Raw genomic sequence first — 454643 nt, forward strand, 5'->3', positions numbered from 1 at the left:
ATCGCCCCCGGTCAGGTCGTACTTGTGCTGAATACGGGCGTTGAGGCTTACCATGTTGGCCTCCGCTGCTGAGTGTGCAGGCGGCGCTGCAGTGTTCTAATGTTCTGGCGGACGACGTAAACCGGCGCGCAGGTGTCGGAGCAGACGAGGATCCTCACGGCCTTATATCTGCCGTCTTCGTAGCGCTGAATGCTCACTGCTTTTTTCTCTACGTCGCGCGTCTGGCCGCAGTGCTCACAGCGTTGGGTAGTGGTTTGCATAACATGTCCTCTCAATGAAATTCACATGGGCAAAGGCGCTGCCTGAGTTGATGCACGCGCTCGGTTTCCCTACGGTTCCAGCACACTGGAGCAGGGCAGCGCCTTTGGTGATGTGAAAAAAAGAGCCCCGGCGAGCGGGGCAAAGGATGTGACAAGGGAAGTGGTACTGAGCAGGCTTGTGATTTCTCACGCACCTGGTGGCGCATCGAACCGGGGCTTTATACTGTGTAGGTTAAAAGGTGAACCGAAACGATACGCCACCAGATAAGTGAGACGCCGGCGTTAACCGGCGAAATAAAAACCGACACCAGCCCAGCAGGCAGCGCATAAGACAAACACGCCAAGCCAGACGATTTGATTGAATGTCATGATTGCCTCAGTGCGCCCCGTAGGACGCGGTGCGATTATTCGGCCTGGGCTTCCAGAATCTCAACCTTGCCGTAGTGCGCCCACTTGGCGGCCAGCTTCTTAGCCAAGTCCAGACGGCCACACCAACCGAAGTCGCGCCACTGGTCAGCATACTCACCTTCGCCGGATTTGTTGATTCGCTCTATTTCTGCAAGAACGCAGATTTCGATGTAGTGATCGCGCCCCATATCAGCGATTCTGCGGTGTTCTTCCAGCTGGCTCGGCGTGTTGCTGAATTGAGGGTTTGGGCCAGCCTCTCGCGCGTGGTAATCATAGTTGCGCCCGTGACTTGCCTTGGCTTCTTTTGAGGCCGCGTTCTTTCTGTTTTTCTCAAGGTTGTGTAGCACTACAACCATATGGCTATAGGTGCGCGCGGTCGTGCGCTCGTGGCGCTGGCCGGTTGCGTCGATTGCGAAGTATTTGGTTTTAGCTGCCATCATGAAACCCTCTGCTGTTAGTCGGCCATCTGACGAGCAAACCAGCGTTGCGCGCCTGCTGTAGTTTTAAAATCTCGGCTCTTGGTGAACGTCATCGCGGTAAAAGTGCCGCCGCCGTTCGGGAAAACGCCGGTCTTTACTGTTTCGTTGTTGCTCATATCGTGAGTAGTGTTCATCGCTAATCCTCAGTGGTTTTATGCCTGCCGCCCCACACTGGCAGCGGCAGGGTAAATCCACTCTTTCCCTAAAGAACGTCTCCGGTCGATCCCTCTCGGGGCCGGGGAGTGATTGCATCGCTCACCCCTGGGCGTCTTACTTGTGTGGCTTCCTGCCGGTGACGTTGTTGCTGTCGATGGAGTTGATAATAGCCATTGGTATTTTTAATAGCAATTAGTATTAGAATTAACTCAATAGCAATTGATATAATCATCTGTTTTGAAAGTAAATTTAGTTGGTAAAAATTTGCGCTATGGGGTTTGGATAAGGTCTGTTGTGTGATTTCTGGCAGGGATTAACGCTTTGCAAATTCTTGAGAAAGGATTAAAGTTTGAAAATAACTGTATATATAAACAGTATTTTTGAGTGTTTTTTTACACCCGGGGTTTCATATGATTGAGATGTTAGTGCGGCGTGCGGCGGGAGTGTACGAAAAAGAAACCCTGCCAGGGCAGGGTTTGGGCGGTTACATTCTGAAGTCGCGTAGCAGTAAAACTACAACACCGATCAATGAATCCGGCGCTAGTTCAATCAATGGAACCCTGGCATCGTCAACGGATAAGTATCCATGTGACCCACCATCAACAAAGCGATAAGCAGAAACTGAGTTATTCACTTTTGCTACTACTAAATCCCCGGATCCTGGCGTAGAGGCCGAGTCAGCAATAACAATGGAACCGGCTGGCGCCTCAGCGCATCCGCTATTTCTTTTAAGAATGAAGGCTTTCCATGATGGTTCAGCTTTTCCTTTCGGCGAAATCACAAAGTCATCAGTAGCCCCGCTTTCATCCCATACAGGGATCTGGCTGTATTTTTCAATGCGAGTTGTCATAGGAGGTGATTCACCCTCCATTTCACCAACGCCATTAGCCAGCCAGTCAACATTCACACCAAGGGCATTAGCAATATCGACGAGCCGTCCCGAAGTTTTTGCTTTTCCTTTAGTTAATCGCCAGATGGTCGGCTGAGCAACGCCTGATGCCTCAGCAAGAGCTGCTTGAGTCATGTTGTTGCGTTTGGCCATCGCCATGTTAAGACGTTCTGCAAGTGTTGTTTTCATGCCAGCAAATTTATAGCCACGCGTATTAAGCGTCAAATTCGAATTGCTATTGAAATTGGTAATACGCATTGCTATTATCATCCTTGAATAATACGTTTAAGGATTAAGAGATGAACAAAGCTATTCAAAAAGCTGTAAGCATCGTCGGTAGCCAGCAGAAGCTCGCCTCATTGTGTGGTGTCGCCCAACCGACAGTTTGGCGCTGGCTGCATGGTGGCGGCATTGACGCCCTTTACGTTAAGCGCATCGAAAACGCTACTGGCGGAAAGGTTAAGGCCGTAGAGATTCGTCCAGACCTGTCGGATCTGATTACAACAAACTGATTTTTAACAAGGAAGATTATTACAGATGCAAACCGCAACAACACGCAACGAAGCTCAGGCGATTCAGAGCGACATCATGAGCCGCATTGCAGCAATCGGAGTGACAAGCCTGGCCGGGGCGATCGGCGTTGATAAATCGCAGGTGAGTCGCTGGCAGAGCAAAGGTGGGTTGGTGGAGAAAGCGAGCCTGCTGCTGGCCGCTACGGGCTTTAAGCGTTCGGAAACCATGCTGACGTTCAGGGGCGAGGAAACCGCAGAGCTGGCGCGCGGGTTAATGGCGATGCTGGAGCACATCCGGGAACCAAAGACGGAATAGGGGGCTTTATGGCCTGGGGCAAGAAGAAAGCCGAGCAGTTGCAGCTGGTCGGCAATCACTTTTCTAACTGGAAGTTCTGCAATGAACAGCCTGATTGTTATCGATATGTCGGCATCTCGTCAAGGGTTGAAAAATGTCCGGCTCGCAAAGCACTGAGCTCGATCGGTATTACACGGACTGGCGGGGCGTGCAGGTTCACGTCATCCGCTGGGATCGCGTTGAGCGCCAGGTCATTTTCACGCGAGAGGGTTATCCGCATGAGTGCATGCAACCCCTTGAAAGGTTCAAAGAGAAATTTAAGCGGGTGGATGTATGAGCATGATCCTGATGGCGCAGGCTATGAGCATCAAAGTGGGCAACCCACTGCGCAAGTTGGTGCTGATCAAGATAGCTGATAACGCGAACGACAAGGGCGAATGCTGGCCGTCATATCAGCATGTCGCTGACCACTGTGAGTGCAGTAAGAGCGCTGTGCGGGCGCACATTGAGGCATTGATTAAGATGGGTTTACTCACCAAAGAGAACCGCCTGGGCGTGAATAATGGCAAGGGTAATACCTCGAATCTCTACTATCTGACACTGGATAACCCTGTGCCGTCAGAAAGCATAGCCCCCTGTGCCGTCAAAAAGCATAGCCCTATGCCGTCAAAAAGCACAGGGGTGTGCCAGCAGGTGACACAGGGTGTGCCGTCAGAAAGCACACCCCCTATGCCAGCAGATGGCACCAGAACCAGTCACTCTTTTGAACCAGTCATTGAACCAAAAGAAAATCCCCCCAAAGCCCCCCAAGGTGATGCGGTAGCAGATTACCCATCGGCTGAGGCTGGGGAAGTTCTCGATTTTCTGAATGAAAAAATCAATGGCAGGACGCCAAAGCGTGCCGACACGTTGCGTGAGATTACCGAGCGCCTGGCGGACGGTAACAGCGCCGCCGAACTGAAGCTGGTGGCTGAACACCGCGCAAGTCTGCTGCTGGGCGATCCGAAGATGGGCCACATGCTCAGCGCCAAGATGATTTTTGATGCCGTCCGGTTCGGTGGGTATCTTGCAGCCGCCAAAGCCTGGGATCGTCAGCGTAGCCACAAAGCCGCTATGGCCGAAGCAGTCGAACAGCAGCGCCAAGAGCTGGTGGCCGGTGACGCGCCGGAGATTGATTTCGATGAGGCTTTCGATCGCCTGATCCGTGATGCTGCGATGCCAGAAAATGACGCTGAGAGACGCGCGCAGCAGCAGGTACGCAAGAACGGATTTGGAAACGTTGACGAAAGCAAAGCGCGCCAGCAGTGGCGCCCAATTTTAACCAGAGCTTACGCTATGTCAGGAGTTCAGGCATGAGAGCGATAGTCAAAGCAGCTGTACAGCGTGATCTGGGTATTGCCCTGATCCCGGTTGACGAAAAGCTGGCGTTTCACATGACGGGCCGCGTGATGGTTTCCACGCTGCCGAAAGAATTCAAAGACGCGCCAGAAGGTATCCTGCCGGCCGTTGAGCATGAGATCGCCAACGACCCACGGCTACAGGTTTTTTTCACAGATGAGCGCGTCATCAACGCTTGCGGCGGCGTTAATGCGATTGAAGCCTGGGCGACTCAATTCACGAAATGTCAGTACAGCAAGCACGAACTGCCTGAGACAATTCTGGACACAGAGCGTGTTGGTAATTCGGCCGTTCGCATCTGTCCAGGCTGTTACAAAAAAAGCCTGGGTGTATCGCCGAAGCTGGAAAAAATCGCAGCCCGCAACACTGTGCGCTGGGTGGTGGCAACAGCAAAACACCGCCTGAAGTCAGAAGGACAGCTGACAATCCCTGAGCTGATGCTGTGGGCCATGCTGTCCGGTGTATTCGACCTGATCCCCGATGACGTTGCGCGCACCGTCACCGACTTACCTGAGCCAAAGGTGATCACCGGCACCCGCAAGGAGTCCGAAATGGACTGCACGCCGGCGGCCACTGCGATTATTTCCAAGCAGGCCCAGAAGTGTTTCAAGGTTGATCCTGAAGTCCCTGGCGCCTTTGTGCTGCGTCCGAAGAAAACCCGTGCCGAAGACAGCAAATATACCCGCTGGGTTAAGACTCGCCCCTGCTGCGGTTGCGGTGCTCGCTCAGACGACCCTCACCACATCATCGGCCACGGGCAGGGCGGCATGGGAACAAAGGCGCACGACTTCTTCACTATCCCGCTGTGCCGTAAATGCCACGACGCATTGCACGAGGATGTAGCGGCGTGGGAAGCGGAACATGGTAGCCAGGTTGAGCTGCTGTTTGAGTTCCTGGACTTCTCCTTCGGCATCGGGGCGATCGCATGAAAGAGGTGACCATAACACGCCAGCAATACCGGAACGTCTGCGATGCGCTGCTGAACACTGCCAATCTGAACGAGCAGCTTTCGCTGCTCTCAACCGCTGACAAGCATTCGGAAAAAATTCACCGCCAAGCCAGCAAGCTATTACAAAAAATTCGCCAGCAACTTCAGGAAGCCGTGGAGGGTTAGTATATGAGAGACATCCAGCTAGTTTTAGAGCGATGGGGCGGTTGGGCTTCGGGTGATAGCAGTGGTGTTGACTACTCGCCTATAGCTGCTGGCTTCAAGGGGCTGCTTCCCCAAACCGGACAATCGCGGCTTTCCTGCTGTGATGATGATGGATTAATTATTGACGGCTGCATGGCAAGACTGAAAGCTAGGAAGCCAGATGAGTATGCGTTGATTATCATGCATTACGTATTCAATATGCCAAAACGGTCCATAGCTAGGGTACACAAGAAGGATGAAAAGTTGATTCGGATAGCGATACAAATGGGGGAAAACTTTGTAGAAGGTTGCTTGGCAGCCCTTGATATTACTCTTGAAATGGATCCTGAGGTCTCATAAAGAATCAGCCCTCTAAAAAGAGGGCCTTTTCTATAAATGAGGGAAAATGTTCCGCAATGTATACCAGCATCTTCCAAAGGTGCATAGCGAAATCAAAAGGGATGATAGCCCAAGCAAAATGAACAAGTAATCAATAGGTTGATTAAAAATCATTGTATCTTCAGGTAAGAACATAGCTATTAAGGGAAACATGCAAGCAACTATAAGCGTGAACCCTGTCGATAGCAGCCTTTTGATAATTGCAGGTAGAATCCGATTCCTTTTAAGGGCATTGATCGCTCCTTCTTTGTCACTGTCGGCGCTGCTAAAAATCGAAATGGCAGCAAGCACAAACCCGAATAGGATGCCTGAAATTGTGGATAAAACCCCTGCAATTGTAAGCACATCTGGGTGCTTCATTGGTTTAAAGAGCTTAGTAGCTGTGTAAGTAACAAGCAAAAGGAGAAAAACCTTCCAAAGAAGAGCAAAGATGTCTCTCATAGCGGCCTCCTTCTACGTTGATTAAGGTTTAGTGGCTAGCTCATACTGAGCCAGGTAGGTTGAATTCTCGATTTTAGCAGAAATCATCGCTGTTCTGATATCAGAATCAGATGGGTAACCACTGTTCACGATTATGTTTTTTGTACCAACCAGCACTTGGTCCAACAAGCTTTTTGGGTCGGTGTTCGACGGTTCCGTAACGTCAATTTTTTTTATTTGTAAACCATTTGAGCCTTTGGGAAACTTCTCTATGAGTTCTTTAAGTGCATCTGTTACGGAGGATTTCAAATAGTTGAAACCAGCTTTTTTAGGTCTAATACGGCCACGCATCGTCAACCTTAAATGTGAGCCCCCAAGGCCAACAACCATGTCAACAATGTCTTTTGTAAGATCATGTTCAAAGTTGTAATTGGCTTTATTGAAGTTCCGCGGCGCTGCCACTGTCAAATCGAAACTTCTAAGCACATTTCCATCTTCCAAAAGCTTTTTCATGCTTTCCTGCTTCCAGATCGCCTCGAATGAAATATTCTTCATTCCGGTCTTGTTGTAGAGCAGAAAAGCCAAGTCACCGACCTTGGGCCCAAGATGGTTTAGCGTCATTACCAAGAGATCCGTCTCGTAGTAGTAGATAAAATACGTTCTCTCAACTACTGAGTCTTTCTCATTTAGCGGGATAGTTCTCTCACTACCGGTTTCGCCATCTTCAATGAATGGTAAAAGGCAGTCCCTTCTCCACGAGATATAACCAAAATAGCTTTTCTGGAGCGTGTCTTTTGCGCTTATAACGAGCTTTAATCCGCGGTTTTGGGTCTCCGCAGTATGAGCAACAGGGTATAATAATGTGTCAGGCGTTGTTATTTGTTGAAACGCCAGCCTGGCGATAGATGTGCCGTCTTTTTTGCTACCGTTGCCGGTAAAAAAACCAACCCGGATACGCCTAGTCTTCTTGCTTGTATCAACACTCATCTTCTATCCATTGAAAGATTCGAAATATTTGTTCAAAAATACTATGAAAAGCAGAAAAAATCATTAACGCGGTCCGCAAAATGTGTTGTAGCGTGATAAGAGTGGTTACGCAGTGACGTAGCTTATCAACTTTCAAAACCTCGCAGCTGCGGGGTTTTTGCTATTCAGCAGTGGACAAGGAATCGGCAATGTTGTCCTAAGACTGACACAACCCCAATGATTACCCAGAGTTTTAGTCTCAATGTAAAGTCTAGATATCGCCAAATTGATGGCGATTTCAATTACTTTTCAAGGAGATATGCTCATGCAAGCTGCTGAAATTCACTATCTGGACAACGGTTACACTTTCAACATTCCACCTGCGCCATATCGTCGTCGTATTGCTGTCCCATTGCTTCTGGCTGTGGCTAAAGGCGGTAAGTCGCGCGCAAGCCATAAAGTTTTGTTTAATGGCGTTAATGTGGCTGAAGCTGGAGCAGCAGGCTTTATTTTCCCAGGCGGCCCATCAGTAGGTGATTCTGGTACTACTAGTTGGAATGGGTACATTCAGCCGAATGAGGCTGCATCCATCCAAGCTATTGCTACTACAAATGATGGTGGCCAGACTCCAAAATGCATCACTGTTATGATCGGTGCGGAGTAAGAACCACAAAATTTCAAAGGCTACCTTAGGGTGGCCTTTTTTACATTTCAGCCCCAGCCAACGGACGACACACACGGCACCCCTCATACCGGCAGCGTTTACGGCTGGTGGCTGAACCCTACCCATAACCCGAAACCGGGAAAGAGCCCCGGAAGGGGGAGGTTATGAAAATGCCCTGGAAGAATGAGCCCAACATCCTATCAATGCTGATTGCATTCGGCATGACCCTGCTGGGAGCCATTGCCAGTTACTCGTTCAAGGTGCTGAACGGCGAGGCCTTCAGTTGGCGCACGCTGTTTCTGCAGCTCTTCGTTTCTATCTTCGCCGGGTTAACCATGGTGATGATCGCCCTGCATTACGACTGGCCTTCAGAAGTGATGGGTGGCGTGTGTGGCATGGCTGGCTGGTCTGGGGCGTCACTGATTAAGGCGCTGGAACGTCGATTCCTGAATAAAGCGAGCGATAGCAATGAATATCAGTAAAAGCGGCATTGAGCTGATCAAGCGCTTCGAAGGCCTGCGATTGAAAGCCTATCAGGATTCAGTTGGCGTCTGGACGATTGGTTACGGATGGACGGAGCCGGTTGACGGTAAGAAGATCGGCCCAGGCATGCGGATTGATCAGGCGACTGCCGATCGACTGCTGAAATGCGGCGTTGTGCAGTATGAGCAGGGCGTTAATCAGCTAGTGAAGGTGAAAATCACCCAGGGGCAATTCGACGCGCTGGTGAGCTTTGCATATAACCTCGGTCTGCGGTCGCTGAGCACATCCACGCTTCTGCAAAAACTGAACGCTGGAGACACTCAAGGCGCTGCCGACCAGTTCGGGCGCTGGGTAAATGCTGGCGGTAAACGTCTGGATGGTCTGGTTGCACGCCGTGCAGCAGAACGCGAGATGTTTTTGTCATGAACACCTCATTCAGCTTCCGAACGATGGCGATCGGCCTGTTGCTGGTGGCGCTGATTGTTGCCGGCAGGCTGGCGTTTTACTTCCACAGCAACGCAGTAAAGGCCGGCGAGCAGGTTAAGCAGCAGGAAAAGACGCTGGCGCAGCAGTCAGGACTGATCTCAACCCTGCAAGCACAAGACCGGAAGAACAGAGCCTTGGCAGCAGAGCAACAACAAAGAGAGCAGCTACTACGCCAGCGCGAGGAAACCTACCAGAGGAAATTGCGTGATGCACTTAAAGGCAGTAAATGTGGGAATAGTCCTATGCCTGCAGCTGTTATTGACCTCCTGCAGCAAAACGCTACCACCGGCACTACAACAGGTCGTGCTGTTACCCCCTGAATCTGTATTCACTCCATGCATGCAACCAGCATTGCAGGGTGATACTTGGGGCGACGCGCTCAGCTACACGTTAGCGCTGCAAACGGCGCTTCACATTTGCGCTGGACAAGTGGTCACGCTGAATCAATGGCGTTTATCGTTGGTTGGAAAACGGAAATGAAAAGGCGGCGACCGCCGCCTATATTACTAACCCCTGGCTTCTCTACCTTCTTCGTCCTCAAGGACTCGATAGCGCCAGTATCTATCCGGCTTAACCCAAACAACATTTTCACCGCTATCCACTCGGAAATTGTTTAACAATTTAGTGGATAAGACCTGATTGCCGTCGGCATTCTCTTTAAGGTGAATTTCATTGTCCATTTTAATTAAATGGTCAACTACGTCTTGTTGGTATAAACATCCATCTTGTTGGAGCCTATTCATCATCCAAGAAGTAATGTCATTAAGAGAAAGTTTTGGCGCGTTTGGGTTTACGGCTTTGGGTTGGTTGAAGTTAATGTCTCTTCCTCAAATCTTCCATTTTCAAGTTTTTTACCAGCGAACCACTGGCATTTATAAGCCCCCACAAACTTATCGGAGATATTGAAAATAGCCTCTGAAATAGTCATGCTCGGCCCACCTGTTAATAGGTAAACGATATCACCTTTCTTATAAATAGGTTTTGTAGGTTGATTGTTTTTGGTTGTCATAATTAGTCTCCTTATGATTATAAATATTATACTTCATAGGTAAATGCATGCTTCTGGTATTAAGCTGCGGTGGATTTTCAATGGTAGATGTAAATAAAAAAATATCCAGACTTATTAAATGGGGAAAGCATACCAACCAGAATACCCCGCGCAGGTTTGGTGGCGTATAATCCTCCCCAATAGGAGGATCTCATGTCATACAATCTCGGCAATCTGCCAAAAGAAGAAATGGACAAGGTGAACGTAGACTTTGCGGCATCTGGCGTGGCGTACAAAGAGCGCATGAACATGCCGATCGTACCGGCTCAGGTGGAGGCGGAGCAGCCTGAACACCTACGCGAGCTTTTCCACGAGCGCCTGCAGCATTACCGCAGCCAGAGCCACAAATTCCCAGGGCCAAACGACCCGCGATACCAGCAGATGGCTGAGGCCAACGGCAAGAAATGACTGAACCCGCTCCGGCGGGTTTTTTTATTGGGAGAAAATCATGGCTAAAACGGCACAGGATGAGAGCCATGAGAGGCGCCCATACCCACCGCTAAGGTTTATCGAAGACTATCAGCTAACGCCATACATCGGCCTGGTTCCTGCGAACGAGGTGCAGGAGTGGATACAGCGTCAAATCATCGACGATGCCGGCAGCCTGTTTAACCCAGACCACGGACACCTTGCAGACGCTGATCTGCGTTTCATGTGGGCATCGTCCGCGTTTGAGAAGAAAGGGCGCCATGTGCTCGGCCAAGCTGAAGAGGTAGCGATGCGTGCTGGAGGCTGGCAGAAAGCCAGGATGGAACAGCAGATGCATGAGTGGTTCGGCGATGTGCCGAAATTCATCATCACGCTCGCTGCCGACTACTGCTCACAGTGTTCTGATGCGGAGTTCTGCGCCCTGGTTGAGCATGAGCTTTACCACATCGCACAGGCGACAGACGATTTCGGCGCACCAAAATTCAACAAGGAAGGCCAGCCGGTGCTGAAGCTGCGCGGCCACGACGTTGAAGAGTTTGTTGGCGTGGTTCGCCGGTATGGCGCCAGCGTGGAAGTTCAGGAACTGGTTGATGCGGCCAACAGGCCTGCGGAGGTGGCACAACTAAACATTGCCAGGGCGTGCGGTAACTGCATGTTGAGGCTGGCGTAAATATTGGACTGTATTGGACGGATGGTGATTTATGGCTGCATTAAAACCAGATGTAAAAGCCTTCATCATTCAGTCGCTTGCGTGCTTTGACACCCCTACGTTGGTGGTAGAGTCCGTCCAAAAAGAGTTTGGGCTAAAAATCACGCGTCAGCAGGTTGAATCTCACGACCCGACAAAGGTTAGCGGCAAGTCGCTGGCTAAGAAGTGGGTAGACCTGTTCCATACGACGCGGGAGCGATTCAAGACGGAAATTTCAGATATTCCGATCGCCAACAAGGCCTACCGGCTGCGCGTGCTTGACCGTATGGCGACGCGCACTGAAACCATGAAGAACTACGCATTGGCCGCTCAGATCGTCGAGCAGGCCGCGAAAGAGTGCGGTGATGCGTATACCAACAAGCAAAAGATTGAAACCCAGCACACCATCGCTGATGAGATGGCTGAGCTACTGAAGGAGATATCTTCTGAGGCGTGATTTATGGCTGATCTCAACAAGCAATTCAGCGAGCTGAAGAAGAACCTTAAAAATCGATTCTGGCGCCTGAACAACCTTTACTTCATTACCGACAAATCGGGGAAGAAGGTTAAGTTCAGGATGACCCCTGAGCAGCTCGAATACTTCGAAGGCGTACACACCAGGAACATAATCTTAAAGGCCAGACAGCTCGGCTTTACGACGTTGGTTTGTATTGTCCAGCTCGATGCCGCGTTGTTCGAATCAGCCAAATGCGCGCTGATTGCCCACACCTTAAACGATGCAAAGCGCCTGTTTAGGGAAAAGGTCAAGTATGCCTACGACAACCTGCCGGCGCTGATCAGAAAGGCAAACCCGGCAAAGAACGACGCCGTTGGTGAGTTGGTTTTCAATAATGGCGGCTCACTCTATGTCAGCACGTCATTTCGTGGCGGTACGTTGCGTTACCTGCACGTTTCTGAGTTCGGCAAGATCTGCGCCAAGTACCCGGATAAGGCCCGTGAAATCGTCACTGGTGCCTTTGAGGCAGTATCGACAGATTGCTTCACAACTATCGAGAGCACGGCCGAGGGACGCGCTGGGTATTTCTTCGACTATTGTCAGACGGCCGAGAAAGCGCAGCTACAGGGCAAAACGTTATCAAACCTCGACTGGAAGTTTTTCTTCTTCACGTGGTGGAAGAATCCTCAGTACGCAATCGACCCGGTAGAATGTCTCCCTGAGCGCCTGGTTGGCTACTTCAACGAACTGGAAGCCAAGCATGGCGTCACGTTAAATGAGCGCCAGAAGGCCTGGTATCTCGCTAAAGAGAAGACTCTTGGCGACGACATGAAGCGTGAGTATCCGAGCATACCCGCTGAAGCCTTCCAACAGTCGGTAGAGGGAGCGTATTACGCCAAGCAGTTCCGCTGGCTGTATACCAACAAGCGGATCGGTTCACTTCCCGACAATTCTCATCTCCCGGTTCACACGTTCTGGGATATCGGCGTGGGTGACTCAACAGCTATCTGGTTTGTTCGTGAGGTTGGTGAAGAGTTTCATGTCATCGACTACTACGAGAACTCTGGCGAGGGTTTGAGGCACTACATGAAGGTGCTGAAAGACCGTGGCTATGAGTACGGCGAGCACTGGGGGCCGCACGACATTGAAAACCGTGAGTTTGGCTCTGATGCTAAATCACGGAAGGAACTGGCGCGTGAGGGTTACGAAATCGACGGCCAGGTGTATTCGATGACATTCAAGGTTGTGCCGAAAGTCGGCGTTGATACCGGGATCGAGTCTGTCCGTGAAATCCTCCCCAAATGCGTCTTTGACGATGAGAAGTGTGCTGAGGGGATATCTCACCTTGAGGGATACCGAAAAGAGTGGGATGACAAGCGCGGGTGCTGGAAAGACAAACCTCTTCACGATCACACGTCGCATGGTTCAGATGGTTTCCGCTACTTTGCCGTAGCGAAGAACAACCACAAACAAGTTGGCGCCGTATTCTTCTAAGGAGCTCTCAGTGAGTGAACAAAATAGCGAGGTTGAATTTCTCGTCAATGCCCTCGCTGACGCAGTGGCGATAGGGCGCCAGCGTTCCTTATACGCGGGACAGATGAATGGCAACACGAAGAGAACAAAACTGTGGGACGAGTTCGGCTACCCAGACACCATAAGCTTCGATCTGCTTTATCGCGCCTATCGCCGAAACTCAGCAGCTTATTCTGGCGTGCATAAAACGTTGGATAATTGCTGGAGTGACTTTCCGACGGTTATTGATGGCCCACTGGCTGATAAGTCTACCGCCTCTACAGAATGGGAGAAAACGGTAACCAGGCTGCTGAAAAAACATTGGTCAAAAATCAAGGATGCCGATCGGCGCAACCTGGTGGGCCGCTACTCTGCAATCATTCTGCAACTCAAAGACAGCAGGCCATGGTCAGAGCCTGTAGATACAGCGCTGGTGGAAAGACTTGGCGAAGATGCGCTGGTGAAGATGATCCCCGTTTGGGAATCGCAGATTAAGCCTGGCAACTATGACATTGACACACTGTCCCCAACTTATGGGCAGCCGGTGAACTACATCTTCAACGAGCAGCCTGTGGGGGATGACGGCACTTACGGCAATGTGAGAAGCGTTACGGTTCACCCCAGCAGGGTGATCATCCTCGCCGAAGGTTCAGAAGATGACAACATGTTGTCTGGCATCCCTCTTAACGAGGCTGGTTATAACGATTTGCTGGACATCGAAAAGACCAAGGGAGGAAGCGCCGAAGGATTCCTTAAGAACGCGAGCCGCCAGCTTGGCATTCATTTCGACGATAAAACCGACATGAAAACCATCGCGCAGCAGGCGAAGGATGCCGGCTATAAAGACCTTGGCGAGGCAATGAATGAAAAGATCAGGAAACTCAACCAGGGTACGGATTCTGCGCTGGTAACTCAGTCTGGGACATCATCCGTCCTTTCAGTTGCCGCCGCTGACCCTACACCGTCATGGACAGTCTCGGCCAATAGCTATGCCTCAACTATCGGCTGCCCGTTCAATATCCTATTTGGCAAGCAAACCGGGAATCTTGCTTCTACCGAAGACAGGAAGGAATGGGCTAAAAAAGGGAATGGGCGCCGTGGCGGTTGGTTGTCATGGCTGCTAACTGAAGTCATTCAAAGATGGTGTGACGTCGGCGTAGTATCGCAACCAAAGAAAGGCGAGATCACCGTCGATTGGTCTGATTTGCTGGCGCCAGGTGATAGCGAGAAGCTCGAGAACATGAGCATGATGGCAGACGTTGCCTACAAAACTCAGCAAGCGTTCGGTACGTCTGCTGTCGACCCTAACGAGGTACGCGCCGCCGGCGAACTGGAGCCCATCAAGGAACCTGGCCAGCCAGACCCGACAAAGAAACCTGTCGGTAAGGATCCGCTAAATGATGACAACGCCGAGGCCTAAAGTCGGGACACCGATAATACCGCGCAATAAAGCAGACCCCACCCAATCCTATCGGCAAGTAAACAAAATGTTCCGTGATATTGAGAACCGATATCTGAGCATCAAAACAACGCTTCGGCAACTGTTCGACCAGCGATTAACTGGCCGGGCGTTGGTGGGTAACTCTCAGCGATCGCATGTTCTTTCAGGTGACACCCTATATCAGGTTAACGCCGGTACGTTTGTCTACGACATGAACGCTCAGCAGTTGGCAGCGCTTCTTGAGGTAATACAAACGATCCTTGATGACTACCTGTTAGAGGGTAACGGTCAGGATATTTGGGCGTTGCAGTACATCTCAGATGAGTATCGGCGCGGCACGCTCAATGCCTATACGAATCTGTCTGCTCAGTCTGAGGTATACGCTTCACAGACCACGCTAAGTGCGCTTCTGTCCACGCTTGCTTATCAAAACCAAGTGGCCGCTGCATTCGTGTCGACGTACAGCGATTGGAAGGGGATCAGCGATGCAGCGCGCGTTGACCTTGCCAATATCATCGCCGATGCGGTTGGCCGAGGTGTAAACCCGCGTGAAACCATGAGGGTGATAAGTAAGCGCCTTGATGTCTCAATGTCCAAGGCAAAGACGATTGCTCAGAGCGAGCAGGTTGGCGCGCTGAGAGAGGCTCAGTGGAACGAAACCACATGGGTGCAGGATAGGTTGGGTCTGCGTACCAAGTTGCTGCATTTATCCGCCCTGAAGCCGACTACGCGCGCCTGGCACGCATCGCGCCACGGAAAGCTTTACACGGTCGAAGAAGTGCGTGAGTGGTACTCGAAAGACGGCAACAGGTATAACTGCTACTGCAGCCAGATCCCAGCCATCGTTGACGAGAAAGACAATGTAGTAAACATCGGGTTGGCGAAGCGTCTAGCTGAAGAAAGGGAAGCATGGGTAGAGGGTTTAAAGGCTGCATAATGGGTGCATAAACCGCACCCGAGCATTTATTTATCTTCTGTGACCATAATTATACGTACAGACATTGTCACGGTTCCCTTACCACCCGCATAAGTCCGTGCTGAGTCACGAATAGCAGCAGATATGACATCGGGATCATCCTTGCTCAGAGGCGTAGAACTGGTCATGGTGAAATCCCAATACCTGCCATTGCTTTCATACTGAACTTTATAAACAGCCATATTAACTCCTTTTATTAATCACTATTCAGTGAATTAGCGACGTTACTTCCCACTAATTAGTTAGTCAAGAAACCATAACGAGGACACAGCATGAAGCGCAATCGCGTTAACGTGCTGACCGTCGTCAACTCCGCTTCAAATATCACTACCGAAACCATCGACGGGAAACCACATATCGTGGTTCGCGGCATTACGCCCGTTGTTGACGATATCGTGATGAACCGGAAGTTGTACCCGGCAGCAGAAATTGCCAAGGCCTATAACACCCTTGAGCGGAAACCGATGCCGCTGGGGCATCCAAAAATAGACGGAAAGCATGTATCGGCGGGTGATGTCCGCGCGGTTAACAACTATCACGTTGGCGCCTGGCTCCAAGATGTCCAGCACGTCGACGGAAAGGTCAATGGTGATATGTATGTCGACCGCCGTTATGCCGAAGGCAGCGAAAAGGGTAAGCGGCTGGTAAATCGACTGGATGAAATGATCGCTGGGACAAACGTAGAGCCCATTCACATCTCCACCGGACTTCTTTACTCAGGCATTGCGGCCAACGGCGAATCAAAGGGCAAGAAGTACAACGAAATCGCCACCAACATGGTGTTTGACCATGTTGCCGTTTTACTGGATGAACCTGGTGCAGGAACGCCAAGCGAAGGTGTGGGCATCTTCGTTAACGCCGACGGCGACGATCAAGAGGTCGAAATCGCAAACCTGTCAGAGGGTATCGATTGCACTCGCGAGGGACTGCTGAACAAGACCAAGTTTTTCTTCACCAACGCCTCCAACTTCTCGTTTGACGATATCCGCGAAGCGATCAGCAACAAGCTCCGTGAAGGTCGCTCAGATGATTACTGGCCGTGGCCCGAATCTATCTGGCCCGACACCTTCATCTACCGCGATAAGACCAAATTTTTCCGACAGAAATACCTCATCGATGAGGACGGTAAGGCCGTGTTCGTCGGCGAACCTGTAGAAGTCGTGCGCAAACCCACTGAGTACGAGATTAAAACCAACGGAGAGAAAGATCCGATGAAAGAACTGATTATCAATGCGCTGCAAGCCGCTGGTAAGCCGACTGAAGGCAAGTCCGATGCCGAACTGATGGACGCTTACAACCAATTGGCCGCAGAGAAGGCGACAGCCAAAAAAGAAGGCGGGGAAGAAATCGACCCTGCAACCGGCAAGCCTAAGAAGAAAGAGCAGGCAAGCAACAGCGACGAGGCGCCGGCATGGTTTAAACCATTCGCCGACGATCTCGCAGCTGTTAAGTCTGGCCTTATTGCCAACTCAGACAAAGAGAAAGGCGAGATGCGCGCAGCAGTTAAAGCCAAATTCGGCATGAGCGACGTTGCCGTAAACGCGCTGGATGGTGATCCGTTGAAGGAACTGTTTGCCCAGTGCTCAACCTCTATCGGCCTGAACGGCATGCTGCGTCAGGTTAACTCATCTCAAACTTTCAGCGAAATGCCGGAGTAAAAAATGGCTAAAGACGGGAAACATGTAATTCACGCAGGCGGTATCTTCGCCAATCCACAACTGCATCGTGAAGGTGCCGCGGCCGCCGACACACCCCCTGGCACGATCGGCTTCTTCGATAACACCACGAAGAAATTTACTGCATCGGTAGACGGCAATGAAGCCGCGATCCTTTACGTAGCCAACTATGACTACCTGCGCTGCAAAACCGTAGATGATGTCATTAAGGCTGATGATTGGGTTGTTGCATTCCATCCAACCCCTGGCGTTTTCTTCAACGTTCCAGCTGCTGCTGGCACCTACACCAAAGGCCAGCCTCTTTCTATCGTCAATGGTCGAGTTAAGGCCGCAGCAGAAGGCGAGTCAGTTCGCGCATACGTAGAAGAAGATCGCGCATACACCACGGTTGCAGGCGAACTCCTGCGCGTTGTCATCAAGTAAGGAGCACCGCATGTTTTATTTCTCTACCAAAAAGGCTACTGAAACTCGCAACCTTGAGGCAAATATGTCTCAGTTTAACGAGTTGATGCTTGCCCGTAACTCCAGCGCTCAGGCCGTGGCTGATTTCATTGCGCGTACTCGCGTGCGTGGTGATGCTGCAAATGCTCCAGCGTTGGATGCGGTTAACGCCGTCGATGACATTAAGCGCCTCTATCGCGCATACGATCAGACGGTGCTGGCAGAGTTTGAGCCGAATACTGAATTTACTCTGCTGAACGATCTGATGCCGCTTTCTCGCTCTGTTCGTCTGGAAGAATCAGTTTACGAATATGCCCGCAAGGGTGGCCGTGGCTGGGCGCACACTTCCATGTCTGGGCAGATCGGTGCGGCGCTGGATGCGAAGTCTTACACCTTTGATGGCACCATGGTGCCTATCCACGACAGCGGCTTTAAATTCAACTGGCGTGACCCGGTCTTCAACAAAGGCTCTGCACTTTCCTCCCTGGCTGATGCTCAGGCTGGCTCTGTCGATGACGTTCGCCGGCAGTATGTGGACTACATCTGGGAAGGTTTCCGCGACGCGGCCGGCAACTTCATCAAGTTCGACGACAAGACCTGGAAGGGGTTGCGTCATGATGAGCGTGTGGCGCAGGTTACGCTGACAGTTAACTTCGCGACCAGCACCGACCCTAAAGCGATGCGCGCTGCTGCTATCGCTCTGCGTGACGTGCTGAAGTTGCAAAACTATCAATACGGCCAACAGACCTGGTACGTATCCAGCGAAATCATGTCGAACTGGGAGCAATATTTTGACGTTAACACGCTGCGCACCGTTCTGGAAGAGCTGAAGAAGTTGGCCGGCATCTCCGACATCAAAGAAGACGCTGAGCTTACCGGTAACGAAATCGTGATTATCCCTCTCGCCGCTGGCGTCATTGCCCCGATCGTAGGTCAGGCGTTCGGCACCGTTGCCGATCCTCGTCAGTTCTACAACAGCGATTACGTATGGCGTACTTGGGGCGCCGCCGGCTTGATGGTCAAGCAAGACATCAACGGCCACTTCTCTGTCATTCACGCATCCAGCTAAGGAAAAATCATGGCACTCGTAAAAGTTTTGGTAGCAAACCTCTTTGCCGGTGCCAACTTCCAAAAACTGGAAGTTGGTAAAGTCTACGAAGTAGAAGACTCGGTTGCAGGGAAGTGGATTGCCGATGGTAAGGCGGAGCAATCAGCAGAAAAGAAAGGCGAGAAGCTGGCATTAGAAGTGGCCACGTCGACCGCTCCAGCCAGTGCCGGCGCGTCAGAGCTTCAGACAAAGTTGGACGAGGCACTGGAGCAACTGAAGCAGTCCCAGGCAGCTGCAGCGGCGAAGGATAAGGAAAATGCTGACTCACTGGAGCAACTGAAGCAGTCCCAAGCTGCAGAACTGGCAGCAGAGAAGCAGCGCGCTGATACAGCAGAAGCTGCTCTGGCAGCAGCGACCAAGAAGGACAAGTAATCATGGCAGCGCAGATAACAGCGGCGCAGGTTAAACAGCAGTTGTCTGCGCTGGGTTACTCCATTCCTGACTTCATGATCGATGCCTACCTGTGCAAGCTGGACGGCATCCGTCAGTGCCTGGAGGCGTCTGGCTACGACGATTGCGATCTGATGCTGATACAGGTCTACGCCGTCACCCTTATGGCGATAACGGCCTTCAGCCAGCGTATCAAGTCACAGTCAGCGCCTTCAGGGGCGTCGCGGTCGTTTGATTACAGCGGCGACATCAAAACCATGAGGAACACGCTGGCAGCTTTGGATACAGCCGGTTGTACATCCAGCCTGCCGATCGACGTCGGCACTAGCGTGGGTTTCTTCGACGTTGTGGGAGGTTGCTGATGCAGGAAGAGAGAAAAAGCGATGAGGATAAACCTGATTGCGAAAAATGCCCCAACTGCCCCGGCTGTCCTGACCAATATGAGGATTATCTCTCATGAGCGCTGCGGCTAACTGGAGCTATACAGCGGTCGCTACTGTCTGGAAAAAGCTGGGCATGGACGATTACGGTAAATCTTCCTTCGCTGAGCCTATCCAGATCATGTGCGATTACGGTGGTGATGCGACTGCACGGCTTGGCGATATCGGGCTTGAATTTGTCGTAAAAAACACGCACTGGACTGAGTATGCGGATGCACGCCAGGGGGACTATATCCTGATCGGTGCTTCATATGAACCAGACCCGAAAAAGGTTGATGGTGCTGATGAGGTTCGCCATATCATCCGGTACGCCGATACATTCGACCGCATCGCCGATGACTACGCGATTATCACGGGGGGTTGATATGGGCGTGAAGGTTAAAGGTGTCCGGGAGGCGCAGGCCAATCTTGATAGGTTAATCGGGGATATCAAGGGAAGGAGGGTTGTCAGGGCTATGCAGTCGGCGCTGCTTATAGGTGGTTCCCAGGCTGCTTTATACACCCCTATCGACACATCGACGCTGCTCAATAGCCAGTACCGCGATATTTCGGTGAATGGCTCCCGGATCACGGGACGCGTTGGCTACTCGGCAAATTACGCTGTCTACGTTCACGATCCGAATATCCCCCAGAAATTCCGGCGCGCCACTGCTCAAAAAGAGTTCCTTACCAAAGGGTTTGAGGATACCAAGGCGCAGATTGACAGGGCGATCAAGAAGGTGATGCAGCTATGACGCCAGCCATGCATCGCCGCGTTCGCGATTACTTTGTTGATGCCGGGCTGACCTCCGGCTTCACTACGCAGATGTTGCGCTGGAGGGACACCGGAAAGGGCGAAGATAAATTCATTGTCTTTCGTCCAAACGGTGGTAGCCCAGTTCGCAACGATCTAGCCAGCGAATATCTGGTGCTGGTCGACGTCATCGGCGCTGAAGGAGAGGATGAAGAGGTGGACAACGCTGTCCAAGCCATCATCAGCCACATCCAGAACAACCCCATGCCAAATGACTGCATCGGCCATATTGAGAACGTCGGCGGTATCCCATCCCCAGTTTCCACAACTGAAGGGCGATTAGTCTATCGCCTGCAATTCGCTTGCCTGTACGGCGAGTAATCAATAATCAAAGAGGTAAGCAATATGCAAGGTTGCTCAACTGACAACAGCAAGTTGTTCGGTCGTGGCATTGTGCTTGAGGTGGCTTTAGGCTGCCCTGATACAGTGCCTGCAGAAAGCGAATGGCAGTCGCTGATCGCCGGTACTTCCAAAGGCTTCGACTTTAGCCCGAATACCGTAACTTCGGATGCGGATGACACCAAGGGTTATGTTGAAAACCTGGTCACTAACTCAGACTTTACCCTGAGCTTTGAAGGCGAAGTGCGTAAGCGCGATAAGCTGGATCAGTTCGGCGTGGCGAAGTTCGTTAAGTATTACAACGACGAAATTCAGGCTGGTCGCCAGCCCACTTTGTGGGTGCGTGAAGAGTATGGCCCGATCACCTTCATCGGGTACATGGTTATCACCGCGCTGAGTTCTGACGGCGGCACTAACGACATCGTTACGCTGTCGACCGAGTTCAAGGTGGCTGACTCCGATACCATCCAGGTTATCGACACTCCGGTTGATGTTGCTGTGACAGGCGTAACCATTTCCCCAACCAGTGGCACGGTCGCCGCCGGCGCGACAACCACTTTTAACGTGACCATTGCGCCTGCTAACGCGACAGATAAGACATTCACTCTGGTTTCGTCTGTACCGGCGCGGGCAACTGCAACGGCTAACGGTTTGGTTGTCACCGTATCAGCACCTTCTGGTGCCACAGCAGGCACAGCAAACATCACTGTAAAAACCAACGATGGCTCATTTACTGCCGTATTCGCGACCACCGTCACCGCGTAACTATCACAAAGGGCGTTTACGCGCCCTTGATGATAATTATTCGAGGCAACCATGACTCCATTAACTGAAATTGGCGAGATGCTCATATCAGACGCCAGCCGCGACTACTTCTTCAGGCCATCATTCGGAAACATGTCGCGTATAGGCTCTCCAGCGGAGATTGTAGAGCGCTTTGCTGAACTCCATACCAGTGAGGCGCCAAGATTGCTTTCTGCTGCTGTGGCAGCGTATGGCGAGATTCCAGGGTGGTTGCTTGCCTATATCAACTCACCATCGTTTAGCAGCTCTGCTATCTTTGCCGGCATGATCGTAATGCAGGCCTGCTGTGATGACGATATCAGCACGCTGGTGGGTGAGCTACGGCCAAGTAAACGAGGGCGAAGGGCGTTCGTGTTCCGTCGTGGCAGTTTGCCGGCGAGCGACATTATCATCCTCGGACAGTCGCTGATCACTCACGGCATCATCGGAAAAGCCAAGGTTCGCCGTCTCCAGCGGCATGAGACAAACAGTTTTGTCAGTGAGTTCAGCGGATTCGAGTACATCAGTGCTGCCCGTAACCATTTCAGCATGCCGCGCGCCGAGGCCGAGCAACTGACCATGACGGAATTTCAGCTACTGATTAACGCTAAATACCCAGATCAGAAAGGGTTCACCGCTGAAGAGTACGATGTTGTCGCGGATGAGTACATGAAGAAGAAGGCACGACGCCTGGCTAAGGCCGTGTAGAAGCGCTGGCAGGCGATGATTGAGAAGAAAAGATAGTCCTTTGCTTCTGGTGATCAAAAGATCAGTAACATAGCCGAATGGCTACATGGTAAATTTACAATAAAGTGATAAAGAGTAACTACCATGAACAATGAAGCTGACCACCATAGGCAAAATCGGCTTTTACTTGAGAGTAGACTTGAAAAAGTTAGCCCAAAACATCTTTCTGAGTTTCTTTACAAGCGTGGCGTGCCTGTTTTTCAGTGTCTTCTTTGTGGTAGCGAAGACATAGGAATTCCAGAAGTTGGACTTACAACTGTCGGGCCTGATGGGGGTGAGTCCATAACATACGTTAGCTATGTTAAGCTTGATGCTCCTGGTCCACCGTTTTCGATAATGGACTATCAGTATCGTGTGATTTGCAGAAACTGCGGCTTTACACACCATATAGCTGTATGGCCAGTTTTAAAATGGGTTGAAGAGGGATGTGGGAATGGCCAATGATGCGAAGGATTACGGAGTAACATCGTTGGCTGATTATCCTAAATATACCTGGCATGGAGGTGGTGGTGATGGAGGTGATGGTATGATAGAAGCCAGAGTTGCCAAGCTTGAGGCTGACGTTGAGCATATCAAATCGGACGTGTCCGAACTCAAGCTGACCATGCTGAAGGTGGAAGGGACAGTGGGATCCATTGATAAAAGTCTTGCCGTTTTGGTTGAGAAGTTCTCAGGGCTCAAGGAGTCGGTTGATAAAAACCGTCTTCCGATTTGATGGATAAGAAGATTTCAGATGCAAAACTATCCATTCTTCTGGGGGTTCCGGCCATTATTGCCATTGGCACGGCAGCATATAAGGTTGCTGCACACTATTTATTCGCTAGCTAACAAAATATATGTGTGATTACTAACCCACCCAAGAGGTGGGTTTTTAATTTAAATGGCTCAATTAAACTTAAAACTTAATAGTTAGGTGTTTACCACCAATTCGAGCTAGATCTTGGTAGATTGATGGGTGCCCCCCTTTGACTGTCAGATGGCCATTTGCAGCAACTACCTGACGAAGTAGGTCAACAAGAATTGAAGGATGAATAGAATGCTCAGAAAGGTCGATGTGGATTCCGGTTTTTGCGATACCGGTCAATAATGAAGGATGCACTATGATCTCCTTTTTATGTGGCTTCATTAATAAACATCTGGTAAGAGGGATACATGGTACTTCATAAAGCCACAATTTCAATGTGATTTTAGTATACATGACACATTAAAGATGCACTTCCCACGAAAAGCCCGCCGCATTAGGACTTTTGCTTTATGCAGCTGCTATAGTGCTCAATCATCCTTAACAATGGTGATTGCTATGAAATGGATATCTGTGAAAGATTCCCTCCCTGAATCAACCCTCCAGTTTTACAAGGTGATCGTTGCGACCAAGGAGGGGGTTGGTTTCGCCGCCTATGACCGCATGAGCGGATTTGGTAATGTGACCTTAAACGGCAATGTGCAACACTCTTACTTAGAGGTGACGCACTGGATGCCTCTACCTGATGCTCCTACTGAGTAAATATAAGCCCGCTTAGCCGCGGGTTTTTGCTTTCTAGGGCTTACTTTACCTCACAAGTGAGATTCGTTATCATTTGCATGGTTGATTGTTACTATAAGGATGTAGAGATGCGTAAGTTACTGCTGGTTGCCCTGGGTGTGGTAGCTCTATCAGGATGCGCAGGCCAGAACGATGATTATCAATTGAATAGCAAACAATCGTCTACTCAGAAAGACAGCAAAGAGTGGAAAGAGTTTGTCGCTCCTCTGTCTACCAAAACTCAATCGCCACAAGACAGACTGATGAAGCGTGCCGAGAGAAACTACTGACTGATAAAAGCCCACCTGAGTGGGCTTTTTGCTTCCTGCTCCCTCGTTTTCGTTGCCACCGCCGACGCCTCTGCTACCATGTAACGACTTGTTACTTGTCTATGGGAAAAGGACTAAATGAAGAAGATTGCAGTTGTTGGGGCCATACTGGCGTCACTTGCTATGTCTGGTTGTTCATCACAGCAACCGCCTAGCCAGGCTCAAATATCCTCTGCTAGTTACGGTGAACTTCCGAAAGATTATCAAGAGAAAATTAAAAATCATTTTAACTCCACATTAAAAGATCCCTATTCGGCTCAATATAAGTTCATGCCAACCTTCAAGGGGTACTCTCAGGATGGCCAATGGTCACCATCTGGTGGGAAGGTAACTTTTGGGTGGGTATCACCCGTTCTGGTTAATGCCAAGAATAGCTATGGTGGCTATACCGGAGATCAGAAGTATGTGTTTATCTTCTCTGGTGGCGAGATGTATGACGTTACGGCCATGAGCCAATTTGGTATGGTTCATCCAGTCAAGTAAAGTAATAATTTAACGATAAAACCCCGCTCTGGCGGGGTTTTTTTATGCCCGGAGAATGGTTATGGCGAGCGAAGAACAAGTTGGCAATATCGTTTATGAAGTAGAAATGAATGTTGCCAATCTGCTCGAGGCGCAACGCAAAGTTAACGAACGGCTGGACACAATGGATGAGCGTTTTAAACGTTCAGCAAAATCATCCGACACGCTATCTACCTCCGTAACACGCCTGGCTGGTGCTGTTTCGGCGGCAATCTCAGTGCAACAAGTTGCTAAGTATGCTGACGCTTGGACGACAGTAAACAACAAGCTCGCAAACTCGGTTAAGGCAAATGAAGACCTTGCGACAGTCACGCAACGAGTTTTTTCCATTGCTCAAGATACGAGGGCGGCTCTTGATGCCACAGCGTCTTTGTATCAGCGTCTTGAAAGGGCAACACGAAGCTATGGAACTAGTGTTGATGATGTTGCGAGATTAACAACGATCATTAACCAAGGTTTTGTCGTTTCAGGTGCTACAGCTCAGGAAGCAAGTAACGCTGTTATTCAGCTGTCTCAGGGCTTAGCTTCTGGCGCGCTTCGTGGTGAGGAGTTCAATTCTGTAACTGAACAAGGTGGTCGGCTGGCTACGGCGCTGGCTGATTCCTTGGGGGTTAATATCGGCCAGCTTAGAGCAATGGCTGCTGAAGGCAAGCTGACAACGGATGTAGTTGTTAAGGGCCTTCTCTCTCAAGGAGATGCGATAGGGAAAGAGTTTGCGAATACTACGACTACTATTGGACAGGCGCTTGAGATTGCCAATAACAATATAATTCAATTCATTGGCAGTTCAACGACAGTTAAGTCTACTGTTTCACTATTTAACAGCTCAATTATTACGCTAAGCGAAAATCTTGATGTCGTTGCGAAAGTAATCGGTTCAGTGGCCGCTATCGTCGGCACTCGTTACGCAGCAGCTCTTACACTCGCTGTAGCAGGACAGGTTAAGCTTGCCGCAACTGCTTTTGCTGCCTCAACATCTCTATCTGCTTTTGGTGCTGCTGCTGCTCTGGCTAGAGGGGCGCTTGCGTTAATCGGCGGCCCCGCAGGGGCTGCTGTGCTCGCTGCTTCTGCAATCTTTTATTTTTACCAACGAGCAAAAGAAGCGCGGCAGGCGGCCATTGAGTTAGCCGACGGCGTGAATGCTCTGTTAGGTAAGATGAAGGACATGTCTGCCACCGAGATCGCAGCCAGTATCGCAAAACTACGTGGTGCGATACCTGAATTAACTGGTGCAGTCAAAGATGCAAGCGACGAGTATGATAAAGCGTCGAAGCGCGTTGCAAACCTTCAGCGAGAAGTTGATAACTGGGGAACTGGCACTACACGTGGGCGCCAGGCTGCCGAGGCATTAACCGGAGCTATTGATAACCAAAACATAGCTTTTGCAGAGCTTGACAGAGCCCAAAGAAATCTCAGCCAAACACAAAGTGCTGTAGGAATTGCTTCTGCGCAGTTGAATGGCACTTTTGAGCAAGGGATTGGATTGCTTTCCAAACATGGCGAGCAAGCTGGGTTTGCTGCCGGAATGATGAATCAACTCGGTAAGCAATTGAATTTTGCAGCCGGTGCTCAGGAAAAATTCAATGCATCTAACCTGAAAATAACCAGACCCAAGAACGTCCAAGACTACCTTGACGGCCTTCAAGATCAGGTTGAACTTCAGGCGGAATTAAACGATAAGAAGCGAGCTCAGCTTAAAGCGGAGCAACAAATAAGACGGCTGGGAGGAACAGAGGCTGATGTTGTTTTGGCAAGAGAGCGCGCTGCTGCTGAATATGACTCTCTTCAGGCGCAGCAGGAGCAAAAGAAGGCAACCAAGGAAGGGATAGCGGAGAGCAAGAAGTCAGCCAATCAGGCGGAAAGCGCTGCACAGAAAGTCGCCAACCTCAAACAGCAGTCTAAGCTGGCTGCAGGTTCTACTCAAGAGCTAACCCGTGAGCAAGCCATACTGCAGGCGCAACTTTCTCTTGGTAAAGGAGCGACGAAAGAACAGATTAAGCTTGCGGGGCAATATCGAGCTGAAATCTGGGATACTGCAGCGGCACTTAAAGCTCAGAACGCTGTTCCAGAACTGAAGGAAAACGCAAACTACGCCTCTCAGAAGGCTCAACTGCAAATGTTGAAAGAGGCGAAGGATGCTCAGGGTAACCTACTTATCAGTCAAAAGCAGTTCAGCCAACTTTCCGAGCAGCTTGAACGTGAACACCAGGTAAACCTTGCCAGAATCCGAGCGGAACAGGCTACGTCCAATCCGATAGCTGATGCGCGCGGACAGGTTGACCCTATTCAGCAGTTGGCTAATGAGAACAGTCAGAAACTGGCTTTGATGAAAGAATATCAGGCTCAGGAGCTGGCGATTATCAAACAATCTTATGATGCCAATAAGATCACTTACGAGCAGTTCATTGCTGCAAAACGCGCCACGGATGATCAGTACCTGGCTTTACGTACTGCCCAGGAGAAACAATACCAGGAGCAGCAAACGGCGGCGCAATGGCAGCTGTTGAGCCAGCAAAGCCTTGGTTACAACATGCTGACGAGCGCTATCGATGCCTTCTCGGGCAATGCCTCAAACGCTATTACAGGGCTGCTTACCGGCACCATGTCGGCACAAGAGGCGATGCGGTCGCTTGGCAACACCATCCTGAATAGTGTGATAAACAGCATCGTTCAGGTGGGCATGGAGGCATTGAAAAATTACATCCTCGGCCAGACGCTTGGCGCCGCATCCGTGGCGTCATCTGTGGGTATGGCTGCAACAACGGCTTCTGCCTGGGCGCCGGCGGCCGCAATGGCATCACTGGCAACTCTTGGCGCTAACGCGGCTCCAGCGGCTGCAGGGATAACCTCAACCGTTGGATTGGCTGGTGGGCTGGCTTTGGCTGGAGCGCGTTATAACGGCGGCCCTGTGAGCGCTGGCGCGATGTACCAGGTAGGTGAGCGAGGCAAGCCAGAGATTTACCAGGCGAGCACTGGTAAGCAGTACATGATCCCCGGTGACAACGGCAGGGTGATTAGCAACAAGCATATGACCGGCGGCGGAAGTGCGGCGCCAACTATCATTATCGAAAACTACTCATCCGGCGCTGGTGTAATGGATACCCAGGCCAGCAAAGGTGCTGATGGTAGCGATGTGGTGCGCATTGTGCTGGCTGATCTACAGCAGGGAGGGCAAATCAGCCAGGGTATATCCCAGTATCACCAGGCGCCTCGCCGAGCGACGGAGTGATTAGCAAGCTATGAGACAGTTTCTTTATTGGCTGATAATATAATCTCTCCCTACATCTATGAAAGGTTTTTTAAATGGCAAATTCAGAAAACACCCCTATTCCTCAAGAGGTAATAGCTTCAAAATATAAAGACTCCTATATTGATGATTATGCCTCGTGGGCAAATAGAGGAATCAATATGGGATTAACAATCTCTGTTAGTGGTATCGTTTATACAGGGGTTTTGATAGGTGTTAACGAGTGGTGCGACAAAATGATATCTCAAATAGAAGCATCAAATAACACTGATGAAGCAAAGGAGGCTATCACGTCATACTATACTCAGATGAAAGAGAGTTTCTACTCTGATATTGATGAGGTGAACTCAAATATTAACTTTGTTCACATGAAGAATGTTAGGATCGTAACAGGTGACTCTATAAGTAAAGTGTCTTCTATTTGGCGATTTAAAATCGATGAGATTGATGGCTTTAGTGTTGGAGTATGGCAAGAAAGCTAAGTTAATTTTATTAAGAAACCCGCTTCGGCGGGTTTTTTTATGCCTGGAGAGACTATGGCAATACCTTATCCCGAATGGCTATCACTTCCTCAGAAGGCCAACAAGAGCCGCACGATTGATGCCGGATTTCGCACCGATCAGCCGGCAGTGGGCGCGCCTATCTTCCAGCGCCTGACAGATGACCTCAAAACCACCTGGTCGCTGGCGTGGATTTTCACGCTGCAAGAGGATCGGGCATTCGAGCAGTGGTATCGCAGTCCTCGTTACCTGGATAACGGCAATCAGTGGTTCACGATGCTTTGCAATCTGGGTGGCTCTGGCCTGCAACTGCAGGAACTACATTTTGTGGCGCCGCCGGTGCAAACGAGCATCAACGGCAACACGACGACGTGGACGGCGAGCGTAATCACCCGGAAGGTCTACAACCCGGATGACGAGTTCTCAGACGTCATTGTTGAGCTGCCGCCCTATCAGTGGGGGATCATTGATGAAGTGGTTAACCGCGACATGCCGGAGTATTGAATGCCTACATTACGAGAATTTCAGTCACAGCGGCCCAACCGGATCATCTATGACACGATGACGTTTAGTCATCCGGCGTTTGGCGCTATTCGGCTGGTGGCTAACCAAATATACCCAAAGACATTCGCCGGCCAGGTGTTTTCACCGTGTCGAATGGAGGTCGCAGAGAGTCAGCAGAGCAGCACGCCGGTGATCAACTCAACGGTGAAATTCGGGCGCCTGGCACAGGACTTCAAGCAGCAGCTGAAGCTGTGGCGAGCTCACTCACGCATCACGCCGATCTCTGCCACGTATCAGCGTTTCGATTCGGCGGACATGAACACGCCGCTGAAGTCCTGGACGCTATTTGTGAAAGACGCCTCTCTCGATGAGGCTGACGTAACGTGCTCGCTCACGCTGCAAAACCCGCTCAACAACAACATCGGTTTTCTCTACAACACCTCGGAATTCCCAGGACTCGCCAATGCATAAACCTGACTTCATTCACGCCATGGAGGGTAAGCCATGGCGCGATCGGGCGTGCTCGTTCGACGCGGCTGATTGCTGGGGGCTGGTGGTGCTGTATTACCGGCATGTGCTTGGCATAGAGATACACCAAACGCCGGACTACGAAGCCGGCAGCGACTTCCTGACGTGTTTTTCCGGTGATGTTGTGTTCTGGCATCAGGCCGAGAAAGCGGCCGACGGTAGCATTTTTATCGCCTATTACGGCGGTCAGCCAGCTCACGTCGGTTTGGTCATTGATGGACAAGCATTCCATAGCCGTGGCGAAGCGGGGCATGTGCGCTTTGACAAGCTACGCACGCTGGAGCGAGTTTTCACCAAATTGGAGTTTTACGACTATGCCGTTGATCGAAGTTCAGCGCGTGCCGGGGTTGCCCAAAGAACGTCATAACCTTCCCGCCGGCAGCATGTTCTATCCCTGGCTAAAATCGGCCAACCTTCACTGCGATGTTGAAATTCTGTGTAACGGCGTAAAGCTACAGCCCGATGATGAGCTGAATTTCCCGCTCAACGATGGCGACGTGATCAGCGTGTTCGACCAACCGAAAAGCGGCACCATCGGTAAAGTTCTAAGTCCGATTTTTGCCCCGATAAAGTTCGTTCAAAAAATCCTGACGTCATTGCTCGGCCAGCCAAGCGCGGGCGTGGCGACAAGCAGCAACGCAAAGACATCCCCGAACAACAGCCTGAAGGGGCAAACCAACATTGCGCGAAACGGCGAGGCAAAGCCTGACAACTACGGCCAGGTGCGCGCGTACCCTGACCTGATTCAGGAGTCGCTGTTCGAGTACGACAACAACATCAAGAAAGTCACAGAGTGGATGAACTTCGGGCTGGGCCGGTATGACGTCACGTCAGTAAGGTACTCAGAATCGAACCTCGGCGCGCTGGCTGGCGCCTCATACCGCATCTACCAGCCAGGTGAGAACATCCCGCTGATCAACGAGGGGTTCGCTTTTGACGACATAGACGGCCAGGAGTTGCCGGGGCCGAACGAGAGCGGAGACTTCCCAGCAGAAACGGCGACGACAACTACCGATATGGTGTCTGGGGAGTTCATCGCTGGACAGGCAAAGGTGAAAATCAAGCAGAACAGCGATTTCGATTACTTCTATGACCTGTCTAAGCCTCATTCCGTGTCTTTCGTGGTCAATGTCACCTACAACACGGTGTCGGGGCCGGTAACGCGTGATATCACGGTATTTGCCGATCTCTTCAGTGCTACGACAACTGACGATGGTGCCCCAGTGAATCCGCAGTATTTCTACGAGTTCACTTTTGTGAATCTGAGCGGCAACGACATCAGCCAGATCCCCGACGATGCGGTAATCAACACGTCGATATTCACGCTTAACGACAATGAACCGTTGGTAATTGGCCCGTCATTCTCTCCGGTTGATGGGACTCAGCTTTGGGTTCATCTTCAGGCGCAATTGGGACATGGGGATTACGCCAGAACCAGCGTCACATTCTGGAAGGTTGATGATGATAACAACCAGATCCCCGGCACGCTGGAAAGCTACAACATCGGCCTTAACAACGATGACGAGAACGCGGATACAAAATATGACACGTTCAAGTTTATCCCTGTGTCAGGCAATGGCCGCTATGCGGTAACGTTCATCCGCACCAACAACAGTAATGATCACTCGATCCTGAAGGTAGAGGCCGTTCACATCGTCAGGACGCGCACTAATGTTGTTTACCCGAATGACACGCTCGTAACCGTCACTGTTACAGCTACAGAGCGAGCAACCAGTGCGAGAGAGCGAAAATATAACGCGCTAATAACCCGCCACGTCATCAGCTACAACTTGGCTACACAGACAGTAGATTACACAGAAAGGCCGTCACGCTCGTTTGCAGACGCGGTATTGCACACCTGGCTAAAGATGGGCGGTCAGCCAGAGTCGAGCATCGACATCTATGAACTCTACTCTATCGCGGCATCGCTATCAGATCAGCGCCTGGGCTATTTCGATTACACCTTCGATGATGAGGATATCTCTCTGGGCTCTCGCATTCAGACGATCTGTGATGCGGCGACGGTAACAGCATTTTGGGATGGCGGGGTGCTGTCTTTCACGCGCGATGAGCGTAAGCCAAACGCAACGACGGTATTCAACCGCGCCAACATGAAAGCGGAGGATTACAGCCTTTCCTACGACATGACTCTCCCCGGCGGTTTTGATGGGGTAGAGGTCAAGTATCGAAACCCGGTCACGAATAAACAGGCATTCATCCGCTACCGGATCGTCGGCAACTCGATTGAAGAGGGCGAACCGGTAAAGGCGAAGAAGTTTGACATGCTGTTTATTCGCAATTCTTTCCAGGCACGGGATCGAGCGTTGAAAGAAGTTCGCCGGCTGCTGTATTCACGCCAAACGATGACTATCCGCGCGCTGGCCGATGGTGAATGGGTGAACGTCGGGCAGATGGTACAGGTTGCTGATATCTACGACGCGAACCAACAGGATGGCTATATTGTTGCGCGTAACGGCAACAACTTCGATACCAGCGAACGGATCGAGTGGTCTGGGGATATGTTTGTGGTCGTTACTGATGCAATCGGTGCGCCTACAGCGCGCGTCCAGGCATTTCCTCGCACAGATACCATATTTGGCTTCGCTGCAGCAGTACCAGCAATAACCCTCAACCTCTATGACGGCTACAACACACAGTCGCCGTCTCGTTACGTCATTGCCACACAGATGGAGATGGACGCAACGAAGTGGACGATTACTGAAAAGAAACCGAATGGCGACGGGACTACCTCGTTAACCATGTCTGAATACAACGATGAAATGTATAATTACGAGGTTACAGCGTAAATGACCACACCAACCAGCAAGCCCATTCCAAGTAACGATGTAATTGATTTAAAGTTTAACGCGGAAAAAATAGACGAGGTGGTTAATTCCAATGCTGAAAATTACTTTGATCGGTTTGGGGTGGAAAGATACACCTTAGAAGGCATCAGGAAAAATCTTTCTCCATTAGGTAAAACATACACTCAAGAGCAGGCAGTCGCTGCTATTGCATCTGGAGAAATACCGGATGGCGCGTTCTTCTTTATCTGGTCTGATGATGAGGGCGCTGTAGCTGAAAAATATCAAAACGTTGGCGGTGTAATTACACCAACGGGTGTGAAAATATCAAGTGAGAAATTCGTGCAAATGGTTTACCAACAGGCGTTGGCAAACCTGGCCGATATTTCGCAACTTAAAAACATCACATCGATGCTTAAAAACTACACGTCTACAGGGTGGCAATTTTCTTTGGAGTCGAAAAACGGCCCATCTGAAACGCTGCTTGGTGTAGACGATAATGGTGAATTGTGGCTCGCCGGTCTTGTTCGCGGGATACAGGAATATGTTGAACAGTTGATCCCGACATCATTAGCGAACAGATATAAAGGGCTTCAATGGGCGCTGGTGGATAAATCAGGAAAGCTCGGGCTTATCACCATTGACGATGATGGCGCTATGAACATTGTCGGGATGGACGATGCACTTCAGGATCGTGTTTCTTCCCTTTGTTCATCAACATTTTCCCGTCGCATTGTGGGATTTCAATATGTGGTTTTAGCAGATGATTTAAAGTCGGCACTGCTCGCTATTGATGATGATGGCGGTTTCTATATTCCAGGTATTGAAGGCCCGCTTCAGGATAATTTGGGTGAGTCCCTTGCAACGATAAAAACCGAGAACGGCGTGCCGGCGGCGGCATGGCGAGGAAATGTTGTGTGGTCAGAGAGGCCAGTGCTCACCGCTCAAAAACTGACATCTACCGGATTTATTTTCAGTTATGTGCCTGGTGGCGAAGCAACAGCCGGCAATGGGGTTAAGTACGAACCATCCATTCGAGAAATGCCGATCGATGCGAACGAGGTGCATGGCGGTGGTTCGGGTGGCCAATCACTGAACACGCCGAAGGATGGTGCTGGCATTAATATTGTCAATCGCGATCCTGCGTTTCGTGGTCGAGTACTCGTCGGCGCAAATGGAAGGCCGGAAGGCGGCGGTATGGATCCTGTAAGCGAGTCAGACCTGTCTACGCTTAACGATGCGCAGTATCCGGCTGCAGGATGGCGCCAGGGTAATGTGTTGCCGATGTATTATGCGATTCTCCATCAAAATCCTGGCAATCAGGTCTTTATTCATGCCCCATTTGCGGCAGGCGGCCGCTCTTTTGCTGAGATAAGCAAAGGGACCATCCCTTATCAAAACTCGCTGGAATTCGTGCAGCTTGGGAAAAATGCATCCGATGGAGTAGGGAAACGCTACACGTTCAAATTCATGACGTTTGAGCATGGAGAAACGGATAACGACAACGGCAGCTCGCAGAATCCTGGTGATTATCTCGCGAAAATGACGCCTTATTTCTCGGGCATGCAAGTTGACTTCAAAGCGATTACCGGCCAGACCGAGAATTTCGCAGAGGTAGTTGGGCAGGTCGGCAGTCGCATCAATACAAAAAATCAGCAGGTAGACGATCAAGGCAACCCAATCGGCGAGCCTGTGATTGTACAGCGGTACTCTGTCACCGCCACCGACCAGTTAACTTATGTGCGTCAGAACGCGGCAAAGGCCATCATGTACGGCCCCAAATACCCGCTTAACTGGCTCTATAACGATGCAACGCTGAGCCATCTGAATGCCGCCGGTAAAGTGCTGCAAGGCGAATATGCCGCACAGGCTATCTACTGGCATCTGTATGACCCAGTGAAAAAAGGAACCTGGACGGGGCTCAAAGCTCGCTCATTATCAGTGAATGGTAGCACTATCGACATCGTGTTCGATGTCCCATACCCGCCGCTGGTAATTGATACAACAACAATTGCTGATTGCCCTGGGCAAGGCTTCTCGTTGCAAGATGCCTCTGCTGAGGTTCAGTCGGTAGTAGTTATCGCACCAAACACTATCCGGCTTAATCTCAATCAGTCTCCAGCAGTTACAGATCACCTATTGATTGGATTCACCAACACTGTTCCAGCAACCCAAGACTTTATCTATCCACTGGTTTGCCTGCGTGATAGCTCAACTCAAACATCACGCTGGCTCACTAAGAATAACCAACCCTTTCCGCTATATAACTGGGCATGCCTCGATCGCCTACCACTGAATGGAGCATTTTAAATGACAGCAGCTATCAATACTGGCAAAGCCTATGCGGGTTTTCGTGCCGCTCTCGACTTGTCGGCATCAATCCTTGACCCACAGGCGCTCTTTAATGCCTACAAAGCGCGGGTAGTGGCAGACGGAGGCACTATCCCGGACGAGTCTGGTTGCTTGGCGCGGTTTTCATTTTTACTGAACAATGGAATGTATGACCGAGCGACGGTATGTGCTGCGCCGGCATTCGGACTAAAGGCGGATGGTTCAGGAAACGTCCAGACCATTTACAACCTGCTTGGTGTTGACGGTGATTTGATTGCAGGTTCCCAGGGCACTCCACCGTTGCCGATGACGTATGATGCTACCGCGCGCGCGGTTATCATTCAAATTACATCCGGCGGTGGCTGGTTCTTAAAGAGTCGCGCAAACCAGGTTATTCAAAAGGGGGGCGCGTACCTTATCGCTGGCCGCATGAGCGATCTGTACCGTGCGGACAATAACGGTATTCAGCTTGGGTACAATATCAATAACCTGCCGCTGGCATATCTGCGGACAATGATCACTAACAATAACGCCATAACCGAATCGTGGCGATATGGTACGCGTGACAGTGCCTGGCCAGCCGGCACTGGCGGAGCGGTAGGTGCTGCAACATCAATCTATGCTGACTATGTGCCATCAGCAGGACTTTTCAAAGTCGCGTCTGGTGTCATTGAAGGCTATGAGAAAGGAAAGCTGTCGGTAACTTCCTCTGTGGCAGCTACCGGTAAGCTTGCAGATCTGAGCAGTTTCACTGCCCCATTATTGGTTGGTGGGACGCAGGGAGCGGGCAGTGTAGGCGCATGCTATGGCGCTTTCAAAGATGTGATATTACTGCACACTGCCGATGAGTCTGATGCGGTATTGGCTTCTCGTCTCGGGATGTGATGCGCTGCCGGGAGGGAACCCGGCTATTCATAGAAACTATCTTTCTTTACCGATCAATATCCTACCTATCTAACAAAAATCCGAACTTTCCCCCGTCAAAATCTTGCGCATATACTGTATAAAAACACAGTAACAAGGCAACATTATGACTTTCTTTTATCCAACACCAAACCCAACCAAGCTCAAAATCCCGCTGTTCGCCGACAAGGTGCCAGCGGGGTTTCCCAGCCCCGCAGCAGATTACGTCAGCTCGCGCATCGATCTGAACGAGTACTGTATCAGCCATCCCAATGCGACTTATTTTCTCTATGCGACAGGTGATTCCATGCTTGAGGCCGGCATCACTGAGGGCTCTATGCTTGTGGTTGATCGTAGCATCAGCCCCGCTCATGGCGATATTGTTATTGCCAGCATAGCCGGCGAGTTCACCGTGAAGCGCCTCTGTTTGCATCCTCGCGCGCAATTGGAACCCATGAACCCGAAGTATGAGCCGATCCTGCTTCATGATGGCGGCGACGATCTGGAGGTGATGGGCGTTGTTGTGTCTTCGATAACGAGGCTCAAGTGATGTACGCGCTTGCTGATGTGAACAGCTTATACGCGAGCTGTGAAACGTTATGGCGTCCAGACCTGCGAGGTCGTCCTGTCGTAGTTCTGTCGAATAACGACGGCTGCGTTGTAGCCAGGAGCAAGGAAGCGAAGGCGTTAGGGCTAAAGATGGGAGAACCCTATTTCAAAATTAAGCGGGAATTTGAGCGAGCAGGGGGCATCGCGTTCAGCAGCAACTATGAGTTATACGCAGACATGTCTCAGCGTGTGATGGCTGTTTTAGAAGAGATGGCACCTCGCGTGGAAGTGTATTCAATTGACGAAAGTTTCCTTGATCTGACAGGCGTTCGTAACTGCATTGATCTGGATACTTTCGGTCGTCAGGTGAGGGCCAAGGTACTGCGCAACACAGGGCTAACTGTGGGTGTTGGCATTGCCCAAACCAAGACGTTAGCCAAGCTGGCAAACTTCGCGGCGAAGAAGTGGGACAAGACCGGTGGAGTAGTGGATCTATCCAATGAAGGGCGCCAGCGCAAATTGATGGGCCTCGTGCCTGTCGATGAGGTCTGGGGTATCGGACGCCGGATATCGAAAAAGCTCAACATGATGGGGATTGAAACGGCATTACAACTGGCCGATGCAAGCACTACGATGATCCGTAAGCATTTCAGCGTTGTGATAGAGCGAACCGTCCGCGAGCTACGTGGTCAGCCTTGTCTCGAGCTGGAGGAGTTTGCGCCGACAAAACAACAGATCATCTGCAGCCGTAGCTTCGGAGATCGGATAACCGAGTATGACCAGATGCATCAGGCTATTTGCATGTACGCGACGCGTGCAGCGGAGAAGCTGAGGGAGGAGCATCAGTGTTGTCGGCATGTCAGCGCGTGGCTCAAAACCAGCCCATTTGCCATCAATGAGGAATACTACGGCAATACCGCAAGCATAAAACTGAGCGTACCCACACAGGATACTCGCGATATTATCGCCGCAGCTATGCGTTGCCTTGATGCGATTTGGCAACCCGGTCATCGGTATCAAAAAGGCGGGGTGATGCTGCAGGATTTTTACAGTCAGGGCGTGGCTCAGATGGGGTTGTTCGATGAGTACAAACCACGGCATAACAGCGAACAACTGATGGGGGTGCTTGATCGGATCAATAACTCGGGGAGGGCAAAACTGTGGTTCGCAGGACAAGGGGCGCATCAGGTGTGGTCAATGAAGCGTGAGCTACTGTCGCCGGCATACACGACGCGGCTGAGTGATCTGCCGCGCGCTCGGGTTTATTAAACTAGATGATTGCCGATAGAAGTATAAGGAAATTGAAATGTTAATCCCTAACTATATCTTTTTTTTTCAAATTCACTCCAGCGTGTGGATAAACTTGACCAGTTTATATCTTGAATAAACGCAGTAATGACTTTCCCATGCAACGGAGTTATATCTGAGTCCATCTTAAGCAAACGGTCTATAAAAAATATTTTCTTAGTGGTAGGTTCAATTGCACAATCCCCCCTATCAAACATCTGATGTATATCTGCCCGGAGGAGTAATCCGTTAGAAACAGAATAATCTACCTGATCTGTATGCGGGATGATATGTGCGGCTTGAAGTCTGGAGGGAATAGAACACTCCGTTACAACACATTTCTTATAACAATTTATACTGACATTATTAGCGAAATCCCCCTGTCCCCATCTAACTTCAACCTGCGAAAATTTACGTTGATTCTCATCAGGGATGCTTTGTGATGGAGGAAGGGGCTCGTCCTTATAGATAGAGTGCAGGAATGATAAGATAAGCAACTCGCTTTGATTTTCTATGCCTTCATTAATACAATTATTTATGTTGTTTCTAATCCAATCAGACCACTCTTGCCTTAAGTGATAAGGGATTAATTCTTTAACTAACTCTGCCCAATCTTCGTTGTCTGCATTGATATCTTTCTTTAGCTTGTTTCTCATTTCAATCAGCTTTTTAGATGGTTTCTCATATTTCATTTTTGACCTTCTATGTTGCGTTTTTAAAAATATAAAATTTTAAAGTGACAGTTACACACTTTTAATAACAGGTTGAAAAGGGGGAGGTCAGAATCGCCAACTCCCACTTATAGTAGTTTGGCTGAGTAACTTTATTTTACTCGGTAAGCATGCTCGAGTACTAATTTTGCTAAATGAGTTTGTTGATTGGATAAGTCAATTTTATAAGTGAGGCAGAGCATAGCTAACACTTTAGCAAATTTAACTCTAACTACTTGTAGTGCTTTGTAGAAAAATACTACATTTCCTGAGTTTTGATGCTTGTATAATGACATTAAACTCTCGCTCAGAGTATGGACTAAATTTAGGATTAAATGCTGAGTCTGTTTCGATTTTATCTTTAACCTTAGCTCCTCTGTATTATGCTTGATCTCCTCTAGACTTTTTATTACTGCTTGAGAAACTTCTAAATCAAATGGCGCAACTAAAACATTTTTAGCCTCAAGATAAGTGAAATAATTTTTCAGCGATTTCTTATCCGGGTCTGATATAAATGGAATTAAATCTTTAGCTGAAATCCCTGAGATGGAAGCAACAACTCCTACACCACTAATTATATCTAGAAACATCATCATTCCTCTTTGCAATGTATTAGTCTAATTATATTCTAAAATTTCCAGTTAGAAATTCTATTGTGGTTAGATAACACGAACAATACTACGATTATTCGACAATGGCCACATAATAGGATGTTTTATTATCCAATTTAATAATCCCAGTGTGAAACTGTACCATTTTCATCCATTGCCGCCTATTGCCTGCAGATGCAGCCTGTAAATTTAGGTTTGGTGTTGTGCAATAGCAGTGTCATGTCTGAACTAATACATTTGATCAGATTGACGTTATCATTGCGGGCGTTGTTGGCATCCTTCCTGTCAGGATGCTAAGCGGAATTATCCGTAGGTGTGTCTATATCAATCGCTCACTCCTCTGCGACCCCAGGGGGGGCTGGACACGGCCATTATTCGATAATAGTTTAAACATTTTGCTGGTGGCTGATGTTTCAACGCAAGCATTGATAACCGGCTGACGCTACATTTCACGCCACCAATCAGGGCCATACCCCCAGTCAACAGGATCAAGGTGTAGCTTGTCGTCACGCTGATTCAATATCAGTACGCGAGTGCCTGGCGCCACGTTGTAACGTGCAATCGGCACGTTATCCAATGCGCCGGCAAATTCTAGATCGGATGCCAGAACATCTAGATAATCTGCACGAGTTTGAATTTGGTCAAAACGGCCACACATACTGATATCCCTTTAGAGGAGGATAGTGGAAGTATAGACGAGGGGAGGGTTTGTAAATCCTCTTGTAGATGATGGCCTTTCTCTAGTGATAGACTACTCATCCCGTTATGGCGTAACAACATAGTACATTTCAAATTGTGTACATATGAGTGTACATATCTGGCAGGGTAAAGCTGGATAGCGTCGATAACATCATGTAGTTAAACAATATTGTATTTCTTCATGTGATCTGTCGTGTGGGTCACCACTGTAGATAAGGAATTATTAATGCCTGTTATTACCCTTCCTGACGGTAGTCAGCGTCATTTCGATCACCCCGTTTCCCCGATGGATGTCGCGCGCGATATCGGCCCTGGCCTGGCGAAAGCCTGTATCGCCGGCCGCGTCAACGGCGAGCTGGTCGACGCCGGCGATCTGATCGAATCGGATGCGCAGCTGGCCATCATCACCATCAAAGATGAGGACGGCCTGGAAATCATGCGCCACTCCTGTGCTCACCTGCTGGGTCATGCGATCAAGCAGCTGTGGCCGGATACCAAAATGGCGATCGGTCCGGTGATCGACAACGGTTTTTATTATGACGTGGATATCGACCGCACCCTGACGCAGGAAGACCTGGATCTGCTGGAAAAGCGGATGCACGAGTTGGCCGATAAGGATTACGACGTCATCAAGAAGAAGGTCAGCTGGCAAGAAGCCCGCGACACCTTCGCTGAGCGCGGCGAAATCTACAAAGTGGCGATCCTGGATGAGAACATCAGCCATGACGATCGTCCTGGCCTGTACCACCACGAAGAATACGTCGACATGTGCCGCGGCCCGCACGTGCCGAACATGCGTTTCTGCCACCATTTCAAGCTGCAGAAAACCTCCGGCGCTTACTGGCGCGGCGACAGCAAAAACAAAATGCTGCAGCGTATCTACGGTACCGCCTGGGCAGACAAGAAGCAGTTGAACGCCTACCTGCAACGCCTGGAAGAAGCGGCCAAGCGCGATCACCGCAAGATCGGCAAACAGCTCGACCTGTATCATATGCAGGAAGAAGCGCCGGGCATGGTGTTCTGGCACAACGACGGTTGGACCATCTTCCGCGAGCTGGAAGCCTTCGTGCGTATGAAGCTCAAAGAGTACCAGTACCAGGAAGTGAAAGGTCCGTTCATGATGGACCGCGTGCTGTGGGAAAAAACCGGCCACTGGGAAAACTACAAAGACGCCATGTTCACCACCGCGTCGGAAAACCGCGAATACTGCATCAAGCCGATGAACTGCCCGGGCCACGTGCAGATCTTCAACCAGGGCCTGAAGTCGTACCGCGATTTGCCGCTGCGCATGGGCGAGTTCGGCAGCTGCCACCGCAATGAGCCATCGGGTTCCCTGCACGGCCTGATGCGCGTGCGCGGCTTCACGCAGGATGACGCCCACATCTTCTGTACGGAAGAGCAGGTGCGCGCTGAAGTGAACGAATGCATCCGCATGGTGTATGACGTGTACGGCACTTTCGGCTTCGACAAGATCGCCGTCAAGCTGTCCACTCGCCCGGAAAAACGCATCGGCACCGACGACATGTGGACCCGTGCGGAAGAAGACCTGGCCGCCGCGCTGACCGAGAACGGCATTCCGTTTGAATATCAGCCGGGTGAGGGCGCCTTCTACGGACCGAAAATTGAATTTACCCTGCATGATTGTTTGGATCGCGCATGGCAATGTGGTACCGTGCAGCTCGATTTCTTCTTGCCGGGCCGTTTGGGCGCTTCGTATGTTGGCGAAAACAACGATCGCGTCGTGCCGGTAATGATTCACCGCGCCATTTTGGGCTCCATGGAACGTTTCATCGGTATCCTGACCGAAGAATACGCCGGGTTCTACCCGACCTGGATCGCTCCGGTGCAGGTGGTGGTGATGAATATCACCGACAGCCAGTCTGATTACGTCCAGCAATTGACCAAAAAACTGCAGGATGCAGGCATTCGCGTGAAAGCGGACTTGAGAAATGAGAAGATTGGCTTTAAAATTCGCGAACATACTTTACGTCGAGTCCCTTACATGTTGGTGTGCGGCGACAAAGAGGTCGAAGCAGGCAAAGTTGCCGTTCGTACCCGCCGTGGCAAAGACCTGGGAAGCCTGGACGTAAACGAAGTCGTAGACAAGCTGCTGAAAGAGATTCGCAGCCGTAGTCTTCATCAACTGGAGGAATAAAGTATTAAAGGCGGAAAACGAGTTCAACCGGCGCGTCCTAATCGCATTAACAGAGAAATTCGCGCGCAAGAAGTTCGCCTAACCGGCGTCGATGGCGAGCAGATTGGTATTGTCAGTCTGAATGAAGCTCTTGAAAAAGCTGAGGAAGCGGGCGTTGATTTAGTAGAAATCAGCCCAAATGCCGAACCGCCAGTTTGCCGAATCATGGATTACGGCAAATTCCTCTACGAGAAGAGCAAGTCGACGAAAGAACAGAAGAAGAAGCAAAAAGTTATCCAGGTCAAGGAAATCAAATTCCGTCCTGGCACCGATGATGGCGACTATCAGGTCAAACTACGCAACCTGATTCGCTTTCTGGAAGATGGCGATAAAGCCAAAATCACCCTGCGTTTCCGCGGGCGTGAGATGGCGCACCAGCAGATCGGTATGGAAGTGCTTAACCGCGTCCGTAAAGACCTGTGTGAAGATATGGATCTGGCAGTGGTCGAATCCTTCCCTACGAAGATCGAAGGCCGCCAGATGATTATGGTGCTCGCTCCTAAGAAGAAACAGTAAGGCTTACAAGTAATGGAACCCGCGCGGCGCTTGCGCTGTGTGGGTTTTATTCGCCCAACTGATTCGTTGTTTAACAATGCGAAGTGGATTTAATTAAAATGCCAAAGATTAAAACTGTACGTGGTGCAGCCAAGCGCTTCAAAAAAACCGGCAGCGGTGGTTTTAAGCGTAAACATGCCAACCTGCGTCATATTCTGACCAAAAAAGCAACCAAGCGTAAACGTCACCTGCGTCCGAAAGGCATGGTGTCTAAAAACGATCTGGTCCTGGTTACCGCGTGCCTGCCGTACGCATAAGCCATTTTTTTTGAATTTAGAATAAGACTTTAGGAGAGAGCATATGGCTCGCGTAAAACGTGGTGTAATTGCACGCGCACGTCACAAGAAAATTATGAAGCAGGCGAAAGGCTACTACGGTGCCCGTTCGCGCGTATATCGTGTTGCCTTCCAGGCAGTAATCAAAGCAGGCCAGTATGCTTACCGTGACCGTCGTCAACGTAAGCGTCAGTTCCGTCAGCTGTGGATTGCACGTATCAACGCAGCTGCTCGTCAGAACGGTCTGTCTTACAGCAAGTTCATCAACGGCTTGAAAAAAGCGTCGATCGAAATTGACCGTAAGATCCTGGCTGACATCGCAGTCTTCGACAAAGTGGCCTTCGGCGCACTGGTTGAGAAAGCGAAAGCAGCTCTGGCGTAAGTCAGTAGAAGAGGGAGCTTGCTCCCTCTTTTAATCTTTGTTTTCAGCGACAAATATTGACTTTCATTGTCCGCAGCTATATCACTGGTGGGCAATCATCGACAAGGTACCGCAATCATGCACGCAGCTATTTTTCGTTTCTTTTTTTACTTTAGCGCCTGATTTCAGGAGGCTTTGCGCGTAAGAAAAGAAACGAAAAGTAGCGCCTAAGCCTCCCTCGTGGAGGCTTTTTTGTTTTTGGCCATCGTCCCGTCTTGCAACGCGTTGCGGTGAGTATGGCTGGCGTTCAGCTCAGGTGAGCCGCCCGGCCGGCAACGCATTGAAAAGTCTTTGAAGATTGCTCAAAGGCGTGTTCGAATATAGATAACAATTACTTAGGGCCATCCCGGCCAGAGGAAGAGGAAAGCAATGCCACATCTCGCAGAGCTGGTTGCCAATGCCAAGGCAGCCGTAGAAGATGCCCAGGATGTTGCCGCGTTAGATTTGGTGCGCGTCGAATATTTTGGCAAGAAAGGTCATTTCACCTTGCAGATGCAGTCTCTGCGCGACGTCCCGGCGGAAGATCGTCCGGCGGCCGGCGCGGTGATCAACCAGGCCAAGCAAGAGGTGCAAGACGCCCTGAACGCGCGTAAGAACGCGCTGGAAAGCGCTGCGCTGAACGCGCGCCTGGCGGCTGAAACCATCGACGTCTCCCTGCCGGGCCGTCGCATGGAAAACGGCGGTCTGCATCCGGTGACCCGCACCATCGACCGTATCGAAACCTTCTTCGGCGAGCTGGGCTTCTCCGTTGCCACCGGCCCGGAGATTGAAGACGATTACCACAACTTCGACGCGCTGAACATTCCAGGGCATCACCCGGCGCGCGCCGACCACGATACTTTCTGGTTCGACGCCACGCGCCTGCTGCGCACCCAGACTTCCGGCGTGCAGATCCGCACCATGAAGAACCAGCAGCCGCCGATCCGCATCATTGCGCCGGGCCGCGTTTATCGTAACGACTACGATCAGACGCACACCCCGATGTTCCATCAGATGGAAGGGCTGATCGTCGATAAAGACATCAGTTTCACCAATCTGAAGGGCACGCTGCACGATTTCCTGAACAACTTCTTTGAAGAAGACCTGCAGGTTCGTTTCCGTCCGTCCTACTTCCCATTCACCGAGCCGTCCGCTGAAGTGGACGTGATGGGCAAGAACGGCAAATGGCTGGAAGTGCTGGGCTGCGGTATGGTGCATCCGAACGTGCTGCGCAACGTGGGCATCGATCCGGAAGTTTACTCCGGCTTCGCCTTCGGTATGGGCATGGAGCGCCTGACGATGCTGCGTTACGGCGTCACCGACCTGCGCGCATTCTTCGAAAACGATCTGCGTTTCCTCAAACAGTTTAAGTAAGGCGGGAATATCACATGAAATTCAGTGAACTCTGGTTGCGCGAGTGGGTAAACCCGGCCATCAGCAGCGAAGCATTATCCGATCAAATCACCATGGCCGGCCTGGAAGTGGACGGCGTGGATCCGGTTGCCGGCGCGTTTAACGGCGTCGTCGTGGGCGAAGTGGTCGAGTGCGGTCAACATCCGAACGCCGACAAACTGCGCGTCACCAAGGTTAACGTAGGCGGCGAACGCCTGCTCGACATCGTCTGCGGCGCGCCAAACTGCCGTACCGGCCTGAAAGTGGCGGTCGCCACCGTGGGCGCGGTGCTGCCGGGCGACTTCAAAATCAAGGCCGCCAAGCTGCGCGGCGAACCTTCGGAAGGTATGCTGTGCTCGTTCTCCGAGCTGGGCATTTCCGACGATCATGACGGCATCATCGAGCTGCCGCTGGATGCGCCGATCGGCACCGACATCCGTGACTACCTGAAACTGAACGACAACACCATCGAGATCAGCGTCACGCCGAACCGCGCCGACTGCCTGGGCATCATCGGCGTCGCGCGCGACGTGGGCGTACTGAACCAGGTTGCGCTGACCGAGCCGGACATGAGCCCGGTGGCCGCCTCCATCGACGCCACGCTGCCGATCCGCGTTGACGCGCCGCAGGCGTGCCCACGCTATCTGGGGCGCGTGGTGAAAGGTATCGATGTCAAGGCGCCAAGCCCGCTGTGGATGCGTGAAAAACTGCGTCGTTGCGGCATCCGTTCTATCGATGCCGTGGTAGACGTCACCAACTATGTGCTGCTGGAGCTTGGCCAGCCGATGCACGCTTTCGATCTGGGCCGCATCGACGGCGGCATCGTGGTGCGCATGGCGGAAGAAGGGGAAACCCTGACGCTACTGGACGGCAACGAAGCCAAACTGAGCGCCGACACCTTAGTGATCGCCGATCATCAAAAAGCGTTGGCGATGGGCGGCATCTTCGGCGGCGAGCATTCCGGCGTCAACGGGGAAACTCAGGACGTGCTGCTGGAGTGCGCCTTCTTCAGCCCGCTGTCGATCACCGGCCGCGCACGCCGTCACGGCCTGCACACCGATGCGTCTCACCGCTATGAACGCGGCGTCGATCCGGCGCTGCAGTACAAAGCGATGGAGCGCGCCACGCGCCTGCTGCTCGACATCTGCGGCGGCCAGGCCGGCCCGGTTATCGACGTAACCCACGAAAACGAACTGCCGAAGTGCGCCACCATCACGCTGCGCCGCGAGAAGCTGGATCGTCTGATCGGCCACGTGGTGCCGAGCGAGCAGGTCAGCGACATTCTGCGCCGCCTGGGCTGCCAGGTGACCGAGCAGGGCGACAGCTGGCAAGCGGTCGCGCCGAGCTGGCGTTTCGATATGGAAATCGAAGAGGATCTGGTGGAAGAAGTGGCGCGCGTTTACGGCTACGACAACATCCCGGATGTGCCGGTGCGCGCCGATCTGGTGATGACCCAGCATCGCGAAGCCGATCTGACGCTCAAGCGCGTGAAGACCATGCTGGTCGATCACGGCTACCAGGAAGCGATCACCTACAGCTTCGTCGATCCGAAAGTGCAGGCGCTGCTGCACCCGAATGAAGAAGCGCTGATCCTGCCGAGCCCGATTTCGGTCGAAATGTCGGCGATGCGCCTGTCGCTGTGGACCGGTTTGCTGTCCGCGGTGGTGTATAACCAGAACCGTCAGCAGACGCGTCTGCGCCTGTTCGAAAGCGGCCTGCGCTTTGTGCCTGATAGTGCGGCAGATCTGGGTATTCGTCAGGACGTCATGCTGGCAGGCGTGATCGCCGGCCATACGCACGATGAGCATTGGGATCTGGCGCGCAAGCCCGTCGACTTCTATGATTTAAAAGGGGATCTGGAGTCTGTCCTCGAACTGACCGGTAAATTATCCGAAATTCAGTTCCGGGCGGAAGCCAATCCGGCCCTGCATCCAGGGCAGAGTGCGGCGATTTATTTGCACGGCGAACGCGTAGGTTTCATCGGTGTGATTCACCCGGAACTTGAACGTAAACTGGATCTTAACGGCCGCACCGTGGTGTTTGAACTGGAGTGGAACAAGCTTGCGAGCCGCGCCGTGCCTCAGGCGCGGGAGATTTCGCGCTTCCCGGCAAACCGCCGTGATATCGCCGTTGTGGTGGCTGAAAACGTCCCCGCAGAAGATATTTTGGCCGAGTGTAAGAAAGTTGGCGCAAATCAGGTAGTTGGCGTAAACTTGTTTGACGTGTACCGTGGCAAGGGCGTGGCAGAAGGTGACAAGAGCCTGGCTATCAGTCTGGTATTGCAGGATACCGCTCGTACACTGGAAGAAGAGGAGATAGCCGCTACCGTTGCAAAATGCGTAGAGGCTCTAAAACAGCGATTCCAAGCATCCTTGAGGGATTGAACCTATGGCGCTTACTAAAGCTGAAATGTCAGAACACCTGTTTGAGAAGCTTGGGCTTAGCAAACGGGACGCCAAAGACCTGGTGGAACTGTTCTTTGAAGAGGTCCGTCGGGCCCTTGAGAATGGCGAACAGGTAAAACTGTCGGGTTTTGGCAACTTTGATCTGCGTGACAAGAACCAACGTCCGGGGCGTAACCCGAAGACCGGCGAAGACATTCCGATTACGGCGCGCCGCGTGGTGACCTTCCGTCCGGGGCAGAAGCTGAAAAGCCGGGTAGAAAACGCCAGCCCGAAAGGGTGAGTGACGTGTGATATCAAAAAAGGCCGCTTGCGCGGCCTTTTTCTTTTTTGGGATAAAATTCAGTTTATTCCTAATGGGCAATGTAAGAATTAAAATCCTGCGTTCAAACGCTACGGCGAAAGTTTATTTAAGCTCGATTTCGGAATATTCTTAACTCTTATTTGGTGAGAGGCATTGTTTTCGCTTCAATAACGGCCGTGATAATGGCCAGGGCCATCGCCACGGTGGCCGCCGCCCCAGTGCGGGCCCCAGCAGCAGGCGCTGAGGCTTGCTGTCAGGGCCACAACGGCCAGCAGGCTGCCTATACGTTTAATCATCTTATTATCCTCCGATGGAAATTCGCTTAATTATAATTGCCGCGCCGCTTGAGAGCCGTCAGTTATTCGTTAAGCCTTGTCAGCGATTATGATAATTAAAGGCGAGGGCAAACAGTGTAGGGATTGTGTAAGGCCGTCGAAAACAATCTGAAAATAGGCATCGGTGAGATAGTGGTTAAATAAACGCGCTGATATAACCACTGCAGCAAGAAAAATAGAGTGAGAAGGCAAAATGAAAAAGATCCTGTTGCTGGTGTGTTTCCCGCTGTTGCTGCCGCTGGCGGCGCAGGCCGATGTCTCTGTCGATATCAATGTGCCGGGCGTTTCTCTGCATCTTGGGGATCAGGACCGTCGCGGCTACTACTGGGATGGTTACGACTGGCGTCCACCGCAGTGGTGGCATGCGCATCAGGGCCGCGGTCTGGGTGAGCGCAATGCGCGCGGCATGTACTGGGACGGCGGCCGCTGGCAGCCATCGCCGCCGCGTGGCTATGATCACCGTGAGCCGGCACGCAGCGGCAATCCGTTCCGCGGCGATCGCGATAATCGCGACCACGAGCGCAATCATGACGATCGCGGTGCTTCCGACCGCCGCGATGACGGCCGCGGCCAGCCTTATCCACCGGGCAACGCCGGCCCGCATCGTTAACCCTGAGTTTATCGGCGGCTGGTTTTGCCATCATCGTTGCGATGACGGGCAAGGCCAGCCGCTGCTTTCCTGCGCCATCATCCACGCAAGGCTTCCCCTTGCGGCGTTAACCCCCTAATATTCGACTCAAACGTCAATTATCCGGCCACGACAGCGGCCGGCAGGGAACCGCCGCGCCATGCCAACCAGTCGTACCTTCACCTTATTGTTGCAACATCAACGCTACCGCGATAAACGCCAGATCGGTCTGTTGGCGCTGGGCGTGGCGGTGGCGTTGCTGTTCAGCCTTTGCGCCGGCGACCAATGGATATGGCCGTCAGAGTGGTTCAGCGATCGGGCGCAACTGTTCGTCTGGCAACTGCGTTTGCCGCGCGCGCTGGCGGTGATGCTGGTCGGTGCCGCCCTGGCGGTGGCGGGCGCGGTAATGCAGGCGCTGTTTGAAAACCCGCTGGCGGAGCCTGGTCTGCTGGGCGTCGCTAACGGCGCCGGCGTAGCGCTGGTGCTGACGGTGTTGTTGGGGCAGGGGTTGTTGCCGGTGGCGCTGATGAGCGCCGCCGCGATAGCCGGTGCGCTGGCGATGACCTTCCTGTTGCTGGGCTTCGCTCGCCGCCGACGTCTGACCAATGCGCGGCTGTTGCTGGTCGGCGTAGCGCTGGGCATCGTGTGCAGCGCGCTGATGACCTGGGCGGTCTATTTCAGCACCAGCCTCGATCTGCGGCAGCTGATGTACTGGATGATGGGCGGTTTCGGCGGGGTCGACTGGCGCCAAAAGTGGCTGGTGCTGGCGCTGCTGCCGGTGCTGCTGTGGTTGTGTGGCCAGGGCAAAGCGCTCAACCTGATGGCGCTGGGCGAGGTACAGGCGCGGCAACTAGGGCTGTCGCTGCATCTGTGGCGTAACCTGCTGGTGCTGGCGATCGGCTGGCTGGTCGGCGTCAGCGTGGCGCTCGCCGGGGTGATTGGCTTCGTTGGGCTGGTGATCCCGCATATCTTGCGGCTTATCGGCCTGACCGACCAACGCTATCTGTTGCCGGCCTGCGCGCTGGCCGGGGCCGGGGTGTTGCTGGTGGCCGATGTGGTTGCCCGCATTGCGCTGCTGGCGGCCGAGCTGCCGATCGGCGTGGTGACCGCCACGCTGGGGGCGCCGCTATTTATCTGGTTACTGACCCGGGCAAAAGGCGTAAGGTAGTTCTCTTCATTCACCTGCCATTAAAAAACCAAAGGATGACAACCGATGAGCAAGCCAATCGACAACCTGCCGTTACAAACCATTGAAAATCAGCCGACCACGCTGGGCGCCTACCGGGGTAAGGTGTTGCTGGTGGTCAACGTGGCCTCGGAGTGCGGCCTGACCAAACAGTACGAAGGGCTGGAAGCGCTGTACGAAGCCTATCGCGATCAAGGGCTGGAAGTCCTCGGGTTCCCGTCCAATGAATTCCTGGGCCAGGAGCCGGGCAGCAACGAAGAGATCCTGGCGTTTTGCCGTGGCACCTTCGGCGTGCAATTCCCGATGTTCGCCAAGATTGAGGTGAACGGCGAACGCCGTCATCCGCTGTACCAGGCGCTGATTGCCGCACAGCCGGAGGCTGTCGCACCGCAGGGCAGCGAGTTTCTGGCGCGGATGACCAGCAAAGGGCGTGCGCCGAAGCACCCCGGCGATATTCTGTGGAACTTCGAGAAATTCCTGATCGCGCGCGACGGCACGGTGATCCAGCGCTTCTCGCCTGACACTACGCCGGAAGATCCGGCGCTGGTGGCGGCGGTGAAACAAGCGCTGGCAGGATAAGACAGATGCTGCAACTCGTTGAGGTTGGGGTGGCGGGGCGCCTGGCGCCTTTTTCGGCACAGATTGACGGCGGGTTGCAGGTTCACCTGATCGGCCCCAATGGCGCAGGGAAGAGCACCCTGTTGGCGCGGGTGGCGGGCATGCTGCCGGGGCTGGGCGAAGTCTGCCTGGACGGACGCGCGTTGGCCGATTATCCGGGGCACGCGCTGGCATGCCGGCGCGGCTATCTCAGCCAGCAACAGCCGCCGGTGTCGCTGATGCCGGTGTTTCAGTATTTGGCGTTGCACCGGCCTGCCGGCGCGGCGCAAACCGAGGTGGAGCACGCCATTCTCTATCTATGCCAGCGGTTGAAGCTGGTGGATAAGCTGTCACGCACGTTGACGCAGCTTTCCGGTGGCGAATGGCAGCGGGTGCGGCTGGCGGCGGTGTTGCTGCAGGTGTGGCCCAGCGTCAATCCGCACAGCCGATTGTTGTTGCTGGATGAACCGACCAATAGCCTGGATGTGGCGCAAAAGGTCGCGCTGGATCGCCTGCTGCGCGAATTCTGTCAAAGTGGGCGCAGCGCGCTGGTGTGCGCGCACGATCTGAATCATACCCTGCAGCAGGCCGATCGGGTTTGGTTGCTGCACGCTGGGCAGCTGGTCGCGCAGGGCATCACCCGTGAGGTGATGGCGCCCGACCTGTTGTCGCAGATCTATGAAGTGGATTTTCACCTGCAATGGGTGGGGAACCAGCGTTGGATCATGACGCGCACGGCTTAATTCGTCCCGGCAGCATAAATGTAAACGAAAACTAAACGTAGTGAATATAAATAGCCGGGTAATCATCGGCTATTATTGTTCCACCGCTCATTTTATCGTGGGTTTTATTGAAAAGCGTCAATGACGTGCTAGGCTTGATTCGGCAAAAATAAAATAAGTAAATAATTATTAATATATATAGTAAATTGATTTTCATAGTAAATTTAAATTAATGATGACGGCACCTATCCATCAGTTCTCCCACTGATGACACGTCTCGTCTTAAGGTTTAGTTAAGCTTGCGGCCTTACATTGTCAGTTAATCCACGGAAACGATTCTTCTCTGGCGTTTAATATTCGTTAAACGAAAGGGATTTACAGTGTCATCAAAGCAGCTCGATACGTTTGGGGTTAACTATGGATCAATTTTTGCCTTTCTCTCGTCCGGCCATCGGCGATGAAGAAATCGCCGCGGTAGAGAAAGTGTTGCGTTCCGGTTGGATCACCACCGGGCCGAAAAACCAGCAACTGGAAAGCGACTTCTGCTCCACTTTCGGCTGTAAGCACGCCATCGCCGTCAGTTCCGCCACGGCGGGTATGCACATCACGCTGATGGCGCTGGGTATCGGCCCCGGCGACGAAGTCATCACCCCTTCGCAAACCTGGGTCTCCACCCTCAACATGATCGAGCTGCTGGGCGCCACGCCGGTGATGATCGACGTTGACCGTGATACGTTGATGGTCAGCGCCGCCGATGTCGAGGCTGCCATCACCCCGAACACCAAAGCGATTGTTCCGGTGCATTACGCCGGTGCTCCCCTGCAAATGGATGCGCTGCGCGCCGTAGCCGCACGCCATCGCTTGCCGCTGATCGAAGACGCCGCCCACGCGGTCGGCACGCGCTACAACGGCGAATGGGTCGGCGCACGCGGCACGGCGATTTTCTCTTTCCACGCGATTAAAAACGTGACCTGCGCCGAAGGCGGCCTGATCGCCACCGACGACGATGCGCTGGCGGATCGCCTGCGTTGCCTGAAGTTCCACGGTCTGGCCGTCGATGCCTTCGATCGCCAGCAGCTTGGCCGCAAACCGCAGGCCGAAGTGGTGGAGCCGGGTTACAAATACAACCTGTCCGACATTCATGCGGCGATCGCCGTGGTGCAACTATCGCGCTTTGCTGAGCTGAACGCGCGCCGTAAGGCGCTGGCACAGCGCTACCTGAGCGCGCTGGAAGGCTCGCCGTTCCAACCGTTGGGCGTGCCGGATTATCCGCATGATCACGCCTGGCACCTGTTTATGGTCCGCGTCGATCCCGCGCGTTGCGGCATCGATCGCGACCAGCTGATGGAGCGCCTGAAAGAGGTTGGCGTCGGCACCGGGCTGCATTTCCGCGCCGCGCATACTCAGAAATTCTACCGTGAGCGTTATCCGCAGCTTTCTTTGCCGAATACCGAATGGAACTCGGCGCGGCTGTGCACCTTACCGCTATTCCCTGATATGACCGACGCCGACGTGGATCGCGTGGTCAATGCCTTGTCTTCTGTTGTGGAGTCTTTACGTGCCTCGCGTTGAACCGATTAAAAAAGTCTCGGTAGTCATCCCGGTATACAACGAGCAGGAAAGCCTGCCGGCGTTGCTGGAGCGGACTACTGCCGCCTGTAAGCAGTTATCTCAACCTTATGAAATCATCCTCGTCGACGATGGCAGCAGCGACAACTCCGCTGACATGCTGACTGCGGCGGCGGAAAAGCCGGATAGCCACGTGATCGCCGTCTTGCTGAACCGCAACTATGGCCAGCACTCGGCCATTATGGCCGGTTTCAATCAGGTGACCGGCGATCTGGTGATTACGCTGGACGCCGATCTGCAGAACCCGCCGGAGGAGATCCCACGGCTGGTCAGCGTGGCGGAAGAGGGCTATGACGTGGTGGGCACCGTGCGCGCCAACCGTCAGGACTCTTGGTTCCGCAAAAGCGCCTCGCGCGTGATCAACATGATGATTCAACGCGCCACCGGCAAGTCGATGGGGGACTACGGCTGCATGCTGCGCGCCTACCGTCGTCATATCGTTGAGGCGATGCTGCACTGCCATGAGCGCAGCACCTTTATCCCGATCCTGGCGAATACCTTCGCCCGCCGCACGACCGAGATCGACGTGCGTCACGCCGAACGCGAGTTTGGTGACTCCAAGTACAGCCTGATGAAGCTGATCAACCTGATGTATGACTTGATCACCTGCCTGACCACCACGCCGCTGCGTTTGCTCAGCGTGGTCGGCAGCATCGTGGCGCTGTCCGGGTTTGTGCTGGCGCTGGTGCTGATAGCGCTGCGTCTGCTGCTCGGCCCTGAATGGGCCGCCGGCGGCGTGTTCACCCTTTTCGCCGTCCTGTTCACCTTTATCGGCGCCCAGTTTGTCGGCATGGGGCTACTGGGTGAATACATCGGCCGCATCTATACCGACGTGCGCGCGCGTCCTCGCTATTTTGTTCAGAAAGTGGTCGGTGCACAGCAGGACCACAATACTCAGGAAGAAGAATGATGAAAGCTATTGTATTTGCTTACCATGATATTGGCTGCGCCGGTCTGAAAGCGCTGACTGAGGCGGGTTATGACGTGCAGGCCGTGTTCACGCACACCGACGACCCTGGCGAGAACAACTTCTTCTCCTCCGTGGCCCGTTTGGGCGCCGAATTGGATCTGCCGGTCTATGCGCCAGAGGACGTAAACCACCCGCTGTGGGTTGACCGCATTCGCGCACTGCAGCCGGACGTGATCTTCTCGTTCTATTACCGCCACATGCTGAGCGACGAGATCCTGTCGCTGGCACCGCAGGGCGGTTTCAATCTGCACGGTTCGCTGCTGCCGCGTTACCGTGGCCGTGCGCCGGTGAACTGGGCGCTGGTGAACGGCGAAACCGAAACCGGCGCCACGCTGCACAAGATGGTGAAACGCCCCGACGCCGGCGACATCGTCGGGCAGCAAAAAGTGGCCATCGCCGACAGCGATACCGCGCTGACGCTGCACAAAAAAGTGCTGGAAGCCGCGCAGATCGTGTTGAAAGAGCAACTGCCGAAGCTGAAGAACGGCACCGCCACCTTCACCAAGCAGGATGAGTCCCAGGCCAGCTACTTCGGCCGCCGCAGCGCGGCGGACGGCGAGATCCTGTGGCACAAATCCGCCAAAGAGATCAACAACCTGGTGCGCGCCGTCACCGAGCCGTACCCGGGGGCGTTCAGCTACCTCGGCCAGCGCCAGCTGATCGTCTGGCGCTCTCGCGTGCTGGATACCCAACACGATAAGCAGCCGGGCACCGTGCTGAGCACCTCGCCGCTGGTCATCGCCTGTGGCGAAGGCGCGCTGGAGATCGTCGCCGGTCAAAACGACAGCGGTCTGTACGTGCAGGGCAGCCGCCTGGCGCAGGAAATGGGCATCGTCACCGACGTGCGTCTGGCCGCCAAGCCGAACGCCGCGATGAAACGCCGCACCCGCGTACTGATCCTCGGGGTCAACGGCTTCATCGGCAACCACCTGACCGAGCGCCTGCTGCGCGACGATCGCTACGACATCTACGGTCTGGATATCGGCTCTGACGCCATCAGCCGCTTCCTCGACAACCCGCGCTTCCACTTCGTGGAAGGCGACATCAGCATCCACTCCGAGTGGATCGAGTATCACATCAAGAAATGCGACGTGGTGCTGCCGCTGGTGGCGATCGCGACGCCGATCGAATACACCCGTAACCCGCTGCGCGTGTTCGAGCTGGACTTCGAAGAGAACCTGAAGATCGTTCGCGACTGCGTGAAATACAACAAGCGCATCATCTTCCCGTCCACCTCTGAAGTGTACGGCATGTGCGACGACAAAGAGTTCGACGAAGACCATTCGCGCCTGATCGTCGGGCCAATCAACAAACAGCGCTGGATCTACTCGGTCTCCAAACAGCTGCTGGATCGGGTGATCTGGGCTTACGGCGCCAAAGAAGGCCTGAAGTTCACGCTGTTCCGTCCGTTCAACTGGATGGGGCCGCGCCTGGATAACCTGGACGCGGCGCGCATCGGTTCTTCCCGCGCCATCACCCAGCTGATCCTCAACCTGGTGGAAGGTTCGCCGATCAAACTGATGGACGGCGGCGCGCAGAAACGTTGCTTCACCGACATCAACGACGGCATCGAAGCGCTGTTCCGCATTATCGAGAACCGCGACGGCCTGTGCGACGGCCAGATCGTCAACATCGGCAACCCGACCAACGAAGCGAGCATCCGCGAACTGGCGGAAATGCTGCTGGAAAGCTTCAACAACCATCCGCTGCGCGACCGCTTCCCGCCGTTTGCCGGCTTCAAGGACGTGGAGAGCAGCAGCTACTACGGTAAAGGGTATCAGGACGTCGAGCACCGCACGCCGAGCATCAAAAATGCTCACCGCCTGCTGGGCTGGCAGCCGACCATCGAGATGAAGCAAACCATCGCCGATACGCTGGACTACTTCCTGCGCACTACCGTTCAGGAAGGGAACGGTGCATGAAGAAAGTCGGTCTGCGGGTTGATGTAGATACCTTCAGCGGCACCCGTGAAGGGGTGCCGCAGTTGCTGGATCTGTTCGAAAAGTACGACATTCAGGCCAGCTTCTTCTTCAGCGTGGGACCGGACAACATGGGGCGCCATCTTTGGCGCCTTTTGCGTCCGAAATTTTTGTGGAAAATGCTGCGTTCGAACGCCGCCTCGCTGTACGGTCTGGACATTCTGCTGGCCGGCACCGCCTGGCCGGGGCGCAACATTTCACGCGCGCTGGGGCCGCTGATGAAGCGCACCGCCGAAGCCGGCCATGAGGTCGGGCTGCACGCCTGGGATCACCAGGGGTGGCAGGCCAGGGTCGGCAAGTGGAGCGAGGCGCAGCTGACCGAACAGGTACAGCTGGGCGTCGACGCCCTGAGCGCCAGCACCGGCCAGCCGGTGAAATGCTCCGCCGTGGCGGGCTGGCGCGCCGATACGCGCGTGCTGGAGGTCAAACAACGCTTCGGCTTCCATTACAACAGCGATTGCCGCGGCACCCATCCGTTCCGTCCGGTGCTGAGCGACGGACGCCACGGTACGGTGCAGATCCCGGTGACGCTGCCGACCTTCGATGAAGTGATTGGCAGCGAAGTCAGCATGGCCGACTTCAACGACTATATTCTGCGCGCCATCGAGAACGATCGCGGCGTGCCGGTGTACACCATTCACACCGAAGTGGAAGGCATGTCGCAGGCGGCGATGTTCGAACAGTTATTGCAACGCGCACAGCGGCAGGGCATCGAATTCTGTCCGCTGAGCGCGCTGTTACCGCAAGATTTGGCGTCACTGCCGTTGGGCCGCATCAAGCGCGCTCCTTTCCCCGGCCGCGAAGGTTGGCTGGGCTGTCAAACCGATGTGAAGGACGTTACATGAAGGCGCTAAAAGGATCCTGGGCCATTGTGCTGGCCGTTTTTTTTGCTCTGGTTTACCTGATCCCGCTTAACGGCCGCCTGCTGTGGCAGCCGGATGAGACGCGTTATGCCGAGATCAGCCGTGAAATGCTGCAGCGCGGCGATTGGGTCGTGCCGCACCTGCTGGGGCTGCGCTATTTCGAAAAGCCGGTGGCGGGTTACTGGTTCAATAACATCAGCCAGTGGCTGTTTGGCGAAAACAACTTTGCGGTGCGTTTCGGCTCGGTGTTCAGCACCGGCATGACCGCGCTGCTGGTGTTCGCGCTGGCGATGCTGATGTGGCGCAATGCGCGCCGCGCCAGCCTGGCGGCGCTGATGTTCCTGTCGATGGTACTGGTGTTCAGCATCGGCACCTACAGCGTGCTGGATCCGATGATCTCGCTGTGGCTGGCGGCGGCGATGGTCAGTTATTACCTGACGCTGAAAGCCACCTCGGTCAAAGGCAAGCTGGGCGCTTACGCGTTGCTGGGCCTGGCCTGCGGCATGGGCTTTATGACCAAGGGCTTCCTGGCGCTGGCGGTGCCGGTGATCGCGGTGATCCCGATAGTCATTCAGCAACGCCGCATCAAGGATCTGCTGTGCTATGGCCCGGTGGCGATCGTGACCGCTACGCTGCTCAGCCTGCCGTGGGCGCTGGCGATCGCGCAACGCGAACCCGATTTCTGGAATTACTTCTTCTGGGTCGAGCATATTCAGCGTTTCGCCGAAGATAACGCCCAGCACAAGGCGCCGTTCTGGTATTACCTGCCGGTCCTGCTGGCGGCGGTGCTGCCGTGGCTGGCGCTGCTGCCTGGTGCGCTGCTCAAGGGTTGGCGCGAGCGCGTACAGCGTCCGGAGCTGTTCTTCCTGCTGAGCTGGGCGCTGATGCCGCTGATCTTCTTCAGCATCGCCAAAGGCAAGCTGCCGACCTACATTCTGCCGTGCATGGCCCCGCTGGCGCTGCTGATGACCGCCTATGCGGAAGACTACGCCGCCACGCTGCGCGCCAGGCTGTTCAAGGCCAACGCCTGGCTGAACGGCCTGTTCGGCCTGATCGGCATCGTGGCGCTGGTGGTGTTGAGCTCCGGTCTGCTGCCGAAGGCACATCTGTTTACTCCGCAGGAGTGGCCGAAACTGGTGCTCGGCCTGATCGCCTTCGGCGGCTGGCTGCTGTTCGCGCTGGTTTCCGTACGCGACAACGGCCGCCAATGGCGTTGGGCGGCGGCTTGCCCGGTGCTGCTGTGCCTGGTGATCGGTTACGCCATCCCGCAACAGGTGACCGATTCCAAACTGCCGCAAAACTTTGCCCGCGCCACGATGGCCGAACTGAGCGACAGCCGCTATGTGTTGAGCGACAGCGTCGGGCTGGCGGCCGGCCTGGCCTGGGAGCTGAAGCGCAGCGACGTGCTGATGTACAGCCAGAAAGGCGAGGTGGCCTATGGTCTGGAGTACCCGGACGCCAAGGGGCACCTGATCAGCGATGCCGACTTCCCGCAGTGGCTGGCGCAGGCGCGCAAGCAGGGGAACGTGTCGCTGGTGCTGCAGCTGTCCCGTGGCGAAGCGCTGCCGCAGGAACTGCCCGCCGCAGACAAGGTGGATCGCATGAACCGCCTGGTGCTGATGTGGTATAAACAGCAACCATGATGGGTTTTCTGTTGGTGATTGTGGTCAGCCTGCTCACCTGTGGTGGGCAGCTGTGCCAGAAACAGGCGGCGCACTGTTGGGAACGGGCGGACGAGGCGCGGCTGAAGCTGACGCTGCGCTGGTTGGCGCTGGCGGTGCTGCTGCTGGGGCTGGGCATGGCGGTGTGGCTCAATGTGCTGCAACGCCTGCCGCTCAGCCTGGCTTACCCGATGCTCAGCCTGAACTTCGTGATGGTGACGCTGGCGGCGCGCTGGCTGTTTCATGAGCCGACGACCGCCCGCCACTGGTGCGGCGTAGCGTCGATTATGTTGGGGATCCTGCTGATGAGCGTGCATTCATGAGGGGCTATGCCTGGGGCGCCGCCAGCGTGTTGCTGGTGACGTTGGCGCAGTTGCTGATGAAGTGGGGCATGGTGCAAATCCCGCTGATGTCGTTCGCCGACGTCTCGCTGGCGCTGATCGGCGGCTACTGGCTGCCGCTGTTGGCGGTGGGCGGCGGCATCTGCGGTTATGCGCTGTCGATGCTGTGTTGGTTCTTTGCGCTGCGCCACCTGCCGTTAAACCGTGCTTATCCTCTGTTGAGCGTCAGTTATGCGCTGGTCTATCTGGCGGCGGTGATCCTGCCGTGGTTCAACGAGTCCGCTACGCTGCTGAAAACGCTGGGCACGCTGTTTATTCTGTTCGGCGTCTGGCTGATTAACAGCAAGTCCGAGACTAAATCGCCGGAATAGGGCCAAAACCGGCGATCCTGTCATTATCTCCCTTATGGCGCTTGCCTTTTTCCCCGTGCGGGAGATAAATTAACGCCAAATAGCGCTCTCCTTACGTGGTGCCGGCTTTGCCTCGCAGGCGGTGTGGTGGTGTACCGGATGGCATAATGCGGCAACGTGTTCAATGAAGGGATATTATGCGGATGCGTGTGTGGTTTTTATTAGCCAGTTTGATCCTCGCCGGGTGCAGCAGCCATGCGCCGCCGCCCAGCGGCCGCCTGGCGGACTCTATCGTGGTGGTGGCCCAGCTCAATGAGCAGCTGCGCCAGTGGTACGGCACGCCATACCGTTACGGCGGCCTGGATCGGGGCGGGGTAGATTGTTCCGGCTTTGTTTACCGCACGTTCCGCGATCGTTTTGACATGCAACTGCCGCGTTCGACCGAAGAACAGACCTCGCTGGGCACCAAGGTCTCACGCGATGAGCTGATGCCGGGCGATCTGGTGTTTTTCAAAACCGGCGGCGGTGAGAACGGCCTGCACGTCGGCATTTACGATACCAACGACCAATTTATCCATGCGTCGACCAGCCGCGGGGTGATCCGCTCCTCGCTCGATAACGTCTACTGGAAGCGGGTGTACTGGCAGGCGCGACGCATTTAGCCTTAACCCATTGATTTGGTGTATCATGGCGGCATCTCATGTTTTGGACGGTGCCTGCCATGAACAGCCTGCGTTTACTGATCTCCGACTCCTACGATCCCTGGTTCAACCTGGCGGTGGAAGAGTGCATCTTCCGCGAAATGACCACGCAAAAAATTCTCTTCCTGTGGCGCAATGCCGAAACGGTGGTGATTGGCCAGTCGCAGAACCCCTGGAAAGAGTGCAACACCCGGCGCATGGAGCAGGACGGCATTCGGCTGGCGCGGCGCAGCAGCGGCGGCGGGGCGGTATTTCACGACCTGGGCAACACCTGTTTCACCTTTATGGCCGGCAAGCCGGGCTACGACAAGAGCGTCTCGACCGACATCATTTTGCAAGCGCTGCGGCAGCTGGGCGTCGCGGCCGGCGCGTCGGGGCGCAACGATCTGGTGATGGAAACCGCCGACGGGCCGCGTAAAATATCCGGCTCGGCCTATCGAGAAACCCAGGATCGCGGTTTCCACCACGGCACGCTGCTGCTGAACGCCGACCTGGAACGGCTGGCGAACTACCTCAATCCGGATCCCAAAAAGCTGCAGGCCAAGGGCATCACCTCGGTGCGTTCACGCGTCGCCAATCTGGCGGAGTTTTTGCCGGGCATCAGCCATGAGCAGGTATGCGACGCCATCGTGCAGGCTTTCTTCGCCCACTATGGCGAAACGGCCGAGCCGGAGATCATTTCGCCGGACGTGTTCCCCGATCTGCCCGATTTTGCCGCGCAGTTCGCCAAACAAAGCAGCTGGGAATGGAATTTCGGCAAGGCGCCGGCGTTCAGCCACTTGCTTAACGAGCGCTTTGTCTGGGGCGGCGTAGACCTGTTCTTCGATGTGGAGAAGGGGGCTATCGTTCGCGCGCAGGCGTTCACCGACAGCCTTAATCCCGCCCCGCTGCAGCGGCTGGCGGATATGCTGGTGGGCTGCCCGTATCGAAGCGAGCCCGTTGCCGCCTGCTGTGATCGACTGATGGCGGACTATCCTCAGCAGGCGGCCGAATTAGCCGAACTGCGGCAATGGCTGAGTGAAACGATCCGTTAGCGGAGGCCAGGTGATGAAGGGATGAGCGTGCTCATCCCTTTTTTTATCGCTGAAATCGACGTTTTGCACAGCGGTAGCGCAGATTTTCTGAAAATCAAGGTGGGCATTTTTTTGCGTTTTCAATGCCGAGAATAACGGGCGGAATTGATGCGTTATTAAATTTAATCAGTCATCGTTAACGGCAGGAAAAATCGGCGTTAAGGCGGGAAGATTATTTTACTTTATTTAAGATTTTTCTTAAATAAAACAAAGGAGATAAGTCAAATTTGGCCGTCAATCCATTCTACTTAAGCCAAATACCTTTTCACATAACGCGTTTGGCGGGCGCCATGGCATAAGTTCGGCTGCTTTTCTTTGCGCCTTTCACGATTGTCGTATAGCTTTAATCTATCAATTAAATGATATTTCATGGGTATTTACATTGATATTTCCGATTAATCCCAGAGGGATTGATCGATAAAATATATTGATATACGATGATACGCTAGCCATTCATCCTGTGGCATTAAAATGAACATCCAACTCGAAGCTGACTTTATTAGTAGCTATGTTTTTCAACCTGTTTACTCAATGGAGGGCGGGCTGTTGGCGGTGGAAATGTTGAGCCGATTCAACAGTCTCGACGGTGATTTAGCCATGCCGGCCGAAATTGGGATTAATTTATTGGCGCCTGAACAAAGGATTGAGTTATTTAATGAGCAACTGAAACTTGCGGAGCAACATGCGGCTTGGTTTACCGGTAACAACGTGCAGTTGACCATCAATATCGAAGAAACCATCGTTGAGCTTATTCTTTCCGATTCGGCGTTGTGCCAACGGATCGGGCAATATCCTTTTATTGCATTTGAAGTGAGTGAGAGTTTTCCGAATCTTTCGGCCGGGAAGAACAACCCGAGCGTGCGGCGATTAAGCGAAATGTTTACGCTGTGGCTCGATGATTTCGGTTCCGGTAAAGCCACGCTGACCGCGTTGTACGATGGTTTGTTTGACTACGTAAAGATAGACAAGCGTTTTTACTGGCAGCTGTTTACCCATCAGGGATATGACGTGGTCATCGACTCGTTGTTAAAGAATATCAATCTGTTATGTAAAGGCGTGATCGTCGGAGGAATAGAGAAAAAAGAGTATTTTAATAAACTCAGGTACGCCGGTGTTTTAGGTCTGCAAGGTTTTTTATGGCCCAGCGTTGGTGTGGATAATCTGCAAGCTTTGCTGGCGACGCCCAGCGAGTTCAATAATTAAGAAGTGATATAAAAAATTACACACAATGAGGTAAATCATGCGCGGAGTGAGGTTACCGTGATTCCGCTACCGTTATTGATCCTCGTTGTTGGGCTGATAACACCGTTTATCAGCCGGCATTAAACCCGCGCTTCCTCAGCCAGGCGGAACGCCAAACTCCCCGCATCCGTCCTGACGACAGGCGGATGCGTTCTCCCTGCATTCCTTCGGTGTTAATCCGCTCGTTCAGGCTCTACACTACGCTGAAACGGAGGGCCTATGCCGCAGTTCGATAACGCTTACTACCAACAGTTACCCGGCTTCTACACCGCTCTGAACCCGACGCCGCTCAAGGATGCGCGCCTGCTGTACCACAGCGAGCCGCTGGCGCGCGAGCTGGGGCTGGATGAAAGCTGGTTTACTCAGGATAAAACCCCGATTTGGGCGGGAGAAACGCTGCTGCCGGGCATGCAGCCGCTGGCGCAGGTGTACAGTGGCCACCAGTTCGGCGTGTGGGCCGGGCAGTTGGGCGATGGCCGCGGCATTTTGCTTGGCGAACAGGTTCTGGCGGACGGCAGCCACCGCGACTGGCACCTGAAGGGCGCCGGGCTTACGCCGTATTCGCGCATGGGGGACGGCCGCGCGGTGCTGCGTTCGGTTATCCGCGAGTTTCTGGCCTCTGAGGCGCTGCACCATTTGGGGATCCCCACCACCCGAGCGTTGACCATCGTCACCAGCAGGCAGCCGGTGTTCCGCGAGCAGCCGGAACGCGGTGCCATGCTGATGCGGGTGGCGGAAAGCCACGTGCGCTTCGGCCACTTCGAACACTTTTACTACCGTAAACAGCCGGAGCAGGTACGGCAGCTGGCGGATTTCGTCATTGCCCGTCACTGGCCGCAGCTGCAGGATCAGGCCGAGCGCTACCTGTTGTGGTTTACCGACGTGGTCGAACGGACGGCGCGCCTGATCGCCCATTGGCAAACCGTCGGTTTCGCGCACGGCGTGATGAACACCGACAACATGTCGATTCTCGGTATCACCATCGATTACGGCCCTTACGGCTTCCTTGACGACTACCAGCCCGGCTATATCTGCAACCATTCCGATCACCAGGGGCGTTACGCCTTCGACAATCAGCCGGCGGTGGCGTTGTGGAACCTGCATCGTCTGGCGCAGACCCTATCGGGGCTGATGTCCACCGAACAGCTGCAGCAGGCGCTGGCGGCGTATGAGCCGGCGCTGATGCGCGCCTACGGCGAACAGATGCGCGCCAAACTCGGCTTCTTCACGCCGACGGCGCAGGACAACGACGTGCTCACCGGTCTGCTGGGACTGATGGCGCAGGAAGGGCGGGACTATACCCGCACGTTCCGCCTGTTGAGCGAGACCGAACAGCAGCAGGCGCAGTCGCCGCTGCGCGACGAGTTTATCGATCGCGCGGCGTTCGACGCCTGGTATCAGCAGTATCGACAGCGTTTGCAACAGGAGCAGGTGAGCGATGCGGAGCGGCAACGGGCGATGAAGGCGGTGAATCCGCGGCTGATCCTGCGCAACTACCTGGCGCAGCAGGCGATTGAGGACGCGGAGAACGACGACGTGGGCCGTTTGCAGCGATTGCATCAGGCCCTGCTGCGGCCGTTCGACGATGTGCCGGAGTATGACGATCTCGCCGCGCTGCCGCCGGACTGGGGCAAGCACCTGGAGATTTCCTGCTCCAGCTGAGATGAAGAAAGGGCGCTTGATAGCGCCCTTAAATTTTTTATTGGCGCAGGTAGACCTGCGGCAGCGACACTTCGGGATGATGCACCACGCCGAGATCGGCCTGATACCAGCGGGTGAGGATCTCCGTTTGCAACACTTCCTGCGGCGTGCCGCTCGCCACCAACCGCCCCTGATGCAACAGCAGGATCCGATCGGCGTACAGCGCGGCCAGATTGAGATCGTGCAGCACGCAGCAGACGCCCAGCGGCTGTTGGCGCGTCAGCGAGCGCAGCAGGCGCAGAGTGTGCTGCTGGTGATACAGATCCAGTGCCGAGGTCGGTTCGTCGAGGAACAGCCAGGCGGGGGACGGCTGTGGTTGCCACAGCTGCGCCAACACCCGCGCCAGCTGCACCCGCTGTTGTTCGCCGCCGGACAGCTGGCGGTAGTCGCGCTGCGCCAGCGCCAGGCAGTCGGTTTGCGCCATCACCTGTTGGATCGCCTGATGCTCGTCGCGTTTGCCGTGCGGCGAACGCCCCATGCTGACCACTTCTTCCACGCTGAACGGAAACGCCAAATCGCTGTACTGGCGCATCACGGCCCGGACTTTGGCCAACTGTTGCGGCGCCCAGTGTTCCAGTGGGCGGTCAAGCAGCCGACATTCGCCGCAGTCCGGCGTCAAATAGCCGGTCAGCAAGCGCAGCAGCGTCGATTTGCCGGCGCCGTTAGGGCCGATAATCGCCACCATTTCACCGCCGGCAAGGCTGAGCGAAACGTCGTTGATCAACCGGCGCGTACCGAGGCTGTAACGCAGCTCCCGGGCTGTCAGGCAGGCGGCGTTATCCACCGGCTCGCTCCCGCTGGCGCATCACCAGCCACAAGAAATAGGGACCGCCAATCAGGCTGGTCATCAGCCCCACCGGCATTTCGGCCGGCGCCACCAGCGTGCGCGCCAGCGTATCGCTGACCAGCAGCAGGCAGGCGCCGCCCAGCGCGGAGCAGGGCAGCAGCCAGCGGTGATCGCCGCCGAGGCGCATGCGCACCAGATGCGGCACCACCAGGCCGATGAAGCCGATCACACCGCTCATCGCTACCGCCGCGCCGATCAGCAAGGCGCTCAACAACAGCAGCTGCAGCTTGGCGCGCTGGACGTTCACCCCGAGGTAGTGGGCCTCTTCGTCCCCCAACTGCAACAGGTTCAGTCGGCGCGCCTGCAGCAGCGTCAGCAGCGCCGCAGGCAGGATCAGGGAGGCGGAAACCGCCAGGGTCGGCCACTGCGACTGGCTGAGGCTGCCCATCATCCACAGCGAGAACTGGCGCAGCTGTTGATCGCTGCTGACGTAAGAGAGCACGCCGATGGCCGCCATGCACAGGGCGTTGATGGCGATGCCCGCCAGCAGCAGCCGCGACAGATTGCCGTGCCCGCTGCGGCTGATGCCGTAGATCAATAATGACACCAGCAGGCTGCCGAGGAACGCCGCCAGCATATGACCGTACAGCGCGATCGTCACCGGCAACGCCAGCGGCATCACGATGAACAGCGCGACAAACAGCGCGCCGCCGCTGCTGATGCCCAGCAGGCTCGGATCCGCCAGCGGGTTGCGGAACAGCCCTTGCATCACGGCGCCGGACACCGCCAGCGCGCAGCCGATCACCACCGCCAGCAGCACGCGCGGCAGGCGAATGTTCAACCAGATGTGCCAGGCTGCGTCGCTGAAGGGTTCGCGCCATAGGGTGCGAAACGACAGCGTCAGCGCGCCCAGGTTGGCGGCGACCAGCGCCAGCAGCGTCAGCAGCACCAGCAGACCGATGATGGCCAGCTGAGGCGAGGTGCGACAGCGCATTACTTTTGCTCCGCCGCGTGGCGCAGCTTGGCCAGCGCCGCCGGCGTTTCCAGACCGAAGCCCAGCAGCGCCATGTCATCGACGATCAGCACGCGGCGCTGCTTGCCTGCCGGCGTCAACGCCAGGCCCGGCAGCGTCCACAGCTGCTGTTCGCCGCCGAGGGTGCGCACGCCGTCGGTAGTGACCAGCAACAGATCCGGCGCGCTGGCGATGACGCCTTCCTGCGACAGCGGCCGGTAGCGGTCAAAGCCCTGCATGGCGTTTTTCAGCCCGGCGGCGGCGATCACCGCGTCGGCAGCGGTGTGTTGCCCGGCGGCCATCGGCGTAATGCCGCCGTGGCTCATTACGAACAGCACCTTGACCGGCAGCGAGGAGGTATCCACCGCCGCCAGCTGTTGTTGATAGCGCTCGCTCAGCTGTTTGCCTTGCTCAACGCGTTGCAGCGCGGCGGCGATCGCGGCGATTTTTTGCGGCACCGCCTGCAGGGTGGTGTCACCCGGCACGCTGACCACTTTGACGCCGCTGTCCGCCAGCTGTTTGAGCACCAGCGCCGGCTGTGCCAGCTCGGTCGTCAGCACCAGCGTCGGCTTCAGCGCCAAAATGCCTTCGGCGTTCAGCTGGCGCATGTAGCCGACGTCCGGCAGCTTTTTCACCGCTTCCGGATGCAGACTGGTGCTGTCGCGGGCGACCACCTCGTCGCCGGCGCCGAGCGCGAAGGCGATTTCCGTCACGTCGCCGCCGATCGAGACGATGCGCTGCGCCGCCGAGGCGGTGAGCGGCAGCGCCAGCGACATCATCAACGCCAGGCGGCGGATCAAGGAAGATTTCATGCGGCGATGTCCTTGGCGGCGAGCGCGGCAACCTGCTCGCGCCACTGGGTTTGTTCCGGCTGGCCTTCGGTGCGCTGGCCATACAGCTGCGCGATCTGTGTGCCGTCGGCGGCGAACAGCTCCAGGCTGGTGACGATACCGTCCTTGGTCGGTTTGCGGGTGATCCAGCTTTCGGCGATGGCGTCTTCAATCAGGTGCAGCGTGAAGCGGCGGTTGAACACGTTGATCCAGCCTTCCTGCGGCATCAAACGTTCGATCTGGCCGGTGAAGATCTGCACGCAGCCGCGGTTGCCGACGAAGATCATGATCTCGTTTTGCTGCTGCTGCGCCGCTTCGAGCAGCTGCGACAGCGCGCTGTTGTCCACCTGGTAGGCCAGATCGTCGCCGACGGCGCGGAAGGCCTGTTGGCGCGTCAGCTTGTTGCGGCTCAGCAGCTGGAAGAACTGGTGAACGTCGGTCATCGCGCGCCACTCACCGTCGATTTTGGCATGATCCTGCGTCGTTTCATCGGTGGTTGCCGCCTCGGCGGGCTGCAGCGCCAGCGCCGGGTTTTCTTCGCTCAGGTGGCGCTCCACCAGCGCCATCCAGGCCGGCAGATCGGTTTCCTCGGTGGTGTAGACCTTGTGCAGCGCATCGCCCTGTTGGTCGAAGAACTGAATGCTGTGGCGCACGCCGCGCTTGTTGGTTTCGCTCATGGCGAAGATGCTGGTCCAGTGGTTGAGGAACAGGCGCAGATCCAGCTCGCGTGGGTTGAGGATCAGCCCGGCGTGGCCGTTGAGGTGCTGGTTGCGGTAGCGGCCCATCTGCTCATGCACCGCATAGCTGTTGCGGGTGATGGACTTGGTGACACCGACCTGCTCAAGCTCGGTCAGCAGGGTGCGCGCGTCGGCCTGCAGGCGGCGGGTGTCGTGGCCGACGCGGGCGTGCGTCAGCTCCGCTTCGCTGACGCCGAGGATCGCCGCCAGATCGCGGGCGTATTTACCGGGGTGATCGATTTTAGCCTGTTGGTAGCGTTCGTATAGGGTGTTGCTCATGCGGGATTCTCCTGCGCTGTAATGCGAACGGCGGACAACCGGGTTGTCCGCCAGATAGTCAAATGATTACCACTGGTAGCTGACCAGCAGTTTGGCGTTGCGGCCATCCTGCGGGACGCCCTGCGGCGAGTAATATTCCTTGTCGAAGGCGTTGCCCAGCACCACGGTGGTGGTCATGCCCTGCAGCCGATCGCGGCCCTTGTAGCTCAGATAGAAGTCGTTGACGCCATAGCCGCCTTGTTCCGAGTAGGTGGCGGGCACTCGCTTGGCGCGTTCGGCGAAGGTGGCGACCCAGCCGGCGGACAGACCGGTTTCGCCCAGCGGCACGTCCAGCGAGCTGGTAACGGTATCCGGGCTGATGTCGGCCAGCCAATCGCCGCTTTTCGCGTTCAGCTCGCCATTGCGAGACTTGTCCTTGCCGCGTGTACGGTTGTAAGCCAGATCCCAGTTAAACCACTTGGTCTGATAGTTCAGCGAGGTGTCCCAACCCCAAATTTTGGCGCGAGAGATATTCGCTGAGGCGGTCTGCGTGCGAGTGACATACATGAAGATGTAGTCTTTGGCATCGGTATCGAAGTAACTGGCCTTGAATTGCAGGCTGTCATCCGCCAACAGCAGATCGTCGAAGCGCAGCCCGAAACCGGCTTCGGTGGTGCTGGTGGTTTCCGGCCGCAGATTAGGATTGGGTACCCAATAGTTGCCGGGGAAGTGGCGCGAATCGTTGTACATCTCGCCCATGGTCGGGGCACGGAAGGCCTGGGAATAGGAACCGAACAGCATCAGCCAGTCGGTCGGCGAGTAGCTCAGGGCTCCGCGGGACGACCATTTGTCGGCCTTGACGTCTTCGTGGCCCTGGCTGCTGCCTTTGTAATCGTCGTAGCGCGTGCCTGCCAGCACGGTGACCGGAATGTCGCGCAGCGTAATTTCATCCTGTAGCCAGCCGGAGGCGAAGTTTATCTTGGCCTGCGGGAAGCTGGTGGTGGCGCCGCCCGGCTGCTGTTTCTGTTCATAGACCTCGGAGCCGTAGGTCAGCAGGTGTGACGCAAAGCTGTCGGCGAACAGGCGCGTGCGGTTTTCCAGCTTGCCGCCGTTGGTGGTCTGCTTGCGGAATTCGTCGGTCGCGCCGGCGTTGTGTGCATTGATTTTGACTTCCGAGGTGTACAGCTTTGCGGTGGCGTCCAGCCAATCCTGGCCGACCGGCTTAAGTTTATAGCTCAATGCCGCATCGCGCTGGATGGTCGAGCGGTTGGTCATCGGGTTGCCGCTCGAGCTGCCCGGCGTCTGCGGATTTTTCGGCTCTTGAGCGCTGTTGTTGTAGTAGCGCAGATCGCCGCTCAGCGACTGATTGTCGTCGATCTTCCAGGTGCCTTTGGCCAACACGTTGCTGATGGTTTCGTCGTTAGGCGCATCGAAGCCGTTGCCCTGGCGCAGATCGCCGACGTCGCGGGTGCCAAACGACAGCAAACCGTCGAGGTTATCGGTCTTACCGTAGGCGCTGGCGCCCATGCCCAGGCTGTGATCGCCGGTGCTGGCGGTGCCGTAGACGCGGAACCCGGTATCCTGGCCCGGCAGCAGCAGATCGGCGGCATCAACGGTCTCGTAGGCGATAACGCCGCCCAGTGCGCCGCTGCCGTACAGCAACGCAGAGGGGCCGCGCACAATTTCAATGCGCTTGACCAGCGCCGGATCGAGGAAGGTGCCGCCGATGTGGCCGGTATCGGTCCCCTGGCGGATGCCGTCGACCAGCGTCAGCACGCCGTTTTTTCCGTAGCCGCGCATCGTCACGTCCTGGCCGTTGCTGCGCCCGGTGCCGTTGACGGTGATGCCCGGTACGCGGCGCAGCATATCGGCGGCCGAAGTGGCGGTCTGGCTTTCCGGCGAGTTGCCTTCGATGACCGTGACCATCATCGGCGCTTCAAAGCTGCTGCGCTGGTTGCCGGTGGCGACCACGGTCATGGTCTCGTCGGCGGCTTTGGCTTTTTTGGCCGGCGCCGCGTTGGAAGAGGATGTTGTGCTGGTGTTTTGTGCCAAGGCCACCGTAGGCAGAGCGCAGGCAATCGCCAGACTCAAAGCGGAAAAACGCAGCCGGGTGGAAAATGTCAGAGGCATGGTGCAACTCTCCGTATGTAATAAAACATATCAATAGATTTGCTGGCTGCCTGGATCAAAAGATCGGGGTGGCTGGCGTTTGAGGGTTCTGTGGTTATTTGGTCAGGATCAATTTCCCGGCTTTGGTCTGCCGCAGCTGATAGCGCTGGCCCTGATGGGTAATGAACGCGATGCCGTCGGCGCCGAGCAGCTGTGCGCTGTCGTAGCTGGGCGGCGCGTTTGCGCTGTGCTCGGTCGGGGCCGCGGCGGCGGGGGTAGGCGTGTTGGCAGTATCCATTATCATTGTGCTTATAAAACAGATCATTAAATGGTAATTAATATCAAACTGAGAATCATTATCATGTGAAGGAAAGGTTACATCAAGGAAAATTTTCTTACCGATGGAACCTTTTTGTCGAATGGACATCCGGCGGCGGGCCAAGCGTACCCGGCCCGTAAAAAAGGGGCGTTATTTCAGCAGGGTTTCGATGCGGTCAAACAGGCGTTCGGGCTTGGTGATCGGCGCAAAGCGCGTGACGCGCTGGCCGTCGGCGGTGAGCAGGAACTTGGTGAAATTCCATTTGATGCGGCGGCTGCCCAGAATGCCGGGCGCCAGGCGTTTCAACTCATTGAACAGCGGGTGCGCGCCGGGGCCGTTAACGTCTATCTTGCTGAACAGCGGGAAACTGACGCCGTAGTTGAGGCTGCAAAAGTTGGCGATCTCCAGCGGGCTGCCCGGCTCCTGAGAACCAAACTGGTTGCAGGGGAAGCCGAGCACCACCAGGCCGCGTTCGCGATAGTATTGCCACAAATTTTCCAGCCCGCGGTATTGCGGGGTGAAGCCGCACTTGCTGGCGGTGTTGACCACCAGATAAGCGCGCGCCGGGTAATCGCCCAGCGTTTTTTGCTCGCCCTGCAGCGTGACGCAGGGGATGGATAACAGAGAGTGAATCATGCCGTGGCTCCAGGTGCGTTTCGGCGGGTGCTAAAGCGTTGCAATCAGTATAGATGAGCGGGACAGAAGGGATAAAGCCGGGGCGAGGCCCCGGCCTGCGTTGCGTCAGAAACGGCTATCGACCGCATCCGCCAGCATCGCCAGCAACTGTTCGCTGTCGGACCAGCTCAGGCAAGGATCGGTGATCGACTGGCCATAGGTCAGCGGCTGGCCGGCGACGATCTTCTGCGTGCCTTCCACCAGGAAGCTTTCCGCCATCACGCCGGTGATGGCGGCGGAGCCGGCGCGGATCTGTTGGCAGACGTTGTCGGCCACTTCCAGCTGGCGGCGGTGCATTTTCTGGCAGTTGCCGTGGCTGAAGTCGATCACCAGGTGTTCCGGCAGATCGAACTCGCGCAGGCTGTCGCAGGCGGCGGCGATGTCGCTGGCGTGATAGTTCGGCGTTTTGCCGCCGCGCATGATGATGTGGCCGTACGGGTTGCCGCTGGTCTGGTAGATGGTCATTTGGCCATGTTTGTCCGGCGACAGGAACATGTGCCCGGCGCGCGCCGCGCGAATGGCGTCGATGGCGATGCGGGTGTTGCCGTCGGTGCCGTTTTTGAAGCCGACCGGGCAGGAGAGCGCCGAGGCCATTTCACGGTGGATCTGGCTTTCGGTGGTGCGCGCGCCGATGGCGCCCCAACTGATCAGATCGGCGATGTATTGGCCGACCACCATGTCCAGGAATTCGGTGGCGGTCGGCAGGCCGAGCTGGTTCACTTCCAGCAGCAGGCGGCGCGCCATTTCGATGCCGCGGTTGACCTGGAAGGTGCCGTCCAGCGCCGGATCGGATATCAGGCCTTTCCAGCCGACGACGGTGCGCGGTTTTTCGAAATAGGTGCGCATCACGATCTCCAGGCGATCTTGGTAGCGTTCGCGCAGGGCGTTCAACCGGCCGGCGTAATCGACGGCGGCGTCGAGATCGTGGATGGAGCAGGGGCCGATCACCACTAGCAGGCGGCGGTCTTCACCGGTGAGGATTTTTTCAATGCGTTTTCGTGACGCGGTCACGTTGTCGGCGACGGCCGCCGAGATCGGCAGCTTGTCCGCCAACGCTTGCGGCGTGACGAGGCTGTCGATGCGCGCGGTCCGCAGTTCATCTGTTTTGTGCATGTTGTTCCCTGGAAACTGTTCTTCTCTGCGGCAGGAGTGCCGGGAAGTGATGGCGATCACAATAACGCAAAAAGCGCTGAATTCAACCGTAGAGATTGTGTTCTGTTGATCAAAGCCGCGAAAAAAAGCACAAAAAAATCAGCGGCTGCTGAAATAAACGGCAGGTGGCGGGGCGCGGCGGCCCCGCGAGGAAAAGGTCAGAACATGCGGCGGCTCATGCCGAGGATGTCGAGGATTTTGGTGGAGATCTCTTCGACCGAATAGTTGGTGGTATTGAGGTAGCGGATCTGATTTTTGCGGAACAGCGCCTCGACTTCGGCGATCTCCATACGGCACTGGCGCAATGAAGCGTAACGGCTGTTTTCACGCCGTTCCTCGCGGATCGCCGCCAGGCGTTCCGGATCGATGGTCAGGCCGAATAATTTATGCTGAAACGGTTTCAGCGAGGCCGGCAGGTGCAAATTGTCCATATCGTCGGCGATAAACGGGTAGTTGGCGGCGCGGATGCCGAACTGCATCGCCAGATAAAGGCTGGTGGGGGTTTTGCCGCAGCGCGACACGCCGAGCAGGATCACCTGCGCCTGATCGAGGTTGCGCAGCGAAATGCCGTCGTCGTGCGCCAGCGTATAGTCGATGGCGGCAATGCGCGCGTCGTACTTGCCGAGGTTGCTGGCGGTCAGACCGTGGGTGCGGTTCGGCACCGGCGTCGGCTCCACTTCCAGCTCGCCCTGCAGCGGGCCGACCAGCGCCTGCACGATATCCTGGCAGAAGCCCTGGCTCTGCACGATCACATCGCGCACTTCCGGCGAGATGATGGAGTAAAACACCAGCGGCCGCACGCCGGTTTCATTATAGATATCATCGATTTGTTGGCGAACTGCGCGAGCGCGCGCCTCGGTTTCGACAAACGGCAGGGTATAGGTGGTCGCCGTGACCGGGAACTGCGACAGCACCGCGTGTCCCAGCACTTCGGCGGTGATCGCCGTACCATCCGAAATATAAAAAACGCTTCTTTCCACCCGAGGCTCCTTACCTGAAAACGGTGTTACTGCTGTCATCACTGTCAATATCATGAGCCGCAGACGATCCGCCGGTAAAGGGGCGAGGGGAAAAATTGTGACGGCGGGGCGGTAAAGCGCCTTGCGGCGGCGCGTGAAGAAAAGCGCGTTTTGCCGGCGGTAAAAATCGCGGCGCGGCGACGCTTTTCGATCCGAAACGTAAATTTGCCGCTATTTTCACCAAAAACGGTAACGTTTGCGTGGTCATTAAAACAGAAGTTTAAAAAGAGCGTAATTTGTTGAGAACTAAGCTTTTCGTGCGATTGGGAACGGTTCCCAGGCAAATCAGCCGGTTAGGACATTCTCTTAAAAACCACTTTCTTCAGTGGGTTGATCGATTCACCTTTCCATTTTCCCCGGATCAGTGTGCTAGTCTGATTCGGCTCCGTGTTAGCGGCGCCGTAAAGCAAGCGAATTAAATCCGTCTTTACCCTACTGATAGCAATAAGGATTGTCTCGATGTCCAACAATGGCCCAGACTTGCGTAATGTGCTTTGGTACAACCAGCTTGGCATGCACGACGTTGACCGTGTCGGCGGCAAAAACGCCTCCCTCGGTGAAATGATCACCAATCTTTCCGATTTGGGCGTGGCCGTGCCGAACGGTTTTGCCACCACCGCACAGGCGTTTAACGATTTCCTCGAACAAAGCGGTGTTAACCAGCGCATCTATCAGCTACTGGATCAGACCGACGTTGACGACGTTGCACAACTGGCCAAGGCCGGCGCCCAGATCCGCCAATGGGTGATCGACACGCCGTTCCACGCCGAGTTCGAACGCGAAATTCATCAGGCTTACCAACAGCTCGCCGACGGCGAACCGGAAGCTTCCTTCGCGGTGCGCTCCTCCGCCACGGCGGAAGACATGCCGGACGCGTCCTTCGCCGGCCAGCAGGAAACCTTCCTCAACGTGCAGGGCATCGACGCCGTAATGGTGGCGATCAAGCACGTGTTCGCGTCGCTGTTCAACGACCGTGCCATCTCTTATCGCGTGCATCAGGGCTATGACCACCGCGGCGTGGCGCTGTCGGCGGGCGTACAGCGCATGGTGCGCTCGGATTTGGCCTCTTCGGGTGTGATGTTCACCATCGATACCGAGTCCGGCTTTGATCAGGTGGTGTTTATCACCTCCGCCTTCGGCCTGGGTGAAATGGTGGTGCAGGGCGCAGTGAACCCGGATGAGTTCTATGTGCACAAACCGACGCTGCAAAACGGCAAGCCGGCGATCGTGCGCCGCAACCTGGGTTCGAAAAAGATCCGCATGGTGTACGCGCCGTCGCAGGATCACGGCAAGCAGGTGCGCATCGAAGACGTGCCGGAAGCGCAGCGCAGCCGTTTCTCGCTGACGGATGACGAAGTGCAGGCGCTGGCGCAGCAGGCGATCCTGATCGAAAAACATTACGGCCGCCCGATGGATATCGAGTGGGCGAAAGACGGCCATACCGGCAAGCTGCTGATCGTGCAGGCGCGCCCGGAAACCGTGCGCTCCAACGAACAGACCATGGAGCGCTACCAGCTGAACGGCTCCAGCCCGGTGCTGGTGGAAGGCCGCGCCATCGGCCACCGCATCGGCGCCGGTCCGGTGAAAGTGATCCACGACATCAGCGAAATGGATCGCATCCAGCCAGGCGACGTGCTGGTCACCGACATGACCGACCCGGACTGGGAACCGATCATGAAGAAGGCCGCCGCGATCGTCACCAACCGCGGCGGGCGTACCTGTCACGCGGCGATCATCGCCCGTGAGCTGGGGATCCCGGCGGTGGTGGGCTGCGGCCACGCCACCGACGTGCTGAAAGACGGCCAGAAAGTCACCGTCTCCTGCGCGGAAGGCGACACCGGCTTCGTTTACAGCGATATGCTGGACTTCAGCGTGCAGAGCTCCGAAGTGACCGAGCTGCCGGATCTGCCGCTGAAGATCATGATGAACGTCGGCAACCCGGATCGCGCCTTCGACTTTGCGCGTTTGCCGAACGAAGGCGTGGGCCTGGCGCGGCTGGAATTTATCATCAACCGCATGATCGGCGTGCACCCGCGTGCGCTGCTGGAGTTCGATCAGCAGACGCCGGCGCTGCAAAACGAGATTCGCGCGCTGATGCAGGGTTACGATCATCCGGTCGAGTTCTACGTCGGCCGCCTGACCGAGGGCATCGCGACGCTGGGCGCCGCCTTCTGGCCGAAGCGCGTGATCGTACGCCTGTCCGACTTCAAATCCAACGAGTACGCCAACCTGGTGGGTGGCGACAAGTATGAACCGCACGAAGAGAACCCGATGCTGGGCTTCCGCGGCGCCGGCCGCTACGTGGCCGACAGCTTCCGCGATTGCTTCGCGCTGGAGTGCGAGGCGGTGAAACGCGTGCGTAACGAAATGGGGCTGACCAACGTCGAAATCATGGTGCCGTTTGTGCGCACCGTGGCGCAGGCGGAAGCGGTGGTGGCCGAGCTGGCGCGTCAGGGGCTGAAACGCGGCGAAAACGGGCTGAAAGTGATCATGATGTGCGAGATCCCGTCCAATGCGCTGTTGGCGGATCAGTTCCTCGAACACTTCGACGGCTTCTCCATCGGCTCCAACGACATGACCCAGTTGGCGCTGGGGCTGGATCGCGACTCCGGCGTGGTGTCGGAGCTGTTCGACGAACGCAACGACGCGGTGAAAGCGCTGCTGTCGATGGCGATTCAGGCGGCCAAGCGCCACGGTAAATACGTCGGCATCTGCGGCCAGGGCCCGTCCGACCACGAAGACTTCGCCGAGTGGCTGATGGAGCAGGGCATCGACAGCCTGTCGCTTAATCCGGACACCGTGGTGCAGACCTGGATCAATTTGTCGAAAAAGAAATAATGTCTCGGCCTCGCTGAGGCATTAACGCTGGGCCGCAGTTAACGCTGCGGCCTTTTTATTTCTGAATGTAAATAACGGCGCGTAAAATAATCAATTCGACGAAAAAAGAATAAAAAAAAGCCCACCGTAGGAGATGGGCAAAGACTACACACAGCAATTCACATGTATGGCATTACATTGTTCAGAAAGGTTGCTTTAAAATCAGTGATTTGAAGCAATAGATGGCCATAATACTAGATTTTTGAACGCGACTAGTCATTAAGAATCATCCTAATCGATAGCGGCATCACATTTTATTTGCGGGAGTTATCTCTTTTTGCCGTTTGCAACAAACAGGGATTTACATTGCACCTTTCATTCGCGGTGCCGTAATCAATATATGGCGGCATTATATTGGGCGGAGATATTACTCGAATGGGGTAGGAATAACGGCAGGAGTGAAAAGTTCCGCCCGACGATGCGGGCGGAAAGGGGGAATTAGCGTTTTTCCAAATCTTCGATGACTTGCTCCGGCGCGGTGGTCGGCTCCGGCGCTTCATCCATCCAGGCGGTCAGCAGGCGATAAGATACCGCCAACACCACCGGGCCGATGAACAGGCCAATCATGCCGAAGGCCAGCAAGCCGCCGATAACGCCGGACAGGATCAGCAGCAGCGGCAGATCGGCGCCCATGCGGATCAGCACCGGGCGCAGCACGTTATCCAGCGTAGCCACCACGCAGCTCCAGACCAGCAGCACGGTGCCCCAGGTGGTATCGCCGTGCCAGTACAGCCAGATGATGGCCGGCACCAGCACCAGCAGCGGCCCCAATTGCGCCACGCAGCAGATGAAGATCAGCATCGTCAGCAGAGTGGCGGCCGGAATGCCGCTCACCGCCAGACCGATGCCGCCCAGCACCGACTGCACCAGCGCCGTCACCACCACACCCAGCGCGACGGCGCGGATCGCCTGGCCGCCCAGCAGCACCGCCGCATCGCCGCGCGCAGAGCCGAGGCGCACCGCAAAGTGGCGGATACCCAGCGCCACCTGCTCGCCGCGCGCATACAACAGGGCGCTGAACAGCAGCATCAGCGCGCAGTGCAGCAGCAGACGGCCGATATGCGCGGCCTGCGCCACGAACCAGGTGGCGGTTTGGCCGAAGTACGGCTGCACCTTCGCCAGCAGCGCGGCGCCGCCGGCGTTAACCAGCGTATGGTAGCTGGTATAGAGCCTGTCGCCGATCATCGGCACGGACTGCAGCCAGGCGAGATCGGGAATATGCAGTTTGCCCGGCGAGCTGGCCCAGGCGATCAGCGGCGCACTGTTATCCACCACGCTGCTGATCAGCAGAGAGATAGGCAAAATGAACAGCAGGATCAGCAGCAGGGTCATCACCAGCACCGCCAGCGAGCGGCGGCCCCACAGCAGCTTTTGCAGTTTGAGCAGCAGCGGCCAGGTGGCGATCACCACCATTCCCGCCCAGGCGAAGCCGAGAATGAACGGTTGGATCACCCAAAAACAGGCGACGATCATGATGGCGATAAACAGCACGCCGAAAATAATTCGCGGTAAGTCGTAACGCGATTGCGGGAGTGGCATCAGTGGCTTCTCATCCTGGTCAATTAAATCCCTGGCACCGGCGAATCGGGTGCCTGTCGGTCGGTTTATTACCGCCGGGCGGCCGCCTGTGGCGGCGTTCGCAGGGCGGTAATAATGTGAATGCCTTCACTAAACGAGTATGTTAGTTTTTAGTGTCACTAAAAAATAGGGTGGGTCTGAATTAAAGGCCCGATTCAGCGTACATCAGCGCATAAAAAATAGACGGACAGGGTCAAAAAAGCGAATGATCCCACAGATTTCTCAGGCACCCGGCCTCGTTCAACGGGTGCTCGACTTTTTGGAAGCACTGAAGCAAAACGGATTCAACGGCGATACCGCCACCAGCTATGCCGACCGGCTGACGATGGCCACCGACAACAGCATCTATCAGCTGTTGCCCGATGCGGTGGTGTTCCCCCGTTCCACCGCCGACGTGGCGCTGATCGCCCGCTTGGCTGGGGAAGAGCGATTCAATGCGCTGACCTTCAGCCCGCGCGGCGGCGGCACCGGCACCAACGGCCAGTCGCTCAATACCGGCATCGTGGTCGATATGTCGCGCCATATGAACCGCATTCTGGAGATCAACGTCGAACAAGGCTGGGTAAAAGTCGAAGCCGGGGTGATCAAGGATCAGCTGAATCAATATCTGCGGCCGTTCGGCTACTTCTTCTCACCGGAACTGTCCACCAGCAACCGCGCCACCCTGGGCGGCATGATCAATACCGACGCCTCCGGCCAGGGTTCGCTGGTGTACGGCAAAACCTCCGATCACGTGTTGGGCCTGCGGGCGGTACTGCTGGGCGGCGAGATGATCGATACCCGCGCCATGCCGACGGCGCTGGCGGAAACGATTGCTCTGGACGAGACCGCCGAAGGGCGTATCTACCGCACGGTGCTGAACCGCTGCCGCGAGCAGCGCGCGCTTATCCTGGAGAAATTCCCCAAGCTCAACCGCTTCCTCACCGGTTACGATCTGCGCCACGTGCTGAGCGACGATCTGCAAACCTTCGATCTGACGCGCATCCTGACCGGCGCCGAAGGCACGCTGGCGTTTATCACCGAGGCGCGGCTGGACATCACGCCGCTGCCGAAAGTGCGCCGTTTGGTTAACGTAAAATACGACTCCTTCGACTCGGCGCTGCGCAATGCGCCCTTTATGGTCGAAGCCAAGGCGCTGTCGGTGGAAACCATCGATTCCAAGGTGCTGAACCTGGCGCGTGAAGACATCGTTTGGCACTCGGTGAACGAACTGATCGCCGACGTGCCGGATAAAGAGATGCTCGGGCTGAACATCGTCGAGTTCGCTGGTGACGATCGGGCGCTGATCGACGGCCAGATGGAAACCCTGTGTCAACGGCTGGACGAATTGATCGCGCAGCGGCAGGGCGGCGTGATCGGTTACCAGATCTGTGGCGATCTGTCGGGCATCGAGCGCATTTACAACATGCGCAAGAAGGCGGTCGGGCTGCTGGGCAACGCCAAAGGGCGCGCCAAGCCGATTCCATTCGCCGAGGACACCTGCGTGCCGCCGCAACACCTGGCGGACTACATTGTCGAATTTCGCCAACTGCTCGACGACCACAACCTGAGCTATGGCATGTTCGGCCATGTCGACGCTGGGGTGCTGCACGTGCGCCCGGCGCTTGATATGTGCGACCCGCAGCAGGAAGTGCTGATGAAGCAGATCTCCGATCGGGTGGTGGCGCTGACCGCCAAATACGGCGGCCTGCTGTGGGGTGAGCACGGCAAGGGTTTCCGCGCGGAATACAGCCCTGAATTCTTTGGGGAAACGCTGTATGAGGAGCTGCGCCGCATTAAAGCGGCGTTCGATCCGGATAACCGTCTGAACCCGGGCAAGATCTGTGCGCCGCTGGCGGTGGATGCGCCAATGATGCAGGTGGACGCGGTCAAACGCGGCACCTTCGATCGCCAGATCCCGGTCGAGGTGCGCACCTCGTTCCGCGGCGCGCTGGAGTGTAACGGCAACGGCCTGTGCTTCAACTTCGACGTGCGCAGCCCGATGTGCCCGTCGATGAAGATCAGCGGCAACCGCATTCATTCACCGAAAGGGCGAGCGACGCTGGTGCGCGAGTGGCTGCGCCTGTTGGCCGAGCAGGGCGTCGATCCGTTGGCGCTGGAGAAACAACTGCCGCAGCAGCGAGTCAGCCTGCGCGGTTTGATCGAAAAGACCCGCAACAGCTGGCACGCCGGCAAGGGCGAGTACGACTTTTCGCACGAAGTGAAAGAGGCGATGTCCGGTTGCCTAGCCTGCAAGGCCTGTTCCACCCAGTGCCCAATCAAGATTGACGTGCCGGGATTCCGCTCGCGCTTCCTACAGCTCTACCACACCCGCTATCTGCGCCCGGTAAGCGACTACATGGTCGCCGGCGTAGAGAGCTATACCCCATTGATGGCCCGCGCGCCGAAGGTGTTCAACTTCTTCTTCCGCCAGCCGTGGCTGCGGGAGATGAGCCGCAACGCCATCGGCATGGTCGATCTGCCGCTGCTGTCCAGCCCGACGCTGCGTCAGCAGCTGTCCGGCCACCGCGCGACCACGCTGACGCTGGAGCAGCTGGAAGGGCTGAGCGCCGAGCAGCGCGCAGATCACGTGCTGATCGTCCAGGATCCGTTCACCAGCTATTACGACGCCAAAGTGGTGGCGGACTTTGTCCGGCTGGTGGAGAAGCTCGGCTATAAACCGGTGCTGCTGCCGTTCTCGCCGAACGGCAAGGCGCAGCATGTGAAGGGTTTCCTGACGCGGTTCGCCCGCACCGCGCGCAAAACCGCCGATTTCCTCAACCGTGTGGCGCAGCTCGGCATGCCGCTGGTGGGTGTCGATCCGGCGCTGGTGCTGTGCTACCGCGACGAATACCGCGAGATCCTCGGCGCCGAGCGCGGCGATTTCCAGGTGCAGCTGGTGCACGAATGGCTGCAGCAGCGGATCGCGGATCGCGCCGAACAGCCGGCGACCGGCGAACCCTGGTATCTGTTCGGCCACTGTACCGAAACCACCGCGCTGCCGGCCAGTGGCCAACAGTGGGCGGCGATCTTCGCGCGCTTCGGCGCCAAACTGGAGAACGTCAGCGTCGGCTGCTGCGGCATGGCGGGCACTTACGGCCATGAAGCCAAGAACCTGCAAAACTCGCTCGGCATTTATGAGCTATCATGGCACCCGACACTGCAGCGTTTGCCGCGGCAGCGCTGCCTGGCGACCGGCTATTCCTGCCGCAGCCAGGTGAAACGCATCGAGGGCAATGGCGTGCGCCACCCCTTACAGGCACTTCTGGAGATGATTGAGTGAAATTGTGGAAACGTGAAACATCGCTGGAGCAGCTGAACCGCGCCGGCGACGGCTGCATGGTCAGCCATGTGGGCATCGAGTTTACCCAGCTGGGCGAGGATTTCCTCGAGGCCACCATGCCGGTCGATGGCCGCACCCGGCAGCCGTTCGGGCTGTTGCACGGCGGGGCGTCGGTGGTGCTGGCGGAATCGATGGGATCGATGGCCGGTTACCTGTGCAGCGAGGGCGAGCAGAAAGTGGTGGGGCTGGAGATCAACGCCAACCACCTGCGCGCGGTGTTCGATGGCCAGGTGCGCGGGGTGTGCCGCGCCCTGCACGTTGGCCGCCGTCATCAGGTGTGGCAAATCGAGATCTTCGACGCGCGCGATCGGCTGTGCTGCACCTCGCGTCTGACCACGGCGGTCATCGACTGATTCCCGCCGGTTTCCGCAGGCGAGCGGCCTGCGGAGCCTTGCGCCTTACAGCTGAAACGGCACGCGTTTGACGAAGTCCTTCTGAAACGCGTTTGCCTTCTCCCAGGTGCCTTCCATTGCATATTTTTGGCAGATCAGCGTCAGCGTGTGGCGAGCGAAGTGGTAGCTTTGCACCCGAAAAAGCTGGCAGCGCTGTGGGTTGTTGATCTCGACGATCAGCCGGTTGTGCAGCTTGCTGAGCGCATGCAGGTAGCTGTCGTCGTCGCCGTTCTCCAGACACAGATTGGCCATGGTGAGGCTGACGCTGTTATACCGCTTCAGGTGGTCGATATTGCATTCCGGGCGCCGCAGCGCCGCTTCGGCCATGTAAAAATCCACCGTGGCGTCGCGCACGCTGAATTTGTAGTCATCAATCTTGCCCAGCAACCATGCGTTGATCGAAAGAGTCATTGGCTTCGCGCTCAAATTACAATTGAATGATAATCATTATCATATAAACTGCCGCGTTGCCGATCAATCCCCGGCGCGGCGTTTTTTCATCGCGCGGGGGTGTAAAAGGCCGTCGACGACCCAATTTAATCCTGAGCGACTAAACTTTAACCTGAGGGCGCGCGCTTGCGCCGCGCCACGAAATGCCGATAAACGCACATTTACGACAGACAGAATGCAGAAATAGGTATTTTCTATGAATGTTTAGATCGGCAACGCCCCGCGGCGCTGTAACGCTGACGGGCCACCGGGGAGTGCGGTACGGTGATGCAGGATAGAGAACAAATTCATAGGGATAGCATGCACGCCTTGCCGCCAGACGCCGCAAGCCGCCACGGGTGTCCCGTTGGCTTGCCGCGCGCCGCAGCGAAAAACCGCGCTCGCGGCGGATACCCCCGCAAAACAAACGGTTGAAGTGATAATCGTTATCACTAACATATAAGCAACCCAGATTGGCTGTGGCCAAACACGAGTGTGAGGTAGACCCTATGCAAACGGAAAATGTCGGCACTTTTTCTCTGGATGAAAATGTCTGGCAAGGCATTTCGCTCAGCGACAGCGCCGTACGACAAATAACCAAACTGATGCAGCAGGATCCGCAGGTGAAAGGGCTGCAGCTAGGGGTGAAACAATCCGGCTGCGCCGGCTTTGCCTATGTGCTGGATCTGACCCGCGAACCCGCCGATGACGATCTGCTGTTTGAGCGCGACGGCGCCAAACTCTATGTGCCGCTGAAGGCCATGCCGTTCATCGATGGCACCACGGTAGATTACGTCCGCGAAGGGCTGAATCAGATATTCAAATTTAACAACCCTAAAGCTCAGCATGCCTGCGGGTGCGGCGAGAGCTTTGGCGTTTGAGCGATGCAATCAACATGACACGAAGCAATGTAGAAATGCCTAATGAAGTGCAGGCTTGGGTCAGCGAAGGTCGCTACAAAGAAGGTTTCTTCACCCAGCTGGCAACCGATGAGTTGGCCAAAGGCATCAACGAAGAGGTGGTGCGCGCCATCTCGGCCAAGCGTAACGAACCCGAGTGGATGCTGGAATTCCGCCTCGAGGCCTACCGCGCCTGGCTGCAGATGGAAGAGCCGCACTGGTTGAAGGCCAATTACGATCGCCTGAACTACCAGGACTACAGTTACTATTCGGCGCCGTCCTGCGGCAGCTGCGACGACGCCTGCGGTTCGCAACCCGGCGCCGAGCAGCAACCGGGCGCGGCGACGGAAAAAGATTACCTGACCAGTGAAGTGGAGCTGGCGTTCAACCAGCTCGGCGTGCCGGTGCGCGAGGGCAGCGAGGTGGCGGTGGACGCCATCTTCGACTCGGTCTCTGTCGCTACCACTTACCGTGAAAAACTGGCGGAGAGCGGGGTGATTTTCTGCTCGTTCGGCGAAGCGATCCAGGAATACCCGGATCTGGTGCGTCAGTACCTGGGCCGCGTGGTGCCGTCCAACGATAACTTCTTCGCCGCGCTGAACGCCGCGGTGGCTTCCGACGGCACCTTCGTTTATGTGCCGAAGGGCGTACGCTGCCCGATGGAACTGTCGACCTACTTCCGCATCAACGCCGCCAAAACCGGCCAGTTCGAGCGCACCATCCTGATCGCCGACGAAGGCAGCTACGTCAGCTATATCGAGGGCTGTTCCGCCCCGGTGCGCGACAGCTATCAGCTGCACGCGGCGGTGGTGGAAGTGATCCTGCATAAAGACGCCGAAGTGAAATACTCGACGGTGCAGAACTGGTTCTCCGGCGGCGAGAGCAAGGGCGGCATCCTCAACTTCGTCACCAAGCGCGCGCTGTGCGAAGGCGCCGGCTCGAAAATGTCCTGGACCCAGTCGGAAACCGGCTCGGCCATCACCTGGAAATACCCGAGCGTGATCCTGCAGGGCGACAATTCGATCGGCGAATTCTTCTCGGTGGCGCTGACCAGCGGCCATCAACAGGCCGATACCGGCACCAAGATGATCCACATCGGCAAAAACACCAAGTCGACCATCATCGCCAAAGGCATCTCCGCCGGCCACAGCGAGAACACCTATCGCGGCCTGGTGAAAATCCTGCCGGGGGCGGAAAACGCCCGTAACTTTACCCAGTGCGACTCGATGCTGATCGGGCCGGACAGCGGTGCCCACACGTTCCCTTACGTTGAAGCGCGCAACAACAGCGCTCAGCTGGAGCACGAAGCCACCACCTCGAAGATCGGCGACGACCAGCTGTTCTACTGCCTGCAGCGCGGCATCAGCGAGGATGACGCCATTTCGATGATCGTCAACGGTTTCTGCAAGGACGTTTTCTCCGAGCTGCCGCTGGAGTTCGCCGTCGAGGCGCAGAAACTTCTGGCCATCAGCCTGGAACACAGCGTGGGTTAATCGCCGCATTTTTAGCGCCGCCGGCGCTATCTGAGGACACAGCATGTTAAGCATCAAGAATTTGAAAGTCAGCGTGGAAGGCAACGAGATCCTCAAGGGATTGGATCTGGAGATCAAACCGGGCGAAGTGCACGCCATCATGGGGCCGAACGGCTCGGGCAAGAGCACGCTGTCCGCCACGCTGGCCGGGCGTGAAGAGTACGAAGTGACCGAAGGGGAAGTCACTTTCAAAGGCAAGGATCTGCTGGAGATGGATCCGGAAGATCGCGCCGGCGAAGGCGTGTTCCTGGCCTTCCAGTACCCGGTGGAGATCCCCGGTGTCAGCAACCACTTCTTCCTGCAGACGTCGGTCAACGCGGTGCGCAAATACCGCGAGCAGGAGCCGCTGGATCGCTTTGACTTCGCCGATTTCATCGAAGAGAAAATCGCGCTGCTGGATATGCCGGCCGATCTGCTGACCCGTTCGGTCAACGTCGGCTTCTCCGGCGGCGAGAAAAAGCGCAACGACATTCTGCAGATGGCGGCGCTGGAGCCGGATCTGTGCATTCTCGATGAAACCGACTCGGGCCTGGACATCGACGCGCTGAAGATCGTCGCCAACGGCGTCAACTCGCTGCGGGACGGCAAGCGCGCGTTTATCATCGTCACCCACTATCAGCGCATTCTGGACTACATCCAGCCGGATTACGTACACGTGCTGTCCCAGGGGCGCATCGTCAAATCCGGCGATTTCTCGCTGGTGAAACAGTTGGAGGAGCAGGGCTATGGCTGGCTTACCGACCAACAGTAATTCAAACGCGCTGCAGCAGCTGTATCGCCTGTTCGAAGGTCGCGGCGGCGAGCGTTCGCCGCATGCGCTGGCGCACTGGCAGCAGGCGCTGCGCCTCGGCTGGCCAACGCGCAAGCATGAAAACTGGAAATACACGCCGCTGGAGAGCCTGCTGGAGCAGCAGTTCCTCGAACCGCAGCCCGCACCGGTGAGCGCTGATCAGCTTGAGGCGCTGACGCTTGGCATCGATGCCTGTCGGCTGGTGTTTATCGACGGCCGCTACAGCGCCGCGCTGAGCGATGGCGATTTGGGCGAATACCAGTTCGAATTGACCGCCTACGGCACGCCGCAGGCGCTGCCGGAGCCGATCCAGCCGGAAATTTTCCTGCACCTGACTGAAAGCCTGGCGCAGGAAACCAGCCTGATTCGCTTGCCGGCCGGCAAGGCCCCGGCCCGCCCGCTGTACCTGCTGCACATCAGCAGCGGACGCGGCGCCACCGGGGAAGTGAACACCGTGCATCATCGTCACCATCTGGAGATCGGGCGCGGGGCCGAGGCGGAAGTGATTGAACACTACGTCAGCCTGGGCGAGGCCGCGCACTTCACCGGCGCGCGCCTGACCGCCAACGTGGCGGACAACGCCGGGCTGTTGCACTGCAAGCTGGCGTTTGAGAGCCAGCCGAGCTACCACTTTGCCCACAACGATCTGGTTATCGGCCGCGACGCGCGGGTGAAAAGCGACAGTTTCCTGCTGGGCGCCGGTCTGACGCGCCACAACACCAGCGCGCAGCTGAACGGCGAAGGCGCAAATCTGGTGATCAACAGCCTGGTGCTGCCGGTAGGCAAAGAGATCTGCGATACCCGCACCTATCTGGAGCACAACAAGGGCTATTGCGAAAGCCGCCAGCTGCATAAAACCGTGGTCAGCGATCGCGGCAAGGCGGTGTTCAACGGCATGATCAAAGTGGCCAAGCACGCGATTAAAACCGACGGCCAGATGACTAACCATAACCTGCTGTTGGGCAAGGTGGCGGAGGTGGATACCAAGCCGCAGCTTGAGATCTACGCCGACGACGTCAAATGCAGCCACGGCGCCACCGTGGGGCGCATCGATGAAGAGCAGCTGTTCTATCTGCAGTCGCGCGGCATCGACAAACACGCGGCGCAGCAGATGATCATTTTCGCCTTCGCCGCCGAGCTCACCGAAGGCATCGCCAATGACACCATCCGGGAACGGGTGCTGGCGCGTATCGCCCAGCGCCTGCCGGGGGAGGCTGAATGAGTTATCCGATTGAACGCGTGCGCGGCGATTTCCCGCTGCTGGCGCGTGAGGTGAATGGCCAACCGCTGGCCTATCTCGACAGCGCCGCCAGCGCGCAGAAACCGCAGGCGGTGATCGACCGCGAGCTGGAGTTCTACCGCCACGGTTATGCGGCGGTGCATCGCGGCATTCACACCCTGAGCGCCGAGGCGACCCAGCAGATGGAAGCGGTGCGGGAACAGGCGGCGCGCTTTATCAACGCCGCCTCGGCGGAAGAGATGGTGTTCGTCAAGGGCACCACCGAAGGCATCAATTTGGTGGCCAACAGCTTTGGCCGCCACCTGCTGCAGCCGGGCGATGCGATTCTCATCACCGAGATGGAGCACCACGCCAATATCGTGCCGTGGCAGATGCTGGCGCAGGAGCGCGGGCTGCAGCTGCGGGTGTGGCCGCTGCAGCCGGACGGTACGCTGGATCTGGCTTTGCTGCCGGAGCTGGTCGACTCGTCCTGCAAACTGCTGGCGCTGACCGAGGTCTCCAACGTGCTGGGCACCGTCAACCCGGTACGCGACATCATCGCCCGCGCCAGAGCCCTGGCGCCGGAGCTGACGGTGCTGGTGGACGGCGCGCAGGCGGTAATGCACCAGCGCGTCGATGTGCAGGCGCTGGACTGCGATTTTTACGTATTTTCCGGCCATAAGCTGTACGGCCCTTCCGGCATCGGCATGCTGTACGGCCGCCAGGCGTTGTTGCAGCAGATGCCGCCGTGGGAAGGGGGCGGCTCGATGATCCGCCAGGTCAGCCTGACGGCGGGCACCACCTTCGCCGATCCGCCGTGGCGCTTCGAGGCCGGTTCGCCGAACACCGCCGGCATCATGGGGCTGGGGGCGGCGTTCGATTACGTCGAAGCCCTGGGCCTGAATGCGATCCACGATTATGAACAGTCGCTGATGCACTACGCGCTGGAGGCGCTCAGGCAGGTGCCGACGCTGAAAGTTTATGGTCCGGCCCATCGCGCCGGGGTGATCGCCTTCAACCTGGGGGAGCACCATGCCTATGATGTCGGCAGCTTCCTCGACCAGTACGGCATCGCCATTCGCACCGGCCATCACTGCGCAATGCCGCTGATGGCGTTTTATCAGGTGCCGAGCATGTGCCGCGCTTCGCTGGCGTTATATAATACCCGCGAAGAGGTGGACCGGCTGGTGGCCGGGCTGCAACGCATTCATCAGCTATTAGGCTAGGCCGGGGCGCGTCCCCGGCGGTACAAAAGGATCCCCATGGCGAATTTGCCGGACAAAGATAAATTGGTGCGTAATTTCTCCCGCTGTTTGAACTGGGAGGAGAAATACCTGTACGTGATTGAACTCGGCGCCAAATTGCCGCCGCTGGACGAGGCCGAGCGGCAGGCCGGCAACCTGATCTCCGGCTGTCAGAGCCAGGTATGGATCGTGATGCGCCGTGATGAGCAGGGGCAGGTCGAGTTTCACGGCGACAGCGACGCGGCGATCGTCAAAGGGCTGCTGGCGGTGGTGTTTATTCTTTATCGTCAATTGACGCCACAGCAGATCGTCGATCTCGATGTGCGGCCGTTTTTCGGCGAGCTGGCGCTCAGCCAACATCTGACGCCTTCGCGTTCACAGGGGTTGGAAGCGATGATCCGCGCCATTCGCAGCAAAGCGGCGCAGCTGGCCTGACCCATAACGCCCGCATCCTCAAGGCTCATTGATACCTTCGCTTTGTCAATGAGTCTTTACAATCCGCAGTTTTCCTCCCGGCAATGCTCCCAATTCAGTGATATTTCAGCAGCTTACCTATTGACGTTTCGTTGACAATCAGCGGCGGCGATTACGTTATAACGTGTTGATTTTTAGAGGACTTATTGCCTTTGATACCAGCGTTGCTAGTATTAATCAGGTATTGTCTGATTTACCCACCGCCAGGCGCTCGTTAGCCTTGGGGGCGAACCGTCATAAAAAATATAGGGATGATAATGAAACGTGCGTTGAGTTTAATGGGCATGGTCTTCGCCACCGTATTGGCCGGCACTCAGGCCGCCAGTGCGACCGAGTACCCGCTGCCGCCGCCGGACAGCCGTCTGATCGGTGAAAACACCACTTATACCGTGCCAAACGACGGCCGTCCGCTGGAGGCGATCGCCGCCGACTACAAGATCGGCCTGCTGGGTATGCTGGAAGCCAACCCCGGCACTGACCCGTTCCTGCCCAAGCCGGGTTCGGTGCTGACCATTCCGACCCAAATGCTGCTGCCTGACACCAAGCGTGAAGGGATCATCGTCAACCTGGCCGAGCTGCGTCTTTACTACTACCCGAAAGGCGAGAACAAAGTGATCGTCTATCCGATCGGTATCGGCCAGACTGGGATGCACACGCCGCTGGAGGTGACCTCCGTCAGCCAGAAGATCCCTAACCCGACCTGGACGCCAACCGCCAATATCCGTAAACGCTATCAGTCCCAGGGCGTGACGCTGCCAGCGGTAGTGCCGGCCGGCCCTGAGAACCCGATGGGGTTGTTCGCCCTGCGTCTGGCGATGGGGCGCGGTGAATACCTGATCCACGGCACCAACGCCAACTTCGGTATCGGCATGCGCGTCAGCTCCGGCTGCATTCGTCTGCGTCCGACGGATATCGAAGCGCTGTTCAATCAGGTGCCGCGCGGTACGCGGGTGCAGGTGATCAACGATCCGGTGAAGATTTCGGTTGAGCCGGACGGCAAACGCTATGTGGAAGTGCATCAGCCGCTGTCGCGGGTAGAAAGCGACGATCCGCAGACCATGCCGATTGCGTTGTCTAAAGCGGAGAAAGCCTTCGCTGCGGATGCTCAGACCGATCGCGCCGTGTTCGATAGCGCGGTTGTACGCCGTTCTGGCATGCCGGTGCTGGTCAACGTAGGGGAGAGCCCGTCGGCGGTGAGTTTGACGCCTGCAGCGACGCCTGAGGCGAATAAGAGCCCATTCAAGGCAGCGCCAATCAGTTCCGTGAACTAAGTTTGCAGGATTGTGTGGTCGAAGAGGGGTTCAGCGTGCTGAGCCTCTTTTTTTGCCTGCGGTGCAGGAAAAACCAGTCCAAGGGACAGGCAAAAAAAAACGGCGCACAATGTGCGCCGTTTTCAATAACCAAAGCTATCTTACTTTTTGTAAGCGTGAGCTTGGTTGTCCAGACGCTGGTTAGCGCGTGCTGCGTCGTCTTTAGCAGCTTGAACGTCAGAACGCATTGCGTTCACGTCGTTGCTCAGCTGATCAACTTTAGCGTTCAGAGTCTGAACGTCAGAAGACAGTTGATCGATTTTAGCGTTGCTAGAGCAGCCAGCCAGCAGAGTGGAACCCAGGATTACCGCGCCCAGTACCAGTTTAGTACGATTCATTATAACACCCTCTAGATTGAGTTAATCTCCATGTAGCGTTACAAGTATTACACAAACTTTTTTCGAAAGAGAATAATTTTTTAGTGTTGAGGTGCTTTATTTTGATCGTTCGCTCAAACTTGCATCTGGTTTTACAAATTAGTTAAAAAAACGAGGGAAAACAGCCGGCTTCCATGGGACTACTCCGATTCTTTATTAGCTAAATAATGAGCGGATCGCGGTTGCGTTTTGAGAAAAATAGTTTACTGCCGATAAAAAAAACGCCGCAAAGCGGCGTTTTGATCAAGGCAATTATGTCACGTTTTATATTACAGCACGTGTACCGAGGCAGTGTTGGTGGTGCCGCTCGGCACCAGCGCGCCGGAAACCATCACCACGACGTCGCCTTTCTGTGCCAGGCCGCTGGCCAGGGCGGCTTCTTTACCGATGCGGTAGAAGTCGTCGGTAGAGGCGATTTCCTTGACCATCTGCGGGATGACGCCCTTGCTCAGCACCAGCTGGTGCGCGGTGGTTTCATTGGTGGTCAGCGCCAGGATCACCGCGTTCGGGAAGTATTTACGCACGGATTTCGCCGACTTGCCGCCGCTGGTGGCGACCACGATCAGCGGCGCGTCCAGTTTCTCGGCGGTTTCAACCGCACCGCGGCACACCGCTTCGGTGATGCGCAGCTTGCGGCGATCGTTCAGGGCGTCGATGCGGCTTGGCATCACGCGATCGGTACGCTCGCAGATGGTCGCCATGATGTTGACCGCTTCCAGCGGGTATTTGCCCTTGGCGCTCTCGCCGGACAGCATGACGGCATCGGTGCCGTCCAGGATGGCGTTGGCAACGTCGCCGGCTTCCGCGCGGGTAGGGCGCGGGTTCTTGATCATGGAATCGAGCATCTGGGTGGCGGTGATCACCACTTTACGCGCGCGGTTGCATTTCTCGATCATCATCTTCTGGGCGAAGATCACTTCTTCGACCGGGATCTCCACGCCCAAGTCGCCACGGGCAACCATGATGCCGTCGGACGCTTCGAGGATCTCGTCGAAGTTGTTCAGGCCTTCCTGGTTTTCGATCTTGGAGATGATCTGGATTTGCTCGCCGCCGTGGGCTTTCAGGTGTTCGCGGATCTCCAGCACGTCTGAGCGTTTACGGATGAAGGACGCCGCCACGAAGTCGACGCCTTGCTCGCAGCCGAAGATCAGGTCGCGTTTGTCTTTTTCGGCCAGCGCAGGCAGCTGGATGGATACGCCCGGCAGGTTGACGCCCTTGTTCTCGCCCAGGTCGCCGTTGTTCAGCACTTTACAAACGACTTCGTTCTCGGTCACGTTGGTGACTTCCATGCCGATCAGGCCGTCGTCAACCAGCACGGTATTGCCGATCTTCAGGTCGGCGGCGAAGCCGGCGTAGGTGACCGCCACGCGTTCGCTGTTGCCGATCACGCTCTGGTCGGTGGTGAAAGTGAAGGTTTGGCCGGCGACCAGCGAGGCGTCTTTGCCGCCTTCCAGTTTCATGGTGCGAATTTCCGGGCCTTTGGTATCCAGCAGGATGCCGGCGTTGATGCCGGTTTTCGCCATCACGGCGCGCATGTTCTTGATGCGGTTGCCGTGCTCTTCATAGTCGCCGTGAGAGAAGTTGAGACGCATCACGTTCATGCCCGCATTGAGCAGGTTGGTCAGCATTTCTTCCGATTCGGTTTTTGGACCGATGGTACAAACAATTTTGGTCTTTTTCATGGCGGAGTTTTCTACAAGTTGTGATGGATAAAAAAACGAATTTGACCGGCGCGGTTTACGCCGGTAGGGAATTTGGGCCGTGCCTGGTGGTGAAAAACATAGTTAAGGATAGGTGACGACAGTTGAAGTGGGGCGGAAAAATTCAGCCCGCGCGGGGGCGCGGGGATGCTGCGCAACGGGGTAAGATCACATCGTGTTGTTATTGCGTTTTCGCAGATCAAGGGCTGAAACCATTCAACTGATAGACGTTGCGCATTATAAAGGCTAAGCGGCGGGAAACAAAATAAAAAACCGCGGCGGTGCGGCGGATATAGCAAAACGGGGCCAAATGTGGCGCAAATGCAACGCGTTGTGGGCCGCTTGTTGCGCAAATAACCTTTCTGTAAATATGGCTTACCGCGGTAGGGGGATTTCCAGCAGCACGCCGGCGCTCAGGCAGAAGCAGCCGCTGGCGACGTTGGCCGGCAATATCAGGCTCTCGCCGGCCCGCACCGCTCGCGTATCGCCGCCGAGAGTGAACTCGAATTCACCGGATATCACTCGGGTTTGTAGCGCGTGCGGGGGCTTTTGCAACTGGCCGAAGGCGCCGGCCTCGAAACGCACTTCCGCCGCCGGCGAACCGTCGCTCATCACGCCTTCACGGCGGGCAAGGCCATTGTCGAGCGGCAAAAAGGCGGTTTTGGCGGTAAAAATGGTCATGCGGCGTTCCTGATGACGGTAGCACGGCGCGATCGACATAACGAGCAGGCGGTCGGGCAGAGACGAAATAACGGGAAGTATAACGCGACAGGGGGAGGTGAATCAGCAATATGGTGCGTCCGAGTGGACTCGAACCACCGACCCCCACCATGTCAAGGTGGTGCTCTAACCAACTGAGCTACGGACGCACTGCGCTGCTTCTGAAATTTGGTGCGTCCGAGTGGACTCGAACCACCGACCCCCACCATGTCAAGGTGGTGCTCTAACCAACTGAGCTACGGACGCACTGTACTGCTTCAGGAATTTGGTGCGTCCGAGTGGACTCGAACCACCGACCCCCACCATGTCAAGGTGGTGCTCTAACCAACTGAGCTACGGACGCATCTTTTCCTGTCTGTCATGGCTGACAGCGGGGACGAATATTAACGAGCTACCCGCGTGCTGGCAAGGGGAAAAGCGCAATTTTATTTGGTATTTCACGCGATTGCTGAGGTTGTGCGCAGTCCGGCGTTTTTTTCCGCAAACCGCAGCCCGGCCGGGGATGAAACCGGCCGGGAGCGGATTCAGCGCGTGGATCGCTGCAGGATGACGGTGGTCGGCTGTTTCTGCAGCCAGCGCATGCGCAGCGCCATCATGATAGCGGCGAAGGTCAGGCCGATGATAAAGCCGATCCAGAAACCGCTCGGCCCCATCGCCGGCACCACCGCGTCGGTTAACGCCAGCAGATAGCCGCTCGGCAGGCCCAACACCCAATAAGCAATGAAGGTGATGAAGAAGATCGCGCGGGTATCTTTATAACCACGCAGCACGCCGCTGCCGATCACCTGGACAGAATCCGAGATCTGGTACAGCGCCGCCAGCAGCATCAGCTGCGAGGCCATCGCCACCACCGCCGGGCTGTCGTTGTACAGTAGGGCGATCGGTTCGCGGAAGGCGGCGGTAAACAGCGCGGTGCAGACGGCCATGGTGATGCCGACGCCGATGGCGGAGTAGGCGGCGACGCGCGCGCCTTCGACCGAGCCTTCCCCCAGACGATAACCGACGCGGATGGTGGCGCCGACGCCCAGCGACAGCGGCAGTACGAACATCAGCGCGCTGAAGTTAAGCGCGATCTGGTGGCCGGCGACCGCGACGATCCCCAGTGGCGACACCAGCAGCGCCACCACGGCGAACAGCGTGACTTCGAAGAACAGCGCCAGCGCCACCGGCATGCCGATGCCGATCAGGCGTTTCAGCGCCGCCCAGTCCGGGCCGCCGAGATCGCCGGTTTGGCGTTTGATGTCGCGCTGCGACGGCGCGCGCTTCACGTAGCCGCGCATCATCAGGAACATGATCCAGTAGACGCTGCCGGTGGCGACGCCGCAGCCGACGCCGCCCAGCTCCGGCATGCCGAATTTGCCGTAGATGAAGATGTAGTTGATCGGGATATTCACTAGCAGGCCGAGGAAGCCGATCACCATGCCGGGCTTGGTTTTGGACAGCCCCTCGCACTGGTTGCGCATCACCTGGAAGAACAGGTAACCCGGCGCCCCCCACATGATGGCGTGCAGATAACCGACGGCTTTATCCGCCAGTTGCGGATCGATGTTGTGCATCATGTCGATGACGAACTTGCAGTTATACAGCACGACGATCAGCAGCACGGACACGCCGGAAGCCAGCCAAAAACCCTGGCGCACCTGGTGAGCGATGCGATCGCGACGCCCGGCGCCGTTGAGCTGGGCGATAACCGGGGTCAGCGCCAGCAGCAGGCCGTGGCCGAACAGGATGGCCGGCAGCCAGATTGAAGTGCCGACCGCAACCGCCGCCATGTCGGTGGCGCTGTAAGCGCCGGCCATGATGGTATCCACCACGCCCATGGCGGTTTGCGATATTTGCGCGATGATGACCGGGATAGCGAGAGCCAATAAACTACGCGCTTCAATTAAGTACTTCTGCACGCATACACCTTTTCTATTTATATATGTGGGAGGGAGGGCTGCCGCGAGAGGACAACAATTAAAATAGCGGAATTTTGTCAAAAAGATTGTACCTGCTCGGCGTCGTTAAGCAAACGCCGCAGATAAATAGTTATTAAATGCGCAGCCATTCGTTTTTTGCCGTCGCGGATTTGGTTTTCAGCGCCAACTGGGGCAAACTGCCGATAGCGTTTTAACCTATTTAGTAAAAGAGGCACATATGTTCACCGGTATCGTACAAGGCACCGCGCCGCTGGTCGCCATTGATGAGAAACCCAATTTCCGCACCCACGTGATCGAAATGCCTGCCGAGCTGCTGCCGGGGCTGGAGCTGGGCGCGTCGGTGGCCCATAACGGCTGCTGCCTGACCGTCACCGCGGTGGAAGGCAACCGCGTCAGCTTCGATTTGATTAAAGAAACGCTGCGCCTGACCAACCTCGGCGATCTGGCGCTGGGCGACATCGTCAATATCGAGCGCGCGGCGAAGTTCAATGACGAAATTGGCGGCCATTTGATGTCCGGCCATATTATCTGCACGGCGGAAGTGGCCAAGATTTATACCTCGGAAAATAACCGGCAGGTATGGCTGCGCATGCCGAATGCCGAATTGATGAAATATGTGCTGCACAAAGGCTTCATCGGCATCGACGGCATTAGCCTGACCATCGGCGAAGTGGTGAATAACCGTTTCTGCGTGCACCTGATCCCGGAAACGCTGGATCGCACCACGCTGGGTAAGAAACGCCTGGGTGACAAGGTGAACATCGAGATCGATCCGCAAACGCAGGCGGTGGTGGACACCGTCGAGCGCGTGCTGGCCAATCGGGAAGCGGCGCTGACGGCGGCGATGGCGCCGGCGCACAAAGACTGACAGCGATTCGGGCGTTGCCGCCGGAATCGAATCATAAGCAGAGAGGAGAAACGCGTGAAGTTTTATGGGAAAACGTTGTTGTTAACCGCGTTGCTGGCGCTGAGCGCCTGCAGCAGTTCGCCTGAGCAGGGCGCGGGCGCGCAAATGGCCGATGCGGATGATACCTGCGGCGCTTCGCAGTATCAAAACTTCGTCGGCAAACCGATGACCTCGCTGGAAGGCGTGCGGATTGACGCCAAGGTGCGCGCCATTCCGTACAACTCTGCCGTCACCATGGATTTCAACCTGCGCCGCCTGAACTTCCTTGGCGACAGCGACGATAAAATCATCCGCGTCTACTGCGGCTAAGCCGTACGCGTCGAACGAGCAAAAAAAGGCCCCGGCGATATTGCTGCCGGGGCCTTTTTTGTCGGGCAAACGCTTAGCGGGCGACGCGGATGCCGCCTTCAACGCCTTTGGGGCTGAACACCACCTGCCACAGCTGCAGATCGCGCGCCCGGAACGCGCCGGCGCAGGCGTTCAGGTAATAGCTGAACATCCGCTCGAAGCGTTCGGAATAGCGCGGTGCAAGCTGCGGCCACGCCTGTTTGAAGCGCTCGAACCAGGCCATCAGCGTGCGATCGTAGTCGGCGCCGATGTTGTGCCAGTCTTCCATCACGAAATGGCCCTCGCTGGCTTCGGCGATATGGCTCACTGAAGGCAGGCAGCCGTTCGGGAAAATGTACTTGTTGATCCACGGATCGACGTTCATGTCGGTTTTGTTGGAGCCGATGGTGTGCAGCAGGAAGAGACCGTGCGGCGCCAGATTGCGTTCTACCACATTGAAATAGGTGCGGTAGTTTTTCGGCCCGACGTGCTCGAACATGCCGACGGACACGATGCGATCGAACTGCTGATGCAGATCGCGGTAATCCTGCAGCAGGATCTGCACATCCAGCCCGGCGCAGCGCGCCTGAGCCAGCTTCTGCTGTTCTGCGGAGATGGTCACGCCGACCACCGATACGCCGTAATTTTTTGCCGCATAGGCGGAGAGGCCGCCCCAGCCGCAGCCGATGTCCAGCAAGCGCATGCCCGGTTGCAGCTGCAGTTTCTCGCAGATCATCCGCAGCTTGGCTTCCTGTGCCTCCTCCAGCGTGGTGGCGTCTTTCCAGTAGCCGCAGGAATATTGCATGTAAGGATCGAGCATCAGGGTAAACAGATCGTTGCCGAGATCGTAATGTTCTTTGCCGACGATCCAGGCGCGCTTTTTCGATTGCAGATTGGTCAGGCGCGCGGCGGCGATACGCAGGGTATCTTTCAGGTGGTGGGGGAGTTTCTTCTCCAGCCCGGCGCTGACCACGCGCTGGAAGAACATATCCAGCCGCTCGCATTCCCACCAGCCGTCCATATAGCTTTCGCCCAGGCCCAGCGAACCTTGCTGCAAGACGCGTTTAAAGAAATCGGGGTTTTTAACCTGAATATCGAAGGGGCGCGAACCGTTGATTTCAATGCCGGCCAGGCCGAGCATTTCGTGCGCGATACGGTACCACTGATTGTCCTGGATGCTCAGATCTTCTATACACGATGAACTCATAGCTTCTCCATCACCTTCTTCTGACTGATGACCCGTTAGGAAACAGCTTAGACAATTTCTGCGGGTGCATACGTTTACCGGCGGAAAATAGGCCCGCGGCGTCTGATATCCGACTATGAACAGAGGAAATTTAAAGAAGCGACCCGGCGCGAACGGCGCGGGATAAACGCATCCTTAAAAAAAGAGTGTGACGCAAAGCGCGTACACAAGCGCTAATTGAGATATAGAGATTATAAGGTGTTACTTTACAAGGTTGTTTTTGAGTATAGGCGTGCCGAGGCGTTGACTCAACTGTAAATCGCACTCGGCACGCATATTCTTTAAGTGATTATTAAACTTGGCAATTATGACGCTGAGTTAGCATGTTCCCGCTGCGGCTTTTGCTGCGCATCGGCCGCTTTTCCCCGCTGCAGGAAATACCCCAGCGCGGCCAGGATTACCGTAGACACCATCACCGTCACCGTCGCCAACAGCGGCTGGGCAATAAACGCCGACACCAGCATGCTCGCCACAAAGCACAGCCCCAGCTGCAGCGTATTTTGCAGCGCGGCGGCCTTGCCGCTGCTTTCCGGGAACGGCATCAGCGCATTCGCCACCATGATCGGGTAGCCGGCGCCGTTGACCAGCGCCATCACGCAGAATGGGATCAGCAGCGTGGTGAGCGTCGGATCGGTCAGGGTGGCCACCAGATACAGCGCCACCATGCTGACACCATAAGCTACCAGCAGCCACGGCAGCAGGGTTTTGCCATTGATGCGCTTGAGCGCGGCGCGGCAGCCGTAGCCACCCAGCAGGAAGGCCAGCGTTTGCGGCACGTAGCTCAGGCCGATATCGCTCGGGCTGTAGCCCATGTCACCGAGGATGAACGGCGAGCCGGTCAGCCAGGCGAAGAAGCCGGCCGAGCAGGCGGCGTACATGGCGACGTTGCCGCTGAACACCGGGGATCTCAACAGTTGCCAGAAGCTGACGCCGTTTTTTGGCGCATCGGCGCTGGGCTGCGTTTTGGCGCGCTCTTTGAGCAGCAGCGTCGGCAGCAGCAGCAGCGCGGTGATGGCCAACAGCGCGGCGAAGATCGCGCGCCAGCTGGCGTGGTTCAGCAACCAGGCGCCGAGCAGCGGCGCCAGCGCCGGCGACAGCGCTACCAGCGGCATAATGGTGGCGAACACGCGGTTGGCCTGGCCTTCGCGGTAACGGTCAACCACCAGCGCTTGCCAGATGGCGGCGGCGGCGCAGACGCCGACGGCCTGAATAAAGCGCAGGATCCAGAGCTGCACGGCGTTTTCCACCCACAGCATGCCCAGGCAGCCGAGGGCGAACAGCGTCAGCCCGATCAATAATACCGGTTTGCGGCCCAGACGGTCGGAGAGCGGCCCCCACAGCAGCTGCGCGAAGGCGAAGCCGGCCAGGAAGATGCTTAGGCTGGCGCTCACCGCGCCGGCGGAAATTTGCAGTTCCTCCCGCATGGCGCCGAAGGCGGGCAGGTACATATCGGTCGCCAGATAACCCAGCATGCTCAGGCCGGCGAGGTAGAACATAAAGCCAAAGGAATTTCGCATGGTATTTCTCGTTAATATTTTAATGTCGCAGGTTTTTAGCGCCGGCCAGTGTATCCGGCTGGATCTCTGCTTGTGAAACGGTAATATTTGCAAAGTGCTGTTAAAAAAATTGAAGGCAAGGCGATGTGGTCTGAATATTCTCTTGAAGTGGTCGATGCGGTGGCGCGCACCGGCAGTTTCAGCGCAGCGGCGCAGGAGCTGCACCGGGTGCCGTCGGCGGTCAGCTATACCGTACGGCAGCTGGAGCAATGGCTGGCGGTGCCGCTGTTTGAGCGGCGTCATCGCGATGTGGAGTTGACGCCCGCCGGCGCGCTGTTTATCAAAGATGCGCGAGTTGTTATCAAAAAAATGCTCGACACCCGCCGCCACTGTCAGCAGGTGGCCAACGGGTGGCGCGGCCAGCTGAATATTGCGGTCGACATCATCGTCAAACCGCAGCGCAGCCGCCAGCTGGTGCTGGATTTCTACCGTCATTTCCCCGACGTCGAATTGATGCTGCAACCCGAGGTGTTCAACGGCGTGTGGGATGCCTTGGTGGACGGCAGGGCGGACATGGCGATCGGCGCCACGCGCGCGGTGCCGGTCGGCGGCGGCTTCGCCTTCCGCGACATGGGTTATATGAACTGGCTGTGTGTGGCCAGCCCGCAACATCCTCTCGCGCAGTTGACGGGGCCGCTGAATGACGATCAGCTGCGGCCGTACCCTTCGCTTTGCCTGGAGGACACCTCGCGCAATCTGCCCAAGCGCGTCACCTGGACGCTGGATAACCAGCGGCGGCTGGTGGTGCCGGATTGGACTTCGGCGCTCGACTGTTTGTGCGCCGGGCTGTGCGTCGGCATGATGCCGGCGCATCGGGCGCTGCCGCGGGTGCAGCGCGGTGAGCTGACGGCGTTGCAGCTGCAGCAGCCGTTTCCCGCCAGCCCTTGCTGCCTGACCTGGCAGCAGGATAAACCGTCACCGGCGATGAGCTGGCTGCTGGCGTATCTGGGCGATGGGGAGACGCTGAATCAGGAGTGGCTGAGCGAGGTGGAACCGGAAGCCGCGCAGGCTTCCGGCGCGGGGGATTAGCGGCGGTAGTCGATGAATGGGCCGTCGGCGACCGAGCGGCGTTCGATCAACTTCGGATGCACTTCGATCACCTGCGACTCTTCGCGTTTGCTGATAATGCGATCCAGCAGCATGGTGAAGGCCATTTCGCCCAGACGCTCTTTCGGCTGGTGAATGGTGGTCAGCGCCGGGGTGAAGTAGCGGGCGTTGCGCACGTTGTCGTAGCCGATCACGGAAATATCCTGCGGCACCCGCAGCCCCAGCTCGTCGGCCGCGCAGATGGCGCCCATCGCCATGATGTCGCCGCCGCAGAATACCGCGGTCGGCCGCTGTTTTTGCGACAGGATTTGGTGCATCGCCTTGTAGCCGGACTCCGGCTCGAAGTCACCCTGGACGATCCACTCTTCGCGAATGTCGATATGCGCTTCCTGCAGCGCCTTCATAAAGCCCTGGTGACGGCCGCCGCCGGTGTTGCGCGACAGCTGGCCCGGAATGGCGCCGATATCGCGGTGGCCGCGCTCGATCAGGTAACGGCCGGCCAGATAGCCGCCTTCGAACGCGTTATCGATGATGGTGTCGGTGAAGTCGCCGCGCGCGGCGCCCCAGTCCATTACCACCATCGGGATGTTGCGGTAATCTTCCAGCATGCCCAGCAGCTGATCCGGGTACTCGGAGCACATGACCAGCAGGCCGTCGACGCGCTTTTGCGCCAGCATCGCCAGGTAGGCGCGCTGCTTGTCCAGATTATTGTGCGAGTTGCACAGGATCAGGGTGTAGCCTTTGCTGTAGCAGCTGTTTTCCACCGCTTCGATCACTTCGGCAAAGTAGGGTGCTTCGCTCGAGGTGGCCAGCAGGCCGATCGACTTGGTGTGATTGACTTTCAGGCTGCGCGCCACGGCGCTCGGCGAGTAGTGCAGCTCTTTGATGGCGGCCCACACGGCCGCTTTGGTCTCTTCGGCGACGAAACGAGTCTTATTGATGACGTGCGAAACGGTGGTGGTGGAAACGCCCGCGCGTTTGGCCACATCTTTAATCGTTGCCATGTAAGGAATGACTCCTGAACTCACATGTTTACAGCATGTAAGTGTGATGTTAATCGTTTGCCTACGTAGATCCTTCTCCAGAGAAGCGAAAACTGAGTTTTTAGTGTGTTGAAGTCTTCAGCGCTTAATCAGGAGGGGCATGGATGCCGGTACGCAGTTGTGAACTGCGAATTTTGTCGCATATTGAACAAAAGTGGAAGAGGTAATCGATATTATAAACCGGGAAATGATAACAAGATTTTATCGGCGAACTGTGGGAAAATGATTTGACGTACTAATTGTACGCCTTTTATCCTTAGGAAAGCCCATTTTAAAGGAGTTGTCATGGATACCGAATTGAAGATGTCGCTGTTCACTACCGTCTGCGCCTTGGCGGTCATTATCGCTTTCAGCTTCGTTGCCGCGTTGAACTGATTTACCCCCGGTTATAAAAAAGGCGCAGCCTGGCTGCGCCCCATCACCTCAGAACCTGCGCTTACGCCAGGTTTTCCGCTGCGAAGGTCCAGTTGACCAACGCCCAGAAGTTTTCCAGGTATTTTGGACGCGCATTGCGGTAATCGATGTAATACGCGTGTTCCCACACGTCAACGGTCAGCAGCGGTTTGTCTTCACCGGTCAGCGGGGTGGCCGCGTTGGAGGTGTTGACGATCGCCAGCGCGCCGTCCGGTTTTTTCACCAGCCAGGTCCAACCGGCGCCGAAGTTTTTCACTGCGGCATCGGTAAACTGCTCTTTGAACGCAGCGAAAGAGCCGAAGGATTTGACGATCGCCGCCGCCAGTTCGCCCTGTGGTTCACCGCCGCCCTGTGGCGACAGGCAGTGCCAGTAGAAGGTGTGGTTCCACACCTGCGCGGCGTTGTTGAAGACGCCGCCGTTTGAGGTCTTGATGATCTCTTCGAGCGATTTGCCCTCGAACTCGCTGCCTTTCACCAGGTTGTTCAGGTTAACCACGTAGGTGTTGTGGTGTTTGCCGTAGTGGTATTCCAAGGTCTCGGCGGAGATGTGCGGCTCGAGCGCGTTTTTCTCATACGGTAATGCAGGTAATTCAAACGACATTGCTTCCTCCTTTACAGCGCCACTCTTTTTCCGCCGGAGCGGGAGCCGAATGGGCCGTTTTTTATTGTGGTCTTTCAATCTTAACAATTTTCATCATAAAAAACAGGAAGAAAAGCGAGAAATGCGTGTGAGGGGTGATAGCTTGAGCAGGCGGTTGCGACCGGGGCCGCAACCGCGCAGAGCAGGGAATTAACGAATGGTTTTCGGCGTTACTACGCGGCGCGCGCCGATGTAGTGGTTTTGCCAATAGTCGTTGTCGAGCTGGCTGATGCGGATCTCTTCGCCGGTGCGCGGCGACTGGATGAATTTGCCGTTGCCGAGATAAACGCCGACATGATCCGCCACGCCGCGGTTGTTGATGCGGAAGAACACCAGATCGCCGCTTTCCAGTTCGCTTTTCTTGATCGGCGCCGCGTCGCGCAGGTGGTACATCTCGTTGGCGGTGCGCGGCATCTTGATTTTTACCACGTCTTTATAGGCGTAATAGATAAGGCCGCTGCAGTCGAAACCGGTGCGCGGCGAGCTGCCGCCCCAGCGGTAAGGTTTGCCCATCTGGCCCATCAGCTTGGCCATCGCGGTCTGCTTGGCGTGCTGGTAGCGTTTTTTGTGCGCCGGGCTGAGTTTCAACGGTTTTTCATCACGCGCCAGCTTGGCGGTGGCCATACCGGCTTCGCGGTGGCGGCCGTAGCCTTTTTTGTAGCCCTTTTTCGGCGGGGTGACTTTAATCTTGGCGGTTTTCTGCGCTTTGGCCTTGGGTTTGGCGCTGGCGATCTTTTTCGCGCTTTTCTCGCTTTTCGCCTTGGCGGTCTTGGTTTTTTTCGCGGGGGCCGTCACTTTGGCTTTTTTAGCGGTTTTGTCCGCTTTCTTTTTTCTGCGGTCATCGGGCCGCGCTTCATTAGCATGGCTTTTACGCTGCTCGGCGGCAACACGCGCCTGTGGCGCAGCGTGCGCCAAATTGAAGAAGAGCTGCGTAAACAGCAGCGCAAAGAGCGTAAGAATTAAACGCATGTCGACGTCACCAACCTTGGCCCCGAAACGGATATCGAAAGAGTTACAGTATTCCCGAATTTCGCCATATAAAACAGCGAAGAACTCATAAATAATAATCCATATTGTGAGAAAACGTTAATGACATTTTTTTTGGTTCAAAATCAGCCCGTTGGTGTATGAAAAAGCGCCGTCGGGGGGCTATGGATATAATTAATCCGCGCCGTCAGCGCCGCGCAATATATTAGTGAAATGGTCGGATTAAAAATGTTATTCTCAACGTATGTTTTGACCGGAATGACGTGGCCGGTGAAACGCGATCGGCGGCGGGCGAATATCCTTGCAAAAGATGGCGTTTTCTTGCGACTGTTCCAGCCGCTACAATAGCCCGCGTGATGCATGTTGTAGCCATGAAATGTGGCTTGAGGAAGCAATAAATGACGACGACACTTGAAAAAATTCAGCACCAGATCGCTGAAAACCCGATTCTGCTGTACATGAAAGGTTCGCCAAAGCTGCCGAGCTGCGGCTTCTCCGCACAGGCTGTGCAAGCGCTGTCCGCCTGCGGCGAGCGTTTCGCTTACGTGGACATTCTGCAGAACCCGGACATCCGCGCCGAGCTGCCAAAATACGCCAACTGGCCGACGTTCCCGCAGCTGTGGGTAGACGGTGAGCTGGTCGGCGGTTGCGATATCATTATCGAAATGTATCAGCGCGGCGAACTGCAGCAGCTGATCAAAGAAACGGCAGAAAAGTATAAAGCGCAGGAAGACCAGCAGTCTTAATCGACGGGCTTGCGGTTATCGCGTAACGGGCGGCGCCAGTGCAAACTGGGCCGCCTTTTTCGTTGGGCTTATTCGGCGAGATCGCCGGCGGGCAGCGGCCAACCGCCGAGACGTTTCCAGCGGTTAACCAGCTCGCAAAACAGCAGGGCGGTTTGCTCGGTGTCGTACAGCGCAGAGTGCGCCTGGCTGCTGTCGAACGGCATTCCGGCCGCGATACAGGCCTTCGCCAACACCGTTTGGCCCAGCACTAGGCCGCTCAGCGCGGCGGTGTCGAAGGTAGCGAACGGATGGAACGGGTTGCGCTTCAGGCCGGCGCGTTCGGCCGCGGCCATCAGGAAGCTGTGATCGAAGTTGGCGTTGTGCGCCACGATAATGGCCCGGTTGCAACCGCGATCCTTGAGCCCTTTGCGCACCGCTTTGAAAATGGCGTGCAGCGCGTCATATTCGCTGACCGCGCCGCGCAGCGGGTTGTGCGGATCGATGCCGTTAAACGCCAGCGCTTCCGGCTGCAGGTTGGCGCCCTCGAAAGGCTCCACGTGGAAGTGCAGGGTCTCGTCCCGCTGCAGCCAGCCATCTTCATCCATTTTCAGCGTGACGGCGGCGATCTCCAGCAACGCATCGGTATTGGCGTTAAAGCCGGCGGTTTCAACATCTATTACTACGGGATAAAACCCACGAAAACGACCACTCAGGGCGTTAAGATCACTTTTTTCGGCCATCAGTTTCTTATCTTCATCGAATGCAGCGCGCATTATGGCAAATTTTGCGCCCGGTTGCAGGCGCTATCGCGCGGAGAATCAGCAGGGCGCAGCGCGCCCTGAAGGGGAGGCTTAGTGGCCGAGGCCCTGACCGGCGTGTTTGTTTTCGATCAGCTCGATTTTGTAGCCGTCCGGATCCTCGACGAAGGCGATGACCGTGGTGCCGCCTTTCACCGGGCCGGCTTCGCGGGTGACCTTGCCGCCTGCGCGGCGGATGCTGTCGCAGGTGGCGGCAACGTTGTCCACGCCCAGCGCCAGGTGGCCGAAGGCGGTGCCCATGTCGTAGCTGTCGGTGCCCCAGTTATAGGTCAGTTCGATAACTGCGCCTTCGCTCTCTTCCGTATAGCCGACGAAAGCCAGGGAGTACTTGTACTCGGGGTTTTCGCTGGTGCGCAGCAGGCGCATGCCTAATACCTTGGTGTAGAAGTCGATGGCGCGTTGCAGATCACCGACGCGGATCATGGTATGGAGTAAGCGCATAATTCCTCTGAATTGGCTGTGCCGTGGCAGACGGCGGGTGGATTGAAGCACAAGCGAGTATAGCCTTGTCCCGCAAGGGAATTCAACGTGACGAGTGAGTGACGATGTCACGTATTAGTTTTCCGTCAACGGTGTCTAAATATTGATCGAGCGTACCGATCGATACAGAGTAATTGATCTGCACAATCAATTATCTATTCCAGCGGCAATCGTGTAAAAATTGAACAGCAATAGAGAACAACACCAGGGAACACCGGCCCGCCTCGTGCGGGCCTTTTTGCGCGCGGCGCACAAAAAAACGGCCATGCGATTGCGTGGCCGTTGGGGTCAGGAAGGGTTACTTCGCCAGAAACGGATAGTCGGTATAGCCTTCGGCGCCGCCGCCGTAGAAGGTTTCCGGCTTAGGTTCGTTCAGCGGAGCGTGCTGACGGAAACGCTCTACCAGATCCGGGTTGGCGATGTAGCTGCGGCCGAAGGCCACCGCGTCGATGAAGCCTTTTTCGATCAACGCTTCGGCTTTCTCGGCGGTGTAGGCGCCGGCGCCGACGATCACCCCGTTAAAGTGGGCGCGCACCGAGTCGCGGAAGGCGTCGGAATACGGTTTGCCGCCGGCCCAGTCCGGTTCGGAGATGTGCAGGTAAGCGATGTTGCGCTTATTCAGCTCTTCCACCAGATACAGCGCCGCTTCTTCCTGATCTTCACCGTTGTCCAGCCCGTTGAACGGCCCCAGCGGCGAGATGCGGATGCCGATGTGTTCGGAACCCCATTCGGCGATGGTGGCGTCGACCACTTCCAGCGTCAGGCGAGTGCGATTCTCGATGCTGCCGCCGTATTGATCGGTACGTTGGTTGGAGGCCGGTGACATGAATTGATGCAGCAAATAGCCGTGCGCAGCATGCAGTTCGATGAAGTCAAAGCCGGCTTCCCGCGCGTTGGCGGTCGCCTGGCGGAAATCGTTGACGATGCCCGGGATCTCGCTGGTTTCGAGCGCACGCGGCGTGGAGGTCGGCACGCGCACCCAGGCGCCGGTTTCATCACGCACGGTGGTGCGGGTTTCGGCGTTGATTGCCGAAGGGGCGACCGGTGCTTGCCCGCCCGGCTGCAGGCTGGCGTGGGAGATGCGGCCTACGTGCCACAGCTGCACGGCAATATGGCCGTTGTTGTCATGCACTGCCTGCGTGATGTTTTTCCATGCGGCGATCTGCTCCGGCGTATGCAACCCCGGCGCGCCGGCGTAGCCTTTCGCCTGGAAGGAAACCTGGGTCGCTTCGGTCACGATCAGGCCGGCGCTGGCACGCTGTGCATAATATTCCGCCATCAGCGGCGTAGGAATGTCGCCCGGCTCGATGCTGCGCAAACGCGTCAGCGGAGCCATAAACACGCGGTTGGGCAGGGTGATGGCGCCAACCTTCAGCGGAGAGAGCAATTTTTCAGTCTTCATAGTGCATCCTGTATTTAATAGACCGGTCGTCTAGTGGTGGGCGATAAAAAACCACGAACTGCATTTTCAATAAAAAGAAATTGTTACCGTTACGCTTGCGGCGGGCGCAGCAGCAACTCGATGCTTTCCAGCGCGCTGGTTAACGGCGCCAGCGAGTGGCGGATCTTGGCGCGCAGCGAGGCACCGAGCCACAGTGAATACAGCGTTTCTGCGGTCGCCGCGGGGCTCATGGCCACCGACAGCGAGCCCTCGGCGATACCGCGCTCGATGGCCTCCTGCAGGTGGCCGATCACGCGAGCGGTGCCCGTTTCCAGCGCATGACGCATCGGTTCCGACAGATCGCTCACCTCGGCGGAAAGCTTCACCGCCAGGCAGGCGTTGTGGCATTCGCTGCGGCAGTGGTAGCTGATGGCCTGAGCGTAATAGCCGAGCAGCTGGTGGCGGGCATCGCCGCGCCTGTCAGCAAACAGCGCCTGCATTTGTGCGTCATAATGGGCGAAATAGCGTTGCAGCATCGCTTCGCCGAAGGCTTCCTTCGAGCGAAAATAGTGGTAGAACGAGCCTTTCGGCACGCCCGCGGTGGCCAGCAGTTCACTCAGCCCCATGCCGGTAAAGCCCAGGCGCAGGCTGAGGGTTTCGCCGGTGGCGAGCAGATGTTCACGTGTGTCCACGTTGCAATGCGTTGATTTGGTCATCATGGTGCCGAGCATAATAGACCGATTGGTCTAGGTCAATGGGAATAAAAAAACCGGCGCACAAAACGCCGGTTGTCTACAAACTATTGTGCCCCAGCGGCACGCGGAAGTTAAGCCTTTACGCCGCGTTGCGGCAAGGCTGCAGGATATCCAGCCGGGATTGATATTCGCGGGTCTGTACGTTCAGCATGCCCAACAGGGTGTGGAACAGGTTGTCCTGCGACACGTCGTCTTTTTCCGCCAGCGTGTTCAGGCACTGGCGATCGATGCCGAAATTGCGCTGATAGTCGGCCGACATCCACATCAGGAAAGGCACGTGCGTCTGCTGGCTCGGCGCGAAGACATAGGGCGTGCCGTGCAGATACATGCCGTTTTCCCCCAGCGATTCGCCGTGATCGGACAAATAGACCAGCGCGGTATTGAACCGCCCGTCATACTGCCGCAGCAGCTTGATGGTGGCATCAAGCATCGCGTCGGTATACAGGATGGAGTTGTCATAGGTGTTCACCAGCTGTTCATGGCTGCAATCCTGGATCTGATTGCTGTTGCAGGTCGGCGAAAATGTCTGGAATTCTGGCGTGCTGCGGCGGTAGTAAGCCGGGCCGTGGCTGCCCATCTGGTGCAGCACGATCACGCCGTCGTCTTTCAGGCCATTGATATAGTCGTTCAGCTTGTACAGCAGCGCGTTGTCCATGCAAACCTCGCCGTCGCAGTCCTGCGGCAGTTTCAGCTTGGTCATGTCGATGTGCGGCACCCGGTCGCAGGCGCCTTTGCAGCCGCCGTCGTTATCGCGCCACAGCACGCTGACGCCGGCATGCGCCAGCACGTCGAGCATCCCCTCCTGGTGCGCCGCCTGAGTCGCGTCGTACTCCTTGCGCGGCATGTTGGAGAACATGCAGGGCACGGAGATCGCCGTTTCGGTGCCGCAGGAACTGGCGTTCTTGAAGTAGACCACGTTGTCCTGCTTCAGGCGCGGGTTGGTTTCGCGTTGATAGCCGCCGAGAGAGAAGTTTTCGGCGCGGGCAGTTTCGCCCACCACCAGGATCACCAGCGTTTTCTTGGCCTGCCCGGCGATCAGCGGCCCTTTGCGCGCGTCCTCGCCGATCTTGACCAGCGGCAGATTGCGGGTGAAGTAACGCTGTTCGGTAAACTTGATGGTGCCGGCGACGAAGTTGGAAGGGGTCAACATCTTCACCACGCTTTTATTGTTGCGGATCAGCGAAGCATAGTCTTTGTAGAACAGCGCGGCGACGATCAGGATCACCGCCAGCGACAGCATGACGTTGGCGGCGCGCAGTCCAACCATGTACCACCAGGGGCGAGTCTGGCGAATCTGGGTGAAGCAGACCGCTACCGCCGGCAGAATGCCGAGCAGCGCCAGCCACAATCCCATGCGCGGCGTCAGCAGCGCCGTCGCCTCCTGAGGGTTGGTTTCGAAGGCGTTTTGCATCATGTTGCCGTCGATCACCACACCATAGCTGAACATGAAATAGTTGGCTGCGGCGCTGCCGAGCAAGAAAAAGATGATCAGCGGCTTGCGCAGGTACGGCACGGTCAACACGCTGAAGATGATATTCAGCGCACAGAAGATCACCACCGGCATGCTGGCAGCGAAAATCACGCTGTGGACGCTATCGAAGGTGATATACGACCAGGCGCGGTGCAGGAATAACGCGTTTTGAAACAGAGTGAAGAACAGGGCGGTGGCGAGGGTAAAACCGAGGCTGTTGCACCGTAAGCGTTGACGTAACCACATTGCCGAATCGGGATCCTGAAAGTAGATAATGCTTTGAAATCTACCGGATGAAACTTAAGGAAACCTTAGAAACTCAGAATATTGGCGGCGGAGCCTGCGCGGAAAACGCCAGGCCGGGCGGCCTGGCGGTGGGGCGGTTTAGTAGGCGGCGGTGAATTGCGCGCGAATAAACTGAGGCTTTTCAATTTCATCAACGATAGCGACCGCCAGGTCTTCTACCGAAATGCTGGCCGGCGCTTCGCCGTTCATCAGCAGTTGCGTGGTGCCGAGGCGGAACTGGCCGGTACGTTTGCCCGGCTCCAGCAGGGCGGCCGGCGAGAGATAGGTCCAGTCGAGCGCCGATTCATTGCGCAGTTTGTTGCGCAGATCGCGCACCGCCTGCGCGCCGGGGCGGATATTTTCCGGGAACTGCGGCGTATCCACCAGTTCAACGCCGGGCGCCACTTCCAGGCTGCCGGCGCCGCCGACCACCAGCAGGCGCTTGACGCCGGCCTGTTCGACCGCGGTGAGGATCTGTTGGGTACCTCGGGTGGTTTTCTCATACAGGTTGTCTTCGCCCCAGCCGGGGTTGTAGGCGCTGATCGCCGCATCCTGACCGCGCAATTGCCCCGCCAGCCAGGCGGTATCGGCAACGTCGCCCAGCGCGACGGTCAGGTTGGCGTGCTCCGGCAACTCTTTTTTCTGGCGGGCGATTGCCGTCACCTGAATACCGCGAGCCAGCGCTTCATCCACCACGCGGCGGCCAACAAAACCGGTTGCTCCAATAATGGCTACTTTCATCTGCATGCTCCTTCGGGGATAGGTTCAGTATCGTGACGCAGGCCGATGTGCCTGCTGCGTGGTGTTTACTCTAGTCCTTAACAATAGCCGTGATTAGTGCCATATTCATGCTTTCTTGATTAAGTAAAACTTCATAATCGTGGATAAACTCAATCGAATGGCGGTATTCGCCACCGTGGTGGCGGAGGGATCGCTGGCCGGCGCGGCGCGGCGGCTGGGCATGACGCCGTCGGCGGTCAGCCAGCACATGCGCTCGCTGGAGAAGGCGCTTGGGGTGCCGTTGCTGCATCGCTCCACCCGCCGTCTGGCGCTGACCGAGGCCGGGGCGGCGTTTTACCCCGGCTGCGAGGCGATGCTGCAACAGGCGCAGCAGGCGGAGCAGCGGCTGGCGGAATTGCGGGATACGCTGGTGGGCGAGCTGCGCATCGCCACCCCGGTCGGCATCGGCGGCCGATCGCTTGCGGAGGCGCTGGCGCCGCTGTTGCAGGCGCACCCCAAGCTGACGCTGCGGGTGCTGGCGGACGATCGCATCGTCGATATGATAGAGCAGCGGGTCGACATCGCGCTGCGGGCCAACCGTCAACTGGCGGACGCCAATATGATCGCGCATCCGCTGACGGCGTGGCCGATGGTGCTGTGCGCCGCGCCGCGTTATCTCAGCCAGCATGGGGTGCCGGAAAAGCCGCAGGATTTGGTGCAGCACCGCTGGATCTCCAGCGGCTACAGCGGGGCCCATCTGGACTTGCTGCACCAGTCCGGCCAGCAGGTTAAGCTGCGGCTGGCGGAAGGGCAGATCGTCAGCGAGAGCATGAACGTGATGCGCGCCTTTACCCGCGCCGGGCTGGGCATTTCCGTTCAGCCGCTGTATGAAATTGGCGACGAGCTTCAGCGCGGCGAGCTGTTGCTGCTGTTGCCTGAGTGGCGGCCGGCGCCGCTGCGGCTGCATGCGCTGACGCTCGAGCGCAACGTGCCGGAGAAAAGCCGCCAGGCGCTGCGCTATTTGCGCGACTATTTTCGCCGCAATGGCGAAAAGGGACTTGCCAGCGGCGGCGATGGCGTCTTCAATTAGCAAGAGAACGCAGGAGGAGCCCCGTGGCGCAGCAGCTTGAGTTTTTCGACATTCCCAGCCCGTGTCGCGGCATTTGCCAGGCCGACGATCGCGGATTCTGCCGTGGCTGCCTGCGCAGCCGCGAGGAGCGTTTTGGCTGGATGAACATGAGCGACGCGCAAAAGCGCGAGGTGCTGCGCCTGTGCCGTCAACGCTTCCTGCGCCTGCAGCGCGCCAATAAAGCGCCCGACGAGCCGCTGCCGGAGCAGCCGTCGCTGTTTTAACCTTTCCTGATCTGCCGCACGTTCGTGTGGCTTACCGCTTCCCTGTGCCTCACCGGCTTGTGTATGCTGACTGACAACTAATGTCATGAGGTTTTCGCAATGGTAGAACGTATTCGTCTCGCGCCGCAGGGGCCTGAATTTTCCCGCATGATTTGCGGTTACTGGCGGTTGATGGAGTGGGGCATGTCGCCGCAGCAGCTGCTGACGTTCATCGAACAGCATGTCGAACTGGGCGTCACCACCGCCGATCACGCCGATATCTATGGCGGCTATGCCTGCGAACAGGCGTTCGGCGACGCGCTGCGCCTGAAGCCGGCGCTGCGCCAGTCGCTGGAGCTGGTGAGCAAATGCGGCATCGCCACCACCGCCAAGCCCGGCAACCCGATCGGCCACTACATCACCGACCGCGACCATATCGTACAGAGCGCGGAACAGTCGCTGCGCCATCTGCATACCGACTACCTCGATCTGCTGCTGATCCACCGGCCGGATCCGTTGATGGACGCCGACGACGTGGCCGAAGCCTTTGTTGCGCTGCACAAAAGCGGCAAGGTGCGCCATTTCGGCGTCTCCAACTTTACGCCCGCGCAGTTCCAGCTGCTGCAGTCGCGCCTGCCGTTCTCGCTGGCGACCAATCAGGTGGAGATCTCGCCGATTCACCAACCGGCTATTCTCGACGGCACGCTCGACCAGTGCCAGCAACTGCGCATCAAGCCGATGGCCTGGTCCTGCCTGGGCGGCGGGCGCCTGTTCAACGACGCCGAGTTCCAGCCGCTGCGCGACGAGCTGCAGCGGGTGGCGCAAGAAATCGGCGCCGAGACCATCGAGCAGGTGGTGTACGCCTGGGTGATGCGCCTGCCGTCGTCGCCGCTGCCGATTATCGGTTCCGGCAAGATTGAGCGGGTGCGTTCGGCGCTGAAGGCGCAGAAACTGGTGCTGAACCGCCAGCAGTGGTTCCGCATTCGCAAGGCGGCGCTGGGGTATGACGTGCCTTAAGGCGGAGTAAAAAAGAGCAAAGCCGGGCGGCGAAAGCACCCGGCTTTTTTACGTCGATCTTTAGGCCAACACCACCTGATCGGTGTTGAAGTGATCGAGCGAGACGCCGATCAGCGTGACCTGGCTGTGGCCGAAGGCCAGCACCAGATCGTCGTTTTGCTGCGTGGCGTAGTCGCGGATATTCCCGCTGGCGCCTTCGGTGCCGACAAACACCAGCTTATCGGTGGCGTTGAAGCCATACAGCTGATCGCGGCCAAAGTCACCGCTGAACAGGAAGGTATTGCCGCTGCCGACGCCCTTCAGGATGTCATCGCCGCTGCCGCCGACGAAGGTCAGGTTGCCGCCGGCATGGCCGTTAAGGGTGTCGTTGCCGGCGTTGCCGAACAGCCAGGCGTCGTGGCTGCGAGCCTGCAGGACGTCATCGCCGTCGCCGCCGGCGGTGGCGGCGGCATAGGCTTTGAGGCCAGAGTCCGATTTCAATCCGGCGGCGGTCACCTGATGGTCCACCTGTTTGTTGAAGATAAGCCACGAGGTTTCTTTGCTGCGCAGGGTGCTGATGTCGTCCGCCAGCGTAATGCCGCCTTTGGCGTCGCGCAGGTAAAGCGTGTTGCCGTCGTAGGCGACCTCGGTGTTTTTCAACGCCTGTTGGGTATCGAAGATATTGTGGCCTTTGCCGCCGGCGATCAGGTTATAGCCGCCTGCATCGCGGAAGATATCGTCGCCGTCGCGCCCCTCGAGATAGTCGTTGCCTTTGCCGCCCTTGATCAGATCATTGCCGTCGCTGCCGATGATAAACGTCGGCCCGCTGTGCGTTTCCGCGTTGCGGTTCAGGTCTTCCACCCAGGTATTGCCGCGCGTCACGTTCGACAGGTTGGAGACGATGATGGTCGAGTCTTTGTCGGTCAGCGAATAAAACTCGGAGTTCAGCACCCGCATCAGGCCGTCCTGATAGAAGAACGGCAGGTGCGACAGCCAGGTCGGAATGTTGAGAATGGAAAACGGCAGCAGGTTCCAGGCGTCCGACGCGTAGTGGTCGTTGAAGTTGACGATATTGTTGGTGGCGGAGGCATGGGGCGCATCGTGTACGCCTAACGACGCCCCGGTCAGCGTGGTGCCGTCGAGCGCGCGGAACACCGGATCGTTCTCGTAGCCGATGTTGATCACCTTGCCGCCGGCTTCGTACTGGGTCGGCGAGGCGAAGGCGACATAGTTGGACTGCGCGTAGAAGCCGCCCCAGTTGGCGTCGCTCTGCGCCGCCATGCTGTTGACCGCCAGCCCGCCGAGGCTGTGGCCGCTGACCACCACGTCTTCTCCGCTCAGCCCGTGCGCCTGCGCGAACTTCGCCACGTCGCCCAGCAGCTGGCCGAAGGCCTTCAGCGTGTAGCCGTCGGCGTAGCCTTTCGGCCCGAAGCCGGCCAGCAGATCGTTAATCACATCGCCGATGGTATCGCCGATCAACGACTCGCGCGGGCCGCTGGTGCCGCGAAATGAGATGCCAATGGCGGTGAGATTGCCTTCGCTGTCATATTTGCCCAGCACCTCGGCCTGAGCGGTGGTGTAACCGGCGGTCTCGCCGTAGTAGGTGCCGCGCGCATCGGTTTTGCCGGCGTAACCCAGCTGCGCGGCGCTGATCACCGACCAGCCGGCGTTATTCACCGCCTGCTGCGCGGCCTGTTCGGAATCGGGATTCCAGGGAATGCCGGGCAGGCCGCCCTGCGATTGGGTGCTGCCGATGAGCGCAGTGACCAGCGTCAGCGGCAGACCCAGCCCGAAACCGGTCTGGTGATAGCCTTCATCGAAGCCGTTATCGATATTGTGGTAAGCGTAGGTAGAGATGGCCAAGGCGTCGGAAAATAGCGCTTTCGACGCCTTTTCGTCCAGATCCTTATAGCTAAAGATGCCCATATCAGTTCCTTATGAAGTATGCCGCGGGCCTGTAAGTGAACTCACACGCGTCGGCGGTGGAAACAGGGAAACAACGTTAGCCGAACGACAGCTGGTCAGAGGACCAACATCGGTAGAATTATTATTAGTGTTAAATATTAGGCCCGCGAATCAAATTAGCGAGATTGTGCGTTGGTTAACAGTGCCGGCGCAGGCTCTCCTATACTGATAGCTCGATATAGTCATTAAGGAGACTGATTGATGAAACGTTATTGGTATGCAGCGCTCGGCCTGATGGCGTGTGGTGCGGCTCAGGCGGCGACAACCGACGTCGAGATGCACCTGGTGACCGGGCAGGGGATCGGTCAGGACATCGGCAAGGTGGCCATCAGCGAAACGCCGTATGGCCTGCTGTTCACGCCGAGCCTGAAAGCATTGCCGGCCGGGGTACACGGCTTCCACGTGCATGAGAAAGGCAGCTGCGAGCCGGGCATGAAGGACGGCAAAGCGGTGGCGGCGCTGGCGGCCGGCGGACATTTCGACCCGCAAAAGACCGGAAAACACCTCGGGCCGTATGCCGACGGGCACCTGGGTGACCTTCCGGCCATCTATGTGACCGCCGACGGCATGGCGAACTATCCGGTGTTGGCGCCGCGGCTGAAAAAAATCAGCGACATTGAGGGTAAAGCGCTGATGGTGCACGCCGGCGGCGACAACCATTCGGATCATCCACAACCGCTCGGCGGCGGCGGAGAACGCTTCGCCTGCGGTGTGATCAAGTGATTATCCGCCGCTAACGGCCGGTACGGCGGCGGGCTGGCCCATCGCCTGTTGCAACTGCTGCAGCGAGCAGTAGAGCCGCCAGATCAGGCCGGCCAGATCGCGCGCCGCCTGTTCCGGGTGGTGCGCCAGCGCGTTGCTCATGCGCAGCAACTCCTGCAGCGTGGCGTCCAGCGAACTGTGCTGCACGCCTTTCTCCGTCATGATGCCGCGCAGGCAGTGGATACAGACGTTGCGCACCGCCGAGAGCGGATCGGAACGGGTTTGCCAGTCGCGCAGTTGCCAGACGATGTGGCTGCAATTGAGCAGCACCACGCCCCAGCGCAGCAGCCAGGTGCGAGCGTCCTGATCCTGACTTTGATTGAGCTGGCTGATGCGATGGTAGATCAGCGATTCGAACTGGCTTTCGCTCTGCTGCGGCCGTTTGCTCAACTGATCGATAAAGTCGCGCCGCAGCGCGCGGATAATTCGGCGGCTTTTGCGTTTGTCCGAGCTGGGGCGCAGGATCTGAAACGCCAGCCCGGCCAGCAGCACGCCGACGATTTTAGCGATGTTGTCATTGATAAAGGACTGGTAGTCATAGCTCGGCGGATTGCTGACGGTCAGGAACGAGCCCATAAAGACGATCAGCTGCCCCCAGAGCGCGGCATAAGGTGGATTCTGCAGCTTGAGCATCTGCATGGTCACCAGGATCGGGAACAGGAAGGCGCAGAACACCCAGAAGTCGTCAATCTGGATCATCAAACCGAATTTCACCACGAAGCAGGCGACCGAGAGCAGCAGCACCGCCTTGAGCAAGGTGCTGACGCTGTTGATCGGCGAAGGCGTGGAAGAGTAGAGCACGCAGCTGATGGCGGTGAGCGTCAGCGCCGCGCTGCCGGCGTCCCACTGCGTGTTGATCCAGTAGGCGCAGCCGATCACGATGCACAAAAAGGTGCGCAGGCCGTTGTAGGCGGCTTCGTAGCTGTCGGTATGGCGCGCCAGCGAAGTGACGCGCGGCGGTTGGAGATCGCTGACCGCCGTGGCGCTTTCCAACCGCCGCAGCCAGCGGTTGCAGCGCAGGTAAAGCCAACAGAAATCGCGCAGCCGCAGCCAGAAGGCGCGATGGCGGTAGTCCGTAGCCTCTTGCGGGGCGATCTGCTGAAGCAGGCGCGCCAAACGGTATTTGTCGGTGGCGGGATCGCGCAACTCGTCCAGCAGTTGTGTCAGCACCGGCATCAGATTGGCGGGGCGATCCGGCCAGTTCAGCAGCATGCGGCGCAGGCTGGAGATAACGCTGGTCATGCGCAGCTGTTGGTGCAGCAGATAGTTGAGCAGGTTATTTTGCCGCCGCAGCCGGTAGTGGCTCCAGAATGCCTGAATGCGCAGCAGGTTCATGGTCAGGATCTGGCCGATGACCCCTTCGTGCGAGGTGCGCATCTGCGCGGTGATCTCCGGCTGCCACAGCATGGCGGCATGCTCCAGCAGGCGCAGCTGCATGCGCCGCAGCGAGGTCAGCAGGGCTTCGCCGTCCGAGGTGCTGGGCAGGATCATCATCATCAACCCGCCGCACAGAATGCCGGTGATCACTTCGCAAACCCGCGCCTGCGCGATATCGAAGATCTGCTGGGTATCGGTGACGTTGACCGTGCCGAAGGCGATGATGGCGGCGGTATAGCCCGCCAGCGCGAAGGCATAAGAGACGTTGTTTTGGTAATGGTTGGAGACGTAGGTGCACAGCCCGATCCAGGCGGCGATGAACAGCGTAAACAGCCAGGGATCGTTCAGGCAGTGGCCGGCGATCGCCACCGACGCGGCGGCGCCCACCAGGCTGCCGAAGATGCGGCCGATGCTTTTGCTGATCACGCCGCCGATGGTGGGGAAGCTCACCACCGCGGCGGAGGTAAGCGCCCAATAGGGTTCGTCGAGTTCGAGCACGAAGGCTACCCATAGCGCCAGACACATCGCGAGCGAGTTGCGCAGCGCATAGCGCCATTGGCCGCCGGTCGCCTTACCCCAGGGGGTGCGGTTCCACTCCAAAAAAGGCAGGTTCACACTTTAGTTCCGCTGATGAATCGAAATGGTGCAGGTGGTGCCGGCGACCAGCGTCAAATCGGCGGGCACGTTGAGCAATTTTATCCGTACCGGCACGCGCTGGGCCAAACGCACCCAAGGAACATTAGGCTTAACGTCCATTAATAGATCGTTGCTGCTGTCAACGCTCTGATCGTAAATGGCGCGGCCGATGCTCTCTACTTCCCCCTGTAGCGGCGTGTTGCCGTTATATAAAACGATGTCCGCTTTATTGCCTTCTTTTATATGCTTCAGCTTGGTTTCTTCGAAATAACCGAGCACATAAAACGAATGCACATCCACCAACGCCACCAGCGGCGTACCGGCGTTGGCGTAGTTCCCGACCCTCGCCTGCAGGTTGGTGATATAACCGTCGGTTGGCGCGTAAATTTTGGTTTTGCTCAAATTCCATTTGGCCTGTTCCAGATTGGCCAGGGCGGCTTTATAGGCGGCCTTCATTGCCTGCGCGGCTAAATTTGACTCGTCCAAATCTTCAGCGGAAATAACGTTACGCGCTAAACCGCGGCGGCGGGCAGCCTCGTGGTCCGCTTTGGCCAGATCGGATTGCGCTTTTGCCACCGCGGCCTCGGCATTGTCCAGCGCAATCTGGTAGGGCACCGGGTCGAGGGTAAAAATCAGACTTCCCGCAGGTACGAACTGATTGTCATTCGCGCTTATTTTCTCTAATCTTCCAGAGACTTCAGGGGTGATATTGACGAGTTCGGCGCGCACTTTTCCATCACGGGTCCATGGGGATTGCATATAATAATTCCAGAGCCACCAACCGGCGCAGACGGCAATGGCGCAGACGATCACCGTAGAGAAGTATTTTAATGTTTTATGCTGCATGGGTTACCAACTCGCTAAAATCCATAAGGAACCGCTGACGGTCAGAACGAAAATGGACAGGTCCATCAACATGGGATGCCAGATTTCACCGGAATACATCCAGTCTCTCAGCAGCTGATGAATCAGCAGCCATAAGAGCAGTCCTAGTAAAAAAGCTTTAAATATAGGTGGAAAATAAAGCGATGCTCCCAGGACCAAATCGGGCAAGGGAGATAAGGTGTGTAACCATGATGTATTCACATTAACAATCCCTAAGGGTGAATATGTTGAATATTTGCATAACGATTAAACAATAGCGGCTAAAAATAGTGGCTATTTCCACAATATACATTATATACATTTGTGTTTTTAATGTGAGTTACCCAAAATAGTCTAAGCTCTGGGAGGTAATGTTAGCATGCTAATTATAAGGAGGGGGAAGTGGAGTCAACATTAGGTTCAGATTTAGCACGATTAGTTCGTGTGTGGCGCGCGCTCATCGATCATCGGCTCAAGCCGTTGGAGCTGACCCAAACGCATTGGGTCACGTTGCACAATATCAATCGCTTGCCGCCGGAGCAGTCGCAAATCCAGCTGGCCAAGGCGATCGGTATCGAGCAACCGTCACTGGTCCGTACGCTGGACCAACTGGAAGAGAAAGGGCTGATCACGCGTCACACCTGTGCCAACGATCGCCGCGCGAAGCGCATCAAGCTGACCGAAGCGGCCGATCCGATCATCAGGGAAGTGGACAGTGTGATCACGTCTACGCGCAGTGAGATTTTAAGCGGCATTACCGCCGACGAAGTGCATCTGTTGGTAGGGCTGATTGGCAAGTTAGAACAAAATATCACCGAACTGCAGAACAAATAATAATATTCTTATTTTCTACGATTACAGTTTCACAGCATCAGAAATAAAACCGGAGGCGATTGCCTCCGGTTTGCCGCTTGTCGCCGACTGACTTACAGCGGAGAGACGGTGATGGTGTCGCCCATGCGCGCCATGCGCACGCGCTGGCCAGGGCTGAACTTGGTGTCGCCCGCTTTCTGCACCACCACGATGTTCTCTTTCTGATCGGTTTTGATCTCCAGCTCGTAGCCGGAGGTACGGCCGGCCACTTCACCGATGCTGTTGCCCGCCGCGCCGCCGGCGATAGCGCCCGCCGCGGTAGCCAGCGTACGACCGGTGCCGCCGCCAACGGTGTTGCCCAACAGCCCGCCAATCACCGCGCCGCCGATCATCCCCATGGCGTTGGAGCCTTCGCCGCCCTGAATTTTAACCGGACGCACGGAAACCAGCGTCCCGTAGGTGACGGTCTGCACCTGCTTGGCCTGCGAGGACGAGTAGACATCACCGGACATGGATTCATTGGCACAGCCGGCCAGCGTAACGGCGGCGACGGCAACGACGAGAAGACGCTTGATCATACAAAACTCCTGATGGTAGTAGTCCATAACCTGGCAATGCTCTCCAGGCAAGATTCAGTGAAAACGATAGACAAAGTATGGCTGAAAGTTGACACACCGCCATGCTTCATCGCTGCATGCAGCTTAACTTTTCTCTGTTCAACCAATAATAAACCGCGGTTTACCTTTATGACAGCCTTGGCGACATTCCGTCGCCTGTTATGGCACGGTTTAACACATAACCCGTGCCACAGCGGCGTCGGGGGGCACCTGGCTCACGAACCGTAAAAAAAGCATCATAATTCATGGCGTTAATCCGGCAATTCTGGTTTATTTGTCAGGATGAATTTTGCTTACCGCGCGGGTTAGAGGATGTTGCTATGAAGTCAGGCCGCTATATAGGCGTCATGTCCGGCACCAGTCTGGACGGAATCGATGTGGTATTGGCCGCGATCGACGATCGCATGGTGGCGCAGCAGGCCAGCTATAGCCATCCGATGCCGATGGCGTTGAAAAAAGAGATCCTGGGCATGTGCCAGGGGCAGCAAACCACGTTGGCCGCCGTCGGCCGGCTGGACGCGCAACTGGGCACGTTGTTCGGCGAGGCGGTGCTCGGCCTGCTGAAGCAAACCGGCATCGGCGCGGAGCAGATCACCGCCATCGGGTGCCACGGCCAGACGGTGTGGCACGAACCGGAGGGTGACGCGCGTTTCTCGATGCAGCTCGGTGATAACAACCGCATCGCCGCGCTGACCGATATCACCACCGTCGGCGATTTCCGCCGGCGCGACATGGCCTACGGCGGGCAGGGCGCGCCGCTGGTGCCGGCGTTTCATCAGGCGCTGCTGGGGCATCCCGTCGAGCGGCGCATGGTGCTGAACGTCGGCGGCATCGCCAACCTTTCTCTGCTGTTGCCCGGTACGCCGGTGCGCGGTTTCGATACCGGGCCGGGCAACATGCTGATGGACGCCTGGGTATGGCGCCACCGCGCGCAGCCTTACGATCAGGACGGCGGCTGGGCGATGCAGGGGCGAGTCTGCTTGCCGCTGTTGCAGCAGATGCTGGCGGATCCGTACTTCGCGCTGCCGGCGCCGAAAAGCACCGGCCGCGAGTATTTCAATATCGCCTGGCTGGAGCGGCAGCTGGCCGGATTGCCGGCGATTGCGCCGGTCGACGTGCAGGCCACGCTCACGGAGCTGACCGCGGTCAGCATCAGCGAGCAGGTATTGCTGGCCGGCGGGTGCGAGCGCCTGTTGGTCTGCGGCGGCGGGGCGCGCAACACGCTGCTGATGGCGCGCCTGTCGGCGCTGCTGCCGGGCACGGAGGTCGGGCTGACCGACGATTTTGGCGTCAGCGGCGACGACATGGAGGCGCTGGCCTTTGCCTGGCTGGCCTTCCGCACGCTGTCCGGCCAGGCCGGCAATCTGCCTTCGGTGACCGGCGCCAGCCGTGAAACGCTGTTGGGTGGGATTTATCCGGTTTTGCCATTGGGGGCCCGTTAGCTCTGTTAGGATAGCCTGTGAAGGATTTTTCTAAGGAGCAACAGCATGAAAAAAGTCATTTTCGTCGCCGGCGCGCTGGCGCTGTCCGGCTGCAGCTACATCCTGCCGCAAAGCAGCCAGACGATGCACTACCAGTGCGGCACCACGCCGCTGACGGTGGCGCTTGACGGCAAGGCGAGCGAAGTCAGCCTGCTGATGGACGGCGAACAGCTGCATCTCAAGCAGGTGCTGGCGCTGACCGGCGCCAAATACAGCGACGGCAAATACACTTTTTGGTCGAAAGACCGTAACGCCTATCTTGAGCGCAACGGCAAGGTAGTCATGAGCGACTGCGTGTTGACGGAGTGAAGGTCGACGGCGGCGTCGGAGCGATTGAGTTCCTGACGCCGCAGGCGCAGAATGTAACGACGGATTTTTTCAGTTGGTCGATAACCCAGATGATTGAAAAGAGTGAGTTTGATGTTGCGGACCTGCGCCGTGAATACACCCGAGGCGGCCTGCGCCGCAACGATCTGACCGCCAACCCGCTCGAACTGTTCGAGCGTTGGTTGAAACAGGCCTGCGACGCGCGCCTGGCCGATCCCACCGCCATGTGCGTCGCGACCGTCGACGAACACGGCCAGCCTTATCAACGCATCGTGCTGCTGAAGCATTTCGATGAGCAGGGGCTGGTGTTCTACACCAACCTCGGCAGCCGCAAGGCGCAGCAGCTGGCGCACAACCCGCATATCAGCCTGCTGTTCCCCTGGCACATGCTCGATCGCCAGGTGATTTTCCTCGGCCAGGCGGAGCGCCTGTCGACCCTCGAAGTGCTGAAGTATTTCAACAGCCGGCCGAAAGACAGCCAGATCGGCGCCTGGGTGTCGCAGCAGTCGTCGCGCATTTCCGCGCGCGGCGTGCTGGAAAGCAAATTCCTTGAGCTGAAGCAGAAGTTCCAGCAGGGCGAGGTGCCGTTGCCGAGTTTCTGGGGCGGATTCCGCGTGAAATTTGACTCCGTCGAGTTTTGGCAGGGCGGCGCCCATCGCCTGCATGACCGTTTCCTGTATCAGCGGGATGGGAATGACTGGAAAATTGACCGACTGGCACCCTGAAGACGGAAAATCCCCTCTAAGCGCTGGTGCTGACGCCGCCGGCGCTTTATTCTATGCGCTACCCTGAATTTTTATTTCGCCACTGGGCGAAAGGCCGTGTACCGGCAAAGGTGCATTCGTTTATACATGGAGTCATTGATGGCAAGCAGCAACTTGATTAAACAACTGCAAGAGCGGGGCCTCGTTGCCCAGGTTACGGATGAGGAAGCGTTAGCGGAGCGACTGGCGCAAGGGCCAATTGCACTGTATTGCGGTTTCGATCCGACCGCTGACAGCTTGCATTTGGGCCATCTGGTTCCTCTGTTGTGCCTGAAGCGCTTCCAGCTGGCCGGCCACAAGCCGGTAGCACTGGTGGGCGGCGCCACTGGCCTCATCGGCGATCCGAGCTTCAAAGCGGCGGAGCGCAAGCTGAACACCACCGATACGGTGAACGAGTGGGTCGAGAAGATCCGCAAGCAGGTTTCCCCGTTCCTCGATTTCGACTGCGGCAGCAACAGCGCTATCGCGGCCAACAACTATGACTGGTTCGGCGGCATGAACGTGCTGACCTTCCTGCGTGACATCGGCAAGCACTTCTCCGTCAACCAGATGATCAACAAGGAAGCGGTCAAGCAGCGCCTGAATCGCGACGACTCCGGCATCTCCTTCACCGAGTTCTCTTATAACCTGCTCCAGGGCTACGATTTCTCCGAGCTGTATAACCGCCACCAGGTGGAGCTGCAGATCGGCGGTTCCGATCAGTGGGGCAACATCACCTCAGGCATCGACCTGACGCGTCGTCAGCACCAGAAGCAGGTGTTCGGCCTGACCGTGCCGTTGATCACCAAAGCAGACGGCACCAAGTTCGGTAAAACCGAAGGCGGCGCGGTCTGGCTGGCGCCGGAAAAAACCAGCCCGTACAAGTTCTACCAGTTCTGGATCAACACCGCCGACGCCGACGTTTACCGTTTCCTGAAGTTCTTCACCTTCATGAGCCTGGAAGACATCAACGCGCTGGAGGAAGAAGACAAGAACAGCGGCAAGGCGCCGCGCGCCCAGTACGTGCTGGCGGAAGAAGTGACCGGCATGGTGCACGGTGCGGAAGGCCTGGCGGCCGCCAAGCGCATCACTCAGAGCCTGTTCTCCGGCGCGCTGCACGACATGACCGAAGCGGACTTCGCCCAGCTGGCGCAGGACGGCATGCCGACCATTAAACTGGAGCGCGACGCCGATCTGCAGCAGGCGCTGGTGAATGCCGAACTGGTGCCGTCACGCGGCCAGGCGCGCACCATGATCGGCTCCAACGCGGTGACCATCAATGGCGAGAAACAATCGGATGCCGAATACCGCTTCAGCGATGCGGATCGTCTGTTCGGCCGCTACACGCTGCTGCGCCGCGGCAAGAAACACTACTGCCTGGTGGATTGGCAGTAAGCGTCAGTCAGCCTATATGACGTGAAAAGCCCGGGGAGATCCCCGGGCTTTTTTTATCACATGGCGCGGATGAAGATTAGGCAAACGCCTCCGGCAGCGAGTTTTCGGCCGCAACACCGTTCACGGTAATGGCTGGCGAGTGGTAGTGCAGAGAGACGGCAGCCAGATAGGGATCCTGATTGCCGATCGAGAACACCACATCATCGGCGTCAAACGTTTGGTTATGATTGTTATCCACGATGACATAGAGCGATTTGTCCAACTTTAGCAATCCGACTTCCGCCAGGTTGTTGGCGCTGGCGCCGTTGGTCATCTTCGCCAGAACCTGCGAGAACAGCGCTTGGGCATTGTCCGTCGCATTCAGGCCACTGAACGCATTTTGTAACTCAGCTTGGGTAGTGGCGCTGCCGTACAAGGTTGCGGTCTTGTCTCCTGTCTTGGAGAAAACCCATGGGTTATCGGTTTCTCCCACGGAGATGACGCTGTTGGCATAGCCGGTATTAAGCGTGACCATATTGTCTATTTTGCTATCGGTAAAATGTAACGCACCGGCACTATCCAGCGTCGTGTTGCCCTTAACGTCGGCTTTATAGACGGTCAATCCGGTGCGGTCGACCGTTAGCTGGTCGCCGGCAAGTTCGGCAATGACATGGGCGAAATCGTCTTTATTGGCCAGCGTGTTTAGCGTGTTGTAGAAAGCGCCGCCGCCGGTGCCGCCTTTTTCTGCGACGAGGTACAGCTTCATGTCGGAGTAATAACGGCGTTCATCGGTAAATTCGCTGCCGATGATGGTCTTCAGGTTATCGCTAAAATCTGCGGCGACGGTCAGATTAAGCACCAGCGGTTTATCGCCTGTGTACATATAGCCGCTCAGCATCAACGTGCTAATCGAGTTGTCCCCGCCGCTCAGGGTCAACGTGCGATTTTGCACAATGTCGAGATTGCTGCCCATACGGATTTCGAGCGTTTCTTTATGGTTCGATGTAAAGCTGAAAGTACCCATATTGAGGTTGGTTACCGTATGGCTAGCCGCATCGGTAAAGAACAATTTAAAGCTGTCGTCGCTTTGCGCCGTATCGCTGATATGGATACGGCTTTTCGCGGTCAAGTCGCCGCCGAGGGTAAATTGCCCGCTGCTGACGTTGAGCAGCGTTAAATCTCCGGAGTAGGCCGTAATTACCCCCCCAGCCGATCCCGTAGCGTTTTGCGAAGCATTGGGCTGCGCCATTTCGCCTTGTTTTAGCGAGTTGATGTTGCCGTAAATCGGATGGGAGACGGTCGCTTCTTGCGTGAACAACCCAAAGTCAAAGACCTTGTTGCCTTCGGTGGCGACCCGCTGCCCGTTAAGATAAATCTCTCCGGTACCGCGATAATGGGTCAAATCTACATAGTTGAAGTACAGGAACTGATTAACGTTATTTGTGATTTCAGCATCATAGCCACCGCCGGCGCTGGCCGTCAGGTGGACGACCTTGGTGAAAAAATTGGCTGAGACACTGTAGTAAGATGTCTCGGGATCGCTATTAAGCGCCGTCGCTTTGAAATCACTGCTGACCCTATTGCCGCTGTCGGCGGTGGCATTGCCTTGCCAGACAAGCTGATGTTTCCCGGCGGCCAGATTGATTTGCGTGGCCGCCGTCGTCATATCGAGCCGGTCGGCGACGACGGTGCTGTTCTTAACGTTGGTAAAGTTAATCCCTTCGGGGGCGTTCAGCAGATTGCCCTCGCTAAGAATGAGAGTGATATTCAGGTTTCTCAGCGACTGTAGCATTGCGTCATTGGTGGCAAAATCGCCCTGCAGCGTGACTTTTTGCAACGATTTGGCAAAGCTGAGATCGACCGCGGAGCCGACCTCCGCGTTAAGAGTGATCTCGCGCAGTTGGCTGATTTCCGCATGACTTAACGTATGTTGCTTACCGGTATTCAGGCTGCCGTTGAGGGCGCCGTCGGCATTCGACATCGTGACGTTGCCACGGATCTGATACCCCAGCTCGCTGCCAATTTTGTATTCGAGATTGACGAGTTGCTCGTGACTGGGGCTGACTCCGCCCTCCAGCGGCGCTTCCCCGTTGCGGAACGCATGCAAAATATTCAGCGTCGCCTGCAGCGGATTATTGCCGGCTTTGAGCAAAATTGCCTGTTTTTGCAGTTCGCTCAGCGCCGGACCGTAATACAGTTCGTGATAAACCCTGGCGAAGTCTGCGGCATCTTTGAAGGGGGAGGATTTAGCCAGAATGGTCAGCAGATCAAGCTCGGAATTTCCCGCGGCGAGGAATTTGCTGTAACTGTCCAACCCGGTTGATTCCAGCGTGGCCTTTTTCCCGAGTTGCAGAAAGAGCAGCGCTACGCTTTCCTGATAGTGGGTCGCAGCCATCTCACCCGCAGCGTAGACATGGGTAGCATTAAGAAAAGCCTGTTTGGCTGCGCCATGGGCAGTGTCGTTACGAATATCGGCGATCAGACGCATGATGACGTCGCCGCGCGTTTCGGTATGATTATTCAACCCGGTGACGTAATTGGCGAGCTCGCTTGCGCCTGCATCAACGCCGAACGTATTTTTATAGACGGTTTTGACGAAGTCTTCATTACTTAACGTGGTCAACGCGCTGCGCGTATCGACGAAACGGCCGGCGATATAGCTGGCTTCGGCTTTTCCCGTCGCCAGAACCTGGCTCCAGTAATTGACGCCTTCCGCCACCGCAAGGCTGCCTACGATGTAAAACAGAGCTTGAATATCGGCTGCCGCTTCGGCGTTGGCGGGATAGGGGGACAAAGCGGGGTGTAAGGTTGTATCAATAATATCAAACAGATGCTGTTGCTGTGCGACCGGTGCCGCAGCGTCGCCCATATAGCTTTTCACGCCGGCGATGAGATCCTTGGTAATCAGCCCCAGCGTTTTTCCTGCATTGGCTTGCGCGACCAGCGTGGCCAGCACTGCGGGCGCTGGATCCGCGCCTGTCGTATTTTTATAGATGTATTGAATTTTTTGCGATGTTGTCAGGCCATCGTAGCGATGATGTCCATCCTGAGACTGGATGAATTTTTCTGCCAGTTGATCTCTGCTGTACTGCCCCGATTCCAGCTGGCGGGCAAAGAAGTTCAAGGCGGCGCTATCGGCTTTTTTACCGAGCGTGGCGTAAAAAAGGATGGCCACATCCTGTTGTGACGACAATAAACTCATGTTAACCCCTGTGTTGACATAGAAATAAGCATCAACAAGTACAGTTCAAAACCGGGTTATTGCAATGCGGCGAAATATGAGGAAATTCTGTTTCTGCCGAAAATGCGGTTGTCCTCTGTGTAAAAGCACTGCGGCGAAAGGCTCGATACTGGGGCAACCCTATAGTGGCAGTCCACTATCGTAAATATCTTGGCGTGGATCGGGTTTTTCTCTCTGTCGAAGCCATGGCTGCAGGCTCGCGGCTTTTTTTGGATCGGACTTTTCGCTACAATATGCCGCCGTCGAAAGCATAAAAATCCCTCTCATTTCTTGTTTTTAACAGCGCCGGCATGACGTTTTAGCGTCGTGTACCCATTATCATTTCGCCGCGGGCTGATGCACACGGCATGGCGAGGTCAGTTGTTCCGATGAAAAACATTCTTTCTATCCAGTCGCACGTGGTGTTTGGTCACGCCGGCAACAGTGCGGCTGAATTCCCGATGCGCCGCATGGGCGTCAATGTCTGGCCGCTGAACACGGTGCAGTTCTCCAACCATACGCAATACGGCCAGTGGACCGGCTGCGTCATGCCTGCCAGCCACCTGACCGAGATCGCGCAGGGTATTGCCAATATCGAGCAGCTGCAACGCTGTGATGCGGTGCTGAGCGGTTATATCGGTTCGCCGGAGCAGGGCGACCATATTCTGGAGATCGTGCGTCAGGTTAAGCAGGCGAACCCGAACGCCTGGTATTTCTGCGATCCGGTGATGGGGCATCCTGAAAAGGGCTGCATCGTGGCGCCGGGCGTGGCCGAGTTTCACTGCCGCCAGGCGCTGCCGTGCAGCGACATGATGGCGCCGAACCTGCTGGAGTTGGAGATGCTGAGCCAGATGGCCGTCGCCAACGTGGCCGATGCGGTGCAGGCCGCCCGCGTGCTGATCGCCAAGGGGCCGCGGCTGGTGCTGGTCAAGCACCTGGCCCGCGCCGGCTATCACGCCGACTGCTTCGAAATGCTGCTGGTGACGGCGGACGAGGCCTGGCACATCAGCCGGCCGCTGGTGGACTTCGGCGCGCGTCAACCGGTTGGCGTCGGTGATTTGACCAGCGGTCTGCTGCTGGTGGATCTGCTGAAGGGCGAGGCGCTGGACAAAGCGCTGGAGCACGTGACCGCCGCCGTGTATGAGGTGATGCTGACCACGCAGGAGATGGGCGAATACGAACTGCAGGTGGTGGCGGCGCAGGATCGGATCGTGCAGCCGCTCAGCGAATTCAAAGCGGTAAAGCTGTAAGTGCATCGAGCCCCGGCGACAGCCGCCGGGGCTGAAACTTTACTTCAATCCTTCGGCGTTCAGCGCCGCATCTACCGCTGGGCGCGCCGCAACGCGATCGAACCAGGCCGCCAGATGGGCGTGCTTGCGCACGTCGAACTGCAGGGCGAACGCCCAACGCAACACGGTGAACAGGTAGGCGTCGGCTACGCTGAAACGGCTTCCCAACAGGAAGTGCTGCTTCGCCAGCACCGAATCCAGATAGCTGAACTGCTGCTCCAGCTTGGCGCGCGCGATGGTTTGGTATTCCTCGGGCGTTTTCGGGTTGAACAGCGGGCTGAACCCTTTGTGCAGTTCGGTGGCGATGTAGTTCAGCCATTCGATCGCGTGGTAGCGCGACAGGGTGCCCGCCGCCGGGATCAGGTTGCGATCGGGCACGCGGTCCGCCAGGTATTGCACGATCGCCACGCCTTCGGTCAGCAGGCTGCCGTCATCCAGCAGCAGCGCCGGTACCTGTCCCTTGGGGGTGATGGCGAGGTAATCGGCGCCGCTCTCGGTCTTCTTCTGCGCCAGATCGACCTTCTCCGCCGTAAAATCCAGCCCTGCCTCACGCAGCACGATATGCGGGGACAGCGAACAGGCGCCGGCTTTATAGAACAGTTTCATCGGAAGCTCCTTGTTGATGACGAATGACGGGCATGCTTAACCTCTCATCGTAGTCCCATAGCGCCAAAATTACAGCGGCTTAGCTAACAAATTTAACCGATGATCGCCTCGGCGGGCTGCAGCTGCGCCAGCGTTGCGGCGATCTGCTGTTGCAACGCCTGCGGCGCTACCTGCATCGGCGAGCGCAGCTCGTTGGCGATCAGCCCCTGCTGAGCCAGCACCGTCTTGACCGGCGCCGGATTCGGGAAGCTGAACATCTGGTGGATCATCGGCAGCAGCTCATAGAAGTTGCTGCGCGCCGCGGCCAAATCGCCGGCGGCGACCTGCTGTACCAGCTGCACGAAACGTTCCGGGTGAACATGCGCGGCGGCGGAGATGGCGCCGGTGCCGCCGAGGCACAGCGTGGTGAGGATCAGATTGTCTTCCCCGGTCATCACATCGATTTCGCCGTCGGCGATCAGCGCCATGGTGGCGTCAGGATTGCCGCCGCAGTCCTTGATGGCGGTGATGCGCGGATGGCGCGCGAGCCGGCGCAATGTGGCCAGCTCCATGGCGATGCCGGTGCGCTGCGGAATGTTGTACAGGATCACCGGCACGCTGGAGGCGTCGGCCAACTGGGTGAAATAATCGATCAGGCCGCATTGCGAAGGGCGAATGTAGTAAGGTGCCGGGATCAGCACGCCGGCGATGTCGCGCAGCTGAATGGCCTGCTGCATCTGCAGCGTGGCGGCCATGTTATTGCCGGAAAGGCCCATCACGACCTGGTGTGCGGGCGCCACTTCCAGCACGGCGTCGAGCACCGCCAGCTGTTCTTCTTTGTTCAGCGCGGCGGCTTCACCGGTGGAGCCGCAGACCACCAGGCCATTGATGCCGGCGTCGAGCAGGTGCCGCGCCAGGCGTTTCACCGCCGGCAAATCGACGGCATCGTGATTGAAAGGGGTAACCATCGCCACCCAAATACCCGAAAATGAGGCCATAAAATATTCCTTCTGTGTGACCGACAGAGAAGCCAGATGAGAAAATTGAAGGCGGGGCGTTGCGCGCCATCCAGTCAGCTCATCTGACGGGACAGCTCGCCCCGGTCAAATGAGCGTCTGTTTCTTCGATTTAACCGCCGCCAAATCGCCAACGGGCAACGCAGGTGTTATCAGAAAGTCGGCGTTGCGTGGGTAGGCCATGGCGGTCTCGTGAAAAGGGGAAGTGGGGTGATAATGAATATTCTTCATCAGGCTGTCAATTTACAACAGATTGATAACATTGTTATTCATGATTCGGTAGCGAGGATGAGTTTGGCTAATAAATAAAAATCCCCGCAGCGGCGGGGAGAGTTTGGCCGGCTCAGCGCGGCGGGCGGGAGCCGATGGTGGCGGACCAACTGAAGGTGTCGCCGCTCGGCCGATAGCGGTTGGCCTTGCGTTCTGCACGCTCCGCCTTGGCGAGCTTCGCTCTGGCGGCCATGATGCGCGCCACCACTTCATCCTTGACCTTGTGCTGTTCGGCGTTGGTCAGCGGCCTGCCGTGGCTTTTGCGCGCCTTGTCCAGTTCGGTTTTCACTTCCCGCTGTTCGCTTTCCGTCATCTCTTTCAACGTCAACTTTTTCATCTTTGCCGCCCGTTCGGTGAAGTTGACCTACAGTTTAGCGGCGTTATGTGACCGAAAATGTTATGGGCATAACGAAATGCGCGGTAAGCCGGCATTACACCTCTTCCAGCAGATCGTCGACAAAGCGCCGCATGCGTTCGGTGCGCTGCTCGGCCATGTGCCGCCCGGCAGCGGTCTGGAAGCCGTCTTGCAGTTTGAACAGCTTGGTTTCGAAGTGATCCAGGCTGAAACGCTTGTCGTCATATTGACGATGCTCGGCCCGCGGATCGGCGGCGTCGTACAGCGCGCTGCGCATGCGGCCGCCGATATAGAAGCAGCGCGCCACGCCGATAAGACCTATGGCGTCGAGGCGATCGGCATCCTGCAGGATCTTCGCCTCCAGCGTTTGCGGGGGGATGCCGGCGGAAAAACTGTGCGCTTCGATGGCGTGAGCCACCGCCGCGATATCCGCCGGAGCCCATTCCAGCCGGGTCAGCGTAAACGTGGCTTGCTCCGCCGCCATGCGTGAGGCCAGATGGCGTTGCGGCGAATTCTTTTCCACCGCGACGGCGTCGTGCAGCAGCACCGCCGCACAGAGAATGCGCCGGTCGCCGCCTTCCAGCTTGCTGATCCGGCGGCAGTTCTTCCAGACCCGGTGCAGATGCGCCACGTCATGCGAACCGTCGTCCGACTCGAGGGTGAGCGGCAACAGCGTTTGCGCCAGCGCCTGGTAGGGGGAAAAAGGTTGTAACAGCTCTTGCGTCAGCGAGGGTAAAGACACGTTCAGCTCCTGTTGGGGGAAATCGGTCAATCAGCATAGCCGCGCCGGATGCCGGGAGAATGACAGAAAAACGGCTATTGTTTACTAAAGTGCAACCCACTATTGTCATAACTGCGGTTTTTGCAGCGAAACAAGCAACCTAGAATAGCCGCATTCCGCCGTCTCCGCTTGGTGAGAGCCTGTGTCCGCGGAGATGGCCGGAATATCCTCATCAGCCATGGGAGAAGAGATATGCCAACCCCTCTTGAAATAGTGCGCGCAACCTATGAAGGCAGTTCCGAAGAAAACGGCCGTAATCTGCTGGCGGCGCTGGCCCCCGATGCCGAGTGGACCGAAGCCGCCGGTTTCCCCTACGCCGGTACCTATATCGGCCCGGAGAACATCATCAAGAACGTGCATCAGCGCCTGGGCAGCGAATGGCAAGGTTACCGCGCCGATGTCGACCACTTTTACGACGCCGGCGACAATGTGATCGCGCAAGGTTTTTATCACGGCACCTACCGGGCCACCGGCAAATCCTTCAGCGCCTCTTTTGCGCATATTTATACGCTGCGCGGCGGCAAAATCGTGAAGTTCGTGCAGATCGTCGACAGCGCCAAAGTGCTGGAAGCGATGCAGCCTTAATCGCCGCTGCGCTTGCCGAATTTGCGGTCGAACTCGCGCCGGTAACCCCGGGCCTTGTTGCGATCGCGGATCCACAGATAGCCGCACACCAGCGCAACCGCTCCCGAGAAGGTGACGTTGCGCATATCCCGGTCATACCAAAACACCAACAGCGCATCCAGCGCCGCAATCAGCGCGATCCATTTATACATATGGGATTGACGCCGCGTGGCGGCGTTGAGTCGCTTTAACTGTCTGGCTTCGTCCAACACCGGTTTTTGCTGCATAGCGTTTCGTTATCATCAGGCTGTTCACGCTAAATTAGCAGAATTTCCCTAACCGCCGCAAAGGATAACGCGCGGTGCCATGCGGTTTTCCCCGCCGCTGGCGCGGGGCAGAAAATTTATGCCGGACGCTTGAATTGTCCATCGGGCGTGGTAGGTTATTTATTCGCTATTTTTGGGTTTTTATTCAACATTCGCCGTGTCATCAAGCTGCAGCACCGGGCGGTTAACGTGATGGGTTCGATACATGCGGCGGTTAACTTCGGCAGGAGGATGTGATGAACGATAAAACGGCACGCCCGCAGGATGTGGTTCAGCAACAGCTTGACGCCTATAACGCCCGCGACATCGACGCCTTCATGGCCTGCTGGGCGGACGACGCGCAGTATTACGAGCATCCCGACACGCTGCTGGCCAGCGGCAAGGCGGCGATCCGCGAACGGCATCTGGTGCGTTTCCAGGAGCCGAGTCTGTACGGTGAACGGATAAAACGCATGGCGGTGGGGAACATGGTGGTCGATCAGGAAGTGGTGACGCGCAACTTCCCGCAGGGGCGGGGCAAAATGGATGTCATCGCCATTTACGAAGTGGAACAGGGGCGGATCGCTAAAGCCTGGTTCAAGATCGGCCCCTGTGTGCCGGATGAGGGCGCGCTCTAGCCGCGCATTATTGCAACGCCATCACCGCTTCTATCTCTACGCACACCTGCGGTGAAAACAACGCGCTGACTGCCATCAGTGAACAGGCCGGCAGCGCGCCATCGAAATAGTCAAACAGCACCGGGCGCACGCCCGCCAGATCGGCGATGTCGGTCAGGAACACGCTGATTTTAATCAACGCTTTAAGATTAACGCCTTCGCTGGCGGCGATAGTGGCTAACTGCTCGAGGATCTCCTGCGTTTGCTCCGGCGCGCTCAAGCCTTGCGCGTCGGTGGCGAAGGCCGTCAATCCCGACACGTACAGGCGATCGCCGTGGCGCACCGCATGCACATAGGGGCCGCCCGGCGTAGGCAACTGCGGATAATTCGTGCGTTTTAATAATGTCATGATCAAACCCCGCGCAAGACCGGTTAATAAAATCGACAAACTTGGTTAGGATACTGAGGAAACGGCGGCCAGACGCCGCGCACCGATGATATTTGAGAGTATCATCCCTCTTTATTTTATACGTCGTCTTTCACCTGAATGTGACAGTGCGGCGCAGATCGGCCACAAGGACGCATGAGACGATGAACCCGCTTTTTACTCCCTACCTGCAACGCTGGCAACTGGAACAGGACGGCAAAGCCTTCGAAACCCACAGCAGTCTGCTGATGCCGGTGCGTTACCGGGGCGAGGCGGCGATGCTGAAGATCGCCCGCGAGCAGGAGGAGCGCTTCGGTGGCCAACTGATGTGCTGGTGGCGTGGGGAAGGCGCCGCGCAGGTGCTGGCGTGGCATGACGACGGCATTCTGCTGGAGCGCGCGCAGGGTGAAGGCTCGTTGGCGCAGCTGGTGCGTGACGGCGACGATGAGCAGGCCACGCAAATCCTGTGCCGGGCGATCGCCGCCTTGCATGCGCCGCGAGCGGAACCGTTGCCCGAGCTGATCCCGCTGCAGGAGTGGTTCAGCTCACTGTGGCCGGCGGCGCAGGCGCACGGCGGCATGCTGCGTCTCTGTGCCACGGCGGCGGCAGAATTGCTGCACAGCCCGCGAGAAGAGAGCGTGCTGCACGGCGATATTCACCATGACAACGTGCTGGACTTCGGCGAACGCGGCTGGCTGGCGATCGATCCCAAGCGTTTGTACGGCGAACGGGGCTTCGACTACGCCAATATCTTCTGCAATCCCAACTACGGCATCGCCACCGATCCGGCCATTTTCCAGCGCCGCGTGGAACAGGTCTGTCGCTTGGCCGGGCTGGAGCGCCGGCGCTTGCTGCAATGGATCCTGGCCTGGTCGGGGCTGTCCGCCGCCTGGTTCATGGAAGACGGGCAGGCGGCGGACATCGACTTTCGCGTCGCCGAGCTGGCGGCGCGTGCGCTGGATCTCCCGCTGCCGGGCGGCGACTCAGGGTTCATCCTGCCAGTAATCGAGCGAGGTTGAAGGGCGCTGCAGGTAGCGCACCTGCTGGCCGTCTGCGCCGCGCGCCATCGCCTGATATTTGCCGGAATCCGGGTACATCACCAGCTCCGGCTGTTCGCGCGTGCTGACGGACAGGTACTTCAGCGGCGCATCGGAGGTGTTGATGATCTGGTGCGGGTATTCCGGGCCCGGCGGAATGAAGATGACATCCCCGCTGACGATCGGCAGCATTTCTCCGGCCACCCGCAGCGTACCGCTGCCTTCCAGAATGATGAACATTTCCTCCTGCGCGTAGTGAAAATGGTAGGGGCAGGAGCGCATACCCGGCGCGACACAATCGAAAGAGGCGCCCAGCTTGTCGGCGGCGGTGCCGGTGCCGAGGCGAGCGCCGACGCTGTCATACAGCGGCGGCCGCCGATCGTGCCGCTTATCTACTCGTTCGACATTGCGTATCAGGCGCTGAGCCAACAGCGCAGCTTTCTCAGTCATAGGCTTCCTTGGTGACGGCGTCACTTATTTTGTGAATTGATCTCAAGACGACAGAGAAAGTGAAGGCGCCATGGCGGCACTTGTCAATGTAGACCGCCCGTTATGCTTGGCTTGTTCGCTGCGGCAGCGACAGCAGCAGATAGGCGATCGCGCCGCCGACGATGCCCCAGAAGGCCGAACCGATGCCCAGTAACGTGACGCCGGAGGCGGTGATGAGGAAGGCGATCAGCGCCGCGTCGCGCTGTTTCTCATCATGCAGCGCGCGCTGCAGGCTGCCGCCGATGGTGCCGAGCAGCGCCAGCCCGGCGATGGTGTGGATCAGGGCGAGGGGCAGCGCGCTGAACAGCAGGCCGATGGCGCCGCCGAACAGCCCGGCCAACAGGTAGAAGCCGCCGGCGGCCACCGCGCCCATATAGCGGCGCTGCGGATCGGGATGCACGTCCGGCCCCATGCAGATGGCGGCGGTGATCGCGGCGATGCACACCGAGAAGCCGCCGAACGGCGCCAGCAGCAGCGCGGTGAGCGCCGTCCAGGCGATCAGCGGTGAGGTGGGGACGCGGTAGCCCGCCGCCTGCAGCGTGGCGATGCCGGGCGCATTCTGCGAAGCCATGGTCACCACGAAGAACGGCACGCCGATGCCCAGCAGCGTCGGCCAACTGAAGTGCGGCGCGATAAATTCCGGCATGGCGAACGCCGGCGCATGCTGCGTTAGCTGGATATTGCCCTGCAGCGCAGCGATCGCCAGCCCGGTCGCCAGCGTCAGCACGATGGCGTAGCGCGGCAGATAACGGCGGCTGAGTAGATAGGCCAGCCCCATGCCGGCGCTCAGCGGGAAATTGAGCTGCAGCGAAGCGAAGGCGTCCAGCCCGAAACGCAACAGGATCCCCGCCAGCATCGCGGCGGAAATCGCCTGCGGAATATAGTCCATCAGGCGGGCGAACAGCCCGGTGACGCCGCACAGCAGGATCAGGCCGGAAGCGAAGATAAACACGCCGATCGCCTCGTTGATCGGCGTGCCGGGCAGGCTGGTGACCAACAGCGCCGCACCGGGCGTCGACCAGGCGGTGAGGATAGGCGTGCGATAGTAAAGCGAGAGTCCGAGCGAGGTGACGCCCATCGCGATCCCCAGCGCGCTCAGCCAGCCGCCGATCTGCGCCGGTGTGGCGCCCGCGGCGGCGGCGGCCTGGAAAATGATCGCGGCAGAGCTGGTGTAACCCACCAGAACGGCGACAAAGCCGGCCATGACAGCGGGCAGGGTCAGGTGGCGCAGGGAGAGGGCTGGGCGCATGAGGTGCTCCAATCGGTGATTGTGCGTTATAACGCACGATGAGAAATCAGCATAGCACCGTGCGCTATAGCGCACAAGCGGGTATAATCGGGCTCGACACGCAGAGGAGAATTGGATGCAGGAACTTGCCGGCCATTTGGCTCACACCCTTCGCACGCTGCGCGCACAGCGCGGTTGGAGCCTGACTCAGGCGGCGGAATACACCGGCGTCAGCAAGGCGATGCTCGGGCAGATCGAACGCGGCGAATCCAGCCCGACGGTGGCGACGCTGTGGAAAATCGCCACCGGTTTCAACGTGGCGTTCTCCGCTTTTCTTGAGGCGTCGCCCGCGCAGCAGCAGGCGACGCTGCACCGCTACGGCGATCTGCCGGTCTACGATCAGGACAACGCCGACATGCGCGTGGTGCCGTTGTTTCCCTACGATCGCCAGCTGGGTTTCGATATGTTCGTCATCGATCTTGCGCCGGGCGCGCTCAGCGAGTCGTCGCCCCATGAGCCGGGCGTGATCGAGCATGTCATCGTGATCAGTGGCCGGTTGGAGTTGGCGATAGAGGGCGAATGGCACAGCCTGGCCGCCGGCGAGGCGATGCGCTTTCAGGCCGATCGGCCGCACGCTTACCGCAACGCCAGTTCACAAACGGTGCGCATCCACGATCTGATCCACTATCCTCAATCCTGACTCAACGCGGCGGCCGTGGGCTTTGACTCCGCGCCGCCAAACGCCTACCTTGTTGAAAATGACTCTTATTTCACAGGCTGTCGCCCATGACGGGGCGGCGTTGCAGCCGACTCAAAAGGAGCTTGATTTTGCCGGTCACCAATCGACGTCAGTTTATTAAACTCAGTGCGCAAACCGCAGGAGCCGTATTCGCGATGACTTCATTACCCAACAGTATCCGCCTGGCGATGGCGGCGGAAGGCGGCGCGGCCGCCGGCGATGAATTCCTGTGGCTGGAGGAGCTGCAGGGTAAAAAAGCGCTGCAATGGGTGCAGCAGGAAAATCAGCGCACCGTGGCGCGTTTCGGCCAGGGCGAAGACTTTCAGCGCATTGAGCGCGAGGTGCTGGATATCCTCAATAAAGACACCCAAATCCCGTGGGTGAGCAAGCGCGGCGAGTACTATTACAACTTTTGGCAGGACCAGGCCAACCCGCGCGGCCTGCTGCGGCGCACCACGCTGGACGAGTACCGCAAGGCCAAACCGGCCTGGGAAACGGTGCTGGATATCGATGCGTTGGGCAAGGCGGAGGGCAAGGATTGGGTTTATCAGGGCTCGCAGCCGCTGGCGCCGGAATACCGCTATTGCCTGATGCAGCTGTCGCCGGACGGCGGCGACGCCACCGAAATCCGCGAATTCGATCTGGTGGCCAAACGCTTCGTCAAGGACGGCTTCAACGTGCCGGTGGCGAAAAGCCGGGTTTCCTGGGTCGATCGGGACACGCTGTTCATCGCCACCGATTTCGGCCCCGGATCGATGACCCAGTCCGGCTACGCGCGCATCGCCAAACGCTGGCGGCGCGGCACGCCGCTGAGCGCCGCCGAAACGCTGTACGAAGCGCAGCCCGAGGACATGGCGGTCTTCGCCTATCACGATCGCACGCCGGGCTTTGAGCGCGATTTCGTCGGTCGTAGCCTGGACTTCTATCGCCGCGACTACTTCTTGCTGGCTCAGGACGGCCGGCAGATCAAAATCGACATCCCGGCCGACGCCGAGCTGGATACGCACCGTGAATGGCTGCTGATTAAACCGAGCAGCGACTGGGAGGTGGGCGGCAAGCGCTATCCGTCCGGCGCGCTGCTGGCGGCCAACTTCGATGACTATCTGGCGGGCAAGCGCGAGCTGCAGCCGCTGTTTACCCCAACGGCGGAGCAGGCGCTGAGCGGCTACAGCGGCACCCGCGATCACCTGATCCTCAGCATCATGGATAACGTGGTCAACCGGCTGGAAGTGCTGACGCCGCAGGGCGGCAGCTGGCAACGTCGCCCGCTGGGCAACCCCGGCGCCATCAGCACCCTTTCCGCCGGCGGCATCGACGAAGAGAGCAACGCCTATTTCCTGACCGTCAGCGGGTTCCTGCAGCCGACCTCGCTGTACATGGGCAATCTCGACGGCGGTGAGGCGACGCTGCTTAAACAGGCGCCGCAGGATTTTGACGCGTCAGGCTACCAGGTGAGCCAGCATTTTGCGCGTTCCAAGGACGGTACCCGCGTGCCGTATTTCCAGATTGCCGCCAAAGATCTCAAATCGGACGGCAGCACGCCGACGCTGCTGTATGGCTACGGCGGGTTTGAAGTGCCGCTGCTGCCGGGCTATCTCGGCGGCAAGGCGCCGGCCTGGCTGGAGCGCGGCGGGGTGTACGTGGTGGCCAACATCCGCGGCGGCGGCGAATACGGCCCGGCCTGGCACCAGGCGGCGCTCAAGCAGAATCGCCATCGCGCCTACGAGGATTTCGCCGCCGTGGCCGAAGATCTCATCGCACGCAAGGTGACCTCGGCGCCGCATCTGGGCGCGCGCGGCGGCAGCAACGGCGGCCTGTTGGTGGGCAATATGCTGACGCTGTATCCGCAGCTGTTCGGCTGCATCGTCTGCGAAGTGCCGCTGCTGGACATGCAGCGCTATACGCAGCTTTCCGCCGGCGCGTCGTGGATCGCCGAATACGGTGACCCGAGCAAGCCGGAGCAGTGGGCTTATATCAAAACCTTCTCGCCGTACCACAACATTCAGGCGAAAACGGCCTATCCGCCGGTGCTGTTCTATACCGCGACCAGCGACGATCGGGTCAACCCGGCCCACGCCCGCAAAATGGCCGCGCGCATGCAGGCGATGGGGTATCAGCAGGCTTATTTCTACGAGAATACCGAAGGCGGGCACAGCGCCGCCGCCGACAAGCAACAGGCGGCGTTCCACAGCGCATTGGTGAGCGAGTTCATGTGGGCCAACCTGAGCGGCAAACCCAAGTCAGCGTAAGCCTTTTTCTTGCAGGCATAAAAAAACACCGGGGCGTTAACTCCGGTGTTTTTATTTACGTCTCAATCTGCCGGCGATCAGCGAGCCGCGGTGGCTTCCTGTGCTTTCTGATTGGCGTCTTCGGTGGTGTCCAGCGTCATGCGGTACAGCTTCGGCGCGGTCAGCATCATCAGGATAGCGATGACGGCGGTGACGATACCGATCTGCATAAACACATGGCTGTAGATGGCCAGCGAAGCGTGCGCGTCGTTGATGTCGCTCGGGACGGCGGTCAGACCGGCAACCTTACCGGCGATCAGCGCGGCGGCGGCGGTAGTCAGGAACCAGGAGCCCATGATGAAGCCCATCAGACGCTGCGGCACCAGCTGCGCCACCATCGCCAGGCCCAGGCCGGAAATCATCAGCTCGCCGATGCTCTGCAGCGCGTAGCTCAGGATCAGCCAGTTGACCGACACGATGCCCTGTTCGTTGGCGAAGCTGGCGCCCCACGGCAGCACCAGGAAGGCGCAGGAGCAGAGGATCATGCCGAAAGCGAACTTGTGCGGCATCGGCAGGCGATCGCCCATTTTGTTATACAGCGCGGCCAGAATCGGGCTGGCGAGCATGATCCAGAACGGGTTCAACGCCTGATACTGCTCCGGCTCGAAGGCGACGCCGAAGATGCTGTGTTCCACGTTGTGGATGGCGAAGAAGTTCAGCGAGGTTGGCATCTGGCTGTACAGCACGAAGAACACCACCGCTTCCAGCATCAGCAGGAAGGCGACGATCATCTTGCGGCGAGCGGCGCCGTGCAGGGCGAAGGTTTCCTTGGCGAACACCAGAACGATGCCGGCGGAAACCAGGGCCAGCGCCCAGCGCGCGATCACCTGGTTGTGCAGCAGCCAGCTGGACACGGCGATCAACGCCACGATGCCGACCAGCACCATCAGCAGTTTCGGCAGATGCAACGGCTTGAAGTCAGGCTTGGAACCGTTTTCCTTCACCCACTTGCGGCACATCATAAAGTTGACCAGGGTGATCAGCATGCCGACCACGCTCAGCGAGAACGCCACGCTCCAGCCGTATTTCGCCGCCAGCCACGGAGTGGCCAGCATAGAGAAGAAGGAGCCGATGTTCACCGACATGTAATACATGGTGAAGGCACCGTCGAGACGCGGATCGTCTTTCTCATAGCAGGTGGACAACAGAGAGGACGGGTTGGCCTTGAACAGACCGCTGCCCACGGCGATGGTCGCCATGCCCATGTAGACCCAGAAGATGTCGTGGCCGGAGTAAGCCACCATGGCGTAACCGGCGGCCAGCACCAGCGCGCCGAGCACGATCACGCGTTTGGCGCCCAGCACTTTGTCGCCCAGCCAGCCGCCGATGGCGACGAAACCGTATACCAGGGCGCTGAAGGAAGAGAACAGGGTGATGGAGTCGGCTTCGCTCATGCCGAGCATCTTGACCAGATAAACCGCCATGATGCCCTGCAGGCCGTAGTAGCCGAAACGCTCCCACAGTTCGATCGAGAAGATCAGATAGAACGCTTTCGGTTGTTTGAACGCGTTAAGGCTCACGCTCTCCGGATGTTGGTTGTTTGCTGTTGACACTGGTACCTCTGTTTTTTCGCAGCCCGTCTTTGGAGGACGGGAAAGTACAAAAGTTGATGCGGAACGGCATCCTTTTGCGTTGTTATAGGATGGGGACGGCGGTTAATGTTCACTATCTTTGTCAACGAGGCAAGCAGTTTGTCATATTCGGTTACATTTAACGCCCGCAGGATTATGCCGCGATGTTGCAAATGTTATGCAGTATTAACTTTCGGGTTTTAATGGTTTGCCGATTTTTTGTTTTGATTAAAAGCTATACGAATTTTAAACAGGGATATATTCTGCTGAATTGCTATTTTTTAGCGCATCAGTGTAGGTGAGGTTATTAATCCGTTGGAATGTTGTGCACATGGCGCATTTTGTAAAATTATAGAAATTTGGGAAAACGGTACTGGCATTTGTGAACGCCTTGTGATCCTGAAAGCGTGACGTTCACCGCAATTTTCGACTAATTTTTCGCTTGAAAATAACACGGCACTGAGTTTTTCACTGAAAACCTCGAAATTGCCGGGGTTACTGCTGCGCGATATCACATTTCCGATAAAAAAGAGGCGCTGGCGGGGGGAGAGGTGGCGACGGGTGCGGTTTGCCGCACCCAACAGACTCAGGATTCCGGATAAACCTTTTCTTTATACTCGCACAGGTCTTCGATAATGCAGGAGCCACAGCGCGGTTTGCGCGCGATGCAGGTGTAGCGCCCGTGCAGGATCAGCCAGTGGTGGCAATCGATCTTGAATTCGGCGGGCACCACCTTCAACAGCTTCTCTTCCACCTGATCGACGTTCTTGCCTGGCGCGAAGTGAGTGCGGTTGCACACCCGGAAGATGTGGGTGTCCACGGCGATGGTCGCCCAGCCGAAGGCGGTATTGAGCACCACGTTGGCGGTCTTGCGGCCGACGCCCGGCAGCGCTTCCAGCGCGGCGCGATCTTCCGGCACTTCGCCGCCGTGCAGCTCCAGCAGCATGCGGCAGGTTTTGATCACGTTTTCGGCCTTGCTGTTGAACAGGCCAATGGTCTTGATGTACTCCTTGACGCCATCAACCCCCAGCGCCAGCATGGCGGCGGGGGTGTTGGCGACCGGATAAAGCTTGGCGGTCGCTTTGTTGACGCTGACGTCGGTGGCCTGTGCGGACAGCAATACCGCGATCAGCAGTTCAAACGGCGTGGTGTACACCAGCTCGGTGGTCGGATGCGGGTTGTTGTCGCGCAGCCGGGTCAGAATTTCCAGTCGCTTCTGCTTGTTCATCAGGCCTTCTCAGCACGTCCTTGTTCCAGCAGCGGTTCCACCGCCACGGCGCGGGCTTTGCGCGCCTTCATTTTTTCGTCGATCAGATACTTGACCGCCAGCAGCAGCCCCAGGCCGATAAAGGCGCCCGGCGGCAACATGGCCAGCAGGAAGGGGCTGTCGAAATGCACCACTTCGATGCGCAGCGACTTGGCCCAGCCGCCCAGCAGCTGGTCGGCGCCATCGAACAGCGTGCCGTTGCCCAACAGTTCTCGCATCGAGCCCAGCGTCACCATCACGCCGGTGGCGCCGAGGCCGATGGCCAGACCGTCCAGCGCCGAGAGGCCGACCGGTTTTCGCGCCGCCACCGCTTCGGCACGGCCGACCACGATGCAGTTGGTCACGATCAACGGAATAAAGATCCCGAGCGACTGATACAAACCGAAGGCATAGGCGTTGATCAGCATCTGCACGATGCTCACCACCGCGGCGATGATCATCACGTAGATCGGAATACGCACTTCGCTCGGCACCCAGCGGCGCACCGCGGAAATCGAGGCGTTGGTCAAGACCAAAACCAGGGTGGTGGCCAACCCCAGGCCGAGCGCGTTGGTGACGGTGGAGGTCACCGCCAGCAGCGGGCACATGCCCAGCAGCTGCACCAGGGCGGAGTTGTTCTTCCACAACCCCTGGACGATCAATTCTTTGGCTTCACTCATTCGGCGGCTCCACACGCAGGTAAGCTTTCAAGTTTAGGCGGCAGCGTTTCCATATACAACGCCGTGCGGCGCACTGCATTGACCACCGCACGCGGTGTAATGGTGGCGCCGGTGAACTGATCGAACATACCGCCGTCTTTCTTCACCGCCCAGCGCTTATCGTCCGGGCCTTCGATTTTCTTGCCGCTGAAGAAGGAAATCCAGTCGGAAATGCGCAGTTCGATTTTGTCCCCCAGCCCCGGGGTTTCGTGGTGTTCAATCACGCGGGTGCCGAGCACCGTGCCGTTGAAATCGGCGCCGACCAGCAGCTTGATGGCGCCGGAGTAGCCGTCCGGCGCGGTGGTTTCCAGCGCGGCGGCGGTCGGTTGCCCGTTTTTGCGCGCCAGGTACAAGCGGTGCGGCGCGCCGTCGCCCAGCGCCGGATCGCTGACCAGGAGGCATTCGTTCTGCATAATGTTGTCGTAGTTTTCCGGCGGCACCACCTGATCGAGCAGCGCTTTTTGCTGCAGCGCCGCCTGATGGGCGATGGTGCCTTTCGTCAAGGTATAGACCACGGCAGTCAGGCCGGTGGTGACCGCCGCGAACACCGCCAGCGTGGTGCCGTGCTTTCTCATGGAATTCAGCATGGCGGCTCCTCAGCGATGGCCGTACACGCGCGGCTGCGTGTAGTGGTCGATTAACGGGACGGTGATGTTGGCGAGCAGCACCGCGAAAGCCACGCCGTCGGGGTAGCCGCCATAGACGCGGATCAGCCAGGCCAGCACGCCGATCAGTGCGCCGTAGATCAGGCGGCCCTTAGGCGTGGTGGAGGCGCTGACCGGATCGGTGGCGATAAAGAACGCGCCCAGCATGCTGGCGCCGGAGAACAGGTGGATCAGCGGCGAAGCCTGATGCGCCGGATCGATCCACCAGGCAAGGCCAGAGCAGAAGGCGATGGTGGCCAACATGCTGAAAGGGATTTGCCAATGGATTAGGCGGCGCGCCAGCATAAACAGGCCGCCGGCCAGGAAGCCGAGGTTGACCCATTGCCAGCCGATGCCGGCCAGCGCGCCGCCGAACAGCGGCTGCTGTAACACCTGTTCCACGCTGTGGCCGCTGCGCAGGCCGGTTTTGAAGCCGTCGAGCGGCGTGGCCTGGCTGATGCCGTCCACGCCCATCTGCAGTTCGTGCAGCGTCGCGCCTTGCGAGGTATGGCCGCTGAAAATGGCCAGCAGCGTGTCGTGGAGCGACAGCGCGGTGGCGCGCAGCTCATCCGGCGGCAGCCAGCTGGTCATCTGTACCGGGAAGGAGATCAGCAGCACCACGTAACCGACCATCGCCGGGTTGAACGGGTTCTGCCCGAGGCCGCCGTACAGCTGCTTGGCGATGACGATGGCGAAGAAGGTACCGATAACGATCATCCACCACGGGGCCAGCGGCGGCAGGCTGATGCCGAGCAGCAGCGCGGTCAGCAGGGCGGAGTTATCCGCCAGCCGGCTGCGCACCGGCAGCTTGCGCAGCCTGAGGATCGCGCCTTCTGCGGCCAGCGCGACGATCGCCGCCAGCGCCACCTGAATCAATACGCCGTAGCCGAAGAACCAAATCTGCGCCGCGATGCCGGGAATGCACGCCAGCATCACCCACAGCATGATGCGGCTGGTGCTTTGCTGGTTGTGGGTGAACGGCGAGCTGGCGATGTGTAAGCCTTTGGCGGCTGTGGGTGATACCGGCCTGAACTTCATAGAGTAACGATACCTTCTGCGCCGCGCCTGCGGCAGTTTCGATGCGCCGAATTGCGGGCGCGGCAAAAATAATAGCCGAGCATTCTACCTGATTCGATGCGAGGGTAATACGCCTTAATGATAGGGGTATTCGGCTTTCCGCGCATCTGGCGATCGGGACGGCGCGATTTGATTTTTTTTTGGCCGGAAAATGGGCTAACGTGAGGAATTGTCAGTGGAACTTGTGCCGCCATCGACCGCAATAAATGGGTTAACCGTATGAATGAAATATCATTTTTCACCAGATTTCCGCACAAAATAACAACTTTCACATAATCCGTGTAGGTTACTATCGCGAACATTATTGAGTCAGTGAACCCATAATAATGACAAATGAAGACATTTTTTTTATTGAAGAGCTAATTGAGTGGGTGGAGATACATCTGGAGAAACGGCCAAACCTGGATGAAGTCGCGCGTATTTCGGGCTATTCCAAGTGGCATCTGCAGCGTAAATTCAAGCGTATTACCGGCATTCAACTCGCCACCTACATCCGTTCGCGTATCCTGACGCGCGCCGCGGTGGCGCTGCGCATTACTCGTCGCTCGATCATCGACATCTCCGATGAGCTGGGCTTCGACTCTCAGCAGACCTTTACCCGCATGTTCAAGCAGCGCTTCGGCACCACGCCCAATCGCTACCGATCGATGACGCACTGGGACGTGAAAAACCTGATGCCGCGCTTTAACTTCGATGCCAGCTACGGCGCCGGTTATTACCCGGAAGTGAAGCGGCTGACGCTGCCCGAGATGCAGTTGGTCGGTTTCACGCGCCGGCTGGATTTCGCCTCCGAACAGGAGCTGGAGTACTCTTCCTGCATGGCGATGAAGGACGAGATTTTCAACGACTTCTTCAAGGGGCTGCACGTCGACTGTCGGCGGATTTACAGCATCTACTCCCCTCATGCCGGGGAGGGCGACGAGCTCTCATCCACGCTGGTGATGGCGGTCGATCCTGAACACAAAAAAGATATTCTTTCCAACTATCAAATCGACACTTTCCATCTGCCGAGCCGCGAGTTTATCTCCATCAACCATAAGGGTTCGGCGAAAGAGTGTTTGCAGTTTTTCGGCTACCTGATGTCGCATGTAATGCCGGGGCTGAAGGATGAAGTGCGCGGCAGTATGGAAATGGAGATCATTCAAACCAAAGAGTGGAATCCGGAATCCAAACTGCGCCAGATTGATGTGGATTACACCTACCTGATCTCTATCGATTAAACGGCGCCGGCGTCAGCCAGGCGCCGCTGTCATCATTTGTCTTCCGTTTCCGCCGCCAGCGATTCCCTGGCGGCTTTTTTGGCTTTGGCGCGGGCGATAGCCGCCGCGACCGCCGCCTTGCGCGGATCTTCCTCGGTGACTGCCGCCGCCGTTTCCGCCGCTGCAGGGGCATCCGCCTGCTGAGCCGCTTTCTTGGCTTTGACACGCGCCAGTGCCGCCGCGACCGCCGCCTTGCGCGGATCTTCCTCGGTGGCTGCCGGCGCCGTTTCGGCCGGTGCAGGGGCATCCGTCTGCTGCGCCGCTTTCTTGGCTTTGGCGCGGGCGATAGCTGCCGCGACCGCCGCCTTGCGCGGGTCTTCTTCGGCGGCTGCCGGCGCCGTTTCCGCCGCTGCAGGGGCGTCCGCCTGCTGCGCCGCTTTCTTGGCTTTGGCGCGGGCGATAGCCGCCGCGACCGCCGCCTTGCGCGGATCTTCCTCGGTGGCTGCCGGCGCCGTTTCCGCCGCTGCAGGGGCATCCGTCTGCTGCGCCGCTTTCTTGGCTTTGACACGCGCCAGAGCGGCAGCGACCGCCGCCTTGCGCGGATCTTCTTCGGCGGCTGCCGGCGCCGGTTCCGCTGCGGCTGGGGTATCTGCCAGCTGCTCTGCCTTTTTGGCTTTGACGCGCGCCAGGGCGGCAGCAACGGCCGCTTTACGCGGATCGTCCTCTGTTGCCGCCGGGGCGGCGTTGTCTGCGGCCGGCGCTTCCTTGCGCGCTTTCACGCGGGCCAGCGCCGCGGCCACGGCGGCTTTGCGCGCGTCGTCGCCGGAGGCCGCCGGTGGCGCCTCTTTTTCCGCCTCGGCCGCCAACTGGGCGCGGCGTTCACGCGCCTGCGCTTTACGCGCTTCGCGGGCGGCGATCATTTCGCTGTTATCCGGCTGCTGGCCGTCGACCGGCGTGACCGCCGCTTCGGCATTTTTGCTGCGCACGCGCGCCAACGCGGCCTGCACCGCACCCTGATCGTCGTCGGTCAGTTTGACGGCGGCTTTTTTGTGCCGCTCTTCGCGCGCCAGCTTCTCGCGCTCCAGGCGGGCCAGCTTGGCTTCGTAACGCGCCTTGGCCTCGGCGGCGCGCGCCGCTTCCAGATCGATAGCCTTGATCTCGGCCTTTTCCTGACGGTAGTACTGTACCAGCGGGATGTTGCTGGGGCAGACGAACGCGCAGGCGCCGCATTCAATGCAGTCGAACAGGTTATGGTTGCGCGCCTTGTCGTGCTCCTGCCCACGGCTGAACCAGTACAGCTGCTGCGGCAGCAGCCCGGCAGGGCAAGCGTCTACGCACAGGCCGCAGCGGATGCAGGACTGCTCCGGCTCCTGCGGTGTCATTTCATCGACCGTCGGCGCCAGAATGCAGTTGCTGATCTTGACGATCGGCACGTTCAGCGCAGGCAGGGTAAAGCCCATCAGCGGGCCGCCCATGACCACCATCTGCTGCGCCTGCGGGCGGAAACCGGCGAAGTCAAGCAGGTGCTGCACCGGCGTGCCGATGCGCGCCCACAGGTTGCCCGGGTGCTCGATCGCGTCGCCGGTCAGGGTCACTACGCGCTCAATCAGCGGTTCGCCGTCGACGATCGCTCGCTTGATGGCGAAGGCGGTGCCGACGTTTTGCATCAACACGCCGATGGCAGAGGAGTGCTTGCCGTGCGGCACTTCCTTGCCGGTCAGGATCTTGGTCAGCTGTTTGGCGCCGCCGGACGGGTATTTGGTGGGGATAACGCGTAGCGCAATGCCGGACTGGCCGCGCAACGCCTGCTTCAGCGCCGCGATCGCCTCCGGTTTGTTGTCTTCGATGCCGATCAGCGTGACCTTGGGTCGCAGAATATGTTGCAGGATCTGCGTGCCTTCAACGATCTGATCGGCATGTTCCTGCATCAGGCGATCGTCGGCGGTGATGTAAGGCTCGCACTCGGCGGCGTTGAGGATCAGCGTTTCCACGCCGCTCATGCCGCCCTGCAGCTTGCTGGCGGTCGGGAAACCGGCGCCGCCCAGACCGGCGATGCCGGCCTGATGAATACGTTGAATCAGATCCGCGGCGGGCGCTTGGCGGTAGTCAGCCACCGGATCGCGCTCGCACCAGCGGTCTTCGCCGTCCGCCTCGATAATCACGCACAGCTCCGTCAGCCCGGAAGGGTGCGCGGTGATGTGCGGCGTGATGGCGCTGACGGTGCCCGAGGTCGGGGCGTGAACCGGCACGGTGCGGCCGCGGCCGACGGTCAGCGGCTGGCCTTTCAACACCCGATCGCCGGCATTGACGCACAGCTCGCCTTCAGGCCCCAGATGCTGTTGCAGCGGAATGATAAAGGTCTTGGGCAGGGGAGCGACACGCAGCGGCGCACCGCTGGACTGCGTTTTCATTTCCGGCGGATGGATCCCGCCGTTGAAATCCCAGATCCGGTCTTTTTTAAAGGCGGCGAACAGATTAAGCATGTTGCTCCACGTGGATCACTTGCACCGGGATCGTCTTCATGTCCCACTTCCAGTTGGCGGTGGTGGTGGCGACCGGTCTCATTTCAATACAGTCGGTAGGGCAAGGGGCGACGCACAGGTCGCAGCCGGTGCAGAGGTCGGTGATGACGGTGTGCATGGCGCGGGTGGCGCCGACGATGGCGTCCACCGGGCAGGCCTGAATGCACTTGGTGCAGCCGATGCAGTTGGCCTCGTCGATATAGGCCACTTTACGCTCCGGCTCGGCGGCGGCTTCGCTGCCCAGCGGCTGCGGCTCGACGTTGAGCAGCTCCGCCAGTTTCAACATCACCTGTTCGCCACCCGGCGCGCATTTGTTGATCATCTCGCCGTTGGCCACCGCCTCGGCGTAGGGGCGGCAACCGGGGTAGCCGCACTGGCCGCACTGGCTCTGCGGCAGGATCGCGTCGACCTGCTCGGCGACCGGATCCTCCTCCACCTCAAAACGGCGCGCGGCGTAGCCCAGCACCAGTCCGAACAGCAGCCCGAGCGCGCTTAAAGCCGCGATAGCTATCCACAACGCAGTCATTAGAATTTCACCAGCCCGGTAAAGCCCATAAAGGCCAGCGACATCAGCCCGGCGGTGATCAGCGCGATCGAGGAGCCGCGGAACGGCGCCGGCACGTCGGCGACCGCCAGACGTTCGCGAATGGCGGCAAACAGCACCATGACCAGCGAGAAACCGGCGGCGGCGCTGAAGCCGTACACGGCGGACTGCAGAAAGTTGTAGCCGAGGTTAACGTTAAGCAACGCCACGCCCAGCACCGCGCAGTTGGTGGTGATCAGCGGCAGGAAGATGCCCAGCAGGCGGTAGAGCGCCGGGCTGGTCTTGCGCACCACCATCTCGGTGAACTGCACGACGACGGCGATCACCAGAATGAAGGAGAGCGTGCGCAGGTACACCAGATCCAGCGGAACCAGAATAAAGGTGTTGATCACCCAGGCGCTGACGGAGGCCAGCGTCATGACGAAGGTGGTGGCCATTCCCATGCCGATGGCGCTTTCCAGCTTCTTGGAAACGCCGAGGAACGGGCACAGGCCAAGAAACTTCACCAGAACGAAGTTGTTCACCAGTACGGTGCCGACAAACAGGAGCAGGTATTCGGTCATTGCGATGCCTAAAAAAATAAAAGCCGCCTATTATCGGGAATCGGCGGCCGGACGACAACATATGAATCGCAGGGGTATTGCCTTTTTTGGCGAAAATTTACACAAAACACCCGATAAAACGTGCTGCAACCGCCCTTAACGTTCGATAAAGGTGCCTTTGACCCGCTGCGAGCGCTTGATGTAAGGCACCAGCAGCGCCGCCATCAGCAGCGGCCAGCCGAGGCTGCGCACTGCCACTTCATCCGGCACCGGCGCGAAGGCGAAGGCTTTCACCGCCAGGAGCACCGTGATCAGCAGCCACAGCAAGAACAGTTTGGGAAAGCGCTGCGAGCGCTGGCAAAACAGCCACAGCAGCCACAGGGTGAAGCACCACATCAAGAGCGTGGTCAGCACCGAAAAGTACCATTGCAGGGTAAACGCCTGGGCGTTGGTCAGCAGGTAGTCGCGCGATTCGGGCATGAAGATCGCCATGGCGTACAGGAGCAGCATCAGGCTGGCGCTGAGCAGGGTGACGATCAGATAGGCCATCGGGGCCAGCAACCAACCGCCGATACGAGAGTATTCAGCTTGAGACATAAAGGCTTCCTGATTGAAACGGGGATCACAGGCGGCATAGCTTAGCGGGTAATACCGGCTTCGTCATCTCAATCAACCGGATAGCTCGGCATCGCGGCGGGTGGCAGCACGTTTGGCTACTCGACGCCGTATTAAGCCCGCTTCAAATTAACATCTCATTTACTTCTTGTTCCATCCGGCCGCATGGTGTCAAATCGAAAGGTCTGTCGTGAGCCTGCAAGAGGAAATCCCATGGCTGAGAAAATTCGTGTCGGGCTGGTCGGTTACGGCTACGCCGGCAAAACCTTTCATGCGCCGCTGATCGCCGGTACGCCGGGGCTGGAGCTGGCTGCCGTCTCCAGCAGCGATGCCGGCAAAGTGCACGCCGACTGGCCGTCGATGGCGGTGGTGGGCGATGCGCAGGCGCTGTTCGCCGATCCCACCCTCGATCTGATCGTGATTCCCACTCCCAACGACACCCACTTCCCGCTGGCTCAGCAGGCGCTGGCCGCCGGCAAGCATGTGGTGGTGGATAAACCGTTTACCGTGACATTGTCACAAGCGCAGGCGCTGCAACAGCAGGCGCAGCAGAGCGGTTTACTGCTGTCGGTGTTCCACAACCGCCGCTGGGACAGCGACTTCCTTACCTTGAAAGCGCTGCTGAATGAGGGCGCGCTGGGCGAGGTGGTCTATTTCGAGTCGCATTTCGATCGCTACCGGCCGCAGGTGCGCCAGCGCTGGCGTGAACAGGGCGGCGTCGGCAGCGGTATCTGGTACGATTTGGCGCCGCACTTGCTCGATCAGGCGCTACAACTCTTCGGCAAGCCCGACCGGCTGTTCGTCGATCTGGGGGAATTGCGGCCGGGGGCGCAGGCGGTGGACTATTTCCACGCCTTGCTGAGCTATGGCGATCGCCGCGTGGTGCTGCACGCCAGCATGCTGGCGGCGGCGGAGAGCCCGCGTTACGTGGTGCACGGCACCCGCGGCAGCTATATCAAATACGGCCTCGATCCGCAGGAAGACCGGCTGAAGGCCGGCGAGCGCCTGCCGCAGGCCGACTGGGGCTATGACATGCGCGACGGCGTGGTGACGCTGTCACGTGGCGATCTGCTGGCGGAGCAGCCGCTGCTCAACATTCCCGGCAACTACCCGGCCTATTACGCCGCGGTGCGCGACGCGATCGCCGGCATCGGCGAAAACCCGGTGCCGGCCGCCGACGCCATCGCGGTGATGGCATTGATCGAACTGGGGCTGGAATCGGCCCGGCTGCAGCAGGCGCTGCCGGTGGTCTGAGCCCGTCCATTTCTCTGTGGCCCGGCGCAACGTCGGGCCTTTTTACGACTTTACGTGCAAGGAAATCCGTTTCATGTCCTGGTTGCAGCGTTTGCGCATTGATAAATTTTTGCTGGTTCTGATTTTGGTGGTGATCGTCGCCTCGCTGTTCCCTTGCGAAGGCATCTGGAAAACCTTCTTTGAACACCTGACCACCGCCGCCATCGCGCTGCTGTTCTTTATGCACGGCGCCAAGCTGTCGCGCGAGGCGATCGTCGCCGGCATGAGCCACTGGAAGCTGCACCTGCTGGTGTTCCTCAGCACCTTTGCGCTGTTCCCGCTGCTTGGGCTGGCGATGAATCTGCTGGTGCCGGGCATCATGACGCCGACGGTCTATCTCGGCTTCCTCTATCTGTGCGCGCTGCCGGCCACGGTGCAATCGGCCATCGCCTTTACCTCGGCGGCGGGCGGCAACGTGGCGGCGGCGATCTGCAGCGCCTCGGCGTCGAGCATTCTCGGCGTGTTCCTGTCGCCGCTGCTGGTGGGCGCGTTGATGCATACCCAGGGCGGCAATACCGACGTGCTGCACGCCATCGGTTCAATCATTCTGCAATTGATGGTGCCATTTGTGGTTGGCCATCTGGCGCGGCCGCTGATCGGCAAGTGGGTCGATCGCCATCGTAAGCTGATCAACCTGACCGACCGCTCGTCGATCCTGCTGGTGGTGTATACTGCGTTCAGCGCGGCGGTGGTGGAAGGGATTTGGCATCGCATCGACGGCTGGTCGCTGCTGACCATCCTGGTGATGTCGTTGGTGCTGCTGACGGTGGTGTTGGTGATCAACACCTATGCGGCGCGTTGGCTGGGCTTCAACACCGCCGATGAAATCACCATCGTCTTCTGCGGCTCGAAAAAGAGCCTGGCGAACGGCATCCCGATGGCCAACGTGCTGTTCCCGGCCGCGGCGGTGGGCGCCATGGTGCTGCCGCTGATGATTTTCCACCAGGTGCAGCTGATGGTGTGCGCGGTGCTGGCGCAGCGCTATGCGCGTAAAACCGCCAAACAACGGGCCGAGGCGGAAACGCTGGCGGCCAAATAGACCGCAGGCCGCTAACGGCAGCCCAGCGTGTCGAGCAGAAAGTCGGCGCGCTCGTCGGGTGAGGCGCGCGGCAGTTCCTGCAGCCGATAGCCCGATCGACGGTAGACGGCCAGCATCGCTCGATAGGTCTGCTCGGCTTCGGCGAAAGATTGTTTTCTCTCGCTGTCCTGCGCGTAGATCGCTCGCCACGGTGGGGCGATGAACACCGTATCGGCATAGCGAAAAGCGCCGATCGCCGCCGTTAAGGGGGCGGGGATCGGCAACCCGCACAGCGTCAGGTAACCGGCGATATCCGGTAGGCCGCGATCGAAGAACCAGCATGTTGCGCCCGTCGCTTCCCGCCATGAGCGCAGTTCCCAATCCAGCATCCGCTCGGCGAAAGCCTGGCGATCGCCCCACGGCAGCGCATTGCTGCCAATACTCACCTGATCCTGAATAATCGCCCGGCCCGCCTCCTGCGAATGCGGGTAGCCACGGCGATGAAGAACCTCGATGAGCGTGCTTTTGCCCGAACCCGGGCCGCCGGTCAGCACGATGCGGCGTAGTTTTTCAGACATAAGAAATTCCTCTAGTGCGGCAGAGTTATGGGTGAAAACAGCGATAAAGACGAGCTGGCGGAAGAAAACGGGGGATGAGAAGAAGGCGCCGTGTGGCGCCTTGGGGGAATTTAACCTTGCACTTTGGCGCGCAGCGCCTGTTTTTCCTGCTCGCTGAGGAAGGCCAGCTTCAGACCGTTTTCCTGCGCGGTGCGGATTTCCTCCGGCGTCAGCCCGGCCTGCGGCGCGGCGACGCGGTATTCGTGCTCGATCTCGATGCCCTGAACCGCCGGATCGTCGGTGTTGATCGATGCCAGCACGCCGTGGCGCAGGAAGGTGGCCAGCGGATGCTGCGCCAGCGAAGGCACGGTGCTGGTCTGGATGTTGGAGGTCAGGCAGGACTCGATGCCGATGCCGTGTTCCGCCAGGAAATCCATCAGCGCCGGATCTTCAACCGCTTTCACCCCGTGGCCGATACGCTCGGCGCCCAGCTCGCGGATCGCCTGCCAGATACTTTCCGGGCCGGCGGCTTCGCCCGCATGCACGGTGATGCGCAGGCCGGCGTCGCGCGCGCGGTTGAAGTGGTTGAGGAACAGGCTGCCGGGGAAGCCCAGCTCATCGCCAGCCAAATCCAGCGCGGTAATGCCGTCGCGGTGCGCCAGCAACCCTTCCAATTCCTGCAGACAGGCGGCCTCGCCAAAGGTGCGGCTCATGATGCCGATCAGGCGAATGTCGATGTCGCGATCGCGGCAGCCCGAACGGATCCCGTCGATCACCGCTTCCACCACGCCGGCGACCGGCAGTTGGTGCTTCATCGCCATGTAGTAAGGGGAAAAACGCAGCTCGGCGTAGTGCAGGCCGGCGTTGGCGGCGTCTTCGACGTTTTCGTAGGCCACCCGGCGGCAGGCGTCCAGATCGCCCAGCACCGCCACGCCCCAGTCCAGTTTCTGCAGGAAGCTGACCAGATCCGGTTCGGCGTGGGTGATCTGCACGTGCGGGCGCAGGCTCTCCAAATCGTTGGCCGGCAGGGCGAGATTGAATTGGCGACCGAGGTCGAGAATGGTCTGCGCGCGGATGTTGCCGTCGAGATGGCGGTGAATGTCGGTAAGCGGTAGGCGGGGATCGATCATGCTGGGCACTCGCTAATTTATCGTAGGTAAAGTGCAGAACAGTATAAAAACAAATGAATGAAACTTGCCATCTCGTTGCATAAAAAAGTGACTTGAATCACAAATAATGCGAGATCTATCGCATTATCGTCGTGAATTAGGCTTTCAACACGCTGACGCCCGCCTGCTGCAACGGCGCGATCAATGCGTCGTCGGTGGCGCGTTCAACGATGATGGTATGCGCCAGCGTAATATCGCCGATCGCATACTGCGAGGCGGCGTTAAGCTTGGCGGCGGAGGCCAGCACCACGGTTTCCGCCGCGCGGGCCGCCAGCGCCCGCTTGATGTAGGCCTCTTCCAGATCGCCGGTGCTCAGCCCCGCGGTGGGGTGCACGCCGGTTACGCCCATAAAATAGATATCGGCGCGAATATGCGACATCGCTTCCACCGCGGCGGCGCCGACGCTGACGATCGAATGCTTGTACAGCCGGCCGCCGATCAGGATCACCTCCACCGTGGGGTGATCGACCAGGCCCACGGCAACGCTGGGGCTGTGGGTGACGATGGTGGCGTTCAGGTTGGGCGGCAGCTGCCTGACCAGCTCGGCGGAGGTGGTGCCGCCATCGATAATCACTACCTGGCCGGGGGCGATCATCGCCGCCGCCGCTTTGGCGATCGCGCGTTTGGCGCCGGATTCCAACTGATTGCGCTCGGCGAAGCTGGCAATGGCAGAGGAAACCGGCAGGGCGCCGCCATGTACCCGTTGCAGCAACCCCTCGGCGTCCAGTTCGCGCAGATCGCGCCGGACAGTGTCTTCCGACAACCCGAACATTTCGCTGAGCTGCTTGGCCAACACCTGGCCATCCTGGGCCAGTTTTTCCAGGATGATTTTCTTGCGCTGGCTGGTCAACATGGCCATTTTCCTCTCAAATTTGCTTTGCACGAAATATCTTGATCATACACGAAATTGCACGATAGTATCAATTTCCTTCCTCTGGCGGAGTAAACCGATGATAGCCACCAAAGACAGGGTTCGCATTGTCGAAACCCGGGTGTTGTCCGATGACTGGTACCTGCTGAAAAAAATCACCTTTGATTTTCTGCGGCGCGATGGCGTTTGGCAGCGGCAAAGTCGCGAGACCTACGATCGCGGCGACGGCGCGGTGATTTTGCTGTTCAACCGGCGGGCGCAAACGGTGATTCTGACGCGCCAGTTCCGCTTTCCGGTGTTCGTCAACGGCCATGACGGCATGTTGATTGAGGCCGCCGCCGGGCTGCTGGACAACGCGTCGCCGGAGGCGCGCATCCGCGCCGAAGCGGAAGAGGAAACCGGCTATTTCGTGCAGAACGTGGAGAAGGTGTTCGAAGCCTACATGAGCCCCGGCTCGGTCACCGAGAAGCTGCACTTTTTCGTCGGCGAATATCAGGCGGGCGACCGCGTCAACGAGGGCGGCGGGGTGGTGGCGGAGGGGGAAGATCTGGAGGTGCTCGAGCTGCCGCTGGCGCAAGCCCTGCAGGCGGTTCGCCAGGGCACGATCGTTGACGCCAAGACCATCATGCTGCTGCAGTTTGTCGCCTTGAACCGCACGTTGGAGGAAGAACGATGAAAGCGCAACAAATCCTGATCGCCGGCCCCTATCGCAGCGGCACCGATGGCGATCCGCAGCGTATCGCTGCCAATCTGGCGCGCCTGGAACAGGCGGCGCTGGCGGTTTACCAGCGGGGGCACGTGCCGGTGATCGGCGAGTGGTTGGCGCTGCCTTTGGCGGCCGCGGCGGGTTCCACGCAGGTTGGCGATGCGGTGAGCGAGGCGTTTCTCTACCCGGTGGCCCATCGGCTGATTGCGCAGTGTCAGGCGGTGTATCGCATCGAAGGGGCATCTGCGGGGGCCGATAACGACGTGCGGTTGGCCAACGAGTGGGGCCTGACGGTCTATCGCCGCCTGGAGGAGATCCTGCCTGTTCAGGGGTAACACAGGGGCGGGCAGAGGCTCGCCCCCTCGCGCTATTGCTCGTCCAGCACCAACCTCAATCCGGCGATCAGCTTGTCCATGCCGGCCTCCAGCTTGCTGCGCGGGCAGCCGACGTTGAGGCGCAGGAAACCGCGGCCTTCCTCGCCGTAGGTAAAGCCCGGCATGATCGCCACCTTTTCGCGCTCGATCAGCACCTGCTGCAGCGCCCGATCGTCTACGGCCAGCGGCCGCAGATCGATCCAGGCCAGGTAGGTGGCCTGCGGCGGACGCCAGCCCAGCGCGGGAAACGCCTGCTCCAGCCGCTCGGCGACGTAGGTCAGATTATCCTGCAGGTAGTCGCGCAGGGCGTCCAGCCAGGGTTCGCCGTGCCGATAGGCGGCCACGTGCGCGGCCACCGCCAGCACCGCCGGCGAAGAAAGGCCGTCGCGGGCTTTGAGCTGCTGGAAGTAGGCTTCGCGGCTGGCGGCGTCGCTGATGAAGCCATAAGCGCCGGTCAGCGCCGGAATGTTGAAACTCTTGGAACCGGAGGTCAGCAGGGCCCAGGCGCCGCTCGCCACCTGGCTCCACGGCGTATGGCGGTGTTCCCCCCACACCATGTCCATATGGATCTCGTCGCTGATGACGCGCACGTCGTGGCGCTCGCACAGTTCGGCCATCTGCTGCAGCTCGTCGCGGCGCCACACTTTGCCGGTGGGGTTATGCGGGCTGCATAGCAGCAGGATCTTGGTCTGCGGCCGCGCCAGCAACGCTTCGAGGTGCGCCATATCGCAGCGCCAGTCGTCGCCGGCTTTTTGCAGCGGGCAGGCCAACAGCTGGCGCTGGTTGGCGAGGATCACCTTGTAGAAAGCGTCGTAGGCCGGGGTATGGGTCACCACGTAATCGCCCGGCACCGACCACTGGCGGATCAGCTGCGCCGCCATGTAGATAACGGAAGGACCGTACACCGCCGTCGCGGTGTCGATGCCGACGTTGAAACGTTGCTGATACCAGTGGCGCAGCGCGCCGAGAAAATCCTCGTGCTGCCAGCGGCTGTAGCCCAGCACGCCGTGCTGCAGGCGCTGCTGCAATGCGTCGAGAATGCACGGCGCGGTGGCGAAATCCATATCGGAGATGGTGAACGGCAGCAGGTCGTCGCTGCCGAAACGATCGGCGATATAGTCCCATTGGGTGCACCAGGTGCCGTGGCGGTCGATCGGGGTGGAGAAATCAAACATGGGTGGCTCCCTGCAGCGCCGCGGCAGGTTGCGCCGTGGCTATCAGTGAGTCTAATTCATCCTTCACCGATTGCACCTGCGGGCCGATCACCACCTGCAGATTATGGTCGTTGAGATGCACCACGCCGATAGCGCGGTTGGCCTTCAGCGCCGCGTCGTCCACCCGGCTCATGTCGTTGACCGACAGGCGCAGGCGGGTGATGCAGTTGTCCAGCGTGATGATGTTATTCGGGCCGCCGAGCGCCGCCAAAATCGCCGGCACGTTGTAGCCGGATTTGCCCACCGCGCCGCTCGGCGCGCTTTGGCTGACGGCGCCGTCGCTCTCGCGGCCCGGCGTTTTGATGTTAAAGCGCTGGATGGCGAAGCGGAAAATGGCGTAATAGCCGACGAACCAGACGGCGGCCACCACCGGCACCAGATACCACTTGGTGGCGGTGCCGTGCAGAATGCCGAACACCACGAAGTCGATGATATTGCCGTCGGTATTGCCGATGGTCACGCCCAGCAGCGCCATCACGGTAAAGCCCAGCCCGGTGAGCAGCGCGTGGATCAGGTAGAGGAACGGCGCGACGAACAGGAACAGGAACTCGATCGGCTCGGTGGTGCCGCCGACCACGCAGGCCACCACGCCGGAAATCAACAGCCCTTTGATTTTATGACGGTTCTCCGGTTTGGCGCAGTGGTACATCGCCAGCGCCGCGCCCGGCAGGCCGCCGAGGAACGCCGGCATTTTACCCTGCGACAGGAAGCGGGTGGCGCTTTCGGCGAAGCCGGTGGTGGTTGGGCAGGAAAGCTGCGCCTGGAAGATGGTCAGGGCGCCGCTGACGCTGTGGCCGCACACTTCCATGGTGCCGCCCGCCTCGGTAAAGCGGATCAGCGCCACCAGAATGTGCTGCAGGCCGAACGGCAGCAGCAGGCGTTCGCCGGTGCCGAACAGCATCGGGCCAAAGGCGCCGGCGCTGTTGATCACCCAACCCAGCCCGGTGATGCCGGCGGCGAACCACGGCCAGATCAGCGGGATCACCAGGCCGCACAGGCCCAGCACCACGGTGGTGACGATCGGCACGAAGCGCGTGCCGCCGAAGAACGCCAGCGCGTCCGGCAGGCGGATGGTGTGGAAGCGTTCATGCAGGCGATAGACGATGATGCCGACGATCACCGCGCCGAGGATGCCGGTATCGATCGACTGAATGCCGAGGATGTTCTGGATATTGTTGGCTTTCAGCACCAGCGGATCGCCGGTGGGCAGCACGCCGGCGGCGGTCAGGTAGAAATTGGTGCCCAGATTCAGCACGGCGAAGCCGACGAAGCCGGAGAAGGCGGCGACGCCCTTGTTCTCGCGCGCCATGCCCAGCGGAATGGCAATGGCGAACATCACCGGCAGGAAGCTGAAGGCGAAGGAGCCTACCTTGCTCATCCAGGTAAAGATCAGCTGAAAGATCGGGTGGCCGATAAACGGCATCAGGGTGATCACGTCGCGGCTGCTCAGCGAGCTGCCGATCCCCAGCATGATGCCGCAGAAAGAGAGCAAGGCGACGGGCAACATGAAGGTTTTGCCCAGGCTCTGGAAGAACTCCCAGAGCGTGATTTTTGGTTTGTTGGCTGCTGACATAACCGACTTCTCCTGGCGAAAAGACGAGCAAAAAGAGGACTGCAGATTAGGTAAAAAGAAGATAAAACGTTTTACCTAGCAAAAATGCGCCGCCAATCACAAATCTGCCGCCCGGTTTTTAGCGACAATGCGGCTGGCAGTAAAACGTTTTACTGAGCTAACGGATTCGGTATACCCTTGATCATTACGGCGCGGGTTGCCCAGGAACGGGTTCGCAGAGACTATGAGCATCAAAAAGATCACCATCACCGATGTGGCGCAACAGGCGGGCGTGTCGGTCACCACGGTTTCCCTGGTGTTGAGCGGCAAGGGGCGCATTTCGCCGACCACCGTCGAGAAGGTCAATCAGGCGATAGAGCAGCTGGGCTATGTGCGCAATCGCCAGGCGGCGACGCTGCGCGGCGGAGAATCCGGGGTGATCGGCCTTATTCTGCGCGACATCTGCGAACCCTTCTATGCCGAAATGACCGCCGGGCTGAGCGAAGCGCTGGAGGCGCACGACAAGCTGCTGTTTTTGACGCAGAGCGGGCGCGACGGCCAGGGCTTGCAGCGGGCGTTTGACGCGCTGCTGGCGCAGGGCGTCGACGGCATCGTGCTGGCGGGCGGCATTCGCGCGGCGGCGGGCCTGAAGGAGAAGGCGGCCGAGCAGGGCGTACCGCTGGTCTGCGTGGCGCGCTCCAGCGGCCTCGATGGCGTGGACGTGGTGCGGCCGGACAACATGCAGGCCGCCAAGCTGGCCACCGAATTTTTGATCAAGCGCGGCCACAGCCAAATCGCCTACCTCGGCGGCCAGAGCGATTCATTGACGCGCGCCGAGCGGCTGGGCGGCTTTTGCGCCACGCTGGTGCAGTACGGCCTGCCGTTTCGCAGTGAATGGATCGTCGAGTGCGATTGCCGGCAGCGCCAGGCGGCGGAAGCGGCGGAGCAACTGCTGCGCCATTACCCGAATATTACCGCCATCGTCTGCCACAAGGCGTCGGTGGCGCTCGGCGCCTATTTTGGCCTGGCGCGCAGCGGCCGCAGCATCGGTTCGGACGGGGTCGACGCCTACTACGGGCGGCAGGTGGCGCTGATCGGCTTCGGCGACGTGCCGGAGGCCGAACTGACCGAGCCGCCGCTGACCTTCGTCTCCAGTTCGGCGCGGGAAGTGGGGCGCAGCGCCGCCGCGCGCCTGCTGCAGCGCATCGGTGACGCCGACCTGCCGGCGCAGAACGTCATTCTGCCGCCGACGCTGATCCGGCGCGGCTCCGCCTAGCCCTGCTGCTGTTCCTCCTCCGCCTCCCGGCGGATCCAGCCGATAAAGGTTTTCATCGCCGGCGTCAGATCTCGCGATTTCAAATGGGTCAGCCAATAGGCGCCGAGCGCGGCCTCGGCGGCGAACGGCCGCTGCAGCGCGCCGGCGGCCAGTTCGCGGCGGAACATGCTGACCGGCGCCAGCGCCACGCCGTCGCACTGGATCGCGCCTTCCACCATCAACCTTGACGAGTCGAACACCGGGCCGTTGATCCGCCACGGCGTCACCTGTGCCGCCGCGAACCAGCGCTCCCATTCATCCTTGCGGTAGGTGCGCATCAGCTGCTCGTGCTGCAGATCCTGCGGCGTGCGCAGGCGCGCGGCGACCGCCGGCGGGCAGAGCACCGTCAGCGGCGCGTCGAACAGCTTGATATTGCAGGTGGCGGGCCAGAGCCCTTCGCCGAAGCGGATGGCGAAATCCATGCCGTCGGCCGACAGATTGACCAGGTTGTTGTGGGTGAGCACCCGCAGATCGATAAACGGGTGCGCCGTGCGGAACGCCGCCAGCCGCGGCATCAGCCAGCCGACGGCGAAGGTGCCGACCACCGCCACCGTCAGCACCTCGTGGAAATGCCCGCCTTCGAACTGCTGCAGCACCGCCTCGATGCGGTCGAAGGCGTCGCTCAATACCGGCAGCAGCGCCTGGCCCTCTTCGGTCAGATCCAGCCCGCGCGGCAGGCGGCGGAACAGCTGAATGCCCAGCTGTTCTTCCAGCATGCGCACCTGCTGGCTGACGGCGGCCTGGGTGACGCGCAGCTCCAGACCGGCGCGGGTGAAGTTCAGGTGACGAGCGGAGGATTCGAACGCCCGCAGGGCGTTGAGGGGAAGTCGATTGCGCATTGTCGATAGCCATAAGTTTTTCTTTATGCTGGCTGAAATTATTATCGCTTGTCAACCCGGCGGCAAAATCCGATATTTGGCGCGGCTGCTGTGAGCGTCGCCGCAGCCGTAAAGGAATGACATCATCAATCAGGGAAAGCGCCGTGCATAACGCCAATAAAAACTTTTGGCCGCGGCTGATACCCTGCAACCTAAGAGCTTCTATCATGACGAAAATGAACCGCCTGGCGGCCGCGCTGATCGCCGCACTGATCTTGCCGACCGCGCAGGCCGCGCAGCAGCAGGATATCGACGCCGTTATTCAGCCGCTGATGAAAAAATATGGCGTACCGGGCATGGCGATCGCCGTGTCGGTCGACGGCAAACAGCAGATTTACCCGTATGGCATCGCCTCGAAGCAGACCGGCAAACCGATCACCGAGGAGACGCTGTTCGAAGTGGGCTCGCTGAGCAAAACCTTTACCGCGACGCTGGCGGTCTATGCGCAGCAGCAGGGCAAGCTGTCGTTCAACGATCCGGCCAGCCGCTATCTGCCCGAGCTGCGCGGCAGCGCCTTCGACGGCGTCAGCCTGCTGAATCTGGCGACGCATACCTCCGGCCTGCCGCTGTTCGTGCCGGACGACGTCACTAACGACGCCCAGCTGATGGCCTACTACCGGGCCTGGCAGCCGAAACACCCGGCGGGCAGCTACCGCGTCTATTCCAACCTCGGCATCGGCATGCTGGGCATGATCGCCGCCAAGAGCCTCGACCAGCCGTTTATCCAGGCGATGGAACAGGGGATGCTGCCGGCGCTGGGCATGAGCCACACCTACGTTCAGGTGCCGGCGGCGCAGATGGCTAACTATGCGCAGGGTTACAGCAAGGACGATAAGCCGGTGCGGGTCAACCCCGGCCCGCTGGACGCCGAGTCTTACGGCATCAAATCCAACGCTCGCGATCTGATTCGCTATCTGGACGCCAACCTGCAGCAGGTGAAGGTGGCGCAGCCGTGGCGCGACGCGCTGGCCGCGACGCACGTCGGTTATTACAAGGCGGGCGCGTTCACGCAGGATCTGATGTGGGAGAACTACCCGTATCCGGTGAAACTGTCGCGTTTGATTGAAGGCAACAACGCCGGGATGATCATGAACGGCACGCCGGCCACCGCCATCACGCCGCCGCAGCCGGAATTGCGCGCCGGCTGGTATAACAAAACCGGCTCCACCGGCGGTTTCTCCACCTACGCGGTATTTATCCCGGCGAAGAATATCGCCGTGGTGATGCTGGCCAACAAGTGGTTCCCGAACGACGATCGCGTCGAAGCGGCTTACCACATCATCCAGGCGCTGGAGAAGCGCTGACGGTCAGGGGCGCCGGCGAGGCGCCCCTACCACCGGTGCTGCCGTTCACGCCGCTCGCGTATGAAATCGATAAAGGCGCGCAGCTTGAGCGGCAGATGCTTGCCGGCGGGAAAGTAGATGAAAAAGCCCGACGCTTCGCTGGCGTAACCCGGCAGCACTTCCACCAGTTGCCCCTGCGCCAGCTCCTGCAACACCGTGCCCTGAAAACGCTGTGCGATACCCAGGCCCGCCAACGCCGCATCCTTGAGCAGCCGATCTTCGTTAAAAATCAAACTGCCGCTGACGTCCAGCGCGCGTTCATCGTCGCCCAGGCTGAAATACCAGGGTTCCAGTTTGCCGCTGCCGGGAAAACGGTAGCGCAGGCAGTGGTGAGCGGGCAGATCGTCCGGCGTGGCCGGTACGCCGCAGCGCGCCAGATAGTCGGGCGAGGCGACCAGCACCCGACGCTGGCCGTTGTCGATCGGCACGGCGATCATGTCCTTTTGCAGCATGGCATGCATGCGAATGCCGGCATCGAAACTGCCCAGCACCAGATCGGAAAAGCGGTCTTCGGTAAAAAGTTCCAGCTGCACGTCGGGATAGCGCCGTTGAAATTCCGCCAGATGCGGCATTACCAGCAGAGAAGCGGCCAGCTGCGGCAGCGTAATGCGCAGCAGGCCCGCCGGCTGCGCGCCCAGAGCGCGCACGTCGTCCGCCGCCACGTCGATCTGGCTCATCGCCGGCGATACCTTCTGATAGAACAACCGGCCCTCGTCACTGAGGCGCACCGAGCGGCTGGTGCGGTGAAATAACCGCACTCCCAGCTGATTCTCCAGCGCCTGAATGTTTTGCGACACCGCCGGCGGCGTGACGCCCAGTTGGCTGGCCGCGCGGGTAAAGTTGCCCAGGCGCGCGACGGCTTCGAAATAGGGCAACAGCTGCAGGAGTGAACTCATCTATCAATAACCTGTGCTTAATGATTCATTAAATTATGCCTTATTTTAATTTATGACGAAGGTTTTAGACTGATTTAACTTTCCATCAGAGAGATGAAAATCATGTCGGCAGAACAACGGGCGTTAACAGAACGGATCGCGGCGATCGATCAACAGGCGATGGCCGAAGGGCGCATCGTGGGTAGCGTAGTGCTGGTGGCGCGGCGGGGCGAGATTTGCTACGCCGGGGCGGCCGGCTATGCCGATCGCGAAGCGCGGCGGCCGATGCGGCGAGAAACGCAGTTTCGACTGTCGTCGGTCTCCAAACCCTATACCACGCTGGCGGCGCTGCGCCTGATTGAGCGGGGCAAGCTGAGCCTGGACGACACGCTCAGCGACTGGCTGCCGTGGTTCACTCCGGCGTTGGCGGACGGCCGGCGCCCGGCGATCAAGATTCGTCATTTGCTGAGCCACACTGCCGGGCTGGACTATCGGTTGAACCAGCCGCCGGCGGGCGTTTATCATCAGCTGGGGATCCAGGACGGCGTGGAGCTGTCGACGCTGACGCTGGAGCAAAACCTGCGGCTGTTGGCACAGGCGCCGTTGCTGTCGGCGCCGGGGGAGCGCTTCAATTATTCGCTGGCGATCGACGTGCTTGGCGCGGTGCTGGAACGGGTGACGGGCATGCCGCTGCCGCAGCTGTTTGTCGAATGGGTGGCGCGGCCGCTGGGGCTCGGCAATACCGCGTTTTATGCGACGGACGCCGCGAATCTGGCGACACCGTATTACAACACGCCGCAAGGGCCGCAGCGCATGCATGAAGGCCTGCGGCTGGCGCTGCCGGAGGAGATGGCGGGGGGCGAGGTACTGTTTTCACCCGCGCGGGCGCTTAACGCCGGGGCCTATCCTTCCGGCGGCGCGGGCATGGTCGGCGATGCCGACGATGTGCTGCGGCTGGTGGAGGCGCTGCGCAGCGGCGGGCAGGGCATGTTGCGGCCGGACACGGTGGCGTTGCTGCGCAGCCCGCACGTGGGGGCGCAGGCGCAAACGCAAGGGCCGGGCTGGGGATTCGGTTTCGGCGGGGCGCTGCTGGTGGATGCAGAAGCGGCGCAGACGCCGCAGCATGCCGGCACGCTGACCTGGGGCGGCGTTTACGGCCACAGCTGGTTCTTTGATCCACAGGCGCAGCTGAGCGTGGTGATACTGACCAACACCGCGTTTGAAGGCATGTGCGGCCGCTATCCGCAGCAGATCCGCGATGCGGTTTACGCCGCGTAAATGGGGTAAATAAAAAGGGCCCCGCAGGGGGCCCTTGATCAGGCTGTCAGGCGATTACTGCGCCGGTGCCGGAGCGGGTTCCGCTTCCTGCGCCGGTTCAGCGTCTTCCGCCGGGGCGCCCAGCATGGCGAACTGGCCGATGAACTCTTGCAGCGACATCTTGTTGCCGTTGAGGTCAACCTGGTTGTCGGCATAGTGGAACTTGCTCGCGATCACGCCGTCTTTCTGGGTGGTCAGCTTGAACATCTGGCCCATGGCCGCCAGGCCCTGCACTTGCTGCTGCGCCAGTTTCTGCGCGTCTTCCGCATTGTAACCCTGCAACAGCGCGGTTTTCGCGGTCACTTCGGTGGCCATCGCTTCCGGAATGGTCAGGTTGATATCCAGCTTTTTAACCGCCTGCGCGATCAGCTGATCCGGCGATTGCGCCGGGGAGGCGGCCTTGCTCGGATCGGTCAGCGCCAGATCCAGCGTGAAGGTGCTCTCGCCCTTGCTGTTTTTCCAGCTCAGCGGCGCGATGCTGAGGCTCGGGTTGCCTTTCAGCAGCAGCGGCAGGTTCTTTTGCAACAGCTCGGCGTTTTGCTGCTCATACACGGCCGGATCCAGGTTCTCGCCCTGTTGCAGCAGCGCCATGGTCTGGCGGTTGTAGCTGTCGGCGAAGTCTTTCAGCGCCTTGCCGTCGACGTTGTCGATTTTCAGCGCCAGCTTGCCGGCGCCGAAATCGTTGCCCTGCACCTTGAGCGCGTCCATGGTGTAGTCGATCTGGCCGCCGATGTTGCTGCTGCCTTGCTCGCCGAACTTGCTCACCAGGTTGAAACCGTCCAACGCCACGGTATCTTTACCGTCGATCGTCAGTTTGAACTGCTTCAGCGTCATCGTCTGATCGCCGAGCTTCACGCCGAACTTGCTCTCGTTGCTGTTGCCTTTCAGGTTGAAGCCCTGGAAGGTGATCTGCTCGTTTTGACCGAATTCGTTCGGGCTGGCGAACACGATATTGTCGCTATTGGCGTCCAGCACGAATTTTTTCAGATCGCTGGACACATCGGCGTTAATGGTGGCGCCGCTGAATTTCAGCGAAGACTTATCCTTCTGGTAGTCCAGCGGGATGATGTCGATGGCGGACGAGGTGTCCCCGCTGTAAGAGATGCGCGAATCGGCGGTAAACAGCGATTTGCCTTTGGTGGTGTCAAACAGACCTTTCACCGCCGGGGTATTTTCCAGCTCGGTATGCACCGACGCCATGCTCGGCAGCAGATTGAATTTTTTCAGCTGGGCGAAGGGGAACGGGCCGTGATCGATGGTTTCCAGGAACGCCACTTCTTCGCCGGCTTTCAGCGCCGCGTCTTCACTGGTATCCGTGCCGTCGGAGCGCAGCACATAACGCACTTTACTGCTGAACAGGCCGCGCTGGTAATTTTCATAGCTCAGCTTAACCCCGGCTTTCGGCAGGTAAGCTTTCAGCTGGCCATTGGCGTTGTCGACGACTTCGCCCATGTGCTGCTCGATCAGTTTCCCGGTGTACCAGGATGCCCCGGTCCATGCTGCGCCAAGAACCACAATGACGCTGACAGCGACTAACGATTTTTTCATAGCTCTGTTTCATCCTTTTTTCTTATCACCCTCCGTTGCGCGGGAGGGGCAAATAGGGGCCGAAAATAAACGCCCGCAGGCGTTTAATTGTGGGGGTAGCTCTCGCTTTCAGCAAGCAATTTGCTGAAATTTATCAACGGTTAGGCCAGCTGGTTATAAACCCTGGCGATGCGGCCGCTGCCGCTGACGTTGACCGGGGATTCGAAAGCCCCGATAAAGCAGGATTCGCCCGGTTTGAGCGTCAGGCGTTGCCCGGATTTTTCCAGCGTCGCTTCGCCGGTGACGCAGAACACGATGGCGGCGCTTTGCTGCGCCAGCGCCTGCGGGGCGGCGGTCAAATCGTGCAGCGAGAAGGCGAAATCCTCCACCGGAATCGGGAAGAACAGCTCGTTGCCGCGTGGCTCCGGCTGGGTCAGCAGGCCGGAAGCCGGCTGCGGGCGGAACTGCAGATTGGCCAGCAGCTCGGGCACGTCGATGAATTTCGGCGTCAGGCCCGCGCGCAGCACGTTGTCCGAGTTGGCCATCACCTCCAGCGCCACGCCTTTCAGGTAGGCGTGCGGCGTTTCGGCATACAGGAACATTGCTTCGCCCGGCGCGAGCTGCACCACGTTCAGCAGCAGCGGTGAGAACAGGCCGCTGTCGTCCGGATAGAAGCCGGCGATAAAGCGTACGGTGTCCCAGGGTTCCCCCTGCTGGTTGTTGAGCGCGGCTTTCAATACGCCGAGCGCCAGCGACTTTTGCTCGCCGCTCATCGTCAGCAGGCTGGCGAACAGGGTTGCGAGATGCGCGGTGTCCGGCTGTTGCAGGAAGGCGGCGATGTCGTGGTGTGCGCCGGCGATCGGTTGCAGCAGGGAAACGATATCGGCCAGTTCGCGAAAGCCGTTCATCGCCAGGAACGGCGTGAGGGCGAACACCAGCTCGGGCTTGTGGTTGGGATCTTTATAGTTGCGTTCGGCGGCGCTCAGGGGGATGCCGGCGGCATTCTCTTTCGCGAAGCCGATTTCGGCCGCCGCTTTGCTCGGGTGGACCTGGATCGACAGTGGCTGATCGGCGCAGAGTACTTTAAACAGGAACGGCAACTCGCCAAAGCGGCTGGCGACGTTGGTGCCCAGCTGTTTTGGCTGGTCTTCATCGATAAGAAAGCGCAGCGAACGCAGCTCGCCGTCGGCGCCCGGCACGCGGGAAGGGCTCTTGGGATGGGCGCCCATCCACAGTTCGGCCATCGGCAGATTATCAGGGTTGGCGATGCCGTAAAGACGGGTCAGCGCATCGTGGCTGCCCCAGGCGTAATTCTGTACCGCGTTGGTCATTTTTTGCATGTCGATAAACGTCCTTAGCGTCATTGCCGTACCGGATGGCAATAACTTACTGATTTTATACGGTTAGTTAAATCTGTGCCGACAACCATCATACGCCCGCGTCGGCAGGAAAAATCATGGGCGCGATCAAAACAACGCCGAATAACGTCGCGCCCGGCAACGGGGCCAAAGTATAGCGTGATAACGATCGGCGCCTCAATTGGCGCGCAGGCCTCAAGGCGGCCCGGAAAACCCGCCGTTCGATTATTTTTTGAACCGGCGGGATTATTGCCGATAGTCCGCTCATCCTGCCGCATTATTTATTATTCAGCATGTCAAAATATGACTGCTGAATTTATTTTTTACCGTCTGAGCCATTCCCTTATTATTATTTTCGCGCTGCGCCGGGCGATCACACGCCGAGCTTAAACCTGCGCGTCAGACCTCTTTACCGTAACGGCTAACGAGTCGATTTAACAAAACCAGAGGTCTGTTGCATGAAAAAACTGTTGTTGCTGTTGGGGCTTTGCGCCGGCGCAGCCCAGGCGGCGGTGATTGTCACCTATCCCTACGCGGCGCCGCGCGCCGTGGCGATCGCGCCGGCGCCGATCGTCGTTGCACCCGCGCCGGTCGCGGTTCCCGCCGCGATCGTGCCCGTGGCGCACCCGTTGGCGCTCACCGCCGGCGCGGTGGCGACCGGGGCCTATCGGCATCATGAACGGCAGGACGCCTACGACGAGATCAATCATCTGCAGCAACAACGTATCGATGAGCTCAATCATTTACAGGCGCAGCGCATCAATAATTTTAATTCGCGTCATCCGCGTTAATGAGTAGCCACACTTTTATTCTCCTGGCTCATTCCCGGCCGTTTATTTCGCCGCGGGTTAACCGATGGAAAATAACCGCGTCGTTAATGGGTAAAAAAGATGAAACGTGCTGTGAGATAACTCTCTTAATGCGAATAGTTATTATGTCACTATACTGGGAGTGCATGCCGACGGGGGGTAGCGCGTCGGCTCAACCCTACGATTTTAGGAATTATGCTAAGGAGATAATGATGGCAGGCGTTCGTATCGAAAAAGACTCTATGGGCCCCATCGAAGTACCGGCCGACAAGCTGTGGGGCGCGCAAACCCAGCGTTCGTTGGCGCATTTCCGCATTTCCTCCGAAAAGATGCCGACCGCGCTGATCCACGCGCTGGCGTTGACCAAGCGCGCCGCCGCGCAGGTGAACGTGGATCTGGGGCTGCTGCCGGCCGAACGGGGCGCCGCCATCATCAGCGCCGCCGACGAAGTGCTGGCGGACAGCCATGCCGACCAGTTCCCGCTGTCGATCTGGCAAACCGGTTCCGGCACCCAGACCAACATGAACATGAACGAAGTGTTGGCCAACCGCGCCAGCGAGCTGCTGGGCGGCGTGCGCGGTGAAGAGCGCAAGGTGCACCCGAACGACGACGTCAATAAAAGCCAGAGCTCCAACGACGTGTTTCCCACCGCGATGCACGTGGCGGCGGTGATTGCGCTGCGCGAACATCTGATCCCCGAGCTGAAAGTGCTGCACAAGACGCTGAGCGACAAGGCCGAAGCCTACCGCGACATCGTCAAAATCGGCCGCACCCATCTGCAGGACGCCACGCCGCTGACCCTGGGGCAGGAGATCTCCGGTTGGGCGGCGATGCTGGCGCACAATCTGAAACACATCGAGGACAGTATCCCGCACATCGCCGAGCTGGCGCTTGGCGGCACGGCGGTCGGCACCGGGCTGAACACCCATCCGGAGTACGCGGTGCGCGTGGCTAAAGCGCTGGCGGAGTTGACCCATCAGCCGTTCGTCACCGCCCCGAACAAGTTCGAAGCGCTGGCGACCTGCGACGCGCTGGTGCAGGGGCATGGCGCGCTGAAAGGGCTGGCGGCCTCGCTGATGAAGATCGCCAACGACGTGCGCTGGCTGGCTTCCGGCCCGCGCTGCGGCATCGGCGAAATTTCGATCCCGGAGAACGAACCGGGCAGTTCCATCATGCCGGGCAAGGTCAACCCGACCCAGTGTGAGGCGATGACCATGCTGTGCGCCCAGGTGCTGGGCAACGACGTGGCGGTAAACATTGGCGGCGCTTCCGGCAACTTCGAGCTGAACGTGTTCCGCCCGATGGTGATCCACAACTACCTGCAGTCGATTCGCCTGCTGGCCGACGGCATGCAGGGTTTCAACGAGCACTGCGCGGTGGGCATCGAACCGAACCGCGATCGCATCACCCAGTTGCTGAACGAATCGCTGATGCTGGTGACGGCGCTCAACACCCACATCGGCTACGACAAGGCGGCGGAAATCGCCAAGAAAGCGCACAAGGAAGGGCTGACGCTGAAAGCCGCGGCGCTGAAGCTGGGCTACCTGACCGAAGCGCAGTTCGACGAGTGGGTGCGGCCGGAAGCGATGGTCGGCAGCATGCAGAAATGATTGATCTGTGAGGCAACCGGGGGCTTACTGAGGTAAGCCCCTTTTTTTGTGGAGAAATCAAGATGTCGCGCGCACAACGTTTACTCGATCTGATGCAGCTGCTGCGCAGCCACCGTTATCCGGTGGCGGGCCATGCGCTGGCGCAGACGCTGGGCATCAGCATGCGCACGCTGTACCGCGATATCGCTACGCTGCAGCAGCAGGGGGCGGAGATCGCCGGCGAGGCGGGCGTCGGCTATGTGCTGCGCCCCGGCTTTATGCTGCCGCCGCTGATGTTCTCGCAGGCGGAGACAGAAGCGTTGGTGCTGGGGATGCGCTGGGTCAGCCGCCGCGGCGACAGCCAGCTGGCGAGCGCGGCGGGCCAGGCGCTGGCCAAGATCGCCGCCGTGCTGCCGCCGGCGCTGCGGGAGGAGCTGGAGGCCAACACGCTATTGATCGCGCCGGTTCAGGCACCGCCGGTGGCAGATGAGCTGCGGGTGCTGATCCGTGACACCATTCGCCGCGAGCGCAAGCTGCATATCGACTATCTCGATCTGGCGGGGCAGCGCAGCGAACGCCTGCTGTGGCCCTTTGCGCTGGGCTTTTTCGACCAGCTCCAGGTGCTGGTCGCCTGGTGCGAGCTGCGCCAGGCGTTTCGCCATTTTCGCCTCGATCGCATTCAGGCCGCCATGCCGTTGGAACAGCGCTATCCGCGCGGCCGGCGGCGGCTGCTGAAAGAGTGGCGCCTCAGCGAGGGCATTGCGGAGCAATAGCGGCACGCTGCTGCCATAAACTGTCAGTAGCGCGCTTTAGTCTGTGCCTATCGGGAACCGGCCGGTTCCCATCACCCAGAGGACAGACCGATGACTCTTCCCAGCATGACCCTGCTTTACGTCGACAACCCGCTGAACAGCGCCGCCTTTTATCAACGCTTACTGGGACAGGCGCCGGTAGAGCTTTCTCCCGGCTTCGCCCTGTTCGTGCTCAACAACGGCTTTAAGCTGGGGATGTGGGCCAAACAGGGGGTAAAACCTGCGGCGACCCTGACCGGCGGCGGCGGTGAACTGGGCTTTTTGTGCCAGGATCCGCAAGAGGTCGAGGCGCGCTATAACCAATGGTGCGAACTCGGGCTGCCGATTGAGCAAACGCCGACCGAGATGGCGTTCGGTTACACCTTCGTGGCGCGGGATCCGGACGGCCATCGCCTGCGGGTGTATGCCCTCAGCGAGTAGCGTCGTCGGTATACAGGTGCAGGCGTGGCACCAGCAGCCGCAGCGGCCGGGCGTCGGGTTTGTAACGGTGTTTCACCGCGTCGACGTCGTAGTTGAGCAGCTCGCCAATCTTCGGCACCGCGGCGCCGTTTTCAACCTGACACAGGGCGATCAGCGGCAGCGGGCAGGGGTGTTGCACCTGTTTTTGCTGCTGCTGATACCACACCCGGGCGATCGGCTGCACTTTGACCGGCCGCTTGATTTTCAGCGTCGCGTGCTGCGGCAGGCGGCTGACGTCGTCTATCTCGCGGCTGACCAGGGCAGCCCACTGTTCACGGCTGTGCGGCGGCACCGCGCGGCCGGCTTTCAGGCTTTTCTCCAGCTGCGCCAGGATGTCGTCCCGCTTGACGTTTTTGATGATGTGCTTGTTGGCCCAGCCGAAGCGCACGGAGTCGGGATTGGTCAGGGCGGTGAGGGTGCGATAGGCGCTGAGGGTAATCAGCCCGTGCAGATGGGTGTGCACGAACTCGAAACGCTGCTCCGGCGCCAGGCCGGAATCGACGGTGATAATCTGTTCCAGCTCGCCCTTCAGGCGATTGATCAGTGCCAGCTGCGTTTGCAGCACCTGATACTCCGGCTGCTCCACCGCCAGACAGATGACGCCGGGCAGGCGAACGGCGGCCTTGCTGCTGACATTCTCCCGGTTATGGTGGATAAACAGCCGCTGATAGTGCTCCAGCGCCAGATCGCGCGCCGTTTGCCCCACATGCTGTTCAACCGCGATATGTGAGATGGCCTGATGTTCCTGGCCTTTTTCAACCTCCGGCAGGCTGAACACCCGCGCCGCCAGCAACCGCAGCGGGGCGATCTGCTGCTGCAGCGCGCCGAGCGCCTGCTCCAGTTCGGTAAAGCAGGCGTTCATCCGGCCAATCACATCGTATCTGCTCATCGCACCTTCCTATTTTAGTTACAACATACTATAGGGGAGTAGCAGACTGGGGGCAACATAGGCCACCGGGGAAAAGGCGGCTTCATTGGCCACCCGGCTTATCAGCGGAAAATACGCCATAACGGTCTTTGGCGGCAGGGCACGCAAGACACTCTGTATGCGTAGTGTTTTGATTATTTTATGGATTTTATCCTGTTCGTTTGTGTTTTGTTTAATCCATTTTCCGCACGCCGTTGTCCAAACGCTGGAACAAACGGAATGGCAGGACGCGATGAGCCCTTGGGGTTATCTTTTCTTCTGTCATTAACGGGCGCTTTAAACGGAGGTTCACTGTGGATATTAAACAGAAAGTCAAAAACATGACGCTGGAAGAGAAAATCGGGCAAAAAATCATGCTGGATTTTCGCTACTGGGATCGGAGCGGTAGCAGCAATCAGGATATGACCGTTCCCGATGAAGCCATTGGCAAGCTGATCGCCGATAACCACGTGGGTGGGGTGATCCTGTTTGCCAATAATCTGAAAGACAAGCAGCAGATCAACACATTGACGGCCTGGTATGCCGCGATGAAAACCCACGCGGGCATTCGTTTGTTTATTGGCACCGATAACGAAGGCGGTAACGTTTTCCGGCTGCCGCGCGGCGACTATGCCTCATTTCCCGGCAATATGGCGCTCGCAGCGGCGATTGAGGGCGGTGCGGATAAACATCTCGCCGTTGAACAAGGCAAACTGATGGCCCAGGATATGCGCGCGTTGCATATCAATACCAACTTTGCCCCGGTCGTGGACGTCAACACCAACCCGTTCAATCCGGTGATTAACGTTCGCGCCTTCAGCGATGATAAGAACACCGTTTCCCGTCTGGCAGAGAAAATGGTGGCGGGCATGAAACAGCAGGGGCTGATCACCGCTTACAAGCACTTCCCCGGCCATGGCAGCACCTCGACCGACTCGCATACCGGCTTGCCGCGCGTCGATCGCACGCGGGAAGAGGCTTTTGCCATCGATATCGCCCCTTACAAGCAGGCCATCGATCGCTGCGCGGCGCCGGACATGGTCATGACCGCCCATATTCAGTATCCGGCACTGGATAACCGCCAGATAGACACCCGCAGCGGTGAAAAAATCACGGTGCCGGCCACCATGTCGCATGAAATTCAGACCCAGATCCTGCGCAATGAATTGGGGTATGCCGGCGTAACGATTTCAGACGCGCTGGATATGGGCGCGATTGCCGAGCATTTCAGCCAGCAAGCGGCCGCTGAAAACGTCTTTGCCGCCGGGGTGGATATTGCCCTGATGCCTGTCAGCATCGCCTCGCCGGCCCAGGCGCGCTTGCTGCCGGATCTGATCCGTTACCTTGCGGACAGGGTGAAAACGGGCCATCTCAACGAAGCCGATATCGATGCCTCGGTCGAGCGAATTTTGCGCCTCAAATTACGCCATAACCTGATGGGGCATCGCGATCATCCCTGTTCCAACGACGCTTCGTCCTCAGCGCACAAGCTGGAAAAACGCATCGCCGATCGCTCCATTACCGTGGTGATCAATCGCCACAGCCTGTTGCCGTTGAAGGACAAAACGCTGCGCTACTTTATTTTGACCCCGTGGGGCGAGCAGGCCAACGGCATTGCGCGCGTGATGGCGCAGGAGGGGTATCAGAACGTCGTTGCCGCGAAGGAAACGGAACTGAGCGATGCCCAGATCAGAGAGCATATTGCCGGCTGCGACGTGTTCCTGCTCGGAACGCTGTCAACCCGCTTTACGCCTGCCGAGCAGGATGGGGTGGTGACTTCCGCAACCGGAGCGGGCAATGACGGCAGCCCTTATCCGGGCTGGTTGAAATACGCTGCCGAGCAGGGGAAAAAACGCGTTCACCTCTCACTGCGTGCCCCTTACGATATCGTGAACTATGCCGCAGAGGTGGAGGCGGCCGTCGCCACCTACGCCTACTACGGTTATGACAGCGGCGTGTGGCGCGGCCCTTCGATGGTCTCTTTGGCGCAGGTGCTGACGGGTAAAATCAAACCGCAGGGCAAATTGCCGGTCAACACCTGGCATGACTACGATGCAGAAACCAATACGGGCAAGGTGGCGTTCCCTCGCGGGACTGGGCTGAGCTGGTGATGGGATAAGGACACCGGCGTCGTCTGAAAAAGGCGACGCCGGCAGCTTGATAGCGGGCAGTTTCTTGCTCTGCACGTAACGACATGGGATAACCGTCACTCACGGAAGGAGAATCAGGATGCCGACAGGCGCAACAAAATTAGGCGGATGGCTGTTGATGGCCGCCATGCTGGGCGTAAGCGGATGCGCCAAGCCACCCGAACCGGAGAAGCCCCCGCGGCCGACACCGCCGATAACACCGATGCGGGGCATCTGGCTGGCCACGATCATTGGCCTGGACTGGCCGCCGGCGGCCTCCCTGAAGGCGGAAACCGCGCAAGAGCGGGTTTGCCAGCAGAAACAGGGGCTGACGGACGCGCTGGACGAGATGGTGAAAACCGGGATTAACACGGTTTATTTTCAGGTTAAACCGGACGGCACGGCCCTGTGGCGCTCAAACATCTTGCCCTGGTCTGAGGTGTTGACCGGCACCGTTGGCCAGGATCCCGGCTATGATCCGCTGGCCTTTATGCTGCAAGAAGCGCACCGGCGCGGCATTAAGGTGCACGCCTGGCTGAACCCTTATCGGGTTTCCATGAATACCCGCCCACAGACGATTGATGCACTCAATCATACGCTGCAGTCGCCGCCGGCCAGCGTCTATGCGCTGCATCCCGACTGGATACGCACCGCCAACGAGCGCTTCGTGCTCGACCCCGGCCTGCCCGACGTGCGCAACTGGATCACCGGCGTGGTGGCTGAAATCGTCAAAAACTATGAGGTCGACGGCATTCAGTTTGACGATTACTTCTATTACGAAACGCCGCAATCGCCGCTGGATGATGAACGAACATATCGCGCATACGGCAAAGGATTTGCAGACAAAGCCGCCTGGCGCAGGGACAACACGCTGCAATTGATAAAACAGGTGTCAGCCGCCGTCAAAGCATTGAAGCCCGAGGTTGCGTTTGGCGTCAGCCCGGCGGGCGTATGGCGAAACAAAGCGGACGATCCTGACGGTTCGGCGACGCGGGCAGGCGCGCCATCGTATGATACGGCCTATGCCGATACGCGCCAGTGGGTAAAACTGGGGCTGCTCGATTACATCGCACCGCAGCTGTATTGGCCTTTTGATCGTGAAATTGTCCGCTACGACGTGCTGGCCAACTGGTGGGCCGAGGTGGTGAAAGGCACGTCGGTTCGGCTCTATGCCGGGGTGGCGCTGTATAAAGTGGGTACGCCTGCCGCCGGCGAGCCGGCCTGGACCGTCGAGGGCGGCGTTCCCGAACTGAAAAGGCAGCTCGATCTCAACGAAAGCCTGCCGGGGATGGGGGGAACCATCCTGTTCCGGCAACGTTATTTGACTGAGCCGCAAACGGATAAGGCGGTGGAGTACCTGCGCACCCGCTGGAAAACCGGTCAATAATCACAGGCACTGGCATGACAAGCCGCGGCAAACCACCGCGGCTTTTTCTCTTCAAAGGCGCGCCGCTTCCGGCAAGCGTTTCAGGTAATGCACCACCAGCAGCGCCAGCAGCAGCATCATGCTGATGAACGCCGCCACGCCATTCCAGCCGAAACTGTGCCAGAACACGCCGCCGAGGGTGCCGGCCACGCTCGAGCCGACGTAATAGCAGAACAGATACAGCGACGACGCCTGGCCTTTGGCGCGGCGCGCGCGGCGGCCGATCCAGCTGCTGGCCACCGAGTGGGCGGCGAAAAAGCCGGCGGTGAACAGCATCATGCCGATAAAGATCGCCGGCACCTGCGGCAGCGCGGTAATCAGGATCCCGATCAGCATAATCACGATCGAGGCCAGCAGCACCGGGCCGCGCCCGAAGCGCGAGGTGAGCGCGCCGGCCTTGGGCGAGCTGTAGGAGCCGGTGAGGTATACCACCGACAGCAGGCCGACGATCGCCTGGCTCAGGTGGTAAGGATCCGCCAGCAGGCGATAGCCGATGTAGTTGAACAGGGTGACGAAGCTGCCCATCAGCAGGAAACCTTCCGCGAACAGCAGCGGCAGGCCCTTATCGTGCCAATGCAATTTGAAATTGATCAGCAGGGTGCGCGGGCGCAGCGAGCTGGCGCGAAAATGCCGCGAGGCGGGCAGGATGCGCCAGAACATGCAGGCGGCGGCGAGGGCGAACAGGCCGATGACCCCGAGCGACACGCGCCAGGAGAAGAAGTCGGTCAACACCCCGGTCACCAGGCGGCCGCTCATGCCGCCGATCGAGTTGCCGCTGATATACAGCCCCATCGAGAAGGCGACGAAGCTGGGATGGATCTCTTCGCTGAGATAGGTCATGCCGACCGCCGCCACGCCGCTCAGCGACAGGCCGATCAGCGCGCGCATCAGCAAAATGCCGTGCCAGCTGGTCATAAAGGCGCAGATCAGCGTGCAGACCGCCGCCAGCAGCAACGCCACCACCATCACCGATTTGCGGCCGATGGCGTCGGACAGCGGCCCGGTAAACATCAGGCCGATCGCCAGCAGGCCGGTGGAGACCGAAAGCGACAGGCTGCTTTCCGCCGGCGATACGCCGAAATCTTGCGACAGCACCGGCAGGATCGGCTGCACGCAGTAAAGCAACGCGAAGGTCGCCAGCCCGGCGGAAAACAGCGCCAGCGTCACGCGCATAAACTGCGGCGTGCCGCGTTCGATGTAAGGGAGTTTGTTGTTGAGGGTGGAGCGTTTTACTTTTGGCGCAGCGGCCGCGTCATCGTTGGCGGCCATCGTCGACGGCATCGCGGCCGCAGAACGCACAGGGGTTGTCACAGCGTTTCCTTACCGAACTTCGGGGAGATAAACAGACACTTTGCAGATAACAAAATGATAGGGAGCGGCGATTTTTTTGTCTAATATATTAATAATTAAAATTAAGACGTTTTAAATATGAATATCGAATTGAGGCACCTGCGTTACTTTATCGCCGTGGCGGAAGAGCTGCATTTTGGCCGCGCCGCCGAACGGCTGCGCATCTCCCAGCCGCCGCTCAGCCAGCAAATCCAGGCGCTGGAGGAGATGGTCGGCGCGCGGCTGCTGGCGCGCAACAACCGCAACGTCAGTTTGACCCAGGCCGGGGAGATGTTCCTCAAAGAAGCCTATCAGGTGCTCGATCAGGTCGGGCGCGCGGCGGAAAAGGCGGCGCGTCTGGATCGCGGCGAACTGGGGGAAATGACCATCGGCTTTACCTCTTCCGCGCCCTTTATCGGCGTGGTGTCGCGCAGCCTGCGCGCCTTTCGTCAGCACTCGCCGCAGGTGCATATCAAAATGCGCGAAATCAACACCAAACAGCAGATCGAACCGCTGCTGAACGGTGAGCTGGATCTGGGGGTGATGCGCAACACGCGGCTGCCGGAAGCGCTTCACTATCAGCTGCTGCTGCGCGAACCGCTGGTGGCGGTGGTGCCGCAAGGGCATCCGCTGGCGGAAACGCCCGGCGGCGCGCTGCGTTTCCAACATCTGGCGCAGGAGCCGTTCGTGTTTTTCTCGCGCGAAGTGGGCACCGCGCTGTACGACGAAATTCTGCTGCTGCTCGGCAAGGCCGGCATAACTCCGTACATCACCCAGGAAGTGGGCGAAGCGATGACCATTATCGGGCTGGTTTCCGCCGGGTTGGGGGTGTCGATTCTGCCGGCCTCTTTCGCCCGGGTGCGGGTGGACGGCGTGCGCTATTTGCCGCTGGCGGAGCCGGACGCCACCACCGAAGTGTGGCTGGTGCATCACCGCCGGCGGCCGCTGACCGCTGCGGCGCAGGCGCTGATGGCGTTGATGCTCAAATGACGCCGAAACCGGGTAAATAAAACTCGATTCACACTGAAATTGCGAGGAATTTGTGCAGCAAATCACATAACGAATCAAATAGTTGACGCTGTATGACAAAAGCCCCACCATAACCCCTAGTCTTTATTTAGAAGCGCGAAAAATAGTAGGAGCAGGTTTGTGATTGCGGTTGGGCAGCCTGGGCATATCGATCAAATCAAGCAGACTAATGCGGGGGCGGTTTATCGGCTAATCGATCAACTGGGCCCGATTTCGCGCATCGAACTGTCAAAACGCGCGCAGCTGGCGCCCGCCAGCATCACCAAGATCGTGCGCGAACTGCTGGAAGCCCACCTGGTCAAGGAAACCGAGTACCAGGAAATCGGCAGCCGGGGCCGCCCGGCGGTGGGACTGGTGCTGGACACCGAAGCCTGGCATTACCTGTCCGCCCGCATCAGCCGCGGCAGCATCACGCTGGCGCTGCGCGATCTCAGCAGCAAACTGGTGGTGGAGGAACAGCTGCCGCTGGCGGCCGAACACCCCGAACCGCTGTTGAAACGCATCCTGACCGAAGTCGATCAGTTCTTTATCCGCCACCAAAGCAAGCTGGAGCGGCTGACGGCGATCGCCATCACGCTGCCGGGCATGATCGACGTGCAGTCCGGCGTGGTGCATCGCATGCCGTTTTACGACGTGCTGGAGATGCCGCTCGGCCCGGCGCTGGAAACCCGCACCGGCCTGCCGGTTTACCTGCAGCACGACATCAGCGCCTGGACCATGGCCGAGGCGCTGTACGGCGCCTCGCGCGGCAGCCAGAACGTCATTCAGGTGGTGATCGACCACAACGTCGGCGCCGGGGTGATCACCGGCGGCCATGTGCTGCACGCCGGCAGCCACAGCGTGGTGGAGATCGGCCACACCCAGGTCGATCCTTACGGCAAACGCTGCTACTGCGGCAACCACGGCTGTCTCGAGACCGTGGCCAGCATCGAGAACATGCTGGAGATCGCCCAGCAGCGGCTGAGCGGCTCGATGAGCTCCAGCCTGCACGGCGCGCCGCTGACCGTCGAATCACTGTGCGACGCCGCGCTGGCGGGCGATCAGCTGGCGCGGGACATCATCCTCGGCGTCGGCCACAGCGTGGGGCGCATTCTGGCTATCATGGTCAACCTGTTCAATCCGGAGAAGATCCTGGTGGGCTCGCCGCTCAACCGCGCGGCGGAGATCCTGCATCCGGCCATCGCCTCCTGCATTCGCCAGCAGGCGCTGCCGGCCTACAGCGAGCAGGTCAAGGTCGAATCCACGCAGTTCTTCAATCAGGGCACCATGCCCGGCGCGGCGCTGGTGAAAGAGGCGCTGTACAACGGTTCATTGCTGGTGCAGCTGCTGCAGGGCTAACATCAGAACTTCTTATTAATCCCGCAAAAGATTGAGCTACCTCAAGCCCCTATGGGGGCGCATCCCCTAGAATTTTTCCGCAAGACTTCTTCGCCGCCGGTGCGGCGACACATTGTTAACGGGGCATTCTGGGGCATTTTATTCATGTTGAAGCGTTTATTTGTGACAGGCACGGATACCGACGTCGGTAAAACCGTGGTTTCCCGCGGGTTGATGCAGGCGCTGGCCGCCGATGGCCGTTCGGTGGCCGGCTACAAGCCGATCGCCGCGCGCTGCCAGGAAACCAGTGAGGGCATCCGCAATAAAGACGCTTTGGTGTTGCAGGCCACCTCAACCCTGCCGCTGTCCTACGAGGAGATCAATCCCATCACCTGCCTGGATGAGGTGTTTCACGCGCATGCAACCGAGGACATCAACTATGGCGTGATGAGCAGCGGTCTGCGCGATCTGTCCGCCAAAGCCGATACGGTGGTGGTGGAAGGCAGCGGCGGTTGGCGGGTGCTGATGAACGATCTGCGGCCTTACGCCGAGTGGGTGGTGCAGGAACAGCTGCCGGTGGTGCTGGTGGTGGGCATCAAACTGGGCTGCGTCAGCCACGCGCTGCTGACCGCGCAGTCGATCATCAACGACGGCCTGCCGCTGCTGGGCTGGGTGGCCAACCGCATCAACCCGGGGTTGGCGCACTATGCCGAAACCATCGCGGCGCTGCAGCAGCGCATTCCCGCGCCGCTGCTGGGTGAAATTCCGTATCTGCCGCGCGCGGAGCAGCGCGAACTGGCGCACTACCTCGATATTTCCACGCTGCTGTAAGTCCGTTCAGGCGCAGAGCGTCGCCAACAGCCGGGCGGCGATCAGCAGGCCCAGCCCATACACCGTGTGGGTGAGCAGGCTGAGGAGCCGCGCTTTTCGTGGGTAGGCGGTTTTCGCCGCCGCCACGCCAAAGCCCAGCGCGGGCTGCATCACCAGAAACGGCGCCGTCAGGCTCAGCCAGCCGCTCAACAGCGCGATGAGCGGCTCCGGCGTCGCATACCACTCGCTGCCCGCCAACCCGAGCGGGATAAAGGCAAACGCGATGCCGATGGCGTAATGCAATATCCAGCCGATTTCTCTCTCTCCCCGGCGCGGCGGCGCCGTAACGATGGTGGCGTGAAACCAGCGGCCGTCGAACATGCCGAGAAACCAACGGCCCACCAGCGCATAATCGAGAGCAGGGATGTCGAAGCGCCGCTTCAGCAGCAGCGCCCACAGATCCATACAGAGGGTGGCGCCGGCGCCGGTTAACAGGATGCGCACTAACAGATCGGGGGTCATAGGGTGTCCTTGGCTCAGTGACGTGATAATGTGCGCACAGTGTGCAACTTAAAGTCGGCTTCAAGTCAATGGCAAAAGAACTGGATATCGGCGCGGTGGCGCGCCTGAGCGGAGTCGCGCCTTCCGCGCTGCGGCATTACGAGAAGAAAGGGCTGATCGCGTCGACGGGCCGCCACGGTTTGCGCCGCCAATACGCCGCCGGCGTGCTTGACCAACTGCGGCTGATCGCGCTGGCGCGCCTGGCCGGTTTTACGCTGGACGAGATGAGCGCCTTGTTTGACGAACGGGGCAAGATAGCGCTCGATCGCGGGCTGCTGGCGGCGCGGGCGGATGAACTGGATCGCCATATCCAACGCCTGATGCAGGTGCGCGACGGGCTGCGCCACATGGTCGATTGCCCTGAACCCGAGCACCTGCAGTGCCCGCAGTTCAGGAAAATCCTGCAGCAGGGCGAGTTCTAAGCCTCGCGTTTGGGCGGCGGCGCCGAGTGATACACCGACACCGGCCGCAGACCGCGCGACACGGTGGTGGCGATCACGCACGAGAGCAGAATGCCGGGCAGCAGCGCGTATTCGCCGGTCATTTCAAACACCATCAGCGCCGCCATGATTGGCGCATGGGTGGTGGCGGCCAGCAGGGTGGCCATGCCGGTCAGCGCCAGCAGCAGCGGCACCGCCGCATCCATGCCCGGCCACAGGCCAAACAGCTGACCGATGATCGAACCGAGCGCGGCGCCGACGAACAGCGTCGGGGTGAAGACCCCGCCCGGCGCGCCCGACCCGCTGCTGGCGAGGATCGCCAACAGTTTGCACACCAGGATCGCCCCCAGCAGCAATACCCCCGGCGGCGCGATCAGCAGCGCCTGTACCACGCTGTAACCGTTGCCCCACACCTGCGGGAACAGCAGCGAAAGCAGCCCGACGATCAGGCCGCCCAGCGCCAGCTGCAACGGCGGCTTCAACCGCAGCGAGCGGAAGGCATGGCCGGTGGCGGTCATCAGCCATAAAAACAGCGGCCCACCGGCGCCGGCCACCACGCCGACCAGCGCCATCAGCAGGTATTGCGTCGGCAAGGGGGCGGCGAGCGGCGTCACCAGATAGAGCGGCGCCTGGCCGCCGTTGAGCAGGTTGGTCATCAGCAGGGCGCTGACCGCGGCGATCACCACCGGGCCGAGCGAGGCCAGCATCAGGGTGCCGAACAGGATCTCGGCGATAAACAGGCTGCCCGCCAGCGGCGCATGATAGGCGCTGGCCATCCCGGCGGCGGCGGCGCAGGCCACCCACAGTTTCCATTCTTTCTCGTGCGTAAAGCGCTGGGCGAACAGCGAGCCCACCAGCGCCGCCAGCAGGATCATCGCGCCTTCGCGGCCGATGGCGCTGCCGCTCGACACCACCAGCAGCGACGCCAGGCACTTCACCAGGCTGGCGCCGGTGTCCAGCTTGCCGTTGCCGGTCTCGATCGCTTCCATATAGTCGGTGGGCGCCGCCGGGCGCTGGTGGCGGTAGCGCTGATGCATATACAGCAGCAGGCCCGCCGCCAGCCCGCCCAGTGCCGGAGTGAGGGCGCGCCGCCAGCCGGGCAGCGCGGCGGCGGCGGCCACCAGGCTGCCGTCGGCATTGCCGAGCAGCAGCCACTCGAGGCCAATCATCGAACGGTGGAACAGCCACACCGCCAGGGCGGCGGCGACGCCGATGAACACGGCGATAAACAGGCTGCGCAACAGGGCGCGATAGTGGTGCAGATGGACCAATCTTTTCATGCGTGGGCGGCGTCGTGAGAAAAATCAAAGGGTCATCAGCGCATTGTGCTTGGCGCTCCGGCCGATGACCAGTGAATCTTTAGCAAACTGCGGCGTGGGCGGGGCGGCGAGCGCCCCGGCATGGGTTATTGCGGCGTCAGCACCCGGCGCGTGCGGCCGGAGCTGAGGTAGTCGGCGATATAATCCTGCGAGATTTCGCCGCTGTAGCGGCCGTCTTCATCGACGATCGGCATCCAGGAGGTGTTGTGCTCGTACAGCTTCGACAGCACCACGCGCAGGTTCTCCTCCGCACGGGCGGTGACGCGGAAATGGTGCAGGCTGTCGGCGCAGACGCCCGGCGCGCCGCGCGCCTCGCGGCGCTTGACGTACCCCAGCGGCTTGCCGTCGGCGTCCACCACCGTCACCGAGCGGGCGTCGATATCGTCCATCAGCCCGAACGCTTCCACTAGCGGCGTCTCCCGCCGCACCGTCACCGTTTCCTGTTGATCGGCCACATCGCCGGCCTGCACCAGCAGCAGGCGCTTCAGCGTGCGATCCTGGCCGACAAAGGAAGCGACGAAGTCGTTGGCCGGCCGCGCCAGCAGCTCATCGGCGCTGGCGTTCTGCACGATCTTGCCTTGGCGGAACACCGCGATGCGATCGCCGAGCTTCAGCGCTTCGTCGATGTCGTGGCTCACCAGCATCACGGTCTTTTTCAACTGGCGCTGCATGTCGAGAAACTCGTTCTGGATGGTTTCGCGGTTGATCGGATCCACTGCGCCGAAGGGTTCATCCATCAGCAGCACCGGTGGATCGGCCGCCAGCGCGCGGATCACGCCGATGCGCTGCTGCTGCCCGCCGGACATCTCTTTCGGGTAGCGGTGCAAAAAACGCTTGGGATCCAGCGCCACCATGCTCATCAGCTCCTCGGCGCGATCGTGGCAGCGTTTTTTGTCCCAGCCCAGCATGCGCGGCACCACGGTGATGTTCTCCTCGATGGTCATGTTGGGAAACAGGCCGATCTGCTGGATGACGTAGCCGATTTTGCGGCGCAGGCTGACGGTATCCAGCGCGCTGGTGTCTTCGCCGTTGACCAGAATGGTGCCGCCGGTGGGTTCGATCAGGCGGTTGATCATCTTCAGCGTGGTGGTTTTGCCGCAGCCGGAAGGGCCGAGCAGCACGCAGATTTCGCCTTCCGGCACGTCCAGATTGATGTTGTCTACGGCGTTGAACGGCGTGCCGTTCTTTTGCATGAACTGTTTGGTCAGATTTTCCAATTTAATCATGAGCGGATCCCCTTGGGCGTTAGCGCAATTTGCAAGCGGTGCAATAACCAATCGAGGACGATCGCCAGCAGGCTGATCATCACGGCACCGGTAATCAACTGGCGAATGTCGCTGCTGCTGATGCCGTTGAGCAGCAGCAGGCCGAGGCCGCCGGCGCCGATCACCGCAGCGATCGCCATCACGCCGATATTCATCACCACGGCGGTGCGGATGCCGCCGAAGATCACCGGCAGCGCCACCGGGATCTCCACCCAGCGCAGGCGTTGCCAGAACGTCATGCCGATGCCGCGGCCGGCTTCGCGCAGCCCGCCGGGCAGGTTGTCGAGCGCGGTGTGGGTGTTGCGCACGATTGGCAGCAGCGAGTAAAGGAACACCGCGGTGATCGCCGGCACGTAGCCGATGCCGTGGCCGATTAAGGAAAACAGCGGGATCATCAGCCCGAACAGGGCGATGGAGGGCACGGTCAGCACCAGCGTGGCCAGGCTCAGCACCGGCGTCGCCAGCCATTTGTGGCGGACGATCAGCACGCCGAGCGGCACGCCGATCAGGATCGCCAGGCCGACGGCGACGCCGACCAGCAGCAGATGTTCCAGCGTCAATCCGGCGATATAGGCCCAGTTTTGCCAAGCGTAAAGTATGGTATTCATCATGCCTCCCTAAATCAGGCCGCGCTGCTTGAGGAACGCATCGGCGACCTGTTGCGGCGTCTGGTAGTCGATATCCACCCTGGCGTTAAGCTCGGTGATCACCTGATTGTTGAACTGTTTCGACAGCGTGTTCAGCGCCTCTTCCAGCCCCGGCGTGTTTTGCAACACGTCGGCGCGCACCACCGGCGTGACCGCATAGCTCGGGAAGTAACCCTTGTCGTCTTCGAGCACCTGCAGATCGAAGCCTTTCACCCGGCCGTCGGTGGTGTACACCAGCCCGGCGTCGACGAAGCCGTCGCGGATGGCGTTGTAGACCAGGCCGGGGTCCATTTGGCGGATTTGCGGACGATCGAGCGGCATGTCGTACAGCGCCTGCATCGGCTTCAGGCCGTCCGAGCGGCCGGCAAACTCCAGATCCAGCCCCAGCAGCCAGTTGTGTTTCGGATCGGTTTTACGCACCTGTTCCACTTTGGCCACCAGCTGCGACATGGTGCGAATCTGCTCTTTTTCCGCGCGCTGGCGCTGCATGGCGAAGGCGTAGGTGTTGTTCATGTCCGCTGGCTGCAGCCACACCAGGCCGAGTTTGGCGTCGAGCTTTTTCACCGTGTCGTAAGTTTCCTGCGGCGTCATGCGCTTATTGATGTGGTTAAAGATGATCAGCGAGGTGCCGGTGTATTCCCAGGTCATGTCGATCTGTTTGTTGATCATGGCGTTGCGGGTGATCACCGTGGCCAGATTGGTCTTGGGTTCGACCTGAAAACCCTTGGCCCGCAGGTATTGCACGGTGATCGCCGACAGAATGCGCTGTTCGGTGAAGTTCTTGCTCGCCAGCGTCAGCGGGGCGGCCCAGGCGGCCGCGCCGGTCATCAGCAAGGAGAACAGCAGCGCGTGGCGGAGGCGTTGTAACCATCGAGTCATCGCGTTTCTCCCATCAGGATGCGGTGTGCGGGCTGAGCCGGCGGCCGAGACCGGCCAGCGCCAGATCGAGCAGCAGGGCGATCAGCGCGGTGGCGGCGGCGCCGAGGATCAGCGTCGGGAAGTCGTTCAGGTAGATGCCGGGGAAGATCAGTTCGCCGTAGCTGCTGGCGCCGATCAAAAATGCCAGCGGCGCGGTGCCGACGTTGATCGCCATTGCGATGCGCACCCCGGCGAAGATCACCGGCAGGGCGTTGGGCAGTTCGACCTGGCGCAGCCGCTGCCCGGCGGTCATGCCAATACCGTTGGCGGCCTCGACCAGCGCCGGCGGCACCGAACGCAGGCCGGCATAGGTATTGCGCACGATGGGCAGCAGCGAGGCGAGGAACAGCGCCACCACCGCCGGCCGGTCGCCGATGCCGATGATCACCATCGCCAGCGCCAGCACCGCCAGCGGCGGCAGGGTGTTGCCGACGTTAAAGATCTGCATCACGTGCTCCGCCCAGCGGCGGGCGAAAGGGCGGCTCAGCAGGATGCCGCTGGGAATGCCGACCAGCAGCGACAGCAGCATGGAGCACGCCACCAGGAACATGTGCTGCTGGCCGAGGTAAATCAAATCTTCCCGGCGCGACTTGAGGGTTTCCCAGCCGATGCCGTAAACCAGCAGCGCGACGACGGCGATAAACAGCAGGCTCCCGAGGAGCAGGCGCCGGTATGGCGCTGACTTGTGCATGATGTTGCGTCCTCCGTTGCGCGGAGCGGCCGATAGGCGGCGCATTCCGCTCTGATTGTTACCCACTGCCCGGCGGGCGTGGCGGTACAAAATGGGCGTTTCGCATGAGGTTAGCGAGATTGAGCGAAGGGTGCGTTCGGCACAGCGTGCTGAACGTAGGCTCAATACGTGAGTTAATCAGCATAAGATACTGATATTTAAACCCGAGAAAGCACGAAGCCCAAAGGCGCCGGCTAGGGAAGGTATAGCACCCTGTCGTTGAGCGTGCCAAGTTTTATGAACAAAATCAGCTGATTGAGTTTGCCCAGATTGACGCCGCAGACCGCGTCAGCGCTGGGATGCGTGGAAAGTAAAAAAAATCCGCAGCAAAACGTTACGCCGTAACAATCAGTCCAAATGGTGCGATTCGTCGCCGGCAAAGGCAGGATGTGAGGGCGGATAGACTCGGCGCAGACGCTTGCTGATATACTCAGGGAAAATAAAAACGCCAGGAAGCCTGCATAACGCCATGACAAATAACGTTTCACCCGCACCCATCGCCCACCGCCCGCTGATCCTGATCGCCTGCATGCTGGCGATGTTCATGTCGGCGATCGAAGCCACCATCGTCGCCACCGCCATGCCGACCATCATCGGCGATCTCGGCGGCTTTTCGCTGCTGGGCTGGGTGTTCGCGGTCTATTTGCTGGCGCAGGCGATCACCATTCCCATCTACGGCCGGCTGGCGGATCTCTACGGCCGCAAGCGGGTGTTCTTCTTCGGCGCCACGCTGTTCCTGCTGGGATCGGTGCTGTGCGGCTTCGCCCCCGACATGTATTGGCTGATCGGCTTCCGTCTGCTGCAGGGGCTGGGCGCCGGCGCCATCATGCCGATCGCCTCCACCATCATCGGCGACATCTACAGCGCCACCGAGCGGCCGAAGGTGATGGGCTACCTGTCGAGCGTGTGGGGCGTGTCGGCGATCATCGGCCCGCTGCTGGGGGCGTTTATCGTGCAGCACCTGCCGTGGGCGCTGGTTTTCTGGGTCAACCTGCCGATCGGCCTGCTGGCGATGCTTTTCCTCTGGCGCTATCTGCCGGCGCATCAGCAACTGCGGCGGCACGCGCTGGATCTGGCGGGCACCGCCTGGCTGACGCTGTTTGTTTCGGCGCTGCTGCTGGCGTTGTTGCAGGTGGAAAGCCTGGGATGGTGGGTGGTGCCGTTGCTCGCGCTGGCGGCGGCGTCGCTGGCGCTGCTTGTCCGCCAGGAGCGGCGCGCGGTCGAACCGCTGTTCCCGCTGGCGCTGTGGCAAAGCCGGGTGATCGTCGCCGGCAACATCGGCGGGCTGGTGATCGGCGCGGCGATGATGGGCATCAGCGCCTTCCTGCCTACTTTCATTCAGGGCGTAATGGGCGGCTCGCCGCTGGAGGCGGGCACCACGCTGGCGCTGATGTCGATCGGTTGGCCGTTGGCCAGCACGCTGAGCGGCCGTTTGATGCTGATGACCTCGTACCGCGCCACGGCGTTGCTGGGTGCGCTGCTGTTGGTGGCGGGCGGCCTGATCCTGCTGATGCTGCAGCCGACCGGCGGCCTGCTGTGGGGCCGGGTGGCGGCGTTTATGGTCGGCGCCGGCATGGGGTTGTGCAACACCACGTTTTTAGTGTCGGTGCAAAACGCGGCGCATTACAGCATTCGCGGCATCGCCACCGCCTGTACGGTGTTTACCCGCATGGTGGGTTCGGCCATCGGCACCGCGATTTTGGGCGCCACGCTGAACCTCAACCTGCAGTGGCGTTTGCCGGAGATTGACGATCCGGTGCAGCGGCTGATGGAGCCGGCGGTGCGGCAGAGCATGGGGAGCGAAACGCTGGCGCAGCTGATCCAGCAGGTGGCGGCTTCGCTGCATTGGGTGTTCCTGGCGTCGGCGTTGGTGTCGTTGCTGGCGTTGGCGGCGGCGATGCTGATCCCGGCGCGTTGTCGGCCGCAGGGCGAAGGGGAAGAGGCGGAGCAGGCGTAAGGGAAAAGTAAAGGGCGCGGCTGTGAATGAACTGCGCCCTGGATAGCCGATGCGGCTTACTGCGTGTTGGAGGTATCCTGGCTGCTGCCGGTCTGCGCCGCGTCACCGCGATCGTCGCCATTGTTCAGGCGGGTATAGACGATCTTCTGGGTGTCGTTTTCGCAGTGGCCGACCACTTGGCCGCCCGCTTGATCGGCCTGATCGTTAGGCACGATCTCCAGTTTGAAGCCGGACTCCGGAACGCCGTTATTGATGATTTTCTGCGAAATGTCCGCTTTCACGCTTTCGCAGGAGGCCAGAGCCGCCAACGGCGCGCCGGCCAGCAAGACAGCGGTTAATATCAGCGTTTTCTTCATCACGTCATCCTTTTAGACAATGGACTTCCTGTAACAGGATAGCAGTAATGGCGGCCGGGTTTCACGCTTGCCCGCCCGCCGCAGGCGGATTAAGGATTAATCCGACGCCCGGTCTGACGATCCAGACATTTACGGGTGTCCGGCTCCCAGTATGCGTTAACGTTGTTGCTGTCGTTGCAGCGATCTTCGTCATCCGCCGCGCGATCGGCCTTGTCGAACTCTTTCTCGACGCGAGTGTTAACCTTGTGGCGCAGGGATTTGGTATCATTCCACTGCTCTTTGCTCTGGCGTGCTTCTTCGGTGCTCATCGCGCCGCTGCCTTTGCCATCGACGGTGACGCAGGTGCTGCCCTGCGTGCAGGTGGCGGCCAGCGCCGGCGCCTGCCAGGCGCCCATAACGGCCAGCATGGCGACCGGCAGCATCCCGCGCAGCAGTCGTTGGGTCGAAAATGTTTTCATCGTTTCATCCTTATGAGTGAGTGCGCCTGATGATGGCGACACTGGCGTTACTTCGCCCGCAGGCGTGGTGACAAATATACCACCGCGCTTCTGAAATTCACCAGCCAAGCGCCGATTCGTTTACTTTATCGAGAGAAAACTGCGACCGATGTTAAAAACCACGCTGTTGTTTTTCGCCACCGCCCTGGCAGAAATTATCGGCTGTTTCTTGCCTTATCTCTGGCTCAAAAAGCAGGGCAGCGCCTGGCTATTGCTGCCGGCGGCAGTGAGCCTGATGCTGTTTGTCTGGCTGTTGACGCTGCATCCGGCGGCCAGCGGGCGGGTCTATGCGGCCTACGGCGGCGTGTATGTGGCGACGGCGTTGCTGTGGCTGCGGGTGGTGGACGGGGTGAAGCTGTCTGCGCTGGACTGGGTGGGCGCGGGGGTGGCGCTGGCGGGCATGTTGATCATCGTTTCCGGCTGGCGCGCAGCCTGAGCAAACACGGCGGGAGTCGCCTCCCGCCGCCGGAGATCAGGCGCCGCGGTGGATGTTCAGCCCGGCGAAGGACTGGCTGACCGGCATCATTTCCAGCGTGTTGATGTTGACGCGCGCCGGCAACGTCGCGACCCAGAACACCGACTCGGCGATGTCTTCCGGCGTCAGCGCATCGGCGCCTTCGTAGGTTTTGTTGACCTTGCCGTCATCGCCCTTGAAGCGCACGTTGGAGAACTCGGTGCCGCCCACCAGGCCCGGCTCGATATCGGTCACGCGGATGCGCGTGCCGTGCAGATCGGCGCGCAGCCCCAGGCTGAACTGTTTGACGAACGCCTTGGTGGCGCCGTACACGTTGCCGCCGGCGTAAGGCCAGTTGGCGGCGGTGGAGCCGATGTTGATCACATGGCCGACGTTGCGCTCGACCATGGCCGGCAGCAGCGCGCGCGTCATGTTCACCAGCCCCTTGGCGTTGGTGTCGATCATGGTTTCCCAGTCATCGGCGTTGGCCTTGTGCGCCGGCTCCAGCCCCAGCGCCAGCCCGGCGTTGTTCACCAGCACGTCGATCTGGCGCAGCTCGGCCGGCAGTGCTTCGATCGCCTGTTGAATGGCGGCGCGGTTGCGCACGTCGAGCCGCACGATGTGCAGCGCTTGCCCTAATTCGTCCTGCAGCTCTTCGAGACGCTCAAGGCGGCGCCCGGCGGCGATCACCTGATGGCCTTCACGGATAAAACGGCGTGCGATTGCCTCGCCGAAACCGGAGGTGGCGCCGGTAACAAAAATAATCATGTTGCTGTTCCTCAACTGTTTTTACCCTACATGCCTCTATCATTAGCACAAACCCGCTGGCAGTGGCAGCGGTTATCGCGGCGCAGAGAAAAAAAGGCCGCACCGGGCCGGCGGGCCGGCGCGGATCAATGCTGAGGCGGCAGGTGGTAGACCACGGCGTCATACTTGATGTTTTCACGCTTGCCGGCCAGCACGCCGCCCAGCGACTCGGCGAGGCGGCGGCTGGCGGTATTTTGCTCGGCCACCGGGTAGATAAGGTGCTGAGGTTGAAAGCGCTCGCTGACCCAGCGCGCGATGCCCTGCACGATTTCGCGCCCGTAGCCCTGGCCGTGCAGGCTCTCTTTCACCCAGATACCCAGCTCCGGGGTGCGGCTGCGCAGGTTGTGCGCGCCGCCGACGCCAACAAACTGCCGGTCTTCGCGCCGACGGGCGACGAAGATCACTTCTTCGCCTTCGCGCATCAGCGGCAGCCAACCTTGCCAGACGTTGGCGAAATCTTCCGGCGACGCCTCCGGCTCAAAGGCCATAAAGCGCGTCAGAGTGGGGGTGATCGCCTGGTAAACATCGTCGGCGTCTGCTGCGGTAAAGGGGGCAATCAACAAACGGTCGGTGTCCACGCGGCACTGAGAAAGGTCATTATGATTCATCTTATTTTCCCTCGCTTTTCAGGCCAGAACGGCAAAAAATCCGCGCCCATAAATCAGGGCGGATCGTCGATATTACGCGCATTGACGGCAGAAGCGACTTATTTTTCGCCGCTTGGGCAAGATGGAAAGATCGGGATTGGTGACAATGTCACGTTATGAATGAAGCGGCGAGCGCGCTGAGGTGCGCCCGCCGTAGGGGATCAGAACTTCACCGAGCCTTGCAGATAGATCGTGCGCGGCTGGCCGATGTACAGACCTTTGTTATTGTCGTCATAGGCGCGGGTGAAATACTCGTGGTTGAACAGGTTTTTCACGCCGACGCCCAGATTCAGGCCGGCCATTTCCGGGCCGAAATCATAGGCGGCGCGCACGCCCCACAGCATATAGCCGGGAATGCGACCGGTGCTGCCGTCGGCGCTTTCCGCCACGGTGTTGGCGTTATCGGCGAACTGGCTGGATTGGAACTCGCCGTTGAGGTTAAACGCCCAGTTGCCCGGCGTGTAGTCCAGCCCCAGCGTGCCTTTATGCTTCGGTGAGAACGGCACCTGGTTGCCCTTGTAGCCGCCGTCTTCGCGGATAGTGGCGTTGACGTAGGCGTAGCTGGCGTAGGCGGTCAGATCGTCCAGTTTCGGCGTCAGCTGCGACAGATCGTAACGCAGGCTGCCCTCCAGCCCGGCGTGGCGAGTTTTGCCGCGCGCGGTCACGCTGTCGGTCACCTGGTTGGAGTCGTACTGGTTGTTGAAGTTGATCAGGAACAGCCCGATCTCGCCGGTCAGCGCATCGCCGGCGTAGCGGGTGCCCAGCTCCCAGGTGCGCGCCTTCTCCGGTTCAATCTTGCCGCTGTCGACCGCTTTGCCCATCTGGCTGTACTGCACGGTGCCGAAGGAGCCTTCGGTGTTGGCGTACAGGTTCCAGTATTCGTTAAGGTGATACATCACGTTCAACGCCGGCAGCGGCGCGTTATAGCTGACGTCGAGGCGGTTGTTCTTGATGTAGTTGTTCTGATACGACTTGATGTACTCGTAGCGCATGCCTGGCGTGATGGTCCAGTCGCCGATGTCGATGCGATCGTCGATATAGAAGGCGTGCGCCTCGGTGCCGGACTGGGTATCGCGATCGTACGGGCTGGCGCTGGACGGCAGCCGGCCGGTGCTGGCCTTGCTGGTGTAGCGCAGCTCGTGGGTGGATTCGCTGACGTAGCGATAGCCGACGCCGACCTCATGCGCCGAGTCTCCCCAGCGGAAGCTCTGGCTGTAGCGCGGTTCCACGCCGCGCACCCAGTATTCACGCGGTGACAACGTCAGATTTTTGCCCTGATCCAGATAGCCGCTGCGCAGGGTGTAGGTGTAGAAGCTCTGCACGTCGAACTTGTGCTGTTGATCCGGCTGATACTGATAGCCGAAGTTCGCCAGCTGGCGGCGGCCCCAGAACTTGTCGTACGGGCGCGTCGACTGGAACGGGTTGGCGTTGTAGTCCGCCCGGCTCAGGCCGCCCGGCATGTCCGCTTCGCCTTCGTAGTATTGCAGCAGGCTATTGAAGGTGTGCACCTCGTTCGGGGCGTAACGGCTTTTCAGCATCACGTCGTCAATCTTGGTCGCGCTGTGTTCGCGCCAGTCGCTGCCGCGCGTGCCGGAGTAGAGCAGCGCCGCGCCGAAGCCGTTGTCGGCGGTGCCGCCGATCATCAGGTTGCCGGTGCCTTTCGGGTGATCCTGGCGCGAGGTCGGGCTGAGCTGCCCCTGCATGCCCGCCTCCATGCCGAAGGTTTTCGGGATGGCGCGGGTGACGAAGTTGACGACGCCGCCGACGCTCTGCGGCCCGTAGCGCACCGCGCCGCCGCCGCGCACCACGTCGATCGCGTCCATATTGCCGAGCGAGACCGGCGCCAGCGACAGCTGCGGCTGGCCGTAAGGAGCGAAGGGCACCGGGATGCCGTCCATCAGCACGGTGGAGCGGCTGGCGAGGCGCGGGTTGAGGCCGCGAATGCCGAAGTTCAGCGCCATGTCATGGCTGCCGGTGCCGTTGTTCTCCGGCGCCACCACGCCCGGCACGCGATTCAACGCTTCGCGCACGGTGGTGGTGCCGGTTTTGGCGAATTCTTCGCGGCGCACCACGTCGCGCGCGCCGGGATGTTCGAACACGTCTACCTGGCGGCCTTCCGCCAGCCAGTCACCGACCACGGTGATGTCTTCTTCCTTCTGCGGCTGCGGCCGTTTGGCCAGCGTGTAACCGTTGTTGCCGAGCGCTTTAGCCTGCAGGCCGCTGCCCGCCAGCAGGGCGTTCAGGCCGTCATCGACGCCGTAGCTGCCGCTCAGGCCCGGCGAACGTTTACCGGCGGTCAGCGTGCCGTCCACCGAGAGCGCGATGCCGGCGCGAGCGGCGAAAGCGTTCAGCGCGCCGTCCAACTCACCGGCCGGAATATGATAGGCTGCGGCGGCGCTGGCGGCGCTCGCCGTCAGCGGTGCGGCGAATGCCAGGCCAATAGCCACGGCCAGCGGCGTGGCGCGTTTTCCCCAAAGCGAAGCCGGCGCTACTTTTCCCCAAGCGTTGTTCATACCTTCTCCTGAATCATTTTTTATTTATTGCTGCAGTGTTTTCCTGGGAGTCGGATGAGCGAAGCAAAAGGGACAATCAAGAATGCGATTTTTTATCATTTTCATTTAAAAAATTCAGGCGGGAACGATTTGCAGCCAATAACGGGTAAAGCTTTGCAGGCGCACCGGCAGCGTCTGGCTGAGCAGGGCGAGGGCGCGATCGGTATCGTTGAGCGGGAAACTGCCGCTGACGCGCAGGCCGGCAACGGCCGGATCGCAGCTCAGGTGGCCGCGTCGGTAGCGCGCCAGTTCGGCGATCACCCGGTCCAGCCGCCATTGGCTGACGCTCAGCACGCCGCGCAGCCAGCCGTCCTCCGCCGCAGCCGGTTGCTTGTCGCTGAAGGCCGAGGCGCTGAAGCCGATCTGTTCCCCGGCGTCCACCCGGCGCGTTTGCTGCGGATCCTGCGCCAGCTGCGCTTCGACCGCATGCTCCAGCACCGTCAGGCGCGTCTCGCCGCCGCTCTCGCGCACCAAAAAGCGGGTGCCGAGCGCGCGCATCGCCCCCTGTGGGCTTTGCACCCACAGCGGCCGGGGGTCGCGCCCGGTAATCAGGCTGATTTCTCCGGCGTGCAAACGGATCAACCGTTGACGATCGTCGTAATGTACGTCCACCGCACTGGCGGTGTTGAGCACCAGTTGGGTGCCGTCGCTTAACACAATGGGTTTGATTTCGCCGGTGGCGGTGCGGTAGTCGGCACGCAGCTCCCGGCCGAACGGCGATTGGTAAAGGAAACCGCCGCCGCCCACGCCAAGCAACAGCAGCAGGCTCTTCAGCAGGGTGCGGCGCTCGATCGCCGACTGGCGGCCGGCGCGATCGAGCGCGCGGTAGCTGAACTTGCCCGGCACGCCCTGCAGCTGGCTCTGCAGCGCTTCGACGCGCTGCCAGGCCCAGCGGTGATCGGCGTGCTGCTGGTGCCAGGCTTGCCACTGTAGGCGCTGGCGGTCGGTGACGTGCTCATCGCACAGCAGGGCATACCAGTGTGCGGCCATCTTCAGCGCCTGGCGCTGCTCGGGGGTAATGGCGTTGCTCATGAGAAAACGTCGTTTTCCAGGCTGAACAGCAGGCAATGCTCGGTGGCCTTGGCCATGTATTTTTTAACCGAACTGACCGACACGCCGAGGCGCACGGCGATGTCCGCATAGCCCAGGCCTTCGAGCTGCGACAGCAGAAAGGCCTGTTTCGCTTTTGGCCCCAGGCCGTCGAGCATGGCATCGATCTGCTGCAGGCTTTCCAACAGGCTCTGGCGCTGTTCCGGCGACGGGGCGTAGCCTTCCGGGATCAGCGTCAGCATCTCCAGATAGGCGCGCTCCAGCGTTCTGCGGCGGAACAGATCGACCATCACCCGCTTGGCGACGGTGACCAGAAAGTCTTTCGGCTCGCGCAGGGTCGCCGCGGCGTCGCTTTTCAGCAGGCGCATAAAGGTGTCCTGCGCCACATCGTCCGCGTCGAAAGCGCAGCCCAGCCGACGGCGCAACCATCCCTGCAACCAGGCGTGATGGGTGGCGTAAAGGCGCGACAGCGCGGCGTGCGGGGCGGAAGCGGTGGCGGGCATGGTTTTCGCATTGCTGGTCAAAAAGATGGGTGGATGATAATTGAGAATAGTTATCGTTTCAAGTTTGTCGGGTGGGTTCCTGAATGGTTCCGGCCTCTTTTTATCGCCTTGAAATAGGCTGACGGGTGCGAAAATATCCCTTTGCCCATTAAAGGTGCAGCAACGGTGTTATTCCGGTAAGCAAACGGTTGCTATTAGTCTGCCGTCGAAAATCGCCGCGTGTTTTATTCTTTTTCTTCGGTTGGTTTTCTTTGTTTAATTAGTATCGCTTTGTTTTAACGTGAAAATATATTTTATTCCGGTCTGTTGGCACACGGCTTGCTATGCTTAACCCGGTCTTTAAGTTTGGGCAACAGAAGGCATTGTTTCATCGACGCAGGTTATTATGCGGGTGAGATTGGCCGGTCGTCACAAGGAAGAAAATAATGGCACTGCAATTCACCACGGCTATTCGTGGCAATTTTTTTGATATCGCGGCCTGCGTGGAGGAACCGCAACAGCTTGACGAACGCCTGCGGCACATTCCCGACGGTTTGTTGCTGCTGAACGGGGGCGTCATCGTCTGGTTCGGCAGCTGGCAGCAGGGCGAGGCGCTGCTGCCGCCGGGTTTCGCGGTCACGGAGTATCGCGACAAACCGATCGTACCGGGCTTTATCGACACCCATATCCACTATCCGCAAACCGAAATGATTGCCGCCTATGGCGACCAACTGCTGGACTGGTTAAATAATTACACCTTCCCGACCGAAAGCCGCTATGGCTGCGAGCGGCACGCCGACGCGATGTCGGCCTTCTTTCTGCGGGAGTTGCTGAGCAACGGCACCACCACCGCGCTGGTGTTCGGCAGCGTGCACCCGCAGTCGGTCGATGCGCTGTTCAGCCAGGCGCAAACGCTGAACATGCGCCTGATCGCCGGTAAGGTGATGATGGATCGCCATGCGCCGCAGGCGCTGCTGGAAACGCCGGAGCAGAGTTACCGCGACACGCGCGAGTTGATTGAACGCTGGCACGGCAAAGGCCGCCTCGGTTACGCCATTACGCCGCGCTTTGCGCCAACCAGCACCCCGGCGCTGCTGGCGCAGGTGCAGCGGCTGCGCGAAGAATTCCCCGACGTGTGGCTGCAGACGCACCTGAGCGAGAATCCGCAGGAAGTGGCCTGGGTAAAATCGCTGTTCCCGCAAAGCCAAAGCTATCTGGACGTTTACCATCGCTACGGCATGACCGGCGGCAAAAGCGTGTTCGCCCACTGCCTGCACCTGGAGGAGCAGGAGTGGGACTGCCTGTGCGAGACCCGTTCGGCGATCGCCTTTTGCCCCACCTCCAACCTGTTCCTCGGTAGCGGGCTGTTCGACCTGCAGCAGGCCTGGCGCAAGCGGGTGAAGCTCGGCATCGGCACCGACGTGGGGGCAGGCACCTCCTTCAATATGCTGCGCACGCTGGGCGAGGCGTACAAGGTCGGCCAGCTGCAGCATTACCGGCTCTCCGCCGTAGAAGCGTTCTATCACGCCACCCTGGGCGGCGCCCGCGCGCTGTCGCTAGACGACAAAATCGGCAACTTCGACGTCGGCAAAGAGGCGGATTTCGTGGTGCTCGATCCGGCGGTGACGCCGCTGCAGCAGTTACGCTACGCCAACAGCGCCACGCCGGCGGAACAAGGCTTCGTGCTGATGACGCTGGGGGACGATCGCAATATTTATCGCACCTATGTGGACGGCAAGGTGGTTTATCAGGCGGCGGTGTCAGACTGATTTCATTCGCGGTGTTGGCGCAAAGGCATATTGGAATACGCCGACACCGCGTGGCGACAATTTTAACATAAGGAAGTGAAAGCCTTGATAGCGTTATTGCTGCACACATTGTGGATGAAAAACAGACAATGGAAGGGCGGCGCATGATTATTTATTGGACATGCCGAGATGTAGTCTGAATACGATTATTTGGTTAGGAGACTCTTTATTGGTTTTTTATGAATATACCTAGTGATATACAGCCATGTTGCTGGATAAGTGCGTAAAAAGCATTGCATTTCTTCGGGGGGCTCTATATCATAATGAGAATAATTATCTTTACGATATCGCTGCTTAAAAAGCAACAGGCTTGTTTTAATCACTGTTGCTGTTTTTTCGGTGTACTTCTGCATTTTACGAGCCAGGATTGGCTTGAGCTTTATTTCTGGAAAGGGATTTCATGCGTGATTTGTTTCGACAGGAAGCCACGGATCATCAGCGGGCGAAATGGGCGGGTAAGGCCTTATTGATAAACGGCTTGCCCGCCTGGTGCTTTGGTCTTTTATCGTTTTTATTTATTCTTGTTTTCCTCTCTTTTCTTATATTCAGTCATTATACGCGCCGCATTAATGTTTATGGTGAAATCACCACCTTCCCCCGCTCAGTCAATGTGTTTGCACCCCAGCAGGGTTTTATCTCGGAACGCTTCGTCGAAGTGGGCGACGTGGTTAAAAAAGGCCAGCGTCTTTATCAGATTGATGTCAGCCGGGTGACGGATAACGGGAAAGTGAGCGCCAATACGCGCCTGGCGCTGGAAAACCAGTTAAAACACGTTGACAGCATCATCCTTAAGTTGCAAGACAACAAGCGCATGACGCTGGAAAATCTACGCGCGCAAAAAAAACAGTATGAATTGGCGCACATGCAGTCCAAACAGCTGTTGGATAACGCACGAGAAGGGGTGGCATTTGCTCAGGACAACATGCGTTCCTATAAGGAATATCAGCAGCGCGGTCTGATTACCAAAGATCAGCTTAGCGGACAAACCTATTCGTTTTATCAACAACAAAGTCTGTTCCAAAACCTGCATAGCCAACACATTCAGGAATCGTTGCAAATTACGAATTTGGAAAGCGACATCGTTACGCGCGCGGCAGATTTCGATAATCAAATTTCACAGTACCAGTTTCAGCGTAATGATTTGCAACGGCAGTTAGCGGAAGCCGATGCCAGCGGCGCATTGATCGTGAACGCCCCGAGCGATGGCCGCATTGAATCTCTCAGCGTTACCCCGGGTCAGATGGTCAATAGCGGTGACAGTCTGGTACAGATTATTCCACGTAATGGCGCGATTTATCAGCTAGTTTTATGGTTGCCGAACGCCAGTGTGCCTTATGTTTCAGCGGGGGACGCCATCAACATTCGTTATGATGCTTTCCCCTATGAGAAGTTTGGCCAGTTTCCCGGCAGGATAGAAAGCATCGCTTATGTGCCGGCCTCCATGCAAGAAATGTCAACTTACAGCAGTTCTCCCGTGCATCAGCCCAACGCGCAAACGGCATCTTATTACAAGGTCACCGTTTCCCTGGATGAAACGCATATCAGTTACCAGGGCAAGGCGTTGCAGCTCACTAACGGCATGCGGGCTCAATCCACGCTGTTTCTGGAAAAAAGGCCTTTATATCAATGGATGTTCTCGCCTTTCTACGATATGAAAAACAGCCTGATGGGGCCAATCAATGACTGAATCTTATTTCGACACGCTAAAGGGCAAACTCAATTTGTCGCTGCGCCGCAAAGTGCCGCAGATCCTGCAAACTGAAGCCTCGGAATGTGGGCTGGCCAGTCTGGCGATGGTATGCCATTACCATGGCTTGCAAATCGATCTGTTTAATCTGCGCAGCCGCTACGGCTTTTCTTCACGCGGGGCGACGCTGTCCGCGCTGATTGACATCGCGAGCGCACTGAAACTGCAATCCAGAGCGTTATCGCTGAATATCGATGAACTTAAGGCATTGAAAATGCCTTGTATTCTGCATTGGGACATGAAGCATTTCGTGGTGCTTGTCAGTGTCAGCCGAGGGCGGGCGGTGATCCATGATCCTGCCTTTGGCCGTAAAGTGCTGGGGTTGCATGAACTGTCGCGGCATTTTACCGGCGTAGCGCTTGAGCTGTGGCCAGACAGTGAATTTCAGCCGATCAAACAGCAAAGCAGATTGCGTTTTCGCAAACTGATGAGCAATGTGCGCGGCCTCAAGGGGGCCTTGCTAAAGATCTTCTGTCTGTCGATCGTGATTGAAACGGTTAATCTGCTGTTGCCCGTCGGTACGCAGTTGGTCATGGACCATGTGATTCTGGCCGGCGATCATGATCTTTTAGCGCTGATATGCATAGGATTGCTGTTTTTTATTTTATTCCGTACCGGCGTATCCATGTTGCGCTCGTGGATCTCTATCGTCATGGGCGCGTTGATAGACGTGCAGTGGAAGGCGGGAGTGTTCGATCATCTGATGAAATTGCCGCTTTCCTTCTTTGAGAAGCGCAAGTTGGGTGATATTCAATCCCGTTTCGGCTCATTGGATACGATAAGAGCGACTTTCACTACCAGCATCGTCAGCAGTATTATTGATGGCATCATGTCCGTAGGCGTATTTATCATGATGCTGCTCTATGGCGGCTGGTTGGTTTGGGTGGTGCTCGGCTTTACGGCGATATACGTTATTCTCAGGTTGTCGACCTATCAATATTATCGGCAGCTGTCGGAAGAGCAGTTGGTGAAAGGGGCACGAGCCGGGTCTCATTTCATGGAAACGTTGTATAGCGTCAGTACGTTAAAGGCGCTGGGGTTATCTGAAACCCGTTCGCAGTATTGGCTGAATCTAAACGTAGAAACGATCAATGCCGGTATCAAGCTGACCAAATTAAACATGATGTTTGGCGGCCTGGGGGCGTTTATCGCCACCTGCGATCAGGTGATCATCCTTTGGCTAGGCGCGGCATTGGTCATAGACAATCAAATGACGATCGGCATGTTTATCGCGTTTAACGCCTACCGCGGGCAGTTTTCGGAGCGTGCCAGCAGCCTGATCGACATGATGCTTCAGCTGCGAATGCTGAGTTTGCATAATGAAAGGGTGGCGGACATTGTGCTTTCGTCACCGGAATCGCAAATGCCCGCGCGCCAGCTCTTCACAAAAGGCAAAGCCGCGGAGCTTCAGGTGCGGAATCTGCGCTACCAGTATGATCGCTTGGCGAAACCCATTATCGCGGATTTGAATCTCAGCATTGCAGCGGGAGAAAGCGTGGCGATTGTCGGTCCCTCCGGCGCGGGTAAAACCACGTTGATGAAGTTAATGTGTGGGTTGCTGTCGCCGGATGAAGGGGCCGTGCTGGTCGACGGTATGGATATCAGCAACATTGGCGTTAATAATTATCGCCAATGTATCGCTTGCGTGTTGCAGGATGACAAGCTGCTGGCGGGATCTATCGCTGAAAATATTTCAGGATTTGATGCCGAAATGGATCTGAAGCGTATTGAGGCGTGCGCACGACGTTGCAATATGCATGATGATATTCAAAACATGCCGATGGGCTATGAAACATTGATCGGCGAACTGGGGGGGAGCCTTTCTGGCGGGCAGAAACAGCGCTTATTGATAGCCCGTGCGCTCTATCGTCGCCCCAGCATTCTGTTTATGGACGAAGCGACTAGCCACCTGGATCTAGATAATGAAACACATATTAACCGCGCTATTTCACAACTGAACATTACCCGCGTGATTATTGCGCACCGTCCGTCGACGATTGCCTCTGCGGATAGAGTCATTCGACTCGGGTAATGTCAGCTTCGCTTTACCTGGCCTCTTCACCCCGATATTTTCGCTACGTCAACCGCGCACTCATCCTGCGGTGAACCCATGAAAAAAGGGTTATCACAATGATAACCCTGGCATGATGTGACGCTTTAGGCGCTGAAGCCAATGTTAACCGCAGAGGTCAACCGCGAGGCTTGCAGGGCCCCGATCAGTTCGAATCGGTATTGTTGTTGTTCCCCCACATGGTACCGCCGCCGTTGCTCCCGCCCCAGGGAATGCCTGATGGGCCAACTGAGCCGGGGGCACGATCGCCGGTGACATAGTTACCGACAGCACCGCCGACAATAGTGCCGACAACGCCGCCCGCCACGCCACCGATAGAGCCGATGCCGCCGCCGATCGCTGCGCCGACAGTTTCTGCGGAAACCGTCAATGTACCGCTGCGATCTCCTGCACCGGAAATGATTGAACATTCTTCAGAGGTAAGATTGCGCATACTTGCTCCTTAGTAATTAAATTTTAAAATAAGCCACGTTGATCATGCTGAGCGTCGCCCGCGATCGCTATTGAGCAATTTATGCGTGGCGATAACGGCAAAGGCGATAAGGGCGTATTTCAAGAAACGATTGAGGCTGAAATAATCCGCAATCGCGCCAACAACAAGCCCGATTAAAATGGCGAACAATATAATGAATAATCTTTTCATATGATGGATACGAATCTTCCTGCATTAGTTACTGTCGGCAGGATTGTTCGTCGATGTTTGTTTATTGCCACCCAACATGGATTCCACCATTTTGCCAGCGGTATAGGCGGCACCACCGATAACGGCACCGGCAACAGCGCCTGGGCCAGCACCGACGCCGCCAGCCATGGCGCCGGTCATCGCTCCACCAACCGCGCCGGCAGCGACTGCACCGCCCAACTCTGCATAGCTGAAATCCCCAGCTGCCGCGATAAAGTTCACTTCATTAAGTGTAAGCTCTCTCATAATGACTTCCTTATATTATTGGTTTTTGGTTTTTGCAGTTTTCCGATACCAGAAAAATGCCACTAGCAAGGTTGAAAAGATAAAGGATTGAATGATTGTGCTGGTAAACCTCCTGTCTTCGGAAAAAAATAAAGAATAAAAAATATCCATAAATGTGTAGTAAAAGCAGAACAAAAAAATCCAACTGCTTGGTAATTTCATCAGTGCCTCGATAGGTTTGATTGATAGGGGATATCTTCTCGCGTTATTCCAATGATGTTGACAACGCGTGCAGCAATTGCGTCAGCGCTCGAAGAAGTTGAGCGTTGTTTAAAATGCTGTAATGCGTTTCTGCACAATAACTGAGTTGAACGCTATGCGAGGATTGCATCTCCCAGCGTTGTGCAAGATGGGGGTGTTTACGCTGACGTTGCTGGCTGAGCCAAAGCGTTAGCGGTATCGCTATCTGCGGCAGGGGGCCGGCGTTATTCGTTAGTTCGAACGATTTTTTCAGCGCCCAACAGAAGGTTTCGGCATGTTCCAGCGTGATCTTCTCCGCAAGCACGCTCTGATTCAGCGCATAGTGCATTTTTATCTCGTTGGCGAAGCTGTCTATCGCACTCGTTTCTTGATGCCGACACAAATGGCGCGCAATACCGAGGGAGTCGAACAGACTGAGGTAACTTTGGGCCACGCTGAAACGTCGCTTCACTGCGGGCTGCTGGGCGGGAAAACCGCTGTCGACAACCACCGCATGCGCAAAGGGCGCGCCTTGTTCCGTGGCCAGCGCCGCCAAATGGACAGCTAATTGGCCACCCAATGACCAGCCGGCGATAACGGCCGTGTCGCGTTTGGCACGCGGTATGGCCGCCAAGTGGGAGGCGGCCAATCGCTGCAGGGTGAGTGTGTCGTCTGCGCCTGGCGCGGCCAACCCCGGGCTGGCGATGGTAATGATGTTGGCGCAGGCGCAAAGCTGTTTTGTCCACTTTGCATATTGATGTACCTGGCCGCCGGCGCCATGCACCAAATACAAGGTGGGCAGAGAGGGGCGATCGGCTGAGCCGGACAGCATCGATAACGGCAGGGGCGCATTCGCGCGCAGACGCTCGGCAAGTTTATCGAGCTGTGAGTAGCCAAGGATTTCCGCCAGGGTTAATTCCACATTAAGGGCGCGCTTGATGTTGCCCAAAAACGTGATGCCGGAAAGCGAGCTGCCGCCATTGCTGAAGAAGCTGGCATGGGGGTCGATCTTGTCTGGGGTACAGCCTAACGTATTCGCCAACAGCTCTCGTAGCAGCATGAGTTCCGCGGACGCCGCGGGTGCAACATCGCTGGCCTGACTCCGTTCGGTGCCTGGCGATAGCAAGGTGCGATCCAATTTGCCGTTGCGTGAAAGTGGGAAACGTTCAATGAGATGATAGCGGGATGGCGCCATATACGTGGGCAATGCGGCCGTAACCAGCTCGCGTATTCTTTGCTCTGCTTGAATGCAGGTTTTCCCCGCCTCGGTCAATGTGATGTAAGCCTCCAGATGCGGTGTGCCGTTCCCGGTTTCATCGCGACAGACGACACACGCTTCAGCGACCAGCTCGCTGCTTTTGAGCGCGAATTCGACGTCACCTAATTCGACGCGAAAACCCTGCAGTTTCACCTGTTGGTCTTCGCGGCCGAGAAACTCGATGTAACCGCTGCGATGCCAACGGCCGCGATCGCCGGTGCGGTACACGCGTTCTCCGGTGGTTGGGAAAAGCACAAAGCTGCCGGCGGTGGTTTGGCTATCGCGCCAATACTCGCGGGCAACCCCAACGCCACCGATATAAATGTCGCCGGTAACGCCGAAACCGCACGGCTCGAGTTTTTCATCCAACACCCACATGCTCTGATTTGGCAATGCGGTTCCATAGGGGATGGCGTTTCTGTAGTGCGTATCTCGTGTAACCGGATGATAAATTGACCATATTGCCCCTTCGGTTGCACCGCCAAGGCTGGTGATGGTGGCGTTGGGGCAAAGCCGATGTGCCTCGGCGATCAGCCGCGAAGAGATGCGATCGCCGCTCAGCCAAATATGCCGCAGTTGAGGCAGCGACAGGATGTTTTCTTGTGCGCAATATTGCACCAGCATTTGCAAGATGGCGGGAACCGAGTTCCAGATGCTGATTTGCCGCTGGCGTATCGCATTTAGCCATGCTGACGGCTCTTTCGCTTCATGCGGCGATAGCACCGTTACTGATGCGCCGGCTAGCCAGCTGCCGAACAGGTCATAGACCGATAAATCGAAGGCCAGATCGGCGAGCGCCAATACGTTGTCACGATGAGAAACGTTAAACTGTCGGTTCATGGTCAGCAAGGTATTGGTGACGGCACCCTGTTCCATAGCCACACCTTTTGGCGTGCCGGTCGTCCCCGACGTATAAATGACATAGGCGAGCGCTTCTGCTTCGCCTGGCGGGAAGGTCGCTGTGTCTGTGACATGAGGGGAAAACAGCGCCTCCAGATCTTGAATGCGGGTAGTCTGCGGATAGCGGGCGCGATGGTGAGCCTGGTTGCTCAAAACCCAGGCGCAACCTGATATCCGCATAATGGCCGCTGCGCGGGCATCCGGCAATCCTTCGGCCAACGGCAAGTAGGCGCGTCCGGCGAGGATCACGCCGAGCGCCGCAATAGCTTGATGAGCGCCGCGTGGAAGATCGATGGCGATGAGCGCGCCTGGGGCGGTATGGGCGATCAGCCAATGCGCCACGAGGCCGGCGTGCCGCAACAGCCGATCGTAATGCCATACGCTATCGCCCTCGTACAAAGCCGGGCGATCCGCATGCTGGTGGGCAGTGCGTAACAGCCGATCGGGAAGAGGTTGCCGCAAGAATGCCGGCATTGCCTGTCCGATGGAGAGCTGACGCAATTGCCGGTTATCGGCCATTGACGCCAGCGAATAGTGGCCGACGGCCCGCGAGGGATCGCAGGCAATTTGCTGCAGCAGCAATGCGTAAGCTTGCGCCAATCCATCAATGCGCTCCGGCGTAAACAGCTTGGCGTTGTATTGCCATTCCAACTGAATGCCCTCTGCGCTGGAAATCACTTCCAGAACCAGATCAAACTTGGGCGGCGCATAGCCTCTCGGCAGGGTGTTAACCTGCGCACCGCCAACATTTAGCTCATTGCTTTTGCGATGTTGGCAGACGAACATGATTTGAAAAATGGGGTGAAACTTGCCGCGCGTGGGCTTGAGTTGTTCAACCAGGTAAGAGAATGGCAAACCCTGATGTTTGAAAGCGCGCGCAAATTTATTCGCGTTCTTTTGCAGCAGCGCGGTGAAACTGTCGTCGCCAGTGATGATAAATTGGTGAGCGATCGTGTTGACGAAGCTGCCCACGGCATCGTTTAACGTTGGCTCGTTCCTGTTGGCGATCGGGCTACCGATGACCACGCGATCCGTCGCAGATTCTCTGGCAATCAGTAACGCGAAGGCGGAGTGCAACAGCGTAAACAGCGTCGTACCGTTATGTTTGGCTAACTGGGCCAGAGCCGACTGCAGTTCGTTCGTCAGCGATGTTCTGACGATATTCTGTGTTTTTCCTGCCGCGGTGATGGCGATATCGTATTCAAGCGCGTGTTTTTCCGGCGCACCATCCAGTTCATCGCGCCAAAACGCCATGCTGTCATCGACATTGGCGACGGCGAGGAAAGGGTCTTCAAGGTAGCGGAAAAACGCCTGGCCGTTGTCATAATGGCAATGCTCTTCGTGCGCGTGATAGCCACGGCTCAGTTCATCCACCAGCAAATTGGCCGTCCAGCCGTCGACCACGCAATGGTGAAAAGTCAAGAACAGATAGTGGTGCTGCGCGCTCTTTCTCAAGATCCGGCAGCGCAGGGGATACTCGGCACCGAGATCAAACGGAATCGTGCACTGGGCGTTAAGCGCCGCTAGCATACTTTTTTGCTGCTCCTCACTATTCTGCCCGCTGATGTCCTCGAGACTGTGTTCGAAAATGGTTTCATCAGGGTGCACGATGTCAACGGTGATGGCTTCCCCGTCTAGCCGATAGCGGCCGCAAAGCGCACCGTGCCGCTTGAGTAGTTTTTTCAGCGCGGCGAGCAAACGCGTGGGTTCAAAGGGTCCCAGGATCTCTTTGGCGATCGGAATGTTATACAGCGGGCTGTTCTTGGTGAAGTTTTCATACAGCCACAGGTATTGCCCCGCGTAGTGATTGACGGTGTAACAAGGCTTCTCCCCGGTGTCTCGCACTGCATTATCTGGCGTACAGACAGATAAAAATGCGGTGATGTCTTCCTGCACCGCACTGAGGGCGGCGGCGTCGACATGCTCGATGGTTTGGCGTCGAGGCGACAGCTCGCCGAATGTTGCTCCCTGTTTCGCCATTTCCATCAGATTGATCAGGCCGATGACGCTCATCAGTGCACTCCTTCCATGTTGACGTCGATAGCTTTCCCTGTTCGACCGCTTTTATTCGGGCGTTTGTCGCTGTGGGCGGAAATCAAATTCAGCCAATGCGACAAGCTACACAACTGCACTCCCGGGTTTCTCCGCTGTGCCATTGTGAAGGCGGCGCGATGATCGATATTCTCGCCATCATCGAAGCCGAAGATCCTCAGTACGCAGCCGTTCAATCGCTCATTGGCCGTATCGAACCGGATGTGCGGGAAATAGCCAAGCCGCGCGGAAAAGGCTATCAACTCAGTAACGCCGGCGTCGACGGCTTGGCGGCGCGAATCGGTTTTATGCAGCAACAGCAGCCGCTCATGCCGAAAATCGCGCAGCAGGCTTTGCGTGAGTCTGGCGCCGCCGGCTGTATCATGCATAAAGATCATGTAGTTAACTCGGCCGGGCAGGACGAGCAGCAGGGCCGAAAGCGCATCAAGCCAGCTGGCATATTGCGTGGCTTCGTTCGGTACGTTGAATATGGCCGCGTTCAGCGGCCATTCAGCATGCAACGGCAGCGCCTGCGGTGACAGAATGTCCACACCGTGTTTGTCGGCGAGGGCGGCCAACAAAAGTCGTTCATCTGCGCCTTCGGGAGATTGAATAAACAGCCGGCTGCTGGCCGGCGCCTCGGTTGATAGGCGGCGGCCGATAGCGCAGCGGATGTCAAGATGCTGCGGATCCAGGCCATAGCGTGCATGGGCCAGCTGCGTTAGGTGTCGGCAGAAATCGGTGAGTCTCGGATGTTCAAAAATGTCGCTCAGGTTCAGATCCAACCGACAGTGGGCGTTAAGCGCGTTAATGATTTTTATGGCCTGCAGCGACTCGCCGCCGAGCGTGAAGAAGTCGCCATCGTCACTGCCCAGCGTCGCCAGCCAAACCTCATTCACCAGGGTGTTGAATGTCGTAGAACGCAATTCCCGTGTGGGTTCAGGCAGCCGGGATTGTCTTTCCAGGGTGCGATAATCAATCTTGCCGTTAGCCAGTTTGGCCAGCGGCGTTGGGTGATGCACGAAGCGCTGAGGAATATGTGCATTGGGCAGTTCGCCATACAGCGTGCGGCGCATTGCCTCGCTGAGCGGCTGCCGGCTGTGATAATGCGCGTACAGTTCCGTTCCCGCGTCGCCGCTTTTGGCCAGCACGGCAATTTCGACAATTGCGGGCAACCGGGCCAGACAGCTTTCTATCTCACCCATATTGACGCGCTGCCCGGCGATTTTCGCTTCACGAATTTTGCGGCCAAGGAACACCAACTGCCCATCCTGGCGCTGGCAGGCGATATCGCCGGTACGAAAGGCGGGCATGGGATGGCCGTTAACCTCAAGGGTGACGAACTTTTCCGCGCTCAGCGTTGGCTGATGCAAATATCCCAGGCTGACGGTCGCTCCGGCTATCAGTAATTCGCCGCTGCAGCCGAGCGGCAACAGCCTGAGATCCTCGCCGACGATCGCCGTGTATATACCGTCCAACGGTGCGCCTATCGTCACGGCGGCGCCATCGTTTTTGATTTCGGCGACCGTCGCCACCACGGTTGTCTCGGTTGGGCCGTAGGAGTTGAATAACTTTCTGCCTTTGGGATAGTGCGCGAACCAGCTTTCTTTGGATCGCGGTGAAAGGCTTTCGCCGCCGATGATAACGGTCGTGACGGCCGGCGGCAGCGTCTGTTCGCCGCCGGAGGCGAACAGCATCTCATTAAAGTAGGCGGTCGGCAGATCCAGCAGGCTGATTTGATGATCGGCGCAGAATGTGAAGAAAGCGGCAAAACTGTGCTTGACGGCCTCAGGGGCGATACACAGGTGGGCGCCGGCACCCAGCGTCATGAAAATTTCTTCAATGCACGCATCGAAATGCAAGGGCGCAAATTGCAACACGCGTTCATGCGGTTGAATGCCATAGCATTTTATCGCCGCATCGACAAAAACGTTGAGAGCATGTCGGGCGCCTATCACGCCTTTAGGCATTCCCGTCGAGCCGGAGGTAAACATGATATAGCCGGTTCCGGCCGGGAATGGCGGCACCTCTGCCGCTGTTTGCCGGCGAAACACGGTGAAGTGCGCGAAATCCGCCGGCATATCGAGTGTCGATGCGCGCCAATGCGCCAATGCGTCAGGTTCGGAATGAAAGGAGGGAAGTGTGCGATCGGTAATCAGGATAGCGTCGCTAAACTGTTCAAGCAGTTGACGATGAGCCGCTCCATCCCCTTTGGCATTCAGGTTGACGAACGGCATTTTCAACTGCAGCGCAGCAAGCATGCAGATGATGGCTTCCGGCCCTTGCGGCAAGTCGAGCAACAGCACGGTGTATGCAGCACGGGCGGGGGCCAGGGTATCGGCCAGCGCACGCCACTGTTGCTGCAAAACGGCATAAGACAGCGCTCTTAGCGACAACGAAGCGTGTGCGGGCGTGAGGATCGCCGTGCGTTGCGGCGCTTGAACGACGGCACGATCGATACGTTGCATTATATCGACCACGTTCTCGTTGGCTGCTTTACCCTGCAGCGAGAGCGGGAAACGTTGTCGCAATGCCGCGACGGAAAGATTTTCCGGGTCGTGATACAGCAAGGCGCACAAGGTCTGTATCCCCTGGCTGTGCCGCACCAGGCTGGCCGCATCGTAAAGCCCTGAGTCGGCATCGATCTCCAGCCGAAGCGTTTGGTTATCGAGATCGGGACGCATGTTGAAGACCAGATCCTGCGCGCCTCCTGAGCGTAAATTACGGATTTCGCTGCGCTGCACGGAAGAAAATGAGGCTGCCGCTTCAAAGGGAATGATATTGACCACGATGTTGAACAGCGGCGAGCGGCTGGTGACGCTCCTCAGACTTTTTATCTCTTCGTAACGGAACGCTTGATGTTTTTTGAGTTGCCTGAGCACGCGTTCAATGGTTTGCGCCAACTGTCGGCATGAGGCCGTGTCCTCAATATCGAGCGTCAAAGGAACAACGTTGGTTTTGCAAGTCAGCGCCTGCCTCGTCAGGGAGTCTGTTCGCGCCATCATTGGGACGCCGATCGTTTGCTGTTTCTCGCCGGTACACAAGTACAAATATGCCATCACTGCCACGAAAGTGCGCGCCAGCCAAGAAGGGTGCCCGGTTTGCAGCGCAAGGCGCTCGGCAGGATAGGGCAACGAAGTCACATGGCGGATCGTTTGTCCCGAGGGAATATTGGCGCAGGCTAATGTCATCGGGTCTGGCAGTGAGGCGCTGGCTGCTTGCCAAAAATGTCGGTCCGCTTGATAGGCGGCTGACTGTTTATACTCAGATTCAGCCCTGAGCAAGGCATCGATCGCAGGTACGTCTTGCGGTTGCTGCGTTTGGCCTCGGTAGGCCTGTGCCACTTGGTGGATCAGCAAATAAGTGCCGTAACCATCAAGCAGCAGATGGTGGCTGCAGAAATACCACAGAAAGCGTTGCTCACCCAGTCTAATGATTTTTTGTCTGAATAACGGCGCAGCGTTCAACGAGAACGGGCGCTTGGCATCCGCTTCCATTAATTCGATCGCTGTGGCCATATTGTTGGCGCGCTGCGAAAGATCTACCCATTCCACTGAGATGTTGGCGGTGACGGGATATTGATAAGGCGTACCGTTATCTTCATCAAACAGAACGTGCAGCGTCGGCGTTTGGCTGATGACGCGATGAATGACACGTTTCATTCTTGCGATATCGAGAGTGTGATTTATTTCGACATATTCCGCGATATTATAGCTCGATTTGTCATCGCCGATCTTGGTGCCGTAGTAAAATCCCGCCTGTGAATCCAATAGTTGATGCTTGCTCATCGGCTCATCCCTGATGTTTATTTTTCTTTATTTTTTTACCGTCATCAGTTTGCCCGTTCGGCGGGAACGCCATACAACCGTGCGACGTTCTGCGATTGGGTGAACTGTTTTAAGGTGTTCCAAACATAAATGCGCGCTGCCTGGCTTGCAGCAAAAATCTAAAATACACAGCGTGCCGCCCTCATCCCATTCTGAGGTATGGAGAAGAAACTGCGGATCGTTAATAAATCGACCCAGCGTCTCATCTCTCAGGTAGGCCCAGGTTATATATCCTAACGGATTGTCCAAATGGTCGAATAATATTTTGAATTGGTTTTGATTAATCGCTTCCTGAGTCCATAGCTGCAACGTTTTTATATGGTACAAACTGTAATTTTTATTCATCAGCATACAGTTAACGGCGAAGCCCAGGCTCTCGTATTGACTGAACTTACTTTTACCCTGCTGGTTTTCTTTGATAAAACTCACGAAATATCCTCAGCGTTATTATTGTAATACGTTGATCGCCTGGCGCTCGAAACGATCCAGATAGGTTTGCAACTGTTCGCTGATCTCGCTGACTTCACCGCGCCAGCCGGCAATTTCTTGAAAAATCACTTCACGGCGCATGAACGCGCGGGAGCCCAACCTTCGGGTGACGGTCTGCTTCATCGCCTGTTGTAATCCGGCGGCGGTTTGATCCGCTGATGTTTCCTGAAGGTACTTCGCGTATAACCGCTGGAATGCCAGAGAAAATTTCTCCTCCGCTGTCGTACCCTGTTGTTCGGCGGAAACCCTTACGGGCGAGTCGATGAGCCGATGCAACAGGGCAATCGCCGGATGAGCATTCCCCTGGCCCAGACCTTGTCGACGGCTAAAGACGCCAGGAGCCAAATCGAACATTTTTTGCAAGCGTTCGCCTAAGGCGAACCATTCAGCGGTGAGAGGCAGGCGTTGTAAAAATGCAGGGGCAAAACCCGCCATACCGAGATTATCCAGCAGGCAGGCTCGCTTGTAGGCCATACTAAAGGCCGCGCCGATGCCTTGGTGCGCTGCCGCGAGAAATGCCGGGCCAAATTGATGCTTGGCTAAATAAAAAGCGAGATCTTGCATGCCTCTCAGCAACAAAGGGGCGTCTTCGTTGAGTTTGTTGTGCTGAATGTAGCTGCGGCCGGGATCTCGACGTTCTGCGGGAAAAACGCTGCGAACACCATGAAAGTCCAGCAGCCTGCCGGCCATATCGCAATTGGAGGGTGAGGTCATCATCACCAAATGGCGGGTACGGCAGTAAGCTATCTGCGTCGCAAGGCGCCGGGCAAGCTCGCAGAGCCCGTAGAATGCTCGTTCTTCCTGCGGCAATGCCAACCAGCGCACAGCGTCAAACTCAGAGGGACGAGGCAAAAAGGACGGTGCGGCGACAATGAGCTTTTCGGTCCGCTCAATATCCGAAGGCTGCCTTTGCATCGCATCATGAGGATGATAGTAGGGTGCGCGGCAAAAATGTGCAGGGCGCACGACGGGTTCGCGCACCAGCAACGCCTTGTGGTTATGGACATCTCCCGCCGATGCAGGAGAGAGGGTGGCGATGGGGTTGTCGGTCAGCAAGATCGCCTTATTGGGCACGGCGCCGTAAGGCAGCAGTTTGGCCATGACGTTTCCCCACAATGCCTCCAATACTGCGCCGGTCATTGTCAACTCGCCATCGACATGCTTTGCCCCTTGACCGACTAACGCATTGGCTCCGATGCCTTTAACCTGCCATCGCCCATCAAAGCCACAGCGTGCGCCACCGCCGTTGCGCGAAATAGCCCCGCCGCCATAACGTTCGGCGAAAAAGACTTTTTCATCGTTTAAGAGCGGCGTGCCGTCATCAAAAATAGCATGACGATTATTTTCTTCGATGAGATAGCTGGCCTCATTTTTCAGTTCGTCCTGCTCGGCAGGGCTTAATTCGTTGTGCCAGAGTAATTGAGAACCTGTCTTTTTTGCGACAAAAGGAATCAAGCTTTCGTGAAGCATGGCGAGGTTTTTCATTTTTTTAATCGTTATTTTTATGGGCGCAGGGCAAGTTAAATATCGGCCTTATTTTTCAAGGGATAATAAGGCCCACGTTTTTTTAATTTGAAGAATCCGGTGTTGAAAGTGACGACGACGGTGAAGGGCGACCACCGCCACTGCCATTCCATGTTGGGCCCATGGGAACCTGTGGAATAGCAACGTTAACGGGCATGTGCGGTGCGGCCTGAATAGCGATTTCCGTGCCCACGCCCACGGCTAATGATACGGGGGTGGGCAATTTCGCTATTGTGCTCAGGCTGCCGACAATAAGTGAAGTCGGATTATAAGAATCATTGCCGTCAGAACCGTTAATACATGACAACTCAACTTCCGTTAAGGCTCTCATTTAAGCTCCTTCTTGCGAGAGGTAATAGATAACACAAGCGAAAAAATAACTGCCATCGACAAACCATACATTGCCGTGATTTTAAGGGCGGCCGTATCCAAAAGGATCGCTTGGCGCTGCAGGCAGTAGTCTAAAAATACGGCAAGGGGGAATATCAAGAACAGCATGACGATATGGTACGTGCGCAAGCCTTTTTTCTTCGCGTTTTTATAAGTTGCACTGATAATGAGGATGAAAATGACAATAAGAACTATTTCCGTTATAAGCTGCAATTTGATTAGCTCCATTAATCAAAATTTACATCAAGTTACATTGAGTAACCTGATAAGTCAACAGGGTATTTTATGATTCTTCTTTATTTATCAATGGCATTGAATTAATTTCCTATAAACTAATTACATTATGTGACTATATGTTGGTGATAAAAAACAAAGATGTCACTGGAGCTTCTGGCAGCGGCCGGCGAGGCGGCTAACTTCTAATCACTTGTTTTTGCTCAAACTGCCAACTGCACCTAAGCTAGGAGGTGACTCAGAGGGAGCGATTCCCCGAGACCTTATTCCGTGAACATGGAGGAGTTTCGATTTGATGCGTTTATCCACATTGGTGCTGGCGATCGGCATGGCGCTGGGCTCGCAGGCACAGGCAGCAGAAACCCAACCTCACGCCGACCATAGTGCACTGCCCAGCGGCCAGGCGAAGGAGGCTAACGTGACCGGTGAAGCCAATCAGCACGACAAGCAAAAGACTCAAAATCCGTTCTTCTATCAAAGCCGTCTGCCGTTCCAGGCGCCGCCGTTCAACCTGATCAAGGAGAGCGACTACGCGCCGGCGATCGCAGCGGGCATCAAGCAAAAGCGGGAAGAGGTGGAGAAGATTGCCAACAACCCGGCCAAGCCTAATTTCAAGAATACCTTGGTGGCGCTGGAGCAGGCTGGTTCGTTGCTGACGCGGGTGATGAACGTGTTCGGCGCCATGACCTCGGCCAACACCAGCGACGCGCTGCAAAAGCTGGATGAAGAAACCTCGCCGAAGCTGGCGGCGCTGAACGACGACATCATGCTCAACGGCAAGCTGTTCGCGCGCATCAAGGCCATCTATCAGGATCGCGATGCGCTGAAGTTGGATCCGGAGTCGCGCCGGCTGGTGGAAGTGACCTACAAGAACTTCGAACTGGCGGGCGCCAACCTGTCGGACGCCGACAAGGCCAAGCTGAAGGCGCTGAACCAGGAAGCGGCGACGCTGAGCACCCAGTTCACCAACAAACTGTTGGCGGCGAGCAAAAACGGCGCGCTGGCGATAACCGACCAGGCGAAGCTGGACGGCCTGTCGGAAGGCGAGCTGGCTGCGGCGGCCCAGGCGGCCGCCGAACGCAAGCTGGAGAAACAGTGGCTGCTGGTGCTGCAAAACACCACGCAACAGCCGTTGCTGCAGAGCCTGAAAGATCGCGACACCCGCCAGGCGCTGTTCGACGCCTCCTGGACGCGTGCGGAGAAGGGCGACGGCAACGATACCCGCCAGACCATTTCCCGTCTGGCCAAGGTGCGTGCCGAGCAGGCCAGGCTGCTGGGCTACCCGAACTACGCCGCCTGGAAACTGCAAAACCAGATGGCCAAGACGCCGGATGCCGCGCTGAGCTTTATGCGCAACATCGTGCCGGCGGCCACCGCGCGCGCCGAGCGTGAAGCCAAAGACATTCAGGCGGTGATCGACCAGCAGAAAGGCGACTTCAAGGTGCAGGCCTGGGACTGGCAGTTCTATGCCGAACAGGTGCGCAAGGCCAAGTACGATCTGGACGAGTCGCAGATCAAGCCTTACTTCGAGCTGAACAACGTGCTGAACAACGGCGTGTTCTACGCCGCCAACCTGCTGTACGGTATCAGTTTCAAGGAGCGCAAGGACATCCCGGTCTATCAGCCGGACGTCAAGGTGTACGAAGTGTTCGACAAGGACGGCAAGTCGCTGGCGCTGTTCTACACCGACTACTTCAAGCGCGACAACAAGGGCGGCGGCGCCTGGATGAGCAACTTCGTCGATCAGTCGAAGCTCAACGGCACCAAGCCGGTGATTTACAACGTCGCCAACTTCACCAAACCGGCGCCGGGCCAGCCGGCGCTGCTGTCGTATGACGACGTAATCACCATGTTCCACGAGTTCGGCCACGCGCTGCACGGCATGTTCGCCGATCAGGAATACCCGAGCCTGTCGGGCACCAACACCGCGCGCGACTTCGTCGAGTTCCCGTCGCAGTTCAACGAGCACTGGGTCAGCGATCCGAAAGTGTTCAGCCACTTCGCCAAGCACTACCAGACCGGCGAGGCGATGCCGCAGGAACTGGTCGACAAGATCAAGAAGGCCGACAAGTTCAACAAGGGCTACAGCATGACCGAGCTGCTGTCCGCCGCGCTGCTGGACATGCACTGGCACATGCTGACCGCCGATCAGCCGCAGCAGGACGTGGACAAGTTCGAGGCCGAGTCGCTGCAAAAAGACAAGGTCGATCTCAGCTACGTGCCGCCGCGCTACCGTTCCAGCTACTTCCAGCACATCTGGGGTAACGGCTATGCCGCGGGCTACTATGCCTATCTGTGGACGGAAATGCTGGCGGACGACGCCTTCCAGTGGTTCACCGAACACGGCGGCCTGACCGCCGAAAACGGCCAGCGCTTCCGCGACATGATCCTGTCGCGCGGCAACAGCCAGGATCTGGAGAAGCTGTACATCGACTGGCGCGGCAAAGAGCCGAGCATCGAACCGATGCTGATCAACCGCGGGCTGAAGGACGAGTAAGTTCGGCCACTCCCGGTAAGCAAACAAAAGGGCGCGTTATGCGCCCTTGGTCTTTTTGGCTTGGTCGACATTCAGCGGTTCACCACCTTGGCCGGCAGGGCCACCACCAGCAGCGAGCTGAGCAGCAGGCAGCCGGCGAAGGCCCAGAGCGCGCCGCCGCTCTTGCCGGTCAGATCCAGCGCCAGCCCCATCAGCGAATTGCTCACCAGCCCGGCGATGTTGGCCAGCGAACAGGCCAGCGCGAAGCCGGTCGCCGCCGCCGTGCCGCGCAGGAAGGTGGCCGGCAGGCTGAAGAACACCGGCACCGCACCGATGATCGCCGCCTGGGCGATGGAGAACAGCAGCACCGTGGCCAGCGCGTTGTGGGTAAAGAAGGTGCTGCCGGCCATCGCCAGCGCGCCGACGATAAACGGCACGATGATATGCCAGCGCCGTTCGCGCAGCCGGTCGGAACTGCTGCCGATCAGCAGCATGCCGAGCAGGGCGGCGACGCTGGGGATCGCCGTCAGGTAACCGATGGTGGTGATGTCGGTGACGCCGGCGGTTTTGATGAAGGTCGGCATCCAAAAGCCCATGGCGTAGGCGCTGAGCAGAATGGCGAAGTCGATGCCGCCGAGCATCCAGACTTTCAGGTTGAAGAAGCCGTCGCGGAAGCTGTGCTTGCCGTGATCGGCCTCGGCGTCGTCGCGCGCCAGATCGTCGGCGATGCGCTGTTTCTCCTCGGGCGTCAGCCACTTGGCCTGCTGGTAGGTGTTAGGCAACAGCCAAAAGGTCAGCACGCCCAACAGCACGCTGGGAATGCCCTCCAGCAAAAACAGCCATTGCCAGCCGTGCAGCCCGTGAAGCATGTCGAAATGGCCCATGATCCAGCCGGACAGCGGCCCGCCGATCACGCTGGACAGCGGCAGGCCGATCATGAACAGCGCGATGATGCGGCCGCGGCGATAGGTCGGGAACCACAGCGTCAGGTAAAAGAGCACGCCGGGCAAAAAACCGGCCTCCGCCACGCCGAGCAGGAAACGAATGACGTAGAACTGGGTCGGCGTGGTGACGAACATGGTGGCGGTGGACAACAGCCCCCAGGTGATCATGATGCGGGCGATCCACATTTTGGCGCCGACGCGCTGCAGGATCAGGTTGCTCGGCACTTCGAACAGAATATAGCCGACGAAGAACAGCCCGGCGCCGAGGCCGAAGGCCGCTTCGCTCAGCTGCAGCGCGTCGGCCATCTGCAGCTTGGCCAGCCCGACGTTGATGCGATCGAGGTAGGCCGCCAGGTAACACAGGCAAAGAAACGGGATCAGTTTCCAGGTGATTTTGCGGTACAGCAGCAGCGATTCTGCGTCCGCTTTCCCCGCCAGCGGGGTGTCGACAATGGCCATGATGTTGTCTCCAGGTGGTGCGTGTTGGCCTCCGCAGGAGGCGCCTGTTGTGTTTGCGTTGCAGGGGCGCCGCCCTGTTTCGGGCGGTCGCGTGAGGCGCTGTTTGCGCCTTCGTTATTGTCGTTGCAGGTGAATCCTTGACTCATAACCGGTTCAGGTAGTCGAGCGCCTCCCGTTTGTGCACCACGTCGCCGTATTTGCTGTCGATATCGAACAGGTTGGCTTCGTGCGGGCCGGGGTGACGATCGCCGACGCACTCGCGCACCACCATGGCGCGAAAGCCGTGCTGCACCGCGTCCACCGCGCTGGCGCGGATGCAGCCGCTGGTGGAGCAGCCGATCATCAGCAGCGTGTCGATCCCTTGCGCCACCAGCAGCGGCGCCAGCGCGGTGCCGAAGAAGGCGCTGGCGTATTGCTTGCTCAGCACCACCTCATCGGCCAGCGGCGCTACCGCCGGGCAGAACGCCGCCAGCGGGTTGCCCGCCACCATGTCCTTCATCACCGGCGCTTTTTTGACCCACAGACCGCCATCGGCAAAATGGCCTGCATGATAACGGATATGGGTGTGGATGACAGGAATTCCCGTGCGGCGCGCGCAGGCCAGCAGCTCGCGGCTCTCCTCGACCGCGCTCACCACGCCCGGCGCGAACAGCGGCGCGCCTTCGGTGGTGTAGGCCTGCATAAAGTCGATCGCCAGCAGCGCCGGGCGCCGGCCGAAGCCGATACGCTGGCCCCAGACGCCGCGGTAGTTGTCGCTGAGGGTGTCGTTCATTCTGCCTCCTCAATAGGCGCCGGACAGCAGGGCGCCGGCGCCGGGAACGATCGGTTCCAGCTCCAGCGCGGTCAGCATCGCGTAAGTGGTGGCGATGGCGGCGGTGATCACCGGCTTGCCGGTTTGGGCCTCCACCGTCGGAACCGCCGGCAGCGAAGGCATCTGCACGCAGGCGGACAGCACGATAGCATCGACCTCGCGTAAATCCATCTCGGCGACGATCCCCGGCAGCCTGGCCGGATCGTGCCGGCCGACTTCGAGGTTGTCCGGGATCTCCAGCGCGCGCCATACCTTGACCTCAATGCCTTCGTGCTGGATGTAGTCCACCACCAGCTGGGTCAGCGGTTTCATATAGGGCGCCACCAGCGCAATGCGTTTGGCGCCGATCACCTTCAGGCCGTTGACCAGCGCGCCGGCGCTGCTGATAACCGGCGCGGCGGCCTGATTGTCTTTCGTCACCTGCGCCAGCCGAGCCTGCGATTCGCGGTGGTAGCCCAGCCCCATCGCCATGATGGCCACCAGGCAGGCGTAGCCGAGCACGTCGACCCGCGCGTCGGACAGCTCCAGCGCGCAGCGATCGGACTCGGCGTCCATCGCCGCCAGCTCTTCTTTATTGACGTGTTTCATGCGCATGCGGCTGGAATGAAAGGTGAAGCGCTCCGGGCGTATCAGCTGGCGCGCGCCCAGCATCGCCGGGATCTCGGTTTCCATCGTGGTGTTGGAGCTGGGCACGATCTGGCCGATGCGGTAGTGGTTGCTCATGTCGGTGTTCCTCAGTTAATCCAGAAAATCGCCCAGGGCGCGGAAGAAGCCGTCGAAGTCGTCCCACGGGATCATGTGCCCGGCGTTCTCGACCTCGACGATGGCGATCTCCGGCTGCAGCGCGCGGATCTCCGCCCGGTCTTCGGGCTGAATGACGCCGCCTTTGCCTGCGGCCATCAGCAGCGTCGGCATGGTCAGCAGCGGGTAGTCGCGGTGGCTGTCCACCTGATGAAAATCGTCGTAGGCGCGTTGGATCGCCGGCTCGTAGCAGGTGTGCAGCCACTCGGCGCGCAGCCGGCGCTGCTCTTCGCTCCAGGTCGGGCAGAAGGCGCGCATCTGCTCGGCGCTCATGCCCGGCAGCGACTGCCGGATCGAGTCGGCGTACCACGGCCATTGGCCGGGATAGGCGCGGCGGCCGGGGCCGGAAACCGGCGGATCGACCAGCACCAGCCGCCGCACGCCGGCGGGCTGCAAAACGGCGGCGCGCAGGGCGAAGCGGGCGCCCATCGAATGGCCGAGCAGGGCGTAACTGTCCAGGCTCAGCGCGGCGGCGAAGGCGTTGACGTCCTGCGCGCAGGTCTCCGCGTCATAAGCCAGTTCCGGGCCGCTGGACGACAGACCGCGGCCGCGCACGTCGAGCACGTAGACGTCGTATTTTTCCCCCAGCCGCTCGGCGACGAAGCCCCAGGTGATCGCCGGGCTGGTGATACCGGGGATCAGGATCAGCGCCGGGCCGTGGCCGCCGTAGCGCAGGTAGTGTTGGCGAATGCCGTTGGCGTGAACGTGGGCGCCGTAGAGGAAAGTGCTCATGCGGCGTTCTCCGATTTCAGCGCTTGCGCGTACAGGTCATAGCCGTAGACCCAGGCCGGATCTTCCTGGGTGCGCAGGAAGGTGTTGGCGTTGGACACCGCCTGCACCTGTGAAGCGCGCTCCTTGCGGTTGGCTTCATATAGCTGGAAGGCGGTGCGGTAGTCGCCAAGGCCGGTTTCCTGCAGGCAGCGGGTCAGCATGGCGGCGTCTTCGATCGCCATCGCCGCGCCCTGCGCCATGTGTGGCTTCATCGGGTGGCAGGCATCGCCGAGCAGCACCAGGCGGCCCTCGCTCCACAGCGGCAGCGGTTTGCGGTTCAGCAATGGCCATTTGGTGACCTGCTCGCTGGATTCGATCAGCGCCTGCACGATCGGGTGGTAGCCGGCGAAGGTCTCGAACATCTCTTCGCGGCTGCTGTCGATGAAGCTGCCCTGGAAATCCCAGGCCGGGTGCGGCACGCCGCTGACGTAGTAATACTCGTCGCGCCGTTGGGTGGTGTAGTAGACCATCAGATGGCGGTCCGCCGACCACCACTTCACGCAGTCTTCGAACGTAAGGTTGTATTTCGCCAGCTTCTCGCCGCGGATCAGCGCGCGGTGGGCCACCCAGCCGCTGTAGGTCGGCGCTTCGGCGCCCAGCAGATGTTCGCGGATGCGCGAGTTGATGCCGTCGGCGCCGATCACGATGTCGGCGTGGGCCGAGGTGCCGTCGATGAAGTTCAGCACCACCTCGTCACCGCGATCTTCAATCTTGCTCAGGCATTTGCCGAAGTGCAGGGTGCCGGGCTGCAGCGCGGAGAGCTGCAACGCCTGCAAATCGCCGCGGTGCACCGTCACATAGGCGGCGCCGTACTCCCGGCGGGCAAAGCCGCCCAGTTCGATGCGCGACAGGTAGTCGCCGCTTTCGGCGTCGCGGCTGAACCAGAAATCGGGATGAGACGCCATCTGCTCCAGCCGCTGCTCAATACCGAGCCGGCGGAAAATCTTCAGTACGTTCGGCCCCATGTGAATGCCGGCGCCGAGGCGCGAGAACGCCGGGCTCTGTTCATACAGATCGACGGTAAAGCCGGCTTTTTGCAGCAGCCCGGCGGCGGCGGCGCCCCCCAGCCCGGCGCCGACGACGGCGATGCGTGGTTGTTTGCTCATCATGTTTCCCCTGTCTGTTGGCTTTTTTCAGCGTAGGTCCAACGCATGGCTGGACGATCGATTTATAGTGTATGCACTAGATAACGCAAAGTTGCAAAAGTGTTAAATCAGATCTTGCTCACGCTAATTGACAGCGCTTTACTGTTAAACTCATGTTAATCACAGGATTGACAAGGGATGAAATAGGACTTTCTTATGGTGGATATTCGCAGCTTGCTTTCCTTTGATTTTTTGACTTAGATAAAAATGAGTGTGTTCACTTTAAATTGTTTGAAAAATCACCGCCACCTTGCGGGCGGCGGACACCCTTGACGAGACAGGAGACAGGCCATGGCGGTCAATGAAACCCAGTTGGTACAGCTGTTCGAGCAGGTGCTTACGCTGTCGAAGGTCGATGCTTCGCAGAGCGTGGCGATTTTGAAAAGCCATTATTCCGATGCGCGCACGGTGCGCGCCGCGACCGACGCGGCGCTGCGGCTGGGCGCCAGGGTGTATGCCGTCGAGCTGCCGGCGTTCAACCATCCGCGGGCGATGGGCAACGACATGACCGCCTATTGCGGCGATACCGCGCTGACCGGCAACCTGGCGGCGCAGCGTGCGCTGGAGGCCGCCGACCTGATCGTCGATACCATGATGCTGCTGCATTCGCCGGAGCAGGAGCAGATCCTGAAAACCGGCACCCGCATCCTGCTGGCGGTGGAGCCGCCGGAGGTGCTGGCGCGCATGTTGCCTAACGCGGAGGACAAGGCGCGGGTGCTGGCCGCCGCCGCCGTGCTGGAGCAGGCGAAGCTGATGCAGGTGACCTCCGCCGCCGGCAGCGATTTCCGCGCGCCGCTCGGGCAATACCCGACGGTGACCGAGTACGGCTATGCCGATGAACCGGGGCGCTGGGATCACTGGCCGAGCGGGTTCCTGTTCACCTGGCCGAATGAGGAGCAGGCGGAAGGGGTGTTGGTGCTGGAGGTCGGCGATATCTTGCTGCCGTTTAAAAGCTACGCGCGCGAACGCATCACGCTGGAGATCGAACAAGGCTTCGTCACCCGCATTCACGGCGGCTTCGAGGCGGAATACCTGCGCGAATACATGAAATACTTCGACGATCCGGAGGTGTACGGCATCTCGCATATCGGCTGGGGCCTGCAGCCGCGCGCCCAGTGGACGGCGATGGGCCTGCACGACAAGAACGACGGCATGTGCATGGACGCGCGCGCGTTCTACGGCAACTTCCTGTTCTCCACCGGGCCGAACACCGAAGTGGGCGGCACGCGCAAAACGCCTTGCCATATGGACATCGCGCTGCGCCGCTGCGACATCCGCCTCGACGGGCAAACGGTGGTGGCGGACGGGGAAGTGGTGGCGCCGGAGGCCTCGCGCGTGCGTCGGGCTTAATCGTTGCTGCCAACGGCGGGGGTTTGTACTATTCTCGTGAATTCCATAGATGGTGAGAGTAACGCAATGACGCCCCCCGAATACCCGTCAGCCGTGAGCGGCCAACCCGAAAATTATCATTTTACCGAGCAAGTCGGGCACCTGCTGCGCAAGGTTTATCAGCGCCACCTGGCGATTTTTCAGCAAAACGTCGGCGATTCGCAGCTGACGGCGGTGCAGTTCATCACCCTGTGCGCGGTGCGCGATATGGGGCCGAGCTCGCTGACCGAGCTGGTGCAGGTGACGGCGGTGGATCAGGCCACCATACGCGGCATCGTCGAGCGGCTGAAGGCGCGCGATCTGATCACGGTGACGCCGGATCCGGTGGATCGGCGCAAGGTGGTGGTCGGCCTGACCGACGCCGGCGCCGTGCTGCTGACGGAAACGGTGCCGCAGGCGGCGAAAATCACAGAGCTGACGTTCGGCACGCTCAACCCGGCCGAACGGATAGCGCTGATATTCCTGCTGAATAAAATGCTGGAAGATCCGCCCACCGGCTGATTCGCCCGCGCAACGTCGGTTGCCTGGTGGTCGGTGGCGAGAGGCCAGCCCATAAGACCATCAAGTGCAGGCGGAGACGCGAACAATGGCGATATCTGAAGTGCAGTCGCCCAGGGAAGGCGCGAAAACCACGCTGACGGAGCATCCGCTGATGCTGTCGGTGAACGGCGAACAGCTTCATGCGCAGGTGATGGCGGATACGCCGCTCTTGCTGGTACTGCGCAACGATCTGGCGCTCAACGGCCCGAAATACGGCTGCGGCCTGGGCGAATGCGGCGCCTGTACCGTGTTGATCGACGGCGTGGCGGCGCGCTCCTGCGTGATCCCGGCGCTCGGCGTGTCCGGCCGGGCGATCGTGACCCTGGAAGGCCTTGGCGATCGCCAGCGCCCGCACCCGGTGCAGCGCGCCTTTATCGAAGAGCAGGCGGCGCAATGCGGCTACTGCCTCAACGGCATGATCATGACCACCAAAGCCCTGTTGGATCGCAATCCCGCCCCGAGCGAGGCGGAGATCCGTCAGGCGCTGTCCGGCAACCTGTGCCGCTGCGGCACCCATCTCGAAATCCTGCGTGCGGTTCAGCGCGCCATCATTCTCTGCCGCGATGAGGGCGCCCACGCTTATGACTGATTCCCGTCCCTCATCGCCGAGCCAGGCCGAATTGCTGCAGCGCGACGGCGTGCTGCTGATCGTCGACAGCGTGCAACCGCCTTCGGGGCCGGTGCCCAAAGGGCAAGCGCCGGTGCTGAAGCCCAGGGAGCAAGGGCTGTTTATCGCCCTGTGCGACAGCGGCGAAATCTATGCCTTTAACGGCCATGTCGATCTCGGCACCGGCGTGCGCACCGCGCTCGGCCAAATTGTCGCCGAAGAGCTGTACCTGCGCATGGATCAGGTACAAATGGTGTTGGGCGATACCGAGCGCGCGCCGAATCAGGGCGCCACCATCGCCAGCGCCACGCTGCAGATCTCCGCCGTGCCGCTGCGCAACGCCGCCGCCGAAGCGCGCCGTTGGCTGTTGCGCCAGGCGGCGCAGCGCTTCGATGCGCCGGTGGAACAGCTGACGCTGGAGGAGGGCGTGATCCGCAGCCCGCAGGGGCAGGCGCTGAGCTACGCCGAGCTGGTGGCCGGCGGTCATGTCGAGCTGTCGATTTCCGGCGACGCACCGCTGAAACCGCAGGCGGAGTATCGCCTGGTGGGCACCAGCGCCGCGCGCGTCGATATTCCGGCCAAGGCGACCGGTGAAATCACCTATGTACACGATATGCGCCTGCCGAACATGCTGCACGGCCGGGTGGTGCGGCCGCCCTATTCCGGGTACGACAGCGGCGAATTTGTCGGCACCAGCCTGCTGGCGGTGGATGAAACCTCGATCGCGCATATTCCCGGCATCGTCAAACTGGTGGTGATCGGCGATTTCATCGGCATTGTCGCCGAGCGCGAAGAGCAGGCGATCAAGGCGGCGCAGGCGCTGCAGGTCAGTTGGAAAGACTGGCGGCGCAATTTGCCGCAGATGGCCGACGTGGCGCAGGCGCTGCGCGACAACCCCCATTCGACCCGGGTGGTGCACGATACCGGCGATGTGGACGCGGCGCTGGCGACGGCTGACAGGCGTTTCACCCGCAGCTACCTGTGGCCGTATCAGCTGCATGCCTCGATTGGCCCTTCCTGCGCGCTGGCGGACTACCGGCCGGAGCGCCTGCAGGTCTGGTCGGGCAGCCAGAACCCGCACCTGCTGCGCGCCGATCTGGCCTGGCTGCTGGAATACCCGGAAGCGCAGATCGAGATCGTTCGCATGGAGGCGGCCGGTTGCTATGGCCGCAATTGCGCCGATGACGTCTGCGCCGACGCGGCGCTGCTGTCGCGTGCGGTGGGCAGGCCGGTGCGGGTGCAGCTGACCCGCGAGCAAGAGCATGTGTGGGAACCGAAGGGCACCGCGCAGCTGATGGAGGTGGACGGCGGGCTGGACGCCGCCGGACATCCGGTCGCCTACGATTTTCGCACCTATTATCCTTCCAACGGCGCGCCGACGCTGGCGCTGCTGCTGACCGGCCGGGTTGAACCGCTGCCGGTGGCCTATGAAATGGGCGACCGTACCTCGGTGCCGCCTTATGAATATCCGGCGCTGCGCGTCAGCATCGAGGACATGGCGCCGATCGTGCGCGCCTCCTGGATGCGCGGTGTTTCCGCCTTGCCGAACACCTTCGCCCACGAATCTTATATCGATGAGCTGGCCCACGCCGCCGGTGTCGATCCGCTGGAATATCGACTGCGCTATATCGATGACGAACGCGCCAGTGAGCTGATGCGCAGCACGGCAGAACGCGCCGGCTGGACGCCGCATACCGAACCGATGCAGACCCCGGCGGAAGACGGCGTGCTGCGCGGGCGCGGCTTTGCCTACGCCCGTTACATCCACAGCAAGTTTCCCGGCTTTGGCGCGGCCTGGGCCGCCTGGGTGGCCGACGTGGCGATCGACAAAGCCAGCGGCGAAGTGGCGGTGACGCGCATCGTGGTCGGCCACGACGCGGGCATGATGGTCAACCCGGACGGCGTGCGCCACCAAATTCACGGCAACGTATTGCAATCGACCAGCCGGGTATTGAAAGAACGCGTGACCTTTGAGGAATCGACGGTCTCCGCCAAAGAATGGGGAGCTTACCCGATCCTGACCTTCCCGGAGGTGCCGGAAGTGGACGTGGTGATGATGCCGCGCCCTTACGATCCGCCGCTGGGCGCCGGGGAATCGGCGTCGGTGCCCAGCGCGGCGGCCATCGCCAACGCGGTATTCGACGCTACCGGCATTCGTTTTCGCGAGCTGCCGATCACCTCGGACAAACTGCGCGAGGCGCTGAACGGGCCGGACGCCGAGCGGCAGACCGCCCCGCCCAAGAAAAAGAAGCGCGGCAAATGGTGGTTCGGCGGTGCGGCGGGGCTGTTCGGCGCGGTGCTGGGCATCGCCGGCAGCGCCTTGCCGTGGCGGGCGGAGATCGCGCCGGTGGCGACGCCCGGCACCGGCACCTGGTCGGCGGCCACGCTGGAGCGCGGCCGCCAGTTGGCCGCCGCCGGAGACTGCGCGGTTTGCCATACCGCGTCGGAAGGGGCGACCAACGCCGGCGGGCTGGCGATGGCGACGCCGTTCGGCACGCTCTACAGCACCAACATTACCCCGGACGTGGCAACCGGCATCGGCAACTGGTCGTTTACCGCGTTCGATCGGGCGATGCGCCAGGGCATCGCCCGCGACGGCCGCCATCTGTATCCGGCATTTCCTTACATCGCCTTCAGCAAAATGACCGACGGCGACATGCAGGCGCTGTACGCTTATCTGATGTCGCAACCGGCGGTGCGCCAGAGCAATCCGGCCAATCAGATGCGCTTCCCGTTTAACCTGCGGCCGCTGATGGCCGGCTGGAACGCGCTGTTCCTGCGCCAGGGGGAATATCAACCCGATCCGCAACAAAGCGCGCAGTGGAACCGCGGCGCCTATCTGGTCAACGGGCTCGGCCACTGCGCCGCCTGCCATTCGCCGCGCAATCTGCTGGGGGCGGAAAAGGGCGGCGCGGCTTTCCTGGCGGGGGGAATGGTGGACGGGTGGGAAGCGCCGGCGCTGAATCAATTGGCCAATGCGGACAAGCCCTGGACCGAGGAACAGCTGTTTCAGTACTTCCGCAGCGGGCATTCCGCCGAGCACGGCGTGGCGGCCGGGCCGATGGGGCCGGTGGTCAGCGAACTGGCGACGTTGCCGCAGAGCGATCTGCGGGCGATGGCCAACTATGTGATGTCGCTGAGCACCAAGGCGACGCTGAATGTGGAACCGCAGGCGCAGTTGGCGGCCCGCGCCTTGCCGGCGGCGGGGCAACTGGCCGGCGAGCGGTTATTTCAGGGCGCTTGCCAGGCCTGCCACAGCGCCGCCGCCGGCGGGCCGCAGCTGTTCGGCGTCAGTCCCGATCTGGCCAATAACACCAATATCTTCAGCGATCGCCCCGATAACCTGATCAAGGTGATCCTGCAAGGGATCCCCAAACCGGCTACCGCCGAATTGGGCTTTATGCCGGGCTTTAAGGACAGCTTTTCCGATCGGCAGGTGACGGCGCTGGTGAATTATCTGCGCCAACGCTATGCCGGCGACAAACCGGCCTGGCGCGACGTGGAGGCGCAGGTGGCACGGCTGCGCGCGGAGCCGGGGAATCATTAACATTGTAAATTGTTACATTGGGTTATTGACTGGCGGCGCTCATTTGGTGATTAATGTTAGCCTGATTTTTACCTTACCTATAAAAAACAGGAAGTTAACATGGCATTAACCACGCATAAAATGGAAAGCGGCCTGGCCGTAACAGTTCGTTTACCTGAGAATCAGGCCAAGGTTCCGGCGATTATTCTGTGTCACGGCTTCTGCGGCATTCAGGAGCTGTTGCTGCCGGCCTTTGCCGAGGCCTTCGTCAACGCCGGTTTTGCGGCGGTGACGTTTGACTATCGCGGCTTCGGCGCCAGCGAGGGTGAACGCGGGCGGCTGGTGCCGGCGCTGCAGATTGAGGACATTCTGGCGGTGAGCCGTTGGGTGCAAACGCAGCCGCAGATCGACAGTGAGCGCATCGGCCTGTGGGGCACATCGTTTGGCGGTTGCCACGTGTTCGGCGCTGCCGCGGCCGATCCGGCCATCAAGTGCATCGTTAGCCAGCTGGCCTTCGCCGACGGGGAAACCATCGTGACGGGGAAAATGGCCGCTGACGAAAAACAGGCGTTTATCGCCACGCTGGACAAAATGGCGGAGAAGAAACAGGCCACCGGTAAAGAGATGTTTGTCGCCGTCACCCGGGTGTTGAGCGATGACGAGTCGAAAGCGTTCTTCGAGGAGAACAAGGCGCGCTACCCGGCGATGGACATCAAGATCCCGTTCCTGACCGTGCGCGAAACGCTGCGCTATCAGCCGCGCGACAATGCGGCGCGCGTCACATGCCCGGTGCTGGTGGTGGTGGCGGGCAACGATACCGTCAATCCGCCGGAGCAGGGCATCGCGCTGTATGAGGCGGTAGGCAGCGCGAAAAAGGCGCTGCACGTCGAGCAGAATGCGAAGCACTACGACATGTACGCCGGCCCGCATTTCGCCGGCATCATCGGCCGTCAGATCGCCTGGTTCAACGAGCACCTGTAATACCGTCCTCCTCCTGGCGCAGAAACGCCACCAGCCGCTGCACCGGCAATGGCAGCTGCGCCCGTTCGCGCACCACGATCGACAGACGGCGGATCGCCCAGTCGTCCGTCAGCGGCAGGGCGTTGCGCAGGATCTCGGGCAGCCGCCGGGCGCTCTCTTCCGGCACCACCGCCAGCCCGGCGCCGCGCAGCACCATGCGGCAGATGGCGTCGAAATTGGCGGCGCGCGCCCGCAGCCGCATCGGGCCGCCGCTGCGTATCGCCAGCTGCTCCAAATGCTGTTGCAGCGCGCTCTGTTCCGGCAGGCCGATAAAGTCGAAAGGCAGGGCGTCCGCAAAGCTGAGCTGGCGGCGGCCGCTGAGCGCATGCCCCGGCGGCAGCGCCAGCACCAGACGATCCTGCCGGAAGGGGTAGCTTGCCAGCCCGCGCAGATCGGCATGATCCGCCACGATGCCGATATCCGCCGCTCGTTCGGCGATCGCCTGCGCGATGGCCGGGCTGGGCAGCTCCTCCAGCGTGATGTCGGTGTACGGATGCAGCACCAGAAAATCCGCCAGCAGTTCCGGCAGAAAAGCGTCGGCGGCGACGGTATTGGCGACGATGCGCAGCTGGCTGCGCTGGCCCGGTGCGAACTCGGCCATGTCGCCGCGCAGCCGGTCGCGCTGCTGCAGCAGCACGCGCGCGTGTTGCAACAGGCGTTCACCGGCGGGCGTCGCCTGGACGCCGCGCGGATTGCGCGTCAGCAGCGCCACGCCGGCCTGTTGCTCCAGCCCGCGCATGCGTGCGCTGGCGGCGGCCAGCGACAGCCCGACGCGCTCGGCGCCGGCGGTGATGCTGCCGGTCTCGAGCACCGCCGCCAACAGCCGCAGATCGATAAAGTCAAAATGCATGCGTTCTTCCTCTGTCTTTGCCGCAGGCAGGCTCTGCCATTGCCGCATTGTGCCGCGGCGCGGCGCCGGCCACAATCGGGCCGTTGATTCGCCATAAGGATAGACGCATGTCGCTGACGTTACTCGAAATTGTCGCCCTGACGGGCATTTTTACGCTGGCCGGCACGGTCAAAGGGGCGATCGGTTTGGGGTTGCCGACGGTGTCGATGGGGCTGCTCAGCCTGATGATGCCGCCGGGGCAGGCCGCCGCGCTGCTGCTGTTGCCCTCATTGATCACCAACCTGTGGCAACTGCTGTGCGGGCCGCGGTTGGGGGCGCTGTGCCGTCGGCTCTGGCCGATGATGCTGTGCGTCACGCTGGGAACCTTGCTGAGCGCCGGCACGCTCACCGCCATCGACGGCCGCCTGGCGCCGCTGGCGCTGGGCATTTGCCTGACCGGCTATGCGCTGTTGGGTTTTACCCGTTTCGACTGGCGGGTTTCCGCTGCGGCGGAGCCTTGGCTGGGGCCGCTGTGCGGCCTGTTGACCGGCGTGCTGACCGGCGCCACCGGCGTGTTCGTCATACCGGCGGTGCCTTATTTGAACGCATTGGGTCTGGCGCGTGACGATCTGGTGCAGGCGCTGGGGCTGTCGTTCACCGTCTCGACGCTGGCGCTGGCCGCCGGATTAGCCTGGCATCAGGCGCTGCCCGGCGCGTTGCTCGGCGTTTCGCTGTTGGCGCTGCTGCCGGCGTTGGCCGGCATGTGGCTGGGCGGGATCGCGCGTCGTCACAGCAGCCCGCTGATTTTTCGTCGCCTTTTCTTTATTGGGTTATTCATCTTGGGCGTTGAGATTATTTGGCGTTCAATTAATTGAATCGATAGCATCTACGTGTAATCAGGTTCGGTATATTATTCTGGTTTTTATTCTAATATGATTGTTTTCGATATTTAAAATACACTTTGCTTATTGGTTTGTTTATGAAATACAGAGTGGTTATGGATTGTTATTAGTGTATTTTACTTTTGCAACTACAACCCGTTTTAAACGGGGTAACCCCAGTGAATCCATAGGAGAATATTGATGAAGGAAATTTTAAGCAGCCAACTCGATGCGGTGTCGGGTGGATGGCAGGATCGAGATGGGAGTGGAAAAAGATCGTCTGATAACGGAGGCTCCGGTTCTTCAAGTCGCGGCGGAAATAACGGCGGTGACCGCGGGCTTCAGTCATTCCTGTCAAAAAACAGCCCTTATGGCAGTGGTTCCGGTGCCGGTGGTTTCTGGGGGAATGGCGGTTCTGCAAGAAATGGGTACGGCGGCAATGGCACTGGGCCGAGAGAAGCCAGAGAATTCGGAACCAAACGCTAATTAACCGATGCAATCCCAGCACAGAAGTAAAATTCTGTGCTTTTATGGGGTATATGATGAATAGATATGTTGTTTTTATAAAGAGTGATGAATCAAAAGTGCTAAGAAAGGACGTGGTTACACGCGAAATTATTAAGGATATGAAGCGGAAAGGCTTCAGAAAGCATCATGTCGAAGTAGAGGCTGATAACGAAAGCGATGCCATTAACAAATTAAATAAGAACAGCAATGACTATTTGGATTCATTGAAAAATTTTTCCGGTGATTTATTGCTCTGTTCTATTTGTGTTATTGTGATGGCGATCGTCTATTTTTTTAGCTAAGCCATAATCCAGCATTGAATCATTCAAGTTTTCCATACTATAGTTTTCGTGGTGATTTAAATGAGCCATCAGGCATTGGGTATTGATTTATCAAAGGTAGAAAGGTTATCCGTTCCAAATATCCTGCATTTTGTATGGATTGGTGACTTAAATGAAGTAAATACGCATTATATCGACATATGGAAAAAAACAAACAAAGATAAGCAGATATTCTTTTGGTATGACCAAGACTCTTCACTGTGCCATTTGCTAAACAATGCCATACGCGATTTCGTCAGCGTCAAAAAAATTAAAAATAAAGACAAGGCTGAATTAAAAATAAAAAATCATGCCTTCAAATATATATATCCAAAAATAAAGGCAGGTTTTTCTTTTGATGAGCTCGTTATTGAATTCTTAACCAAGCATGAAATCCCTTATCAGAGGCCGCCAAAAGCGATTGAAGACGCATGGTTTGGCAACAGAGGTTTTATAAAAAAGTCTATAACGGAGCTTTTTTGCAACGATTTCGATGATTTTATGAAGTATTATTACTATGAGATTATATTAAGGCATAACATTGCCAGTGCAAGTGACATTGTCAGGCTTTTAATTATCTATCAGTATGGCGGCACTTATATAGATGTTGATACGCTCCCATATATTGATAATATATATCACAAATTAAACAAATATATAAGAAAAAAGGGCATTGTCGAGAGTGACTCCTTTCTATTGTTTAAAACCGTATGTTTTTTAAAAAAGACAAATTCAGAAGGGGTGCTGCCTGAAGTCGTGATCGGCTGCGATGAAAATGAGTTAGGGGTAGATGCTGTTGGATTTGAAGAAATCAAAAGGCTTATCGAACTGGATCTCACTGATTTTTCTCTGGATATGATATTGCCATTGGGTGAGACATACGTTCATAAAAATTTATTGGCGCTAGGATCACTCAGAAGATTTAAAGGTGTTTATTTTAATAACTTCATATCCTCTCACCAAAAATCCAAGGCGGTAAGGATCATTCTTAGAGTAATGAAAAAAAGATACCGCTTTTTAGAAAAAAATAATTGCATATTTGACTGTTATATTGATGATGGGTCAAGGTGTTATCTGACCAGGATCTTACCATGGAGGAATGAGTTAACAACAAGGAACTATTGCGTTACCTCGGTCTTAACTGGGCCGGGTTTAATTGTTGAGGTTTTATTGGGGTTGGCTTATAAGGCCTTTAATATTGGGTGTCTGATAGAGCCCTCCAGCATTGCGGAATATATGCAAAATCCTGATTTTGGAATTGCATTGTTTCAACACACCATAGATACCCCTGATGGCGCCTATTCCACGTGGCGCAAATAAAAAGGGATGGTTTGTGATGCAGATTAACTGACGTTCCGCTTGTTTGATTACCAATGCAATAGCCTGTGAATTTGAATATTAGCTTTCAATAAGGGACGCTGATCATGTTTCGCCAGGAAGCGATCGATAATCAGAAAATGAAATGGCGTGGTCGGGCCATCCTGCTACCCGGTATTCCCTTTTGGCTCACGGCAGGGCTCTGCCTGTTTTTTCTCATTGCTTTTCTCACCTTCGCAATCGCCGGCACCTATACCCGGCGGGTCAACGTGACCGGCGAAATCAGCACCTATCCCCGGGCCGCCAACGTCTATTCCGCCGTCCAGGGGGTGGTGGTCAAACAATTCGTCACTGAAGGGCAGGTGATCGCCGCCGGCGCGCCCATTTACCAGATTGACGTCAGCAAAAGCACCCGCAGCGGTGTAGTCAGCGATAACCAGCAGCGGGATATCGACGGCCAGCTGGCGCGCATTGCGCAAATCATCAGCCGGCTGGAAAGCAGCAAGCAGGCCACGCTTACCATGCTGGAACAGCAGAAGGCGCAGTATACCGCCGCGTTCACCCGTTCAACCGACATCCTCAAACGCGCCCAGGAAGGGATACGCATCATGAAGGAAAATATGGAGAATTACCGGCACTATCAAACCAAGGGATTGATCACTAAGGATCAGCTCACCAACCAGGTGGCGCTGTATTACCAGCAGCAGAACAACCTGCTGGGCCTGTCCGGCCAGAACGAACAGAATGCGCTGCAGATCACCGCGCTGGAAAGCCAGATCCATATCCAGGCCGCCAACTTCGACAACCAGATTTACCAGATGGAGCTGCAGCGCCACGAGCTGCAGAAGGAGCGGCTCAACATTGATGCCGGCGGGGCGATCATCGTTCGCGCGCTGGCCGACGGCCGCATCGATTCGCTGAGCGTCACGGTTGGCCAGATGGTCAACGTCGGTGACAGTCTGCTGCAAGTGATCCCTCACAATATCGCTCACTACGCCCTGGTGCTATGGGTGCCCAACGACGCCATCCCCTACATCGCCGCCGGTGACAAAGTCAATGTGCGTTATGACGCCTTTCCGGCGGAGAAATTCGGCCAGTTTGCCGCTACGGTATCCGTCATCTCCAAAGCCCCGGCCTCACCGCAGGAAATGCTGACCTACCAGGGGGCGCCCAAAGCGGCGCTGACCGCCGCCGTGCCGTACTACAAGACGATCGTCATTCCGGAAAAACAGGTCATTGCCTATGACGGTAAACGTCTGAGCCTGGAAAACGGCATGAAAGCGCAAAGCACCCTGTTTTTGGAAAAAAGGCAGATTTATCAGTGGATGTTGTCACCGTTCTACGACATGAAACACAGCGCGACGGGGCCGATCAATGAGTAAGCCCACGTTCAAACAGCGGATCAGCCAGCTGGATCTGCGGCTGCGCCACCGGGTTCCTATGGTGCACCAGACCGAGTCGTCAGAATGCGGGCTGGCCTGCCTGGCGATGATCTGCGGTTACTATGGTAAAAACGTCGACCTGATCGCGCTGCGTCGGCAGTTCAGCCTGTCGACCCGCGGCGCCACGCTGACCGGGTTAACCGGTATAGCCGAACAGCTGGGCCTGGCCACTCGCCCTCTATCACTTGATATTGACGAGCTCAGCGCGCTGAAACTCCCCTGTATTTTGCACTGGGAGTTCAACCATTTCGTGGTGCTGGTCAGTATCAAGGGGCACCGCGCGGTGCTGCATGATCCGGCGCGCGGGCGCCGGGCCATCAGCCTGACGGAACTGTCGCACAGTTTTACCGGCGTGGCGCTTGAGGCCTGGCCCGGCAGCGCCTTCACCGCCGACAGCGTCCGCCACCGCATTCACCTGCGCACGCTGATTGGCAGCGTACACGGTCTTAAGGGGGCGCTCGGCAAAATCTTTTGCCTGTCTCTGGTGTTCGAAACCATCAACCTGGTGATGCCCATCGGCACGCAGCTGGTGATGGATCACGCTATTCCCGCCGGAGATCGCGGGTTACTGACGCTCATCTGCGTTGGCCTGATGCTGTTCATCCTGCTGCGGGCAGCTGTCGGCATGGTGCGCGCCTGGTCCGGGCTGGTCATGTCGACGCTCATCAACGTGCAGTGGCAATCCGGGTTGTTTACCCACCTGTTGCGCCTGCCGCTGGGCTACTTTGAACGACGCAAGCTGGGTGACATTCAGTCGCGCTTCGGCTCGCTGGATACGCTGCGCAGCACCTTCACCACGAGCATTGTCGGGGCCATCATGGACGGCATCATGGTGATCGGCGTGCTGGTGATGATGGTGCTGTATGGCGGCTGGTTGACCTGGGTGGTGATTGCGTTCACCGCGATCTACGTGCTGATGCGGCTGCTGACCTACGGCTATTATCGCCAACTGTCCGAAGAAGCGCTGGTCAGGGAGGCCCGCGCCGGCTCGTATTTTATGGAGACGCTGTACGGTATCGCCACCGTCAAGATGCAGGGCATGGCGGAACGTCGCATTGCCCATTGGCTCAACCTTGAAATCGACACTATCAATACCGGTATCCGGGTCACCCGCATGGACATGCTGTTTGGCGGGATCAACACCTTCATTGCCGCCTGCGATCAGGTCGTTATTCTTTGGCTGGGAGCCAGCCTGGTGATCGATAACCAGATGACCCTCGGCATGTTCGTGGCGTTCGGCGCCTTTCGCGGGCAGTTTTCCGACCGCATCGGGTCGCTGACGGAATTTTTGCTGCAGCTGCGCATGATGAGCCTGCATAACGAGCGCATCGCCGATATCGCCTTGCACCCACGAGAAAACCGTAAACCGGACCTTCCTTACGCGGCGGGCCTGCAACCTTTGGGATTGACGACCCATGCCCTGAGCTATCGTTACGACAGCCAGTCACCGGCGGTCTTCGATGCCTTGGACATCAGTGTTGCGCCGGGCGAGAGCGTGGCCATCGTGGGCCCGTCGGGCGCCGGCAAGACCACGCTGATGAAGGTGCTGTGCGGGTTGTTTCCCCCGGACTCAGGGCGGGTTGAGGTGAACGGCGTCGATATCCGGCAGCTTGGCATCAACAACTACCACAAGATGATCGCCTGTGTGATGCAGGACGACAAGCTGTTCTCCGGCTCGATCCGGGAAAATATCTGCGGGTTCGCGGACGAGGTGGACGACGCCTGGATGGAAGCCTGTGCCCGTGCCAGCTATCTGCACGACGTGCTCATGCGTATGCCGATGGGGTATGAAACCCCGATCGGCGAACTGGGGGAAGGATTGTCCGGCGGGCAGAAGCAACGCCTGTTCATTGCCCGGGCGATTTACAAGAAGCCGGCGATTTTGTTCCTGGATGAGGCCACCAGTGCGCTGGATAAGGAGAGCGAAGCTGTGGTGAATCAGGCCATCAAGAGACTCAATATCACGAAGGTGATCATTGCCCACCGTGAAACGACCATTGCGTCGGCAGATCGGGTCATCCATTTTGGATAAGGGGGGATATCACCAGCGGCACCGGCCGTTAACCCTGTTTTGCCCCCTAAAAACCCAATATGCTCAGGCCTGCGGGCCGCCCAAAATGGTCCCCCACATGCCGGCGAGTTGGTCCGAACGGCGACGGAGCAAGGCTATTTTTTCTGCCCGCTCCGGTTTTCAATTTGCTGGGCGCTTACATTGCGCGATATTCTGGTTTTCTGATGGGCTAAGGCGGATGAGGGAACCATGACGGACAGCCAGGCGTTTGAACAACAAAGCCTCGACAATCTGCTGAGCTATTGGCGGCGCCATCGCCGCCTGCCGGGCGCGCGCTATCCGGCCGGCCCGACCGACACCCTGTGCGACGTGCCGGGCGTCAGCGTCGGGCATCACACCTTGGCCGACGGCGAATGCCAGACCGGCGTTACCGCCATCGTGCCGCCGGGCGATCTGTTCAACCAGCCGTTGCCGTGCGGCAGCGCGGTGCTCAACGGCTTCGCCAAACCGCTGGGGCTGGTGCAGCTGAACGAGCTGGGGGTGCTGCAAACGCCGATCCTGCTGAGCAACACTTTCGCCGTCGGCACGCTGTTCAATGCCATGGTGCGGCGCAGCTGTCTGCGCTACCCGCAGATCGGCCGCGGCAGCGCCACCATCAACCCGCTGGTGCTGGAGTGCAACGACGGCTACCTCAACGATATTCAGGCGATGGCGGTGCGTGAGGAGCACGTCTTCAGCGCGCTGGATAACCATTCCACCCGCTTTGCGCGCGGCAGCGTCGGCGCCGGGCGCGGCATGAGCAGCTTCGGCCTGAAAGGCGGCATCGGCACCGCCTCGCGCTATTGCCCGGGGCTTGGCACCACGCTCGGCGTGCTGGTGCTGGCCAACTTCGGCACCCTCGACTCGTTGACGCTGAGCGGCGTGCGCGTTGGCCAGGCGCTGGGCAGGCTGCTGGCGGATCCGCCGCCGCAGGTGGACGCCGGTTCGGTCATTATCATCATCGCCTGCGATCGGGCGCTGGACAGCCGCCAGCTGAACCGCATCGCCCGCCGAGCGGGCGCGGGCCTGGGGCGAGTGGGCAGCCATTGGGGGCACGGCTCCGGCGATATCGCGCTGGCGTTTTCCACCCGGTTGCTGGGGGCGACGCTGCCGGACGAACGGCTGGAGCCGCTGTTTGCGGCGGCGGCGGACGCCACCGAATACGCGGTGTTGGATGCGTTGCTGAGCGCCGAGGGCGTCAGCGGTTTCCAGCGGCACGATCGCATGGCGCTGGGGCCGCTGCTCGATCGGCTGGCGGAAAATTAAATAACGGGAGCCTGACGTGAAAGTCTTTATCTCTGCGGATATCGAAGGTATCGCCGGCGTAACAGGGTAAACCGCGTGGGCTGTCGATGGCGGAAGGGCTGTAACACCAACGTTACGACGGCCTGATGTTCATCGGCTACCACAGCGCCGCCGGTGAGCATGGCGTGCTGGCGCATACCATCAACGGCCGGGCCTTTTACCGCGTCAGCCTGAACGGCGAAGCGGTGGGCGAAAGCGATCTGTACGCGGCGGCGGCCGAGTTGAGCGTGCCGCTGTGGCTGGTGAGTGGCGACAACATGGCGGCGCCAATCCACCTGCTCAGCGTCTTTTCGTATCTGGCGACGACGCAGAATTGATGCACGATGTGCGGGCTACCCGCCCGCAGCGCACGATTCCTCAACGAAAAAATCCCTTATCAAGATTAGGCCTGCTGGATAATAGGCTACGCTAATTATTGCTCTGTTGCGCTATGTCACCCGACGGGCGCAACAACCCATTCCCATAACAAGATTTGTTTCGCCGAAGGCAGTGACGCCTTCGGCTTTTTTGGAGTCATGAGCAATGAGCATATCCCAAGTTCCGCTTTCGCGGCGGCGGTTTATCGTCGGCGCCGGGGCGTTGGTGATCGGCGCCTATCTGCCGTCCACCGGCGCGCTGGCGCGGTCGAATGCCCCGGCCGCCTCCAGCGCGGCGGCGTTTGACGCCAACGCCTTCGTTCAGATCGGCGCCGACGGCGTCGTCACCGTCATCAGTAAACACACCGAAGTGGGCCAGGGGGTCTATACCGGCATGGCGACGCTGGTTGCCGAAGAGCTCGATGCCGACTGGGCGCAAGTGCGGGTCGTCGCCGCGCCGGTGGACACCCATATCTACAAAAACCTGAGCTTCGGATTCCAGGGCACCGGCGGTTCCAGCTCGGTGGCCAATGCCTATGAGCAAATGCGCCGCATGGGCGCCATGGCACGCGCGCTGCTGGTGCAGGCCGCCGCGCAGAGCTGGAAAACCTCGGCGCAGGAAATCACCGTGCAGGCGGGCAAGATTCGCCATGCCGCCAGCGGACGCGAAGCGGGCTTCGGCGAATTCGCCGCGCTGGCCGCCACGCTGCCGCCGCCCGATCCCGCCAGCCTGACGCTGAAGGATCCGGCTAATTTCACCCTGATCGGCAAAACGCGCGGCCTGCATCGCGTCGATTCGCTGGCGAAAACCAACGGCAGCGCGCAGTTCTCGCAGGATATCCATGAGCCGGACATGCTGACCGTCACCATCAAGAAGCCGCCGCGCTTCGGCGGCAAGGTGGCGGCCTTCGACGCCGAACGGGCGCTGGCGGTGCCGGGGGTGGTAGCGGTGAAGCAAATCGCCACCGGCGTGGCGGTTTACGCCAAAAATACCTGGGCGGCGATCCAGGGGCGGGAGCGGCTGAAGGTGACGTGGGACGATGCGCAGGCCGAACGGCGCAACACCGAGGAGATCTACGCCGAATTCCGCCAGGTGGCGCAGAAAACCGGCGTGGTGGCGAAGAGCCACGGCAAGCCGGACGAGGTGTTCGACAAGGCCGACAAGGTGATCGAGGCCGAATACACCTTCCCGTACGTCGCCCACGCGCCGATGGAGCCGCTGGACGGCTATCTGTTCTGGGACGGCGAGAGCGTCAAGGCGCGCTACGGCTGCCAAATTCAAACGCTCGATCACAAGCAGCTGTGCGATCTGTTCGAGTTGCCGCCGGACAAGGTGCAGATTGAAACCATTCTGGCGGGCGGCAGCTTCGGCCGGCGCATCGATTTAGGCAACCCGACGCTGGGGCCGGATCTGGCGGCCGACATGGCGGCGGCGGCCAAGGGTATCGGCCCCGGCCACGGCGTGAAGGTGGTATGGACGCGCGAGGACGACATCCGCAACGGCTGGTATCGCCCGATGATCCTGCACCGCCTGCGCGGCGCCATCCGCGGCGGCAAGGTGGTGGGCTGGACCGATACCGTGGTCGGCCACTCCTGGACGCGCCACAGCGCGATGGATGCGCTGGTGGTCAACGGCCTCGATCAGATGATGGTCGAGGGCGCCAGCGAGGTGTCATACACCTTTGAAGCCTTCCGCTGCGATGCGCACATCGTGCCCGGCAAGGTGCCGACCACCTCGCTGCGGTCGGTCGCCAGCACCCACACCGGCCACGCGGTGGAGAGCTTTATCGATCAACTGCTGCAGGAAACCGGTCAGGATCCGGTCGAAGGGCGGCTGGCGCTGATGGGCGACGCGCCGCGCGCGGCGGGCGCGCTGCGGGCGGTAGCGAAAGCCGCTGACTGGCAGGGCGCGAAAGTGGTGGACGGGCGCGCGCGCGGCGTGGGCGTCGCCAAGGCGTTCGATACCTATGTGGCGCAGGTGGCCGAGGTGTCGATCGGCGAAGGCGGCATCCCGAAAGTGCACAAGGTGTGGTGCGCGGTGGACTGCGGCGTGGCGGTGAACCCCGACGTGATCCGCGCGCAGATCGAGGGCGGCATCGGCTACGGCCTGAGCATGGCGCTGTACGGCAATATCACGCTGAAAGACGGCGTGGTCGAACAGTCCAACTTCAATAACTTCCGCCCGCTGCGCATCGATGAGATGCCGGAGATCGAAGTGATCATCGTGCCCTCGAGCGAGAAACCGACCGGCGTGGGCGAGCTGGGGGTGCCGACCATCGCCCCGGCGGTCGGCAATGCGCTGGCGCTGCTCGGGCGGCCGCGCACCTCGCTGAGCCTGCCGCTGCATAATCCCACCGCGAACCCGGCGTCTGACAAGGAGAGAACCTGATGATTCAATTAACCGTAAACGAGCAGCCGCTGACCTTCGAGGGCGATCCGCACATGCCGCTGCTGTGGTTCTTGCGTGACGAAGCCGGCCTGACCGGCACCAAGTTCGGCTGCGGCATCGCCATGTGCGGCGCCTGCACCGTGCATCTGGACGGCGTGCCGGTGCGGTCGTGCATGACGCCGATTTCGGCCGCCGTCGGCAAAAAAATCACCACCATCGAAGCCGTGGGCGCCACGCCGGAAGGCAAGGCGGTGCAGGAGGCCTGGCTTGATCTGGATGTGGTGCAGTGCGGCTACTGCCAGTCCGGCCAGATCATGAGCGCCAGCGCGCTGCTGGCGCAAAGTAAAAATCCGAGCGATGCGGACATCGACGCGGCGATGGGCGGCAACGTCTGCCGCTGCGCCACCTATGTGCGCATTCGTGCCGCCATCCACCAGGCCGCCAAGGCGTTGGGTTAGGGAGAGATGCGATGAGCAACGCCTTGAAAGGGCTGTTATGGCTGATTATCGCCGTGGTGGTGTTGGCGGGAGGATATGCGCTGTACACGCTGCTGCGGCCCACCGGCGCGGAGCCTGCGGCGCCGATCGCCGGAGCGCCGGCCGGCATCACCGATAAACTGGCGCGCGGCGAGTACCTGGCGCGCGCCGCCGACTGCGTGGCGTGCCACACCGCGCCGGGCGGCACGCCTTATGCGGGCGGCTTCGCCTTCAAACTGCCGTTCGGCACCATTTACGGCACCAACATCACCGCCGACAAGGAGACCGGCATCGGCAACTGGAGCGACGATCAGTTCGTGCGCGCGGTGCGTGAGGGCATCGGCCCGCAGGGCAACCTGTATCCGGCGATGCCGTACACCTCCTACACCGGGCTGAGCCGCGACGACGTGCTGGCGATCAAAGCCTATCTGTTCAGCCTGCCGCCGGTGAAGCAGGCCAACCCGCAAAACGATCTGTCGTTCCCATTCAATCAGCGTTGGGGCATGAAATTCTGGAACCTGGCGTTCTTCCATGAGCAACGCTTTACGCCGGATCTCAACAAGGACGAGCAGTGGAACCGCGGCGCCTATCTGGCGACCGCGCTGGGCCACTGCGGCGAGTGCCACACGCCGCGCAATCTGGGGTTCGGCCTCAACCAGAGCAAGCACCTGAGCGGTGAAGTGGTGCAGGGTTGGTTCGCCGCCAACATCACGCCGGACAAACAGACCGGCATCGGCGGCTGGAGCGACCAGCAGCTGTCGCAATATCTGGCCACCGGCCATGCGCCGGGGCGCAGCAGCGCCGCCGGCCCGATGGCGGAAGCGGTGGAAAACAGCCTGCAGTTCCTGACGCCGGAAGATAATCTGGCGCTGGTGAAATACCTGCGAGATATCGAACCGATCGCCGGCGACGCCGCCGCGGCGGTGAACTTGCAGCCGAAGGGCGCGGGGGCTTCCACCCCGATCCTGCCGGGCGAGCAAGAGCAGTCGCTCGGGCGGCGGGTGTTCGCCAACGACTGCAGCGGCTGCCACCAGTGGAACGGGCCGGGCCGCCAGAGTGAGTACGCCTCGCTGGTGGGCAGCACGGCGGTGAACGATCCGCAGGGGCGCAGCGTGGTGCAGGCCATCCTGAAGGGAACGAGCATCAGCATCGGCGATCGGCATGAAATGATGCCGGCGTTCGGCAGCGCCTATTCCGACGAGGAAGTGGCGGCGGTCGCCAACTTCGTAGTCGGCCACTTCGGCGATAAGCAGGGCAAAGTCACCGCCAAACAGGTGGCGGAGCAGCGCAAGCAGTAAAGAAAGCGGCGAGGGAGCTTCTCCCTCGCCGTGGCGTCAGCGGCTGCGCCGCGACATGACCCGCTTGTCTTTCGGCCGGTCCTGCCAGTCCTCAACCTGATTGTTGAAGTTGTCCGCCAGCAGGTAGGCCGGGGTTTTCGCCAGCCAGTCGGACAGCGAAATGTCCTGATAAATGCCGTTGTCCATCACGATCAGTACCTTCAAATCCTCATCGCCGATGTTCTCGATGTAATGGCCGAAGCCCTGCGGCACGTAACCGACGTCCGAAGGGGCGTACTCTTCCGTCTGCGCGTGGCCGTGTGAGCTGAACACCGTCATGCGGCCTTTGCCGGCAATATAGTATTGCCATTCGTTGGCATTGGGGTGCCAGTGCAATTCCCGGATCGCGCCGGGTTTCACGATCTCGATGATGCCGGTCATGGTGGTGGAGATGGGAAATTCTTTCGACGACACCAAATGCACGCTGCCGGCGTCATTTTCAAAGAACGGTTTTTGCTTCATTAATTCATAGCGGTGGGTCAGCGGGGCGTTATTTAATCCGCCGTCGTTTTTCGGCAATGGCAAGGTGGGCGGAACGGCGCCGCCGACAATATAAGCCTCGCCCTGTTTGGCTTTGGAAAATACCGCCGCCGGCATGTTGACGCTTTTTTCCAATACCTCTTTCGGCATATGCGCCACCCAATCGGTAATGCTGAAGGTGCCGAATTCGGAGAAGTGCCCATTATCGAACGCCAGAATAAAATGCGCGCCGTCTGCCAGCGCCTGAATGGAATGGCCATAGCCTTTCGGGAAATACCACACGTCGCCGGGGCCGAAATCCGCCACTTCGCATTTGCCCTCGGGATCGAGGATGGTGATGCGCGCATGGCCTTCCAGCATAAACGCCCATTCGGCGGCGATGGCGTGCCAGTGCAGCTCGCGCACGCCGCCCGGCTCCAGCGTCATGTCCACGCCCGCCACGCCTTCGGAGATCGGGAATTGCTCGACGGTGGCTTCGCGCGCCCAGCCGCTGGGCAGGCTGCGCTTCTTGCTGTTGGTGAATTTGTATTTATAGAGATGTTGCGCATCGGCAGGCGGCTGATAGCTGCTGGGGGGGACGATATTGCGATGATCGTCGGCAGCGGCATTTTTTACGATGCCGCCGATCATGCCGGCGGCGGCCGCGCTGACGGCGGAGACTTTCAATATATCACGACGCGATAGCATAGCATTTTCTCCAATATAAAACCGCGCGTCTGAATAGGCAGGCGCAGGGAAGGCAAAATTGCTCTTGAAAGGTGTTTTGTCATCGGCGGGAATAGGCTGTGACCCTTAAATCCTAGCGGCTGGAATGTATTGCGTAGGCGCTTATTTGTTTGCGTTTGTTACTAAGTGAGAGCGGGTTTGATTAATTCCTCGGAAGTTGAATAGTCATTAATTGGAATTAATTTTAGTCGCTGACCTGTTTAAATAAATAATAAACGAACGTCATTTTTTATTGGCCGTTCGGGCTTTTTATGACTGCGCCACGGTCTCCAGCACCAGCTGACGAAAGCGCTCGACGATCGGCGAAGCCGGGCTGCGGCGCAGCGCCAGGTAAAGCGGGGCGCTGAGCTGCGCCTCTTCGGCGAGGGTGCGGTAGACGATGCCGTCGCCGCCCAGCCGCCGCATCGAGCCGGGCACCACTGACAGCCCCAGCCCGGCGCCGACCAGGCTGAGGGTGGCCGGCAGGCGCGGCGCTTCCTGCACGATGCGCGGGCTGAAGCCGGCGCGGTGGCAGGCGGCCAGGATGGCGTCGTACAGCCCCTGGCCGGCCGGGCGGCGATAGAGAATAAACGCTTCGTGGGCCAGTTCGGCCAGCGGCAGCGGTTGCTGCGTCTCATGCGCCAGCCGGTGGCCCAGCGGCAGGGCGACGATCATCGGCTCGCTGAGCACCGGCTCCACGCTCAGGCCGGGAATGCCGTTGGCCGGCGAGCGCACGAAGGCGGCGTCGAGGCGCTGTTCCAGCAACGCCTCCATCAGTTCGCCGCTGCCGGCTTCTTCCAACTGGGTAGTGATGCCCGGCAGGATGTCGCGGTAGCGGCGCAGCAGGTTGGGCACGAACGGGTGCAGCGCGGCGGAACTGGTGAAGCCGATGGCGATGTGCCCTTGCTCGCCACGGGCGGCGCGCTGCACCGCTTCGCGCAGGCGTTCGGCGCGCGCCAGCAGGGCGCGGGCCTCTTCGAACAGCACGCCGCCCGCCTCGGTGACGCGCACGCCGCGCGGCAGGCGCTGCAACAAGGTTACGCCCAGTTCGTCTTCCAGCCCCTGCAGCAGGCGGGTCAGCGGCGGCTGCTGGATAAACAGCCGCTCGGCGGCGCGGGTGATGTTGCCTTCTTCCACCACGGTGACGAACGCCCGCAGGCGACGCAGTTCGATCATAGCCATACCTCAAAGGTATCTTTGGTTGTTCCGGAATGCATTAGACATCATGGCACGGCGGCGCGCATGATACCAGACATCAAAACAAGCGATGTGGAATGGCAATGTCATGTCAGATATCAATACGTTAAAACCGCACCCGGCGGCAGCGCCGGGCAACGCGGAGCTGTTTGTGGGCTTTCTGTGGCTGGGGCTGATCGGCTTCGGCGGCGTGCTGCCGTTGGCGCGCAGCATGCTGGTAGAGCGCCGGCGCTGGTTGAGCGGCGAACAGTTCACCGAGCTGCTGGGGCTGTGCCAGTTCCTGCCCGGCGGCAACGTCATCAACCTGTCGGTGGCGGTGGGCATGGAATTTCGCGGGTTGCGCGGCGCGCTGTGCGCCTTGCTGGGCCTCATCAGCGCGCCGACGGCGATCGTGGTGGGGTTGGGCGTGGTCTACGCCCGCTTCCAAAACGATCCGCATGTGCAGCATGTGTTCGCCGGGCTGGCCGCCGCTGCCGCCGGGCTGCTGCTGTCGACCGGGATCAAGATGCTGCTGCCGCTGCGCGGTAAATGGCCGGCGCTGGCGATCGTCGCGCTGGCATTGATCGCCATCGCCTGGCTGCGCCTGCCGCTGTTGCCGACCATGCTGGTGCTGGCGCCGCTGAGCATTCTGCTGATGTGGCGGTGGCCGTCATGAGCGGGGTTCTGATTGCGCTGGCGCTGATCTTCACCGAGCTCTCTTTGCTGGCGTTTGGCGGCGGTATGACCATTCTGCCGGAGATGCAGCGGCAGGTGGTGGAGGTGCATCAATGGATGAGCGCCCAGGAGTTCAGCGCGCTGTTCGCCATGGCGCAGGCCGCGCCGGGGCCGAACATGATGATCGTGCCGCTGGTCGGCTGGCACGTGGCCGGTTGGGCGGGGCTGCTGGTTTCTTCGGTCGCCAAGTTCGGGCCGTCTTCCATCGTTACGTTGCTGGTGATGGGCGCCTGGCGGCGCTTTAAGGATCGCCCGTGGCGCCGCATCGTGCAGGCCGGTCTGGTGCCGCTGACTGTGGGGCTGGTGGCGGCCAGCGGCATCTTGATCGCCGAGGCTTCTGCGCCCAGCTGGCGGCTGGCGGCGATCGTGGCGCTGGCGACGGGATTGAGCATGAGCAAGCGCCTCCATCCGCTGTGGGTGCTGGCGGGCGGCGCGCTGCTCGGGTTGCTGTTCGCCTGAGGGATTAGCGCGGGATCAGCATAAAGCGTGAAGGGCCGTTGCGATCGATCAGCTCATAGCGCTTCGGCGCGGTCAGGGCCAGAAACGCCACCATGCCGCCTTCGGCGTCGGTCAGCGTCATGCCGTCCGGCGTCGGCCGCCAGGCGACCGGCAACGTTTGCAGCGCCAGCGGCTGCAGGCACTGGGCGGAGGCGCTGAAGCGGAAGGCGTTGGTGTTGGCCACCGCTTCGTCGCTCAGCTGCACCTCGCAGACGGCTTTACCGTCGCCGATGGCGGCGAGCTGCCAGTCGCCCTTCAGCGCGGCGGGTTCCAGCAATGGCAGTGAACTGCCCAGGGCACTGCTGCACAATACGCTCATAACGACTCCCGTCAGGCTGGCGCGGCGCAAGGCGCGCATAAGAAAAAAGGTTGGCATCGGGTCACTCCTTTCGGCTGTCCGTTCACACTTTAGCACGTACCCCCGTGATGATGAGGGAAGGATTAGGTTTTTTAATCCTCGATTATTCTGATCTAACCGGCGATAAAATGCGCAAAAAGACGAGTAATTAACCCGTTAATGCACTTATTTTTCTCATTAATATAGTGAGAATACAAATTGTTACGAGTATCTTCATCTCAATGCCCGGCACGGTGAAGCCAGGCCGGGCGGGCTCGCGCCGCCGGGGTGAGTCACTATACTGGTCATTCCTAAGCCTTGGCTTAGATTAGAACGACTGATGAATAGTCTTACAAAGCGAGTGGGTTCCTATTGTGTAAAAGGAGAATGCAATGAGCAGTCGCCACAACGACATTTTGCAAGATGACGATGAGTTCACCAGCCTGGCCGCCACATCCCCCAACGATCATAACTATCAGTTTTACTATCACCAGCCCGGCAGCCTCTATGACGGATTGGGCTACGGCGCGCTGTTTACGCTGGACAACGCCAACCTCTACAGCAACCAGCGCGGCGGGGCAGCCATCAACAACCTGGGTAAAATCCGCGATAACTTCAGCTTCGATCGCGCCGCCGACCAGCTGACGCGGCCGGGCCTGACGCACAACGGCGATCAGGTGTACCACCAGCCGATCGCGCTGACCTATTCCTTCCTGACGCAGAGCGCGCTGAACCGCATCGGCCAGACCGGCGACGGCGACAAGGGGCTGCAGCCGCTGACCCAGGCGGCGCAGGCGCAGGCGCTGAAATCGATGCAGGCCTGGGCCGACGTGGCGAACGTGACCTTTACCGAAACGGTGTCCACCGATATCAACCATCGCGCGGACATCACCTTCGCCTACTTCACCCAGCGCGCCGACGGCAGCACCGCTGAGGGCAGCGGCCCGAATGCCATTAATGCTTACGCCTATTACCCGCCGAGCTCCAAACCGGGCAGTGATAACGCCTTTGCCGGCACGGTGTGGTTCAACAAGAACTTCGCCACCCATCAGGCGCCGGTTAGCGGCGACTTCAGCAGCCAGACCTTCACCCACGAGCTGGGGCATGCCCTGGGGCTGGCGCATCCGGGATCTTATGACGCCTCGTTGGGCAACCCGAGTTACCAGAACGACGCGGCTTACTATCAGGATTCGCTGCAATATTCCATCATGAGCTATTTCAACGCCGGTTACACCGGCGCCGACACCAAAGGGGTGTATGGCTATGGCCCGATGGTGGATGACATCGCCGCGATCCAAAAATTGTACGGCGCCAACATGAGCACCCGCACCGGAGACACGGTGTACGGCTTTAACTCCAACACCGGGCGCGATTTCCTGACCGCCACGGCGGACAACGGCAAACCGGTCAACTTCGCGGTGTGGGACGCCGGCGGCAACGACACGCTGGACTTCTCCGGCTATAGCCAGCAACAGATGATCAACCTGAACGACGGCGCGTTCTCCAGCGTCGGCGGCGGCACGCAGAACGTCGCCATCGCGCGCGGGGCGATCATCGAGAACGCCATCGGCGGCAGCGGGCGCGATGTGATCATCGGCAACGATCAGGACAACCTGCTGGCGGGCAACGCCGGCTCCGACATCCTGTACGGCGGCCTGGGGGCGGATCATCTGTGGGGCGGCAAAGACGCCAACAACTTCACCGACTATTTCGTCTATCTCAATGCCAAAGAGTCCACGGTGGCGGCGTTCGACGTGATTGAAGACTTCGAGCACGGCATCGACAAGATCGATCTCTCCGGCCTGCGCTTCAACAACAGCCTGAGCGAGCTGCGCTTTATCGACAGCGGCAGCGCCTTCAGCGGCCAGAAAGGCGAGATCCAGCTCAACTTCGACGCCTTCAACGGCACCACCGATCTGTTGATGAACACCCAGAGCAACAGCTATGCCGCCGACTTCAAGATCCACGTGGTTGGGCAGGTGGAGCAGAGCGATATTCTGTTTGCCTGAGGGCGATGCAGGGGAAAGAGAAAAGGGCCGAACGGCCCTTTTTTTACGGCTGGGCCACCGCGGCGCTTTCCGCTACGAAAGAGCCGGTTGCCACCGCGCCGGCGCGGCGGTAGTGGGCCACGATCACGCCGCCGGGCGAGACCACCGATTGAGCCAGCGTGAAGGCCGCCGGCGCCGCGTTGTCATCGAACAGCCGCTTGCCGCCGCCGAGCAGCACCGGGTAGGTGAGCAGGCGCAGTTCGTCCACCAGATCGTTGGCCAGCAGCTGTTGCATCAGCGTGCTGCTGCCCTGCACCAGCAGTACCGGCCCCTGCGCGCGTTTCAGCTCGCGCAGCCGGGCGAGGATGTCCCGCCCCAGCCACTGGCTGTTCTGCCACGCCAGCGTCTCGCCGTGGTGGGTGGCGACGTACTTGGTGGCCTGATTGAACACGCGGGCGATATCGGCGGATAACGGGTCGGCCTCGTCGGTGATCTGCGGCCAGTAGCCGGCGAAAATGTCGTAGGTGCGCCGCCCCAGCAGCAGATCGAACGGCGCGGAGAAAAGATCGCCCATCGTTTCCGCAATGGCGTCATCCCAGTAGGGGGCTGTCCAGCCGCCGAAGCGAAAGCCGCCGCTGCGGTCTTCGTCCTGCCCGCCGGGCGCCTGCATCACGCCGTCGAGGCTGACGAAGGCGCTGGCAATAATCTGTCGCATGGCTGTCTCCTGCCGTTGAGTGCCAGCTGAAAGTTTAGCCGCCGCGCGGCGGCTGCGCCAACCGGCCGCTCAGGGCTGCAGCGCCTTGAGCAACGCCTGATGGAAACGCTCCGGCTCCTCCATTTGCGGCGCATGGCCCAGCCCGGCGAACTCGATCAGCGTGGCGTGCGGGATCAGCTTCGCCGCCTGTTTGCCCAGCTCCGCGTAGTGGCCGATCCTGGCCTTGACCGCCGGCGGGGCGATATCGCTGCCGATGGCGGTAGTGTCGGCGGTACCGATCATCAGCGTGGTGGGGGTTTGCAGATCCTTGAACTCGTAGTACACCGGCTGGGTGAAGATCATGTCGTAGATCAACGCCGAGTTCCACGCCACCAGGCGATGGCCCGGCCCGTTGTTCAGCCCGGCCAGCATATCCACCCAGCGATCGTACTCCGGCTTCCAGCGGCCGCCGTAGTAGGTGCGCTGCTCATAGTTGCGGATACCCTCGGCGGTGGTGTTCAGCTCGCGCTCGAACCATTGATCGACGCTGCGCCACGGCACGCCTTTCGCCTTCCAGTCCTCGAGGCCGATCGGATTGACCATGATCAATTGCTCCACCGCCTGCGGATACATCAGGCTGTAGCGCGTGGCCAACATGCCGCCGGTGGAGTGGCCGATGACGATGGCCCGGCTGATTTTCAGGTTCTGCAGCAGGCCGTGGGTGTTTTGCGCCAGCTGCTGGAAGCTGTACTGGTAATGCGCCGGCTTGGTGGAGGAGCAAAAGCCGATTTGATCCGGCGCGATGACGCGGTAACCGGCCTTGCTCAGCGCCTTGATGGTGTCCTGCCAGGTGGCGGCGCAGAAGTTTTTACCGTGCAGCAACAGCGCGGTGCGGCCGTTGGCGGCACCTTCCGGCGGCACGTCCATATAGCCCATTTTTAACGGCTGCCCCTGCGAGGTGAAGCTGAACTGCTGCAACGGGTAAGGGTAGTGAAAGCCCTGCAGCTCCGGGCCGAACTTAGGCGTTTCGGCGGCGGCGGGGAACGCGGCAAGCGTGGCGCACAGCAGCGCGCGACGGGTGAATCTCAGCATCCTGATCTCCTGAAAAACGGACGATAGCCGAGTATAGCCACAATCAGGGCGTCGGCGCGCCGATGGTTTCAGATAATTCTGTAATGTTACGGCCCGATCCCGGGCAAGGTTCCGGCCACGGCCTTGCACACAGTGAACGCGGTCACGCCGCGCAATATTGGCGGAGCCTGAAGGTTTTATTTCAAGGCTAAGTTATGCGATGCTTAAGCATTATTTATGCAAAAGGATCCTCGCATGTCCGCTTTATCCCGCTGCGCTTTCAGCGAAGGCAGCGTCGCTTTGCCGGAAGGCTATGCCGATCGCACTGTCAACGTGCTGTTGGCCGGCGATGATTTTTCCCCCTCAATCAATATTTCCCGCGATGCGCTGCAGCCGGCGGAAAACCTGGAAAGCTACGTCACCCGTCAGCTCGACGCGCTGGCGCAGGGCCTGAAAGGCTGGGCGTTTAAAAGCCGCGAGCCGGCGACGCTGGGCGATGGATTAACCGCCGGTGAATGGGTGCGCGCCAGCTACTTGCGCGACGGCAAGCGCATCTGGCAAAACCAGGCGGTGTTCGCGCTGGCGGAGGGCCGGGTGCTGGTGTTCACCCTGGCGATGGCGCGCAAGCTGACGCCGCAAGACGACGCGCTGCTGCAGCAGGTGCTGAGCAGCTACCGGGCGGCCTAACGATGAACTCTTTGCGTAAAAGGACCTTACGATGACCGAAGCGGCTCGCGTCGGCGATACCATCGGGCATTCCCATGCCCTGGCCGGCATGATTGCCGGCACGATTGTCGGCGGCCTGATCGCCGCCGCAGGCGCGGTGGCGGCGGGTGCGCTGTTCGTCGCCGGCCTGGCGGCTTCCTGTATCGGCGTCGGCGTGCTGCTCATCGGCGCCAGTCTGGCGGTGGGGTATCTCACCGGGGAGGCGGCCACCGCGGCGCGCGACGGCATTGCCGACGCCGGTGCCGGTAGCCTGACCCCCAAAGGCAATATCGTCACCGGCTCCCCCAACGTCTTCATCAACGGCAAACCCGCCGCGCTCGCCACCAACAGCCAGGTGGCCTGCAGCGACGACGGCCCGAGCATGCAGATGGCGCAGGGCTCCGACAAGGTCAGCATCAACGGCCAGCCCGCCTCGCGCGTGGGGGACAAAACCAACTGCGACGCGCAGGTGATGGAAGGTTCGCCCAACGTGTTTATCGGCGGCGGCACCGTCACCACCTTGCCGATCAAGCCCGAAGTGCCGGATTGGCTGTACAAGGTCTCTGACCTGACGCTGCTGTTCGCCGGCCTGGTGGGCGGCGTGGGCGGCGCCGCCGGCAAGCTGGGGGCGCTCGGCAAACTGCTGGGCAAGCTGCCCGGCATCAACAAGCTGGCGCGCATCGCCTGCCGCGCCGGCACCCTGATGACCGCCACCGCCGCCGTCGGCATTATCGCCCGGCCGGTGGATATCGTCAGCGGCCAGAAATTCCTCGACGGCGAAGACGATCTCGATTTCGTGCTGCCTTCGCGCCTGCCGGTCGCCTGGCAGCGCTATTGGCGCAGCGGCAACCCCGGCGACGGCGTACTGGGCCGCGGCTGGAACCTGTTCTGGGAGAGCAGCCTGCAGCCGTATCAGGACGGCCTGGTGTGGCGCGCGCCTTCCGGCGACTTCGTCGCTTTCCCCAGGGTGCCGCGCGGCCACAAAACCTACTGCGAAGCCGAAAAATGCTGGCTGATGCACAACGACGACGGCAGCTGGCAGCTGTTTGACGTCGGCGAACAGATTTTCCACTACCCGCCGCTGGCGGGCGACCAGCCGAGCCGGCTCAGCATGATCACCGACGCCATCGGCAACGCCACCTCGCTGTTTTACGACGACGAGGGGCTGCTGAGCGAACTGGTGGACAGCGCCGGGCAGCGCCTGATGTGCCGCTATGCGCAGGGCCGCCTGCGCGAAGTGGCGCTGCAAACCGCTGAAGGCGAACGGACGCTGGCGCGCTACGGCTACGATGAGCAGGGCCAACTGACGACGGTGAGCAACCGCGCCGGTGAGGTAACGCGCCGCTTCGGCTGGCGCGACGGCCTGATGATCAGCCACCAGGACGCCGCCGGGCTGCTGAACGAATACCAATGGCAAGAGATCGACGGCGTGCCGCGCGTGACGGCCTACCGCAACAGCGCCGGAGAATCGCTGGAGTTCGGTTATGACTTCGCCGGCGGGCGCCGCAGCGCGGTGCGCGGCGACGGCAAACGGGCGGAGTGGCGGCTGGATGACGACGACAACGTGGCGCAGTACACCGACTTCGACCAGCGCCGCTACGGTTTTATCTACCAACGCGGCGAACTGTGCAGCGTGCTGCTGCCCGGCGGCGCGCAGCGCCAGAGCGAATGGGATCCTTACGGCCGCCTGCTGTCGGAGACCGATCCGCTCGGCCGCGTGACGCGCTATCAATATTCGCGCAACAGCGGCCGGCTGTTCGCCGTCGCGTACCCGGACGGCAGCAGCGAGGCGCAGCACTGGGATACGCTGGGGCGCCCGACGCGCTATGTCGATGCGCTGGGCAATGCCACGCTGTACCGCTATCCGGATGACGAAGAGAGCCTGCCGGCCGGCGTGATCGACGCGCTGGGCGGGGAAGTGAAGCTGGAGTGGGACGCCCGCGGCCAGCTGACGCGCTACACCGACTGTTCCGGCAGCGTCACGGCTTATACCTACGATGCGCTGGGGCAACTGACGACGCAGACCGATGCCGAAGGCCACCAGACGCGCTACCTATGGGATAACGGCGGGCGCCTGCACACCCTGATCCACCCGGACGGCGGCGAAGAGCGCTTTAACTGGAATGCGCACGGCCAGCTGGCCGAACATCAGGACGCGCTGGGCAGCCTGACCCGCTGGCAGTACAACGCCCTGGGGCTGCCGATCAGCATCACCGATCGCATCAACCGCACCCGGCGCTATCACTACAGCCCGCAGGGCTGGCTGACGCGGCTGGAGAACGGCAACGGCGGCGAATACCGCTTCAGCTACGATGCGGTGGGCCGCGTGCTGGCCGAAGAGCGCCCGGACGACACCCGCCACTATTATCGCTACGGCGCGGCCGGGCTGCTGGAGGAGCACCGCGAGGTCGGCCTGCCTGGCAGTGCGGGTGAGCTGACGCAGCGCGAACAGCGCTTCCGCTTCGACGAGGCGGGGCAACTGGTCTGGCGCGGCAACGCCAGCGCGGAATGGCATTACCGCTTCGACGCCATGGGGCGGCTGCGCGAGCTGAACCGCCTGCCGACGGCGAGCGGCGCGGCGCTGGGCATCGAGCCGGACAGCGTGCAGATGCGCTATGACGCCGCCGGGCGGCTGCTCGGCGAGCAGGGCGTGAACGGGGAGCTGCAATACCAGTGGGATGCGCTAGCCAACCTGCAGGCGCTGACGCTGCCGCAGGGCGATCGCCTGCAGTGGCTGTATTACGGCTCCGGCCACGCCAGCGCCATCAAATTCAACCAGCAGGTGGTGAGCGAGTTCACCCGCGATCGCCTGCACCGGGAAACCGGCCGCAGCCAGGGCGCGCTGCAGCAGCAGCGGCGTTACGACGCCATGGGCCGCCGCAGTTGGCAGAGCAGCGCCTTCGGCCACGACAAACTGACCCGGCCGGAAGACGGCGTGCTGTGGCGCGCTTATCGCTATACCGGCCGCGGCGAGCTGGCCGGGGTGAGCGACGCGCTGCGCGGCGAAGTGCACTACGGTTACGACGCCGAAGGCCGCCTGCTGCAACACCGCGAGCCCAATCAGGGCAAACCGGGCGCACGGCTGGTGTACGATTTGGCGGATAACCTGCTGGGCGAGCGCAGCCCGCAGAGCGACATCGACGCGCACCTGCCGCTGGCGCCGATCGCCGATAACCGGCTGACGCACTGGCAAAAACTGTTTTACCGTTACGACGCCTGGGGCAACCTGATCAGCCGGCGCAACGGCCTGTACGAACAGCACTACCGCTACGACGCCGACAACCGGCTGGTGCAGGCGCATGGCCGCGGCCCGCAGGGCGAGTTCGAGGCGCAGTATCATTACGACGCGCTGGGCCGCCGCAGCCGCAAGGCGGTGCGCTACAAGGGCAAAACCGAACAGACGACCCGTTTCCTGTGGCAGGGTTACCGGTTGCTGCAGGAGCAGCGCGACGACGGCAGCCGCCGCAGCTGGAGCTACGATCCGGCCAGCCCGTGGAGCCCGCTGGCGGCGCTGGAGCAGGCGGGCGACAGCCGCTCGGCGGATATTTACTGGTATCACACCGATCTGAACAGCGCACCGCTGGAAGTGACCGACGCGGCGGGTAACCTGTGCTGGTCCGGGCAATACGACACCTTCGGCAAGCTGCAGGGCCAGACGGTGGCCGGCGCGGCGAAGCGGCAGGGCGCGCAATACCAGCAGCCGCTGCGCTACGCCGGGCAATATCAGGACGACGAAAGCGGCCTGCACTACAACCTGTTCCGCTACTACGAACCCGAGGTGGGGCGTTTCACCACGCAGGATCCGATAGGGCTGCGCGGCGGGTTGAACCTTTATCAGTATGCGCCGAACCCGCTGATGTGGGTGGATCCGTTGGGGTTGATGAGTTGTGGGGCTTCTAAAGGCTTTGCTAGAAAAGATAGAATCGCTCGCAGATGGGTGGATAAACTATCTGGCAAAAAGCCAGCTGATGTTGACGCGTTTTTAACTAGTCGCGGTTGGGCAAAGCATTACCCTCAAGCAGGCAGACCAGAAGCAATTCAACATACTCAATATGTGCGAACAACGAAATCGGGTGCGACATATAAACTTGATTATCACCCCGGAGGTAATGCAAGTCAGCCTAATATTCATGGCAATGATTATTGGAAGGTTTATAAGGTTGAGAATGGTGAGGATGTTGTTTTTGGTAGAATTGGGCATGGTGAATTTAAAAATTACGATCTGATAAAAGATTCACCTGTGTACGTTGATGGAGTTATTAAGAATGGTGGTATCTAAGATGATTGACTTTAATGCTGAGATTGTATCGGGGATTTCCATAGGGAATGTCGTTATAAATGAAAACATCTCGTCATATATTAATGAGATTTATTCTGGATTTAGTGTGGAGGTTAAAAGTTATTTTCTCCCTGATGGTGAGGAAAAAAAATCATATAAAATCGACAATACCTTGACCATTGCGACTGATAAAGACGGTGTTATCTTTTCACTTGGATGTAATGAGCGTTATCAAGGCGGCTACAAGGGAACCATATTCACAGGGATGAAGGTGATGGATGTGATAAAATTAACAAAAACTCAGAAATTATATAATGGTTCAATAATTATCAATGATGATTTTGGTATTTCACTTATACTTCCTCCGCCATATGATGAGATTGCTGATACAATAAAACACATTCCTGAAGATATAGAAATAAACGAGTTTTTTGTATCTGATTTTTCATTTTGGCGCTAATTCTTGATGCTTTGCACTAAGAATGACTTGCTCAAGTAGCTTGAAAAAATTGATTTCAAATCGAAAAAGTCAATGCAGGTAAATTTGGTGCAACTAGGGGCGATCTGTTGGAGTGCCCCCTGATGATAAAACAGGGGGGGAGGATTGAGTATGATGAGGAAATTGGTGCCTATATCAATTTTTGTTGGCGTTTATAAATATTAACCTCAATGATTGCGGTTATAAGAGGGTGTTCAATGGCTTTTTGAATTAATATTATTCAGCCAGTTCCTGACTAAAATTAAAAAATAAAATTATGAAAAGCTAATTTTCAGCTCTTTAAAAATGAAGCCATTGAAAATTAAATATTCCAAGTGTTTATTGTAGAGTAGGCCGCCTGCTGCAACACCGCGAGCCCAATCATGGCAAACCGGGCGCGCGGCTGGTGTACGATCTGGCGGATAACCTGCTGGGCGAGCGCAGCCCGCAGAGCGACATCGACGCGCACCTGCCGCTGGCGCCGATCGCCGATAACCGGCTGACGCACTGGCAAAAACTGTTTTACCGTTACGACGCCTGGGGCAACCTGATCAGCCGGCGCAACGGCCTGTACGAACAGCACTACCGCTACGACGCCGACAATCGGCTGGTGCAGGCGCATGGCCGCGGCCTGCAGGGCGAGTTCGAGGCGCAGTATCATTACGATGCGCTGGGCCGCCGCAGCCGCAAGGCGGTGCGCTACAAGGGCAAAACCGAACAGACGACCCGTTTCCTGTGGCAGGGCTACCGGTTGCTGCAGGAGCAGCGCGACGACGGCAGCCGCCGCAGCTGGAGCTACGATCCGGCCAGCCCGTGGAGCCCACTGGCGGCGCTGGAGCAGGCGGGCGACAGCCGCTCGGCGGATATTTACTGGTATCACACCGATCTGAACAGCGCGCCGCTGGAAGTGACCGACGCGGCGGGTAACCTGTGTTGGTCCGGGCAATACGACACCTTCGGCAAGCTGCAGGGCCAGACGGTGGCCGGTGCGGCGAAGCGGCAGGGCGCGCAGTATCAGCAGCCGCTGCGCTACGCCGGGCAATATCAGGACGACGAAAGCGGCCTGCACTACAACCTGTTCCGCTACTACGAACCCGAGGTGGGGCGTTTCACCACGCAGGATCCGATAGGGCTGCGCGGCGGGTTGAACCTTTATCAGTATGCGCCGAACCCGCTGATGTGGGTGGATCCGTTGGGGTTATCTGTAGAAGGAGTTCCACATGGCTTTAATAGTTTCGGCCAATTTAAACAATTCGGTGAAGCATTACAGGCAGGAATGAGTAAATTAGGATATCCCGGCACAGTTTCATATATGCAAGGAAGCTCCGTATCGGGGGTAAGTTTCTCTACAGGTCAACCATTTGATGTTGGCCGTGTTAGTGATTTTGACGTTGCTATTTCACATCCTGAGCTATATCAAAAAGCAGAACAGCTGGGAATAGGAAAAGGAGGGCGCACTGGACCAATTGATATGGGTAGTGAAATGGCTAAGAAATTAGGTATTGATGATACATTGCAAAAATTATCTAAAATGTCAGGAGGTAGACCTGTGAACGCAATGGTCTTTGAGTCTGCTGCTGAAGTTAAGGCTAAAGGAAAGGGAACTAGAATACCTGGTAAATGTGGTGGATAAATTATGAAGAAATTATATTTTTTAAAATATGGCAGTGTTATATCAAAAAAAGAAGTGAGCAAATTACTGGACGATAAATGGGATGTAACTTGCTCGGAGTATGACAGTTCCTATTTTGGTGTTTACTTTGCATATACTGGCCTTTATGCAGACAAGTTAACCATTACTGATAATTATATTCCTCACTCTAATGAGTGGTTAGAGGAAGATAACAAAGAGTTTAGCACGATAATTAAGGTGTCTTTCACTAATGGGAAGAATCCAGAAAAACTCAGCAGGTACAAATTCTTGAAGAATGCGTTTAATCAACTTGATGGATTATCGATCATAAGTGATGAGTGCATCGAAGAAGAGTGACCGACAAGCTGTCGAAAGGATCCTTTCTTTGGGGCTCTTTAGTGAGCAGCATTAAATATGAGATATAAGATAAAAGCTTAAAAAGGAGATATTAGGTTCTTTAAAAATAAAAAAGGAAGAGTAAAAACATTAGATTGTTAGTTGCATCAAAGGCCGCCTGCTGCAACACCGCGAACCTAATCAGGGTAAACCGGGCGCGCGGCTGGTGTACGATTTGGCGGATAACCTGCTAGGCGAGCGCAGCCCGCAGAGCGACATCGACGCGCACCTGCCGCTGGCGCCGATCGCCGATAACCGGCTGACGCACTGGCAAAAACTGTTTTACCGTTACGACGCCTGGGGCAACCTGATCAGCCGGCGCAACGGCCTGTACGAACAGCACTACCGCTACGACGCCGACAATCGGCTGGTGCAGGCGCACGGCCGCGGCCCGCAGGGCGAGTTCGAGGCGCAGTATCATTACGACGCGCTGGGCCGCCGCAGCCGCAAGGCGGTGCGCTACAAGGGCAAAACCGAACAGACGACCCGTTTCCTGTGGCAGGGCTACCGGTTGCTGCAGGAGCAGCGCGACGACGGCAGCCGCCGCAGCTGGAGCTACGATCCGGCCAGCCCGTGGAGCCCGCTGGCGGCGCTGGAGCAGGCGGGCGACAGCCGCTCGGCAGATATTTACTGGTATCACACCGATCTGAACAGCGCGCCGCTGGAAGTGACCGACGCGGCGGGCAACCTGTGTTGGTCCGGGCAATACGATACCTTCGGCAAGCTGCAGGGCCAGACGGTGGCCGGCGCGGCGAAGCGGCAGGGCGCGCAGTATCAGCAGCCGCTGCGCTACGCCGGGCAATATCAGGACGACGAAAGCGGCCTGCACTACAACCTGTTCCGCTACTACGAACCCGAGGTGGGGCGTTTCACCACGCAGGATCCGATAGGGTTGGAAGGCGGGCTGAATTTATATGCATACGCGAAAAATCCGCTCATTTGGGTTGACCCGTTAGGCCTTACTAGTTGTAGCATTCAACCTGGTAAAAACTTTAAAGATCACTTTATTCGGCATAAAGGTATACTAGAAGGCTATTTAGGGAAAAAATATCCAAAATGGAAAGTGGATGAAGGTGCTGAGTTCTTGAGAGATGTTGAAAAGTTACGAGATAGCGGGAAACTGGTCCATGTAGGACAAGGGACAATTAAAAAAGGTCAGCCTGTGATGGAGATATATAGAGGCGAAGGGATGACCTATATTTCTAAAAAGCTGTCTGATGGTAGGGAGGAATTTGTAACTCTTATTGAGTCTGGCAAAGGCATGGATCTTGGGATTGTTTTTTCACCATAGGAGTGCATATGAAAGAATTTATTGAGCATGTAACTAGGAGTAGCGTCAGTGATATAATTGTCACGGGTTATATAGATGGGGAAACAGTACCAGTGTTTCATCCGATGTATGACAGAGTTTACTTTATATCAGATGAAACTATATTTGAACTGTATATTGATGATGATGGGATTGTTAATTCACGTTTAGTTGAAAACATCGTTCCATGGTTTGAGGTGGATGAGGATGATAAGTTTTCCATGATGTCAATTTATTCCCAGTCATTTAAAACTGAGCAGGAGGTTAGCATAGTTGGAGTAAATTATAGTGACGATCCGTTCTCAGGGGTTTTCTTAAAATATAAGGCAGGTGACGATGAGCGGCTATTGTCTTTAGAATCAAATAATTTTTTCGGTTTTCTTATTTCATAGTTAAAAGGATTTCGAGATTATTGAATGCTAGTAGTTAATTGAAGCTTTGAGTTTTTTGATAGTGGTATTGAAAATTAGAGGGTTATTGTAAGTAACATGGTGATTGACAGTTATAAATAACTTATTCCATCTGTCGTAGGGGGAGGAAAGAACTGTGGAGTCCGATAAGAATTATTATAAAGGTACATGTGAACTCATTTCTGGCGAAGGGAGGATCTATACCGAGTTTAATGGCGATGCTGCAACAAGACAAATAACTATAATAAATGATTTGTATTATTCATCCTCATCTTTGGAAGATTGGCACGAAGATATAGGTTTTTTACTTTATGATGGTAAGAAAAGTGAGCTTGATCTTTCTGAGTCAAAGTTGATAACTAGTCTTGAGTTTGAAAGTGAATGGAATAAGACGATCACCTCTGATGTTTTGAATGATTATGTCAGTTTTAGCTATGGTGATGCATCTATTCCTTCGTCAAAATCTAAAATGATCATTCATATTGTGAATAACAAGGGTAAGTGGGGAAAAGGCTTTGTTGTTCCTCTATCAAAACGCTATCCAGCAGTAAAGGAAGAATATTTAAAGTGGTTCTCTGAAAAAAAGGATTTTTTTCTCGGGAACGTACAATTCATCTGTGTGAGCGAAAATGAGCGGATATATGTTGCAAATATGTTGGCTCAGGATGGACTAAAGAAAAGTAAAGATGATAATGCTCAGTATGTTTCATATGAAGCACTTAAAGAATGTCTAAGTCTGGTTTCTGATTATGCATTAAAAGAAAGGCTTAGTATACAATTGCCTATGATTGGTGCAGGATTGGGAGGTGGTGATTGGGATGCTATTTTTTCTCTAATCAAAGAGCGCTTAGCAAGAAAGAAAATAAAATGCAACATCGTTAAGTTAAGTTGAATGAGAGTGACATGAACTTCTATACTTTCAATAGCTTTACATTTGGCGATAACTTGATTTGTTTTCCCGATCCGAAATCAAGATTGTCCAGCTTTTTTATTTGGAATGAAGGTGATGGTAATTTCCTATCCTACTCACTGCCAAAAGGGAAAATGCCAAGCGCTTCGAGTAGCGATATTTTTAATTTGCATGACTATTTTCCTGCCAGTCTCGGAATTCCAATCTTTTCAAAAAGAGCTAAGGCTGTATTTGAACGCAAGGTTTCGTCTGAGATGTTATTCTATGAATGTGCGGTAGAAAACGTAACTGAAACAATTTTTCTGTGTAAAGTGAATAATTATTTTCAAATTATTGATGAGGAAGCCTCGACGTTCAGAGAACTTGAAGATGGAAGCAAGCTCATTGATGTGCCTGCTTACAAGTGTGACAGGGAGTTCTTTATTGCTAGGGATAGCATCTATTGTGAAAGAATAATTGTCTCTCAGCAGTTTGTTGACCTATGTAATGAAGAACAGCTAAACATAGGCTTTGAGCGTTGCTAATTGACGTTCCCAAAAGATGCTCACTATCCTCTTATCCCCCAAACTAAATACCCAATGTGCCATCAATCAGGGTGCGGCACTGCCCGCCGATCCAGGGTTCGCCGTCAATAAAGCGCACGCTCACGCGGCCATCTCGATTCAGTTGGGTGCCCTGGCGCACCTGGTAACCCTGTGCGGTCTGGCTGCCGTCGGGAAAGTGGTTGGCCTTCAATAAGCGCGCCAGGCAGGCGTTGGCGCTGCCGGTCACCGGATCTTCAATCAAGGCGCCGCATTCCACCATAAACGCGCGCATTTCGTAATCGGCCGGTTCGGTTGCGGAGCAGGCGCCATAAATCACCACGCCATCCACATTGCAAGACGTTTGCAGGCGTTTAATCGTGGCCTGATCCGGCGTCACCGCCAGGCAGGATTGTGCGTCCGGCAGGCGCACCATCAGCCAGCGAATGCCCATCTCGGCAATCACCGGCAGAGGGCTTGCTGCCATCACCGCGGGCCGTAAAGCGGCCATCAGCCGTTCTGTTTCCTCAGCCGCCATTGGGCGGAGCTCAACTTCGGGCGCGGCGAACGCCAATGTACCTTCCTGCTGGATATCGACCGCCACCAGGCCGACGCCGCATTCCTGCATCACCATCCCAGGCCGTTTAGGCGTCAAACCGGCTTCCAGCAGGGCGTGGGCGGTGCCCAGCGTTGGGTGGCCGGCGAAGGGCAGCTCTTTTTCGGTGGTGAAAATGCGCACCTTATAATCCGCCGCCGGGTGCGTCGGTTTAAGCACAAAGGTGGTTTCCGAAAGGTTGGTCCAACGGGCCAATGCCAGCATTTGCGCGCTGCTCAGCCCCTCGGCCTCCAGCACCACCGCCACGGGGTTGCCCTGCAGCGGCGTACGGGTAAACACGTCCACCTGTTTGTAGGCGCGGGGTGTCACATCATCACTTCTGAGCATTTGCCATCATCCGTTATCAACAAAACCTGATGATAACGATATTCGCCAATGGCTTCAAAGGGTTGAGTTTTGTTTCGCGATACCTGGCCGTCGCCATTTCAGCCCCGGCTTGGCGAACATCACCAGGTTGCCCAGTAGGATCAGGCACAGGCCCAGCACGGCGTTGAAGTGCCACTGATAGCCTTCGTAGATCGTTGAGATGGTCAGCGCTACCAGCGGGAACAGCAGGGTGCTGTAAGCCGCCGCGCCGGCGCCGATGCGGCCGAGCAGGCTGAAGTAGGCGGCGAAGGCGATCACCGACCCGAAAATCGCCAGGTACAGCAGGGAGCCGATATAGCGGCTGCTGAATTCGATCTGGAACGATGCGCCCTGCGCCAGGGCGATCAGTGCCATCAGCAGCGCGCCGTAGGTCATGGCGTAGGTGTTGGTGGAAAAGATATCCAGCCCGTGGCGCTGATGGCGCGTGCTGATCATGTTGCCCAGCGAGAAGCCGTAGGTGCCGAGCGCGCTCAGGCCGATGCCTTTGAGCAGCTCCGGCGCCATGCGGGTGGCGGCCAGATCTTGCCAAAACAGCGCCACGATGCCGGTCAAACCCAGCAGCGCCGCCGGCAGCAGGTTGGGGCTGGGACGCTGGCGGAAAAACAGCAGGCTGTTGAGGGCGTTGAACAGCACCGCCATCGAGAAGATCACCGATTCCAGCCCGCTGCTGATGTAGGCCGCCGCGTGGTAGAAGCAGAAGAAGTTGAAGCCGAACACGCAGCAGCCCTGCAGCACGCAGAACAGATGATCGCGCGGGGTGAGGCGGCGCAGGCGGCGCGTCAACAACAAGACGGCGAACATCACCGCGGCGGAAATGGCGAAGCGGTAAGCGATCGAGACGGGAATGGCCACCGGGCCTTCCTGTTGCAGGGTGATCGCAATCCAGGTGGTGCCCCAAATCAGCACCACGGCGAGGTACAACAGCGCATTCATTCTATTTGTTACTCCGAAAAAACCGATGGCGCAGTATCCGCTTTGGCGCGCGGCGGCGCTTGCAGCGCTTTGCGCCCAGTTGCATATTCTTGCGTTTTTTTTGCCAAAAGCGCGGGGCGGCGGCTGGTATGCGGCGGCGCCACTCTTTACACTGTCTGCATGTCGAACAACGGGGCCGGCGATGTCCAACTATCAGGCGTTTGAAACACTGCGTGAGCACAAGGCGCGGCTGCACGGCAGCGTGCTGCTGGGCACCGGCGTGGAGCTGGCCGCCTGGTCCAACTGCAACGATCGCGTCACGCAGGAAAGCGCCGACCACCATACCCTGAGCCTGTACGTCGCCGACGGCTATGAGTGCTACCAGCAGGTGCCGGGCGGCTGGCGCAACGGCGGCGGGCCGGATCGGTTCTGCATCATGCCGCGCCAATACGCCTCCACCTGGGACGTGCGCAGCGATCTGTCGTTCGTGCACCTGTATTGCACCGACGGGCATCTGCGGCAGCTGGCGGAGCAGACCTGGGATCGCAGCCCGGCGGCGATCAACGTAGAGCCGCGCAGCTTCGGCGAAGATCCGCAGATCACGCTGCTGTATCGCCAGTTTTTGCTCAACTGCGACTGGCGGGACAGCGCCAATCTGCTGGCGCTCAGCAGCGCGTCGAACCTGCTGATGTCGCATCTGATCCAGCGTTACAGTCAGTTGCAGTGGAAGCTGCCGCAGGCGCGCGGCGGCCTGGCGCCTGCGGTGGCCAGGCGGGTGCGGGAATATATCGAAAACCACCTCGATCGGCCTTTGCTGTTGGCGGATCTGGCGGCGCAGGCCGGGTTGAGCGAATACCATTTCGCCCGCATGTTCAAGCACGCCACCGGGCTGGCGCCGCACCAGTTTGTGATGCGCGCACGGCTGCAGCGGGCGGAACGGCTGCTGCGGCACAGCCAACAGCCGATCACCGAGATCGCGCTGGCGTGCGGCTTCAGTTCCGCCAGCCACTTTAGTAACCGCTTCAAGGCGGCCTATGGATTTGCTCCGCTGCAGGTGCGGCAGGGGCGCTAACCGGAAGGGAGTGCCGCATGGATCAACCATTTGCCGGGCTGGGCGTGTTGTTTGTCGCCGGATTCGGGCCCATCACGCGTGAGAGCGACGAGAGCAAGGCGTTTTATGTCGAGGCGCTGGGGCTGCCGCTCAAGCCGATGCCGGGCAACGAAACCTATCTGCTGTCGGAGCAAGGCGCGCTGGACGGCGTGAAGCATTTCGCCCTGTGGCCGCTGGCGCAGGCGGCGCAGTCCTGCTTTGGCGACGATCGCTGGCCGGCGGATCTCGCGCTGCCGCAGGCGTGGATCGAGTTCGACGTGGCCGACATGGCGGCCGCCACCCAGGGGCTGGTCGATCGCGGTTATCGGCTGTTGGTCGTCAACCGCGAAGAGCCGTGGGGGCAGAGCGTTACCCGTTTGCTCAGCCCGGAAGGGTTGCTGGTCGGCGTCACCTATACGCCCTGGCTGCGTTAAACGCGACGCCGTTCGCCGCCGCCTTTCGGGGGTGGGCGGCTTAAGAACAAATACGCATTAGCTTAAAGCGTTCTGCGCTATAGACCCATCAAATCTCCGAGCAGTTTCCCTTCCTGAAAGCAGAAATTCCGTTCATTGCGTAAAAACCAATGGCCAGAACGCGCTATTGCCATGCCATTCCGCGGCGATTTTTCGCCGTCTTTTTTCGCCGCCAGGTGCCTGATAGGAATAGAGATTATTCTTATATTTCTGCCCACTGCCAAGTGATGATAATGATTCTCGTTTTCAACCACGGAAAGGAGAAGGAACGATGAAAACAGTGAAGAGAACGGGCATCGCGCTGGCGATAGCCCTGACTTTCCCCCTCGCATTACCCGCCGCTACGGCGGCGCAACCCTCCCTGACTAACAGTAAGGCGGCAACGATGACGGAAAAACACGGGCAGTTCATTGCGGTCGGTAAAGTGGTGCAGGTGACCTTCGGCGATTTCGCCTTCAAGCTGGATTTTACCGATGACAAGACCATGACCTTCACCGGTATCGGCGAGGCGTCGCAGGGCATCACCGACACCGTGCAGTACACCGCGGTGGAGATCCGGCCAAAGGTCTATATGGTCTATTGGCATGAGCTGCAGTCCGGCGACAACGTGACGCATATCGAGGACTTTGAGCGCGGCGAGGTGTACACCAACATCGCCGCCAAGGATGGCAGCTTTACCCATCTGAAAGGGCAGCTGAAAATCGTAGGTCACTCAGGAAAATAAGGAGCAGTTATGAAAAAGGCATTGATCACCTGTGCGATCGTCGGCGGCTTGCTGGCGAGTTACCCGGCGCTGTCAACGGATCAGGCGGCGTCTGACAAATCGGCCGGCAAAGGCGGTCATCATCATGCGCAGCAGAAGCTGAAGGTGGTGGAAGATCTATACGCGGGCTTTTTCAATCGCCACGACATCGGCGTGGCGCAGAAGCTGATTGTGGAAAACTACAAGCAGCATAACCCGTTCGTCGGCGACGGCATCAAGCCGTTCCTGGATTTCTTCAGCCAGACCTTTAAAGACAATCCGCAGTACAGCGCCAAAATATACCGCAGCGCGGTCAACGGCGATTTGGTCTATGTTCACGTCAAATACCAAAATAACCCGCAGGATCGCGGCACTGCCAGCGTGGATATTTACCGGGTGAACGATCAGGGGAAAATCACCGAGCATTGGGACGTCAATCAGGATGTGCCGGAAAAATCGGCCAACGACAATACCATGTTCTGATCCGCAAGGGCCGCTGCGGCGGCCCTCAACACGCCCGCAACACTTTATTTACTTACATAAATACCAAACGATCGCCGCGTCGAGTAGGCTACGGCCGCCTTTGGCAGTGGTGGCACGGTTGATGGGCGTCATTGTCCCGCCACTGCTTGAGGCGTTTCCCCACATTCCCCGTTATCCCGCGCGTTGACTCTCCACTTTTTTGAACTGATGGCGCAGCTGCAGCGCATTGCAAAGCACCAACACCGCCGTCACGGCGAACACCCAGCGGAACCCCATCATCGCCGAAATGCCCGACCCCAGCAGCGGGCCAACCACGTTGCCCAGGTACATAAAGGATTGGTTATAGCCGAAGATGCGCCCGGTCACCTGATCGGAGGAATACTTCAGCAGCAGCGCCTGCACCGCCGGCATCAGCGCGCCGTCGGCGAAGCCGAGCAGGAAACGCAGAATGCCCAGCTGCAGCGGCGTATTGACCCAGGCCATCACGGCGAACAGGCCGGTGGTGAACAGCAGCGCGGCGATCAGGATGCGCGCGGTGCCGATGCGATCGCCGAGCCGCCCGAGGCGCGGCGCCGAGATCAGCGCTGCAATGCCGGGCACGGCGGCGATCATGCCGCTGACAAAGGCGATATTGCTGACGTCGCCGGACAGCTCGCGAATGAACAACGTCAGGATCGGGCTGATGGACGAGTTGGCCAGCTGGATCATCAGGGTGCAAACGAACAGGGTGAGGATCAGCGTCGGATAGGGCAGCGAACGGAACACCGCCTTGCCGCTCAGCTGATCCGCTTTCTTCACCGTGATGCGCCGCTCTTTAATCAGGAACAGCGTCACCAGGAAGCTGACGAACATCAGCCCGGCGGTGACGAAAAACACTACCCGCAGCCCCAGATGGTCGGCCATCAGCCCACCCAGCAGCGGCCCGGCGATCACGCCGGAGATCTGCCCGGTAGAAAGCGTGCCCAGCGCCCAGCCGCTTTTATCGCGCGGCACCTGCGAGGCGACCAGCGCCATGGCGTTGGGAATATAGCCAGATGTCAGCCCCATCAGGGCGCGCAGCGCGAACAGCTGCCAGACGTTGGTGGCCAGCCCCTGCAGCGCGATGACGATCGCCATGCCCAGCGAGGCGCGCAGCAGCATCAGCTTGCGGCCTTTGCGGTCGGCCAGGCTGCCCCACAGCGGCGACACCACCGCCGAGACCAAAAAGGTGCCGCTGAACACCAGCCCGGACCACAGGCTGAGGGATTGGTGATCGCTGACGCCGAGCTGTTCGACGTACAGCGGCAGAAAAGGGAGGATTTGGCTCATCGCCAGCCCGGTGAAGAAACACCCGAGCCAGACCGAGATCAGATTGACTTTCCACGCTTCCATCGGTTTACCGTACCACGTTGAATAAGGAGGGATTTATTGAGCAAAATAATAATAACACTGCAAATTAATCGGCGAGAGGCAATGCGTGAGCAAACGTAACCCTGCCGACGCAGTGTCTTTTTGCTATATATTAATAGCTATATTATCATAGGTAACTGGGTTAAGCCAGAGCCGCGCGATCCGGCGGTGTGAAAGCAGAGATAAACTGAACGCTAGATTGATGCCAATGAAAAAAGATCATCCTGAAGACGTGACGCTGCTGCGCACGCAGTTAATGTCGCTGGTGCGCCGTATGCGGCGCGAATCGCGCAGCGACGAAAAATCCTGGGCCCAGCTGATGCTGTTGGGGGCTATCGATCGCCACGGCGGCGAGGCGACGCCGTCGCTGCTGGCGGAATCGGAGCGCATGCGTTCCTCAAACCTGGCGGCCGCGTTGCGTGAGCTGGAGGCCGATGGGCTGCTGGTGCGCACGCCGGATGCCGAAGACAAACGCCGGGTGCGGGTGCGCCTGACGCCCGCCGGGCTGGGCCTGCTGCAGGAGAGCCGCAGCCGGCGCGAGGCGTGGTTGCTGGCGGCGATGGAAAACTGTTTAACGGAGCGGGAGCAGGCGCTGTTGATTGAGGCGGGGGCCTTGATGGCGCGGCTTGCGGCGGCGCCATCAACGGAAACGGAATAATCGGCAGGGCGGCCGGTGAGCCGCCCCCGCGGCGAGGTTACGGCATCGGCCAATCGACCGGCATGGTGCTGACCACGTCCACATAGCGATCCCAGGCCGATGACCAGAATTGGGTGAAAGCTTCCAGGGTGAGGTGGATACCCATCAGGCCCATCACGAACCAGCAGGCGGTAAACAGGCCCAGGCTGCTGAACATGAACGCCATGCCGTTGCGGCTGGTTTTACGGCAAACGACGTTTAACTGGCTGGCGAAGAACATCATCACGGCGCTCAGCAACTCCCAGCGCATCATGACTAAACCGGTGGCAATGGTACTCATCGAACTCGATCCTATGTAACAAAAATCCGCATCCGGCAGGGCGCCGACAGGGAAATGCGGGGAAATATCGGGAATATTGTGATTCAGATCACATTGTAGCATTGGGGCGAACGGCGGCTCAATGGGAAGCGCGGTGAAAAAAACGCCGCCGGTAACATTCCAATATGCTGAAACAGTTATGCCATTTCATTAGCAACCTTTTCATGGGGCGGTGCGCCCGATAACGCTATGCTTGCCGGCTTTTCAGTTCCCTGATTTTGCGGGGAAATGTGACGCATAAGGTATCGGCACCGCATGGCCCTGTTAAAAGAAACAATTCGCGACCATTCTGCGGAAGAAAGGCTGTTTATCCGCCGGGCGGGCGTGGCGCTGGCGCTGGTGGTGGTCTGTTTCGGCGCGCTGATCGTCAACCTCTACCGGCTGCAAATCCGCCAGCACGGCTTTTACCAGACGCGCTCCAACCAGAACGACATCAAAATGCTGCCGATCGCCCCCAGCCGGGGGCTGATCTTCGATCGCAACGGCACGCCTTTGGTGCGAAACGTGACACTGTATCGTATCGAGATCACGCCCAGCAAAATCAGCGACATGGCGGCGCTGCTGCAGGCGCTGACGCCGATCGTCGACCTGACGCCGGAGGACATCAGCGCGTTTCGCGACGACATGCACCACAACAGCCGCTACAAACCGGTGACGCTCAAAGCCGGGCTGAGCGACACCGAGGTGGCGCGCTTTGCCGTCAATCAATACCGTTTCGACGGAGTGACGATCGATACCTATCAACAGCGTGAATATCCTTACGGCGCCCAGCTGGCGCACGTGCTGGGCTATGTGTCGAAGATCAACGACAGCGATCTCAAACGCCTGGACAAGGCCGGGCTGAGCGAGAACTATGCCGCCGACCGCAACATCGGCAAACAGGGCATCGAGGCCTATTACGAGGCCGAACTGCACGGCACCACCGGCTATCAGGAGGTGGAGGTGGATAATCACGGTCGCGTGATCCGCCTGCTGAAAGAGCAGCCGCCGAAGGCCGGCAAGAACATCTACCTGACGCTGGATTTGCCGCTGCAGCAGTACATTGAATCGGTGCTGAAGGGGCAGCGCGCCGCGGTGGTGGTGGAAGATCCGCGCGACGGCGGCATCCTGGCGATGGTTTCCAGCCCCAGCTACGATCCCAATCCTTTCGTCAAAGGCATCGGCTATCAGGCCTATAAGGCGCTGCTGACCAACCCGGATTTGCCGCTGATCAACCGCGTCACCCAGGGCTTATACCCGCCGGCGTCGACGGTGAAGCCCTACATGGCCGTTTCGGCGCTGTTCGCCGGCGTGATAACGCCCACCACCACCTTTTTCGGCGCCCCGACCTGGACGCTGCCCGGTACCGAGCGCCGCTACCGCGACTGGCTGAAAACCGGCCACGGCATGCTCAACGTCACTAAAGCCATTGAGGAATCCGCCGACACCTTCTTTTATCAGGTGGCGTATGAGATGGGCATCGATCGTATCCACCACTGGCTGAGCCTGTTCGGCTACGGCCAGTCCACCGGCATCGATCTGAACGAAGAGTACCGCGGCGTGCTGCCGAGCCGCGACTGGAAGCTGAAGGTGCACAAAAAAGGCTGGTATCAGGGGGATACGGTTTCGGTGGGCATCGGCCAGGGGTATTGGGTGGCGACGCCGATCCAGATGGTGAAAGCGCTGACCACGCTGATCAACAACGGCCAGGTGAAAACGCCGCACCTGCTGTATTCGCTGCAGCAGGGCAACCGGGTGACGCGCTACCCGCCGCCGGCGAAAACGGCGCAGATCGGCGATCCCCATTCGCCTTACTGGGGCATCGTGCGCAATGGCATGTACGGCATGGCCAATCTGCCGAACGGCACCGGGTACAAGTTGTTCCACACCGCGCCGTATCAGATCGCCGCCAAATCCGGCACTTCGCAGGTATTCAGCCTGAAGCAAAACCAGACCTACAACGCCAAAATGATCCCGGTGCGGCTGCGCGATCACATCTTCTATACGCTGTTCGCGCCTTACAAAAACCCACGGGTGGCGATGGCGCTGATCCTGGAAAACGGCGGCGGTAACGGCGTGGTGGCGGGGCCGACCGCGCGCGCCATCCTCGACCATATTTTTGACCCGGCCAACGCGCCGCAGCCCGGCGATGCGGGGCAAAGTAAACCGCAGTTAAACGACAGTGCCGATGTGCAACGGTGAGGCGGTTTGTTTTTACTTTCTTACAAACTGCAATCTCCTGACCATTTCCGGCAAGGTAGACTGAAATAACACCATAAACCGAATAAAAACGCAGGGTTAACACAACAGTGGCGCCATCGACCAAAAAAAGCGGTAAAACCTATTCCACAGTTCGTTTCGGCTGGATTTGCGCCGGCATGCTGGTCTGTTTTTTTCTGTTGGCGTTCAGGGTCGGTTACCTGCAGCTGCTGGAGCACCAACAGCTGGCGGATCAGGCCGACCAGCGTTCGATCCGCACCCAGGTGGTGCCGACCAACCGCGCCATGATCACCGATCGCAACGATGAGGCGCTGGCGGTCAGCGTGTCGTCCAAAGACATCGTGCTGGATCCGAAGCATATTCTCGATTCCCAGACCGACACCGGCAACGAGCGCTGGCAGAGCATGGCCAACGTGCTGAAGATCCCGCTGGCGGACGTGCAGCATCTGATCCAGAGCAACGCGCATAAACGTTTCGTCTATCTGGCGCGCAAGGTGGAGGACGACAACGCTGCCTACATCAGCAAACTGCACCTGACCGGCGTCAGCACCGAGCAGGATTTCAGCCGCTTTTATCCGATGGGCCAGGACGCCGCCGGGCTGATCGGCATCGTCGGCCAGGACAACCAGGGGCTGGAGGGCATCGAGCTGGGCTTCAACCCGCTGTTGCAGGGCAAAAACGGCCTGCGGGTCTATCAGAAGGACGGCAGCGGCGCGGTGATCGGCGTGCTTAAAAGCGTGGATCCGGTGCCGCCGCCGAACGTGACGCTCAGCATCGACAAATTTATCCAGTACGTGCTCTATGCGCAGATCCGCGACGGCGTGGTGGCCAACCAGGCCGACTCCGGCTGTGCGGTGCTGGTCAAGATCGACACCGGCGAGATCCTCGGCATGGCCAGTTACCCGTCGTTCAACCCCAACAACTATGCCGGCACCCCGGCGAAAGATATCCGCAACGTGTGCAGCAGCGACAGCTTCGAACCAGGCTCGACGGTGAAACCCGTGGTGGTGATGGTGGGGCTGGAACATAAGCTGATCCGGCCGGATACGGTGCTGGACACCACGCCGTATCGGGTGAACGGTCACCTGATTAAAGACGTCGGCCACTGGTCGAAGCTGACCATCACCGGCGTGCTGCAAAAATCGAGCGACATCGCGGTATCGCACATTGCGCTGGCGCTGCCGGCCACGGTGCTGCCGGCGGTCTACCGCAGCTTTGGCCTGGGGCGGCCGACCGAGCTCGGCATCGGCAACGAGAGCAGCGGCTATCTGCCGCAGCATCGTGAACGCTGGGCCGATATCGAACGCGCTACCTTCTCCTTCGGCTATGGGCTGCGCGTGACGCCGCTGCAGATGGCGCGCGAGTACGCCGCGATCGGTTCCTTCGGCATTTATCGGCCGCTGTCGATCACCAAGGTGACGCCGCCGGTGATGGGACAACGCATTTTGCCGGTGGATACGGTACGCTCCGTGGTGCATATGATGGAGAGCGACGCCTTGCCGGGCGGCAGCGGGGTGAGCGCCGCGGTGCCGGGCTACCGGCTGGCGATCAAAACCGGTACCGCCGAGAAAATGGGCCCGAGCGGCAAATACGACGGCGGCTACATCAACTACACCGCCGGCGTGGCGCCGGCCAGCGATCCGCAGGTGGCGCTGGTGGTGATGGTCAACAACCCGAAAGCCGGCAAGCACTTCGGCGGTTCGGTGGCCGGGCCGGTGTTCGGCAAGATCATGGCCCAGGTGCTGGAGCACATGAATATTCTGCCGGACGCCCAGCCGCTTAACGTGGTGTCGTCGGTCAAGGGGTAACCGATCTGCAGGCGCTTCAGCGCCTGCAGATCGGCGTTCACCAGCCCGGCGTCGCAGGCGAACAGCGCGTCGACCATGCCCGGCTGGCGGCGATGCTTCAGTGTAGATCCCGACGCGTTCAGAAGTAGTAACCGATGTTCACGTTGGTGCGGAAATACCATTTATTGCTGCCGGAGGATTGGGTGCCGGTCCAGCCGGTGGCGTTTTCCACGCCGCCCCACGGGTTGGCGTTCTGCGCCCAGGTCAGATCCACCCACAGCATCACCGGCATGGCGAACACCTGAACCCCCAGCGTGTTCATTTTGGAATCTGAGCCGCCGTGCCTGTCTTTCCATAGCACGCTGTAGTCGTTGTAGAACCGCAGCTTTTTCACCGGCCCCCAGGGCACGTCGACGTCGCGCGCCAGGTTGATGGCGGCGGTGGTGGCCTGCGACGGGATCAGATAGGCCGGTGTCAGGCCGTTGCCCCCCATCAGGATCACCGAATTGTTGGCCCCGGCCGGGCCTTTGGCGTCGTAACCGTAGCGGATCACCTGGCCGGACAGATGCCAGGGATCGTAATTCACCAGCGTATGTAAACCCGCCGCCCAGAAGCTGCCGTTATCGCCGGTCGCCTGGTTATAGAGCCGCGAAGCCGCCAGCGAACCGCCGAGCTCATTGTCCCAGCCGCCCTGATGGAAAGCGCGCGTCAGCCGCAGGTTTACCTGATCGCGTTTTTCGTTGCGCTGCAGGTGCTGTGACGCATAGTTGGTGTTTTTCAGATCGTCGTAGCTGGCGACGTCGGGGGCGTAACGCACGCCGGTCGGCATCATGCGCGGGTAGTAGGCGGCGTCGAAGGCCCAATCGTCATGCTGATATTGGTATTTGGCACCCAGCCCGGTGTTGACGCCAAAGCCGAGGTAAAACGGAATGCCGTACGACCAGCCGAACTGCGGGTAGGGCATCAGGCCGAACGGTTTGAACGGCGCGCCAAGCTGCACGGCGGAACGTTCAGACAGGTGGTAACCGACATAGGCGCGGTCGATGGCGTATTTGCGTCGATCCTGAAACCAGAATCCGCTATCGAAAAACGCGTTGTTTATCTGGCCGGCGGCATCGATGCGAAAGGCGTCAAAGCGTAAATGCGGCGGATTCCGATAATTGCTGCTGTGCCAGTCTTCATAGCGATAATTGGCGCGCAGCGCGCCGCCGATATCAATATTCTTTTTATTATCCTCGCTTTGCCAATGAATATGCGGCAATGCCGGACGGCTTTTTTTTACCGGTGCCGCGGTGGCGGCAGCGTCGTTGGGCAATGCGGCGGTGGCCGCATAACTCACTGGTGAAACAAGAAAAAAACAAAGCGTGATCGTGCGCATGCCTGGCCCCTGATGAAAGTAGACTGTTTATTAAGGCGAGCGAGTTTCACCTGTGAACAGGGCATTTACGCTCATTGGTTTTATATTTGAGACGATTTTATTGTGCGTTTCATATATTAAATTCAGCGTCAGTTAATATATGAAACTTTGTTTCTTGTTTAATGGAAAAACTATAAATCCGGTATTAAACAAGTCAAGAAATAAAAATGAGAGTTGACGGACAATACCGATTATTGGTCTGCGGGGGCGACGCAAAGCAGGCTGAAATATTAGTGTCATCAATGCCCGTTAGACTCGCGGCATCCTGGTATTACTGACTAAAAATCATGAACATAAAACTGACACTGGGCCGCAGGGTAAAATCTGCGGCAGCGCTGCCGCGCGCGTTTGGCTTCGGCAAGAGCATGGGCTTATTAAGCGGCGTAATTTGCGTTATCGCGCTATTTTCTCTGCTGCAATTGTTTTCCACCGTATTTATTTCCAATATTCTGCGCGACGCCAAGGTTAACCTGGTGACGGGCGACGCCTTGCATCGCCAGCAGGCGACGATGGATCGCGCCAGACTGTCGCTGCTGACGGCCAGCGACACCCTGAACCGTGCGGGCATCTATTATCTGCAGGACAAAGCCACCGGCTCCGACGGCAGCTGGCACAGCCTGCTGGATGAGTCGTTGGCGGCGCTGCAGGCTTCAGAGCAGGCCTTTGCCCGGTTCGAGCGCTTGAGCGCGGATGCGCCGGAAGCGCCGGGTGCCCTGCAAGACAGCTATCGCCTGTTCTATGACGGCCTGAAAGAGCAGGCGCAAGGATTGCAGGGCAACAGCATCGATGCGTTTTTCGCCGTGCCGATCCAGGCGTTTCAGGCGGATTTCAACGAGAAGTATCTCGCTTACCAGGCGCTGAATGAACGGCGTGGCGATGACGTCAACGTGCGGCAGTTGGCGGCGCTGGAGCAGGCCAAAACCTTTGCGCTCGGCGCGTTGGCCGCGCTGGCGCTGATCGCCGTGGGCGTTTGGTTCGGCGTCTCTCGCTGGGTGATCGCACCGCTGCGGCAGGCGATCGCGCACCTCAACGTACTGGCCGCCGGCGACCTTTCGCGGCCGCTGCCGCCTGGGCGCGCGTTCAACCGCGAGATGCGTCAGCTGCAGACCAGCATTGGCCATATGCAGGGCGGCCTGCAACGCCTGGTGAGCGAGGTGCGCGATGCGGCGGGCGGGATCCTGAACGGCGTCGGGCGGCTGGCGGACGGCAATCGACAGTTGACGGCGCAGTCGGCGAAGCAGGACGGCGAATTGCAGTTGGCGACCGAGCACGTGCGGCAACTGGCGGCGCGGGTGGAAGAAAACGGCCAATATGCGCAGCAGGCCAGCCAACGAACCGAACAGGCCCGGCAGTGCGCGGGCGCCGGTGAGCGGATGATGCAAACCGTCAATGTTTCGATGCAAGGGATCGTCAACCAATCGGCCGAGATGCGCGGCATCGTCGCGCTGATCGACAGCGTGGCGTTCCAGACCAATATTCTGGCGCTGAATGCGGCGATCGAGGCTGCGCACGCCGGGGGGCACGGCCGCGGCTTTGCCATCGTGGCCAAAGAGGTGGGCCTGTTGGCGCAAAAGAGCAGCCATTCGACGCGCGATATTCAGCAGTTGATCAACCGTTCGCTGCAGCAAATCGATCAAGGCTCGCAGGCGGTGGATCTACTGACGGGCAACCTGCGCCAAATTATCGATCTGGTGAACAAATGCAGTGCGCTGATGGGGGACATTTCCCTGGCGTCGCTCAATCAGGGGGAGAGCATTCAGGACGTGACGGCGCGCATCGCGGCGCTGAATCAGGTGGCGCGGCAAACCGGCACGGTGGTGAACGCGGTGACCGAGGCTTCGCAGCGGTTGCAGGGCGAATCGGAACGGTTAGAAAAAGCGATGGCGCGTTTCAGGCTGCCGACGCAATAAATAACCCCGCCGCAGATTAATGAATAATAAAGCTGCGCTTAACGTTATTTATTATTTTCGTGTCCTGAAAAAGTTCAGCGGTTAAATAAAAGAACAGGCCGGCGCTTATGGGTTAAAAAAGCGCCGGCCTGCAGAGATTATTTTAACCGGATGATTAACGGCTGGTCTGGTGGCCGATAATGCCGCCCAGCGCTGCGCCGCCAAGGGTGCCCAGCGTACTGCCGTCGGTCAGCACCGCGCCGCCGACGGCGCCCACGCCCGCGCCGATCGCCGTGTTGCGATCGCGATTGGACATATGCCCGCATGCGGTAACGGAAAGCGTTGCCATGACCACCACCAACACACCTGCGGCACGTTTAATATTCATAATGAGTTCCTGGTAAATTGGCTGATTAATGGATTAAAAATAATCCGATTAATCCGCCGGTAGAAGTTGAGATGAATGTATTCCTCCGTAAGAAAATCGAACAGGTAAAAATTCTTAATTTTGCGGCGCTGAAAAGCGATTGCTCGCCGAATGCGCGGCCGCGGGTAAAATCGTGGGTCTATACTGGGAAGACGCCTCGCGGAGGGGCGCACACTCTGGAGACCGCCATGTCCGATCTCGTTTCCGCATCCGGCAAACCGGTGAAAATCCCCGGCCCGGACCACCCGATCACCTTGACCCGCCACCCGACGCGGGTCGTGGTGCGTGCCGGCGGTCAGACCCTGGCCGACAGCCACAACGCGCTCATTCTGCAGGAAGCCACCTATCCGCCGGTGTTTTACTTTCCGCGTGAGGACGTGAATATGGCGCTGTTGCAGAGAAACGAGCACGTCAGCTACTGCCCTTATAAGGGCGACTGCAGTTATTTCTCCCTCGCGCTTAAAGGCGAGCAGGGCACCAATACGGCCTGGAGCTATGAAATGCCCTACAACGCCGTGGTGGCGATCAAGGATCATCTGGCATTTTATCCCGACAAAGTGGCGGAAATCCGTGCCGAAGCCTGAGCCCCGCCGCATCCGGGCGTGGGCAGGTTGACATTCTTCTTATCCCTACTCATTATGTGTATTACTGGAAATTGATACGTTTTCCTTATGTTTTAGTCCGACATAAACGAAACTCTGAGCAGGTGCCAAGGTGTCTACCTCTACGCGATTTGCCGTTGCCATCCATATTCTGACCAATATCACGCTGTGCCGTGGCCAGACGGTGCGTTCCGAAGATATCGCGCGCAGCGTCAACACCAACCCGACGGTGGTGCGCCGCATCCTCGGCGCGCTGGCGGAGGCGGGGCTGACCTATTCACAGATGGGGCAAGGCGGCGGGGCGCTGCTGGCGCGGCCGGCGGAAGCGATCTCGTTGCTGGACGTGTATCGCGCGGTGGAAGATCAACCGTATTTCATGCTGCACCGTACACGGCCTAATGATGCGTGCTATATCGGCCACGCCATTACCCCGGTGCTGGAGCAAGAGTTTGCGCGCGTCGGTCTCGCGCTGGAAGCCAGCCTGGCGCAAACCAGCATCGCCGAAATGGCCGGGCAGGTCGAGCGGCGCGCAGGCTATCCTTTTGTCCCTTGTTCGCCGCAATATCAAGCGGATACGCAATAAAAACCCGCGCCAATTCCTTCTTCGCGCAGAGCATTTTTTGCATTGCGTTAATGTAATTGTGTAAGTTACATTAGCTCGCATCAAGTGTGATGTAGCTCACGTTTTAGACTGCCTCCCCACGATACTCAACCGATTGGCCGGAAACCTTTTCTTCCGGCACAGATTCGCTGTGCTTATAAACCAGGAGAGAACGATGTTAGAAATGATTGAAAGCTTGGCCACCGTGGTGGTCCTGGTGCCGGTAATGGTGGCCGTTTTGCTCGGCGCGATTTACGGCCTGGGTGAAGTGTTCAACGTCTTTTCCGCTATCGGCCGCAAAAAAGGCTGATCGGCATGCCCGGGGGCGGTTCTCGTCCTCCGGCCCCCGCATTTTCCTTCCCATCATTACTCCATCGCGTATACCGTCTCTAATCCCGAAAAAGCCGGGCGCTCAGCGTATCGATAAACACCCTGAGTTTTGGCGTCAGGTGTTTGCTGGAAGGCCAGAGGACTTTAAAGCTGCCGGTGTGGTGGCAATGCTCAGACAAGATCGGTTGCAATCGCCCCTGTTCCCGTGCGCGCTTTACGGCAAAATCCGGCAAACAGGCGATGCCCTGGCCGCTTTCCGCCAGGTAAATCAGGGTATCGACGGTATTGCAGACCAGCCGGGCGTTGATCCCCTCGGCGAGCAGCTTTTCCCATCCGGCGATCGGCCAGGGCTCCACTTTGCCGCTCGAGGGAAATTTGTACAGCAGGCAGGCATGGCCTTGCAGTTCCGCCGGTTGATGCGGGATCCCCATCTGGCGCAAATAATCCGGCGAGGCCACCAGCTGCAGATGAAACGTGCCCAGCTGGCGGCTCATCAGCCGTGAGTCTTCGGTCTCGCCGACGCGAACCACGGCATCAAAACCTTCTTCGATGACATCGACCCGACGGTCGGAAAAATCGGTTTCCAGCTCAATTTCCGGGTAACGCCGAAAAAATTCCGCCACCACCGGATTCAACAGGCCGCCCACCAGCGGCAAACTGACACGCAGCTTGCCGCGCGGCGCGCTGTGCGTATCGCTGATTTCCCGTTCCGCCGCCGCCAATTCCCCGAGAATGCGCTGACAGCGGTGCAGAAACAGCCGGCCTTCGGCGGTCAGCGTCATGCTGCGCGTGCTGCGGTGAAACAGGCGCGCGCCCAGCCGGTTTTCCAGGCGGGCGATGCTTTTCCCCACCGCGGAAGCGGAAATGCCGAGCACACGCCCGGCCTCAACGAAACTCAGCGTCTCCGCGGCCTGCACAAAGACGCTTACCCCAGACATATTATCCATTGCTTACCCCATTGCGGACGTGAATGTCCGCTATGAAAGGAAATCTAGCCTGTTTTTCCGTTAATCACCACGCTCTATGCTCGGTGGCGACAGCATGGGCTGACTACCTGGAGCAATAAAGATGAATGAATACGGATCCTCCACCAACGCGATCGACGGCGCGCTAGAGAAAGCTTTGCGCGAAAAACGCTTGGTTGGCGCGGTCGTTTTGGTGGCGCAGGGCGGTGAGATCGTTTATCGACGCGCGGCGGGCATGGCGGATCGCGAAGCGGGCAAGCCGATGGCTTGCAATACGCTGTTTCGGCTGGCTTCGGTGTCCAAACCGATCGTGTCCACGGCGGCGTTGGCGCTGATGGCGCAAGGCGGCATGCGGTTAGACGATCCGATCACGCGTTGGCTGCCGAATTTTCGCCCGCGGCTGGCGGACGGCACCCAACCGTTGATGACGCTATGGCATTTGATGACCCACACCGCCGGATTAAGCTACCGTTTTTTCCAGCCGGAAGGGGGATTCTACGCTCAGTCGGCGGTCTCCGACGGCATGGATGAGGCGGCGGTAAGCCTGCAGGAAAATGTGCGGCGTATCGCTTCCGCGCCGTTGCTGGCTCCGCCCGGCGCGGCGTGGCGTTATTCCATCGCCACCGATGTGTTGGGCGCGGTTATTGAACAGGCGAGCGGCCTGCCGCTGGCGCAGGCGGTCAAAAAATGGGTGACCGGGCCGCTGGCGATGACGGATACCGATTTCCTGGCGGTGGACGCCGCGCGTTTGGCGGCCGCATACGCCGATCATGCCGGCGAGCCACGCCGCCTGCGCCAGCCGGATCGTTTACCGTTCATCGACGGCAGCGCCGGTTTTCATCTGTCGCCGGCGCGTGCGCTGGATCCGCAGGCGTACGCCTCCGGCGGCGCCGGCATGGTCGGATCGGCGGAGGATTTCCTGCGCCTGCTGGAAACGTTGCGCCAGGGGGGCGGGCAGGTGCTGCCGGCTGATTGGGTGGCGGCGCTGACCACCAACCAAATCGGCGATCTGCCGATGCCGTTTTGGCCTGGGCGTGGGTTTGGCCTGGGCATCACCGTGCTGAAAGATCCCGTCGCCGCGCAAACGCCGGAGTCCGTTGGCAGCTGGCGGATGGGCGGCACCTATGGCCACTCGTGGTTTGTCGATCCTGCCCGGCAGCTCAGCGTGGTGGCGTTTACCAACACGGCGCTGGAGGGGATGTCCGGCGCCTTTGTCGGCGAGATTTGTCAGGCGGTTTATACCGCGACGGGAGCGATGTGATGGGCCTGTTGCCACCGATTTTCTTCATCGCGCTGGGGCTGTTCGGCGTTTACTGCATCGAGTTTGGCGTAGTGGGTATCTTGCCGCAGATCATCGCGCGCTATGGCATCTCCACGGCGCAGGCCGGCTGGCTGGTCGGGGTCTTCGCCCTGACCATTGCGCTGTTCGGGCCGCTGTTGGTGCTGCTGGCGTCGCGGTTTAATCGCAAACGCATGCTGTTGATCGCGTTGGCTGTGTTTGCGGCAGCCAGCGCGCTGGCCGCTGAGGCGGACAGCTTTGCCATGCTCATGCTGCTGCGCATTTTGCCGGCGTTGTTTCATCCGATCTACTTTTCACTGGCGATGGTGGCGGCCGCGGCGCTTTATCCGCCGCATCTGGCCACCAAAGCAACCGCTTATGCGTTTATCGGCACCAGCATGGGCATGGTGTTGGGGATACCGTTGACGCAATGGATCGCCGGGCAGTTCAGTTACGAGGCGTCGTTCCGATTTTGCGCGCTGGTCAATCTGCTGGCGGCGCTGGGATTGCTGTGGCGCTTGCCTGATGCGGCCGTGCAGCGCCTCAGCTATGGCAAGCAGTTGGCCATCCTGCGCAGCGGCACGCTGTGGCTGAATATCACCACCTGCGTGCTGATCTTTGCCGCCATGTTTGCCGTCTACGCTTACGCGGCCGAGTACCTCAGCCGTGAAATCGGCCTCAGCGGCGGCGCCATCGGCTTGCTTCTGGTGGCGTTCGGTGTGGGCGGTGTCGCGGGCAACCTGTTGGCCGGCAAGTGGTTGAGCCGTCATCGTGCGGTGACGGTGTTGCTGCACCCGATAGCCTTGATGGCGGCCTATGCGCTGCTGTATTGCTACGGCAGCGCGAATATCGGTTCAATGACGGCGCTTTGTCTGTACTGGGGGGCGGCGCACACCAGCGGTTTGATCGTGACGCAGATCTGGCTGACCTCTGAAGCGCCGCAGGCGCCGGCGTTCGCCACCGGGCTGTATATCGCCTTTATCAACTTGGGCGTGGCGGTGGGTTCGCTGGTGGGCGGCTGGTTTATCGCTGCCTGGGGGCTACAGGGCAGCCTGCTGTGCGGGGCCATGTTTGCCGCACTGGCGGCGATCGCGATCGCCGCCAGGCTGTGGCTGCAACGGCAGGCTACGGTTGCGTTGCGTCAATCATCGCCATCACCTGCCGAAACATCGCGCTTTCCGCATCGGCCAGCTCGTTGACCAGCGTAAAGTGATTGCAGTGGCGATCGGCCAGCAGCTGGACGTCGAGGCCGCGCGCCAGGCAGGCGTCATAATAGGCCTGCGTCTGGTTTTTGAAGCCTTGGGTTTCCCGCTGGCCGACGTCGAGCAGGATCTGCGGCGCATGTTCTTTCGCCGGCAGCAAAAACAGCGGGCTGAGGGCTTGCGCCTGTTCGGGCGTCAGGTGCAGCCAGTCGTTGATATAGATATCGCACAGCGGCCGCAGATCGTAGAGGCCGCTCAGCGCCAGCGCGCCTTTGATCGCGTCGGGCGGCAGGCGATAGCGTTGCTGCCAGCCGTCGGCGATCAGCATGCCGCACAGGTGGCCGCCGGCCGAACTGCCGCTGACGAAAATGCGCGCCGGATCGATGCCGAAGGGCGCCCCGTGATGATAGAGCCAGGCGACGGCGCTGCGCACCTCGTGCACGATCTCCGCCAGCGTCGCTTCCGGCGCCAGCGTATATTCCAGCGTGGCGACCGCCACGCCGCGGCGGGCAAACGCGGCGGCCATCGAGCAGGCTTCCTCTTTGCGCTGTGAATGCCAGTAGCCGCCATGAATAAAGATCAGCAGCGGGGCGGGCTGTGCGCTGGCCGGGAACAGATCGAGGCGCTCGGCGGCGCTCATGCCGTAGCGCAGATCGTAAATGCCCGGCGTCTGCGCCCTGGCGCGCTGGGCCAGCGCGGCGTATTCCGCCATGCAGGCGTCAAAATCTTCCACCGAAGCGCGGGCGTTGTATTGCACGGCGCGCGCGCTCAGGTCTGCAAACGTCAGATCGATGCTCATCACTTCTCCTGATTGTTATGCGTTATGCCCTCATCGTCGTTCCGCAGGCGAAAAGATGTTTGATCTTCGGTGCGCATCATTGCGGCTTCTCTGTTGCTGTTTTCTGCTGTATATTGCTGTTTTATGCTTTTTACTGCGGAATAAACCCATGCACAAAGCGGCACGACAGCGCCATTTATTGGATTTGCTCAGCGAACGCGGGCAGGCGGCGGTGGCGGAATTGGCCGGCGCCATCGGCGTTTCGGTCGATACCGTGCGCCGCGATCTGGCCGATCTCGAGCGGCAAGGGTTGGCGCAGAAACATCACGGCGGGGCGATCGCGCTCGAACCGTCCGGCATGCCGCGCCAGGCGCGCGCGGTGCTGTTGCCGCAGGTCAAGCAGCGGCTCGGCCGCGCGGTGGCCGCGCAGATCCCGCCCGGCAGCACCCTGATGCTGGATGCGGGCAGCACGCTGCTGGCGGTGGCGCAGGCGCTGCGCGGGCCGGCCACGGTGATCACCGCTTCGCTGGATATCGCGCAGTGCCTGAGCGACAGGCCGGAGATCAACCTGATTCTGCTCGGCGGCCAGTGGGATGCGCGCCAGCGGCTGTTCGCCGGCAGCGCCACCCTGGCGTTGCTGGAACGCTACCGCGCGGATATCGCCTTGCTGGGCGCCTGTGCGGTGCATGCGCAGCTGGCGCTGAGCGCCGGCGACGAGGCCGATGCAGAGGTCAAACGCGCCATGCTGGCCAACAGCGGCGAGCGCTGGCTGGTGGCCGACCATATGAAGCTGGATCGCTGCGAACCGCATCACGTTGCGGATCTGGCGCAGATCCAACGGCTGTTTACCGATCGCCCGTGGGACAACCTGGACGAACAGTCACTGATTGAACTTTGTGTCGTCGCCGACGACCGCTAGAGGAGAACACTGATGAACGATACCGCTCGACCGTTGCAGGTGGCGCTGATTGGCTACGGCTTTGTCGGCAAGGCGTTTCACGCGCCGCTGATTAACGCGGTGCCGGGGCTGGAACTGAGCGTGGTGGCTTCGCGCGATGCCGCCAAGGTGCATGCCGATCTGCCGCACGCGCAGGTGATAGCCGATCCGCTGGAGGCCATCCGCCGGCCGGAGGTGGATTTGGTGGTGATCGCGTCGCCGAATGACACCCATGCGCCGCTGGCGCTGGCCGCGCTGGAGGCGGGCAAGCACGTGGTGGTGGATAAGCCCTTTACGCTGGACTTGGCGCAGGCGCGCACGCTGATTGCGGCGGCGGAAAAACACGATCGCCTGCTGTCGGTGTTCCAGAACCGCCGCTGGGACAGCGACTACCTGGGGGTGAAGCAGGTGATCGAACAGGGGCTGATCGGCAAGGTGACGCACTTTGAGTCGCACATCGATCGTTACCGCCCCGAAGTGCGGGTGCGCTGGCGCGAGCAGAACCTGCCGGGCAGCGGGCTGTGGTTTGATCTGGGGCCGCACATGGTCGATCAGGCGCTGCAGCTGTTCGGTTTGCCGCACAGCGTGCAGGCCAACATCGCCACGCTGCGCCCCAACGCGCAGGTTAACGACTGGGCCCACGTGGTGCTCAACTACCCGACGCACCGCGTGATCCTGCACGGCAGCATGCTGGTGGCGGGCGGCGTGGCGCGCTTTACCGTGCACGGCGAGAAAGGCAGCGTGGTCAAAACGCGCGCCGACGGGCAGGAGAGCCAACTGCTGGCCGGCGTGACGCCGGGCTCGGCGGAGTGGGGCAAAGACGACGACGCGATGAGCCTGTTTATCGGCACGGAGCCGGTGCGCACGCTGCCGACGCCGGATGGCGATCAGCGCCAGTATTACTTCCAGGTACGCGACGCCCTGCGCGGCGCCGGCAGCAATCCGGTTACCGCTGCGCAGGCGCTGGCGGTGATGGCGGTGCTGGAGGCGGCCACCCTGGCGGCGGAAACCGGCGTCACCCAAACCCTGCCGCTCACCGAGGCGGAGATCGCCGCCTGGTAACGGCTCGCGTCAGATAAGGCGTCAGACGCATGGATACAGTGCATGCCGTGCGTCTTCCGCCATTCCAACCCCTGACATAGGCTAATCCTCAGTCTATGTCAGGAGTGTTTATCATGTTATCCCATCCTTCGCCGCAGGGCGTCCGCGGCATATTGGCCGCACTGTCTCTGAGCATGCTGCTGTCATCGCTCGGCATCAGCATCGCCAACGTCGGGCTGCCGGCGCTCGCCGCCGCGTTCCATGCTTCGTTCCAGGCGGTGCAATGGGTATTGCTCTGTTATTTACTGGCCGTCACCACCTGCATCATCGGCATCGGCCGCCTCGGCGACAGCCTTAATCGCCGCCGCCTGCTGCTGGCGGGCATCGCGCTGTTTACCGCCGCTTCGCTCGCTTGTGCGCTGGCCCCGCAGCTTTGGCTGCTGCTGGCGGCGCGCATGGCGCAGGGGCTGGGGGGCGCGGTCATGATGTCGATCGCCATGGCGCTGGCGGGCGAGGCGCTGGGCACGGATAAAATCGGCCGCGCGATGGGTCTGCTCGGCACGATGTCGGCAGTGGGCACCGCGCTGGGGCCGTCGTTGGGCGGCGCGCTGATCGCCGGTTTCGGCTGGCGGGCGATGTTTCTTATCAATCTGCCGCTGGGGCTGCTGGCGCTGTGGCTTGCCTGGCGATACCTGCCGAATGGGCCGCGCGCGGCAGCGCGCCAGGAACCGTTCGATCGCGCCGGTACGCTGCTGCTGGGCGGCGCATTGCTCTGCTATTCGCTGGCGATGACCCTTGGGCGCGGCAACTTCGGTGCGCTCAACCTGGCGTTGATGCTGGGGGCGCTGTTGGCGGGGGCGCTGTTCATCGGCGTGGAACGCCGCGCCGCATCGCCGCTGTTGGCGCCGGCGATGTTTCGCCATCCGGCCCTGACGGCGGGGCTGGCGGCCAGCGCGCTGGTGATGACGGTCATGACCGCCACGCTGGTGGTCGGGCCGTTCTACCTGTCGCGCGCGCTGGGGCTAAGCGCCGCGCAGGTCGGGCTGGTGATGTCGGCGGGGCCGGCGGTGGCGATCCTGACCGGCATTCCGGCCGGTTATCTGGTGGATCGTTTCGGATCGCAGCGCATTGGCCAGTTTGGGCTGGCGGCGGTGGCCGCCGGGGCCGCGTTGCTGTCGCGGCTTAACCGCTGGGGCGTGCTCGGCTATGTTGGCCCCATCGCGCTGCTGACCGCCGGCTATGCGCTGTTTCAGGTGGCCAACAACACCATGCTGATGAAGGATCTGTTTCCCGAACGGCGCGGGCTGATCGCCGGCATGGTGAACCTGGCGCGCAATCTTGGGGCGATCACTGGCGCTTCGGCGATGGGGGCGCTGTTTTATCTGGCTTCGCAGCGGGTGGCGGGCGCCGCTGCCGCCGCGGCTTACGGCATGCAGGTGACCTACGGCATGGCGGCGCTGTTGGCGTTAGCGGCGCTGCTCATCGCCTTCGGCGGCCGCCGCCCGCGTCGGCGATGAATCCGTCTACGCCGGTGGCGATATGAACCGAACATTTCATCAGGCGAGATCGCCCCGGTACACCACATGGACCTTGTTGCCGTCGGGGTCGCGCAGGTAAGCGCCGAAATAGCCCTTGCCGTAATGCGCGCGTTCGCCGGGCTCGCCTTCACCGCTGCCGCCCGCCAGCAGGCCGGCGGCGTAAGCGCGTTTGACCTCCAGCTCATCGGCGGCGAGAAACGCCAGCATGCTGCCGTTGCCGGCGCTGGCGGGTTGCCCGTCGAAGGGTTGGTAAGCATAGAAACGCGGCAGCGTTTGGCCCGGCATCACCCAGCAGCGGGCGGCGGGGCCGCCGTCCGGCGTCACTTCCCGCCGTTGTAATCCCAGCGGCAACAGGATGGCGTCGTAGAAGGCGGCGGCGGCGTCCAGATCGCTGACGCCGACGGTAATATGGCTGAACATGGCGCTTCCTTTCCGAAGAGAGAGTATGAACGCATAAAACAGTAGCAGCGATATTGCCGAATGGACAGACCGCAACGGAGGATTCGGATTAGAGACGCGCGCAGGGGCAAAGCGCGCTTCACGGTGTGCGGGGCAGGCCGCCGCTCAATTGCTTTCGACGCGAGGATTGGCGTGAGTCGGTTGGCTGGGATAGTCCACCTGATGCTTGTGCAGATAATCGCGGATCAGCTGGCGCACCACCTGGGAAGGGGTGACGTCCTGTTGCAGGCACAGTTCCTCCAGGGCTTTTTTCTTGTCCGGGTCAATCAGCACCGTTAGCCGCGCCGTTTTCTTTTCCATCAGGATCCTCCAGAGAATGATAACTGAATGATAATACCATGTGGGCGAAGCGGCCAGCCAGACCGCGTCGCCGCCCGTCTTTAGCGGAAATGCAACCGCTCTATTTTGCGTGACAGGTAGCCGAGTTCGCAGTTGAACAGCTCGCCGCTGCCGGCGGCCAGGCTGCGCAGCGCGCTCAGCGGCAGCGTCACCTGGGCCGGCGTGGCGTAAATGATCACGTTGCCGCTGGGGGCGACGCAAAACAGTACGGTGCCGAATATTCGCTGCAGGCTGTGGTACAGCAGGCTGTTTTCGTCAGGCAGATCGTGGTAATTGAGCACCAGCCAGCCCCCGTCGTTCAGCCGCGCGGCGCAGTTTTCCAGGAAGGTCTGGGTGCCTTGCTGCGGATCCATGGCGAACGCCGAATAGAGATCGGAGAAGATCAGATCGTAGCGCGTCTCGACGGGCGGGCGCACGAAGTCCATGGCGTCGGCGGTGCGCAGGCTGATGGTGTCGGTGCCCGGCAGCGTAAAATAGCGGCGCGCGACGGCGATCACCGCAGCGCGCAGCTCGACGACGTCGAGGCGCATCGCCGGATCGAGCGCGTGCAGCGCGCGCAGCAGACTGCCGCCGCCCAACCCCAAAATCAACGCCGAGCTCGGCGGTTGCCAGGCCACCGCCATCAGCATCGCTTTGATGTAGTTGTGGATCGGCTGCGTGGGGTTGCTGAGGCTCATCTTGCTCTGTTCGCAGATGCCGTCAAACCGCAGCGTGCGGTAGTCCTTGTGATCGGAAACGATGATTTCGCCCCAGGCGTCGGCTTCACGAGCGATCACCTGGCCGCGCGGAGAGAAATCGAGGGTTCTGAGTAAGCTGTCAACCAGAGACATGGTATTCGCAGGGCTCCTTTGGCAAGCGGCCTATTTACGGGCGCACATGAAATCGGCGGTGCAAATGCGCCGGCCATCGATGCTGGCGCGGCCGGTAAAGCGGGCGATCGCCCCGCGCCGACGAACAAAAGCGACCTCCATCAGCACCTGGTCCCCGGGGCGGGCGGCGCGATAAAACCGCGCGCGCTGAATGGCGGCGAAATAGTAATGCTCCCCCTCATTCAGCGCCCCGAGATAGTAGTGGGCCAGCAGACCGGTGCTTTGCGCCAGCGCTTCCACCAACAGCACGCCGGGAAATCCGGCGAAGTGCGCGTGGCCGTTCCAGAACGTCGGCTCATTGGCGGTGATGTTCTTGATGGCGCTCAGCCGCCCTTCGGCAATGCAGGTGCCGGCGGGCAGCACGTGATCGACCAGCAGGCAGGGATAACGATGAGGCAAAATTGCCTGAATATCGTTGAATTGCAGGGGGTGACCAGTCAATGGCATGAGAGAGCGTGATCCTGTCTGCGGCGAAACCGGTGCGAGGGCCGGCGTTCAGTCCATGATGAGTGTAATAACATTATAATAAAATTATCATCAGATGTGCCAGATGAAAAAAACGACGGCGCAGAAACAGGCGAAGAGAGGGGCGAGAGGGAGGCACCCGATCCTGGCGATCGGGTGTGGCAGCGCGTTTAGTGCTTGGAGCGGGTCACTTTATCCAGGTAGCCCATCACGAAGGCGGACAGCACAAAGGTAAGGTGGATGATCACATACCACATCAGCTTGTTGTCCGGCACGTTCTTGGCGTCCATAAACACCCGCAGCAGATGAATGGAGGAGATGGCGACGATAGACGCAGCAACTTTGTTTTTCAGCGAGGTGGCATCCATTTTGCCCAGCCAGCTCAGCTTTTCTTTCCCTTCGGTGATATCCAACTGCGAGACGAAGTTTTCATACCCGGAGAACATCACCATCACCAACAGCCCGCCCACCAGCGCCATGTCGACCAGCGACAGCAGGGTCAGGATCAGATCGGCTTCGGCGACAGAAAAGATGTTGGGCAGGACGTGCAGGATTTCCTGAAAAAATTTGATCGACAGGGCGATCAGAGCCAGTGAAAGGCCGAAATAAACCGGCGCGAGCAACCAGCGGGAGGCGTACATCGCGTTTTCTAGCAAACGTTCCATCATAAAATTGTGTCAAATGCGTGGCCAAAAGAGCGCTCAGTATAACGCAGGTGGCCCGGGCGAAATCAACTGGTTGCCAATGGCTTGGAGAAATTTGCGAATGGACGCTCGCTGTGAACGGGTTCATGACAATGAGAACGCATGGGGATAAACTGCCGCGATATCTCACCTTGCTACTGTTTCGTCAAGGGCTGCTCAAAACTAAGGATGGTTATATGGTCGACAATGCGTTTATCGCGAGAACGCGAGCCGTCAACGGCTGCTTTTCCATGTTTTTGCTGATGTTCCTGATTACGTTTATTCCGCTGTTCCTTGAGAACAGAGCCGCCTTGATGCGACAAGGGCTATTGCTGCCGCTGCTGTATGGAATGGAGTTCATCGCTATCTTTTCGTTATACCTGCTCTTTTTCCGCCGCAGAGAAGGATTGGGCAAAGGCGAGGTTAAACGCAGCGATTTTGCACTGCTGCTGTTCGCGCTGTTGGTGATTCAGTTTATTTTCCCGCGTTTGATGGGCGTGGAGAAAACGGAAACCTGGGTGACGGAGCAGGTGGCATTGCCTGGCGAGATTTTGGCGCTCAATGCCGCTTTGTTGGTTTTCGTGGTCCCCATCTATGAAGAGATCGTATTTCGCGGCTGTCTGTTTAATGCGCTGATGTATTGGTTTAACGACAAGGTGCTTTGGGCCGCGTTAACGGTGTCTGTCATCTTTGCCGTTTTGCATACCCAGTACACCGATTGGCGCACATTGGCAGCTCTGGTGCTCATCTCGCTGGTGTTGACGGCCGCACGAGTCAAATCCAAAGGGATCTATTTGCCCATCGGACTGCATATGACCATGAACGGCGTCGTGATGGCGGCCAGCTATGCGTTAAGCTGAAGCCGTGCTTACCGCCCGATTTTCAGTGCCGGGCTTTTTTACCGTCGCTGTGGCCGAGAGAGCGATCGGGGAAGCTGTGATCGCGCAGCCGTTGCTTTAACTGCGCCGCATCGGGGAAACCGCCGTCAATCTTGCGATCCCAAATCATTACGCCATCGACGCTGATTTGATAGACCCCGCCGGTGCCCGGCATCAGGGTGACGGAGGCGAGATCGTCGCCGAAGGTGTTCAGCAGCTCTTGCGCCATCCAGCCGGCGCGCAGCAGCCAGTTGCATTGTGAACAGTAGTGGATCGTAACGGCGGGGGCATTTTTCATCGATGATCGACCGGTAGTGGTAACGGCTTGCAATCAGCCTGAGGAACCTGCAAACGATGGTGGCCTCGTCTCGCCAAATAGTCAAGCGTCTGCAGCGGCAGGAATGAGAGGGGGGCCGAGCGCGCGTCACGGCCGCTTGCTGCTGGCAAACCATTCAACCCCACGCAGCATGCCCGTCCAATAAAACCGGGGTAAAAACCAGGCTTTCAGCCACCAGGCCAGACGGCTGGGCTGGGTGGCGGCGAGCAGCGGAAACGTGGGCAGCAATTTACCGTCATAGCCAAACTCCGCCAGCACAACTTTGCCTTTCTCAACCGTCAATGGACAGGAACCATAACCATCATAATGGGCAGTGAGAGGCGCGCCCTGAATCAGCGCCGCGACGTTTTCAGCCACCACCACCACCTGCTTGCGGGCTGCCGCCAGGGTTTTGGCATTTGGCGTCGAGCAACAGTCGCCTACCGCAAAAATATCCGGCCAATGCTTATGCTGCAGCGTCGATTTATCCACATCGCACCAGCCGGCACCATCAGCGAGGCCGCTTTGCGAAATAAACGCCGGGGCCGATTGGGGCGGCACCACGTGGAGCATATCGAAGGGCAGAGTTAACTCGCGTTTTCCTTCTTCATTTGTCTCTACGGCAAATGTCGCTTGCCGCTTCTCGCCATCAACGCGGATCAAATGATGATTGAAATTGACCTGTGCTCGGTATTTTTCCAAATACTCGGTCAGCGGGGGAACAAATTGCGGAATGCCGAAAACCGCCGCGCCCGCAAGGCAGAAATTGACGTTAATATTATTCAGGATGCCTTGGCGACGCCAGTAATCGCATGACAGATACAAGGCTTTTTGCGGTGCGCCGGCGCACTTGATGGGGAGCGGTGGCTGAGAAAATATCGCCTGGCCGCCTTTCATTTCGCGGACCAGTTGCCAGGTATATTCGGCAAGATCAAAGCGATAATTAGAGGTGACGCCATTTAATCCCAGGGTTTCTTCAAGGCCCTCTATTTTATCCCAGCGTAAAATCAGTCCGCATGCAACAATAAGAAAGTCATAGTTTATTTTCCGCTCCTGGCGGGTCTCGATGTATTTTTGACTGGGCTCAACCCTGACCACACTATCCTGTATCCATGCGGTGCCTGAGGGCAGAACGGCATGCATGGAGCGCCGTGTTTTCGTGATATCAAAGAGCCCGCCGCCCACCAGAGTCCATGCTGGTTGATAATAATGACAGCCGTTAGGCTCCACTATCGTTATATCGATGTCTTTAACTCGCTTCCTTATGCTTGCCGCGATACCTATTCCGGATGAGCCGCCGCCAATAATAACGACGCTTTTCTGGGGGTTTATTTTTTCTGGTTTCATGCAGGCCTCCTTTCATAAGAAAGTAGGGGGTTGTCGCCCAGATTAAAAGCGAATTCATAGAACTTGTGGTTATATAAAAAATCACATATTCCATTTGGCTATATGTAATAACAAATCGAAATAAGTTATTTGACATTGCCGGTGAACTGATCGTTAATAAATGGCATGAGCATCATTAAGGGATTAACGCAGTGGATTTTTTCCATTTCAGTTTTTATATCGTGATGCTGTTAGTGGTCACCGGGGGAATTGTGGGATTTCTCCTGGCCCTGACCGGCGGCGGCGGCTCAATCGTCTGCGTGCCATTATTGCTGTATATGGTGAAAGTGCCGGATACGCATTTGATTATAGGGACCAGCGCCATGTCTGTGGCCATTAACGCGCTGATCAACCTGGCCGCGCACGCCTCCAAAGGCAACGTCAGGTGGCAGACCGGGCTTGTCGTTTCGCTGCTCGCCGTCATGGGGGCTCTGGCCGGCTCTCAGATGGGAAAAATCACGGACGGACACTACATAACCCTGCCTTTCTCCCTGTTGATGCTGGTGGTCGCCGGATTGACGCTGAAAAGAAATCCCCTTGCCGGCAACCCCTTGCCGTCCTCCCATGCTGCCGTTCATCCCGCCATCATATGGCCCAGCGTTCTCGCGCTGGGCGGGCTGGCGGGCTTTCTGGGCATTGGCGGCGGATTTTTGGTTGTGCCGGCGCTGGTCTGGTTTTTTCGCTTCTCGATGGTTGAGGCGGTGGCAACCTCACTGGTGGTCGTGGCGGCCATGGGGCTGTCGACCAGCGCCAGCTACGCCATGTCCGGAAAGGTGTCGCTCGCCATTACGTGTTGGCTCATCGTCGGCGGCGTTCTGGGGGGCGTGGTGGGGGTGGCGCTCGCCGAGCGCCTGAAAAAACGCGAGGGCATTATCAACGTGCTCTATGCCCTCATGCTCCTGGCGCTGGCCCTGTATATGTTATTTAAAAGCCTATGAAACGGAAGGAAACAAACATGCGCATCCGCACTTACCACCCTCAACTCTCCTTTTCGGGCGCGCCCGAAGCGAGTGATTTCAAGGCGCTGTCTCAACAGGGCTACTGCCTTATCGTCAACAATCGGCCGGATGAGGAGCCGGGGGAGTATCTTGACCATCAGCAAGAGAAAGCGTTGGCTGAACAAGGGGGAATGCGCTACGTCTATCTCCCTTATACGTTCGATACGCTGACCTGGGAGACCGTTTACACCTTCCAGTTTCTGTTGCGGCAAGGCAAGAAAACCCTGGCGCACTGCAGAAGCGGAGCTCGCTCTGCCTGCCTTTCCCTGCTGTATGCGCTGCGCGAAGGTCAGATAGATGAAGCGCAATTTCGCCGCCAATGCGACGAATACGGCGCGGACGCCGATAAGGCGCTCAGCTGGTACTACAAGCATCGATCCGTGCGGGCCACGGCGGAAGTTCACGCGTTTTATGAGCCGGAAAGCGGCAGCCTGCAGTATGTGGTTGCCGATCCCGAGGCGCGCCGCTGTGCGATTATCGACCCGGTGCTGGATTTTGACCGCCGATCGGGCACGGTCTCGCATCAACAGGCCAACGATATCCTGAATTTTATCCATCAACGGGGGTGGGGAGTGGCCTGGGTGCTGGATACGCACCCGCACGCCGATCATTTTTCGGCCGCCACCTGGCTGGCGCAGAAAACCGGCGCCTTCACCGGCATCGGTGAAAAAATTACCGCCGTTCAGGGGCTGTGGGAAGAGATCTATAATTTAAAAGACCTGCCTGCGGCCAATACCGTCTGGGATGCGCTGTTCGCGGACGGCGACGTCTTTTTTATCGGCAACCTGCGCGCTGAAGTCCTGCTGTCTCCCGGGCACACGCTGGCGTCCGTCACTTATTACATTGCGGATGCGGCGTTTATCCACGATACGTTCTTCATGCCGGACAGCGGTACCGCAAGGGCCGATTTTCCTGGCGGCAATGCGGAAGCCTTGTGGGAGTCATTGCAGCGGATCTTGAGCCTGCCGGCGGATACCCGCCTGTTTACCGGCCATGATTACCGCCCGGCGGGGCGTGAGGCCCGCTGGGAAAGCACCGTGAGAGAGCAGCGCGAGAACAATCCCTGGGTGGTCAACATGGATAAATCCCGCTTTATTGCGCAAAGAAAGCAGCGGGACGCCACGCTGCCGCACCCGGAACTCATGCTGATGGCGCTGCAGGTCAATATTCGCGGTGGCGTGTTGCCTGACTGCGAAGACGATGGGCAACGCTACCTGAAAATTCCCGTGAATCGATTTAAGCGGTGAATCAAGCCAGAGGTGCGCGATCGTTCGTCGCCGCTGCGGTCAATGCGAATGAGATCGCGCCGTCTGTTAATTGTTTTTTATGAAATAATCATGCTGGTTCATATTTAATTATTTGTTTTTACACAAATCATGCGGCGCTTGCCCTCACCGAATACAGTCACTACATTAACAACTCTACTTCCCACTCTGCTAAGGAAAACACCATGAAAGCTGCCGTAGTGACGAAAAACCATACCGTAGACATTCAGGATAAAGTGCTGCGCCCGCTGAAGCACGGCGAAGCGGCGTTGAAAATGGAGTGTTGCGGGGTGTGCCACACCGATTTGCACGTGAAAAACGGCGATTTCGGAGAGGTGCCGGGCATTACGTTGGGGCATGAGGGCATCGGCGTGGTCTCCGCCGTCGGTGAGGGCGTCACCTCGCTAAAAGTGGGTGACCGCGCCAGCGTCGCCTGGTTTTACCAGGGTTGCGGCCATTGCGAATACTGCGTCAGCGGAAACGAAACCCTGTGCCGTTCGGTGAAAAACGCCGGCTACAGCGTTGACGGCGGCATGGCGGAAGAGTGCATCGTGGTGGCGGACTACGCGGTGAAAGTGCCGGACGGGCTCGATTCTTTCGCCGCCAGCAGCATCACCTGCGCCGGCGTCACCACCTACAAGGCGGTGAAAATTTCCGATATCAAGCCGGGGCAGTGGATCGCCATCTATGGCCTGGGCGGGCTGGGCAACCTGGCGCTGCAGTACGCCAAGAACGTGTTTAACGCCAAGGTGATCGCCATCGACGTCAACGACGGCCAGTTGGAGTTCGCCAAACAGATCGGCGTCGATCTGGCCATCAATTCCAAAACGCAAAACGCCGAGGAGATCATTCAGCAGCAAACCGGCGGCGCTCACGCGGCGGTGGTGACGGCGGTGGCGAAAGCGGCCTTCAACTCGGCGGTCAATGCGGTGCGCGCCGGCGGTAAAGTGGTGGCGGTGGGGCTGCCGCCGGAGAGCATGGATCTGAGCATTCCGCGCCTGGTGCTGGACGGCATTCAGGTGGTGGGTTCGCTGGTGGGCACGCGCGAAGATCTGAAAGAGGCGTTCCAGTTCGCCGCCGAAGGCAAAGTGACGCCGAAAGTGACCAAGCGGCCGCTGGGCGATATCAACGCCATCTTCGACGAGATGAAGGCGGGCACCATTCGCGGTCGCATGGTAATCGATCTCGGCATGGCGAAGTAACCGTTGCTAAACTAAAAAGGAAGGCCACCTGCGGGTGGCCTTCTGGTTGTTACGCCCGGCTCAGAACAGGCCCAGCGGTTTGGCGTCGTAGCTGACCAGCAGGTTTTTCACCTGTTGATAGTGCGACAGCGCCGCCTTGTGGGTCTCGCGCCCGATGCCGGAGTTCTTGTAGCCGCCGAACGCGGCGTGCGCCGGATACAGGTGGTAACAGTTGGTCCATACGCGCCCGGCCTTGATCGCGCGGCCCATGCGATAGGCGCGGTTGATGTCACGGGTCCACAGCCCGGCGCCCAGCCCGAACTCGGTGTCGTTGGCCAGCGCCAGCGCTTCGGCTTCGTCTTTAAAGGTGGTGACGCCGATCACCGGCCCGAAGATCTCCTCGCGGAAGAAGCGCATGCTGTTGTTGCCGGTAATCAACGTCGGCTGCAGGTAGAAACCGTTTTGCAATTCATCCCCATGCTGCGTGCGTTTGCCGCCGGCGAGGATGTTGCCGCCCTCATTCTTGGCGATGTCGATGTAGGACAGGATCTTATCGTACTGTTCTTGCGACGCCTGCGCGCCGAGCATGGTGTCGGTGTCGAAGGGATCGCCCTGGCGGATGGTGGCGATGCGCGCCAGCACTTTCTCCATAAACTGCGGATAGATAGATTCTTCAATCAGCGCGCGTGAAGGGCAGGTGCAGACCTCCCCCTGGTTGAAGAAACCGAGCACCAGCCCCTCAACCGCCTTGTCGATGAACTCCGGCTCCGCCTGCATGATGTCGGCGAAATAGATGTTGGGCGATTTACCGCCCAGCTCGACGGTGCTGGGGATGATGTTTTCCGCCGCGCAGGCGAGGATGTGGCGGCCGATCGGCGTGGAGCCGGTGAACGCGATCTTCTCGATGCGTTTGCTGCGAGCCAGCGCTTCGCCGGCCTCGGCGCCGAAGCCTTGCACCACGTTGAGCACGCCCGGCGGCAGCAGATCGCCGATCTCTTCCATCAGCACGCTGATGCCGAGCGGGGTCTGTTCCGCCGGTTTCAGCACCACGCAGTTACCGCCCGCCAGCGCCGGCGCCAGTTTCCAGGCGGCCATCAGCAGCGGGAAATTCCACGGGATGATCTGGCCGACCACGCCCAGCGGTTCATAGATATGGTAGGCCACGGTGTTCTGGTCGATCTCCGCCGCGGTGCCTTCCTGCGCGCGCAGGCAGCCGGCGAAGTAACGGAAATGGTCGACCGCCAGCGGCAGATCGGCATTCAGGGTTTCGCGGATCGGTTTGCCGTTGTCCCAGGTTTCGGTCAGCGCCAGCATCTCCAGCCGCGATTCGATGCGATCGGCGATCGCCAACAGCACGTTGGAACGCGCCTGCACGCTGGTTTTGCCCCAGGCGTCCGCCGCCGCGTGCGCCGCGTCGAGCGCCAGCTCGATGTCCTTGGCGTCGGAACGCGGGAATTCGGCGATCGGCTGGCCGGTCACCGGCGAGGTGTTGGTGAAGTAGTTGCCGGATACCGGTTCGACGAATTTGCCGCCAATGTAGTTGCCATAGCGTTTGCGGAACGAAACCAGCGAGCCAGGCAAACCGGGGTGGACATATTTCATGTTAAGCACCTCTCTGCAGATGAAAATCAGCGCTATTGGGCTGCGCCTGTGAATGCGGCATGCCGCCGCAGCACAGAGAAGCACGGCGCGTGCCAGATTAACGAAAGGCGAGAATGATGATAAAAAGGGCTTATTTATTAGCGTGTTAAAAAATGATGTGGCTTAGCGAATCGGGCGATTCCGCCGCCGTCGGTGTTTTTTTGTGTCCCGTGTCGCAACGCTTGATACACATCTGTGATACATGTTTGCAACACACGCAAACGGGGGAGAAACGCATGTTGCCTGACGACCGCTTGCCCACCGAGGGCGCCAGTCCGCTGGCGGAATCCTGGCAGCGCAGCCGGGGCTACGGCCTGACGCGCGCCGATCGCCATATCCCGTTTATCAAAGCCGGACTGCTCGAAGAGCTGCGCAGCCGCAACGACTGGGTACCGCAACGGGTACAGCCGCTGATCGAGCAGCTGGGCGCGCAAATTACGCGCCAGCCCGCCATTGTGGTGATCGCCGACGCCGACGGGCTGGTGCTGGAAACCCGCGGCAATACCGACTTTTTGCACAAGGCGTCGCGCTTTGCGCTGGCGCCGGGCAACCAGTGGGGAGAAGCGGAGCGGGGCACCAACGCCATCGGCACCGCGCTGGCGCTGGGCGCGTTCTGCGAAGTGCGCGGCGGCCAGCATTTCCTCAACCAAAACGCCGGGTTGAACTGCACCGCCGCGCCGATCTATCGGCCGGATGGCCGCATTGCCGGCATACTGGATCTCTCCGCCCCCGCGCAGCGGCCGTATCGCGATGCGCAGCGCCTGATCATGCAGGCGGTGCGGCATATCGAACACCGCTGGGTCAGAAGCGCGATCGCCGATCGTCACTGGACGCTGCGCCTGCACGCCGATGCCGGTCGTCTGGGCAGCGCGCAGGAGCTGCTGCTGGTGTTTCACGACGAAGTGCTGGTCGCCGCCAATCGGCTGGCGATGATGGAGTTTCAGCTCTCGCCGGCCGCATTCGGCTCCGTCGAGTTCGCCCAGCTGTTCCCCGATCTGTTGCGACAGCCCTCCGGCGCGCCGCGTCAGACGCTGGCCGGCAATCAACGGCACTATTATTCTCTGCTCGAGGCGCCGCAGCGCCGCGTCAGCGCCCTGCGTTCCACGCCGCCGGCGGAATGGCATGACGAGCAGCATCAGAAAGCGCTGCGGATCCTCAACGCCGGCCTTTCGCTGTGCGTGACCGGCGAAACCGGCTGCGGTAAAGAGCACTTCAGCCGACGCCTGTTTCAAGAGAGCCGCTGGCGCAACGGCAACTTCGTGGCGATCAACTGCGCGGCGCTGCCCGAGCCGCTGATCGAATCCGAGCTGTTCGGCTATGCGCCGGGGGCGTTTACCGGCGCCAACCCGAAAGGCTATATCGGCAAGATCCGCGAGGCGGACGGCGGCGTGCTGTTCCTCGATGAAATCGGCGACATGCCGGCGGGCCTGCAAACGCGGCTGCTGCGGGTGTTACAGGAAAAAACGGTCACGCCGCTCGGCAGCCGCAGCGCTTATCCGGTCGATTTTGCGCTGGTCTGCGCCACGCACCACGATCTGCATCGGCAGGTTGAGGCGGGGGCGTTTCGCGAGGATTTGCTGTACCGCATACAGGAATACAGCCTGCTCATTCCGCCGCTCCGAGAGCGGGCGCAGCTGGAGGCCTTTATTATGCAGCTGTGGCGAGAGTTGGGCGGTGAGCGGCGCGACATTCGCCTGCTGCCGGAAGCGCTGGCGATGCTGGCGCGCTACCCGTGGCCCGGCAACGTGCGGCAGCTGTTGAGTACGCTCAAGGTGCTGCTGGCGCTGGCGGACGATCATGCGGTGCTCACTCTGGACGATCTGCCGCAGTCCATCGCGGTGCTGGCGCCGCGCCAGGAGAGCGCCGATACCGGCTTGGAGGCGCTGCAGGCGGCGATCGACAGGGCGGGCGGCAACCTCAGCCGGGCGGCCAAGGCGCTCGGCGTTTCGCGCAGCACGCTGTACCGCAAGCTGGGAAGGCAGAAAGCGGCGGCGGAATGACACTTCTCGATTGAGCGGCGATAAGGCCCCGCTGCGCGGAGCCTGTTGCTCTCTCAATCCCCCAGCCCCGGCGGGTTAATCTCCGAATGGGTGATCTTCTCGTCGCTCTCCGCCCAGCGATCCAGCACCTGCAGATAGCTGCCGTTGGCGATGGCGCTGTTGAGCGATGCCTGCACCGCATCCACCAGGCCATTGCCTTTCTTCAGCGTGACGGCGATGTTGGCGGTCTTCGGCCAGCCGCCGGGCACGATGCCTACCAGCCGGGTTTTGCCGGTCAGCCGCGCCTGATAAGCGCCGGAGACGTTGGGGCCGAAGGTGGCGTCGGCGCGGCCGGACTGAATGGCCAGCGTGGAGGCGGCCTTGTCGGTGACATACACCGGCTGCAGCGGCGCCAGCCCCTTGGCGCGGTTCTCCTTGTCCCAGGCCAGCAGCACCGCTTCCTGATTGGTGCCGGAATCGACGATGATCTTTTTACCGGCGATATCCGGCGCGGTGTTGATCTGGGTGATTTTACTGTCGGATTTGACGTAGAACCCCAGCGTATCCTGGCGATAGGTGGCGAAATCGAATTTGGTCTTGCGTTCGTTGGTTACGGTGATGTTGTAAACCGCGGCGTCATATTTGCCGGAGGCCACCCCCAGCGGCCAGTCTTCCCACGAGGTGGGCACCAGTTTGAGTTTCAATCCCAAGCCGTCGGCCACCAGGCGCGCGATGTCCGCCTCGCTGCCGATCACCGTTTTATTGTCGCGGGCGTACAGGCCGAACGGCGGGCCGCTGTCCAGCAGGGAAATGGCCACCGTCAGCGTGCCGGGTTCCACGAACTTGAAATCGGCGGGGATTTTGGCCACGGCTTCGGCGCTCTTCACCGTGTGGATCGGCGTTTCGTTGGCGACGAGATCCACCCCTGGCGCGGCCGCGGCGGAAAAGCTCAGCAGCGCCGCCATCACAATCATCTTTTTGCTATATATCATTATGTTAATTACCTTCATTATTATGGGTGTCACAAGGTCGTTGCACTATCTCTAAAGGCGGCAGATCTGTGAACGAACAAAATCAACTATCCAATCTTGGAAATGTCATGAAGCGCCGCCGGTGGCGCTGAATCTCTCGAGGATGAACCATGCTGTCGCGTTTCGCTACGTTGGGCCGCATACCGCGCGGCGTGTGGGTGTTGGGTGGGGTGAGCCTGCTGATGGACGTCTCCTCGGAAATGATCCACAGCCTGCTGCCGCTGTTTATGGCGACGACGCTCGGCGCCAGCGTGATCGTCATCGGGCTGATCGAAGGGCTGGCGGAGGCGACGGCATTGATCGTCAAGGTGTTCTCCGGCGTGCTGAGCGACTATCTCGGCAAGCGCAAAGGGTTGGCGCTGCTGGGCTACGGGCTGGGCGCCATCAGCAAACCGTTTTTCGCCATCGCGTCGTCGTCCGGCATGGTGATGAGCGCGCGCCTGCTGGATCGCGTGGGCAAAGGCATCCGCGGGGCGCCGCGCGATGCCCTGGTGGCCGACGTGACGCCGCCGGAGATTCGCGGTGCGGCCTTCGGGCTGCGCCAGTCGCTGGATACCGTCGGTGCCTTTTTAGGGCCGCTGCTGGCCGTCGGCCTGATGCTGCTGTGGCACAACGATTTTCGCGCCATCTTTTGGGTGGCGGCGATCCCGGCGGCGCTGGCGATTGCGCTGCTGTTTTTTGGCCTGAAAGAGCCGGCCGCCGCGATAACCCACAAGCGCACCAACCCGATCACCCGCGCCAATCTGCGGCTGCTGGGGCGCGGCTATTGGTGGGTGGTGGGTATCGGCGCCGTCTTCACGCTGGCGCGCTTCAGCGAAGCGTTCCTGGTGCTGAAGGCGCAGCAGGGCGGCACGCCGCTGGCGTTGATCCCGCTGGTGATGGTCGCCATGAATCTGGTCTACGCTTGCTCGGCCTATCCGTTCGGTAAACTGTCCGATCGCATGAGCCATGAAGGATTGCTGAAAGCCGGGCTGCTGGTGCTGATCGCCGCCGATGTGGTGTTGGCGCTGAGCGATCATTGGGGCGGGGTGCTGTTTGGCGTGGCGCTGTGGGGCGTGCACATGGGTATGACGCAGGGACTGTTGGCGGCGATGGTGGCGCATACCGCGCCGGCGCACCTGCGCGGCACCGCGTTCGGCATGTTCAATCTGATCAGCGGCGTGGCGCTGCTGCTGGCGAGTCTCGGGGCCGGAACCCTGTGGGAGCTGTTCGGTTCCGCCTCCACCTTCTACGCCGGGGCGTTCATCTGCGTGGTGACGCTGGTCGGCATGCAGCTGGCGCCGTTCGGCGAACGGCGGGGCGCTTAACGGCCGTCGACAAGTTGCGGCATCGCCTGCAGCAGCTCGGGCACCCGCTGGGATTCCACAGCCCGGCTGAACAAATAACCCTGGCCAATATGGAAACCGGCTTCGCACAGCGTTTGCCGCTGCTGCTCGGTTTCCACGCCCTCGGCGATGATATCGATCGACAGTTTCTGGCCGAGGATGCCGATGCTTTCCACGATCGCCAGGATCGCCGGTTCGGTATTCATCCGTTGAACGAAGTCGCAGTCCAGCTTAATGCAGTCCAGCGGGTAATCCATGATATGGCTGAAGGAGGAGTGGCCGGTGCCGAAATCGTCCAGCGCGATGCGGATGCCCATCTCCTTGAGCATTTGCAGCGCGCGCAGCACGTACTTCGAGCCGTGCTTGTTGAACGCGTGTTCGGTCACTTCCAGTTCGATCAGAGGGTGGGGAATGTGGAACTTCAGCAGACGCTGCAGGAAGGTTTCGGCGTAGTTGTCGCGTAAAAACTCGATCGGCGACACGTTCAGCGAGATGGGCCGCACCGCCACGCCGGCCGCGCGCCAGCGGGCGATATCGGCGAAGACCTTCAGCTGCATGGCCTCGCTGATCTTGGTCGCCAGCTCGTAGTCGTTGAACGCCTCGCTTACCGTTGCCGGCAGCTGCACGCCGTTGATCGGGCAGTGCCAGCGCAGCAGCGCTTCAAAGCCGACGATGCTGCCGTCGGTCAGGCAGACCTTCGGCTGGTAGCTGGGACGGATGCAGTTGTCGCGCACGATCTGGCGTGCGTAGTTGAGCTGGCTGGCGCGGGCGCGCGCTTTGTCCATCATTTTGCGGTCGAACATATAGACGCCGCCGCGGCCGCCGTCTTTCAGCTCATACAGCGCGGTATCGGCGCATTTCATCAGCTCTGAAGCGTCGCGCGCGTCTTTGGGATAGATGGCGCCGCCGAGGCTCATGCCGCAATGCAGCGTCTTGCCGCCGTGGGTGATCGGCGTCTCCAGCTGCAGCAGAAACTTGTTGGCGATGCGGAAAATATCCTGCTCGTTTTCGACGTCGCTGATCACCACTGCGAACTCGTCGCCGCCGAGGCGGGAGACAAACGAGTGCGCATTCATGCAGGCGCTGAGTCTTTTACCCAAGATCCGCAGCAGATGATCGCCCGCCGCGTGGCCCAGCGTGTCGTTCACCAGCTTGAAGTGGTCAAGATCCAACAGCATCAGCCCGAGGGACTTGTTGCCGTGCAGAGCGCGCTTCATCTCTTGCTTCAGCTTTTTCTTGAAGAGGCGCCGGTTGGGCAGGCCGGTCAATTCGTCATATTCGCTGGCGAGCAACAGACGTTGTTCCATCACGCGCTGTGAAGTCACGTCGCGCGAGACGCACAAGATCTCGGCCACGGCGCCGTGTTCGTCGCTGACCGGCGTGAGAATGTTGTCCCAGTGCTGTTTTTTACCCTGCGGCGTCACGCTCAATCCGGTGAAGCGCGCATTCTTTCCGGCTCTGACGCTGCGCAGCGCCTTACTGCCGCGGCGCCGGATCTCGGGCGACAGCAGTCCCAGCCAGGGCATGCCAAACTCTTTTTGCGCCGGATCAAGGCCAAGGGCCAGGCTGCCGGAGCGGTTCATGTGGCGCAGCGTGCCGTCGTGATTGATCACTTTGATGCAGTCGACGCTGGCGTCCAGCATGTCTTGCTGGATAGAGAGCGCCTGAACGTTTTGCTGGCGCTGCAGCATTTGCGGATGGATGTCGGTCGCCGTGAGGTACCAGCTGAGCTCCAGCGCCATGCCGTCCTGCCGGGCGTTGAACGCCAGCATAAACCAACGGTAGGCGCCGCTGCGATCGCACAGGCGGGCTTCGCCGGCGAACGAGGAAAGGGCCACGATCGCCTGGCGCCATTGCGCGGCCAGCCGCTCGCGATCGTCGGGGTGCAGGGCATCGAGCCAGTCGGCGGCGCCGTGTTCACCGGCGATGGCGCCGGTATAGTCGCGCCACTGTTTATTGAAGTAACCGCCAAGGCGGTTGCCGAAGCAAATCAGGCCGGGCAAGTCGTCTACGATTTCGCCATAGAGATCAATCGGATTTTTGTTATTGCTCTGCTTGGGCAACAGGGTCATGCGATATTTCCTCGGAAAATTACCCATATTCTCGCTCTAGGGCAGAGCTTCTTTCAATATAGTCTTGCCAATTAAAATGGGAATAGCCAGCGGGCGCGGCTAAAAATCGGCCCGCCAGCATGGAATACATCCCGCGTGAACGCATTAGGAATACTCCTGTTATTTATAAGCATCCCTTATATTGCAGCGAAAAATAAGTAATCGGACCACGCCGCGTTATTGCCGTGAAAATTAATCATTCCTGATGTTTCTCTGTGGCCAAATGTTCAGTCGCCATGATGTACTTCCGAACGGTATTCTGCCTGCTCTATGCGGTAACACTGACAAAAACCCCAGTCCAGACGGTGATAAACGCCATTTTATGCACTCTGCAACGCCCGTCATCGCCCGTTCACTGGGGCTTAGCGAAAAAATCATGATGCAAATCAAGAAATGTTTTGTTTCATCTGTTGACACTTTGCTTACGTGTGAGATAGCCTCGCGAATGATAATCATTAGCAAAACTGGATGGTGGCGCAAATGCATTCACGTAATTTTCTTCGGGTAACGGTTCGGATAACCGGCAACGGTCACAACACGAGACCACGTCTGCTGTGGTCTCTGGCAACGAGACAAGGTATCGAACGGCCGTTGTCATCCGCCCCTTTGAGCGGCATCTCAACTTAGCCTCAACGCGCAAACTCTGGAATCAAACCCTTGCCGGATCAATGCGCCTATTATTTCCGTGCATTTTGCACGGACATATCGCGATCTCACGCAGTTGCATCAGTTCTCAATCATGGGTAAGGAGGCATCGGGTAGTTAAAAGTCAATTGTAAAGGGATAGGCAAAAAGAGTGGGGCGTATCGGGTGATCGCTATTCTCAGGATCTTGATTATCCCCAAGGGACATTTCGGATGTCATAGCAATACTAGCTACTTTGTGGAGAAAGTTATGGGTAATACCATGAATGGAAACGAAACGGGTTGGGACAGCGTTAACGATCTTATTCACTACCATGAGCGCGGAAATGGTCTGACGATAAATAACAAACCGTCTTATGACATAAATCAGGCGGGGTTGCAGATCGCGCGCGGCGATAAAACCTGGAATGGCGTGCACGTCACGGGAAAAGAGGCGACGGTGACCTATTCCTTCCCGGATTGGGATTATAACGAACTGAACCTGGGCCACCGCTCCCCGGAACGTGATACGGGGCTGAGCGCGTTCACGCAACAGCAACAAGAACAGGCGAAGCTGTCTTTGCAATCCTGGGCCGATGTTGCCAACATCAAATTTGTCGAAGTTGCCGCAGGCCAACCCTCCAATATTACCTTTGGCAATTATGAGGGGACAGGACAAGCGTATGCTTTGAAACCGTTCTCATATAATGGCAATGATTACAGGGGGTTCAATTCTGATGGGCAAAGTTGGTACAACATTAAGAATCACTCCGAAAATTTGCATCCTGAGCTAGGTAATTACGGCCGCTTAACCATTACCCATGAAGTTGGCCATACTCTCGGGTTAGATCACCCGGGCACTTATAATGCGGGGCAAGGCAGCCCAAATTATACCAAGGCAGTTTACGCCGAAGATACCCGGCAGTTTAGCGTAATGAGTTACTGGAATGAATCCATTACCAACGCGGATCATGGCCATTACTATGCCGCTGCGCCGCTGGTTGATGATATCGCGGCCATCCAGCATCTTTACGGCGCCAATATGACCACCCGAACCGGCGACACCGTTTACGGGTTTAATTCAAATACAGGCCGAGACTTCTATACGCTCAACGACAGCCACGACAAACTGGTGATGTCTGTTTGGGATGCAGGCGGTAATGATACCCTTGATTTCTCGGGGTATAGCCAAAATCAACGTATCAACTTGAACGAAGGCGCTTTCTCCGACGTCGGGGGATTAAAAGGGAATGTTTCCATCGCCGCTGGCGTCACCATCGAAAACGCGATAGGGGGCTCAGGTAATGACGTCATTGTTGGGAATCACGCAGACAATACGCTCAAAGGCGGCGCCGGCAACGATGTCATTTACGGTGGAGCGGGCCAGGATCAATTATGGGGAGGGCAAGGCAACGACATTTTTGTCTTCTCTGATGTGAATGACTCGCCTGTTCGGGCTCCTGATACCATTTGGGACTTTGAGTCAGGCAAGGACAAGATCGATCTGTCCTTCTTCAACCAGGGCGCTAAAGGCAGTGATTTCATTCAGTTTGTCGATCATTTCAGCGGGCAGGCCGGTGAGGCGCTGGTATCCTATGATACCCAGAGCAATCTGAGTGAATTGGCCTTCAATATCCATGGCGGTGCAAATCCAGACTTCCTGGTGCACATCGTCGGGCAGGCCGACGTCGCTGTTGACTTTATCGTGTAAAACGGCAACGGTGGGCGATGATGCCCACCGTTTCGCATGGGCCAGCTATGTGCAAATTTATTCTTGTCGGAATAATTTTCTTGTTTTCAGGAGCCTCTATGGCAAGCAGTCTGGTGTTACCTTCCGCCGAAACGCTATCCGGGCAGTGGACGGTCAGTGATAAATCAAAGTCTTGTGTTGTGCAGCTCAACGCGGAGAGTGTGGAATCGGCCGGCGGCTATAGCCTGAAATTTTTATCTGATTGCACGCCCGACGTCTTGCCGCAAGAGCCTGTGGCGTGGCGTCCTGCTCCCGATGGCATTGCGCTGTTGGACAAGGATGGGCTGACCGTACTTTTCTTCTCTCAGGAAGACGATCATTATCGCAGCCAGATCTGGGCTGAAACTGGGAAGATCCTGAAGAGAAATAACTAGCGGAAAACGCCGGCCTGACCCGGCGCTTCTGAACGCGGTTATCACGCCTCACATCACCCAGCCTCCGCCGTAACGGCGGGGGCTTTTTAATGGGCGGGCGGCAAGCCGTCGACGATGGTAATCATGGCTTCCGCCACGTGGCGCCGCTGTTGTTTCGCCAACTGATAGGTCGGCGAATGGTAGCAGGCCAACGCGGTGGCGTAGTCGTCGAATTCGATCAGCACATGTTTCACAAACGATGGGCCTTCCAGCGTTTGCGCCTGTTCGCCGCGGGCGAGAAAACGGGCGTTGAACTGGCGAAACGCCTGGGGCGCCAAATCCATGTAATGCTGATATTGCTGCGGATCTTTCACGGTAACATGGGCGATCCAGTAAGCGGGCATCTCAGGACTCCTGTTGCAGAATGCGCTTGGCCAGCGCGGCGGCCTCGGTCAGGTGATCGATGACTTCTTGCCTGGCCTGCGTCGGATTGTTTTGTTCGATGGCGTGATAAATGCGCGTCATGCGCTCGAAACCGGCCAGCTGGCGCTCCGGGGTTTTCAGGGTCAGGGCGCGCAGGCGGCTGATGCGGCTATTCAGGCGTTGAACGATTTCCCAGGCAATGGCGTGATGGGCCACCTGGAAAATGGTTTCATAAAAGGCCTGCGAGGCTTCAACGCGCTGAATATCGTCCTGCCCGGCCGACGCCTGATTAATCGCAATTAATTTTTCATGCAGTTTCTTTTTATCTTCCGGCCCGGCTTTCAGGGCGCAGTCGTGAGCGGCATCCTGTTCAAGCAGCAGGCGAATAGTATAAATCTGCTCGGCAATTTCCCAGGTCAGAATAGCGACAATCGGCCCTTTCTTGCCGAGCGTTTCAATGAGCCCCTCCGCTTCGAGATAACGGATCACCTCGCGCACCACGCTGCGGCTGACGCCCAGCTCCTCGCACAGGCTGCGTTCCACCAAACGATCGCCGGCCTGAAAATACCCTGAGATAATCGCCTGCCTAATTTTCGCCAATGCCAATTCGCGCAAGGTGACCGGTGCATTCTCAATTTTCAATGACGCCTGAACCATAATTGTCTCTATTTTTTGTGGATCATCATTAATCCGGATAACGACGCGAATTCCCGTTTGCCCGGTACTATTAACATCTTTCCAACCTGCAAAGCAACGGCGGCCGATTTCGCGCCGCATCGCCAAAACGGTGAATGTTGCCGCAGCTCACAAAATCGAAAGATAGCCTAAAAAAACCGCTTTTCGGTGCCGATAGCCGCTGGCTCAACGGCTGCGGCACGGGCACAGGGTGCTGAGCGGACGCGGTTGTGGCCGGCGTTTCATTCCCTGCCAAAGTCCACGAAAATTTACTAATGCATTGATTAACCGCTGTTATTTTCAAATGTGCTCTACCGCCTCAAGTGAAAATAAGAATACCGTATTATGGTATACCAAATTTTGACATGCCAATCTGCCCGATGCTATACCCTCGACTCGCGACATCTGATTAACATTTGATTTACTTTTCGAGGTCCCTTATGCATCAAGACATCCGCAAGACCCTGGTTTCCACAGAAACCCTCTACGCCGACGGCGGCAAATCGGCCGGCAAACCGCTGGTGATGATCGCGGCGGCGGCGGTGATCAAAAACCCCTGGGCCGGGCAAGGCTTTGTCGAGGATCTGGCGCCAAAGATTCGAGAAATGGCGCCGGTGCTGGGCGAGCTGCTGACCGGTTTGATCCTCAAAGAAGCCGGCTCCGGCGAGCGGGTGGAAGCCTTCGGCAAAAGCGCGGTGGTGGGGCTGGGCGGCGAGTTGGAACATGCCTCGGCGCTGATCCACACGCTGCATTTCGGCAACCACTACCGCTCGGCGGTCAACGGCAAGAGCTATCTGGCGTTCAACAATACCCGCGGGCCGGCCAACGCGCCGATCCTGATCCCTATGATGGGGAAAAACGACGAAGGCAGCCGCGAGCACTACCTGACATTTCAGTTCAACATCAACGACGCGCCCTGCGACGATGAAATCGTCATCGCACTGGGCGCGGCGCTGGGGGGGCGGCCGCACCACCGCATTGGCAATCGTTATCTGGATCTGAAAGAGCTGGGCCATGATCAGAACAATCCGGCAGCTGTCTGAACCCGCTCTGCGGGTGGGGTATTTGGAGGCCGGGCGTGGCGAGCCGCTGGTGTTGATCCACGGCGTAGGCATGAACGCGGAGGCCTGGTATCCCCAGCTCGATGCGCTCAGCGCGCACTTTCGGGTCATCGCCGTCGATATGCCGGGCCACGGAGAAAGCGAAGGCTTCGCCCACGCCGCGACGCTGGAGGATTACGTGCGTTGGATGGCGGCCTTCTTAAACACCCTGGGCGCGCCGAGCGCGGCGGTGGCGGGGCACTCGATGGGGGCGTTGATCACCGCCGGTCTGGCGATCGATTATCCGGAGCGGGTCAATCGCGCGGTGGTGATGAGCGGCGTGTTTCAGCGCTCAGCAAAGGCCAGCGCCGCGGTCGCGCAACGCGCCAGCGCGTTGGCCAGCGGCCAGACGCAGCTCGACTCGCCGCTGAGCCGGTGGTTTGGCGCCGATCCCGCCGAACAGGGTCTGCGCCGGCAGGTGGGCGGCTGGTTGCAACAGGTGGACGTAGCGGGTTATGCCCGCGCCTATCAGGCGTTTGCTACCGGCGATCGGGTGTATGCCCCGCGTTGGCACCTTATCCGCTGCCCGGTGTTGGTGCTGACCGGCGAGCACGACGCCAATTCCAGCCCGGAGATGGCGCGGCAAATGGCGCAGGCCGCACCGAACGGGCGCGCGGTAATCATTGAGAACGCCAAACACATGGTCAGTCTGACCGATGCGCAACGCGTCAACGCGCTGATGCTTGATTTTCTGACCTCAGAGCAACCTTTGACTTTAGGAGCAGCAAATGGACGCGGATAAACGCAGGCAGTTACGCGACGCTTTCGGCGCCTTTATGACCGGCGTCACCATTGTGACCTCGGTAGACAAACAGGGGCGGCCGATTGGCTTCACCGCCAATTCGTTTTCGTCGGTGTCGCTGGATCCGGCGCTGCTGTTGGTGAGCATCGATAAACGTTCGGCGAATCTGGCGCATTTTACCCAGTGCAGCCATTTCGCCATCAATATTCTGGCGGAACAGCAAAAAGAGGCTTCAACCATTTTTGCGCAAAAGAACGAAGACCGCTTTGCGCTGATCGATTGGCGCTGGAGCGCGTCACGGGTGCCGCTGATCGATAACAGTTCGGCGTGGTTCGACTGCTCGCTGCATCAGGTGGTGGACGCCGGCGACCATGCCATTCTGATCGGCCAGGTCGAAGGGTTCGAGTCCAACGCCACCGCCGGTCTGGGGTATTACCGCGGCGCTTATTTCACGCCTTATCAAAACGCGCAGTCGCTGATTGGCGGGCCGCAGGTGGTGGTAAGCGCGTTGATCGAGTTTGAAGGGCACGCCGTGATGGTGCGGCAAAATGACGGCGGCTATCAACTGCCGTCCAGCGCGGTGGAGAAACGCAGCGTCAGCGAAACGTTGGGGGAGCTGCTGCAACAGCTGGGCATTAATGCCCATCCGGGCTTCGTCTATTCCGTCTATGACGACCGCCAAAAGCACCAGCAACACATCGTTTTCCTGTGCGCGCTGCCGACCGACGCCGGCAGCCTGACGCCGCAGCTGAGCGCGGCGGAATGGTTCGACATGCCGACGCTGGCGCGGCTGCCGATCAAGGATCCGGCGCTGCGATCGATGCTGGGCCGGTTCGTCAAAGAAAACGCCGTGGGCAATTACGGTATCTATTATGGCGATGAGCACAGCGGTGCCATCAAGCAATTCGCCGGTTAAGGCTGAACGGGAGAGTGTGATGAAACTGTCTTTATTCGTGCATATGGAACGAACGTTACCCGACGAACCGCAGGAAAAGCTCTACCAGGAGATGATCGAACTGTGTGAAATCGCCGATCGCGGCGGCATGCACGCCATCTGGACCGGCGAGCACCACGGCATGAATTTCACCATTGCGCCGAATCCGTTCATCAATCTGGCGGACATTGCCCGGCGCACCTCGCGGGTGCGGCTCGGCACCGGCACCATCATTGCGCCGTTCAATCACCCGATCCGTCTGGCGGGCGAGGCGGCGATGACCGACATCATCACCGGCGGCAGGCTGGAGCTGGGCATCGCGCGCGGCGCCTATTCCTATGAATACGAACGGCTGATGCCCGGTTTGACCGCCTGGGATGCCGGGCAGCGCATGCGCGAGCTGATCCCGGCGGTGAAAAAACTGTGGCAGGGCGACTATGCCCATCAGGGGGAATACTGGTCGTTCCCGGCGACCACCTCGTCGCCGCTGCCGAAACAGCAGCCGCATCCGCCGATTTGGGTGGCGGCGCGCGATCCCAACAGCCACGAATTTGCGGTGCAAAACGGCTGCAACGTTCAGGTTACGCCACTGCATCAAGGGGAAGAGGAGATCGTGCGGCTGGTGACCTGTTTCAACGAGGCGCGTGCACGCTTCGCCGCCGAGCAGCCGCTGAAGATCATGCTATTGCAGCATGGCTACGTAGCGGAAGATGAGGCGGACGCCCGCCTGGCGGCGGAAGAGCTCAACCGTTTCTACCACTACTTCGGCGCCTGGTTCAAGAACCAGCGGCCGGTGCGGCAAGGGCTGATTCAGCCGCTGAGCGACGAAGAGATCGCCGCCAATACCTATTACTCCGCCGAGATGATGCGCACCAACCTGGCTATCGGCACCGCCAATGAGGTCATTACGCGGCTGAAAAAATATGAGGCGCTGGGGTATGACGAGTTTGCGTTGTGGATCGACAGCGGCATGAGCTTTGCGCGTAAAAAGGCCTCTCTGGAGCGGTTCATTCGCTGCGTGATGCCGGAATTTCACTGACGGAGGCGCTAATGGAATCGTTCAAACTCTACATCGATGGCCGGTTTGACGCCGGTTCGGCCACCTTCGACTCGATCAACCCGGCGAGCGGCGAACCCTGGGCGCAGGTGGCGGAAGCCCGCGCGCAGGATGTGGATCGCGCCGTTGCGGCGGCGCACCGGGCTTTCCAGGGGGCCGAGTGGCGCGATATGACCGCCGGCGCGCGCGGCAAGCTGTTGTTGCGGCTGGCCGACTTGCTGGAGCAGCACGCCCCCGAGCTGGCGCGGCTGGAAACGTTGGATACCGGCAAGATCATCCGGGAAACCCAGGCGCAGATCGCTTATGTGGCGGAATACTACCGGTACTACGCCGGCCTGGCCGACAAGATGGAAGGCAGCGTGCTGGCGATCGACAAAGCCGACATGGAAACCTGGGTACGTCGCGAACCGATCGGGGTAGTGGCGGCGATCGTGCCCTGGAACAGCCAGCTGTTTCTTGCGGCGGTGAAAATCGGCCCGGCGATCGCCGCCGGCTGCACTCTGGTGGTCAAAGCGGCGGAAACCGCGCCGGCGCCGCTGCTGGCGTTCGCCAGACTGATAGACGAGGCCGGTTTTCCACGCGGCGTATGCAATGTGATCACCGGTTTTGCCGCCGAATGCGGTGCGGTGCTGACGGCGCATCCGCAGGTAGACCACATCGCCTTTACCGGCGGCGCGGAAACCGCGAAGCACATCGTTCGCGGCAGTGCGGAAAACCTCGCCAGCACCTCGCTGGAGCTGGGCGGAAAATCGCCGTTTATCGTTTTCGATGATGCGGATCTGACCAGCGCGGCGAATGCGCAGGTGGCGGCCATTTTCGCCGCGTCGGGCCAGAGCTGCGTAGCCGGCTCGCGCCTGCTGGTGGCGGAAAGCATCAAGGACGCGTTTTTGGCCCGGCTGACGGAGAAGGTGCGCAGCATCCGCATCGGGCCGCCGGATCGCCCGGACACCCAGTTCGGGCCGCTTTGCACCAGGCAGCAGCAAGAGCGGATCGCCGCCATCGTCAGCCGTTCGCTGGAGCAGGGGGCAAAACTGGTGATTGGCCACGCGGCGATCGACTCACCGGGCTTTTACTACCCGCCGACGATTGTCGATTGCAGCGCGCAACCCGACGCCGAGTGCGTGAAACAAGAGCTGTTCGGCCCGGTGCTGTCGGTGTTGACCTTCAGGGACGAAGCGGAGGCTATTCAGCTGGCCAATGATTCTGCCTATGGCCTGGCGGCCGGCATTTTCACGCAGAACCTGACGCGCGCGCATCGGGTGACCCGTCGCCTGCGGGTGGGGGTGGTGTGGCTGAATACCTATCGAGCGGTATCGCCGCTGGCGCCGTTTGGCGGCTACGGCCAGTCGGGGTTTGGCCGCGAAGGCGGGATTGACGCCGCGCTGGAATACACCACCAGCAAAACGGTGTGGCTGCGCACCAGCGACGATCCGATAGACGATCCCTTTGTCATGCGCTGAGTCAGCGCAATCAGGCGCGATTTCAGATCGCGCCGGCAGCCCCGTTTTCATCGCATTGATGCAGGCGACCGCAATGTCGCCGGGGCAGACGCACGCTTTTTTCGACCTATTCGCACGCTAACACGCTGTAAAAAATAATAATCCACGTTAACCGGGGGATATATGAACTCTCAGCCAGAGCAGACCGCGTTTATTGAAGACAAGTCGATAGATTTTGTTCCCGCCGGGGAGCGTCATGGCCATGCCCGCAGCCTGTTTACCCTGTGGTTTTGCACCAATATTGCGCCGCTGGCGGTCGTGACCGGGGCGATCTCCACACAAACGTTTCATCTCAATATTCTCTCGGCGCTGAGCGCGATTATCGCCGGCCACCTGTTCGGCGGTATTTTTCTGGCGCTGACCTCTGCCCAGGGGCCACAGGTCGGAATACCGCAAATGGTGCAGAGCCGGGCGCAGTTTGGCCGCTACGGCTCGCTGTTGGTGATCGTGTTCGCCACGGTGATCTATCTGGGGTTCTTTATTTCCAACATCACGCTTTCCGGCAAGGTCATCCATAACGTCATCCCGTCATTGAACATGGGCGTGGCGACGGTGATTGGCGCGGTGTTGGCAACGTTGATCGGGGTGGTGGGCTACCGTTTCATCCACAAGATCAACAAAATCGGCGCCTGGGTGATGGGCAGCGCGCTGATTCTCGGATTGGTATTGATGTTTTCTCAACCGCTGCCGGCGGATTTTTGGCAGCGGGGATCGTTCAGCATTGCCGGTTGGTTCGCCACGTTCTGCATCGGCGCCGTCTGGCAAATCAGCTTCTCGCCCTACACGTCAGACTATTCGCGTTACCTGCCGGCGGAAGTCGGCATTGCCAAACCCTTCCTGTATACCTACCTGGGCGCCTGCAGCGGCACCATTTTGGCCTTCGTGTTCGGCGTGGTGGCGGTCAATCTGGTCGCCGGCAGCGACGATGCCATGGAGGCGGTGCGCCAGGCGACGGGAGGGCTGGGGCCGGTGCTGATGGTGCTGTTTCTGATCAACATCATCTGCCATAACTCGATGAATTTGTACGGCGCGGTGCTTTCACTCATCACTGCGGTACAAACCTTCTTACCGCAGTGGATGCCGAATGCGCGTATACGCACGCTGTTCTCGGCGCTGATTTTGCTGGGGGCTGTGTGGGTGGCGCTGGTTGCCTCGGCCAACTTCGTTCATCTGTTCCTGAACCTGATTTTTGCCTTGATTTCGGTGCTGATCCCCTGGTGCATGATCAACCTGATTGATTTTTACCTGCTTAACCGCCAACGCTATGACATTTCGGCCATTTTCAGCGCCGACGGCGGGCGCTACGGCCTGCTAAACACCCGCGCGCTCGGCGTTTATTTCGGCGGTATTGCGGTGCAGGTGCCTTTCGTCGAGAACGCATTCTTCTCCGGCCCTTACGCCAATCTGATCCCGGGTGCAGACATTTCCTGGGTGATCAGCATGGTGCTGACCGGTATCGCCTACCCATTGTGTTGTTCGCGACGGGCTAACTGGGCGGTGCAATTATAATTCTCCTGCATCCCGGCCAGCATAAAAGGCCGGTTTGAGTGATATGATAAAGTAATTTTTAGAACAGGATGTTTCTAATTTTTTAATTTATTAAATTAGATAATAATCGTATGAAATGGCTAAATGGATTTGGGCTAACTTATGATTGTTATATTAATGTTGCTGCTCATGGTGTTTTATATATCGCTAGCTTATGAGTTTAAAAGAATGAAAAAGCGAAGAATATATGCCTGCCATAAAAAGAAAAGGAGGGCGTCGGTTAGGCGATTAATCAACATGCTGTTATTCAAGTAATTTCCCGAAGTAGTTCTTACAGGAGGGAACACGATTATTGAGATATATCTCCCTCTGGTTATTAGTTGTTTCGCTACGTTTATATTGCGTCGGGTTGGCTCCGACGCAACATCAGCCTGCGGCGAATAGCCGCTGCTGCCAATAGGCCAGTTGCGTCAATGTCATGGGCTCGGCGGCAATGATTGCGTGATTTTCCAGGGCGATTTCGCGGGCGCGTTGCAATGGCTCGGCGCTGAGGCGCTGCACGCTTTGCCGCAGCGCCTGTTGCGTTTGCGCCAGCTCGTTTGCGCCCACGTGCGCCAGCTCATGACGCATCTGTAGTAAGAATTCGTCGGTTAACTGCCGCAGCTGTTCAACGTTGAACGTTGGGGATTGCAGCGCGAACAGCAGGCCTTCGGCATCGGCGCAGCGGTGGAAGGCGCATTGCACCACGTAGCCCACGTTGCGATCCACGCGCAACCGCTGAAAATAGCGCGGCGCGTAAAGCTGGGCCAGCACGCGCAGCGCCCAACGGCTTTCGGCTTCGCCGTTCGGCAGCGGGTAAAACTGCAGCAAGGCGTGTTCGGCGCCGCTTTCCGTCAGCGTGACGGGGCGATGATGCTGATATATCGGCAGCGGCGGCTCGGCGGCCACGGGATAGGGGAAGTCGTACAGCAGGTGCGAGAGCTGCCGTTTTAACTCGCCATCGCCGCCGACTAAGGTGGCATGCCACTGCACCGCTGTTGCTGTCGGCGCGCTGAGCGCCGCGGGCAATTGGGCCAGCAGGCGACGAATGGCGATGTCGTTTTGCTCTTGCAACTGCGTATGGCGCAGGTTTCTCGCCGCCTCGTTGAGAATGGCCGACGGCAACGCCGCCAGCGCCCGGTTCACCTCGCTCAGCCCGTGGCAAAGCAGCGCGGGGCTGCCCGCCAGCTGCAGCAGCCACGCACCCTGGTGGCGTTCGAAGCTTAAATGTCCTTCCCGATGCGCCAGTTCGGCCGCCCCGGCGCGCAGCGCCGCCTGTAAGCCGTAGGCCTGTGCATCACTGAAGGGGCTGGACGGCGTCGGCCGCAGCAGCAGCACCGGCTGCGCTTCGTCGGGGCGCAGATGCCGCACCGGCGCCAGGCCGGCAGGCAATGTCGGGGGCGGCAGGGCCGCCGAGGAGGAGAAAAAGCGGAAGGGTTCAGTCGTAGCCGTCAGCGCGGCGCCGGCGAAGGGGCCAAGCGCCAGCGGCAGCCCTTGAATTTCACGGGTTTCACCGCCGCCTTCGGGCCGCACGGCCAGGCGACGGCGCGGCGCGCTAATCAACGCCGCAATATGCCGTGGCCAATCGTCGTTCGGCTCCGCCGGCGGCAGCCCAAACGCTCTGGCACGCAGCTGGTCGAGCGGCGCCAAACGGTGGAAATCGCGATTTGCCAGCCGCTCGTAATGCGCAAGCTGGGCCGGTGTCAGCACCTGCAGCGCCTGCAGCCACGCCAGCAGGGCGCTTTCGATGCAGGCAGCCTCAGCGGCTGAACCGTGATTGACGGTAAAGATAAAACTCAGCAGCGCGTTGTTCTCGCTGCAGCGCGAATAATCGAGCCGAACGGCATCGCACCACGCCTGAGCGCGCAGCCGGGCCAGCAGCCCGCCGGGGGCTTCGTCCAGCAGCAGGCGCTCCAGCCGCCGCAGCCAGCCGCGCGAATGGGAGCGCGGCAGGGCAAACACCAGTCTCAGCTGCGGCGTGCCGGGCAGCGTCAGGGTGTAATCTTCCGCAGCGGTCAGCGGCGGTGAGCTCTCGTGCGGTGAGCCGTTGCCCGCCGGCAGCCGGCTGCCGTAGCGCTGGGCCAGCGCATGCAGCTGCGCCAGCGATTGCGGGCCTTGCAGCCACAGCGTCAGGTTTGGCGCGCGAAAATAGCGCTGATAAAACTGCCGCAGCGCCAGCTGCAACGCGGAAATATCGCTGCCGAAGGCGGCGCGGCTGCCGATATGAAAGCGATGCATTGCGTCAAGGCCGCTGAACATCTGTCGCTGCGCGGCTTCGCAGCGGGTTTCCACATCGGCGCGCAGCAGGCGATATTCAGCGTCGATGACCTCAATCTCCTGAGCGATCGCCTCGGCCGCCAGCTGCGGGGCGGCGAGCATATCGCTCAGCCGCGCCAGCCCCGGCGCCAAATGGTCTGCGCTCACCTCGAAGAAGAAGGCGGTTTGCGAGGCCTGGGTGGTGGCGTTCAGCCGGCCTCCCACCGAGGCGACCCAGGCCATCAGACCATCTTGCACGCCGTAGTTCGCGCTGCCGCGAAACAACATATGCTCCAGCAGATGCGCCAGGCCCGGCCAGGCGACGGGCGCCTGAAAACTGCCCGCTTCAATGCGCACCAGCGCGGCGGCGCCCGCGGCGGCAGGATCGCTTATCGCCTTGACGGCCAAACCGTTGTCGAGCTGCCACGAGGCGGCGGCGGGTGTCATCGTCAACCCTTGAAAATCAGACGAGAGTTGGCCTGATTGCGAAAACGCAGCTGATCGATACCGATCTGCGAGCGATTCGCCGCTTCCCGCGCCGCCAGAATGGTGCCGTGGTGGGGCGATTTGCCGCACACCGGATCGGCGTTGTCGGCGTTGCCGGTCAGCATGAACGCCTGGCAGCGGCAGCCGCCGTAGTCTTGCTCTTTCTCCGAGCAGGAACGGCACGGCTCCGGCATCCAGTCATAGCCGCGATAGCGGTTAAACCCGAACGAGTGGTACCAGATATGCTGCAGATCGTGCTCCAGCACCGACGGGAAGGCGATCGGTAACTGACGGGCGCTGTGACAGGGTAACGCCATGCCTTCCGGCGTTACGCTCATGAAGATGGCGCCCCAGCCGCCCATGCAGCCTTTGGGGCGCTCCTCGTAGTAGTCCGGCGTGACGAACAGCAGGTTGGCCAGCTTGCCGTCGGTGGCCATGCGTTCGCGGTAGCGTTTCACCACCGCTTCCGCGTCGGCGATCTGCTCGCGGGTCGGCAGCAGGCCCTCGCGGTTGAGGTGCGCCCAGCCGTAGAACTGGCAGGTCGCCAGCTCGACGTCGTCGGCGTCCAGCTGGATCGCCAGTTCGATAATGCGGTCGATCTGGCCGATATTATGGCGATGCAGCACGAAGTTGAGCACCATCGGATAGCCGAGCGCCTTGACCGCCTTAGCCATGGCCAGCTTCTGCTGAAACGCCTTGGCGGAGCCCGCCAGCGCGGCGTTCAGCGTTTCATCGCTGGCCTGAAAACTGATCTGGATATGGTCCAGCCCGGCATCGGCGAAGGTCTGCAGCTTCTTCTCGGTCAGGCCGATGCCGGAGGTGATCAGGTTGGTGTAAAAGCCGAGCTCGCGCGCGGCGGCGATCAGCTCGGGCAGATCTTTACGCACCAGCGGCTCGCCGCCGGAAAAACCGAGCTGCACGCTGCCCATCGCCCGCGCCTGGCGAAACACCTCGATCCACTGCGCGGTGGTCAGCTCTTTTTCCTGCGCGGCGAAATCGAGCGGGTTGGAGCAATACGGACACTGCAGCGGGCAGCGGTAGGTCAGCTCCGCCAGCAGCCAGAGCGGCGGGTTCACCGCCGGCGCGCGCGCTTCAGTCACGGAAGGTCACCCATTTTTGTTCGTAGGCGCGCTGGAAAAACTCCAGCACGTCTTCCGCCAGCCCTTCGGCGCCGGGGAAGCGGGCGCTCAACAGGGCGATGATGCCGTTCAGCGTGGTGTGGCCGTCGACCAGTTGCAAGATGGCGGCGGCGCTGTCGTTCAGCTTGGCCATGCCTTCCGGGTAGAGGATCACGTGGCTGTTTTGCACTTGCTCCCATTGCAGGCGATAGCCGCGGCGGAAGACGGGGGTGTGTTCAGGGTTCAGCGTCATTACACCAGCCTCTGGTTGTGCCATACCCGCGCGGCGGTCACGCTGTGGTAAGGCGGGCGGTTCAGGGTATAGGCCATGCTCATGGCATCCAGCATGCTCCACAGAATGTCCAGCTTGAACTGCAGGATCTCCAGCATGCGCTGCTGTTTTTCTACGGTGTCGCAATAGTCCAGCGCCAGCGCCAGGCCGTGTTCCACATCGCGGTTGGCCTGGCCGAGGCGGCTGCGGAAATAGTCGTAGCCGGCGGCGTCGATCCACGGGTAGTGCTGCGGCCAGCTGTCGAGGCGCGATTGGTGGATTTGCGGCGCGAACAGTTCGGTCAGCGAGCTGCAGGCCGCTTCCTGCCAGCAGGCGCGGCGCGCGAAATTGACGTAGGCGTCCACCGCGAAGCGCACGCCCGGCAGCACCAATTCTTCAGAGAGCAGGGCGTCGCGCTGCAGCCCGACGGCTTCGCCCAGGCGCAGCCAGGCTTCGATGCCGCCTTCGCTGCCGCCGTAGCCATCGTGATCCAGGATGCGCTGCACCCATTTGCGGCGGGTTTCCGGCTGTGGGCAGTTGGCCATGATCGCCGCGTCTTTGATCGGAATGCTGGTCTGGTAGTAGAACCGGTTGGCCACCCAGCCCTGGATCTGTTCGCGGGTCGCTTCGCCGTTGTGCATCGCGATGTGGTACGGGTGGTGAATATGGTAATAAGCGCCTTTGGCGCGCAGCGCCGCTTCAAATGCCGGCGGAGTCAGGGGCAGTGGTTGCGTCATGGCGGTTCCCTACAGTTCGATATTCATGCCGTCCCAGCTCACTTCAATGCCGGCGGCGGTCAGGCTTTGCCGCTCTACCGAGTCTTCATTGAGGATAGGGTTGGTATTGTTTATGTGGATCAGGATCTTACGCCTGGCGGGCAAGGTGGCGAGCAGGGCCGCCAGCCCGTGTTCTTCCGCCAGCGCCAGATGCCCCATGTCCTTGCCGGTATTGCGGCCCACGCCGGCGTTGGCCAGCTCGTTGTCGCGCCACAGCGTGCCGTCGATCAGCAGGCAGTCCGCGCGGCGCAGCCACGGCAGCAGCGCCTCGTCCGGCTCACCCAGGCCCGGCGCGTACAGCAGCGCCACCCCGCGCGCGGTATCTTCGATAAACAGCGCCACGTTGTGGCCCGGCATCGGGCGATCGCGGAACGGCGAATAGGGCGGCGCGTTGCTGAGCAGCGGAATGGCGGTAAAGCGCACGTTCGGGCAGACCATCGTGCGGAACGGCTCGCCGGGCGTCACCGGGTGGTGAATCAGGCCGCCGTTCCAGTGTGAGAGCATGGGAAATACCGGGAAACCGGTGCTGAGATCGTCATGCACTTCAGGGGTGCACCAGACGTGATGCGGGCAGCCCTCGCGCAAATTGAGCAAGCCCGCGCTGTGATCGATCTGGCTGTCGGTCAACACGATCGCGCCGATGCCGGTGCCGCGCAGCACCTCGGGATTATTCAATTCGGGCGAGGCCAGCAGCTGATGGCAAATGTCCGGGGAAACGTTGCACAGCACCCAGTTTTTACCGTCGTCGCTGACGGCGATGGAGGACTGCGTGCGGCGCGTGGCGCTGATGCTGTGGTCGCGAACGCCCCGACAGTTGTCGCAGTTGCAATTCCACTGGGGAAAGCCGCCGCCCGCCGCCGAGCCGAGAACTTTTATCTGCATGTCTAAACCAGAAAAGAAGGAAAGAAATGCCCGCGCGAAAGGCGGGCAGACGGGCGATTAACGGTTGGAAATGTACAGCGTCACTTCCAGCCCCAGACGCAGATCAACAAACTCAGGTTTAGTCCAGGTAGTCATAGCGGTGCTCCTTTGCATGCATCGTAATAAGTCGAACCCAATGAGAAACGTTCGCATTCGGCCGGCCCAATGTTGGCGAAATGTGACGGAGATCGCAACCTTTAAAGCGTAACCGGGTTATTCACCCCAGGCGGCGGTGAGCGCGTTCAGCCAGTTGCGCCAGGTCAGCTTCTCCAGCAACCGGTTATCGAACCCGGCCTGCGCCAGCGCTTGCGTCAGGCGCGGCAGGCCAGCGGCGTCCTCCAGCGGTTGCGGTACGTTGACCCCGTCAAAATCAGAGCCAAATCCCACGCGATCTTCACCAAGTTTAGCGATCAAATACTCAACGTGTTTAACAATTTCTGTTAAGCCGGTTGTTGCACTGTCACGTTTACCGTCCGTACGCAGGAAGGCGGTGCCGAAATTGACGCCGACCATCCCGCCGCTCTGGGCGATGGCGCCCAGCTGTGCGTCGGTCAGGTTGCGCGGCTGGGGGCAGAGGGCGTGGGCGTTGGAGTGGGTGGCGACCAGCGGCGCGTTGCTCAGCGCGGCGGTTTGCCAGAAGGTTTTCTCGTTCATGTGCGAGACGTCGATCATGATGCGGCGGCGGTTGCAGGCGCGGATCAGCGCCTCGCCGGCCGGCGTCAGGCCGGGGCCGGTATCGGGTGAGCCCGGGAACGGCCCGCTGACGCCGGTGCCGAAGGCGTTCGGCAGATTCCAGAATGGCCCGATGCTGCGCACGCCCAGCCGGTAGAAGGCCTCCAGCTGCGTCAGCTCCGCGTCGATCATGCCGGCACCTTCGATATGCAGCACCGCGGCAATTTGCCGGTTGAGGCGGCACTGTTCTATCTCGGTGGCGGTGCGGCAGATGCGCAGCCGCCCCTGAGAAGCCTGCTCCAACTGCTGCAGGATGGCGATCTGCCGTTCGGCGATCGCCAGCGGATCGAAGGCGGCCTGTGCCTCGTCCTGCGTTTGGTTGCGCATCTGGGCGATATAGCTGACCGGGGGAATAAATACCGCGAACAGTCCGCCGAAAAATCCGCCGCGCCGCATGCGGGAGAAATCGAGGTGGCCCGGCGTGACGCGGGAATAGAAGGCGGCGGCCGGATCGTCGTCGTGCTGCAGCCACAGGTTGAGCAGCAGGTCGTTATGGCCGTCGAATACCGGCCAGAGAGGGGGAAGCGTCATGAGCGTTTCACTGAGTCAGGCATCGTGAACGCTATGTTCTCCCATCGCGCGAGGGGGAACAACCCTCAGGGTATGGGGGCTTTGCCGTTGGCTGGATCACTCGACGTCAGTAATGCAAATCTAGTGACATTGTCACTATTCGCGAAACGGTTCCTGCACGCGCTGGCGACAGACCGACAGCACCAATTGCCGCAGCCAGCGGTGATCCGCCTCGGCGTCCAGGCGCGGATGCCACATTTGCGACACGGTGATAGGCGGCGTTTTCACCGGCAGCTCAAAGACGCGCAGCTGGCCGTCGGCCGGTTGAGCGTGCAGGAAGGAGGCGGGCAACAGCGCCAGCAGGTTCGAGGCCTGCGCCACCGCCAGCGCGGCCGGAAAACTCGGCACCACGGCGGCAATCTGGCGCGTCAGCCCCAGCTCCGCCAGCGCGGCGTCTACCGGCCCGAGAATGCGCCCGCTGCGCGAGGCCACCACGTGGCCGCAGGCGGCGTAGTCGGCGGCGCCGATCTCCGGCTGCGGCGCAAGCGGGTGTGAGGTTCTCATCACGCCGACGAAGCGATCGCGGAACAGCGCCTGCAGGCGGATTTCCGGGCCCATGTCACCCAGCACGCCTATCTCCAGATCGACCAGCCCTTCACGCAGCGGGCGGTCGCTTTTCTCCGGCTTGGGCGCAAAGCGCAGCCGCACCCGCGGCGCCTGTTCGGCAGCGGCGGCGATCAGCGCCGGGCCGAAGGCTTCGACGAAGCCGTCGTTGGCACGCAGCGTGAAGGTACGATCCAGCTCGGCGGGATCTAATGCTCCCTGCGCCGGGCGCAGCAGCGCACGGGCTTCGAATGCCGTATTTCGCGTCCGCTCGCGCAGCGTTTCGGCATAGGGCGTCAGCACCATATGACGGCCGGCGCGCACCAGCAGGGGATCGCCGGTGGCCGCGCGCAGCCGGTTGAGGGTGCGGCTCATCGCCGAAGCGCTTAAACCGAGACGCCGTGCGGCGCCGACGACGCTGCCCGCCGTCAGCAGCGCATCGAGCGCGATCAACAGGTTGAAATCAGGGTCGGTCATGCGTGCGTATCCTGTGGCGCTGGAATGAGAGAAGGCGTTTGATGCAGTATATCAGCGTAAACGCTGCGTCTCCTGCGATCTGATGAGCAATAAAAAAGCCGATAACGCAAGTTATCGGCTTGAGTGGCACACTGCGCGGCGTTACGCCGGCAGCTGCTGCGCGGTTTTCTCGACCAGCGCCAGCAACAGCTTGATGTCTTCCAGCGTCACGATCGGGTTCAGCAGCGTCATCTTCAGGCAGGTTACGCCATCGAACTCGGTCACGCCGACGTTGGCGCGGCCTGATTCCAGCAGGGCGTCGCCGATGCGCTGGTTGAACAGGGCGACGGCCGCGTCGCCGTTCGCCGCCAGCTGCGCCGGACGGTAGCGGAACAGCACGCTTGCCAGCTGCGGCTGCATCACCAGTTCCAGCGATTCCTGATCGGCGATGTAACGCGCTACCTGTTGCGCCAGCGTCACGCCATGATCGATGATCTCGGCGTATTGCTTCTGCCCCAGCGCCTCCAGCCCCATCCACAGCTTCAACGCATCGAAGCGGCGGGTGGTCTGCAGCGACTTGGACACCAGGTTCGGCACGCCTTGCGCTTCGTCGAACTCGGAGTTCAGGTAGGCCGCCTGATAGCGCATCAGCTCATAGTGACGCTCGTCTTTCAGCAGGAAGGCGCCGCAGCTGATGGTCTGGAAGAACTGCTTGTGGAAGTCCAGGGTAATGGAGTCCACCAGTTCCAGGCCGTCCAGGTAGTCGCGGTACTGCTCGGAAAGCAGCAGCGCGCCGCCCCAGGCCGCATCCACGTGCACCCAAATCTGCTGCTGCGCCGCCAGCCGCGCGATGTCGCGCAGCGGGTCAATGGCACCGGCGTCGGTGGTGCCGGCGGTGGCGACAATCGCCATCACCTGCTCGCCGTTGGCCTTGGCCTGCGCCAGTTTTTCCGCCAGATCGTTCACGTCCATGCGGGCGAAGCGATCGGTTTTCACCAGGGTGACGGATTGATAGCCGAGGCCCATCAGCGCCATGTTCTTCTGCACCGAGAAGTGGGCATTTTCAGAACAGAACACCTTCAGCTTGCGCAGATCGCCCACCAGGCCGTCCTGCTGCACGGAGTGGCCCTGACGCGCGAAGAATGCATCGCGCGCCAGCATCAGCCCCATCAGGTTGCTCTGGGTGCCGCCGCTGGTGAACACCCCGGCGTCGCCGGGCTGGTAACCAACCTGGGCGCGCAGCCATTCGATCAGCTTCATTTCGATCAGCGTGGCCGACGGGCTCTGATCCCAGGAATCCATGCTCTGGTTGGTGGCGTTGATCAGCACTTCGGCGGCCTGGCTTATCACCAGGCTCGGGCAGTGCAGGTGCGCCACGCACTGCGGGTGGTGAACCGACAGGCTGTCTTTCAAAAAGTACTCGATGGCGCGATCGATCGCCGCCTGGTTGCCCAGGCCTTGCGGGGTGAAGTCGAGCTTGATGCGCTCGCGCAGTTCGGCAACGCTTTTGCCCTGATACATCTCGGGCTGTTGCAGCCACTGCACGACGGCTTCACTGCTCTGCGCGATCGCCTGGCGGTAAGCCTCGGCGCTGTGCGCCGAGGAAGCCAGAATCGGGTTTAACTTGGACATCGCGGTCATTCGCTCCAATCAGACTGGCTTGACGCCGGCGGCCAACAGCGCCTGCTCAAATTTATCGAGGAAAATACCCAGCTCATCGTTGGTGATCAGCAGGGAAGGCAGCAGACGCAGCACGCAGCCATTGCGCCCGCCGCGCTCCAGGATCAGACCGGATTCGAAGCACTTTTTCTGCAGCAACGCGGACAGCTCGCCATCGGCCGGGTAGCAGCCCATGTGATCCTGCGCTTCGTTCGGCTTGACGATCTCGATGCCGATCATCAGGCCCAGGCCGCGGACGTGACCGATCACCGGATAACGTTTCTGCAGCTCGGCCAGTTTGCCTTTCAGCCACTCGCCCTGCGCGGCCACTTTGTCGGCGACCTGGTGCTCTTTCAGGTATTGCAGGGTGGTCAGGCCGGTGGCCATCGCCAGCTGGTTGCCGCGGAAGGTGCCGGTGTGGTGACCCGGTTCCCAGGCGTCGAACTCTTTCTTGATGCCCAGCACCGCGAGCGGCAAGCCGCCGCCGACCGCTTTCGACATCACGATGATGTCCGGCTCGATGCCCGCGTGTTCGAAGGCGAACAGCTTGCCCGTACGGGCGAAACCGGCCTGAACTTCGTCGATGATCAGCAGAATGCCATGATCCTGCGTCACTTTGCGGATGCGCTGCAGCCACTCGGCCGGCGCCGGGTTAACGCCGCCTTCGCCCTGAACGGCTTCCAGGATCACCGCCGCCGGTTTGCGCACGCCGCTTTCCACGTCGTTGATCAGGTTGTCGAAGTAGTAGGTCAGCGCCTTGACGCCGGCTTCGCCGCCGATGCCCAGCGGGCAGCGGTATTCATGCGGGTAAGGCATGAACTGCACTTCCGGCATCATGCCGTTGATCGCCGCCTTCGGCGACAGGTTGCCGGTGACCGACAGCGCGCCGTGGGTCATGCCGTGATAGCCGCCGGAGAAGCTGATCACGCCAGAACGGCCGGTGTGCTTTTTCGCCAACTTCAGCGCGGCTTCCACCGCATCGGCGCCGGACGGGCCGCAGAACTGCAGGCAATATTCTTTGCCTTCGCCCGGCAACAGAGAGAGCAGGTAATCGGAGAAACGATCTTTTAACGGGGTCGTGAGATCGAGAGTATGTAACGGCAAGCCGCTGGTAATGACATTTTGGATGCTTTGCAGGACGTCGGGGTGATTATGTCCAAGAGCCAACGTTCCCGCCCCGGCCAGGCAATCAAGATATTGATTATTCTCAACATCAGTGATCCAAACGCCCTGGGCTTTCGCAATTGCCAACGGCAATTTGCGCGGATAACTCCTAACATTCGACTCAAATTCGGCTTGGCGCGCCAAATAGGTTTCATTGTTTCCGTTTAATGAGTTTGCAACTAAAGTATCAATACGGACTTTATCCGTCATCATATCTCTCCTACAACCGAAGGTCTCAAGACGCAACGATTGAATTAATGAATTAGAAAAGTAACTGCCTTGTGAAAAGCGCGACCAATATATGGCTTTTTCGCCTGGGACTCAATAGCCGATTTTGTTTTGAATTGTTTAGTTTTTTCTTAGGCTCATCAATATGTTGTTGATTTGTTGACCGTTGGTTTTGCCGGCAAAAAACAACATTTCTTTAACATTGCGTAAAAATGCTTTTCTGCTTTCCTTTGGCTGCTTCTTTAATGCATTTATTATTAAGGTGAATTTCCGATTAATAACATAAATAGAAAATAGCGGCTTATTTTCATCTATTCACCACCTTAAGTCCTAAAGCGGTTATATACACAAAATTTGTGATGAATATAAGCAGCCGAGCGTTAAAAGCGCAGTATCCAGAGCGGTGATTTCTTGCAGATTTTACGTAGCGCGATCAAAAAAGCGGGATTTTTGTGCGGCCGCCGGCGTGTCTGCCGGCGCCGCGGTCATTAACGTTGCCGTAACCAGGCGTGGTAACGCTGCAGGATACGGCGGGTACGCCACTGATCGACGACCAGCGTGAACAGCGGCGAGTAGCGCACATTGCGCGGCCGATCGTCACTCAACGCGCGCATCCGGCGCTTGACCAACGCCATGCGGGCGAGCGACGCCATCACCTTGCTGCGCCAGGTGATCGGGGCAGGCAGCGCATGGGGGGCCGCGCCGGTTTGCCAGCGCCGCGGCAGATCGGGCATTTCCGCCATGGCGGTAGCGATGCCGACGACCGCGACGCCGCTGTCCAGCACCCGCTGCGCCACCGACGGGCGGGCGATGCCGCCGGTGGTCATCACCGGCATGCGCGCGACGGCGGCAAGATCGCGGGCGAAGGTCAGAAAATAGGCTTCGCGCGCCAGAGTGCGGCCGTCCGCCGTGTCGCCTTGCATCGCCGGGCTTTCGTAGCTGCCGCCGGACAGTTCGATCAGATCGACCGGCAACTCGTTCAACATCAGCACCACCTGGCGGGCATCGTCCGATGAAAAACCGCCGCGCTGGAAATCGGCGGAGTTCAGTTTGACCGCCACGCAAAATTCCGGCGAGACGCGCTCGCGCACCGCACGCACTACCTCCAGCAGCAACCGGGCGCGGTTCGCCAACTCGCCGCCCCAGCGATCGTTGCGCTGGTTGGTCAGCGGCGAGAGAAACTGGGAAATCAGATAGCCGTGCGCCGCGTGGATCTCCACGCCGGTAAAACCGGCCTGTTCGGCGGCGTGCGCGCTGGCGACGAAGCGCGCGATCACCTCGGCAATCTGCGCTGCATCCATCGCCTGCGGCTGGGCGAACAGCTTGCTGTGCTTGCCCATCGCCAGCGGGATGGCGGAGGGCGCCCACGCGTTACCGCCCATGTTCGCCATCACCTGCCGGCCCGGGTGGTTAAGCTGCATCCACACCTGCGCGCCGCCCTGGCGCGCGGCCTTGGCCCAGGTTTCGAACGGGGCGAGCGGCGTGTCCTGTTCCAGCACCACGCCGCCGGGGCCGGTCATGGCGCGGCCGTCGATCATCACGTTGCCGGTGATGATCAAGCCGGCGCCGCCTTCGGCCCAGTAGCGGTATAAGCGCCACAGCGCCGGGCCGGGCAATTGGCCCGGGGCGGCCAGATTTTCTTCCATCGCCGCCTTGGCCAGACGGTTGGATAAACGGCTGCCGTTGGGCAGTGTCAGTGGGGTAAACATCGGTTTGCGCTCCTGTCGTACGGGGAATGGCGCTATACTAGGTTTAAAGTTAACTTTAAGGTCAATAGGGCATGAAGATCGGAGAATTGGCGCAGCGCGCCGGCATGGCCGCCTCGGCGATACGCTACTACGAGCAGTTGGGGTTGTTGCCGAAACCGGTGCGCGGCGTCAACGGCTATCGGGTGTACGGCGACAGCGCGCTGGAGCGTTTGCACCTGATCCAAATCGGCCAGAATCTGGGTTTTTCGCTGCAGGCGATCCAACGGGTGCTGGCGCTGCAGGGCAGCGCTTATCAGGATGGGTTGATACGTGGCGTCGATGAACGGCTGGCGGAGATCGAGCTGATGATGGCCACGCTGAATGAACAACGAGAAACCTTGCTGACGACCCGGCTGACCTTATTGGCGTCCGGTGTGGCAGGGCTGTGCCAAACCAAGGGCGAAAAACAGGCCGACGCATCGCCGGCCCGGCCGGCAAAGCTTAGCGGCGTTTAAAGGCGGAACGCCCGGCATACACCGCCGCGGCGCCCAACTGGTCTTCGATGCGCATCAGCTGATTGTATTTTTCGATGCGCTCGCCGCGGCTCGGCGCGCCGGTTTTCAGATGGCCGGCTCGCATCGCGATCGTCATGTCGGCGATAAAGCTGTCGACGGTTTCACCGCTGCGGTGCGAGATAAAGGTGCCCCAGCCGTTCGCCTGGCAGAGCTGTACGGCGGCGAAGGTTTCGCTCAGCGTGCCGATCTGGTTCAGCTTGATCAGCGCCGCATTGGCCAACCGTTCATCAATCCCGCGCTGGATGTATTTCACGTTGGTGACGAACAGATCGTCGCCGACCAGCTCCACCTGGTCGCCCAGGGCATCGCTCAGAATACGCCAGCCGGCCCAATCGTCTTCGGCCAAGCCGTCTTCAATCAGCACGATGGGGAAGTCCTGCACCAGCCGTTGGTAATAGGCCGTCATCTGGGCTGCGTCCAACTCGAGGTTCTCGCTGCGCAGACGGTACTTGCCGTCTGCGTAGAATTCGCTCGAGGCCGGATCCATGCAGATCGCGATATCTTCTCCCGGCCGGTAGCCGGCTTTTTCTATCGCCTGCACGATCAGCTCGAGCGGCTGGCGATTTGAGGCGACCGCCGGCGCGAAACCGCCTTCGTCACCGACGCCGACCGACAGGCCTTTTTCCAACAGGATTTGGCGTAGCGCCTGATAAACTTCACTACCCCAGCGCACGGCCTCGCGCAGCGACGGCGCGCCCAGGGGAGCTATCATAAACTCCTGAAAGTCCGCCCCTTGCCACCGGGCGTGCACGCCGCCGTTGATGATATTCATGCAGGGCACCGGCAGCAGGTTGGCGCCGATGCCGCCCAGATAACGATACAGCGGCAGCTGCGACAATTGCGCCGCGAGGCGGGCGGCGGCCAGAGAAACGCCGAGCAGGGCGTTGGCCCCCAATCGGCTCTTGTTCTCGCTGCCGTCCAGCGCGATCAGCCGGCGGTCAATCTCCGCCTGTTGGCGCACATCCACCCCGAGTAGCGCCTCATTGATCGCCGTTTTGACGCTGTGCACCGCCTCCAGTACGCCTTTGCCGCCGAAACGGTGCGGATCGCCGTCGCGGTGCTCCACCGCCTCGCGCGACCCGGTGCTGGCTCCCGAAGGCACCGAAGCCCGGGCCACGACGCCCGCCGCGCTCATGTCGACTTCGACGGTCGGGTTGCCGCGCGAATCCAGGATCTCTCTGGCGGTTACGCTTTCAATCTCATAGCTCATGGGTAGTCACCTCGTTCTAGGGAGTGGGAACGTGTTTTATCAGCACGTCGATGGATAAATGGTTGATGAATTCGAAACCGAAGGAGGCAAAGACGCCAAACGGACGGTTCTGATGGCCGAGCAACAAAAGATCGACGCCTTCACGGGCAATCAGGGCTTCGACGTCTTTGAAGCGATGGATGCTGACGATTGCGCGCACCTCCAGGGGGATTGAGCAGTCTTCCACCAGGCGGCTGAGCATGGCTTTGGCGGCGATCACCTCGCTGGACTGGCGATCTTTGGTTTGCGCATCGCTGAGGTAGTCCAGCTCGGCATAGTCGGCGCTGATGTGCGCCACGGTAATGCGCGTATTCATCTGCTGATTGAGGCGTTCGGCATGGCGCAACAGCAGCCGGCCGTCGCGTTCATCCTGTACCAGCAGTAAAGCGTGTTGATAGAGCGGCATGACTTATCTCCCTGCGTTAGCGATCTGGATGGTTAACCACGGTAAAACCTCTTTTTTTCGGCTCGTCATATCGGGCAGCGATACCTGACGAATGCCGAGCACCCGGTTCGACGAGAAATACAGGGTGGAGCGGCGGCGGGTGATATCGGTGACCAATAGTGCAGCCATCTCCAGCCCGGCTTCCTGCTTCGCTTGTTCAAGCGCCTGTTGCAGTGCGGGCAACAGCGGATCGATGTCGCTCATGGCCCGCACTTCTATCTGCGACAGCAGCAGCGAAACGGTATGGATGCGGTAATTCTTGGCGTCGCGCTGCAGCAACTGCGGGGCGGATTGCCCGGAGAGATCGGTTTTGGCGGCCAGCAGCCCGGCGATGAAAGCGTCATAGTCGACGTGAGAGATTGCGCGCAACCGGGTGACCGCCAGCCGATCCTGTTCCGTGGTGGTCGGCGCACTGAGCGCGACGGTGTCGCTCAGGATAGCTCCCAGCAGCAGAGTGGCCTGCGCGGCGCTAAGTGGCATCGGCCTTTCTGCCGTCAGGATCTGCAGGATCACGGTGGCGCAACAGCCGACGGCGCGCACCCAGACATCGGGCGGGTTGCGGGTGACTAACGTGCCCAGCCGGTGATGGTCGATAACGCCGACCACGTCGCTGTCGGGCAATGAGGCCGGGCCTTGTTCGATATCGGTAAAGTCGACCAGCCAGACTTTGCGGTCACGGAGATCGTCTGTCAGCAGCGCAGGTGCTTGTACGCCGGCGGCAGCCAGTATGTAGCGGGTTTCCGGCGTGAGGTCGCCTAGGCGGAAAGCCACGGCCGGTTTGCCTAGGTGATTGAGCCAGTCCGCGACCACCAGCGCGCTGCAGATGCTGTCGCTGTCGGGATTTTTATGGCCGAAAACGTACAGGGGCATTTCCCGCGCGACGGCATCGGGCTGGAACGGAAAAGGGGTAAGACGTGAGATTTCATTCATAGCGACTCCTGACATACCTGCCTAAAAAATAAAGCGAAGTTGTATATCAGGCGTCATCATCCGGTTCGAGTGAACGCGGCGGTTGGGAAAGGTGGAACACCATCACCTCGTGAACGACTGTAGCGCAGCGCGGGGGTAAACGCAACGTCCGGCAAAGCTGGCGAGAATGCGCAATCGGATTGATACTGAGTGAGTCTATGATGGACAAGGATATTTGTCGCTACCGACGGATAGGGCGAACGGACTCACGCCGGCTGGCTGCGCCGGAACCGTGGGTGACACAATGGGAGACAACATGCTCGAACCCTGCTTCCCCGAAAACGAAGCCGAACGCCTGTCGGTATTGAATTCGCTGAACGTGCTGGATTCAAACTCGGTGGAAAAACTGGATCGCATCACGCGGCTGGCGGCGAAATACTTCGGCGTGACCATTGCGCTGGTGTCGCTGATCGACCGGGATCGCCAATGGTTTTTATCGCGCTACGGTCTGGATGCCCGGGAAACGCCGCGCAATATTTCGTTTTGCGGCCATGCGATCTTGCAACGCGAAGCGCTGGTGGTGCCCGATACCGCCAACGACCCGCGCTTTTTCGATAATCCGCTGGTGATCGGCGGGCCGAGGATCGGTTTCTACGTCGGGCAGCCGCTGCTGTCGCTCGACGGGCTGCCGCTCGGCACCCTGTGCATTATCGACAGCCACCCGCAGCCGTTTTCCCCGGAACAACTGGCCGATCTGCATGATTTCGCCGCCGTGGTGGAGGAGTATCTGCAAAGTATTGAGCGCCACGTCTATACCGAAAACCTGAAGTCCGACCTGCAGCGCACGGAGGCCCTGTTCGAACAGACCTTCGCCCAGGCGGCGGTAGGGATGGCGCTGGTTTCGCTGCAGGGGTATTGGCTGCGGGTGAACCCGCGCATCTGCGAAATGCTGCACTATTCCGAGCGCGAACTGATGGATCGCACCTTCCAGGACATTACCTATCCGCTCGATCTCAATACCGACCTGGAAAAGCTGCAGCAGCTGTTGAAAAATGAAATCAGCACCTACTCGATGGAAAAACGCTATTTCCGCGCCGACGGCTCGATCGTTTGGGTGCAGCTGACGGTGGCGCTCAATCGCTTGCCGAACGGCAAACCGGACCATTTCATCTCGGTTATCGTCGATATCAGCGAGCGCAAGGCGGCCGAGGCCGATCTGTTCGCGTTGCAGCATGAGCTGGAGGAACGCGTCGAAACCCGCACGCGGGAGCTGAACGTGGTGGTCAAAAAACTCAACGAAGAGATTGAAACCCGGGTGCTCGCCGAATATCAGCTCAGTGCGGAGAAGGAGCGTCTGCGCGCCATTACCGACAACATGCCGGCCTTAATCAGCCAGATCGACGGCAATGAACGCTACCTGTTCGCCAACAGCGCCTACAAAACCTGGTTCGGTCTGGAGGAGTCCAGCCTCAGGGGGATGACGGTGCGCGATTTCATGGGGGAAAGCGTTTATCGGATAGCAAAACCGATGATCGAACGGGCCCTCGCGGGCGAAATGGTGAGTTTTGAGAATGAGCTGCAGACCCGGCAGGGGCTGCTGATGATCCACACCACGCTGGTGCCGTGCGAAGCGCAGGGCTTTTACATTCTCGCCATGGACATCACCGAACTGAAGCGGCTGCAGCAGCGGCTGGAATATGACGCGACCCACGACATGCTGACCGGATTGACCAACCGCCGCGCGTTTCTGCGCCGGTTGTCGGGCACGCTGCAGGCCTGTTGCCATCAGCGGCAGATGGCGCTGCTGTTTATCGATCTCGACGGCTTCAAAACCCTTAACGACAGCTATGGCCATGATTTCGGCGACGCGATCCTGAAAACCTTCGCCACATTGCTCAGCGCCTGCGCCGGCGAGCGCCACAGCGTCTCGCGTCTTGCCGGTGACGAGTTCACGGTGATCCTGTGGCCGTTGACGGATCCGCGGCGCGAGGTCAGCGAGTTTTGCGAAAACGTGTTGGCGCAACTGGCCACAATTACGCAGATCGGGCCGCAGAAGGTACGGCTTTCCGCCAGCATCGGCGCGGCCATTTCCCCACGCGGCGATGTGACGGAGGAGATGCTGCTGACCCGCGCCGACGGCGCGATGTATCAGGCGAAATCGGCCGGGAAGGGCACTTACGCCATCTGCGAGCTGTGAGCGTGCAACCGCGGCGGTGTCAGGGTAAGCTGTTTTTTCTTTTCCTGTGAGCAGAACTCCGGACTGATTGCATGGCGTCAAATCATCAACATAAAGACTGGCTCGAATTGCGACGCGATGACGAAACCGGTATTGAGAGCGTCAACGCTCACTTTCAGGGGCATGCCTACGATCCTCACGATCATGATGAAATGCTGGTGGGCGTCACGCAGCAGGGCTTGCAGCGTTTCCATTGCCACCGCTCGCTGCATACCAGCCGGCCGGGGCGCGCCATGCTGATCGAGCCGGGCGCGGTGCACGATGGCCATGCGCCGCAGGCCGAGGGGTTTACCTATGCGATGCTTTATCTGCCGCAGCGCTGGGTCTCCGACGCGATGAGCCGCCGCGGATTGGGGGACGCTTCGGTGCTGGAAGGCGCCTTCCACAGCACGTTGACCGACGATCCGATGCTGGCGACCGCGATCCACCAGGCATTTTTTGCGTTGCATCAGGGGGAAGGCCGGCTGGCGCGCGATCAAAGCCTGGATCAACTGCTGACGCTTTTGGCACGGCATATTCGCGTTCGGCCAACTTCCCAAAGCGATGACGCTTTAATTGAGATGAATCGCTTGCGGGACTACTTGCACGAACACATGGCGGATAACCCCAGCCTGGATGAACTTGCTCTTCAGTGCGGTCTGGATCGTTTCCGCTTGACTCGCCAGTTCACCCGGGCTTTCGGCCAGTCGCCGCACGCTTATTTGGTTCGGTTGAGGCTGCGGGCTGCACGCTTGCTGTTGGCGCAGGGGGAAGAACCGGCGCAGGTCGCCATGCAGGTGGGTTTTGCCGATCAGAGCCATTTGGGCCGCTGGTTCCAGCGCGCCTACCGATTATCGCCGGCGGCCTATCAACGCCAGTGCACAAACGTTCTATACCGCTAACTCGCTCATCGCCGATGATGCGCGTTTAACAGCACAACGGAGTAGAGCGAAATATGTTTGATACCAAGATAGCGTTTATCGTGCGTGACGATCTGCCAACCTGGCAGCGGCTGAACGTGGTGGCCTTTCTGGCGACGGGCATCGCCGCCGCGGCCCCGGAAATCATCGGCGAGCGTTACGTGGATGCGCAGGGGAGACGCTACGGCGCCATTTCCGGGCAGCCGATGCTGATTTTCGCCGCGGATCTGCCGGGCCTGCAAAATGTGCATCGCAAAGGATTGGAGCGGGAATTAACGCTGATCCCCTATGTGCACGCCATGTTCGCGACCGGGCACGATGAAGCCAACCGCCAGGTTTTTCGCGCTGAAGACGCGGACAATCTGGATTTGGTCGGCCTGGCGCTGCGCGGGCCGAAGAAAGCGGTGGATAAGGCGATAAAAGGCCTGGCGCTCCACGGCTAGGGCTGGAAAGTGCGCCGCCCGGCGGCGAAAGCAGGGGGCCAGTCCCATGCCGTCTGAATGGCGGTATGGGGGCTTTGGCGGCAACACTTGAAATGAGGTTCGGGCATCATTAAATGATAAGAACCGCGGTTTTTTGCGCCGTCGGCGAGGCTCTTATATATTTAGTAGCATGCCTGAGGCAGGTTAGGCATGAAACGGCGGTCGGTCGGGCCGCTGCAAGTACGACAGTTAATCCGTTCGCCAAGAGGCTGCGAGCCTGTGCTTTCGGTAGGGACAGCCGCCAATCGTTTTTACGGCGACCGAAGGCGGAGCAGCTACTCACAGGTCACGAGGACACTTACCATGCATAAGAGAACACTGGCGTCACTGCATTACGAAAACATGCCTTACGATGGGGTACACTTTCATATTTTGAAACGGGAAACGCCTGGCCATACGGCGTTGCTGAAGCTGGATGCGGGCAGCCGACAACCGGCGCGTTTTCACCCGGGCTGGGTGAAACTGATGGTGCTGAGCGGTGAACTGAAGGTTGACGATCAGACGTTGCAACCCCATGAGATGTTAATCATTCCTGCCAATACCGCCTATACGGTACAGGCCATTACGGAAGTGATTTGTCTGGCGATTTCCGAGCTGGACGGCGCCGAGCTGGCCCGTTGATGAAATAACAACTCTGGATGGAGGAGAGCCTAGGCGCTCTCCCTATCCCTTCAGCATTAAGCCGCCCCCCCGGGCTGAGCTGTCTGCTGATTGATGCGTATACCTCCTGATTATGCCACCGCGCTTTCCCTATCCATCACTTTCGGCCGCGTCGCCCCCGCAACGAGCCGCCATTGCGCAGCGCATGCGCAACGCCTGCGTTTTACGCAGAACGATGAAATTTTGGTGTAAATAGTGAGTTTCTTCGCATAAGGCCCCTGGTGTGGCTTGCGACAGCGTCACTATATGGAGGATCATGCGGCCTCTCTATCAAATAAAAGACATTCGCGTTATCAAAAGGGACAAACGACCATGGGATTCGAAGTCGACAACGCCGAAACGAAACGCATCGACCTCAGCAGCCACGAAAACTCCTCGTTCGAGGTGACGGGGCTGGTGAAACACTATCCGGCGGGCTTTGTCATTCCTTACCACTCGCATAGGCGCTGCCACTTGCTCTATTCGCAGCAGGGCGTTATGGCGGTCGAGGCGAGCAGCGGGCGCTGGATCGTGCCGCCCACCACCGCAGTCTGGCTGCGGCCGGGGGTAGAGCATCAGATCGTCATGCAGAGCAACATCTGCGTTTACGGGATTTTGGTCGATGAAATCACCGCCGCGCGTTTGCCGCTGCGCGACGGCGTCTTGCAGGTCTCACCGCTGCTGCGAGAGCTGATCGCTCAGCTGGCGACGCTGGCGCCCGAAGGGGCGGAGACCCAACGCAATGCGCTGCTCAGAGCGTTGTTCCTTGAGGAGTTGAGCCTGCAGCCGCAGCTGGCGCTGCACCTGCCTTGGCCGGCAGAGGCGAGAATGGCCGAAATTTGCCGGCAGTTGGTCATCACGCCGGCCGACGATCGCGGCATTGAAGCCTGGGCCGATTCACTGTCGATCAGCGCAAAGACCTTTCAACGCCATTTCAGCCAACAAACCGGCATCACCTTCGGCCAGTGGAAACAGCGCCTGCGGCTGCTGTCGTCCATTCCGCTGCTGTTGGCCGGCCACTCGATCATCCACGCCGCCTTCGAAAGCGGTTACGAGAGCCACAGCGCCTATTCGGTGGCGTTCAAAAAACTGTTTGGTGTTTCGCCTTCGCGCTTTACGCTATAGCCTTATGGCATAGCGCGCTTCTCCTATAGATTGAAGCAACCTAATGACGTATAAAGCAAAGCAGTCAACCTCCGAGGCCGCTTCCTGTGATAAAAATTGTCGTGTATCTGATTCTCGCCGTGACGATCGCCATTATTGCGGCCAGAGTCATCTTTCGTTTGCCGAATATCTCCCAGCGTCTGCCGCAGGCGGCATTGCCGGCGGATCCTGCCGCCCAGCTGCCGGCGCGCGCCGCCGAACTGATGGTGGCGCATCCGGGCCTGAGCGGCGTGGTGCCGCTGGCCAGCGGGCACGATGCGTTCGCCAGCCGCCTGGCGCTGGCGCGGATGGCGGAAAGGTCGATCGACGCCCAGTACTACATCTGGCATAACGACACCTCCGGGCAGATCCTGCTGAAAACCCTGTATGACGCGGCTCAACGCGGCGTGCGCGTGCGGCTGCTGCTGGACGATAACGGCGTCGCCATGGACGAGACTCTGGCGGCGCTGAACGCCCAGGAAAACGTCGAGATCCGCCTGTTTAACCCGTCAACCGTGCGCACGCCGAAGCTGGCCGGCTACGCCTTTGACTTTATGCGCATGAACCGGCGCATGCATAACAAGTCTTACATCGTCGACGGCGCCGTGGCGATCATCGGCGGCCGCAATATCGGCGACGAGTATTTCCAGGTCGGCGACGAAAACTATTTCCTCGATCTCGACGTGCTGAGCGTCGGCAACGTGGTGGCGGAGACCGCCGAGGTCTTCGATCGCTACTGGAACAGCGCGTCGGTGTTTGGCGTTGAGCAGATTATCCGGGGCACAGGCGACCTTTCCGCCTTCCTGGCGCAGGCCACCGCGACCGAAAGCAGCGAACGGGCCCGCAAACTGGCGGTGCAGCTGGAAACCAGCGCGGTGCGCTTTCGCGATGGCGTCGTCCAGCCGGAATTCACCCAGGTAGAGCTGGTGGCCGACGATCCGGCGAAAGGGCTGGGCAAGGCTTCGCGCGATCGTTTGATGGTGACGCAGCTGAGCAAGATTATCGGCGGCGTCGGCCGGCAACTGGATCTGGTCTCCGCCTATTTCGTGCCGGGCCGGGAAGGGGCGAGCTTTTTTGAATCGCTCGCCAAACAGGGAAAATCCATTCGCGTGCTGACCAACGCGATGAACACCACCGACGTGCTGGTGGTGCATGCCGGCTACGCCAAATACCGGCGTGAACTGCTGCAGGCGGGCGTGGAGCTGTTTGAGCTGAAGCTGCGCGCCGGCCAGCCGACGGGGCGGCAGGAACTCAAACCGCTGGGGCTGTCCGGCGCGGCGCTGCATGCGAAAACCTTCGCCATCGACGATAAACGGGTATTTATCGGCTCGTTCAATTTCGATCCGCGATCGGCGCACCTGAACTGCGAAATGGGCTTCTTGATCGACAGCCCGACGCTGGCGGCCGACACCCGCCAGCTGTTTGATGGCCCGCTCGAGTACGCCGCCTACCGCCCGGCGCTGACGCCCGCGGGCAAAATGGTCTGGAACGAAGCCTTCGAAGACGGCCACACCGAGATCCATCAGCAAGAGCCCGGCGCCGGCTGGGTAAAACGCATCATTCTCATCGTGGCCGGCTGGCTGCCGATCGAATGGATGCTGTAACGGCGCGGCGGTAGGGAAAAGCGCCCCTGTCTCAGGCACGTTTCTTGCTTTATCCAGGAGTCTCCTCTTATCAGCAGGTTACTCCATGGCCCTTTCTGCTCTGAGCTTTGTACAGGCGTCGAAAAAAAGCGAAATCGCGGGTTTGCAACAGCTGTTGCAGCTGGGTGAACTGGTTGGTGCGGTCAGCCTGATGATCCACGCACTGCAACGGGAACGAGGCACCTCGAACATCTTCTTATGTTCTCATGGGAACACCTGGGGAAAGCAACTGAGTGAGCGGGCACTGGAGGTCCGGAAGGCAGAGGAGGCCGTCAGTCAGTGGCTTGCGTCTCAGGATCTTACCGGCCCCAACCTGGCGAATGCACCGCGATTACTCAGCCGCATTGCCTCGGTGTTGCATAGCCTCAGTACGTTACCGCAACTGCGTCAGCAGGTTCTTGGACTGTCTATCAGTCAGCCTGATGCCATGAATGCCTACAACGAGGTGATTCGCTCGCATTTGTCACTGGTCTTCGAAACGGCGGATATCTCCGGCGATCCGTCAATTTCACGGGCATTGCTGGCGATGTTCAGTTTTATGCAGGGAAAAGAGCTGGCCGCACAGGAGCGGGCCACGGCCGCCGCCGGTTTTGCGGCAGGGCATTTTGATGTCATCGCGCAACAGCAATTCACAGGCTTAATCGAGAGCCAGGAGCGCTGCTTTCAGACCTTCATGGAATTCGCGGCTCCCCGCTGTCTGGCAATGTGGCGGCAGCAGATGAACCAGGACAGCAGTGAATTTGAACGTTTCAGGCGAATTGCCTGCACGCGCGTCAGGCCTGGCGGTGAGACGACGGATACCGCATTACGCTGGTTTGACGTTGCGACGGCGCGAATCGATGGAATGAAAGTGGTGGAGGATGAGCTGCAAGCTGCGCTGATGGCCTCCTGCCGCCAGCGTATCCGTGAAGCACAGGCCGCCCTTGCGCTTCAGCAGCAGAATATTGACCAAATCCCACAGTCTGAAAGCCATTACGCCGCGCTACTCTCGCCGCAGCTTAGTCGTTCGGTTCTTGAGCTTGTTGAACAGCAGTCCCGCCAGCTGCAGGCGCTCGATGCAGAACTTTCTCAACTTCGCGTCACGCTGACCGAGCGTAAGCTGGTTGAGCGGGCAAAGGGCCTGCTGATGCAGCATCAGGGCTTAACGGAACCCCAGGCGCATTAAGGCACTGCTTGAGATGGCAATGAATCAGAATAAGAAACTTTCGGAAATTGCTGACGCGATGCTTGCCGTGTCTGCGCTGTTAGGCAAAAACGGGCACAAACCGGGCCAATAACTGCACCTTCTGTGTGCAATTACGCTGTGCAGGATGTGCAGTTCCGGTGCACCAGAAAGGGCGTCAAAGCGACAGAATAAGGCTAACCCTCTGATTTTTTTTGATACCGCAGGTTGGCACACAAGCTGCATTCTTTTTAATAGCAACAGCACTAAACCAATGGCGGTTTAGTCAGCATTACGGATAAAGGCGTCCAGTTAGCGTTCAGGGAACTGAGCGCTAACTGGACGCTTTTTTTTTTCCATTTTTCAACCTAACGGGAAGCCCTGATGACACAAGACGACAAAAAGACTCCGGGACAACTCTCCCGCCGCTGCTTTCTTGCGGGGAGTGCGGTGCTCGGCGGCAGCATGTTGATGTCAGGATTCATGAACCGGGTCTGGGCTGCCGGTTCCGACACGCCAGAGAAGAAAGAGATTCGCGTCGGGTTCATTCCCCTGACCGACTGCTCCTCAGTGGTGATGGCGGCGGTAAAGAAATTTGATGAGAAGTACGGCATTAAAATCATCCCGAGCAAGGAGTCGAGCTGGGCGTCAGTACGCGACAAACTGGTGTCTGGCGAGCTGGATGCGGCGCATGTTCTGTATGGGATGCTCTATGGCCTGCAGCTTGGCGTGTCCGGCCCGCAGCATGAGATGGCGATGCTGATGTCTCTCAACCAGAACGGGCAGGCCATTACGCTCTCTGAGCAGTTAAAGCAGGCGGGCGTCACGGATGCTGCATCGCTACAAAAAGTGGTCCAGGCCAGTGCGAAGGGGACCTATACCTTTGCGCAGACGTTCCCGACCGGCACGCACGCGATGTGGCTTTACTACTGGCTGGCAAACGCCGGTATCCATCCCTTTAACGACGTGCGCAATGTCGTGGTGCCTCCGCCGCAAATGGTCATGAACATGAAAATCGGCAATATGAGCGGTTTTTGCGTGGGGGAACCCTGGAACCAGCGCGCGATTCAGGACGGCATTGGTTTCACTGCTGTCACCTCACAGGAAATCTGGCCGGATCATCCGGAAAAAGTGCTCGGCACAACCTCTGCCTGGGTGACTGAAAACCCGAATGCGGCTCGCGCGCTGACCGCCGCGGTGCTGGATGCCTCCCGCTGGATAGACACCTCTGATGCCAATCGTAGTGAAACCGCTCAGGTCGTTGCGGCGCGGGCGTACATCAACACGCCACTCAAGACGATTCAGGGGCGGATGCTCGGCGACTACGAAAATGGGCTGGGGAAAACGTGGAAAGATGCCCACCGCATGCGCTTCTTCAACGATGGCGCGGTCAATTATCCGTATCTCTCCGATGGCATGTGGTTCCTGACTCAGCAGAAGCGCTGGGGATTGCTGGACAGCGATCCTGACTACCTCGGTATCGCCCAAAAAATTAACCGTATTGACGTCTACAAACAAGCTGCCGCCGCGGTTGGAGGGATCAATTTGCCATCCAGCGACATGCGAAGCAGCACGTTGATTGACGGCAGAGTCTGGGACGGCAGCAACCCTGCTGACTACGCCAACAGTTTTGCAATGAAACGCTAAGTGAGGCCACAGATGTCCGGAAATTTGAAAACCAATGTCGTCACGTTGACGGAGCCTGCCGCGGTCAGCGTTGAATCGCCCGCCAGCGCAGAAGTGATCACGATCGAGAGAGCCGCCCCGGTAGCCAGAACGGATACCTTTATTGTCCGGCTTCGCGCGAGCGTTCGCCGCTTCATGCAGAAAATGATCCCCGCCATTCTCGGGGCCGTCGTGCTGCTGCTCCTGTGGCAAATCGCCGCCAGTAGCAGTAAAGGCTTCCCGACGCCCGCTCAGACCTGGGAGGCGGCGAAGGTGATTTTTGCCGATCCGTTCTATATCAACGGGCCAAACGACATGGGCATTGGCTGGAATGTCCTGGCCTCGCTACAGCGAGTTGCGATTGGTTTCGGGCTTGCCGCGCTGGTCGGCATCCCGGCCGGGTTCCTGATTGGCCGCTTCAGCTTCATCGCCAGCATGTTCAACGCCATTATCTCGCTGCTGCGCCCGGTCAGCCCGCTGGCGTGGTTGCCGATTGGATTGCTGTTGTTCCAGCGCGCGGAGCCCGCCTCGTCCTGGACCATTTTCATCTGTTCTATCTGGCCGATGATCCTCAATACCGCAGAAGGGGTGATGCGCATTCCGCAGGACTATCTCAACGTTGCGCGGGTGCTGAAACTCAGCGAATTCACCGTAATGCGCAAGATCCTGTTTCCTGCCGTGCTGCCGTACATTCTGACCGGGGTGCGGTTGTCCATCGGTATCGCCTGGCTGGTGATTGTTGCGGCTGAAATGCTGACCGGCGGCGTGGGCATCGGTTTTTGGATCTGGAACGAATGGAACAACCTCAACGTGGAAAACATTATCGTCGCCATTCTGCTGATTGGTGCCGTGGGGATGTTACTGGAGCAGGGGCTGATGGCCGTTGCCCGTCGCTTAAGTTACGACAATCACTAGGAGCCCGCGATGAAAAAAGAAAAATCGATTATCAGCGTCCAGAGCGTCACTCAACGTTTTCCTTCAGCGAAAACCACCTTTCTGGCGCTCGATAACGTCAGCTTTGATATCGCAGAAGGCGAAACGGTCAGCCTGATTGGCCACTCAGGCTGCGGAAAATCGACCCTGCTGAATTTGATTGCCGGGCTGAGTCGCCCGACGGAAGGCGTGCTGTTGTGCGACAACAAAGAGATTTCCGGGCCGGGGCCAGAGCGCGGGGTCGTCTTCCAGAACCATTCGCTGCTGCCATGGTTAACCGCTTTTGAGAATGTCGAACTGGCGGTGCGGCAGGTATTTAAAGACCAGATGAACAAAAGCGAAATGCACGACTGGATTTTGCACAACCTCGAACTGGTGCACATGGAGCATGCGGCCGATAAGCGCCCGGGCGCCATTTCAGGCGGCATGAAGCAGCGTGTCGGTATCGCCCGTGCCTTGGCGATGAAACCGAAAGTTTTGCTGATGGATGAACCTTTCGGGGCGCTGGATGCGCTGACGCGGGCGCATCTTCAGGACGCCGTTATGGACATTCAGGCGCGTCTGAAAACCACCATTTTGCTGATCACCCACGACGTTGATGAAGCGGTGCTGCTGTCTGACCGCGTGATGATGATGACTAATGGTCCGGCGGCGAAAGTCGGTGAAGTGTTACAGGTTGAGCTGTCACGCCCCCGCAGTCGACTGGCTTTGTCGAACGATCCTCTGTTCCACCAGTATCGCCAGCAGGTGCTGCATTTTCTCTATGCAAAACACCGGGCAGTGGCCTGATTCCATGAGGGGAGTTGTGCAATGGCTAAACCGACTTTAATCGTTATCGGCAATGGTATGGCAGGCGTGCGACTGGTGGAATATCTCTGTGAGCTCGCACCAGATCGTTACCGTATCATGATCATCGGCGATGAAAAGCACAGTGCGTACAACCGTATCCAGCTGACGCCGGTGCTTTCCGGTGAGAAAGATTTTGGCCAGATAGTTACGCATGACGCGCAGTGGTATGAGCATCACAACATCACATTGATCGCAGGCACGGCGGCGACGGCAATCGACCGTCACGCTTGCACCGTCACGGCCGCCGGGCAGATCTATTCATACGATCATTTGGTTCTGGCCACTGGCTCACGGCCATTTCTGCCCCCCCTGCCTGGGGTCGAATTGCCGGGTATCCACGGGTTCCGCACTCAGCAGGATGTCGAAAATATTCTGCAGGGAGCCTACGCAGGCCAACCGGTTGCGGTGATCGGCGGCGGCGTGCTGGGCGTGGAGGCGGCGGCGGCCCTGGCGCGGCGTGGAATGCGGGTGAGCCTGCTACATCGCGGCACACATCTGATGGATCAGCAGCTGGATGAACACGCCGGAAAACTGTTGCACGAGGGGCTCTCATTACGCGGCATCAACGTCATTTTGCAGGCTGAAACGGTGTCATTCAGCGCTGATGCCGCTGGCAGCGTCAGCAGGGTGAATCTTAATGATGGGCGCGGAATAGCGGCGGAGCGGGTCGTGCTCTCTGTGGGCGTGCGGCCGAACATCGCGCTGGCACAACGGTCCGGCTTGCCGTGCGATCGCGGTATTCTGGTGAACCCGCAGCTGCAAACCGCTGACCCGCACATCTCGGCAATTGGAGAATGTTGCCAGTGGGGCGAACTCACTTTTGGCCTGGTGGCCCCGTGCTGGCAGCAGGCTGAAACGCTGGCCTATCGGCTGGCCGGGGGCGATAAAGCCACTTCATTCGAGGTGCAGAATGTCCCGCTGCGCCTCAAGGTCACAGGCCTGAATTTGTTCTGCGCCGGTGAATTACACAGCCGCGATGGCGCTCAGACCCATACCACCTTTGACCCGTTTGACGGGCATTATCGAAGGCTGGTGCTCTGCGACAACCAACTGAAAGGGGTGTTGCTGTGGGGCGATATCAGCGATGGCCCGCAATACCTCCAGCGGATCGGCACGCCCGCTGGTCAACCGTTGCCCTTCAGCGTCTTCAGTCCCGGTAATGAGCCGGATGCCTCTGGCTTACAGCCTGTTAAATCAGAACCGTTACCCGTCGAGGTGGCGAGGAGTCATTCAATGTCGAAACCCGTATTGGTTATGGCCGGACACGGCATGGTAGGCCATCATTTTTTAGAGCAGTTGGTTGCGCGTGAGCTGCATCTGCAATACCAGGTGATTGTGTTTGCCGAAGAGGCCTCGCCCGCCTACGACCGTGTGCATTTGTCCGAATACTTCTCTGGCCGCACGGCGGAATCCCTCTCAATGGTTGAAAAGGGATTTTTCGAATCGACCGGGATTGAACTGCGTCTGGGGCACAGCATCGGGCTCGTTGATACAAAACACCGTTTTGTGGTCGATCACCAGGGGCGGCAGACGGCTTACGATGTACTGGTGCTGGCAACAGGATCCTATCCGTTTGTGCCGCCGATCCCTGGCAATGATGCGCCGGGCTGCCTGGTTTACCGCACGCTTGACGATCTTGCGGCCATTCAGGCCTGCGCGGCAAACGGCAAAACGGGCGTGGTTGTCGGCGGGGGATTACTGGGGCTGGAGGCGGCCAACGCGCTGAAACAGCTCGGGCTGGATACGCACGTGGTGGAGTTTGCACCGCGGCTGATGGGGGTTCAGCTCGACGACGGCGGTGCCGCGATGCTGCGCCGTAAAATTGAAGCGCTGGACGTGAAGGTGCATACCGGGAAAGAAACCCAGGCCATTACTGCGGGCGAGGAGAGCCATTACCGGATGGTGTTTGCCGATGGCAGCTATCTGGAAACCGATCTGGTGCTATTTTCCGCAGGGATCCGCCCACGCGATCAGCTTGCGAGAGCGTGCGGGCTTGAAGTGGGGCCGCGCGGCGGCATTGTGATTGACGATCGCTGCCAGACGTCCGACCCGGCTATTTATGCGATCGGCGAATGTGCGCTATGGAACGGGCAGATCTTCGGCCTGGTGGCGCCGGGTTATCAGATGGCCCGCGCGCTGGCGGATACCCTGACGGGCGGCGACGCCGTCTTTAAGGGCGCGGACATGAGCACCAAACTTAAGCTTCTTGGTGTTGAGGTGGCATCGATTGGTGACGCGCATGGGCGTACCCCAGGTAGCCAGAACTACAGCTGGGTAGACGGTCCGGCGGAAGTGTATAAGAAAATCGTGGTATCGCAGGATCGCAAACGGCTGTTGGGGGTGGTGCTGGTGGGCGACAGCGCGGAATACAGCACGTTGCTGCAAATGATGCTCAACGATATGCCGCTGCCTGCCAAACCTGAATCCCTCATTTTGCCTGTCGGGTCGGGCGCAGACAAACCTGTGCTGGGCATCGCAGCCCTGCCCGATAGCGCGCAAATTTGTTCCTGCCACAACGTCAGTAAAGGCGATGTCCGTAACGCCGTGAAGAACGGCTGCCACGATATGGCGGCGATAAAAGCCTGCACCAAAGCGGCGACGGGCTGTGGGGGCTGCGCCGCACTCACCAAGCAGGTGATGGAATATGCGCTGTCCGACATGGGCGTCGAGGTGAAAAAAGACATCTGTGAGCATTTCGCGTATTCGCGCCAGGAGATTTATCACCTGGTTCGGGTGGGCAATATCCGCACGTTCGGGGAACTGATTGAAAAGCACGGCCACGGCAGCGGGTGTGAAATCTGCAAGCCGCTGGTCGGATCGATACTGGCATCATGCTGGAACGACTACCTGTTGAAACCGCAACATTTGCCACTGCAGGACACCAACGATCGTTATTTCGCCAATATCCAGAAGGACGGAACCTATTCCGTCGTGCCGCGCGTTCCGGCGGGAGAGATAACCCCCGAAGGGCTTATCGCCATCGGCGAAGTCGCCAGGCGTTACAAGCTCTACACCAAAATTACCGGAGGGCAGCGAATCGACCTGTTCGGCGCGCGTCTGGAGCAACTGCCGGAGATCTGGCAGCAGCTGGTTGATGCCGGTTTTGAAACCGGTCATGCCTACGGCAAATCTCTGCGTACGGTGAAATCCTGCGTCGGGTCGAGCTGGTGTCGCTACGGCGTACAGGACTCCACCTCGCTCGCGCTGCAATTAGAGCACCGCTACAAAGGGCTGCGTTCGCCTCACAAAATCAAAATGGCCGTCTCGGGTTGTACCCGCGAGTGTGCCGAAGCCCAAAGTAAAGATGTGGGGGTAATTGCCACGGATAAGGGCTGGAACCTGTATGTCTGTGGCAACGGGGGAATGAAGCCCCGCCATGCTGATTTGCTGGCGCAGGACATGAGCACAGAGCAGCTCATTCGTACCGTTGACCGCTTACTGATGTTCTACATCCGCACCGCTGACCGGCTGCAGCGCACCAGCACCTGGATGGATAACCTCGAAGGGGGCATCGACTACCTGCGCCAGGTGATTCTGGACGACAGCCTGCAAATTGCGGATGAACTGGATCGTGAAATGTCTGCGGTGGTGGCGACGTACCAGTGTGAATGGCAGACCACTCTGGCCTCGCCGGATCGCCTGGCGCTGTTCAGACCGTTTGTAAACAGCGAGGTCCCTGACGAAGGGGTCGTGATGGTGAGCGAACGTCAACAACTGCGGCCTGCAACGCATGAGGAGCGCAGCATGCTCGCCGTGCCTGCCGCAGAAAATACGCAGGAGCCCGCACCGGGCTGGGTGGAAGTGTGCAGCCTGAGCGCCATCCCGGCGAATGCGGGAATGGCGGCGCGCCTGGCAAGCCAGCAGATTGCGCTGTTCTATCTGCCCGGTCATCCACAGCAGGTTTTTGCGCTGAGCAATCATGAACCAGACAGCGACGCCAATGTGCTGGCGCGCGGGCTCGTGGGGGATGTCAAAGGCGAACCGGTGGTGATTTCCCCGCTCTATAAACAGCGCTTCAGCTTACGGGACGGCCGCAGCCTGGACAATTCGCCGCATGCGCTGCGAAGCTGGGCGGTGAAAGTGGAAGATGGCCGCGTCTGGGTTCAGGCACAAATGCAGGGCGTTGCGTCCGCCAAAATCATTGAAACGGTCAACCTATGAAAACAGCGTCTCCGGTCGTGAAAACCACCTGCGCCTATTGCGGCGTGGGGTGCGGCGTCAGTATGCAGCCACAGGCTGATGGCTTCGCCGCCAGCGGCGACCCGGCACATCCGGCGAATCGCGGAAGGCTGTGCGTGAAGGGCAGCGCGCTGGGTGAAACGCTGGGCTTACAGGGGCGTCTGCTCCAGCCTGAAATCCATCATCAACCCGTGAGCTGGCCGCAGGCGTTAGACGCTGTCGCACAAGGGCTACAGGCGACGATTGACGAGCATGGACCGCAGTCGGTCGCGTTTTATGGCTCGGGCCAGCTGCTGACGGAGGATTACTACGTCGCCAACAAGCTGATGAAAGGGTTTATCGGGGCGGGCAACATGGATACCAACTCCAGGTTGTGCATGGCCTCCGCCGTGGTGGGCTACAAGCGGGCGTTCGGCGCCGATGCCGTCCCCTGCAATTATGATGATCTGGAGCAGGCAGACTGCGTTATTCTGGTAGGTTCGAACACCGCCTGGGCGCATCCGGTGGTGTATCAGCGGCTGGCGAAAGCCAAAGCGGAGAGGCCGGAGATGCAGATTATCGTCGTTGATCCGCGTAAGACCGCCACCTGTGATATTGCCGATCTGCATCTGGCACTGCGTCCGAGCAGCGATGCGGCGCTGTTCTGCGGCGCACTGAACGAGATGGCAGCGCGCGGAAAACTGGATACCGCTTTTCTGCAGCACCACACGAACGGGGCAGAAGAAACCTTACAGACAGCAAAAGCGTGGAGCCTGGAGAAGACGGCGGACTATTGCGGGATCGCCTCCTCGCAATTACAGGCGTTTTATCAACGGATAGCCCGGAGCCAGCGGCTGGTCACGCTGTATTCGATGGGGATCAACCAGTCCAGTTCGGGCGTCGACAAATGCAACGCGATAATTAACCTGCATCTGGCAACCGGCCAGATTGGACACGCTGGCAGCGGGCCATTTTCGATAACGGGCCAGCCGAATGCGATGGGCGGACGTGAAGTCGGCGGGCTGGCAAACCAGCTGGCCTGCCATATGGGATTTACCGCCGAAGAGATTACACGGGTCGGGCGTTTCTGGCACAGCGATAACGTCGCGCAGAGCCCTGGACTCAATGCCATCGATCTCTTCCGCGCTATCGAGAAGGGAGAGATAAAAGCCGTCTGGATCATGGGCACCAATCCGCTGGTGTCACTTCCGGATGCCGATCGCGTGCGGGCCGGTCTGGCGCGTTGTCCTCTGGTTATTGTGTCCGACATTCTGCGTGACACGGACACCACCCGCGCCGCGCATATCCTGCTGCCCGCCCTGGGCTGGGGGGAGAAAAATGGCACGGTGACCAATTCGGAACGCTGTATCTCCCGGCAACGCGCGTTTCTGGCTGCACCTGGGGAGGCCAAACCTGACTGGTGGATCCTCAGCCAGGTTGCGCAGCGGCTGGGGTTTGCGGAGGCCTTTGCCTGGCAGCATCCGGCAGATATTTTCCGCGAACATGCGGCCTTGTCCGGCTTTGAAAATGCAGGCACTCGGGCGTTTGACATCAGCGGGCTGGCGCAGTTGTCTAATGAAGAATGGGATACCCTGCAGCCGATCCAGTGGCCGGTTAATGCCGCACGGCCGCAGGGTACGCCGCGACTATTTACAGATAAAACCTTTTTTCACCCTGACGGTAAAGCGCGGTTGATCGCCGTCACCCCGGCGCTGCCCGCCAGCCAGCCCACTGCGGCTTATCCGCTGATCATGAACACCGGAAGGGTGCGCGACCAGTGGCACACCATGACGCGAACCGGCAAGTCTGCTCGCCTGATGCAGCATATCAGCGAGCCGTACTGTCAGTTTCATCCGGATGATGCGCCGGGCATTCAGGCGGGTGAGTTGTTGCGTGTAACCTCATCCCATGGCTGGCTGCTGTTACGCGCGCAACCCGATCATCTTCAGCCTCGCGGCAGTATTTTCGTGCCGATCCATTGGAACAGCCATTTTAGCCGGCAGGCCCGGGTCGATGCGCTGATAGCTCCCGTTACCGATCCTCTTTCCGGGCAACCGGAAAGTAAGCATATGCCGGTCAATCTGACGAAATGGAAAGCGGCTTGGTATGCAGAGCTGTTTATTCGGGGAGAGGGGATCGCCGCGCCTGCCACCGCCTACTGGAGCCGCATCACCCAACCGGGCGTCACGCATTTTACGTTAGCGGATTCTTCGCTCCAGGAGGAGTGGATGGCGTGGCTGAATGAACATTATCCGCTGGAGGGGAAAACCTGCCAGAGCGCCCGGATGGGGGATGAGGGCTTCAACCTGCTGGTGTGGGCGCAGGGCGAACTGCAGCTGGCATTTTACGCGCGCCGAAGCCCACTGCTGCCGGACAGGCAAGCGATACTGTCTGCCTTTATCACCCCGCCGGACACGGCACCGCAGCGGCTGGCGTTACTGGCGGGCCAGGCCGGCAGCCATAAGGCCGCCACCGGCAAAATGATTTGCAGCTGTTTTTCTGTTGGCGAAGCGCAGATTGTCGACGCCGTGCGGCAGGGATGCCACAGCGTGCAACAGCTCGGCTCAAAGCTGAAATGTGGCACTAACTGCGGCTCCTGCGTGCCGGAGCTGAAAACGTTTATTGCCGGCCAGCTGGCCGCCCTGACGATGGAAGAACGCCCATGAAAACTAGCAACATGTTGCCGATAGCGCAGATTATGGCCCTGGCAGATCAACGCAGCCCGGTGCGCCGGGGTGACGTCTGGCTGGTGGGCGCAGGGCCGGGTGATACTGAACTGCTGACCCTGAAAGCGCTGCGCGTTATCCGGCAGGCCGATGTCGTGGTCTTTGACCGGCTGGTGTCCGATGCGGTGCTGGCGCTGGCGCCGGACACTGCACTGCGGATCGATGTCGGCAAATCCCCGCGCAATCATCGCCTTGAACAGCATGAAATCAATATGTTGCTGGTTGATCTGGCGCTGGCGGGGCACCGTGTAGTGCGCCTGAAGGGCGGCGACCCGTTCATCTTTGGCCGGGGTGGGGAAGAAATGGCCTGCTGCCAGCAGAAGGGGATAGTGTGCAATGTTGTGCCCGGTATCACGGCGGCAATGGGCTGTGCCGCAGCCAGCGGGATCCCGCTGACGCACCGAAACCTGGCACAGTCCGTCAGGTTTGTCACCGGACATGGCCCGGAAGGGGAACCGGACGTTGACTGGTCCGTACTGGCCGCCGCGCGCCAGACGCTGGTCTTCTATATGGGGATTGCCAACAGCCCTGTTATCAGCCAGCGCTTGATTGCCCATGGCTTACCCGGCTCAACGCCCGTGGCGGTGATTGAACGCGGCACTCAGCCTCAGCAGCGCGTGCTGGTGGGCACTCTGGATGCATTGGGAAAGATCGTTGCAGAGGAGCAGGTCGAATCACCAGCCCTGGTAATTATTGGTGAGGTGGTGGGAATGTACCGGCCGATTGCCGAACTGCCTGAGAAGATTTTTCCGCAGATGGGCCGTTCTGAACCGGCTTTGCCAGTCAGTCTGAAGTGGCCGGCGAAAATGGATAGCATAAGCGTTATTCTGGAATCATCCTATGACCATATCTGGCACGCAAGAGACGGTCACAATAGCTAAAACATCTAATCGAACCAAGGACACGGGGATGTTTAATCCCCGTGTTTGTGGTGAGAAAGAGGCGCAGCGGCCATGGCCGCCGCGCAGGGTGTTATTGGCTAATCGATTGCTGCAGCGCCTGAACGGAAGAAACGATGCCGGCATCAACCGACATGGTCAGGTCTTCCATTTCCAGCGACACCCAGTCGTTGTAGCCCATCATGCGCACCACCGAGAAGAATTCCTTCCACCACTGCAGATCCCGCCCGCAGCCGACGGCGACATAGTTCCAGGCGCGGCCGGCCACGTCATCTATCGGTTTGGTCTCCAGCAGCCCGTTAACCTCGACGACGCCGCGCTCAAGGCGCACGTCTTTGCCATGCACATGGTGAATGGCGGGACCAAGGGCGCGGGCCACCGCGATGGGATCTGCCCCCATCCAGAGCAAGTGACTGGGATCGAGGTTCAGGCCCACCATCGGGCCAATGGCCTCGCGCAGCCGGAACAGCGTTTCCGGGTTCCACACCAGCATGGCGCTGAAGTTTTCCAGCGCAAAGCGCTCGACGCCGCACGCTTTGGCTCGGGCGACCAGCGCCTGCCAATAGGGGATCGCCACGTCATTCCATTGATAGTCCAGGCAGTTTTTCACCGTCGGCGGCCAGCTGACGGTATAGGTGATCCAGTTGGGGATGGTGTCATGCGGGCTGGCCGGCGGCAGGCCGCTCATCATGACGATCTTTTTCACTCCCAGCAGCCCGGCCAGCTCCAGCGTATTGTCGGTTTGGCGCTGATGGCGTTGCCCCAGCTCGCCGGGATCGAGCGGATTGCCGGAGACGTTGAGCGCGGCGATCTCCATGCCGCGGCTGGCCAGCGCCTGCAGCAGCTGCCGGCGTTTGGCGGGGTTGGCCAGTAGATCGTCGGCATCCAGATGGGGCGCCGGAGACCAGCCGCCGGTGGTCATTTCCACGCCGCGCACCCCCAGCTCCAGCAGCCGGTCCAGCATCTGCTCGAAGGGTAAATGGCCCAGGCTATCGGTACAGAATGAGAGTCTCATGAGGCTTTCCTTATTGGTAATTAACCCAGGTGGCGCCGTTGTCGGCGGAACGAACGCAGTTTTCAATCCAGCGTACGCCTTCCAGCCCGGCGTCGATATCTGGGTAGATCAGCGTGGCCAGCGTCTGCCGATCGCCGCGCTGGCTGGCGCTGATGGCGATGGCGAACTTGAGGTAGATATTGGCCCAGGATTCGGCCAGGCCTTCGGTGTGCAGCGCGCCGAGCCGCTCTTCGGCCAGGGCGCTGTCGTCAAGATAGGGCATGCCGTGGTGCAGGATCTGGTTGGGCCGCCCCTGGATCTCATAGCGCAATTCGCCGGGCGCAGCGTCGCTCCACTGCAGGCTGGCGAGCGAGCCGACCACGCGGATGCTTTGGCTGTCCATCGCGCCGGCGTTGACGGCGGAGGCCCACATGCGGCCGACGGCGCCGTTTTCGTAGTGCATCAGCACCATGGCGTTGTCTTCCAGCGGGGCGCGGGAAGGAATAAAACTCTGGCGATCGCACAGCAGGGAGGCAATCTTCATATCGGGCATCACCAGCTGCGAGATGTAGAAGGTGTGGGTGGAGATGTCGCCCAGCACAAAAGAGGGGCCGGCGATTTTCGGATCGACGCGCCACTTTTGCGCCTCGAACTTGTCTGCGCTTTCGTTGGCATTGAAGCCGTGGGTGTATTGCAATTCGACCATGCGTATTTCGCCGATGTCGCCGTTCGCGATCATGGCGCGCATCTGCATCAGCAGCGGATGGCCGGAGAAGCCGTAGGTTACGCCGACGATCAGGCCTTTCTCCGCCGCCAACGCCTTGATTTCTCTCGCCTCCGCCGTGGTGAAGAACAGCGGCTTTTCGCAGATGACATGCAGGCCGGCATTCAGCGCGGCGCGCGTAATTTCATAGTGGGTGCCGTTAGGGGTGGCGATGGTCACCACCTCAACGCCATCTCCGCGGTTGGCTTCTTGCTCCAGCAGCTGTTGATAGCTGTCATAGCAGCGTTCGGCGGGCACGCCGAGATTAACGCCAAACTCGCGTCCGCGCGCCGCGTCGATATCAAAGGCGCCGGCAACCAACCGATAGGCGGTGTTGTCGCGCAGTGCGCCGGAACGGTGCTTGTAGCCCACCTGGCTGAGGCGGCCGCCGCCGATCATCGCCCAACGCAGCGGGCGAGGGATGCTTCTTTCACCATTTAACATGCTGACTCCTGATATTGTGGCTTTGCACTCGGGTGCAAAAGAGGTTGAAAAAGAGAGTGGCAACGGTTTATTTCTGATTCATCTGCGCAAATTCCGGGTAGTTTTCTCGCGTCACGGTGGCGTAAGGCACCCAGTTGTAAGGCTCGGTTTTGGCGTGATCCAACAGGGCGCGAGTCACTTGCACCGCGCCGATCGCCTGGGCTTTGGCATCCTGGAAAATGGTCACCGCCAGGTCGCCGTTTTTGATAAATTGCAGGCCGTCGGGCGTGCCGTCGATACCGGCAACCAGCACACCGCTCTTTTTGGCCTGCTTCAGCGCCATGATCGCACCGATAGCCATCTCATCGTTGTTGGCGGCGATCGCATCGATCGCTACGCCGTTCAGCAACCAGCCGGAAACCACATCGACCGCTTCATTGCGCTGCCATTTTGCGGTCTGTTTCTCTACCACTTTCAGGTCCTTGTGTTTGGCGATCACCGCTTCAACCGCGCGGGTGCGTTCGCGGGTTTCTTCGTTGGAGAGGGCGCCCATCAGGATCGCCACGTTGCCGCGGTAATTCATTTTTTTCGCCAGAGCCTCCATCTGCAGGCGGCCGCTGAGCGCCGAATCGGAGCCGACGTAGGCCGTCGCGCCGCTCAGCGGCACTTCGGGTTTGCGGTTGACGAAGATCAGGGGGATCGCGGCGCGTTTGGCGGCCGCTATCATCGGCTGGACGCCTTGCGTATCAACCGGGTTGAGGATAATGGCGTCCACGCCCTGATTAATCAGATCGTCCACCTGCTGCACCTGCAGGGCGACATCGCCTTTGGCATCGACGAACTGGCCTTGCAGTTGCTGCGCAGCCAGTTCCCGCGCCATTTGGCTGCGCAGGATAGAGACGAAGTTGAGATCGAAGTTGGCCAGCGCCACGCCGACCTGGTAGGTCTTGGCCTGGGCGGTCACCACAAACAGCGAGCAGGCTAACATCAACAACAGTCTGGTTTTTTTCATTACGGTCTCCTGTTGAGAAGAGAGGCGTTGTGTAAAAACAGTGTATTTGCAACCGGGTGCAAATCAGGAGGCAAAACGGCGATGCGTCTCTGAATGCCACCGTGAATGTCGGCCATGAATAAAATTTGGTCAACAGGGGAAAGGTGAAAACAGCGCTGACGATCACAAATTGTTTACGTTTTGCACCCGGTTGCATAACGATTTGCAATCGGGTGCAAAAACGGGACATAATTGCAGCAGAAATGCCGGCGGGCGCTTAGGGGATCTGAGCGAGCGGGGTATAGTTTGACTTCACCAAAGCAGGGATCGACGCAACCATGATGAAACACCACAAAGCCACCGCCAGCGACGTCGCCGAAAAGGCCGGCGTCTCTAAATGGACGGTATCGCGTGCCTTTACGCCCGGCGCCTCGATCTCGGCCAGCGCGCGTGAAAGCGTGCTGGCGGCGGCGGCCGAGCTGGGCTATCGGCCAAATCTGCTGGCGCGCAGCCTGTCGCAAAAACGCACGCACATCATTGGCGTGGCCATCGACGAGATGAAGAACCCGCATTCAATGATGATGCTCGATATGGTGACCAAACAGCTGCAAACCCGCGGTTATATGGCGCTGTTGCTGAACATCACCGCCGGGGAAAACTACCGGGCGGTGATGGCGATGGCCGATCAGCTGCAGGTCGACGGCATTTTGTTCCTGGCGACGGTGTTAACCAAGGAGTGGGCAGCGATCGCGCAAGATCTGCATCAGATACCGCTGGTGCAGGTATGCCGCAATACGGAAAGCGAACACATTGATGTGGTCAATATCGACGGCTACCGCGCCGGCGAAGAGATCGCCGCGCTGCTGATAGAGCAAGGGCATCGGCGCTTTGGTTACATGAAGGGGCCGGACACGCAAAGCAGCCATTTGCTGCGCATGGAAGGCTACCGCGACAAACTGATGGCCGCCGGCTTTCAGTTGGATCGGGTGCTCACCGCCGGCCATTACGATCGCCAACGCGGTTTCCAGCTGATGAGCGAATACCTGCAGGCAACGCCGGAAAACGAACGGGTTGAGGCGCTGTTCTGCGAGAACGACGTGTTGGCGCTGGGGGCGCTCGAAGCGCTCAGGCAAACGGCGCCGTCGTCCGCGATGGCCGTGGTAGGTTTCGACGATATCGACGAGGCCGGCTCAGCCAACTGGGCGCTGACCAGTTACAGCCAACGCATCGACCGGCTGGTCGAAGAGGCCTTGAATCGCCTGATCGACAATCGCGCCACGGCAGACGGCGCCTGGCGGCACGGGGAATTGCGGGTTCGGCGGTCGCATTTGGCTGGGAAACAGGCGTAAGGCTTCCTTTTTATGTGACGATGTCACTATTGAGGCTTGATGAGAGAAGGAATCCTGGGAATAGTCAGGTTTCACGAGTGTCATTCTGATGTAGATAGACTGCCGAAGTTTGCCAGATTTCACGTAGCGCGATCAAAAAGGAGGGCATTTTGACCCATTTTGCAGAGTGGCTTAGCCACGTCCAGGCGCTTGAGGTTGAACTGCACCAGCCAACAACGCGCTGCGATCCGAAGCGTGTCGCGGCATTGCTGCATGAAGACTTTGAAGAGATTGGCCGCTCAGGCCTACGTTATGACAAACGCCAGACCGTTGCGGCGCTGGAGATGGAAACGGATTATCCGCAGATTTTCGCCGAAGGTTTTAAGCTGGCGCAAATCAGTGATAGCACCGTATTGCTGACGTATAAAAGTTTTCAGCGTGACGCGCAGGGCCACGCCGTGCGTTGCACAGAGCGTTCGTCGATTTGGCTTCTGACAGCCAAGGCGGGTTGGCAGATGCGGTTTCATCAAGGCACGCCGACTGATGATTGAGCCAGATTTAAAAGCCGATCTAATGGAATGACAACAAGCCAGGCAGAAGACAGATGTCAGAGGGATAAAGCTGCAGGTGAGGAGAGAAGATGCTCAGGGATGGCCCGGTGCGTATCCAGCAATTAAATTTAACATAATATACATTATGCGCACCAAGGTAATGATATGTGGATTCTGCCGTCCAGGCCTGATTTATGGGCTTTCTCCTGCGGCCAATCATGCCAGCGCCGGCTGCTCATGCCGTTGAAGTAATTCGTTTTTCAACCGGCCATAAGCCGCCGGGTTTTGCCGGCGGTCTTCTGCTGCCTGGTGTTTGGGTTGCTCAGCAATACCATGATGCTTGCGCAGATAATCTCTGAACGCCAACTGTCTGATCGCCTGTTCACTTGCTGCAGCAACGCCTGCCGGTAATGCCGTTCTCGCCACGCGGCGTAGGTCTCATGTCATGCATCTTGTCATTCACACCATCCAACGCCGCCAGCCTTTCAATCTTCAGCAAGATATCAATCGTTGGTTTGGCACTGCTGTACTGCCGATATGATGAATTGCCGTTAATACACCAGCCAATATCTCGCGTAGTTTCAGCGCTGCATCAGGCTCGACCGTGATGATGCGCTCTGTCATTTTCCGCTCCAATAATGATGACCGGACATGATTTCAATGGCGCATCTCCGCCGATAAGGAGTAAAAATCCCCTGCTTTTTTGATCGCGCTACGTAAAATCTGGCAAAACGTGGCTGCTACGATACTGCAGATTTCTCCAAAACACGTCATTTCAACGGGCACTATTTGTACGCTAAATGCGCATTGGCGTCCGTTTTCATCGTTTTCGGCGCCCACCACGGCGTTGGCTATACTGAATGGGGACACATTCCAGGAGCCTCCCCATGTTTGACCATGTGAAATTTGGCGTCAGCGACTTTGCCCTTAGTAAAGCGTTTTTCCTCAATGCACTCGCGCCGCTGGGCGTAAAGATCGTTGCCGAAGGCGAACCCGGCTATGGCGTCGAACTTTGTCACGATCGGGGTAACGTGTCATTGTGCCTGTTTCAAACCGATGAAAAACCGGCGCATCTGCACCTGGCATTTGCCGCAAGCAGCCGTGAACAGGTCGATGCGTTCTACCACGCCGCGCTAAATGCCGGCGGCAAAGACAATGGCGCACCCGGTTTGCGGCCCAATTACCATGCCCACTACTATGCGGCATTTGTGATCGGCCCGGATGGCCACAATATCGAAGCGGTGTGCCATAACCCGATGAACTAGTAATTTTTCCAGCTAAAACAGCATGTTAATCACGAGTTGATGCACGCTATTTAACATAACGCAATTGTGACGCGGTCACTTAAAGTTACCCTGTCACATCAATCCACTCTGCTCCGGTGATGCTGGCCAGGCGTTGTGGCGCAATTCTCACGCCTGAGTTATCGCTGCCACCTGCCGGAAGCACTTCACCGTAGCTGCACAGGCTGCGATCGCAGTAAATTCTTACCGTTGCCGGTGCGGCAAAGGGGCAAACGCCGCCCGGTGGATAGCCGGTCAGCGACTCCACCTCCTCCGCCGGCAGCATGCGCGCCTTTACCCCGAAGAATTGTTTGTACTTCTTGTTATCGATTCTGGCGGTTCCCGCCATCACCAACAGCACTACGCCGTCGTTCACGCGAAACGACAGCGTCTTGGCGATCTGCCCGCTCTCCACGCCAAAGGCTTCCGCCGCCAGCGCCACGGTAGCGGTATTCTTTGCCAGCACCGTCACCGCCGTTTCCGGCGCGTGCTCGGCCAGAAATCGCTGAACGCGCTCTATACTCATGCCCATCCTCCCGATGTTGTAAGCCATTGATAATGCCGCAGTGAGGGTTTCGGTTTTAACATCGCATGCTAAAAATGAGAATCAAAATTGTTCAAATCGGTGAATCTGAACAAAGCTTTAAGGGGCCACGCCCTTTTTTACCTATCATTTTTCATGGAGATACCTGCATGACCACGCAAACGACAGCAAGGCCTTCAGCGGTCGCGGTGGCCGTCTATGAATGGCTCAATCCGATACCCTACGGATTTTTCACCGCTGCGCTGATTTTCGACATTATCTATGCCTGCACGGCGAATATTCAGTGGGTCAACGGTGCCAGCTGGCTGATCGCCATCGGCCTGATTTTTGCCATTATTCCCCGTCTGATTAACCTGGTGCAGGTGTGGTTCGGCAGCGGCCGGCTGCAGGGGCCATCGGTCAAGCTCCATTTCTGGCTGAACTTGCTGGCCATCGTTCTCGCCATCATCAACGCCTTCGTGCATAGCCGGGATGCGTATGCCGTGGTGCCGCAAGGTCTGGTGCTGTCTGCGATCGTGGTCGCGCTGCTGAGCCTCGCCAACATTCTGCTGGCCGTGGGCGCCCGCGCAAAATAATAAGGAGGTTTTCATGAAGCTATCATCCATCGCGATTGCGCTTTCGGCCGTGTTGGCGCTGGCCGGCTGCGATAACAGCGCCGTCATTTCACCGGAACAACAAATGGGGCCGGATCCGACGTTGCCGGCGGCGCAAGACTTCCTGATGCCGCCGATGCAGGTGCCAAAGGGCGTCGGCTGGGAGCAAAATCAGATGCCGAAAGTGGCTGAAGGCTTGAAAATCGATAAGGTGGCGGACGGTTTGCTGCACCCGCGCCAGCTGCTTACCCTGCCCAACGGCGATGTTTTGGTGGTGGAAGCCAACGGGCCGGGCACCGAAGCGGTGAGCACGCCCAAGCAGATGATCGCCGGTTTGGTGAAGGGCCAGTCCGGTAAAGGCGGCAAAGGGGGCAACCGGATTACCCTGCTGCGCCCAACCGCCGATGGCAGCTGGGAAAAGCATGTCTTCCTCGAAGGGCTCGATTCGCCGTTCGGCGTCCAGCTGATTGGCAACACCCTGTATGTGGCCAACACCGGCAACATCATGCAGTACGCCTATCAGCCGGGCGAAACGCGCATCAGCGATGCGGGTAAAGAGCTGGCCGACCTGCCGGACACCATCAACCATCATTGGACCAAGGCCCTGCTGGCCAGCCCGGACGGTAAAAAGCTGTATGTCGGCGTCGGTTCAAACAGCAACATCACCGAAAACGGCCTGGCCGTAGAGTACCGCCGCGCCGCCGTGCTGGAAGTGGACACCGCCTCCGGCGCCAGCCGCATCTTCGCCAGCGGCCTGCGCAATCCGACCGGGCTGCAGTGGGAACCGCACAGCGGCAAGCTATGGGCCATCGTCAACGAGCGTGACGAGATCGGCGCCGATCTGGTGCCGGACTACCTGACCTCGGTGCAGGACGGCGGCTTCTACGGCTGGCCTTATAGCTATTTCGGCCAGCACGTCGATCGGCGGGTGCAGCCGGCGCGGCCGGATCTGGTGGCGAAAGCCATCAAGCCGGACTACGCCCTCAGCTCCCACGTCGCGCCGCTGGGGCTGCTGTTCTACACGGCGAACGCTCTGCCGGCTGAGTATCGCGGCGGCGCCTTCGTCAGCGAACACGGCAGCTGGGATCGCTCGCCGCTGAACGGCTACCGGGTCAGCTACGTGGCGTTTGAGCAAGGTAAGCCGGTCGGCAAACTCAAAGCGGTGGTCACCGGCTTTGTCTCCGACGACGAGAAGGAACTCTATGGCGCACCGGTAGGATTGGCGGTCGACAAGACCGGCGCCCTGCTGATTGCTGATGACGTCGGCAACACCGTTTGGCGCGTTAAATCGAAATAAGCTCAAGGCGTTGTCGGCAGGCAACGCCGCGTGAAAGCCAGCTTGTCATTCTCGCATGCAAGCGTGGCGGGTATGGCTCAGTGTACTGTGTAACTTATCGTACTCTTCACGGGTAATTTTTTGCGTGGCCAGTAAGGTGCGCAAGGTTCCGTACAGAAAACCGAGCTCATACCCCCGCGCGTAGCCCTCTGCACTGTAACGGTTGATCTCACCGGTTTTGAGCGTTTCAATACCGTCATTAAGCCAGTCCAGTGCGTCCTGAGTGGTCAAATCCATCGTTGTTTCCCCTTATCAAGCGAAGAATAAAAGCCTAGCACGCCCTTGTTATTGAGTATATTTTTGCGGGTTCCATTTTCGACATATCTTTGGAATTTATAACTGGCTGCGTATCCCTTGGCCGCTTTGCATATAATTTCGCTTAAATTTGAATCACTGTTTTGATCTCATTTTCATCAACAGATCGTTGGCCAGAAATAAAAGGTTTTAACATTTCGACATAAACCAGTACAATTCCCTACCCTGTGTTAACCCTTTTTTTAGGTTGATTGTGTCGTTAATTCAGCCCTCTACATCGCGAAATCGGGCCGCCGCCTGGTTAGGGGTGTTTGCCATTCTGATGTTGTTCATTGCGCCGGTGGTCTCGCGATCCCTGGAGCATGTGCGCGCCGGAAGTGCTGGAGCGACCGTCATGGCGGATTGCGGCATGGATATGCCGATGCATCACGGGATGCACTCGCCGCCGCCTGAGCCTGAGAAAGCCTCACAGCCGCTGATGCAGCACGGCGGCGGCCACCACAACATGGCGATGATGATGGACGACAGCGCCTGCGGCTATTGCGTGCTGTTGCTGCACGCGCCGCTGCTGGACGTGAGCCACGGCCCGCTGTTCTGGTCCCAGTCGCTGGCTTCGCGCCCGCCGCCGATCCACTATCTCGTCCCTCTGTTTGCCCACGTTGTTCACACCGAATTACAGCCGCGCGCGCCCCCCATCTCTTTCCTCTGATTTAACAATAAGCCCATTGCCGTTCTCTGTATTGCCGTTGATCGTTTCAACCCGGCGGAATTAATTCGCCCAACGGTTAATCATCGAGACGACATTATTAATCCGGTTATTTCCAGGTTGATGGAATTAACCCCCGTATTTTCCGATGGTGATTTTCGCCAGGCCGCCCCACGCCTGAATAATCCCTCGGCCAAGCACGGAAAAAGTTAGCTTAAGGAAAGATGATGTTTAAACCGACTTATAAAAAGAACGCCGTCAACCGCGCCATTACCACCGCCATGCCGCTGTTTCTGCTGGCCGGCCACGCGGCGCAGGCGCATCAACACCCTGCCGGCGCACAGGTTAATGATGGCGACGTGATCACCGTCACCGCGCCGCTCTACTCCCCGCTGACCATCGTCACCTCGCCGAAAACCCCACGCCAGCCGGTGCCGGCCAGCGACGGTTCGGATTACCTGAAAACCATCCCCGGCTTTTCGCAGATCCGCAACGGCGGCACCAACGGCGACCCGGTGTTCCGCGGCATGTTCGGCTCTCGGTTGAAGATCCTCACCGACGGTTCGGAAATGCTGGGCGCCTGCCCAGCGCGGATGGATGCACCGACCTCTTACATCTCGCCGGAAAGCTTCGATCTGTTGACCATTACCAAGGGGCCGCAGACGGTGCTGTGGGGGCCGGGATCGTCTGCGGGCACGGTGCGTTTCGAGCGTGAGCGCCCGCGCTTCGACAAGCCGGGTATCAAGGGCAACGCCAGCGTGCTGACCGGCTCCAACGGCCGCTGGGACGAGAACATCGACGCCAGCCTCGGCGCCGAACAAGGCTACCTGCGGGTGATGGCCAACAAATCCCGTTCCAACGACTATCAGGACGGCACGAATACGCGCGTGCCATCGCGCTGGGACAAGTGGAACGGCGATCTGGCACTCGGCTGGACGCCGGACGCCGACACGCTGCTGGAAGTAACTATGGGCCGCGGCAACGGCGAAGCGCGCTATGCCGGCCGCAGTATGGACGGTTCGCAGTTCAAACGCGAAAGCCTGGGCATGCGGGTGGAGAAATCCAACATCGGCGACGTGCTGGATAAGCTGGAAGCGCAGGTCTACTACAACTACGCCAACCACGTGATGGACAACGTCACCCTGCGCTCGCCGGGCAGCGGTGGCATGGCTGGGCATGGGGGGCATGGCGGCATGAGCATGGGGATGGGCGGCCACGGCGGGCACATGATGTCCTCCGGCATGACGATGCAGCTCGATCGCCGCACCGTCGGCGGCCGCGTGATGGGCACCTGGCAGTGGCAGGACGTGAAGCTTGAAAGCGGCCTGGACACCCAAACCAACACCCACCGCAGCATGAACCGCGGCAGCTGGGAAAAAGACGCCCAGTTCAACAGCTACGGCGCCTTCAGTGAACTGACCTGGTCCACCAGCGAACAGGATAAACTGATCGGCGGCGCGCGCCTCGACCGCACCCTGGTGGAGAATTTCCGCAGCGCCAGCGCTGGGAAACGTTCGGACACCCTGCCGAGCGGCTTTATGCGCCTGGAGCATACGCTGGCCGACCTGCCGCTGATGCTGTATGCCGGCGTCGGTTATACCGAGCGCTTCCCGGATTACTGGGAGCTGTTCTCGCCGAAGCTTGGCCCGAACGGCAGCAAGGATCCGTTCTCCAGCGTCAAGAGCGAGAAAACCACGCAGCTCGACATCGGCGCTCAGTACAACGGCAAACGCTTCAACGGCTGGGTTTCCGCTTATGTGGGCCGCGTCGATGATTTCATCCTGTTCAAATACGATCCGCACAACGCGCGCCTCAGCCAGGCCGATAACGTCAACGCCAACATCATGGGCGGCGAAATGGGCATGGGTTATCAGCTGAGCGAGCACTGGAAAACCGACGCCAGCCTGGCCTACTCCTGGGGCAAAAACACCAGCGACGGCCGCCCGCTGCCGCAGATCCCGCCGCTGGAGGCGCGCCTGGGGCTCACCTATGAGTACGGCGACTGGAGCGGCACCGGCCTGTGGCGTCTGGTCAGCAGCCAACACCGCGTGGCGATCAACGAAGGCAACGTGGTGGGCAAAGACTTTGCCGAAAGCGCCGGCTTCGGCGTGCTTTCCGCCAACGCCGCCTACAAGGTGAATAAAAACGTCAAGCTGAGCGCCGGTCTGGATAACATCCTGAACAAGACCTACAGCGAGCACCTTAACCTGGCGGGCAACAGCGCCTTCGGGTACTCGGCCAACAGCGCGGTGAATGAACCGGGCCGCACCCTGTGGGCCAAGGTTAACGTCACCTTCTAAGCGGTTCACCGGGCGATGGGCCACCGTCGCCCGGTCAGGCGATATGCGATCCGGTTCTTAGGATATGAGTTTTAAGTTTTTCCCATTCGGTTAGGCGGCGATTACTATCATCTTCAGGTTAATCATTGCCCCGGAGGGAATATGCAAAAGATCACTCGTTTTCTGGCCCTGCTCGGCGAGCTGATGATCGAAAAAGCCGAAGACGCCGCGCCGCAGGCTGCTCAGCCTGACGATCGCGACGACGCGTTGCCACCGCGTCTCGAACGTGGGGTTCCGCTGGCCGACCGCTTCCTGTTCATGTAATTCCCCCACTCTGTTTTCATCCTGCACGCTCGTTCACACAGCACGCACGATAGATGCTGACAATCACCGCCGACAAGTAGCCGGATGCGCACGCCCTGGCGCATCCGGGGCGTGCCGTTAATTCAGGGCGGAGAGAAATGCCTGGTAGCCCTGTGCGCTGCGATCCAATTCGTGAGATTGCAGCGGCTCCACCGTACCGTCCGAAGCGGCCTCCCTGCCGTAAAAGGCGAAGAACGAGGCATAGTCGGCCCGGACGTAACCGGCGGTGACTTCAAACGGCCGGAAGATTTCCTCCAGCGAGTAGCGATAGCGCCCGTCGCGCGCATAATCCTCTGCGCGCACCCCCGCCGTGACCGCCAACGCCAGCTTCTTGTTTTGCATCTTGTAGCCGCTGCGCGAACCGTAGGCCCAGCCGTAGGTGAGCACGTCGTCCAGCCATTTTTTCAGCAGCGGCGGGCTGCTGAACCAGAAAATCGGGAACTGAAGCACGATGTTGTCATGGGCTTCGATCAGCCGCTGCTCTTGGGCGACGTCGATCTGCCAGTCCGGGTAGGCCTGATGCAGTTCGTGCACGGTATACCGCTCCGGATAGCGCCGCAGCTCCTCCAGCCAGCGTTTATTGACCACCGAGTTCGCCATATCGGGATGGGTCACCACCACCAGGGTTTTCATATCGATTTCTCCAGTCAAGTGTCTACCGGCGCATCATAGGTTATGCTGGAACAATGTAAAATACGCACACTCACGACACATACTTACCCTGGAGAAAGCACTCAATGACCGCCGAATCCCACTGCAGCCCAACGGGCATCAGCCTTGAAGACACCGGCTATGGCTATACGCTGTCGGTGATTAACGGCAAATATAAAATGATTATTCTCTACTGGCTGGCGTTGTATAAGCCGGTATTGCGGTTCAACGAGCTGCAGCGCTGCATCGGCACCATTTCCTACAAAACGCTGAGTTCGACGCTGAAAGAGCTGGAAAGAGATCGGTTGGTGGTGAGAAAGGAGTATCCGCAGATCCCGCCCAAGGTGGAGTACAGCCTGTCCGAACGCGGGCGTTCGCTGATCCCGGTGATCGACATGATGTGCAACTGGGGGGAGCAGCACCGGCCGGAACAGCCGGTGCCGTGAGGGGTTAGTTGTCCGCTGCCGCGGAGGTTGCCGGCGCGGGCTCATCGTGCTCGACCAACGCGTCCGCCGGCCGGCACTGGCGCAGCGTGCGCACGCTGAAGGCCACCAGCACGCCGAGCACAGCGGCGAATGCGCCAAACGACAGCACGCTCATCAACGGGGTAAAGATCCTGCCCAGTACGCCGAGCCCCAGCGCGCCGATCGAATCGCCGGTTACGTCCTGCGCGGTGCCGAGGCTGTTCACCCGCCCCAGCAGATGATCCGGCGTATTGCTCTGGATCAGCATGAACTGCAGGAGTGAAGCGATGGCGTTGGCGTAGCCGTAGCACACCAGCGCCAGCAGCGCCGGCGCCAGGTGGCTGAACAGCCCCAGCGAAGCGATAGCGGTAAACGCGACGATGGCGGCGACCAGGATCAGCACGCCGGGCCGAGAGAAACGCCCCACCCAGCCGCTGGTCAGCGCGCCCAGCATCGCACCGAGCGGCACCGCGGAATACATCAGGCCAATTGAGGACGCGCCGACGTGGTAAGCGTCCTGCGCCAGCGCCGGGAACAGCACCCGGACGGCGCCGACGATGCTCATCAGCATTCCCAGCAGCACCACCGACCCCACCACCTTATTGCGCCAGACAAACTGGAAGCCGCTGGCGAGCGCGCGCAGCGGGTGTTCCGGCTCCTGCTGCTGCGGCAACAGCGTCGGCAGGCGCACCAGTGGGACAAGGGTGCCCAGCGTCCCGGCGGCGGCCACGGCGAACGCCAGCCCCACGCCGCCGAACACGATGATGATCCCGCCCAGCGCCGGCGCCAGGATCGCGCCGATGCGCACCGTTACCATGCTCAAGGCCCCCGCCGCCGCCAGGTTTTCGCGCCCGACCAGCAGCGGGATCACCGCCATCAGCGCCGTCATGCCCAGCGCCCCGAAGAAGCCGTCCCAGGCCGCCAGCAGGTAGAGCGCCCACAGCGAAGGCGCCGGGGCGAAGGCGTTCAGACTCAGGGCGACAAAGCCCAGCCCGCAGGTGCCGCGCGCAAACAGGATCAGCTTACGGCGATCGTAGCGATCGGCGAGCACGCCGCCCAGCATCAGGCCGATAAACATGCCCACCCCGTCCAGCGCCACCGCCACGCCCACCTGCAACGTGGAGCCGGTCATCGCCTGGATCTGAATCGGCACCCCCACCGCCAACATGCCGAGGGAAAACACCGACAGCATGCGGGCGCAGAAAATCGCGCGGAAATGCGCATTGCTTCTCAGCAAACTGAAATCAAGAAAAAAAGAAGGTCTGGCCATAGTGTCCTGCATATCATGTTTTAGTACGGGCCGGGACGCACGCCCCCCGGCCCGGTTGCGTTATACCAACCCGTATTGCCGCGTCAGCAACGAATGCAACAGCGGCCCGAGCGTCTCCAGCGAAGTCGGCGACAGAATGTCCGCGTGTTCGCAGCGCTGGTGATGGCAGATCAGCCCATCCAGATACGGCGCCCACACGGCGTCGATATCCATCTCCGGCGGCAGCGTCTGGTCGGCGACAAACAGCGTCGCCGTGCCGTGGAAACGCCGGCTGCGCGCCTGGGACAGAATGCGCACCGCGTCGCGGTAGTTGGCGACGATGCTATCGAACATTGCCGCCTTCTCCGCCATCAGCGCCGGATCGCCATGATCTTCCGCCATAAACTCGGCCTGCTCCTGCGCCACCTCTTTCTGCGCGTCCTCCTCGCTGGGGCCGGTCCAATCCTGGCCTTCCGGCGGATAGGTATCCAGCATGCCGAGGAACGCCACCTCTTCGCCCTGCTGCTGCAGGCGCGCGGCCATCGAGTGCGCCAGCGTGCCGCCGAGCGAATAGCCCAGCAGGTAGTAAGGCCCCTGCGGCTGCAGGCGGCGCAGATTAGCGAGATGACGATCGACCATCTGCTCGATATCCTCGCAGGTGGCGATGGCGCCGTTCGGTCTTGGCGACTGCAGCCCGATGATGGGGTAGCTCCCCGGCAGATAACGGCTCAGCCCCGAGTACTGCCAGGCGAAACCGGAAGCCGGATGCAGGCAGAACAGCGCCGGGCCTTGGCCGGCCCGCAGCTGCAGGCATTCGCCGACGCCGCGGCTCTCGGCCGAGTTGGCCGCCTGCGCGTCATCGAGCAGGTGCGCCATCTTCTCCAGGCTGCGGGCGAACATGATCTGCCCGACGCTCAATGGCCGAGGCACGCGGCGACGCAGCTCCGCCGCCAGACGCATCGCCAGCAGCGAATGGCCGCCCAGCGCGAAGAAGTCGTCGTCGGCATACACCGTCTCGCGCCCCAACAGTTCCCCGAACAGCGCCGCCAGCAGGCGTTCGCTGTCGCTCTGCGGCATGCGGCCACTTTGGTGGCTCAGCTGCGGCCGCGGCAACGCCTTGCGATCCAGCTTGCCGCTGGCGCTGAGCGGGAAGCTGTCGGTCATGACATAGCTGACCGGCATCATGTGCGCCGGCAAACGCTGCTCCAGCGCCTGATGCAGCACGCCGGTATCCAGCGTCACGCCCGGTTGGGCGATCAGCCAGGCGACCAGTTGGCGCATATCGGCGCCGCCAAGCCCCGTCGCGCCCTCGCCCAGTTCGATGGCGTGCACCGCCGCTTGCGCTACCCCCGGCTGCGCCAGCAGCGCCTGCTCGATTTCCCCCAGCTCGATACGCTGGCCGCGGATCTTCAGCTGATCGTCGCTGCGCCCCAAATACTCGACGCTGCCGTCTTCCAGCCAGCGGGCGATATCGCCGGTGCGATACATGCGCGCGCCGTTGCCGGCGGGATCGGCGACAAACCGCTGCGCCGTCAGCCCCGGCCGATGCAGATAGCCATCGGCCAGCTGAATGCCGCGCAGGTAAAGATCGCCGGCGCAGCCGACGGGCACCGGCCGCAGCATGGCGTCGAGAATGCTCAGCTGGGTGTTCCAGACCGGTTTGCCGATCGGCACGCCGGCGCCGCTCACCGCCGCCAATGCCGCGCCGGACGCCGGTTGGTAGGTGACATCGACCGCCGCCTCCGTCGGGCCATACAGGTTGTGCAGCGGCGCGGTAACCAACGCCTGATAGCGGGAAGCCAGTTCACACGACAGCGCCTCACCGCTGCAGAACACGCGTTTCAGGCTGGCGGCGGCGCGCTGTGGCGCCCGCTCGTTCAGCGCCTCCACCCAGATAGCCAACATGGACGGAACGAAATGCAGCGTGGTCACGCCATAGTCGTCGATCAACGTCGTCAGCGCCTGCGGATCGCGATGCGCCTCCGGCGGTGCCATCACCAGGCGCGCGCCGACCATCAGCGGCCAGAAGAATTCCCAGACGGAAACGTCGAAGCTGCACGGTGTTTTCTGCAATACCACGTCCTGCGCATCGAGCGCATACTCGTGCTGCATCCAGAACAGGCGGTTGACGATCGCCCGGTGGTTTACCACCACGCCTTTCGGCCGCCCGGTAGAGCCGGAGGTATACAGCACGTAGGCGGGATAATCGCCGTTCCCCGCCGGCAGGCGCGCAGGCGGTTCGCGCCCGCTGTCGTCCAGCGCATCGAACAGCAGCGTCGGCGCCAGCGCGGCAAAGCGGGCATCCAACGCGCTCTCGGTGATAATCAGCCGCGGCTTGGCGTCCTCCACCATGTAGGCCAGCCGCTCGTCCGGGTAGCCGGTGTCCAGCGGCAGCCAGGCGGCGCCGGTCTGCACAATCGCCGTCAACGCCAGGCTGAGGCGCACGGAACGCGGCAACGCCACCGCCACGATATCCCCCGGCTGAATGCCGGCCGCCGTCAGCCGCTCGGCCAGCAGCGCGGCCTGGCGCTGCATGTCGCGGTAGCTGAGGCTGTGCCCGGCATCCTGCAGCGCGATGCGATCCGGCGTGCGCCGCGCTTGATCGGCGATCGCCTGATGCAAGGTGGTGTCCGCCACCGCCTGACCGGTGCGGTTGACCGCCGCGATCAGCGCCTCTTCCTGTGGGGTTTGCAACTGCCAGCGCGGCAGCGGCAGATCCGGCTGGGCGATCCACTGTTGCAGCAGCGCCATCAGCCGCGCGGCGAAGCGCTCAGGCTGCGGCACCGAGGCGCGGTATTCCATCAGCAGGCGCAGACGTTCGCCCGGCAGCACCAGCAGCGTCAACGGATAGTGGGTATAACCTTTGTTACGGATGGCGTCGCAGCGCAGCGATCCTGTGCCGCCCAGCAGAGCGTCGTTGTCCGGGTAGTTCTCCACCACCAACAGCGTATCGAACAGCGTGCCCGCCCCGGCCAGGTGCTGAATTTCCCCCAACCCCAAATCGTCGTGCTCCAGCAGTTCAATTTGCCGGTGCTGCAGCTCAGTCAGCTGTTCCGTCAACGAGCGGTCATGCTGCAGACGCACCCGCACCGGCAGCGTGTTGCTGAACAGGCCAACGTGTTCCTCGACCCCTTCTATCTGGCCAAAGCGGCCGGAAACCGGCGAGCCGAACACCACGTCCTGCTGGCCGCAACAGCTGGCCAACTGCAATGCCCAAATGCCCTGCATCACGGTATTGAGCGTCAACCCGCGTTCGCGACACAGGGTCAGCAAGCGCCTTTCCTCGGCCGGCGGCAGCGTCATTTCCAGCTCGTGCACGCGATCGTCCTGCGCCTCACTGAACAGCAACGTCGGCCGCACGTCCTGCAGCGTCTGGCGCCAGAGGCGGCGCGAAGCTTCGGCATCCCGCGCGGTCAGGCGGCGCACGATATCGGCATAGTTCGAACGCAGCGGCGGCAACGCCTGCTCGCCTTCACGCAGGGCCAGCATCAGATCGTTGAGCACCACCGGCGTCGACCAGCCGTCGACGATCAGGTGATGCGCGTTAAGGAACAGCGTGTAGCGTTCGCTATCCCCGTGTTTGACCAGCAATGCATGCAGCATCGCGCCCGGCTGGTTGAACAGATCGCGCTGCAGTTCCTGCTGCTCCAGCCGGTGCAGTGCCTGCACCTCCTGTTCTTCCGTCAGCGGCGGCAGCGCGTGGCTGTCCAGCGGCCAATGGCTTTCCTGCGGGATCAGCTGCAGCGGCTCGCCCTCGCGGTTGAATCGGGCGGCCAGCTGCGGATGGCGGCGGATCACCGCATTCAGCGCCTGCTGAAGTTGATGCGCGTCCAGTTCGCCGCAGAGGCTCAGGCGCGTCAGCGAGTTGTAGCTGCCGCCCTGCTGCGCCGTCTGCGCATGGAACAGCAGGCCGTGTTGCAGCGGCAACAGCGGCAGCGCCGCGGCTAACGGCCCGCACTCCCGCTCCCAGGCGCGCACCGCTTCATCATCGACGCCCGGCTGGGCGATTTCGGCCGCCACCAACGTCGCCGCCGCGCGTTCGGGATGCCGTTCGGCAAACTCGCACAGTGAACGCACGGCGTGCTCGATGCCGCTGTGCAGCTGTGTAATGTCGCTCTCGCTGAAAATTCCCTCCAGCCAGCTCCAGTTAATCGCCAGGCAGGCGCCGTCGCGCCGCTCCTCGACAAAGATATTCACCTCCAGCCCGTAAGACAGCGCCTGCTGCGCATCCTGCGCCACGGCGAAGGCGTCGCGGAAGCGAGTCTGGCTGCGCTGCGGCGTCCAGTGCGCCTCATCCTGGCTGAAACGCCCAAGGTAGTTGAATAAAATCTCCGGGGCGTTGCGCTGCGCCAGCGCCGCCAGATCGTCACGCTGCGGATGCAGATAACGCAGCTGGCCATAGCCGACGCCGCGATCGGCCACCGCGCGCGTCGCCCGTTTCACCGCGCGCACCGCCTCATTATGCTCGGCGTCATGCAGTTCGATGCGCAGCGGGTACTCCGCCGTCAGCCAGCCGACGGTGCGGGCCAGATCGAGGCCGTCATCCAGTTCGGCGCGGCCGTGCGACTCCAGAGAGAAACGCAGCGAAGCGGCCTGGAACTGACGACGGCAGGCCTGAGCCAGCGCGCACAGCATGATCTCTTCAACCTGGGCGCGATAGTTCTGCGGCAATGTGCCGAGCAGCGCGGCGGTCAGCCGGCTGTCGAGCAGCGTGCGCCGTTCGCTCACCGAGGCGATGCGATCGGTCTGCGGTTCCAGCGCGCGCCGCCCCAAACGTGGCACGCCGTCCGCCAGCATCTGCCGCCAGAACGGCAGCTCGGCTTCGCGGCGTTCGACGTCGGCCCTTAAACGCGCGGACCATTCATAGAGCGAGGTTTCCTCCGGCGGCAGCGTGATCGGCTGCCCCTGCATGGCGCTGTCGGCCACTTGCCGCAGCTCGTCGAGCAGAATGCGCCAGGAAACGCCGTCAACCACCAGGTGGTGGATCGCCAGCACCAGCCCCAGGCTCTGCCCGTCACGCTGCAACAGGATCGCCTGCATCATGGCGCCGGCCGCCGGATCGAGCTGCTCGAGTGCGGCATCAAACGCCTGTTCCGCCGCTAGCTCCAGTTCGCCGGATACGGCCTGAACCTGCATGAACTCAGCGGTAGTGGCTTCCTCGACCACCAACTGGCTGTCGCGGATCCTGGCGCTCAGCGCCGGGTGCGCCGCGCGCAGCTGTGCCAACGCATAACGCAGCTGTTCCGGTTGCAGCTCGGCGGGCACGCGCAGGAAAACGCCGTGCGCGAAGCGGCGATGCATATCGCCCGTCTCGGCGAACCAGTGCAGGATCGGCAGCCCGTCGATCGAGCCTTGCCGCACGCTGCGTGCGGTCTGAGAGCCAACGGCCAGCGGCTGCATCGCCTGCGCCATGCGCGCGGGGGTGTGCAGCGCGAAGATCTCGCGCGGCCGCAGCAGATAGCCTTTGCGCCGCAGGGCGGTGCCCAGCCCCATCGCCGAGATGCTGTCGCCGCCGAGCGCGAAGAAATCGTCGTCGGCGCCGACGCGCTCCATTCCCAACAGTTGGGCCATCGCGCGGCAAATCAGCCTCTCCTGCTCGGTGGCCGGTTCGCGAATGCTTTGCGCCAGCGTTTCCTGCGGTTTGGGCAGCGCCTGGCGGTCAATCTTGCCGTTGACGTTCAGCGGCAGCTCCGGCATTACCACCAGGATCGCCGGCACCATATAATCCGGCAGACGCTGCGCCAACTGCCCCAGCAGCTCGCTTTGCAGCGCCGGCGAGGCGCGACGCGCGTCATCCTGCACCGAGCAGTAGCCAATCAGGCGATAGGTGGCGCCGATCGGTTCGGCGATCACCACCGCCCGCCCCACGTCCGGCAAGGCGGCCAAGGCGCTTTCCACCTCACCCAGCTCGACGCGGAAGCCGCGCACCTTGATTTGGTGATCGGTCCGGCCAATGAATACCAGCTGGCCCTCCGCGCTCCAGCGCATCAGGTCGCCGCTGCGGTACATCACCTCGCCTTCGGCGAACGGGTTGGCGACAAAGCGCGCCGCCGTCAGATCCGGGCGCCGCAGGTAACCGCGCGCGATGCCCTTGCCGGAAATGTACAGCTCACCCGCCGCGCCGATCGGCACCGGCTGCAGGCGGCTGTCGAGCAACCAGACTGAGGTATTGGCGAGGGGACGGCCGATCACCGGCTGATCGGCGGCTGTCACCGGCGCGCCGAGGGTATCGACGGTGTATTCGGACGGGCCGTAATAGTTGTGGATCTCCACCTCCGGATGCTGCTGCATCAGGTTCCACAGCGTCGGCGTCGCCGCCTCGCCGCCGATCATCACGAACGACGGCAGCGGGAACTGCCCTTTCAGCAGACCGCAGTCCACCAGTTGCGAGAAGAACGACGGCGTGATGTCCAGCAGATCGATCGGCGTCTGCTGGGTCTGTTCCAGCAGCGCCCAGGGGTCGCGGCGCAGCTCCTCATCGAAGATAACCAGTTCACTGCCCATCATCATGCAGAACAGCGGTTCCCAGGAGGAGTCGAAAGAGAACGAGGCGGTATGGCCGGCGCGCAAGCGGCGCGCATGGCGGGCCTCGAATTTTTCGATCGCCGGGCCGAACAGAGAAGCCTGGTGCGACAGGAACAGGTTCAGCAGCCCGCGGTGCGTGGACATCACGCCCTTGGGTTTGCCGGTCGAACCGGAGGTGTAAATCATGTAGGCGAGATGCGCCTCGTTCAGCGGCACACGCCGTTCGTCGTCCGTTATCGGCGTGGCCGCGGCGGCCGCGCAGCGCGCCAGGCACGGGGCGTCGTCCAGGCACAATACCTGCGGCAGATCCGGCATGTTGGCCCGCGTGTCACTGTGGGTCAGCAACATCACCGGCCGCGCGTCGTCGCACATCAGCGTCAGGCGCTCACGCGGATAGTCCAGATCGAGCGGCATATAGGCCGCGCCGCTGGCCAGCACGCCGAACAGCGCGACCAGCGTGTCCACCGAGCGCGGAATGCCGATGGCGACCACGTCTTCGGCGCCGATGCCGCTTTCGATCAGCACTCGCCCCAGCTGCATCACCCGTTCGGAGAGCTGCCGGTAGCTGAGGCGCACGTCGCCGCAGGACACCGCCAACGCCTCGGGCTGACGCTCAACCTGGCGCTGGAACGCATCCATGATCGAAACCATGCCCGCCGGCGGCGTCAGCTCAGCGCCGCGCCCCCAGGCCGCGAGTTGTCTGAGTTCCCCCTCGCCGATCAACGCCAGTTGACCGTTCGGCTGGTGCGGCTGCCGCGCCAACTGCTGCAGCCAATGGCCGATGCGCTCCGCGTGGTGCTGCAAGGTGCGCGGCGAGTATTTGGCCGGGTTGGCGACCAAAGTCAGCGTCAATACGCCGCTTCGAAAACCGATCTCGAACTCCAGGTCGTCGACCGGCCCCATCGCCAGCGTATGGGTGGTGGCCGCCTGACCGTCGAACGACAAGGCGCTGTGGTAGACCTTGACGTTGACCACCGGCCCGTACAGTTCCTGATGGCCGCCGACCAGGCCGAGATCGCGCTTGATCTGCTCCGCCTCATAGCGTTGATGGCGGCGCGCCTGCTTGATCTGCGCCACGGTGGCCAGGCAGACATCCGCCAGCGACATCTCCGGCGTCACGTTCAGCAGCAGCGGCAGCACGTTGACCACCGGGCCGACCGCCGCCAGCGCCTGCGATCCCATCCGGCGCATGAAAGGAAAACCGATTGAGAAGCGGGTTTCGCCGCTCATGCGCGCCAGATACAGCGCCAGCGCCGCCGTGACGATATCGGCCGGCTGCAGCGACTGCAGCGCGCCATCGCGCAGCGCTTCGTCAAACAGCGATTCAGGCAGCACCAGCGCCTGTTTGAGCGGCCGGGCGCCCGCCTCAACCTCCCGACTCTCCGTCGATAATGACAGCGGCGACGGCAAATCGCGCAGATGCTGGCGCCAGAATTCGGCCGCCCGCTCACGTGCGGGCGAGGTTTGCCATTGCTGAAACTCTTCCACCACCTTGCCGAACGGGGTAAACGGCGAGGCCGCCGGCGCCAGCCCGTGGCGCAGCGCGCGATAAATATCGGCGATCCGACGGGTGATGGCTTCGAAGCTGAAGCCGTCCAGGGTCAAATGATGAAAGCGCTGATACCAGAACCAGCGATCGACGCTGACGCGGATCACCGCATGGCGATAGAGCGGCCGCTCGCCGTCCGCCGGCAGATCCTGCGCCAGATCGTCGTTCATCAGCGCCAGCGCCGCCTGTTCGGCGTCCGGCCGCGCGCTGAAATCGAACCACTCCGGCGCCTGCACGCGCGCAGGATCGGCGTTCAGCGGCAAACGCTGCACCGGCTGGCCGTCCTGCGCCTCAAAGAACTGCGCCTGAACCGTATCCGCTTCGGCCAGCCCCTGACGGATCGCGCGCTCCAGCGCCGAGCGGTCGATAGCGCCGTGCAGTTCGGTGTAGTGCGCCACCGCGAAGCCGTTGCGCCGCAGCGCGATTTGGTCGGCGATCCAGATCCCCGGTTGCGCCGCAACCAGCGGATAATCCCGATACTCGACCTGAGTATCCGGCAAAGAAAGCGTTTCTGACATGGTGTCTGTCCTTTTCCTCAAACGGAATGTATCGATGTGGCTGTCTGGCGCTTAACGCGCCGCATCCGCCGCTTTCAAGGCCGCCGGCCGCATGTCCTGCCAGTGCGTTTCGATGTAGTCGATGCATTCGCCGCGCGACGCCGGCCCCATCAGCACGCGCCACCCCTGCGGCGCGTCGGCAAACTGCGGCCACAGCGAATACTGCTGCTGCGCGTTGACCAAAACGGAGAAACGGAGGCTTTCGTCATCGAACGGGTTTTGTTGTTCCTGAGTCATTTTCATTACCTGTCTGTCAAAATGTGTGGGTTATTCCATCCCGGAAAGCAGCTGGCGTACGCCGTCCACCAGGCCGCCGCGCCAGCAGAGCGCGTCATGTCCGCCGGAAAACACGCGGTAGTCGGCGCGGTGCCCCGCCGCCGTCAGCGCCTCGTGCATCTGGCGATTGACGAATTCGATATCCGCCTCCCGATCGCCGGCCTGTTGGATCACGTTGAGCGCTGGCGCCGCCGCGTCGCGTTGCCGAACCTGGCGTATCAGCCAGCCTTCCTCCAGTTCGTGGCGTTTTTCGAACTGGGTAACGAATTGCACCGTAGGCCACCAGAAGGAGCCGGACTGGCTCAGCACGTGGCCGAAGCGCGCCGGCCAATGCAGGCCGGCATATAACGCCGCCAGCCCGCCGTAGCTCTGGCCGGCGACGACGGTGCGCGCCCCTTCCTCGCTGAACGCTTCGCGCTTCTGCGCCTGCGGCAACAGCTCATCGATGATTGCCTGCCAGAAGGCGGCGTTGCAGGGCAGCTCGTTTTCCCGGTGTTCGCCGTCGATCGCATCGATCAGCAGCCAGCATGCGGGCGGCAGCCGCCCTGTTGCGGTTTCGTTCTCGATCACCGGCAGCAGCGCGTGCCTTTCGATCCAGTTTTGGCCGTCGAGCAATAACACCAGCGGGCGATTCGCTTTCACCGCCGCGTCGCCGCTGGCATACAGCCAGACGCGCCGCTGCGTGCCGAGCCGTTCGCTGTGCCACTGAAAACGCTGTAGCCGCGCCTCGTCCAGCGGCCGATCGGCGGCCTGCCAGGCGCTTTGGTCGTCGGCATCCGGCCCCTGGGCCAGGGAAACCGGGCGCGGACGATGCGAAGGCCCCAGCGAGAGGCGATTCAACGGATCGGCGATCGCCAGTGGAAACAGCGAAATCCACCAGGCGCGCTGCTGGCGATCGCGCAGCGTTTCGTCGTCGCTGAAGACGGGAGGAAGATCCCGGTCTGTGACGGGGATCAGGCTGTAGCTGCCGCGCCAGCGGCGATCGATAACGGCCGCGCCGTACCAAACGTCGGTGCCGGGCAGCCTGGTCAGGCTGCTGGGGGACGTGCTGTGGTGATCGGTTATGCCGTTGATATCGGCATAAACGCGGCGAATCGGCGAGCGCCGTTCATCGCCGGCAGGATCGCGCCATAGCCAGGTCATTTTGACGTGGCGGTCATCGTGCGGCTCGACGATGGGCGTGCCGTGAGAGGCCACCTTCTGCCACCACTCGGGCTGCCCCGCCGCCTCTTCACGCAGCCACTGCGCCGCCAATCCCTCATGACTGTTGTCTGGCCTCTTTTCCGGCAAAAACTCCATAGCGCCCCTTACATAACATGAGTGATTTTTACAAAACCTGACAATCGTATTGATACTCATTATCGTTTTCAATACTATTTGTCGGATTTTTACCGTCGTGCGCACACGGCGTTTCCGCATCGACGGGTAAAGACCGCTCGCCGATATTTCGGGGTTTATCAGGGTTGCATGACACACAACGCAGGTATGCAGGAGAGAGAATGAAGATTAAAAACAAAGGGATAAACAATTCTAATGCGGAGGCGACGGCCGCCAAGCGGTTGTTGCTGGGCTCGGCGCTGGCCTTACTGCCCTTCGCGCCACACGCGTCCGCCGCGGCGGATGAGACGATTTTGGTGACCGCCGACGCGCAAAACAGCGTGACCGCGCCGGTCAAAGGGATCGTCGCCAAAGAGAGCGCCGCCGGCACCAAGACCGCCGCCGCTCTGCGCAAAACGCCGCAGTCCATCTCGGTGGTCACGCGCGAGCAAATGAACGACCAGGAACCGGCGTCGGTCGCCGACGCGCTGAACTACACCAGCGGAGTGATCACCACCTACCGCGGTAACTCCAACCGCAATGACGAAGTGATCAGCCGCGGCTTCCGCTATGCGCCCAAGCTGCTCGACGGCCTGCACTTTGGCCTCTCGAGCCAAAACGGCGGCGCCGGGCAGATCGATCCTTGGCTGCTGGAGCGCGTGGAGATGGTGCACGGCCCGGCCGGCGTGCTGTACGGCCAGGTCAGCCCCGGCGGCGTGGTGGTGATGACCAGCAAGCGCCCTACCGCCCAGAGCATTCACGAAGTCAAATTCAGCACCGGCAACCGCCATCTGGCGGAAACGGCGTTCGATTTCGGCGGCAAACTCAACGACGACAACACCCTGTTTTATCGCCTGAACGGTATCGCCAGAACCGAGCATGAGTTTGTCAAAGACAGCAAGCAGCAACGGGTGGCCATCGCGCCGGCCTTCACCTGGCTGCCGAACGAAGACACCAGCTTTACGTTGCTGACCAGCTACCAGAACGATCCGAAAGCCGGGTCGCGCAACTTCCTGCCGCGCGCCGGCACGCTGTTCTCGACCAGCGCGGGCTATGTGCCCTATGACTTCAACATCAGCGAACCCAGCTTCAACAGATCGCGGCGCGAGCAGGCGTCGATCGGCTACAGCCTCGAGCATAACTTCAGCGATGCGCTGTCGTTTACCCAGAACCTGCGCTTCACCCACCGCGATGAAGACTATAAATATCTGGTTTATAACGTAAACTCGAAGGTCAACGACCACACCGTCACCCGCATGGCGCAGCATGAAACGCAGATGACCAACGAGTTTGGCGTGGATAACCAGCTGAAGGGGCTGTTCGACACCGGCGAGGTGAAGCACACGGTGCTGGGCGGGTTGGATTACCGCTACAGCCATATCGATTCGAAGATGTATCGCGATCGCGGCAACGACTACCCGATCGACTGGGCAAACCCGGTTCGCCCCAGCATCGATGGCAGCACGCTGGCGCTGGCTTCCAGCGATTTGAAGACGCTGAATCAGGTCGGGGTGTATCTGCAGGACCAGCTGGAGTGGAATAACTGGAACCTGCTGCTGTCCGGCCGTCAGGACTGGTCGCAGGTCAACACCCGCGATCGCACCAGCGGCGGTAAGGAGCAGACCTACAACGACGCCCAGTTCACCGGCCGTGCGGGCCTGCTTTACGCCTTCGACAACGGCATTTCGCCGTATGTCAGCTACAGCACTTCGTTCGATCCTAACCTGTATCCGAGCGCGCCGGGCGCCGATCCGCTCAAGCCGACCACCGGCAAACAAACCGAGGTGGGCGTGAAGTACCAGATCCCGGGCGGCAACACCCTGCTGACCCTCTCCTGGTTCGACATTACCCAGCGTAATGTGGCGTCTTACAACCGTCTCACCTCCGCCTACGAGCAGATCGGCGAGGTGAAATCCAAAGGGATTGAGGCGGAAGTACATGCCCAGCCGACGCCGGAGATCAAGCTGACCGCCGCCTATACCTACACCGACGTGGTGACCAAAGACTCCAACTCGGCGGACGAAATCGGCCACAGCCCGGCGGGCATCCCGCGTCACGCGGCTTCCGCCTGGGGCAGCTACAGCTTCCTGAGCGGCGCGCTGAACGGCCTGACCGTCGGCAGCGGCGTGCGTTACATCGGCGATGCGCCGGCCGACGCCATCGGCCAGTACGATGTGCCGCACTACACGCTGTACGACGCCATGGTGAAATATGACCTTGGCCAGGCCTCGTCGGCGCTGCGCGGTGCGGCTCTCCAGCTCAACGTGCAGAACCTGACGGACAAGAAATACGTTTCATCCTGCAGCGGCGAGTACGCCTGTTTCTATGGCAGCGGCCGCAGCATCATCGCTTCAGTCAACTACCGCTGGTAACCAAAATGGGCGGCCAGCGCCGCCCATTTTCCACCTTTCCCGCCGCCTTTACTCCTGCTTCAATTCTCGCAAGTGCTTGTACACCGTGGCGCGCCCCATCGACAGCACGTTGGCGATGTAGTCCGCGGCGCTTTTGGCCTTGAACGCCCCCTGATGATAGAGATCGCTGACCAGCCGCCGTTTCTGTTCGCGGCTCAGCGCGCCGAGCGCGGCGTTTTCGCGCCGCAGCCAGTCGTGCAGGAAGGTGTTGATCTTCTCCTGCCAGTCGTCTTTGAACAGCTGTTGGGGCTGTGGCTGCAGCCGCGTGACCGACAGGAACATGTCCAGCGCGTTGCGGGCGTCCTCGAACATCGCGGTGCTCAGGTTGATGCACAGCAGATAGCTGGGCTTGCCCTGCTCGTCGCGCGCGGCGATGCTCACGGAACGCATCTTTTTGCCGTCCCAGTTCAGCTTCTCATAGGGGCCGGTCACGCCGGCGCCGCCATCGAGCTCGAAGTCCTCCAGCCCGGCGTCATCGCCCGGTTTGCGCTTCGACAGGTTGTTGGCCAGATAGGCAATCTTGTTGGTGGCTAGATCGTGGATCACCACTTCCGCATTCGGAAAAAACAGCGCCGCGATGCCGTCGGCGACCGAGCGCAAAAGTTCGAGTTGAGAAGAAGAGTTCGGCACGCTGGGGGGTCTCCGTATAGCCCGGTTTGGTTTGCGGTTCAGCCGCTTAGCATACCGCAGTTGCCGCCGCTTGCCGAGTGGATGGCGTTGGCGTCTCCTTCACCGACGGCTGCGCCGCAAGCGCCTTTATTGTCCTTGCCGGGGATCGGTCACCCGTCCGTTTCTGGTGAATAAGCTTTTCAGCCCACTCTTCTGCCGCAACACATTAAAACAGCCTCGAATCATGCTCCTCTTTGCCAGGTAAAACACGGCGGCAGACGGCGTTTTAACAGGATTTTAACGCTGCCGAGGGGAAACGCCATTGTCAACATGGCTGTTAAATAAAATGAAACTTTTTGATCACATTCAAGCTTCTGAAAAATAGATAAAAAGGGTTTTTATGCGCTTTACATGCATAAATTATGCATGTGCTCGCTCACTGCCGACAAAAAGTAATTAACTATTCATTTATCGCCCTGCAGGCGGCGAAAAACCGCCCGCTGGCCCGATGAGCGGGGGGCTAACAACCGGCATAATTAGTGGTAAATTTAGCGTCGCAAAGTGTTATGCGCTTGCTAATCCACGGTTAAACGAAATAAATACCTCTAATATATAAAGGTTGGTTATGGAAAAGCTATCCTACGCTTCAGACAGCAGCACCACCGCTTGGGCTACATATCTGCAACAAATCGATCGCGTCGCCCCTTACCTCGGCGAGCTGTCACGCTGGGTTGATACGCTGCGTCACCCTAAGCGCGCTTTGATTGTCGATATCCCGCTGCAGATGGACGATGGCACCATCCGTCACTTCGAAGGTTTCCGCGTACAGCACAACCTGTCGCGTGGGCCGGGCAAAGGCGGTATCCGCTTCCACCCTGACGTCGATCTGAACGAAGTGATGGCCCTGTCCGCCTGGATGACCATCAAGTGTGCCGCGGTCAACCTGCCGTACGGCGGCGCCAAGGGCGGCATCCGCGTCGACCCGTTCAAACTGTCTGAAGGCGAACTGGAGCGACTGACCCGCCGCTATACCAGCGAAATCGGCTTCATCATCGGGCCACAGAAAGACATCCCTGCGCCGGACGTCGGCACCAACGCCAAAGTGATGGCCTGGATGATGGACACCTACTCCATGAACCACGGCACCACCATCACCGGCGTGGTCACCGGCAAGCCAATCCACCTCGGCGGCTCCCTGGGCCGTGAGAAAGCGACCGGCCGCGGCGTGTTCGTCACCGGCAGTGAAGTGGCCAAGCGTCTGGGCGTGCAGATCGAAGGCGCCAAAGTGGCGGTGCAAGGCTTCGGTAACGTGGGCAGCGAAGCGGCTCGCCTGTTCGTTGGCGTCGGCGCGCGCGTCGTCACCATCCAGGACCACTCCGCCACCCTGTTTAACGCCGACGGCATCGACCTGGCCGCGCTGACCGAATACCAGGCCAAGCACAAGCAGATCGCCGGCTTCCCTGGCGCCAGCGAGATCGAAAGCGAAGCGTTCTGGTCGGTCGACATGGACATCCTGATCCCGGCGGCGCTGGAAGGCCAAATCACCCGTGAGCGTGCCGAGATCCTCAGCGCCAAACTGGTGCTGGAAGGCGCTAACGGCCCGACCTTCCCAGAGGCGGACGACATTCTGCGCTCCCGTAATATCACCGTGGTTCCGGACGTTATCTGTAACGCCGGCGGCGTAACGGTCAGTTACTTCGAGTGGGTGCAGGACATGGCGAGCTACTTCTGGAGCGAGTCCGAGATCAACGAGCGTATGGACAAGATCATGACCGACGCCATGGTCCACGTCTGGAACAAGGCCGCAGAGAAAGAGTGCAGCCTGCGCACCGCCGCTTATATCGTGGCCTGTGAGCGCATCCTGACCGCACGTAAAGAGCGCGGCATCTACCCAGGTTGATGCCCGTATCCCGGCCTGCCCGCCCCGGCAGGCCGGGTTTTCCTCAGCGCAAACAGCGCTTCAACACCTTACCGGTGCTGGTCATCGGCAAACGCTCGACGAACTCGACGATGCGCGGATACTTGTACGCCGCCAGCCGTTCCCGGCTCCAGGCGATCAGCGTTTCTTCCTCGATCGGCTCCTCCGTCTCTTTCAACACCACCACCGCTTTGATCTCTTCGCCCAGCGACGGATGTTCGACGCCGATCACCGCCACCAACGACACCGCCGGGTGGCGAATCAGCGCCTCTTCAATCTCGCGCGGGTAGACGTTGAACCCGCCGCGAATGATCATGTCCTTGGCCCGATCGACGATGAAATAGAAGCCGTCGGCGTCGCGGCGCGCCAGATCGCCGGTGCGGAACCAGCCGTTTTCCAGCACCTCCGCCGTCGCCTCGGGGCGATTCAGATAGCCTTTCATGATGTTGTAGCCGCGTACCGCGATCTCCCCCACCTGATCGACAGCGTCGACCGGCTGCCCGGTGGCGTCGAGCAGGCGCACCTCCACGCCCCAGATCGGCTGGCCGATGGAGCCGGGCTTGGTCAGGCGGTGAGGATGGTTAAAGGTGGCGACCGGGCTGGTCTCAGACAGCCCGTACCCTTCGAGAATGTTGACGCCGAAGCGGCGCGAAAAATCCTCCAGGATCTGCACCGGCAGGCTGGCGCCGCCGGACACCGCCATACGCAGCGTGCTGCGCAAGCTTTCGATATCCGTGTGTTCATCCAGCGCATTCAACAGCGCCCAATACATGGTCGGCACCCCGGCGAAAAAGGTGATGCCGTGCCGTTGCATCAGCGCGATGGCCTGCGCGGCGTCGAAGCGCTCGACCAGCACCAGAGTGGCGGCGGCGGCGAACCCGGCGTTCATCTGCACCGTCGAGCCGAAAGTATGAAACAGTGGCAAGGTGACCAGGTGACGATCGGGGGCCGTCTCCGAACCGTCGAACAGCCGCACCGATCCCAAGGCGTTAAGCACCAGATTGGCGTGGGTCAACTCCGCCCCTTTGGCGCGGCCGGTGGTGCCGCTGGTATACAGCACCACCGCGGTGTCGCTTTCGAGCGTCGCGGCCGAAGCGAATTCGGTAGCCTGTGCGGCTATCGCCGCGCTGAAACGCTCCCCCTCGAGGGGCAACCGATCGCCGATGATAAACACCTCACGGCACTGCTCCGCCTTTGCCGCCGCCCGCAGCGCTTCCTCCCCCAGCGGCAGGCCGCTGGTGCCCTCGAAACAAAACAGCGCCACCGCCGCCGAATCCGCCAGGTAATAGTCGAACTCCGCGCTCTTAAGCAGAATATTGAGCGGCACCACCACCGCGCCGCTTTTGAGAATGCCGTAATAGACAGCCGGAAACTCCGGCCGGTTCGGGCAGGCCAGCGCCACCCGTTCACCGCGCCGCACGCCGCGCGCGACCAACAGATTTGCCACCCGGTTGGCCATGTCGTTCAGCGCCCGATAGCTGAGCGGCACATCGTCCTGTATCACCGCCGGCCGTTCCGGCCAGGTGCGCGCACTCTCTTCAAGCAAGGTAGCCAGATTCAGCATCGGGGATCCTCCCTGGGATTGAGCGGCGAGAAAAGCGCCGCAGTATCACGAGTATAGATAGGCGCTTCGCAGTTCGCATTCCCAGGGCCGCTGGGCTATACCTTAGGCAATCCCCATCCCGCAGGAGTTGTGATCATGAGCAAGAAAAAGATCCTGATGCTGGTCGGTGACTATGCCGAAGATTACGAAACCATGGTGCCGTTTCAGGCGTTGCAGATGATCGGCCATTGGGTGGACGCCGTGTGTCCCGGCAAAGCCGTCGGCGACTACATCATGACCGCGATCCACGATTTTGACGGCGCGCAAACCTACAGCGAGAAACCCGGCCACCGTTTCACCCTGAACGCCGACTTCGCCACCGCCAAAGAAGAGCACTACGATGCGCTCTTGATCCCCGGCGGCCGGGCGCCGGAATACCTGCGCCTGAATCCCGACGTGATCGCGCTGGTGCAGGCGTTTGACGCTGCGAAAAAACCGATCGCCGCCGTTTGCCACGGCCCGCAGCTGCTGGCGGCGGCCGGGGTGTTGCAAGGCCGCACCTGCAGCGCCTACCCGGCCTGCGCGCCGGAAGTGCGGCTGGGCGGCGGCCATTATGCGGAGATCGGCATCGATCAGGCGCACGTCGACGGCAATCTGGTCACCGCCCCGGCCTGGCCGGCGCATCCGCAGTGGCTGGCGAAGTTCGTCGAGGTGCTGCAGAAATAGCCGTTCAGGGGATCGCACCAGATAGCGACAACGCGGCATCCCCTTTGCAATAAACCAAAAATCGCTTGACCTTCCCAACGTTGGAAGTCGGATAACGCGGGATGAACTGCTTCCACGCAGTGAATTCCACTGTCGACTTCGGTAGGAAAGGTCAAATGATGAAAGCCAAAACCATAATCTTGATCGCAGCGGCGATAAACGGCGCTTTCGCCGTTGCCGGCTGCAAAGAAAACCCGTCTTCGGCGACACCTGCGCCGCCTCCCCGTGTTCCTGTGGCTGATGTTTTAGTCCGCCCGATAACGCCCTTTGCCGAATTCACCGGTTCGCTGGCCGCGGTCAAGCACGTTGAGTTGCGGCCTCGGGTCGCCGGTTATGTGCTGGCGGTAAATGTGCCGGAAGGTCGCCTGATAGAAAAAGGCCACCCGCTCTTTCTCATCGATCCGCGGCCATTTCAAGCCGCGCTGAACGAGGCGACGGCGCGTTTGCAAGAAGCGGAAGCCGCCTCAACGCTAGCCCAGGCCGACTATGTGCGTGCTAAGACGTTGTTCAATAAAAACGTTATCGCCCGCGATCGGTTTGATTCGGCTACCGCCATGATGAAAGCGAGCAATGCGCAGGTCAACGCAGCGAAAGCGGCGCGGGAGGCGGCAAAGTTGGATCTGGAGTTCACCCGCGTCACCGCGCCGATTGCCGGACGCGTAGGCCAGACGCTCGTCACCGAAGGCAACTATGTCACCGGCGGCGTCACGCCGCTCACCACGCTGGTCTCGGTCGATCCACTCCACGTCTATTTCGATGTGGATGAACGCACCTATTTGCAATCGTTGACCGCGTGGCGCAATAAAACGGCGCCACCTGACATTCGGGTATCGGTGGCGTTACTTGCAGACAAAACCTATTCCCGGCGCGGGCGCGTCGATTTCCAGTCCAATACCGCCGACCGCACGACGGGAACGGTGCGCCTGCGCGCGGTGATCGATAACCCGGATGGGCGACTGTCACCTGGGTTGTTCGCCAGAGTCAAGCTGGAAACCGGCGCGCCGCAGGCCAAGATCCTGATCGCCGACCAATCGATTGGCACCGATCAAAACCGGCGCTATGTCCTGGTCGTCGATGAGAATGACAAAACCGAATACCGCCCCGTTGAACTTGGCCCGGTCGTTGAAGGACTGCGCGTGATAGAACACGGCCTGCGGCCGGGAGAACGCATCGTCGTGAAAGGGCTGGTGCGCCCCGGCATGTCAATCACGCCGCAGCCCGCCGAGATTGACGGCGCGCCTATCGAGCAATTGAACGCTGCGGGAGACGCGACATGACTTTCCCTCGTTTCTTCATTAAACGCCCGATCTTCGCCATCGTGCTCTCCATCTTGACGCTGATCGCCGGCACCGTGGCGTTATTCCAGTTGCCGCTCAGCGAATACCCTGCGGTTACGCCGCCTACCGTACAAGTGACGGCGTCTTATCCCGGCGCCAACCCGAAAGTGATCGCGGAAACGGTGGCCGCACCGCTTGAGCAAGCCATCACCGGCGTCGAAGGCATGCTTTACATGTCTTCACAGGCGGCGACCGACGGCCGAATGACGTTGACCGTCACCTTTGCCCAGGGAACAAATGCCGACATGGCGCAGATCCAGGTGCAAAATCGGGTAGCGCGCGCGTTACCCCGCTTGCCTGCAGAGGTACAGCACCAGGGCGTGGTGACGCAGAAAACCTCACCGGACATCCTGATGGTGGTGCATCTCCTGTCGCCTGACCAACGCTACGATCCGCTTTATATCTCAAATTACGCTTATCTGCAGGTTCGTGATGAACTGTCCCGCATTCCGGGCGTCAGCGATGTCCAGGTCTGGGGAGCCGGCGAATACAGCATGCGGCTCTGGCTGGATCCGGATCTGATCGCCGCGCGCGGGCTAACCGCCGGCGATGTGATCGCTGCGGTGCGCGAGCAAAACGTTCAGGTGGCGGCCGGTTCCGTCGGTCAGGCGCCCGATTCCAATGCCGCATTTCAGGTTACGGTCAATACCCTCGGCCGTCTGGCCGATGAGAAACAGTTTGGCGATATCATCATCCGCACCGGCAGCGACGGCCGGGTGACCCGCTTGCGCGACGTCGCCCGTATAGAAATGGGCGCCGATGCGTATGCGCTGCGCAGCCTGCTCGACGGCGAGCCGGCCGTCGCGCTGCAAATCATTCAGAGCCCGGGCGCCAACGCGCTGGACGTCGCTCAGGCGGTCAGAGCGACCGTCAAGCGCCTGGAGGGCAACTTTCCTGCCGGACTCAGTTCACGGATCGCCTACGATCCCACGGTTTTCGTGCGGGCATCGCTCGAGTCGGTTGTGACGACCCTGCTGGAAGCGATCCTGCTGGTGGTGATCGTGGTAGTGGTGTTCCTGCGCAGCTGGCGAGCCTCGCTGATTCCGCTGCTCGCGGTGCCGGTTTCGCTGGTCGGCACGTTCGCCATCATGTACTTGCTGGGCTTCTCTCTCAATACGCTGTCCCTGTTCGGTTTGGTATTGTCTATCGGCATCGTCGTCGATGACGCGATCGTGGTGGTGGAAAACGTCGAACGACACATCGAAAACGGCAAAACGCCGCAGCAAGCCGCGCGACTCGCCATGAATGAAGTCACCGGGCCGATCGTCGCCATCACCTCGGTGCTGGCCGCGGTTTTCGTTCCAACAGCGTTCCTGAGCGGTTTACAGGGCGAGTTTTACCGGCAGTTCGCGCTGACCATCGCCATTTCAACCCTGCTGTCGGCGCTCAATTCGCTTACGCTCAGCCCGGCGCTGGCGAGCATGTTGCTGCGGCCTCATCCGGCGAAACCTCGCGCTCCCGGCCGCATTGGGCGCGTCTTGCAAGCCGCTGTCCGGCCTTTCCAACGCGCGCCGGACGCGTATGCCAATGCCGTGCGTAAAACGGTGCGCGTCCGCGGGATGGCGCTGGCTATTTACGGCGGGCTGCTCGTTCTGACGTTTTTCAGCTTCCAGGCCGTTCCGCCGGGCTTCGTGCCCATGCAGGATAAGTACTATCTGGTCGGCATCGCCCAACTGCCCAATTCGGCCTCGCTGGATCGCACCGATGCGGTCGTTAAACAGATGTCGAAGATCGCGCTGGCGGAACCCGGGGTGGAAAGCGTCGTGGCCTTTCCGGGGCTGTCGATTAACGGCTTCGTCAATGTGCCGAACGCCGCCGTGATGTTCGTCATGCTCGATCCGTTTAAAGATCGCGCCACGCCCGATCTGGCCGCCTCCGCCATAGCCGGTCGGCTGCAGGCGAAATTCGCCGACATTCCCGATGGTTTCCTCGGCGTATTTCCGCCACCGCCCGTTCCCGGTCTCGGCGCTACCGGCGGATTCAAGATGCAGGTGGAGGATCGCAGCGGCGCGGGGCTCGAGTCCCTGGTTGAGCACACGCGGATCCTGATGATGAAAGCCACCGAATCGGGCCAGGTCGCCGGTCTGATGACCAGTCTGGATATCAACGCACCGCAGCTCGATGTGGTTATCGACCGCACTCAGGCGCAAAGTCAGGGCGTCAGCCTGGCGGATGTGTTCGAGTCGCTGCAAATCTACCTCGGCTCGCTTTACATCAACGATTTCAACCGATTCGGCCGCACCTACAAAGTCACCGCTCAGGCCGATGCCGCCCATCGCATGCAGGCCGAAGCTATCGGCCGGCTGCAGGTGCGCAACGCGGCCGGCGACATGCTGCCGCTGTCTTCCTTTGTCACCGTTACGCCCGGCTCCGGTCCGGATCGCATCATTCGTTACAACGGCTATCCATCGGCTGATATTTCGGGCGGTGCGGCGATGGGCGTCAGTTCCGGTCAGGCGGCTGCATTGATGGAGCGCTTGGCGAAAGAGACGCTGCCGGAAGGCATGACCGTCGAATGGACCGATCTCACCTATCAGCAAAAGCTCGCGGGCGACGCGGCGCTGTTCATTTTTCCGCTGTGCGTGCTGCTCGCCTATCTCATTCTGGCCACGCAATACAACAGCTGGCTACTGCCTTTGGCCGTGCTGCTGATCGTGCCGATGTGTCTGTTGAGCGCCATGATTGGCGTCTGGCTGCTGGGCGGCGACAACAACGTTTTCGTGCAAATAGGCCTCATTGTGCTGGTCGGCCTGGCCGCCAAAAACGCCATTCTGATCGTCGAGTTCGCCCGCAGCCTGGAGGATGAAGGCGCCAACGCGCTCGAGGCGGTGATTAAGGCCTGCCGGCTGCGATTAAGACCGATAGTGATGACTTCAATCGCGTTTATCGCCGGCGTCATTCCATTGATCTTCGCCAGCGGCGCGGGGGCGGAAATGCGCCATGCCATGGGGGTGGCGGTCTTCGCCGGCATGCTGGGCGTGACCTTGTTCGGCCTGTTCCTGACGCCGGTCTTTTATGTCGTGATTCGCGGCCTGGCGACCCGATTCGAGCAATATCGTGCCAAAGCCAAAGCCAGCCGTAAGGAGCGAGTCTGATGAAAAATCTTCGTAGAACCTTGTTATTGCCGCTGAGCGCGCTCGCCTTGCTAACCGGATGTGCGGCGGTGGGCCCCGATTACTCGCCGCCCGTCGCCCGTCACCCTGCCGGCTTCGGCCAACCACCGGCGGGGCTGAGTGCCGGAAATGTCGAACTCGCCTGGTGGCGCCTCTTTGACGATCCTGCTCTCACGGATTTGGTTCAGCGAGCGTTGGCGGCGAACCATGATGTCGGCATCGCCGTCGCCCGAGTAGACGAAGCCAGAGCCCTGTTGCGTGAACAACGGCAGGATTTCCTGCCGCGCGCCGGTGCCGCGCTGAGTTATGAGACGCGTCGACTGGGTGAAGCGGAGAAGCTGGCCGCCCAGCCACGCCATACGCAAACCTATCGCGGTGCGATTGATTCGACATGGGAAATCGATCTCTTTGGACACGTTCGGCGCTCGATTGAGGCCGCTCAGGCGCTGGCGGGAAGCCGCGAAGCGTTGCTGCGTGGCGTTCAGGCGGGCGTCGCTGCGGAAGTGGCCGCCACCTGGCTAGAACTCCGAGGTTTAGACGCCGAACTTAAGATGGTCGCCGAAATTAGCCACAGCCAGCGTGAAAGTTTGGTGCTGGTAAAAAAACAAATGAGCGCCGGCGCCGCCAGCGAATTCGACCGATTGCGCGCCGAGGCGCTATTGCGCAACGTCGAAGCGGCGACGCCAGAGCTGGAACGCCGCCGAGCCGCCGCCGTCAACGCATTGGCGACGCTGCTTGGCGAAATGCCCCAGACATTCCGCCCCCCTTCCGCCGAATGGGGAAGCCAGCCGCCAGTGCTGCGGACGATCGCAGTGGGCACGCCCGGCGCCCTGCTCGCCCGGCGCGCCGACATTGTGGCGGCTGAGCGGGAACTTGCGGCAGCCACCGCCATGATTGGCGTGGAAACGGCGGCGCTCTACCCGCGCATCGAAGCGCGAGGTTCGATCGGGCTGGTCGCCGGCAACCTCGATGCGCTGACTGGCGCCGGTGCGTTCTCCGGTGTGATCAGCCCAGTGATTCGCTGGGCATTTCTCGATATCGGGCGCGTACGCGCCCGGATCGCCGCCAGCGAGGCGCGAACACAACAGGCACTGTTGATTTACGAGCGGACGGTGCTGAGCGCGCTGCGCGAAACGGACGATGCTTTCAAAACCTATGCTGAGGCGGTCAGCACGTTGGATCTGCGGTTACTTGAGGCGGCGGCGAATCGCGAAGCGGCCCGGCTCGCCCAGACGCGTTTTGCCGCGGGCGAAGGCATTTATCTGGAGGTGCTCGAGGCAGAACGGGCCGACTTCGCCAGCCGGCGCGCATTGACGCAGGCCGGCACGCGTCAGCGGCTTGCCGTGGTGGGCATCTACAAAGCGCTCGGCGGCGGCTGGGAGACGTGCGCGGCGGCAAAAAACGATTGCCGCGGCGCGACCGGTTCGTTCATGACGGCAAAAATCGGCGATGAACCTTGACCTTCCCCCGATGGGAAGCTCTAGCCTTGCTGATACCAGCCACTCCTTTAAGGGCACATAACATGAATTCATCCAATGCCAACTTCCCCCAGCCTTCGTCCGTGCGTCTGAGTCTGCCGGTTGAAGGCATGACCTGCGCCTCCTGCGTCGGTCGCGTCGAGCGGGCCTTGACGGCGGTTCCCGGCGTGCAGGCGGCAACGGTCAATCTCGCCACCGAACGCGCCGATATCACGTTTACCGGCCAGGCGAATCCGCAGGCGGCAGCCCGCGCCATCGAAGGCGCCGGCTATACCGTGCGAGAAGAAACCACTGAGCTGGCGATCGAAAATATGACCTGCGCCTCCTGTGTCGGGCGGGTGGAGAAAGCGTTGAGCCAGGTCGCCGGCGTTACCGAAGCCAATGTCAATCTGGCGACCGAACGCGCGCGGGTGCGCTATCTGGCCGGCACCGTATCCCTGGAAGACCTCGCCGCCGCCGTCACCCGCGCCGGTTATACGCCTCGCCGCCTGACGGCGGATAGCCCCAGCGCGGACGACCAGGCCGCCGAACGGCGCGAAAATGAGTCACGCGCGTTGCGGCGCGCCCTGTTCGGCGCCGCCCTGTTCACCCTGCCGGTATTCCTGTTGGAAATGGGATCGCACCTCATTCCCGCCATACATGAGTGGGTCATGGAGGGGTTGGGCGTGCAGACAAGCTGGTATATCCAGTTTGTCCTCACCACCTTGGTCTTATTTGGCCCCGGCCTGCGCTTCTTCCGCAAAGGCGTTCCTGCGCTGCTGCGCGGCGCCCCCGACATGAACTCGCTGGTTGCGGTCGGCACGGCGGCGGCCTACGGTTATTCGCTGGTCGCCACCTTCGCCCCCGGGGTGTTGCCGCAGGGCACCGCCAACGTCTATTTCGAAGCCGCCGCCGTGATCGTCACGCTGATCCTGCTCGGACGCGTGCTGGAGGCGCGCGCCAAGGGGCGCACCTCACAGGCCATCAAACGGCTCGTCGGCCTTCAACCCAAGGTCGCACGCGTTGAACGGCAAGGCGAAACGGTTGAAATCCCTCTCGAACAGGTGGTTACCGGTGATGTGGTCTTCGTCCGGCCGGGGGAGAAAATCGCGGTGGATGGCGAAGTTCTGGAAGGCGCGTCTTATGTCGATGAAAGCATGATCACCGGTGAACCGGTGCCGGTCGAGAAAACCGTGGGGGCCGATGTGGTCGGCGGAACCATCAACAAAACCGGCGCGTTCAGTTTCCGGGCGACAAAAGTCGGCGCGAATACCGTCCTGGCGCAAATCATTCGATTGGTGGAGGAAGCGCAGGGTTCCAAACTGCCGATTCAGGCGTTGGTCGATAAGGTGACGATGTGGTTTGTTCCGGCCGTCATGGCGGCGGCGGTACTGACCTTTCTGGTTTGGCTGTTCTTCGGGCCGTCGCCCGCGCTGACCTTCGCGCTGGTGAATGCGGTCGCCGTGTTGATTATTGCCTGCCCTTGCGCCATGGGCCTGGCGACGCCAACCTCTATCATGGTCGGCACCGGGCGCGCCGCCGAGCTGGGCGTGCTGTTTCGCAAGGGCGAAGCGTTGCAGGCCCTGCGCGATGTAGGCGTTATCGCCCTCGACAAAACCGGCACGCTGACCAAAGGCCGCCCCGAGTTGACCGATCTGGTGCCCGCTGACGGTTTCGAATACCACGAAGTACTGGCCTTGGTCGCTGCGGTCGAGACACGGTCCGAACACCCCATAGCCGAAGCTATCGTCGCGGCGGCAAGAGAGCAGAATCTTACGCTCGCCGCTGTCGACAGTTTCGACGCCACACCCGGTTTCGGCGTAACGGCGCGCATCGGCCAACGCCGGATCTCCGTTGGCGCAGATCGCTTCATGACCAGGCTCGGGCTTGATGTAACACGTTTTCAGCCCGTCGCCGAGCGCCTCGGCGCCCAGGGGAAAAGCCCGCTTTATGCCGCCATTGATGGCCGTTTGGCTGCGGTGATCGCCGTTGCCGATCCGATTAAGGAAACAACGCCGGAAGCTATCGCTGCGCTGCATGCGCTTGGGCTCAAGGTTGCGATGATCACCGGCGACAATGCCGCGACGGCGGCGGCGATCGCCCGGCAATTGGGGATTGACGAAGTCGCGGCCGAAGTGCTTCCCGAAGGCAAGGTGGCGGCGTTGAAATCCTTCCGCAACAGCGGCGCGAAAGTCGCCTTCGTCGGCGACGGCATCAACGATGCGCCGGCACTGGCGGAAGCGGACGTTGGGCTGGCTATCGGTACAGGCACCGATGTGGCGATAGAAGCGGCCGATGTGGTGCTGATGTCGGGCGACCTGCGCGGCGTAGCCAACGCCATTGCGCTCAGCCAGGCGACGATCCGCAACATTAAGCAGAACCTGTTTTGGGCCTTCGCCTATAACGCCGTCCTGATCCCAGTGGCAGCCGGCGCGCTTTATCCCCTGAACGGCACGCTGCTTTCGCCTATTTTCGCCGCGGCCGCGATGGCGCTTTCCAGCGTTTTCGTCCTTGGCAATGCGCTGCGGCTCAAACGTTTCCAGGCGCCGATGGCCGTCGAGAGCCGCGCTGAAGCGGCGGCGGCAACCGCGCAACCCGGCGGAATATCGGCATCATCGTAACAGGAGGACAGGATGAACATCGGACAAGCAGCCCGGTTATCCGGCGTTTCGGCGAAGATGATTCGCTATTACGAGCAAATAGGCCTGATCCCGAGAGCGGCTCGCTCCGATGCGGGATACCGCCACTACGACATGTCGGACGTGCATGGCCTGCGTTTTATCCGGCGCTCACGCGACCTGGGTTTTTCCGTTGAGCAGATAGCTGCGTTGCTGATGCTGTGGCACGACCGCGAACGCGCCAGCGCCGATGTTAAAGCCGTAGCGCTATCCCACATCGCCGTGCTGAAAGCCAAGATTGCGGAACTGCAGACGATGGCGCAAACGCTGGAACGCCTTGCCGGCCATTGCCACGGCAATACTCGCCCCGACTGCCCTATTCTGGCGGGTTTAGCGCAACCGGTGGCGCTCATCGCGCCGCGCCAAACGCCGAATTTCGGGGTGATGCGCGAGCCGAAACCACGACGACCGCGTGAATCGTCATAAAAAGAGTTTGACCCTGTCACGCTGGCAAGCTTTACCGTTATCAAACACCGTAATCGACGAGGAGAGTAAAAATGATTCGTTTTCATATTCCAGCCATGACCTGCGGCGGCTGCGCCAGTTCCGTCACCCGGGCGTTGCTGAACGTTGACCCGCAGGCGCGCATTCAAACCGATCCGGCCAGGCGGGAAGTGCTCATCGACAGTGCGTTGCACAGCGATGCCTTCGGCGCCGCGCTGGACGAAGCCGGTTTTTCTCCGGCCGAGCCGGATTAAGCGGCGCGTCAGGCCTGGCGCAGCTGTTCGATAAGAAAGTGGATATCGTACAGCCAGCGTTTGGCGCGCGCGGAACGCACCAGCATCGACACGCACAGCGGCCGGGGGTGTTCTTTGCAGGCGGAGGGGGAAAACCAGCGGCCGGTGTTGACCGGCGGTTGGAAATACAGCTCGTGGTTATAGTTGCCGCTGTCGACGCCGAAGGTATCGAAGTAGCGGCGCATCAGCGTATTGGAATCGCTGAACGACAGGTTGAGCTCGGTGTTGATCTCGGTTTCCGGGGTGATGACCACGCCCTTCTTCAGCCGCCCTGCTGCGTTGAAGGCGGCGATAAGCGCGATGACCTGTTGCTGAATGTCTTCTGCCATGACGACCTCGAGCCGGTATGAATAAAAGAGGAATGCGGTTCTCTGTCTGACTCTGCCTGCCCCGGCGAGTTCTGGCCGCCGGCCGGGTTTTCCGTTTCTTTACACTTTCCATAAAAAAACCGCGCGCAGCCACACTCCCGGCGCGCGCGGTTGACGGTTAGCTGCTGAGCGTCGTCTTGTCGGCGATGACGCCGTCCCCCTGCCGCTCGGCGGCAACGCCGCCGCCCAACACTTTATACAGGGTGGCCTGATTGTCATACGCGGTCTGCTGCGCGGCGATCAGCGCCTGCTGCGCCGTGTACAGCGTGCGCTGCGCGTCCAGCAGCGTCAGGTAGCTGTCAACGCCCTGGCGGTAACGCAGCTCGGCCAGGCGATAATATTGCTGCGCCGCCGCCACATAGCCGGTCTGCGCCGCCAGCTGTTCCTGCAGCGTGGCCTTGCGCGCCAGCGCGTCGGCGGTTTCCTGAAATGCCGTCTGCACCGCTTTCTCATAGGTGGCAACATACAGGTCTTTCTGCGCCTGGGTGTAGTTCAACTGAGCCGTGTTATAGCCGCCGCTGAAGATCGGCAGGCTGATGCTCGGTGCGAACGACCAGACGCCGGCTCCGTGGCTGAACAACGAGGAGAGTTCACCGCTGCCCACCCCGCCGCTGGCGGTCAGGCTGATCGACGGGAAGAACGCCGCCCGCGCCGAGCCGATATTGGCGTTGGCGGATTTCAGGTTATGCTCGGCCTGCAGCACGTCCGGCCGCTTCAGCAACACTTGCGAAGAGACGCCGGCCGGCAGATCGCGCATGATCCCGCCGAGCGCCTCGATGCCGCTCGGCAGCAGGCTTTCCGGCACGCTTTGCCCCACCGCCAAATCCAGCGCGTTTTTCGCCTGCGCGGCGCTGGTAGCGTAGCTGGCGGCGTCCGATCGCGCCTGCTGATAGACGGTTTCCGCCGACGCCACGTCAACCAGCGACGCAATCCCGTGCTGTTGATTGTTGCGCGTGACGTCCAGCGACCGTTTGGCGCTCGCCATCGTCTGCTGCGCCACCGCCAGATTGCTGCGCTCGGCCGCCACCGCCACCCAGTCGGTGACGATATCGGCGATCAGCGTCAGGCGAGTGCTTTTCGCCGCCTCCGAGTTCGCCAGATAGGTTTCGAACGCCGCGCGCGACAGGCTGGCGTTTTTGCCGAACAGATCCAACTCGAATGCGCTGACGCCGGCCGCGGCTTCGTAGCTTTGGCTCAGCGCGGTGGCGTTGCCGCTGCCGGTCAGCGCCCGCCCGCGGCTGCCGTCGGCGGTGGCATTGATTGTCGGGAACAGCGCCGAGCGCTGCTCGCCGTACAGGGCGCGCGCCGACGCGATATTGGCGATCGCCTCGCGCAGATCGCGGCTGCCGTTCAGCCCCAGCGCCACCACCTGGCGCAGCCGGGCGTCCTGGACATAGTCGCGCCAGGCGACGTCCGGGTAGCTCAGCGCCTGGTTGCCGCCGGCCTCGCCCTGCGGCAGGTTGGCGGGCACCGGCGCCGCCGGGCGCTGGTAGTGTGGATCCAGCGACAGGCAGCCGGTCAGCAGCAGCGGTAAAGTTAACATCATGACTCGTTGCAACACGTTATTCTCCTGCCTGTGACGGCGGGTTGGCGGGCCGACGGGCAAACATGCGGCGCACCAACACATAAAACAGCGGGACGAAAAAGATCGCCAAGGCGGTGGCGGTGATGGTGCCGCCGATGATGCCGGTGCCGATGGCGATGCGGCTGTTGGCGCCGGCGCCGCTGGATACCGCCAGCGGCAGCACCCCGGCGGTGAATGCCAGCGAGGTCATCAGGATCGGTCGCAGGCGCATGCGCGCCGCGTGGACCGCCGCGCCAATCAGCGTTTCACCCCGCTGGTGCATCTCCTCGGCGAACTCGACGATCAAAATGGCGTTCTTCGCCGACAGGCCGATGATGGTGAGCAGCGCCACCTGGAAGTAGATGTCGTTTTCCAGCCCGCGCAGCGTGATCGCCAGCAGCGAGCCCACCACGCCCATCGGCACCACCAACATCACCGCGAACGGAATCGACCAGCTCTCATACAGCGCCGCCAGGCACAGGAACACCACGATCAGCGAAATGGCGTACAGCGACGATGCCTGGCCGCTGGTCAGCCGCTCCTGATAGGACAGCCCGCTCCAGGAGTAGCTGCTGCCGGCGGAGAATGTTGCCGCCAGCTTCTCCATCTCGCTCATCGCCGTACCGGAGCTGACGCCGGTGGCGCCCTGCCCGGTGATCTCGAACGACGACAGCCCGTTATAGCGCGACAGGTTTTCCGGCCCGAAGATCCAGTGCGAAGACGCGAAGGCGGAGAACGGCGTCATGCTGCTGGCGCCCGACGCGTTGGTGCCGCGCACAAACCAGCGGTCGAGATCTTCCGGCTTGGCGCGGTACTGCACATCGCCCTGCATATAGACTTTTTTCACCCGGTTGCGATCGATAAAGTCGTTGATGTAGGTGCTGCCGAACGCGCTGCTGAGGGTGCTGTTGACGTCGGCGGCGCTCAGGCCGAGCGCCTGCAGTTTGCCGTTGTCGATCTCCACCTGCAGCTGCGGGGTATCCGGCAAGGTGTTGGCGCGCACCGCCAGCAGCGATGGATTGCCGGCGGCCGCGGCAACGATCTGGTCGCGCATCGCCTGCAGCTCGGCGCGGGTGGTCGCCCCTTTGGCCTGCAGCTCGAAGGTGAAGCCGTCGGACTGGCCGAAACCGTCGATCGCCGGCGGGCTCATGGAGAAGACCTGGGCGTCGCGCAGCGTGGCGAAGTGCGCCATGGCGCGTTTGGCGATGGCGTCGGCGGTGTTCGCGCTGCCGCTGCGCTGGCTCCAGTCTTTGAGGCTGACGAACGCCATGCCGGCGTTTTGCCCGCTGCCGCTGAAACCGAAACCGTTAATGGTAAAAATGGTGCTGACGTTGGCCTTTTCCTGGTCGAGGAAATAGGCGGTCACCGCCTCGCTCACCGCCGAGGTGCGCGCGTTGGTGGCGCCGGCCGGCAAGGTGTACTGCACCATCACCGTGCCCTGATCCTCGTTGGGCAGAAAGCCGGTCGGCAAGCGCAGGTACATCACGGCCGCGGCGATCAACAGCAGGCCGTACAGCAGCAGATAGCGCGTCGGCCGGTGGATCACCCCGCCGACCTTGTCGGCGTACTTCTCCTGCAGCCGGTCATAGCCGCGGTTGAATTTGCCCAGCCAGCCCTTGTCGGTCTGCGCGTCGTGCGCCGGCTTCAGCAGCGTGGCGCACAATGCCGGCGCCAGCGTCAACGCCAGCACCACCGACAGCACCATCGAGGAGACGACGGTGATCGAGAACTGGCGATAGATAACCCCGGTGGAGCCGCCGAAGAACGCCATCGGCAGAAACACCGCCGACAGCACCAGCGCAATGCCGACCAATGCGCCGGTGATTTCACGCATCGATTTCTCCGTCGCCTCGCGCGGCGGCAGCTTATCCTCCCGCATCACGCGCTCGACGTTTTCCACCACCACGATGGCGTCGTCCACCAACAGCCCGATCGCCAACACCATGCCGAACAGCGTCAGGGTATTGATTGAATAGCCGAACGCCGCCAGCACGCCGAAGGTGCCCAGCAACACTACCGGCACGGTGATGGTCGGGATCAGCGTGGTACGCAGGTTTTGCAGGAACACGAACATCACCACCACCACTAACGCCACCGCTTCGAACAGCGTTTTCACCACCTCCTCGATCGAGATATTGATAAAGTCGGTGCTGTCTTTCGGGTAGGCCACCTTGTAGCCCTGCGGCATCGCGCTTTGGTATTCCGCCACCTTGGCCTTCACCAGCTTGGCGGTGTTGAGGGCGTTGGCGCCCGCCGCCAGCTTGACCGCGATCCCCGCCGCCGGGTGGCCGTTGAGGTGCGCGCTGGCAGAGTAGTCCTCGTTGCCCAGCTCAATTCGCGCCACGTCGCCCAGCCGCACCAGCGCGCCGCTGCTGTCGCTTTTCAGGATGATATTGCGAAACTGTTCCGGCGTTTGCAGCCGCGACTGCGCCTTTACCGTGGCGGTCAGCTGCTGATCGGCGGCGGCCGGCAGATCGCCGATCTTGCCGGCGGACACCTGGGTGTTTTGCGCTTCGATCGCCGTCTGCACGTCGGAAGGCATCAGCGCATAGCTCGCCAGCTTGGTCGGATCCAGCCAGATGCGCATCGCGTATTCCGAGCCGAACACCTGCACGTCCCCCACGCCCTCGATGCGCGACAGCGGATCCTGCAGGTTGCTGACCAGATAGTCGGAGATATCGGCCATCGTCGCCTTGTCGCTTTCGTCATACAGCCCGACGATCAGCAAGAAGCTGCTCTGGGATTTCTTGACCGTCACGCCCTGCGCGGTAACCGCGCTCGGCAAACGGCTTTCCGCCTGCTGCACCTTGTTTTGCACCTGCACCTGAGCGATATCCGGATCGGTGCCCTGATCAAAGGTGACGTTGATGCTGACCGAGCCGCTGGAGCTGCTGGTCGAAGAAAAATACAGCAGGCCGTCCAGGCCGGTGAGCTGCTGCTCAATCACCTGGGTGACGCTGTTTTCCAGCGTTTCCGCGTCCGCGCCCGGGTAGGTGGCGGAGATGGAGATCTGCGGCGGCGAGACGTCCGGGTACTGCGAAACGGGCAACGAATTGATCGACATCAGGCCGCACAGCATGATGATGATGGCGATCACCCAGGCGAATACCGGCCGCCGGATAAAGAACTGCGCCATATCACTGCTCCCCGCGTTGGGTTTTGTCGACCGAAACCTCAACCGGCTTCACCGCGGCGCCGATCGTCACCTTGCTGGTGCCTTCGACGATCAGGCGATCGCCTTCGTTCAGCCCGCTGCCGATCAGCCAATTGCTGCCCACCACCCGTTCGGCGCTGACGGTGCGCTGCGCCACTTTGTTTTGCTCGTCCACCACCAACGCGGTGGCTTCCCCTTTGGCATTGCGGGTTATGCCCTGCTGCGGCGCCAGAATGGCTTTGGGATCGACGCCGTTAGCCACCGTGGCGTGGACATACATACCGGGCAACAATTCATGTTCGGGGTTGGGGAACACCGCGCGCAGCGTGACCGAACCGGTGGCTTCGTCCACCGCCACCTCGGTCAGCTCGAGCTTGCCGGCGTGAGCATAAGGCGTGCCGTCCTCCAGCTTGATGGCGACCGGCGTGACCGCGCCGCGCTGTAATGCCGCCTGCTGGCGCCGCAGTTTAAGCAGTTGGGCGCTGGACTGGGTCAGATCAACATAGATCGGGTCGAGCGCGCGGATGGTGGCTAACGCATCGCTCTGGCTGGCGGTGACCAGCGCGCCCGGCGTCACCGACGAGATGCCGATGCGGCCGGCGATCGGCGCCCGCACCTGGGTATAAGCGAGGTTGATGCGCGCCGTCTCCAGCGCCGCCTGATATTGGGCCACCGACGCCACGGCCGCAAGATAGGCGGCTTTGGCATCGTCCGCATCCTGCTGAGAAACGCCGTTCTCTTTCACCAGCGCCGCATAGCGCTGCGATTTGAGCCGGGTAGATTGCACCGTGGCCTGGGCGTTTTTCAGCTGGGCGGCGGCCTGATCGTAGCTGGCCTGATAGCTGGCAGGGTCAATTTGATACAATACCTGCCCGGCCTTGACCTCGGCCCCTTCGGTAAACAGCCGCTGCTTGATGATGCCGTCGACCTGCGGCCGCACGTCGGATGTCATGGTGGCGTTGACCCGGCCGGTCAACTCGCTGCTCAGGGTCACTGACTGGCCGCGCAGCGTGACCACGCCGACCTCCTGTTCTGCGCCCGCGCCGGCTGGCGCACCGGCGTTTTGCCCATCGCAGGCGGCCAACAACAGCGACAGCCCGAGCACCAAAAGCGTTTTCCTCTGCATTGCAATACGATCCCATTGAGAATGACTATTCTCAATATATCGAATGCCGACATTCGCTTCTGAAAGGGTTGCGTAAGGATTCGGTAAAATCTTGTCGAAGCGGGAAATGGTGGAGCAATATCGCTCAGCGTGGTTTCAGCAAACTGGCGCAGCGGTTTTTAGCCAATGCAATAAAGCGTTCCACTTCAGCCGAGGGCTGCGCCACGTAGGATTTTTAGGGTTTAACCAGCCTGAACACCGTTTTGGTGTGCCAATAGTAGTCGATTGCCGCCGCGATATCCGGCATCCACCCGTCCGGCTCATAGGGCACGAAGCCGGAAAAGCCCAGCCTGCGGGCAGAGACCTGGAACCCCGCGGCGGAGAAAATGCGCGCATAGTCGGCCAGCGACCGATCCTGCACCACGGTATGGGTTTCTGCAGCCACCCGTTCACGCCACTGCGGCCACAGCGGGTTGCCGGTGTGGCAACCGGTCACCGCATAGTAAACGCCGCCCGGCTTCAGCACCCGCAGTATATCGGCAGCATGCTGGGCAATATCGTCGATCAGATAGATGACTTCATGACTGAAGGCGATATCGAAATGGTCGTCCCAGCCGTTCAGCCGCGTATCGGTTTGATAAACCACCGGCAGATGCCCTTTCAGCCGGTTGGCTTCATCGACGGACCGGCGAGCGATATCAACGCCAAGCCCCTGCTGAAATGGGCGGAGCTGGTACAGCAGGCGCAGAAAACCGCCCTGATTGCAGCCGAAATCCAGCACCTTCACGCCGGACAGTTCGTTTTCCGGTACCAGGCCGATAAGATGGCGCCAGATGGGCGCATGGCCATCGGCCATGGCCTCTTCCGCGCGCGGATCGCGATACCAGGTGGGAATGGTCGAGGGTGAATCGGTCATGATTTTCTCCTTGTGTCAGCGCTAAGCCAACCACAGCCGATCGTGACAAACAACCCGGTGCGCATTTTTTGAACATTGCGCGGTATTACCGACCGTGCCTTGGCAGTTGGCTGGTCACGCAGTGAATGCCGCCGCCGCCGGCCGCGATGGCGTCGATCTCCAACTGCACCACCTTGCGCTGCGGATAGAGCGCCGTCAGCAGCGCAAGCGCCGCCCGATCCGCCTGCGGATCGCCAAACTCCGGGGCGATCACCGCGCCGTTGATGACGAAATAGTTGATGTAGCCCGCCGCAAAATCCGGGTTGTTGCGGCTGAATCGGCTGTCGCGCGGCGCCAGCGGCGGCGAAAGCGTATGCACCTGCAGCCGGCGGCCGTCGGCGTCGGTCGCCGCCTTGAGGATCGCCAGATGTTGCTGGGTAACCGCATGGTCATAAGAGGCCGGATCGGTGTCCAGGTTGGCCACCACCACGCCCGGCCGCACGAAGCGGGCGTAAAAATCGACGTGGGCGTCGGTGATGTCCCGGCCTTTGATGCCCGGCAGCCAGATTATTTTGCGCAGGCCGAGCATCGCTTTCAGCTCCTGCTCCACCCGTTCCCGGCTCCAGCCCGGATTGCGGTTCGCATTCACCCAACTGCTCTCGGTCATGATGCCGGTGCCGTGCCCGTCTACTTCGATACCGCCGCCTTCGCCTGTCAGTGCGCTGCGGCGCAGTTGGGCGGCACCGTAGCGGTTGGCGGCAAACGCCGCCAGGCGCGCATCCCTGGCATGCCGCTGTTTATTGCCCCAGCCGTTGAAGTTGAAATCCACCGCCCCGAGTTCGCCGGCGCCGTTGACGACGAAATTGGCGCCGAAATCGCGCACCCAGATGTCATCCAGCTCGGTGACGACATAGCTGACGTTGTGACTGCCGCAGGTGGCCTCGGCCAATTGCCGTTCATTGCCGCGGCAAAATACCGTCACCGGCTGAAACTCGGCGATGGCGCGGGCGATACGCCCCTGCGCCGCCTGCACATCCGCCGTGAATTCGCCCCAGATGGCCCGCTGCGCGCCGAAGGCGAGAAACGCCCGCTGCTGCGGTTCCCCTTCGTCGGGCATCCGCCAGGCCGGATTAAGCGCAGCTTCTGCGTGACTGCGTAACGGAATGCCTAACGAGGCCGTCAAACCGACCCCGGCAACGGCGGAAAGCTGTTTAATAAACACGCGACGAGTTGACATTAAAGACCTCTTTTAATCATTTATAATTCAAAAGGTTAAACGAATAATTCACGTTTATTCGGTTGAATCTTATGCTAGTCTTCCCCTGGCACCGCGACAAACGATATATTTAGCGGATATCTGATTAGACAGGCTTATCGATAATGTTAAAACACTGGCCCCCTTTGAGCGCGCTGCGCGGTTTCGAAGCGGCGGCGCGCCTGGGCAGTTTTCATCAGGCTGCCGAAGAGCTGCACCTTACCCAGTCGGCCATCAGCCAGCAGATCCGCAGCCTCGAAGCGTTTCTGGAGCAGCCGCTGTTCTTCCGCACCGGCCGCAGCGTGGCGCTGACCGACGCCGGCCACGATCTGTTCAGCACCGCGCAGGTGATGCTGCAACAGCTGGCGGTCGGCATTCGCCGTTTGGATCAGTACCGCAAACCCAACCAGCTGATCGTCAACACCACCCCGGCTTTCGCCCGCCACTGGCTGACGCCGCGGCTGGGCGACTTCAATCGGCAGCATCCGCAGGTCGACCTGTGGCTGTTCACCAGCTTTGAACCGCCGAATATGGCGACGGACAGTATCGATCTGGCGATCCGTGACGATCTCAGCGCGCAGGCGGACTGCACCTTTAACCTGCTCTGCAGCGACCGGCTTTATCCCGCCTGCCACCCCAGCCTGCTGGCGTTGGCGGCGGAGCAGCGCGTGACCCTGCACGGCGAACGGGAGATGGACTGGAGCCACTGGACGGTGGCGGGCGGCGCGCACGTCGGCCAGCGCGACAGCGGGCTGAACTTCTCCGATCCCGGTCTGCTGCTGGACGCCGCCTGCAATGGCCTCGGCATCGCGTTGGTCAGCCAACTGCTGGCGCAGCACGCGCACGACGCCGGGCTGCTGCAACCGTTAACCGAGCAACGCGTGCGCGGCGCCAACTGGGCGTGGCTGCTGCACCGCGACAGCGAACACAACCCGCTCGCCCGCCACTTCTGCCAATGGCTGCAGTCGGCGCTGCCCGCCGGCGCATAACGCGCCACGTCACGATTCGCCACTCTGGTCAGGCGGCCCCGCCTGACCGCTGCTACCTTCAATAAAGCGCCGCAACAGCCCGAAGAAAACGCGCTAACCTGCTGTTTCAAAATAATTAGTTGAATTCACCTGATAACTGAACATCGCTAAAAGGATCGTCTATGTCTGCCGGTTTATTGAAAATGATAGCTCTGAGCGTGGCCCTGGCCTGCCCCCTTCCCGCCGCCTTTGCCGCCGATCTCACCGCCGGTGCGGTCGCCGCCCCGGATCGGTATGGCGCTAACGTCGCCGCGCAGATTCTGCGGGGCGGCGGCAATGCGGTTGACGCAGCGGTCGCCACCGCCTTTACCCTGGCGGTCACCTACCCTGAAGCCGGCAATATCGGCGGCGGCGGCTTTATGACGCTGTACGTCGACGGCAAACCCTATTTCCTCGACTACCGCGAAGTGGCGCCCAAGGCCGCCAGCAAAACTATGTATCTGAACGAGAAAGGCGAAGTGATCGAAAATCTTAGCCTGGTGGGCAGCCGCGCCGCCGGCGTGCCGGGCACCGTGCTGGGATTGTGGGAAGCGCATAAACGCTTCGGCAAGCTGCCGTGGGCCGAACTGCTGACGCCGGCGATCGGCTACGCCCGGCAAGGTTTCACCGTGGCGGATCAGCAGTATCAGTACCGTGAAGACGCCAACAAGCTGTTCGCCGGTAAAACCAACTTCGGCGACTATTTCGGCGCCATGAAGCCCGGCGCGGTGTTCAAACAGCCGGAGCTGGCGGCCACGCTCGAGCGCATCGCCAAGTCGGGCGCCGACGATTTTTATCACGGCGAAACCGCGCGCCTGCTGGTGGCGCAAATGCAGCGCGACAATGGGCTGATCGGCGCGGCGGATTTGGCCGACTATCGGGTGAAATGGCGTGAACCGATGCGCATCAGCTGGCGCGGCAACACCGTCTATACCGCCCCGCTGCCCAGCTCCGGCGGCATTGCGCTGGCGCAGCTACTGGGGATAAAAGAGGATCGCGCCGCCGATTTCAAGGGGGTGCCGCTGAACTCGGCGCGCTATATCCACCTGCTGGCGGAAATCGAAAAACGCGTGTTCGCCGATCGCGCCGACTACCTCGGCGACCCGGATTTCACTCACGTGCCGGAAGCGCAGCTGATCGCCCCCGACTACCTGAAGAAACGCGCCGCCGAGATCAACCCGACGGCGATCTCGCCGACCGAACAGGTGCGGCCGGGGCTGGAAACCCACCAAACCACCCACTTCTCGATCGTCGATGCCGCCGGCAACGCGGTCAGCAACACCTATACGCTCAACTGGGACTTCGGCAGCGGCGTGGTGGTCAAAGGCGCCGGCTTCCTGCTCAACGACGAGATGGACGACTTCAGCGCCAAACCCGGCGTCGCCAATGCCTTCGGCGTGGTGGGCAGCGACGCCAACGCCATCGAGCCGGGCAAACGCATGCTCTCCTCGATGAGTCCGACCATCATCACCCGTGACGGCGAGGTCAGCCTGGTGATCGGCACGCCGGGCGGATCGCGCATCTTCACCTCGATCTTCCAGGTGATCAACAACCTCTACGATTATCACCTGCCGCTGGCGCAGGCGGTGGCCGCCCAGCGCGTGCACCATCAGCTGTTGCCGAAGGACACCCTCTACTATGACAGCTTTGCCCCGCTGACCGGCAAACCGGCGGAAGAGCTGAAAGCCATGGGCTACACCCTCGAAGACCAAGGCTGGAACATGGGGGATATTCAGGCCATCCGCATCGATGGCCGCACGCCGGAAACCGCGTCCGATCCGCGTGGCCGCGGCGTCGGCCTGGTGGTGAACAAGTAACACCCCGGCGGCCCGCCTCCGGTTAGACGGGCCGCCGCTCTCCCCGAACAGACTGCCGCTGCCCCCTTTTTCACTCATCTATACTGAATCGACAGGCTCGCGCTTAACGGCGACGGCGCCTGGGTTCCGTTTTGGACGATAAAGATAATATTCATGATAAATCAATCACCTGTAATTATCGTAAGCGATGTCGGAGGCAAGCAACCATGGCGAAAAGACGAGCAGTACCTGGAATTCATCCTTACGATGGGCCCGCCGGCGGTTGGGGCGCGCTGAAAGCGACGGCCATCGCCGTGCGCACGCAGATGGATACCTTGGAAGCGCCGGTGACGCTGATGCGCACCAATCAACCCGACGGGTTTGATTGCCCGGGATGCGCATGGCCGGATAAAGAACATCGCTCCACCTTCCAGTTTTGCGAAAACGGCGCCAAAGCCGTGACCTGGGAAGCAACCAGCAAACGCGTGACGCCCGAATTCCTGGCGCAAAACACCGTGACGTCGCTGTTGCAGAAAACCGATTATGAGCTGGAGGATTATGGCCGCCTGACCACGCCCCTGATCTATGACGCCGGAACGGACACCCTGCGCCCGCTGGCCTGGGACGAGGCGTTTCAACGCATCGCCGCCGTGTTGCAGACGCTGCCGCCGGAGCAGGTGGAGTTTTATACCTCCGGCCGGGCGTCCAATGAGGCGGCCTACCTGTTCCAGCTGTTTGCGCGGGAATTCGGCAGCAACAACTTCCCCGATTGTTCCAATATGTGTCATGAGCCGACCAGCGTTGGCCTGCCGCAGTCCATTGGCATCGGCAAAGGCACCGTCTCGCTGGACGACTTTGACAGCGCGGAGCTGATTATCTCCATCGGGCACAATCCGGGCACCAATCACCCGCGCATGATGGGCACGCTGCATGAGCTGGCGCGCAAAAAGGTGCCGATCATCGTGTTCAACCCGCTGCGCGAACGGGCGCTCGAGCGTTTCACCGATCCGCAAAACGTCATTGAAATGGCGACCTACAGTTCGACCCCTATCGCTTCAACCTACTATCAGGTCAAAGCCGGCGGCGACGCCGCGGCGCTGAAAGGCATCGCCAAAGCGCTGCTGCAGCTGGATGAGACACAAGGCAATGCCGTGGATCACGCCTTTATTGCCGAGCACACGGAAGGATTTGCGGCTTTCGCCGCCGATCTGGCGGCCACCCGTTGGGAGGCCATCGAGGCGGAGAGCGGCCTGACGCGTCAGGATCTGGAACAGGTCGCCGCCGCCTACGCAAAATCCAACGCCACCATCGTGACTTACGGCATGGGCATTACGCAGCACAATAAAGGCACCGCCAACGTGCGCCTGATCGCCGATCTGCTGCTGCTGCGCGGCAATATCGGCAAACCGGGCGCCGGCATCTGCCCGCTGCGCGGCCACTCCAACGTGCAGGGCAACCGCACCGTCGGCATCACCGAAAAGCCCTCGGCCGATTTTTTGGCGAAGCTGGAAGCGGTGTTTGGCTTCACGCCACCCAAAGCCCACGGGCATGATGCCGTGAAGTGCATGCAGGCGATGATCGACGGCGCCTCGAAAGCGTTGATCTGCCTGGGCGGTAACTTCGCCGTGGCGCTGCCGGATCCCGAGCAGAGCTTCCCGGCGATGAAAGCGCTGGAATTAAGCGTGCATATCGGCACCAAACTCAACCGCAGCCATCTGTTGGTGGCGAAACAAACCCTCATTCTGCCCTGCCTGGGGCGCACTGAGCTGGACATGCAGGCCGGCGGGCGGCAATCGGTGACGGTGGAGGATTCGATGTCGATGGTGCATGCCTCGTCCGGCAAACTCAAACCGGCGTCGGAACTGCTGCGTTCGGAACCCGCCATCGTGGCCGGCATGGCCAAAGCGGTGATGCCCGCCAGCAAGGTGCCCTGGGATGAGCTGATCGAAGATTACGATGTGATCCGCGATCTGATCGAAAAAACCATTCCGGGCTTCGACGATTACAACGCGCGCATTCGTCAACCCGGCGGTTTCCGCATGCCGTTGCCGCCGACCGAACGCCAGTGGCCGACGGCGACGGGCAAAGCGATGTTTTCCGTGTTCAGCGGGCTGCATGAAGACGCGGCCATCGCAGAGAAAGACACGCTGCGGCTGATTACGCTGCGCAGCCACGATCAGTACAACACCACCATCTATGCCCTGGATGATCGCTACCGCGGGGTTTTCGGCCGGCGCGACGTTTTGTTCATGAATGACAGCGATCTGCAACGTTTGGGGCTGGAGCATGGCGACGTGGTCGACCTGGAAACGGCGCTGCCCGGCTGCACTCAGCGCCTGGAGGGCATCACGGTGATCGCCTACAACATCTCGGCCGGCTCGGTCGGCGCCTACTATCCGGAGGCCAACGTGCTGGTGCCGTTGCATTACATCGATGAGGAGAGCGGCACGCCTTCGTACAAATCGGTGCCAGTTCGCGTGACGCTGAGATCCAAAGAGGTGCGTGAGGTCAAGATCGCCTAGAGGAAAGCGGTTTGAAGGCCTTCTCCGGGTTGCTCGGCCCGGAGAAAGGCTGCTCATAACCCTTTATACCTGTGCGACCAACACATTGACGTTGGCCGGGAAAACCAGCCCCTCCAGCGCGTTGCCGCTGTCGGAGGTCACCAGATAATCGATCTCGGGCCATTTGGCCACCAGGGTCATCGCATGCCCGCGCAGCTTGTTTTCATCCGCCAGCACGATGCATTTGCGGCTCTGCGCAATCATTTTGCGCGCGATGGCCGCCTCATTGACGTTTTGATCCATCACCCCGGTCTGCACATTGACCGCGCCGGCGCCGATGATGGCGTAATCGGCGAAAAACGCCTCAATGTTATTCAACGCGATCGCCCCCAGGCACTCCATTTTGGAGCCGATGAACTGCCCGCCGATCAGCACCACGTCGATGGAGTCATTTTCCAGACAGACGTTGGCGATCAGCGGCGAATTGGTGATGACCGTCAGCTGATCGACGGTCGCCAGCTGCCGGGCGAACTCCAGCGTGGTGGAGCCGAAATCCACGAACACCGTATCGCCCGGCTGGATCAGCGTCACCGCTTTCTCCGCGATGGCGCGCTTCTCGGCCTCGGCGATTTTGGCCCGTTCATTGAATTCATGCTCGAATTTGAACTGGCTGCTGACCGCGCCGCCGTGGATCTTCTTGATCAGGCGATAATCTTCCAGCTTGTTCAGATCGCGCCGAATGGTTTCCTGCGAAACCTGGAATTTATCCGCCAGCTCATTCACGTAAACCCGGCCGTTGGCCTGGATCAGCGCCAGTATTTCATTGCGCCTATCCACGGAATTAGAGATATCCATTCACATTACACTCGCTGCCTTAAGTAAGAGTGACTGCCTCCGCCGGACTCGCGGCGTCAACTGACCGAATACTACGGGTTTCAGGGCGTTAGACGCAAGCCGTAGCCGTCGTTCACCCGGCGGATTCGATGCTGATGTGCAGCGCGTCACGCTCGCCGTCGGCCGGCAAAGCGATATTGCGCAGCAGGATCCGCCGTTCCGGCAGGCAGCGATGCGTTTTGCGATACAGCACTTCCTCGCCCAGCCGCACCACCACCGAACCGGACACCGCCCGCTCCACCCGCATATTGATCGTGACCGTGCTGGGTTTGCCGATCAGCGCCACGTTGGCAGGCGCGGTCAGGCGGATCCGCTCGTCGTGCCGCACCGGAAGCATTTGCCGCGCCGGCGGCAGCGTGCGCCGCAGCGAACGGGCAACGGCTTCGCCAACGCGCAGCCCTTCCTGATAACACTGGTCGCCCATGTCCGCCGGATGCAGCATGTTGCCGACGGCGAAATAGGCGGCGTCGGAACAGCGGCCGAACTGATCGGTCAGCGGGCAGCCGCTGTCCGGCCGCTGCGCCAGGTGGCTCTGGCGGATCAGCGTATACTCCCCGGTGAAGCGGCCGGTGAAGATCAGGCTGTCGCAGGCGATGCGCCGTTTCTCCCCGCGGCGGTTCTCCACCTCGATGGATTCGACCCGATCGCGGCCGGCAATATCGGTCACCCGCGAATAATAATGAATCGGCACCCCCATCAGGCGCGCATAGAGCGCGCTCAGCCGCCAGGCGACGGGTCTGCCGCCGCTTTCAATCATGGCGACGGCGCGCACGCCGGCGTTGCGCAGCGTCCACAGCGCGGAGAAACTGACCAGCTCGGTGCCGACCACCACCGGCGCCTTGCCCGGCTGCAGCCCGCGCAGATAGACGAACTGCTGCAGCGCGCCGGCGGTCAGCACGCCCTGCGGCCGCAGGCCGCTCACCAGGCGCGGATGGCGCGGCGTCTCGCGCACGCCGGTCGCCAGGATCACCCGCTGCGCTTTCAAGGTGCTGACGCCGTGGCGATCCGTGATGGTCAGCTCGCCGTCCGGCCTGATGGCGAGCACCGTCACGCCGGTGCGGATCTCCACCTGCCCGGCGCGCGCCAGTATCTTATCGACATAGGTGGAGCCGAGCATCGGCCGGTAAAACGTTTGCAGCCCGAAGGTGGGGTGCCGGCAGTGTCTTGGCACGCCGCCCGCTTGTTGCTCCCGCTCTAGGATCACCACATCCTCGATCCCCGCCTGCCGCAGCGCGGTCGCCGCGGCGATCCCGGCCGGCCCGGCGCCGACAATCGCCACCTGATACTCAGTTTTCATCAATGCTCCCTACGGCCAGCGTCTGGCCAAAACGATCGCCCACCATTTCCGCCACCCGGCTGCTGCAATAAAAACCGTTGCAGCGCCCCATCATCACGCGCGTGCGCCGCCGCAGCCCGCCGATGCACTCCGGCGGCACGGCGGAATCGAACGCCGCCTCGATTTCCCGCTGGGTCACCAGCTCGCAATGGCAAACGATGCCGCCGTTGTCCGGGCGCGCGTAATCGCGCAGCGCGTAGTCGGCAAGCATCGGCATCTGCGGCCAATGCACGGTCTGCGGCGCCGTCGGCGTGAAGCACGGCGTAAAATGGTCGCGGTAAAGCTGCTCCACATATTGCGCGATGCCGAGCGCCGCCGTCAGGCCGGTGGAACGAATGCCCGCCACGCAGATCCACTGCCGCTCGGGATAGTGCTGAATGCGATAGTGTTTCTGCTCTGTCGCCGGGCGCAATCCGGCATAGCTGGCGGTCACGCTGTAATTTGCCAGCGTGGGCAGCAGCCGTGTCCCCTGTTCGATCAGCTCGCGCATTTTGGTTTCGTCCACCGTCGCCGTCTCGCGATCCTGCTGTTCTTCGGCGGTCGGCCCCAGCAACAGATTGCCAAAGATGGTTTTCGACAGCAGCACCCCTTTGGTGATCGCCGTCGGTACCGGCAAGATGATGGCGTTGACCTGCCCGGCGGCGGCCTTGTCGAACACCAGGAACTGCCCTTTGCGCGGGCGGATTTCAAACTCGGGCTGATGGCAGAAACTTTCTACCCGGTCGCCCTGATTGCCGGCGCAGTTGATGACGATTTTGCCGTGAAACTCGCCCCGGTTGCTGGTTAGCCGCCAGCCGGTCGGCAAGCGTTCGGCGCCGGTCACCTCGGTATTGAAGCGATAGTCGCCGCCGTGTTTGACGCCCTGCGTCAGGTAAGCCAGCGGCGTGCTCCAGGGATCGATCACGCTCTCGCCCGGCACCTCTACCGCCGCCAATGCGCCGGGCGCCAGCTGCGGCTCACGGCGATACAGCTCGGCGGCGTCGATCTGCGCCACGTCCGGCACGCCGTTGTCATGCGCCTGCTGCACGATCGCGGGCAGCGCCGCCAACTGCTGCTCGTCCCAGGCCACGACCAGCGCGCCGGTGGGCAGCAGCGGCAGATTCATTCGTTCGCGAATGGCGATAAATTCTCGGTAGCCGGCCTGCATGCAGCGCAGCTCCAGGCTGCCGCTGGGCGCATCGAAGCCGGTATGCAGCAGCGCGCTGTTGGCTTTGCTGGCGCCGGACAGGATATCGCCCCCCTTTTCCAACAGCAGCGTACGGGCGCCCATCAGGCAGAATTTGCGGAATACCGCACACCCGACCACACCGCCGCCAATCACGACAATGTCCCAACCCGTTTGTTCTTCCATCATGCTGATGTCCCGTTTTGATGTGATAACCACAATAAAACCACACAATAACCGCATTTGAAATGACAAAAACAACATAACTCCCAAAAAAAAGCGGCAGAATGGGGTGATAAGCAAAAAGTATGAGGTCGATCACGCGGGGTTATTTTATCTTGTGATTTATGTTGCTTTAATGTGTGAAATTGAAGATAGATTATTAAAACAGTCACACAACCAACACCAGGCACAATAAAAAACAAAACCTATAAGAGAGCGAAGCAATGATGAATCAACGTTATGCCGCGATTGATCAGGGAACCACCGGCACCCGGGTCGTGGTGTTCGGCGAAGACGGCAGGCACCATTCGCCGGCCAGCATGCCGCACAAGCAGATCACCCCCAATCCGGGCTGGGTGGAACACGACGCCCTGGAGATTTTGGCGAATATCCGCCGCTGTCTCAGCCAGTGCGACATGGTGGACGCCATCGGTTTGGGGCATCAGGGCGAAAGCCTGCTGGCCTGGGACGCCGACAGCGGCCTGCCGCTGTACAACGCCATCGTTTGGCAAGATCAGCGCACCGAGCCGGAGATCCAGCGCCTGAAACGCGAAGGCGCCGAACCGCTGGTGATGGCGAAAACCGGCCTGCCGCTCGATACCTACTTCTCCGCCAGCAAGATGGGCTGGCTGATGAACAACGCCCCGGGGGCCAGGCAGCTGGCGCAACGCGGCCGCCTGCGGCTCGGCACCATGGACGCCTTCTTCCTGTTCCACCTGTGCGGCCGGCATCTCACCGACTATAACTCGGCCTCGCGCACCTCGTTGTTCAACATCCATACCCTGCAGTGGGACGAGGAGCTGTGCCGTTTGTTCGGCGTGCCGATCGACAGCCTGCCCGAGGTCAGAGACAACATCGGCCACTTCGGCGACGTGGCGCTCAACGGCAAGCCGGTGCCGCTGTCGGCCTGCATCGTCGACCAGTTTGCCGGCACATACGGCCACGGCTGCCATCAACCGGGGCAGATGAAGATCACCTTCGGTACCGGCGCCTTTTTACAGGCGATCACCGGGCCGCGCCCGATCGACGCCGGCGAGTCCGGCCTGTTGCCCACGCTGTGCTGGAAGCTGCCCGGCAGCGAGCCGGTGTATGGCCTGGACGGCGGCGTTTATAACGCAGCCTCCGCCATTAACTGGGCGAGAAAGATAGGCCTGTTCAACGACTTCGATGAATTCGGCGATTTTCCGGCCCAGCCGGCCATCGCGCGCGGCCTGGCCTTTGTGCCCGCGCTTTCCGGGCTGGCCTGCCCGTATTGGGATCGCTCCGCCGCCGGGGTGTGGGCCGGCCTGTCGCTGGAAACCGAACGCAAGGATCTGCTGCAGTCGATCCTCGAAGGCATCGCCATGCGTTCCGCCGAGGTGATCAACGCCATGGATAAGTTGAAACCGATCGGCGACAGCATTTCGGTGGACGGCGGTCTGTCCGCCAACCGCTATTTCACGCAGTTCCTCGCCAACCTGATCCAAAAGCGCATCGTCACGCCCGCCAACAAAGAGATCACCGCTCAGGGCGTGGCGCAGTTGGCGCGTAAAGGGCTGGGTATGGAACAGCCGCTCAAGGTGCTCAACCGCTATGAAGTGACGGAGCCCGCCGAGGTCGATATGGCGGTCTGGTTCGCCCGCTATCAGGAAATCATCGCGCGCTCGCGCGGCTTACGTTCATCGCAGGAGGAGCACCATGGCTGAGTTCGGTAATTTCATCATCTATATCATCATGGCCGGCACCCTGATCGGCGCGCTGGCGTCGATCGTCAAACCGGAAGGTGAACTGGGGCGCGAGTTCGTCAACGGCATTCACGCCATCGGCCCGGTGTTTCTCGCCCAGGCGGGTATCATGGCGGCGATCCCGATCATCTCTTACCTGATCATGCACAGCATCGGCCCCTTCTTCTCGGCGCTGGGCTCCGACGCCTCAATCGCGGCGCTGGCGGTGATCGCCGTGGACATGGGCGGCTATCAGTTGGCCGACGCCATCGCCGCCAACCGCGACATGTGGATCGTCGCCATGCTGGTGGGATACACCTCCGGCGCCAGCATCGTGTACCTGATCCCGGTCGGGCTTATCATGCTGAACCGCGACGACCATAAATATCTGGCGCTGGGCGCGATGGCGGGCCTGATCAGCATTCCGTTCGCCGTGCTGATCGCCCTGGTGACCATCACCTTCAACAACCTGCCGGTCAGGGAGATCATTTCCACCACCTCGCCCGCCGCGCACTACCTGCAGCTGGACTTCCTGCAGGCGCTGCGGCTGCTGTCGCCGCTGTTCGTCCTGTGTTTCCTGCTGGCGCTGGGCCTGAAGCTGCGGCCGGCGGCCATGGTGAAGGGGTTCCTGATCTTCGGCAAGGCGGCGGACGCCTTTATCAAACTGGTGCTGGCGCTGTGCATCATCGAGCATTTCACCGGCGTGTTTAAAAAGGTGTTCGGCGGCTGGGTATTCGATCCGTTATTCGCCGACAAAGACGAATTATTCCGCGCCATCGAGATTGCCGGTTACATCGGCATTATGTTGGCGGGCACATTCCCCATTTGTTATTTGTTCCAGCGCTATTGCCGCAAGCCGATGCATTTCATCGGCAAAAAACTCGGCTTATCAGATACCGGCGCGCTGGGCTTTATTATGGTGTTGGCCAATATCATCGCGGTTTATCACCTGTTCAAAGGCATGCGGGCGCGCGATAAGGTGCTGTGCGTCGCCTTCGGCATCTGTGCGCAGGCCACGTTGGGCGATCACCTGGCGTTTACCGCCAACTTCCAACCTTCGCTGGTACTGCCGATCATGATGGGTAAATTCCTCGGCGGCATGATTGCCGTGCTGATCGCCATCAAGATTTCGGTGCCGGAAGCCGAATTGCTGGAAAAAGAACAGACGCAAAGGCAAGCGACGGCCATCGCCGCCGCCGCTCGCTGAATTTATCCCTGCACCATAAAAAATAAACGGGGCGCCGCCTCACGGGAAGCTGCGCCCTTTTTTCCCACGTTCTAGTTATTGAGAGAGTAAACGGTAATGAGAAAGATATTTTTGGCCTGCCCCTACAGCCACGCCGACGCCAACGTCGTGCAGCAACGCTTTATCGCCTGCAACGAGGTCGCCGCCGCTATCGTGCGTGCCGGCAGCGCCGTTTTTAGCCAGGTCAGCATGTCGCATCCGATCAACCTGTGTTTGCAAGAGCTCGACAAAACCGCCATCGGCAGGCTGTGGGCGCCGATCGACGCCCTGTTCATGGCGGCGATGGATGAGTTGATCGTGCTCGATTTGCCGGGTTGGCAGGAGAGCGGCGGCATCAAGCGCGAGATGGACTATTTCGCCGCACGCGGTTGCCGCGTCAGCCTGTGGTCCGAGGTCGCGGGCGAGTTCAACTGAGGCGTGCGCCCCGCCGCCGAACGCGACGGGGCATCGGCTTACTTGCCGGTGGCCAATTCGCCGTACACCACCTGGCCGCGGAAACCGCGCCGCACCTGCTGGAACAGCTCGCGGAACGCCGGGTAATCCTGCGCCTGGCACAGCGCCTCCTTGCCGCGGATGGCGTTCACCTGCAGCTGATGATTGACGATCACCTGCTGCCCGTCGCGCCGCCACGCCACGCGATAGTCGCCCGCCGCATTGCGGAACTGCCTGTCTTGCGGGATGGCGATGATCGGCACGTTGGCCGGCAGCTGCAGACGGTAGGTTTCGTCGTAGCGCTGCGCGCTGCAGTAGAACGGCGTTTCGTTGCCCGGCGCCGCCGTGGTGGTATACAGCGTGCGGAACGATTTGCCGCCGGGCGGATTGGGCAGCGTCATGCCACCCACCACGCCGAAATCGACGTAGTCGTCCGCCTTGAAGCGGAAGCGGTAACCGAACTGTTTTTTGAGATCCAGCGGATCGCTGTTCATCGCCACCTCGCCGCTGCCGTCGATGCCGGAGGCGGACATGATCGACGCTTCGGCCTGCGCCCGGTTCTGCCGGTTGATCTGCGAGAAGTAGCCCCGCAGGTCAATCTCTTCCACTTCGCTCAGCCGACGCTCGGTTTGCCCGTGCAGATTACCCGCTTTGTCGAACACGAAATCGACGCTCAGCGCGCTCTTGACCGGCTGCTCGTCGCTGCCCGGCGTACGCGCCAGTTTGGCGTCGCGCGTCAGCAGCACCGGCGCCCCCAGATCGCCTTCCGGCAGTTGCCCGAAGCGCGCCCACGGATTGGTGGAATCCAGGTACAGTTTGAATTCCGGCACGTAGGTGATGGCGTGATTAAAGCGGCTGAGCAGCGGCACTTTAGGCAGTATCGGGCCTTCGTCCATGCCGATCAGCACCGGCGAGCTTGCAATGCCTTTGGCGGCGAGCAGCGCCTCCAGGATCACCACGTGATCCTTGCAGTCGCCGTAGTGGTTGTCGAGAATGCTCTGCGCCGAATTCGGCTCCAGCCCGCCGTTGCCCAGATACACCGCCACGTAACGAATGTTTTGCGCCACCCAGCGATAGAGGGCCTCCGCCTGCTCGCGCCGATCGCTGATGCCGGCGGTGATGTTGTCCGCCAACGCCTGGATGCCCGGCGTCACCTGCGCCGCCGCGCCGGCCTTCAGCTGGTAGGCCTTGGCCAACTGCGGCCACTCGCGGTAGGTGCTGGCCATGATGGTCGGGCTGAAGGTCCAGCTGTCCGCCGCCCAGTTTTGCGATTTCATCGGCGCGCTGCGTGAATAATGCCAGCGCCAGTGCGCCTGCCCGTCGCGGATCTGCGGCTTGTCTCCGCCCGCCACGCCGCGCGTGAAAATATGCATCGGCAGCTTGGCGGGCGCCTGCAGGGTCACTTCGGCATCGTCGAACTGATCGAAAACGCTGAACGTCTCCCACAGGCCGAAATAGTCGGGGAAATACGGCGTGTTTTGCGTGCGGCGCAGCTCATACACCACGCGCGATCCCGGCGCCAGGTTGGAGAACACGATGACGCGCACTTTACGGTCGGCATACAGCGGCGCCGTGGCGCTGGAATAGCTTTCCTGGGTATAGATGCGATCGGGCGCCACGTCGTGGCGCTGGCCGTCGGCGGTCAGCGTGTAGGCGGCGACCACCTCCAGCGTTTCCATTTTTTCGCTGTAGCTCAGGCGGATCTGGCTGAATTTCTCGACCGCCGCCTTGGTCTTCAGCAGCACTTCGTAGCTTTCCGTCTTCACGTTGGTGGCGTTGGCGTTGACGCGGTAATCCGCGCGATAGCGTACGAAGCTGAAATCGTTGTTGGCCGTGTCGTTCTGGCCCTGATCCGCCGCGGCGTGCGGTGCGACGGCCAACACGGTGGCCGGGTGCGTCGCCGTCAAACCGGCGAATAACAGCAGGGAAGGAATAGCGATTTTCATCTTCGGTCCTTGAAGGGCAATAAACAGCGACGCCGGGCTACGCGCCCGTCCCGGCGTCAAAACAGGCGGGCACACTAATATAATTGAGAATCATTTTCAATAAACGAACCGTCAACGCCCAGGTTAGCCCTGTTCGATCAGCATCACGGCGGTGGTCTCCGGCTCCAGCGCTTCGAAAACGTGCTCGCGATCGGCGGAATAGCTGATGTAATCGCCGGCGCTCAGCTCCTGCGGTTGGTCTGCCGGCCCCAGGCGCGCGCGCCCGCTGCTGATAATCACATGCTCGACGGTGCCGGGAGGATGCGGCCGGGAAAGCTTGGCTTCTCCGGGCTGCACCCGCAGCCGGTAAATGTCGCGCTGCGCCCCCGGCGGGCAGGTGGCCAGCAGCGTGGCGGCGTAGTTGCCCTGCTCCGACAGCGCCGGCGTACCCTCATGGGCGCGGATCACCTGCACCTGCCTGCTCGGTTGTGAAATCAGCCGGCTGACCGGCACATCCAGCGCCATCGCCAGCGCCCATAGCGTTTCCAGGCTGGGATTGCCACTGCCGGCTTCCAGCTGCGACAGCGTGGACTTGGCGATGCCCGCGCGCTTCGCCAGTTCGGTGACGGACAGGTTCACTCGCTCCCGCTCGCGGCGGATCGCCGCCGACAAGAGGCCGATCGGCGTGATGTTCTGCATTAGGCTATCGCTCATTGTTCGCTATACCATCCATTTGTTCGACTTGACGAACACTCGTATTCATGTTCATCATAATGTTCGATTGTTCATTTTAATGATTGCACCGCTTTGCCGCAAGTGCGGGCAGGCGACGAGGGAAACCACATGAAAACGAAAACGCGCGGCGCAGTGCAAATGATCCTCGCCATGACCATCTCCGGCACCGTGGGGTGGCCGGTGCTCGTTTTAGGGCAGCCGCCCGCGACGGTGGTGTTTTGGCGCTGCGCGTTCGGCGCGCTGGCCATGCTGGCGACCTGCGCCGCACTCGGTCAGCTGAAATCAGGCGCGATCAACCGGCGCCAGCTGAGCTTCGCCATTCTGGGGGGAATCGCCCTGGTGCTCAACTGGACGCTGCTGTTTGCCGCCTATGCGCATGCCTCGATCGCGGTCGCCACCGTTACCTACCACGTTCAGCCGTTCATGTTGGTGGCGCTGGGGGCGCTGCTGTTCGGCGAAAAACTGACGGCTAATCGGCTGGGCTGGCTTCTGCTGGCGTTCGCGGGAATGGTGTTGATCGTCACTGGCCGGCAAAACGGCGGCGGCGATGACTATCTGCTCGGCGTGGCGCTGGCGCTGGGCGCGGCCCTGATGTACGCCATTGCGGCGGCGATCGTCAAACAGCTGGCCGCGCTGCCGCCGCAGCTGATCGTGTTGATTCAGCTGACCGTCGGCGCGCTGGTGATGGCGCCGTTCGCCGGCCTGGCCACGCCACCTGCGGCCCCGATCGACTGGCTGCTGCTGGCGACCCTCGGCCTGGTGCATACCGGCTTGATGTCCACGCTGCTGTACGGCGCCATTCAGAAGATCCCCACCTCTCTGGTCGGCGCCCTGTCGTTCATCTACCCGGCGGTGGCGATCGTGGTGGACTGGGCGGCGTTCGGCCACCGCCTCAGTCTGTTACAGCTGCTGGGCACGCTGGCGATCCTGGGCGCCGCGGCGGGCATGAACTTCGGCTGGCGGCTCTCGCCGGTCGCCCGGCGGGCTGATAAAACCGGTTAATCCCGTCCGGCGGGCAAGCTATGCACAATAAGGCATTCGTCTTGCGACCGGCGCGGTGTTATTTATTTACACCGTGTAGGGTAGAAGGAGTTGGCCATGTGGCATCACCGCCTGCAACGGCGCATCCGTTTCAGCTACTGGAACGAACTGTGCGTCGCAAAAAAATAAGGGAAGGCGCAAGCCTTCCCTTTTGTCATTCACCGCTCAGCTCAGAAACGATCGGTTTTCACCACCTCGTCGAACGGCAGTTTGCCGATGCGCGGATAAGGCTGCCCCGCCGCCTTGCCGATGGCGACCATCAGCGCGATCTGATAGTGCGCCGGTTTGTTGATGATCTCGCCCACGGCGTCGAAATCAAACCCGTCCATCGGGCAAGAGTCGTAGCCCTGCGCCTTGGCCGCCAGCATCAGCGTCTGGGCAAAGATGCCGCTGCTGCGCATCACTTCGTCGCGCTGCACCTGCGGCTTACCGCGATAATACTGATCGACGGCCGGGATCATGAACTGCTGTACCGGCTCCGCCGCCTCGGCCCAGACGTTTTTTACCTGTGACTCCCAGCTCGACAGATCGCCGCACAGCACGACCAGCATCGACGCGTCGGTGACCTGTGCCTGCCCCCACGCCGCTTCGCGAATTTTCTCGCGCTGGGCGCGATCTTCGATCAGCAGCGGGCGCCAGTGCTGCAGGTTAAAAGCGCTGGGTGCGCCCTGCAGCGCGATAGTCAGCAACGCTTTTTTCTCTTCGAGCGTCATCACGTGCTGCGCATCAAACTGTTTGGTGGCGCGGCGCTGGCGGATTGCGTCTAACGTATTCATTTTACTGCCCCTGTCCATGTGAAAGATCCTATTGTCGCCAACGCGACGCGGCTGTCCAGCCCCCGACGGCTATTTCTGCGCGGTTTCGGCGCGCAAACGGCTGACCTGCGCGGTCAGATCGGGCCACGGCGCCTGACCGGCGTAGTGCTGCCGCAGATAGTTGAGCAGGATGGCGATCTGCGCGTCATCCAGGTTATGGCGGAAGCCCGGCATATAGCCCAGTTCGGCGTTCGCCGGCCGCTGTATGCCATCCAGCACCACGCGAATGGCGTTGTCCGGCGCCTCGGCGAACAGGTTGGTGTTCAGCGCCAGAGAAGGCCGCACCCCCGCCATCGGCGCGCCCTTTTCCTGCGCATGACAAGCCATGCAGGCGCCGGAAAACAGCCGCGCGCCTTGCGAGCTCAGGGGCTCGACCTGCCGCTCCGCCTTAGCGTTCAACGTGGCCGCCGTCGCGCCCGCCGCCGTTTCAGGATGATAGCTGCGCAGATAGACGGCGATCGCCTGCAGATCCGCCTGCGGCAAGCGGGACAACCCTTCTTCGATCACCGGCGCCATCGGGCCGGCGGCCACGCCGTGGTTGGCCGAGTAGCCGGTACGCATGAAATCGACCAGATCCTGCTGCGTCCAATCGAGCGGCGCGGGCGAGCGGCCGGTCAACGCCGGCGCCGTCCAGCCTTCCGCCACGCCGCCGGCCAGGTGGTCGCTACCGGTTTTCTCGCCGAACAACACGTTGCGCGGCGAGTGGCAGGCGCTGCAGTGCCCCAGCCCTTCGGCCAGATAAGCGCCGCGGTTCCAGGCGGCGCTTTGGGCCGGGTTTTCCTGCATCGCGCCCGGCGTCAGGAACAGCAGGTTCCAGGCGAAGATGCCCTGGCGGATATTGAACGGAAAGTACAGATCGGTGACCGGCGGCCGATAGTTGACCGGCGGTTGCGACATCAGGTAGGCGTACAGCGCCTGCAGATCGTCGTCACTCGTGCGGGTAAAGGCGGTATAGGGAAACGCCGGATAAAGGTAGCGGCCCTGGCGATCGACGCCGTGGCGCATGGCGCGTTCAAACGCCGCGTAGCTCCAGCTGCCGATGCCGGTTTCCACGTCCGGCGTGATGTTGGTGGTGTAAATGGTGCCGAAGGGGATCGCCATCGCCAGCCCGCCGGCGTTGCGCTCGCCGCCCGAACGGGTGTGGCACACCGCGCAATCGCCGAGATCGGCCAGCGTTTTGCCGCGCGCAATCTGCGCCTCGCTAAAACTGTGCGTCGCGTCGGCGGCGAGCGGCGCGATTTCCGGTTGCCAACTGGCGACAACGCCGGCCACCACCACGGCGAGCACCGTAACCCCGCCCCACCCGGCGATCTTTTTCATCTTACTCATCTTTGCTGTCCTTGTTCGTGACGGGGATTAATGGCCGGCCTGGGCGCGCAGCGCGGCAAGCACCCGCGCCGGCGTAAACGGCACCTCGCGCAGCCGCACGCCGAGCGCGTCAAACAGCGCGTTGCCGATCGCCGCCGCACTCGGCACCGAGGCGGATTCTCCGGCGCCCATCGGCGCTTCCTCCGGGCGATCGATCAGCTGGATATCGATCTGCGGCAGCTCGTCGAAACGCAGGATCGGATAGCCGCCCCAGTCCAATGACGTCACCCCCGTCTTGTTGAAGGTCACGAACTCTTTCAGCACCCGGCTGGCGGACTGGATGACGTTGCCGTGCACCTGATGGCGCACCCCGGCCGGGTTGATCATGCGGCCGCAGTCATGCGCCACGAAGATTTTATCGAGCGTGATCTGCCCGGAGCGGCGGTTGACGCTGAGATCGCACACCCAGACCGCCCAGGCGGCGCCGAAGCCGGGGAATTTGCTGTGAAAATAGCGCGCATAGGCGAAGCCGCGGCCGCTCACCACTTCGGCGCCGGCGGCGCGCGAGCGGTGCGCCGGGCCGTCTTGCCAGTTCGCCTGCCGTTTCAGCGCTTCAATCAACGCCACCGCGCGCGGATCGTTCAGATAGCGCAAACGAAACGCGATCGGATCCTCGCCGGCGCGCCAGGCCAGCTCGTCGATCCAGGACTCATGGGCGAACACGTTGGGCAGCGCCGAAACGCCGCGCATCCACGAAGCCCGCACGATCGGCGCGGCGTCCTGACAGACCACCCGCATGTGCGGATACTCGTATTGCGGAATGGCGGTGCGATCGCCCATTTGCTGCACGTCGCCCCGGTTGGCCACTTTGCCGGTCAACACCAGCGGCAAGGTCACGGCATTGTTGGAGGGGTAGCTGGTTTTCAATTCGTAGGCCGCCACCCGGTTTTGCGCGTCGAGGCCACCGCGCACCCGAATCAGCTGGCCGGTGCCCTTCGGCTCCCAGCCGGATTCCTGTTCGCGCATCAGCTGCACGCGCACCGGCCGGCCGGTGGCCCGCGCCAGCAGCGCCGCGTCCGCCGAGACGTCGTCGGCGCAGTTGCGGCCATAGCAGCCGGAGGCCTCCATGCGGGTGATGTGCACCTGCCCAGGCGGCAGCTCGAGCAGCCTGGCGATGTCTTTGCGCAGATCGTGCGGGTTTTGCGTGCCGGACCACACCTGCGCCCGCCCGTCTTTGACTTCCGCCACCGCGCAGGAAGGGCCGATCGAGGCGTGCTGATGGTAAGGCCAGACATAGTCGGCCTGCACTGCGGTATGCAGCGCCGCCAGCGCGGCATCAGTGCCCGCGTCGTCGCGCAGCACGCGGTCGGTTTTCGGATTGGCCTCCAGCGCGGCGGGCAGCGCTTCCGGCGACAGATCCGGCAACCCGGCCCAGGGTTTCCATTCGGTTTTCAGTTGGCGCATGGCGGCGATCGCCTGCTCCTCGCGCTCGGCCACGATGCCGATGAAATCGTTGATCACCACCAGTTTCACGATGCCCGGCAGGTGCGCGATCGAGCTTTCATCCACCGACAGCAGGCCGCCGCCCAACGGCGCGCTGCTGTCGGCGCCTACGTATGGCGGGCGCACCACGCGGCCATGCAGCATGCCGGGCAAGCGCAGGTCGTGGACGTAGGTCAGCCCACCGCTGACCTTGGCCGGAATATCGACCCGGGGCACGGCGCGACCCACATAGTGGTTCTGCCGTTCGCTGTTCAGCTGCACGTTTTTATCCAGCATCACGTGCAGATTTTGCCCGCTCGCCAGCTGCGCATAGCTCAGCGATCGCCCTGGGTTCCTGGTCACAAATACCTGCCCCGCCGCCGCCGTCAGCTGTTCGGCCGGCAGTTCGAAGGCTTTGGCCGCCAGCGCCGTCAGCATCTGTCGCACCTGCGCCGCCGCCTGCCGCAGCGGCACTGAGGTCACCTGAAGGGTGGCGCTGGCGATGGTCGGCCCCTGATCCGGCGTGCGTTGCGTATCGCCAAGGATCATCGTGACGTGATCAAACGGCACGCAAATTTCATCGGCGACGATCTGCGCCAGCGCGGTGCGAATGCCGGTGCCCAGATCGACGTGGCCGTTGAACGCCGTCACCCGGCCGTCGGCGCTGAGGCTGATAAAGCTGTCTACCCGATCCAGCGGCAGATCGACGGGCGATGTCACCGCATCGGCGGCGAAGGCGCTCAATGGCGCAGGCAGCAAGCTGCTGACCATCACCACACCGCCGGCCTGCAGCAGCTGGCGGCGGGTCAGTTCGAGGCGGCTCATGCTTGCCTCCGCGCGGCCAGCAGATCGCGGGCGCGCTCGGCGGCGTGCAAGATCTCGATATGCGTGCCGCAGCGGCACAGGTTGTAGGCCAATTCTTTCTTGATGGTTTGTTCGTCAGCCTGCGGCTCGCGTTCGAACAGCGCGACCAGCGTCATGATCATGCCGTTGGCGCAGTAACCGCACTGCGCCGCCTGCTCATCAATAAACCCTTGCTGTACCGGATGCGGCGCTTCCGCGGTGCCCAGGCCTTCCAGCGTGGTGACGGACTTGTTTCCTACGGCGGACAGCGGCATTGAGCAGGAGCGTGCGGCGACGCCGTCGATCAGCACCGTGCAGGCGCCGCACTCCCCCAGGCCGCAGCCGTATTTGGGGCCGTTCAATTGCAGATCGTTGCGTAAAACATACAGCAGCGAGGTTTCGGGCGAGATATCGCCGAGTGGAACCACCCGGCCATTAACATTGATTTCCATGGTGAAACTATCCCTTAAACAAACGGATTTAATCCGTAACATCACTGCGACGAATAATTGCGCAGCGTGCTAATAATTATCATAAAAAGACTTGATAATGTTAAGGGAATGTAGCCGTCATGGCTTTAACGAAAAGTGGGTATTTTCTATAAATTTCCTATAGATAAGCCCGGTTTTATGATTGCGCGCCGCGATTATTGGCGTTCGCCAACGCGGCCTCGGCGCCATAACTTTGCCGATCTTTCACTTTAGAAAGCAGAAACCGGCATTTTGCCGCCGGGATCCGCTGACTTATGCTAACCCGGTGTGATGAAACGCGTTTTCATGGCATGTCTTCCGGAACGTTTTGCTTTATTTGTTCGTCGTGAACCCTGGGCCGCGCCTGACTGGTGCGGCTTTTCTTTTTGCCCGGCAGTGCCAGCGGCGGTGAATTTTGCTATGTTAAGCCGCAGATAAGCTTCCCGTTTTCAGCCGCCGGACCGACTCATGTTTACCCATAAAGCAATCGCCGAGCTCAACGCCCTGGAGCTGATGGTTTATAACTACGTCAGCAAACACAAGAATCAAGTGATGTACATGACCATCCGCGAGCTGGCCGAGGCCGCCGGCGTGTCCACCACTACCGTGCTGCGGTTTTGCAAGAAAATGGGCTGTGACGGCTATTCGGAATTTCGCATCCGTTTCAAGCTGTATCTCGAACAGAGCGATGCGCCGCCGGTCGATTCCGGCATCGGCGAAATCCTCAGCTTTTTTAAAAGCGTCAGCAACGATGAGTTTAATCAGCTGATCGATCAGGCGGTGCAGCATATCGCCGCCGCCGAGCGAATTATTTTCGTCGGCATCAGCACCTCAGGCGCATTGGGGAAATATGGCGCGCGTTTTTTTTCCAACGTCGGGAAATTCAGCACCCACATCGACGATCCTTATTATCCGGTCAACAGCGACATGTATAAAAACGCGGTGGCGATCGTGCTGTCGGTTACCGGCGAAACCGAAGAGATCCTGCGGCTGGCCAGCCAGTTCAGCCTGCATCACTGCAAGATCATCAGCATTACCAACAACGAAACCTCTTCGCTGGCGCGGCTGGCGGACTTCAACCTCTCCTACCACGTTCCGCAGCATTTGATCGGCGGGCATCACAATATCACCACGCAGATCCCCGTGCTTTACATTATTGAAACCATCGGCAAACGGCTTGGGCATATTAATTCGGCCAAATAAAACAGGCTGTTTTTTTATTGTGACAAATCACTTTCCACGGTGATTTGTTATATCGTGACATTTCTTTCGCTCTTGCTACTCTATTCTCAACGCAGCGTTATTACCCTTCATTAAATAAACCGATGAGACATTGACGATGAAACAGTTGCCGAAGGATTTTCTGTGGGGGGGCGCGGTCGCCGCGCACCAGGTTGAAGGCGGTTGGGCTCGGGGCGGCAAAGGGCCCAGCATCGCCGACGTGCTGTCCGGCGGCTCGCACGGCGTGGATCGCGTGATGACCGACGGCGTGCTCGACGGCTATCGCTACCCCAACCACGAAGCGGTGGATTTCTACGGCCGCTATAAGCAGGACGTGGCGCTGTTCGCCGAGATGGGCTTCAAATGCTTCCGCACCTCCATCGCCTGGACGCGCATCTTCCCGAACGGCGACGAAGCGGCGCCGAACGAAGCCGGTCTGCAGTTTTACGACGACCTGTTCGACGAACTGCTGAAATACGGCATCCAGCCGGTGATCACCCTGTCGCACTTCGAAATGCCTTACCATCTGGTGAAAGCCTACGGCGGCTGGAAAAATCGCCGGGTGGTGGAGTTCTTCGTGCGCTTTAGCGAGGTGGTGATGCGCCGCTACCGCGAAAAAGTGAAGTACTGGATGACCTTCAACGAGATCAACAACCAGAGCAACTACCGTTATCCGCTGTTCGGCTACTGCTGCTCCGGCGTGGATTACACCCGGGAAGACAACCCGGAACAGGCGCTGTATCAGGTGCTGCACCACCAGTTCGTCGCCAGCGCGCAGGTGGTCAAACTCGGCCATCAGATCAATCCGGAATTCAAGATCGGCTGCATGCTGGCCTGCGTGCCGTTCTACCCGTACTCCTGCAAGCCGGACGACGTGATGTACGCCGTGGAAGCGATGCACCAACGCTATCTGTATACCGACGTGCAGATGCGCGGCTACTACCCAAGCTACCTGCTGCGCGATTGGGAACGCAAAGGGCTGAAGATCGAGATGCAGCCGCAGGACGCGCAGATCCTGCGCGAGGGCTGCACCGACTACATCGGCTTCAGCTATTACATGAGCAACGCCCTGCAGGCTAACGCGGTGGACGGCAGCGACGGCATGTTCGGCTTCCCGGGCAACGTGCCGAACCCGCACGTCAAGGCCTCCGACTGGGGCTGGCAGATCGATCCGGTCGGGCTGCGCTATTCGCTGAACGTGCTGTATGAGCGCTATCAGAAGCCGCTGTTTATCGTGGAGAACGGCTTCGGCGCCTTCGACAAGGTGGAAGCGGACGGCCGGATCAACGATGACTACCGCATCGACTATCTGCGCGCCCATATCGAAGAGATGAAAAAAGCGGTGATTGAAGACGGCGTAGACCTGATCGGCTACACGCCGTGGGGCTGCATCGACTGCGTGTCGTTCACCACCGGCGAGTACAGCAAACGCTACGGCTTCATCTACGTCGACAAACACGACGACGGCACCGGCACGCTCGAACGTTCGCGCAAGAAGAGCTTCGACTGGTACCGCCGGGTGATCGCCAGCAACGGCGAACAGCTGTAACCGCACGCAGGCAATCAGGGGACCCTGCTCGCCGCACGCCGCCCATGCCTCACGGCATGGGCATTTTCGCTTATAGTGCCGGGAATGGCGCCCCGACATAATTCTCCGCCAGCATCGTCATGGCGCTGCGCGATTTCACCGTGTATTGCAATTCTGACAGTTGCAGCCGATGCTCGAAAGGCGTGTCGTCCCGACGAGTATGCAGCATGTGGGTCATCCACCAGGAAAAATGCTCTGCGCGCCAGACCCGCTGCAAAGCGGTGTCGCTGTACTCGTCCAGCCGTTGCCAGTCGCCTCGCCGGTAAAACGTTTCCAGCGCCTGGGACAACAGGCAGACATCGGCCATCGCCAGATTCAGCCCTTTGGCGCCGGTCGGCGGCACGATATGCGCCGCGTCGCCCGCCAGCAGCAGGCGTCTGTAGCGCATCGGTTCTGTAACGAAGCTGCGCATGCCGACCACGTTTTTCTGGAAGATACGGCCCTTTTTCAGCGCCCAGCCTTCATGGTTTTCCAGCCGCTGTTCCAGTTCGTGCCAGATGCGGTCGTCCGACCATTGATCGACCTGTTCCGCCGGATCGCACTGAAAATACATGCGCTGTACGCCGGCCGAACGGGTGCTGATCAGCGCAAAGCCGCGCGGATGGCAGGCGTAGATCAGCTCATCGCTGGAGGGCGGCGCTTCGACCAGAATGCCGAACCAGCCGAACGGATAGATGCGGGTGTAATCCTGCCGCATCCCGCCGGGCATCGCCGCGCGGCTGATGCCGTGGAATCCGTCGCATCCGATGACGAAGTCGCAGCGGAGCCGGCGCGGCTGGTCTGCGTGACGGTAGTGAACCTCGGGCTGCGCGCTGTCCAGCGCCTTCAATTCAACCTGCTCCACCTTGAAAAACAGTTGCCCCTGCGCCGCCACACGCGCGGCGATCAGGTCTTTCAAGACTTCGTGCTGGGCATAAACGGTGACGGCGCGGTCGGTCAATCCCGCCAGATCGATGCGGTGCTGACGGCCACCGAATGCCAGCCGGATCCCCTGATGCCGCGCCCCTTCCCGCCGCATCCGCTCTCCCAATCCGACCTGGTTGAGCAGATCGACCGTCCCTTGTTCGAGCACCCCGGCGCGAATGGTCGATTCCACCGCCGCCCGGCTGCGCGTTTCCAACACCACCGATTCCACGCCATGCAGATGCAGCAGATGAGACAACATCAAGCCGGCCGGGCCGGCGCCGATTATCGCAACCTGTGTGCGCATAGTATTATTCCCTCACAGCATTTTTATTGAGCGGCGCCGGCAGCGCCGGGTAGCCGGAAAGGTGCTTGGCGATCAACGCCAGCGCCGCGATCAGCGCCGGGATGGCCAGCAGTGTGAATATGGTGCTGAACGACAGCTGCATCTGCATCAGCGCACCACCGCTCATCGCCCCCAGAATGCCGCCAAAACGCCCGAGACCGAGCATCCATGCCACGCCGGTCGCCCGGCTCTGGGTGGGATAAAATCCGGCTGCCAGGGCCGGCATGGATGACTGCGCGCCGTTCATGCAGGTGCCGGCGATGAACACCGTGATCGCCATCAGCGGCGGGTAGCTATAGACAAAGCCGATGATGCCGACGAACAGGCCGGTGAGCAAATAGCCGACGGCCACCACCTTGTGCGGGTTCATGCGATCCATCAACCAACCGATAATCAATACGCCAAGCCCCCCGCCGAGCGGAAACAGCGCGGTGATCAGCGACGCCTGCGTGACGGAAGCGCCGGTTTCACGGATCAACAGGGGCAGCCAACTGGTCAGCAGATAGAAAATCATCAACCCCATAAAGTAAGTCAGGCACAGCATCAAGGTGCCCAGCAGATAGCGACGGGAAAAAATCATCCCCAGCGGCGAGGCCGCCTTTATCTGCCCCTCTTCCTGCAACATGAAATGCGGCGTCTTTGGGAGTGGCGCAATGCGCTTCAACACTTTGGCGATGCGTTCTGCGGCATAGCCGCGCGCAACCATAAAGCGCGCGGATTCGGGCAAGGCGGCGATCAAGACCAGCGCCAGCAGCAGCGGCATAACGCCACCCAGCACCATCACGCTCTGCCAGCCGAAATGCGGGATCAGCCAGGCGGAAGAAAAGCCGCCCAGCGATGAGCCGAGAGGAAAACCGCAAAACATCAGATTCACCATCAGAGCCCGGCAGCGCTGAGGCGCATATTCCGACATCAGCGTGGCGGCATTGGGCATGGCCGCCCCCAATCCCAGCCCCGTCAGGAAACGCAACAGCGTCAGCGTCGACAGCGAGCCGGCGAAGGCGGTCAGCAAACTGAAGCCGCCGAACAGCAGCAGCGAGATCACCAGCACTTTCTTGCGCCCGATGCGATCCGCCAACGGCCCGGCGGCCAACGCGCCCACCGCCAGACCGACCAAAGCAGCGCTCATCACCGGCCCCAGAGAGGTTTTTTCTATTCCCCATTCCTGCACCAGCGACGTGGCAATGAAACCGATAATGGCGGTATCGAAGCCGTCCAGCGCTACCGCTAAAAAACACAAAACCAGTATCAACCACTGGTAGCGAGAAAATGGCTGGTCATCGATAAACCCTCGGATTTCTACGTTGTTATCGTGTGGCATGGCTTGCTCCTCAGGGGGTGCGGCAACCCTCACCGCACAGAACAACCGGTTGCGTACCGGCAAGAGGGTTAATTTGTGCGATTATCGGAACATAGTTCGTTAATCGACAATTAAATTAAACCACCCCACGGCGAATGCTTCAATATTGTTAAAACAATAAGCGTGCGATAAACGAACATCAGAGGACGGTAAATAAAATAATTTTATTTACTATTAATGGGATGGGGTTATTTTTGCCGTTACCACAGAATGAGGGTTTGTGATTCAATTAACATTTCAGAAACATTGCCGCTACCCTGTTTGGCGCTGACCATCGGCCTAAAGGCACAGACGCTTTTCGAACGGCGCTCGCCCCCTAAAAAGGGAGCGAGCGCAAGAAACGCCCTTATTGACTCAGAGACGCCTGCCCGGCGGCGAGGTACTTCGCCATTTCCGCCGGCGGCACCATGCCGCCACCGGTCGCCCACACCAGGTGCGTCGCCTGCGCCAGGCTCTCTGTGCTCACGCCTTGCTCGCTGAGCTGCCGCGCCTGGGCCGCAACGCGCCACGGCCCGGCCATGCCGGCCAGCGCGGACGGCTCCAGCTGGATATGCTCGTGCTTGTCCAACAGCCCGAGCAGCGCAAACATCTCTTCGTCGCTCAGGGTGTAGAATGCGCTTAACAGGCGCTCCATCGCCCGGCCGACAAAGCCGGAGGCGCGTCCCACCGCCAGCCCGTCCGCCGCGGTGCGGTTATCGATGCCAAGATCCTGTACCGCAATGCCGTCGTGCAGCCCGCTGTAAACGCCGAGCAACATGCAGGGCGAATGGGTCGGCTCGGCGAAAACGCAGTGAACATGGTCGCCGAAGGCCAGCTTGAGGCCAAACGCCACGCCGCCCGGCCCACCGCCGACGCCGCACGGCAGATACACGAACAGCGGATGCTGTGCGTCCACCACGATGCCCTGTTGGTCAAACTGCCGCTTCAGGCGGCCGCCGGCCACCGCGTAGCCGAGAAACAGGGTTTGCGAGTTTTCATCATCGATAAAGAAACAGCGCGGATCGCTCGCCGCCTGCTTGCGCCCCTGCTCGACCGCCACGCCGTAATCTTCGGCGTACTCCACCACCGTGACGCCGTTGTCGCGCAGCTTTTGCTTCTTCCACGCCCGCGCATCCGCCGACATGTGGACGCTGACGTCAAACCCCAGTCGGGCGCTGATGATGCCGATAGAGAGCCCCAGGTTGCCGGTCGAACCGACGGCGATGCGGTACTGGCGGAAGAACTGGCGAAACTCGTCGGAAAACAGCCGGGCGTAGTCGTCGCCGATCTGCAGCAGCCCCGCCTCCAGCGCCAGCGTCTCCGCGTGCGTCAGCACCTCGTAGATGCCGCCGCGCGCCTTGATTGAGCCGGAGATCGGCAGATGGCTGTCCTTTTTCAGCAGCAGCTTCCCGCCAAGCCGCAGCCCATAGCGCCGGTCCAACGCCTGCTGCATGGCGGGGATCGCCACCAGCTCGGATTCGATGATCCCCTTTGTCGGCCGGGTTTCCGGGAAGGCCACGGCGAGATAAGGCGCAAAGCGCGCCAGGCGCTGCTCCGCGGCGGCGACGTCGGCGGCGGTCAGGCCGACATGGGGCAAGCCTGCGGCCAGCGTTGTCGCGCGCGGATTGAACCAGGTGATAGGCTCGAGGGCGACCATTCGTTGCAACAGCGGGTGCTGCGCAACCCACGGTTGAATCTGTGATTTTTGCATAAGTGTCCCTGACTGATTTGGCGTTGCCGTCACCATGCCGCGAACGCCGGCGGCTGACAAATGATAAATACTGAGCTTGAGATGCAACAGATTGATGCAAGCGCGGCGCTACCCGGCCGCGACGCCAAACCAGATCAGAATACCCGCCACGCCCGGCAAAATCGGCGCACCGCCGGTTTTCGCGGCGATGCCGCCGGGAATGCCGAGGGAAACCAGCGCCGATGCGTTAAGTGCTGCGCTCTCGATGCATCTTTTATCCGCTAACCCCGCGCCGCTGCTTCCAGGCCGGCGATATCGATTTTGCCCATCAGCAGCATCGCTTCCGTGACCCGCCGCACGCGGGCGGCGTCAGGATCGTTCATCAGTTCGGTCAGGCGCCGCGGCACGATCTGCCAGCACAACCCCCAGCGATCGCGCAGCCAGCCGCACTGCTCCGCCTCGCCGCCCACGCACAACGCGTCCCACAGCCGGTCGACCTCCGCCTGATCGTCGCATTCCACCATCACGGAGAAGCTGTGGTTGAACGGATCCAACGGCCCGGCTTCGATCGCCGCATAGCGCTGGTCGCCCAGGGTGAAGGAAGCCAGCTTCACGCTGCCGGCCGGGCCGCTCGGCGTATCCGCCGGCAGATCGGAAAACCAGTTCACGGACGAACCGGAGATCAGCGCGACATAGCAATTCAGCGCCGCCTCCATGTCTTTTTCAAACCACAGATGTTGCGTAATTCTGGCCATCTGCGCCTCCTTCAGGTATCGAGGATCGGCGCGAACCCGCCAAAGATCATGCGCTTGCCGTCAAACGGCATCTCGCCCAGCGCCTTCATGCGCGGATCGTTCATCATTTTCTCGTTGGCGGCGTCGCGCACCGCCTTGGAGGGGTACTCTATCCAGCTGAACACCACCACTTCGCCTTCCTGCGCCTTCACCGCGCCGCGAAAGTCGGTAAGTTTGCCGTCGGGCACATCATCGCCCCAGCACTCCACGACGCGCGTGGCGCCAAACTCTTTAAACAGCGGCGCCGCTGCGGCCGCCAACCGGTGATATGCCTCCTTATTGGCGGCCGGCACCGCCACCACAAACCCATCTACGTATTTCATTCTGATATCCTCTTGTCTGATTAAGGACAGTCGGTTCAGCGCGGGCAAAGTAGTCCGCGCCCCCTACCAGTTTAGACGGCGGGCGTGCGGCACGGATCGGAAGTTCAGCGGTCAGGATCGTTCGGCGGGCAAGACTCCGGCGTGGCGACCCGGTTACGGCCGGCGTTTTTCGCTTTGTATACCGCCAGATCCGCCAGTTTGAGCAGGTCGGCCAGGCTGTGGCCGGAACCGCCCGGGCAGGTTACCATGCCGATGCTGACGGTGATCTGCAGCGGATGGCCGGCCGGCATGGTGATCGATTCCGCCTCAATGCGTTGCCGCAGCCGTTCGGCCAGCTGCACCCCCTGCTGCGGCTGGCCGAGCGTCGAGACGATGGCGAACTCTTCCCCGCCCATGCGGCCGAACAGATCATCGACGCTCAGATCGGCGGCAATCGCACGGGTAAACGCCATCAGCGCCTGATCGCCACCGGCGTGGCCGAAACGATCATTGATCGATTTGAAGTAATCGATGTCGAGCATCATGACGCACACCAGCTCGCCTTTCTGGTCTATCACTCGCTCGCCGCGCTGCATAAACGCATTGCGCGTCAGCACGTGGGTCAACGCATCGTGACTCGCCACGTGCTCCAGCGTGCGCAACAGCGCGTTGCGCGCATAGTTCATGCTGGCGACGGCAATCGGCCCCAGCGCCAGCAGCGCGATGCCCAAACGCATCGATACCGTGTTCTGCAGCACCTTCATGTCGAGCGTGGTGCTCAGCAACCCGAAATCGATCGCCAGATGGCACCACAGCACATAAACCAGCACCGCGATCATGGTGCTGAACAGCGAAAAGGACATCGCCAGCCACAGCAGCACCGGCATGGGAAAGATCACCGCGCCGGGGCCGCCGATCAGCACGCTGCAGACCGCCGCCAGCGCCAGCAGCGCCAACACCGCCATTTTCCGCCCCGCCTGCGGCCATTGGCTGCGCTGCGTCAACATGGCGCAGGCCACGCGCAGGCGATAGCGCCAATCAGCGGGAAACACCAGAATAAACGGCATCAGCGTGACGTAGTTGGTGAATTCGGACGAGAACCACAGCGCCAGCGAGGTTAAATAGGGCCTGCCGAACAGCCACTGCGAGACTCCCGCGCCCACCACACCGGTCGCGGCGGCGGCGGCCAGGCAAATACCGAACAGGTACATGCTGGAGGCGCCGCGCTGCAGCATGCGCGCCGGCGGCGACAGCCGCATGAACAGCAGATACCCCACCACCACGCCGGTCAGATTGGCGGCGTTCAGCAGCAACGCCTTTTGCAGCGAGCTGCCGGTCAGCAGATCCGCCGCCAGATACCCCAGCACCGCCATGCCCCAGCCGGCGCGCGTAGCCCACTGCGGGCAGCGCACCAGAACCGCCAGCAGTACGGCGTTGACCGGCCAGAATACCGCCAAAAATCCGACGGGACGGCTGACGATGCCCAGCAGGCAAGCCGCGAACACCAACAAAAAGACGGTGAGTGCGGGCCAGATTTTCCGGGTATCGGACAACGAGGTGGTTTGCATCTTGGATCCAGAGACTTCTGCTGTGTAAGGTGACAATCTGTTCGTGTCACAACCGTCGACGATGAGGAGAAGATAAGCGGCCGACCCGCCTATTATTGCCAGTTTTAGCGGCCCGAGCACCTGTTTATTCATCAAGGGAAAATATATTTGTGTATCAATGTATTGACGGCGGTTGCTCGTCTGGCGCAGAAACTGCTGAAGCAGCCGTGCCCCAGCCGGCCTGACACCGGCAAAAACCGCCGTCTTGTTCCTAAAAAGTAAAATAAGATTGGGCGATGTGCGGAAACATTTATAGTTGGAAATATTTATCGATACCAAGAATAGTTCTTCTTAACACTCATTGAAGGCTACACCAGCGAGAAAATCCATCAGCGCACGGTTGAACAACGCCGGCCGCAGCAGCGACGCGAAGTGACTGGCGCACGGCAGCGCCGCCAGACGCGCGCCGTCATAGTTGACACAGCCCTGCCTGGAAGCGGGTCAACTCGTCGTCGGTTTGCATCTTTTCCTCCTCATTCGCCGACGTTGTGCGCCAACAAGACATCGAAGGATGTATAGATCGCACCGGCGAGCGGTGCCGTTCGCTTTCCCGACATATACTTAAGGGAGGAATCGCAATGGAGGACGGTGAGATGAAGAAGATTACTCTCGTGTTTTTGATGCTGATGCTGAGCGGGTGCATCGGCGGCGGTGGCGGCCCGTCGAATGCGCCTCCGGCCTCGCCGAATGAGCCTTATACCTGCACCAAATCCAGCGCCAACAGCGACTGTTCGCAATCGGTGGAGCCGTCGATGTATTAGCCGCATTCGGCGGGCCGTCGCTTAACGGCCCGCCGCCTCAGGGCTGAACTAGGAGGAGTGTTCCTCTTCGTTGGCCTGATATCGCGTCGCCTGCTGCTTCATAAACACCACTTCCTGCGGGCTGGACAGGCTGACACGCTGCGCGCGCAGCAGCTTGAGGATGTTGAACAGCAGTTCGCTCTTGGTCGCGCCGACCATGCGCGGGCTCGGCACATAGCCGGTCACGCTCAGGATAATGCCGTCCGGCCCCAGCTGGCTGAAGCGCACGTAAGGCGCCGGCGTTTCCAGGATGTTTTCGTATTCGTGGTAAGCGTTAAGCAGAATATTGCGCACCTGCTCCGGATCAATGTCGGTCGGAAACGTCAGCGCGATGGTCACCACCCCTTGCGCGTTGCCCATGGTGGCGTTGCGCACGTTCTGCGAGATCAGCTGCGAGTTCGGTACGATCATGGTGGAGCGGTCGCTGAGCTGGATTTCGGTGGCGCGCACGTTGATGCGCCGCACGTCGCCTTCCACGCCGCCGATGCCGATCATATCCCCCACCTTCACCGGGCGCTCGGTCAGCAGGATCAGGCCGGAAATAAAGTTCTTCACGATCTCCTGCAAACCGAAACCGATGCCGACCGACAGGGCGCTGACGATCCACGCCAGGTTGCTCCACTGGATGCCCAGCGCCGCCAGGGTGATCAGTATCACCAGCACATAGCCGATATTGCTGAACAGCGTCACCAGCGAGGCGCGGATGCCGACGTCCGAGATGGTTTTCGGCAGCAGTTCAGATCCCAGCCAGCGCCGCACCGCGCGCAGAATATAGATGCCGATCGCCAGGCAGATCACCGCGTTGAGCAGGTTGCCGGGCACGATGTTGAAACGCTGCAAGCCTTCACCGGTCAGGATGGAGACGATTTTCTCCATCAGCGAACCCGGCGTGGTGCTGCCGAACGAGCCGTTGAACAGCGAGACAATCATCAATAGCAACAGCGAACATTTGGCCAGCGCGGTGGTGATGATCGCCATCTGCTCCAAATGGCGATCCTTGAAGCTGAGCGTTTTCTTCAGCATCTTGCCGCTGACGGTCTGCGGCGAAAACAGCGCGGCGCACAAATCGGTGGCGAACAGCACCATAAAATAGAACGCCATCAGCACCAGCACCACCCAGATCAGTTGGTAGGTCAGGAAGCGGGCGAAGGCGATGTAGCCGATAAGCAGGGAAAACAGGATCACCACCGAACAGACCAGGGTGACGAGGTGCACCAGCCCGCTGACCAGCGTGCGTTTTTCCAGGTGCGCGCCCTGCTGTTCCAGCCGGCGCCGAATGCGCTGGCCGCGCAGCGGCGCCGCCAGCAGCACCATGCCGATCAGCCCCGCCACCAGGCCGTTGCCGAAGATGGTGGTGGCCAATGAGGCGCTGACGACGTTGTTGATCAGCTCCACGGTGCCGAACGCCAACGCCAGGCCGGCCAGCAGCGGCGAGAAGTAACGCAGCCCGGCGGCCACCTCGTTATCCATGGAAGCCAAGCGCCACGACGGGCGATTCAGCGACAGCGCCGCACGCCCCAGCCCGGCGATCAGCGCGCAGAAAATCCCCAGACGGTTAAAGCCTTCGGCGAAGTCCTCCAGCATCACCGGCAGCGGCTGCACGCGAACAAAGACGTAATACAACAGGTTCAGCGCGATAGAGGTGGTGATCACCGTCACCACCACGGTGACGAGCGCCATAAAGCTGCGGCGCAGACGCCCGTCCGGCAGGAAACGGATGCTGACCCAGGCGAGGAAACGCTCGGAGAAATAGCGCCCCCAGGACCAGACAATCACCGCCAGCGCCAACAACGCCAGCGTGCCGTAACGCCACTCGTCCTGCCAACTGGCATCCCAGGCCGCTTTCATCTCGGCGTTGAACTGATCCAGCCGCTGCACGTCATTTTCGGACGGTTGCAGCACCGGCGCCCAGAATTTGATGCCCAGAATGCTGCCGGTATTCAGCGCCAGCTGGGTTTTAAACGCCACCCGGCGCAGATCGCCGATCTGTTGCCCCAGCTCGAAGGCGCTGGTCTTGATGGCCTGAGCGCGTTTTACCGCATCGTCCAGCTGTTTCTTGCTGTTGTTCAGCGCGTTGCGCTGCTGGGCCACCGCCGGGGTTTCAGGCAGCGCGCCGGCCGCCGGGGCCGGCCCCAGGACGTCCAGCTGCGCTTTCAGTTTGTCCTGCTCGGGCTGCAGATCGGTGGCGAGCTTTTCCATGCTGGCGACCAGATCGTCGGTCGCCAGCCGCAGTTTGCTGAGCTGTGTATCGGTGGTCGCTTTGGAAACCAGCTGCTTCATGCTGTCCAACTGCTTTTGCGCGGCTTTCAGCTGCGTAGCGGGATCGGGCGCGCTTTCGGCGGCGGGATCATCCTGGGCGGCGGCGACGGCGCCGAACGGCGTCAGTTGCAAACCAAACAGCAATAACAACAACAGCAGGAACGGGCGAGGCTTTAACATAAATTCAGTGCTCAGCATCATTATCTGATAGACAGACGAACAGGCGGCGGATGAACCGTCGCTTAACCATAAACGCTAATTATAATAGCTGCTTAATGTCGGCCGAAATACAGTAATTATTCCCATTGTGTGCCACGCGCGTGCGCCCTCCTTAGCCTGCTGATTATTCAGGCGCTTTTACACTGGCGATACGGCACAAGGCGCTCTATACTCCAGCCAACGATTAACCTGCAACCAATAAAAGGAGACTTACTATGCTGACGTGTGAATTGTTTTTTCACTCACACTTCTTTGGTAATCGTCGCCGCTCAAGCATTACCGGTATCGTGCTGCGATAACCCAGCTTGAGCGAAGCTTACTAAAATCCAGGATCTTCCCTCCGGCTTACCGGGTTGTCGTCAGCGATGTTTGACGATAGGCATTGTCATGCCTGTAACTCTTGAGTAAGCAATGAGCACACTACTGTCTGCACAATCTGTCGGTTACGACAACGCGTTCGGCGTCCTGCTGAGCGAGATTTCCTTCACCCTGAAAAAAGGCGATCGCATCGGTTTGATCGGCGACAACGGCTGCGGCAAAAGCACCCTGCTGCAACTGCTCAGCGGCGCCCTGCCCATCCACAGCGGAACGGTGACATTGTCACAACAATGCCTGATGGCGCGCATCGAACAACACTTGCCGCCCGAGCTGCACGCCTGCACTCTGCTGGATGCGGTGCTGGCGCGGCTTCCGGCGAGCCAACACCTCAGCGAACGCTGGCGCTGTGAAGCGCTGCTCGCCGAGCTGGGGTTTGAACCGGCGAGCTGGACGTTGACCGCCGGCACCCTCAGCGGCGGCCAGCACACCCGCCTGCTGCTGGCGCGCGCGCTGATCCGTCAGCCCGATCTGCTGCTGCTCGACGAGCCCAGCAACCACCTGGATCTGCCCACGCTGCTGTGGCTGGAGCAGTTCTTGCGCAGCTGGAACGGCAGCTTCGTGCTGGTGTCGCACGATCGCTATCTGCTCGATCAGGTGACCAACTGTACCTGGATCCTGCGCGACAAAACGCTGCAGTTTTTCCGCTTGCCCTGCTCCGCCGCGCGTCAGGCGCTGGCGGAACAGGACGCTGCGGACGAGCACCGCCGTCGGGCCGAGCAAAAAGAGATAGACCGGGTGGAAAAAAGCGCCAAACGTCTGGCGACCTGGGGCAAGGTCTATGACAACGAAGATCTGGCACGCAAAGCCAAGCAAATGGAAAAGCGCGTCGATCGGTTGAAGGAAGAACAGACCACCCTGACCGCCGGCAGCCCGTGGCGGCTGCGACTGCAGGGAGAGGCGCTGGACGCCGATCGCCTGCTGGCGCTGCCGCAATGGGCCGTGCGCCCGGCGCCGGAGGCGCCGATGCTGTTCAGCCTGGCACATCTGCGGGTGAAAAGCGGCGATCGCATCGCCATCGTCGGGCGCAACGGCTGCGGTAAATCGTCGCTGCTGCGCTTACTGTGGCAGGCGTATCAGCAGCCCACGGAACGCCCGGCGATCTTCCACCCGCGCGTGCGCATCGGCTATTACGATCAGAGCCTGCAACAGCTGCGCGATGAAGACACGCTGAGCGAAGCGCTGGCGCAGTTTGCGCCGCTGACCGAGGAACAGCGGAAAATGGCGCTGATCGGCGCCGGTTTCCCTTACCTGCGCCATCATCAGCAGATCCGTTCGCTGAGCGGCGGCGAGCGTTCGCGGCTGCTGTTCGTCGGCCTGACGCTGGCCAACCATTCGCTGCTGCTGCTGGACGAGCCCACCAACCACCTGGATATGGCGGGTAAAGAAGAGTTGGCGGAAACGCTGCGCCAGTTCGCCGGCGCCGTCATGTTGGTCACCCATGACCGGATGCTGATCGAACAGAGCTGCAACCGCTTTTGGCTGATCGACCAGCAAAAACTGGAGGAGTGGCACGATCTGGCGCCGGTGTATCAGCGCCTGGCGGGCGAAACGCCGGCGCTGCCGACGGCGGGCAAGGCCAACGCAGACGGCCCGACGCCGCACGAACGACTGGAAGACGAAGAAGCGCTGTTGGCCGCGCTGTTGGCCCTCGAAAGCAAACTGGAGGACGACCTGGCGCGCAAGCCCAAGCACCAGAAACCGGCGCTGCAGGCGCGCTGGCGCCGCGAGATTGCCGACATCACCGCCCGGTTGAATTTGGGCTAACCCCACAGGCCGCCGAACGGCGGCCTGTTTATTGATGTATTGATGGAAAGCCGCTTGTCGCTTTCCCTTGGTTCGCACGGCATCCCGATTGCTGGTCACTGTCGGCCAGCCAGGATAATCCGCGCGGGCGGCGATACCGGCCGTGGCTTTGCGTATGCAGCAAAGCGCCAGGATCACGTTCTCTTTCGTTATTCGGTAATGGCAGGCGGCGAATATCGCCAGGCCAAAAGAAACGCGGTGATAGCCGCTTCGGCCATCTGTTGCAACTGTTCCGGCGTCGGCCACTGGTCGGATAACAGAGCCGCCGGCAACGGATACCCCATCACCGCGCCCAGAAATGCCATAGCCTGAGGCTGCGCATCAGCAAATTGGACTTGCCCATGTTGCCGCGCCTGTTCCAACATTTTCACAAATGCCTGCAGCACCCGTCCGGCATTGCGTTCACGCAACGTGGCGTACAACTCAGGTTTCTGCAACAGCAGTTGCACCATCAGCCGCTGAAAATGCACGTTATCAACGCTGAAAAAATGCGCCTGCACCACCGAAGCGAAACGCGCCAGCACCTGCGGTAAATCCATACTCTCCTGAGCCAAAATGGCGGCGATCGGCGGCTGCATCTTCTCGATAAGATGGTTGAACGTCTCCAGCACCAGGGCGTCTTTGCTCGGGAAGTGATTATATAAGGTTTGACGGGTGGTTCCCGCCTCGTTGGCTATCTCGTCCAACGAGATATCCAAGCCCTGCTGCAAAAACAGAACGCAGGCGGTTTCCAGTATCCGTGGCCTGGCCTTCATCGGCCGTCCCGGTTGGCGGTTGATCATGCTCTCTCTCCAGCCCAGAGGCTCATTTTCGCGCCTTAAGTCGTGCCAACCCTTGTTTGGTCAGAACAAAAAACAACGGTACGAACAATAATGTCAGCAGTGTGCCAGAAATCATGCCGCCGATCACCGCAATCCCGATTTCGCGCCGGCTGGCGGCCCCGGCACCGACAGAAAGCGCCAGGGGGATCACACCCGCGACAAACGCCAATGAGGTCATCACGATGGGCCGCAGACGCATTCGCGCCCCTTCCAGGGTCGCCTGCAACAAAGCGGATCCCGCTTTGAGCCGTGTTTCAACAAACTCGACGATCAGGATAGCGTTTTTCGCCGACAGGCCAATCGTCGTCAACATTCCCACCTGGAAGTAAATATCGTTTTCATACCCCGCAAGGCGCGCGGCGACAACGGCTCCGATAATCCCGAGGGGAATGATCAACATCACGGACAATGGGATAGACCAACTCTCGTACAGCGCGGCCAGGCAGAGGAAAATGAACAACACCGAAGCCAGATACACCAGCAATGTTTGCCCGGCGGCCAATTGCTCCTGATATGAGAGCCCGCTCCACTCAAGGCGGTAGCCGTCTACACCGCCAATGATGCTCTGCATACGCGCCATCGCGGTGCCGGAGCTTTCGCCCTCGGCTGCCGTCCCCTGTAACTGCGTGGCCGACAGCCCGTTAAAGCGCTGCAGCATTTGTGGCCCTGAGAGCCAACGCGTAGTCGCGAAGCTGGCAAAGGACGCCATGCTGCCGCTTTCACCACGTACGAACCAATTATCGATATCATCCGGCGCCGATCGCCAGGCCGCGTCCCCCTGCATGTAGACCCGCTTTACGCGGCCGCGATCGATAAAATCGTTAATATAAGCGCCCCCCCAGGCGGCAGAAAGCGTGTTGGTGATGTCAGCCTGCTGCAGCCCTTGTGCGCTGGCCTTTTGCTGATCGATATCGACCTGCAATTGTGCTTTATCTTCGAGGCCATTGATGCGTACCGCCGTTAACAACGGATCTTCGGCAGCGGCGGCGATCACTTGCCTCTGCGCAGCTTGCAGTGCGTCATGTCCAACGCCGTTTTGATCCTGTAACCACAGTTCAAATCCACTGGACTGCCCCAATCCGCGCACCGCCGGCGGCGACAACACATTGATCTGCGCGTCGCGATAGTTTTTGAAATGGCGATTGGCGCGGCTAATAATCGCCAGCGCGTTATTCTCATTACCGCTGCGCAGCGACCAATGTTTAAGTTCGGCAAACGCCATGCCGACATTCTGACCACTGCCGGCGTTATTGCGCCCGACAACCATGAAGATCACATTCAGGTTATCCCGCTCGGCGGTCATGAAATAGTCGACGATAGCGTCAGCAGTCTGTTGCGTTCTGGCCATCGGGGCGCCTGGCGGCAGAGAAAACTGGACCATTACCGAGCCCTGATCCTCGACTGGGAGAAAACCGGTAGGCATCCGCAGATATTGCCAGATCATGAAACCGACCAGCAGCAGCGCCAACATGCAAAAACGCCCTTTGCGCGCCATCACATGGTTCAATCCCAACCCATAACGCCGCTGTCCGTATTCCACCAGGCGGTTAAAGCCGCGAAAAAAGCGGCTGCGCGGCCGCTGCACCGACGGTTTTAGCAAACCGGCGCACAATGCCGGCGTCAAGGTCAACGCCACCAACACCGACAGCACCATAGCGGCGACGAGCGTGATGGAAAACTGTCGATAGATTATGCCGGTTGAACCGCCGAAAAATGCCATCGGAACAAATACCGCCGAAAGTACCAGCGCGATGCCGATCAGCGCACCATTGATCTCCCGCATCGAATGCAACGTCGCCTCGCGCGGCGGCAATTGCGCTTCCTCCATCACGCGCTCAACGTTCTCAACCACCACTATCGCGTCATCCACCAACAGGCCGATCGCGAGCACCATGGCGAACAGTGTCAAGGTGTTTACGCTGTAACCCAACAGCGCCAAAATGCCGAAAGTGCCGAGCAGCACTACGGGTACCGTAATGGCGGGGATCAATGTGGCGCGCCAATTTTGCAAAAACAGATACATCACCACAATCACTAGCGCGATCGCTTCCAACAAGGTTTGCACGACGCCTTCAATGGACACCAGTACGAACGGCGTGCTGTCACGCGGATAAGCCACCTGCAGCCCCGGCGGAAACTGCGGCGCCATGCGCTCCACTTCAGCCCGCACCCGTTCGGCAACCTCCAGCGCATTGGCGCCGGAAGCCAGTTGAATCGATATGCCGGCCGCTGGGTACCCGTTGAGGCGCGTTTGGTTTTGATAGTTTTCCGCACCGATCTCCACGCGCGCAACATCGCGCAAATACACCGCCGAACCGTCGGTATTGGTGCGCAGAATAATATTCTCAAACTGCTCCGGCGTTTCCAGCCGCGATTGCGTGGTCACGGTCGCGTTCAGCGCCTGGCCATCCATCGTAGGCAATGCGCCGATCTCACCGCTGGTGACCTGGGCATTTTGCGCTTCTATCGCGGCTTGCACGTCAGATGGCATCAGGCCATAACCGCTCAACTTGATCGGATTGAGCCAAACGCGCATCGCATATTGAGCGCCAAATACCGTCGTCTCCCCGACGCCATCCACCCGGCTCAGCGGATCTTGCAGCGAACTGACCAGAAAATCATTGATATCAACGCTGTCCATGCGGCCTTGCGTGTCGTACAGGGCGACTACCATTAGGCTATCGCCCTGCGATTTTGTCACCGTGATCCCTTGCTGCTGCACTTCTTGCGGCAATCGCGACGTTGCCTGATTGACCGCATTTTGCACTTGAACCTGAGCAATGTCCGGGTCGGTTTGTTGTTCGAAGCTAAGGCTGATGCGAGCCTGACCCGCCGAACTGCTGGTTGATGAGAAATACAACAGGCCATCGATCCCTTTAATTTGCTGTTCGATAATCTGAGTTACGCTGTCCTCTACCGTTTTGGCCGAAGCGCCGGGGTAATTGGCGGTCACCGTGACGCCAGGTGGGGCGATGTCGGGATATTGCTCAACCGGCAATGTCCAGAGCGCCAGTGCGCCCGCCGCCATAATGCAGATGGCCAGCACGGCCGCAAATACCGGTCGAAAGACGAAAAAATGCGCTAGCATGCCTGACTCCTCTGATTATCTCGCTTACGGATGCTTTGATGATGCATCTAATGACGCCAATTACTTTACAGTAAAGTAAATAAATTAAATCAAATCTGAAATCAAGCAGGAATCAACACCGTATTGTCATCTGACTATGGCACCCTGCACGCTAAACTTTGTTCGGAACATTGCCGCCATGACTTCACTCTCCCCACGGGACATCGAGGCGCGCTACCGCTTCGCGCGTGAGATCGCCCGCGCCGCCGCCGATCTCGCCTTCAGCTTTTATCAACGGCGGCAAAGCCTGGCTGTCGACTTCAAACAGGGGCTGCAGGACGTGGTCAGCGAGGCCGATCGCCGCGTCGAAGCGCTAATCCGCCGCATGATCAGCCGCCGTTTTCCCCTGGACGGGTTTCTCGGCGAGGAAAGCGGCAGCGCCGGCGAGAATGCCGCCTGTATTTGGGTCGTCGATCCGATTGACGGCACCGCCTGCTTCCTGAACGGATTGCATACCTGGTGTATCGCGATAGGCGTGGTGATCGACGGCGAGCCGACGATAGGCGTGGTCTACGATCCCAACCACCGCGAAATGTTCCGCGCCTGTCGCGGCGGCGGCGCCTTTCTCAATGGGGAGCCGATCGCTGTGCATGCCGGGCGCAGCGTCGCGGATGGCGTAATGGGCGTCGGGATTTCCCCGCGCGCCTCGGCGGCGGAATTCAGCGGCTTTCTCTGTCGCCTGCTGCAGGCGGGAGGGATGTTTGTGCGCAGCGGCTCCGGCGCGTTGATGACCGCCCAGGTGGCCGCCGGGCGGCTGCTGGGCTATTACGAACCGCACATGAACGCCTGGGACAGCCTGCCTGGGTGGGTGCTGACGCGCGAAGCCGGCGGCGTGGCGAATGACTTTATGCACAACGACGGGCTGCGGCGCGGCAACCCGTTGCTGCTGGCCAACGCGGCGCTCTACCCGCAGTTGGCCGAGCTGATTCATATGCCGGGCTTGATCGGCTCGACGTGCCCTATCGCGCGCGTGATGGCCGGATAAAGCGCGCGCAGCCGGCGCTCGACCCGATCGACCGCATCGTGCGCGGCGGCGATGGTGACCGCCGGCGACACCCGGCAGTGGAAATTGACAATGATGCCGCCGTCGCTCTTGCGTGCGCGCACGTTGTGTACGTCTTGCACGCTCTCTCCCTGCTCCAGCGCCGACTGCAGGATCCGCCGAATATCGGCCAGCTCCGTCGCATCGACATCCTCGCTGGTCAGCCAGTGCGGCGTCTGCGGCTCCAGGTGCGTCTCTATCTCGGTGTCTTCACCGATCGCCTGGCGCAGGATCCCCTCTATCTCCGTGGCGATGTCATGCGCCTGCGCCACGCTGGCGTTGGCCGGCACCGCCAAATCCATGCCGATCGCCATGCGCGTCGGCAGCTGCTGCAAGGTCACATTCTGTACCTGCGCGCCGTGGTTGGCGGCGATCGCCCGAATGCGCGTCGCCATGTCTTCATCGCTGCGGGTCTGCGGCACCGCGATGACGGTGAATTCCGCCCTGGCGTAGTGCTCCCGCAGTCGCTCGACGATCTCTTGCTTCAGCGCGTCTATGCGCTCCAGCGGCAAGGTGCGGCACACCGCCACCGTGATCTCGACGAACAGCACCGCGCCGGCATTGCGAATGCGCACGCTGTCGCAGGCCAGCACCGCCGGAAAACGCGTCAGCGTGGCGCGGATCGCCTCAGTAGCCCCGGCGGGCGCGGCATCCATCAGTGAATCGAAGGAGCGTTTACCCAGTTTGATCGCGGCGACAAAGATAAAGCCGGCGACGATCAGCGCGGCGATGGCGTCCGCGCGACCAAAGCCCAGCAGCACAAACACCATGCCCAGCAGCACCACGCCGGACGAAAGCATGTCGGAGAAGAAATGCAGCGCATCCGCTTCCAGCGCCGCGCTGTCGGTCGCTTTGGCGACGCGGTTGAGCGCCCGCACGCGGAAGAAATCGACGCAGATGGAAATCAACAGCACCGCGATCACCACCGGCGCGGCGACGATCTCATGCGGCTGCCCGAGCAGGCTGCTGCCTGCCTCATAGACAATCCAACCGGCGGCGCCCAGCAACAGCAGCACCTCGAACAGCGCCGCCAGGTTTTCCACCTTGCCGTGGCCGAAGTGGTGATCGTCATCGGCGGGCTTATCGCTGATGCGCACCGCCAGCCAGGTGATGCTGGTGGCGATAAAATCGGTGAAAGAGTGGATCCCTTCGGATATCAGGCCAATACTGCCGGTAAAAATGCCGGCGACAAATTTGCCCGTGGCCAGTAACCCGCTGGCGATCATCGAGTTTCTGGCCACGGCCTGTTTTTCATTCTGCATTATGCTGCTCACATTCGGACGGTGATTTATTTTTTTATTTTAGAGGATAATTGCCATACAACGGCGATCAGCAGCATACTGCCAGAGAATGTCAGCATGAGGCTAGTAAGAAAATTGGATTTTCCGGTGGAATAAAAATAAATCTCATTAACGCCAACCGAGATCATTAAAATGGCGTAGAGCAATCCCAGAATAAGAATCGTCATTATTATCAACTCCCGTATCAGGCCGCGCGTTCGGCGCGCCGCTAAAAATCCTCCCCATAATAAATAACGGTTACGGGGAGGATGCATCTAGGCGGATCTTTTGCGTTCATCAATCATCCCATTTGGTGCTCATATAGGCCGCCAACAGGCCCAGTGAGCTGATCATTGCCAGGAATCCCATAAAAATAGTCATGTTTCCCATTGTTTTTTCCTCAGGTTAAATGTTATCGATAAAATCCCCTCGCGTTAAATATCGGGGTTGGTCGGTATCCATATTTTTTAACGTCCTCCTCTTTTTTGTCACACTCCCGCCCTTTTAGAGCGGGAACCATTTAAATCCCCAAAACGTACTGGGCAATTTTGAAATAAATAATCAGGCCGGTGCCGTCGATAAAGGTGGCGATAAACGGCGCCGACACCACCGCCGGATCGATGCCGAGCCGTTTCAACAGCATCGGAATGATCGACGAGACAATCGCGCTCCACACGGTGATCGCCACCAGCGACAGGCTGACCACCAGCGTCACCTCCATGCCGACGCCCATGATCCAGGCGCGCACCCAGGCCGCCAGGCCAATGGTGACCGCGATCAGCAGCGAGGTCGTGACCTCTTTGCGGATCACCGCGCCAAGATTGCGCAGGCTGACCTCGCCCAGCGCCATGGCGCGCACCAGCGTCGAGGTGATCTGGGTGCCGCTGTTGCCGCCGGTGCCGATCAGCAGCGGGATAAAGAACGCCAGCGCGATCGCCGCTTCGAGTTGCTCTTCAAACGCCTTGAGCACGTTGCCGGTGTAAGCCTCGGCGACGAACAGCATCAGCAGCCACACCGAGCGTTTGCGCCACAGCGCCCACGGGCTGGTCTCCAGATAAGGCTTGTCCAGCGGCAGGCTCGCGCCCTGGCGCTGCGCGTCTTCGGTGTTTTCAGCCTCGACCAGCCGGGCGATCTCTCGCTCCCCCAGCACGCCGACCAGCGTGTTGTTCGCCACGACCGGCACCACGTCCAGGCCGCCCTTGCCGAGCAGATGCGCCACGTCGTTGCGATCGTCGTCGGGTGAAACCTGAAAATAGCTGTGATCCATCATCACGCCGACCGCTTTATCCTGCTCGTCGCACTGCAGCAGTTTTTTCACCGACAGCGTGCCGCGCAGATGATAATCGTCCGCGGTAATAAATACCCGGGTGGGAATTTCGTCCGTTTTAAGCTGTGAAAGTAAATATTCCCGGGCATGATTGACCGTCATCGTCGCGGGAACGGTAATAAAATCGGCGTTCATATAGCCGGCGACCGATGTCTCGTCGAGAGTTTCAGTCGCGCTCAGCGCCGGAGAAGAATAATGTTGATGTGACTTTATCATTTTGTCAGTCCCTATTTCTGTTTTGAACTTCAACAGCGAATCGCATAGGGGCGTAACCACAGAGGGGGAGTGCAGACTGCCTATCTCCGCGTCCAGGTTTTAGCACTATACAACGTATCCGAATTGTTGCTCGGAAGTTACTTTGGGCTGAACCTTAATCCGATAAAGCCTGTCTTAACCTTGGGCATCTCTCGATGTCGTCAGATCAGTAACCTGTGTTTGTATAGGAGCCTCGCCAAACGAGATACTGCATATAAACTACCGGCGCAGTATAGGCGGTGTTTTATCCGGCGGGAAGAAAAGATTGCCCGTCGTTTATGGAGTATTTAGGATAATTTTATTAAACGCGAATCTATAAAAACGGCTGATATAAATCAGCCGTTTTTTATTTCTCAGTGCTCGAGAAGGTAGACGTTTTTATCGTACAAGGCGCCCTGGCGGGTAAAGTCGATCCCCTTCACGTAGGGTTTAATGAGCGTGGCGTTGGCCTCGTAGTACACCGGCGCCACCGGCGTATCAGCGGCCAGCACCGCCTCGGCCTGCTGGAAGTAGCGCTGCACCTGCTGCGGCGTCTGCGCCGCCGTCGCCTGGTGCAGAATGCGGTCATAGTCCGGGTTGCGGTATTTGGCGCTGTTCTCGCTGCTGTCGGAACGGAACACGTTCAGGAAAGTAGACGGATCGTTATAGTCCGCCAGCCAGCGGGTAAAGGCCACGCCGTACTGCCCGCGGTTGATATTATCCAGCGTCACTTTACGCTCCTGGCTTTGCAAGCGGGCTTCTACCCCAAGGTTCTTTTTCCACATGGCGGCGGCGGCGATGACGATCTTCTTGATGGTGGCGTCGTTGCTGTACAGCACGGTAAAGCGCAGCGGATTCTCAGCGTTGAAACCGGCCTGCGCCAGCAACTGCTTCGCCTGGGCGTGCCGCTGTTCCGGCGTCCAGCCGGCCGCAGCGCCGGGCTGCAGGCTATAGCCACCCGCCCCCGTTGGGGTAAAGGTCCAGGCCGGCTGTTGGCCGTATCCCAGCACCTTGCCGGCGATAATCTCTTTGTCGAGCGCCAGATTCAGCGCCTGGCGCACCCGCAGGTCGTTAAACGGCGCCTGGCGATTGTTGAAGGCGAAGTAACTGGTGGAGAGCAGCGGATAGGTCACCAGCTGTTGCTCGCCGAGCGTTTTTTTCAGCTGCTGATATAGCTCCGGCGGCGTGGTATACCCCAACTCAACCTCACCGGCGCGAAAACGCGCCACTTCCGGGAAACCCTGTATCGGCAAGAACGTCACCTTGTTGAGCACGGTGTTGGCGTTGTCCCAATACTGCGGATTACGCTCCACCACCACCTTTTCGTTCACCACCCACTGGCTGAGGCGGAATGCGCCGTTGCCGACAAAATGCGCCGGTTGAGTCCAGTTCTTGCCGTACCGCTCCACCACCTTGCGGTTAACCGGCAAGACCGGAAAATGCACCAGCTGCTTGAGCAGGTAGGAATTGGGCTCCGACAGCGTCACCTGCAGGGTGTGCGCGTCCAGCGCCCTGACGCCCAGCTCGCTCGGCGGCTTGCTGCCGGCGTTGATCGCCGCGGCATTCAGCACGTAGGCCGAAGCCAGATAGCTGCCGTACGGCGACGCGGTTTTCGGATCGGTGAGGCGCCGCCAGCTGTAGACAAAATCGTCGGCGGTCACCGGATCGCCGTTCGACCATTTGGCCTGCGGCCGCAGATGGAAAGTCCAGACGTTGCCCTGATGCTCCCACTTCTGCGCCAGCGCCGGGACCGCTTCGCCGTCTTTACCGACGCGCAGCAACCCTTCGAACAGATCGTTAAAGATGTAGAACTCCACATTGCTCTCGGCCAGGTTCGGATCCAGCGTCGCCGGCTCATACCCGTTGGCACGCACCAATTCCTGTACCGGCGCCAGTTTAGCGCCCGCCGGCACCTCGACCGCCTGAGCTGCCGTCGCGTTAAAAGCCAGGAGGATTAAACCAGCCAATTTACTGCCATTAAATGAATATTTCACGTCGATATCCCTGATTAGTGTTTTATCGCGTTCAATATGCAATGAGGCAGTGGAATAAATTAAATCATTAATCGCTATGAGTCATAACCAAAAGCGGTGTTGAATTTCTTTCATTATCAAAGGAATATCCCTCACCGCGCTTTTCGCTTTCAAACACAATGTGCGTTGCCGTCCTCTACTTGATGTTCACGGTCGTGATACCAAACAGCGGCAGGCCTTTAACCGGCTCTGGGCCGGGTTCCCCCCACACCATTAAGGATTTACCGCTCGCCTGTGCCTGGATCGCCAGATTCACCAGCAATTTCGGATAGGGTTCATTAGCCGCTACCGACAGCGGAAACACGTTTTCGTATAATCCTCCATCGATCGCCATCTCCACATGCACGCAATCATTAGCTACATCGATGACCACGATAGGATTGGTATAAAACGGTCCATTAGACATAGGTACCTCTCTCACGATTTCTTATTGAATATGATTCGTCATTCGCGTTGACAGCCCGTGTTATTAATACCTGAACGAAACGCTGAAGAACGATATGAAAAGACTGAAGAAAAAGAACGCCAATCGATAACAAGACGTCAACATTGCAACAGCTTAATTGCCATTACAGCGTTGACAAGGAACTGATGTAAGTCAAATGTAAATCCACACTTACCCGTCACCTCCATGAATACACTGAGAATATTTACAAAAAAATGATGGCAAAATAATTCAATATAAATCAACGAGATGAAATATGATAACCACTTAATCCATATTAATTAATTGGTTGCAAGAAAAGGTTAACACCAAAATAATAGACAGAAGAAATCAGTAGCATTTCAATTTAAAAATAACATTAAAAACTCCTCTTGATATCTCCATAACACCTAACTACCTTTAAATAGTTTCGAGATATACATGAAGCTACCGCCGGTTATAAAACCAATAACTGGCGAATGATTGAATCAAAAATAATTACCGAAAGAGCAAACCGGAAATATAAAAACTTGCCGTGAGGATAGGATGCAACGGTCTGCTTGCCATACCGTTTTCCTTCGAGGGCAATGACTATTTCCATTCAGATGCAATTACCTGTCTGGTGGTTAACCGGATTCAGCGTGATATGCACTTCAGACTGACTCAGCAAAAATCACAGGAGTTTACCTATGCCTTCATTGCAAGATATTACGCCTGAACAGGCTAACACATTGAATAAACAATCACGTGACGCCTATAACGCGGAAGTGCAGAGCCGACAGGCGCTGCTCAACCAACATCCGCAATTGAAACCGGCGTTCAACCAGCAAGTGCATCCGCAATCCTTGTGTGGATGCGGGTGCCAACAAAATATCTGCGGCTACTTCAGCTTCCAGGGTTGTGGATGCGGGTGTGGTTGCGCGCCACATGCGGAGACCGTGCAAATTTCCGCACAGCTCGCCAATATTGGTCCCAATGCCCCATCAAGCGGTACATCGGTGCGTTTTATCGGCCAGGCCACCGGCACCGGCTCAGACGGTAACATCAACATCCCGACAATCTATTTGCAAGGCACCGTGCCCGATGCCGAAAATCTGATCGGCGTTCCGTTAACCCTGCAACTGGCCATCAACCCCGGTTCGATCGTCCTGACGCTGCTGGAGAATGGTCGGGTGCTGACCTCTTTGGTTCATCCGCCGCAGTACGCAGGCAGTATCAACGGGCAATTCTTCGGCGTCGGCAACGGTGAGTTTGTGCCGGCGTGACAAGAAGCAAGCCTGACGGGCGGCCGCCTGCGATGGCAGGTTGGCCGCTCACTGTGAGATAACACGTCCCAATTCTATTCAGGCAATCAATACAGATTATTCCAGCCGAAACTTAACTTATCCTTAAGGCAATTCATTTTGTGAGCGATCGTCAAAAATAATTTAATACGAATCGTTTTCACTATCATTATTGATGTTCTTGGCTAAAATCGGCCTGCTTGCGCTTGCCAGGCGATATTCGTTTTCCTCATTCGAACGCTAAAAAGGATAACTGCATGAAGCTGCGTATTTCATCTCTCGGCCCCGTCGCCCTGCTCGCCTCCTCGATGATGCTGGCCTTCGGCGCTAAGGCGGCCTCCGCCGACCAGGGCATCGTCATTTACAACGCCCAGCATGAAAACCTGGTGAAATCCTGGGTCGATGGGTTTACCAAAGACACCGGCATCAAGGTCACGCTGCGCAACGGCGGCGACAGCGAGCTGGGCAATCAGTTGGTGCAGGAAGGCAGCGCTTCGCCTGCCGACGTGTTCCTGACGGAAAACTCCCCGGCGATGGTGTTGGTGGATAACGCCAAGCTGTTCGCCCCGCTGGACGCCGCGACGCTGGCCCAGGTGGAACCGCAGTATCGCCCAAGCCACGGCCGTTGGACCGGCATCGCCGCCCGCTCGACCGTGTTCGTCTACAATCCGGCCAAACTGACCGACGCGCAGTTGCCGAAGTCGCTGCTGGATCTGGCCAAGCCGGAATGGAAAGGCCGCTGGGCCGCCTCGCCGTCGGGCGCCGATTTCCAGGCGATCGTCAGCGCGCTGCTGGCGCTGAAAGGTGAAAAAGCAACGCTGGAGTGGCTGAAAGCGATGAAAACCAACTTCACCGCCTATAAGGGCAACAGCACGGTGATGAAAGCGGTCAATGCCGGCCAGGTCGACAGCGGCGTGATCTATCACTACTACCCGTTCGTGGACGGCGCAAAAACCGGCGAAAACAGCAATAACATCAAGCTGTATTACTTCAAACATCAGGATCCGGGCGCGTTCGTCAGCATCTCCGGCGGCGGCGTGCTGGCTTCCAGCAAGCATCAGCAGCAGGCGCAGGCGTTCATCAAGTGGATCACCGGCAAACAGGGCCAGGAGATCCTGCGCACCAACAACGCTTTCGAATACGCCGTCGGCGTCGGCGCGGCCTCCAACCCGAAACTGGTGCCGCTGAAAGATCTGGACGCGCCGAAAGTAGACGCCGCGCAGCTGAACGGTAAAAAAGTGGTCGAACTGATGACCGAGGCGGGCCTGCTGTAAGGCAGGCCGGCAAAACCTAGAGTTTTTGATCGTTATGTCAAACCTGAGTGCCCACGCCGCGCAGACCGCGCGGCGTTATTCTATTGCCCCCCGTCACCCGCGGCCGGGGGCGATCGTGGTGGCCAGCGCCGTGTTGCTGTCGTTGCTGGCGCTGCTGCCGCTGGGATTCGTTATCGGCGTGGCGTTTGAAACCGGCTGGCAAACGGTCAAAGCTCTGGTTTTCCGCCCGCGCGTGGCGGAACTGCTGTTGAACACCCTGCTGTTGGTGGTGCTGACGCTGCCGATCTGCGCCGTGCTGGGCGTGGCCCTGGCCTGGTTGACCGAGCGCACTACGCTGCCGGGCCGCCGTCTTTGGGCGGTACTGGCCACCGCGCCGCTGGCGGTGCCGGCCTTTGTGCAAAGCTATGCCTGGATCAGCCTGGTGCCGTCGATGCACGGCCTGAGCGCCGGGGTCTTCATCTCGGTGCTCGCCTATTTCCCGTTCATTTACCTACCGGCCGCCGCCGTGCTGCGCCGTCTGGATCCCGGCATCGAAGACGTCGCCACCTCGCTCGGTTCCCGGCCGCCGGCGGTGTTTTTTCGCGTGGTGCTGCCGCAGCTGAAGCTGGCGGTCTGGGGCGGTTCGTTGCTGATCGCATTGCACCTGCTGGCGGAGTATGGCCTGTATGCCATGATCCGCTTTGATACCTTCACCACCGCGATCTTCGATCAGTTCCAGTCGACCTTCAACGGCCCGGCGGCCAACATGCTGGCCGGCGTATTGGTGCTGTGCTGCCTCGGGCTGCTGTTGCTTGAGGCTCTCAGCCGCGGCCGCGCGCGCTATGCCCGCGTTGGTTCCGGCAGCGCCCGCAGCCAAACGCCGCGTCGCCTTTCGCTGCCGCTCGCCGCGCTGGCGCTGCTGCTGCCGATTTCGCTGACCGCGCTGGCGCTGGGCGTGCCTTTCATCACCCTGGCCCGCTGGCTGTGGCTGGGCGGATGGGAGGCGTGGCGCAACGCCGACCTGTGGCCTGCGCTGTGGCAAACGCTGTCGCTGTCCGCCGCCGGCGCGCTGCTGATCACGCTGTGCGCCATTCCGATGGCCTGGCTGTCGGTGCGCTATCCGGCCCGGCTGTACCGCGTGCTGGAAGGCTGTAACTACGTGACCAGTTCGCTGCCCGGCATCGTGGTGGCGTTGGCGCTGGTGACCATCACCATTCACAGCTTCCGGCCGATTTACCAAACCGAAATCACCCTGCTGCTGGCCTATTTGCTGATGTTTATGCCGCGGGCGCTGATCAATCTGCGTGCCGGCATCGCACAGGCGCCGGTGGAATTGGAAAACGTGGCGCGCAGCCTCGGCAAATCGCCGGCGCAGGCGCTGTGGAGCACTACGCTGCGGCTGGCGGCGCCGGGTGCCGCGGCGGGCGCGGCGCTGGTGTTCCTGGCGATCGCCAATGAGCTGACCGCCACGCTGCTGCTGGCGCCGAACGGCACCCGCACGCTGGCCACCGGATTTTGGGCGCTGACCAGCGAGATAGACTACGTCGCCGCCGCGCCTTATGCGCTGATTATGGTGGCGCTGTCATTGCCGCTCACCTGGCTTCTTTATTCTCAATCTAAACGCACGGCGGGACTATGAGCACGCTCGAACTGCACGGTATCGAAAAATCTTATAACGCCATCAGGGTGCTGGAACGCATCGACCTGCAGGTTGCCGCCGGCAGCCGCACGGCGATCGTCGGCCCTTCCGGCTCCGGCAAAACCACCCTGCTGCGCATCATCGCCGGCTTTGAAATTCCCGACGGCGGCCAGATCCTGCTGCAGGGGCAAGCCATGGGCAAAGGCGGCGGCTGGGTGCCGGCGCATCTGCGCGGCATCGGCTTCGTTCCGCAGGATGGCGCGCTGTTCCCGCACTTTACCGTCGCCGGCAACATCGGTTTTGGCCTTACAGGCAGCAAGCGTGAGAAACAGCGGCGCATCGAGGCGCTGATGGAGATGGTGGCGCTGGATCGCCGTTTGGCCGCGCTGTGGCCGCACGAGCTGTCCGGCGGGCAGCAACAGCGGGTCGCGCTGGCGCGTGCCCTGTCGCAGCAGCCCCGTTTGATGCTGCTGGACGAACCGTTCTCGGCGCTGGATACCGGCCTGCGCGCCACCACCCGCAAAGCGGTCGCCGAACTGCTGACGGAGGCCAAGGTGGCGTCGATTCTTGTTACCCACGATCAGAGCGAAGCGCTGTCGTTCGCCGATCAGGTGGCGGTGATGCGCAACGGCCGGCTGGCGCAGGTGGGCGCGCCGCAAGATCTCTATCTGCGGCCGGTCGATGAGCCGACCGCCAGCTTCCTTGGCGAAACGCTGGTGTTGACCGCCGAACTGGCGCACGGCTGGGCCGACTGCGCATTGGGGCGCATCGCCGTCGACGATCGGCAACGCAGCGGCCCGGCGCGCATCATGCTGCGCCCGGAGCAGATTCAAATCGGTTTGCCAGATCCGGCGCAGCGCGGCCAAGCGGTGATCACCGGCATCGATTTCGCCGGCTTCGTCTCTACGATCAACCTGCAAATGGCCGCCGGCGGCACGCAAATCGAGATCAAAACCGTCAGCCGCGAAGGCCTGCAGCCCGGTTCTCAGGTCAATCTCAACGTGATGGGCCAGGCGCATATTTTCGCCGGTTGACTCACTTAAGACCGGGCCAACGCCCGGCCTTCTCAACGGCAAATTTTGTCGCGACGCGGCTTTTTCGGCGCCAGCAGATAATCCACTACGCTTTCGTCAACGCAGCTGTCGATGCCGTTCAGCGCCAGCGTATGCCCGTCGCGTTCGCGGGTGATCAGCGGGCTTTTAAAGGCGGCGGCCATCACCTGCGCGTTGCGGTACGGTGTGGTCGGATCGTAGCGCTGGGCGACGAACAGCAGCGGCGGCAGCGCGGCGGACGCCACCGGCGTGTGCGGCCGATCTTTGCCGCGATACGGCCACAGATCGCACATCTCCAGCGGGTATTCGTGCAGCGGCAGATAGTGGGCATACAAAGCGGCGGTATTGATCTCCTGCCGCTGCCGGCGCAACTGCTGCGGATCGGCCGTCGGGTTGGCGACGTCGGCGCAGGTGATGACGTTCAGGGCGTCATCGGCATCCGGCGAATAGCTTTCGTCGATCAGATCGGAAACCTGCTGCCCGGCGATGCCGGCATCGAGCTGGCGCAGCACGGTCGCCAGCTCGTGCCAGCGCTCCGGCCACAGCAGCAGCGAACGCGTGACCGTCAGCACGTCGTCGGCGGAGATTTCATACCCCGCCGCGGTGACGAACGGCTGCTCATGCAGCTTGCGCAGCAAGGCGTGATAGCGCTGCAGCGCCTGATTGGCGCCGCCACCCAGCTGGCAGCTGTCGGTTTTTCCACAGTAGGCGGCGAAGCGCAGGAAGCTTTGCTGGAAACCCCGCTCCTGGTTCAGCCGCTGGGTGAAATCGTCCTCCGCCAGATCCACCACCCCGTCGAGCACCAGCGCGCGCGTTTTCTTCGGAAAACGCTCGGCATACAGCGCCGCCACCTTGGTGCCGTAAGAGTACGCCACCGCCGTCAGCCCCGGTTCGCCCAGCGCGTGGCGGATCGCGTTCAGATCGTTGACCGCTTCGTCGGTGCCGATATGTTGCAGCACGTCCGCGCCGGTCTGTTTGATACAGGCGGCAATCAGGGTGCGCGTCTGGCTTTCCGCACCGGCCACGTCGTTGTCGTCCGGTGACGGGGTTTCGTCGCCTTCGGCCAGCTGGCAGGAGATTTTCGGCGTCGATTGGCCGACGCCGCGCGGATCGTAACCGATGATGTCGTAGGATTTTCGCAGTCTGGCGACGTGGGCGTCGTTGCCCAAATAAGGGTTAATGCCCGGCAGACCCGGCCCGCCGCTGATCATCACCACGCTGCCCTTTTTCGGCCCGGTAGCGGGCAGCAGGGTCAGCGCCAGCCGCACGGTCTGTTCGCCCGCCCGCGCCGCATGAGCAGGAGGCGTAGCGTACGCCAGCGGCGCTTCAAGGTAGCCGCAGCGCAGCCCCGGCGGCGGCGGCTCATCGAACCAGCGTTGAAAGCCGCTGTTGAGACAAGATTGCCAACGAATGCCGTTCTCGGCCACCGCGCCGTGAGCCGCAGGCCTGGCCTGGGCGGGCAATGCGGCGGCTGTCGCGGCGAGCAGCGCCAGAATACGCAGTACTGACATGGGGAGTCCTTTCAACGCAACGAATCGGTCAAAGGTTAACGGTACTCGGTTAAACCGCTAGCCAATAGAACACAAAAAACCACGCGGGTGAAGCCGTCACCGCGCGCCCGGCAAGACTTTTCTTTGCTCAGATTGCTCTTATAACGCACAGAATGCTGCAAAAAGTGCCGTTCACCTGCTAGGCTTAAGGTTCGTTAACCCACAAGGAACAGGAGAGCAGCATGTTTGGAAAAGCGGAAGACAAAGCCAATGAAGCCGCAGGCGCGGTAGAAGAAGCGTTCGGCAAAGCCGTCGATTCGCCGGAGCATCAGGTGCGCGGCGCGGCGCGCAAATACGCCTCCCAGGCCAGCTATGCCGCCCGAGACGCAGCGGACAGCGTAAGAACCCAGGTGGAAGCCAACCCGCTGGCCGGCGTGGCCGTTGCGGCGGCGGTCGGCATCGTTTTCGGCTTCTTGCTGGGACGCAAATAACGGCGAATTCGCCGCTCGACAACAGGCCCGTTACGGGCCTTTTTTTCGCCCACTCCTCCACCTGCTTGCTAACTTTCATCTATCACAGCCATCGCTTAAAAAAACCAACGCCTTCAACTACGATTAGTTTGTGACCAGAGCGAGGCTCTGCGATCCGGCAGATAACCCTATGAGGATTATCACCATTATCCATGCTGTTTAAGCCGCTCTCCTTCACGCGGCTAAGAAAGGTTGATTATGGCTCGCACCACCCCTATCGAACGTTACCGCAATATCGGCATCTCCGCGCATATCGATGCCGGCAAAACCACCACCACCGAGCGGATTCTGTTTTACACCGGGGTCAGCCACAAGCTGGGTGAAGTGCATGACGGCGCGGCGACCATGGACTGGATGGCGCAGGAACAGGAACGCGGCATCACCATCACTTCGGCGGCCACCACCTGCTTCTGGAACGGCATGCAGCATAATTATCCGCAGCACCGCATCAATATCATCGACACCCCCGGCCACGTCGATTTCACCATTGAAGTGGAGCGCTCGATGCGCGTGCTGGACGGCGCCGTGATGGTCTATGACTCGGTGGGCGGCGTGCAGCCGCAGTCGGAAACCGTCTGGCGCCAGGCCAATAAATACAAGGTGCCGCGGCTGGCGTTCGTCAACAAGATGGACCGCATCGGCGCGGACTTTTTCCGCGTGCGCAAAATGATGATCGAGCGCCTGAAGGCCAACCCGGTGCCGATCGTTATTCCGATCGGCGCCGAAGACCACTTCAGCGGCGTCGTGGATCTGGTGCGGATGAAGGCCATTCTGTGGGACGAAGCCTCGCAGGGCATGAACTTCAGCTTCGAAGAGATCCCGGCCGAGCTGCGCGATTCGGCGCAGGAGTGGCGCGAAAACATGATTGAGGCCGCCGCCGAAGCCTCGGAAGAGCTGATGGAAAAATACCTCAACCAGGTGCCACTGAGCGAAGAGGAGATCGTCCACGGGCTGCGGGTGCGCACCGTCGCCGGCGAAATCCAGCCGATGCTGTGCGGCTCGGCGTTCCGCAACAAAGGGGTGCAGCGCATGCTGGATGCGGTGATCGAACTGATGCCCTCGCCGCTCGACGTGCCGCCGATGGAGGGCCACGGCGAACACGATGAAATCATCACCCGCAAAGCCGACGACAACGAAAAATTCTCGGCGCTGGCGTTCAAGCTGATGACCGACCCCTTCGTCGGCCAGCTGACCTTCGTGCGCGTCTACTCCGGGGTGCTGGCCAAAGGCAGCAGCGTTTACAACCCGATCAAGGGCAAAAAGGAGCGCATCGGCCGCATCGTGCAGATGCACGCCAACGATCGTAAGGACATCGACGAGCTGCACGCCGGCGACATCGCCGCCTGCGTCGGCCTGAAGGACGTCACCACGGGCGATACGCTGTGCGACCCCGGCGCCATCATCACGCTGGAACGCATGACCTTCCCCGAGCCGGTGATCGCCCAGGCGATCGAGCCGAAGACCAAGGGCGACCAGGAGAAAATGGGCATCGCGCTGCAGCGCCTCTCTTCGGAAGATCCGTCGTTCCGGGTACGCACCGATGAAGAATCCGGCCAGACCATCATCTACGGCATGGGCGAGCTGCACCTGGAGATCATCGTCGATCGCATGCGCCGCGAGTTCGGTGTGGAGACCACCACCGGCAAGCCGCAGGTGTCGTACCGCGAAACCATTCGCAAGCGGGTGGCCGACGTGGAAGGCAAATTCGTGCGCCAGTCCGGCGGTAAAGGGCAATACGGCCACGTGGTGCTGACCGTCGAACCGAACGAACCCGGCAAAGGCTTCGAGTTCTTCGATGAGATCAAGGGCGGCGTCATTCCGGGCGAGTTTATCCCGGCGGTGAAAAAAGGCGTGCTCGAGGCGCTGAACAACGGCGTACTGGCCGGTTATCAGGTGGTAGACGTCAAGGTGCACCTGACCTTCGGTTCTTACCATGATGTCGACTCGTCGGAACAGGCGTTCCGCATGGCGGCGATCTTCGGTTTCAAGGAAGCCTGTCGCCTGGCGGATCCGGTGATCCTTGAGCCGATCATGTCGGTGGAGGTGGAAACGCCGGAAGATTACGCCGGCAACGTGATGGGCGACCTCTCCTCACGCCGCGGTCTGGTGCAGGGCATGGAAGAGATCCCGGGCGGCGGCGGCAAGGAAATCCGCGCCAAGGTGCCGCTATCCGAGATGTTCGGTTACTCGACCACCCTGCGTTCGATGTCGCAGGGCCGCGCCACCTACACCATGGAATTCAGCCACTACGCTGAAGCGCCGCGCAACGTGGCCGAAGAGATCATTCACCACAGCAAGCGTTAACCCTCGCGCCCGCCTTCGCGGCGGGCGTCACCCCTGCTTGTCTTCCAGCGCCACCACCACCGGCTGCGGCTTGATGCGCATGGCGTACACCACGCCGGCGATCAGGCAGACGATGCCGGCCAGCGTCAGCAGCGGCGGCCAGGCCTGGCGCAGCAGAAAGGTATAGGCCAACCCCGCCAGAATTTCGAACACGATGAGCGGCCCCACCAACACCGTCGGCAGCCGCTGGCTGGCTTCGTTCCAGCACAGCGCCCCCAGCCAGGAGCAGAACACGCCGATGACCAGCATCAGCGGGATAAACACCTCGGGGCGCGGGCCGAACGGCAAGGCGAACGCCGGTTCGCTCAGCGCCAATTGGCCGCAGACCGCCAGATAGCCCAGCAGCGCCAGCGGCAGCGTCACCAGCCCTTGCGCCGTGGCCCAGGTAGCCGGCCGCTGCGTCGGGTTCTCCCGCAGCCAGCGCGAGTTGCGCAGCGGGAACCAGGTCCAGCACGCCACCGCCAACACGGCCAGCCCCAGGCCGCTGAGATAGCGCCAGCCGTCGACCGGCAGCGCATTGCCGCGCAGCTCGGCGACGTTCACGCACGCTAACCCGCAGACGATCAGCAGCAGCGCCGGCGCCAGCTTGCCCCAGGCCAGCCGCCCGTCGTGCCGGCCGTAAAACAGATTGGCGCAGATGGCGATCACCACCGGCAAGGTGCCGATGATCATGGTCGACACCGGTGCGCCGGTACGCTGAATGGCGCTGGCCAGGCACAGGTAGTACAGCAGGTTGCCGATGGCCGTCAGCTTGAGCGCCTCCAGCCAATCCTGGCGCCGCAGCTTGCGCAGGCGGCGACGATCGAGCCAGGCCAGCGGCAAGGTGATCAGCCCGAAGGCCAGATAGCGCCCGGTGGACTGCAGCGCGGCGGGATAATCCGGCACCAGCAGCGGGCCGACGAAGATCAATCCCCACATCAGCCCGGCGGCCAGGGCAAACACAACGCCAATGAACATAACGACTCCGACAAACGGCCGGCGCGGCCAACCCGCCCGACAAGACAGCGGCAGAGTAGCGAAAATGCGGGGAGGAATTATTGTAGCAGGTTGCTGTTTTAACCCAATTTCACCTGTTTCTGGAAACGCACTGGCGTGACGCCGTAACGATTGGCGAAGGCGCGCGTCAGGTGCGCCTGATCGGTCAGCCCTGCCGCCGCCGCCACCTGTGCGGCGGGCATGCCGCGCTCCAGCATGCGTTTGGCCTGCGACAGCCGGATCGCCATCAGCATCTGCTGCGGCGAAACGTGGTATTCGGCCTTGAACTTGCGCAGAAAATGGTACGGGCTGAGCGACACCAGCTCGGCCAACTGATTGAGGGTCACGGCCTCGGCGAAGTTATCGTGCAGGTAGCTTTTCACCACCTCGAAACGGTGCGCCGCCTCGGCTTTTTCCCGCTGCCCGGTGCGGATATGCGGGTGCAACAGCTCGACAGCCTCCAACAGCAGGCCGTCCAGCGTAAGCGGATCGTCGGTTTGCCACAGTGTGGCGAGAATGGCGGACAGGCGCTGCGCCGCCCGCGGATCGTGGCGCACCGCATCGGTGAACCACTGGCTCCGATCGCCGGACAGCTGCTCCAGCGCCTCGGGCGCCAGATAGAGCATGCGGTAACACCAGCCGCCCGGCGTTTCGGCTTCGCCGGTATGCAGCTCGTCGGGGTTCATCAGTACCAGCGCGCCCGGCGCCGCCAGATGCTGCGCGCCGCGATAGCGGAAACGCTCCGCCCCGGTGTCTACGGTGCCGATAGCGAAGGCGTCGTGGGTATGCGGCTCGAAGGCATAGCGCTCAATGTGCGCCTGATAGAGTTCGACGCCCGGCAGATGCGACAAATGGCGGAACTGCGCGCAATCCTTCTCGAACGGAAACTGTTGCGGTACCCCTTGCACTCGACCTCCTCGTCCGTGCTGACAATCTGCTCAGCATAGCCAAAACATCGCCGGTTGAGTAGCCGCCCTGGCGCTTTCGTGCCCCTCGCCTGGACGATCGCCGCCATTCGGCGTAGGGTTAAGGTCCCTGTCCCTTTCAGGCGCGCCGCATCGCGAAGCTCATCGGCCCCTGACACTCCGCAAACAAGAGGCAACAATGTATCCGGATACTCAACTGTATATCGATGGACAATGGCGCAACGCACTGGCCGGGAAAACCCTGCCGGTCACCAACCCCGCCACCGACGAGGTAATCGGTCAGGTGGCGCACGCCGCCACAGAGGATCTCGATCTGGCGCTGGCCGCCACCGAGCGCGGATTTAACGTCTGGCGCGACACCGCCGCGCACCAGCGCGCCAACCTGATGCGCAAAGCGGCGGCGCTGCTGCGCGAACGCGCCAACGCCATCGCCGCCGTCATGACGCAGGAACAGGGTAAACCGGTGGCGCAGGCCAAAGTCGAAATTCTCAACGCCGCCGACGTCATCGACTGGTTCGCCGGCGAAGCCACCCGCACCTACGGGCAGATCATTCCGTCCCGCGCCCGCGACGTGCAGCAGCAAACCCTCAAGCTGCCGGTCGGCCCGGTGGCCGCCTTCACGCCGTGGAACTTCCCGATCAACCAGATCGTGCGCAAGCTGTCCGCCGCGCTGGCCGCGGGGTGTTCCATCATCGTCAAAGGCCCGGAAGAAACGCCGGCCTCGCCGGCTGAGCTGATCAAAGCCTTCGCCGACGCCGGCATCCCGGCCGGGGTGATCGCGCTGGTGTACGGCACCCCGGCGGAAATCTCGGAATACCTGATCCCGCATCCGACCATTCGCAAGATCTCCTTCACCGGCTCCACCCGCGTGGGCAAGCATCTGGCGGCGCTGGCCGGCCAGCATATGAAAAAGGCCACCATGGAGTTGGGCGGCCATGCGCCGGTGCTGATCTTCGACGACGCCGATCTCGACGCGGCGGCCAAAGAGCTGGCGCAGTCCAAGTTCCGCAACGCCGGCCAGGTCTGTATCGCCCCGACCCGCTTCCTGATCCAGCAAGGCGTTTATGAAGCCTTCGTGGAGAAATTCACCGCCGCCGTGCGTGAACTCAAGCTCGGCAACGGGCTGGAAGACGGCGTCACCATGGGACCGATGGTGCTGGGCCGCAGCGTCGACAATATCGAGGCGCTGGTGCAGGATGCCGTCACCCACGGGGCAAAAGCCTGCACCGGCGGCAAGCGCGTGGCGGGCAAAGGCAACTTCTTCGAGCCGACGGTGCTGCGCGACGTGCCGCTGAGCGCGCGCGCCATGTCGGAAGAGCCGTTTGGCCCGGTCGCCCTGCTGCGCCCGTTCACCACCTATGACGAGGCGATCGCCGAAGCCAACCGCCTGCCGTACGGCCTGGCCGCCTACGCTTACAGCCGCAACATCGCCACCGTCAATGCGCTGGGGCGCGACGTGGAGAGCGGCATGCTGAGCATCAACCACATCGGTTTCGGCCTGCCGGAAACGCCGTTTGGCGGCGTGAAGGACTCCGGTCACGGCACCGAAGGCGGCAGCGAAGCGATCGAGTCCTACCTGGAAACCCGCTTCGTCACCGTCGCCGGCCGTTAATCGAACGCCGGATAAATAGCCAAAAGCCCCGCAGTGCGGGGTTTTTTTTACTCGCGAGTCAGTTCGAACAGCCGCCGCGCCGCCGGGGTCAGCCCCAGCATGTGAATACAGGCATGCACCATGCCCGGCAACCGTTCGCAGCGTACCGGCACGCCCGCCTCGCGCAGCCGCTGCGCATACTGCTCGGCCTCATCGCGCAGCGGATCATATTCGCAGCTCAGGATGGTGGCCGGCGGCAATCCGCGCAGCGTAGCCGCGTGCAGCGGTTCGGCGCCGGGATCGCGCCGCTGGGCCAGATACTGCTGCCAACAAAATACCATCGCATCGCGCGTCAGAAAGTACCCCTCGGCAAACTCGCAATAGCTCTTCGTCGTCATCTCGCGGCTGAGCGCCGGGTAAAGCAGCAGCTGGCGCTCGATGTGCGGGCCGCCGCGATCCCGCGCCAGCAGCGCAACCGCCGCCGCCAGATTGCCTCCGGCGCTGTCGCCGCCCACCGCCAGGCGCTTCGCGTCGATCCCCAACTGCGGCGCCTGTTGTGCCACCCAGCAGAGCGCCCGATAGACATCTTCCAGCGGCTGCGGAAACGGGTATTCCGGCGCCAGACGATAGTCGACCGACAGGATCACCCGGCCGGTGGCGTTGGCCAGCGCCTGACAGGGCCGATCGTACAGCGCCAGCGAACCGAGGCACCAGCCGCCGCCGTGGGCGAACAGCATTGCCGGCTGCGCGGCGGCGCGGTTTTCCCCCGCCGGGAGATAGGCGCGCAGCGCGATCCGATACCCATCGGCGGCGACCACCGTAAAGTCCCTGACGCCGCCGCTCGGTTCCGCCTCGCCCTGCAGCTGGCGTAAACCGGTTTCCGTGGCCGCGCGCATTTCCGCCAGCGACGCGGGGGGCGGCGCATCGGCCGATGCCGTCAAAAAGGCGGCAATGCGTTCATCGAGCGGCATGTAGCTCTCCTGCCAGGAACGGCGTAATCAGTGCAAGAAATTCTTCATGACACTCTTCGGTAATGAAATGCCCGCAGCCGGCGATCGTTTCGCCCCGCAGATCGTGCGCATTGCCCCGCAGCGTCGTCAGCGGCGCGTCGCCGGTCGCGTGCTCGGCCCCCACCGTCAACACCGGCATCGTCAGGGGCGTGGCGGCGCGCAGGCGGTTTTGCCGCACGGTCTCCGGGATCGCCCGGTAATAGTCGAATCCGGCGCGTAGGCTGCCCGGCGCCGAATAGGCGGCGATATACACCTGCGCCGCCACCCGATCGCGCCGATAGGACCAGCGGTTGAAGATATAGCCGAGATACTCCCGCTCACGCCCCTGGGTCAGAGTCTCCGGCAAATCCGCCAGCTGGTTGAACATGAAATGCCACAGGAAAATGTTCTCCTCCGGCGCGACGAAAATCGGCGGCGGCGGCGCCAGGCCGGGGATCACCGCTTCCGTCAGCACCAGGCGCTCCACCGCCTGCGGGAAATCGCTCGCCATGGCGTAACCGATCCACATGCCGATGTCGTGGCCAACCAGTTGGTAACGTTCATGACCCAGTTGCGCCATCATCGCGTGCAACGCCGCACCGACGCTGCCGGTGTCGTAGCCGCCAGCGGGCTTGTCGGAATCGCCGATGCCCGGCGGATCGACGGCGATCGCCTGAAAACCGGCCGCCGCCAGCGCTTGCATCACATGGCGCCAGGTGTACCAGGTTTGCGGCCAGCCGGGGATCAGCAGCACCGGCCGCCCTTCACCGGCCATCACGCAGTGAAGGCGCCGGCCGTTGACCTGGAGATAGACGTGTTCCGCCGCGAGATCCGCCAACGGGCTCTCGTTCTGTAGGTATTGCATGGGGTGACTCCCTGAAGGATTAGGCTCAGCGAATACCGAGCAACGCGTTGATTTGCTGTGGGTTGACCGGCGCGCCGGCGAAGTCGTCGAACACTTTATCGGTGACGCGGATAATGCGATCGCGGATGAAGGCTGCGCCTTCGCGTGCGCCATCCTGCGGATTTTTCAGGCAACATTCCCACTCCAGCGCCGCCCAGCCCGAATAACCGTACTGCGTCAGGCGCGAAAAGATGCCGTTGAAATCGACCTGGCCGTCGCCCAGCGAGCGGAAGCGGCCGGCGCGATCGATCCAGGATTGATAGCCGCCGTAAATACCCTGGCGCCCGGTCGGATTGAACTCGGCGTCCTTGACGTGGAACATGCCGATAACCTCTTTATAGATATCGATAAACTCCAGATAGTTGAGCTGCTGCAGCACCATATGGCTCGGATCGAACAGCACCCGGCAACGCGGATGATGGCCGACGCGCTCAAGAAACCTCTCGAACGTCACGCCGTCGTGCAGATCCTCGCTCGGATGAATTTCGTAACACAGGTTGATCCCCTGCTCGTCGCAGGCGTTAAGCACCGGCAGCCAGCGGCTGGCGAGCTCGTCGAACGCGGTGTCGATCAGCCCTTCCGGACGCTGTGGGAACGGAAACAGATAGGGCCAGGCCAGCGAACCGGAAAAGGTGCCCAGCTCGCTGAGCCCGAGCCGCGCCGACGCCTTCACCGCCAGCAGCATTTGCTGCCGCGCCCACTCGCCGCGCGCCTGCGGATTGCCCTGCAGCGCCGGCGGCGCGAAGCTGTCAAACAGCGCATCGTAAGCCGGGTGTACCGCCATCAGCTGGCCGAAGATATGGCTGGTCAATTCGCTGACCACCAACCCCTGTTCCGCCAACATGCCGGTCAAATCATCGCAGTAGGTTTGGCTTTCCGCAGCGGTGGCCACGTCGAATAAACGCCGATCCCAGGCCGGGATCTGCAGCGCGCTAAAGCCGGTCTGCGCCGCCCACTCGGCAATGGCGGGCAGGCTGTTGAACGGCGCTGTCTCATCGCTGAACTGCGCGAGATGCAGGCTTGGACCTTTGAGGGTTTTCATCGTAAACTCCTATTGGTTGTCGATTAACAAACAATAGGAGCAAAGCGCGATGACCGCAAGTGAAATTTATAAAGACATTGGTATTCCCGACGATTTAAGCGATCCTATGTCGCTGAATGGCAGGTAAATTGGAGCAGCAAATGGCAGGCAGACCGCGCGAGTTCGACCGCGAACAGGCGCTCTTGAAGGCGCGAAACTTATTCTGGCGACAGGGTTACGAAGGCACCTCGATGTCGGATCTGGTGGCGGAATTGGGCATTGCTTCCGCGCGCATCTACAAGGCGTTCGGCTCCAAAGAGCAACTGTTCCGCGAGGCGATCGCCAGTTATGAAACCGAGGAAGGTGGCTTCGCCGATCGCGCCTTCGCGCAGGAAAGCGGCATTCGCCCGGCGATCAAACGCCTGCTGGAAGACGCCGTGCGGCTCTACAGCCGGCCGGATCTGCCGCAGGGTTGCATGGTGGTCTCCTCCGCCGCCAGCGTCAGCGCGGAAAACGATGGGCTCAAAACCTGGCTGGCTGAACATCGGTTGCAGCGCACCCAGCAGATCGTCGAGCGGC

Annotated in this window: 416 protein-coding genes, 3 tRNA genes, 1 other RNA gene, 5 pseudogenes, 2 riboswitches and 1 other annotated feature (2 of these 428 running past the window's edge); of the genes and pseudogenes, 229 read left to right on the forward strand and 196 right to left on the reverse strand. The window is 59.5% G+C overall.

What is annotated here, in order from left to right:
• The 4 genes from SSARUM2_RS10610 to SSARUM2_RS10625 all read right to left on the reverse strand — a co-directional run.
• Window positions 1–54 carry the 5' end (the start) of a hypothetical protein gene (locus SSARUM2_RS10610; RefSeq protein WP_154582428.1) on the reverse strand. Its footprint begins 90 nt before the window's first position, so only the first 54 of its 144 coding nucleotides appear in the window; the start codon lies at window positions 52–54; its stop codon lies off the left edge, out of view.
• 610 nt (window positions 55–664) lie between these two features.
• Entirely contained in the window at window positions 665–1108 is a 444-nt protein-coding gene (locus tag SSARUM2_RS10615; protein ID WP_060452899.1) for a hypothetical protein, read from the reverse strand.
• 14 nt (window positions 1109–1122) lie between these two features.
• Window positions 1123–1281 (reverse strand): DUF1391 family protein, encoded by a 159-nt coding sequence (locus SSARUM2_RS10620; RefSeq protein ID WP_154635239.1) that lies wholly within the window; start codon window positions 1279–1281, stop codon window positions 1123–1125.
• A 506-nt stretch (window positions 1282–1787) separates the two neighbouring features.
• A complete protein-coding gene (locus tag SSARUM2_RS10625; protein WP_080437567.1) occupies window positions 1788–2450 on the reverse strand; it encodes a helix-turn-helix domain-containing protein in 663 nt (220 codons plus the stop codon).
• Between the two features lie 41 nt (window positions 2451–2491).
• On the opposite strand from SSARUM2_RS10625, the gene SSARUM2_RS10630 reads away from it, so the two are divergent.
• The 7 genes from SSARUM2_RS10630 to SSARUM2_RS10660 all read left to right on the forward strand — a co-directional run bounded on the left by SSARUM2_RS10630 (window position 2492) and on the right by SSARUM2_RS10660 (window position 5889).
• The gene (locus SSARUM2_RS10630) at window positions 2492–2704 is read left to right on the forward strand and encodes a helix-turn-helix domain-containing protein (protein WP_041033757.1); all 213 of its coding nucleotides are present in this window, start codon (window positions 2492–2494) and stop codon (window positions 2702–2704) included.
• 25 nt (window positions 2705–2729) lie between these two features.
• Window positions 2730–3020 carry a CII family transcriptional regulator gene (locus tag SSARUM2_RS10635; RefSeq protein ID WP_041033759.1) on the forward strand — a complete coding sequence of 97 codons (291 nt, stop codon included), beginning with the start codon at window positions 2730–2732 and terminating at the stop codon, window positions 3018–3020.
• Window positions 3021–3153: 133 nt separating this feature from the next.
• Window positions 3154–3336, forward strand: coding sequence for a DUF4222 domain-containing protein (locus SSARUM2_RS10640; RefSeq protein ID WP_060452900.1), 183 nt, complete (start codon window positions 3154–3156; stop codon window positions 3334–3336).
• The gene (locus SSARUM2_RS10645) at window positions 3333–4355 is read left to right on the forward strand and encodes a helix-turn-helix domain-containing protein (RefSeq protein ID WP_154635240.1); all 1023 of its coding nucleotides are present in this window, start codon (window positions 3333–3335) and stop codon (window positions 4353–4355) included. The genes SSARUM2_RS10640 and SSARUM2_RS10645 overlap by 4 nt, the downstream gene beginning before the upstream one ends.
• Complete coding sequence (locus tag SSARUM2_RS10650) at window positions 4352–5326, forward strand: DUF968 domain-containing protein (protein ID WP_060452901.1); 975 nt, start codon at window positions 4352–4354, stop codon at window positions 5324–5326. The genes SSARUM2_RS10645 and SSARUM2_RS10650 overlap by 4 nt, the downstream gene beginning before the upstream one ends.
• Window positions 5323–5511, forward strand: a complete 189-nt coding sequence (locus tag SSARUM2_RS10655; RefSeq protein ID WP_060452902.1) for a hypothetical protein — start codon at window positions 5323–5325, stop codon at window positions 5509–5511. The genes SSARUM2_RS10650 and SSARUM2_RS10655 overlap by 4 nt, the downstream gene beginning before the upstream one ends.
• Window positions 5512–5514: 3 nt before the next feature.
• On the forward strand, window positions 5515–5889 hold the full coding sequence (locus SSARUM2_RS10660) for an antiterminator Q family protein (protein WP_060452903.1): 375 nt from the start codon (window positions 5515–5517) through the stop codon (window positions 5887–5889).
• Between the two features lie 30 nt (window positions 5890–5919).
• Here SSARUM2_RS10660 and SSARUM2_RS10665 read toward each other — a convergent pair whose 3' ends face one another.
• Together SSARUM2_RS10665 and SSARUM2_RS10670 are read right to left on the reverse strand one after the other, a co-directional pair.
• Window positions 5920–6369 (reverse strand): hypothetical protein, encoded by a 450-nt coding sequence (locus tag SSARUM2_RS10665; RefSeq protein WP_060452904.1) that lies wholly within the window; start codon window positions 6367–6369, stop codon window positions 5920–5922.
• A gap of 21 nt (window positions 6370–6390) precedes the next feature.
• Window positions 6391–7335 carry a hypothetical protein gene (locus SSARUM2_RS10670; RefSeq protein WP_060452905.1) on the reverse strand — a complete coding sequence of 315 codons (945 nt, stop codon included), beginning with the start codon at window positions 7333–7335 and terminating at the stop codon, window positions 6391–6393.
• Window positions 7336–7639: 304 nt separating this feature from the next.
• Between SSARUM2_RS10670 and SSARUM2_RS10675 the strand changes: the two genes are divergently transcribed.
• The 4 genes from SSARUM2_RS10675 (at window position 7640) to SSARUM2_RS10690 (ending at window position 9267) form a co-directional block, all read left to right on the forward strand.
• Window positions 7640–7978 carry a hypothetical protein gene (locus tag SSARUM2_RS10675; protein WP_154632689.1) on the forward strand — a complete coding sequence of 113 codons (339 nt, stop codon included), beginning with the start codon at window positions 7640–7642 and terminating at the stop codon, window positions 7976–7978.
• 164 nt (window positions 7979–8142) lie between these two features.
• Window positions 8143–8460, forward strand: coding sequence for a phage holin family protein (locus SSARUM2_RS10680; RefSeq protein ID WP_049193441.1), 318 nt, complete (start codon window positions 8143–8145; stop codon window positions 8458–8460).
• Window positions 8447–8887 carry a lysozyme gene (locus SSARUM2_RS10685; RefSeq protein ID WP_060452906.1) on the forward strand — a complete coding sequence of 147 codons (441 nt, stop codon included), beginning with the start codon at window positions 8447–8449 and terminating at the stop codon, window positions 8885–8887. Before SSARUM2_RS10680 ends, SSARUM2_RS10685 begins: the two co-directional genes overlap by 14 nt.
• A complete protein-coding gene (locus SSARUM2_RS10690; protein ID WP_060452907.1) occupies window positions 8884–9267 on the forward strand; it encodes a DUF2570 family protein in 384 nt (127 codons plus the stop codon). The genes SSARUM2_RS10685 and SSARUM2_RS10690 overlap by 4 nt, the downstream gene beginning before the upstream one ends.
• 186 nt (window positions 9268–9453) lie before the next feature.
• Here SSARUM2_RS10690 and SSARUM2_RS10695 read toward each other — a convergent pair whose 3' ends face one another.
• Both SSARUM2_RS10695 and SSARUM2_RS10700 read right to left on the reverse strand, forming a co-directional pair.
• Window positions 9454–9690, reverse strand: coding sequence for an ATP-dependent RNA helicase HrpA (locus SSARUM2_RS10695; protein ID WP_072270150.1), 237 nt, complete (start codon window positions 9688–9690; stop codon window positions 9454–9456).
• A gap of 47 nt (window positions 9691–9737) precedes the next feature.
• Window positions 9738–9956, reverse strand: coding sequence for a DUF2158 domain-containing protein (locus SSARUM2_RS10700; protein WP_072270142.1), 219 nt, complete (start codon window positions 9954–9956; stop codon window positions 9738–9740).
• A 192-nt stretch (window positions 9957–10148) separates the two neighbouring features.
• On the opposite strand from SSARUM2_RS10700, the gene SSARUM2_RS10705 reads away from it, so the two are divergent.
• The 6 genes from SSARUM2_RS10705 to SSARUM2_RS10730 are packed head-to-tail and all read left to right on the forward strand — an operon-like array spanning window position 10149 to window position 15459.
• Window positions 10149–10403, forward strand: coding sequence for a DNA polymerase III subunit theta (locus tag SSARUM2_RS10705; protein WP_060452908.1), 255 nt, complete (start codon window positions 10149–10151; stop codon window positions 10401–10403).
• A gap of 40 nt (window positions 10404–10443) precedes the next feature.
• Window positions 10444–11094 (forward strand): putative metallopeptidase, encoded by a 651-nt coding sequence (locus SSARUM2_RS10710; RefSeq protein ID WP_060452909.1) that lies wholly within the window; start codon window positions 10444–10446, stop codon window positions 11092–11094.
• Window positions 11095–11125: 31 nt separating this feature from the next.
• Complete coding sequence (locus SSARUM2_RS10715) at window positions 11126–11569, forward strand: DUF2280 domain-containing protein (RefSeq protein WP_043147348.1); 444 nt, start codon at window positions 11126–11128, stop codon at window positions 11567–11569.
• Between the two features lie 3 nt (window positions 11570–11572).
• Window positions 11573–13063 carry a hypothetical protein gene (locus SSARUM2_RS10720; RefSeq protein ID WP_060452910.1) on the forward strand — a complete coding sequence of 497 codons (1491 nt, stop codon included), beginning with the start codon at window positions 11573–11575 and terminating at the stop codon, window positions 13061–13063.
• 10 nt (window positions 13064–13073) lie between these two features.
• Window positions 13074–14501, forward strand: coding sequence for a phage portal protein (locus SSARUM2_RS10725; protein WP_060452911.1), 1428 nt, complete (start codon window positions 13074–13076; stop codon window positions 14499–14501).
• Window positions 14479–15459 (forward strand): phage minor head protein, encoded by a 981-nt coding sequence (locus SSARUM2_RS10730; RefSeq protein WP_072270143.1) that lies wholly within the window; start codon window positions 14479–14481, stop codon window positions 15457–15459. Before SSARUM2_RS10725 ends, SSARUM2_RS10730 begins: the two co-directional genes overlap by 23 nt.
• 26 nt (window positions 15460–15485) lie before the next feature.
• Here SSARUM2_RS10730 and SSARUM2_RS10735 read toward each other — a convergent pair whose 3' ends face one another.
• The gene (locus SSARUM2_RS10735) at window positions 15486–15680 is read right to left on the reverse strand and encodes a hypothetical protein (RefSeq protein WP_154635241.1); all 195 of its coding nucleotides are present in this window, start codon (window positions 15678–15680) and stop codon (window positions 15486–15488) included.
• Between the two features lie 90 nt (window positions 15681–15770).
• Here SSARUM2_RS10735 and SSARUM2_RS10740 point away from each other — a divergent pair, with 90 nt between their 5' ends.
• The 11 genes from SSARUM2_RS10740 (at window position 15771) to SSARUM2_RS10790 (ending at window position 22930) form a co-directional block, all read left to right on the forward strand.
• Entirely contained in the window at window positions 15771–17156 is a 1386-nt protein-coding gene (locus tag SSARUM2_RS10740) for a hypothetical protein (RefSeq protein ID WP_060452913.1), read from the forward strand.
• A gap of 3 nt (window positions 17157–17159) precedes the next feature.
• Window positions 17160–17597, forward strand: coding sequence for a hypothetical protein (locus SSARUM2_RS10745; RefSeq protein WP_060452914.1), 438 nt, complete (start codon window positions 17160–17162; stop codon window positions 17595–17597).
• Between the two features lie 10 nt (window positions 17598–17607).
• Entirely contained in the window at window positions 17608–18684 is a 1077-nt protein-coding gene (locus SSARUM2_RS10750; protein ID WP_060452915.1) for a major capsid protein, read from the forward strand.
• Window positions 18685–18693: 9 nt separating this feature from the next.
• Entirely contained in the window at window positions 18694–19095 is a 402-nt protein-coding gene (locus tag SSARUM2_RS10755; protein ID WP_060452916.1) for a hypothetical protein, read from the forward strand.
• Window positions 19096–19097: 2 nt separating this feature from the next.
• Window positions 19098–19475 carry a hypothetical protein gene (locus SSARUM2_RS10760; protein ID WP_060452917.1) on the forward strand — a complete coding sequence of 126 codons (378 nt, stop codon included), beginning with the start codon at window positions 19098–19100 and terminating at the stop codon, window positions 19473–19475.
• Between the two features lie 94 nt (window positions 19476–19569).
• The gene (locus SSARUM2_RS10765) at window positions 19570–19917 is read left to right on the forward strand and encodes a hypothetical protein (protein WP_060452918.1); all 348 of its coding nucleotides are present in this window, start codon (window positions 19570–19572) and stop codon (window positions 19915–19917) included.
• Window position 19918: 1 nt separating this feature from the next.
• Window positions 19919–20287: a hypothetical protein gene (locus SSARUM2_RS10770; protein WP_060452919.1), complete on the forward strand. Its 369-nt coding sequence runs from the start codon at window positions 19919–19921 to the stop codon at window positions 20285–20287.
• Window positions 20284–20667 carry a hypothetical protein gene (locus SSARUM2_RS10775; RefSeq protein WP_043147359.1) on the forward strand — a complete coding sequence of 128 codons (384 nt, stop codon included), beginning with the start codon at window positions 20284–20286 and terminating at the stop codon, window positions 20665–20667. The genes SSARUM2_RS10770 and SSARUM2_RS10775 overlap by 4 nt, the downstream gene beginning before the upstream one ends.
• 24 nt (window positions 20668–20691) lie before the next feature.
• Window positions 20692–21450, forward strand: coding sequence for an Ig-like domain-containing protein (locus SSARUM2_RS10780; RefSeq protein WP_060452920.1), 759 nt, complete (start codon window positions 20692–20694; stop codon window positions 21448–21450).
• A gap of 51 nt (window positions 21451–21501) precedes the next feature.
• On the forward strand, window positions 21502–22176 hold the full coding sequence (locus SSARUM2_RS10785; protein ID WP_060452921.1) for a DUF6246 family protein: 675 nt from the start codon (window positions 21502–21504) through the stop codon (window positions 22174–22176).
• A 472-nt stretch (window positions 22177–22648) separates the two neighbouring features.
• Entirely contained in the window at window positions 22649–22930 is a 282-nt protein-coding gene (locus tag SSARUM2_RS10790) for a hypothetical protein (RefSeq protein WP_230202254.1), read from the forward strand.
• Between the two features lie 180 nt (window positions 22931–23110).
• Here SSARUM2_RS10790 and SSARUM2_RS10795 read toward each other — a convergent pair whose 3' ends face one another.
• Window positions 23111–23314, reverse strand: coding sequence for a hypothetical protein (locus tag SSARUM2_RS10795; RefSeq protein WP_154635243.1), 204 nt, complete (start codon window positions 23312–23314; stop codon window positions 23111–23113).
• A gap of 201 nt (window positions 23315–23515) precedes the next feature.
• Here SSARUM2_RS10795 and SSARUM2_RS10800 point away from each other — a divergent pair, with 201 nt between their 5' ends.
• The 13 genes from SSARUM2_RS10800 to umuC all read left to right on the forward strand — a co-directional run bounded on the left by SSARUM2_RS10800 (window position 23516) and on the right by umuC (window position 37223).
• Window positions 23516–23719 carry a DUF551 domain-containing protein gene (locus tag SSARUM2_RS10800; protein WP_195904109.1) on the forward strand — a complete coding sequence of 68 codons (204 nt, stop codon included), beginning with the start codon at window positions 23516–23518 and terminating at the stop codon, window positions 23717–23719.
• Between the two features lie 107 nt (window positions 23720–23826).
• Window positions 23827–24027: a lipoprotein gene (locus SSARUM2_RS10805; protein WP_154635244.1), complete on the forward strand. Its 201-nt coding sequence runs from the start codon at window positions 23827–23829 to the stop codon at window positions 24025–24027.
• A gap of 117 nt (window positions 24028–24144) precedes the next feature.
• Window positions 24145–24549, forward strand: coding sequence for a hypothetical protein (locus SSARUM2_RS10810; RefSeq protein ID WP_072269798.1), 405 nt, complete (start codon window positions 24145–24147; stop codon window positions 24547–24549).
• Window positions 24550–24610: 61 nt separating this feature from the next.
• Entirely contained in the window at window positions 24611–27817 is a 3207-nt protein-coding gene (locus SSARUM2_RS10815; RefSeq protein ID WP_220668733.1) for a tape measure protein, read from the forward strand.
• Window positions 27818–27891: 74 nt separating this feature from the next.
• Window positions 27892–28317 (forward strand): hypothetical protein, encoded by a 426-nt coding sequence (locus SSARUM2_RS10820; protein WP_154635245.1) that lies wholly within the window; start codon window positions 27892–27894, stop codon window positions 28315–28317.
• A gap of 54 nt (window positions 28318–28371) precedes the next feature.
• Window positions 28372–28839 carry a hypothetical protein gene (locus SSARUM2_RS10825; protein ID WP_060452926.1) on the forward strand — a complete coding sequence of 156 codons (468 nt, stop codon included), beginning with the start codon at window positions 28372–28374 and terminating at the stop codon, window positions 28837–28839.
• The gene (locus tag SSARUM2_RS10830) at window positions 28840–29310 is read left to right on the forward strand and encodes a DUF1833 family protein (protein ID WP_060452927.1); all 471 of its coding nucleotides are present in this window, start codon (window positions 28840–28842) and stop codon (window positions 29308–29310) included.
• Entirely contained in the window at window positions 29303–29734 is a 432-nt protein-coding gene (locus SSARUM2_RS10835) for an NlpC/P60 family protein (RefSeq protein WP_230202255.1), read from the forward strand. Before SSARUM2_RS10830 ends, SSARUM2_RS10835 begins: the two co-directional genes overlap by 8 nt.
• Entirely contained in the window at window positions 29682–32174 is a 2493-nt protein-coding gene (locus SSARUM2_RS10840) for a host specificity factor TipJ family phage tail protein (RefSeq protein WP_060452928.1), read from the forward strand. The genes SSARUM2_RS10835 and SSARUM2_RS10840 overlap by 53 nt, the downstream gene beginning before the upstream one ends.
• A complete protein-coding gene (locus SSARUM2_RS10845) occupies window positions 32175–34481 on the forward strand; it encodes a hypothetical protein (RefSeq protein WP_060452929.1) in 2307 nt (768 codons plus the stop codon).
• Window positions 34482–35387, forward strand: coding sequence for a hypothetical protein (locus SSARUM2_RS10850; RefSeq protein WP_060437140.1), 906 nt, complete (start codon window positions 34482–34484; stop codon window positions 35385–35387).
• A gap of 145 nt (window positions 35388–35532) precedes the next feature.
• Entirely contained in the window at window positions 35533–35955 is a 423-nt protein-coding gene (gene umuD, locus SSARUM2_RS10855) for a translesion error-prone DNA polymerase V autoproteolytic subunit (protein WP_033637997.1), read from the forward strand.
• On the forward strand, window positions 35955–37223 hold the full coding sequence (gene umuC, locus SSARUM2_RS10860; protein WP_060452930.1) for a translesion error-prone DNA polymerase V subunit UmuC: 1269 nt from the start codon (window positions 35955–35957) through the stop codon (window positions 37221–37223). Before umuD ends, umuC begins: the two co-directional genes overlap by 1 nt.
• Window positions 37224–37270: 47 nt before the next feature.
• On the opposite strand, the gene SSARUM2_RS10865 is transcribed toward umuC, so the two are convergent.
• The 3 genes and pseudogenes from SSARUM2_RS10865 to SSARUM2_RS10875 form a co-directional block, all read right to left on the reverse strand.
• Window positions 37271–37933: an HNH endonuclease signature motif containing protein gene (locus SSARUM2_RS10865; protein ID WP_072270146.1), complete on the reverse strand. Its 663-nt coding sequence runs from the start codon at window positions 37931–37933 to the stop codon at window positions 37271–37273.
• A 131-nt stretch (window positions 37934–38064) separates the two neighbouring features.
• Window positions 38065–38544: a hypothetical protein gene (locus SSARUM2_RS10870; RefSeq protein WP_154635246.1), complete on the reverse strand. Its 480-nt coding sequence runs from the start codon at window positions 38542–38544 to the stop codon at window positions 38065–38067.
• Window positions 38545–38926: 382 nt separating this feature from the next.
• Window positions 38927–39220 (reverse strand): annotated as a pseudogene (locus SSARUM2_RS10875) (SOS response-associated peptidase family protein); the annotation flags it as partial.
• A 267-nt stretch (window positions 39221–39487) separates the two neighbouring features.
• On the opposite strand from SSARUM2_RS10875, the gene thrS reads away from it, so the two are divergent.
• The 8 genes from thrS to ihfA all read left to right on the forward strand — a co-directional run bounded on the left by thrS (window position 39488) and on the right by ihfA (window position 46762).
• A complete protein-coding gene (gene thrS / locus SSARUM2_RS10880) occupies window positions 39488–41416 on the forward strand; it encodes a threonine--tRNA ligase (protein WP_025159696.1) in 1929 nt (642 codons plus the stop codon).
• Between the two features lie 3 nt (window positions 41417–41419).
• Window positions 41420–41971, forward strand: a complete 552-nt coding sequence (infC, locus tag SSARUM2_RS10885) for a translation initiation factor IF-3 (protein WP_048233542.1) — start codon at window positions 41420–41422, stop codon at window positions 41969–41971.
• Between the two features lie 98 nt (window positions 41972–42069).
• Window positions 42070–42267, forward strand: coding sequence for a 50S ribosomal protein L35 (rpmI, locus tag SSARUM2_RS10890; protein WP_004931418.1), 198 nt, complete (start codon window positions 42070–42072; stop codon window positions 42265–42267).
• 43 nt (window positions 42268–42310) lie between these two features.
• Window positions 42311–42667: a 50S ribosomal protein L20 gene (rplT, locus tag SSARUM2_RS10895; RefSeq protein ID WP_004931417.1), complete on the forward strand. Its 357-nt coding sequence runs from the start codon at window positions 42311–42313 to the stop codon at window positions 42665–42667.
• Window positions 42668–42780: 113 nt separating this feature from the next.
• Window positions 42781–42903: a sequence feature (Phe leader region), on the forward strand.
• The gene (gene pheM / locus SSARUM2_RS10900) at window positions 42785–42829 is read left to right on the forward strand and encodes a pheST operon leader peptide PheM (RefSeq protein WP_121626058.1); all 45 of its coding nucleotides are present in this window, start codon (window positions 42785–42787) and stop codon (window positions 42827–42829) included. It overlaps the preceding feature by 45 nt.
• Window positions 42904–43075: 172 nt before the next feature.
• A complete protein-coding gene (gene pheS / locus SSARUM2_RS10905; protein WP_004931416.1) occupies window positions 43076–44059 on the forward strand; it encodes a phenylalanine--tRNA ligase subunit alpha in 984 nt (327 codons plus the stop codon).
• 14 nt (window positions 44060–44073) lie between these two features.
• Complete coding sequence (pheT, locus tag SSARUM2_RS10910; RefSeq protein WP_060452931.1) at window positions 44074–46461, forward strand: phenylalanine--tRNA ligase subunit beta; 2388 nt, start codon at window positions 44074–44076, stop codon at window positions 46459–46461.
• A gap of 4 nt (window positions 46462–46465) precedes the next feature.
• Complete coding sequence (gene ihfA / locus SSARUM2_RS10915; protein ID WP_004931414.1) at window positions 46466–46762, forward strand: integration host factor subunit alpha; 297 nt, start codon at window positions 46466–46468, stop codon at window positions 46760–46762.
• Window positions 46763–46947: 185 nt separating this feature from the next.
• On the opposite strand, the gene SSARUM2_RS10920 is transcribed toward ihfA, so the two are convergent.
• The gene (locus SSARUM2_RS10920; protein ID WP_033653919.1) at window positions 46948–47079 is read right to left on the reverse strand and encodes a hypothetical protein; all 132 of its coding nucleotides are present in this window, start codon (window positions 47077–47079) and stop codon (window positions 46948–46950) included.
• Between the two features lie 232 nt (window positions 47080–47311).
• Here SSARUM2_RS10920 and SSARUM2_RS10925 point away from each other — a divergent pair, with 232 nt between their 5' ends.
• The 15 genes from SSARUM2_RS10925 to SSARUM2_RS10995 all read left to right on the forward strand — a co-directional run bounded on the left by SSARUM2_RS10925 (window position 47312) and on the right by SSARUM2_RS10995 (window position 62722).
• Window positions 47312–47728, forward strand: a complete 417-nt coding sequence (locus tag SSARUM2_RS10925; RefSeq protein WP_033638328.1) for a DUF2502 domain-containing protein — start codon at window positions 47312–47314, stop codon at window positions 47726–47728.
• 178 nt (window positions 47729–47906) lie between these two features.
• A complete protein-coding gene (btuC, locus tag SSARUM2_RS10930) occupies window positions 47907–48914 on the forward strand; it encodes a vitamin B12 ABC transporter permease BtuC (RefSeq protein WP_033638330.1) in 1008 nt (335 codons plus the stop codon).
• 45 nt (window positions 48915–48959) lie between these two features.
• Window positions 48960–49511, forward strand: coding sequence for a glutathione peroxidase (locus SSARUM2_RS10935; RefSeq protein ID WP_033638331.1), 552 nt, complete (start codon window positions 48960–48962; stop codon window positions 49509–49511).
• Window positions 49512–49516: 5 nt separating this feature from the next.
• Window positions 49517–50272: a vitamin B12 ABC transporter ATP-binding protein BtuD gene (gene btuD, locus SSARUM2_RS10940; protein WP_047567824.1), complete on the forward strand. Its 756-nt coding sequence runs from the start codon at window positions 49517–49519 to the stop codon at window positions 50270–50272.
• A 396-nt stretch (window positions 50273–50668) separates the two neighbouring features.
• On the forward strand, window positions 50669–51823 hold the full coding sequence (gene arnB, locus SSARUM2_RS10945) for a UDP-4-amino-4-deoxy-L-arabinose aminotransferase (protein ID WP_125460742.1): 1155 nt from the start codon (window positions 50669–50671) through the stop codon (window positions 51821–51823).
• Entirely contained in the window at window positions 51810–52790 is a 981-nt protein-coding gene (gene arnC / locus SSARUM2_RS10950; RefSeq protein ID WP_049196145.1) for an undecaprenyl-phosphate 4-deoxy-4-formamido-L-arabinose transferase, read from the forward strand. Before arnB ends, arnC begins: the two co-directional genes overlap by 14 nt.
• Window positions 52790–54772 carry a bifunctional UDP-4-amino-4-deoxy-L-arabinose formyltransferase/UDP-glucuronic acid oxidase ArnA gene (arnA, locus tag SSARUM2_RS10955; protein ID WP_033638761.1) on the forward strand — a complete coding sequence of 661 codons (1983 nt, stop codon included), beginning with the start codon at window positions 52790–52792 and terminating at the stop codon, window positions 54770–54772. The genes arnC and arnA overlap by 1 nt, the downstream gene beginning before the upstream one ends.
• The gene (gene arnD / locus SSARUM2_RS10960) at window positions 54769–55674 is read left to right on the forward strand and encodes a 4-deoxy-4-formamido-L-arabinose-phosphoundecaprenol deformylase (protein ID WP_033646311.1); all 906 of its coding nucleotides are present in this window, start codon (window positions 54769–54771) and stop codon (window positions 55672–55674) included. Before arnA ends, arnD begins: the two co-directional genes overlap by 4 nt.
• Window positions 55671–57335 carry a lipid IV(A) 4-amino-4-deoxy-L-arabinosyltransferase gene (gene arnT / locus SSARUM2_RS10965; RefSeq protein WP_033653922.1) on the forward strand — a complete coding sequence of 555 codons (1665 nt, stop codon included), beginning with the start codon at window positions 55671–55673 and terminating at the stop codon, window positions 57333–57335. Before arnD ends, arnT begins: the two co-directional genes overlap by 4 nt.
• Window positions 57332–57676 (forward strand): 4-amino-4-deoxy-L-arabinose-phosphoundecaprenol flippase subunit ArnE, encoded by a 345-nt coding sequence (gene arnE / locus SSARUM2_RS10970; RefSeq protein WP_033653923.1) that lies wholly within the window; start codon window positions 57332–57334, stop codon window positions 57674–57676. Before arnT ends, arnE begins: the two co-directional genes overlap by 4 nt.
• Complete coding sequence (arnF, locus tag SSARUM2_RS10975; RefSeq protein WP_033638346.1) at window positions 57673–58065, forward strand: 4-amino-4-deoxy-L-arabinose-phosphoundecaprenol flippase subunit ArnF; 393 nt, start codon at window positions 57673–57675, stop codon at window positions 58063–58065. The genes arnE and arnF overlap by 4 nt, the downstream gene beginning before the upstream one ends.
• A gap of 176 nt (window positions 58066–58241) precedes the next feature.
• Window positions 58242–58706 (forward strand): NlpC/P60 family protein, encoded by a 465-nt coding sequence (locus SSARUM2_RS10980; RefSeq protein WP_016927954.1) that lies wholly within the window; start codon window positions 58242–58244, stop codon window positions 58704–58706.
• A gap of 59 nt (window positions 58707–58765) precedes the next feature.
• Entirely contained in the window at window positions 58766–59779 is a 1014-nt protein-coding gene (locus SSARUM2_RS10985; protein WP_033638762.1) for a lipoate--protein ligase A, read from the forward strand.
• Window positions 59780–60289: 510 nt separating this feature from the next.
• Entirely contained in the window at window positions 60290–61021 is a 732-nt protein-coding gene (locus SSARUM2_RS10990; protein ID WP_033646308.1) for an EAL domain-containing protein, read from the forward strand.
• Window positions 61022–61279: 258 nt separating this feature from the next.
• Window positions 61280–62722, forward strand: a complete 1443-nt coding sequence (locus SSARUM2_RS10995; RefSeq protein WP_060452932.1) for a protein adenylyltransferase SelO — start codon at window positions 61280–61282, stop codon at window positions 62720–62722.
• Window positions 62723–62759: 37 nt separating this feature from the next.
• Here SSARUM2_RS10995 and SSARUM2_RS11000 read toward each other — a convergent pair whose 3' ends face one another.
• From SSARUM2_RS11000 to SSARUM2_RS11040, 9 genes are all read right to left on the reverse strand, one after another.
• Window positions 62760–63545 (reverse strand): heme ABC transporter ATP-binding protein, encoded by a 786-nt coding sequence (locus SSARUM2_RS11000; RefSeq protein WP_033646306.1) that lies wholly within the window; start codon window positions 63543–63545, stop codon window positions 62760–62762.
• Window positions 63538–64542, reverse strand: a complete 1005-nt coding sequence (locus SSARUM2_RS11005; RefSeq protein ID WP_060438745.1) for an iron ABC transporter permease — start codon at window positions 64540–64542, stop codon at window positions 63538–63540. The genes SSARUM2_RS11000 and SSARUM2_RS11005 overlap by 8 nt, the downstream gene beginning before the upstream one ends.
• Window positions 64542–65372, reverse strand: a complete 831-nt coding sequence (locus SSARUM2_RS11010; RefSeq protein ID WP_060438744.1) for a hemin ABC transporter substrate-binding protein — start codon at window positions 65370–65372, stop codon at window positions 64542–64544. The genes SSARUM2_RS11005 and SSARUM2_RS11010 overlap by 1 nt, the downstream gene beginning before the upstream one ends.
• The gene (locus SSARUM2_RS11015; protein ID WP_060438743.1) at window positions 65369–66406 is read right to left on the reverse strand and encodes a hemin-degrading factor; all 1038 of its coding nucleotides are present in this window, start codon (window positions 66404–66406) and stop codon (window positions 65369–65371) included. Before SSARUM2_RS11015 ends, SSARUM2_RS11010 begins: the two co-directional genes overlap by 4 nt.
• A 66-nt stretch (window positions 66407–66472) precedes the next feature.
• Window positions 66473–68515, reverse strand: coding sequence for a TonB-dependent hemoglobin/transferrin/lactoferrin family receptor (locus SSARUM2_RS11020; RefSeq protein WP_060438742.1), 2043 nt, complete (start codon window positions 68513–68515; stop codon window positions 66473–66475).
• Between the two features lie 94 nt (window positions 68516–68609).
• On the reverse strand, window positions 68610–68792 hold the full coding sequence (locus tag SSARUM2_RS11025; RefSeq protein ID WP_016927944.1) for a hemin uptake protein HemP: 183 nt from the start codon (window positions 68790–68792) through the stop codon (window positions 68610–68612).
• A gap of 171 nt (window positions 68793–68963) precedes the next feature.
• Window positions 68964–69449, reverse strand: a complete 486-nt coding sequence (locus SSARUM2_RS11030; protein WP_033646302.1) for a glutathione peroxidase — start codon at window positions 69447–69449, stop codon at window positions 68964–68966.
• 105 nt (window positions 69450–69554) lie between these two features.
• Window positions 69555–70601: a 3-deoxy-7-phosphoheptulonate synthase gene (locus SSARUM2_RS11035; RefSeq protein ID WP_004931381.1), complete on the reverse strand. Its 1047-nt coding sequence runs from the start codon at window positions 70599–70601 to the stop codon at window positions 69555–69557.
• 197 nt (window positions 70602–70798) lie between these two features.
• Window positions 70799–71659: a pyruvate, water dikinase regulatory protein gene (locus tag SSARUM2_RS11040; RefSeq protein ID WP_049234269.1), complete on the reverse strand. Its 861-nt coding sequence runs from the start codon at window positions 71657–71659 to the stop codon at window positions 70799–70801.
• Between the two features lie 459 nt (window positions 71660–72118).
• On the opposite strand from SSARUM2_RS11040, the gene ppsA reads away from it, so the two are divergent.
• Window positions 72119–74497 (forward strand): phosphoenolpyruvate synthase, encoded by a 2379-nt coding sequence (gene ppsA, locus SSARUM2_RS11045; protein ID WP_041034881.1) that lies wholly within the window; start codon window positions 72119–72121, stop codon window positions 74495–74497.
• A 109-nt stretch (window positions 74498–74606) separates the two neighbouring features.
• Here ppsA and rprA read toward each other — a convergent pair.
• Window positions 74607–74718: antisense sRNA RprA (rprA, locus tag SSARUM2_RS11050), an RNA gene on the reverse strand.
• 256 nt (window positions 74719–74974) lie between these two features.
• A complete protein-coding gene (gene ydiK, locus SSARUM2_RS11055; protein WP_033646299.1) occupies window positions 74975–76075 on the reverse strand; it encodes an AI-2E family transporter YdiK in 1101 nt (366 codons plus the stop codon).
• Window positions 76076–76319: 244 nt separating this feature from the next.
• Between ydiK and SSARUM2_RS11060 the strand changes: the two genes are divergently transcribed.
• Both SSARUM2_RS11060 and menI read left to right on the forward strand, forming a co-directional pair.
• Window positions 76320–79376, forward strand: a complete 3057-nt coding sequence (locus tag SSARUM2_RS11060; RefSeq protein ID WP_060438741.1) for an FAD-binding and (Fe-S)-binding domain-containing protein — start codon at window positions 76320–76322, stop codon at window positions 79374–79376.
• Window positions 79373–79789, forward strand: a complete 417-nt coding sequence (gene menI / locus SSARUM2_RS11065; protein WP_016927938.1) for a 1,4-dihydroxy-2-naphthoyl-CoA hydrolase — start codon at window positions 79373–79375, stop codon at window positions 79787–79789. Before SSARUM2_RS11060 ends, menI begins: the two co-directional genes overlap by 4 nt.
• Before the next feature lie 45 nt (window positions 79790–79834).
• Here the strand turns inward: menI and SSARUM2_RS11070 are convergent, their stop codons facing one another.
• The gene (locus tag SSARUM2_RS11070; protein WP_004931369.1) at window positions 79835–80239 is read right to left on the reverse strand and encodes a hypothetical protein; all 405 of its coding nucleotides are present in this window, start codon (window positions 80237–80239) and stop codon (window positions 79835–79837) included.
• A 527-nt stretch (window positions 80240–80766) separates the two neighbouring features.
• Here SSARUM2_RS11070 and sufA point away from each other — a divergent pair.
• The 7 genes from sufA (at window position 80767) to SSARUM2_RS11105 (ending at window position 87686) form a co-directional block, all read left to right on the forward strand.
• Window positions 80767–81138: a Fe-S cluster assembly scaffold SufA gene (gene sufA / locus SSARUM2_RS11075; RefSeq protein WP_004931368.1), complete on the forward strand. Its 372-nt coding sequence runs from the start codon at window positions 80767–80769 to the stop codon at window positions 81136–81138.
• Window positions 81139–81152: 14 nt separating this feature from the next.
• The gene (sufB, locus tag SSARUM2_RS11080; RefSeq protein WP_033638360.1) at window positions 81153–82649 is read left to right on the forward strand and encodes a Fe-S cluster assembly protein SufB; all 1497 of its coding nucleotides are present in this window, start codon (window positions 81153–81155) and stop codon (window positions 82647–82649) included.
• Between the two features lie 43 nt (window positions 82650–82692).
• On the forward strand, window positions 82693–83439 hold the full coding sequence (gene sufC, locus SSARUM2_RS11085) for a Fe-S cluster assembly ATPase SufC (RefSeq protein WP_060452933.1): 747 nt from the start codon (window positions 82693–82695) through the stop codon (window positions 83437–83439).
• Window positions 83414–84700, forward strand: coding sequence for a Fe-S cluster assembly protein SufD (gene sufD / locus SSARUM2_RS11090; protein WP_060452934.1), 1287 nt, complete (start codon window positions 83414–83416; stop codon window positions 84698–84700). The genes sufC and sufD overlap by 26 nt, the downstream gene beginning before the upstream one ends.
• The gene (gene sufS, locus SSARUM2_RS11095) at window positions 84697–85923 is read left to right on the forward strand and encodes a cysteine desulfurase SufS (protein ID WP_039566382.1); all 1227 of its coding nucleotides are present in this window, start codon (window positions 84697–84699) and stop codon (window positions 85921–85923) included. The genes sufD and sufS overlap by 4 nt, the downstream gene beginning before the upstream one ends.
• A gap of 36 nt (window positions 85924–85959) precedes the next feature.
• Window positions 85960–86376 carry a cysteine desulfuration protein SufE gene (gene sufE / locus SSARUM2_RS11100; protein WP_033638363.1) on the forward strand — a complete coding sequence of 139 codons (417 nt, stop codon included), beginning with the start codon at window positions 85960–85962 and terminating at the stop codon, window positions 86374–86376.
• Between the two features lie 296 nt (window positions 86377–86672).
• Complete coding sequence (locus SSARUM2_RS11105; RefSeq protein WP_033638364.1) at window positions 86673–87686, forward strand: L,D-transpeptidase family protein; 1014 nt, start codon at window positions 86673–86675, stop codon at window positions 87684–87686.
• A gap of 140 nt (window positions 87687–87826) precedes the next feature.
• Here the strand turns inward: SSARUM2_RS11105 and SSARUM2_RS11110 are convergent, their stop codons facing one another.
• The 7 genes from SSARUM2_RS11110 to SSARUM2_RS11140 all read right to left on the reverse strand — a co-directional run bounded on the left by SSARUM2_RS11110 (window position 87827) and on the right by SSARUM2_RS11140 (window position 92423).
• Complete coding sequence (locus SSARUM2_RS11110) at window positions 87827–88063, reverse strand: major outer membrane lipoprotein (protein WP_004931354.1); 237 nt, start codon at window positions 88061–88063, stop codon at window positions 87827–87829.
• 308 nt (window positions 88064–88371) lie between these two features.
• Window positions 88372–89784, reverse strand: coding sequence for a pyruvate kinase PykF (gene pykF, locus SSARUM2_RS11115; protein WP_033638367.1), 1413 nt, complete (start codon window positions 89782–89784; stop codon window positions 88372–88374).
• A gap of 393 nt (window positions 89785–90177) precedes the next feature.
• A complete protein-coding gene (locus SSARUM2_RS11120) occupies window positions 90178–90483 on the reverse strand; it encodes a cupin (RefSeq protein ID WP_060452935.1) in 306 nt (101 codons plus the stop codon).
• A 111-nt stretch (window positions 90484–90594) separates the two neighbouring features.
• Window positions 90595–90671: transfer RNA gene (locus tag SSARUM2_RS11125), tRNA-Val, on the reverse strand.
• Between the two features lie 20 nt (window positions 90672–90691).
• Window positions 90692–90768: transfer RNA gene (locus tag SSARUM2_RS11130), tRNA-Val, on the reverse strand.
• Window positions 90769–90788: 20 nt separating this feature from the next.
• Window positions 90789–90865 (reverse strand) — tRNA-Val (locus tag SSARUM2_RS11135).
• Window positions 90866–91046: 181 nt separating this feature from the next.
• A complete protein-coding gene (locus SSARUM2_RS11140; RefSeq protein ID WP_033638369.1) occupies window positions 91047–92423 on the reverse strand; it encodes an MATE family efflux transporter in 1377 nt (458 codons plus the stop codon).
• 238 nt (window positions 92424–92661) lie between these two features.
• Here SSARUM2_RS11140 and SSARUM2_RS11145 point away from each other — a divergent pair, with 238 nt between their 5' ends.
• A complete protein-coding gene (locus tag SSARUM2_RS11145; protein ID WP_060452936.1) occupies window positions 92662–93312 on the forward strand; it encodes a riboflavin synthase in 651 nt (216 codons plus the stop codon).
• A gap of 54 nt (window positions 93313–93366) precedes the next feature.
• Window positions 93367–93660, forward strand: coding sequence for an I78 family peptidase inhibitor (locus SSARUM2_RS11150; protein WP_016927929.1), 294 nt, complete (start codon window positions 93367–93369; stop codon window positions 93658–93660).
• Window positions 93661–93733: 73 nt separating this feature from the next.
• Here the strand turns inward: SSARUM2_RS11150 and cfa are convergent, their stop codons facing one another.
• The gene (gene cfa, locus SSARUM2_RS11155) at window positions 93734–94885 is read right to left on the reverse strand and encodes a cyclopropane fatty acyl phospholipid synthase (protein ID WP_033638372.1); all 1152 of its coding nucleotides are present in this window, start codon (window positions 94883–94885) and stop codon (window positions 93734–93736) included.
• A 344-nt stretch (window positions 94886–95229) separates the two neighbouring features.
• Window positions 95230–96441 (reverse strand): purine nucleoside transporter PunC, encoded by a 1212-nt coding sequence (gene punC / locus SSARUM2_RS11160; protein ID WP_033638373.1) that lies wholly within the window; start codon window positions 96439–96441, stop codon window positions 95230–95232.
• Between the two features lie 123 nt (window positions 96442–96564).
• On the opposite strand from punC, the gene punR reads away from it, so the two are divergent.
• Window positions 96565–97509, forward strand: coding sequence for a DNA-binding transcriptional activator PunR (punR, locus tag SSARUM2_RS11165; RefSeq protein ID WP_033648176.1), 945 nt, complete (start codon window positions 96565–96567; stop codon window positions 97507–97509).
• Here the strand turns inward: punR and purR are convergent.
• Complete coding sequence (gene purR, locus SSARUM2_RS11170; RefSeq protein WP_033638375.1) at window positions 97506–98531, reverse strand: HTH-type transcriptional repressor PurR; 1026 nt, start codon at window positions 98529–98531, stop codon at window positions 97506–97508. The two genes, punR and purR, sit on opposite strands and share 4 nt — an antisense overlap.
• Window positions 98532–98855: 324 nt before the next feature.
• Between purR and SSARUM2_RS11175 the strand changes: the two genes are divergently transcribed.
• The gene (locus tag SSARUM2_RS11175; RefSeq protein WP_019455989.1) at window positions 98856–98945 is read left to right on the forward strand and encodes a YnhF family membrane protein; all 90 of its coding nucleotides are present in this window, start codon (window positions 98856–98858) and stop codon (window positions 98943–98945) included.
• A 61-nt stretch (window positions 98946–99006) separates the two neighbouring features.
• Here the strand turns inward: SSARUM2_RS11175 and sodB are convergent, their stop codons facing one another.
• Window positions 99007–99585: a superoxide dismutase [Fe] gene (gene sodB, locus SSARUM2_RS11180; protein ID WP_004931333.1), complete on the reverse strand. Its 579-nt coding sequence runs from the start codon at window positions 99583–99585 to the stop codon at window positions 99007–99009.
• 189 nt (window positions 99586–99774) lie between these two features.
• Window positions 99775–100593 (reverse strand): C40 family peptidase, encoded by an 819-nt coding sequence (locus SSARUM2_RS11185; protein ID WP_033638376.1) that lies wholly within the window; start codon window positions 100591–100593, stop codon window positions 99775–99777.
• A gap of 416 nt (window positions 100594–101009) precedes the next feature.
• On the opposite strand from SSARUM2_RS11185, the gene SSARUM2_RS11190 reads away from it, so the two are divergent.
• Window positions 101010–101357 carry a Grx4 family monothiol glutaredoxin gene (locus SSARUM2_RS11190; protein WP_004931329.1) on the forward strand — a complete coding sequence of 116 codons (348 nt, stop codon included), beginning with the start codon at window positions 101010–101012 and terminating at the stop codon, window positions 101355–101357.
• Window positions 101358–101425: 68 nt separating this feature from the next.
• On the opposite strand, the gene rnt is transcribed toward SSARUM2_RS11190, so the two are convergent.
• From rnt to SSARUM2_RS11220, 6 genes are all read right to left on the reverse strand, one after another.
• Window positions 101426–102109, reverse strand: a complete 684-nt coding sequence (gene rnt, locus SSARUM2_RS11195) for a ribonuclease T (protein WP_016927925.1) — start codon at window positions 102107–102109, stop codon at window positions 101426–101428.
• A 78-nt stretch (window positions 102110–102187) separates the two neighbouring features.
• Complete coding sequence (gloA, locus tag SSARUM2_RS11200) at window positions 102188–102595, reverse strand: lactoylglutathione lyase (protein WP_060452937.1); 408 nt, start codon at window positions 102593–102595, stop codon at window positions 102188–102190.
• 337 nt (window positions 102596–102932) lie between these two features.
• The gene (locus tag SSARUM2_RS11205; RefSeq protein WP_033638377.1) at window positions 102933–104036 is read right to left on the reverse strand and encodes an alkene reductase; all 1104 of its coding nucleotides are present in this window, start codon (window positions 104034–104036) and stop codon (window positions 102933–102935) included.
• Between the two features lie 89 nt (window positions 104037–104125).
• The gene (locus SSARUM2_RS11210) at window positions 104126–104731 is read right to left on the reverse strand and encodes a TetR/AcrR family transcriptional regulator (protein ID WP_049234494.1); all 606 of its coding nucleotides are present in this window, start codon (window positions 104729–104731) and stop codon (window positions 104126–104128) included.
• 118 nt (window positions 104732–104849) lie between these two features.
• Complete coding sequence (eptA, locus tag SSARUM2_RS11215) at window positions 104850–106487, reverse strand: phosphoethanolamine transferase EptA (RefSeq protein WP_060452938.1); 1638 nt, start codon at window positions 106485–106487, stop codon at window positions 104850–104852.
• 138 nt (window positions 106488–106625) lie between these two features.
• The gene (locus SSARUM2_RS11220) at window positions 106626–107267 is read right to left on the reverse strand and encodes an NAD(P)-dependent oxidoreductase (protein ID WP_060452939.1); all 642 of its coding nucleotides are present in this window, start codon (window positions 107265–107267) and stop codon (window positions 106626–106628) included.
• A gap of 139 nt (window positions 107268–107406) precedes the next feature.
• Here SSARUM2_RS11220 and SSARUM2_RS11225 point away from each other — a divergent pair, with 139 nt between their 5' ends.
• From SSARUM2_RS11225 to SSARUM2_RS11235, 3 genes are all read left to right on the forward strand, one after another.
• Window positions 107407–108336, forward strand: a complete 930-nt coding sequence (locus SSARUM2_RS11225) for a LysR substrate-binding domain-containing protein (RefSeq protein WP_187325707.1) — start codon at window positions 107407–107409, stop codon at window positions 108334–108336.
• 23 nt (window positions 108337–108359) lie between these two features.
• Window positions 108360–108599, forward strand: coding sequence for a DUF1289 domain-containing protein (locus SSARUM2_RS11230; protein ID WP_015377731.1), 240 nt, complete (start codon window positions 108360–108362; stop codon window positions 108597–108599).
• Window positions 108600–108698: 99 nt separating this feature from the next.
• On the forward strand, window positions 108699–109595 hold the full coding sequence (locus SSARUM2_RS11235) for an aldo/keto reductase family oxidoreductase (RefSeq protein WP_033638383.1): 897 nt from the start codon (window positions 108699–108701) through the stop codon (window positions 109593–109595).
• 60 nt (window positions 109596–109655) lie between these two features.
• Here SSARUM2_RS11235 and SSARUM2_RS11240 read toward each other — a convergent pair whose 3' ends face one another.
• Window positions 109656–111500 carry a polyurethanase gene (locus SSARUM2_RS11240; RefSeq protein ID WP_033648183.1) on the reverse strand — a complete coding sequence of 615 codons (1845 nt, stop codon included), beginning with the start codon at window positions 111498–111500 and terminating at the stop codon, window positions 109656–109658.
• A gap of 240 nt (window positions 111501–111740) precedes the next feature.
• On the opposite strand from SSARUM2_RS11240, the gene sodC reads away from it, so the two are divergent.
• Entirely contained in the window at window positions 111741–112262 is a 522-nt protein-coding gene (sodC, locus tag SSARUM2_RS11245) for a superoxide dismutase family protein (RefSeq protein WP_033648185.1), read from the forward strand.
• Here the strand turns inward: sodC and SSARUM2_RS11250 are convergent, their stop codons facing one another.
• Genes SSARUM2_RS11250 through SSARUM2_RS11260 form a run of 3 tightly spaced genes read right to left on the reverse strand, consistent with a single transcriptional unit; the run spans window position 112263 to window position 115400 of the window.
• The gene (locus tag SSARUM2_RS11250) at window positions 112263–114293 is read right to left on the reverse strand and encodes an FUSC family protein (RefSeq protein WP_049196712.1); all 2031 of its coding nucleotides are present in this window, start codon (window positions 114291–114293) and stop codon (window positions 112263–112265) included.
• Between the two features lie 3 nt (window positions 114294–114296).
• Window positions 114297–115160, reverse strand: a complete 864-nt coding sequence (locus SSARUM2_RS11255; RefSeq protein WP_033648187.1) for an HlyD family secretion protein — start codon at window positions 115158–115160, stop codon at window positions 114297–114299.
• Window positions 115161–115163: 3 nt separating this feature from the next.
• Complete coding sequence (locus tag SSARUM2_RS11260; RefSeq protein ID WP_072270148.1) at window positions 115164–115400, reverse strand: DUF1656 domain-containing protein; 237 nt, start codon at window positions 115398–115400, stop codon at window positions 115164–115166.
• 180 nt (window positions 115401–115580) lie between these two features.
• Between SSARUM2_RS11260 and slyA the strand changes: the two genes are divergently transcribed.
• Window positions 115581–116012: a transcriptional regulator SlyA gene (gene slyA, locus SSARUM2_RS11265; protein WP_004931301.1), complete on the forward strand. Its 432-nt coding sequence runs from the start codon at window positions 115581–115583 to the stop codon at window positions 116010–116012.
• A gap of 92 nt (window positions 116013–116104) precedes the next feature.
• Here slyA and SSARUM2_RS11270 read toward each other — a convergent pair whose 3' ends face one another.
• Window positions 116105–116569, reverse strand: a complete 465-nt coding sequence (locus SSARUM2_RS11270) for a glycine zipper 2TM domain-containing protein (protein ID WP_028128178.1) — start codon at window positions 116567–116569, stop codon at window positions 116105–116107.
• Window positions 116570–116928: 359 nt separating this feature from the next.
• Here SSARUM2_RS11270 and anmK point away from each other — a divergent pair, with 359 nt between their 5' ends.
• From anmK to tyrS, 4 genes are all read left to right on the forward strand, one after another.
• On the forward strand, window positions 116929–118050 hold the full coding sequence (gene anmK / locus SSARUM2_RS11275; protein ID WP_060452940.1) for an anhydro-N-acetylmuramic acid kinase: 1122 nt from the start codon (window positions 116929–116931) through the stop codon (window positions 118048–118050).
• A gap of 45 nt (window positions 118051–118095) precedes the next feature.
• Window positions 118096–118398, forward strand: a complete 303-nt coding sequence (locus tag SSARUM2_RS11280; RefSeq protein WP_004931294.1) for an MliC family protein — start codon at window positions 118096–118098, stop codon at window positions 118396–118398.
• An 89-nt stretch (window positions 118399–118487) separates the two neighbouring features.
• Entirely contained in the window at window positions 118488–119141 is a 654-nt protein-coding gene (gene pdxH, locus SSARUM2_RS11285) for a pyridoxamine 5'-phosphate oxidase (protein WP_033648477.1), read from the forward strand.
• A gap of 138 nt (window positions 119142–119279) precedes the next feature.
• Window positions 119280–120554, forward strand: a complete 1275-nt coding sequence (gene tyrS, locus SSARUM2_RS11290) for a tyrosine--tRNA ligase (RefSeq protein ID WP_033648189.1) — start codon at window positions 119280–119282, stop codon at window positions 120552–120554.
• 76 nt (window positions 120555–120630) lie between these two features.
• Here tyrS and SSARUM2_RS11295 read toward each other — a convergent pair whose 3' ends face one another.
• Window positions 120631–123735 (reverse strand): DUF4214 domain-containing protein, encoded by a 3105-nt coding sequence (locus SSARUM2_RS11295; protein WP_060452941.1) that lies wholly within the window; start codon window positions 123733–123735, stop codon window positions 120631–120633.
• 407 nt (window positions 123736–124142) lie between these two features.
• Between SSARUM2_RS11295 and pdxY the strand changes: the two genes are divergently transcribed.
• Entirely contained in the window at window positions 124143–125003 is an 861-nt protein-coding gene (gene pdxY, locus SSARUM2_RS11300; RefSeq protein WP_033638395.1) for a pyridoxal kinase PdxY, read from the forward strand.
• Window positions 125004–125042: 39 nt separating this feature from the next.
• Here pdxY and gstA read toward each other — a convergent pair whose 3' ends face one another.
• From gstA to SSARUM2_RS11320, 4 genes are all read right to left on the reverse strand, one after another.
• Window positions 125043–125648, reverse strand: a complete 606-nt coding sequence (gene gstA / locus SSARUM2_RS11305) for a glutathione transferase GstA (protein WP_060452942.1) — start codon at window positions 125646–125648, stop codon at window positions 125043–125045.
• 92 nt (window positions 125649–125740) lie between these two features.
• Window positions 125741–126625, reverse strand: a complete 885-nt coding sequence (gene dapA / locus SSARUM2_RS11310; RefSeq protein ID WP_049234479.1) for a 4-hydroxy-tetrahydrodipicolinate synthase — start codon at window positions 126623–126625, stop codon at window positions 125741–125743.
• Between the two features lie 361 nt (window positions 126626–126986).
• A complete protein-coding gene (locus SSARUM2_RS11315; protein ID WP_004938373.1) occupies window positions 126987–127250 on the reverse strand; it encodes a DUF3811 domain-containing protein in 264 nt (87 codons plus the stop codon).
• A 94-nt stretch (window positions 127251–127344) separates the two neighbouring features.
• Window positions 127345–128010, reverse strand: a complete 666-nt coding sequence (locus SSARUM2_RS11320) for an HD domain-containing protein (protein ID WP_226907362.1) — start codon at window positions 128008–128010, stop codon at window positions 127345–127347.
• 231 nt (window positions 128011–128241) lie between these two features.
• Between SSARUM2_RS11320 and SSARUM2_RS11325 the strand changes: the two genes are divergently transcribed.
• On the forward strand, window positions 128242–128634 hold the full coding sequence (locus SSARUM2_RS11325) for a nuclear transport factor 2 family protein (RefSeq protein ID WP_033638399.1): 393 nt from the start codon (window positions 128242–128244) through the stop codon (window positions 128632–128634).
• Here the strand turns inward: SSARUM2_RS11325 and SSARUM2_RS11330 are convergent.
• Window positions 128631–128900, reverse strand: coding sequence for a hypothetical protein (locus SSARUM2_RS11330; protein WP_004938382.1), 270 nt, complete (start codon window positions 128898–128900; stop codon window positions 128631–128633). The genes SSARUM2_RS11325 and SSARUM2_RS11330 overlap by 4 nt on opposite strands.
• A 275-nt stretch (window positions 128901–129175) precedes the next feature.
• Between SSARUM2_RS11330 and SSARUM2_RS11335 the strand changes: the two genes are divergently transcribed.
• Window positions 129176–129556 (forward strand): nuclear transport factor 2 family protein, encoded by a 381-nt coding sequence (locus SSARUM2_RS11335; protein ID WP_033638401.1) that lies wholly within the window; start codon window positions 129176–129178, stop codon window positions 129554–129556.
• Between the two features lie 7 nt (window positions 129557–129563).
• Here the strand turns inward: SSARUM2_RS11335 and SSARUM2_RS11340 are convergent, their stop codons facing one another.
• Window positions 129564–129944, reverse strand: coding sequence for a RidA family protein (locus SSARUM2_RS11340; protein WP_033654780.1), 381 nt, complete (start codon window positions 129942–129944; stop codon window positions 129564–129566).
• A 182-nt stretch (window positions 129945–130126) separates the two neighbouring features.
• On the opposite strand from SSARUM2_RS11340, the gene SSARUM2_RS11345 reads away from it, so the two are divergent.
• The gene (locus SSARUM2_RS11345; protein ID WP_033654766.1) at window positions 130127–130981 is read left to right on the forward strand and encodes an aminoglycoside phosphotransferase family protein; all 855 of its coding nucleotides are present in this window, start codon (window positions 130127–130129) and stop codon (window positions 130979–130981) included.
• Here SSARUM2_RS11345 and SSARUM2_RS11350 read toward each other — a convergent pair.
• The gene (locus SSARUM2_RS11350; protein WP_033638403.1) at window positions 130946–131449 is read right to left on the reverse strand and encodes a cupin domain-containing protein; all 504 of its coding nucleotides are present in this window, start codon (window positions 131447–131449) and stop codon (window positions 130946–130948) included. The two genes, SSARUM2_RS11345 and SSARUM2_RS11350, sit on opposite strands and share 36 nt — an antisense overlap.
• A 100-nt stretch (window positions 131450–131549) precedes the next feature.
• Complete coding sequence (locus SSARUM2_RS11355) at window positions 131550–132737, reverse strand: benzoate/H(+) symporter BenE family transporter (RefSeq protein ID WP_060452944.1); 1188 nt, start codon at window positions 132735–132737, stop codon at window positions 131550–131552.
• Between the two features lie 115 nt (window positions 132738–132852).
• Between SSARUM2_RS11355 and SSARUM2_RS11360 the strand changes: the two genes are divergently transcribed.
• Complete coding sequence (locus SSARUM2_RS11360; RefSeq protein WP_033648200.1) at window positions 132853–133416, forward strand: XRE family transcriptional regulator; 564 nt, start codon at window positions 132853–132855, stop codon at window positions 133414–133416.
• Window positions 133417–133610: 194 nt separating this feature from the next.
• On the forward strand, window positions 133611–135704 hold the full coding sequence (locus tag SSARUM2_RS11365) for a prolyl oligopeptidase family serine peptidase (protein WP_060452945.1): 2094 nt from the start codon (window positions 133611–133613) through the stop codon (window positions 135702–135704).
• 77 nt (window positions 135705–135781) lie between these two features.
• On the opposite strand, the gene dtpA is transcribed toward SSARUM2_RS11365, so the two are convergent.
• The 6 genes from dtpA to SSARUM2_RS11395 form a co-directional block, all read right to left on the reverse strand.
• Window positions 135782–137296, reverse strand: a complete 1515-nt coding sequence (dtpA, locus tag SSARUM2_RS11370) for a dipeptide/tripeptide permease DtpA (protein ID WP_033638407.1) — start codon at window positions 137294–137296, stop codon at window positions 135782–135784.
• A 604-nt stretch (window positions 137297–137900) separates the two neighbouring features.
• Window positions 137901–138542, reverse strand: coding sequence for an endonuclease III (gene nth, locus SSARUM2_RS11375; RefSeq protein WP_060452946.1), 642 nt, complete (start codon window positions 138540–138542; stop codon window positions 137901–137903).
• Window positions 138542–139240, reverse strand: a complete 699-nt coding sequence (locus tag SSARUM2_RS11380; protein ID WP_033638408.1) for an electron transport complex subunit E — start codon at window positions 139238–139240, stop codon at window positions 138542–138544. Before SSARUM2_RS11380 ends, nth begins: the two co-directional genes overlap by 1 nt.
• On the reverse strand, window positions 139237–139866 hold the full coding sequence (gene rsxG / locus SSARUM2_RS11385) for an electron transport complex subunit RsxG (protein WP_033654762.1): 630 nt from the start codon (window positions 139864–139866) through the stop codon (window positions 139237–139239). The genes SSARUM2_RS11380 and rsxG overlap by 4 nt, the downstream gene beginning before the upstream one ends.
• Window positions 139867–139875: 9 nt before the next feature.
• The gene (rsxD, locus tag SSARUM2_RS11390; protein ID WP_060452947.1) at window positions 139876–140961 is read right to left on the reverse strand and encodes an electron transport complex subunit RsxD; all 1086 of its coding nucleotides are present in this window, start codon (window positions 140959–140961) and stop codon (window positions 139876–139878) included.
• Window positions 140958–141302, reverse strand: coding sequence for a hypothetical protein (locus tag SSARUM2_RS11395; RefSeq protein WP_125875309.1), 345 nt, complete (start codon window positions 141300–141302; stop codon window positions 140958–140960). Before SSARUM2_RS11395 ends, rsxD begins: the two co-directional genes overlap by 4 nt.
• 24 nt (window positions 141303–141326) lie before the next feature.
• On the opposite strand from SSARUM2_RS11395, the gene SSARUM2_RS11400 reads away from it, so the two are divergent.
• On the forward strand, window positions 141327–142220 hold the full coding sequence (locus SSARUM2_RS11400) for a helix-turn-helix domain-containing protein (RefSeq protein WP_039566349.1): 894 nt from the start codon (window positions 141327–141329) through the stop codon (window positions 142218–142220).
• 32 nt (window positions 142221–142252) lie between these two features.
• On the opposite strand, the gene rsxC is transcribed toward SSARUM2_RS11400, so the two are convergent.
• The 4 genes from rsxC to SSARUM2_RS11420 all read right to left on the reverse strand — a co-directional run bounded on the left by rsxC (window position 142253) and on the right by SSARUM2_RS11420 (window position 146404).
• Complete coding sequence (gene rsxC, locus SSARUM2_RS11405) at window positions 142253–144682, reverse strand: electron transport complex subunit RsxC (protein ID WP_060452948.1); 2430 nt, start codon at window positions 144680–144682, stop codon at window positions 142253–142255.
• Entirely contained in the window at window positions 144675–145247 is a 573-nt protein-coding gene (rsxB, locus tag SSARUM2_RS11410) for an electron transport complex subunit RsxB (RefSeq protein ID WP_004938428.1), read from the reverse strand. The genes rsxC and rsxB overlap by 8 nt, the downstream gene beginning before the upstream one ends.
• Window positions 145247–145828, reverse strand: coding sequence for an electron transport complex subunit RsxA (gene rsxA / locus SSARUM2_RS11415; protein ID WP_004938443.1), 582 nt, complete (start codon window positions 145826–145828; stop codon window positions 145247–145249). The genes rsxB and rsxA overlap by 1 nt, the downstream gene beginning before the upstream one ends.
• Window positions 145829–145963: 135 nt before the next feature.
• The gene (locus SSARUM2_RS11420; RefSeq protein WP_060452949.1) at window positions 145964–146404 is read right to left on the reverse strand and encodes a DUF2569 domain-containing protein; all 441 of its coding nucleotides are present in this window, start codon (window positions 146402–146404) and stop codon (window positions 145964–145966) included.
• Between the two features lie 231 nt (window positions 146405–146635).
• On the opposite strand from SSARUM2_RS11420, the gene SSARUM2_RS11425 reads away from it, so the two are divergent.
• Together SSARUM2_RS11425 and SSARUM2_RS11430 are read left to right on the forward strand one after the other, a co-directional pair.
• Window positions 146636–147676, forward strand: a complete 1041-nt coding sequence (locus tag SSARUM2_RS11425) for an oxidoreductase (protein WP_049212107.1) — start codon at window positions 146636–146638, stop codon at window positions 147674–147676.
• Between the two features lie 73 nt (window positions 147677–147749).
• Entirely contained in the window at window positions 147750–148754 is a 1005-nt protein-coding gene (locus SSARUM2_RS11430) for a bile acid:sodium symporter family protein (protein ID WP_060429981.1), read from the forward strand.
• A gap of 11 nt (window positions 148755–148765) precedes the next feature.
• Here the strand turns inward: SSARUM2_RS11430 and SSARUM2_RS11435 are convergent, their stop codons facing one another.
• The 3 genes from SSARUM2_RS11435 to SSARUM2_RS11445 form a co-directional block, all read right to left on the reverse strand.
• Window positions 148766–149311 carry an AAA family ATPase gene (locus tag SSARUM2_RS11435; RefSeq protein WP_060452950.1) on the reverse strand — a complete coding sequence of 182 codons (546 nt, stop codon included), beginning with the start codon at window positions 149309–149311 and terminating at the stop codon, window positions 148766–148768.
• Window positions 149312–149421: 110 nt separating this feature from the next.
• The gene (add, locus tag SSARUM2_RS11440; RefSeq protein ID WP_019455941.1) at window positions 149422–150420 is read right to left on the reverse strand and encodes an adenosine deaminase; all 999 of its coding nucleotides are present in this window, start codon (window positions 150418–150420) and stop codon (window positions 149422–149424) included.
• Window positions 150421–150556: 136 nt separating this feature from the next.
• Entirely contained in the window at window positions 150557–151312 is a 756-nt protein-coding gene (locus SSARUM2_RS11445) for a DeoR/GlpR family DNA-binding transcription regulator (protein ID WP_033654756.1), read from the reverse strand.
• A 97-nt stretch (window positions 151313–151409) separates the two neighbouring features.
• Here SSARUM2_RS11445 and SSARUM2_RS11450 point away from each other — a divergent pair, with 97 nt between their 5' ends.
• Both SSARUM2_RS11450 and SSARUM2_RS11455 read left to right on the forward strand, forming a co-directional pair.
• Complete coding sequence (locus SSARUM2_RS11450; protein WP_060452951.1) at window positions 151410–152006, forward strand: NUDIX domain-containing protein; 597 nt, start codon at window positions 151410–151412, stop codon at window positions 152004–152006.
• Window positions 152003–152371: a hypothetical protein gene (locus SSARUM2_RS11455; RefSeq protein ID WP_060452952.1), complete on the forward strand. Its 369-nt coding sequence runs from the start codon at window positions 152003–152005 to the stop codon at window positions 152369–152371. Before SSARUM2_RS11450 ends, SSARUM2_RS11455 begins: the two co-directional genes overlap by 4 nt.
• 32 nt (window positions 152372–152403) lie before the next feature.
• Here SSARUM2_RS11455 and SSARUM2_RS11460 read toward each other — a convergent pair whose 3' ends face one another.
• Window positions 152404–153585: a MalY/PatB family protein gene (locus SSARUM2_RS11460; RefSeq protein ID WP_047567666.1), complete on the reverse strand. Its 1182-nt coding sequence runs from the start codon at window positions 153583–153585 to the stop codon at window positions 152404–152406.
• The gene (gene malX / locus SSARUM2_RS11465; RefSeq protein WP_049196842.1) at window positions 153578–155197 is read right to left on the reverse strand and encodes a maltose/glucose-specific PTS transporter subunit IIBC; all 1620 of its coding nucleotides are present in this window, start codon (window positions 155195–155197) and stop codon (window positions 153578–153580) included. Before malX ends, SSARUM2_RS11460 begins: the two co-directional genes overlap by 8 nt.
• Window positions 155198–155420: 223 nt before the next feature.
• Here malX and SSARUM2_RS11470 point away from each other — a divergent pair, with 223 nt between their 5' ends.
• Window positions 155421–156452: a Mal regulon transcriptional regulator MalI gene (locus SSARUM2_RS11470; RefSeq protein ID WP_033648213.1), complete on the forward strand. Its 1032-nt coding sequence runs from the start codon at window positions 155421–155423 to the stop codon at window positions 156450–156452.
• Here the strand turns inward: SSARUM2_RS11470 and SSARUM2_RS11475 are convergent.
• Window positions 156449–157330 carry a LysR family transcriptional regulator gene (locus SSARUM2_RS11475; protein WP_039566322.1) on the reverse strand — a complete coding sequence of 294 codons (882 nt, stop codon included), beginning with the start codon at window positions 157328–157330 and terminating at the stop codon, window positions 156449–156451. The two genes, SSARUM2_RS11470 and SSARUM2_RS11475, sit on opposite strands and share 4 nt — an antisense overlap.
• Window positions 157331–157536: 206 nt before the next feature.
• Here SSARUM2_RS11475 and blaSRT point away from each other — a divergent pair, with 206 nt between their 5' ends.
• Window positions 157537–158673, forward strand: coding sequence for an SRT/SST family class C beta-lactamase (gene blaSRT / locus SSARUM2_RS11480; protein ID WP_060452953.1), 1137 nt, complete (start codon window positions 157537–157539; stop codon window positions 158671–158673).
• 26 nt (window positions 158674–158699) lie between these two features.
• Here blaSRT and SSARUM2_RS11485 read toward each other — a convergent pair whose 3' ends face one another.
• Complete coding sequence (locus SSARUM2_RS11485; protein WP_060452954.1) at window positions 158700–159608, reverse strand: LysR family transcriptional regulator; 909 nt, start codon at window positions 159606–159608, stop codon at window positions 158700–158702.
• A gap of 102 nt (window positions 159609–159710) precedes the next feature.
• Here SSARUM2_RS11485 and SSARUM2_RS11490 point away from each other — a divergent pair, with 102 nt between their 5' ends.
• Window positions 159711–160865 carry a serine hydrolase domain-containing protein gene (locus SSARUM2_RS11490; RefSeq protein WP_060452982.1) on the forward strand — a complete coding sequence of 385 codons (1155 nt, stop codon included), beginning with the start codon at window positions 159711–159713 and terminating at the stop codon, window positions 160863–160865.
• A 54-nt stretch (window positions 160866–160919) separates the two neighbouring features.
• On the opposite strand, the gene SSARUM2_RS11495 is transcribed toward SSARUM2_RS11490, so the two are convergent.
• Complete coding sequence (locus tag SSARUM2_RS11495) at window positions 160920–162452, reverse strand: YdgA family protein (protein ID WP_033638429.1); 1533 nt, start codon at window positions 162450–162452, stop codon at window positions 160920–160922.
• Between the two features lie 140 nt (window positions 162453–162592).
• Complete coding sequence (gene manA / locus SSARUM2_RS11500) at window positions 162593–163771, reverse strand: mannose-6-phosphate isomerase (protein ID WP_060452955.1); 1179 nt, start codon at window positions 163769–163771, stop codon at window positions 162593–162595.
• 476 nt (window positions 163772–164247) lie between these two features.
• Here manA and SSARUM2_RS11505 point away from each other — a divergent pair, with 476 nt between their 5' ends.
• From SSARUM2_RS11505 to SSARUM2_RS11520, 4 genes are all read left to right on the forward strand, one after another.
• Window positions 164248–164580, forward strand: a complete 333-nt coding sequence (locus tag SSARUM2_RS11505; protein ID WP_033654745.1) for a hypothetical protein — start codon at window positions 164248–164250, stop codon at window positions 164578–164580.
• A 230-nt stretch (window positions 164581–164810) separates the two neighbouring features.
• Window positions 164811–166208: a class II fumarate hydratase gene (gene fumC, locus SSARUM2_RS11510; RefSeq protein ID WP_033638434.1), complete on the forward strand. Its 1398-nt coding sequence runs from the start codon at window positions 164811–164813 to the stop codon at window positions 166206–166208.
• Between the two features lie 62 nt (window positions 166209–166270).
• A complete protein-coding gene (locus SSARUM2_RS11515) occupies window positions 166271–166960 on the forward strand; it encodes a YafY family protein (RefSeq protein ID WP_060418506.1) in 690 nt (229 codons plus the stop codon).
• A 90-nt stretch (window positions 166961–167050) separates the two neighbouring features.
• Window positions 167051–167419, forward strand: coding sequence for a VOC family protein (locus tag SSARUM2_RS11520; protein ID WP_060430129.1), 369 nt, complete (start codon window positions 167051–167053; stop codon window positions 167417–167419).
• On the opposite strand, the gene tus is transcribed toward SSARUM2_RS11520, so the two are convergent.
• Window positions 167409–168347 carry a DNA replication terminus site-binding protein gene (gene tus, locus SSARUM2_RS11525; RefSeq protein ID WP_060452956.1) on the reverse strand — a complete coding sequence of 313 codons (939 nt, stop codon included), beginning with the start codon at window positions 168345–168347 and terminating at the stop codon, window positions 167409–167411. The two genes, SSARUM2_RS11520 and tus, sit on opposite strands and share 11 nt — an antisense overlap.
• Before the next feature lie 332 nt (window positions 168348–168679).
• On the opposite strand from tus, the gene SSARUM2_RS11530 reads away from it, so the two are divergent.
• Window positions 168680–170476 carry a glycoside hydrolase family 3 protein gene (locus SSARUM2_RS11530; RefSeq protein WP_060452957.1) on the forward strand — a complete coding sequence of 599 codons (1797 nt, stop codon included), beginning with the start codon at window positions 168680–168682 and terminating at the stop codon, window positions 170474–170476.
• Window positions 170477–170717: 241 nt separating this feature from the next.
• A complete protein-coding gene (locus SSARUM2_RS11535) occupies window positions 170718–171881 on the forward strand; it encodes a glycoside hydrolase family 10 protein (protein ID WP_120150954.1) in 1164 nt (387 codons plus the stop codon).
• Between the two features lie 51 nt (window positions 171882–171932).
• On the opposite strand, the gene SSARUM2_RS11540 is transcribed toward SSARUM2_RS11535, so the two are convergent.
• Window positions 171933–173201 carry an MFS transporter gene (locus SSARUM2_RS11540; RefSeq protein ID WP_185744065.1) on the reverse strand — a complete coding sequence of 423 codons (1269 nt, stop codon included), beginning with the start codon at window positions 173199–173201 and terminating at the stop codon, window positions 171933–171935.
• 147 nt (window positions 173202–173348) lie between these two features.
• Here SSARUM2_RS11540 and SSARUM2_RS11545 point away from each other — a divergent pair, with 147 nt between their 5' ends.
• From SSARUM2_RS11545 to bioD, 3 genes are all read left to right on the forward strand, one after another.
• Window positions 173349–174239, forward strand: coding sequence for a LysR substrate-binding domain-containing protein (locus tag SSARUM2_RS11545; RefSeq protein ID WP_033638441.1), 891 nt, complete (start codon window positions 173349–173351; stop codon window positions 174237–174239).
• Window positions 174240–174398: 159 nt separating this feature from the next.
• On the forward strand, window positions 174399–175616 hold the full coding sequence (locus SSARUM2_RS11550) for an ROK family transcriptional regulator (RefSeq protein ID WP_004938526.1): 1218 nt from the start codon (window positions 174399–174401) through the stop codon (window positions 175614–175616).
• A 144-nt stretch (window positions 175617–175760) separates the two neighbouring features.
• The gene (gene bioD, locus SSARUM2_RS11555) at window positions 175761–176426 is read left to right on the forward strand and encodes a dethiobiotin synthase (protein ID WP_033638445.1); all 666 of its coding nucleotides are present in this window, start codon (window positions 175761–175763) and stop codon (window positions 176424–176426) included.
• Window positions 176427–176432: 6 nt separating this feature from the next.
• Here bioD and SSARUM2_RS11560 read toward each other — a convergent pair whose 3' ends face one another.
• Window positions 176433–176927: a DUF2938 family protein gene (locus SSARUM2_RS11560; RefSeq protein ID WP_060452961.1), complete on the reverse strand. Its 495-nt coding sequence runs from the start codon at window positions 176925–176927 to the stop codon at window positions 176433–176435.
• Window positions 176928–176995: 68 nt separating this feature from the next.
• Between SSARUM2_RS11560 and SSARUM2_RS11565 the strand changes: the two genes are divergently transcribed.
• On the forward strand, window positions 176996–177388 hold the full coding sequence (locus tag SSARUM2_RS11565) for a helix-turn-helix domain-containing protein (protein WP_033648225.1): 393 nt from the start codon (window positions 176996–176998) through the stop codon (window positions 177386–177388).
• On the opposite strand, the gene clcB is transcribed toward SSARUM2_RS11565, so the two are convergent.
• The 5 genes from clcB to SSARUM2_RS11590 all read right to left on the reverse strand — a co-directional run bounded on the left by clcB (window position 177385) and on the right by SSARUM2_RS11590 (window position 182246).
• On the reverse strand, window positions 177385–178686 hold the full coding sequence (clcB, locus tag SSARUM2_RS11570; protein ID WP_033648226.1) for a voltage-gated ClC-type chloride channel ClcB: 1302 nt from the start codon (window positions 178684–178686) through the stop codon (window positions 177385–177387). The genes SSARUM2_RS11565 and clcB overlap by 4 nt on opposite strands.
• 125 nt (window positions 178687–178811) lie before the next feature.
• Complete coding sequence (osmV, locus tag SSARUM2_RS11575; RefSeq protein WP_033638454.1) at window positions 178812–179951, reverse strand: osmoprotectant ABC transporter ATP-binding protein OsmV; 1140 nt, start codon at window positions 179949–179951, stop codon at window positions 178812–178814.
• On the reverse strand, window positions 179948–180598 hold the full coding sequence (gene osmW, locus SSARUM2_RS11580; RefSeq protein WP_033638455.1) for an osmoprotectant ABC transporter permease OsmW: 651 nt from the start codon (window positions 180596–180598) through the stop codon (window positions 179948–179950). Before osmW ends, osmV begins: the two co-directional genes overlap by 4 nt.
• Before the next feature lie 9 nt (window positions 180599–180607).
• On the reverse strand, window positions 180608–181465 hold the full coding sequence (locus SSARUM2_RS11585) for a glycine betaine ABC transporter substrate-binding protein (protein WP_223307178.1): 858 nt from the start codon (window positions 181463–181465) through the stop codon (window positions 180608–180610).
• A 64-nt stretch (window positions 181466–181529) separates the two neighbouring features.
• Window positions 181530–182246 carry an ABC transporter permease gene (locus SSARUM2_RS11590; RefSeq protein ID WP_033638459.1) on the reverse strand — a complete coding sequence of 239 codons (717 nt, stop codon included), beginning with the start codon at window positions 182244–182246 and terminating at the stop codon, window positions 181530–181532.
• A gap of 508 nt (window positions 182247–182754) precedes the next feature.
• Here SSARUM2_RS11590 and SSARUM2_RS11595 point away from each other — a divergent pair.
• Window positions 182755–184242 (forward strand): MDR family MFS transporter, encoded by a 1488-nt coding sequence (locus SSARUM2_RS11595; protein ID WP_060452962.1) that lies wholly within the window; start codon window positions 182755–182757, stop codon window positions 184240–184242.
• Between the two features lie 56 nt (window positions 184243–184298).
• On the opposite strand, the gene SSARUM2_RS11600 is transcribed toward SSARUM2_RS11595, so the two are convergent.
• The gene (locus tag SSARUM2_RS11600; RefSeq protein ID WP_033648229.1) at window positions 184299–184598 is read right to left on the reverse strand and encodes a DUF1161 domain-containing protein; all 300 of its coding nucleotides are present in this window, start codon (window positions 184596–184598) and stop codon (window positions 184299–184301) included.
• 89 nt (window positions 184599–184687) lie between these two features.
• Window positions 184688–185056, reverse strand: coding sequence for a DUF1283 family protein (locus tag SSARUM2_RS11605; protein ID WP_004938560.1), 369 nt, complete (start codon window positions 185054–185056; stop codon window positions 184688–184690).
• Between the two features lie 148 nt (window positions 185057–185204).
• Here SSARUM2_RS11605 and SSARUM2_RS11610 point away from each other — a divergent pair, with 148 nt between their 5' ends.
• Window positions 185205–185531, forward strand: coding sequence for a YnfA family protein (locus SSARUM2_RS11610; protein WP_033648230.1), 327 nt, complete (start codon window positions 185205–185207; stop codon window positions 185529–185531).
• Window positions 185532–185567: 36 nt separating this feature from the next.
• Here SSARUM2_RS11610 and ydfG read toward each other — a convergent pair whose 3' ends face one another.
• The 5 genes from ydfG to fecI form a co-directional block, all read right to left on the reverse strand.
• A complete protein-coding gene (ydfG, locus tag SSARUM2_RS11615) occupies window positions 185568–186317 on the reverse strand; it encodes a bifunctional NADP-dependent 3-hydroxy acid dehydrogenase/3-hydroxypropionate dehydrogenase YdfG (protein WP_025302722.1) in 750 nt (249 codons plus the stop codon).
• Window positions 186318–186442: 125 nt separating this feature from the next.
• Window positions 186443–186964, reverse strand: coding sequence for a GNAT family N-acetyltransferase (locus SSARUM2_RS11620; RefSeq protein ID WP_033638468.1), 522 nt, complete (start codon window positions 186962–186964; stop codon window positions 186443–186445).
• Window positions 186965–187164: 200 nt separating this feature from the next.
• Window positions 187165–189516: a TonB-dependent Fe(3+) dicitrate receptor FecA gene (gene fecA / locus SSARUM2_RS11625; protein WP_033655180.1), complete on the reverse strand. Its 2352-nt coding sequence runs from the start codon at window positions 189514–189516 to the stop codon at window positions 187165–187167.
• Window positions 189517–189630: 114 nt separating this feature from the next.
• Entirely contained in the window at window positions 189631–190587 is a 957-nt protein-coding gene (gene fecR / locus SSARUM2_RS11630; protein WP_060452963.1) for a ferric citrate uptake sigma factor regulator FecR, read from the reverse strand.
• The gene (gene fecI / locus SSARUM2_RS11635; protein ID WP_060452964.1) at window positions 190584–191108 is read right to left on the reverse strand and encodes a ferric citrate uptake sigma factor FecI; all 525 of its coding nucleotides are present in this window, start codon (window positions 191106–191108) and stop codon (window positions 190584–190586) included. The genes fecR and fecI overlap by 4 nt, the downstream gene beginning before the upstream one ends.
• Before the next feature lie 425 nt (window positions 191109–191533).
• On the opposite strand from fecI, the gene guaD reads away from it, so the two are divergent.
• The 3 genes from guaD to SSARUM2_RS11650 all read left to right on the forward strand — a co-directional run bounded on the left by guaD (window position 191534) and on the right by SSARUM2_RS11650 (window position 196674).
• Complete coding sequence (gene guaD, locus SSARUM2_RS11640; protein WP_060452965.1) at window positions 191534–192856, forward strand: guanine deaminase; 1323 nt, start codon at window positions 191534–191536, stop codon at window positions 192854–192856.
• Between the two features lie 439 nt (window positions 192857–193295).
• Window positions 193296–194582, forward strand: coding sequence for an HlyD family secretion protein (locus SSARUM2_RS11645; protein ID WP_033648236.1), 1287 nt, complete (start codon window positions 193296–193298; stop codon window positions 194580–194582).
• Entirely contained in the window at window positions 194575–196674 is a 2100-nt protein-coding gene (locus tag SSARUM2_RS11650; RefSeq protein ID WP_033638474.1) for a peptidase domain-containing ABC transporter, read from the forward strand. Before SSARUM2_RS11645 ends, SSARUM2_RS11650 begins: the two co-directional genes overlap by 8 nt.
• Window positions 196675–196858: 184 nt before the next feature.
• Here SSARUM2_RS11650 and SSARUM2_RS11655 read toward each other — a convergent pair whose 3' ends face one another.
• The 9 genes from SSARUM2_RS11655 to SSARUM2_RS11695 all read right to left on the reverse strand — a co-directional run bounded on the left by SSARUM2_RS11655 (window position 196859) and on the right by SSARUM2_RS11695 (window position 208492).
• Window positions 196859–197146 carry a hypothetical protein gene (locus tag SSARUM2_RS11655; RefSeq protein ID WP_025302730.1) on the reverse strand — a complete coding sequence of 96 codons (288 nt, stop codon included), beginning with the start codon at window positions 197144–197146 and terminating at the stop codon, window positions 196859–196861.
• A 42-nt stretch (window positions 197147–197188) separates the two neighbouring features.
• Window positions 197189–197356: a hypothetical protein gene (locus SSARUM2_RS11660; protein ID WP_154067229.1), complete on the reverse strand. Its 168-nt coding sequence runs from the start codon at window positions 197354–197356 to the stop codon at window positions 197189–197191.
• A gap of 24 nt (window positions 197357–197380) precedes the next feature.
• The gene (locus tag SSARUM2_RS11665; protein WP_049196799.1) at window positions 197381–197641 is read right to left on the reverse strand and encodes a hypothetical protein; all 261 of its coding nucleotides are present in this window, start codon (window positions 197639–197641) and stop codon (window positions 197381–197383) included.
• 244 nt (window positions 197642–197885) lie between these two features.
• Window positions 197886–202031 carry a non-ribosomal peptide synthetase gene (locus tag SSARUM2_RS11670; protein ID WP_060452966.1) on the reverse strand — a complete coding sequence of 1382 codons (4146 nt, stop codon included), beginning with the start codon at window positions 202029–202031 and terminating at the stop codon, window positions 197886–197888.
• Window positions 202031–205837, reverse strand: coding sequence for an AMP-binding protein (locus SSARUM2_RS11675; RefSeq protein ID WP_060452967.1), 3807 nt, complete (start codon window positions 205835–205837; stop codon window positions 202031–202033). The genes SSARUM2_RS11670 and SSARUM2_RS11675 overlap by 1 nt, the downstream gene beginning before the upstream one ends.
• Window positions 205838–205864: 27 nt before the next feature.
• Entirely contained in the window at window positions 205865–206305 is a 441-nt protein-coding gene (locus SSARUM2_RS11680) for a toxin-activating lysine-acyltransferase (protein ID WP_033634445.1), read from the reverse strand.
• An 18-nt stretch (window positions 206306–206323) separates the two neighbouring features.
• Window positions 206324–207850 (reverse strand): hypothetical protein, encoded by a 1527-nt coding sequence (locus tag SSARUM2_RS11685; RefSeq protein WP_060442939.1) that lies wholly within the window; start codon window positions 207848–207850, stop codon window positions 206324–206326.
• 82 nt (window positions 207851–207932) lie between these two features.
• On the reverse strand, window positions 207933–208220 hold the full coding sequence (locus tag SSARUM2_RS11690) for a hypothetical protein (protein WP_125460888.1): 288 nt from the start codon (window positions 208218–208220) through the stop codon (window positions 207933–207935).
• Window positions 208217–208492, reverse strand: a complete 276-nt coding sequence (locus SSARUM2_RS11695) for a hypothetical protein (RefSeq protein WP_060420559.1) — start codon at window positions 208490–208492, stop codon at window positions 208217–208219. The genes SSARUM2_RS11690 and SSARUM2_RS11695 overlap by 4 nt, the downstream gene beginning before the upstream one ends.
• 316 nt (window positions 208493–208808) lie before the next feature.
• On the opposite strand from SSARUM2_RS11695, the gene dcp reads away from it, so the two are divergent.
• On the forward strand, window positions 208809–211010 hold the full coding sequence (gene dcp / locus SSARUM2_RS11700) for a peptidyl-dipeptidase Dcp (protein WP_060430152.1): 2202 nt from the start codon (window positions 208809–208811) through the stop codon (window positions 211008–211010).
• 71 nt (window positions 211011–211081) lie between these two features.
• Here the strand turns inward: dcp and SSARUM2_RS11705 are convergent, their stop codons facing one another.
• The 5 genes from SSARUM2_RS11705 to SSARUM2_RS11725 all read right to left on the reverse strand — a co-directional run bounded on the left by SSARUM2_RS11705 (window position 211082) and on the right by SSARUM2_RS11725 (window position 215884).
• Window positions 211082–212392 (reverse strand): MFS transporter, encoded by a 1311-nt coding sequence (locus tag SSARUM2_RS11705; protein ID WP_033655189.1) that lies wholly within the window; start codon window positions 212390–212392, stop codon window positions 211082–211084.
• A 142-nt stretch (window positions 212393–212534) separates the two neighbouring features.
• On the reverse strand, window positions 212535–213164 hold the full coding sequence (locus tag SSARUM2_RS11710) for an N-carbamoylsarcosine amidohydrolase (protein ID WP_033655190.1): 630 nt from the start codon (window positions 213162–213164) through the stop codon (window positions 212535–212537).
• A gap of 9 nt (window positions 213165–213173) precedes the next feature.
• The gene (locus SSARUM2_RS11715) at window positions 213174–213875 is read right to left on the reverse strand and encodes an Asp/Glu racemase (RefSeq protein WP_169541415.1); all 702 of its coding nucleotides are present in this window, start codon (window positions 213873–213875) and stop codon (window positions 213174–213176) included.
• A gap of 66 nt (window positions 213876–213941) precedes the next feature.
• Window positions 213942–214736, reverse strand: a complete 795-nt coding sequence (locus SSARUM2_RS11720; protein ID WP_039566278.1) for an alpha/beta hydrolase — start codon at window positions 214734–214736, stop codon at window positions 213942–213944.
• Entirely contained in the window at window positions 214733–215884 is a 1152-nt protein-coding gene (locus SSARUM2_RS11725; RefSeq protein WP_060438692.1) for an FAD-dependent monooxygenase, read from the reverse strand. The genes SSARUM2_RS11720 and SSARUM2_RS11725 overlap by 4 nt, the downstream gene beginning before the upstream one ends.
• Window positions 215885–216211: 327 nt before the next feature.
• On the opposite strand from SSARUM2_RS11725, the gene SSARUM2_RS11730 reads away from it, so the two are divergent.
• From SSARUM2_RS11730 to SSARUM2_RS11750, 5 genes are all read left to right on the forward strand, one after another.
• The gene (locus tag SSARUM2_RS11730) at window positions 216212–217270 is read left to right on the forward strand and encodes a 2,5-dihydroxypyridine 5,6-dioxygenase (protein ID WP_015377796.1); all 1059 of its coding nucleotides are present in this window, start codon (window positions 216212–216214) and stop codon (window positions 217268–217270) included.
• A gap of 66 nt (window positions 217271–217336) precedes the next feature.
• Window positions 217337–217810: a MarR family winged helix-turn-helix transcriptional regulator gene (locus SSARUM2_RS11735; RefSeq protein WP_033634451.1), complete on the forward strand. Its 474-nt coding sequence runs from the start codon at window positions 217337–217339 to the stop codon at window positions 217808–217810.
• An 85-nt stretch (window positions 217811–217895) separates the two neighbouring features.
• On the forward strand, window positions 217896–218438 hold the full coding sequence (locus tag SSARUM2_RS11740; RefSeq protein ID WP_033648245.1) for a (2Fe-2S)-binding protein: 543 nt from the start codon (window positions 217896–217898) through the stop codon (window positions 218436–218438).
• On the forward strand, window positions 218431–222003 hold the full coding sequence (locus tag SSARUM2_RS11745) for a molybdopterin cofactor-binding domain-containing protein (RefSeq protein WP_060452968.1): 3573 nt from the start codon (window positions 218431–218433) through the stop codon (window positions 222001–222003). Before SSARUM2_RS11740 ends, SSARUM2_RS11745 begins: the two co-directional genes overlap by 8 nt.
• Before the next feature lie 99 nt (window positions 222004–222102).
• Window positions 222103–222963, forward strand: coding sequence for an alpha/beta fold hydrolase (locus SSARUM2_RS11750; protein ID WP_033655284.1), 861 nt, complete (start codon window positions 222103–222105; stop codon window positions 222961–222963).
• On the opposite strand, the gene SSARUM2_RS11755 is transcribed toward SSARUM2_RS11750, so the two are convergent.
• Window positions 222947–223852 carry a LysR substrate-binding domain-containing protein gene (locus SSARUM2_RS11755; protein ID WP_060452969.1) on the reverse strand — a complete coding sequence of 302 codons (906 nt, stop codon included), beginning with the start codon at window positions 223850–223852 and terminating at the stop codon, window positions 222947–222949. The two genes, SSARUM2_RS11750 and SSARUM2_RS11755, sit on opposite strands and share 17 nt — an antisense overlap.
• Before the next feature lie 107 nt (window positions 223853–223959).
• Between SSARUM2_RS11755 and SSARUM2_RS11760 the strand changes: the two genes are divergently transcribed.
• From SSARUM2_RS11760 to SSARUM2_RS11810, 11 genes and pseudogenes are all read left to right on the forward strand, one after another.
• Complete coding sequence (locus SSARUM2_RS11760; protein ID WP_033655282.1) at window positions 223960–224706, forward strand: sulfite exporter TauE/SafE family protein; 747 nt, start codon at window positions 223960–223962, stop codon at window positions 224704–224706.
• 265 nt (window positions 224707–224971) lie between these two features.
• Window positions 224972–225202, forward strand: a complete 231-nt coding sequence (locus SSARUM2_RS11765) for a hypothetical protein (protein ID WP_226907363.1) — start codon at window positions 224972–224974, stop codon at window positions 225200–225202.
• A gap of 52 nt (window positions 225203–225254) precedes the next feature.
• Entirely contained in the window at window positions 225255–225521 is a 267-nt protein-coding gene (locus tag SSARUM2_RS11770) for a hypothetical protein (protein ID WP_033638479.1), read from the forward strand.
• 60 nt (window positions 225522–225581) lie between these two features.
• Window positions 225582–226859, forward strand: a complete 1278-nt coding sequence (locus tag SSARUM2_RS11775; RefSeq protein WP_060452970.1) for a TcdA/TcdB catalytic glycosyltransferase domain-containing protein — start codon at window positions 225582–225584, stop codon at window positions 226857–226859.
• A gap of 104 nt (window positions 226860–226963) precedes the next feature.
• Window positions 226964–228238: an HlyD family secretion protein gene (locus SSARUM2_RS11780; protein WP_060418555.1), complete on the forward strand. Its 1275-nt coding sequence runs from the start codon at window positions 226964–226966 to the stop codon at window positions 228236–228238.
• On the forward strand, window positions 228231–230330 hold the full coding sequence (locus SSARUM2_RS11785) for a peptidase domain-containing ABC transporter (RefSeq protein ID WP_060452971.1): 2100 nt from the start codon (window positions 228231–228233) through the stop codon (window positions 230328–230330). Before SSARUM2_RS11780 ends, SSARUM2_RS11785 begins: the two co-directional genes overlap by 8 nt.
• A 228-nt stretch (window positions 230331–230558) precedes the next feature.
• Entirely contained in the window at window positions 230559–231614 is a 1056-nt protein-coding gene (locus SSARUM2_RS11790; protein ID WP_033648254.1) for a P1 family peptidase, read from the forward strand.
• A gap of 62 nt (window positions 231615–231676) precedes the next feature.
• Window positions 231677–231910 (forward strand): annotated as a pseudogene (locus SSARUM2_RS11795) (M55 family metallopeptidase); the annotation flags it as partial.
• A gap of 265 nt (window positions 231911–232175) precedes the next feature.
• Entirely contained in the window at window positions 232176–234398 is a 2223-nt protein-coding gene (locus tag SSARUM2_RS11800; protein ID WP_060452972.1) for a molybdopterin cofactor-binding domain-containing protein, read from the forward strand.
• Window positions 234398–234856 carry a (2Fe-2S)-binding protein gene (locus tag SSARUM2_RS11805; RefSeq protein WP_033648257.1) on the forward strand — a complete coding sequence of 153 codons (459 nt, stop codon included), beginning with the start codon at window positions 234398–234400 and terminating at the stop codon, window positions 234854–234856. The genes SSARUM2_RS11800 and SSARUM2_RS11805 overlap by 1 nt, the downstream gene beginning before the upstream one ends.
• A gap of 11 nt (window positions 234857–234867) precedes the next feature.
• Window positions 234868–236172: a cytochrome c gene (locus SSARUM2_RS11810; protein ID WP_060452973.1), complete on the forward strand. Its 1305-nt coding sequence runs from the start codon at window positions 234868–234870 to the stop codon at window positions 236170–236172.
• Between the two features lie 36 nt (window positions 236173–236208).
• On the opposite strand, the gene SSARUM2_RS11815 is transcribed toward SSARUM2_RS11810, so the two are convergent.
• Window positions 236209–237378 (reverse strand): cupin domain-containing protein, encoded by a 1170-nt coding sequence (locus SSARUM2_RS11815; protein WP_060452974.1) that lies wholly within the window; start codon window positions 237376–237378, stop codon window positions 236209–236211.
• A gap of 288 nt (window positions 237379–237666) precedes the next feature.
• Window positions 237667–238578 carry a LysR family transcriptional regulator gene (locus tag SSARUM2_RS11820; RefSeq protein ID WP_060452975.1) on the reverse strand — a complete coding sequence of 304 codons (912 nt, stop codon included), beginning with the start codon at window positions 238576–238578 and terminating at the stop codon, window positions 237667–237669.
• A 103-nt stretch (window positions 238579–238681) separates the two neighbouring features.
• On the opposite strand from SSARUM2_RS11820, the gene SSARUM2_RS11825 reads away from it, so the two are divergent.
• Together SSARUM2_RS11825 and SSARUM2_RS11830 are read left to right on the forward strand one after the other, a co-directional pair.
• Window positions 238682–239248, forward strand: coding sequence for a chromate transporter (locus SSARUM2_RS11825; protein ID WP_033634481.1), 567 nt, complete (start codon window positions 238682–238684; stop codon window positions 239246–239248).
• On the forward strand, window positions 239245–239766 hold the full coding sequence (locus SSARUM2_RS11830) for a chromate transporter (protein WP_033634482.1): 522 nt from the start codon (window positions 239245–239247) through the stop codon (window positions 239764–239766). Before SSARUM2_RS11825 ends, SSARUM2_RS11830 begins: the two co-directional genes overlap by 4 nt.
• Before the next feature lie 4 nt (window positions 239767–239770).
• Here the strand turns inward: SSARUM2_RS11830 and SSARUM2_RS11835 are convergent, their stop codons facing one another.
• Window positions 239771–240124 (reverse strand): AprI/Inh family metalloprotease inhibitor, encoded by a 354-nt coding sequence (locus tag SSARUM2_RS11835; RefSeq protein WP_033648487.1) that lies wholly within the window; start codon window positions 240122–240124, stop codon window positions 239771–239773.
• 410 nt (window positions 240125–240534) lie between these two features.
• Between SSARUM2_RS11835 and SSARUM2_RS11840 the strand changes: the two genes are divergently transcribed.
• The gene (locus SSARUM2_RS11840; protein WP_060452976.1) at window positions 240535–242151 is read left to right on the forward strand and encodes a serralysin family metalloprotease; all 1617 of its coding nucleotides are present in this window, start codon (window positions 240535–240537) and stop codon (window positions 242149–242151) included.
• A 43-nt stretch (window positions 242152–242194) separates the two neighbouring features.
• On the opposite strand, the gene SSARUM2_RS11845 is transcribed toward SSARUM2_RS11840, so the two are convergent.
• Together SSARUM2_RS11845 and SSARUM2_RS11850 are read right to left on the reverse strand one after the other, a co-directional pair.
• Window positions 242195–242845, reverse strand: a complete 651-nt coding sequence (locus SSARUM2_RS11845) for a dihydrofolate reductase family protein (RefSeq protein ID WP_033655260.1) — start codon at window positions 242843–242845, stop codon at window positions 242195–242197.
• A gap of 69 nt (window positions 242846–242914) precedes the next feature.
• Window positions 242915–243916 carry an alpha/beta hydrolase gene (locus SSARUM2_RS11850; RefSeq protein WP_060452977.1) on the reverse strand — a complete coding sequence of 334 codons (1002 nt, stop codon included), beginning with the start codon at window positions 243914–243916 and terminating at the stop codon, window positions 242915–242917.
• A gap of 234 nt (window positions 243917–244150) precedes the next feature.
• On the opposite strand from SSARUM2_RS11850, the gene SSARUM2_RS11855 reads away from it, so the two are divergent.
• From SSARUM2_RS11855 to SSARUM2_RS11895, 9 genes and pseudogenes are all read left to right on the forward strand, one after another.
• Complete coding sequence (locus tag SSARUM2_RS11855; protein WP_060452978.1) at window positions 244151–244582, forward strand: DUF1795 domain-containing protein; 432 nt, start codon at window positions 244151–244153, stop codon at window positions 244580–244582.
• Window positions 244583–244613: 31 nt separating this feature from the next.
• Window positions 244614–248879, forward strand: a complete 4266-nt coding sequence (locus tag SSARUM2_RS11860) for an RHS repeat-associated core domain-containing protein (protein WP_225369066.1) — start codon at window positions 244614–244616, stop codon at window positions 248877–248879.
• A gap of 1 nt (window position 248880) precedes the next feature.
• Window positions 248881–249339, forward strand: coding sequence for a hypothetical protein (locus tag SSARUM2_RS11865; RefSeq protein WP_033655356.1), 459 nt, complete (start codon window positions 248881–248883; stop codon window positions 249337–249339).
• A gap of 370 nt (window positions 249340–249709) precedes the next feature.
• Window positions 249710–250990 (forward strand): annotated as a pseudogene (locus tag SSARUM2_RS11870) (RHS repeat-associated core domain-containing protein); the annotation flags it as partial.
• A gap of 3 nt (window positions 250991–250993) precedes the next feature.
• The gene (locus SSARUM2_RS11875; RefSeq protein ID WP_033655354.1) at window positions 250994–251347 is read left to right on the forward strand and encodes a hypothetical protein; all 354 of its coding nucleotides are present in this window, start codon (window positions 250994–250996) and stop codon (window positions 251345–251347) included.
• Between the two features lie 148 nt (window positions 251348–251495).
• Window positions 251496–252350 (forward strand): annotated as a pseudogene (locus SSARUM2_RS11880) (RHS repeat-associated core domain-containing protein); the annotation flags it as partial.
• A gap of 335 nt (window positions 252351–252685) precedes the next feature.
• Window positions 252686–253087 carry a hypothetical protein gene (locus tag SSARUM2_RS11885; protein ID WP_039566212.1) on the forward strand — a complete coding sequence of 134 codons (402 nt, stop codon included), beginning with the start codon at window positions 252686–252688 and terminating at the stop codon, window positions 253085–253087.
• Between the two features lie 154 nt (window positions 253088–253241).
• Window positions 253242–253997 (forward strand): macro domain-containing protein, encoded by a 756-nt coding sequence (locus SSARUM2_RS11890; protein ID WP_079656494.1) that lies wholly within the window; start codon window positions 253242–253244, stop codon window positions 253995–253997.
• Window positions 253998–254008: 11 nt separating this feature from the next.
• On the forward strand, window positions 254009–254539 hold the full coding sequence (locus SSARUM2_RS11895) for a DUF1629 domain-containing protein (RefSeq protein ID WP_039566211.1): 531 nt from the start codon (window positions 254009–254011) through the stop codon (window positions 254537–254539).
• 43 nt (window positions 254540–254582) lie between these two features.
• Here SSARUM2_RS11895 and SSARUM2_RS11900 read toward each other — a convergent pair whose 3' ends face one another.
• Both SSARUM2_RS11900 and SSARUM2_RS11905 read right to left on the reverse strand, forming a co-directional pair.
• Window positions 254583–255479: a PhzF family phenazine biosynthesis protein gene (locus tag SSARUM2_RS11900; RefSeq protein ID WP_039566209.1), complete on the reverse strand. Its 897-nt coding sequence runs from the start codon at window positions 255477–255479 to the stop codon at window positions 254583–254585.
• A 54-nt stretch (window positions 255480–255533) separates the two neighbouring features.
• Window positions 255534–256451, reverse strand: coding sequence for a DMT family transporter (locus SSARUM2_RS11905; protein ID WP_060452669.1), 918 nt, complete (start codon window positions 256449–256451; stop codon window positions 255534–255536).
• 181 nt (window positions 256452–256632) lie between these two features.
• Between SSARUM2_RS11905 and SSARUM2_RS11910 the strand changes: the two genes are divergently transcribed.
• From SSARUM2_RS11910 to SSARUM2_RS11925, 4 genes are all read left to right on the forward strand, one after another.
• The gene (locus SSARUM2_RS11910; RefSeq protein WP_033634491.1) at window positions 256633–257502 is read left to right on the forward strand and encodes an AraC family transcriptional regulator; all 870 of its coding nucleotides are present in this window, start codon (window positions 256633–256635) and stop codon (window positions 257500–257502) included.
• Window positions 257503–257519: 17 nt separating this feature from the next.
• Window positions 257520–257954, forward strand: coding sequence for a glyoxalase/bleomycin resistance/dioxygenase family protein (locus SSARUM2_RS11915; protein ID WP_060430171.1), 435 nt, complete (start codon window positions 257520–257522; stop codon window positions 257952–257954).
• A gap of 310 nt (window positions 257955–258264) precedes the next feature.
• Window positions 258265–258717 carry a MoaF N-terminal domain-containing protein gene (locus SSARUM2_RS11920; RefSeq protein ID WP_282488655.1) on the forward strand — a complete coding sequence of 151 codons (453 nt, stop codon included), beginning with the start codon at window positions 258265–258267 and terminating at the stop codon, window positions 258715–258717.
• A 9-nt stretch (window positions 258718–258726) separates the two neighbouring features.
• On the forward strand, window positions 258727–259218 hold the full coding sequence (locus SSARUM2_RS11925; protein ID WP_060452668.1) for a nuclear transport factor 2 family protein: 492 nt from the start codon (window positions 258727–258729) through the stop codon (window positions 259216–259218).
• 171 nt (window positions 259219–259389) lie between these two features.
• On the opposite strand, the gene SSARUM2_RS11930 is transcribed toward SSARUM2_RS11925, so the two are convergent.
• Complete coding sequence (locus SSARUM2_RS11930) at window positions 259390–260589, reverse strand: multidrug efflux MFS transporter (protein ID WP_039566203.1); 1200 nt, start codon at window positions 260587–260589, stop codon at window positions 259390–259392.
• A gap of 226 nt (window positions 260590–260815) precedes the next feature.
• Here SSARUM2_RS11930 and SSARUM2_RS11935 point away from each other — a divergent pair, with 226 nt between their 5' ends.
• Entirely contained in the window at window positions 260816–261265 is a 450-nt protein-coding gene (locus tag SSARUM2_RS11935) for a MarR family transcriptional regulator (RefSeq protein WP_033655018.1), read from the forward strand.
• A 37-nt stretch (window positions 261266–261302) separates the two neighbouring features.
• On the opposite strand, the gene SSARUM2_RS11940 is transcribed toward SSARUM2_RS11935, so the two are convergent.
• Window positions 261303–261584: a YjcB family protein gene (locus SSARUM2_RS11940; RefSeq protein ID WP_033634498.1), complete on the reverse strand. Its 282-nt coding sequence runs from the start codon at window positions 261582–261584 to the stop codon at window positions 261303–261305.
• A gap of 294 nt (window positions 261585–261878) precedes the next feature.
• On the opposite strand from SSARUM2_RS11940, the gene mrdA reads away from it, so the two are divergent.
• Both mrdA and SSARUM2_RS11950 read left to right on the forward strand, forming a co-directional pair.
• Window positions 261879–263804: a penicillin-binding protein 2 gene (mrdA, locus tag SSARUM2_RS11945; RefSeq protein WP_060452667.1), complete on the forward strand. Its 1926-nt coding sequence runs from the start codon at window positions 261879–261881 to the stop codon at window positions 263802–263804.
• 107 nt (window positions 263805–263911) lie between these two features.
• On the forward strand, window positions 263912–265630 hold the full coding sequence (locus SSARUM2_RS11950) for a penicillin-binding transpeptidase domain-containing protein (protein ID WP_060452666.1): 1719 nt from the start codon (window positions 263912–263914) through the stop codon (window positions 265628–265630).
• A 118-nt stretch (window positions 265631–265748) separates the two neighbouring features.
• On the opposite strand, the gene SSARUM2_RS11955 is transcribed toward SSARUM2_RS11950, so the two are convergent.
• Window positions 265749–266987, reverse strand: coding sequence for a hypothetical protein (locus SSARUM2_RS11955; RefSeq protein WP_033655022.1), 1239 nt, complete (start codon window positions 266985–266987; stop codon window positions 265749–265751).
• 404 nt (window positions 266988–267391) lie between these two features.
• On the opposite strand from SSARUM2_RS11955, the gene SSARUM2_RS11960 reads away from it, so the two are divergent.
• Entirely contained in the window at window positions 267392–268936 is a 1545-nt protein-coding gene (locus tag SSARUM2_RS11960) for a methyl-accepting chemotaxis protein (RefSeq protein WP_174158887.1), read from the forward strand.
• A 154-nt stretch (window positions 268937–269090) separates the two neighbouring features.
• Here the strand turns inward: SSARUM2_RS11960 and osmB are convergent, their stop codons facing one another.
• A complete protein-coding gene (gene osmB, locus SSARUM2_RS11965; protein ID WP_004940700.1) occupies window positions 269091–269303 on the reverse strand; it encodes an osmotically-inducible lipoprotein OsmB in 213 nt (70 codons plus the stop codon).
• A 227-nt stretch (window positions 269304–269530) separates the two neighbouring features.
• Between osmB and SSARUM2_RS11970 the strand changes: the two genes are divergently transcribed.
• From SSARUM2_RS11970 to SSARUM2_RS11980, 3 genes are all read left to right on the forward strand, one after another.
• Complete coding sequence (locus SSARUM2_RS11970; RefSeq protein ID WP_060452664.1) at window positions 269531–269926, forward strand: DUF427 domain-containing protein; 396 nt, start codon at window positions 269531–269533, stop codon at window positions 269924–269926.
• A gap of 130 nt (window positions 269927–270056) precedes the next feature.
• Entirely contained in the window at window positions 270057–270527 is a 471-nt protein-coding gene (locus SSARUM2_RS11975; protein ID WP_033648278.1) for an Rrf2 family transcriptional regulator, read from the forward strand.
• Window positions 270528–270720: 193 nt separating this feature from the next.
• A complete protein-coding gene (locus SSARUM2_RS11980) occupies window positions 270721–270855 on the forward strand; it encodes an AcrZ family multidrug efflux pump-associated protein (RefSeq protein WP_033634505.1) in 135 nt (44 codons plus the stop codon).
• Window positions 270856–270934: 79 nt separating this feature from the next.
• Here the strand turns inward: SSARUM2_RS11980 and SSARUM2_RS11985 are convergent, their stop codons facing one another.
• Entirely contained in the window at window positions 270935–271822 is an 888-nt protein-coding gene (locus tag SSARUM2_RS11985; RefSeq protein WP_282488659.1) for a LysR family transcriptional regulator, read from the reverse strand.
• Between the two features lie 121 nt (window positions 271823–271943).
• Here SSARUM2_RS11985 and SSARUM2_RS11990 point away from each other — a divergent pair, with 121 nt between their 5' ends.
• Both SSARUM2_RS11990 and SSARUM2_RS11995 read left to right on the forward strand, forming a co-directional pair.
• Window positions 271944–273101 carry a serine hydrolase domain-containing protein gene (locus SSARUM2_RS11990; protein ID WP_060452663.1) on the forward strand — a complete coding sequence of 386 codons (1158 nt, stop codon included), beginning with the start codon at window positions 271944–271946 and terminating at the stop codon, window positions 273099–273101.
• Window positions 273101–274318: an MFS transporter gene (locus tag SSARUM2_RS11995; protein WP_049212350.1), complete on the forward strand. Its 1218-nt coding sequence runs from the start codon at window positions 273101–273103 to the stop codon at window positions 274316–274318. The genes SSARUM2_RS11990 and SSARUM2_RS11995 overlap by 1 nt, the downstream gene beginning before the upstream one ends.
• Here SSARUM2_RS11995 and SSARUM2_RS12000 read toward each other — a convergent pair.
• Window positions 274245–275120 carry an alpha/beta hydrolase gene (locus SSARUM2_RS12000; protein WP_049212348.1) on the reverse strand — a complete coding sequence of 292 codons (876 nt, stop codon included), beginning with the start codon at window positions 275118–275120 and terminating at the stop codon, window positions 274245–274247. The two genes, SSARUM2_RS11995 and SSARUM2_RS12000, sit on opposite strands and share 74 nt — an antisense overlap.
• Before the next feature lie 148 nt (window positions 275121–275268).
• On the opposite strand from SSARUM2_RS12000, the gene SSARUM2_RS12005 reads away from it, so the two are divergent.
• From SSARUM2_RS12005 to SSARUM2_RS12015, 3 genes are all read left to right on the forward strand, one after another.
• The gene (locus tag SSARUM2_RS12005; protein ID WP_282488663.1) at window positions 275269–276018 is read left to right on the forward strand and encodes a DeoR/GlpR family DNA-binding transcription regulator; all 750 of its coding nucleotides are present in this window, start codon (window positions 275269–275271) and stop codon (window positions 276016–276018) included.
• 12 nt (window positions 276019–276030) lie between these two features.
• Window positions 276031–277098: an oxidoreductase gene (locus SSARUM2_RS12010; RefSeq protein WP_060420655.1), complete on the forward strand. Its 1068-nt coding sequence runs from the start codon at window positions 276031–276033 to the stop codon at window positions 277096–277098.
• 113 nt (window positions 277099–277211) lie between these two features.
• Window positions 277212–278594 carry an MFS transporter gene (locus tag SSARUM2_RS12015; RefSeq protein ID WP_120150957.1) on the forward strand — a complete coding sequence of 461 codons (1383 nt, stop codon included), beginning with the start codon at window positions 277212–277214 and terminating at the stop codon, window positions 278592–278594.
• A 39-nt stretch (window positions 278595–278633) separates the two neighbouring features.
• Here the strand turns inward: SSARUM2_RS12015 and SSARUM2_RS12020 are convergent, their stop codons facing one another.
• The 5 genes from SSARUM2_RS12020 to SSARUM2_RS12040 all read right to left on the reverse strand — a co-directional run bounded on the left by SSARUM2_RS12020 (window position 278634) and on the right by SSARUM2_RS12040 (window position 281412).
• Window positions 278634–279035, reverse strand: coding sequence for a VOC family protein (locus SSARUM2_RS12020; protein ID WP_033634513.1), 402 nt, complete (start codon window positions 279033–279035; stop codon window positions 278634–278636).
• A gap of 144 nt (window positions 279036–279179) precedes the next feature.
• A complete protein-coding gene (locus tag SSARUM2_RS12025; RefSeq protein WP_004928567.1) occupies window positions 279180–279374 on the reverse strand; it encodes a ribbon-helix-helix protein, CopG family in 195 nt (64 codons plus the stop codon).
• 80 nt (window positions 279375–279454) lie between these two features.
• Window positions 279455–280243 carry a fused MFS/spermidine synthase gene (locus SSARUM2_RS12030; RefSeq protein WP_060452660.1) on the reverse strand — a complete coding sequence of 263 codons (789 nt, stop codon included), beginning with the start codon at window positions 280241–280243 and terminating at the stop codon, window positions 279455–279457.
• 30 nt (window positions 280244–280273) lie between these two features.
• Window positions 280274–280729: a 3-hydroxyacyl-ACP dehydratase FabZ gene (gene fabZ, locus SSARUM2_RS12035; RefSeq protein WP_125460737.1), complete on the reverse strand. Its 456-nt coding sequence runs from the start codon at window positions 280727–280729 to the stop codon at window positions 280274–280276.
• A gap of 188 nt (window positions 280730–280917) precedes the next feature.
• On the reverse strand, window positions 280918–281412 hold the full coding sequence (locus SSARUM2_RS12040; protein ID WP_033655048.1) for a TIGR00645 family protein: 495 nt from the start codon (window positions 281410–281412) through the stop codon (window positions 280918–280920).
• A gap of 215 nt (window positions 281413–281627) precedes the next feature.
• Here SSARUM2_RS12040 and SSARUM2_RS12045 point away from each other — a divergent pair, with 215 nt between their 5' ends.
• Window positions 281628–282290, forward strand: coding sequence for a type II CAAX endopeptidase family protein (locus tag SSARUM2_RS12045; RefSeq protein WP_060452659.1), 663 nt, complete (start codon window positions 281628–281630; stop codon window positions 282288–282290).
• A gap of 22 nt (window positions 282291–282312) precedes the next feature.
• Here the strand turns inward: SSARUM2_RS12045 and SSARUM2_RS12050 are convergent, their stop codons facing one another.
• Together SSARUM2_RS12050 and SSARUM2_RS12055 are read right to left on the reverse strand one after the other, a co-directional pair.
• Window positions 282313–282606 carry a SelT/SelW/SelH family protein gene (locus tag SSARUM2_RS12050; RefSeq protein WP_004928553.1) on the reverse strand — a complete coding sequence of 98 codons (294 nt, stop codon included), beginning with the start codon at window positions 282604–282606 and terminating at the stop codon, window positions 282313–282315.
• 126 nt (window positions 282607–282732) lie between these two features.
• Window positions 282733–283971 (reverse strand): FAD/NAD(P)-binding oxidoreductase, encoded by a 1239-nt coding sequence (locus tag SSARUM2_RS12055; protein WP_060452658.1) that lies wholly within the window; start codon window positions 283969–283971, stop codon window positions 282733–282735.
• A 191-nt stretch (window positions 283972–284162) separates the two neighbouring features.
• Between SSARUM2_RS12055 and SSARUM2_RS12060 the strand changes: the two genes are divergently transcribed.
• The 3 genes from SSARUM2_RS12060 to adhP all read left to right on the forward strand — a co-directional run bounded on the left by SSARUM2_RS12060 (window position 284163) and on the right by adhP (window position 287475).
• On the forward strand, window positions 284163–284948 hold the full coding sequence (locus SSARUM2_RS12060) for a sulfite exporter TauE/SafE family protein (protein WP_080289930.1): 786 nt from the start codon (window positions 284163–284165) through the stop codon (window positions 284946–284948).
• A gap of 17 nt (window positions 284949–284965) precedes the next feature.
• Window positions 284966–286255 (forward strand): bifunctional sulfur transferase/dioxygenase Blh, encoded by a 1290-nt coding sequence (gene blh / locus SSARUM2_RS12065; RefSeq protein WP_060452657.1) that lies wholly within the window; start codon window positions 284966–284968, stop codon window positions 286253–286255.
• A gap of 203 nt (window positions 286256–286458) precedes the next feature.
• Window positions 286459–287475, forward strand: a complete 1017-nt coding sequence (gene adhP, locus SSARUM2_RS12070) for an alcohol dehydrogenase AdhP (protein WP_060452656.1) — start codon at window positions 286459–286461, stop codon at window positions 287473–287475.
• 60 nt (window positions 287476–287535) lie between these two features.
• Here adhP and SSARUM2_RS12075 read toward each other — a convergent pair whose 3' ends face one another.
• The gene (locus SSARUM2_RS12075; protein WP_033648288.1) at window positions 287536–289056 is read right to left on the reverse strand and encodes an aldehyde dehydrogenase family protein; all 1521 of its coding nucleotides are present in this window, start codon (window positions 289054–289056) and stop codon (window positions 287536–287538) included.
• Window positions 289057–289331: 275 nt separating this feature from the next.
• Here SSARUM2_RS12075 and SSARUM2_RS12080 point away from each other — a divergent pair, with 275 nt between their 5' ends.
• Window positions 289332–291095: a sigma-54-dependent Fis family transcriptional regulator gene (locus SSARUM2_RS12080; protein WP_060452655.1), complete on the forward strand. Its 1764-nt coding sequence runs from the start codon at window positions 289332–289334 to the stop codon at window positions 291093–291095.
• Window positions 291096–291148: 53 nt separating this feature from the next.
• Here the strand turns inward: SSARUM2_RS12080 and SSARUM2_RS12085 are convergent, their stop codons facing one another.
• Window positions 291149–292066: an ABC transporter substrate-binding protein gene (locus SSARUM2_RS12085; protein ID WP_125460736.1), complete on the reverse strand. Its 918-nt coding sequence runs from the start codon at window positions 292064–292066 to the stop codon at window positions 291149–291151.
• A 149-nt stretch (window positions 292067–292215) separates the two neighbouring features.
• On the opposite strand from SSARUM2_RS12085, the gene SSARUM2_RS12090 reads away from it, so the two are divergent.
• Window positions 292216–293412, forward strand: coding sequence for an MFS transporter (locus SSARUM2_RS12090; RefSeq protein ID WP_049235067.1), 1197 nt, complete (start codon window positions 292216–292218; stop codon window positions 293410–293412).
• On the opposite strand, the gene SSARUM2_RS12095 is transcribed toward SSARUM2_RS12090, so the two are convergent.
• Window positions 293409–295502 (reverse strand): EAL domain-containing protein, encoded by a 2094-nt coding sequence (locus SSARUM2_RS12095; protein ID WP_060452654.1) that lies wholly within the window; start codon window positions 295500–295502, stop codon window positions 293409–293411. The genes SSARUM2_RS12090 and SSARUM2_RS12095 overlap by 4 nt on opposite strands.
• Window positions 295503–296435: 933 nt before the next feature.
• Here SSARUM2_RS12095 and SSARUM2_RS12100 point away from each other — a divergent pair.
• Together SSARUM2_RS12100 and SSARUM2_RS12105 are read left to right on the forward strand one after the other, a co-directional pair.
• On the forward strand, window positions 296436–297875 hold the full coding sequence (locus SSARUM2_RS12100; RefSeq protein ID WP_033648293.1) for a serralysin family metalloprotease: 1440 nt from the start codon (window positions 296436–296438) through the stop codon (window positions 297873–297875).
• Between the two features lie 98 nt (window positions 297876–297973).
• Complete coding sequence (locus tag SSARUM2_RS12105) at window positions 297974–298288, forward strand: AprI/Inh family metalloprotease inhibitor (protein WP_033648294.1); 315 nt, start codon at window positions 297974–297976, stop codon at window positions 298286–298288.
• 86 nt (window positions 298289–298374) lie between these two features.
• Here the strand turns inward: SSARUM2_RS12105 and SSARUM2_RS12110 are convergent, their stop codons facing one another.
• Both SSARUM2_RS12110 and SSARUM2_RS12115 read right to left on the reverse strand, forming a co-directional pair.
• Entirely contained in the window at window positions 298375–298671 is a 297-nt protein-coding gene (locus tag SSARUM2_RS12110; RefSeq protein ID WP_060451565.1) for a DUF1330 domain-containing protein, read from the reverse strand.
• A 1-nt stretch (window position 298672) separates the two neighbouring features.
• Window positions 298673–299467: a GntR family transcriptional regulator gene (locus SSARUM2_RS12115; protein WP_223181988.1), complete on the reverse strand. Its 795-nt coding sequence runs from the start codon at window positions 299465–299467 to the stop codon at window positions 298673–298675.
• Between the two features lie 338 nt (window positions 299468–299805).
• Between SSARUM2_RS12115 and SSARUM2_RS12120 the strand changes: the two genes are divergently transcribed.
• The 6 genes from SSARUM2_RS12120 to SSARUM2_RS12145 all read left to right on the forward strand — a co-directional run bounded on the left by SSARUM2_RS12120 (window position 299806) and on the right by SSARUM2_RS12145 (window position 306206).
• Window positions 299806–300408 (forward strand): amino acid synthesis family protein, encoded by a 603-nt coding sequence (locus SSARUM2_RS12120; RefSeq protein WP_049235069.1) that lies wholly within the window; start codon window positions 299806–299808, stop codon window positions 300406–300408.
• The gene (locus SSARUM2_RS12125) at window positions 300380–301207 is read left to right on the forward strand and encodes an alpha/beta hydrolase (protein ID WP_048321561.1); all 828 of its coding nucleotides are present in this window, start codon (window positions 300380–300382) and stop codon (window positions 301205–301207) included. The genes SSARUM2_RS12120 and SSARUM2_RS12125 overlap by 29 nt, the downstream gene beginning before the upstream one ends.
• A complete protein-coding gene (locus SSARUM2_RS12130) occupies window positions 301194–302123 on the forward strand; it encodes a flavin reductase family protein (RefSeq protein WP_049235070.1) in 930 nt (309 codons plus the stop codon). Before SSARUM2_RS12125 ends, SSARUM2_RS12130 begins: the two co-directional genes overlap by 14 nt.
• Window positions 302124–302142: 19 nt before the next feature.
• Entirely contained in the window at window positions 302143–303180 is a 1038-nt protein-coding gene (locus tag SSARUM2_RS12135; RefSeq protein ID WP_033648300.1) for an LLM class flavin-dependent oxidoreductase, read from the forward strand.
• 11 nt (window positions 303181–303191) lie between these two features.
• Window positions 303192–304658, forward strand: coding sequence for an aldehyde dehydrogenase (locus SSARUM2_RS12140; protein WP_033655043.1), 1467 nt, complete (start codon window positions 303192–303194; stop codon window positions 304656–304658).
• Between the two features lie 162 nt (window positions 304659–304820).
• Complete coding sequence (locus SSARUM2_RS12145; protein ID WP_033648302.1) at window positions 304821–306206, forward strand: cytosine permease; 1386 nt, start codon at window positions 304821–304823, stop codon at window positions 306204–306206.
• 405 nt (window positions 306207–306611) lie between these two features.
• Here the strand turns inward: SSARUM2_RS12145 and pqqF are convergent, their stop codons facing one another.
• From pqqF to SSARUM2_RS12200, 11 genes are all read right to left on the reverse strand, one after another.
• Window positions 306612–308927 (reverse strand): pyrroloquinoline quinone biosynthesis protein PqqF, encoded by a 2316-nt coding sequence (gene pqqF / locus SSARUM2_RS12150; protein ID WP_060438662.1) that lies wholly within the window; start codon window positions 308925–308927, stop codon window positions 306612–306614.
• Between the two features lie 2 nt (window positions 308928–308929).
• Complete coding sequence (pqqE, locus tag SSARUM2_RS12155; protein WP_060438661.1) at window positions 308930–310066, reverse strand: pyrroloquinoline quinone biosynthesis protein PqqE; 1137 nt, start codon at window positions 310064–310066, stop codon at window positions 308930–308932.
• A complete protein-coding gene (gene pqqD, locus SSARUM2_RS12160) occupies window positions 310059–310337 on the reverse strand; it encodes a pyrroloquinoline quinone biosynthesis peptide chaperone PqqD (RefSeq protein ID WP_033653178.1) in 279 nt (92 codons plus the stop codon). The genes pqqE and pqqD overlap by 8 nt, the downstream gene beginning before the upstream one ends.
• Window positions 310337–311092, reverse strand: coding sequence for a pyrroloquinoline-quinone synthase PqqC (gene pqqC / locus SSARUM2_RS12165; RefSeq protein ID WP_033634535.1), 756 nt, complete (start codon window positions 311090–311092; stop codon window positions 310337–310339). The genes pqqD and pqqC overlap by 1 nt, the downstream gene beginning before the upstream one ends.
• Window positions 311093–311101: 9 nt before the next feature.
• On the reverse strand, window positions 311102–312013 hold the full coding sequence (gene pqqB / locus SSARUM2_RS12170) for a pyrroloquinoline quinone biosynthesis protein PqqB (protein ID WP_033653177.1): 912 nt from the start codon (window positions 312011–312013) through the stop codon (window positions 311102–311104).
• 57 nt (window positions 312014–312070) lie between these two features.
• Window positions 312071–312148: a pyrroloquinoline quinone precursor peptide PqqA gene (pqqA, locus tag SSARUM2_RS12175; RefSeq protein ID WP_004937827.1), complete on the reverse strand. Its 78-nt coding sequence runs from the start codon at window positions 312146–312148 to the stop codon at window positions 312071–312073.
• Window positions 312149–312265: 117 nt separating this feature from the next.
• Window positions 312266–313315 (reverse strand): dipeptidase, encoded by a 1050-nt coding sequence (locus SSARUM2_RS12180; RefSeq protein WP_060438660.1) that lies wholly within the window; start codon window positions 313313–313315, stop codon window positions 312266–312268.
• Between the two features lie 135 nt (window positions 313316–313450).
• Entirely contained in the window at window positions 313451–314374 is a 924-nt protein-coding gene (locus SSARUM2_RS12185; protein WP_060438659.1) for a LysR family transcriptional regulator, read from the reverse strand.
• Between the two features lie 141 nt (window positions 314375–314515).
• A complete protein-coding gene (locus tag SSARUM2_RS12190) occupies window positions 314516–315985 on the reverse strand; it encodes an aspartate aminotransferase family protein (RefSeq protein WP_033638493.1) in 1470 nt (489 codons plus the stop codon).
• A gap of 18 nt (window positions 315986–316003) precedes the next feature.
• Window positions 316004–317386 (reverse strand): diaminobutyrate--2-oxoglutarate transaminase, encoded by a 1383-nt coding sequence (locus SSARUM2_RS12195; RefSeq protein WP_072269732.1) that lies wholly within the window; start codon window positions 317384–317386, stop codon window positions 316004–316006.
• A 506-nt stretch (window positions 317387–317892) separates the two neighbouring features.
• A complete protein-coding gene (locus tag SSARUM2_RS12200; RefSeq protein ID WP_060438658.1) occupies window positions 317893–319113 on the reverse strand; it encodes an NADH:flavin oxidoreductase/NADH oxidase family protein in 1221 nt (406 codons plus the stop codon).
• A 71-nt stretch (window positions 319114–319184) separates the two neighbouring features.
• On the opposite strand from SSARUM2_RS12200, the gene SSARUM2_RS12205 reads away from it, so the two are divergent.
• The gene (locus SSARUM2_RS12205; protein WP_049196976.1) at window positions 319185–319607 is read left to right on the forward strand and encodes a MerR family transcriptional regulator; all 423 of its coding nucleotides are present in this window, start codon (window positions 319185–319187) and stop codon (window positions 319605–319607) included.
• Here the strand turns inward: SSARUM2_RS12205 and eno are convergent.
• Genes eno through SSARUM2_RS12220 form a run of 3 tightly spaced genes read right to left on the reverse strand, consistent with a single transcriptional unit; the run spans window position 319594 to window position 322291 of the window.
• Window positions 319594–320877 carry a phosphopyruvate hydratase gene (gene eno, locus SSARUM2_RS12210; protein WP_060436315.1) on the reverse strand — a complete coding sequence of 428 codons (1284 nt, stop codon included), beginning with the start codon at window positions 320875–320877 and terminating at the stop codon, window positions 319594–319596. The two genes, SSARUM2_RS12205 and eno, sit on opposite strands and share 14 nt — an antisense overlap.
• Before the next feature lie 16 nt (window positions 320878–320893).
• Entirely contained in the window at window positions 320894–321322 is a 429-nt protein-coding gene (locus SSARUM2_RS12215; protein ID WP_033648314.1) for a universal stress protein, read from the reverse strand.
• Between the two features lie 3 nt (window positions 321323–321325).
• On the reverse strand, window positions 321326–322291 hold the full coding sequence (locus SSARUM2_RS12220; RefSeq protein ID WP_080437550.1) for a DHHA2 domain-containing protein: 966 nt from the start codon (window positions 322289–322291) through the stop codon (window positions 321326–321328).
• A 40-nt stretch (window positions 322292–322331) separates the two neighbouring features.
• Window positions 322332–322407: riboswitch (Fluoride riboswitch) on the reverse strand.
• A 179-nt stretch (window positions 322408–322586) separates the two neighbouring features.
• Here SSARUM2_RS12220 and SSARUM2_RS12225 point away from each other — a divergent pair.
• The 13 genes and pseudogenes from SSARUM2_RS12225 (at window position 322587) to cobA (ending at window position 341686) form a co-directional block, all read left to right on the forward strand.
• On the forward strand, window positions 322587–324467 hold the full coding sequence (locus tag SSARUM2_RS12225) for a diguanylate cyclase (protein WP_033634542.1): 1881 nt from the start codon (window positions 322587–322589) through the stop codon (window positions 324465–324467).
• A 71-nt stretch (window positions 324468–324538) separates the two neighbouring features.
• Complete coding sequence (locus tag SSARUM2_RS12230) at window positions 324539–325387, forward strand: AraC family transcriptional regulator (RefSeq protein WP_033648316.1); 849 nt, start codon at window positions 324539–324541, stop codon at window positions 325385–325387.
• A 53-nt stretch (window positions 325388–325440) separates the two neighbouring features.
• Window positions 325441–325848, forward strand: coding sequence for a DUF2000 domain-containing protein (locus SSARUM2_RS12235; protein WP_033653160.1), 408 nt, complete (start codon window positions 325441–325443; stop codon window positions 325846–325848).
• Between the two features lie 342 nt (window positions 325849–326190).
• The gene (locus SSARUM2_RS12240) at window positions 326191–326508 is read left to right on the forward strand and encodes a cupin domain-containing protein (protein ID WP_015377878.1); all 318 of its coding nucleotides are present in this window, start codon (window positions 326191–326193) and stop codon (window positions 326506–326508) included.
• Window positions 326509–326859: 351 nt separating this feature from the next.
• Window positions 326860–327651: a helix-turn-helix transcriptional regulator gene (locus tag SSARUM2_RS12245; RefSeq protein ID WP_049235078.1), complete on the forward strand. Its 792-nt coding sequence runs from the start codon at window positions 326860–326862 to the stop codon at window positions 327649–327651.
• An 86-nt stretch (window positions 327652–327737) separates the two neighbouring features.
• Complete coding sequence (locus SSARUM2_RS12250) at window positions 327738–329273, forward strand: phospholipase D family protein (protein WP_060452652.1); 1536 nt, start codon at window positions 327738–327740, stop codon at window positions 329271–329273.
• 85 nt (window positions 329274–329358) lie between these two features.
• Window positions 329359–330589, forward strand: a pseudogene (locus SSARUM2_RS12255) (nitrate- and nitrite sensing domain-containing protein).
• A gap of 269 nt (window positions 330590–330858) precedes the next feature.
• On the forward strand, window positions 330859–332121 hold the full coding sequence (locus SSARUM2_RS12260) for a CmpA/NrtA family ABC transporter substrate-binding protein (RefSeq protein ID WP_060437861.1): 1263 nt from the start codon (window positions 330859–330861) through the stop codon (window positions 332119–332121).
• 12 nt (window positions 332122–332133) lie between these two features.
• Window positions 332134–333054, forward strand: coding sequence for a nitrate ABC transporter permease (gene ntrB / locus SSARUM2_RS12265; protein ID WP_049196966.1), 921 nt, complete (start codon window positions 332134–332136; stop codon window positions 333052–333054).
• Between the two features lie 9 nt (window positions 333055–333063).
• On the forward strand, window positions 333064–333861 hold the full coding sequence (locus tag SSARUM2_RS12270; protein WP_060437860.1) for an ABC transporter ATP-binding protein: 798 nt from the start codon (window positions 333064–333066) through the stop codon (window positions 333859–333861).
• A 21-nt stretch (window positions 333862–333882) separates the two neighbouring features.
• Window positions 333883–338082 (forward strand): nitrite reductase large subunit NirB, encoded by a 4200-nt coding sequence (gene nirB, locus SSARUM2_RS12275; RefSeq protein ID WP_120150958.1) that lies wholly within the window; start codon window positions 333883–333885, stop codon window positions 338080–338082.
• A complete protein-coding gene (locus SSARUM2_RS12280; protein WP_060421070.1) occupies window positions 338079–340745 on the forward strand; it encodes a nitrate reductase in 2667 nt (888 codons plus the stop codon). The genes nirB and SSARUM2_RS12280 overlap by 4 nt, the downstream gene beginning before the upstream one ends.
• On the forward strand, window positions 340742–341686 hold the full coding sequence (cobA, locus tag SSARUM2_RS12285) for a uroporphyrinogen-III C-methyltransferase (protein WP_120150959.1): 945 nt from the start codon (window positions 340742–340744) through the stop codon (window positions 341684–341686). The genes SSARUM2_RS12280 and cobA overlap by 4 nt, the downstream gene beginning before the upstream one ends.
• A 91-nt stretch (window positions 341687–341777) precedes the next feature.
• Here cobA and SSARUM2_RS12290 read toward each other — a convergent pair whose 3' ends face one another.
• The 3 genes from SSARUM2_RS12290 to SSARUM2_RS12300 all read right to left on the reverse strand — a co-directional run bounded on the left by SSARUM2_RS12290 (window position 341778) and on the right by SSARUM2_RS12300 (window position 344896).
• The gene (locus tag SSARUM2_RS12290) at window positions 341778–342719 is read right to left on the reverse strand and encodes a sugar phosphate isomerase/epimerase (RefSeq protein ID WP_060438653.1); all 942 of its coding nucleotides are present in this window, start codon (window positions 342717–342719) and stop codon (window positions 341778–341780) included.
• Between the two features lie 10 nt (window positions 342720–342729).
• The gene (locus SSARUM2_RS12295) at window positions 342730–343905 is read right to left on the reverse strand and encodes a Gfo/Idh/MocA family oxidoreductase (protein WP_060420754.1); all 1176 of its coding nucleotides are present in this window, start codon (window positions 343903–343905) and stop codon (window positions 342730–342732) included.
• Between the two features lie 67 nt (window positions 343906–343972).
• A complete protein-coding gene (locus SSARUM2_RS12300) occupies window positions 343973–344896 on the reverse strand; it encodes a substrate-binding domain-containing protein (RefSeq protein ID WP_049235084.1) in 924 nt (307 codons plus the stop codon).
• Window positions 344897–345213: 317 nt separating this feature from the next.
• On the opposite strand from SSARUM2_RS12300, the gene SSARUM2_RS12305 reads away from it, so the two are divergent.
• Together SSARUM2_RS12305 and SSARUM2_RS12310 are read left to right on the forward strand one after the other, a co-directional pair.
• The gene (locus SSARUM2_RS12305) at window positions 345214–346224 is read left to right on the forward strand and encodes a LacI family DNA-binding transcriptional regulator (RefSeq protein WP_060438652.1); all 1011 of its coding nucleotides are present in this window, start codon (window positions 345214–345216) and stop codon (window positions 346222–346224) included.
• A 149-nt stretch (window positions 346225–346373) separates the two neighbouring features.
• Window positions 346374–346754 carry a nuclear transport factor 2 family protein gene (locus tag SSARUM2_RS12310; RefSeq protein WP_060438651.1) on the forward strand — a complete coding sequence of 127 codons (381 nt, stop codon included), beginning with the start codon at window positions 346374–346376 and terminating at the stop codon, window positions 346752–346754.
• A 216-nt stretch (window positions 346755–346970) separates the two neighbouring features.
• Here the strand turns inward: SSARUM2_RS12310 and SSARUM2_RS12315 are convergent, their stop codons facing one another.
• Together SSARUM2_RS12315 and SSARUM2_RS12320 are read right to left on the reverse strand one after the other, a co-directional pair.
• On the reverse strand, window positions 346971–347180 hold the full coding sequence (locus SSARUM2_RS12315; RefSeq protein WP_225369024.1) for a GrpB family protein: 210 nt from the start codon (window positions 347178–347180) through the stop codon (window positions 346971–346973).
• Between the two features lie 66 nt (window positions 347181–347246).
• The gene (locus SSARUM2_RS12320; RefSeq protein WP_225369025.1) at window positions 347247–347378 is read right to left on the reverse strand and encodes a GrpB family protein; all 132 of its coding nucleotides are present in this window, start codon (window positions 347376–347378) and stop codon (window positions 347247–347249) included.
• A gap of 263 nt (window positions 347379–347641) precedes the next feature.
• On the opposite strand from SSARUM2_RS12320, the gene SSARUM2_RS12325 reads away from it, so the two are divergent.
• Window positions 347642–348019 (forward strand): VOC family protein, encoded by a 378-nt coding sequence (locus SSARUM2_RS12325; RefSeq protein WP_049212171.1) that lies wholly within the window; start codon window positions 347642–347644, stop codon window positions 348017–348019.
• A gap of 85 nt (window positions 348020–348104) precedes the next feature.
• On the opposite strand, the gene SSARUM2_RS12330 is transcribed toward SSARUM2_RS12325, so the two are convergent.
• A complete protein-coding gene (locus tag SSARUM2_RS12330; protein ID WP_060452651.1) occupies window positions 348105–348563 on the reverse strand; it encodes a YbaK/EbsC family protein in 459 nt (152 codons plus the stop codon).
• Between the two features lie 167 nt (window positions 348564–348730).
• Here SSARUM2_RS12330 and SSARUM2_RS12335 point away from each other — a divergent pair, with 167 nt between their 5' ends.
• Window positions 348731–349156: a DUF2231 domain-containing protein gene (locus SSARUM2_RS12335; RefSeq protein WP_033648337.1), complete on the forward strand. Its 426-nt coding sequence runs from the start codon at window positions 348731–348733 to the stop codon at window positions 349154–349156.
• Window positions 349157–349169: 13 nt separating this feature from the next.
• Window positions 349170–350471 (forward strand): sorbosone dehydrogenase family protein, encoded by a 1302-nt coding sequence (locus SSARUM2_RS12340; RefSeq protein ID WP_060452650.1) that lies wholly within the window; start codon window positions 349170–349172, stop codon window positions 350469–350471.
• A 45-nt stretch (window positions 350472–350516) separates the two neighbouring features.
• Here the strand turns inward: SSARUM2_RS12340 and SSARUM2_RS12345 are convergent, their stop codons facing one another.
• Window positions 350517–350747 carry a hypothetical protein gene (locus SSARUM2_RS12345; RefSeq protein ID WP_033653148.1) on the reverse strand — a complete coding sequence of 77 codons (231 nt, stop codon included), beginning with the start codon at window positions 350745–350747 and terminating at the stop codon, window positions 350517–350519.
• 340 nt (window positions 350748–351087) lie between these two features.
• Here SSARUM2_RS12345 and SSARUM2_RS12350 point away from each other — a divergent pair, with 340 nt between their 5' ends.
• The 3 genes from SSARUM2_RS12350 (at window position 351088) to SSARUM2_RS12360 (ending at window position 354074) form a co-directional block, all read left to right on the forward strand.
• Entirely contained in the window at window positions 351088–351474 is a 387-nt protein-coding gene (locus SSARUM2_RS12350) for a DUF2946 domain-containing protein (RefSeq protein ID WP_230122172.1), read from the forward strand.
• 278 nt (window positions 351475–351752) lie between these two features.
• Window positions 351753–353771, forward strand: coding sequence for a TonB-dependent copper receptor (locus tag SSARUM2_RS12355; RefSeq protein WP_324294924.1), 2019 nt, complete (start codon window positions 351753–351755; stop codon window positions 353769–353771).
• A 141-nt stretch (window positions 353772–353912) separates the two neighbouring features.
• Window positions 353913–354074 (forward strand): hypothetical protein, encoded by a 162-nt coding sequence (locus SSARUM2_RS12360; protein WP_016927696.1) that lies wholly within the window; start codon window positions 353913–353915, stop codon window positions 354072–354074.
• Window positions 354075–354191: 117 nt separating this feature from the next.
• On the opposite strand, the gene SSARUM2_RS12365 is transcribed toward SSARUM2_RS12360, so the two are convergent.
• Window positions 354192–354746 (reverse strand): NAD(P)H-dependent oxidoreductase, encoded by a 555-nt coding sequence (locus SSARUM2_RS12365; protein WP_060452648.1) that lies wholly within the window; start codon window positions 354744–354746, stop codon window positions 354192–354194.
• A 104-nt stretch (window positions 354747–354850) separates the two neighbouring features.
• Between SSARUM2_RS12365 and SSARUM2_RS12370 the strand changes: the two genes are divergently transcribed.
• Entirely contained in the window at window positions 354851–355210 is a 360-nt protein-coding gene (locus SSARUM2_RS12370; protein ID WP_049196948.1) for a helix-turn-helix domain-containing protein, read from the forward strand.
• Window positions 355211–355214: 4 nt separating this feature from the next.
• Here SSARUM2_RS12370 and entS read toward each other — a convergent pair whose 3' ends face one another.
• From entS to fes, 4 genes are read right to left on the reverse strand one after another with little or no spacing between them, the layout of a single operon-like run.
• Window positions 355215–356498, reverse strand: a complete 1284-nt coding sequence (gene entS / locus SSARUM2_RS12375) for an enterobactin transporter EntS (RefSeq protein ID WP_049212173.1) — start codon at window positions 356496–356498, stop codon at window positions 355215–355217.
• Between the two features lie 60 nt (window positions 356499–356558).
• The gene (locus SSARUM2_RS12380) at window positions 356559–365069 is read right to left on the reverse strand and encodes a non-ribosomal peptide synthetase (RefSeq protein WP_060452647.1); all 8511 of its coding nucleotides are present in this window, start codon (window positions 365067–365069) and stop codon (window positions 356559–356561) included.
• 51 nt (window positions 365070–365120) lie between these two features.
• On the reverse strand, window positions 365121–365345 hold the full coding sequence (locus tag SSARUM2_RS12385) for an MbtH family protein (protein WP_033648496.1): 225 nt from the start codon (window positions 365343–365345) through the stop codon (window positions 365121–365123).
• Window positions 365346–365375: 30 nt separating this feature from the next.
• Window positions 365376–366683, reverse strand: a complete 1308-nt coding sequence (gene fes / locus SSARUM2_RS12390) for an enterochelin esterase (RefSeq protein ID WP_225369026.1) — start codon at window positions 366681–366683, stop codon at window positions 365376–365378.
• Window positions 366684–366883: 200 nt separating this feature from the next.
• On the opposite strand from fes, the gene SSARUM2_RS12395 reads away from it, so the two are divergent.
• Window positions 366884–369073, forward strand: coding sequence for a TonB-dependent siderophore receptor (locus SSARUM2_RS12395; protein WP_047567427.1), 2190 nt, complete (start codon window positions 366884–366886; stop codon window positions 369071–369073).
• Window positions 369074–369121: 48 nt separating this feature from the next.
• On the opposite strand, the gene SSARUM2_RS12400 is transcribed toward SSARUM2_RS12395, so the two are convergent.
• On the reverse strand, window positions 369122–369742 hold the full coding sequence (locus tag SSARUM2_RS12400; protein ID WP_033648347.1) for a PAS domain-containing protein: 621 nt from the start codon (window positions 369740–369742) through the stop codon (window positions 369122–369124).
• A 604-nt stretch (window positions 369743–370346) separates the two neighbouring features.
• On the opposite strand from SSARUM2_RS12400, the gene SSARUM2_RS12405 reads away from it, so the two are divergent.
• Window positions 370347–371621, forward strand: a complete 1275-nt coding sequence (locus SSARUM2_RS12405; RefSeq protein ID WP_033653137.1) for a Glu/Leu/Phe/Val dehydrogenase — start codon at window positions 370347–370349, stop codon at window positions 371619–371621.
• 43 nt (window positions 371622–371664) lie between these two features.
• On the opposite strand, the gene SSARUM2_RS12410 is transcribed toward SSARUM2_RS12405, so the two are convergent.
• Complete coding sequence (locus SSARUM2_RS12410) at window positions 371665–373203, reverse strand: long-chain fatty acid--CoA ligase (RefSeq protein WP_049196943.1); 1539 nt, start codon at window positions 373201–373203, stop codon at window positions 371665–371667.
• A 135-nt stretch (window positions 373204–373338) separates the two neighbouring features.
• Between SSARUM2_RS12410 and SSARUM2_RS12415 the strand changes: the two genes are divergently transcribed.
• The 7 genes from SSARUM2_RS12415 to SSARUM2_RS12445 all read left to right on the forward strand — a co-directional run bounded on the left by SSARUM2_RS12415 (window position 373339) and on the right by SSARUM2_RS12445 (window position 383230).
• Window positions 373339–373908: a DJ-1/PfpI family protein gene (locus SSARUM2_RS12415; RefSeq protein ID WP_033634573.1), complete on the forward strand. Its 570-nt coding sequence runs from the start codon at window positions 373339–373341 to the stop codon at window positions 373906–373908.
• A gap of 155 nt (window positions 373909–374063) precedes the next feature.
• On the forward strand, window positions 374064–375224 hold the full coding sequence (locus SSARUM2_RS12420) for an efflux RND transporter periplasmic adaptor subunit (protein WP_269454185.1): 1161 nt from the start codon (window positions 374064–374066) through the stop codon (window positions 375222–375224).
• Window positions 375221–378379, forward strand: coding sequence for a multidrug efflux RND transporter permease subunit (locus SSARUM2_RS12425; protein ID WP_041035152.1), 3159 nt, complete (start codon window positions 375221–375223; stop codon window positions 378377–378379). Before SSARUM2_RS12420 ends, SSARUM2_RS12425 begins: the two co-directional genes overlap by 4 nt.
• The gene (locus SSARUM2_RS12430; RefSeq protein WP_049196938.1) at window positions 378379–379857 is read left to right on the forward strand and encodes an efflux transporter outer membrane subunit; all 1479 of its coding nucleotides are present in this window, start codon (window positions 378379–378381) and stop codon (window positions 379855–379857) included. Before SSARUM2_RS12425 ends, SSARUM2_RS12430 begins: the two co-directional genes overlap by 1 nt.
• A gap of 62 nt (window positions 379858–379919) precedes the next feature.
• Window positions 379920–382475, forward strand: coding sequence for a heavy metal translocating P-type ATPase (locus tag SSARUM2_RS12435; RefSeq protein WP_049233280.1), 2556 nt, complete (start codon window positions 379920–379922; stop codon window positions 382473–382475).
• A 12-nt stretch (window positions 382476–382487) separates the two neighbouring features.
• Window positions 382488–382958 (forward strand): Cu(I)-responsive transcriptional regulator, encoded by a 471-nt coding sequence (gene cueR / locus SSARUM2_RS12440; protein WP_060452646.1) that lies wholly within the window; start codon window positions 382488–382490, stop codon window positions 382956–382958.
• A gap of 71 nt (window positions 382959–383029) precedes the next feature.
• Complete coding sequence (locus SSARUM2_RS12445) at window positions 383030–383230, forward strand: heavy-metal-associated domain-containing protein (RefSeq protein ID WP_060452645.1); 201 nt, start codon at window positions 383030–383032, stop codon at window positions 383228–383230.
• 8 nt (window positions 383231–383238) lie between these two features.
• Here SSARUM2_RS12445 and SSARUM2_RS12450 read toward each other — a convergent pair whose 3' ends face one another.
• From SSARUM2_RS12450 to SSARUM2_RS12475, 6 genes are all read right to left on the reverse strand, one after another.
• On the reverse strand, window positions 383239–383598 hold the full coding sequence (locus SSARUM2_RS12450) for a DUF1493 family protein (protein WP_049212190.1): 360 nt from the start codon (window positions 383596–383598) through the stop codon (window positions 383239–383241).
• A 157-nt stretch (window positions 383599–383755) separates the two neighbouring features.
• On the reverse strand, window positions 383756–385198 hold the full coding sequence (locus SSARUM2_RS12455) for an efflux transporter outer membrane subunit (RefSeq protein WP_060452644.1): 1443 nt from the start codon (window positions 385196–385198) through the stop codon (window positions 383756–383758).
• A gap of 1 nt (window position 385199) precedes the next feature.
• The gene (locus tag SSARUM2_RS12460) at window positions 385200–388337 is read right to left on the reverse strand and encodes an efflux RND transporter permease subunit (protein WP_060452643.1); all 3138 of its coding nucleotides are present in this window, start codon (window positions 388335–388337) and stop codon (window positions 385200–385202) included.
• A 1-nt stretch (window position 388338) separates the two neighbouring features.
• Window positions 388339–389481 (reverse strand): efflux RND transporter periplasmic adaptor subunit, encoded by a 1143-nt coding sequence (locus tag SSARUM2_RS12465; protein WP_033634581.1) that lies wholly within the window; start codon window positions 389479–389481, stop codon window positions 388339–388341.
• A 214-nt stretch (window positions 389482–389695) separates the two neighbouring features.
• The gene (locus tag SSARUM2_RS12470) at window positions 389696–390376 is read right to left on the reverse strand and encodes a class I SAM-dependent methyltransferase (RefSeq protein WP_033653125.1); all 681 of its coding nucleotides are present in this window, start codon (window positions 390374–390376) and stop codon (window positions 389696–389698) included.
• Window positions 390377–390461: 85 nt separating this feature from the next.
• Window positions 390462–391592, reverse strand: a complete 1131-nt coding sequence (locus tag SSARUM2_RS12475; RefSeq protein ID WP_041035167.1) for an agmatine deiminase family protein — start codon at window positions 391590–391592, stop codon at window positions 390462–390464.
• Between the two features lie 143 nt (window positions 391593–391735).
• On the opposite strand from SSARUM2_RS12475, the gene SSARUM2_RS12480 reads away from it, so the two are divergent.
• The 3 genes from SSARUM2_RS12480 (at window position 391736) to SSARUM2_RS12490 (ending at window position 396935) form a co-directional block, all read left to right on the forward strand.
• Window positions 391736–392599: a LysR substrate-binding domain-containing protein gene (locus SSARUM2_RS12480; RefSeq protein WP_033634584.1), complete on the forward strand. Its 864-nt coding sequence runs from the start codon at window positions 391736–391738 to the stop codon at window positions 392597–392599.
• A gap of 161 nt (window positions 392600–392760) precedes the next feature.
• On the forward strand, window positions 392761–394434 hold the full coding sequence (gene ggt / locus SSARUM2_RS12485) for a gamma-glutamyltransferase (protein WP_060452642.1): 1674 nt from the start codon (window positions 392761–392763) through the stop codon (window positions 394432–394434).
• 206 nt (window positions 394435–394640) lie between these two features.
• Window positions 394641–396935 (forward strand): FdhF/YdeP family oxidoreductase, encoded by a 2295-nt coding sequence (locus SSARUM2_RS12490; protein ID WP_049212198.1) that lies wholly within the window; start codon window positions 394641–394643, stop codon window positions 396933–396935.
• Between the two features lie 63 nt (window positions 396936–396998).
• Here the strand turns inward: SSARUM2_RS12490 and SSARUM2_RS12495 are convergent, their stop codons facing one another.
• The 3 genes from SSARUM2_RS12495 to SSARUM2_RS12505 form a co-directional block, all read right to left on the reverse strand.
• Window positions 396999–397769: a DeoR/GlpR family DNA-binding transcription regulator gene (locus tag SSARUM2_RS12495; protein WP_039566063.1), complete on the reverse strand. Its 771-nt coding sequence runs from the start codon at window positions 397767–397769 to the stop codon at window positions 396999–397001.
• A gap of 112 nt (window positions 397770–397881) precedes the next feature.
• Window positions 397882–399105 carry an FAD-dependent oxidoreductase gene (locus SSARUM2_RS12500; protein ID WP_049233264.1) on the reverse strand — a complete coding sequence of 408 codons (1224 nt, stop codon included), beginning with the start codon at window positions 399103–399105 and terminating at the stop codon, window positions 397882–397884.
• The gene (locus SSARUM2_RS12505) at window positions 399095–400498 is read right to left on the reverse strand and encodes an NAD(P)/FAD-dependent oxidoreductase (RefSeq protein WP_039566058.1); all 1404 of its coding nucleotides are present in this window, start codon (window positions 400496–400498) and stop codon (window positions 399095–399097) included. Before SSARUM2_RS12505 ends, SSARUM2_RS12500 begins: the two co-directional genes overlap by 11 nt.
• 257 nt (window positions 400499–400755) lie before the next feature.
• Between SSARUM2_RS12505 and SSARUM2_RS12510 the strand changes: the two genes are divergently transcribed.
• The 3 genes from SSARUM2_RS12510 (at window position 400756) to SSARUM2_RS12520 (ending at window position 403894) form a co-directional block, all read left to right on the forward strand.
• Window positions 400756–402216: an FGGY family carbohydrate kinase gene (locus tag SSARUM2_RS12510; protein ID WP_060452641.1), complete on the forward strand. Its 1461-nt coding sequence runs from the start codon at window positions 400756–400758 to the stop codon at window positions 402214–402216.
• Complete coding sequence (gene eutH / locus SSARUM2_RS12515) at window positions 402209–403441, forward strand: ethanolamine utilization protein EutH (RefSeq protein WP_039566054.1); 1233 nt, start codon at window positions 402209–402211, stop codon at window positions 403439–403441. Before SSARUM2_RS12510 ends, eutH begins: the two co-directional genes overlap by 8 nt.
• 96 nt (window positions 403442–403537) lie before the next feature.
• A complete protein-coding gene (locus SSARUM2_RS12520; RefSeq protein WP_039566053.1) occupies window positions 403538–403894 on the forward strand; it encodes a DUF1937 family protein in 357 nt (118 codons plus the stop codon).
• A 38-nt stretch (window positions 403895–403932) separates the two neighbouring features.
• On the opposite strand, the gene SSARUM2_RS12525 is transcribed toward SSARUM2_RS12520, so the two are convergent.
• Entirely contained in the window at window positions 403933–405858 is a 1926-nt protein-coding gene (locus SSARUM2_RS12525) for a DUF3857 domain-containing protein (RefSeq protein WP_060438639.1), read from the reverse strand.
• A gap of 123 nt (window positions 405859–405981) precedes the next feature.
• The gene (locus SSARUM2_RS12530; protein ID WP_033634588.1) at window positions 405982–406551 is read right to left on the reverse strand and encodes an XRE family transcriptional regulator; all 570 of its coding nucleotides are present in this window, start codon (window positions 406549–406551) and stop codon (window positions 405982–405984) included.
• 129 nt (window positions 406552–406680) lie between these two features.
• Between SSARUM2_RS12530 and SSARUM2_RS12535 the strand changes: the two genes are divergently transcribed.
• Window positions 406681–407574: a DMT family transporter gene (locus tag SSARUM2_RS12535; RefSeq protein WP_039566050.1), complete on the forward strand. Its 894-nt coding sequence runs from the start codon at window positions 406681–406683 to the stop codon at window positions 407572–407574.
• Between the two features lie 209 nt (window positions 407575–407783).
• Here the strand turns inward: SSARUM2_RS12535 and SSARUM2_RS12540 are convergent, their stop codons facing one another.
• The 4 genes from SSARUM2_RS12540 to SSARUM2_RS12555 form a co-directional block, all read right to left on the reverse strand.
• On the reverse strand, window positions 407784–408389 hold the full coding sequence (locus tag SSARUM2_RS12540; protein ID WP_033632999.1) for a nitroreductase family protein: 606 nt from the start codon (window positions 408387–408389) through the stop codon (window positions 407784–407786).
• A gap of 69 nt (window positions 408390–408458) precedes the next feature.
• Entirely contained in the window at window positions 408459–409757 is a 1299-nt protein-coding gene (locus SSARUM2_RS12545) for a cytochrome c (protein WP_060452640.1), read from the reverse strand.
• A 27-nt stretch (window positions 409758–409784) separates the two neighbouring features.
• Window positions 409785–412043 carry a molybdopterin cofactor-binding domain-containing protein gene (locus SSARUM2_RS12550; RefSeq protein WP_060452639.1) on the reverse strand — a complete coding sequence of 753 codons (2259 nt, stop codon included), beginning with the start codon at window positions 412041–412043 and terminating at the stop codon, window positions 409785–409787.
• The gene (locus SSARUM2_RS12555) at window positions 412040–412513 is read right to left on the reverse strand and encodes a (2Fe-2S)-binding protein (RefSeq protein ID WP_060452638.1); all 474 of its coding nucleotides are present in this window, start codon (window positions 412511–412513) and stop codon (window positions 412040–412042) included. Before SSARUM2_RS12555 ends, SSARUM2_RS12550 begins: the two co-directional genes overlap by 4 nt.
• Before the next feature lie 486 nt (window positions 412514–412999).
• On the opposite strand from SSARUM2_RS12555, the gene SSARUM2_RS12560 reads away from it, so the two are divergent.
• Window positions 413000–413734 carry a MurR/RpiR family transcriptional regulator gene (locus SSARUM2_RS12560; protein ID WP_033648369.1) on the forward strand — a complete coding sequence of 245 codons (735 nt, stop codon included), beginning with the start codon at window positions 413000–413002 and terminating at the stop codon, window positions 413732–413734.
• A 130-nt stretch (window positions 413735–413864) separates the two neighbouring features.
• Window positions 413865–415301: a 6-phospho-beta-glucosidase gene (locus SSARUM2_RS12565; RefSeq protein ID WP_120150961.1), complete on the forward strand. Its 1437-nt coding sequence runs from the start codon at window positions 413865–413867 to the stop codon at window positions 415299–415301.
• Between the two features lie 70 nt (window positions 415302–415371).
• Here SSARUM2_RS12565 and SSARUM2_RS12570 read toward each other — a convergent pair whose 3' ends face one another.
• The 3 genes from SSARUM2_RS12570 to SSARUM2_RS12580 form a co-directional block, all read right to left on the reverse strand.
• Window positions 415372–416550, reverse strand: coding sequence for a 4-hydroxybenzoate 3-monooxygenase (locus SSARUM2_RS12570; protein ID WP_060452636.1), 1179 nt, complete (start codon window positions 416548–416550; stop codon window positions 415372–415374).
• Window positions 416551–416554: 4 nt separating this feature from the next.
• Window positions 416555–417910 carry an MFS transporter gene (locus SSARUM2_RS12575; RefSeq protein WP_041035185.1) on the reverse strand — a complete coding sequence of 452 codons (1356 nt, stop codon included), beginning with the start codon at window positions 417908–417910 and terminating at the stop codon, window positions 416555–416557.
• Between the two features lie 385 nt (window positions 417911–418295).
• The gene (locus SSARUM2_RS12580; RefSeq protein WP_060452635.1) at window positions 418296–419639 is read right to left on the reverse strand and encodes a D-serine ammonia-lyase; all 1344 of its coding nucleotides are present in this window, start codon (window positions 419637–419639) and stop codon (window positions 418296–418298) included.
• An 81-nt stretch (window positions 419640–419720) separates the two neighbouring features.
• Between SSARUM2_RS12580 and SSARUM2_RS12585 the strand changes: the two genes are divergently transcribed.
• Window positions 419721–419903: a hypothetical protein gene (locus SSARUM2_RS12585; protein WP_154231753.1), complete on the forward strand. Its 183-nt coding sequence runs from the start codon at window positions 419721–419723 to the stop codon at window positions 419901–419903.
• Here the strand turns inward: SSARUM2_RS12585 and SSARUM2_RS12590 are convergent.
• The 3 genes from SSARUM2_RS12590 to SSARUM2_RS12600 all read right to left on the reverse strand — a co-directional run bounded on the left by SSARUM2_RS12590 (window position 419900) and on the right by SSARUM2_RS12600 (window position 422282).
• On the reverse strand, window positions 419900–420373 hold the full coding sequence (locus SSARUM2_RS12590; protein WP_033653113.1) for a VOC family protein: 474 nt from the start codon (window positions 420371–420373) through the stop codon (window positions 419900–419902). The genes SSARUM2_RS12585 and SSARUM2_RS12590 overlap by 4 nt on opposite strands.
• A gap of 11 nt (window positions 420374–420384) precedes the next feature.
• Window positions 420385–420735, reverse strand: a complete 351-nt coding sequence (locus SSARUM2_RS12595) for a DUF1428 family protein (protein ID WP_033634599.1) — start codon at window positions 420733–420735, stop codon at window positions 420385–420387.
• A gap of 104 nt (window positions 420736–420839) precedes the next feature.
• On the reverse strand, window positions 420840–422282 hold the full coding sequence (locus tag SSARUM2_RS12600; protein ID WP_033648375.1) for a GGDEF domain-containing protein: 1443 nt from the start codon (window positions 422280–422282) through the stop codon (window positions 420840–420842).
• A 617-nt stretch (window positions 422283–422899) separates the two neighbouring features.
• Here SSARUM2_RS12600 and SSARUM2_RS12605 point away from each other — a divergent pair.
• Entirely contained in the window at window positions 422900–423082 is a 183-nt protein-coding gene (locus SSARUM2_RS12605) for a hypothetical protein (RefSeq protein WP_033648384.1), read from the forward strand.
• Window positions 423083–423130: 48 nt separating this feature from the next.
• On the opposite strand, the gene SSARUM2_RS12610 is transcribed toward SSARUM2_RS12605, so the two are convergent.
• Entirely contained in the window at window positions 423131–425560 is a 2430-nt protein-coding gene (locus tag SSARUM2_RS12610) for a DUF3772 domain-containing protein (RefSeq protein ID WP_060422313.1), read from the reverse strand.
• A gap of 450 nt (window positions 425561–426010) precedes the next feature.
• On the opposite strand from SSARUM2_RS12610, the gene SSARUM2_RS12615 reads away from it, so the two are divergent.
• A complete protein-coding gene (locus SSARUM2_RS12615; protein ID WP_060452634.1) occupies window positions 426011–427741 on the forward strand; it encodes an ABC-F family ATP-binding cassette domain-containing protein in 1731 nt (576 codons plus the stop codon).
• A 188-nt stretch (window positions 427742–427929) separates the two neighbouring features.
• Here the strand turns inward: SSARUM2_RS12615 and SSARUM2_RS12620 are convergent, their stop codons facing one another.
• Both SSARUM2_RS12620 and SSARUM2_RS12625 read right to left on the reverse strand, forming a co-directional pair.
• Complete coding sequence (locus SSARUM2_RS12620) at window positions 427930–428562, reverse strand: TetR/AcrR family transcriptional regulator (RefSeq protein ID WP_033634603.1); 633 nt, start codon at window positions 428560–428562, stop codon at window positions 427930–427932.
• 22 nt (window positions 428563–428584) lie between these two features.
• Window positions 428585–431689, reverse strand: a complete 3105-nt coding sequence (locus SSARUM2_RS12625; RefSeq protein ID WP_060452633.1) for an efflux RND transporter permease subunit — start codon at window positions 431687–431689, stop codon at window positions 428585–428587.
• A gap of 178 nt (window positions 431690–431867) precedes the next feature.
• Here SSARUM2_RS12625 and SSARUM2_RS12630 point away from each other — a divergent pair, with 178 nt between their 5' ends.
• Complete coding sequence (locus SSARUM2_RS12630) at window positions 431868–432713, forward strand: inositol monophosphatase family protein (RefSeq protein WP_060430275.1); 846 nt, start codon at window positions 431868–431870, stop codon at window positions 432711–432713.
• On the opposite strand, the gene SSARUM2_RS12635 is transcribed toward SSARUM2_RS12630, so the two are convergent.
• The 6 genes from SSARUM2_RS12635 to SSARUM2_RS12660 form a co-directional block, all read right to left on the reverse strand.
• A complete protein-coding gene (locus SSARUM2_RS12635) occupies window positions 432656–434032 on the reverse strand; it encodes a cation diffusion facilitator family transporter (protein WP_060430277.1) in 1377 nt (458 codons plus the stop codon). The two genes, SSARUM2_RS12630 and SSARUM2_RS12635, sit on opposite strands and share 58 nt — an antisense overlap.
• Before the next feature lie 26 nt (window positions 434033–434058).
• Window positions 434059–434238, reverse strand: a complete 180-nt coding sequence (locus SSARUM2_RS12640; RefSeq protein ID WP_033634607.1) for a hypothetical protein — start codon at window positions 434236–434238, stop codon at window positions 434059–434061.
• Between the two features lie 109 nt (window positions 434239–434347).
• A complete protein-coding gene (gene mgtS, locus SSARUM2_RS12645; RefSeq protein WP_004938109.1) occupies window positions 434348–434440 on the reverse strand; it encodes a protein MgtS in 93 nt (30 codons plus the stop codon).
• A gap of 130 nt (window positions 434441–434570) precedes the next feature.
• Window positions 434571–435593, reverse strand: coding sequence for a magnesium transporter (locus tag SSARUM2_RS12650; RefSeq protein ID WP_033653108.1), 1023 nt, complete (start codon window positions 435591–435593; stop codon window positions 434571–434573).
• 77 nt (window positions 435594–435670) lie between these two features.
• Window positions 435671–435844: riboswitch (M-box (ykoK) riboswitch) on the reverse strand.
• Window positions 435845–435985: 141 nt separating this feature from the next.
• Window positions 435986–437605: an ABC transporter substrate-binding protein gene (locus SSARUM2_RS12655; protein WP_060452632.1), complete on the reverse strand. Its 1620-nt coding sequence runs from the start codon at window positions 437603–437605 to the stop codon at window positions 435986–435988.
• Window positions 437606–437780: 175 nt separating this feature from the next.
• Window positions 437781–438050 carry a hypothetical protein gene (locus SSARUM2_RS12660; RefSeq protein WP_033643162.1) on the reverse strand — a complete coding sequence of 90 codons (270 nt, stop codon included), beginning with the start codon at window positions 438048–438050 and terminating at the stop codon, window positions 437781–437783.
• 707 nt (window positions 438051–438757) lie between these two features.
• Between SSARUM2_RS12660 and SSARUM2_RS12665 the strand changes: the two genes are divergently transcribed.
• The 4 genes from SSARUM2_RS12665 to SSARUM2_RS12680 all read left to right on the forward strand — a co-directional run bounded on the left by SSARUM2_RS12665 (window position 438758) and on the right by SSARUM2_RS12680 (window position 443277).
• On the forward strand, window positions 438758–439333 hold the full coding sequence (locus SSARUM2_RS12665) for a hypothetical protein (RefSeq protein ID WP_033653105.1): 576 nt from the start codon (window positions 438758–438760) through the stop codon (window positions 439331–439333).
• A gap of 275 nt (window positions 439334–439608) precedes the next feature.
• On the forward strand, window positions 439609–440625 hold the full coding sequence (locus SSARUM2_RS12670) for an iron ABC transporter substrate-binding protein (RefSeq protein WP_047567363.1): 1017 nt from the start codon (window positions 439609–439611) through the stop codon (window positions 440623–440625).
• A gap of 34 nt (window positions 440626–440659) precedes the next feature.
• Window positions 440660–442243, forward strand: a complete 1584-nt coding sequence (locus SSARUM2_RS12675; protein ID WP_060452631.1) for an iron ABC transporter permease — start codon at window positions 440660–440662, stop codon at window positions 442241–442243.
• Window positions 442240–443277, forward strand: a complete 1038-nt coding sequence (locus SSARUM2_RS12680; protein ID WP_060452630.1) for an ABC transporter ATP-binding protein — start codon at window positions 442240–442242, stop codon at window positions 443275–443277. The genes SSARUM2_RS12675 and SSARUM2_RS12680 overlap by 4 nt, the downstream gene beginning before the upstream one ends.
• A gap of 32 nt (window positions 443278–443309) precedes the next feature.
• Here SSARUM2_RS12680 and SSARUM2_RS12685 read toward each other — a convergent pair whose 3' ends face one another.
• On the reverse strand, window positions 443310–444806 hold the full coding sequence (locus SSARUM2_RS12685) for an alpha/beta hydrolase (protein WP_047567358.1): 1497 nt from the start codon (window positions 444804–444806) through the stop codon (window positions 443310–443312).
• 221 nt (window positions 444807–445027) lie between these two features.
• Between SSARUM2_RS12685 and SSARUM2_RS12690 the strand changes: the two genes are divergently transcribed.
• On the forward strand, window positions 445028–445276 hold the full coding sequence (locus tag SSARUM2_RS12690) for a DUF883 family protein (RefSeq protein ID WP_004938127.1): 249 nt from the start codon (window positions 445028–445030) through the stop codon (window positions 445274–445276).
• A gap of 237 nt (window positions 445277–445513) precedes the next feature.
• Window positions 445514–447619, forward strand: coding sequence for an elongation factor G (gene fusA / locus SSARUM2_RS12695; RefSeq protein WP_015377944.1), 2106 nt, complete (start codon window positions 445514–445516; stop codon window positions 447617–447619).
• 27 nt (window positions 447620–447646) lie between these two features.
• Here fusA and SSARUM2_RS12700 read toward each other — a convergent pair whose 3' ends face one another.
• Together SSARUM2_RS12700 and SSARUM2_RS12705 are read right to left on the reverse strand one after the other, a co-directional pair.
• A complete protein-coding gene (locus SSARUM2_RS12700; protein ID WP_033648395.1) occupies window positions 447647–448615 on the reverse strand; it encodes a DMT family transporter in 969 nt (322 codons plus the stop codon).
• 98 nt (window positions 448616–448713) lie between these two features.
• Window positions 448714–449541 carry an AraC family transcriptional regulator gene (locus SSARUM2_RS12705; protein WP_060387784.1) on the reverse strand — a complete coding sequence of 276 codons (828 nt, stop codon included), beginning with the start codon at window positions 449539–449541 and terminating at the stop codon, window positions 448714–448716.
• A gap of 196 nt (window positions 449542–449737) precedes the next feature.
• Here SSARUM2_RS12705 and SSARUM2_RS12710 point away from each other — a divergent pair, with 196 nt between their 5' ends.
• Entirely contained in the window at window positions 449738–451171 is a 1434-nt protein-coding gene (locus SSARUM2_RS12710) for an NAD-dependent succinate-semialdehyde dehydrogenase (RefSeq protein ID WP_060430297.1), read from the forward strand.
• A gap of 47 nt (window positions 451172–451218) precedes the next feature.
• Here SSARUM2_RS12710 and SSARUM2_RS12715 read toward each other — a convergent pair whose 3' ends face one another.
• The 3 genes from SSARUM2_RS12715 to SSARUM2_RS12725 are packed head-to-tail and all read right to left on the reverse strand — an operon-like array spanning window position 451219 to window position 454085.
• Window positions 451219–452121, reverse strand: a complete 903-nt coding sequence (locus SSARUM2_RS12715) for an alpha/beta hydrolase (RefSeq protein ID WP_060452628.1) — start codon at window positions 452119–452121, stop codon at window positions 451219–451221.
• Complete coding sequence (locus SSARUM2_RS12720; RefSeq protein WP_060452627.1) at window positions 452108–453004, reverse strand: alpha/beta hydrolase; 897 nt, start codon at window positions 453002–453004, stop codon at window positions 452108–452110. The genes SSARUM2_RS12715 and SSARUM2_RS12720 overlap by 14 nt, the downstream gene beginning before the upstream one ends.
• A 25-nt stretch (window positions 453005–453029) precedes the next feature.
• Complete coding sequence (locus SSARUM2_RS12725; protein WP_060438625.1) at window positions 453030–454085, reverse strand: sugar phosphate isomerase/epimerase; 1056 nt, start codon at window positions 454083–454085, stop codon at window positions 453030–453032.
• Between the two features lie 140 nt (window positions 454086–454225).
• Here SSARUM2_RS12725 and SSARUM2_RS12730 point away from each other — a divergent pair, with 140 nt between their 5' ends.
• Window positions 454226–454643: the 5' portion of a TetR/AcrR family transcriptional regulator gene (locus tag SSARUM2_RS12730; protein ID WP_052475417.1), read on the forward strand. Its footprint extends 215 nt past the window's final position; the window shows 418 of its 633 coding nt (coding positions 1–418); it begins with the start codon at window positions 454226–454228; its stop codon lies beyond the right edge, outside the window.

Source organism: Serratia sp. K-E0102 (genome assembly GCF_029962625.1).
In the GTDB taxonomy this organism is placed as follows: Bacteria; Pseudomonadota; Gammaproteobacteria; order Enterobacterales; family Enterobacteriaceae; genus Serratia; species Serratia sarumanii.

Excerpts from the sequence above, each read along its gene's own strand:
- SSARUM2_RS10615 (WP_060452899.1), bottom strand. The coding sequence starts at position 1,108 with ATGATGGCAGCTAAAACCAAATACTTCGCAATCGACGCAACCGGCCAG.
- SSARUM2_RS10620 (WP_154635239.1), bottom strand. The coding sequence starts at position 1,281 with ATGAACACTACTCACGATATGAGCAACAACGAAACAGTAAAGACCGGC.
- SSARUM2_RS10625 (WP_080437567.1), bottom strand. The coding sequence starts at position 2,450 with ATGCGTATTACCAATTTCAATAGCAATTCGAATTTGACGCTTAATACG.
- SSARUM2_RS10630 (WP_041033757.1), top strand. The coding sequence starts at position 2,492 with ATGAACAAAGCTATTCAAAAAGCTGTAAGCATCGTCGGTAGCCAGCAG.
- SSARUM2_RS10635 (WP_041033759.1), top strand. The coding sequence starts at position 2,730 with ATGCAAACCGCAACAACACGCAACGAAGCTCAGGCGATTCAGAGCGAC.
- SSARUM2_RS10640 (WP_060452900.1), top strand. The coding sequence starts at position 3,154 with ATGTCCGGCTCGCAAAGCACTGAGCTCGATCGGTATTACACGGACTGG.
- SSARUM2_RS10645 (WP_154635240.1), top strand. The coding sequence starts at position 3,333 with ATGAGCATGATCCTGATGGCGCAGGCTATGAGCATCAAAGTGGGCAAC.
- SSARUM2_RS10650 (WP_060452901.1), top strand. The coding sequence starts at position 4,352 with ATGAGAGCGATAGTCAAAGCAGCTGTACAGCGTGATCTGGGTATTGCC.
- SSARUM2_RS10655 (WP_060452902.1), top strand. The coding sequence starts at position 5,323 with ATGAAAGAGGTGACCATAACACGCCAGCAATACCGGAACGTCTGCGAT.
- SSARUM2_RS10660 (WP_060452903.1), top strand. The coding sequence starts at position 5,515 with ATGAGAGACATCCAGCTAGTTTTAGAGCGATGGGGCGGTTGGGCTTCG.
- SSARUM2_RS10665 (WP_060452904.1), bottom strand. The coding sequence starts at position 6,369 with ATGAGAGACATCTTTGCTCTTCTTTGGAAGGTTTTTCTCCTTTTGCTT.
- SSARUM2_RS10670 (WP_060452905.1), bottom strand. The coding sequence starts at position 7,335 with ATGAGTGTTGATACAAGCAAGAAGACTAGGCGTATCCGGGTTGGTTTT.
- SSARUM2_RS10675 (WP_154632689.1), top strand. The coding sequence starts at position 7,640 with ATGCAAGCTGCTGAAATTCACTATCTGGACAACGGTTACACTTTCAAC.
- SSARUM2_RS10680 (WP_049193441.1), top strand. The coding sequence starts at position 8,143 with ATGAAAATGCCCTGGAAGAATGAGCCCAACATCCTATCAATGCTGATT.
- SSARUM2_RS10685 (WP_060452906.1), top strand. The coding sequence starts at position 8,447 with ATGAATATCAGTAAAAGCGGCATTGAGCTGATCAAGCGCTTCGAAGGC.
- SSARUM2_RS10690 (WP_060452907.1), top strand. The coding sequence starts at position 8,884 with ATGAACACCTCATTCAGCTTCCGAACGATGGCGATCGGCCTGTTGCTG.
- SSARUM2_RS10695 (WP_072270150.1), bottom strand. The coding sequence starts at position 9,690 with ATGAATAGGCTCCAACAAGATGGATGTTTATACCAACAAGACGTAGTT.
- SSARUM2_RS10700 (WP_072270142.1), bottom strand. The coding sequence starts at position 9,956 with ATGACAACCAAAAACAATCAACCTACAAAACCTATTTATAAGAAAGGT.
- SSARUM2_RS10705 (WP_060452908.1), top strand. The coding sequence starts at position 10,149 with ATGTCATACAATCTCGGCAATCTGCCAAAAGAAGAAATGGACAAGGTG.
- SSARUM2_RS10710 (WP_060452909.1), top strand. The coding sequence starts at position 10,444 with ATGGCTAAAACGGCACAGGATGAGAGCCATGAGAGGCGCCCATACCCA.
- SSARUM2_RS10715 (WP_043147348.1), top strand. The coding sequence starts at position 11,126 with ATGGCTGCATTAAAACCAGATGTAAAAGCCTTCATCATTCAGTCGCTT.
- SSARUM2_RS10720 (WP_060452910.1), top strand. The coding sequence starts at position 11,573 with ATGGCTGATCTCAACAAGCAATTCAGCGAGCTGAAGAAGAACCTTAAA.
- SSARUM2_RS10730 (WP_072270143.1), top strand. The coding sequence starts at position 14,479 with ATGATGACAACGCCGAGGCCTAAAGTCGGGACACCGATAATACCGCGC.
- SSARUM2_RS10735 (WP_154635241.1), bottom strand. The coding sequence starts at position 15,680 with ATGGCTGTTTATAAAGTTCAGTATGAAAGCAATGGCAGGTATTGGGAT.
- SSARUM2_RS10740 (WP_060452913.1), top strand. The coding sequence starts at position 15,771 with ATGAAGCGCAATCGCGTTAACGTGCTGACCGTCGTCAACTCCGCTTCA.
- SSARUM2_RS10745 (WP_060452914.1), top strand. The coding sequence starts at position 17,160 with ATGGCTAAAGACGGGAAACATGTAATTCACGCAGGCGGTATCTTCGCC.
- SSARUM2_RS10750 (WP_060452915.1), top strand. The coding sequence starts at position 17,608 with ATGTTTTATTTCTCTACCAAAAAGGCTACTGAAACTCGCAACCTTGAG.
- SSARUM2_RS10755 (WP_060452916.1), top strand. The coding sequence starts at position 18,694 with ATGGCACTCGTAAAAGTTTTGGTAGCAAACCTCTTTGCCGGTGCCAAC.
- SSARUM2_RS10760 (WP_060452917.1), top strand. The coding sequence starts at position 19,098 with ATGGCAGCGCAGATAACAGCGGCGCAGGTTAAACAGCAGTTGTCTGCG.
- SSARUM2_RS10765 (WP_060452918.1), top strand. The coding sequence starts at position 19,570 with ATGAGCGCTGCGGCTAACTGGAGCTATACAGCGGTCGCTACTGTCTGG.
- SSARUM2_RS10770 (WP_060452919.1), top strand. The coding sequence starts at position 19,919 with ATGGGCGTGAAGGTTAAAGGTGTCCGGGAGGCGCAGGCCAATCTTGAT.
- SSARUM2_RS10775 (WP_043147359.1), top strand. The coding sequence starts at position 20,284 with ATGACGCCAGCCATGCATCGCCGCGTTCGCGATTACTTTGTTGATGCC.
- SSARUM2_RS10780 (WP_060452920.1), top strand. The coding sequence starts at position 20,692 with ATGCAAGGTTGCTCAACTGACAACAGCAAGTTGTTCGGTCGTGGCATT.
- SSARUM2_RS10785 (WP_060452921.1), top strand. The coding sequence starts at position 21,502 with ATGACTCCATTAACTGAAATTGGCGAGATGCTCATATCAGACGCCAGC.
- SSARUM2_RS10790 (WP_230202254.1), top strand. The coding sequence starts at position 22,649 with ATGGCCAATGATGCGAAGGATTACGGAGTAACATCGTTGGCTGATTAT.
- SSARUM2_RS10800 (WP_195904109.1), top strand. The coding sequence starts at position 23,516 with ATGAAATGGATATCTGTGAAAGATTCCCTCCCTGAATCAACCCTCCAG.
- SSARUM2_RS10805 (WP_154635244.1), top strand. The coding sequence starts at position 23,827 with ATGCGTAAGTTACTGCTGGTTGCCCTGGGTGTGGTAGCTCTATCAGGA.
- SSARUM2_RS10810 (WP_072269798.1), top strand. The coding sequence starts at position 24,145 with ATGAAGAAGATTGCAGTTGTTGGGGCCATACTGGCGTCACTTGCTATG.
- SSARUM2_RS10815 (WP_220668733.1), top strand. The coding sequence starts at position 24,611 with ATGGCGAGCGAAGAACAAGTTGGCAATATCGTTTATGAAGTAGAAATG.
- SSARUM2_RS10820 (WP_154635245.1), top strand. The coding sequence starts at position 27,892 with ATGGCAAATTCAGAAAACACCCCTATTCCTCAAGAGGTAATAGCTTCA.
- SSARUM2_RS10825 (WP_060452926.1), top strand. The coding sequence starts at position 28,372 with ATGGCAATACCTTATCCCGAATGGCTATCACTTCCTCAGAAGGCCAAC.
- SSARUM2_RS10830 (WP_060452927.1), top strand. The coding sequence starts at position 28,840 with ATGCCTACATTACGAGAATTTCAGTCACAGCGGCCCAACCGGATCATC.
- SSARUM2_RS10835 (WP_230202255.1), top strand. The coding sequence starts at position 29,303 with ATGCATAAACCTGACTTCATTCACGCCATGGAGGGTAAGCCATGGCGC.
- SSARUM2_RS10840 (WP_060452928.1), top strand. The coding sequence starts at position 29,682 with ATGCCGTTGATCGAAGTTCAGCGCGTGCCGGGGTTGCCCAAAGAACGT.
- SSARUM2_RS10845 (WP_060452929.1), top strand. The coding sequence starts at position 32,175 with ATGACCACACCAACCAGCAAGCCCATTCCAAGTAACGATGTAATTGAT.
- SSARUM2_RS10850 (WP_060437140.1), top strand. The coding sequence starts at position 34,482 with ATGACAGCAGCTATCAATACTGGCAAAGCCTATGCGGGTTTTCGTGCC.
- umuD (WP_033637997.1), top strand. The coding sequence starts at position 35,533 with ATGACTTTCTTTTATCCAACACCAAACCCAACCAAGCTCAAAATCCCG.
- umuC (WP_060452930.1), top strand. The coding sequence starts at position 35,955 with ATGTACGCGCTTGCTGATGTGAACAGCTTATACGCGAGCTGTGAAACG.
- SSARUM2_RS10865 (WP_072270146.1), bottom strand. The coding sequence starts at position 37,933 with ATGAAATATGAGAAACCATCTAAAAAGCTGATTGAAATGAGAAACAAG.
- SSARUM2_RS10870 (WP_154635246.1), bottom strand. The coding sequence starts at position 38,544 with ATGATGTTTCTAGATATAATTAGTGGTGTAGGAGTTGTTGCTTCCATC.
- thrS (WP_025159696.1), top strand. The coding sequence starts at position 39,488 with ATGCCTGTTATTACCCTTCCTGACGGTAGTCAGCGTCATTTCGATCAC.
- rpmI (WP_004931418.1), top strand. The coding sequence starts at position 42,070 with ATGCCAAAGATTAAAACTGTACGTGGTGCAGCCAAGCGCTTCAAAAAA.
- rplT (WP_004931417.1), top strand. The coding sequence starts at position 42,311 with ATGGCTCGCGTAAAACGTGGTGTAATTGCACGCGCACGTCACAAGAAA.
- pheS (WP_004931416.1), top strand. The coding sequence starts at position 43,076 with ATGCCACATCTCGCAGAGCTGGTTGCCAATGCCAAGGCAGCCGTAGAA.
- pheT (WP_060452931.1), top strand. The coding sequence starts at position 44,074 with ATGAAATTCAGTGAACTCTGGTTGCGCGAGTGGGTAAACCCGGCCATC.
- ihfA (WP_004931414.1), top strand. The coding sequence starts at position 46,466 with ATGGCGCTTACTAAAGCTGAAATGTCAGAACACCTGTTTGAGAAGCTT.
- SSARUM2_RS10920 (WP_033653919.1), bottom strand. The coding sequence starts at position 47,079 with ATGATTAAACGTATAGGCAGCCTGCTGGCCGTTGTGGCCCTGACAGCA.
- SSARUM2_RS10925 (WP_033638328.1), top strand. The coding sequence starts at position 47,312 with ATGAAAAAGATCCTGTTGCTGGTGTGTTTCCCGCTGTTGCTGCCGCTG.
- btuC (WP_033638330.1), top strand. The coding sequence starts at position 47,907 with ATGCCAACCAGTCGTACCTTCACCTTATTGTTGCAACATCAACGCTAC.
- SSARUM2_RS10935 (WP_033638331.1), top strand. The coding sequence starts at position 48,960 with ATGAGCAAGCCAATCGACAACCTGCCGTTACAAACCATTGAAAATCAG.
- btuD (WP_047567824.1), top strand. The coding sequence starts at position 49,517 with ATGCTGCAACTCGTTGAGGTTGGGGTGGCGGGGCGCCTGGCGCCTTTT.
- arnB (WP_125460742.1), top strand. The coding sequence starts at position 50,669 with ATGGATCAATTTTTGCCTTTCTCTCGTCCGGCCATCGGCGATGAAGAA.
- arnA (WP_033638761.1), top strand. The coding sequence starts at position 52,790 with ATGAAAGCTATTGTATTTGCTTACCATGATATTGGCTGCGCCGGTCTG.
- arnD (WP_033646311.1), top strand. The coding sequence starts at position 54,769 with ATGAAGAAAGTCGGTCTGCGGGTTGATGTAGATACCTTCAGCGGCACC.
- arnT (WP_033653922.1), top strand. The coding sequence starts at position 55,671 with ATGAAGGCGCTAAAAGGATCCTGGGCCATTGTGCTGGCCGTTTTTTTT.
- arnE (WP_033653923.1), top strand. The coding sequence starts at position 57,332 with ATGATGGGTTTTCTGTTGGTGATTGTGGTCAGCCTGCTCACCTGTGGT.
- arnF (WP_033638346.1), top strand. The coding sequence starts at position 57,673 with ATGAGGGGCTATGCCTGGGGCGCCGCCAGCGTGTTGCTGGTGACGTTG.
- SSARUM2_RS10980 (WP_016927954.1), top strand. The coding sequence starts at position 58,242 with ATGCGGATGCGTGTGTGGTTTTTATTAGCCAGTTTGATCCTCGCCGGG.
- SSARUM2_RS10985 (WP_033638762.1), top strand. The coding sequence starts at position 58,766 with ATGAACAGCCTGCGTTTACTGATCTCCGACTCCTACGATCCCTGGTTC.
- SSARUM2_RS10990 (WP_033646308.1), top strand. The coding sequence starts at position 60,290 with ATGAACATCCAACTCGAAGCTGACTTTATTAGTAGCTATGTTTTTCAA.
- SSARUM2_RS10995 (WP_060452932.1), top strand. The coding sequence starts at position 61,280 with ATGCCGCAGTTCGATAACGCTTACTACCAACAGTTACCCGGCTTCTAC.
- SSARUM2_RS11005 (WP_060438745.1), bottom strand. The coding sequence starts at position 64,542 with ATGCGCTGTCGCACCTCGCCTCAGCTGGCCATCATCGGTCTGCTGGTG.
- SSARUM2_RS11010 (WP_060438744.1), bottom strand. The coding sequence starts at position 65,372 with ATGAAATCTTCCTTGATCCGCCGCCTGGCGTTGATGATGTCGCTGGCG.
- SSARUM2_RS11015 (WP_060438743.1), bottom strand. The coding sequence starts at position 66,406 with ATGAGCAACACCCTATACGAACGCTACCAACAGGCTAAAATCGATCAC.
- SSARUM2_RS11020 (WP_060438742.1), bottom strand. The coding sequence starts at position 68,515 with ATGCCTCTGACATTTTCCACCCGGCTGCGTTTTTCCGCTTTGAGTCTG.
- SSARUM2_RS11025 (WP_016927944.1), bottom strand. The coding sequence starts at position 68,792 with ATGGATACTGCCAACACGCCTACCCCCGCCGCCGCGGCCCCGACCGAG.
- SSARUM2_RS11030 (WP_033646302.1), bottom strand. The coding sequence starts at position 69,449 with ATGATTCACTCTCTGTTATCCATCCCCTGCGTCACGCTGCAGGGCGAG.
- SSARUM2_RS11035 (WP_004931381.1), bottom strand. The coding sequence starts at position 70,601 with ATGCACAAAACAGATGAACTGCGGACCGCGCGCATCGACAGCCTCGTC.
- SSARUM2_RS11040 (WP_049234269.1), bottom strand. The coding sequence starts at position 71,659 with ATGACAGCAGTAACACCGTTTTCAGGTAAGGAGCCTCGGGTGGAAAGA.
- ppsA (WP_041034881.1), top strand. The coding sequence starts at position 72,119 with ATGTCCAACAATGGCCCAGACTTGCGTAATGTGCTTTGGTACAACCAG.
- ydiK (WP_033646299.1), bottom strand. The coding sequence starts at position 76,075 with ATGCCACTCCCGCAATCGCGTTACGACTTACCGCGAATTATTTTCGGC.
- SSARUM2_RS11060 (WP_060438741.1), top strand. The coding sequence starts at position 76,320 with ATGATCCCACAGATTTCTCAGGCACCCGGCCTCGTTCAACGGGTGCTC.
- SSARUM2_RS11070 (WP_004931369.1), bottom strand. The coding sequence starts at position 80,239 with ATGACTCTTTCGATCAACGCATGGTTGCTGGGCAAGATTGATGACTAC.
- sufA (WP_004931368.1), top strand. The coding sequence starts at position 80,767 with ATGCAAACGGAAAATGTCGGCACTTTTTCTCTGGATGAAAATGTCTGG.
- sufB (WP_033638360.1), top strand. The coding sequence starts at position 81,153 with ATGACACGAAGCAATGTAGAAATGCCTAATGAAGTGCAGGCTTGGGTC.
- sufC (WP_060452933.1), top strand. The coding sequence starts at position 82,693 with ATGTTAAGCATCAAGAATTTGAAAGTCAGCGTGGAAGGCAACGAGATC.
- sufD (WP_060452934.1), top strand. The coding sequence starts at position 83,414 with ATGGCTGGCTTACCGACCAACAGTAATTCAAACGCGCTGCAGCAGCTG.
- sufS (WP_039566382.1), top strand. The coding sequence starts at position 84,697 with ATGAGTTATCCGATTGAACGCGTGCGCGGCGATTTCCCGCTGCTGGCG.
- sufE (WP_033638363.1), top strand. The coding sequence starts at position 85,960 with ATGGCGAATTTGCCGGACAAAGATAAATTGGTGCGTAATTTCTCCCGC.
- SSARUM2_RS11105 (WP_033638364.1), top strand. The coding sequence starts at position 86,673 with ATGAAACGTGCGTTGAGTTTAATGGGCATGGTCTTCGCCACCGTATTG.
- SSARUM2_RS11110 (WP_004931354.1), bottom strand. The coding sequence starts at position 88,063 with ATGAATCGTACTAAACTGGTACTGGGCGCGGTAATCCTGGGTTCCACT.
- pykF (WP_033638367.1), bottom strand. The coding sequence starts at position 89,784 with ATGAAAAAGACCAAAATTGTTTGTACCATCGGTCCAAAAACCGAATCG.
- SSARUM2_RS11120 (WP_060452935.1), bottom strand. The coding sequence starts at position 90,483 with ATGACCATTTTTACCGCCAAAACCGCCTTTTTGCCGCTCGACAATGGC.
- SSARUM2_RS11145 (WP_060452936.1), top strand. The coding sequence starts at position 92,662 with ATGTTCACCGGTATCGTACAAGGCACCGCGCCGCTGGTCGCCATTGAT.
- cfa (WP_033638372.1), bottom strand. The coding sequence starts at position 94,885 with ATGAGTTCATCGTGTATAGAAGATCTGAGCATCCAGGACAATCAGTGG.
- punC (WP_033638373.1), bottom strand. The coding sequence starts at position 96,441 with ATGCGAAATTCCTTTGGCTTTATGTTCTACCTCGCCGGCCTGAGCATG.
- punR (WP_033648176.1), top strand. The coding sequence starts at position 96,565 with ATGTGGTCTGAATATTCTCTTGAAGTGGTCGATGCGGTGGCGCGCACC.
- purR (WP_033638375.1), bottom strand. The coding sequence starts at position 98,531 with ATGGCAACGATTAAAGATGTGGCCAAACGCGCGGGCGTTTCCACCACC.
- SSARUM2_RS11175 (WP_019455989.1), top strand. The coding sequence starts at position 98,856 with ATGGATACCGAATTGAAGATGTCGCTGTTCACTACCGTCTGCGCCTTG.
- sodB (WP_004931333.1), bottom strand. The coding sequence starts at position 99,585 with ATGTCGTTTGAATTACCTGCATTACCGTATGAGAAAAACGCGCTCGAG.
- SSARUM2_RS11185 (WP_033638376.1), bottom strand. The coding sequence starts at position 100,593 with ATGCGTTTAATTCTTACGCTCTTTGCGCTGCTGTTTACGCAGCTCTTC.
- SSARUM2_RS11190 (WP_004931329.1), top strand. The coding sequence starts at position 101,010 with ATGACGACGACACTTGAAAAAATTCAGCACCAGATCGCTGAAAACCCG.
- rnt (WP_016927925.1), bottom strand. The coding sequence starts at position 102,109 with ATGCGCGCTGCATTCGATGAAGATAAGAAACTGATGGCCGAAAAAAGT.
- gloA (WP_060452937.1), bottom strand. The coding sequence starts at position 102,595 with ATGCGCTTACTCCATACCATGATCCGCGTCGGTGATCTGCAACGCGCC.
- SSARUM2_RS11205 (WP_033638377.1), bottom strand. The coding sequence starts at position 104,036 with ATGAAGACTGAAAAATTGCTCTCTCCGCTGAAGGTTGGCGCCATCACC.
- SSARUM2_RS11210 (WP_049234494.1), bottom strand. The coding sequence starts at position 104,731 with ATGACCAAATCAACGCATTGCAACGTGGACACACGTGAACATCTGCTC.
- eptA (WP_060452938.1), bottom strand. The coding sequence starts at position 106,487 with ATGTGGTTACGTCAACGCTTACGGTGCAACAGCCTCGGTTTTACCCTC.
- SSARUM2_RS11220 (WP_060452939.1), bottom strand. The coding sequence starts at position 107,267 with ATGAAAGTAGCCATTATTGGAGCAACCGGTTTTGTTGGCCGCCGCGTG.
- SSARUM2_RS11235 (WP_033638383.1), top strand. The coding sequence starts at position 108,699 with ATGGTAGAACGTATTCGTCTCGCGCCGCAGGGGCCTGAATTTTCCCGC.
- SSARUM2_RS11240 (WP_033648183.1), bottom strand. The coding sequence starts at position 111,500 with ATGGGCATCTTTAGCTATAAGGATCTGGACGAAAAGGCGTCGAAAGCG.
- sodC (WP_033648185.1), top strand. The coding sequence starts at position 111,741 with ATGAAACGTTATTGGTATGCAGCGCTCGGCCTGATGGCGTGTGGTGCG.
- SSARUM2_RS11255 (WP_033648187.1), bottom strand. The coding sequence starts at position 115,160 with ATGCAGCATAAAACATTAAAATACTTCTCTACGGTGATCGTCTGCGCC.
- SSARUM2_RS11270 (WP_028128178.1), bottom strand. The coding sequence starts at position 116,569 with ATGATCAAGCGTCTTCTCGTCGTTGCCGTCGCCGCCGTTACGCTGGCC.
- anmK (WP_060452940.1), top strand. The coding sequence starts at position 116,929 with ATGAAGTCAGGCCGCTATATAGGCGTCATGTCCGGCACCAGTCTGGAC.
- SSARUM2_RS11280 (WP_004931294.1), top strand. The coding sequence starts at position 118,096 with ATGAAAAAAGTCATTTTCGTCGCCGGCGCGCTGGCGCTGTCCGGCTGC.
- pdxH (WP_033648477.1), top strand. The coding sequence starts at position 118,488 with ATGATTGAAAAGAGTGAGTTTGATGTTGCGGACCTGCGCCGTGAATAC.
- tyrS (WP_033648189.1), top strand. The coding sequence starts at position 119,280 with ATGGCAAGCAGCAACTTGATTAAACAACTGCAAGAGCGGGGCCTCGTT.
- SSARUM2_RS11295 (WP_060452941.1), bottom strand. The coding sequence starts at position 123,735 with ATGAGTTTATTGTCGTCACAACAGGATGTGGCCATCCTTTTTTACGCC.
- pdxY (WP_033638395.1), top strand. The coding sequence starts at position 124,143 with ATGAAAAACATTCTTTCTATCCAGTCGCACGTGGTGTTTGGTCACGCC.
- gstA (WP_060452942.1), bottom strand. The coding sequence starts at position 125,648 with ATGAAACTGTTCTATAAAGCCGGCGCCTGTTCGCTGTCCCCGCATATC.
- dapA (WP_049234479.1), bottom strand. The coding sequence starts at position 126,625 with ATGGCCTCATTTTCGGGTATTTGGGTGGCGATGGTTACCCCTTTCAAT.
- SSARUM2_RS11315 (WP_004938373.1), bottom strand. The coding sequence starts at position 127,250 with ATGAAAAAGTTGACGTTGAAAGAGATGACGGAAAGCGAACAGCGGGAA.
- SSARUM2_RS11325 (WP_033638399.1), top strand. The coding sequence starts at position 128,242 with ATGCCAACCCCTCTTGAAATAGTGCGCGCAACCTATGAAGGCAGTTCC.
- SSARUM2_RS11330 (WP_004938382.1), bottom strand. The coding sequence starts at position 128,900 with ATGCAGCAAAAACCGGTGTTGGACGAAGCCAGACAGTTAAAGCGACTC.
- SSARUM2_RS11335 (WP_033638401.1), top strand. The coding sequence starts at position 129,176 with ATGAACGATAAAACGGCACGCCCGCAGGATGTGGTTCAGCAACAGCTT.
- SSARUM2_RS11340 (WP_033654780.1), bottom strand. The coding sequence starts at position 129,944 with ATGACATTATTAAAACGCACGAATTATCCGCAGTTGCCTACGCCGGGC.
- SSARUM2_RS11345 (WP_033654766.1), top strand. The coding sequence starts at position 130,127 with ATGAACCCGCTTTTTACTCCCTACCTGCAACGCTGGCAACTGGAACAG.
- SSARUM2_RS11350 (WP_033638403.1), bottom strand. The coding sequence starts at position 131,449 with ATGACTGAGAAAGCTGCGCTGTTGGCTCAGCGCCTGATACGCAATGTC.
- SSARUM2_RS11355 (WP_060452944.1), bottom strand. The coding sequence starts at position 132,737 with ATGCGCCCAGCCCTCTCCCTGCGCCACCTGACCCTGCCCGCTGTCATG.
- SSARUM2_RS11360 (WP_033648200.1), top strand. The coding sequence starts at position 132,853 with ATGCAGGAACTTGCCGGCCATTTGGCTCACACCCTTCGCACGCTGCGC.
- SSARUM2_RS11365 (WP_060452945.1), top strand. The coding sequence starts at position 133,611 with ATGACTTCATTACCCAACAGTATCCGCCTGGCGATGGCGGCGGAAGGC.
- nth (WP_060452946.1), bottom strand. The coding sequence starts at position 138,542 with ATGAACAAGCAGAAGCGACTGGAAATTCTGACCCGGCTGCGCGACAAC.
- SSARUM2_RS11380 (WP_033638408.1), bottom strand. The coding sequence starts at position 139,240 with ATGAGTGAAGCCAAAGAATTGATCGTCCAGGGGTTGTGGAAGAACAAC.
- rsxG (WP_033654762.1), bottom strand. The coding sequence starts at position 139,866 with ATGCTGAATTCCATGAGAAAGCACGGCACCACGCTGGCGGTGTTCGCG.
- rsxD (WP_060452947.1), bottom strand. The coding sequence starts at position 140,961 with ATGAAGTTCAGGCCGGTATCACCCACAGCCGCCAAAGGCTTACACATC.
- SSARUM2_RS11395 (WP_125875309.1), bottom strand. The coding sequence starts at position 141,302 with ATGTTCGCGATAGTAACCTACACGGATTATGTGAAAGTTGTTATTTTG.
- SSARUM2_RS11400 (WP_039566349.1), top strand. The coding sequence starts at position 141,327 with ATGACAAATGAAGACATTTTTTTTATTGAAGAGCTAATTGAGTGGGTG.
- rsxC (WP_060452948.1), bottom strand. The coding sequence starts at position 144,682 with ATGCTTAATCTGTTCGCCGCCTTTAAAAAAGACCGGATCTGGGATTTC.
- rsxB (WP_004938428.1), bottom strand. The coding sequence starts at position 145,247 with ATGACTGCGTTGTGGATAGCTATCGCGGCTTTAAGCGCGCTCGGGCTG.
- rsxA (WP_004938443.1), bottom strand. The coding sequence starts at position 145,828 with ATGACCGAATACCTGCTCCTGTTTGTCGGCACCGTACTGGTGAACAAC.
- SSARUM2_RS11420 (WP_060452949.1), bottom strand. The coding sequence starts at position 146,404 with ATGTCTCAAGCTGAATACTCTCGTATCGGCGGTTGGTTGCTGGCCCCG.
- SSARUM2_RS11425 (WP_049212107.1), top strand. The coding sequence starts at position 146,636 with ATGGCTGAGAAAATTCGTGTCGGGCTGGTCGGTTACGGCTACGCCGGC.
- SSARUM2_RS11430 (WP_060429981.1), top strand. The coding sequence starts at position 147,750 with ATGTCCTGGTTGCAGCGTTTGCGCATTGATAAATTTTTGCTGGTTCTG.
- SSARUM2_RS11435 (WP_060452950.1), bottom strand. The coding sequence starts at position 149,311 with ATGTCTGAAAAACTACGCCGCATCGTGCTGACCGGCGGCCCGGGTTCG.
- add (WP_019455941.1), bottom strand. The coding sequence starts at position 150,420 with ATGATCGATCCCCGCCTACCGCTTACCGACATTCACCGCCATCTCGAC.
- SSARUM2_RS11445 (WP_033654756.1), bottom strand. The coding sequence starts at position 151,312 with ATGTTGACCAGCCAGCGCAAGAAAATCATCCTGGAAAAACTGGCCCAG.
- SSARUM2_RS11450 (WP_060452951.1), top strand. The coding sequence starts at position 151,410 with ATGATAGCCACCAAAGACAGGGTTCGCATTGTCGAAACCCGGGTGTTG.
- SSARUM2_RS11455 (WP_060452952.1), top strand. The coding sequence starts at position 152,003 with ATGAAAGCGCAACAAATCCTGATCGCCGGCCCCTATCGCAGCGGCACC.
- SSARUM2_RS11460 (WP_047567666.1), bottom strand. The coding sequence starts at position 153,585 with ATGTTTGATTTCTCCACCCCGATCGACCGCCACGGCACCTGGTGCACC.
- malX (WP_049196842.1), bottom strand. The coding sequence starts at position 155,197 with ATGTCAGCAGCCAACAAACCAAAAATCACGCTCTGGGAGTTCTTCCAG.
- SSARUM2_RS11470 (WP_033648213.1), top strand. The coding sequence starts at position 155,421 with ATGAGCATCAAAAAGATCACCATCACCGATGTGGCGCAACAGGCGGGC.
- SSARUM2_RS11475 (WP_039566322.1), bottom strand. The coding sequence starts at position 157,330 with ATGCGCAATCGACTTCCCCTCAACGCCCTGCGGGCGTTCGAATCCTCC.
- blaSRT (WP_060452953.1), top strand. The coding sequence starts at position 157,537 with ATGACGAAAATGAACCGCCTGGCGGCCGCGCTGATCGCCGCACTGATC.
- SSARUM2_RS11485 (WP_060452954.1), bottom strand. The coding sequence starts at position 159,608 with ATGAGTTCACTCCTGCAGCTGTTGCCCTATTTCGAAGCCGTCGCGCGC.
- SSARUM2_RS11490 (WP_060452982.1), top strand. The coding sequence starts at position 159,711 with ATGTCGGCAGAACAACGGGCGTTAACAGAACGGATCGCGGCGATCGAT.
- SSARUM2_RS11495 (WP_033638429.1), bottom strand. The coding sequence starts at position 162,452 with ATGAAAAAATCGTTAGTCGCTGTCAGCGTCATTGTGGTTCTTGGCGCA.
- manA (WP_060452955.1), bottom strand. The coding sequence starts at position 163,771 with ATGCAAAAAATGACCAACGCGGTACAGAATTACGCCTGGGGCAGCCAC.
- SSARUM2_RS11505 (WP_033654745.1), top strand. The coding sequence starts at position 164,248 with ATGAAAAAACTGTTGTTGCTGTTGGGGCTTTGCGCCGGCGCAGCCCAG.
- fumC (WP_033638434.1), top strand. The coding sequence starts at position 164,811 with ATGGCAGGCGTTCGTATCGAAAAAGACTCTATGGGCCCCATCGAAGTA.
- SSARUM2_RS11515 (WP_060418506.1), top strand. The coding sequence starts at position 166,271 with ATGTCGCGCGCACAACGTTTACTCGATCTGATGCAGCTGCTGCGCAGC.
- SSARUM2_RS11520 (WP_060430129.1), top strand. The coding sequence starts at position 167,051 with ATGACTCTTCCCAGCATGACCCTGCTTTACGTCGACAACCCGCTGAAC.
- tus (WP_060452956.1), bottom strand. The coding sequence starts at position 168,347 with ATGAGCAGATACGATGTGATTGGCCGGATGAACGCCTGCTTTACCGAA.
- SSARUM2_RS11535 (WP_120150954.1), top strand. The coding sequence starts at position 170,718 with ATGCGGGGCATCTGGCTGGCCACGATCATTGGCCTGGACTGGCCGCCG.
- SSARUM2_RS11540 (WP_185744065.1), bottom strand. The coding sequence starts at position 173,201 with ATGCCGTCGACGATGGCCGCCAACGATGACGCGGCCGCTGCGCCAAAA.
- SSARUM2_RS11545 (WP_033638441.1), top strand. The coding sequence starts at position 173,349 with ATGAATATCGAATTGAGGCACCTGCGTTACTTTATCGCCGTGGCGGAA.
- bioD (WP_033638445.1), top strand. The coding sequence starts at position 175,761 with ATGTTGAAGCGTTTATTTGTGACAGGCACGGATACCGACGTCGGTAAA.
- SSARUM2_RS11560 (WP_060452961.1), bottom strand. The coding sequence starts at position 176,927 with ATGACCCCCGATCTGTTAGTGCGCATCCTGTTAACCGGCGCCGGCGCC.
- SSARUM2_RS11565 (WP_033648225.1), top strand. The coding sequence starts at position 176,996 with ATGGCAAAAGAACTGGATATCGGCGCGGTGGCGCGCCTGAGCGGAGTC.
- clcB (WP_033648226.1), bottom strand. The coding sequence starts at position 178,686 with ATGAAAAGATTGGTCCATCTGCACCACTATCGCGCCCTGTTGCGCAGC.
- osmV (WP_033638454.1), bottom strand. The coding sequence starts at position 179,951 with ATGATTAAATTGGAAAATCTGACCAAACAGTTCATGCAAAAGAACGGC.
- osmW (WP_033638455.1), bottom strand. The coding sequence starts at position 180,598 with ATGAATACCATACTTTACGCTTGGCAAAACTGGGCCTATATCGCCGGA.
- SSARUM2_RS11585 (WP_223307178.1), bottom strand. The coding sequence starts at position 181,465 with ATGACCGGCGCGGCCGCCTGGGCCGCCCCGCTGACGCTGGCGAGCAAG.
- SSARUM2_RS11590 (WP_033638459.1), bottom strand. The coding sequence starts at position 182,246 with ATGCACAAGTCAGCGCCATACCGGCGCCTGCTCCTCGGGAGCCTGCTG.
- SSARUM2_RS11595 (WP_060452962.1), top strand. The coding sequence starts at position 182,755 with ATGACAAATAACGTTTCACCCGCACCCATCGCCCACCGCCCGCTGATC.
- SSARUM2_RS11600 (WP_033648229.1), bottom strand. The coding sequence starts at position 184,598 with ATGAAGAAAACGCTGATATTAACCGCTGTCTTGCTGGCCGGCGCGCCG.
- SSARUM2_RS11605 (WP_004938560.1), bottom strand. The coding sequence starts at position 185,056 with ATGAAAACATTTTCGACCCAACGACTGCTGCGCGGGATGCTGCCGGTC.
- SSARUM2_RS11610 (WP_033648230.1), top strand. The coding sequence starts at position 185,205 with ATGTTAAAAACCACGCTGTTGTTTTTCGCCACCGCCCTGGCAGAAATT.
- ydfG (WP_025302722.1), bottom strand. The coding sequence starts at position 186,317 with ATGATTATTTTTGTTACCGGCGCCACCTCCGGTTTCGGCGAGGCAATC.
- SSARUM2_RS11620 (WP_033638468.1), bottom strand. The coding sequence starts at position 186,964 with ATGAATCATAATGACCTTTCTCAGTGCCGCGTGGACACCGACCGTTTG.
- fecA (WP_033655180.1), bottom strand. The coding sequence starts at position 189,516 with ATGAACAACGCTTGGGGAAAAGTAGCGCCGGCTTCGCTTTGGGGAAAA.
- fecR (WP_060452963.1), bottom strand. The coding sequence starts at position 190,587 with ATGAGCAACGCCATTACCCCCGAGCAGCGCCAGGCGCTGAAGATGGCC.
- fecI (WP_060452964.1), bottom strand. The coding sequence starts at position 191,108 with ATGCCCGCCACCGCTTCCGCCCCGCACGCCGCGCTGTCGCGCCTTTAC.
- guaD (WP_060452965.1), top strand. The coding sequence starts at position 191,534 with ATGGCACTGCAATTCACCACGGCTATTCGTGGCAATTTTTTTGATATC.
- SSARUM2_RS11645 (WP_033648236.1), top strand. The coding sequence starts at position 193,296 with ATGCGTGATTTGTTTCGACAGGAAGCCACGGATCATCAGCGGGCGAAA.
- SSARUM2_RS11650 (WP_033638474.1), top strand. The coding sequence starts at position 194,575 with ATGACTGAATCTTATTTCGACACGCTAAAGGGCAAACTCAATTTGTCG.
- SSARUM2_RS11655 (WP_025302730.1), bottom strand. The coding sequence starts at position 197,146 with ATGCGCAATCTTACCTCTGAAGAATGTTCAATCATTTCCGGTGCAGGA.
- SSARUM2_RS11660 (WP_154067229.1), bottom strand. The coding sequence starts at position 197,356 with ATGAAAAGATTATTCATTATATTGTTCGCCATTTTAATCGGGCTTGTT.
- SSARUM2_RS11665 (WP_049196799.1), bottom strand. The coding sequence starts at position 197,641 with ATGAGAGAGCTTACACTTAATGAAGTGAACTTTATCGCGGCAGCTGGG.
- SSARUM2_RS11670 (WP_060452966.1), bottom strand. The coding sequence starts at position 202,031 with ATGAGCGTCATCGGCCTGATCAATCTGATGGAAATGGCGAAACAGGGA.
- SSARUM2_RS11675 (WP_060452967.1), bottom strand. The coding sequence starts at position 205,837 with ATGAGCAAGCATCAACTATTGGATTCACAGGCGGGATTTTACTACGGC.
- SSARUM2_RS11685 (WP_060442939.1), bottom strand. The coding sequence starts at position 207,850 with ATGAAAAACCTCGCCATGCTTCACGAAAGCTTGATTCCTTTTGTCGCA.
- SSARUM2_RS11690 (WP_125460888.1), bottom strand. The coding sequence starts at position 208,220 with ATGAGAGCCTTAACGGAAGTTGAGTTGTCATGTATTAACGGTTCTGAC.
- dcp (WP_060430152.1), top strand. The coding sequence starts at position 208,809 with ATGCGTTTATCCACATTGGTGCTGGCGATCGGCATGGCGCTGGGCTCG.
- SSARUM2_RS11705 (WP_033655189.1), bottom strand. The coding sequence starts at position 212,392 with ATGGCCATTGTCGACACCCCGCTGGCGGGGAAAGCGGACGCAGAATCG.
- SSARUM2_RS11710 (WP_033655190.1), bottom strand. The coding sequence starts at position 213,164 with ATGAACGACACCCTCAGCGACAACTACCGCGGCGTCTGGGGCCAGCGT.
- SSARUM2_RS11715 (WP_169541415.1), bottom strand. The coding sequence starts at position 213,875 with ATGGAAACCGAGATCCCGGCGATGCTGGGCGCGCGCCAGCTGATACGC.
- SSARUM2_RS11720 (WP_039566278.1), bottom strand. The coding sequence starts at position 214,736 with ATGAGCACTTTCCTCTACGGCGCCCACGTTCACGCCAACGGCATTCGC.
- SSARUM2_RS11725 (WP_060438692.1), bottom strand. The coding sequence starts at position 215,884 with ATGATGAGCAAACAACCACGCATCGCCGTCGTCGGCGCCGGGCTGGGG.
- SSARUM2_RS11730 (WP_015377796.1), top strand. The coding sequence starts at position 216,212 with ATGGCGGTCAATGAAACCCAGTTGGTACAGCTGTTCGAGCAGGTGCTT.
- SSARUM2_RS11735 (WP_033634451.1), top strand. The coding sequence starts at position 217,337 with ATGACGCCCCCCGAATACCCGTCAGCCGTGAGCGGCCAACCCGAAAAT.
- SSARUM2_RS11740 (WP_033648245.1), top strand. The coding sequence starts at position 217,896 with ATGGCGATATCTGAAGTGCAGTCGCCCAGGGAAGGCGCGAAAACCACG.
- SSARUM2_RS11745 (WP_060452968.1), top strand. The coding sequence starts at position 218,431 with ATGACTGATTCCCGTCCCTCATCGCCGAGCCAGGCCGAATTGCTGCAG.
- SSARUM2_RS11750 (WP_033655284.1), top strand. The coding sequence starts at position 222,103 with ATGGCATTAACCACGCATAAAATGGAAAGCGGCCTGGCCGTAACAGTT.
- SSARUM2_RS11755 (WP_060452969.1), bottom strand. The coding sequence starts at position 223,852 with ATGCATTTTGACTTTATCGATCTGCGGCTGTTGGCGGCGGTGCTCGAG.
- SSARUM2_RS11760 (WP_033655282.1), top strand. The coding sequence starts at position 223,960 with ATGTCGCTGACGTTACTCGAAATTGTCGCCCTGACGGGCATTTTTACG.
- SSARUM2_RS11765 (WP_226907363.1), top strand. The coding sequence starts at position 224,972 with ATGGGAGTGGAAAAAGATCGTCTGATAACGGAGGCTCCGGTTCTTCAA.
- SSARUM2_RS11770 (WP_033638479.1), top strand. The coding sequence starts at position 225,255 with ATGAATAGATATGTTGTTTTTATAAAGAGTGATGAATCAAAAGTGCTA.
- SSARUM2_RS11775 (WP_060452970.1), top strand. The coding sequence starts at position 225,582 with ATGAGCCATCAGGCATTGGGTATTGATTTATCAAAGGTAGAAAGGTTA.
- SSARUM2_RS11780 (WP_060418555.1), top strand. The coding sequence starts at position 226,964 with ATGTTTCGCCAGGAAGCGATCGATAATCAGAAAATGAAATGGCGTGGT.
- SSARUM2_RS11785 (WP_060452971.1), top strand. The coding sequence starts at position 228,231 with ATGAGTAAGCCCACGTTCAAACAGCGGATCAGCCAGCTGGATCTGCGG.
- SSARUM2_RS11790 (WP_033648254.1), top strand. The coding sequence starts at position 230,559 with ATGACGGACAGCCAGGCGTTTGAACAACAAAGCCTCGACAATCTGCTG.
- SSARUM2_RS11800 (WP_060452972.1), top strand. The coding sequence starts at position 232,176 with ATGAGCATATCCCAAGTTCCGCTTTCGCGGCGGCGGTTTATCGTCGGC.
- SSARUM2_RS11805 (WP_033648257.1), top strand. The coding sequence starts at position 234,398 with ATGATTCAATTAACCGTAAACGAGCAGCCGCTGACCTTCGAGGGCGAT.
- SSARUM2_RS11810 (WP_060452973.1), top strand. The coding sequence starts at position 234,868 with ATGAGCAACGCCTTGAAAGGGCTGTTATGGCTGATTATCGCCGTGGTG.
- SSARUM2_RS11815 (WP_060452974.1), bottom strand. The coding sequence starts at position 237,378 with ATGCTATCGCGTCGTGATATATTGAAAGTCTCCGCCGTCAGCGCGGCC.
- SSARUM2_RS11820 (WP_060452975.1), bottom strand. The coding sequence starts at position 238,578 with ATGGCTATGATCGAACTGCGTCGCCTGCGGGCGTTCGTCACCGTGGTG.
- SSARUM2_RS11825 (WP_033634481.1), top strand. The coding sequence starts at position 238,682 with ATGTCAGATATCAATACGTTAAAACCGCACCCGGCGGCAGCGCCGGGC.
- SSARUM2_RS11830 (WP_033634482.1), top strand. The coding sequence starts at position 239,245 with ATGAGCGGGGTTCTGATTGCGCTGGCGCTGATCTTCACCGAGCTCTCT.
- SSARUM2_RS11835 (WP_033648487.1), bottom strand. The coding sequence starts at position 240,124 with ATGAGCGTATTGTGCAGCAGTGCCCTGGGCAGTTCACTGCCATTGCTG.
- SSARUM2_RS11840 (WP_060452976.1), top strand. The coding sequence starts at position 240,535 with ATGAGCAGTCGCCACAACGACATTTTGCAAGATGACGATGAGTTCACC.
- SSARUM2_RS11845 (WP_033655260.1), bottom strand. The coding sequence starts at position 242,845 with ATGCGACAGATTATTGCCAGCGCCTTCGTCAGCCTCGACGGCGTGATG.
- SSARUM2_RS11850 (WP_060452977.1), bottom strand. The coding sequence starts at position 243,916 with ATGCTGAGATTCACCCGTCGCGCGCTGCTGTGCGCCACGCTTGCCGCG.
- SSARUM2_RS11855 (WP_060452978.1), top strand. The coding sequence starts at position 244,151 with ATGTCCGCTTTATCCCGCTGCGCTTTCAGCGAAGGCAGCGTCGCTTTG.
- SSARUM2_RS11860 (WP_225369066.1), top strand. The coding sequence starts at position 244,614 with ATGACCGAAGCGGCTCGCGTCGGCGATACCATCGGGCATTCCCATGCC.
- SSARUM2_RS11865 (WP_033655356.1), top strand. The coding sequence starts at position 248,881 with ATGATTGACTTTAATGCTGAGATTGTATCGGGGATTTCCATAGGGAAT.
- SSARUM2_RS11875 (WP_033655354.1), top strand. The coding sequence starts at position 250,994 with ATGAAGAAATTATATTTTTTAAAATATGGCAGTGTTATATCAAAAAAA.
- SSARUM2_RS11885 (WP_039566212.1), top strand. The coding sequence starts at position 252,686 with ATGAAAGAATTTATTGAGCATGTAACTAGGAGTAGCGTCAGTGATATA.
- SSARUM2_RS11895 (WP_039566211.1), top strand. The coding sequence starts at position 254,009 with ATGAACTTCTATACTTTCAATAGCTTTACATTTGGCGATAACTTGATT.
- SSARUM2_RS11900 (WP_039566209.1), bottom strand. The coding sequence starts at position 255,479 with ATGCTCAGAAGTGATGATGTGACACCCCGCGCCTACAAACAGGTGGAC.
- SSARUM2_RS11905 (WP_060452669.1), bottom strand. The coding sequence starts at position 256,451 with ATGAATGCGCTGTTGTACCTCGCCGTGGTGCTGATTTGGGGCACCACC.
- SSARUM2_RS11910 (WP_033634491.1), top strand. The coding sequence starts at position 256,633 with ATGTCCAACTATCAGGCGTTTGAAACACTGCGTGAGCACAAGGCGCGG.
- SSARUM2_RS11915 (WP_060430171.1), top strand. The coding sequence starts at position 257,520 with ATGGATCAACCATTTGCCGGGCTGGGCGTGTTGTTTGTCGCCGGATTC.
- SSARUM2_RS11920 (WP_282488655.1), top strand. The coding sequence starts at position 258,265 with ATGAAAACAGTGAAGAGAACGGGCATCGCGCTGGCGATAGCCCTGACT.
- SSARUM2_RS11925 (WP_060452668.1), top strand. The coding sequence starts at position 258,727 with ATGAAAAAGGCATTGATCACCTGTGCGATCGTCGGCGGCTTGCTGGCG.
- SSARUM2_RS11930 (WP_039566203.1), bottom strand. The coding sequence starts at position 260,589 with ATGGAAGCGTGGAAAGTCAATCTGATCTCGGTCTGGCTCGGGTGTTTC.
- SSARUM2_RS11935 (WP_033655018.1), top strand. The coding sequence starts at position 260,816 with ATGAAAAAAGATCATCCTGAAGACGTGACGCTGCTGCGCACGCAGTTA.
- SSARUM2_RS11940 (WP_033634498.1), bottom strand. The coding sequence starts at position 261,584 with ATGAGTACCATTGCCACCGGTTTAGTCATGATGCGCTGGGAGTTGCTG.
- mrdA (WP_060452667.1), top strand. The coding sequence starts at position 261,879 with ATGGCCCTGTTAAAAGAAACAATTCGCGACCATTCTGCGGAAGAAAGG.
- SSARUM2_RS11955 (WP_033655022.1), bottom strand. The coding sequence starts at position 266,987 with ATGCGCACGATCACGCTTTGTTTTTTTCTTGTTTCACCAGTGAGTTAT.
- SSARUM2_RS11960 (WP_174158887.1), top strand. The coding sequence starts at position 267,392 with ATGGGCTTATTAAGCGGCGTAATTTGCGTTATCGCGCTATTTTCTCTG.
- osmB (WP_004940700.1), bottom strand. The coding sequence starts at position 269,303 with ATGAATATTAAACGTGCCGCAGGTGTGTTGGTGGTGGTCATGGCAACG.
- SSARUM2_RS11970 (WP_060452664.1), top strand. The coding sequence starts at position 269,531 with ATGTCCGATCTCGTTTCCGCATCCGGCAAACCGGTGAAAATCCCCGGC.
- SSARUM2_RS11980 (WP_033634505.1), top strand. The coding sequence starts at position 270,721 with ATGTTAGAAATGATTGAAAGCTTGGCCACCGTGGTGGTCCTGGTGCCG.
- SSARUM2_RS11985 (WP_282488659.1), bottom strand. The coding sequence starts at position 271,822 with ATGGATAATATGTCTGGGGTAAGCGTCTTTGTGCAGGCCGCGGAGACG.
- SSARUM2_RS11990 (WP_060452663.1), top strand. The coding sequence starts at position 271,944 with ATGAATGAATACGGATCCTCCACCAACGCGATCGACGGCGCGCTAGAG.
- SSARUM2_RS11995 (WP_049212350.1), top strand. The coding sequence starts at position 273,101 with ATGGGCCTGTTGCCACCGATTTTCTTCATCGCGCTGGGGCTGTTCGGC.
- SSARUM2_RS12000 (WP_049212348.1), bottom strand. The coding sequence starts at position 275,120 with ATGAGCATCGATCTGACGTTTGCAGACCTGAGCGCGCGCGCCGTGCAA.
- SSARUM2_RS12005 (WP_282488663.1), top strand. The coding sequence starts at position 275,269 with ATGCACAAAGCGGCACGACAGCGCCATTTATTGGATTTGCTCAGCGAA.
- SSARUM2_RS12010 (WP_060420655.1), top strand. The coding sequence starts at position 276,031 with ATGAACGATACCGCTCGACCGTTGCAGGTGGCGCTGATTGGCTACGGC.
- SSARUM2_RS12015 (WP_120150957.1), top strand. The coding sequence starts at position 277,212 with ATGTTATCCCATCCTTCGCCGCAGGGCGTCCGCGGCATATTGGCCGCA.
- SSARUM2_RS12020 (WP_033634513.1), bottom strand. The coding sequence starts at position 279,035 with ATGTTCAGCCATATTACCGTCGGCGTCAGCGATCTGGACGCCGCCGCC.
- SSARUM2_RS12025 (WP_004928567.1), bottom strand. The coding sequence starts at position 279,374 with ATGGAAAAGAAAACGGCGCGGCTAACGGTGCTGATTGACCCGGACAAG.
- SSARUM2_RS12030 (WP_060452660.1), bottom strand. The coding sequence starts at position 280,243 with ATGTCTCTGGTTGACAGCTTACTCAGAACCCTCGATTTCTCTCCGCGC.
- fabZ (WP_125460737.1), bottom strand. The coding sequence starts at position 280,729 with ATGCCATTGACTGGTCACCCCCTGCAATTCAACGATATTCAGGCAATT.
- SSARUM2_RS12040 (WP_033655048.1), bottom strand. The coding sequence starts at position 281,412 with ATGGAACGTTTGCTAGAAAACGCGATGTACGCCTCCCGCTGGTTGCTC.
- SSARUM2_RS12045 (WP_060452659.1), top strand. The coding sequence starts at position 281,628 with ATGGTCGACAATGCGTTTATCGCGAGAACGCGAGCCGTCAACGGCTGC.
- SSARUM2_RS12050 (WP_004928553.1), bottom strand. The coding sequence starts at position 282,606 with ATGAAAAATGCCCCCGCCGTTACGATCCACTACTGTTCACAATGCAAC.
- SSARUM2_RS12055 (WP_060452658.1), bottom strand. The coding sequence starts at position 283,971 with ATGAAACCAGAAAAAATAAACCCCCAGAAAAGCGTCGTTATTATTGGC.
- blh (WP_060452657.1), top strand. The coding sequence starts at position 284,966 with ATGCGCATCCGCACTTACCACCCTCAACTCTCCTTTTCGGGCGCGCCC.
- adhP (WP_060452656.1), top strand. The coding sequence starts at position 286,459 with ATGAAAGCTGCCGTAGTGACGAAAAACCATACCGTAGACATTCAGGAT.
- SSARUM2_RS12075 (WP_033648288.1), bottom strand. The coding sequence starts at position 289,056 with ATGAAATATGTCCACCCCGGTTTGCCTGGCTCGCTGGTTTCGTTCCGC.
- SSARUM2_RS12080 (WP_060452655.1), top strand. The coding sequence starts at position 289,332 with ATGTTGCCTGACGACCGCTTGCCCACCGAGGGCGCCAGTCCGCTGGCG.
- SSARUM2_RS12085 (WP_125460736.1), bottom strand. The coding sequence starts at position 292,066 with ATGATATATAGCAAAAAGATGATTGTGATGGCGGCGCTGCTGAGCTTT.
- SSARUM2_RS12090 (WP_049235067.1), top strand. The coding sequence starts at position 292,216 with ATGCTGTCGCGTTTCGCTACGTTGGGCCGCATACCGCGCGGCGTGTGG.
- SSARUM2_RS12095 (WP_060452654.1), bottom strand. The coding sequence starts at position 295,502 with ATGACCCTGTTGCCCAAGCAGAGCAATAACAAAAATCCGATTGATCTC.
- SSARUM2_RS12100 (WP_033648293.1), top strand. The coding sequence starts at position 296,436 with ATGGGTAATACCATGAATGGAAACGAAACGGGTTGGGACAGCGTTAAC.
- SSARUM2_RS12105 (WP_033648294.1), top strand. The coding sequence starts at position 297,974 with ATGGCAAGCAGTCTGGTGTTACCTTCCGCCGAAACGCTATCCGGGCAG.
- SSARUM2_RS12110 (WP_060451565.1), bottom strand. The coding sequence starts at position 298,671 with ATGCCCGCTTACTGGATCGCCCATGTTACCGTGAAAGATCCGCAGCAA.
- SSARUM2_RS12115 (WP_223181988.1), bottom strand. The coding sequence starts at position 299,467 with ATGCGGCGCGAAATCGGCCGCCGTTGCTTTGCAGGTTGGAAAGATGTT.
- SSARUM2_RS12120 (WP_049235069.1), top strand. The coding sequence starts at position 299,806 with ATGCATCAAGACATCCGCAAGACCCTGGTTTCCACAGAAACCCTCTAC.
- SSARUM2_RS12125 (WP_048321561.1), top strand. The coding sequence starts at position 300,380 with ATGATCAGAACAATCCGGCAGCTGTCTGAACCCGCTCTGCGGGTGGGG.
- SSARUM2_RS12130 (WP_049235070.1), top strand. The coding sequence starts at position 301,194 with ATGGACGCGGATAAACGCAGGCAGTTACGCGACGCTTTCGGCGCCTTT.
- SSARUM2_RS12135 (WP_033648300.1), top strand. The coding sequence starts at position 302,143 with ATGAAACTGTCTTTATTCGTGCATATGGAACGAACGTTACCCGACGAA.
- SSARUM2_RS12140 (WP_033655043.1), top strand. The coding sequence starts at position 303,192 with ATGGAATCGTTCAAACTCTACATCGATGGCCGGTTTGACGCCGGTTCG.
- SSARUM2_RS12145 (WP_033648302.1), top strand. The coding sequence starts at position 304,821 with ATGAACTCTCAGCCAGAGCAGACCGCGTTTATTGAAGACAAGTCGATA.
- pqqF (WP_060438662.1), bottom strand. The coding sequence starts at position 308,927 with ATGACACCCGCCGCCGCCTCGTGGCAGCTCGACAACGGTTTGGCCGTC.
- pqqD (WP_033653178.1), bottom strand. The coding sequence starts at position 310,337 with ATGACGCTGAACCCTGAACACACCCCCGTCTTCCGCCGCGGCTATCGC.
- pqqC (WP_033634535.1), bottom strand. The coding sequence starts at position 311,092 with ATGACGCAACCACTGCCCCTGACTCCGCCGGCATTTGAAGCGGCGCTG.
- pqqB (WP_033653177.1), bottom strand. The coding sequence starts at position 312,013 with ATGCAGATAAAAGTTCTCGGCTCGGCGGCGGGCGGCGGCTTTCCCCAG.
- pqqA (WP_004937827.1), bottom strand. The coding sequence starts at position 312,148 with ATGACTACCTGGACTAAACCTGAGTTTGTTGATCTGCGTCTGGGGCTG.
- SSARUM2_RS12180 (WP_060438660.1), bottom strand. The coding sequence starts at position 313,315 with ATGACGCTTCCCCCTCTCTGGCCGGTATTCGACGGCCATAACGACCTG.
- SSARUM2_RS12185 (WP_060438659.1), bottom strand. The coding sequence starts at position 314,374 with ATGACCGACCCTGATTTCAACCTGTTGATCGCGCTCGATGCGCTGCTG.
- SSARUM2_RS12190 (WP_033638493.1), bottom strand. The coding sequence starts at position 315,985 with ATGTCCAAGTTAAACCCGATTCTGGCTTCCTCGGCGCACAGCGCCGAG.
- SSARUM2_RS12195 (WP_072269732.1), bottom strand. The coding sequence starts at position 317,386 with ATGACGGATAAAGTCCGTATTGATACTTTAGTTGCAAACTCATTAAAC.
- SSARUM2_RS12200 (WP_060438658.1), bottom strand. The coding sequence starts at position 319,113 with ATGTTTACCCCACTGACACTGCCCAACGGCAGCCGTTTATCCAACCGT.
- SSARUM2_RS12205 (WP_049196976.1), top strand. The coding sequence starts at position 319,185 with ATGAAGATCGGAGAATTGGCGCAGCGCGCCGGCATGGCCGCCTCGGCG.
- eno (WP_060436315.1), bottom strand. The coding sequence starts at position 320,877 with ATGAGCTATGAGATTGAAAGCGTAACCGCCAGAGAGATCCTGGATTCG.
- SSARUM2_RS12215 (WP_033648314.1), bottom strand. The coding sequence starts at position 321,322 with ATGCCGCTCTATCAACACGCTTTACTGCTGGTACAGGATGAACGCGAC.
- SSARUM2_RS12220 (WP_080437550.1), bottom strand. The coding sequence starts at position 322,291 with ATGAATGAAATCTCACGTCTTACCCCTTTTCCGTTCCAGCCCGATGCC.
- SSARUM2_RS12225 (WP_033634542.1), top strand. The coding sequence starts at position 322,587 with ATGCTCGAACCCTGCTTCCCCGAAAACGAAGCCGAACGCCTGTCGGTA.
- SSARUM2_RS12230 (WP_033648316.1), top strand. The coding sequence starts at position 324,539 with ATGGCGTCAAATCATCAACATAAAGACTGGCTCGAATTGCGACGCGAT.
- SSARUM2_RS12235 (WP_033653160.1), top strand. The coding sequence starts at position 325,441 with ATGTTTGATACCAAGATAGCGTTTATCGTGCGTGACGATCTGCCAACC.
- SSARUM2_RS12240 (WP_015377878.1), top strand. The coding sequence starts at position 326,191 with ATGCATAAGAGAACACTGGCGTCACTGCATTACGAAAACATGCCTTAC.
- SSARUM2_RS12245 (WP_049235078.1), top strand. The coding sequence starts at position 326,860 with ATGGGATTCGAAGTCGACAACGCCGAAACGAAACGCATCGACCTCAGC.
- SSARUM2_RS12260 (WP_060437861.1), top strand. The coding sequence starts at position 330,859 with ATGACACAAGACGACAAAAAGACTCCGGGACAACTCTCCCGCCGCTGC.
- ntrB (WP_049196966.1), top strand. The coding sequence starts at position 332,134 with ATGTCCGGAAATTTGAAAACCAATGTCGTCACGTTGACGGAGCCTGCC.
- SSARUM2_RS12270 (WP_060437860.1), top strand. The coding sequence starts at position 333,064 with ATGAAAAAAGAAAAATCGATTATCAGCGTCCAGAGCGTCACTCAACGT.
- nirB (WP_120150958.1), top strand. The coding sequence starts at position 333,883 with ATGGCTAAACCGACTTTAATCGTTATCGGCAATGGTATGGCAGGCGTG.
- SSARUM2_RS12280 (WP_060421070.1), top strand. The coding sequence starts at position 338,079 with ATGAAAACAGCGTCTCCGGTCGTGAAAACCACCTGCGCCTATTGCGGC.
- cobA (WP_120150959.1), top strand. The coding sequence starts at position 340,742 with ATGAAAACTAGCAACATGTTGCCGATAGCGCAGATTATGGCCCTGGCA.
- SSARUM2_RS12290 (WP_060438653.1), bottom strand. The coding sequence starts at position 342,719 with ATGAGACTCTCATTCTGTACCGATAGCCTGGGCCATTTACCCTTCGAG.
- SSARUM2_RS12295 (WP_060420754.1), bottom strand. The coding sequence starts at position 343,905 with ATGTTAAATGGTGAAAGAAGCATCCCTCGCCCGCTGCGTTGGGCGATG.
- SSARUM2_RS12300 (WP_049235084.1), bottom strand. The coding sequence starts at position 344,896 with ATGAAAAAAACCAGACTGTTGTTGATGTTAGCCTGCTCGCTGTTTGTG.
- SSARUM2_RS12305 (WP_060438652.1), top strand. The coding sequence starts at position 345,214 with ATGATGAAACACCACAAAGCCACCGCCAGCGACGTCGCCGAAAAGGCC.
- SSARUM2_RS12320 (WP_225369025.1), bottom strand. The coding sequence starts at position 347,378 with ATGACAGAGCGCATCATCACGGTCGAGCCTGATGCAGCGCTGAAACTA.
- SSARUM2_RS12325 (WP_049212171.1), top strand. The coding sequence starts at position 347,642 with ATGTTTGACCATGTGAAATTTGGCGTCAGCGACTTTGCCCTTAGTAAA.
- SSARUM2_RS12330 (WP_060452651.1), bottom strand. The coding sequence starts at position 348,563 with ATGAGTATAGAGCGCGTTCAGCGATTTCTGGCCGAGCACGCGCCGGAA.
- SSARUM2_RS12335 (WP_033648337.1), top strand. The coding sequence starts at position 348,731 with ATGACCACGCAAACGACAGCAAGGCCTTCAGCGGTCGCGGTGGCCGTC.
- SSARUM2_RS12340 (WP_060452650.1), top strand. The coding sequence starts at position 349,170 with ATGAAGCTATCATCCATCGCGATTGCGCTTTCGGCCGTGTTGGCGCTG.
- SSARUM2_RS12345 (WP_033653148.1), bottom strand. The coding sequence starts at position 350,747 with ATGGATTTGACCACTCAGGACGCACTGGACTGGCTTAATGACGGTATT.
- SSARUM2_RS12350 (WP_230122172.1), top strand. The coding sequence starts at position 351,088 with ATGTTGTTCATTGCGCCGGTGGTCTCGCGATCCCTGGAGCATGTGCGC.
- SSARUM2_RS12355 (WP_324294924.1), top strand. The coding sequence starts at position 351,753 with ATGCCGCTGTTTCTGCTGGCCGGCCACGCGGCGCAGGCGCATCAACAC.
- SSARUM2_RS12360 (WP_016927696.1), top strand. The coding sequence starts at position 353,913 with ATGCAAAAGATCACTCGTTTTCTGGCCCTGCTCGGCGAGCTGATGATC.
- SSARUM2_RS12365 (WP_060452648.1), bottom strand. The coding sequence starts at position 354,746 with ATGAAAACCCTGGTGGTGGTGACCCATCCCGATATGGCGAACTCGGTG.
- SSARUM2_RS12370 (WP_049196948.1), top strand. The coding sequence starts at position 354,851 with ATGACCGCCGAATCCCACTGCAGCCCAACGGGCATCAGCCTTGAAGAC.
- entS (WP_049212173.1), bottom strand. The coding sequence starts at position 356,498 with ATGGCCAGACCTTCTTTTTTTCTTGATTTCAGTTTGCTGAGAAGCAAT.
- SSARUM2_RS12380 (WP_060452647.1), bottom strand. The coding sequence starts at position 365,069 with ATGTCAGAAACGCTTTCTTTGCCGGATACTCAGGTCGAGTATCGGGAT.
- SSARUM2_RS12385 (WP_033648496.1), bottom strand. The coding sequence starts at position 365,345 with ATGACTCAGGAACAACAAAACCCGTTCGATGACGAAAGCCTCCGTTTC.
- fes (WP_225369026.1), bottom strand. The coding sequence starts at position 366,683 with ATGGAGTTTTTGCCGGAAAAGAGGCCAGACAACAGTCATGAGGGATTG.
- SSARUM2_RS12395 (WP_047567427.1), top strand. The coding sequence starts at position 366,884 with ATGAAGATTAAAAACAAAGGGATAAACAATTCTAATGCGGAGGCGACG.
- SSARUM2_RS12405 (WP_033653137.1), top strand. The coding sequence starts at position 370,347 with ATGGAAAAGCTATCCTACGCTTCAGACAGCAGCACCACCGCTTGGGCT.
- SSARUM2_RS12410 (WP_049196943.1), bottom strand. The coding sequence starts at position 373,203 with ATGCTGAATCTGGCTACCTTGCTTGAAGAGAGTGCGCGCACCTGGCCG.
- SSARUM2_RS12415 (WP_033634573.1), top strand. The coding sequence starts at position 373,339 with ATGAGCAAGAAAAAGATCCTGATGCTGGTCGGTGACTATGCCGAAGAT.
- SSARUM2_RS12420 (WP_269454185.1), top strand. The coding sequence starts at position 374,064 with ATGATGAAAGCCAAAACCATAATCTTGATCGCAGCGGCGATAAACGGC.
- SSARUM2_RS12425 (WP_041035152.1), top strand. The coding sequence starts at position 375,221 with ATGACTTTCCCTCGTTTCTTCATTAAACGCCCGATCTTCGCCATCGTG.
- SSARUM2_RS12430 (WP_049196938.1), top strand. The coding sequence starts at position 378,379 with ATGAAAAATCTTCGTAGAACCTTGTTATTGCCGCTGAGCGCGCTCGCC.
- SSARUM2_RS12435 (WP_049233280.1), top strand. The coding sequence starts at position 379,920 with ATGAATTCATCCAATGCCAACTTCCCCCAGCCTTCGTCCGTGCGTCTG.
- cueR (WP_060452646.1), top strand. The coding sequence starts at position 382,488 with ATGAACATCGGACAAGCAGCCCGGTTATCCGGCGTTTCGGCGAAGATG.
- SSARUM2_RS12445 (WP_060452645.1), top strand. The coding sequence starts at position 383,030 with ATGATTCGTTTTCATATTCCAGCCATGACCTGCGGCGGCTGCGCCAGT.
- SSARUM2_RS12450 (WP_049212190.1), bottom strand. The coding sequence starts at position 383,598 with ATGGCAGAAGACATTCAGCAACAGGTCATCGCGCTTATCGCCGCCTTC.
- SSARUM2_RS12460 (WP_060452643.1), bottom strand. The coding sequence starts at position 388,337 with ATGGCGCAGTTCTTTATCCGGCGGCCGGTATTCGCCTGGGTGATCGCC.
- SSARUM2_RS12465 (WP_033634581.1), bottom strand. The coding sequence starts at position 389,481 with ATGCAGAGGAAAACGCTTTTGGTGCTCGGGCTGTCGCTGTTGTTGGCC.
- SSARUM2_RS12470 (WP_033653125.1), bottom strand. The coding sequence starts at position 390,376 with ATGACCGATTCACCCTCGACCATTCCCACCTGGTATCGCGATCCGCGC.
- SSARUM2_RS12475 (WP_041035167.1), bottom strand. The coding sequence starts at position 391,592 with ATGTCAACTCGTCGCGTGTTTATTAAACAGCTTTCCGCCGTTGCCGGG.
- SSARUM2_RS12480 (WP_033634584.1), top strand. The coding sequence starts at position 391,736 with ATGTTAAAACACTGGCCCCCTTTGAGCGCGCTGCGCGGTTTCGAAGCG.
- ggt (WP_060452642.1), top strand. The coding sequence starts at position 392,761 with ATGTCTGCCGGTTTATTGAAAATGATAGCTCTGAGCGTGGCCCTGGCC.
- SSARUM2_RS12490 (WP_049212198.1), top strand. The coding sequence starts at position 394,641 with ATGGCGAAAAGACGAGCAGTACCTGGAATTCATCCTTACGATGGGCCC.
- SSARUM2_RS12495 (WP_039566063.1), bottom strand. The coding sequence starts at position 397,769 with ATGGATATCTCTAATTCCGTGGATAGGCGCAATGAAATACTGGCGCTG.
- SSARUM2_RS12500 (WP_049233264.1), bottom strand. The coding sequence starts at position 399,105 with ATGAAAACTGAGTATCAGGTGGCGATTGTCGGCGCCGGGCCGGCCGGG.
- SSARUM2_RS12505 (WP_039566058.1), bottom strand. The coding sequence starts at position 400,498 with ATGATGGAAGAACAAACGGGTTGGGACATTGTCGTGATTGGCGGCGGT.
- SSARUM2_RS12510 (WP_060452641.1), top strand. The coding sequence starts at position 400,756 with ATGATGAATCAACGTTATGCCGCGATTGATCAGGGAACCACCGGCACC.
- eutH (WP_039566054.1), top strand. The coding sequence starts at position 402,209 with ATGGCTGAGTTCGGTAATTTCATCATCTATATCATCATGGCCGGCACC.
- SSARUM2_RS12520 (WP_039566053.1), top strand. The coding sequence starts at position 403,538 with ATGAGAAAGATATTTTTGGCCTGCCCCTACAGCCACGCCGACGCCAAC.
- SSARUM2_RS12525 (WP_060438639.1), bottom strand. The coding sequence starts at position 405,858 with ATGAAAATCGCTATTCCTTCCCTGCTGTTATTCGCCGGTTTGACGGCG.
- SSARUM2_RS12530 (WP_033634588.1), bottom strand. The coding sequence starts at position 406,551 with ATGAGCGATAGCCTAATGCAGAACATCACGCCGATCGGCCTCTTGTCG.
- SSARUM2_RS12535 (WP_039566050.1), top strand. The coding sequence starts at position 406,681 with ATGAAAACGAAAACGCGCGGCGCAGTGCAAATGATCCTCGCCATGACC.
- SSARUM2_RS12540 (WP_033632999.1), bottom strand. The coding sequence starts at position 408,389 with ATGAATACGTTAGACGCAATCCGCCAGCGCCGCGCCACCAAACAGTTT.
- SSARUM2_RS12545 (WP_060452640.1), bottom strand. The coding sequence starts at position 409,757 with ATGAGTAAGATGAAAAAGATCGCCGGGTGGGGCGGGGTTACGGTGCTC.
- SSARUM2_RS12550 (WP_060452639.1), bottom strand. The coding sequence starts at position 412,043 with ATGAGCCGCCTCGAACTGACCCGCCGCCAGCTGCTGCAGGCCGGCGGT.
- SSARUM2_RS12555 (WP_060452638.1), bottom strand. The coding sequence starts at position 412,513 with ATGGAAATCAATGTTAATGGCCGGGTGGTTCCACTCGGCGATATCTCG.
- SSARUM2_RS12560 (WP_033648369.1), top strand. The coding sequence starts at position 413,000 with ATGTTTACCCATAAAGCAATCGCCGAGCTCAACGCCCTGGAGCTGATG.
- SSARUM2_RS12570 (WP_060452636.1), bottom strand. The coding sequence starts at position 416,550 with ATGCGCACACAGGTTGCGATAATCGGCGCCGGCCCGGCCGGCTTGATG.
- SSARUM2_RS12575 (WP_041035185.1), bottom strand. The coding sequence starts at position 417,910 with ATGCCACACGATAACAACGTAGAAATCCGAGGGTTTATCGATGACCAG.
- SSARUM2_RS12580 (WP_060452635.1), bottom strand. The coding sequence starts at position 419,639 with ATGCAAAAATCACAGATTCAACCGTGGGTTGCGCAGCACCCGCTGTTG.
- SSARUM2_RS12585 (WP_154231753.1), top strand. The coding sequence starts at position 419,721 with ATGCAACAGATTGATGCAAGCGCGGCGCTACCCGGCCGCGACGCCAAA.
- SSARUM2_RS12590 (WP_033653113.1), bottom strand. The coding sequence starts at position 420,373 with ATGGCCAGAATTACGCAACATCTGTGGTTTGAAAAAGACATGGAGGCG.
- SSARUM2_RS12595 (WP_033634599.1), bottom strand. The coding sequence starts at position 420,735 with ATGAAATACGTAGATGGGTTTGTGGTGGCGGTGCCGGCCGCCAATAAG.
- SSARUM2_RS12600 (WP_033648375.1), bottom strand. The coding sequence starts at position 422,282 with ATGCAAACCACCTCGTTGTCCGATACCCGGAAAATCTGGCCCGCACTC.
- SSARUM2_RS12605 (WP_033648384.1), top strand. The coding sequence starts at position 422,900 with ATGGAGGACGGTGAGATGAAGAAGATTACTCTCGTGTTTTTGATGCTG.
- SSARUM2_RS12610 (WP_060422313.1), bottom strand. The coding sequence starts at position 425,560 with ATGTTAAAGCCTCGCCCGTTCCTGCTGTTGTTGTTATTGCTGTTTGGT.
- SSARUM2_RS12615 (WP_060452634.1), top strand. The coding sequence starts at position 426,011 with ATGAGCACACTACTGTCTGCACAATCTGTCGGTTACGACAACGCGTTC.
- SSARUM2_RS12620 (WP_033634603.1), bottom strand. The coding sequence starts at position 428,562 with ATGATCAACCGCCAACCGGGACGGCCGATGAAGGCCAGGCCACGGATA.
- SSARUM2_RS12625 (WP_060452633.1), bottom strand. The coding sequence starts at position 431,689 with ATGCTAGCGCATTTTTTCGTCTTTCGACCGGTATTTGCGGCCGTGCTG.
- SSARUM2_RS12630 (WP_060430275.1), top strand. The coding sequence starts at position 431,868 with ATGACTTCACTCTCCCCACGGGACATCGAGGCGCGCTACCGCTTCGCG.
- SSARUM2_RS12635 (WP_060430277.1), bottom strand. The coding sequence starts at position 434,032 with ATGCAGAATGAAAAACAGGCCGTGGCCAGAAACTCGATGATCGCCAGC.
- SSARUM2_RS12640 (WP_033634607.1), bottom strand. The coding sequence starts at position 434,238 with ATGACGATTCTTATTCTGGGATTGCTCTACGCCATTTTAATGATCTCG.
- mgtS (WP_004938109.1), bottom strand. The coding sequence starts at position 434,440 with ATGGGAAACATGACTATTTTTATGGGATTCCTGGCAATGATCAGCTCA.
- SSARUM2_RS12650 (WP_033653108.1), bottom strand. The coding sequence starts at position 435,593 with ATGATAAAGTCACATCAACATTATTCTTCTCCGGCGCTGAGCGCGACT.
- SSARUM2_RS12660 (WP_033643162.1), bottom strand. The coding sequence starts at position 438,050 with ATGTCTAATGGACCGTTTTATACCAATCCTATCGTGGTCATCGATGTA.
- SSARUM2_RS12665 (WP_033653105.1), top strand. The coding sequence starts at position 438,758 with ATGCCTTCATTGCAAGATATTACGCCTGAACAGGCTAACACATTGAAT.
- SSARUM2_RS12670 (WP_047567363.1), top strand. The coding sequence starts at position 439,609 with ATGAAGCTGCGTATTTCATCTCTCGGCCCCGTCGCCCTGCTCGCCTCC.
- SSARUM2_RS12675 (WP_060452631.1), top strand. The coding sequence starts at position 440,660 with ATGTCAAACCTGAGTGCCCACGCCGCGCAGACCGCGCGGCGTTATTCT.
- SSARUM2_RS12680 (WP_060452630.1), top strand. The coding sequence starts at position 442,240 with ATGAGCACGCTCGAACTGCACGGTATCGAAAAATCTTATAACGCCATC.
- SSARUM2_RS12685 (WP_047567358.1), bottom strand. The coding sequence starts at position 444,806 with ATGTCAGTACTGCGTATTCTGGCGCTGCTCGCCGCGACAGCCGCCGCA.
- SSARUM2_RS12690 (WP_004938127.1), top strand. The coding sequence starts at position 445,028 with ATGTTTGGAAAAGCGGAAGACAAAGCCAATGAAGCCGCAGGCGCGGTA.
- fusA (WP_015377944.1), top strand. The coding sequence starts at position 445,514 with ATGGCTCGCACCACCCCTATCGAACGTTACCGCAATATCGGCATCTCC.
- SSARUM2_RS12700 (WP_033648395.1), bottom strand. The coding sequence starts at position 448,615 with ATGTTCATTGGCGTTGTGTTTGCCCTGGCCGCCGGGCTGATGTGGGGA.
- SSARUM2_RS12710 (WP_060430297.1), top strand. The coding sequence starts at position 449,738 with ATGTATCCGGATACTCAACTGTATATCGATGGACAATGGCGCAACGCA.
- SSARUM2_RS12715 (WP_060452628.1), bottom strand. The coding sequence starts at position 452,121 with ATGCCGCTCGATGAACGCATTGCCGCCTTTTTGACGGCATCGGCCGAT.
- SSARUM2_RS12720 (WP_060452627.1), bottom strand. The coding sequence starts at position 453,004 with ATGCAATACCTACAGAACGAGAGCCCGTTGGCGGATCTCGCGGCGGAA.
- SSARUM2_RS12725 (WP_060438625.1), bottom strand. The coding sequence starts at position 454,085 with ATGAAAACCCTCAAAGGTCCAAGCCTGCATCTCGCGCAGTTCAGCGAT.